At 63.1% G+C, this 461,373-nt stretch carries 374 protein-coding genes, 3 tRNA genes and 3 pseudogenes (2 of these 380 only partly in view); 124 read left to right on the top strand and 256 right to left on the bottom strand.

All coding sequences use genetic code 11. The features are described 5' to 3' along the window. From ACXZ1M_RS20995 to ACXZ1M_RS20970, 6 genes are all read left to right on the top strand, one after another. Positions 1-70, top strand: the end of a protein-coding gene (locus tag ACXZ1M_RS20995; protein WP_459049572.1) for a carbohydrate ABC transporter permease. Its footprint begins 896 nt before the window's first position; 70 of the gene's 966 nt are visible here — the last part of the coding sequence; its start codon lies beyond the left edge, outside the window; the stop codon is at positions 68-70. Beyond that, positions 67-870, top strand: coding sequence for a carbohydrate ABC transporter permease (locus ACXZ1M_RS20990; protein ID WP_459049571.1), 804 nt, complete (start codon positions 67-69; stop codon positions 868-870). Before ACXZ1M_RS20995 ends, ACXZ1M_RS20990 begins: the two co-directional genes overlap by 4 nt. Then, the gene (gene nagZ, locus ACXZ1M_RS20985) at positions 867-2,360 is read left to right on the top strand and encodes a beta-N-acetylhexosaminidase (protein ID WP_459049570.1); all 1,494 of its coding nucleotides are present in this window, start codon (positions 867-869) and stop codon (positions 2,358-2,360) included. The genes ACXZ1M_RS20990 and nagZ overlap by 4 nt, the downstream gene beginning before the upstream one ends. A 92-nt stretch (positions 2,361-2,452) precedes the next feature. Beyond that, positions 2,453-3,760 (top strand): MFS transporter, encoded by a 1,308-nt coding sequence (locus tag ACXZ1M_RS20980; protein WP_459049569.1) that lies wholly within the window; start codon positions 2,453-2,455, stop codon positions 3,758-3,760. A 3-nt stretch (positions 3,761-3,763) separates the two neighbouring features. Then, positions 3,764-4,885 carry an ABC transporter ATP-binding protein gene (locus tag ACXZ1M_RS20975; RefSeq protein WP_459049568.1) on the top strand — a complete coding sequence of 374 codons (1,122 nt, stop codon included), beginning with the start codon at positions 3,764-3,766 and terminating at the stop codon, positions 4,883-4,885. A gap of 73 nt (positions 4,886-4,958) precedes the next feature. Then, the gene (locus ACXZ1M_RS20970; protein WP_459049567.1) at positions 4,959-6,263 is read left to right on the top strand and encodes a tetratricopeptide repeat protein; all 1,305 of its coding nucleotides are present in this window, start codon (positions 4,959-4,961) and stop codon (positions 6,261-6,263) included. A gap of 33 nt (positions 6,264-6,296) precedes the next feature. Here the strand turns inward: ACXZ1M_RS20970 and ACXZ1M_RS20965 are convergent, their stop codons facing one another. Both ACXZ1M_RS20965 and ACXZ1M_RS20960 read right to left on the bottom strand, forming a co-directional pair. Continuing rightward, positions 6,297-7,520, bottom strand: a complete 1,224-nt coding sequence (locus ACXZ1M_RS20965) for a glycoside hydrolase family 18 protein (RefSeq protein ID WP_459049566.1) — start codon at positions 7,518-7,520, stop codon at positions 6,297-6,299. Next, positions 7,510-8,265 carry a GntR family transcriptional regulator gene (locus ACXZ1M_RS20960; protein ID WP_459049565.1) on the bottom strand — a complete coding sequence of 252 codons (756 nt, stop codon included), beginning with the start codon at positions 8,263-8,265 and terminating at the stop codon, positions 7,510-7,512. Before ACXZ1M_RS20960 ends, ACXZ1M_RS20965 begins: the two co-directional genes overlap by 11 nt. Before the next feature lie 379 nt (positions 8,266-8,644). Between ACXZ1M_RS20960 and ACXZ1M_RS20955 the strand changes: the two genes are divergently transcribed. Both ACXZ1M_RS20955 and ACXZ1M_RS20950 read left to right on the top strand, forming a co-directional pair. After that, positions 8,645-11,347 carry a TonB-dependent receptor gene (locus ACXZ1M_RS20955; protein ID WP_459049564.1) on the top strand — a complete coding sequence of 901 codons (2,703 nt, stop codon included), beginning with the start codon at positions 8,645-8,647 and terminating at the stop codon, positions 11,345-11,347. Between the two features lie 53 nt (positions 11,348-11,400). After that, entirely contained in the window at positions 11,401-12,912 is a 1,512-nt protein-coding gene (locus ACXZ1M_RS20950; protein ID WP_459049563.1) for a tryptophan halogenase family protein, read from the top strand. A gap of 86 nt (positions 12,913-12,998) precedes the next feature. Here the strand turns inward: ACXZ1M_RS20950 and ACXZ1M_RS20945 are convergent, their stop codons facing one another. Together ACXZ1M_RS20945 and ACXZ1M_RS20940 are read right to left on the bottom strand one after the other, a co-directional pair. Continuing rightward, the gene (locus ACXZ1M_RS20945; protein ID WP_459049562.1) at positions 12,999-13,913 is read right to left on the bottom strand and encodes an NAD(P)/FAD-dependent oxidoreductase; all 915 of its coding nucleotides are present in this window, start codon (positions 13,911-13,913) and stop codon (positions 12,999-13,001) included. Continuing rightward, the gene (locus ACXZ1M_RS20940; RefSeq protein ID WP_459049561.1) at positions 13,900-14,343 is read right to left on the bottom strand and encodes an Rrf2 family transcriptional regulator; all 444 of its coding nucleotides are present in this window, start codon (positions 14,341-14,343) and stop codon (positions 13,900-13,902) included. The genes ACXZ1M_RS20945 and ACXZ1M_RS20940 overlap by 14 nt, the downstream gene beginning before the upstream one ends. 98 nt (positions 14,344-14,441) lie before the next feature. On the opposite strand from ACXZ1M_RS20940, the gene ACXZ1M_RS20935 reads away from it, so the two are divergent. After that, the gene (locus tag ACXZ1M_RS20935) at positions 14,442-15,362 is read left to right on the top strand and encodes a glycosyl hydrolase (protein ID WP_459049560.1); all 921 of its coding nucleotides are present in this window, start codon (positions 14,442-14,444) and stop codon (positions 15,360-15,362) included. On the opposite strand, the gene ACXZ1M_RS20930 is transcribed toward ACXZ1M_RS20935, so the two are convergent. The 8 genes from ACXZ1M_RS20930 to rpsP all read right to left on the bottom strand — a co-directional run bounded on the left by ACXZ1M_RS20930 (position 15,359) and on the right by rpsP (position 22,596). Further along, positions 15,359-18,145, bottom strand: coding sequence for a M16 family metallopeptidase (locus ACXZ1M_RS20930; RefSeq protein WP_459049559.1), 2,787 nt, complete (start codon positions 18,143-18,145; stop codon positions 15,359-15,361). The genes ACXZ1M_RS20935 and ACXZ1M_RS20930 overlap by 4 nt on opposite strands. Before the next feature lie 88 nt (positions 18,146-18,233). Further along, a complete protein-coding gene (locus ACXZ1M_RS20925) occupies positions 18,234-18,563 on the bottom strand; it encodes a DUF3579 domain-containing protein (protein WP_373990991.1) in 330 nt (109 codons plus the stop codon). A 201-nt stretch (positions 18,564-18,764) separates the two neighbouring features. Further along, the gene (locus ACXZ1M_RS20920) at positions 18,765-19,730 is read right to left on the bottom strand and encodes a CobD/CbiB family protein (RefSeq protein ID WP_459049558.1); all 966 of its coding nucleotides are present in this window, start codon (positions 19,728-19,730) and stop codon (positions 18,765-18,767) included. Positions 19,731-19,781: 51 nt separating this feature from the next. Next, entirely contained in the window at positions 19,782-20,450 is a 669-nt protein-coding gene (locus ACXZ1M_RS20915) for a CoA pyrophosphatase (protein WP_459049557.1), read from the bottom strand. Between the two features lie 63 nt (positions 20,451-20,513). Continuing rightward, positions 20,514-20,897 (bottom strand): 50S ribosomal protein L19, encoded by a 384-nt coding sequence (gene rplS, locus ACXZ1M_RS20910; protein WP_090189821.1) that lies wholly within the window; start codon positions 20,895-20,897, stop codon positions 20,514-20,516. Positions 20,898-20,989: 92 nt separating this feature from the next. Then, on the bottom strand, positions 20,990-21,736 hold the full coding sequence (gene trmD / locus ACXZ1M_RS20905) for a tRNA (guanosine(37)-N1)-methyltransferase TrmD (protein ID WP_373990987.1): 747 nt from the start codon (positions 21,734-21,736) through the stop codon (positions 20,990-20,992). Positions 21,737-21,765: 29 nt separating this feature from the next. Beyond that, the gene (rimM, locus tag ACXZ1M_RS20900; protein WP_459049556.1) at positions 21,766-22,329 is read right to left on the bottom strand and encodes a ribosome maturation factor RimM; all 564 of its coding nucleotides are present in this window, start codon (positions 22,327-22,329) and stop codon (positions 21,766-21,768) included. 15 nt (positions 22,330-22,344) lie between these two features. Then, positions 22,345-22,596 carry a 30S ribosomal protein S16 gene (gene rpsP, locus ACXZ1M_RS20895; RefSeq protein WP_092278370.1) on the bottom strand — a complete coding sequence of 84 codons (252 nt, stop codon included), beginning with the start codon at positions 22,594-22,596 and terminating at the stop codon, positions 22,345-22,347. A gap of 222 nt (positions 22,597-22,818) precedes the next feature. On the opposite strand from rpsP, the gene ACXZ1M_RS20890 reads away from it, so the two are divergent. Genes ACXZ1M_RS20890 through ACXZ1M_RS20880 form a run of 3 tightly spaced genes read left to right on the top strand, consistent with a single transcriptional unit; the run spans position 22,819 to position 24,840 of the window. Continuing rightward, positions 22,819-23,247 (top strand): NINE protein, encoded by a 429-nt coding sequence (locus ACXZ1M_RS20890; protein ID WP_459049555.1) that lies wholly within the window; start codon positions 22,819-22,821, stop codon positions 23,245-23,247. An 18-nt stretch (positions 23,248-23,265) separates the two neighbouring features. Then, positions 23,266-23,856 (top strand): glycine zipper 2TM domain-containing protein, encoded by a 591-nt coding sequence (locus ACXZ1M_RS20885; protein ID WP_459049554.1) that lies wholly within the window; start codon positions 23,266-23,268, stop codon positions 23,854-23,856. Between the two features lie 6 nt (positions 23,857-23,862). Beyond that, complete coding sequence (locus ACXZ1M_RS20880; protein ID WP_459049553.1) at positions 23,863-24,840, top strand: proline dehydrogenase family protein; 978 nt, start codon at positions 23,863-23,865, stop codon at positions 24,838-24,840. Here ACXZ1M_RS20880 and ACXZ1M_RS20875 read toward each other — a convergent pair. The 9 genes from ACXZ1M_RS20875 to ugpQ all read right to left on the bottom strand — a co-directional run bounded on the left by ACXZ1M_RS20875 (position 24,827) and on the right by ugpQ (position 34,049). After that, positions 24,827-25,051, bottom strand: coding sequence for a hypothetical protein (locus ACXZ1M_RS20875; RefSeq protein ID WP_459049552.1), 225 nt, complete (start codon positions 25,049-25,051; stop codon positions 24,827-24,829). The two genes, ACXZ1M_RS20880 and ACXZ1M_RS20875, sit on opposite strands and share 14 nt — an antisense overlap. A gap of 82 nt (positions 25,052-25,133) precedes the next feature. Then, on the bottom strand, positions 25,134-26,924 hold the full coding sequence (locus ACXZ1M_RS20870) for an acyl-CoA dehydrogenase (protein WP_459049551.1): 1,791 nt from the start codon (positions 26,922-26,924) through the stop codon (positions 25,134-25,136). A gap of 154 nt (positions 26,925-27,078) precedes the next feature. Next, positions 27,079-28,011 (bottom strand): electron transfer flavoprotein subunit alpha/FixB family protein, encoded by a 933-nt coding sequence (locus ACXZ1M_RS20865; protein WP_459049550.1) that lies wholly within the window; start codon positions 28,009-28,011, stop codon positions 27,079-27,081. A gap of 12 nt (positions 28,012-28,023) precedes the next feature. After that, positions 28,024-28,773 (bottom strand): electron transfer flavoprotein subunit beta/FixA family protein, encoded by a 750-nt coding sequence (locus ACXZ1M_RS20860; protein ID WP_459049549.1) that lies wholly within the window; start codon positions 28,771-28,773, stop codon positions 28,024-28,026. Positions 28,774-28,946: 173 nt separating this feature from the next. After that, positions 28,947-29,204: a sulfurtransferase TusA family protein gene (locus ACXZ1M_RS20855; protein WP_373990978.1), complete on the bottom strand. Its 258-nt coding sequence runs from the start codon at positions 29,202-29,204 to the stop codon at positions 28,947-28,949. A 212-nt stretch (positions 29,205-29,416) separates the two neighbouring features. Beyond that, the gene (alaS, locus tag ACXZ1M_RS20850; protein ID WP_459049548.1) at positions 29,417-32,029 is read right to left on the bottom strand and encodes an alanine--tRNA ligase; all 2,613 of its coding nucleotides are present in this window, start codon (positions 32,027-32,029) and stop codon (positions 29,417-29,419) included. A 70-nt stretch (positions 32,030-32,099) separates the two neighbouring features. Next, positions 32,100-32,525: a hypothetical protein gene (locus ACXZ1M_RS20845; RefSeq protein WP_459049547.1), complete on the bottom strand. Its 426-nt coding sequence runs from the start codon at positions 32,523-32,525 to the stop codon at positions 32,100-32,102. Positions 32,526-32,609: 84 nt separating this feature from the next. Further along, entirely contained in the window at positions 32,610-33,230 is a 621-nt protein-coding gene (locus ACXZ1M_RS20840; RefSeq protein ID WP_459049546.1) for a helix-turn-helix transcriptional regulator, read from the bottom strand. Positions 33,231-33,296: 66 nt separating this feature from the next. Then, entirely contained in the window at positions 33,297-34,049 is a 753-nt protein-coding gene (ugpQ, locus tag ACXZ1M_RS20835; protein ID WP_459049545.1) for a glycerophosphodiester phosphodiesterase, read from the bottom strand. 22 nt (positions 34,050-34,071) lie between these two features. Here ugpQ and ACXZ1M_RS20830 point away from each other — a divergent pair, with 22 nt between their 5' ends. Then, positions 34,072-34,806: a M48 family metalloprotease gene (locus ACXZ1M_RS20830; RefSeq protein WP_459049544.1), complete on the top strand. Its 735-nt coding sequence runs from the start codon at positions 34,072-34,074 to the stop codon at positions 34,804-34,806. Positions 34,807-34,855: 49 nt separating this feature from the next. Beyond that, positions 34,856-36,085, top strand: a complete 1,230-nt coding sequence (locus ACXZ1M_RS20825; RefSeq protein ID WP_459049543.1) for a CaiB/BaiF CoA transferase family protein — start codon at positions 34,856-34,858, stop codon at positions 36,083-36,085. Between the two features lie 16 nt (positions 36,086-36,101). Here the strand turns inward: ACXZ1M_RS20825 and ACXZ1M_RS20820 are convergent, their stop codons facing one another. Together ACXZ1M_RS20820 and ACXZ1M_RS20815 are read right to left on the bottom strand one after the other, a co-directional pair. Further along, on the bottom strand, positions 36,102-36,431 hold the full coding sequence (locus tag ACXZ1M_RS20820) for a hypothetical protein (RefSeq protein ID WP_459049542.1): 330 nt from the start codon (positions 36,429-36,431) through the stop codon (positions 36,102-36,104). Positions 36,432-36,522: 91 nt separating this feature from the next. Next, positions 36,523-37,425: a LysR family transcriptional regulator gene (locus ACXZ1M_RS20815; RefSeq protein WP_459049541.1), complete on the bottom strand. Its 903-nt coding sequence runs from the start codon at positions 37,423-37,425 to the stop codon at positions 36,523-36,525. A gap of 104 nt (positions 37,426-37,529) precedes the next feature. Here ACXZ1M_RS20815 and ACXZ1M_RS20810 point away from each other — a divergent pair, with 104 nt between their 5' ends. Next, complete coding sequence (locus ACXZ1M_RS20810) at positions 37,530-38,588, top strand: NAD(P)-dependent alcohol dehydrogenase (RefSeq protein ID WP_459049540.1); 1,059 nt, start codon at positions 37,530-37,532, stop codon at positions 38,586-38,588. A 98-nt stretch (positions 38,589-38,686) separates the two neighbouring features. Next, positions 38,687-41,164, top strand: coding sequence for a sensor domain-containing protein (locus ACXZ1M_RS20805; protein ID WP_459049539.1), 2,478 nt, complete (start codon positions 38,687-38,689; stop codon positions 41,162-41,164). Positions 41,165-41,170: 6 nt separating this feature from the next. Here ACXZ1M_RS20805 and ACXZ1M_RS20800 read toward each other — a convergent pair whose 3' ends face one another. Continuing rightward, positions 41,171-42,400 carry an MFS transporter gene (locus ACXZ1M_RS20800; protein WP_459049537.1) on the bottom strand — a complete coding sequence of 410 codons (1,230 nt, stop codon included), beginning with the start codon at positions 42,398-42,400 and terminating at the stop codon, positions 41,171-41,173. A 98-nt stretch (positions 42,401-42,498) separates the two neighbouring features. On the opposite strand from ACXZ1M_RS20800, the gene ACXZ1M_RS20795 reads away from it, so the two are divergent. After that, entirely contained in the window at positions 42,499-43,410 is a 912-nt protein-coding gene (locus tag ACXZ1M_RS20795; protein WP_459049536.1) for a LysR substrate-binding domain-containing protein, read from the top strand. A 57-nt stretch (positions 43,411-43,467) separates the two neighbouring features. Here the strand turns inward: ACXZ1M_RS20795 and ACXZ1M_RS20790 are convergent, their stop codons facing one another. From ACXZ1M_RS20790 to ACXZ1M_RS20775, 4 genes are read right to left on the bottom strand one after another with little or no spacing between them, the layout of a single operon-like run. After that, positions 43,468-44,340 carry a hypothetical protein gene (locus ACXZ1M_RS20790; RefSeq protein WP_459049535.1) on the bottom strand — a complete coding sequence of 291 codons (873 nt, stop codon included), beginning with the start codon at positions 44,338-44,340 and terminating at the stop codon, positions 43,468-43,470. 14 nt (positions 44,341-44,354) lie between these two features. Then, on the bottom strand, positions 44,355-45,125 hold the full coding sequence (locus ACXZ1M_RS20785; protein ID WP_459049534.1) for a hypothetical protein: 771 nt from the start codon (positions 45,123-45,125) through the stop codon (positions 44,355-44,357). 2 nt (positions 45,126-45,127) lie between these two features. Continuing rightward, positions 45,128-45,628, bottom strand: coding sequence for a hypothetical protein (locus ACXZ1M_RS20780; protein WP_459049533.1), 501 nt, complete (start codon positions 45,626-45,628; stop codon positions 45,128-45,130). A 28-nt stretch (positions 45,629-45,656) separates the two neighbouring features. Continuing rightward, positions 45,657-45,950, bottom strand: a complete 294-nt coding sequence (locus ACXZ1M_RS20775; protein WP_373990964.1) for a DnaJ domain-containing protein — start codon at positions 45,948-45,950, stop codon at positions 45,657-45,659. Positions 45,951-46,088: 138 nt separating this feature from the next. Here ACXZ1M_RS20775 and ACXZ1M_RS20770 point away from each other — a divergent pair, with 138 nt between their 5' ends. The 4 genes from ACXZ1M_RS20770 (at position 46,089) to ACXZ1M_RS20755 (ending at position 50,896) form a co-directional block, all read left to right on the top strand. After that, positions 46,089-47,858, top strand: coding sequence for a glutamine--tRNA ligase/YqeY domain fusion protein (locus ACXZ1M_RS20770; RefSeq protein WP_459049532.1), 1,770 nt, complete (start codon positions 46,089-46,091; stop codon positions 47,856-47,858). 141 nt (positions 47,859-47,999) lie between these two features. Then, positions 48,000-49,823 carry a CHASE domain-containing protein gene (locus tag ACXZ1M_RS20765; protein ID WP_459049531.1) on the top strand — a complete coding sequence of 608 codons (1,824 nt, stop codon included), beginning with the start codon at positions 48,000-48,002 and terminating at the stop codon, positions 49,821-49,823. 109 nt (positions 49,824-49,932) lie between these two features. Continuing rightward, positions 49,933-50,616, top strand: a complete 684-nt coding sequence (locus tag ACXZ1M_RS20760) for a glycine-rich domain-containing protein (protein WP_459049530.1) — start codon at positions 49,933-49,935, stop codon at positions 50,614-50,616. A gap of 73 nt (positions 50,617-50,689) precedes the next feature. Continuing rightward, complete coding sequence (locus ACXZ1M_RS20755) at positions 50,690-50,896, top strand: hypothetical protein (RefSeq protein WP_459049529.1); 207 nt, start codon at positions 50,690-50,692, stop codon at positions 50,894-50,896. A 69-nt stretch (positions 50,897-50,965) separates the two neighbouring features. On the opposite strand, the gene ACXZ1M_RS20750 is transcribed toward ACXZ1M_RS20755, so the two are convergent. The 3 genes from ACXZ1M_RS20750 to ACXZ1M_RS20740 form a co-directional block, all read right to left on the bottom strand. Further along, positions 50,966-51,205, bottom strand: a complete 240-nt coding sequence (locus tag ACXZ1M_RS20750) for a hypothetical protein (protein ID WP_092278423.1) — start codon at positions 51,203-51,205, stop codon at positions 50,966-50,968. 261 nt (positions 51,206-51,466) lie between these two features. Beyond that, on the bottom strand, positions 51,467-51,673 hold the full coding sequence (locus tag ACXZ1M_RS20745; protein WP_459049528.1) for a hypothetical protein: 207 nt from the start codon (positions 51,671-51,673) through the stop codon (positions 51,467-51,469). Positions 51,674-51,868: 195 nt separating this feature from the next. After that, on the bottom strand, positions 51,869-52,759 hold the full coding sequence (locus tag ACXZ1M_RS20740) for an SDR family oxidoreductase (RefSeq protein WP_459049527.1): 891 nt from the start codon (positions 52,757-52,759) through the stop codon (positions 51,869-51,871). A 12-nt stretch (positions 52,760-52,771) separates the two neighbouring features. On the opposite strand from ACXZ1M_RS20740, the gene ACXZ1M_RS20735 reads away from it, so the two are divergent. From ACXZ1M_RS20735 to ACXZ1M_RS20720, 4 genes are all read left to right on the top strand, one after another. Beyond that, positions 52,772-53,797, top strand: a complete 1,026-nt coding sequence (locus ACXZ1M_RS20735; RefSeq protein ID WP_459049526.1) for a CDP-6-deoxy-delta-3,4-glucoseen reductase — start codon at positions 52,772-52,774, stop codon at positions 53,795-53,797. 70 nt (positions 53,798-53,867) lie between these two features. Further along, positions 53,868-55,109 carry an MFS transporter gene (locus tag ACXZ1M_RS20730; protein WP_459049525.1) on the top strand — a complete coding sequence of 414 codons (1,242 nt, stop codon included), beginning with the start codon at positions 53,868-53,870 and terminating at the stop codon, positions 55,107-55,109. Further along, positions 55,106-55,771 (top strand): DUF1345 domain-containing protein, encoded by a 666-nt coding sequence (locus tag ACXZ1M_RS20725; RefSeq protein WP_459049524.1) that lies wholly within the window; start codon positions 55,106-55,108, stop codon positions 55,769-55,771. Before ACXZ1M_RS20730 ends, ACXZ1M_RS20725 begins: the two co-directional genes overlap by 4 nt. 74 nt (positions 55,772-55,845) lie before the next feature. Further along, positions 55,846-56,223 carry an HPF/RaiA family ribosome-associated protein gene (locus ACXZ1M_RS20720; RefSeq protein ID WP_459049523.1) on the top strand — a complete coding sequence of 126 codons (378 nt, stop codon included), beginning with the start codon at positions 55,846-55,848 and terminating at the stop codon, positions 56,221-56,223. 28 nt (positions 56,224-56,251) lie between these two features. Here the strand turns inward: ACXZ1M_RS20720 and ACXZ1M_RS20715 are convergent, their stop codons facing one another. Next, a complete protein-coding gene (locus tag ACXZ1M_RS20715; protein ID WP_459049522.1) occupies positions 56,252-57,031 on the bottom strand; it encodes a helical backbone metal receptor in 780 nt (259 codons plus the stop codon). Between the two features lie 151 nt (positions 57,032-57,182). Between ACXZ1M_RS20715 and ACXZ1M_RS20710 the strand changes: the two genes are divergently transcribed. Beyond that, on the top strand, positions 57,183-58,166 hold the full coding sequence (locus ACXZ1M_RS20710; RefSeq protein WP_459049521.1) for a GGDEF domain-containing protein: 984 nt from the start codon (positions 57,183-57,185) through the stop codon (positions 58,164-58,166). Here the strand turns inward: ACXZ1M_RS20710 and ACXZ1M_RS20705 are convergent. Further along, a complete protein-coding gene (locus ACXZ1M_RS20705; protein ID WP_459049520.1) occupies positions 58,151-58,705 on the bottom strand; it encodes a DUF5610 domain-containing protein in 555 nt (184 codons plus the stop codon). The genes ACXZ1M_RS20710 and ACXZ1M_RS20705 overlap by 16 nt on opposite strands. Positions 58,706-58,767: 62 nt before the next feature. On the opposite strand from ACXZ1M_RS20705, the gene sbcB reads away from it, so the two are divergent. Then, positions 58,768-60,210, top strand: coding sequence for an exodeoxyribonuclease I (gene sbcB, locus ACXZ1M_RS20700; protein ID WP_459049519.1), 1,443 nt, complete (start codon positions 58,768-58,770; stop codon positions 60,208-60,210). A gap of 93 nt (positions 60,211-60,303) precedes the next feature. On the opposite strand, the gene pyrF is transcribed toward sbcB, so the two are convergent. Next, positions 60,304-61,125 carry an orotidine-5'-phosphate decarboxylase gene (gene pyrF / locus ACXZ1M_RS20695; protein WP_459049518.1) on the bottom strand — a complete coding sequence of 274 codons (822 nt, stop codon included), beginning with the start codon at positions 61,123-61,125 and terminating at the stop codon, positions 60,304-60,306. Between the two features lie 95 nt (positions 61,126-61,220). Here pyrF and ACXZ1M_RS20690 point away from each other — a divergent pair, with 95 nt between their 5' ends. Together ACXZ1M_RS20690 and ACXZ1M_RS20685 are read left to right on the top strand one after the other, a co-directional pair. Beyond that, positions 61,221-61,982, top strand: a complete 762-nt coding sequence (locus tag ACXZ1M_RS20690) for an SDR family NAD(P)-dependent oxidoreductase (RefSeq protein ID WP_459049517.1) — start codon at positions 61,221-61,223, stop codon at positions 61,980-61,982. Between the two features lie 214 nt (positions 61,983-62,196). Continuing rightward, positions 62,197-62,664 carry a VanZ family protein gene (locus tag ACXZ1M_RS20685; protein WP_459049516.1) on the top strand — a complete coding sequence of 156 codons (468 nt, stop codon included), beginning with the start codon at positions 62,197-62,199 and terminating at the stop codon, positions 62,662-62,664. Between the two features lie 255 nt (positions 62,665-62,919). Here ACXZ1M_RS20685 and ACXZ1M_RS20680 read toward each other — a convergent pair whose 3' ends face one another. Both ACXZ1M_RS20680 and ACXZ1M_RS20675 read right to left on the bottom strand, forming a co-directional pair. Continuing rightward, positions 62,920-63,726 (bottom strand): TraB/GumN family protein, encoded by an 807-nt coding sequence (locus ACXZ1M_RS20680; protein WP_459049515.1) that lies wholly within the window; start codon positions 63,724-63,726, stop codon positions 62,920-62,922. 158 nt (positions 63,727-63,884) lie between these two features. After that, a complete protein-coding gene (locus ACXZ1M_RS20675; RefSeq protein WP_459049514.1) occupies positions 63,885-64,640 on the bottom strand; it encodes a substrate-binding periplasmic protein in 756 nt (251 codons plus the stop codon). Between the two features lie 63 nt (positions 64,641-64,703). Here ACXZ1M_RS20675 and ACXZ1M_RS20670 point away from each other — a divergent pair, with 63 nt between their 5' ends. Next, positions 64,704-65,711 (top strand): LLM class flavin-dependent oxidoreductase, encoded by a 1,008-nt coding sequence (locus ACXZ1M_RS20670; RefSeq protein ID WP_459049513.1) that lies wholly within the window; start codon positions 64,704-64,706, stop codon positions 65,709-65,711. 34 nt (positions 65,712-65,745) lie between these two features. Next, the gene (locus ACXZ1M_RS20665) at positions 65,746-66,903 is read left to right on the top strand and encodes an MFS transporter (protein ID WP_459049512.1); all 1,158 of its coding nucleotides are present in this window, start codon (positions 65,746-65,748) and stop codon (positions 66,901-66,903) included. A gap of 12 nt (positions 66,904-66,915) precedes the next feature. Here the strand turns inward: ACXZ1M_RS20665 and ACXZ1M_RS20660 are convergent, their stop codons facing one another. Further along, positions 66,916-68,541 (bottom strand): M28 family peptidase, encoded by a 1,626-nt coding sequence (locus ACXZ1M_RS20660; RefSeq protein ID WP_459049511.1) that lies wholly within the window; start codon positions 68,539-68,541, stop codon positions 66,916-66,918. 126 nt (positions 68,542-68,667) lie between these two features. Between ACXZ1M_RS20660 and gluQRS the strand changes: the two genes are divergently transcribed. Beyond that, complete coding sequence (gene gluQRS / locus ACXZ1M_RS20655; protein ID WP_459049510.1) at positions 68,668-69,579, top strand: tRNA glutamyl-Q(34) synthetase GluQRS; 912 nt, start codon at positions 68,668-68,670, stop codon at positions 69,577-69,579. Positions 69,580-69,621: 42 nt separating this feature from the next. Next, entirely contained in the window at positions 69,622-71,109 is a 1,488-nt protein-coding gene (locus ACXZ1M_RS20650; protein WP_459049509.1) for a CYTH and CHAD domain-containing protein, read from the top strand. On the opposite strand, the gene ACXZ1M_RS20645 is transcribed toward ACXZ1M_RS20650, so the two are convergent. Next, positions 71,106-71,702 (bottom strand): LysE family translocator, encoded by a 597-nt coding sequence (locus ACXZ1M_RS20645; RefSeq protein WP_459049508.1) that lies wholly within the window; start codon positions 71,700-71,702, stop codon positions 71,106-71,108. The two genes, ACXZ1M_RS20650 and ACXZ1M_RS20645, sit on opposite strands and share 4 nt — an antisense overlap. A gap of 101 nt (positions 71,703-71,803) precedes the next feature. Continuing rightward, positions 71,804-72,754, bottom strand: coding sequence for a LysR family transcriptional regulator (locus ACXZ1M_RS20640; protein ID WP_459049507.1), 951 nt, complete (start codon positions 72,752-72,754; stop codon positions 71,804-71,806). Between the two features lie 96 nt (positions 72,755-72,850). Here ACXZ1M_RS20640 and ACXZ1M_RS20635 point away from each other — a divergent pair, with 96 nt between their 5' ends. From ACXZ1M_RS20635 to ACXZ1M_RS20615, 5 genes are read left to right on the top strand one after another with little or no spacing between them, the layout of a single operon-like run. Next, positions 72,851-73,573, top strand: coding sequence for an HAD family hydrolase (locus ACXZ1M_RS20635; RefSeq protein WP_459049506.1), 723 nt, complete (start codon positions 72,851-72,853; stop codon positions 73,571-73,573). A gap of 27 nt (positions 73,574-73,600) precedes the next feature. Further along, the gene (locus ACXZ1M_RS20630) at positions 73,601-74,872 is read left to right on the top strand and encodes an NAD(P)/FAD-dependent oxidoreductase (RefSeq protein WP_459049505.1); all 1,272 of its coding nucleotides are present in this window, start codon (positions 73,601-73,603) and stop codon (positions 74,870-74,872) included. 20 nt (positions 74,873-74,892) lie between these two features. Next, positions 74,893-76,401, top strand: a complete 1,509-nt coding sequence (locus ACXZ1M_RS20625; protein ID WP_459049504.1) for a hypothetical protein — start codon at positions 74,893-74,895, stop codon at positions 76,399-76,401. Positions 76,402-76,405: 4 nt separating this feature from the next. Continuing rightward, positions 76,406-76,948: a DinB family protein gene (locus ACXZ1M_RS20620; RefSeq protein WP_459049503.1), complete on the top strand. Its 543-nt coding sequence runs from the start codon at positions 76,406-76,408 to the stop codon at positions 76,946-76,948. A 27-nt stretch (positions 76,949-76,975) separates the two neighbouring features. Next, entirely contained in the window at positions 76,976-78,319 is a 1,344-nt protein-coding gene (locus tag ACXZ1M_RS20615) for a DUF3422 family protein (RefSeq protein WP_459049502.1), read from the top strand. Here ACXZ1M_RS20615 and ACXZ1M_RS20610 read toward each other — a convergent pair. Then, entirely contained in the window at positions 78,309-79,142 is an 834-nt protein-coding gene (locus ACXZ1M_RS20610; protein WP_459049501.1) for an alpha/beta hydrolase, read from the bottom strand. The two genes, ACXZ1M_RS20615 and ACXZ1M_RS20610, sit on opposite strands and share 11 nt — an antisense overlap. 113 nt (positions 79,143-79,255) lie before the next feature. Here ACXZ1M_RS20610 and ACXZ1M_RS20605 point away from each other — a divergent pair, with 113 nt between their 5' ends. The 3 genes from ACXZ1M_RS20605 to ACXZ1M_RS20595 all read left to right on the top strand — a co-directional run bounded on the left by ACXZ1M_RS20605 (position 79,256) and on the right by ACXZ1M_RS20595 (position 82,346). Continuing rightward, the gene (locus tag ACXZ1M_RS20605; RefSeq protein ID WP_459049500.1) at positions 79,256-80,035 is read left to right on the top strand and encodes an alpha/beta fold hydrolase; all 780 of its coding nucleotides are present in this window, start codon (positions 79,256-79,258) and stop codon (positions 80,033-80,035) included. Positions 80,036-80,048: 13 nt separating this feature from the next. After that, complete coding sequence (locus ACXZ1M_RS20600) at positions 80,049-81,053, top strand: acetamidase/formamidase family protein (RefSeq protein WP_459049499.1); 1,005 nt, start codon at positions 80,049-80,051, stop codon at positions 81,051-81,053. A gap of 69 nt (positions 81,054-81,122) precedes the next feature. Further along, positions 81,123-82,346, top strand: a complete 1,224-nt coding sequence (locus tag ACXZ1M_RS20595; protein ID WP_459049498.1) for an NADH:flavin oxidoreductase/NADH oxidase family protein — start codon at positions 81,123-81,125, stop codon at positions 82,344-82,346. Here ACXZ1M_RS20595 and ACXZ1M_RS20590 read toward each other — a convergent pair. The 11 genes from ACXZ1M_RS20590 to ACXZ1M_RS20540 all read right to left on the bottom strand — a co-directional run bounded on the left by ACXZ1M_RS20590 (position 82,335) and on the right by ACXZ1M_RS20540 (position 103,536). Next, complete coding sequence (locus tag ACXZ1M_RS20590) at positions 82,335-85,115, bottom strand: glycoside hydrolase family 2 TIM barrel-domain containing protein (protein ID WP_459049497.1); 2,781 nt, start codon at positions 85,113-85,115, stop codon at positions 82,335-82,337. The two genes, ACXZ1M_RS20595 and ACXZ1M_RS20590, sit on opposite strands and share 12 nt — an antisense overlap. Further along, positions 85,115-87,496, bottom strand: coding sequence for a glycoside hydrolase family 95 protein (locus ACXZ1M_RS20585; protein ID WP_459049496.1), 2,382 nt, complete (start codon positions 87,494-87,496; stop codon positions 85,115-85,117). The genes ACXZ1M_RS20590 and ACXZ1M_RS20585 overlap by 1 nt, the downstream gene beginning before the upstream one ends. Continuing rightward, the gene (locus ACXZ1M_RS20580; protein WP_459049495.1) at positions 87,493-89,034 is read right to left on the bottom strand and encodes a GH39 family glycosyl hydrolase; all 1,542 of its coding nucleotides are present in this window, start codon (positions 89,032-89,034) and stop codon (positions 87,493-87,495) included. The genes ACXZ1M_RS20585 and ACXZ1M_RS20580 overlap by 4 nt, the downstream gene beginning before the upstream one ends. Next, positions 89,034-91,907 carry a glycoside hydrolase family 31 protein gene (locus tag ACXZ1M_RS20575; RefSeq protein WP_459049494.1) on the bottom strand — a complete coding sequence of 958 codons (2,874 nt, stop codon included), beginning with the start codon at positions 91,905-91,907 and terminating at the stop codon, positions 89,034-89,036. The genes ACXZ1M_RS20580 and ACXZ1M_RS20575 overlap by 1 nt, the downstream gene beginning before the upstream one ends. A 15-nt stretch (positions 91,908-91,922) precedes the next feature. After that, the gene (locus ACXZ1M_RS20570) at positions 91,923-93,569 is read right to left on the bottom strand and encodes a GH35 family beta-galactosidase (protein ID WP_459049493.1); all 1,647 of its coding nucleotides are present in this window, start codon (positions 93,567-93,569) and stop codon (positions 91,923-91,925) included. 19 nt (positions 93,570-93,588) lie between these two features. After that, entirely contained in the window at positions 93,589-96,597 is a 3,009-nt protein-coding gene (locus ACXZ1M_RS20565) for a TonB-dependent receptor (protein ID WP_459049492.1), read from the bottom strand. Between the two features lie 323 nt (positions 96,598-96,920). After that, on the bottom strand, positions 96,921-97,925 hold the full coding sequence (xylF, locus tag ACXZ1M_RS20560) for a D-xylose ABC transporter substrate-binding protein (RefSeq protein ID WP_459049491.1): 1,005 nt from the start codon (positions 97,923-97,925) through the stop codon (positions 96,921-96,923). Between the two features lie 55 nt (positions 97,926-97,980). Next, entirely contained in the window at positions 97,981-98,760 is a 780-nt protein-coding gene (locus tag ACXZ1M_RS20555) for an SDR family NAD(P)-dependent oxidoreductase (RefSeq protein WP_459049490.1), read from the bottom strand. Between the two features lie 84 nt (positions 98,761-98,844). Continuing rightward, positions 98,845-100,059, bottom strand: coding sequence for a XylR family transcriptional regulator (locus tag ACXZ1M_RS20550; RefSeq protein ID WP_459049489.1), 1,215 nt, complete (start codon positions 100,057-100,059; stop codon positions 98,845-98,847). A gap of 145 nt (positions 100,060-100,204) precedes the next feature. Further along, positions 100,205-102,097 carry an exo-alpha-sialidase gene (locus tag ACXZ1M_RS20545; RefSeq protein WP_459049488.1) on the bottom strand — a complete coding sequence of 631 codons (1,893 nt, stop codon included), beginning with the start codon at positions 102,095-102,097 and terminating at the stop codon, positions 100,205-100,207. Then, positions 102,097-103,536 carry a GDSL-type esterase/lipase family protein gene (locus ACXZ1M_RS20540; RefSeq protein WP_459049487.1) on the bottom strand — a complete coding sequence of 480 codons (1,440 nt, stop codon included), beginning with the start codon at positions 103,534-103,536 and terminating at the stop codon, positions 102,097-102,099. The genes ACXZ1M_RS20545 and ACXZ1M_RS20540 overlap by 1 nt, the downstream gene beginning before the upstream one ends. A 273-nt stretch (positions 103,537-103,809) precedes the next feature. Here ACXZ1M_RS20540 and ACXZ1M_RS20535 point away from each other — a divergent pair, with 273 nt between their 5' ends. Next, positions 103,810-104,412, top strand: coding sequence for a PEP-CTERM sorting domain-containing protein (locus ACXZ1M_RS20535; RefSeq protein WP_459049486.1), 603 nt, complete (start codon positions 103,810-103,812; stop codon positions 104,410-104,412). On the opposite strand, the gene ACXZ1M_RS20530 is transcribed toward ACXZ1M_RS20535, so the two are convergent. The 6 genes from ACXZ1M_RS20530 to ACXZ1M_RS20505 form a co-directional block, all read right to left on the bottom strand. After that, positions 104,399-106,030, bottom strand: a complete 1,632-nt coding sequence (locus ACXZ1M_RS20530) for a glycoside hydrolase family 43 protein (protein ID WP_459049485.1) — start codon at positions 106,028-106,030, stop codon at positions 104,399-104,401. The two genes, ACXZ1M_RS20535 and ACXZ1M_RS20530, sit on opposite strands and share 14 nt — an antisense overlap. Beyond that, the gene (locus ACXZ1M_RS20525) at positions 106,027-107,241 is read right to left on the bottom strand and encodes an MFS transporter (protein WP_459049484.1); all 1,215 of its coding nucleotides are present in this window, start codon (positions 107,239-107,241) and stop codon (positions 106,027-106,029) included. Before ACXZ1M_RS20525 ends, ACXZ1M_RS20530 begins: the two co-directional genes overlap by 4 nt. 103 nt (positions 107,242-107,344) lie before the next feature. Continuing rightward, positions 107,345-109,183, bottom strand: a complete 1,839-nt coding sequence (locus ACXZ1M_RS20520) for a putative bifunctional diguanylate cyclase/phosphodiesterase (protein ID WP_459049483.1) — start codon at positions 109,181-109,183, stop codon at positions 107,345-107,347. Between the two features lie 105 nt (positions 109,184-109,288). Then, a complete protein-coding gene (locus tag ACXZ1M_RS20515; RefSeq protein ID WP_459049482.1) occupies positions 109,289-111,589 on the bottom strand; it encodes an ATP-binding protein in 2,301 nt (766 codons plus the stop codon). Positions 111,590-111,715: 126 nt separating this feature from the next. Continuing rightward, a complete protein-coding gene (locus ACXZ1M_RS20510; RefSeq protein ID WP_459049481.1) occupies positions 111,716-112,441 on the bottom strand; it encodes a hypothetical protein in 726 nt (241 codons plus the stop codon). Then, entirely contained in the window at positions 112,438-112,947 is a 510-nt protein-coding gene (locus ACXZ1M_RS20505; RefSeq protein WP_459049480.1) for a hypothetical protein, read from the bottom strand. Before ACXZ1M_RS20505 ends, ACXZ1M_RS20510 begins: the two co-directional genes overlap by 4 nt. A gap of 147 nt (positions 112,948-113,094) precedes the next feature. Here ACXZ1M_RS20505 and udk point away from each other — a divergent pair, with 147 nt between their 5' ends. Next, positions 113,095-113,736 (top strand): uridine kinase, encoded by a 642-nt coding sequence (gene udk / locus ACXZ1M_RS20500; RefSeq protein WP_459049479.1) that lies wholly within the window; start codon positions 113,095-113,097, stop codon positions 113,734-113,736. A 465-nt stretch (positions 113,737-114,201) separates the two neighbouring features. Here udk and ACXZ1M_RS20495 read toward each other — a convergent pair whose 3' ends face one another. The 9 genes from ACXZ1M_RS20495 to acs form a co-directional block, all read right to left on the bottom strand. Next, positions 114,202-116,292, bottom strand: coding sequence for an SIR2 family protein (locus ACXZ1M_RS20495; RefSeq protein WP_459049478.1), 2,091 nt, complete (start codon positions 116,290-116,292; stop codon positions 114,202-114,204). A 334-nt stretch (positions 116,293-116,626) separates the two neighbouring features. Further along, a complete protein-coding gene (locus ACXZ1M_RS20490; RefSeq protein ID WP_459049477.1) occupies positions 116,627-116,794 on the bottom strand; it encodes a hypothetical protein in 168 nt (55 codons plus the stop codon). Positions 116,795-117,126: 332 nt separating this feature from the next. Further along, on the bottom strand, positions 117,127-117,972 hold the full coding sequence (locus ACXZ1M_RS20485) for a hypothetical protein (RefSeq protein ID WP_459049476.1): 846 nt from the start codon (positions 117,970-117,972) through the stop codon (positions 117,127-117,129). Then, positions 117,972-118,304 carry a ribbon-helix-helix domain-containing protein gene (locus ACXZ1M_RS20480; protein ID WP_459049475.1) on the bottom strand — a complete coding sequence of 111 codons (333 nt, stop codon included), beginning with the start codon at positions 118,302-118,304 and terminating at the stop codon, positions 117,972-117,974. Before ACXZ1M_RS20480 ends, ACXZ1M_RS20485 begins: the two co-directional genes overlap by 1 nt. A 7-nt stretch (positions 118,305-118,311) precedes the next feature. Continuing rightward, positions 118,312-118,530 (bottom strand): hypothetical protein, encoded by a 219-nt coding sequence (locus ACXZ1M_RS20475; protein WP_459049474.1) that lies wholly within the window; start codon positions 118,528-118,530, stop codon positions 118,312-118,314. A gap of 300 nt (positions 118,531-118,830) precedes the next feature. Then, the gene (locus ACXZ1M_RS20470; protein WP_459049473.1) at positions 118,831-119,412 is read right to left on the bottom strand and encodes a hypothetical protein; all 582 of its coding nucleotides are present in this window, start codon (positions 119,410-119,412) and stop codon (positions 118,831-118,833) included. Next, complete coding sequence (locus tag ACXZ1M_RS20465; RefSeq protein WP_459054053.1) at positions 119,409-120,671, bottom strand: tyrosine-type recombinase/integrase; 1,263 nt, start codon at positions 120,669-120,671, stop codon at positions 119,409-119,411. The genes ACXZ1M_RS20470 and ACXZ1M_RS20465 overlap by 4 nt, the downstream gene beginning before the upstream one ends. Before the next feature lie 164 nt (positions 120,672-120,835). Continuing rightward, positions 120,836-120,925 (bottom strand) — tRNA-Ser (locus ACXZ1M_RS20460). Between the two features lie 119 nt (positions 120,926-121,044). After that, positions 121,045-123,030, bottom strand: coding sequence for an acetate--CoA ligase (acs, locus tag ACXZ1M_RS20455; protein WP_459049472.1), 1,986 nt, complete (start codon positions 123,028-123,030; stop codon positions 121,045-121,047). 210 nt (positions 123,031-123,240) lie between these two features. Between acs and ACXZ1M_RS20450 the strand changes: the two genes are divergently transcribed. From ACXZ1M_RS20450 to ACXZ1M_RS20425, 6 genes are all read left to right on the top strand, one after another. Then, positions 123,241-123,831 (top strand): TIGR00645 family protein, encoded by a 591-nt coding sequence (locus ACXZ1M_RS20450; RefSeq protein ID WP_459049471.1) that lies wholly within the window; start codon positions 123,241-123,243, stop codon positions 123,829-123,831. 16 nt (positions 123,832-123,847) lie between these two features. After that, on the top strand, positions 123,848-125,377 hold the full coding sequence (locus ACXZ1M_RS20445) for a fumarate hydratase (protein WP_459049470.1): 1,530 nt from the start codon (positions 123,848-123,850) through the stop codon (positions 125,375-125,377). Continuing rightward, positions 125,377-126,207, top strand: a complete 831-nt coding sequence (murI, locus tag ACXZ1M_RS20440) for a glutamate racemase (RefSeq protein WP_459049469.1) — start codon at positions 125,377-125,379, stop codon at positions 126,205-126,207. Before ACXZ1M_RS20445 ends, murI begins: the two co-directional genes overlap by 1 nt. Positions 126,208-126,311: 104 nt before the next feature. Next, positions 126,312-126,387, top strand: a tRNA-His gene (locus ACXZ1M_RS20435). A gap of 101 nt (positions 126,388-126,488) precedes the next feature. Then, the gene (locus ACXZ1M_RS20430; protein WP_459049468.1) at positions 126,489-127,949 is read left to right on the top strand and encodes a DUF6538 domain-containing protein; all 1,461 of its coding nucleotides are present in this window, start codon (positions 126,489-126,491) and stop codon (positions 127,947-127,949) included. A 40-nt stretch (positions 127,950-127,989) separates the two neighbouring features. Next, on the top strand, positions 127,990-128,562 hold the full coding sequence (locus ACXZ1M_RS20425; RefSeq protein ID WP_459049467.1) for a hypothetical protein: 573 nt from the start codon (positions 127,990-127,992) through the stop codon (positions 128,560-128,562). Positions 128,563-128,628: 66 nt separating this feature from the next. Here the strand turns inward: ACXZ1M_RS20425 and ACXZ1M_RS20420 are convergent, their stop codons facing one another. The 10 genes from ACXZ1M_RS20420 to ACXZ1M_RS20375 form a co-directional block, all read right to left on the bottom strand. Continuing rightward, complete coding sequence (locus tag ACXZ1M_RS20420; RefSeq protein WP_459049466.1) at positions 128,629-128,913, bottom strand: hypothetical protein; 285 nt, start codon at positions 128,911-128,913, stop codon at positions 128,629-128,631. Next, the gene (locus tag ACXZ1M_RS20415; RefSeq protein ID WP_459049465.1) at positions 128,910-129,077 is read right to left on the bottom strand and encodes a hypothetical protein; all 168 of its coding nucleotides are present in this window, start codon (positions 129,075-129,077) and stop codon (positions 128,910-128,912) included. Before ACXZ1M_RS20415 ends, ACXZ1M_RS20420 begins: the two co-directional genes overlap by 4 nt. A 22-nt stretch (positions 129,078-129,099) precedes the next feature. After that, a complete protein-coding gene (locus ACXZ1M_RS20410) occupies positions 129,100-129,417 on the bottom strand; it encodes a hypothetical protein (protein ID WP_459049464.1) in 318 nt (105 codons plus the stop codon). 11 nt (positions 129,418-129,428) lie between these two features. Further along, positions 129,429-129,653 (bottom strand): hypothetical protein, encoded by a 225-nt coding sequence (locus ACXZ1M_RS20405; protein ID WP_459049463.1) that lies wholly within the window; start codon positions 129,651-129,653, stop codon positions 129,429-129,431. 119 nt (positions 129,654-129,772) lie between these two features. Continuing rightward, positions 129,773-132,529: a MobF family relaxase gene (gene mobF / locus ACXZ1M_RS20400; protein WP_459049462.1), complete on the bottom strand. Its 2,757-nt coding sequence runs from the start codon at positions 132,527-132,529 to the stop codon at positions 129,773-129,775. A gap of 13 nt (positions 132,530-132,542) precedes the next feature. Next, positions 132,543-134,588 (bottom strand): type IV secretory system conjugative DNA transfer family protein, encoded by a 2,046-nt coding sequence (locus tag ACXZ1M_RS20395; RefSeq protein WP_459049461.1) that lies wholly within the window; start codon positions 134,586-134,588, stop codon positions 132,543-132,545. A gap of 13 nt (positions 134,589-134,601) precedes the next feature. After that, positions 134,602-135,072 carry a hypothetical protein gene (locus ACXZ1M_RS20390; protein WP_459049460.1) on the bottom strand — a complete coding sequence of 157 codons (471 nt, stop codon included), beginning with the start codon at positions 135,070-135,072 and terminating at the stop codon, positions 134,602-134,604. A gap of 12 nt (positions 135,073-135,084) precedes the next feature. Then, positions 135,085-135,345, bottom strand: a complete 261-nt coding sequence (locus tag ACXZ1M_RS20385) for a hypothetical protein (RefSeq protein ID WP_459049459.1) — start codon at positions 135,343-135,345, stop codon at positions 135,085-135,087. Continuing rightward, positions 135,342-135,605, bottom strand: coding sequence for a ribbon-helix-helix protein, CopG family (locus ACXZ1M_RS20380; RefSeq protein ID WP_459049458.1), 264 nt, complete (start codon positions 135,603-135,605; stop codon positions 135,342-135,344). The genes ACXZ1M_RS20385 and ACXZ1M_RS20380 overlap by 4 nt, the downstream gene beginning before the upstream one ends. Before the next feature lie 931 nt (positions 135,606-136,536). Then, complete coding sequence (locus ACXZ1M_RS20375) at positions 136,537-136,719, bottom strand: hypothetical protein (RefSeq protein WP_459049457.1); 183 nt, start codon at positions 136,717-136,719, stop codon at positions 136,537-136,539. Between the two features lie 194 nt (positions 136,720-136,913). On the opposite strand from ACXZ1M_RS20375, the gene ACXZ1M_RS20370 reads away from it, so the two are divergent. Together ACXZ1M_RS20370 and ACXZ1M_RS20365 are read left to right on the top strand one after the other, a co-directional pair. Next, a complete protein-coding gene (locus tag ACXZ1M_RS20370) occupies positions 136,914-137,396 on the top strand; it encodes a prepilin-type N-terminal cleavage/methylation domain-containing protein (RefSeq protein ID WP_459049456.1) in 483 nt (160 codons plus the stop codon). A 68-nt stretch (positions 137,397-137,464) separates the two neighbouring features. Then, positions 137,465-137,857 carry a hypothetical protein gene (locus ACXZ1M_RS20365; protein WP_459049455.1) on the top strand — a complete coding sequence of 131 codons (393 nt, stop codon included), beginning with the start codon at positions 137,465-137,467 and terminating at the stop codon, positions 137,855-137,857. A gap of 63 nt (positions 137,858-137,920) precedes the next feature. Here ACXZ1M_RS20365 and ACXZ1M_RS20360 read toward each other — a convergent pair whose 3' ends face one another. The 6 genes from ACXZ1M_RS20360 to ACXZ1M_RS20335 form a co-directional block, all read right to left on the bottom strand. After that, positions 137,921-138,178, bottom strand: coding sequence for a hypothetical protein (locus tag ACXZ1M_RS20360; protein ID WP_459049454.1), 258 nt, complete (start codon positions 138,176-138,178; stop codon positions 137,921-137,923). A gap of 28 nt (positions 138,179-138,206) precedes the next feature. Beyond that, entirely contained in the window at positions 138,207-138,446 is a 240-nt protein-coding gene (locus ACXZ1M_RS20355) for a hypothetical protein (protein ID WP_459049453.1), read from the bottom strand. Between the two features lie 351 nt (positions 138,447-138,797). After that, positions 138,798-139,175 carry a hypothetical protein gene (locus ACXZ1M_RS20350; RefSeq protein ID WP_459049452.1) on the bottom strand — a complete coding sequence of 126 codons (378 nt, stop codon included), beginning with the start codon at positions 139,173-139,175 and terminating at the stop codon, positions 138,798-138,800. Positions 139,176-139,245: 70 nt separating this feature from the next. Continuing rightward, on the bottom strand, positions 139,246-139,560 hold the full coding sequence (locus ACXZ1M_RS20345) for a hypothetical protein (RefSeq protein ID WP_459049451.1): 315 nt from the start codon (positions 139,558-139,560) through the stop codon (positions 139,246-139,248). Between the two features lie 133 nt (positions 139,561-139,693). Continuing rightward, a complete protein-coding gene (locus tag ACXZ1M_RS20340) occupies positions 139,694-141,088 on the bottom strand; it encodes a hypothetical protein (RefSeq protein ID WP_459049450.1) in 1,395 nt (464 codons plus the stop codon). Positions 141,089-141,145: 57 nt separating this feature from the next. After that, positions 141,146-141,472, bottom strand: coding sequence for a hypothetical protein (locus ACXZ1M_RS20335; protein ID WP_459049449.1), 327 nt, complete (start codon positions 141,470-141,472; stop codon positions 141,146-141,148). Positions 141,473-142,043: 571 nt separating this feature from the next. Here ACXZ1M_RS20335 and ACXZ1M_RS20330 point away from each other — a divergent pair. Beyond that, complete coding sequence (locus ACXZ1M_RS20330) at positions 142,044-142,523, top strand: hypothetical protein (RefSeq protein WP_459049448.1); 480 nt, start codon at positions 142,044-142,046, stop codon at positions 142,521-142,523. A gap of 107 nt (positions 142,524-142,630) precedes the next feature. On the opposite strand, the gene ACXZ1M_RS20325 is transcribed toward ACXZ1M_RS20330, so the two are convergent. Then, the gene (locus tag ACXZ1M_RS20325; RefSeq protein WP_459049447.1) at positions 142,631-143,332 is read right to left on the bottom strand and encodes a hypothetical protein; all 702 of its coding nucleotides are present in this window, start codon (positions 143,330-143,332) and stop codon (positions 142,631-142,633) included. A 238-nt stretch (positions 143,333-143,570) separates the two neighbouring features. On the opposite strand from ACXZ1M_RS20325, the gene ACXZ1M_RS20320 reads away from it, so the two are divergent. The 4 genes from ACXZ1M_RS20320 to ACXZ1M_RS20305 all read left to right on the top strand — a co-directional run bounded on the left by ACXZ1M_RS20320 (position 143,571) and on the right by ACXZ1M_RS20305 (position 147,471). Further along, a complete protein-coding gene (locus ACXZ1M_RS20320; RefSeq protein WP_459049446.1) occupies positions 143,571-143,981 on the top strand; it encodes a hypothetical protein in 411 nt (136 codons plus the stop codon). Continuing rightward, positions 143,978-146,239: a DotA/TraY family protein gene (locus ACXZ1M_RS20315; RefSeq protein ID WP_459049445.1), complete on the top strand. Its 2,262-nt coding sequence runs from the start codon at positions 143,978-143,980 to the stop codon at positions 146,237-146,239. The genes ACXZ1M_RS20320 and ACXZ1M_RS20315 overlap by 4 nt, the downstream gene beginning before the upstream one ends. A gap of 555 nt (positions 146,240-146,794) precedes the next feature. Next, a complete protein-coding gene (locus ACXZ1M_RS20310; RefSeq protein WP_459049444.1) occupies positions 146,795-147,130 on the top strand; it encodes a hypothetical protein in 336 nt (111 codons plus the stop codon). A 14-nt stretch (positions 147,131-147,144) separates the two neighbouring features. Continuing rightward, entirely contained in the window at positions 147,145-147,471 is a 327-nt protein-coding gene (locus ACXZ1M_RS20305) for a hypothetical protein (RefSeq protein WP_459049443.1), read from the top strand. On the opposite strand, the gene ACXZ1M_RS20300 is transcribed toward ACXZ1M_RS20305, so the two are convergent. After that, on the bottom strand, positions 147,468-147,872 hold the full coding sequence (locus tag ACXZ1M_RS20300) for a response regulator (protein ID WP_459049442.1): 405 nt from the start codon (positions 147,870-147,872) through the stop codon (positions 147,468-147,470). The genes ACXZ1M_RS20305 and ACXZ1M_RS20300 overlap by 4 nt on opposite strands. 177 nt (positions 147,873-148,049) lie before the next feature. Here ACXZ1M_RS20300 and ACXZ1M_RS20295 point away from each other — a divergent pair, with 177 nt between their 5' ends. Then, a complete protein-coding gene (locus ACXZ1M_RS20295) occupies positions 148,050-148,499 on the top strand; it encodes a hypothetical protein (protein ID WP_459049441.1) in 450 nt (149 codons plus the stop codon). Positions 148,500-148,826: 327 nt separating this feature from the next. On the opposite strand, the gene ACXZ1M_RS20290 is transcribed toward ACXZ1M_RS20295, so the two are convergent. The 9 genes from ACXZ1M_RS20290 to ACXZ1M_RS20250 all read right to left on the bottom strand — a co-directional run bounded on the left by ACXZ1M_RS20290 (position 148,827) and on the right by ACXZ1M_RS20250 (position 155,956). Then, the gene (locus ACXZ1M_RS20290) at positions 148,827-149,210 is read right to left on the bottom strand and encodes a hypothetical protein (protein ID WP_459049440.1); all 384 of its coding nucleotides are present in this window, start codon (positions 149,208-149,210) and stop codon (positions 148,827-148,829) included. Between the two features lie 139 nt (positions 149,211-149,349). After that, a complete protein-coding gene (locus ACXZ1M_RS20285) occupies positions 149,350-149,697 on the bottom strand; it encodes an energy transducer TonB (protein WP_373990896.1) in 348 nt (115 codons plus the stop codon). Between the two features lie 72 nt (positions 149,698-149,769). Beyond that, entirely contained in the window at positions 149,770-150,099 is a 330-nt protein-coding gene (locus tag ACXZ1M_RS20280) for an energy transducer TonB (protein ID WP_373990895.1), read from the bottom strand. 112 nt (positions 150,100-150,211) lie between these two features. Beyond that, positions 150,212-151,960 carry a methyl-accepting chemotaxis protein gene (locus ACXZ1M_RS20275; protein ID WP_459049439.1) on the bottom strand — a complete coding sequence of 583 codons (1,749 nt, stop codon included), beginning with the start codon at positions 151,958-151,960 and terminating at the stop codon, positions 150,212-150,214. Between the two features lie 337 nt (positions 151,961-152,297). Continuing rightward, positions 152,298-153,323 carry a tRNA dihydrouridine(20/20a) synthase DusA gene (gene dusA / locus ACXZ1M_RS20270; RefSeq protein WP_459049438.1) on the bottom strand — a complete coding sequence of 342 codons (1,026 nt, stop codon included), beginning with the start codon at positions 153,321-153,323 and terminating at the stop codon, positions 152,298-152,300. Between the two features lie 48 nt (positions 153,324-153,371). After that, positions 153,372-154,061, bottom strand: coding sequence for a hypothetical protein (locus tag ACXZ1M_RS20265; RefSeq protein ID WP_459049437.1), 690 nt, complete (start codon positions 154,059-154,061; stop codon positions 153,372-153,374). Then, positions 154,058-154,969: an ABC transporter ATP-binding protein gene (locus ACXZ1M_RS20260; protein ID WP_459049436.1), complete on the bottom strand. Its 912-nt coding sequence runs from the start codon at positions 154,967-154,969 to the stop codon at positions 154,058-154,060. Before ACXZ1M_RS20260 ends, ACXZ1M_RS20265 begins: the two co-directional genes overlap by 4 nt. Positions 154,970-154,978: 9 nt before the next feature. Beyond that, a complete protein-coding gene (locus ACXZ1M_RS20255; protein WP_459049435.1) occupies positions 154,979-155,305 on the bottom strand; it encodes a GntR family transcriptional regulator in 327 nt (108 codons plus the stop codon). Between the two features lie 84 nt (positions 155,306-155,389). Further along, positions 155,390-155,956, bottom strand: a complete 567-nt coding sequence (locus ACXZ1M_RS20250; protein WP_459049434.1) for a helix-turn-helix domain-containing protein — start codon at positions 155,954-155,956, stop codon at positions 155,390-155,392. Positions 155,957-156,000: 44 nt separating this feature from the next. On the opposite strand from ACXZ1M_RS20250, the gene ACXZ1M_RS20245 reads away from it, so the two are divergent. Then, on the top strand, positions 156,001-156,453 hold the full coding sequence (locus tag ACXZ1M_RS20245) for a GNAT family N-acetyltransferase (RefSeq protein WP_459049433.1): 453 nt from the start codon (positions 156,001-156,003) through the stop codon (positions 156,451-156,453). On the opposite strand, the gene ACXZ1M_RS20240 is transcribed toward ACXZ1M_RS20245, so the two are convergent. Then, a complete protein-coding gene (locus ACXZ1M_RS20240; RefSeq protein WP_459049432.1) occupies positions 156,450-158,132 on the bottom strand; it encodes an FAD-dependent oxidoreductase in 1,683 nt (560 codons plus the stop codon). The genes ACXZ1M_RS20245 and ACXZ1M_RS20240 overlap by 4 nt on opposite strands. Positions 158,133-158,138: 6 nt before the next feature. Continuing rightward, positions 158,139-160,388 carry a DUF3141 domain-containing protein gene (locus tag ACXZ1M_RS20235; RefSeq protein ID WP_459049431.1) on the bottom strand — a complete coding sequence of 750 codons (2,250 nt, stop codon included), beginning with the start codon at positions 160,386-160,388 and terminating at the stop codon, positions 158,139-158,141. A gap of 151 nt (positions 160,389-160,539) precedes the next feature. Here ACXZ1M_RS20235 and ACXZ1M_RS20230 point away from each other — a divergent pair, with 151 nt between their 5' ends. Continuing rightward, entirely contained in the window at positions 160,540-161,679 is a 1,140-nt protein-coding gene (locus ACXZ1M_RS20230; RefSeq protein WP_459049430.1) for a helix-turn-helix transcriptional regulator, read from the top strand. A 30-nt stretch (positions 161,680-161,709) separates the two neighbouring features. Here the strand turns inward: ACXZ1M_RS20230 and typA are convergent, their stop codons facing one another. The 13 genes from typA to ACXZ1M_RS20165 all read right to left on the bottom strand — a co-directional run bounded on the left by typA (position 161,710) and on the right by ACXZ1M_RS20165 (position 179,322). Beyond that, a complete protein-coding gene (typA, locus tag ACXZ1M_RS20225; RefSeq protein ID WP_459049429.1) occupies positions 161,710-163,542 on the bottom strand; it encodes a translational GTPase TypA in 1,833 nt (610 codons plus the stop codon). A 90-nt stretch (positions 163,543-163,632) separates the two neighbouring features. Further along, positions 163,633-164,556 (bottom strand): tRNA pseudouridine(55) synthase TruB, encoded by a 924-nt coding sequence (truB, locus tag ACXZ1M_RS20220; protein ID WP_459049428.1) that lies wholly within the window; start codon positions 164,554-164,556, stop codon positions 163,633-163,635. Then, positions 164,557-164,961: a 30S ribosome-binding factor RbfA gene (rbfA, locus tag ACXZ1M_RS20215; RefSeq protein WP_459049427.1), complete on the bottom strand. Its 405-nt coding sequence runs from the start codon at positions 164,959-164,961 to the stop codon at positions 164,557-164,559. 72 nt (positions 164,962-165,033) lie between these two features. Further along, positions 165,034-167,904: a translation initiation factor IF-2 gene (gene infB, locus ACXZ1M_RS20210; protein WP_459049426.1), complete on the bottom strand. Its 2,871-nt coding sequence runs from the start codon at positions 167,902-167,904 to the stop codon at positions 165,034-165,036. A gap of 46 nt (positions 167,905-167,950) precedes the next feature. Beyond that, a complete protein-coding gene (gene nusA, locus ACXZ1M_RS20205; RefSeq protein WP_459049425.1) occupies positions 167,951-169,516 on the bottom strand; it encodes a transcription termination factor NusA in 1,566 nt (521 codons plus the stop codon). Next, a complete protein-coding gene (rimP, locus tag ACXZ1M_RS20200; RefSeq protein ID WP_459049424.1) occupies positions 169,513-170,001 on the bottom strand; it encodes a ribosome maturation factor RimP in 489 nt (162 codons plus the stop codon). The genes nusA and rimP overlap by 4 nt, the downstream gene beginning before the upstream one ends. Positions 170,002-170,241: 240 nt before the next feature. After that, positions 170,242-172,539, bottom strand: coding sequence for a pseudouridine synthase (locus ACXZ1M_RS20195; protein WP_459049423.1), 2,298 nt, complete (start codon positions 172,537-172,539; stop codon positions 170,242-170,244). Further along, the gene (gene scpB / locus ACXZ1M_RS20190) at positions 172,526-173,248 is read right to left on the bottom strand and encodes an SMC-Scp complex subunit ScpB (protein ID WP_459049422.1); all 723 of its coding nucleotides are present in this window, start codon (positions 173,246-173,248) and stop codon (positions 172,526-172,528) included. The genes ACXZ1M_RS20195 and scpB overlap by 14 nt, the downstream gene beginning before the upstream one ends. A gap of 255 nt (positions 173,249-173,503) precedes the next feature. Continuing rightward, positions 173,504-174,529 (bottom strand): glucokinase, encoded by a 1,026-nt coding sequence (locus ACXZ1M_RS20185; RefSeq protein ID WP_459049421.1) that lies wholly within the window; start codon positions 174,527-174,529, stop codon positions 173,504-173,506. A 195-nt stretch (positions 174,530-174,724) separates the two neighbouring features. Further along, positions 174,725-175,681: a VTT domain-containing protein gene (locus ACXZ1M_RS20180; protein ID WP_459049420.1), complete on the bottom strand. Its 957-nt coding sequence runs from the start codon at positions 175,679-175,681 to the stop codon at positions 174,725-174,727. A 25-nt stretch (positions 175,682-175,706) separates the two neighbouring features. Next, positions 175,707-177,377: an ABC transporter ATP-binding protein gene (locus ACXZ1M_RS20175; RefSeq protein ID WP_459049419.1), complete on the bottom strand. Its 1,671-nt coding sequence runs from the start codon at positions 177,375-177,377 to the stop codon at positions 175,707-175,709. Beyond that, positions 177,374-178,387 carry an ABC transporter permease gene (locus tag ACXZ1M_RS20170; protein WP_459049418.1) on the bottom strand — a complete coding sequence of 338 codons (1,014 nt, stop codon included), beginning with the start codon at positions 178,385-178,387 and terminating at the stop codon, positions 177,374-177,376. Before ACXZ1M_RS20170 ends, ACXZ1M_RS20175 begins: the two co-directional genes overlap by 4 nt. Next, a complete protein-coding gene (locus ACXZ1M_RS20165; RefSeq protein ID WP_459049417.1) occupies positions 178,384-179,322 on the bottom strand; it encodes an ABC transporter permease in 939 nt (312 codons plus the stop codon). Before ACXZ1M_RS20165 ends, ACXZ1M_RS20170 begins: the two co-directional genes overlap by 4 nt. 251 nt (positions 179,323-179,573) lie before the next feature. Between ACXZ1M_RS20165 and ACXZ1M_RS20160 the strand changes: the two genes are divergently transcribed. The 3 genes from ACXZ1M_RS20160 to ACXZ1M_RS20150 all read left to right on the top strand — a co-directional run bounded on the left by ACXZ1M_RS20160 (position 179,574) and on the right by ACXZ1M_RS20150 (position 188,601). Further along, positions 179,574-182,372, top strand: a complete 2,799-nt coding sequence (locus ACXZ1M_RS20160; protein WP_459049416.1) for a TonB-dependent receptor — start codon at positions 179,574-179,576, stop codon at positions 182,370-182,372. Positions 182,373-182,823: 451 nt separating this feature from the next. After that, positions 182,824-185,685 (top strand): TonB-dependent receptor domain-containing protein, encoded by a 2,862-nt coding sequence (locus ACXZ1M_RS20155; protein ID WP_459049415.1) that lies wholly within the window; start codon positions 182,824-182,826, stop codon positions 185,683-185,685. A 249-nt stretch (positions 185,686-185,934) separates the two neighbouring features. Further along, on the top strand, positions 185,935-188,601 hold the full coding sequence (locus tag ACXZ1M_RS20150) for a TonB-dependent receptor (protein WP_459049414.1): 2,667 nt from the start codon (positions 185,935-185,937) through the stop codon (positions 188,599-188,601). 44 nt (positions 188,602-188,645) lie between these two features. Here the strand turns inward: ACXZ1M_RS20150 and ACXZ1M_RS20145 are convergent, their stop codons facing one another. Then, positions 188,646-189,611: a LysR family transcriptional regulator gene (locus ACXZ1M_RS20145; protein WP_459049413.1), complete on the bottom strand. Its 966-nt coding sequence runs from the start codon at positions 189,609-189,611 to the stop codon at positions 188,646-188,648. 124 nt (positions 189,612-189,735) lie between these two features. Between ACXZ1M_RS20145 and ACXZ1M_RS20140 the strand changes: the two genes are divergently transcribed. The 3 genes and pseudogenes from ACXZ1M_RS20140 (at position 189,736) to ACXZ1M_RS20130 (ending at position 192,646) form a co-directional block, all read left to right on the top strand. Then, positions 189,736-190,587: an aldo/keto reductase gene (locus ACXZ1M_RS20140; RefSeq protein WP_459049412.1), complete on the top strand. Its 852-nt coding sequence runs from the start codon at positions 189,736-189,738 to the stop codon at positions 190,585-190,587. Further along, a pseudogene (locus tag ACXZ1M_RS20135) lies at positions 190,475-190,963 on the top strand (cupin domain-containing protein); the annotation flags it as partial. The gene ACXZ1M_RS20140 and the pseudogene ACXZ1M_RS20135, both read left to right, overlap by 113 nt. Beyond that, a complete protein-coding gene (locus ACXZ1M_RS20130) occupies positions 190,943-192,646 on the top strand; it encodes an alpha/beta fold hydrolase (protein ID WP_459054052.1) in 1,704 nt (567 codons plus the stop codon). The pseudogene ACXZ1M_RS20135 and the gene ACXZ1M_RS20130, both read left to right, overlap by 21 nt. Before the next feature lie 76 nt (positions 192,647-192,722). Here ACXZ1M_RS20130 and ACXZ1M_RS20125 read toward each other — a convergent pair whose 3' ends face one another. Beyond that, the gene (locus ACXZ1M_RS20125; protein WP_459049411.1) at positions 192,723-195,626 is read right to left on the bottom strand and encodes a TonB-dependent receptor domain-containing protein; all 2,904 of its coding nucleotides are present in this window, start codon (positions 195,624-195,626) and stop codon (positions 192,723-192,725) included. 269 nt (positions 195,627-195,895) lie between these two features. Continuing rightward, the gene (gene aroG, locus ACXZ1M_RS20120) at positions 195,896-196,975 is read right to left on the bottom strand and encodes a 3-deoxy-7-phosphoheptulonate synthase AroG (RefSeq protein WP_459049410.1); all 1,080 of its coding nucleotides are present in this window, start codon (positions 196,973-196,975) and stop codon (positions 195,896-195,898) included. Between the two features lie 554 nt (positions 196,976-197,529). Here aroG and ACXZ1M_RS20115 point away from each other — a divergent pair. Continuing rightward, positions 197,530-200,103 carry a TonB-dependent receptor gene (locus ACXZ1M_RS20115; protein WP_459049409.1) on the top strand — a complete coding sequence of 858 codons (2,574 nt, stop codon included), beginning with the start codon at positions 197,530-197,532 and terminating at the stop codon, positions 200,101-200,103. Between the two features lie 98 nt (positions 200,104-200,201). Here ACXZ1M_RS20115 and tldD read toward each other — a convergent pair whose 3' ends face one another. Genes tldD through ACXZ1M_RS20100 form a run of 3 tightly spaced genes read right to left on the bottom strand, consistent with a single transcriptional unit; the run spans position 200,202 to position 206,698 of the window. Beyond that, positions 200,202-201,662, bottom strand: a complete 1,461-nt coding sequence (tldD, locus tag ACXZ1M_RS20110; protein WP_459049408.1) for a metalloprotease TldD — start codon at positions 201,660-201,662, stop codon at positions 200,202-200,204. 42 nt (positions 201,663-201,704) lie between these two features. Further along, a complete protein-coding gene (locus ACXZ1M_RS20105) occupies positions 201,705-202,502 on the bottom strand; it encodes a carbon-nitrogen hydrolase family protein (protein ID WP_459049407.1) in 798 nt (265 codons plus the stop codon). Between the two features lie 2 nt (positions 202,503-202,504). Then, the gene (locus tag ACXZ1M_RS20100) at positions 202,505-206,698 is read right to left on the bottom strand and encodes a YhdP family protein (protein WP_459049406.1); all 4,194 of its coding nucleotides are present in this window, start codon (positions 206,696-206,698) and stop codon (positions 202,505-202,507) included. Positions 206,699-206,787: 89 nt separating this feature from the next. Here ACXZ1M_RS20100 and glnE point away from each other — a divergent pair, with 89 nt between their 5' ends. From glnE to ACXZ1M_RS20085, 3 genes are all read left to right on the top strand, one after another. Continuing rightward, entirely contained in the window at positions 206,788-209,523 is a 2,736-nt protein-coding gene (gene glnE / locus ACXZ1M_RS20095) for a bifunctional [glutamate--ammonia ligase]-adenylyl-L-tyrosine phosphorylase/[glutamate--ammonia-ligase] adenylyltransferase (protein WP_459049405.1), read from the top strand. Positions 209,524-209,582: 59 nt separating this feature from the next. Next, positions 209,583-210,044 carry a cache domain-containing protein gene (locus ACXZ1M_RS20090; RefSeq protein WP_459049404.1) on the top strand — a complete coding sequence of 154 codons (462 nt, stop codon included), beginning with the start codon at positions 209,583-209,585 and terminating at the stop codon, positions 210,042-210,044. A 496-nt stretch (positions 210,045-210,540) separates the two neighbouring features. Next, positions 210,541-213,480, top strand: coding sequence for a TonB-dependent receptor domain-containing protein (locus tag ACXZ1M_RS20085; protein ID WP_459049403.1), 2,940 nt, complete (start codon positions 210,541-210,543; stop codon positions 213,478-213,480). A gap of 50 nt (positions 213,481-213,530) precedes the next feature. On the opposite strand, the gene ACXZ1M_RS20080 is transcribed toward ACXZ1M_RS20085, so the two are convergent. From ACXZ1M_RS20080 to tkt, 3 genes are all read right to left on the bottom strand, one after another. Then, positions 213,531-213,752 carry a type II toxin-antitoxin system VapB family antitoxin gene (locus ACXZ1M_RS20080; protein ID WP_459049402.1) on the bottom strand — a complete coding sequence of 74 codons (222 nt, stop codon included), beginning with the start codon at positions 213,750-213,752 and terminating at the stop codon, positions 213,531-213,533. Positions 213,753-213,865: 113 nt separating this feature from the next. Continuing rightward, entirely contained in the window at positions 213,866-214,876 is a 1,011-nt protein-coding gene (gene gap / locus ACXZ1M_RS20075; RefSeq protein ID WP_459049401.1) for a type I glyceraldehyde-3-phosphate dehydrogenase, read from the bottom strand. 48 nt (positions 214,877-214,924) lie between these two features. Then, positions 214,925-216,919, bottom strand: a complete 1,995-nt coding sequence (gene tkt, locus ACXZ1M_RS20070; RefSeq protein ID WP_459049400.1) for a transketolase — start codon at positions 216,917-216,919, stop codon at positions 214,925-214,927. A 122-nt stretch (positions 216,920-217,041) separates the two neighbouring features. On the opposite strand from tkt, the gene ACXZ1M_RS20065 reads away from it, so the two are divergent. Further along, the gene (locus ACXZ1M_RS20065) at positions 217,042-217,767 is read left to right on the top strand and encodes a 16S rRNA (uracil(1498)-N(3))-methyltransferase (protein WP_459049399.1); all 726 of its coding nucleotides are present in this window, start codon (positions 217,042-217,044) and stop codon (positions 217,765-217,767) included. A 103-nt stretch (positions 217,768-217,870) separates the two neighbouring features. On the opposite strand, the gene ACXZ1M_RS20060 is transcribed toward ACXZ1M_RS20065, so the two are convergent. The 4 genes from ACXZ1M_RS20060 to ACXZ1M_RS20045 all read right to left on the bottom strand — a co-directional run bounded on the left by ACXZ1M_RS20060 (position 217,871) and on the right by ACXZ1M_RS20045 (position 226,999). Beyond that, a complete protein-coding gene (locus ACXZ1M_RS20060; RefSeq protein ID WP_459049398.1) occupies positions 217,871-220,735 on the bottom strand; it encodes a TonB-dependent receptor in 2,865 nt (954 codons plus the stop codon). Between the two features lie 226 nt (positions 220,736-220,961). Continuing rightward, positions 220,962-223,436, bottom strand: a complete 2,475-nt coding sequence (locus tag ACXZ1M_RS20055) for a TonB-dependent receptor domain-containing protein (RefSeq protein WP_459049397.1) — start codon at positions 223,434-223,436, stop codon at positions 220,962-220,964. A gap of 74 nt (positions 223,437-223,510) precedes the next feature. Further along, positions 223,511-223,894, bottom strand: coding sequence for a TonB-dependent receptor plug domain-containing protein (locus ACXZ1M_RS20050; protein WP_459049396.1), 384 nt, complete (start codon positions 223,892-223,894; stop codon positions 223,511-223,513). 174 nt (positions 223,895-224,068) lie between these two features. Continuing rightward, on the bottom strand, positions 224,069-226,999 hold the full coding sequence (locus ACXZ1M_RS20045; RefSeq protein WP_459049395.1) for a TonB-dependent receptor domain-containing protein: 2,931 nt from the start codon (positions 226,997-226,999) through the stop codon (positions 224,069-224,071). A 906-nt stretch (positions 227,000-227,905) separates the two neighbouring features. Here ACXZ1M_RS20045 and ACXZ1M_RS20040 point away from each other — a divergent pair. The 3 genes from ACXZ1M_RS20040 (at position 227,906) to ACXZ1M_RS20030 (ending at position 233,842) form a co-directional block, all read left to right on the top strand. Then, the gene (locus tag ACXZ1M_RS20040) at positions 227,906-229,543 is read left to right on the top strand and encodes an NAD(P)/FAD-dependent oxidoreductase (RefSeq protein ID WP_459049394.1); all 1,638 of its coding nucleotides are present in this window, start codon (positions 227,906-227,908) and stop codon (positions 229,541-229,543) included. 277 nt (positions 229,544-229,820) lie between these two features. Beyond that, on the top strand, positions 229,821-230,831 hold the full coding sequence (locus tag ACXZ1M_RS20035) for an IS110 family RNA-guided transposase (protein ID WP_459049393.1): 1,011 nt from the start codon (positions 229,821-229,823) through the stop codon (positions 230,829-230,831). 305 nt (positions 230,832-231,136) lie between these two features. Beyond that, positions 231,137-233,842: a TonB-dependent receptor gene (locus tag ACXZ1M_RS20030; RefSeq protein ID WP_459049392.1), complete on the top strand. Its 2,706-nt coding sequence runs from the start codon at positions 231,137-231,139 to the stop codon at positions 233,840-233,842. Between the two features lie 79 nt (positions 233,843-233,921). Here ACXZ1M_RS20030 and corA read toward each other — a convergent pair whose 3' ends face one another. Then, a complete protein-coding gene (gene corA, locus ACXZ1M_RS20025) occupies positions 233,922-234,890 on the bottom strand; it encodes a magnesium/cobalt transporter CorA (RefSeq protein ID WP_459049391.1) in 969 nt (322 codons plus the stop codon). Between the two features lie 69 nt (positions 234,891-234,959). Beyond that, positions 234,960-235,745 carry an SDR family NAD(P)-dependent oxidoreductase gene (locus ACXZ1M_RS20020; RefSeq protein ID WP_459049390.1) on the bottom strand — a complete coding sequence of 262 codons (786 nt, stop codon included), beginning with the start codon at positions 235,743-235,745 and terminating at the stop codon, positions 234,960-234,962. 89 nt (positions 235,746-235,834) lie between these two features. Here ACXZ1M_RS20020 and ACXZ1M_RS20015 point away from each other — a divergent pair, with 89 nt between their 5' ends. Then, complete coding sequence (locus ACXZ1M_RS20015; RefSeq protein WP_459049389.1) at positions 235,835-236,776, top strand: GlxA family transcriptional regulator; 942 nt, start codon at positions 235,835-235,837, stop codon at positions 236,774-236,776. On the opposite strand, the gene ntrC is transcribed toward ACXZ1M_RS20015, so the two are convergent. The 4 genes from ntrC to glnA all read right to left on the bottom strand — a co-directional run bounded on the left by ntrC (position 236,773) and on the right by glnA (position 241,488). Then, positions 236,773-238,284 (bottom strand): nitrogen regulation protein NR(I), encoded by a 1,512-nt coding sequence (ntrC, locus tag ACXZ1M_RS20010; protein ID WP_459049388.1) that lies wholly within the window; start codon positions 238,282-238,284, stop codon positions 236,773-236,775. The two genes, ACXZ1M_RS20015 and ntrC, sit on opposite strands and share 4 nt — an antisense overlap. Positions 238,285-238,348: 64 nt before the next feature. Next, positions 238,349-239,461, bottom strand: a complete 1,113-nt coding sequence (gene glnL / locus ACXZ1M_RS20005; protein ID WP_459049387.1) for a nitrogen regulation protein NR(II) — start codon at positions 239,459-239,461, stop codon at positions 238,349-238,351. Continuing rightward, the gene (locus ACXZ1M_RS20000) at positions 239,458-239,943 is read right to left on the bottom strand and encodes a DUF4124 domain-containing protein (protein WP_459049386.1); all 486 of its coding nucleotides are present in this window, start codon (positions 239,941-239,943) and stop codon (positions 239,458-239,460) included. Before ACXZ1M_RS20000 ends, glnL begins: the two co-directional genes overlap by 4 nt. A 129-nt stretch (positions 239,944-240,072) precedes the next feature. Continuing rightward, positions 240,073-241,488: a type I glutamate--ammonia ligase gene (gene glnA, locus ACXZ1M_RS19995; protein ID WP_459049385.1), complete on the bottom strand. Its 1,416-nt coding sequence runs from the start codon at positions 241,486-241,488 to the stop codon at positions 240,073-240,075. Positions 241,489-241,738: 250 nt separating this feature from the next. On the opposite strand from glnA, the gene ACXZ1M_RS19990 reads away from it, so the two are divergent. Then, the gene (locus tag ACXZ1M_RS19990; RefSeq protein WP_459049384.1) at positions 241,739-242,197 is read left to right on the top strand and encodes a rhodanese-like domain-containing protein; all 459 of its coding nucleotides are present in this window, start codon (positions 241,739-241,741) and stop codon (positions 242,195-242,197) included. 95 nt (positions 242,198-242,292) lie between these two features. Here ACXZ1M_RS19990 and ACXZ1M_RS19985 read toward each other — a convergent pair whose 3' ends face one another. The 7 genes from ACXZ1M_RS19985 to ACXZ1M_RS19955 all read right to left on the bottom strand — a co-directional run bounded on the left by ACXZ1M_RS19985 (position 242,293) and on the right by ACXZ1M_RS19955 (position 251,802). Next, the gene (locus ACXZ1M_RS19985; protein WP_459049383.1) at positions 242,293-243,666 is read right to left on the bottom strand and encodes a TAXI family TRAP transporter solute-binding subunit; all 1,374 of its coding nucleotides are present in this window, start codon (positions 243,664-243,666) and stop codon (positions 242,293-242,295) included. A 69-nt stretch (positions 243,667-243,735) separates the two neighbouring features. Continuing rightward, positions 243,736-246,858 carry a transglycosylase domain-containing protein gene (locus tag ACXZ1M_RS19980; RefSeq protein WP_459054051.1) on the bottom strand — a complete coding sequence of 1,041 codons (3,123 nt, stop codon included), beginning with the start codon at positions 246,856-246,858 and terminating at the stop codon, positions 243,736-243,738. Positions 246,859-247,210: 352 nt separating this feature from the next. Next, positions 247,211-247,996, bottom strand: a complete 786-nt coding sequence (locus ACXZ1M_RS19975; RefSeq protein WP_459049382.1) for a competence/damage-inducible protein A — start codon at positions 247,994-247,996, stop codon at positions 247,211-247,213. Between the two features lie 2 nt (positions 247,997-247,998). After that, entirely contained in the window at positions 247,999-248,811 is an 813-nt protein-coding gene (locus ACXZ1M_RS19970; protein WP_459049381.1) for an EI24 domain-containing protein, read from the bottom strand. Next, entirely contained in the window at positions 248,811-249,809 is a 999-nt protein-coding gene (locus tag ACXZ1M_RS19965) for a sterol desaturase family protein (RefSeq protein WP_459049380.1), read from the bottom strand. The genes ACXZ1M_RS19970 and ACXZ1M_RS19965 overlap by 1 nt, the downstream gene beginning before the upstream one ends. After that, positions 249,806-250,600, bottom strand: coding sequence for a polysaccharide deacetylase family protein (locus ACXZ1M_RS19960; protein ID WP_459054050.1), 795 nt, complete (start codon positions 250,598-250,600; stop codon positions 249,806-249,808). Before ACXZ1M_RS19960 ends, ACXZ1M_RS19965 begins: the two co-directional genes overlap by 4 nt. 239 nt (positions 250,601-250,839) lie before the next feature. Continuing rightward, positions 250,840-251,802: a YVTN family beta-propeller repeat protein gene (locus ACXZ1M_RS19955; protein ID WP_459049379.1), complete on the bottom strand. Its 963-nt coding sequence runs from the start codon at positions 251,800-251,802 to the stop codon at positions 250,840-250,842. Between the two features lie 132 nt (positions 251,803-251,934). On the opposite strand from ACXZ1M_RS19955, the gene ACXZ1M_RS19950 reads away from it, so the two are divergent. Then, the gene (locus ACXZ1M_RS19950) at positions 251,935-252,291 is read left to right on the top strand and encodes an FKBP-type peptidyl-prolyl cis-trans isomerase (protein WP_373990836.1); all 357 of its coding nucleotides are present in this window, start codon (positions 251,935-251,937) and stop codon (positions 252,289-252,291) included. 18 nt (positions 252,292-252,309) lie between these two features. Here the strand turns inward: ACXZ1M_RS19950 and ACXZ1M_RS19945 are convergent, their stop codons facing one another. Beyond that, positions 252,310-253,080 (bottom strand): hypothetical protein, encoded by a 771-nt coding sequence (locus ACXZ1M_RS19945; RefSeq protein ID WP_459049378.1) that lies wholly within the window; start codon positions 253,078-253,080, stop codon positions 252,310-252,312. Positions 253,081-253,285: 205 nt separating this feature from the next. Between ACXZ1M_RS19945 and ACXZ1M_RS19940 the strand changes: the two genes are divergently transcribed. Continuing rightward, positions 253,286-253,573, top strand: coding sequence for an HU family DNA-binding protein (locus tag ACXZ1M_RS19940; protein ID WP_110847097.1), 288 nt, complete (start codon positions 253,286-253,288; stop codon positions 253,571-253,573). A gap of 173 nt (positions 253,574-253,746) precedes the next feature. Next, the gene (locus ACXZ1M_RS19935) at positions 253,747-253,998 is read left to right on the top strand and encodes an acyl-CoA-binding protein (RefSeq protein ID WP_459049377.1); all 252 of its coding nucleotides are present in this window, start codon (positions 253,747-253,749) and stop codon (positions 253,996-253,998) included. 46 nt (positions 253,999-254,044) lie between these two features. Here the strand turns inward: ACXZ1M_RS19935 and ACXZ1M_RS19930 are convergent, their stop codons facing one another. After that, positions 254,045-254,821, bottom strand: coding sequence for an FxDxF family PEP-CTERM protein (locus ACXZ1M_RS19930; RefSeq protein WP_459049376.1), 777 nt, complete (start codon positions 254,819-254,821; stop codon positions 254,045-254,047). A gap of 117 nt (positions 254,822-254,938) precedes the next feature. Beyond that, positions 254,939-255,217 (bottom strand): polyhydroxyalkanoic acid system family protein, encoded by a 279-nt coding sequence (locus ACXZ1M_RS19925; RefSeq protein WP_459049375.1) that lies wholly within the window; start codon positions 255,215-255,217, stop codon positions 254,939-254,941. Positions 255,218-255,437: 220 nt separating this feature from the next. Here ACXZ1M_RS19925 and fdxA point away from each other — a divergent pair, with 220 nt between their 5' ends. From fdxA to nth, 5 genes are all read left to right on the top strand, one after another. Then, a complete protein-coding gene (gene fdxA, locus ACXZ1M_RS19920; RefSeq protein WP_459049374.1) occupies positions 255,438-255,761 on the top strand; it encodes a ferredoxin FdxA in 324 nt (107 codons plus the stop codon). Positions 255,762-255,795: 34 nt separating this feature from the next. Further along, a complete protein-coding gene (locus ACXZ1M_RS19915) occupies positions 255,796-256,863 on the top strand; it encodes an NAD(P)/FAD-dependent oxidoreductase (protein ID WP_373990829.1) in 1,068 nt (355 codons plus the stop codon). A gap of 232 nt (positions 256,864-257,095) precedes the next feature. After that, complete coding sequence (locus ACXZ1M_RS19910) at positions 257,096-258,331, top strand: polyhydroxyalkanoate depolymerase (protein WP_459049373.1); 1,236 nt, start codon at positions 257,096-257,098, stop codon at positions 258,329-258,331. A gap of 67 nt (positions 258,332-258,398) precedes the next feature. Then, on the top strand, positions 258,399-259,091 hold the full coding sequence (rsxB, locus tag ACXZ1M_RS19905) for an electron transport complex subunit RsxB (RefSeq protein ID WP_459054049.1): 693 nt from the start codon (positions 258,399-258,401) through the stop codon (positions 259,089-259,091). Further along, positions 259,088-259,735: an endonuclease III gene (nth, locus tag ACXZ1M_RS19900; protein ID WP_459049372.1), complete on the top strand. Its 648-nt coding sequence runs from the start codon at positions 259,088-259,090 to the stop codon at positions 259,733-259,735. The genes rsxB and nth overlap by 4 nt, the downstream gene beginning before the upstream one ends. Before the next feature lie 63 nt (positions 259,736-259,798). Here nth and proB read toward each other — a convergent pair whose 3' ends face one another. The 4 genes from proB to rplU form a co-directional block, all read right to left on the bottom strand. Further along, on the bottom strand, positions 259,799-260,917 hold the full coding sequence (gene proB, locus ACXZ1M_RS19895; RefSeq protein ID WP_459049371.1) for a glutamate 5-kinase: 1,119 nt from the start codon (positions 260,915-260,917) through the stop codon (positions 259,799-259,801). A 177-nt stretch (positions 260,918-261,094) separates the two neighbouring features. Continuing rightward, entirely contained in the window at positions 261,095-262,204 is a 1,110-nt protein-coding gene (gene obgE / locus ACXZ1M_RS19890; protein ID WP_459049370.1) for a GTPase ObgE, read from the bottom strand. 101 nt (positions 262,205-262,305) lie between these two features. Further along, positions 262,306-262,566 (bottom strand): 50S ribosomal protein L27, encoded by a 261-nt coding sequence (rpmA, locus tag ACXZ1M_RS19885; protein WP_110847107.1) that lies wholly within the window; start codon positions 262,564-262,566, stop codon positions 262,306-262,308. A gap of 41 nt (positions 262,567-262,607) precedes the next feature. Then, entirely contained in the window at positions 262,608-262,919 is a 312-nt protein-coding gene (gene rplU / locus ACXZ1M_RS19880) for a 50S ribosomal protein L21 (protein ID WP_459049369.1), read from the bottom strand. A gap of 257 nt (positions 262,920-263,176) precedes the next feature. Here rplU and ispB point away from each other — a divergent pair, with 257 nt between their 5' ends. After that, entirely contained in the window at positions 263,177-264,166 is a 990-nt protein-coding gene (gene ispB / locus ACXZ1M_RS19875) for an octaprenyl diphosphate synthase (RefSeq protein ID WP_459049368.1), read from the top strand. Between the two features lie 101 nt (positions 264,167-264,267). Here ispB and arsC read toward each other — a convergent pair whose 3' ends face one another. From arsC to ACXZ1M_RS19860, 3 genes are all read right to left on the bottom strand, one after another. Continuing rightward, positions 264,268-264,615, bottom strand: a complete 348-nt coding sequence (gene arsC / locus ACXZ1M_RS19870; RefSeq protein ID WP_459049367.1) for an arsenate reductase (glutaredoxin) — start codon at positions 264,613-264,615, stop codon at positions 264,268-264,270. 41 nt (positions 264,616-264,656) lie between these two features. Further along, positions 264,657-266,984 (bottom strand): TonB-dependent receptor, encoded by a 2,328-nt coding sequence (locus ACXZ1M_RS19865; protein ID WP_459049366.1) that lies wholly within the window; start codon positions 266,982-266,984, stop codon positions 264,657-264,659. Between the two features lie 134 nt (positions 266,985-267,118). Continuing rightward, on the bottom strand, positions 267,119-268,477 hold the full coding sequence (locus ACXZ1M_RS19860; protein ID WP_459049365.1) for a metal-dependent hydrolase family protein: 1,359 nt from the start codon (positions 268,475-268,477) through the stop codon (positions 267,119-267,121). A gap of 93 nt (positions 268,478-268,570) precedes the next feature. Between ACXZ1M_RS19860 and ACXZ1M_RS19855 the strand changes: the two genes are divergently transcribed. From ACXZ1M_RS19855 to ACXZ1M_RS19845, 3 genes are all read left to right on the top strand, one after another. Continuing rightward, positions 268,571-270,835: a heme-degrading domain-containing protein gene (locus tag ACXZ1M_RS19855; RefSeq protein WP_459049364.1), complete on the top strand. Its 2,265-nt coding sequence runs from the start codon at positions 268,571-268,573 to the stop codon at positions 270,833-270,835. A gap of 15 nt (positions 270,836-270,850) precedes the next feature. Further along, on the top strand, positions 270,851-271,852 hold the full coding sequence (locus ACXZ1M_RS19850) for a Gfo/Idh/MocA family protein (protein WP_459049363.1): 1,002 nt from the start codon (positions 270,851-270,853) through the stop codon (positions 271,850-271,852). A gap of 37 nt (positions 271,853-271,889) precedes the next feature. Then, positions 271,890-271,966, top strand: a tRNA-Pro gene (locus tag ACXZ1M_RS19845). Here the strand turns inward: ACXZ1M_RS19845 and ACXZ1M_RS19840 are convergent. The 15 genes from ACXZ1M_RS19840 to ACXZ1M_RS19770 form a co-directional block, all read right to left on the bottom strand. Beyond that, positions 271,917-273,554 (bottom strand): methyl-accepting chemotaxis protein, encoded by a 1,638-nt coding sequence (locus tag ACXZ1M_RS19840; RefSeq protein ID WP_459054048.1) that lies wholly within the window; start codon positions 273,552-273,554, stop codon positions 271,917-271,919. The genes ACXZ1M_RS19845 and ACXZ1M_RS19840 overlap by 50 nt on opposite strands. An 85-nt stretch (positions 273,555-273,639) precedes the next feature. Beyond that, complete coding sequence (locus ACXZ1M_RS19835) at positions 273,640-275,094, bottom strand: coniferyl aldehyde dehydrogenase (protein ID WP_459049362.1); 1,455 nt, start codon at positions 275,092-275,094, stop codon at positions 273,640-273,642. A 2-nt stretch (positions 275,095-275,096) separates the two neighbouring features. After that, positions 275,097-275,756: a TetR/AcrR family transcriptional regulator gene (locus tag ACXZ1M_RS19830; protein ID WP_459049361.1), complete on the bottom strand. Its 660-nt coding sequence runs from the start codon at positions 275,754-275,756 to the stop codon at positions 275,097-275,099. Between the two features lie 31 nt (positions 275,757-275,787). Further along, on the bottom strand, positions 275,788-276,690 hold the full coding sequence (gene folD / locus ACXZ1M_RS19825) for a bifunctional methylenetetrahydrofolate dehydrogenase/methenyltetrahydrofolate cyclohydrolase FolD (RefSeq protein ID WP_459049360.1): 903 nt from the start codon (positions 276,688-276,690) through the stop codon (positions 275,788-275,790). Then, on the bottom strand, positions 276,687-277,559 hold the full coding sequence (gene purU, locus ACXZ1M_RS19820) for a formyltetrahydrofolate deformylase (RefSeq protein WP_459049359.1): 873 nt from the start codon (positions 277,557-277,559) through the stop codon (positions 276,687-276,689). The genes folD and purU overlap by 4 nt, the downstream gene beginning before the upstream one ends. Before the next feature lie 27 nt (positions 277,560-277,586). Next, positions 277,587-278,858: a hypothetical protein gene (locus ACXZ1M_RS19815; RefSeq protein WP_459049358.1), complete on the bottom strand. Its 1,272-nt coding sequence runs from the start codon at positions 278,856-278,858 to the stop codon at positions 277,587-277,589. 47 nt (positions 278,859-278,905) lie between these two features. Next, positions 278,906-281,314 carry an efflux RND transporter permease subunit gene (locus tag ACXZ1M_RS19810; protein WP_459049357.1) on the bottom strand — a complete coding sequence of 803 codons (2,409 nt, stop codon included), beginning with the start codon at positions 281,312-281,314 and terminating at the stop codon, positions 278,906-278,908. Beyond that, positions 281,311-282,438: a WD40/YVTN/BNR-like repeat-containing protein gene (locus ACXZ1M_RS19805; protein WP_459049356.1), complete on the bottom strand. Its 1,128-nt coding sequence runs from the start codon at positions 282,436-282,438 to the stop codon at positions 281,311-281,313. The genes ACXZ1M_RS19810 and ACXZ1M_RS19805 overlap by 4 nt, the downstream gene beginning before the upstream one ends. Continuing rightward, on the bottom strand, positions 282,435-283,799 hold the full coding sequence (locus ACXZ1M_RS19800; protein ID WP_459049355.1) for a DUF1329 domain-containing protein: 1,365 nt from the start codon (positions 283,797-283,799) through the stop codon (positions 282,435-282,437). Before ACXZ1M_RS19800 ends, ACXZ1M_RS19805 begins: the two co-directional genes overlap by 4 nt. Before the next feature lie 14 nt (positions 283,800-283,813). Then, entirely contained in the window at positions 283,814-285,496 is a 1,683-nt protein-coding gene (locus tag ACXZ1M_RS19795; protein ID WP_459049354.1) for a DUF1302 domain-containing protein, read from the bottom strand. Between the two features lie 39 nt (positions 285,497-285,535). Further along, on the bottom strand, positions 285,536-286,942 hold the full coding sequence (locus ACXZ1M_RS19790) for a carotenoid oxygenase family protein (RefSeq protein ID WP_459049353.1): 1,407 nt from the start codon (positions 286,940-286,942) through the stop codon (positions 285,536-285,538). Between the two features lie 110 nt (positions 286,943-287,052). Continuing rightward, on the bottom strand, positions 287,053-287,934 hold the full coding sequence (locus ACXZ1M_RS19785; RefSeq protein ID WP_459049352.1) for an alpha/beta hydrolase: 882 nt from the start codon (positions 287,932-287,934) through the stop codon (positions 287,053-287,055). A 258-nt stretch (positions 287,935-288,192) separates the two neighbouring features. Further along, positions 288,193-288,594: a hypothetical protein gene (locus tag ACXZ1M_RS19780; protein WP_459049351.1), complete on the bottom strand. Its 402-nt coding sequence runs from the start codon at positions 288,592-288,594 to the stop codon at positions 288,193-288,195. Positions 288,595-288,803: 209 nt separating this feature from the next. Next, positions 288,804-289,268 carry a MarR family winged helix-turn-helix transcriptional regulator gene (locus ACXZ1M_RS19775; protein WP_459049350.1) on the bottom strand — a complete coding sequence of 155 codons (465 nt, stop codon included), beginning with the start codon at positions 289,266-289,268 and terminating at the stop codon, positions 288,804-288,806. Positions 289,269-289,390: 122 nt separating this feature from the next. After that, on the bottom strand, positions 289,391-290,818 hold the full coding sequence (locus ACXZ1M_RS19770) for an NAD-dependent succinate-semialdehyde dehydrogenase (RefSeq protein ID WP_459049349.1): 1,428 nt from the start codon (positions 290,816-290,818) through the stop codon (positions 289,391-289,393). Between the two features lie 287 nt (positions 290,819-291,105). Here ACXZ1M_RS19770 and ACXZ1M_RS19765 point away from each other — a divergent pair, with 287 nt between their 5' ends. Next, positions 291,106-292,161, top strand: coding sequence for an amidohydrolase family protein (locus ACXZ1M_RS19765; protein ID WP_459049348.1), 1,056 nt, complete (start codon positions 291,106-291,108; stop codon positions 292,159-292,161). Between the two features lie 29 nt (positions 292,162-292,190). Further along, positions 292,191-293,357 carry an acyl-CoA dehydrogenase family protein gene (locus ACXZ1M_RS19760; RefSeq protein WP_459049347.1) on the top strand — a complete coding sequence of 389 codons (1,167 nt, stop codon included), beginning with the start codon at positions 292,191-292,193 and terminating at the stop codon, positions 293,355-293,357. 65 nt (positions 293,358-293,422) lie between these two features. On the opposite strand, the gene ACXZ1M_RS19755 is transcribed toward ACXZ1M_RS19760, so the two are convergent. The 5 genes from ACXZ1M_RS19755 to ACXZ1M_RS19735 all read right to left on the bottom strand — a co-directional run bounded on the left by ACXZ1M_RS19755 (position 293,423) and on the right by ACXZ1M_RS19735 (position 300,816). Next, positions 293,423-295,546, bottom strand: a complete 2,124-nt coding sequence (locus tag ACXZ1M_RS19755; RefSeq protein ID WP_459049346.1) for an acetate--CoA ligase family protein — start codon at positions 295,544-295,546, stop codon at positions 293,423-293,425. Continuing rightward, entirely contained in the window at positions 295,547-296,413 is an 867-nt protein-coding gene (locus tag ACXZ1M_RS19750; RefSeq protein WP_459049345.1) for a p-hydroxycinnamoyl CoA hydratase/lyase, read from the bottom strand. 171 nt (positions 296,414-296,584) lie between these two features. Next, complete coding sequence (locus tag ACXZ1M_RS19745; protein WP_459049344.1) at positions 296,585-298,030, bottom strand: NAD-dependent succinate-semialdehyde dehydrogenase; 1,446 nt, start codon at positions 298,028-298,030, stop codon at positions 296,585-296,587. 80 nt (positions 298,031-298,110) lie between these two features. Continuing rightward, the gene (locus ACXZ1M_RS19740) at positions 298,111-299,703 is read right to left on the bottom strand and encodes a GMC family oxidoreductase (RefSeq protein ID WP_459049343.1); all 1,593 of its coding nucleotides are present in this window, start codon (positions 299,701-299,703) and stop codon (positions 298,111-298,113) included. A gap of 57 nt (positions 299,704-299,760) precedes the next feature. Then, positions 299,761-300,816, bottom strand: coding sequence for a Rieske 2Fe-2S domain-containing protein (locus ACXZ1M_RS19735; RefSeq protein ID WP_459049342.1), 1,056 nt, complete (start codon positions 300,814-300,816; stop codon positions 299,761-299,763). Between the two features lie 549 nt (positions 300,817-301,365). Between ACXZ1M_RS19735 and ACXZ1M_RS19730 the strand changes: the two genes are divergently transcribed. Beyond that, positions 301,366-302,337, top strand: a complete 972-nt coding sequence (locus ACXZ1M_RS19730) for a MarR family winged helix-turn-helix transcriptional regulator (protein WP_459049341.1) — start codon at positions 301,366-301,368, stop codon at positions 302,335-302,337. 21 nt (positions 302,338-302,358) lie between these two features. Here ACXZ1M_RS19730 and ACXZ1M_RS19725 read toward each other — a convergent pair. The 6 genes and pseudogenes from ACXZ1M_RS19725 to ACXZ1M_RS19700 form a co-directional block, all read right to left on the bottom strand. Continuing rightward, positions 302,359-302,960: pseudogene (locus ACXZ1M_RS19725) on the bottom strand (aromatic ring-hydroxylating dioxygenase subunit alpha); the annotation flags it as partial. A gap of 64 nt (positions 302,961-303,024) precedes the next feature. Next, entirely contained in the window at positions 303,025-303,516 is a 492-nt protein-coding gene (locus ACXZ1M_RS19720) for a flavin reductase family protein (protein WP_459049340.1), read from the bottom strand. 85 nt (positions 303,517-303,601) lie between these two features. Beyond that, complete coding sequence (locus ACXZ1M_RS19715) at positions 303,602-304,546, bottom strand: helix-turn-helix domain-containing protein (RefSeq protein WP_459049339.1); 945 nt, start codon at positions 304,544-304,546, stop codon at positions 303,602-303,604. Then, positions 304,524-306,008 carry a 4-hydroxyphenylacetate 3-hydroxylase N-terminal domain-containing protein gene (locus ACXZ1M_RS19710; RefSeq protein WP_459049338.1) on the bottom strand — a complete coding sequence of 495 codons (1,485 nt, stop codon included), beginning with the start codon at positions 306,006-306,008 and terminating at the stop codon, positions 304,524-304,526. The genes ACXZ1M_RS19715 and ACXZ1M_RS19710 overlap by 23 nt, the downstream gene beginning before the upstream one ends. 230 nt (positions 306,009-306,238) lie before the next feature. Further along, positions 306,239-308,005 (bottom strand): beta-L-arabinofuranosidase domain-containing protein, encoded by a 1,767-nt coding sequence (locus ACXZ1M_RS19705; protein WP_459049337.1) that lies wholly within the window; start codon positions 308,003-308,005, stop codon positions 306,239-306,241. A 262-nt stretch (positions 308,006-308,267) separates the two neighbouring features. Further along, on the bottom strand, positions 308,268-308,501 hold the full coding sequence (locus ACXZ1M_RS19700) for a hypothetical protein (RefSeq protein ID WP_459049336.1): 234 nt from the start codon (positions 308,499-308,501) through the stop codon (positions 308,268-308,270). 181 nt (positions 308,502-308,682) lie between these two features. Between ACXZ1M_RS19700 and ACXZ1M_RS19695 the strand changes: the two genes are divergently transcribed. The 9 genes from ACXZ1M_RS19695 (at position 308,683) to ACXZ1M_RS19655 (ending at position 320,961) form a co-directional block, all read left to right on the top strand. Next, on the top strand, positions 308,683-309,837 hold the full coding sequence (locus ACXZ1M_RS19695) for an FIST signal transduction protein (protein WP_459049335.1): 1,155 nt from the start codon (positions 308,683-308,685) through the stop codon (positions 309,835-309,837). After that, positions 309,830-310,900 (top strand): diguanylate cyclase domain-containing protein, encoded by a 1,071-nt coding sequence (locus ACXZ1M_RS19690; RefSeq protein ID WP_459049334.1) that lies wholly within the window; start codon positions 309,830-309,832, stop codon positions 310,898-310,900. The genes ACXZ1M_RS19695 and ACXZ1M_RS19690 overlap by 8 nt, the downstream gene beginning before the upstream one ends. Positions 310,901-311,047: 147 nt before the next feature. Continuing rightward, the gene (locus ACXZ1M_RS19685; RefSeq protein WP_459049333.1) at positions 311,048-312,655 is read left to right on the top strand and encodes a methyl-accepting chemotaxis protein; all 1,608 of its coding nucleotides are present in this window, start codon (positions 311,048-311,050) and stop codon (positions 312,653-312,655) included. A 77-nt stretch (positions 312,656-312,732) separates the two neighbouring features. Continuing rightward, positions 312,733-315,327 carry a LuxR C-terminal-related transcriptional regulator gene (locus ACXZ1M_RS19680; RefSeq protein ID WP_459049332.1) on the top strand — a complete coding sequence of 865 codons (2,595 nt, stop codon included), beginning with the start codon at positions 312,733-312,735 and terminating at the stop codon, positions 315,325-315,327. A gap of 223 nt (positions 315,328-315,550) precedes the next feature. Then, positions 315,551-316,333, top strand: coding sequence for an MHFG family PEP-CTERM protein (locus tag ACXZ1M_RS19675; RefSeq protein ID WP_459049331.1), 783 nt, complete (start codon positions 315,551-315,553; stop codon positions 316,331-316,333). A 92-nt stretch (positions 316,334-316,425) separates the two neighbouring features. Continuing rightward, a complete protein-coding gene (locus ACXZ1M_RS19670; protein ID WP_459049330.1) occupies positions 316,426-317,073 on the top strand; it encodes a chemotaxis protein CheC in 648 nt (215 codons plus the stop codon). Positions 317,074-317,118: 45 nt separating this feature from the next. Further along, positions 317,119-317,754, top strand: a complete 636-nt coding sequence (locus ACXZ1M_RS19665; RefSeq protein WP_459049329.1) for a Crp/Fnr family transcriptional regulator — start codon at positions 317,119-317,121, stop codon at positions 317,752-317,754. Positions 317,755-317,765: 11 nt separating this feature from the next. Continuing rightward, positions 317,766-320,420 carry a bifunctional diguanylate cyclase/phosphodiesterase gene (locus ACXZ1M_RS19660; RefSeq protein WP_459049328.1) on the top strand — a complete coding sequence of 885 codons (2,655 nt, stop codon included), beginning with the start codon at positions 317,766-317,768 and terminating at the stop codon, positions 320,418-320,420. 79 nt (positions 320,421-320,499) lie between these two features. Further along, a complete protein-coding gene (locus tag ACXZ1M_RS19655) occupies positions 320,500-320,961 on the top strand; it encodes a hypothetical protein (protein WP_459049327.1) in 462 nt (153 codons plus the stop codon). Positions 320,962-321,029: 68 nt separating this feature from the next. Here ACXZ1M_RS19655 and ACXZ1M_RS19650 read toward each other — a convergent pair whose 3' ends face one another. Both ACXZ1M_RS19650 and aqpZ read right to left on the bottom strand, forming a co-directional pair. Continuing rightward, positions 321,030-322,694, bottom strand: a complete 1,665-nt coding sequence (locus tag ACXZ1M_RS19650) for a methyl-accepting chemotaxis protein (RefSeq protein ID WP_459049326.1) — start codon at positions 322,692-322,694, stop codon at positions 321,030-321,032. 126 nt (positions 322,695-322,820) lie between these two features. Then, positions 322,821-323,507, bottom strand: a complete 687-nt coding sequence (gene aqpZ, locus ACXZ1M_RS19645; protein WP_459049325.1) for an aquaporin Z — start codon at positions 323,505-323,507, stop codon at positions 322,821-322,823. 753 nt (positions 323,508-324,260) lie between these two features. Here aqpZ and ACXZ1M_RS19640 point away from each other — a divergent pair. Beyond that, positions 324,261-324,359 (top strand): annotated as a pseudogene (locus tag ACXZ1M_RS19640) (PEP-CTERM sorting domain-containing protein); the annotation flags it as partial. A gap of 49 nt (positions 324,360-324,408) precedes the next feature. Here the strand turns inward: ACXZ1M_RS19640 and ACXZ1M_RS19635 are convergent. The 10 genes from ACXZ1M_RS19635 to ACXZ1M_RS19590 all read right to left on the bottom strand — a co-directional run bounded on the left by ACXZ1M_RS19635 (position 324,409) and on the right by ACXZ1M_RS19590 (position 337,813). Next, positions 324,409-325,446 (bottom strand): OmpA family protein, encoded by a 1,038-nt coding sequence (locus ACXZ1M_RS19635; RefSeq protein WP_459049324.1) that lies wholly within the window; start codon positions 325,444-325,446, stop codon positions 324,409-324,411. Positions 325,447-325,543: 97 nt separating this feature from the next. After that, a complete protein-coding gene (locus ACXZ1M_RS19630) occupies positions 325,544-326,992 on the bottom strand; it encodes a Gfo/Idh/MocA family protein (RefSeq protein WP_459049323.1) in 1,449 nt (482 codons plus the stop codon). Positions 326,993-327,138: 146 nt separating this feature from the next. Then, positions 327,139-328,962, bottom strand: coding sequence for a beta-propeller fold lactonase family protein (locus tag ACXZ1M_RS19625; protein WP_459049322.1), 1,824 nt, complete (start codon positions 328,960-328,962; stop codon positions 327,139-327,141). Between the two features lie 27 nt (positions 328,963-328,989). Next, complete coding sequence (locus ACXZ1M_RS19620; protein ID WP_459049321.1) at positions 328,990-330,366, bottom strand: alpha/beta hydrolase family protein; 1,377 nt, start codon at positions 330,364-330,366, stop codon at positions 328,990-328,992. Between the two features lie 61 nt (positions 330,367-330,427). Then, positions 330,428-332,734 carry a TonB-dependent receptor gene (locus ACXZ1M_RS19615; protein WP_459049320.1) on the bottom strand — a complete coding sequence of 769 codons (2,307 nt, stop codon included), beginning with the start codon at positions 332,732-332,734 and terminating at the stop codon, positions 330,428-330,430. 89 nt (positions 332,735-332,823) lie between these two features. Then, positions 332,824-334,146: a hypothetical protein gene (locus tag ACXZ1M_RS19610; protein WP_459049319.1), complete on the bottom strand. Its 1,323-nt coding sequence runs from the start codon at positions 334,144-334,146 to the stop codon at positions 332,824-332,826. A 28-nt stretch (positions 334,147-334,174) separates the two neighbouring features. Beyond that, positions 334,175-335,350: a PepSY-associated TM helix domain-containing protein gene (locus ACXZ1M_RS19605; protein ID WP_459049318.1), complete on the bottom strand. Its 1,176-nt coding sequence runs from the start codon at positions 335,348-335,350 to the stop codon at positions 334,175-334,177. Between the two features lie 31 nt (positions 335,351-335,381). Next, on the bottom strand, positions 335,382-335,690 hold the full coding sequence (locus tag ACXZ1M_RS19600) for a 2Fe-2S iron-sulfur cluster-binding protein (RefSeq protein WP_459049317.1): 309 nt from the start codon (positions 335,688-335,690) through the stop codon (positions 335,382-335,384). 30 nt (positions 335,691-335,720) lie between these two features. Continuing rightward, positions 335,721-336,944, bottom strand: coding sequence for an NAD(P)/FAD-dependent oxidoreductase (locus ACXZ1M_RS19595; RefSeq protein ID WP_459049316.1), 1,224 nt, complete (start codon positions 336,942-336,944; stop codon positions 335,721-335,723). Next, complete coding sequence (locus tag ACXZ1M_RS19590; RefSeq protein WP_459049315.1) at positions 336,941-337,813, bottom strand: class I SAM-dependent methyltransferase; 873 nt, start codon at positions 337,811-337,813, stop codon at positions 336,941-336,943. The genes ACXZ1M_RS19595 and ACXZ1M_RS19590 overlap by 4 nt, the downstream gene beginning before the upstream one ends. A 169-nt stretch (positions 337,814-337,982) precedes the next feature. Between ACXZ1M_RS19590 and ACXZ1M_RS19585 the strand changes: the two genes are divergently transcribed. The 3 genes from ACXZ1M_RS19585 (at position 337,983) to ACXZ1M_RS19575 (ending at position 341,223) form a co-directional block, all read left to right on the top strand. Continuing rightward, complete coding sequence (locus ACXZ1M_RS19585) at positions 337,983-338,741, top strand: response regulator transcription factor (RefSeq protein WP_459049314.1); 759 nt, start codon at positions 337,983-337,985, stop codon at positions 338,739-338,741. An 8-nt stretch (positions 338,742-338,749) separates the two neighbouring features. Beyond that, complete coding sequence (locus ACXZ1M_RS19580) at positions 338,750-340,063, top strand: ATP-binding protein (RefSeq protein ID WP_459049313.1); 1,314 nt, start codon at positions 338,750-338,752, stop codon at positions 340,061-340,063. A 113-nt stretch (positions 340,064-340,176) separates the two neighbouring features. Next, positions 340,177-341,223, top strand: a complete 1,047-nt coding sequence (locus ACXZ1M_RS19575; protein ID WP_459049312.1) for a hypothetical protein — start codon at positions 340,177-340,179, stop codon at positions 341,221-341,223. A gap of 67 nt (positions 341,224-341,290) precedes the next feature. Here ACXZ1M_RS19575 and ACXZ1M_RS19570 read toward each other — a convergent pair whose 3' ends face one another. Then, complete coding sequence (locus tag ACXZ1M_RS19570) at positions 341,291-345,379, bottom strand: CheR family methyltransferase (protein WP_459049311.1); 4,089 nt, start codon at positions 345,377-345,379, stop codon at positions 341,291-341,293. 180 nt (positions 345,380-345,559) lie between these two features. Here ACXZ1M_RS19570 and ACXZ1M_RS19565 point away from each other — a divergent pair, with 180 nt between their 5' ends. Next, on the top strand, positions 345,560-346,576 hold the full coding sequence (locus tag ACXZ1M_RS19565; protein ID WP_459049310.1) for a chemotaxis protein CheB: 1,017 nt from the start codon (positions 345,560-345,562) through the stop codon (positions 346,574-346,576). Here ACXZ1M_RS19565 and ACXZ1M_RS19560 read toward each other — a convergent pair. Next, complete coding sequence (locus tag ACXZ1M_RS19560; RefSeq protein WP_459049309.1) at positions 346,545-347,546, bottom strand: 2-hydroxyacid dehydrogenase; 1,002 nt, start codon at positions 347,544-347,546, stop codon at positions 346,545-346,547. The genes ACXZ1M_RS19565 and ACXZ1M_RS19560 overlap by 32 nt on opposite strands. Positions 347,547-347,597: 51 nt before the next feature. Next, positions 347,598-347,762: a hypothetical protein gene (locus ACXZ1M_RS19555; RefSeq protein WP_459049308.1), complete on the bottom strand. Its 165-nt coding sequence runs from the start codon at positions 347,760-347,762 to the stop codon at positions 347,598-347,600. A 146-nt stretch (positions 347,763-347,908) separates the two neighbouring features. Here ACXZ1M_RS19555 and ACXZ1M_RS19550 point away from each other — a divergent pair, with 146 nt between their 5' ends. After that, positions 347,909-348,859, top strand: coding sequence for a 5'/3'-nucleotidase SurE (locus ACXZ1M_RS19550; RefSeq protein ID WP_459049307.1), 951 nt, complete (start codon positions 347,909-347,911; stop codon positions 348,857-348,859). Between the two features lie 8 nt (positions 348,860-348,867). Next, entirely contained in the window at positions 348,868-349,527 is a 660-nt protein-coding gene (locus tag ACXZ1M_RS19545; RefSeq protein ID WP_459049306.1) for a hypothetical protein, read from the top strand. Here ACXZ1M_RS19545 and ACXZ1M_RS19540 read toward each other — a convergent pair. The 28 genes from ACXZ1M_RS19540 to ACXZ1M_RS19405 form a co-directional block, all read right to left on the bottom strand. Then, on the bottom strand, positions 349,515-350,768 hold the full coding sequence (locus tag ACXZ1M_RS19540; RefSeq protein ID WP_459049305.1) for a hypothetical protein: 1,254 nt from the start codon (positions 350,766-350,768) through the stop codon (positions 349,515-349,517). The two genes, ACXZ1M_RS19545 and ACXZ1M_RS19540, sit on opposite strands and share 13 nt — an antisense overlap. Before the next feature lie 49 nt (positions 350,769-350,817). Then, complete coding sequence (locus tag ACXZ1M_RS19535) at positions 350,818-353,025, bottom strand: glycoside hydrolase family 3 protein (RefSeq protein WP_459049304.1); 2,208 nt, start codon at positions 353,023-353,025, stop codon at positions 350,818-350,820. 93 nt (positions 353,026-353,118) lie between these two features. Further along, positions 353,119-355,488, bottom strand: a complete 2,370-nt coding sequence (locus tag ACXZ1M_RS19530; protein ID WP_459049303.1) for a neutral/alkaline non-lysosomal ceramidase N-terminal domain-containing protein — start codon at positions 355,486-355,488, stop codon at positions 353,119-353,121. A gap of 7 nt (positions 355,489-355,495) precedes the next feature. Next, complete coding sequence (locus ACXZ1M_RS19525; protein WP_459049302.1) at positions 355,496-355,801, bottom strand: 2Fe-2S iron-sulfur cluster-binding protein; 306 nt, start codon at positions 355,799-355,801, stop codon at positions 355,496-355,498. A 15-nt stretch (positions 355,802-355,816) separates the two neighbouring features. Beyond that, complete coding sequence (locus ACXZ1M_RS19520; RefSeq protein ID WP_459049301.1) at positions 355,817-357,037, bottom strand: NAD(P)/FAD-dependent oxidoreductase; 1,221 nt, start codon at positions 357,035-357,037, stop codon at positions 355,817-355,819. Further along, positions 357,034-357,477: a nuclear transport factor 2 family protein gene (locus tag ACXZ1M_RS19515; protein WP_459049300.1), complete on the bottom strand. Its 444-nt coding sequence runs from the start codon at positions 357,475-357,477 to the stop codon at positions 357,034-357,036. Before ACXZ1M_RS19515 ends, ACXZ1M_RS19520 begins: the two co-directional genes overlap by 4 nt. Before the next feature lie 32 nt (positions 357,478-357,509). After that, complete coding sequence (locus ACXZ1M_RS19510) at positions 357,510-358,766, bottom strand: PepSY domain-containing protein (RefSeq protein WP_459049299.1); 1,257 nt, start codon at positions 358,764-358,766, stop codon at positions 357,510-357,512. A gap of 15 nt (positions 358,767-358,781) precedes the next feature. After that, positions 358,782-360,326: a tannase/feruloyl esterase family alpha/beta hydrolase gene (locus ACXZ1M_RS19505; protein WP_459049298.1), complete on the bottom strand. Its 1,545-nt coding sequence runs from the start codon at positions 360,324-360,326 to the stop codon at positions 358,782-358,784. Positions 360,327-360,330: 4 nt separating this feature from the next. Next, positions 360,331-361,671, bottom strand: coding sequence for a hypothetical protein (locus tag ACXZ1M_RS19500; protein ID WP_459049297.1), 1,341 nt, complete (start codon positions 361,669-361,671; stop codon positions 360,331-360,333). 5 nt (positions 361,672-361,676) lie between these two features. Beyond that, positions 361,677-364,076, bottom strand: coding sequence for a TonB-dependent receptor (locus ACXZ1M_RS19495; RefSeq protein WP_459049296.1), 2,400 nt, complete (start codon positions 364,074-364,076; stop codon positions 361,677-361,679). Between the two features lie 109 nt (positions 364,077-364,185). Continuing rightward, positions 364,186-365,505, bottom strand: a complete 1,320-nt coding sequence (locus tag ACXZ1M_RS19490) for a sensor histidine kinase (RefSeq protein WP_459049295.1) — start codon at positions 365,503-365,505, stop codon at positions 364,186-364,188. Next, positions 365,502-366,167, bottom strand: a complete 666-nt coding sequence (locus ACXZ1M_RS19485) for a response regulator transcription factor (protein ID WP_459049294.1) — start codon at positions 366,165-366,167, stop codon at positions 365,502-365,504. The genes ACXZ1M_RS19490 and ACXZ1M_RS19485 overlap by 4 nt, the downstream gene beginning before the upstream one ends. 38 nt (positions 366,168-366,205) lie before the next feature. Continuing rightward, positions 366,206-366,691: a GlcG/HbpS family heme-binding protein gene (locus ACXZ1M_RS19480; RefSeq protein ID WP_459049293.1), complete on the bottom strand. Its 486-nt coding sequence runs from the start codon at positions 366,689-366,691 to the stop codon at positions 366,206-366,208. 10 nt (positions 366,692-366,701) lie between these two features. Then, a complete protein-coding gene (locus tag ACXZ1M_RS19475; RefSeq protein WP_459049292.1) occupies positions 366,702-368,924 on the bottom strand; it encodes a carboxylesterase family protein in 2,223 nt (740 codons plus the stop codon). A gap of 10 nt (positions 368,925-368,934) precedes the next feature. Next, positions 368,935-370,797, bottom strand: a complete 1,863-nt coding sequence (locus ACXZ1M_RS19470) for a hypothetical protein (protein ID WP_459049291.1) — start codon at positions 370,795-370,797, stop codon at positions 368,935-368,937. Continuing rightward, positions 370,794-371,216 carry a nuclear transport factor 2 family protein gene (locus ACXZ1M_RS19465; RefSeq protein ID WP_459049290.1) on the bottom strand — a complete coding sequence of 141 codons (423 nt, stop codon included), beginning with the start codon at positions 371,214-371,216 and terminating at the stop codon, positions 370,794-370,796. Before ACXZ1M_RS19465 ends, ACXZ1M_RS19470 begins: the two co-directional genes overlap by 4 nt. Positions 371,217-371,228: 12 nt before the next feature. After that, positions 371,229-374,078 (bottom strand): TonB-dependent receptor plug domain-containing protein, encoded by a 2,850-nt coding sequence (locus tag ACXZ1M_RS19460; protein WP_459049289.1) that lies wholly within the window; start codon positions 374,076-374,078, stop codon positions 371,229-371,231. Between the two features lie 39 nt (positions 374,079-374,117). After that, positions 374,118-374,681, bottom strand: a complete 564-nt coding sequence (locus ACXZ1M_RS19455) for a YceI family protein (RefSeq protein WP_459049288.1) — start codon at positions 374,679-374,681, stop codon at positions 374,118-374,120. Positions 374,682-374,715: 34 nt separating this feature from the next. After that, positions 374,716-375,261 (bottom strand): cytochrome b, encoded by a 546-nt coding sequence (locus ACXZ1M_RS19450; RefSeq protein WP_459049287.1) that lies wholly within the window; start codon positions 375,259-375,261, stop codon positions 374,716-374,718. After that, entirely contained in the window at positions 375,258-376,535 is a 1,278-nt protein-coding gene (locus tag ACXZ1M_RS19445) for a sugar MFS transporter (protein WP_459049286.1), read from the bottom strand. Before ACXZ1M_RS19445 ends, ACXZ1M_RS19450 begins: the two co-directional genes overlap by 4 nt. 18 nt (positions 376,536-376,553) lie before the next feature. Next, the gene (locus ACXZ1M_RS19440; protein WP_459049285.1) at positions 376,554-379,280 is read right to left on the bottom strand and encodes a TonB-dependent receptor domain-containing protein; all 2,727 of its coding nucleotides are present in this window, start codon (positions 379,278-379,280) and stop codon (positions 376,554-376,556) included. A gap of 342 nt (positions 379,281-379,622) precedes the next feature. After that, on the bottom strand, positions 379,623-380,858 hold the full coding sequence (locus tag ACXZ1M_RS19435) for an acyl-CoA dehydrogenase family protein (RefSeq protein WP_459049284.1): 1,236 nt from the start codon (positions 380,856-380,858) through the stop codon (positions 379,623-379,625). A 7-nt stretch (positions 380,859-380,865) separates the two neighbouring features. Beyond that, on the bottom strand, positions 380,866-381,822 hold the full coding sequence (locus ACXZ1M_RS19430) for an ABC transporter permease (protein WP_459049283.1): 957 nt from the start codon (positions 381,820-381,822) through the stop codon (positions 380,866-380,868). Further along, entirely contained in the window at positions 381,819-383,519 is a 1,701-nt protein-coding gene (locus tag ACXZ1M_RS19425; RefSeq protein WP_459049282.1) for an ABC transporter substrate-binding protein, read from the bottom strand. Before ACXZ1M_RS19425 ends, ACXZ1M_RS19430 begins: the two co-directional genes overlap by 4 nt. A 2-nt stretch (positions 383,520-383,521) precedes the next feature. Next, on the bottom strand, positions 383,522-385,747 hold the full coding sequence (locus ACXZ1M_RS19420) for a TonB-dependent receptor family protein (protein ID WP_459049281.1): 2,226 nt from the start codon (positions 385,745-385,747) through the stop codon (positions 383,522-383,524). Then, positions 385,716-387,476 (bottom strand): dipeptide ABC transporter ATP-binding protein, encoded by a 1,761-nt coding sequence (locus ACXZ1M_RS19415; RefSeq protein ID WP_459049280.1) that lies wholly within the window; start codon positions 387,474-387,476, stop codon positions 385,716-385,718. The genes ACXZ1M_RS19420 and ACXZ1M_RS19415 overlap by 32 nt, the downstream gene beginning before the upstream one ends. Further along, positions 387,473-388,351 (bottom strand): ABC transporter permease, encoded by an 879-nt coding sequence (locus ACXZ1M_RS19410; RefSeq protein ID WP_459049279.1) that lies wholly within the window; start codon positions 388,349-388,351, stop codon positions 387,473-387,475. Before ACXZ1M_RS19410 ends, ACXZ1M_RS19415 begins: the two co-directional genes overlap by 4 nt. A 3-nt stretch (positions 388,352-388,354) precedes the next feature. Next, positions 388,355-389,674, bottom strand: a complete 1,320-nt coding sequence (locus tag ACXZ1M_RS19405; RefSeq protein WP_459049278.1) for an LLM class flavin-dependent oxidoreductase — start codon at positions 389,672-389,674, stop codon at positions 388,355-388,357. Between the two features lie 260 nt (positions 389,675-389,934). Here ACXZ1M_RS19405 and ACXZ1M_RS19400 point away from each other — a divergent pair, with 260 nt between their 5' ends. Then, on the top strand, positions 389,935-390,846 hold the full coding sequence (locus ACXZ1M_RS19400) for a CysB family HTH-type transcriptional regulator (protein WP_459049277.1): 912 nt from the start codon (positions 389,935-389,937) through the stop codon (positions 390,844-390,846). Here ACXZ1M_RS19400 and ACXZ1M_RS19395 read toward each other — a convergent pair whose 3' ends face one another. The 14 genes from ACXZ1M_RS19395 to ACXZ1M_RS19330 form a co-directional block, all read right to left on the bottom strand. Further along, positions 390,847-391,860 (bottom strand): aldo/keto reductase, encoded by a 1,014-nt coding sequence (locus ACXZ1M_RS19395; RefSeq protein ID WP_459049276.1) that lies wholly within the window; start codon positions 391,858-391,860, stop codon positions 390,847-390,849. It lies immediately after the preceding gene. 14 nt (positions 391,861-391,874) lie between these two features. Continuing rightward, a complete protein-coding gene (locus ACXZ1M_RS19390; RefSeq protein ID WP_459049275.1) occupies positions 391,875-393,686 on the bottom strand; it encodes an ABC transporter ATP-binding protein in 1,812 nt (603 codons plus the stop codon). Then, on the bottom strand, positions 393,683-395,680 hold the full coding sequence (locus ACXZ1M_RS19385; protein WP_459049274.1) for an ABC transporter ATP-binding protein: 1,998 nt from the start codon (positions 395,678-395,680) through the stop codon (positions 393,683-393,685). The genes ACXZ1M_RS19390 and ACXZ1M_RS19385 overlap by 4 nt, the downstream gene beginning before the upstream one ends. Continuing rightward, positions 395,677-396,684 (bottom strand): aldo/keto reductase, encoded by a 1,008-nt coding sequence (locus ACXZ1M_RS19380; protein WP_459054047.1) that lies wholly within the window; start codon positions 396,682-396,684, stop codon positions 395,677-395,679. The genes ACXZ1M_RS19385 and ACXZ1M_RS19380 overlap by 4 nt, the downstream gene beginning before the upstream one ends. Positions 396,685-396,705: 21 nt before the next feature. Next, on the bottom strand, positions 396,706-398,436 hold the full coding sequence (locus ACXZ1M_RS19375; protein ID WP_459049273.1) for an ABC transporter substrate-binding protein: 1,731 nt from the start codon (positions 398,434-398,436) through the stop codon (positions 396,706-396,708). A 13-nt stretch (positions 398,437-398,449) separates the two neighbouring features. Beyond that, positions 398,450-399,757 (bottom strand): SfnB family sulfur acquisition oxidoreductase, encoded by a 1,308-nt coding sequence (locus ACXZ1M_RS19370; protein WP_459049272.1) that lies wholly within the window; start codon positions 399,755-399,757, stop codon positions 398,450-398,452. 2 nt (positions 399,758-399,759) lie between these two features. Beyond that, positions 399,760-400,572 carry an ABC transporter permease gene (locus ACXZ1M_RS19365; protein WP_459049271.1) on the bottom strand — a complete coding sequence of 271 codons (813 nt, stop codon included), beginning with the start codon at positions 400,570-400,572 and terminating at the stop codon, positions 399,760-399,762. Further along, positions 400,569-401,555: an ABC transporter permease gene (locus ACXZ1M_RS19360; RefSeq protein ID WP_459049270.1), complete on the bottom strand. Its 987-nt coding sequence runs from the start codon at positions 401,553-401,555 to the stop codon at positions 400,569-400,571. The genes ACXZ1M_RS19365 and ACXZ1M_RS19360 overlap by 4 nt, the downstream gene beginning before the upstream one ends. 9 nt (positions 401,556-401,564) lie before the next feature. Further along, positions 401,565-403,256 carry an ABC transporter ATP-binding protein gene (locus tag ACXZ1M_RS19355; protein WP_459049269.1) on the bottom strand — a complete coding sequence of 564 codons (1,692 nt, stop codon included), beginning with the start codon at positions 403,254-403,256 and terminating at the stop codon, positions 401,565-401,567. Continuing rightward, positions 403,253-404,605 carry an LLM class flavin-dependent oxidoreductase gene (locus ACXZ1M_RS19350; protein ID WP_459054046.1) on the bottom strand — a complete coding sequence of 451 codons (1,353 nt, stop codon included), beginning with the start codon at positions 404,603-404,605 and terminating at the stop codon, positions 403,253-403,255. Before ACXZ1M_RS19350 ends, ACXZ1M_RS19355 begins: the two co-directional genes overlap by 4 nt. 161 nt (positions 404,606-404,766) lie before the next feature. Further along, entirely contained in the window at positions 404,767-405,834 is a 1,068-nt protein-coding gene (gene hppD / locus ACXZ1M_RS19345) for a 4-hydroxyphenylpyruvate dioxygenase (protein ID WP_459049268.1), read from the bottom strand. Next, positions 405,827-406,690: a phenylalanine 4-monooxygenase gene (gene phhA / locus ACXZ1M_RS19340; RefSeq protein ID WP_459049267.1), complete on the bottom strand. Its 864-nt coding sequence runs from the start codon at positions 406,688-406,690 to the stop codon at positions 405,827-405,829. The genes hppD and phhA overlap by 8 nt, the downstream gene beginning before the upstream one ends. Further along, the gene (locus ACXZ1M_RS19335) at positions 406,677-406,985 is read right to left on the bottom strand and encodes a 4a-hydroxytetrahydrobiopterin dehydratase (RefSeq protein ID WP_459049266.1); all 309 of its coding nucleotides are present in this window, start codon (positions 406,983-406,985) and stop codon (positions 406,677-406,679) included. The genes phhA and ACXZ1M_RS19335 overlap by 14 nt, the downstream gene beginning before the upstream one ends. 1 nt (position 406,986) lies before the next feature. After that, positions 406,987-408,186, bottom strand: coding sequence for an amino acid aminotransferase (locus ACXZ1M_RS19330; protein WP_459049265.1), 1,200 nt, complete (start codon positions 408,184-408,186; stop codon positions 406,987-406,989). 129 nt (positions 408,187-408,315) lie between these two features. On the opposite strand from ACXZ1M_RS19330, the gene ACXZ1M_RS19325 reads away from it, so the two are divergent. Next, a complete protein-coding gene (locus ACXZ1M_RS19325; protein ID WP_459049264.1) occupies positions 408,316-408,831 on the top strand; it encodes an Lrp/AsnC family transcriptional regulator in 516 nt (171 codons plus the stop codon). On the opposite strand, the gene ACXZ1M_RS19320 is transcribed toward ACXZ1M_RS19325, so the two are convergent. Together ACXZ1M_RS19320 and ACXZ1M_RS19315 are read right to left on the bottom strand one after the other, a co-directional pair. Beyond that, positions 408,824-410,317, bottom strand: a complete 1,494-nt coding sequence (locus tag ACXZ1M_RS19320) for a carboxylesterase/lipase family protein (protein WP_459049263.1) — start codon at positions 410,315-410,317, stop codon at positions 408,824-408,826. The genes ACXZ1M_RS19325 and ACXZ1M_RS19320 overlap by 8 nt on opposite strands. 112 nt (positions 410,318-410,429) lie before the next feature. Further along, entirely contained in the window at positions 410,430-411,320 is an 891-nt protein-coding gene (locus tag ACXZ1M_RS19315; RefSeq protein WP_459049262.1) for a LysR family transcriptional regulator, read from the bottom strand. Positions 411,321-411,417: 97 nt separating this feature from the next. On the opposite strand from ACXZ1M_RS19315, the gene ACXZ1M_RS19310 reads away from it, so the two are divergent. Together ACXZ1M_RS19310 and ACXZ1M_RS19305 are read left to right on the top strand one after the other, a co-directional pair. Next, complete coding sequence (locus tag ACXZ1M_RS19310; protein WP_459049261.1) at positions 411,418-412,233, top strand: pirin family protein; 816 nt, start codon at positions 411,418-411,420, stop codon at positions 412,231-412,233. Between the two features lie 21 nt (positions 412,234-412,254). Further along, positions 412,255-412,617, top strand: coding sequence for a DoxX family protein (locus ACXZ1M_RS19305; protein ID WP_459049260.1), 363 nt, complete (start codon positions 412,255-412,257; stop codon positions 412,615-412,617). Here ACXZ1M_RS19305 and ACXZ1M_RS19300 read toward each other — a convergent pair. The 5 genes from ACXZ1M_RS19300 to ACXZ1M_RS19280 form a co-directional block, all read right to left on the bottom strand. Then, entirely contained in the window at positions 412,607-413,401 is a 795-nt protein-coding gene (locus tag ACXZ1M_RS19300) for an isocitrate lyase/PEP mutase family protein (RefSeq protein WP_459049259.1), read from the bottom strand. The genes ACXZ1M_RS19305 and ACXZ1M_RS19300 overlap by 11 nt on opposite strands. Before the next feature lie 14 nt (positions 413,402-413,415). Next, positions 413,416-415,785 carry a DNA polymerase II gene (locus ACXZ1M_RS19295; protein ID WP_459049258.1) on the bottom strand — a complete coding sequence of 790 codons (2,370 nt, stop codon included), beginning with the start codon at positions 415,783-415,785 and terminating at the stop codon, positions 413,416-413,418. Between the two features lie 190 nt (positions 415,786-415,975). Further along, on the bottom strand, positions 415,976-418,477 hold the full coding sequence (locus ACXZ1M_RS19290; RefSeq protein WP_459049257.1) for a TonB-dependent receptor: 2,502 nt from the start codon (positions 418,475-418,477) through the stop codon (positions 415,976-415,978). 144 nt (positions 418,478-418,621) lie between these two features. Then, positions 418,622-419,836 carry an acyl-CoA dehydrogenase family protein gene (locus tag ACXZ1M_RS19285; protein ID WP_459049256.1) on the bottom strand — a complete coding sequence of 405 codons (1,215 nt, stop codon included), beginning with the start codon at positions 419,834-419,836 and terminating at the stop codon, positions 418,622-418,624. 13 nt (positions 419,837-419,849) lie between these two features. Further along, positions 419,850-420,554, bottom strand: a complete 705-nt coding sequence (locus ACXZ1M_RS19280) for a histidine phosphatase family protein (protein ID WP_459049255.1) — start codon at positions 420,552-420,554, stop codon at positions 419,850-419,852. A gap of 84 nt (positions 420,555-420,638) precedes the next feature. On the opposite strand from ACXZ1M_RS19280, the gene ACXZ1M_RS19275 reads away from it, so the two are divergent. Next, positions 420,639-421,550 (top strand): LysR family transcriptional regulator, encoded by a 912-nt coding sequence (locus ACXZ1M_RS19275; protein ID WP_459049254.1) that lies wholly within the window; start codon positions 420,639-420,641, stop codon positions 421,548-421,550. On the opposite strand, the gene ACXZ1M_RS19270 is transcribed toward ACXZ1M_RS19275, so the two are convergent. The 3 genes from ACXZ1M_RS19270 to ACXZ1M_RS19260 are packed head-to-tail and all read right to left on the bottom strand — an operon-like array spanning position 421,547 to position 425,068. Next, on the bottom strand, positions 421,547-422,146 hold the full coding sequence (locus ACXZ1M_RS19270) for a PqiC family protein (protein ID WP_459049253.1): 600 nt from the start codon (positions 422,144-422,146) through the stop codon (positions 421,547-421,549). The two genes, ACXZ1M_RS19275 and ACXZ1M_RS19270, sit on opposite strands and share 4 nt — an antisense overlap. Continuing rightward, positions 422,143-423,801: a PqiB family protein gene (locus ACXZ1M_RS19265; RefSeq protein ID WP_459049252.1), complete on the bottom strand. Its 1,659-nt coding sequence runs from the start codon at positions 423,799-423,801 to the stop codon at positions 422,143-422,145. Before ACXZ1M_RS19265 ends, ACXZ1M_RS19270 begins: the two co-directional genes overlap by 4 nt. Then, the gene (locus ACXZ1M_RS19260) at positions 423,794-425,068 is read right to left on the bottom strand and encodes a paraquat-inducible protein A (RefSeq protein WP_459049251.1); all 1,275 of its coding nucleotides are present in this window, start codon (positions 425,066-425,068) and stop codon (positions 423,794-423,796) included. The genes ACXZ1M_RS19265 and ACXZ1M_RS19260 overlap by 8 nt, the downstream gene beginning before the upstream one ends. Positions 425,069-425,122: 54 nt before the next feature. On the opposite strand from ACXZ1M_RS19260, the gene ACXZ1M_RS19255 reads away from it, so the two are divergent. After that, on the top strand, positions 425,123-425,854 hold the full coding sequence (locus ACXZ1M_RS19255; protein ID WP_459049250.1) for a hypothetical protein: 732 nt from the start codon (positions 425,123-425,125) through the stop codon (positions 425,852-425,854). On the opposite strand, the gene ACXZ1M_RS19250 is transcribed toward ACXZ1M_RS19255, so the two are convergent. The 3 genes from ACXZ1M_RS19250 to ACXZ1M_RS19240 are packed head-to-tail and all read right to left on the bottom strand — an operon-like array spanning position 425,841 to position 428,740. Then, positions 425,841-426,290, bottom strand: coding sequence for a thioesterase family protein (locus ACXZ1M_RS19250; RefSeq protein WP_459049249.1), 450 nt, complete (start codon positions 426,288-426,290; stop codon positions 425,841-425,843). The genes ACXZ1M_RS19255 and ACXZ1M_RS19250 overlap by 14 nt on opposite strands. 1 nt (position 426,291) lies before the next feature. Further along, entirely contained in the window at positions 426,292-427,521 is a 1,230-nt protein-coding gene (locus ACXZ1M_RS19245; protein ID WP_459049248.1) for a M20/M25/M40 family metallo-hydrolase, read from the bottom strand. A 10-nt stretch (positions 427,522-427,531) separates the two neighbouring features. Then, positions 427,532-428,740, bottom strand: coding sequence for a urate hydroxylase PuuD (locus ACXZ1M_RS19240; protein ID WP_459049247.1), 1,209 nt, complete (start codon positions 428,738-428,740; stop codon positions 427,532-427,534). Positions 428,741-428,858: 118 nt separating this feature from the next. On the opposite strand from ACXZ1M_RS19240, the gene ACXZ1M_RS19235 reads away from it, so the two are divergent. Both ACXZ1M_RS19235 and ACXZ1M_RS19230 read left to right on the top strand, forming a co-directional pair. Further along, a complete protein-coding gene (locus ACXZ1M_RS19235; RefSeq protein ID WP_459049246.1) occupies positions 428,859-429,797 on the top strand; it encodes a LysR substrate-binding domain-containing protein in 939 nt (312 codons plus the stop codon). Between the two features lie 72 nt (positions 429,798-429,869). Beyond that, positions 429,870-431,618, top strand: coding sequence for an allantoate amidohydrolase (locus ACXZ1M_RS19230; RefSeq protein WP_459054045.1), 1,749 nt, complete (start codon positions 429,870-429,872; stop codon positions 431,616-431,618). Here ACXZ1M_RS19230 and ACXZ1M_RS19225 read toward each other — a convergent pair. Next, on the bottom strand, positions 431,606-432,517 hold the full coding sequence (locus ACXZ1M_RS19225; protein ID WP_459049245.1) for an AraC family transcriptional regulator: 912 nt from the start codon (positions 432,515-432,517) through the stop codon (positions 431,606-431,608). The two genes, ACXZ1M_RS19230 and ACXZ1M_RS19225, sit on opposite strands and share 13 nt — an antisense overlap. 96 nt (positions 432,518-432,613) lie before the next feature. Between ACXZ1M_RS19225 and ACXZ1M_RS19220 the strand changes: the two genes are divergently transcribed. Beyond that, on the top strand, positions 432,614-433,510 hold the full coding sequence (locus ACXZ1M_RS19220) for an SDR family oxidoreductase (RefSeq protein ID WP_459049244.1): 897 nt from the start codon (positions 432,614-432,616) through the stop codon (positions 433,508-433,510). Here ACXZ1M_RS19220 and ACXZ1M_RS19215 read toward each other — a convergent pair. The 10 genes from ACXZ1M_RS19215 to aptA all read right to left on the bottom strand — a co-directional run bounded on the left by ACXZ1M_RS19215 (position 433,470) and on the right by aptA (position 447,589). Beyond that, positions 433,470-434,849, bottom strand: coding sequence for a tetratricopeptide repeat protein (locus ACXZ1M_RS19215; RefSeq protein WP_459049243.1), 1,380 nt, complete (start codon positions 434,847-434,849; stop codon positions 433,470-433,472). The genes ACXZ1M_RS19220 and ACXZ1M_RS19215 overlap by 41 nt on opposite strands. Further along, entirely contained in the window at positions 434,842-436,509 is a 1,668-nt protein-coding gene (locus tag ACXZ1M_RS19210; RefSeq protein ID WP_459049242.1) for a putative bifunctional diguanylate cyclase/phosphodiesterase, read from the bottom strand. The genes ACXZ1M_RS19215 and ACXZ1M_RS19210 overlap by 8 nt, the downstream gene beginning before the upstream one ends. A gap of 83 nt (positions 436,510-436,592) precedes the next feature. Further along, positions 436,593-437,828, bottom strand: coding sequence for a Zn-dependent hydrolase (locus ACXZ1M_RS19205; protein WP_459049241.1), 1,236 nt, complete (start codon positions 437,826-437,828; stop codon positions 436,593-436,595). Positions 437,829-437,928: 100 nt separating this feature from the next. Then, complete coding sequence (hydA, locus tag ACXZ1M_RS19200; protein ID WP_459049240.1) at positions 437,929-439,323, bottom strand: dihydropyrimidinase; 1,395 nt, start codon at positions 439,321-439,323, stop codon at positions 437,929-437,931. Between the two features lie 10 nt (positions 439,324-439,333). Continuing rightward, positions 439,334-440,818: an NCS1 family nucleobase:cation symporter-1 gene (locus tag ACXZ1M_RS19195; RefSeq protein ID WP_459049239.1), complete on the bottom strand. Its 1,485-nt coding sequence runs from the start codon at positions 440,816-440,818 to the stop codon at positions 439,334-439,336. A 51-nt stretch (positions 440,819-440,869) separates the two neighbouring features. Then, positions 440,870-442,165 (bottom strand): NAD-dependent dihydropyrimidine dehydrogenase subunit PreA, encoded by a 1,296-nt coding sequence (gene preA, locus ACXZ1M_RS19190; protein WP_459049238.1) that lies wholly within the window; start codon positions 442,163-442,165, stop codon positions 440,870-440,872. Continuing rightward, entirely contained in the window at positions 442,165-443,535 is a 1,371-nt protein-coding gene (locus ACXZ1M_RS19185) for an NAD(P)-dependent oxidoreductase (protein ID WP_459054044.1), read from the bottom strand. The genes preA and ACXZ1M_RS19185 overlap by 1 nt, the downstream gene beginning before the upstream one ends. A 97-nt stretch (positions 443,536-443,632) precedes the next feature. Further along, complete coding sequence (locus ACXZ1M_RS19180; protein ID WP_459049237.1) at positions 443,633-445,126, bottom strand: CoA-acylating methylmalonate-semialdehyde dehydrogenase; 1,494 nt, start codon at positions 445,124-445,126, stop codon at positions 443,633-443,635. A 20-nt stretch (positions 445,127-445,146) separates the two neighbouring features. Beyond that, entirely contained in the window at positions 445,147-446,262 is a 1,116-nt protein-coding gene (gene ald, locus ACXZ1M_RS19175; protein WP_459049236.1) for an alanine dehydrogenase, read from the bottom strand. Between the two features lie 10 nt (positions 446,263-446,272). After that, a complete protein-coding gene (gene aptA, locus ACXZ1M_RS19170; RefSeq protein ID WP_459049235.1) occupies positions 446,273-447,589 on the bottom strand; it encodes an omega-aminotransferase AptA in 1,317 nt (438 codons plus the stop codon). Positions 447,590-447,778: 189 nt separating this feature from the next. Between aptA and ACXZ1M_RS19165 the strand changes: the two genes are divergently transcribed. The 8 genes from ACXZ1M_RS19165 to ACXZ1M_RS19130 all read left to right on the top strand — a co-directional run bounded on the left by ACXZ1M_RS19165 (position 447,779) and on the right by ACXZ1M_RS19130 (position 456,045). Continuing rightward, positions 447,779-449,239, top strand: coding sequence for an aminotransferase-like domain-containing protein (locus ACXZ1M_RS19165; RefSeq protein WP_459049234.1), 1,461 nt, complete (start codon positions 447,779-447,781; stop codon positions 449,237-449,239). Next, positions 449,227-449,877 carry a TetR family transcriptional regulator C-terminal domain-containing protein gene (locus tag ACXZ1M_RS19160; protein WP_459049233.1) on the top strand — a complete coding sequence of 217 codons (651 nt, stop codon included), beginning with the start codon at positions 449,227-449,229 and terminating at the stop codon, positions 449,875-449,877. The genes ACXZ1M_RS19165 and ACXZ1M_RS19160 overlap by 13 nt, the downstream gene beginning before the upstream one ends. Positions 449,878-449,885: 8 nt before the next feature. Then, on the top strand, positions 449,886-450,455 hold the full coding sequence (locus ACXZ1M_RS19155; RefSeq protein ID WP_459049232.1) for a GNAT family N-acetyltransferase: 570 nt from the start codon (positions 449,886-449,888) through the stop codon (positions 450,453-450,455). 112 nt (positions 450,456-450,567) lie between these two features. After that, on the top strand, positions 450,568-450,825 hold the full coding sequence (locus tag ACXZ1M_RS19150) for a hypothetical protein (protein ID WP_459049231.1): 258 nt from the start codon (positions 450,568-450,570) through the stop codon (positions 450,823-450,825). Next, the gene (locus ACXZ1M_RS19145; protein WP_459049230.1) at positions 450,822-451,751 is read left to right on the top strand and encodes a sensor histidine kinase; all 930 of its coding nucleotides are present in this window, start codon (positions 450,822-450,824) and stop codon (positions 451,749-451,751) included. Before ACXZ1M_RS19150 ends, ACXZ1M_RS19145 begins: the two co-directional genes overlap by 4 nt. Continuing rightward, the gene (locus ACXZ1M_RS19140; protein ID WP_459049229.1) at positions 451,748-452,512 is read left to right on the top strand and encodes a LytR/AlgR family response regulator transcription factor; all 765 of its coding nucleotides are present in this window, start codon (positions 451,748-451,750) and stop codon (positions 452,510-452,512) included. Before ACXZ1M_RS19145 ends, ACXZ1M_RS19140 begins: the two co-directional genes overlap by 4 nt. Before the next feature lie 56 nt (positions 452,513-452,568). Beyond that, positions 452,569-452,994 carry a VOC family protein gene (locus ACXZ1M_RS19135; RefSeq protein ID WP_459054043.1) on the top strand — a complete coding sequence of 142 codons (426 nt, stop codon included), beginning with the start codon at positions 452,569-452,571 and terminating at the stop codon, positions 452,992-452,994. Between the two features lie 84 nt (positions 452,995-453,078). After that, positions 453,079-456,045, top strand: coding sequence for a sensor histidine kinase (locus tag ACXZ1M_RS19130; protein ID WP_459049228.1), 2,967 nt, complete (start codon positions 453,079-453,081; stop codon positions 456,043-456,045). Here the strand turns inward: ACXZ1M_RS19130 and ACXZ1M_RS19125 are convergent. Beyond that, positions 456,027-456,971, bottom strand: a complete 945-nt coding sequence (locus tag ACXZ1M_RS19125; RefSeq protein ID WP_459049227.1) for a LysR family transcriptional regulator — start codon at positions 456,969-456,971, stop codon at positions 456,027-456,029. The genes ACXZ1M_RS19130 and ACXZ1M_RS19125 overlap by 19 nt on opposite strands. 158 nt (positions 456,972-457,129) lie before the next feature. Here ACXZ1M_RS19125 and ACXZ1M_RS19120 point away from each other — a divergent pair, with 158 nt between their 5' ends. Continuing rightward, positions 457,130-457,759 (top strand): response regulator, encoded by a 630-nt coding sequence (locus ACXZ1M_RS19120; RefSeq protein WP_459049226.1) that lies wholly within the window; start codon positions 457,130-457,132, stop codon positions 457,757-457,759. 5 nt (positions 457,760-457,764) lie between these two features. On the opposite strand, the gene ACXZ1M_RS19115 is transcribed toward ACXZ1M_RS19120, so the two are convergent. The 4 genes in view from ACXZ1M_RS19115 to ACXZ1M_RS19100 are tightly spaced (at most 12 nt apart) and all read right to left on the bottom strand, a layout consistent with a single transcriptional unit that may run on beyond the window. Then, positions 457,765-458,988, bottom strand: a complete 1,224-nt coding sequence (locus ACXZ1M_RS19115) for a nucleoside deaminase (protein ID WP_459049225.1) — start codon at positions 458,986-458,988, stop codon at positions 457,765-457,767. Then, complete coding sequence (locus ACXZ1M_RS19110) at positions 458,988-459,395, bottom strand: cytidine deaminase (RefSeq protein ID WP_459049224.1); 408 nt, start codon at positions 459,393-459,395, stop codon at positions 458,988-458,990. The genes ACXZ1M_RS19115 and ACXZ1M_RS19110 overlap by 1 nt, the downstream gene beginning before the upstream one ends. Beyond that, complete coding sequence (gene deoA, locus ACXZ1M_RS19105) at positions 459,392-460,714, bottom strand: thymidine phosphorylase (RefSeq protein ID WP_459049223.1); 1,323 nt, start codon at positions 460,712-460,714, stop codon at positions 459,392-459,394. The genes ACXZ1M_RS19110 and deoA overlap by 4 nt, the downstream gene beginning before the upstream one ends. Before the next feature lie 12 nt (positions 460,715-460,726). After that, positions 460,727-461,373, bottom strand: the 3' portion of a protein-coding gene (locus ACXZ1M_RS19100; protein ID WP_459049222.1) for an aldehyde dehydrogenase family protein. The gene runs 1,738 nt beyond the window's last position; the window shows 647 of its 2,385 coding nt (coding positions 1,739-2,385); the start codon falls outside the window, past its right edge — the gene reads right to left on this strand; its stop codon occupies positions 460,727-460,729.

Genomic DNA, 461,373 nt, shown 5'->3' with positions numbered 1-461,373 from the left:
CGTGGTCTCCATCTTCTGCGTCGGCATCGCCCTGCTTTGCCTGCGCTACATCCGGCCCAAGCATCGATGAAGACCATCACACACTACCTGCTGCTGTGCGCCATCGCCGTGGTCTGCGTGTTCCCGTTCTGGTGGACGCTGGTCACCGCGCTGTCCACCGAAGGGAACATCTTCGCTTACCCGCCCACCTTCTGGCCGCAGAAGCCGTCGCTGGACAACTTCATCGAAGTGTTCAACGCCATCCCGATCTGGAGCTTCTTCCGCAACTCGGTGTTCATCGCCCTCTGCACCGTGTTCTGGAAACTGGTGCTTTGCTCCGCCGCCGCGTATCCGCTGGCGCGCATGCAGTTCAAGGGCCGCAAGCTGGTATTCGGCCTGATTCTCGCCACGCTGGTGCTGCCGTCGGAAGTCAACTTCCTGGTCAACTTCATCACCGTCACGAAACTCAGCCTGGTCGACACCTACACCGGCGTGATCCTGCCCAACGTGGTCAACGCCGTCGCCATCCTGCTGCTGAAGCAAGCCTTCGAAGAAGTGCCGCAAGACCTGATCGACGCCGCCCGCGTGGACGGCGCGTCCGAATGGATCATCTTCAGCAAAATCATGCTGCCGCTGATCGCCCCGTGGCTGGCCACCGTCGGCATCCTGACGGCGGTCGAGGCATGGAACGAATACATCTGGCCCTCCATCGTCATGAGCAAGCCGGACGAATTCCCGCTGTCGGTGGGCGTGCTGTATTTGCGCGGCACCTTCGGCAGCAGCACGCGCGTGATCGCCGCAGGCACCGTGCTAACCATCCTGCCCACGCTGGCAGCCTTCTTATTTACCCAACGATTCTTCATGCGCGGCATGGACGGAGCAGTGAAATGACAACTCAAAACGACTACAGAAAAATCGCCGGCCAACTCATCATGATCCGCTTCCCCGGCACCGTGCTGGATGCGGCCACCGCCGACTTCCTGAAAGCGAACAGCATCCGCGCCGTCTGCCTGTTCCGTGGGAACATGACCGACTCCGAACAACTGGCCAAGCTGACCGCCGACCTGCGCGCCGCCATGGGCCCGGAATCGCTGATCGCCATCGACCAGGAAGGCGGCGCCGTGGTGCGTTCGACCTGGGTGCCGGCGCCGCCGGCCGCCATGGGCCTGGGCGCGGCCAACGACACCGAACTGTCCTACCGCACCGGCGCCGCCGTGGCGCGCGCCGTCAAGGCGCTGGGCTTCAACTGGAACTTCGCGCCGGTGCTGGACCTGAACAACAATCCGCACAATCCGGTCATCGCCGAACGCTCCTTCGGCGCCGAGCCACAACGCGCCGCCGAACTGGCGATGGCGTGGATGGCCGGCAGTCATGCCGAAGGCGTGGCCTGCTGCGTCAAGCACTTCCCCGGCCACGGCGACACCAACGTCGACTCGCACCGCGACCTGCCGACCGTGAACAAGCCGGTGGAAGAACTGAACCGCCTGGAACTGGCGCCGTTCCGCATCGCCTCCGGCGCGGCGCCGGCCATGATGACCGCGCACATCGTCTACCCGACGCTCGATCCGGAGAATCCAGCGACCATGTCGCGCCGCATCCTCAACGACCTGCTGCGCGATGAGTGGAAGTACCAGGGCATCATCATCACCGACGGCATGGACATGCACGCCATCGCCGGCCGCTACGGCGTCGGCAACGCCGCAGTGCGTGCGCTGACCGCCGGCGCCGACATGGTGATGGCGCTGGGCACCACCGAAACGCAGGAAGAAACGCTGAACGCCATCGCCACCGCTCTCGCCTCCGGCGCGCTGTCGCAGGAGGAAGTGCAGCATCGCCTGGACCGCCTGGCGGCGCTGGCGAAAGCCTATCCATGCAAACCGCGCTCGTACAAGGAAGACGCGGCCGACCGTGAAGTCATGGCAGAAGGATGGCGCCGCAGCCTGACCGCCTACGGTGCGCCACAGCGCCCGGCCGCCGGCGCCAAGGTGCGCCTGGTCGCGCGCCAGGACGTGGTGAGCGACGGCGTGTCCGAAGCCGGCGTGCCGGCCGGCGTGGTGGCCGATACGCTGCGCAAGCTGTACGACGTGGAGCTGGTCACCTTTGCCGACGCCGACACCTTCGATTGGAACGCGCTGCCGCAGGATGGCCGCTTCACCATGCTGGCCTCCACCTCGCGCCTGCGCTACGGCCAGCACGCGCGCGACACCTGGCGTCCGGACCTGCACCTGGCGCTGTGGAATCCCTACCAGGCGCTGGACATCGAGGCCCCGGCCCTGATGACCTACGGCTTCGCCCAGCCGGCGCTGGAAGCGGTCAACGCATGGCTGTCCGGCCAACTGCAAGCCACCGGCAACGCACCGGTTCCAGGATTCGATAAATAAAACGACACCGTCGTTCCCGCGAAAGCGGGAACCCATACTCAGCATGGATTCCCGCTTGCGCGGGAACGACGAGCTGGTGGAGATAACACAGCATGGAAAACAAACAAATCCGCAATCCGAAGTTCTGGGTGCCCAGCCTGTACCTGGCGCAGGGCCTGCCGTTCTTCGCCGTCGCCATCGTCGCCAACCAGATGTTGAAGAGCATGGGCGTGCCCAACGACGAGCTCAATCACTGGACCGGCTTGATCGGTTTTGCCTGGGTGTTCAAGCCTTTATGGAGTCCCTTCCTGGAACTGGTCAGCAGCAAGAAGCTGGTGGTCACCTTCTTCCAGGTGTTCGGCGGCTTGTGCCTGGGCGGCGTTGCGCTGGCCTTGCAGGCGCCGTTCTGGTTTGCCGCCTGCATGGGCATGCTCGCGCTGGTCGGCATATCGGCCGCCACCCACGACATCGCCTGCGACGGCTTGTACATCACCAGCCTCGATGAAAAAGACCAGGCCAAATACGCCGGCTGGACCGGCACCTTCTTCAACGCCGCCAAGTTCTTCACCACCGGCGCCCTGCTGCTGCTGGCCGGCCACTTCGAGAAGACGCTCGGCGTGGTGCCCGCATGGACCATCTGCTTCTGCATCCTCGGTGGCATGATGGTGGCGCTGGGCCTCTACAACGGCTGGGCGCTGCCGCTGGCGAAGAACGAAGTCACCGCCGACACCAACGCAGCCGCCATCGCCCGCACGCTGCGCGAAGTGATCGTGGAGTTCTTCAAGAAGCCCGGCATCTGGGTCTCGATCATCTTCATTATCCTGTTCCGCGCCGGCGAGGCGCAGGTGCAGTCCATCGGCCCGCTGTTCCTGCGCGAAGCGCGCAACCTCGGCGGCCTTGGCCTGTCCACCGCCGAAGTGGGCGCGGTGTATGGCACCGTTGGAACGGTGGCCTTCCTGGTCGGCTCCATCGCCGGCGGTTATTTCACTTCGTGGCTGAGCCTCAAGCGCGCCATCCTGTGGCTGATCCTGGCGGTCAACCTGCCGAACGTGGCCTTCTATCTGCTGTCCTACTTCCAGCCGACCGACCTCGCCATCATCGGCGCGGCGCTCAGCGTGGAGATGTTCGGCTACGGCTTCGGCTTCGTCGGCCTGATCCTGTACATGATGCAGGTGGTCGCGCCGGGCAAATACCAGACCGCGCACTACGCCTTCGCCACCGGCATCATGCAGCTGGGCTTCGTGCTGTTCAAGCTATTCAGCGGCGACATCCAGATCGCGCTGGGCTACCAGCACTTCTTCGTCTGGGTGATGATCTGCGCGATTCCGGTCGCCATCCTGTCGCAGCTGATTCCGATGACCGCGCGCCCGCAGCCCAAGGACGAAGAACCGGCGGTGCAGCAAGCCGCCCACGCGGGATAAGCAATGGCCAGTGTCAGTCTGAGTAACATCGTCAAGCATTACGATAATACGCCGGTCATCCACGGCATCGACCTCGATATCGCCGACGGCGAATTCATGGTCTTCGTCGGACCTTCCGGCTGCGGCAAGTCCACCCTGCTGCGCATGATCGCAGGCCTGGAAACCATCAGCGGCGGCGCGCTGCATATCGGCGGCACGCTGGCCAACGACATCGCGCCGGCGCAGCGCAAGCTCGCCATGGTGTTCCAGTCCTATGCGCTGTACCCGCACATGACGGTGTACGAGAACATGGCCTTCGCCCTCAAGCTGGCCGGCCACAAGCCGGCAGCGGTGCAGGAGGCGGTGGAACGCGCCGCCGCCATCCTGCAGATTGCGCCGCTGCTCAAGCGCAAGCCGAAGGAACTGTCGGGCGGCCAGCGCCAGCGCGTGGCCATCGGCCGCGCCATCGTGCGCAAGCCGGAGGTGTTCCTGTTCGACGAACCGCTGTCGAATCTCGACGCCAGCCTGCGCGTGCAGATGCGGGTGGAGCTCAGCCGCCTGCACCACGAACTGAAAACCACCATGATCTACGTCACCCACGACCAGGTCGAGGCGATGACGCTGGGCCAGCGCATCGTGGTCTTCAACGGTGGCCGCATCGAGCAGGTGGGCACGCCGCATGAACTGTATAACGCGCCGGCCAACCTGTTCGTGGCCGGCTTCCTCGGCACGCCGAAGATGAATTTCATCCCCGGCCAGGTGGTCGCCGCCGGCGGCAACAGCGTGTCGGTGCTGCTGCCCGGCGGCGCCGTCGTCAAGGTCGAAGCCTGCACCGGCACGGACGCCGCGCCGCAACCGGGCGACCGCGTCACTCTGGGCGTGCGCGCCGAACACCTGTCCATCACCGCAGCGCAGCAGGAAGACAATGTCATCCAAGTGGGGGTCGGCCACGTTGAGTACCTGGGTGATCTGTCCATCGTCTACACCACGCTGGACGGCCTGCCCGAGATGATCGCCGTAAAGCAGAGCGCCGAAGCGGCGCTGCTGCACGCGGGCAGCCATGCCCGCGTGCATCTGCCGCCGTCGCGTTGCCTGCTTTTTAACTCCGAAGGCCGGGCGCTGCCTCGTGCACCGCAGCACATTTGAATTCGGAGTTTCGGCCGGTTTTGTGTAACAATACGCGGGTTTACATACCCATACGTTTGATAGAAGGATAACCATGTCCCATTCCCGTCTTGCTCGTATCAGCCTGCTCCTGGCCGCCATTGGCCTGAACGCCGCCCCTGCCATCATGGGCATGGCGCCAGTCCACGCCGCCGAAGAAAAGAAAGCACCGGAACCGCCGAAAGACGCCGTCCGTCCTGAGATCTACAAGCTGATCGACCCAGCGCAAACCAAGCCGCTGCTGGATGCGAAGAACTACACCGAATTCCAGAGCCGCATCGACCAGGCTGCGGCGATGCAGAACATCACGCCGTACGAAAGCTTCGTGCTGAACCAGATGCGCGTGCAACTGGGCCAGGCATCGGGCAACAACGAGATGACCATCAAGGGCTTGACCGCGATGATCGATTCGGGCCGTCTGAAGCCGGAAGACAAACTGCGCTTCATCGACGCCATTGCCACCATCTACTACAGCGGCCTGAAAGACTTCGACAACGCCATCAAATGGTTCGAGCGCTATGGCGCCGAATCGGGCGACCAGGTCAAGCAGCGCCAGTTCATCGTGCGTTCGTACTTCCTGAAGAACGACTTCGCCACCACCAAGACCGAAGTATTGAAGGATCTGGAAGCGGCCAAGAAGACCGGCGTCGTGCCACCGAAGGACACCCTGAACCTGCTGGGCAACGTCGGCATCAAGACCAAGGATACCGAACTGTATCTGACCGCCGTGGAAGAGCTGACCCGCTACTACCCGACCGAAGACTACTGGAACGACCTGCTGAACCGCACGCGCGGCAAAAAGACCTACTCCAACCGTTTCGACCTGGACCTGGTGCGTCTGAAAGCCGTCGCCGTGCCATCGAAGATGGAACCTGAAGACTACGCGGAACAGGCCGAACTGGCCGTGTTGGGCGGCTTCTTCACCGAAGCGAAGATCGCGATGGACAAGGGCTTCCCAGGCGCCATCCCGGCCGGCAAGGACAAAGTCGCGCTGGAGAAGATCCGCGCCAGCGCCAACAAGGGCGCAGCTGACGATGCGAAAAACATCGACAGCGGCATCCCTGCTGCGCAGAAGTCGAAAGACGGCGTTGGCCTGATCAACCTGGGTTACAACTATGTGACCCTGGGTCAGTTCGACAAAGGTATCGACCTGATGAAGCAAGGTATCGCCAAAGGCGTAGCGAAGAATCCTGACGACGCCAAGCTGCGCCTGGGCTACGCCCTGGCCATGGCCGGCAAGAAGGATGAATCGGTCGCGCTGCTGAACACCATCACCGGCACCGACGGCCGCAACGACCTGGCGCGTTACTGGATCATGTATCAGAACCCGCCGGCAGCAGCACCGGCAGCAGCCAAGTAATCAAAAAGCCAGCTTTCGAGCTGGCTTTTTTTATCACTGCATGGCTTCCGACAAGGTCCGCAACAACTGGCCCTCGCCGTCCGCGCTCAACTCCCAGAACATCGCGCCGCGCAGGCCCTGCTGCTTGATGTAGCGGGCCTTGTCCTGCAGCGACGTCGGATCTTCATACGTGATCCACACCTGCTCCGCCGCGTTGTACATATACGGCGCCCTCGCCGACGCATTGCGATAGCGCTTGTAGCCCGCATCCTTCTTCAGCAACTGCCAATAGCCATATGAATTGCCGCCGTTGATGCCGTCGCTCACGCCGCCCTGGCATAGCTGGTACTGCCCATCGCCCTGCGGCCCGGCCGCGCAGCCTTTCCAGCCGTAGCCGTAGAACGGCACGCCCAGCACCAGTTTGTCCGCCGCCACGCCTGCCGACAGGTAGCGCTGCACTGAACGCGATGTATAAAAACCTTCCGCCGTCACCGGGTCGCCTGCATCCGCAAACAATGCCGAGTGATGGCCGGTGCGCTTCTCCCACGGCATATGGTAGTCGTAGGCCATGATGTTGATCCAGTCCAGGCTACGTGCAAGCTCCTTCACCCACGCGCCATCGCCGACGTAATTGCCGTTGGCGCCGGCCGCGATGGTGAGGAGGTAATGCTTGCCATCGTGCTTGCCCGCCGCATCGAAAGCCGCACGCAGCTCGCGCGCCCAGGTGATGAAATTCTGCCGGTCCTCAGGCCGCGCGCACACTTCGCCCGCCACGCAAGGCACGCCGGCCTCGCCTGGATATTCCCAATCGAGGTCCACGCCATCGAGCCCATAGCGGCGCATGGCCTTCAACGAAGACGCAATGAAGTTGGCGCGCGCCGGCGCCGATGCCGCTACGTTTGAAAACCGGTTGGACCAGTTCCAGCCACCGATCGACAACACCACCTTGAACTTGGGATGCTGCTTTTTCAGCGCCGCCAGCGCGCGCAAGTTGGCCGCATCGGACGCTTCATCGCGCCACGCCAGTGCGCCGTTCAGCGGCTCCTGGCACGGCGCCACATCGTTCACCGACGGCTCGGGGTTGCCGTGCTTGCCGTCCCAGCACAGATCCACGAAGGCATACAGCGCCATGGTCAGCTTCGACGCATCGACCTTGGACACCGGGAAGGATTCATGTTTCCAGCCGGGGTAGTAACCGACCACTTCGGACGCTGCCGCGTGGGGAACGGGGATCGACGCCGCCAACGCGGCGACAAGAGGAAGTAATTTAGCTTGCATTGAGTTCCGCCACAAAGTCATACATATCGCCACGGAAGTAGGAGCGGCAGAATTCCACCGCCCGTCCGTCGCGTAAAAAGCCCAGCCGTTCCACCGCCAGGCCGGCATCGCCCTCCTTCGCCTGCAGCAGCATGGCCTGCTCCGCGTTCAACAGCAGCGCGGAGAGCCGCTGCAAGGCCCGCACCGGGCGGTTGCCCGCCTTCTCCAGCGCGTCGTACATGGACAGATCCACCGCCTCCAGCGACGGCAGACAGGACGCCACGATGGTCGCGTATTCAAGGCACATCGGCACATCGTCCGCATAGCGCATGCGGTTGAAGCGGTACACCTTGGAGCCGGGACTGAGCCGCAGGCGCATCGCCTCGTCCGGCGTCACCGTGCCTTCCGAGCGCTTGAGCCACACGCTGCGCGGCGTCCGCCCGCGCGCCCGCATGTCTTCGGAAAAGGAGGTCAGCTTGGCGAAGTTCTTTTCAATGCGGGTGTTGATGAAGTTGCCGGAGCCGGGCCGGCGCACCAGTACACCATCGCTCACCAGGCCGTCGATGGCCTTGCGCACTGTGATGCGAGAGATTTCCAGGTCGGCGGCCAGTTGGCGCTCGGCCGGCAAAGCATCCTCCGGCTTCAGAAAATGATGCTCGATCGCCGAGCGCAAGGCGCGCTGCAAGCGTTGATACAGAGGCAGGTTACTGGTCTCATTGAGGTGCTGTCGAATGTGTACCAGTGGTGTCGTTTGATCGCTTTTCATAACGATGGTGACCTATCCTCTCTGTTGGTTCGACGATAATACCAAAAAAAGACCACCACAAATCCCGCGGCCGCGCAACAGCCATAAATAATTTCAACCAGATCGCATAAAGCCTTTAGGTAAAGGCTTTTTGCGTGTTGCAACTGCGCACATCGGCTTTCCATACCACCATCTATCCGGTATTAGCTAGTTGCTGAAAAGATACTTTGTATGCTGCATACAACATAACAAAAAAGAATTTTAAAGTGGTAGTGATCTGGTATTAAAACGCAGGTATATTGGCGTTGGATTGGTTTTGAACGTGATTTAAAAGAAGAGATACATCAGCACATCAACAATCGGTTGGCTCGGCGGAGCCTTCAACAACGGGAGGGAACAAATGCAACACCATTCGAAAAATACCAAACTGTCCAAACTGACGCCTATCGCTACTGCGGTCGGTCTGATGATCATGGGCGCCAGCATGACGGCCCAGGCACAGCAGGCGGCCGAAGAACCGGCACAGGTGATCGTGACCGGTATCCGCGCATCGCTGCAGCAATCGCTGAACCAGAAGCGCAATTCCGACACGCTGGTGGAAGTGATTACCGCTGAAGACGTCGGCAAGATGCCGGACAAGAACGTGGCCGACTCCCTGCAACGCCTGCCTGGCGTGAGCGTGGCGGCAGCCGGCGGCGGCGAAGGTTCGTTCGGCGAGAACGACCGCGTGGCACTGCGCGGCACCCCGTTCGGCCTGACCCTGACCACCCTGAACGGCCACTCGGTATCGAGCGGCGACTGGTTCGCCGATAACATCCTGGGCGGTGGCCGCAGCGTGAGCTTCTCGCTGTTCCCTTCCGAACTGATCGGCCGCGTCACCGTGCATAAAGGCTCGCAAGCCAGCCTGCTCGAAGGCGGCGCCGAAGGCGTGGTCGACATCGAGACCCGCAAGCCGCTGGACTTCAAGAAAACCTTCAATGCGCAAGTGAGCCTGGGTGGCGTCAACTCCTCCAACTCCGGCAAGACCGATCCGCAACTGAGCGCCATGGTCGCCTGGAAGAACGACCAGGGCACCCTGGGCGTGCTGGTGCAAGGCTTCCACCAGAAGCGCACCCTGAGCCGCGTCGGCCAGGAAAACCAGATCTGGTACGACCGCGTTGAAGCGGGCAGCCCGGTCGCCAACGTGGTTCCAGGCGCTGCCGGCGCCATGGCCAACTACCTGGGCGGCACCGCCTGGTTCGAACAGGAACGCACCCGCAAGGGCGGCCTGATCGACGTGCAGATCAAGCCTAGCAGCGACCTGACCCTGGACGTGACGGCCTTCCGCTCGCACCTGGACGCACCGAACATCAACCACAACTTCATGCAGTCGCTGGGTCGTTTCCTGGCGCCGTCGTGGGCCACCACCAACTTCCCGAACAGCGGAGTATCGGGCACCCTGAGCAACGGCGTCATCACCCAGCTGACCGGCACCGTGCCGGCCAACTGCACCGCCTGCGCCACCATGTCCAGCGCCGTGCAGGAAGAGTTCAGCCGTCCTGTGGCGGAAAGCAAATCGCAGTTCTTCGATGTCGACGCCAAATGGCGCATCAACGACCAGCTGACCATGAAGGGCCGCATCGGCACCACCAAAGGCGTCGGCAACACCGTCAGCGGCGCGCTGGGCGTATGGATGCCATGGACCGGCGGCAGCTACACCATCAAGGACGCTGGTTCGGCGGTGATCTACAACACCCCGGGCGCAGACAAGTTCTCGATCGGCGGCATGCAGGCCACCCCGTACACCTACGGTTCGCACGTCACCGCGAACGACAAGGAAACCTACGGTGAAGTCAGCGGCACCCTGCGCACCGAATGGGGCGCAGTCAGCTCGCTGCAATTCGGCGCACGCGTCGCGGAGCACAAGCGCGACCTGACCGCCATCGGCATCAACGCCTTGCCTGGCCTGGATTCCGTGGCCAACCTGCCGATGTCGGGCCTGACCTCGTTCCCGAACGACTTCAACGACCTGGGCGCCAACGGCGCCGGCTACTGGACCTTCTCGCAGGACGCCGTCAACGGCTGGCTGTCGAAGTACGGCAGCTACTCGGGCAACCTGCGTCAGAATGAATTCACCATCAAGGAACCGACCCAGTCGGCCTACGCGATGGCGAACTTCGGCGCCGACAGCCTGTCGGGTAACTTCGGTCTGCGCGTGGTGCACACCACCGAAGAAGTCAACCGCTACGAGATCGGCCCATCGGGCGGCTTCGAGCCTAAGCAGTACAGCAACGGCTACATCGACTTCCTGCCAAGCGCGAACTTCCGCCTGGACGTCACAAAGGATCTGGTGGCCCGCTTCGGCACCAGCCGCACCATGGCGCGTCCTGAGCTGGGCATGATGGCCGGCGTCGACCTGCGCGACGTACAGGGCACCGGCAACGTCGGTAACCCGAACCTGCGTCCGATCCGCGCCAACAACTACGAGCTGGGTCTGGAGTGGTACTTCGCACCGAAATCGCTGGTGTCGGCCGGCGCGTTCTACTCGGCGCTGGATGGCTACGTGACCTACGGTTCGAGCACCGCCACCTTCTACAACCAGTTGGAGAAGAAAAACACGGTGTACCAGGTGTCGACCCCGGTCAACACCACGGCCGAAGTCAAAGGCCTGGAGTTCTCGTATGTGCAGGAGCTGCCTAAGGGCTTCGGCATCAACGCCAACTACACCTACACGCTGGGCAAGGAAACCGGCAAGGCCCCAGGTTCGCCATGCGGCAACCTGACCTCGCCGGATTGCACCCTGATCGGTACCTCGAAGAACGCCTACAACGTCGGCCTGTTCTACGAGCAGGACAAGCTGAGCGCGCGTCTGACCTACAGCTGGCGTTCGGGCTTCCTGAACGGCACCAGCCGTAACAGCGCCGCCTTCCAGGCGCCGATCGGTACGCTGTCCGCGTCGCTGGCTTACCAGATCAACGACAGCTACAGCATCACGCTGGACGGCAAGGACCTGAACAACCCGCTGGTGCGTTCGATCATCCACACCGCCGGCGCGATGGACCTGCCAGGTTCGCTGTACAAGAATGGTCGCCAGGTCTACCTGACCTTGCACGCCAAGTACTAAGACGTAGTCAAAACGGGGCGTTCGCGCCCCGTTTTTTTTATTGAGTCCACATCATGAACCAGACCATGCCTCCCAAGAAAATCGTCATCGTCGGTGGCGGCAGCGCCGGCTGGATGACGGCACTGATGTACGGCGAAGCACTGATTAAAAAAGGCGTCGAGATCACCGTGCTCGAATCGCCCACCGTGGGCGTGATCGGCGTGGGCGAAGGCTCCACCCCTGCGCTCAAGCGCTACTTCGACAGCCTGGGCATCGCCGAATCCGAATGGATGCCGGCCTGTAACGCCACCTACAAAAGCGGCATCACCTTCGACGGCTGGTCCACCAAACCCGGATACGACAGCTACTTCCACCAGTTCGCCACCATGGTCGACAACCTGACCCTGCCGAACTTTATGGAGAACGTCCACGCGCGCCAACGCGGCGCCGACGTCGACGCTCGTCCTAACCGTTACTTCCTGTCGTCGCGCCTGGCGGACGACTGCCTGGCGCCGCAGGCGTCCGAGAATTTCCCCTTTTTCACCACCTACGGCTACCACTTCAACGCCGCCCTGCTGGGCCAGTTCCTGCAACAGCGCGCAGCCGCGCTGGGCGTGCAGTACAAGAGCTGCCACGTTACGCACGCGGTGATGAATGAACGCGGCGACATCGCCGCCGTCGCCACCAAGGAAGGCGAACAGATTGCAGCCGACTTCTTCATCGACTGCTCCGGCTTCTCGGCGCTCTTGATCGGCAAAACGCTGGAGACGCCGTTCGTCAGCTACGCCGACAACCTGTTCAACGATTCCGCCATCGCCATGCCGAGCGAGATCGGCGAGAAGATTCCGACGTTGACCGTATCGACCGCCATGAAGCATGGCTGGGCGTGGAAAATCCCGCTCACCAACCGCTATGGCAACGGCTATGTGTACAGCTCCTCCTTCGTCTCGGTCGACGAAGCCGAACACGAACTGCGCGCCAAACTGGGCCTGCTGGAATCGGACACGCAGGCGCGCCACCTGAAGATGAAGCTGGGCCGCGTCAGCAAGCACTGGAACCGCAATGTGCTGGCCGTAGGCCTGTCGCAGGGCTTCCTGGAGCCGCTGGAAGCGACTGCGCTGTACCTGACCCAGATGACGGCCGCGATCTTCCTGCTGTTCCTGGAAAAAGGCGACATGAGCGAGCAGGCGCAGGACGTCTACAACCAGGAAATCCACGACTACTTCGACGGCCACCGCGACTACATCGTGGCCCACTACAAGACCAACAGCCGCAGCGACACGCCGTACTGGCGCGCCAACGCGGAGAACCTGGGCAGCGTATCGGACTCGCTCAAGCACATCTTCCAGACCTGGATCGAAGGCCGCGACCTGGCGGCGGAGATTCGCCGCCAGAACATCGAGCGTTACTATCCGGTCGGTTCGTGGTATGCGCTGCTGGCCGGCATGGGCTCTTTCCCCGAGATCGCCGCGACGGGCGGCGAAGACAAACTGGCGCCGCTGGACGACTTCATGCGCCGCTGCGCCCTCAACTTCCGCGACCATCGCACCGTACTGAATGAGTTGAGCCAAACGGCGGCGCGATAACTGCTTCATACCGCTTCATACCGCTTCATTGTGTAGTCTGTTCCCCGCCACGGCTCCCCGGCCCTGGCGGGATTTTTTTTATCCGCTCATGCGGCGGCGGCCATGCCGAAGATCAGCGACTGATGCGCGCCGACGCCGGCCATGGCGCCGTCGGCCACGGCCAGCGCGACGCTGCCGGCCATGCGCGCCGCGTCGCCGCAGGCGTACACGCCGGGGATGCTGGTTGCCTTGACCATATCGGTGCGAACATACTTGCCCATCGCGCCCTCCTCCATCTCGCAGCCGAGCTGCTCGGCCAACGGGCTGGCGCTATGCAGGCGGCTCACCACGAACAAGCCATCCATCTCCAGCACGCGTCCATCCGCCAGTTCGACGGCGGCCTTGCCGCCGACGGCGCGCACCAAGGTGCGCTCCACCGTCACGCCGCGTTGCGCCAGCTTGGCCGTCTGCTCCTGGTCCGGTTCGAAGGCGCCGTTGAGGAACAAGGTGACCGTGCCCCAATCCGGCAGCATCAGCGCGTGGTGCATAGATAGCGCGCTGGTGGCCAGCACGCCGATGCGCCCCTGCTCCAGTTCATAGCCATGGCAGTACGGACAATGGAACACGCTGCCGCCCCAGCGCTCGGCCAGGCCCGGCACCGCCGGCAATTCATCGACCACGCCGGTCGCCAGCACCAGCCGCTGCGCATGGAATTGTTCACCGCCGGCCAGGGTGACGGCAAAGCCGCCGTCGCCTTCCACAGCCTGCGCCTGCGTGACCGAGCCTCCCAGCCAGCGCACGGTGGGATACTTCAGCAATTGCGCGCGCGCCTCGGCGGCAATGGCGGCGGCCTCGCGGCCATCCTGCCCCAGGAAGCCGTGCGAGTGCCGCGCATAGCGGTTGCGGCGTTGTCCGGCGTCGACCACCAGCACGCGGCGGCGCGCACGCGCCAGTTGCGTGGCTGCCGACAGGCCGGCATAGCTGCCACCGACCACGATCACGTCAAATTCAGCGATGCTCATGATGTACTCCCTTGTGATGGGTATTGAAACTGGCCGACAGTTCGGCCAGCGTCACGTCCTTGAAGCGGGCGATCAACAAGGCTTCCGCCTCGTCGAAGGCGCTGCCCAACGCTTCGTTGACGGCGCGCTCCACCAGGCACTGCGGCTGCTCCTCGCGGTTCCCCATGGCGAACACGGTGGGTGAACCGAGCGCCTCGTAGATATCGTGCAGCGTCACCTTGCGCAAGTCGCAGCTGATGCTCCAGCCGCCGCCGTGGCCCTTGTCGGAAGCCACGTAGCCGCGCTCGCGCAGCCCCGCCAGCACCCGCCGCACCAGCACGGGATTGGTGCCCAGGAAGCCGGCCAGCTCTTCGGAGGTGTAAGGCCTGTCGCCGTGCGCCATGTGAAGCAGCACGTGCAGGATGGAGGAAAGTTTGCTGTCTCGTCTCATGTAACTAATGATAGTACATAATCAGAAAACGTGCACGCAACAGCGCTAAACTAGCGCGTGCCATTGCCCGCCGCTCGCAGTGGCGCTACATTGGCTGCATGAGATACCTGATCCTTCTTCTGGCCTTTGCCCTGCCGCTTGCCAGCGCGGCGCCGCGTGACGATAAAACGCAAGCGGTCTACGATTACCTGCTCGGCATCTGGGGCAAGAGCACCCTCGCCGGCCAGGCCGACCTGACGTGGCGCGACAGCACCGACATGGCGCAGCGCGTCCACGACGACACCGGCAAGTATCCCGCGCTGATGGGCTATGACTTCATGAACTACTACGACGCCACCGAAGGCGATGGCCGACACCAGACCGAGGAAGCCATCGCCTGGCACGCCAAGGGCGGCCTGGTGTCCTTCCACTGGCACTGGCGCATGGAGAACGGCAAGTTCTACACCAAGGAGACGCCGTTCCGACTGCCCGCGAACGACTACCGCAAGATCGACGAAGCCATCGACCGCATCGCGCTGGAACTCAAGCGCCTGCAGGAGGCCGGCGTGCCGGTGCTGTGGCGCCCCTTGCACGAGGCGGCCGGCGGCTGGTTCTGGTGGGGTACCTCGCGCGAAGGCTACATCGCGCTATGGCGCCACATGCACGAACGCCTGACGCAAACGCACGGCCTGCGCAATCTGATCTGGGTGTGGAATGGACAGGACCCGGCTTGGTATCCGGGCGACGATGTGGTGGACATCACCGGCTACGACGTCTACGACAACGCCTTCGACGCGGCGTGGAACAAGACGCGCCAGCACGGCAAGCCGGTGGCGCTGAGCGAAACCGGCCATATCCCCGATCCGGAGGAAGGCCCGCGCTGGCTGTGGTTCCTGACGTGGAACGACGGCGCCGGTCCAGCGGGCGTCACCGATCCAAACAACTTCTGGACCGGTGAACACCACAACAGCAATGCGCACAAGCGCAAGGTCTACAACGACCAGCGCGTGATCACGCTGGATCGCCTGCCGAAGTTTTAAGGCTTCTTGGTCGCAGCGGCCGGTGCGGCAGCGGCTGCAGCGGCCTTGGCTTCATCACCGGCGATGGCCACCGACACCTTGGCCGGGTCGATGTGCTTGCGGAAGGCTGCGTTGACCTGCGCAAGCGTCGCCGCTTTCAGCTTGGTCTCGTAGTCCTTGCTCCAGCTGTAGGTGCGGCCCAGGTACAGGTTGCGCGTCCAGCCCGAAGCCACCACGTTGTCCTTGGAGCGGTTCTGCACGCGCTGTTGCAGCAGGCCCGATTTGGCGCCGTCCAGTTCCGCCTGGGTGAAGCCGTCCTTCAGCGCGCGGTCCAGTTCTTCGCGGATCGCCACTTCCAGCTTCTTCAGGTTCTGCGGCGCGGCGATGGCTCCCATGCCGAAGGAGCCGGCGCGGTCTTCATCGCCCGCGTGCACGCCGCTGCCGCCGCCGTAGGACAGGCCGTCCTTCTGGCGGATGCGGTCCATCAGGCGCGATTTCAGCGCACCGCCGCCGAAGATGTAGTTGCCCAGGTCGAGCAGCGGATAATCCGGATCGTTGACGTTCAGGTCCAACGGCAGGCGCGCGCTGTACGAGCCGTTCTCCTTGTCCGGCGCGTTCAGCATCGCATGCAGCGGCGCCTTGTCCGGATTGGTGACCAGGATAGGCGCATACGAGGCCTTGCTGGTCCAGCCGCTGAAGCTCTCATCGATGGTCTTGCTGATGACGGCCTTGTCGAAATCGCCGACGATGGACAGCTCGCCGTGATTGGCGCCGTAGAAGTTGCGATGGTAAGCCACCACGTCTTCCAGCTTCAGCGCCTTGATCGCCGCAAGGCGCTCGGCCACGGTCAGCGCGTTGCGGATGTCGCCCTTCGGATAGTGGTTGAAGTGCTGCTCGATGGCCTCGTTGGCCAGCACCTGCGGCTCACTGCGCGAGTATTCCAGGCCGACGATCCACTGCTGACGCAGCTGCTCGAATTCCGACTGCGGGAAGCTGGCTTCCTTCAGCACGTGCGCCACCAGGCGCAGCGACGCGTCCAGGTTCGGGCCGGTGGTTTCGAAGTTGTACGGCGAGCCGGTGATCTTCAGTTTCGAGAAGGCGTCGGCCAGCTGCTCGCGCGTGTACTTGCTGGTACCGCGCGACAGCATCTCGTTGGCGATGGCGCCGACCACCGAGGTGCCGGCCAGGTTTTTCTCATCGCCCCAATGCAGGCTCAGATTCACGGCCACGGTTTCGCCACGGTTCTTCTTCGGCAGCAGCGCCACTTTCAGGCCGCCGATGGTTTTGATCTCGGTGCGGGCGTTGATGTTGTCCTGGGTCGGATCGAACACCTCGGAGGTCAGCACGCTGTCCTTGCCCTTGAAGTCCTTCATCACCTCGGCCACGCTCGGCGCGGCGGGAACATCCACGCGCTGCGGATTGTCTTCGGGGATGAATTCACCGACTACGCGGTTGTCGCGCTTCAGGTAGCGCCCCGCCACCTCGGCCACCTGCTGCGAGGTGATGCTCGGGATCTTGTCGCGGCCGAGGAACAGCAAACGCCAGTCGCCCAGCGCCACTTCTTCCGACAAGGTCACGCCCACGCGCTGCGGGTCGTTGAGCGACTTCTCGATGTAGTTGGCGAAGTTGCGGCGGGTGCGCTCCATCTCTTCTTCGGTCGGCGGCGTTTTGGCGAAGCTCTCCACCGCTTCGGTCAGCGCGGCGCGCACCGGTTCCAGCGGCTCGCCGGACTTGACCACCGCGCCGATGATCTGCAGGCCCGGCGCATAGCCGGTCATGCCGAAGCTGAACACCTGCGCCGCCTTGCCGCTCTCCACCAGCTGCTTGTGCAAGCGGCCGGTCGGCTCGTCGCCGAGGATCTGCGACATGAAACTCAGCGCATCGCTATCGCCCTGCAGCGAGCTAGGAATCTTGTAGCCCAGCGCGACGATCTGCACGTCGCCCTTGCGGCGCACGGTGAAACTGCGCTCGCCGTCCTGGGTCGGCTCGACGGTCCAGAATGGTGGCAGCGCGCGCTTCGGTTTTGGAATCGCGCCGAAGGACTTGCCGATCCACGCCAGCGTCTGCGCCGGGTCGAATTTGCCGGCCACCAGCAGCACCGCGTTGTCGGGCTGGTAGTAGGTGCGGTAGAAGGCCTGCAGGTTCTCGATCTTGACGTTCTCGATGTCGCTGCGGTTGCCGATGGTGGAGCGGCCGTAGCCATGCCAGTCGTAGGCGATGCTCTGCATGCGCTTGAGCAGCACACCGAACGGGCTGTTCTCGCCCGACTCGTACTCGTTGCGCACCACGGTCATTTCAGAATCGAGATCCTTGCGCGAGATGTAGGAGTTGACCATGCGGTCCGCTTCCATCTCCAGCGCCCACTTCAGGTTCTCCGGGCTGGCCTGGAACACTTCGTAGTAGTTGGTACGGTCGTTGGAGGTGGTGCCGTTGTACTCCATGCCGCGATCGGCGAATTCCTTGGGAATCGCCTTGTTCTTCGGCGAGCCCTTGAACACCATGTGCTCCAGCAGGTGGGCCATGCCGGTCTCGCCGTAGTTCTCGTGACGCGAGCCGACCAGGTAGGTCACGTTGACGGTGACGGTGGGCTTGGACGCGTCCGGGAACAGCAGCACCTTCAGGCCATTCGGCAGCCGGTATTCGGTGATGCCTTCAACCGAAGGACCTTTCACCACGCCAGCCGGCAGCGCCGGCGCGGCGGTCTTGACGACAGCGGCGGCCCAGGCGGTTCCAGTGGCTACGAAGGACATTCCGCACAGCAGAAGGCTGGCGGCGGCGGCGTGTTTCAGACGGCTGTTGTTCATGGTCTCTCTCGAAAAAAGATACGAACACGCAGCATACGCCCACGCCGTTATCGTGGGTAGGTACTTAAGTAAAAATTAATACAATAAATTAAGTTTTTTCGGGGACGAGGCAGGCGTCGACCACTTGCAGGTCGTTGTCCTTGGCGAAGGACAGCACGAAGTGATACGCCATCGGTTCCAGCGCGCGCAGCTTGCCGTTGACCACCACCGACTTGATGCCGTTGACCACGGTCGGGGTCACGTAGGGGGAGAACTGCAGATGAGAATCGCGGCCGCCGCCGGAGCCTTCCGGCTTGAAGCAGGCCATCACCCCGCACAGGCGCTCAGCCCAGTCGCTGGGACGGAACTGCCTGCCATTGCTGGTTTGGCCAAGGATGAAGAACGAATCTTGCTGTTCTGCCGGTTTTTGAACTGACATAGGCGCGGCTGCTTCTGCGTGGATACTTGTTGGTAACAAGAATGCGTGGAGGAAAGGATCTTACGTATTATATCTTATAGAAGACCTAAATAAGTAAGTCCTTGATACGCAAAGGAATTTTCATCGGAAAATCCACTTTGGTGCAGAAAGTGATATTTCTGCACCAAGGCAATACCGCTATTGTACCGGGTTTGCGCGCGATTACGGCGATCCGCCGAGCCAGGCTGCGCTCGACAGCAGCAGCAACAACATCATCCACAACAACAGCGCGCGCCAGACCAGGCCGACCGTGCTTTGCAGGGCGCGGATGTTCGGCTCTTCGCCCGGCATCACGTCCGGCTCCACTTCGACGTCGACCGTCGTGGCGTCGACGAACTGGGCCTTGACGGCGTTTTCCACCGGCGAACCGAGGCGCACACCCATGGCGCCGCCGCCTGCCGACAGGATGATGCCGATGGCCTCGTTCGACCAGCGGTGGGCGAAATTGCGCCAGGCGTAGATCGCGTCCTCGAAGTTGCCGACCACGGCGAACGCCACGGCGGTCAGGCGCACCGGGATCCAGTCGATCCAATAGTAGGCGCGTGCGGCGAACTGGCCGAAGGCCTCGTTGCGCATGTGCTCGGGCTCGTTCCAGGCGCGCGCCAGGTGCTCGGCCACGCGGTACAACACGGCGCCGGCAGGGCCCAGCGGCATCAGGAACCAGAAGAACACGCCGAACACATTGCGGTGGGTGGTGATCAGGGACTTCTCGACGGCGATACGAGCGATTTCGGACGCTTCCATGCCCACGGTATCGAGCCGGGTCCACTCGGCCAGCAGCGCGCGCGCAGCGGCCTCGTCACCGGCGTTCAGGGCCAGCTGGATCGAAGTGAAATAGTGACTATAGTGGCGGAAGCCCAGCGTCAGGTAGACGATCAGCACGTTCCATGCGAACGCGGCCAGGAACCAGTCGTAGTGGCGCAGCACCCAGTAAATCGCGGCGGTCGGCACCACCAGGATGGCCATCATCAGGAACCAGCCCATGCGGCCGTGGGTAGAGTGGCCGGCGTTGAACCAGGTCTCCATCCGCAACGCCAGGCTCTTGATCTCGGCGTAAATCGGATTGTCTGCGCGCAGCGGTTTCATCTGTTCGATCAACAGCGCGCATAAGATGGAAAGAAAAGTCATGTATGTCCTTGTGTCGTCCTACCCATAATGGTCGTTACGATAGCCTAGTTCTCACTCTGCACGCAAGAAATGGAACAGATTGCGCAGCATGCCGGCCGTGGCGCCCCAGATGTAATAGCCCTCGTAAGGCATGGCATAGAAGCTGCGGCGCCCACTGGGCAGGTCCACCGACAGGCGTTGGTGGTTCGCGCCATCCATCAGGAAGGCCAGCGGCACCTCGAAGATGGCGGCCACTTCGGACGGATCGGCGGTGACCTCGAACGGCGGCTGCACCAGCGCCACCACCGGGGTGACGCAGTAGCCGGTGCCGGTCAGGTACTTGGGCAGCGCGCCCAGGATCTCGACGTGGCTGCGCGCCAGGCCGATCTCCTCTTCCGACTCGCGCAGCGCGGTGTCGACGGCGTCCTGGTCGTAGTCCTCGGCGCGGCCGCCGGGAAAGCTGATCTGGCCGCCGTGATCGGTCAGGTGGGCGGTGCGCTGGGTCAGCAGCACGGTCAGGCCGGTGGCGCGCCGCACCAGCGGAATCAGCACCGAGGCCGGGGTCGGCGGACGGCCTTCGCGGTCGGGCATCACGCGCTCGCTGCCCTCGGGCGTCCAAGCGCGGTCGACGGCGAAGCGTTCGCGCAGCCACGCGGGCGCCAGGCGCTCCGGCGCAACGGCGGGTTCGCCGGCGATGGCGTCAATCGGCAGCAGTTGGGGGTCGAATGGGGGCTTGGCCAATATCACTCCTCGGGAAGAAAAAAGGGCGCCCTACGGGCGCCCTCTCTCCAAACACAACCGATATTAAACGGCTGCTTTCGCCGCTGGGCGACGGTTTGGCAGTTTTTCCTTGATACGTGCCGATTTACCGGAACGATCACGCAGGTAGTACAGTTTAGCGCGACGTACGTCACCGCGGCGTTTCACTTCGATCGAAGCGATCAGCGGGGAGTACAGCTGGAAGGTACGCTCAACGCCTTCGCCGGACGAGATTTTACGAACGATGAAGTTCGAGTTCAGGCCACGGTTACGACGGGAGATGACCACGCCTTCGTATGCCTGGGCGCGCTTGCGGGTGCCTTCGACTACGTTAACGTTGACCACCACGGTATCGCCAGGAGCGAAGTCAGGGATGTTCTTGCCCAGGCGAGCGATTTCTTCTTGCTCGAGTTGTTGAATCACGTTCATTTTGAGACTCCAAAAACCATCTTGCTGGCGCGCTATGAGTTAAAACTCGTGCCCAGTAGAGGATGGGGTTATAACGAGCAGGCCAATAAACACTAAAGGCCCGCCAAAAATCGCTCGTCGTGCTTGGTGAGCAGTCCCGCCTCACGCGCTTTGACAAGCAAATCCGGTCGCTTGCGCGAAGTCGCCTCCAGCATGCGCTGGCGACGCCATTTTTCAATCTCTGCATGGTTGCCGCCCATCAGTACCGGCGGCACGCCCACACCTTCATACGTTTCCGGCCGCGTGTAGTGCGGCGAATCCAGCAGGCCGTTGACGAAGCTGTCTTCGATGGCCGAGGCGTCGGTGTTGAGCACGCCGGGAATCTGGCGGATCACCGCATCCATCAAGGCCATGGCCGGCAGCTCGCCGCCGGACAGCACGAAATCGCCAAGGCTGATTTCTTCATCCACGCAACGATCGAGCAGGCGCTGGTCCACCGCTTCGTAGCGGCCGCACAGGATCACCAGACCGGCTTCCTGCTTGAGCTGCATGACACGTTCGTGCGTCAACTGCTTGCCCTGGGGCGACATAAACACCACGCGCGGCGCCGGCAAACCGGCGTCGATCTGGCGTTGCCTGGCTGCGGACAGCGTCGCTTCCAGCGGCTTGGCCAGCATCACCATGCCGGGACCGCCGCCGTACGGGCGATCGTCCACGGTGCGGTGATTGTCGGTGGTGAAATCACGCGGATTCCACAGCGACAGGCCACATTTATTCTGATCAAACGCGCGCCGGGTCACACCCGACTGCGTTATGGCGGCAAACATTTCCGGGAACAGGGTTACGACATCAAATTGCATGGCGAACCGCCCTCAATGTTGCGCTGGTATTAGTAATCAAGGCCCCAGTCGACGATGATCTTCTTGGCTTCCTTGTCCACCTTGATGATGAACGCGTCCACAAATGGGATCAGGCGCTCTTGCGCCGCAACTTCTTCGGGAACAGCGCCTGCGGGCGCGGCTGGCGTGATGCGCAGGATCGACTGGGGACCGTTGCTCATCATGTCAGTCACCTTACCGAGGTGCTCACCTTGCAGATTTTCTACTTCCAGACCGATCAACTCGGTCCAGTAAAACTCATCGCCGGTCAAGACCGGGAAGCGGCTTTGCGGAATGAACACGCCGGTGCCTTTGAGGGCTTCGGCCTGGTTCCGGTCAGTCACGCCAACCAGACGCGCTACGACATCGCCGCCATGCAGTTTGCACTGCTGGACGTCCACATCGCGCAACGCCGGTTTATCGAGCCACCAGGTTTTAACCTTGAGGAGTGCATCCGCATCTTCCGAGAAAGGACGAATCCTGACCCAGCCTGCTACGCCAAAAGCACCGAAGACAAAGCCTACCTGTGCCAAATCGTCGGGGACTTGCACCCCGGATGCATTCTTATCGGTCAAACCGGTAACCTGAACTTAGGCTGCTGCTTTTTTGTTCTGGGCGACCAGACGAGCAACGGTAGGCGACAGTTGTGCGCCGACGGATTCCCAGTGAGCCAGACGGTCAGCGGTAATACGCAGAGCAACTTCCTGGCCCGAAGCCATTGGGTTGTAGAAACCAATGCGCTCGATGAAACGGCCATCGCGACGATTGCGCGAATCAGTTGCAACGATGTTGAAGAAAGGGCGCTTCTTGGCACCACCACGAGCTAAACGAATAACGACCATAATATTTCCAAAAAATTTGTGCTAGGACGGAAAAAGCCGCAAATTATAGCGCGCTTTGCCGCAAGGCAGCAAGCGTTAATGAAATAATTGGGCATGTTGGGGTAATCGAAGATTATCCCTTGTTCCGGCACCTGGGGCAATAGGCTTGCTTGCAAAAAAGGCGTGCCGGGGCCGGTATTATGCCTGATACTGGTGGCTTACCGACTATTTTGCTGAACAACCATGCATGTTTCGCACCAGACCCGTCACAAAAACAAGACAATCGCCACCCTGCTGGCCTTTCTGCTGGGCGGCCTGGGCTTGCACCGGCTCTACCTAGGCGGCTGGCGCGACCGCTGGCTGTGGCTGCACCTGTGCTGCCTGCCGGCGGCCTGGGTGGTGACGCAACTGGCGCCGGACGCCAACGCTTTCTACAAGCTGCTGCCGATCATGGTCTCGGCCCTGGCCGGCTTCCTGCAGGCGCTGGTGCTGGGGCTGACGCCGGACGAAAAATGGGATGCCCGCCACAACGCCGGTTCGGGCCGGCAATCGGACACGCGCTGGCCGGTGGCCGTGATCCTGGTGGCCACCATGATGATCGGCACCGGCTCGCTGATCGCCACCATCTCCCGCCTGTTTGACTTGTTGTACACTGGTGGCGCCTACGGTTAAAACAACAAGGAGACCATCATGTTCAACCGCTCCCTCATCGCCGCACTGACCCTGGCCGCCCTGGCCTCCCCGGTGCAGGCGCAAAACAGCAAAGAACAATATAACGCCGAAACCAAGCGCATCGCCACCCGCTACGCCGAGGACAAAAAACTCTGCGCGGAAGAGCAGGATTCCGGCCAGCGCATGCAATGCCTGCGCGACTCCAAAACCGAACACGACAAAGCGCTGGCGCAGGCCAAGGCCCAGCACCAGGCCGCCACGACCAAGCCGGGCGCCTGCAATGACTGCGGCAAGGTCACCCAGGTGGTGGTTAGCGACAAGGCGGGCGAAGGCAGCGCGCTGGGCATGATCGCCGGCGGCGTGGCGGGCGCCCTGCTCGGCAACCAGGTCGGCAGCGGCGGCGGCCGCAAGCTGGCGACGGTGGCCGGCGCAGCCGGCGGCGCCTACGCCGGCAAAAAGATCGAAGAACAGGCCAAGTCGAGCAAACAGTGGACCGTGCACGTCAAATACGACGACGGCCGCCAAGCCGCCTACAACTTCGACCACGACCCACAAATGCTGAGCGGCGACCGCGTGCAGGGCGCCAACGGCAGCATCATCCGTCGATAAGGCATCATGACCGCACCCACCTTCCCCGCCGAATGGCAAGCACTCGTTGACCAGGCCGCCGGCGCCTTGCGCGCGCTGGCGCTCGATGAAACGGCCAAGGAAAAATTCTGCAACGAGCCGCTGTTGCGGCCGCTCATGCACAAGGTATCGCAGCGGTACGTGGCCGGACAAACGGTGACGGAAGCGCTGCAGCGCGTCGAGCAGATCATTGCGCGCGGCCATGCTGCCTCGGCCGAGTACATGGGCGAAAGCGTACGTGACGAAGCCTTCGCCATGGCCGAAACGGAAGTCTTCATGGAACTGGTGAAGGCCATCGGCCAACGCAACCTGAACTGCTCGATCTCGTTCGACCTGTCGCACGTGGGCTCGCTGGTGGACAGCGAACTGGGCTACCGCAACGCGCGCCGCATCGCCCTGGCCGCCGCCGAAATCAACCGCGAGGTCATGATCTCGATGGAAGGCATCGACCGCAGCGACGACATCTACGCCATCTACACACGCCTGCACCGCGAAGACGACCTGCGCAACGTCGGCATCACGGTGCCGGCCAAGCGCCACCGCACCGTGCAAGACCTGCCGCAACTGATGAAGGTACCGGGACGTATCCGCCTGGTCAAAGGCGCCTTCCTGGAGCCGGAGAGCGTCTCCCACAGCCGCAACAGCCCCGAGCTGGCGGCCGCCTACCGCCGCTACGCGCAAGAGCTGCTGCTGAGCGGCCACAAATGCTCGATCGCCACGCACGACCGCAGCATCCAGGCCAACCTGGTCGACCTGATCGTGCAGGAGCGCATCGACCCGCGCTGGTTCGAATTCGAATCGCTGATCGGACTCGGCGCCGAGCAGCTCGACGCCCTGCAAGCCAGCGGCTTCCCCACGCGCGAGTACGCGGTGTTCGGCGAAGAACACTTCCTCTACGTACTGAACCGCATCGCCGAAGAACCGATCCGCGTCTACCAGGCCATCATCGACCTCAATGCAGGTTAGTCAAGCCGAAGGAAATCACGCCAGGGACGGCTGAGCGTGACGAAGGCCGGGCGCCGGCGGCAACAGCCCAGGCCAGCACCCAATGCCCGGCCTGGATCTCCTCCGCGACGGTCTCGGCATGCAGCAGCCGCTGCGCGGCCGCATTCATGCGCCCGACGGCATACGCCTTGCGGTCGGAAATAGGAGCGGTGCGAATAAAGATAGGTCTCATGCTGGCCTCACAAAGGATATCCAGCTTGTACGCACCGCATCCCGTAACGGATTCAAAAAAATCGGGGCCGAAGCCCCGAAGTTTAGAACTGCTCGATATCCAGCGCCAGCACGCCCGTACTACCCTCGATGATCGAGGTACGGATGCCCGAAGACTGGCTCAGGAAGTGGTCGGCGAAGAAGCGCGTGGTGCCGATCTTGGCTTTGTAGAAGCTGGCGTCGCCGGAACCGGCGTCCAGTTTCTGCTGCGAGATCACCGCCGCGCGCGCCATCTGCCAGCCGCCCAGCACGATGCCGGCCAGTTTCAGGTACGGCACGCTGCCCGAGAACACGCCTTTGATGTCGGATTTGATATTGGCCACCACGTAGTCCACCACCGCTTCCAGGTCCGCCGCGCCCTGCGCCAGGTGCTTGCGGATGGCGGCGAAGTCGGCGCCTTCCAGCTTGGCCAGTTCGGCTTCCGTCGCGCGCACTTGCGCGATCAGGCCCTTGGCGACCTTGCCGGCGTCGCGCACGGTTTTACGGCCGATCAGGTCGTTGGCCTGGATCGCCGTCGTGCCTTCGTAGATGGTCAGGATCTTGGCGTCGCGATAGTGCTGCGCCGCGCCGGTTTCTTCGATAAAGCCCATGCCGCCGTGGATCTGCACGCCGTCGCGGGTGACGTCTTGCGACAGTTCGGTCGACCAGCCTTTGATGATCGGCACCAGGTATTCGTACACCGCCTGGTTTTCCGCGCGCACGCCGGCATCCTCGCTGTGGTGGGCGGCGTCGTACAGCGCGGCGCCGACGTAGGCCAGCGCACGCGCCGCCTCGGTCTGCGAACGCATGTTCATCAGCAAACGGCGCACGTCCGGATGGTTGATGATGGCCACGCCCGACGGCGAGCCGTTCAGGTCGCGCGACTGCACGCGGTCCTTGGCATAGGCCAGCGCGTGCTGGTAAGCGTGCTCCGACAGGCCGATGCCCTGCATGCCGACACCGAAGCGGGCCGCGTTCATCATGATGAACATGTATTCCAGGCCGCGATTTTCTTCGCCCACCAGCGTGCCGATGGCGCCGCCGTGGTCGCCGAATTGCAGCACGGCGGTCGGGCTGGCCTTGATGCCGAGCTTGTGTTCGAGCGAGACGCAGTGCGCGTCGTTGCGCGCGCCCAGCGAGCCGTCGGCGTTGACCATGAACTTCGGCACGATGAACAGCGAGATGCCCTTCACGCCCGCCGGTGCGTCCGGCGTGCGCGCCAGCACCAGGTGGACGATGTTTTCGGTCATGTCGTGGTCACCGTAGGTGATGAAGATCTTGGTGCCGAAGACTTTGTAGGTGCCGTCGCCCTGCGGCTCGGCGCGGGTGCGCACGGCGGCCAGGTCGGAGCCTGCTTGCGGCTCGGTCAGGTTCATGGTGCCGGTCCATTTGCCGGTGACCAGCGGTTCCAGGTAGGTGGCTTTCTGCTCGTCGCTGCCGGCGGTCAGCAGCGCTTCGATGGCGCCGTCCGACAGCAGCGGGCACAGCGCGAAGGCCAGGTTGGCGCCGTGCAGCATTTCCACGCATGGCGTGCCGACCAGCTTGGGCAAGCCCTGGCCGCCGAAGTCGGTCGGGTGCTGCAGGCCCTGCCAGCCGGCGTCGGCGAACTGGCGGAAGGCTTCCTTGAAGCCCTTGGTGGTGATCACGCCGTCCTTGGTCCAGTAGCTGGGTTCCTTGTCGCCTTCGTGGTTCAGCGGGGCGATTTCGTTGGCGACGAATTTCGCGCTTTCTTCCAGCACGGCTTCGGCGGTTTCCGGGGTGGCGTCCTCGCAGCCCGGCAGTTCGCTCACGGCTTGCAGGTTGGCCAGTTCGTTCATCACGAACAGCATGTCTTTGATCGGTGCTTGATACGGCATCTTATGTCTCCTTCGCCGTCGCTCCCGCGCAAGCGGGAGCCCATACTCAGCATGGATCCCCGCGTGCGCGGGGACGACGTGTCGTAGTTAAAAATAAGGCCACGGCAACCCGGCGTTCCGGATCAGCGTGGCCTGAGCGGTTCTTTATGTGGGTTTAGCCCAGTTCAGCAACCAGTTGTGGCACGATGTCGAACAGGTCGCCTACGATGCCGTAGTCGGCAACGGAGAAGATCGGCGCTTCCGGATCTTTGTTGATGGCGACGATGGTTTTCGAATCCTTCATGCCGGCCAGATGCTGGATCGCGCCGGAGATGCCGACCGCGATGTACAGGTTAGGCGCAACGATCTTGCCGGTCTGGCCGACTTGCCAGTCGTTCGGCACGTAGCCCGCGTCCACCGCGGCGCGCGATGCGCCCATGGCGGCGTTCAGCTTGTCCGCCAGCGGTTCCAGGATCTTGAAGGCTTCGCCCGAACCCATGCCACGACCACCGGAGACGATGATCTTGGCGGCGGTCAGCTCTGGACGGTCCGACTTGGCCACTTCGCGGCCGACGAACGAGGACTTGCCCGAATCAGCCACGGCGGCTGCGGTTTCGGTGGCAGCCGAACCGCCGGTGGCGGCAGCAGCGTCGAAACCGGTCGAACGCACGGTGATGACCTTGATCTTGTCGCTCGACTGCACGGTGGCGATGGCGTTGCCGGCGTAGATAGGACGCTCGAAAGTATCCGGCGAGTCGACCTTGGTGATTTCCGAAATCTGCGCCACGTCCAGCTTGGCGGCCACGCGCGGCAGGATGTTCTTGCCGTAGGCGGTGGCCGGGGCCAGGATGTGGCTGTACGAGGCGGCGATTGCCAGCACCTGCTCGGCCACGTTCTCGGCCAGGCCGTCGGCGAAGTGCGCTGCATCGGCAACGATCACTTTCGAGACGCCGGCGATGGCGGCGGCAGCGGTGGCGGCGGCGCCAGCGTTGGAGCCGGCCACCAGGACGTGCACGTCGCCGCCGCATTGTGCGGCTGCGGTAACGGTGTGCAGGGTGCTCGCCTTCAGGCTAGCGTTGTCGTGTTCTGCGATAACTAATGCGACCATTTTCGGTTTCCTTTAGATGACTTTAGCTTCGGTGCGCAGTTTTGCGACCAAGGTAGCGACGTCCGGTACTTTGATGCCGGCCGAGCGTTTTGCAGGCTCGGCGACTTTCACGGTTTTCAGGCGCGGGGTCACATCGACGCCCAGGTCTTCCGGCTTGGTCACGTCCAGCGTTTTCTTCTTCGCTTTCATGATGTTCGGCAGGGTCACGTAGCGCGGCTCGTTCAGGCGCAGGTCGGTGGTGATGATGGCCGGCAGGGTCAGCGCCAGGGTTTCCAGGCCGCCGTCCACTTCGCGGGTGACGGTGACTTTGCCGTCTTCCAGCACCACTTTCGAGGCGAAGGTCGCTTGCGGCCAGCCCAGCAGCGCAGCCAGCATCTGGCCGGTCTGGTTGGAGTCGTCGTCGATGGCCTGCTTGCCCAGGATGATCAGCTGTGGCTGTTCCTTGTCGGCCAGCGCTTTCAGCAGCTTGGCGACGGCCAGCGGCTCCAGCTCAACAGCGGTTTCCACCAGGATGCCGCGATCGGCGCCGATGGCCATGGCGGTGCGCAGGGTTTCCTGGCACTGGGTCACGCCGGCGGACACGGCGATCACTTCGGTGACCTTGCCGGCTTCTTTCAAACGGGTCGCTTCTTCGACAGCGATTTCGTCGAACGGGTTCATCGACATTTTGACGTTGGCGATATCAACACCGGTGCCATCGGACTTCACACGCACCTTGACGTTGTAGTCGACCACACGTTTGACGGGTACCAAGACTTTCATAGCTGTGCCTTTGGGAAAAATTGAATTCGGGACTAAATAATGTGGGCTAGATTATATGAGAAATCCTGCCCGCACAAGAAATTTAAGCACGATCGTGCGTTTTTTAGCTAGTAGAAATCGTCTAAAAAATAAATGTTTCAGACGAATTTCTAGGAAGAAAAATACAGCGGCTGTTATTTGCGCTGCATCAAAAAGACAAACTCACGGCCGATCTGGACGTGGGACAACAGGGCATTGCCGGTCTGTTTGCAGAACGCCTGGAAGTCGCGCACGGAACCCGGGTCGGTCGCCATGATGCGCAGCACTTCGCCGCTCTGCAGCTCTGCCAGCGCCTTCTTGGCTTTGAGGATAGGCAGCGGGCAGTTCAGGCCGCGTGCGTCGAGTTCCTTGTGGAATTCGATGATTTCGTTTTCAAGTATCGTTTCGGTCATCAAAAAACCCGCTCGTTTGTGGGGAGGTGTAGCCATACTACTCCTTTTCTGGAGGGATGACGCGCCGCACCAAAATAGTTCGTTGTACGTTGCAAGTTTGCAACGGGAACTGGAAAGTATACAACAGTCCGCTCCATACGACAACGGCCTGCGTGTGATGCAAAATCACACGCAGGCCGCATTAACACTGCTTTACAGCAATATGGAAGGTGTTAAGCGCGCTCGCCCACCCATGCCGAAACGCCGGCCAGCGCCGCCGCCAGGCCGCTAGGATCGGTGCCGCCGGCCTGCGCCATATCGGGGCGTCCGCCGCCCTTGCCGCCCACTTGTTGTGCGACGAAGTTGACCAGCTCGCCGGCCTTGACCTTGGAGGTCGAGTCCGCCGTGACGCCGGCGATCAGGCTGACCTTGCCGTCGTTGACGGCGGCCAGCACGATGGCGGCGGTTTTCAGCTTGTCCTTCAGCTTGTCCATGGTTTCGCGCAGCGCGGTCACGTCGGCGCCGTCCAGCGTGGCCGCCAGCACCTTGATGCCCTTGACGTCGACCGCCTGGCCGGCCAGCTCATCGCCCTGGCCCGACGCCAGCTTGGACTTCAGCGCCGCCAGTTCCTTCTCCAGCGATTTCACCTGGTCCTGCACGGCGCCGATCTTGACGGTCAGCTCTTCCGGATTCGATTTCAGCGCGGCGGCCGCTTCGTTCAGCTTGCGGGCCATGCCCTGCACCAGCGCCAACGCGCCTTCGCCAGTGACGGCTTCCACGCGGCGGATGCCGGCGGCAACGCCGCCTTCCGAAATGATCTTGAACAAGCCGATGTCGCCGGTGCGCTGCACGTGCACGCCGCCGCACAGCTCTTTCGAGGTGCCGATGTCGAGCACGCGCACTTCGTCGCCGTACTTCTCGCCGAACAGCGCCATGGCGCCATGCTTGACGGCGTCGTCGAACGACATGTGCTGGGCCTTGGTGGCGTGGTTTTCCAGGATCTCTTTATTGACCTTGGCTTCCACTTCGGCGATCTGCTCGGCCGTCAGCGGCGCGTTGTGGCTGAAGTCGAAACGGGTTTTGTCCGGATCGACCAGCGAACCTTTTTGCGCCACGTGCGAACCCAGTACTTCACGCAATGCCTTGTGCATCAGGTGGGTGGCCGAGTGGTTGCGGATGGTGCGTGCGCGCTTGGCCTGGTCGACGTCGGCGCTGACCGCGTCGCCCACTTTCAGCGAGCCCGATGCCAGCACGCCGTGGTGGCCGAACACATCCGCCTGCACCTTGAGGGTGTCGCTGACGTTGAACGATGCTGCGCCGGCGCTGATCAAGCCCTGGTCGCCGACCTGGCCGCCCGATTCGGCGTAGAACGGCGTGGTGTCCAGCACCACGATGCCGGCCTGGCCGGCCTTCAATTCCTGCACCGAGGTGCCGGCCGCGTACAGCGCGACGATCTTGCTGGTGGCATGGCTCAAGTTGTCGTAGCCGACGAATTTGTTCTTCTCGCCCGAATATTCAACCTTGCTGTCCTTGGCCGATTTGCCGCCCTTGCGCGACAGTTCCTGGCTTTCCTTCAGGGCGACATCGTAGCCTTCCTGGTCGAAAGTGATGTTGCGTTCGCGGCAGATGTCGGCGGTCAGGTCCGGCGGGAAGCCGTAGGTTTCGTACAGCGTGAAGGCGGTGGCGCCGTCGATGCCGGTGGCGTCCTTGGCCAGCTGCGCTTCCAGCACTTTCATGCCGGTTTCCAGCGTTTCGCCGAAGCGCTCTTCTTCCGCTTTCAACATATTGGCGACGTTGCCCTTGGCTTCTTCCAGCTCCGGATAGGCGCCGCCCATCTCGATCGCCAGGTCGGCCACCAGCTTGTAGAAGAACGGCTTGGTCTGGCCCAGCTTGTGGCCGTGACGCAGCGCGCGGCGGATGATGCGGCGCAGCACATAGGCCCGGCCTTCGCTGCCCGGAATCACGCCGTCGACGATCATGAAGGCGGCCGAACGGATGTGGTCGGCGATCACGCGCAGCGATTTGTTTTCCAGGTCGGTGGCGCCGGTTTCGCGCGCGGCGGCCTTGATCAGGGCCTGGAACAGGTCGATCTCGTAGTTCGAATGCACGTGTTGCAGCACGGCGGCCAGGCGTTCCATGCCCATGCCGGTGTCGACCGACTGCTTCGGCAGCTTGTGCAGCACGCCGGCTTCGTCGCGGTTGAACTGCATGAACACCAGGTTCCAGATTTCGATGAAACGGTCGCCGTCTTCGTCCGGCGAGCCTGGCGGACCGCCCCAGATGTCGGCGCCGTGGTCGTAGAAGATCTCGGTGCACGGGCCGCATGGGCCGGTGTCGGCCATCTGCCAGAAGTTGTCCGAGGCGTAGCGCGCGCCCTTGTTGTCGCCGATGCGGATGATGCGCTCTTTCGGCACGCCCACTTCGTTGGCCCAGATATCGTAGGCTTCGTCATCTTCCTGGTAGACGGTGACGGTCAGCTTGTCGGCCGGCAGCAGGTAGACCTTGGTCAGCAGTTCCCAGGCGAAGTTGATGGCGTCGCGCTTGAAGTAGTCGCCGAAGCTGAAGTTGCCCAGCATTTCGAAGAAGGTGTGGTGACGCGCGGTGTAGCCGACGTTTTCCAGATCGTTGTGCTTGCCGCCGGCGCGCACGCAGCGCTGCACGGAAGTGGCGCGGCTGTACGGGCGGCTGTCGGTGCCGGTGAACACGTCCTTGAACTGCACCATGCCGCTGTTGGTCAGCAGCAGGGTTGGGTCGTTGCCAGGCACCAGGGAGCTGGAACGAACAATCGTGTGACCTTTGGACTCAAAAAATTTGAGGAACTTCTCGCGGATTTCAGATGATTTCATGTCGTTATGAGGTAAATAGCCGGCTGGTGCAAAAGAACGATTATGCCACAGCCAGCCCGTGAATCCCCCACTAACGCGCCGCCAGCCTCACCACCTGCTCGACGATTTCCCCGGTGGCGAGGTTCCGCGACGGCACCACCATCAGCACTTCGCCGCCGGGCTCGCCGTACTGTTCGCGGTCGATGCGCACCTGCAGCTTGCGGTCGAGCGCCACAAAGGTGTTGTGGTTGGACGGCACCAGGCGGTGTTCGCCCAACTGGTCGATCTCGCCGTACATGGCCTTGCCGACGCCGCTCAGGCGCAGGATCTGGCCGTTGGCAAGTTCATAAGATCCGCGAAATTCCCGCAACTCGCTGGCCGCAATGTTGTACGGCCGCTCCGGCAACTCGATCGTCAGGCGCGGGGCCTGGACCGTCACCGATTCATCTTGTTGCTGCGCCTGCGCCACCAGTCCCGCGCCGCACAGCGCTATCCCCAACAGCCATTGTGTTTTCATGACGGATACTCCCTATCTCGGGTTGTGCGCGGTCAGACGACAGCGCCCTGTCAGTCTAGGCAGCGGCGACGCCCGATACATCACTCAAACGATGGAGCGTACGGCAGCGGCCGGCACGCCGTGCAGCACGGACACCAGCTCGCCCTGGCGCCGCGTGCCGGTCTTGCGGAATAGTTTCTGCAGATGGGTTTTGACGGTGTGCAGGCTGATGTCGAGCGCGGCGGCGATGTCCTCCAGCGCCTCGCCGCGCGCCAGCGCTTGCGCCACGCCGGCTTCGGCCGGAGTCAGGCCGAACAGCTCCATCAGCAGCTGCGGTGACAGGCGGTAGTGGTCGGGATCGCTTGCCATGACGATGGCGCAGGCCGGCAGCTCGGCCGGACAGGTGGGAGGCGCGAACGGCACCACGGTCAGCAACAGCGGCTGGCGGTCCGGGCGCGGCAAGCTGAGCGCATGGGCGGCGGCGCCCGGCGCGGCGAGCACGGCGGCAACGGTCTGCCCCAGCGACTTGTCGCCGCCGGCGGCGTCCTGCAACAGTTTGTCGCCGTGCAGCCGCAAAGCTGTATCGCGATGGAGCAGCTCACGCGCAGCGGCGTTGGTGTGGAGCAGGCGCAGCTCGGCATCCACCACGAACACCGCGATATCCATGTGGTCCAGCGCGGCGTCCAGGCAAGAGGCGACCGCATAGGACGTGAGCGCCAGCTGCATCTCCGGCCCTTCCCTGTTTCTTGATCCAGCCAGTTTAGCGCACCGCACCGGCCTTGGATATGCAAGTCAGGTGAAGGCCGGGCCGATCAGGTCGATACGGTCGGTGCAAAAACCATCCACGCCCCAGGACAGGATTTCCCGGCCGCGCGCCGGATCGTTGACGGTGTAGCAGAACAGGCCGTAGCCGGCGGCCTTGATCGCGGACGCCAGCTCGCGGGTCAAATGCTTCTGGTTGGTGTGGATGGCCACCGCGCCCAGCCGCTCGGCTTGCGCCTGCCAGTCGTCGGGGATTTTATCCAGCAGGTAGCCGCGCGGCAGCTCGGGGGCGGCGTCGCGGGCGGCCGCCAGCGCCTCGTAGCTGAACGAGGACAGCAAGGGATAGCCGGCCGGATCGCCGGCGGCCAGTTCGGCGGCGTAGCTGTCGCGCGTCACTTTCGCCACCCAGGCGCCGGTGGCGGCCTCGAAACCGTCGGCCGGCTTGATTTCCACATTCATCCAGATGCGCTGCGCCTTGCAGTAATCGATAAACTGCGTGTAGTACGGCACCGGCTCGTCGCGGAACTCGGCGCCGAACCAGCTGCCGGCGTCCATGCCGGCCAGGTCCGCCGCGTCGGTGCCGGCCACGCTGCCCTGCCCGGCCACCGTGCGGCCGAAGTCCGGGTCGTGCATCACCATGCCGATGTCGTCGCGCGACAGCATGACGTCGAACTCGACGGCGCGGAAGCCGTAGGCCAGTCCGGCGCGCAAGCCGGCCACGGTGTTTTCCGGCGCCAGCGTGCCGCCGCCGCGATGTGCAACAATTTTAGGATACGGCCACATGGCTACGCCTCGGAGAGTGGTTATGGCAAGGATAGCAACGTTATCACGAATCGCCGCCCTGCTGCTAGCGGCGCAGCTGGCCCATGCCGCACCCACGCAGGAGCAAGTGGTGGCGCGCGCGGCCGTGATGTACGCCGATCGGCTGGCCGTGCTCTCCATCGACGCCAACGCCGCCTTCACAGCCCGCGTGCGTGCCATCGCCGAAGCGTTGATCGCGCAGGCGCGGCGCGATTATCCGGAAACCGCCGGCTGGGCCTGGGAAGTCCACACCACCGACGATCCCGACCAAAACGCCGACTGCATGGCCGGCGGCAAGATCCTGGTCAGCCAGCCCTATGTCGAGCGACTGGCGCTCAGCGACGCCGAGTTGGCCATGCTGCTGGCGCACGAAATCGAACACGCCGCCCTGCGCCACAACCTGCTGGAATACGAGGCGGCGCTGCGGCTGGAACCGGCCTGGGCGCAGCGCCCGTTCATCGAACTGGAATACGCGGTCGACAACGACATGGCCCTGATCGGCAAGCTGGCCGCCACCAACTACGCACAGGAAGAAGAAGCCGACCGCGAAGGCATGCGCCTGGCGTGGCGCGCCGGCTGGCCGGCCGAGCGTCTGGCCGGCTACTTCCGCAAGATGCTGCGCGCCAGCGACTGGCCGCGCCGCAGCAAGCCCGACTATCCGTCGCCTGCGCAACGCTGGCGCGCGGCGCAGGCGCTGGCCGCCGGCTTGCAAAAAAATGACGTGCAGCCAAGCGACTGAGCCACTACACTAGCGGCCTGATTTTGTTACTCAAAAGGCTAGATAAATCATGACAGCTCCAAAAGCGCTGGGCCATATCCGCGTGCTCGACCTGAGCCGCGTGCTGGCAGGACCGTGGTGTTCGCAGAACCTCGCCGATCTCGGTGCGGACGTGATCAAGATCGAACGTCCCGGCAACGGCGACGACACCCGCGCCTGGGGGCCGCCCTACGCGCGCGACGCCGACGGCAAGGACACCACCGAAGCGGCCTACTACCTGTCCGCCAATCGCGGCAAGCGCTCGGTCACGGTGGACATCGCCAGCGCCGAAGGCCAGCAGCTGATCCGCGAACTGGCGGCGCACAGCGACGTGGTGCTGGAGAACTACAAGGTCGGCCAACTCAAGCGCTACGGCCTCGACTATGACTCGCTGAAAGCCGTCAAGCCGGACCTGGTCTACTGCTCGGTGACCGGCTTCGGCCAGGACGGCCCCTACGCGCACCGCGCCGGCTACGACTTCCTGATCCAGGGCATGGGCGGCCTGATGTCCGTCACCGGCGAACGCGACGACCTGCCGGGCGGCGGTCCGCAGAAAGCCGGCGTGGCGCTGACCGACCTGATGACCGGCATGTACGCCACCATCGCCATCCTGGCCGCGCTGACGCATCGCGACCGCAGCGGCGAAGGCCAGTACATCGACATGGCCCTGCTCGACGTGCAGGTGGCCATGCTGGCCAACGCCGGCAGCAACTACCTCAACAGCGGCAAGCCGCCCAAGCGCTGGGGCAATGCGCATCCGAACATCGTGCCCTACCAAACCTTCCAGTGCGCGGACGGCTACATCATCGTCGCCACCGGCAACGACGGGCAATACCAGAAGTTCGTGGAAGCCGGCGGCCGCGCCGACCTGGCCTTCCACGAGCGCTACGCCACCAATCCGCTGCGCGTGAAAAACCGCGACGAGCTGGTGCCTGTTTTGGCCGAGATGGTGCTGCAACAACCGCGCGATTTCTGGATCGACAAGCTGGAGCAAGTCGGCGTGCCGTGCGGCCCAATCAACAACCTGGACGAGGTCTACAAGAACCCGCAAGTACAGGCGCGCGGCGTGGTGATGGAAGTGCCGCACCCGACCGCCGGCACGACCAAGCTGGTGCGCAGCCCGATGCGCATGTCCGCCACGCCGACCGACAACGCCGTCGCCCCACCGCTGCTGGGCCAGCACACCGACACCGTGCTGCGCGATCTACTGGGCCGCAGCGACGAGGACATCGCCGCCTTGCGCACAAAAGGCGTGCTGTAGCGGCAGCTCGTTGCCGTCACACGCCGACGTCGCGTTTTAGTTCCTGGATCTGGCTGTGCATATGCGTCACCGCGCCCTTGATCTGGGCGGATAGCGTGGGGATGAAGGTGCAGACGCGCTTGGCCTTTTCGGCCAGCAGGTCCATGTCGCGGATCAGGCGGCGGATGCGCAGTTCGTCCGCCGATTGCAGGATCTCGCGCGCGTTGTCGGCGTGCTTGTCCATCCGTTCGATACAGTCGCGCAATTCACGCGGCAGCACAGGCTCCGCCGACGCGGCCTGCGCAGCCAGCCGGACTGCCCGTTCGACAAAGTAAAACCGGTGTTCGATATCGTTTGTGTGCAACATGATGGTCTCCTCCGTAGATCAGGATTCGACCGCAGGAGCGACTCGACAGTTGCGCCTATCAAGCACGGCACTGATGCAGATCAGACCGCGTTCAAATAAGGTTTTCGCCGGGAATGCGCGCCATGTCGACAAAGGCGCGCAGAGCCGACGACATGCGGCGTTGGCGCGGGTAGTACATCATCAGGCGCGTGCTGGGAGGACACCAATCCTCCAGCACGCGCACCAGCCGCCCCTGCTCCAGATACGGTTGCAGCCGGAACTCGGGCAGGAAGGTCAGCGCCACGCCGTCCAGCGCAGCGCGCAGCGCCAGTTGCGAATCGCCGACCGACAAGCGCCCCGGCACATCGAGCTCCAGCTTGACCTCGCCCTTGCCCAATTCCCACTTGTAGAAATTCCCGCGCGGGAAACGGAAGCGCACGCAGTTGTGCCGCATCAGATCGTCTGGTTGCTGCGGCACGCCGTGCCGCGCCAGATAGGACGGCGCTCCCACGACCAGAAAGCGCTGGCCCGGCCACACCGGCACGGCGATCATGTCTTCCGGCACGTGCTCCGCGTAGCGTATGCCGAGGTCGAAGCCGCGATCAACGATATCGACCATGCCGTCGTCGCTGACGATGTCGAGCGAGATGTCGGGATAGGCCGTCAGGTAGCGGTCGATCAGGGGACCGATCACCATCACCGCCGCATCGCGCGAGCAGTTGATGCGCAAGGTGCCGGCCGGCGAGGCGCGGAACATATTCATTTCCTCCAGCGCCGTGTTGACGCCGCCGAGCGCCGGCTGCAGGCGCTCCAGCAAATGCTTGCCGGCCTCTGTCAGCGCCACGCTGCGCGTGGTGCGGTTGAACAGGCCGACGCCGAGCCGGTCCTCCAGCGTGCGCACCGCATAACTGACCGCCGACGCCGATAAAGCCAGCTCGGCCGCCGCCTTGCGAAAGCTGCCGTGGCGCGCTACAGCGGCAAACACAGCCAGGTGGGACAGATTATCAAGCTGCATGATTGTGCAATTTTCCTGTTTAAACCATGCAGATTAACCCGCTTGTTTGCTGCATACCACAACAATTATAGTGCAATAACTGTAAACAATCGAAGGAGTCCCTCATGTCCCAGGCACACGGCTACGCCGCCCACGACAAGCATTCCCATCTCGTCCCCTTCAGCTTCGAACGCCGCGCCCCGCGCGCCGCCGACGTGGTGATCGAAATCCTGTACTCGGGCGTCTGCCACTCCGATTTGCACCAGGCGCACGACGACTGGGGCGGCTCCATTTATCCTATGGTGCCGGGCCACGAAATCATCGGCCGCGTGATCGAAGTCGGCAGCGGCGTGCACAAGTTCAAGGTCGGCGACCTGGCCGGCGTCGGCTGTCTGGTGGACTCCTGCCGCCATTGCTCGGCCTGCGAGGAAGACCTGGAACAGTATTGCGAAGGCGGCCTCACCGTCACCTACAACGGGCGCGAACGCGACAGCGGCGCCCCCACCTACGGCGGCTACTCCGATTTCATCGTGGTCGACGAGCACTTCGTGATCAAGGTGTCCGACAAGCTGGACCTGAAAGCCGTGGCGCCGCTGCTTTGCGCCGGCATCACCACCTACTCGCCGCTGCGCCACTGGAAGGTCGGCCCTGGCCAGAAGGTGGGCGTGATCGGACTGGGCGGGCTGGGCCACATGGGCGTCAAGTTCGCCAAGGCCATGGGCGCGCACGTGGTGATGATCACCACCTCGCCGGACAAGGGCAAGGACGCGCAGCGCCTTGGCGCCGACGCCGTGCTGCTCTCGACCGACGCCGACGCCATGCGAGCCGCCGCCAACAGTTTCGATTTCCTGCTCAACACCATCCCGGTGCCGCACGACATCAACCGCTACCTGGCCCTGCTGCGCCGCGACCGCACCATGGCCATGGTCGGCGTGCTGACCGAACTGGACCCGCCGCCGCTGGGCATGGGCCTGATCCTGGGACGCAAATCCGTGGCGGGCTCGGCAATTGGCGGGCTCAAGGAGACCCAGGAAATGATGGACTTCTGCGCCGAGCACAACATCGTCAGCGACGTCGAGATGATTGCCATCCAGGACATCAACCAGGCTTGGGAGCGCCTGCTCAAAAACGACGTCAAATACCGCTTCGTGATCGACATGACGACCCTGAAACAACCGGCCTGATCGTCCCTGCCCGGGCAGCAAAACGCAAGAGCTAGCCGTGCGACGGCCAGCTGAGACCTTCTGCTAGTATCGAACGACAGATACAGCCCGGGCACCCGATGGACAACCTTCCGCAGCCAGTCTACAGCCGCGCGCCGCAAAGCCGGCGCAGCCAGCGCGCGGGCGGCAAGCAGCAGTCCCCGGCGTTCGACCAACTGTTCGGCCGCAGCCCCTACTTTGCCTTCGCCATCGCCGAATCCGGAAAGTTACTCAGCATCAATAACCACGCCAGCTCCGTGCTGGGTCCGCTTGCGGACGACATTCCGGCCAGCTCCCTGTACGCCACCTGGGTGCTGCCGATGCTGCAGAACGAAGCGCTGCCCTGTGCCCGCGTGCGCGGCTACTGGCGCGGCGAAGTGGAACTGCTGGGACGCGACGGCAGCCACCATCCGGTCACCCACACCATCGAATGGCGTCCCGACGCCCGACAATCGTCCTTCCTGTGCCTGGCCTACCCGATCGACGACTACGATGTTTATGAATCACGCCTGCGCTTCAAGTCCCTGTTCGAGGCGCATCCGCAGCCGATGTGGGTGTACGACCTGGAAACGCTGCGCTTCCTGGTGGTGAACGCGGCGGCCGTGGCCCAGTACGGCCACACGGAAGCCGAGTTCCTGCAAATGACCATCCGCGACATTCGGCCGCTGGAACACCTGGAGCGGCTGGCGCGCAACCTGGCCGAGGCGCCGGCCAAGGGTACGGAAAACTCGGGCGCCTGGACCCACGTGCGGCGCGACGGCAGCCGCGTGCAGGTGGACATTTCATCGCACGCCATCACCCTCGCCGGCCGCCCGGCGCGGCTGGTCTTCGCCCACGACATCACCGAACGCGAGCAATTGAAGCTGGCGCTGCAACTGCGCGGGCGCGCGCTGGAAGCCAGCATCAACGCCATCGCCATCACCTCCCACAGCGCGCAGGGCGACCTGATCGAATACGCCAACCCCGCCTTCGTGCGCCTGTTCGACCATACGCTGGACAGCGTGCTGGGGCGGCGCCTGGAAACGCTGCTGGACCTGCACCCACACGATGAACAGCGCCAGGCGCTGCACACGGCCATGCAATCGCAGCAGGAAGTGACGTTGCTGCTGCGTCCGCGCCACCGCGACGGCAGCTTGCTGTGGGCGCAGCTGCACGTGGCGCCGGTCCGTGCGGAAGGCGCGGTCGACCACCACGTCTGCGTGCTAACCGACATGACGGCCATCATGGAATACCAGGAACAACTGGAACACCAGGCCAACCACGACGCCCTCACCGGCCTGCCCAACCGCGTGCTGCTCAACGATCGCCTGATGCAGGCCGTGACGTTCTCGCAGCGCTTCAAGCACAGCCTGTGGGTGCTGTACATCGACCTCGACAACTTCAAGCTGATCAACGACCATCTCGGCCACCAGGTCGGCGACGAACTGCTGTGCGCCATCGCCAACCGCCTGCGCGCCTGCGCCAACGAAGGCGACACGGTGGCGCGGCTGAGCGGCGACGAATTCGCGCTGCTGCTGCCGATCGCCAACCAGCGTCCGATGTCGAGCCTGCTGCAACTGGTGCAGGAGGCGGTGGCCGCGCCGGTCACGCTGACACAGCAGACGGTCGACCTCACCTGCAGCATCGGCGTCAGCGTGTTTCCGGCGGACGGCAGCGATGCCGAGCAACTGCTCAAGCACGCCGACATCGCCATGCACCGCGCCAAGGAAGCCGGGCGCAACCAGGTGCAGTTCTACGAAGCGGCGATGCATGAGCGCGTGACCGAACGCGCCTCGATCGAAACGGAACTGCGGCAGGCGCTGGCGCGCAATCAACTAAGCCTGGTGTATCAGCCCAAGCTGGACCTGCGCAGCGGCGCGGTCAGCGGCATGGAAGCGCTGCTGCGCTGGCAGCATCCGACGCTGGGCGCGGTATCGCCGGCGCGCTTCATCGGCGTGGCCGAGGAGACCGGGCTAATCGTCGCCATCGGCCGCTGGGTGCTGCGCACCGCCTGCGCGCAGAACAAGGCGTGGCAAGAGGCGGGCCTGGCGCCGATGCGGGTAGCGGTGAATTTGTCGGCACGCCAGTTCCGCGCCGACGGCCTGCTGGGCGAGGTCCGCGCCGCGCTGGAGGACAGCGGGCTGGAAGCCAGGTATCTGGAGCTGGAACTGACGGAAAGCCTGATGATGCACAACGTCGACGACGTGGTGGCGGTGATCGACAAGCTCAAGGAACTGGGCGTGGCGCTATCGATCGACGACTTCGGCACCGGCTATTCCAGCCTGGCCTACCTCAAGCAATTCCCGGTCGACTACCTGAAGATCGACCAATCGTTCACGCGCGACATGCTGGCCGAGCCCAAGGTGGCGGCCATCGTGCGCTCGGTGATCGCGCTGGGCCACAGCCTGGGCTTCAAGGTGATTGCCGAAGGCGTGGAAACGCAGGACCAGCTCAGCTACCTGCGGCAGCACGAATGCGACGAAATGCAGGGCTACCACTTCAGCCGCCCGCTGCCCCCCGCAGCGTTCGCCGACCAATTCGGGGTCAGTTCCGACATTCGGACACGAGCACAACCGTAGCGGCCGCTACGGTTGTGCTCGTGTCCGAATGTCGGAACTGACCCCGAACTTGACGCGCAGGTGGAGTGCGATCGCCAGCGCCAGCAGCAGCGCGCCGGCCAGCACGGCCACCACGCCCGGCCAGCCGGCGCGGCCCCACATCACGCCTGTGGCGGAACCGATCACGCTGGAACCGAGGTAGTAGAAGAACAGGTACAACGCCGACGCCAGCGCCTTGTGCCCCAGCGCGCGTCGCCCCACCCAGCTGCTGGCCACCGAGTGCGTGGCGAAGAAGCCGTAGGTGAACACCGCCACACCCAGCAGGATCAGCGGCAGCCAGTTTGACAGGGTCAGCAGCAGGCCGGTCAGCATGATCAGCGCCATCACCCATAGCACATTGCTGCGCCCGTAGCGGTCGGCCAGCCGGCCCGCCCAGACCGAACTGTAGATCCCCAGCAGGTAGAAGAACGAGACCGCACCCACCACGCTCTGGCTCAGGCCCAGCGGCGCCCCAAGCAGACGGTAGGCGATGTAGTTGTACAGGCTGACAAACGCGCCCATCAGCAGGAAGGCCAGCGCGAACAGCCACGGCATGCCGGCGTCCGTCAGGTGTTGCCTGAAGCCCGCCGGCAGCGCGCGCCAGCCGCCGTGCGAGGCCGCGAAGTGGCGCGATTCCGGCAGGCTGCGCCAGAATTCCACCGCCGCCGCGATGCCGGCCACGCCGACCACCGCCAGCGCCAGGCGCCACGAGGCGTGGTCGCTCAGCACCGAAGTGAGCACCCGCCCCGCCATGCCGCCGAAGGCGCTGCCGCTGATGTACAAGCCCATCGACAGCCCCAGCGATTGCGGTTCGATTTCCTCGCCCAGGTAGGCCATGGCAATCGCCGGCATGCCGCCCAGCGCCACGCCCAGCAGCGCGCGCATGGCCAGCAGTTGCGGGTAGCTTTCGGCGAAGGCGCACAGCAACGTCATGACGGCGGCGATCGCCATCGCCGCCACCATCAGCGGCTTGCGGCCCAGGCGCTCGGAGACGGCGCTCGAGGCCACCAGCGACAGCGCCAGCGCGCCGGTCGAGATCGACAGCACCATGCTGCTCTGCGCCGCGCTCAGCGTGAATTCGTGCGACAGCAGCGGCATCAGCGGTTGCACGCAGTACAGCAGCGCGAAGGCGGAGAAGCCGCCGAAGAACATGGCGCGGTTGCTGCGCCGGAATTCCGGGCTGCCGAGGGCGATGCGTGGAGCGGTGGCGACGAGCATGGCTGCGATTCCTTCGAGGTACGATGACTTCATCTTAGGATTGCCACAGTAAGCTGTCCAATATATATTTAAGTCGTTAGTCATACTTTAAAAAGATAATGGAACTGCGCCACCTGCGTTACTTCGTCGCCGTCGCCGAAGAGCTGAGCTTTACCCGCGCCGCCGCGCGCCTGCACATCGGCCAGCCGCCGCTGAGCCACCAGATCCAGTTGCTGGAGGCCGAAGTGGGCGCGCAGCTGCTCGAACGCAGCAAGCGCTGGGTGCGCCTGACCGAGGCCGGCAAGCTGTTCCTCGACGATGCGCGCCGCGTGCTGGCCCTGTCCGAGCAAGCCATGCAGACCGCGCGCCGGGCCGGACGCGGCGAGGCCGGCGAACTGCGCGTGGGCTTCACTTTTTCCACCCCGCTGACGCCGCTGTTCGCCACGCTGATCAACCGCTACCGCCAGCAGTCGCCGGGCGTGCTGCTGACCATGAAGGAGATGTCGACGCTGGGCCAGATCGAGGCCATCGCCAACCGCGAGCTGGACCTGGGCCTGGTGCGCCCGCCCGAGCTGACCCTGCCCGATACCGTGGAGTTGACGATTTTGCGGCGCGATCCGCTGGTGATGGTGCTGCCGGTGGCGCATCCGCTGGCGCGCAAGCAGAGCATCGCCATCAACGATCTGAAGGGCGAGCCGCTGGTGATGTATCCGGAAAGCGCCGGCACCGGCATCCATCCGCAGATCAACCGCCTGTGCCGCGAAGCCGGCTTCCAGCCGACCATCGCCATGGAGGCCGGGGAAGCCTCCACCATCATCGGCCTGGTGGCGGCCGGTTGCGGCGTGTCGGTGCTGCCGAGTTCCTTCGACATCATCCGGATGAGCGGAGTGTGTTACCGGCCGATGGCCGATGCCGAGGCGACGACCGGGCTCTACCTTGCCAGGCGCAAGGAGGCGGCGTCGCCGCTGGTGGCCGCCTTCATCGCGGTGGCGACGGAGGCCGCCGGAGCCGCCGCCGTCATTGCCGCGTAGGCGGCAATCCATGCTGAGCCGGCTTAGTATGGGCACCCGCGTGCGCGGGTGCGACGATCAGGAGTAGTCCGCGTCGAGCTCGGAGCCGGCGTAGTTTTCCAGTTCCGCGAACAGCGTTTTCATGGCCGTGCGGCCCTTGATGTTCTGCAGCACCGTGCAGGTCTGGCGATAACTGTCGATGCGCTCCAGCAGCACCGGATGATGCTGCACCGGCACCTTGGCCACCAGCGCGGCCCAGCCGGCCTCGTAGTCGGGCTTGTTCTTGCGCACCGATTTCACGAAGCGCTCGAACTCCTTCTGCCCGGTGCGCGCGACGATCATGCCGCCGCCCTCCACCGCGAAGATGATGGCCAGCGCGATCACGCCTTCGGCATTCAGGTCGGCATCGCTGACCGGGCCTTCGGTGTTGTGGCGGCGCAGCCAGTTGGCCAGCCGCACCACCGCCTGCACTTCCTTGCGCTGCCGGAACTGCAGGGCGTAACGCGTGCTGCCGTCCCAGTTCTGGTTCGGATCGGCCAGGCAGATGTCGACGAACTTGTCGCGCAGGCGCCGGGCCGCGTACACCGGGTCGGTGTCGTACTCGCCGACCAGCGCATCCTCGGGCATGGTCACCAGGTCCTTGATCATGCGGAAGCCGATCTGGAACGCGTGTTCCGCGCCCTCCTCGATCAGCACGTCCAGCGCGGCCAAGTCGTCGGCGTCGCCCAGTTCATGGTCGAGGCCTAGCGAGACGCAGCCGGTGGTCAGCTGCACGGCCTTCTGGATGCCCTCGGCGGTGCGGTCGTTGGTGAACTTCTCGGCCACCATGGCGGTGATGCCGGTCAGTTCATCGGCCAGCGCGTAGGCGGCGTCATCGTCCGGATGGGCCGCCAGTTGCTGGATCGCGCGCGTCAGGCGCGGCAGGGTTTCTACTACGATTGCTGGCAACATCTGGCGCGCACCGATCACGAGAAGATGTTGGTGCCGACCGAGCGGCGCGAGGTCTTGGCCACGCGCGTGGATGGCACTTGCTTGCGCAGGCGGTACAGCAATTCCTTGGTCGAGCGCTGCAGGAAGTTCGGCTCGCCGTCGGGATCGTCGTTGTACTCGGCGTCGGCCAGGTCGGCGCTGTGGCGGAACTCGGGGAACAGCTCGAACAGCGCGCGGTCCCAGCCGTCTTCCGAGGCCTGCGCCAGGGCGATCGCCACCGGCACCACGTCGCTGTCGGAGGCGGTCTGGCCGGTCAGGTACGGCCCCTTGGAAATGACTTCGCTGGCGACTTCCAGGATTTCCTTCGGCGCCAGCGAGAACAGGATGGCAAAGATGGTCGAACCGTGGTCGGTGGCGGAGGCGGCCGCCAGCAGTTCGTTGCGGCGCTCGTCGTCGTCGTTGGCGAAGGCCACGCCGTGCACGTGGGCGAACAGCGACTCGGCGATGCGTTCCGGATCGTCCTCGATCTGGTCGTCCGGCCAGGTGGCGGCGATGAAGGCCAGGCTGTCGGCCCAGGCCTTGGGCGACACCAGCAGCGTCGCCAGCGACATCTTGCCGCCGTCGAAGCCGGCCATGTGCAGCGCCGTCACTTGCGGCGGAATGTTGTCGAGCACTTCCACCACGGCCAGGTCGCCGTACTGGTCGGCGGCTTCGGCAAAGGCTTGCTCGGCGTGGCTCAGCGAGCCGGCCAAGACCAGCTCGGTCACTTGCTTGCTCAGCGCAGGCAGATTAGATTTTTCCGACATGATTATTCTCCATCCTGGTCGAACATCTGCGCGAAGTCGTCGGTCGCGCCGTCTTCGTCTTCGATATCGTCGCCATCGTCGTTGGCGGACAGTTGATCCAGCGATTGGTCGTCATCGTCCCACTTGCGCGGATTCTTGTGCAGGAAGGCGGTGATGATGGCCTGGCGCGCCAGGTCCGGCATGCTCTGGCCGATGGCCTCGTACATGCGGGCCGCTTCGTCGCCCTTGCAGGAGGCCATGGCGAACACGCGCGCGGCGTCGCCGAACTCGTAGTCCTCGGCCTCGGCCAGCAGGCCCCTCGGGTCGTTGAACTCGATGTGGTCGACCAACGCGAAGGCCAGCATGTTGACATCCTCGATGCCGCCGCCGTCGGCGTACTCGCCCACCAGCGCGTCCACCATGCGCTGGTAGTTCTTGCGGTCCGGCGGATCGCCCAGGATGCCATCGATCTGGCCTTCCAGCTCGCGCGATTGATAGGCGAATTCCGGGTGTACTTTTCTCATTGCTTGCTTTCTTTTCTTAAACCGGGGCTTACGCCACCGGCAGCGTGGTGCCGTGCAGGGCAAACACCGAACGCCATAACTGATAGGCTTCCGCTTCCGCATCGATGATGATGCGGTGGTTCAGGCTCTGGTTGTATTCCTCGCGCTTGGCCGGGTCCGACAGGATTTCGTAGGCCTTGGTCACGGCCTTGAAGCGCGCGTCGGCGCCGGGCGCGGGATTGCGGTCGGGGTGAAAACGCATGGCCAGCGAACGGTAGACCTTCTTGATCTCGTCTTCCGTGGCGTTAGGCGCGATACCCAGTGTATTGTAATAATTTTCCATTTGGGAAACTCCGGGCGCTTGGTCTAACCAATAAACAAGCATTATACCTGCCCACCCCGCATGGCCGCAGCGCAGCATTTCGCAGGGGATACGGTAAAATGCACGATACACGAACTTTTGCCTAGCCAAACTTCTCAGATGAGCAACGATAAAAACAACCCAGCGCCAGCACTTCCATCCAATTTCCTGCGCGCCATCGTGGAACACGATCTGGCGGCCGGCACCCACGTGCGCCAGGGCATGCCCAGCGTCATCACCCGCTTCCCGCCCGAGCCGAACGGTTATTTGCACGTCGGCCACGCCAAGTCCATCTGCCTTAACTTTGGCCTGGCGCGCGATTATCAAGGCCGTTGCAACCTGCGTTTCGACGACACCAACCCGGCCAAGGAAGAGCAGGAATACGTCGACACCATCATCGACAGCGTGAAATGGCTGGGCTTCGACTACGACTATCCGAAGGCCGATGGCGGCGTCGAGCACCACTTGCACTACGCCTCCGACTACTTCGACCAGCTGTACGCCATGGCCGAGTACCTGATCGAACAGGGCCACGCCTACGTCGACAGCCAGTCGGCCGAGGACATGGCGGCCAACCGCGGCAACTTCAGCACGCCGGGCACCAACTCGCCGTTCCGCAACCGCCCGCGCGAGGAATCGCTGCAGATCTTCCGCGACATGAAAGCCGGCAAATACGCCGACGGCGAACACATCCTGCGCGCCAAGATCAGCGAAGACGCGATGGCGGCGCCGAACATGAATATGCGCGACCCGGCCATCTACCGCATCCGCCATGCCCACCACGTGCGCACCGGCGACGCCTGGTGCATCTACCCGATGTACGACTACACGCACCCGATTTCGGACGCGCTGGAAAACATCACCCACTCGATCTGCACGCTGGAGTTCCAGGACCACCGCCCATTCTACGACTGGCTGCTGGAAACCCTGTCCAAAGGCGGCTTCTTCACGCTGCCGGTGCCGCGCCAGTACGAATTCTCGCGCCTGAACCTGACATACGTGGTGACCTCCAAGCGCAAGCTGCGTCAGCTGGTCGAGGAAAACATCGTCGACGGCTGGGACGACCCGCGCATGCCGACCATCGTCGGCCTGCGCCGCCGTGGCTACACGCCGGAAGCGATCCAGCTGTTCTGCGAACGCATCGGCGTGACCAAGGCCGACGGCTGGATCGACATGAGCACGCTGGAAGGCTGCGTGCGTGAAGACCTGGATCCAAAGGCGCCGCGCGCCACCGCCGTGCTGCGCCCGCTGAAACTGATCGTCGACAACTACCCGGAAGGCAAGACCGAGGAATGCACCTCGCCGGTCCACCCGCACCACCCGGAAATGGGCGTGCGCACCTTCCCGTTCTCGCGCGAGCTGTGGATCGAAGCCGACGACTTCATGGAAACGCCGGTCAAGGGCTACTTCCGCTACTACCCGCCGATCGGCGACGCCCCGGGTAGCCGGGTGCGCCTGCGCCACGGCTTCGTCACCGAATGCACGGGCTACGACAAGGATGAAAACGGCAATATCATCGCCGTCCACGTGAACTACTTCGAGGACTCGAAATCGGGCACGCCGGGCTCGGACACCTACAAGGTCAAGGGCAACATCCACTGGGTCTCGGCCGCCGTCGCCGTGGAAGCCGAAGTACGCCTGTACGACCGTCTGTTCTCCGACGCCCAGCCGGACGCCGGCGGCAAGGACTTCCTGTCCCTGCTGAACCCGAACGCCAAGGAAGTCATCACGGCCTACCTGGAACCGGGCATGAGCGCCGCGCAAGCCGACCAGCGCTATCAGTTCGAGCGCCACGGCTACTTCGTCGCCGACCGCGTCGATTCGCAGCCAGGCAAGCCGGTGTTCAACCGCATCGTCACGCTGAAGGACAGCTGGGCTCCGGCGAAGTAAGCAGCTTAAACAGGGCGCCGTTCGCGGCGCCTTGTTTGTTTACAATTTGTCCAGTACAGCTGTCATTTAAGCAAAATTACTTGACGAGTCCTGCCATTATTTCCTATAGTCAAAAGTCCATGGGCACATAGAGGGCAGGCAGTGACCGCTTTTCCAGGATTGAGACAGCTGCTCTCATCATCGCGGCCGGTGTGGTGGGCCAGCGTGCTGCTGGCCCTCGGAATAGGCGGGCTGTTCTACCTTGCCGCCCACAAGACCATCGAATACGACGCCGGAGAACGCTTCCTGCACCAGGCGCAGAACGCGCAATACAACATCAATTCGCGCATCAACGCCTACACCGACGTGCTGCGCGGCACCGCCAGCTTCTTCCACGCCGCCGAGCATGTGGACCGCGCCAGCTTCCACCGTTACGTCGACGGCCTCAACATCACGCGCCAGTTCCCGGCGCTCGACAACATCAATTACGCGGAATATGTCACCGCCGGCGAACGCGACACCTTCGAACGCGGCCTGCGGCAGCGCCCCGGCGACGCCGCGCTCGGCTATCCCGAGGCCACCGCCATCTCGCCGCCGGAAGCGCGCCCCGAATACTGGGTGCTGACGATGATCGAACCGCTGGCCGAGTTCAGCGAAAAGATCGGGCGCGACATCGGCAATCGGCCGGCGGTGGCGCGCGCGCTGGCGCAGGGCCGCGACACCGGCGGCCTGAGCGCGTCCGGCATGCAGATCGACAGCGTGCACCAGCCGCTGGGCGCCGGCCTGGCGCTGCGGCTGCCGGTCTACCGCAAGGACCTGCCGCTGGACACGCTGGCCGAGCGCCGCGCCGCCTACATCGGCTCGGTGGGCATCGGCTTCAGCGTGCCGCGCCTGATGCAGGCGGCGCTGGAGCAGATGCAGGTGCGCGACGCCCGCCTGGTGCTGTCCGACAGCGGCGACGGCCAGGACGGCGGCCACCGCCCGCCGCTGCAACTGTTCGACAGCAAGCCCGGCAGCGCCTTCCTGCGCCCTAACGAACTGTTCAGCGTGGTGTTGCCGATCGATTTCAACAACCGTCACTGGAACGCCCACTTCAGCGCCCCCAAGGCCAGCTGGTACAGCCGCTTCGACGCCTCGCTGCCGTGGCTGGCGATGGCCTCCGGCTTCATCGGCGCGCTGCTGTTCTTCCTGCTGTTCCACACCATGGCGTCGTCGCGCATGCGGGCCGTGAAAATGGCCAAGGAGATGACACGCGAACTGCGCAACAGCCAGGCCAAGCTGCAGCAGTCGCACCACAAGCTGCGCCGGCTGGCCGCGCACGCCGACCAGATCAAGGAACTCGAACGCAAGCGCATCGCGCGCGAGATCCACGACGACCTCGGCCAGAACCTGCTGGTGTTGCGCATCGACGTAGACCTGCTGTCGACCCGCACCCGCCACCGCCACCCGCGCCTGCACGCGCGCGCCCAGCGCATGCTGAGCCAGATCGACAGCAGCATCAGGAGCGTGCGCCACATCATCAACGACCTGCGCCCCACCGTGCTCGACCTCGGCCTGAACGCGGCCGTGGAATGGCAGATCGCCCAGTTCCGCGCGCGCTCCGGCATCGTGTGCGAGCTGATCGACCACGAGACCGAGATCCGCGTCGACGACCATTGCGCCACCGCCTTCTTCCGCGTGCTGCAGGAGTCGCTAAGCAACATCCTGCAGCACGCCCACGCCAGCCTGGTGCGGGTGGAATTGCAACAGGCCGACGGCATGTTGAGCATGACCATCAACGACAACGGCGTCGGCGTGCGCGACGCCAGCCGCAACAAGGCCGGCTCCTTCGGGCTGGTGGGCATCGAGGAGCGCATCAGCCTGTTGGGCGGCACCTGCTCCATCACGGGCAGCGCCAACGCCGGCACCACGGTGACGGTGACGGTGCCGGTCGGCACCAACGCCGCGCGTACCCCCCTGATGGGAATGGTTGACCTCGGAATTTAATTTCCATTCAAATATTGACCAACATCAAGGAACAGCAGTCCCCTAGGGGCAAAATCAAACGCGTTCGCCGCTTTTTTAAACCCGTATCAATACCTCAAAGGAAATCCTGATGAATGCGCAAGAGATGAATGCCCAAGCCATGCAAGCCATTGCCGCCCTCGACCTGGAGCCGATCAAGGTCAAGCTGATGCACGAGGAGTCGGGAGAAGGTTGGACGCTGGAACGCGCCAACGCTGTGGAATTCGAATACCGCCGTTTCCTGATCCTGATGAAAAAGTTCCCGAACGAACAAACCGCGCCGCTGGTGGACGTCGACACCTTCTGGCATTACCACATCCTCGACACCATGAAATACGCAGCCGATTGCGACGCCGTGTTCGGCCATTTCCTGCACCACTTCCCTTACATCGGCTTGCGCGGCGAGGATGACGAAGCGGCCCATATCCGAGTCGGCATGCGCATGAAGGAGCTGTACGAAGACACCTTCGGCGAGGAATATCTGCGCGACGCGGCGCCCGCGAATACGGCGCACTCGGGCGTGGCGGCCGGCCCGGCCAGCTTCGCGCACTCGGGCGTGGTGGGCGTGCAGTTCGCCCATTCCGGAGTCGTCGGCGCCAAGGTCGCGCATTCCGGCGTCATCGGCGCCAAAACGGCGCACTCGGGCGTGATCGGCGCCAGCTTTGCCCATTCCGGCGTGATCGGCGCCAGCACGGTGCAGACCGCAAAGGCGATCGCGGCAGCCCAGCAGTCGAGTTTCTACAGCCAGCGTCCTCGCCTGCCGCTGTCCGCCTGAGACGGAAAAAAGCAGCAGCGTGCTGAAAAAAGTGGCATACTCGGGGGTCTGAAGAAGAAGATGGGAGTACATCATGGCCGTCAATACCGTCGCCCCCAGCAACAACGCCGCCGTTCAGCAAGCCATCCCAGCCCGCCAGCCTGAGCCGGTGAAAGCGGTGGACAAGCCGGCCGAACGCGTCGAGCAACCGCCGCCGCCACCACCACCCCAGGCGGCCGTGGCGCCGACCGTCAACACAAGCGGCCAGCGCATCGGCACCACCATCAGCACCTCGGCCTGAAGCGCGCGGTGCAACGAAAAACGGCGCGTCACCTTGCGGTGACGCGCCGTTTTTCATGGGTGTCCTGAATCAGGAGGCCATCATCTCGCGCAGTTCGCGGATGCTGAAATCGCTGATCTCGTGCATGCGGATCAGGATGGTCGCGCCGATAGGCAGCGTGTTGTGGCGGATTTTCGAGATGACCGGTGGGGCCACTTCCAGCGCGCGCGACAGGGCTGCATCGTTTTTCAGCTGCAGCTTTTCAATGATGGCGTCCAGCACGCGGTTCGGGTTGTACGTCGGCGACGCGGTGATTTCTTTGAGAGACATGGCGTTTTAAGTAGGTTCGCTGTCGAATTTTTGTAAAAAAACGACACATGGGTAAGAAAAATTTTTAGCTCAATTACCATTGAAGCACTACAAAACACTGACATTTATGCCGGTTTTTAGTGCTTAACCGAGATAATACACGCTTCCGTTACAAAACGGCTAACTCACAAGACATTTCGGTGAGATTTAGAGAGATTCTAACCCTATTTTTTATGCTATGGCACTTTTTGTTGTAAAAAAGGGTATCAAACCATGTAAAGATCAGCTTGGACGGCCGAGGCCGGCGGCAAGGAAACACCATTCAACGGCCATCAAGGCGGCCAGTTGGGCGATCGTGCCTGGGAGGAACAACGTGGTGGTCGAGAGGTGATCGGTATTGTCGGCGCTATAGTGCCAGCCGAGCTGGCGGCGGATTTCTTCAGGCATGGGGGGCGGACGGCGGCAAAACTCGCGCTGTCGCTGGTGCATATAGGCCCGGACCTGCTCCTTGGTTGGCTGCAAACTGGCGACCATGGACGCACTCCTTAAAGGAAGATGGCTAACAATATCGTATCACGCAGCGAATTTATTGAGATAGATCAAACGCGTCAGCTTGCAATTTTGGCATAAAAAGCCGACGCGGCTGTTGCAATAGTTTAACTATATTTACTTCTTTACATATATTTACCGATTTCGCAACAGTGCCAGCAAACTGTCCACCGTGGGGTAACGCAGCCGCACGCCGAGCTCGCGCTTGATGCGGCCGTTGCGCAGGCGGCGCGATTCCGACATGAACGACAACAGCGCCGGCGTGACCACCTGCTGCAACGCGGCACGCGGCAGGCGCGGCGGCCGGGACAACTGGAAGGCGTCGGCCACCGCATCGAAATAGTGCGCCATCTTCATGTCGCTGTCATCCACCGCATGATAGACACGGTTCGGTAGCGCACCAAACAGCGCGCGGATGATGATGGCGGCCAGGTCGTCCGCGTGGATGTGGTTGGTGTACACGTCATCGGCCTCGATCAGCGCCGGCGTACCCTGCTGCAAACGCTTGAGCGGCAGGCGGTCGTCGGCATAAATGCCGGGCACGCGCAGGATGGACAGCGCCGCGCCGCTGCGGGTGGCCCAGCGCCGCAGGGTGCGCTCGGCATCGACCCGGCGCAGCGCGCGGGCGTTGCGCGGCGCCACCGGGCGGCTCTCGTCGAACAGCGCGCCGCCGCAGTCGCCATAGACACCGGTGGTGCTGACATAAACCAAGCGTGCTTGCTCGGGTAAAATAGCGGTCAAATGACGGGTGCGGCTATCGAGCACGCCATCAGCCGGCGGCGGCGCCAGGTGGATCACCCACTGCGCCAGCCCGGTCAGGCGGCGCAAGCTGGCCGGATCGTCCAGGTTGGCCACCAGCGGCACGGCGCCGGCGGCGCGCAGTTCGGCGCAGCGTTCCGGCTGGCTGGTGGTGGCGAACACGCGGAAACGCCCGCGCAACAGCGGCAACAGGCGCATGCCGACATCGCCGCAGCCGACGATCAGCAGCCGGGGGCGGTCGATTTTGTGATTTTTAAGGTTTTTCATCTGAAAGATTGTATGACGTTTCAAATAACTGTACAGCCCAGCGGCCATCAATTCAGCTGCGAGGCGGACGAAACCATCCTGGCGGCGGCCATGCGCGCCGGCGTCGGCCTGCCTTACGGCTGCAAGAACGGCGCCTGCAGCTCCTGCAAAGGCAAAATCGTTTCCGGCTCGGTCACCCACAAATCGCACCAGGAACGGGCCCTGACCAAGGAAGAGGAAGCGGCTGGTTTCTCGCTGCTGTGCTGCGCCACCACCCAGGGCGACCTGGTGATCGAAGCGCGCGAAGTGGCCGGCAGCGACGAGTACCCGATCCGCAAGATGCCCTCGCGCGTGGCGACGCTGGAAAAACTGGCGCCGGACGTCATCGTCATCACGCTGCAACTGCCGGCCAATGAAACGCTGAAATTCCGCGCCGGCCAGTACATCGAATTCATGCTGCGCGACGGCAAACGCCGCAGCTACAGCATCGCCTCGCCGCCGGACCAGGACCAGCCGCTGGCCCTGCACATCCGCCACCTGCCGGGCGGCCTGTTCACCGACCAGGTGTTCAGCACCATGAAGGAACGCGACATCCTGCGCTTCGAAGGCCCGATGGGCACCTTCTTCGTGCGAGAGGATTCCGACAAGCCGATGGTGCTGCTGGCCTCGGGCACCGGCTTCGCGCCGATCAAGGCCATCGTCGAGCACCTGCGCGCCCAGGGTTCCGAGCGCGCCATGACCCTGTACTGGGGCGGCCGCCGCCCGCAGGACTTGTACATGGACGCGCTGTGCCGCGAGTGGGCCGCCACGCTGCCGAACTTCAGCTACGTGCCGGTGATCTCCGGCGCGCTGGCGGAAGACAACTGGGACGGCCGCAGCGGCTTCGTCCACCAGGCCGTGATGACCGACCTGCCCGACCTGTCCGGCCACCAAGTCTACGCCTGCGGCGCGCCGATCATGGTGGAATCGGCGAAGAAGGATTTCGTCGCCCAATGCGGTTTGCCGGATGAAGAGTTCTACGCGGACGCCTTCACCACCGAGGCCGATATCCACCAGTAACAGCACCCCACCCAACAGCAGGGCTTCCGGGGACGCAGAGTCCCCAAGGCTCTGCTCCCCGAAAGCGCTAATGTCATCCAGTAATTCCTCCTCCAACGGTTTCAGCGTCCTGCGCCACCGCAACTTCACGCTCTACCTCTCCGCCCGCACCCTGGCCACCCTGGCCGTCCAAATGCAAAACGTCGCCATCGGCTGGCAAGTCTATTCGATGACGCACAACCTGTTCGACCTCGGCCTGATCGGCCTGGCGCAGTTCCTGCCGTTCCTGCTGCTGATCCTGATCGCCGGCCACGCCGCCGACCGCTACGACCGCCGCACCCTGATCACACTCTCGCTCGGCGCCCAGCTGCTATGCGGCCTGATGCTGCTCGGCTACACCTACACCGGGCTGACGGCCGTGTGGCCGGTGTTCGCGGTGCTGGTGCTGTACGGCAGCGCACGCGCCTTCATGGGACCGGCCACGCAGGCCATCCTGGTCAACCTGGTGCCGCAGGAAAGCTTCAGCAAAGCGGTGGCGCTGAGCTCCTCCAGCTTCCACGTGGCCGTGATCGTGGGACCGACGCTGGGCGGCCTGTTCTACCTGGCCGGACCGAAAACGGTATATATGGTTTCCTCCGTCCTGCTGCTGGCCTCGGTGGTGATGATGGCGATGGTGAAATCGGTCAAGCAGCCCAGCGCCAGCGGGCCGGCTTCCTGGCACACGGTGCTGGAAGGCCTGCGCTTCGTGTGGTCGCGCAAGATCGTGCTGGGCGCCATCTCGCTCGACCTGTTCGCCGTGCTGTTCGGCGGCGCTACCGCCCTGCTGCCGGCGCTGGCGCACGACGTGCTGCACATCGGCCCGAGCGGACTGGGCGCGCTGCGCACGGCGCCGGGCGCGGGCGCGGCGCTGTGCTCGATCGCCCTCGCCTTCTTCCCCGTCACGCGCCGGGTGGGCGCATGGATGCTGGGCGGCGTGGCCGTGTTCGGCGTCGGCACGCTGGTGCTGGGTGCGACCACCAGCTTCATCGTCGCGCTGGTGGCCCTGTTCCTGATGGGCGCCGGCGACATGATCAGCGTCTACGTGCGCCACCTGCTGGTGCAATACGAAACGCCGGATGAAATCCGTGGCCGCGTCAGCGCGGTCAACTCGGTGTTCATCGGCGCCTCGAACGAGCTGGGCGAATTTGAATCGGGCATCACCGCCGGCTGGCTGGGGTTGACGCGCGCCGTCCTGTTCGGCGGCGCGGCAACATTGGCCGTGGTGGGCGCCTGGACCTTCCTGTTCCCGGCATTGTCACGCATGGACCGCTTCCCGCACGAGGATAAAAAATGAAGCCGACACTGGCGCTGCCGTCCATCATCCACAGCCGTCCGCACCTGAGCCTGGCCATCGCGCTGGGCCTGGCGGCCGCCCCGCTGCTGCCCACCACCTGGCCGTGGATGACGCGGCTGCTGGCGTGCTGGGACATCGTGGTCTGGACCTATCTGCTGACGATGGCGTGGATGATGATGAAAGCCGACCACCATGACATCAAGCGCGCCGCCTGCCGCCAGGATGAACGGGGGCCGGTGATCCTGGCCGTGCTGTCGCTGGCGGTGCTGGTCAGCCTGGCGGCCATCGTCTCGCAGCTGGCCACGGTGAAGGACTTGTCCGGCGCCGAACTCGCGCTGCGCTATGCGTTGGGTGTGCTGACCTTGATCGGCTCCTGGTTCATGGTGGGCGTGATGTTCTGCTCGCATTACGCGCACCTCTACTACATAGAGGAAACCGGCGACAAGCCGCTCGGTTTCCCGGACAGCCAGCTCACACCGAACTACTGGGACTTCCTCTACTTCTCGTTCACGATTTGCGTGGCGGTGCAGACCTCGGACGTCACGGTGCGCAGCCGCAGCCTGCGCAAGGTGGTGCTGGGGCAATCGGTGCTGTGCTTCTTCTACAACCTGGCGATCCTCGGCCTGTCGATCAACATCGCCGCCTCCCTGATTAACGGATAACGTTAGGAAATTAACGCGTGCTTAAGCCTGGAAGGAGTAATATGATTACGCAGTCCAACAACAGGAGCAAGCTTATGCAAATCCAAATTAACACTGACAAAACCATCGATCGTCATTCCGGTCTGGACGAACATGTGCAATCTGTCGTGAGCAACGCCCTCCACCGTTTCGGCGAACAAATCACCCGCGTCGAAGTCCATCTGAGCGACAACCTGGGCCAGAAATCGGCCGACGGCGACAATCGCTGCCTGATGGAAGCCCGCCTCACCGGCCTGCAACCGATCGCCGTCAGCGACCATGCTGCCACGCTGCACCAGGCCATCAGCGGCGCCACTGACAAGCTGAAACGCTCGATCGAAACGGCAGTCGGCAAGCTACATGATCACAAACGCCATGCCGAAGGTGTCGGCGCCGCCTCGGCTGCGGTGGTCGCCAACGTCGAAGAAGAGTAATCCCGCCGCGGGGGCAGCCAGCGTTGATCTAACGTTGCGCCAGCTCCCGCAAGTAACGCAAGCCTTGCAGCGACCTGCTGCCATACCACGACATCATCTCCCCATCGACCAGCAGCACCGGCTTGCCGATCTGTCGCTCCAGCACGTCCGCATGCGCCTCCGTGAAGCGGTAAGGCTCGCTCGACAGCAACACGCCGTCCACGCTATGGATCAGCTCCGAAGACCAGCGGAATTCCGGATAGCGCGAGTCGCCCAGGTCCGGCACGCTCCAGCCGATTTCCTCCAGCATGCGCGCGATGTAGGTGTCCTGCGAAATGCTCATCCACGGGTCTTGCCAGATGCAGTACAACATGGTTTGCGGCGGCCCTTTCGGCGTGGCCTGCAGCAACGCGTACTCGGCCTCGAAAGCGGCGCACCATGCGGCGGCTTCGCGCTCGCGGCAAAACACGCCGCCCATCAAGCGCGCCAGCTCCAGGTTGTCGCGCGGGCGCAGCGGATGCGTGACCACGATGTTCGGCACGAACTCGGCCAGCGCATCGGCGGTCGGCTTTTCGTTCTCATCGATATTCAGCACCACGTGGGTGGGCGCCAGCTTGCGGATCTTTTCCAGGTTCACATCCTTGGTGCCGCCCACTTTGGGAATGCCCTGCACCGTGTCCCACGGATGGATGCAGAAGCCGGTGCGCCCCACCACCTGCGCCGCCAGGCCGAGGTCGCACAGCAGCTCGGTGATCGAAGGCACCAGCGAGACGATGCGCGCCTGCGGGTCGGGTTGATGCTCGGTGCCCAGCGCGTCGAGGAAGGCCATGGTGTGTCCATAAAGATTGCGATGCCGGTATTGAACCACAAGCTGTGGAAAATTTACACTTCCCGTCCAGTACAAAGCGTGACCTGCCAACATCCTTTCAGCTATGATTGTAGCCACGATTGATTGCCTTTTGGCATCCTGAAAGAACGCCTTGAAACACATCAGCACATTCGGCTCTTCGAACTACCGGGTCAGCGACCTGCAACTGCTGCGCAACTCCGACGATGACGCCGCGGTCGCCAAAATGCTGGCGCACTGCCCCATCATGCAGCTGGCGCCGGACGAAGCGGTGGCCGAATCGGGCCGCGCGCGGCTGTACATCCTGCTGCGTGGCGCGCTGTCGGTCACCAACGACACCCGCACCGGCATGGCCGACGGCACGATCAGCAAGATCCTGCCGGGCGAAAGCGTGGGCGAGCAATCGGTGCTGGACGAGGAAACCAACCTGGCCCACATCACCGCGCTCGAACAAAGCGAAGTGCTGGTGATCGAGGCCGATCTGGTGTGGCAGTTGATCGATGAATCGAACGTGCTGGCGCGCAACCTGCTGCGCCTGCTGTCGTTCCGCATCCGCGCCGCCAATGCACAGCTGCGGCGGCGCCAGAAGCTGGGCGAGTTCTATCGCCAGCTGTCGATGATCGACGGCCTGACGGGCTTGTACAACCGCGCCTGGCTGAACGACCTGCTGCCGACCATGGTGGCGACGGCGCACGGCTCGAACGCGCCGCTGGCGTTGATCATGATCGATCTGGACCACTTCAAGAAATTCAACGACAGCCACGGTCACCAGGCCGGCGACGAAGCCCTGCGCACGGCCGCGCAAGTGCTCAGCGGCGCGCTGCGCCCGACCGACTTTGCCGTACGTTACGGCGGCGAGGAAATGATGGTGCTACTGCCGGACACCAACGCCAAGGTCGCGGTGTCGGTGGCCGAGCGGCTATGCGAACGCATGCGCCAGGCCAAGGTGTTTGCGGACGTACGCGTAGGCGGCATACAGCGGCCGCTTCCCCATATTACGGCCTCGTTCGGCGTGGCCATCCTGCAGCCGCAGCAAAGCGAGCAGGAACTGATCGCCCTTGCCGACGCCGCGCTCTACCGTGCCAAGGAACTTGGCAGGAATCAGGTCGCCGCCTGAGCTTCCTGCGGCTTGGATTGGTGGGCGCTGATGAAATCGGCGTAGCCCTGCTGCACCAGGTCGTAGGTCTTGTCGATGTTGCTGGCGATATCGCCGTTCAGCACTTTCAGGCCGTCCAGCACCTGGCGCGCCTCCTTGAAGCCCTGGTCCACGCCTTTTTTGAGCGTATTGACGAAATTGTCGAGCACCTCGCTCTCATCCTCGCCGGCGTGCTGCTGCTTGTAGGCTTCGTAAAAAGCGGTGGACAACGATACAATGCGGCTCGCGGTGCCCTCGGGCGTATTATCCTGCGACACGGCATTCTGGATCGCGTTGTCGCCAAAGTCGGCCTTAAGCTCTTCATTGATGCCGGTCAGCGCGGTTTTCAGCACCACCGACAGCGGCTCGTTGGAAGAATTTAGCGATACCGTCAGGGAAGCTTGTACGATAGACACGTTTAAGTCGGCCTTGGCCTTGGCGACGGCGGACATCGGCCGCTCGTCCTTGCCCTGGACCGGGGCGGCGGCATTGCCCGACGTAAGCGATACTGGAGTGGCCATGATGTTGCTCCTCGATGAACATGCCTGAATTATCGGCAGAATTTAAAATAACTGTAGCACCTATGACCAATCAGACCTTTCTCTGGCACGACTACGAAACCTTTGGCGCCGTCACGCGCCGCGATCGCCCGGCGCAATTCGCCGCGATCCGCACCGACGCCGACCTCAACGAAATCGGCGACCCGATCATGCTGTATTGCAAGCCGGCCAATGACTTCCTGCCGGACCCGCAATCGTGCCTGATCACCGGCATTACGCCGCAGCAATGCCTGGAATGGGGCGTGCCCGAGCACCAGTTCGCCGCCACCATCGAGCAGGCGTTCTCGCAGCCGGCCACCATCGGCGTCGGCTACAACACCATCCGTTTCGACGACGAAATCACCCGCTTCATGTTCTGGCGCAACCTGATCGACCCGTATGCGCGCGAATGGCAAAACCAGTGCGGCCGTTGGGATTTGCTGGACGTGGTGCGCATGACCTACGCGCTGCGCCCGGACGGCATCCAGTGGCCGACCAAGGAAGACGGCAAGCCCAGCTTCCGCCTGGAGGACCTGGCCAAGGCCAACGGCCTGCTGCACGAATCGGCGCACGATGCGCTGTCGGACGTGCGCGCGACGATCGCGCTGGCGCGGCTGATCAAGCAGCACCAGCCGAAACTGTTCGACTTCTGCTTCGCGCTGCACAAGAAGGACCGCGTGGCCGACGAAATCGGCATGCACCTGGCGCCGGCCTTGCGCCAGCCCTTCCTGCACGTGACCGGCATGTTCCCGGCCGAGCGCGGCTGCATGGCGCTGGTCTACCCGCTGGGCGGACATCCGACCAACAAGAATGAAATCATCGTCTGGGATTGCACCTACGACCCGAGCGAGCTGTTCACGCTGGATGCGGACACCATCCGCATGCGCATCTTCACGCGCAGCGACGCGCTGCCCGAGGGCGTGACGCGGCTGCCGATCAAGAGCATCCACCTGAACAAATCGCCGATGCTGGTCTCGAACCTGAAGACCTTGTCGCCGGCGATGGCGGCCAAATGGGGCATCGACCTGGAACAAGGCAAGGCCCACGCGGCGCTGGCTGCGGCCGGGCGCGATCTGGCGGCGGTATGGGAAGAAGTTTTCCATCGTCCGGCGGCGGCGGCGCTGGATGTGGACGAGGACCTGTACAACGGCTTCATCAGCAAGGATGATCGTCGCCTGCTGGACAGCCTGCGGCGCGAATCGCCGGCGCGGCTGGCGGTGGCATCGCCGTCGTTCAGCGACGCGCGCCTGGGCGAGCTGCTGTTCCGCTACCGCGCCCGCAACTTCCCGGAAACGCTGTCGGAAAGCGAGATGGAGCACTGGGAACAGCACCGCGCGGCGCGCTTTTATGAAGGCGAAGGCGGCGCCCGCACCATCGACGACTTCTTCGCGCAGATCGACGAATTGCAGCAGCACGCTGACGAACGCGCGGAGCAAATCCTGGCCGACCTCTACGAGTACGCTGAGCTGGTGGCCCCAGCTCAGTAAATCCGGGGTCAGGTCCTCCATTGCTACACGAGCTCAGCCCTAGCGTTCGCTAGGGCTGAGCTCGTGTAGCAATGGAGGACCTGACCCCGGATTTTAGACGCGATACTGGTTGATTGCGTCCCGGGTTTCCAACGCGACGCGCCGCGCCGCCATCGCGAAATCTTCCCCCGCCGTTGGGGTCGCGTACAAAATCGCGCGCGACGAGTTGATCATCATCCCCGCACCGTTCGCCGTGCGGCCCGATTTCACCGTCGCCGCAATGTCCCCGCCCTGCGCGCCGATGCCCGGCACCAGCAGCGGCATGTCGCCCACAATCGCACGCACCTGCGCCAGTTCCTCCGGGAAGGTGGCGCCCACCACCAGCGCGCATTGGCCGTTGGCATTCCACTTCTCCGCCACCAGACGCGCCACGTGCTGATACAACGGCTTGCCGCCCACGTCCAGGAATTGCAGATCCGAGCCACCCGCGTTCGAGGTGCGGCACAGAATGATCACGCCGCGATCGGCCCACTCCATGTAGGGCTCGACCGAGTCGAAGCCCATGTACGGGTTCACCGTCACCGCATCCGCACCGTAGCGGTCGTAGGCTTCACGCGCGTACTGGCGCGCGGTGGCGCCGATGTCGCCGCGCTTGGCGTCCAGGATCAGCGGGATGTGCGGATAGTTCGCGCGCACGTAGTCGCAGATCTGCTGCAACTGGTCTTCCGCGCTCAATGCGGCGAAGTAGGCGATCTGCGGCTTGAACGAGCACGCCAGGTCGGCGGTCGCGTCGATGATCTCGCGGCAGAAGTGATAAATGCCTTGCGGGTCGTTCTGGAACTGGGACGGCAGCTTGCCCAGGTCCGGGTCCAGGCCGACGCATAACAGGGAGTCGTTGGCCGTCCAGGCGGCGGATAATTTGTTGATAAAAGTCACGGCGGCCCCCTAAAGAATATTGCAAACCCTCTATTGTAACCCGCCCGCAGGGGCCTGTTAAAATTTGGGATCGCCATCTCAGAAAGCTCATTCCCATGAAATTATCCCAAAAAGTCGCGATCGTGACCGGCGCCACCCAAGGCATCGGCCTGGCCTGCGCCCAGCGCATGATCGCCGAAGGCGCCAAGGTCATGCTGGTGGACATCAAGCCGGAAGGCGCCGCAGCCGCCACCGCGCTGGGCGAGAACGCCCGCTTCTTCGCCGCCGACGTCAGCCAGAAGGCCGACGTCGACGCCATGCTGGCCGCTACCCTGGCCGCCTTCGGCCGCGTCGATATCCTGATCAACAACGCCGGCGTCACCCACGCCGCCAACTTCCTCGACGTTTGCGAGGAGGATTTCGACCGCGTGATGCGCATCAACCTGAAGTCCATGTTCCTGTGCGGCCAGGCCGTGGCGCGCGTGATGGTCAAGCAGCAGAGCGGTTCCATCATCAATATGTCGAGCGTGAACGCCGAGCTGGCCATCCCGAACCAGGTACCTTACGTGGTCTCCAAGGGCGCCATCAACCAGCTGACCAAGGTGATGTCGCTGAACCTGGTGTCGCACGGCATCCGCGTGAACGGCATCGGCCCCGGCACCATCCTGACCGAACTGGCCAAGCAGGCCGTGATGGCCAGCCCGGAAGCGCGCCACACCATTCTGTCGCGCACGCCGATGGGCCGCTGCGGCGAGCCGGAGGAAGTGGCGTCGATCGCCGCCTTCCTCGCCAGCGACGATGCCAGCTACATGACCGGCCAGACCCTGTACGTCGACGGCGGCCGCCTGGCGCTGAACTACACCGTCCCCGTCAATTGAGAGAGATATGCGCTAGCCTGATGTCTGGTATCTGAAAGAACAATTAGACACATATCTGGCGACGCAGCATAATGCATCTGTCTCCACTATTCTCCTCCAAGAAAATAGTTTTAAGCCCGCTCCAGTTAGCGGGCTTTTTTTTTGCGCGCTGTCATAACAGCGTAACAAACGCTGCCTATACTGGCTACATCTTAAGTACATGCAACCGATAGGCATGACTGAAGACAAGGCGCGCCGGGAACCGGTGCGCCGCTCCCGTTTACAGGCCGTGCGTGGTATCGTCTGCCTCATGCTGAAACTACTCCTCCTCACCTCCGCCCACGCCCGCCTGCGCTACTGGACCGCCATCGTGCTGTATCTACTGATACTGGTGCTGGGCTCGATACCGGGGGCGCGCAAGGACATCGGCGAAGTCGCCACCGGCGTCATATTGCATTCGATCGCCTACGCCGGCCTGGCCTTCCTGATTTTCACCGGCAGCACCGGCAGCCTGGCGCAACGCGCGGCCAAGGCCGTGCTGACCATCGCGCTGATGGGCGCGCTGGACGAGTATGTGCAAAGTTTCTTCCCTTACCGTCATGGCGCGGTGTCGGATTGGCTGGTGGATTGCAACGCCGCCGTGCTGGCCTCGGCGTTCATGTGGGCTCTATGGAGCCGGTATCGCATCCTTCCGGCAAACTGACGGGATCAGTCGCCCGCCTCACGTCGCGCCGCATTTCCTGGAGCTGCTCGGCCCTGGCCACGCGAACCAGGGCATGCAAGGCGTGAAGGTAAAAGTGCCGGCTGCGGGTGTCGCTGCAAGTGGCATCAATTAACTCTTCGATCATAGTGTCTGTCACGCGTGTCAACATATCGGTGTCCTTAAAAGTGATACCGATCAATTATTGCTCCTCGCTAGCATCTTTCAATTGATGTACATCAACATTGGACTCCGCCTTCAGTCCAGTTGCTCGACCTGGTAGCCGCGCCGCTTGAGCAATTGCGGCAGACCATCGTCGCCCACCAGATGCAGCATGCCGACGCCAACGAAGGCGGTCCGGTCCTGCTGCATGATGCGTTCGATATTGGCCGCCATCTCCGGATTGCGCTTGCCCAGCAGCACGCGGCTCATGAAGCCGGCGGAAACGCTGTCGCCGCTGGTGGCGGATTGCCAGGCGGCGTTGATGCCGGCGCCGTCGCCGACACGCCAGGCTTCGATCAGCGCCTGCGATTTTTTCAACGCATCGCCATCGGCCAGCGCCGCCAGGTTCTCCAGCAGGTATTTCTCCTGCTGGTGTTCATCCAGGCTGTCGAACAGGCCCAGTTGGTAATCGGCGCTTTCCAGTTCGCGCACCGTCTTGTCCTGTTTTTGCGCGGCGGCCAGCAGCGCGTACTCCACCGCCTGGCTGCGCTGGTAGCCGTGCTGAGTCAGCTCGGCGCCCACCAGCAGGTTGGCGAGCAGCCACGGTTTGTACTGCTGCACCGAGGCCAGCGAAATGCCGGCGCGCGTGAGCGCCTGCGTCAGTTGCTGGAAGGTTTGCGGCGTCAGATGGCGCTGGATGGTGTCGCCCTCCGGATAGCGGGCGTGGCGCGCCAGCGCGATCTGGAACGCCTTGTCCTCACGGATGTCGAGCTCGATCACCAGCGCCTTGGAGTCAAGCAGCGCGCGCGTGGCGACTTCGTTGAGCGGATAGGTGCCGTCGCGGCCGACGTGCACGGTGCCGTACAAGTAACTGGTATTGCCCTCGTGGGTAACCCGGTACAACTGGCCGGCGGCAAAAACGGACTGGCAGCAAGCCAGTAACAAAGCGAGGAGAATTGAGCGGGCCATTGCATCAGGTATTTACATTGGAGTTTCCAATGGTAAATCATGACTATGGGCCGGAATAAACTATTTTTAAAAACCGTCGGCAAAATAAAACATTATTTAAGGCGAGTTTGATAATTACTGATTATTTTGCTCACACTTCCGTCTTTTACGATCTGTTCTATTGCCTTATTAACTTCATTGACACTCACGCTCCCCTGCGGCGAGACGGCGCACTGGGCCTTGTAATGTTTTACCACCAAAGGCGGATATAACGATAGTTTCTCGCCAACCTTGAGATAATAATCAAGCGTGCTTTGCTGGGTAATAGCATGATGCAAACGCCCGGCCGCCATTTTGCGCAGATTACCCGATGACGAATGACCATCATCACGGACAAAACCATCGCCCATGGCTTTTTCCAATTCGGGATAGTAATAACCCAATACTGTTGCCACCGGCTTGCCATTTAAATCGCGGAGATTATGCGGTTGCGCCACCGAGGTATCGGTGACCACCACTTCGGACACCGGGAAAAAGCCGCGCGTCCACTGGAATTTGCCCGGCAGCCAAGGCGGCAGATACAGGCAGAGTACGTCGGCCTGCCCCGCTTCCAGCGCCATGGCGATGCGCTTGCGCGGCAGCAGCAGGAAATCCGCCTCACGGCCCAGCCTGGCCGCCAGCGCCGCGCCCAGGTCCTTGTGGAAGCCCTCGGCCAGCCGGCCATCGCGAAACCCGGCCATCGGCATTTCGGTGCCGGTATCGACGAGCACCACCAGCGGCGGCGCTGCGGCAGCTTGCAATCCCGTCAGGGCCAAAACCAGCGCCCCGCCTGCACGCTTGATCCAATCTGTGTATGCTTGTCGATCCATTTCGAAAGATTATACCCATACCCTTTCAATGGGCTTGCAGACCACTACAGATTAGATAGCGACATGACCCCATTTTCCATACTTGACCTCTCCCTCATCGCCGAAGGCAGCGATCCGTCCACCTCGTTCCGCAACACGCTGGACCTGGCGCAGCACGGCGAGCGCTGGGGCTACCAGCGCTACTGGCTGGCCGAGCACCACGGCATGCCGGGCATCGCCAGTGCGGCGACGGCGGTCGTGATGGCCCACGTCGCCGGCGGCACCAGCACCATCCGCGTGGGTGCCGGCGGCATTATGCTGCCGAACCATTCGCCACTGGTGATCGCCGAGCAGTTCGGCACGCTGGAAGCGCTGTTCCCCGGCCGTATCGACCTCGGCCTGGGCCGCGCGCCCGGTTCCGACCAGACCACCGCGCGCGCCCTGCGCCGCAACCTGGAGAGCGACGCCGACGCCTTCCCGCAGGACGTGCTGGAATTGCAGGACTACATGTCCGACAGCCCACGCCAGCGCGTGCTGGCCGTGCCCGGCAAAGGCGCCAAGGTGCCGCTGTGGATACTTGGTTCGAGCACCTTCGGCGCGCAACTGGCCGCGCACCTGGGCCTGCCGTTCGCGTTCGCCTCGCACTTCGCGCCGCAGATGATGTTACAGGCGCTGTCGCTGTACCGCGCCAACTTCCAGCCGTCGGCGCAGCTGAGCAAGCCTTACGTCATGCTCGGCTTCAACGTGTTTGCGGCCGACAGCGACGAGGAAGCGCATTTCCGCGCCACCTCCATGCAGCAAGCCTTCGTCAACCTGCGCACCGGCCGCCCTTCGCAACTGCTACCGCCCAAGGCCGGCTACCTGGAATCGCTGGGCCTGCCGGAGCGCGCCATGTTGGATTCGGTGCTGTCCTGCACCGCCATCGGTGCGGCCGACACCGTCAGCCGCCAGCTTCAGGAATTCATCGCCCGCACCGGCGCCGACGAGCTGATGGTCACCTCGCAAATCTACGACCACGCGCAGCGCCTGCGCTCCTACGAAATCACCGCCGAAGTCCGCCAGTCGCTGGTGCGCGCGCAAGCGGGGCTGTAAGGTGGGGGCGTCAAAGAAGGATATTTCGCCAGGCATGGTCTGGCTGTTCGCCATTGCCACCGGCCTGATCGTCGCCAACCTCTACTACGCGCAAACCCTGATCGGCCCGATCAGCAAAGCCACGGGGCTCGATCCCGGCGCGGCCGGGCTGATCGTGACACTGACGCAGATCGGTTATTGCATCGGCCTGCTGTTCATCGTGCCGCTGGGGGATTTGCTGGAAAACCGGCGCCTGATCTTCATCGCCCTGCTGACCACGGCGCTGGCCTTGCTGGCCGCCTCGGTCACCAGCAGCGCCAAGCTGTTCCTGTTTGCCGCGCTGTGCATCGGGCTCGGTTCGGTGGCGGCGCAGATTGTGGTGCCGTTCGCCGCCCACCTGTCGAATCCGGAAACGCGCGGCAAGACGGTGGGCAAGGTCATGAGCGGCCTGCTGATGGGCATCATGCTGGCGCGGCCGGTATCGAGCGTGGTGGCGGATGCGTTCGGATGGCACGCCATCTTCGTGCTGTCGGCCGTCACGACGGCGGCGCTGGCCTTCCTGCTGCGCGCCAAGCTGCCGCAGCGCCAGCCGCAAGGCGGCATGCACTACTTCGCCTTGCTGGCTTCGATGTGGCATCTGTTGAAAACCACGCCCATCCTGCGCCGGCGCGCGGCCTACCAGGCTTGCATGTTCGGCGCGTTCAGCCTGTTCTGGACCTGCGTGTCGCTGGAGCTGACCGGGCCGTATTTCCAGATCAGCCAGACCGGCGTGGCGATCTTCGCACTGGTGGGTGTGGCGGGAGCGATCGCCTCGCCAATCGCCGGGCATCGCGCGGACCAGGGCAAGAGCCGTTCGACCACGCTGGCGGCGCTGCTGCTGGGTGCGTTGGCCTTCATCATGCCGCTGTCCATCCACGGCAGCCGGCTGGTGGACCTGGGCGTGCTGGTGGCGACCTCGATTATCTTGGACATGGGCGTATCGGCCAACCTGGTGACGGGCCAGCGCGCGATCTTCGCCTTGCCGGCAGAAATCCGCAGCAGGCTGAACGGCCTGTACATGGCCTTGTTCTTCATGGGAGGCGCGATAGGTTCATCGCTGGGCGGCTGGATGTTTGCCGCGCACGGGTGGACGGGGGTGCTGTGGACAGGGCTCGCGTTTCCGCTGATCGCCCTGTGTATCTTCGCCACCGAACCCCGCAAACTGCGGGGTTAAGCGGCAACAACCTTACTTGTTGCGCGGGACCGCGAACGCATCCCCCGCCTTCCACTCGGGCAGCTTGGCGCCGTTGGCGATCAGGCGGCCCAGGTTCAGCGTGTATTGCGCCGTCTGCACCATGCCCGACAGATCCCAGCTCGGATCGTACTCATCGCCGGCCTGGTGGTAGCGCGGACCATAGGCCTCCGCCTTCACCTTGGCCGCCGCCGGGTCCTTGATGTAATCACGGCCCGATGAAATCGAAAACGCCGGCACGCCGTTCTTGGCAAAGTTGAAGTGATCGCTACGGAAGTATCCACCCGCCAGGTCCGGCTTGGCCGGTGCGATCTTCATGCCCATTTCTTTCGCCGCCGTCTCGGCCAGCTTGCCCAGCTCGGTGCGCTCGCTGCCTTGCGTGCCGATGTCGCGCGTGGCGCCGACGAAATTCAGGCTGTCCAGATTCAGGTTGGCCGCCGTCTTCGCCATCGGCCACAACGGCGACGAGGCATACGCCGCGCTGCCCAGCAAACCCTGTTCTTCGGCCGCTACCCACAGGAACATCTGGCTGCGCTTGGCCGGCGCCAGCTTGGCCTGCTGCGCCATCGCCAGAAGGGCCGCCGAACCCGACGCATTGTCCACCGCGCCGTTGAATATCGTGTCTCCGGTATCGCCCTGCTTGCCGAGGTGATCCCAGTGCGCACTGTAGATCACCACTTCATCCTTCAGCTTGGGATCGGTGCCCGGCACCACCGCCGCCACGTTGAACTGTTCCACCTTGCGCACGGCGGCCTTCATCTCGCCATTCAACTTGGCGGCCAGCGGCACCGGCTTGAAATCCTTCTTCTCGGCTGCCGCGCGCAGCGCATCCAGATCCTGGCCTGCCGCGCTGAACAAGGCGCGTGCCGTGTCGTCGGTGATCCAGCCTTGCAGCTCGGTGCCCAGCGTGCCCGCCGCCAGTTGGAAGCGCTCCACGCCCGACCAGCTGTTCTGGATCACGCTCCAGCCATACGACGCCGTCGGCGTGGTGTGGATCAGCAGCACGCCGGCCGCGCCCTGGCGCTTGGCCGATTCAAACTTGTAGGTCCAGCGGCCGTAGTAGGTCAGGCCCTTGCCGTTGAAGCGGTTCGGCTGCTCGGCGGTCGGCTGCGGGTCGTTGACCATCATGACCAGAATCTTGCCCTTCAGGTCCACGCCCTTGAAGTCGTTCCACTGCTCATCCGGCGCGTCGATGCCGTAGCCCACGAACACCAGGTCCGCATTGAAATTGTGCGCGGCGGTCGCATCGCCCGGCGCAAACACCCAATCCTTGCCGAACGCGATATCCAGCGCCTTGCCGCCCGCTTCCAGCTTCAGCGTGCTCTCGGCCGGCTGGGTCTTCACGCCGGCGATCTGCACCGCCTGACGGAAGCTGTCGCCATTGCCCGGCTTGAGGCCCAGCGCCATCGCTTGCGCTTCCAGGTAGGCAACAGTCAGGTCGCCGCCGCGCTGGCCGGTGCCGCGTCCTTCCAGCAGGTCGCTGGCGAGGAAGGCCAGGTGGGCGCGCAGCGGCGCTTCCTGCACAACGGCGGTCTTGCCCGCGTCTGCATGGGCCGGGAATGCCAGCGCAAAGCTCATGGCCAGCGCGGAGGCAACTAAGGATTTCGTCATTTTTTGCATGATGTCCTGAAGCGTAGTGTGGTCGATGCGGTTTTTCCGCGCGAACATTGTATGCGATCTGCCCTGGCCGCTGGCCGCCGTCCATTGCGCAGCGCAGCATGCCGCCGCCGCGTTAAAATGACGGTCATGACTGACCGCCCACCCTACATCGGCCGCTTCGCCCCATCGCCCACCGGCCCTTTGCACATCGGCTCGCTGGTGGCGGCCATGGCCAGCTACCTGGACGCCAAGGCGCATGACGGCCAGTGGCTGGTGCGCATCGAGGACGTCGACGTCGGCCGCAACGTGGCCGGCGCCGACCAGCACATCCTGGCTTCGCTGCAACGCTGCGGCATGGCCTGGGATGGCGAAGTCACCTGGCAAACGCAACGCTACGCCTTGTACCAGCAGGCGGTGGAGCAGCTGGGCCAGCTGGTCTATCCATGCGGCTGCTCGCGCCGCGAAATCGCCGATTCGCAAATCAACCAAGCCGTCGGCCCGAACCAGACTCCGGTTTATCCCGGCACCTGCCGCAACGGCCTGGCCGCCGGCAAGGTGGGCCGCGCATTGCGCCTGAAGGTGCCGCAGGCGCCGCACTGCGTGATGTCCTTCGAGGACCGCTGGTTCGGCCACTACAGCCAGGACATCACCGCCGAGGCGGGCGACTTCGTCATCCTGCGCGCCGACGGCTTCTGGGCCTATCAACTGGCGGTGGTGGTGGACGATGGCGCCCAGGGCGTCACCGACATCGTGCGCGGCGTCGACCTGATCGACTCCACGCCGCGCCAGCTGTATCTGCAGCAGGCGCTCGGCCTGCCGCAACCGACCTATCTGCATGTGCCGGTGGTGCTCAACGAAGTGGGCGACAAGTTGTCCAAGCAAAACGGCGCCATCGCCTTCGACGACGGCGGCGACCCGCAGCAGCTGTTGCGCAGCGCCCTGCTGCCGGCCGCTCGTTTCCTCGGACTGGATGTGCAGGCGGAAACTATCGATGCCTTCTGGCGCGCTGCCGTTCCTGCATGGGCGCAACTGCTACAGACCCTGCCGCGCGGGAACTGAGGCCGTGCGCCGCAGCGCCGCGTTTTTCTCTACACTGACGTGATGGAAATCGAACTCAAACTCCTGCTCGCGCCCGAAGACAACGACAAGCTGCTGCAGCACCCGCTGCTCGACGCGCCGGTGCGCGTACAGCAGTTGGCGGCGCGCTACTTCGATACGCCGGACCTGCACCTGATGCGCCATGGCGCCGGCCTGCGCGTGCGCAAGGTGGACGGCGTCTGGACGCAAACCATGAAAGCCGGTGGCAGCGTACAAAGCGGCCTACATCGCCGCAACGAGTGGGAAGGCCCGGTCGACCGCAGTTGGCCGCGCCTGGCCAGGCTGCGCAAGCTGATCGGCGACGAAGAGGACGACCAGGAATGGCTGGCGCTACTCGATCTGCCGGATCTGAAAGACCGCCTGGAGCCGCTGTTCCTGGTCGACGTCGAACGTCATCTGTGGGAAATTGAAACCGGCGGCAACCGCATCGAAGTAGCGCTCGACATCGGCCATATCGAGCGCAAGGGGCACAAGGTGCCGGTCAACGAAATCGAGCTGGAACTGAAAGAAGGCGATCCCGCCGGCCTGTACGCGTTTGCGCTGCAGCTGCTGGAAGACATTCCCCTCCGCCTCAGCAACATCAACAAGGCGCAGCGCGGCTACATGCTGGTGCGCGAAACCGGCCACGCGCCGTATCGCGCGCAGGCCGTCACGCTCGATGCTGACGCCACGCTGGCCGATGCGCTGCCGGCCATCCTCGGTAACTGCCTGGAACACATCCAGCACAACGAAGTGGCGGTGGTCGAGGGACAAGACCCCGAAACGCTGCACCAGATGCGCGTCGGCGTGCGCCGCCTGCGTTCCGCGCTCAAGCTGTTCGACGCGGTCGCGCCCTGCCCGCCGGCGCTGCTGGAAGACGTCAACTGGCTGGGCGCGGAGCTGGGCGCCGCGCGCGACTGGGATGTGATGCTGTCGTCGACATTGGCGCGCATCGATACGCCGCAGCTGGAGTTGCAGGCCTTGGCGCTGGAAACCGCGCAGGCCAAACGGCGCGAGGCGGCGCAAGCCTTGCTGTCGCCGCGCTACACACACCTGATGCTGACCATGGGTTCATGGATGCTGCAGGCGGCAGCACTGCTGAACGGCTCGGCCGCGCAGTTCTCGCGCCAGAGCATGCAGCAGCTGCACAAGTCCCTGATGAAGCGCGCCAACCGCATGCAGCCGGACGATCCCGCCAGCGCCCACCGCACGCGCATCGCCGCCAAGCGCGCCCGCTACGCGCTGGAGTTCTTCCATTCGCTGTACCGCGACAAGGGCACGCACACCTATCTGAAAGCGCTGGCCGCCGTGCAGGAAGAACTGGGCCAGCGCAACGACCTGGCGGTGGCGGGCACGCTGCTGCAGGAACTGGCGCAGCAGCATCCGCAGTCCGCCGGCGCGATCCAGTTCGCGCGCGGCTATCTGCTGGCGCAGCAGACCACGCAACCGGCCGACCTCGATGCGATCCGCAGCCGCCTGCATGCGTTGCGGCTGCCGCGCATCAGGAACTAGGCCAGCATCGGATACAGCGTGGCCACCAGGGCCAGCGCCATCACCACGTTGAAGATACGTACCGAGCGCGGGTCTTGCAGCAGGCGGCGCATCGCCACGCCGAACAAGGCCCACGAGCCCACGCAGAAGACACCGATCAAGCCGAATACCCCGGCCAGCAAGGCCACGTCGGCCACCTTGAAGCCCTCGGGCAGATAGGTGGTCAGCGCGCTCAAAGACATCACCCACGCCTTCGGATTAATCCACTGGAAGGCCGCCGCGCTCCAGAAGCCCATCGGCTTGGACAGGCTGGCCTGCTCGCCACTCATCGGCGCCGCGTGCGCCAGCTTCCACGCCAGCCAAAGCAGGTAGATGGCGCCGCCGTATTTGAGGATGGTCTGCAGCATCGGCACCTGCTCGAACACCGTGTGCAATCCCAGCCCGGTGGCGAAAATCATGAAGGTGAAACCGCAGGTGATGCCGAACAAATGCGGCAGCGAACGCACGAAGCCGTAATTCAGGCCCGAGGCCAGGATCATGGTGTTGTTCGGGCCGGGCGTGATGGAACTGATGGCGGCAAAGGTGCACAGTGGCAGCAGCAATTCGAGCGACATGGCGGTATCCGGTGTTGAAGTGTGCATTCATTGTACGGTCAAGTGTACTGGCGCGTACCAGTACACTTTTGCAAACAGTCTCCACCACTGTATAGGCGAATCTACCGATACGACTTGCTCTTGCGGCCCAGCTGCTTGTAGAAGCCTTCCAGCTCGCGGCGGATCAGGTCCTGACCGTTTTCGATCACGAAGTCCTGGAACGCTGCGGCCACTTTCGGAATGGGATGGTCGCTCAAGTGCATGATGTGCCAGTCCGCTTCCACCGGCGCCACCGGCAAAGTCGCCAGCAGGCCGGCTTCGAATTCCAGCCCGCAGGCGTGCACCGACAAAAAACCCACGCCCAGGCCGGCCGACACCATGCGCTTGATCGCCTCGTTGCTCGATACTTCGGAGCCGAATTCCGCGGCGTGGCCCTCCTCGCGCAGTAGTTTTTCCACCGCCGTGCGGGTGCCGGAGCCGCGCTCGCGCACCAGCAGGTTGGCCGCCATCACGTCGTTGAGCGTGATCTTTTTCTTCTTCATCAGCGGGTGCGAAGGACTGGCGACAAAGGCCATCGGATGGCGCGCGAACTTGGCGGCATTGGTGCGCAGCTCGCGCGGCGGCGTGCCCATGATGGCCAGCTCGATCTCGTGCCGCGCCAGCATCTGAATGATCTCCGTGCGATTGCCCACCTGGAGCTTGAGGCGCACGTCCGGCCGCTCCAGCGTGAACGGAACCAGCATCGGCGGCAGCAAGTGCTCGGCCGTGGTCACCGCGCCGATGCGCAGCGTACCGGAGGTGACGCCTTGCAGCGCCGCCAGTTCGTCGGTCGCCTGCTCCCACAGCCGCAGGATGCGCTCGGAAAATTCCGCCATCACCTCACCGGCCGCCGTCAGCTGGATGTTGCGGCCCACCTTGCGCGTCAGCGCGATGCCTGCGATTTCCTCCAGTGTGCGGATTTGCAACGATACCGCAGGCTGCGTCAGGTGCATGGCGTCCGCCGCGCGCGACACGCTCTCGTGGCGCGCCACCAATACCAGCGACTGTAGCTGGCGAAAACTCGCATGATACATAAGCAATCCTTATCGATTATCCAAAATCTTTAATTTTTCTTTTGTTCATTCTACCCCTATATTGATAATCATCTGACATCGTTGAGCGAGACCGACATGAGCATAGACGTGATCTTCCTGGGACTGGACGGCGTGTTGTTCGACACCGAGGCGCTACACCTGGCGGCCTGCAATGCGGCCTTCGCCAATGCCGGCCTGTCGCTGCGCTGGACCTTGCCGGCGCTGCGCGCCGCTGCCGCCAGCCACGGTTATGCCAACGCCATCGGCTCGGCCGTCTCCACGCCGCCGCTGTCGCGCGACAAACGCCGCGTGGCAGAACTGCTGGAGGACAAGCAGCACCAGTTCCACCACTCCATCCTCGCGCAGCCACCGCAGGCGCAAGCCGCCGCGCTGGTGCTGATTGAAGACGCCAGCGCCGCCGGCTGCAAGATCTGCATCCTCACCGACCTACCGGCGCCGGCCACCGCCGCCCTGCTGGAGCGCCACTTCGGCGCCGACGTCACCAGCTTGTTCAGCGTAGTCGCGGGCGGCGTGAGTTTCGACAGCGCCTCAGGCGCCGGGCCGTATGCCCACGCGCTCAACGCCATCGGCGCCGACGCCCACCACGCCATCGCCATCGACACCGCCGTGCCGGCCCTGAGCGCCGCAGCGGCGGCAGGGCTGTGGACCGTCTCGGTCGCGCCCTACGGCACGGACGTGGTGCGTCCGCGCCAGTTCATCACCTTCGACGCCCTGCACGACTTGCAGGCCAGCCCCTACACGCCGGACCAGCAGCGCCCCACAACGGGACCAAGGCTGGGGATACACCAGGCAGCATAGCTTTTCAATCCTTACAGGAGGCGCATCATGGAAACCATCGTCATCGTCGGCGGCGGTGCGGGCGGGCTCGAACTCGCCACCCGTCTTGGAGACACGCTGGGCGCAAGCAAGCGGGCACGCGTGCTGCTGGTGGACCGCTGGCCGGGCCACTTCTGGAAGCCGCTGCTGCACACGGTCGCTTCCGGCAAATGCGATCCACAGGTCACCGAACTTTCGTTCAGCGCGCAGGCGTGCGATCACGACTTCGAATTCGTCCAGGGCGACATGCTGTGCATGGACCGCGCGCACCAGACTATCACCCTGTCGCCGCGCGACGGCGGCGACGGCGCCTGCCGCGTGATCGCCTACGACAAGCTGGTACTGGCGCTGGGCTCCGTCACCAACTTCTTCGGCGTGCCGGGCGCGGAGCAACATGCGCTCACGCTCGACAGCGTGGCCGATGCGGAAGCCTTCCGCCGGCGCTTCTTCGACACCTGCATCCGCGCCGGCGAACAGAAAATTCCGGTGAACGTGGTGATCGTCGGCGGCGGCGCCACCGGCGTCGAGCTGGCGGCGGAACTGAGCAACACGGCGCGCACGCTGGCGGCCTACCGCGTGCACGATCTCGATCCTGAGCAGGATATCCGCATCACCGTCATCGAACGCGGCGAGCACCTGCTGCCGCAACTGGAACCGCTGCAGGCGCAGCGCGCCGCACACCATCTGCGCTCGCTCGGCATCGAGGTACTGACCTCGACCAGCGTTGCTAGCGTGGACGCCGATGCGGTGACCGACACCGAAGGCCAGCGCCATGCGGCCGACCTGACCTTGTGGGCGGCCGGCGTGGAAGCGCCGCAGCTGTGCGCCACGCTGGGTCTGAGCGTCAACCACCTGCGGAAAATCCTGGTCGACTCCAGCCTGCGTTCGGCCAATGACAGCCGCATCTACGCGCTGGGCGACTGCGCCAACTACGTTTGCCCCATCAAGGGTGCGGCGCCGCCACGCGCACAGGTGGCGCATCAGCAAGCCATGTTCCTGGCCAACCTGCTGGCCCGCCGCGACGATACGCCGCGTCCGGAGTTCCGCTATCACGACTACGGTTCGCTGGTCTCGCTGGGTCAGCACGCGGCGGTCGGCGCCCTCACCGGCCCGGTCAGCGGCAAGCGGTACCGGGTCGGCGGCGCGGCGGCGCGCGTGCTGTACCAGATGATGTATCAGAAGCACCTGCTGCAGCTGCACGGCACCGTGCCGATGCTGACGCATACCCTGGCCGACTGGCTGCGGGCGCGGGTACTGCCGCCGGTGAGGTTACACCGATAAAACCGGCCTATAATAAGGTCATGACGACGATTTCCTCCCTGAACCGGACCACTCCGGCGGTCGCCTCCACGGCGGCTGCCGGCGCTTCTGCGTCCACCTATGCTTCCGCCAGCAGCGCCGCTGCATCCAATGGAGGCGCTTCCACCGTGGTATCGCTGGGCGGCACGGCCGACGGATCGCTGCCCAAGGCGCTGGTGTGGGAAAACCGCACCCGCAGCACCGCCGCCAGCATGATGGCGCAGAACTTCAACGACCAGCCGGCGGCCGGACGCCTGAAAGGCCTGGGCGGCGAACTGCTCAAGCAGGTGGCCTACGACGGCGAGGACTTCTCGCAGTCGGTGCAGCAGGCGCCCAACGGCGTGTACGCCGACACCTACGACATGCTGGTGTCGCCATCGCAGGTATCGCAGCACGGCATGGGCGACAACCAGATCTCGCTGAGCATCACCACGCGCAGCGGCGTCAAAGTGGATCTCACGCTGGACGCCGGGGACAATAGCATCGCCATCGAGGCGCACAGCGACGGCAAGCTGAATGAGGCCGAGCGCAAGGCGCTGGGCGAACTGTCCGAAGCGTTCCAGAAATCGATCGACGGCCTGACCGAAGACCCGCCGCGCATCGACTTGTCCGGACTGACGCAGTTCAACAAGAACGCCTTGGCGTCGGTGGACCTGAAAGGCAGCATCAAGATCAATCCGAAGGAAACTCAGCACCTGGAATTCCACGCCGACGCCAGCCAGCGTTCGGTCAATTTCAGCGGCCCCGCCGGCAGCGCGAAGATAGACGTGGACCTGAGCCAGCCCGCCGCCTGGGGCAGCAAGGCGCAGCAGGCCAAGGCGCTGAACAACTACATGCAGCAGGTCGACCAGGCCGGCCTGCGCGGCCAGGGCAACGCCACCATGATCGCCATGTTCAAGGATGCCTTCACCGACATGAACAGCGACTACGGCACGCCGGCCGTGGCGCCGCTCAGCACCGGCCTGACCGACCGCGATCGCGCCATGTCCACCGGGCTGGCCGACTTCAAGGCCTCGTTCGCGCAAACCGAGGTGTCGTCCAATCCGGCGAAGGTGACGGAAAAGGACAGCTTCGCCTACGATGTGTCGCAAAAGACCACCCTCAGCGGCGCCTCGCGGATGGACCGTGGCATCACGCAGCAACAGGAGTCGCACCTGAAGGCGCGCTTCCACGCGCCGGTATCGGCCGACGCGCAACTGGCGCTGGACCTGGAGCCGCAGTCGCAGAACTACAAGTACCACATGATCAACGACTCGGCCAGCACCACCACCACCATCGCCTACGACGAGGGCGTGCTGGCCAAGGCCACGCTGGAAATGCAGGCCCACCAATCCAGCCGCGTGTTGAAATACACGCTGGGCAAGCTACAGGAAGACCACACCACGCCGTCCGGCAAGGCCAGCACGCGCGACCTGCTGAAAGAGCTGAACGAGGCCGAAGACCCGCAGGCGCTGGCGGTACTGAACCAGCGGATCTTCCTGATCTCCAATCCGGACGCCATCGCGGCATAACTGCATGAGCACACTCGATTACTTCGCCCTACTGGCGCGCTACAACGCCGACATGAACCGCAAGCTGTACGACGCGGCGGCCCAGCTGCCGCCGGCAGACTTCACCGCCGACCGCAAGGCCTTCTTCGGATCGCTATGCGGAACGCTGAGCCACCTGCTGGCGGGCGACACCATCTGGCTCAAGCGCTTCAGCACCCATCCGGCAGGCTTCCCGGCGCTGCAGCCCATGCAGGCGATCGCACAGCCCAGCGGCCTGACGCACTCCTTCGGCGACACCCTGCCAGCGCTGCGCGTCCACCGCGAGCAGTTGGACGCCATCATCAGCGCTTTGGCGCCGCAGCTGACGGAAGCGGACCTGGCGCACACCTTCGAATACCGCAGCACGCGCGGCGATGTCTATCGCAAGCACTTCGGCAGCGTGCTGCTGCACTTCTTCAATCACCAGACGCACCATCGGGGACAAGCCAGCACGCTGCTATCGCAGGCGGGCATCGACATCGGCGTCACCGATCTGCTGCTGTGGGTACCGGACTCATCACCTAGTTAATTCGTCAATTAGTCATTAAGGAAGTTCATGTCGCTCGCCTATCGTGCAACCGCCGATTTCGCCAAACTGAATCACCCGATGCGCGTGCCGCTATCGGCCGAAATCCACTCCCGCCCTTTCTTGCAACTGCAGTCTCCCGAAAGCATCACCCACTTCGCGCTGTACCTTCAGCAGGACCAGCCCTCGCGCCAGAACCACCGCAGCAGCCAGCACCAGATACTGGAGCAGCTTTGCCTGCACTACGGCGTGGCCGGCCCGCACGAGCAGGCGCGCTACTTCTTCCATGACTTCGGCCGCTTCCGCCTGAAGTGGGAATGCCACACCGAGTTCGCCACCTACACCTTCGTCGAGCGCAGCGAAGCGGGCGTGGACTTCCACACCGCTTTCGCGCGCATGCCGGTGCAGCACGTGCCGCAAGAATGGCTGGCCGGCCTGCACGGCAAGATCATCGTCGCCGCCCACGTCCTGCTGTGCAAGGACGCGTCGGACGACGGCAGCTTCGCCGCCAGCATCCGCGAACTGTATCAGGGCCGCTCGCTGGTGGGTAGCAGCGGCGGAGGCAACGCCGAAGTGTGGACCGATTTCCTGATCCATCCGGATGGCTTCAGCCGCTTCGTGGTGCGCGACCAGAACCTGCGCGAATACCAGCCCGGCCGCCTGGTCGGCCGTATGCTGGAAATCGAAACCTACCGCACCATGACGCTGCTTGGGTTGCCGCAGGCCGAAGCCACGCAGCCGGCGCTGAACGGCATCGAGAACGAACTGGCGGAACTCACGGCCACGCTGGTGAAAAACCAGGCCAACGGCGACCAGGACATGCTGCACCGGATCACCAGCCTGGCCGCGCAGTTGGAGAAAATCTCGGTCAACAACAGCTACCGTTTCGCCGCCTCGCAGGCCTACTTCAACCTGGTGCAGTCGCGCATCCAGGAACTGCGCGAGGTGCGCATTCCCGGCACGCCGACGCTGGCCGAGTTCATGGGCCGCCGCCTGGCGCCGGCCATGAACACCTGCACCTCGGTGGCGCAGCGGCAGGAAGGACTGGCGAAACGTATCGCCCGCACCAACGACCTGCTGCGCACGCGCGTCGGCATCGAGCAGGAGCTGCAGAACCGCAAAATCCTGCAATCGCTGGACGCGCGCGCGGCCCAGCAGCTACGCTTGCAGCAGGCGGTGGAAGGCCTGTCGGTCGCGGCCATCTCGTACTACACGCTGGGATTGGTGGGCTACGTGGGCAAGGCGCTGAAGGCCAGCAGCGTGCCGGTCAACCCGGACATGATGACCGGCATCGCCGTGCCGCTGGTAATCGGCGCCGTGTGGCTGGGCCTACGCCGCCTGCACCACCAGTTATCGGGCGACGCTAAGCATTGAAGCGGCTGGAGAGGAAACTGGCGATACGCGTCTGCGTCGATTCCAGGTAGGGGATGTTGATGTGGTCGGAATCGGGCACGATTTCGTCCGCATGCAGCGTGCCCAGTTTCTGCACCAGCAGGTCGGTATGCGAATGCGGCACGATGTCATCGACCGCCGCGCGCAGCACATAGGTCGGCGCCTTGAGCTGGTGCGCATACTTGATCGACTCGAATTTATGCTTGAGCACATACTCCACCGGGATCGCCCGGAACTTACGCTTGGCGATGGCAAGGATGGAATCGTAAGGCGTGATCAGCACGATGGAATTGGCGTCGCGCTCCATCGCCACCTGCACCGCCACGCCCGAACCCAGGCTGCGGCCAACCACGGCGATGCGTTTCGGGTCGACGTGATGGCGTTCGCTGAGCCAGTCGTACAGCATGCGGCCGTCATCGATGAAATGTTCTTCCGCCGGATCGCCATGCGAATCGCCATAGCCGCGATAGTTCACCGCCAGCACGGCCATGCCAGGGAACAGCTTGCCGGCGTCGCGCGCGACCCACGAGACTTCCTCCGAACGGCCGCCGAAGTACACCACGCCCGGATGCTGGCCGGCGACGCGCGGCGTCATCAGCCAGCCGGATAGCCGCGTGCCATCCTTGGCGCGCACCACGATGGGACGGGTGCGGTGGCCGCTGCTGTAAGGCTTGAGCACTTCGCGCCGGCTGCCCAATGGGTTGAACAGCAAGCGTTTCTGGTTAGCCGCCACCGCTGCCGTCAAACCCATCCAGAGCACGCTGGCGAGCCCTGCCAATCCCGCGAATTTTTTTGAGTTGTTCATATCTCTACTGTACTCTTATCCTGCTTTTTTGCAGCCGCAAAGTGACGGCGGCGTGGTGTAGACCACACATGACGGTATAATCTGCGCTTCGCTTTTTTCATACCAAGCTGACAATGAAACCTGCCGTCGTCCTGCTGCATAGCTCCATGAGTTCCAAGTCCCAATGGCTGTCGCTGAAAGCGCACCTGGGCGACGCCTATCGTTTCCTGCCGGTGGACCTGCTGGGGTATGGCGCATCGCCCTTCCCGGCCGCCGCCGACGCCGGTGAAGATTATATCCATACGCTGGCGCACGAGGTTGACGCGGTGATCGCCTCCATCGCCATGGAACTGGAACCGGGCGAAGCGTTCCACCTGGTCGGCCACTCCTTCGGCGGCGCCTGCGCGCTGCACATGGCGCGCCGCATACCGGAGCGCGTGCTGTCGCTCACGCTGTTCGAGCCGGTGGCCTTCCACCTTTTGGCAGACCAGCATCCGGCCAAGGTTGAAATCACCAGCGTGGTGGCCGGCATCGCCGCCAGCGCATCGGACCGCGATGCCACCCGCATCTTCATCGATTACTGGAACCGCCCTGGTGCCTTCGACGACGCAGCGGCCGGCGCGCAGGACAAAATGATCGCGCAGATCGCCAAGGTGCGACTGGACTTCCAGGCGCTGTTGGGCGAACAGGCAACGTTGGATGATTTGTCCATGTTGACCATGCCATCGCTGGTGATGGCCGGCGAGCGCAGCCCAGCCTCCACGCGTTTGCTGGTGGAGCAGCTGGGCCGCTCGCTGCCCAACGCCAGCGCCATGCAGACGCGCGGCGCGCACATGGGCCCTATCACCCATGCAGATGTAGTCAACCCAGCCATCGCCGCTTTCCTCAGCGGCGCCGAAGTCACCGCCGACTAACGAAAGTCATCCCATGCGCCTCCCTGTCCTGCTGCTAAGTCTCCTGACCTTCCATGCCGCTGCGACAGCGGCGGAGTACGACCTGCCGGCGCGGCCGGACACGGTGGCCTGGGGCTACTACTCCGGCCAGTCCAAGCCGGTGCTGACGGTGCACAGCGGCGACACGGTGCGCATGCAAAGCCTGTCCACCTGCGGCACGCCGGAACGCATGATCGCCGCCGGCGTCAAGCCGGAGGACATCCCGCCCTACACCGCGCCGATCTACGACCAGGTGAAGGACAAGGGACCCGGCGGCCATATCCTCACCGGCCCTGTCGCCATCGCCGAAGCGGAACCGGGAGACGTGCTCGAAGTGCAGATCCTGAAAGTGGACCTGGACGCCAACTTCGCCTGCAATGCCTTCAGCGTCGGCAAAGGCTTCCTGCCGATGGAGTATCCCTACAGCCGCTTCAAGATCGTGCCGCTGGACCGGCAGAAGATGATCGGCCATTTCGCGCCCGGCATCGAGATTCCGCTGCGTCCCTTCTTCGGCAGCATGGGCCTGGCCCCGGCCGGCGGCAAGATTGACAGCGCGCCGCCCTTCGTCCACGCCGGGAACATGGACAACAAGCACCTGGTGGCCGGCACCACGCTGTACATCCCGGTCGCCGCCAAGGGCGCCCTGTTCCAGGCCGGCGACGGCCACGCGGCGCAAGGCAACGGCGAAGTGGACATCACCGCGCTGGAGACCTATTTGAGCGGCAGCTTCCGCTTCATCGTCCACAAGAACAAGCGCCTGCTGTGGCCCCGCGCCGAAACGCCGACCCACATCATCACCATGGGCTTCAGTCCCGACCTGAAGACCGCCACCGAACACGCACTGCGCGACATGATCGACTACCTCGTCACGGAACGGAAATTGAGCCGCGACGACGCCTACATGCTCTCCAGCGTGGCGGTGGACATGGAAATCACGCAGCTCGTGGACGGCAACGTTGGCGTCCATGCCATGCTGCCCAAGCAGATCTTCAAACGCTGATTTCGCTTGACCTTCAAGTTGGCTTTAAGCTTAGCATGGCGTATCTCCTCCACCAATCAGGAAAACGCCATGCTGTTCACACCACTGACTCTGCCCAACCGCAGCACCCTGCCCAACCGTCTCGCCAAGGCCGCCATGGAAGAAAGCATGGCGGACGCCGGCCAATTGCCCGGCCCCGCCATTCTTCGCCTGTACCGGCGCTGGGCGGAAGGCGGCACGGGCCTGCTCATCACCGGTAACGTGATGGTGGACAGCCGCGCGCTCACCGGCCCCGGCACCATTGCGCTGGAAGCCGCCACGCCGCTGGCGCCTTTCAAGGCCTGGGCGCAGGCCGCGCGCTCGCATGGTGCGCAGGTCTGGATGCAGATCAACCATCCTGGCCGGCAGGTGATGGCGAACATGGGTGGCTTGGCGTGGGCACCGTCCGCTGTAGCGCTGGACCTGGGCAAGCACAGTAAGTTGTTCGCGCAGCCGGTGGCCATGAGCGCGGCAAATATCGCGGAAGTGATCCAGCGCTTTGCCGATACCGCGCATGCGGCCGAGGAGGCAGGCTTCAACGGCGTGCAGATCCACGCGGCGCATGGCTACCTGCTGTCGCAGTTCCTGTCGCCGCTGACCAATCAGCGCCAGGACGAATGGGGCGGCACACTGGAGAACCGCGCGCGCCTGCTGCTGGAAGTGGTGCGCGCGGTGCGTTCGCGCGTATCGGCCGGATTCAGCGTGGCGGTCAAACTCAATTCCGCCGACTTCCAGCGCGGCGGCTTTTCGGAAGATGATGCGCGCCAGGTCGTGCTGCTGTTGAACGAACTGCAGGTCGATCTGATCGAACTGTCGGGCGGCAGCTACGAGAGTCCGGCCATGCAAGGCCGCACCGCCGACGGCCGCACGCTGGCGCGCGAGGCCTACTTCCTGGAATTCGCGACGGCGCTGGCCGCCGTGGCGCGCATGCCGGTGATGACCACCGGCGGCATCGCGCGGCCGGCGATTGCGGAACAGGTGCTGGCGAGCGGCGTGGCCGTAGTGGGCATCGCCACCGCGCTGTCGGTGGCGCCGGACCTGCCGCTGCAATGGCGTGCCGGTCGTGCACTGGACGCGTCGGCGGCGCCGGTGAACTGGAAGGACAAGACCCTGGCCAGTATCGCCACCATGGCGCTGGTGCGGCGGCGCCTGCGGACGCTCGCACAAGGCGGCAATAGCAGCAGCCTCAATCCGCTGTGGACGCTGATCACCGACCAGCTACGCGTGAAGCTGCTCACACGCCGCTACCGCCAGTGGCTGACTTCAGCGGCCTGAATCGCCAACCACGATATCGATGGTGTTCTCCAGCCAGATGCCGAGGTTGGGCGTGCGCGCCTGCTGCGCCGATGGTCCAAGTTCGCCAGGCGGGTTGAACTTGGTGCCGATCGGCAGGATGGCGTTGAGGAAGGAGATATCACCCGGCGGGAAATCCATCTGCGTGCCTTTCGGCTCGAAGCCTTCGCCGCTGGCCTGCTTCGGAGTGAACACGCGCAGCGCGATGTCGTCGGCATGGTTGATGAAGGTGACCGGCAGGCCCTTGGTGCTCAGCTGCGCCCAGTAGACCTTGTCGTGGAAGCCTTTGAATTCCGGGTAGTTCCATGACAGGCCGGTGACGGTGTCGTTGTAGTCCTTCTGCCAAACGTCGAACTCCACGCCTTGCGTGCGATTCTTCCATACGCGGTAAGGACCTCGTCCCAGCCAGCGCATGGATTTCACTTCGCTTTCAGGATAGTCGAAGGTGACGCCCAGCGCGTCGACGTAGCGGCTGCCTTCCATTTGATAGGCGTAGTTCACGCTCAATCGCCCGTCGGCGCTCAGCCGCCAATTAACCTTGCGCAGGTTGCCGGAGTATTCGGCCGATACCACCACGTCACCACCGTCGCGAGTAGCCGAGATGCGTTTCAGTTCAGCCTTGCCGGCGACCAGACGGGGACCGTTGGTCAGCGGCGCGATGACGTCGCCTTTCTTCAGCTCCCGCAAATAGCCGGTAGCCTTGTCGATTACGACGCTCAACGCGCCGGCGTTCAGGCGATAGCCATCGGCCATCTCGGCCAGCGTCGCCGGCGCGGCTTGCGCGGCTGCGGCGACGCGCATCCGCTCCGCCACCTGCTGCGGACTGGCGATCATCCACGACCAGGTGTAGATCTCATTCCCATCGGGCCCGGTGGCGGTGAGGTAAAGCGCATCCTGCTTGCTCCAGTCGCGCGGCAAGGCGATGTTGGCGACACCGCGCATGCCGGCTGCGACATCGGGCGACTTCACACTGCCCTGTGCCACCACAGCGTGCCCGGCCTCGCGCCCAAACCGCACCAGCTGCCAGCGCAGTTTTACCTTATTCAAATTCGTGAAGTCGTAACGATTCTCCAGCGTCACCCGGCCATCAAACGTCGGCGGCAACGAGGCCATTTCCGACAACGGCAAATACACCGGCGACCAGATCTTCCTCACCGCAAAGAAGCTACCCTCCTTCTCGCGGTACGGCCCTACAATGCCGTCCGGCGCCAGGTTGCCCGCCACGTCGATCGCACCGCCCTTGTCCTCGCGCACAATGCCTTCATCCGCAAAAGCCCAGATAAATCCGCCCGCGCTCAGCGGATTGGCCAGCATGGCATTCCACCAGTCGTTCAGGCTCGCACCAGCACCGCCGTCATACAGTCCATGCAGGAACTCCGTCGGCATGAACACGTCGCGGCCATTGAACAGCGAAGTCGCACAGCAGTTAAAGGTCGGATAGTGCGCCGTATCGATACCGCCGAAGTTTTCCCACGGATGAATCACCGGCCGCTTCTGCACATCCCAGTCGGCATACAACTTATCCAGGTCGCGATTGAAACCGCCCTCATTGCCGTTGGCCCAGAAAATGATGGACGGATGGTGCTGGTCGCGCTGAACCAGTTCCTTCACCAGCGGCGTCGAGACGTCGGTATCGTAAGCCTTCTGCCAGCCGGTCAACTCGTCGATCACATACAAGCCCACTTCATCGGCCACGTCGAGGAAATGCGGATCGGGCGGATAGTGCGACATGCGCACCGCGTTCATGTTCATTTCCTTCATCAGCTTAGCGTCCTGATAACTCAACGCCTTGCTGGTGGTGCGGCCCGAAGTCGGCCAGATCGAATGCCGATTGGAACCCTTCAAGCGCACCTTGCTGCCGTTGACGTACACGCCATCGTGCGGACGCAACTCCATGGTGCGGAAACCTATCGTCTTGCTGACTTCATGCACGATGCCGCCGCCGTCGCGTAACTGGAAACGCACCTGATAGCGCTGCGGATGCTCCGCCGACCAAGGCACGATGCGTTCAACGCGGCCGCGCAGATGCGCCTTGCCGCCAACGACGTCGGCCACCATCTCTTTGCCCAACGGAGCGCCGGCCAGCGTGGTAATGCGCGCGCTGACCTTGCCGCTGCTGGCGCCGCCCAGGAACACGTCAGCGTCAAACTCGCCGGTATGGCGCGCATCGAGACTCACTCGCTCGATGTTCGCCAACGGCTTGGCCTCCAGCCACACAGGCCGATAGATGCCGCTGAACAGCCAGAAGTCCGCACTGCGCTCGGCGCGGTTCACCGACTCATTGGCCGAGTAGCGGTTCACCTTCACTTCAAGCTGGTTGCTTTCGCCAACCTTGAGCAAGCGCGATACGTCGTAACGGAATTCGTAGAAGCCGCCCTGGTGCACCGGGCCGGCAGGCTGGCCGTTGATCTTGACCAGCGTATCGGTCATGGCCGCACCGAACACAATCTCGATCCGCTTGCCGCGCCATTCGGCGGGCACATTGAACTGGTGGCGATACACGCCGGTGCTGTCCGGCGCAGGATCTTTCTGCCAGTCGTTGTAGTAGCGGTAGGTGCCGAAGCCCTCCATCTCCCAATTGGACGGCACGGGAATCTTCTTCCACACGCCGCTATTGCGGCCGCCATTCACCTGGAAGTCCCACTCGACCCGGTGATCCTTATCGGTGCCGCTCAGGTACTGGACCTGCGTGGGAACCGCAACACACTGGCTGCTCAGCGCCAGTAAAAAAGCACTCAGCAGCCAACGCATCACAGACTCCCTCCAAATTGTTTGCTCTCGCCCGCTTTCAGATTCAGCGGCACGACCTTGTCGCCATAGCGCACCTGGCCCGCGCCGTCGCCGGCGATGCGGCGCACCGTGGCGGAAGTCAGCTTGCCGTTGGCCCAGCTCACGTCGACCTCATAGCCACCGCGTGCACGCAAGCCTTTCACCGAACCGCTGCCCCATGCGGAAGGCAAGGCAGGCAACAGATGGATTTCACCGGTCTGCGATTGCAACAGCATTTCGCAGATCGCCGCCGTCGCGCCGAAGTTACCGTCGATCTGGAATGGCGGATGGGCGTCGAACATGTTTGCATAGGTGCCGCCGGCGTTGTTGCTCTCCGTGCCTTGGCTGCTCTGCTGCGCAGCGCGCGCGCCGGGTTTGGCCAATTGACCACGCAGCATTTTGTACGCGTGATCGCCGTCCAGCAGACGTGCCCAGTAGGCCGTCTTCCAAGCCATCGACCAGCCGGTGCCGGCGTCGCCGCGTGCCTCCAGCGACTTGCGTGCGGCGGCGGCCAGCGCCGGGGTCTTGGTTGGCGAGATCTGGCGGCCGGGGAACAGGCCAAACAGGTGCGAGACGTGGCGATGTGTATCGCCCGGCGTATCCAGCATTTTGTCCTTGTCTTTGCCCTTCTTCTCGTCCATCCACTCCAGCAGTTGGCCCCAGCTGCCGATGCCCGGCGTCGCCAGCTTGTCGCGCATGGCGGCGATACGGTTGCGGTATGGCGTGTCGCTCAGCGCTTCGGCGGCTTCCACGGTGTTGTTGAACAGGTCCCAGATGATTTCCTGGTCATAGCTCACGCCATCCTCGATCGGGCCGTGTTCCGGCGACCAGCCGAGCGGCGCAACCAGGCGGCCGTCCGGCAGCTCCTTCAGGTAGTCCTCCCAGAACGCCACGGCTTCCTGCATCATCGGATAGGCTGTGTTGCGCAGGAAGGTCTTGTCCTGCGTGTACGCGTAGTGTTCCCAGAAGTGCTGCATGTACCAGGCGTTGCCGGTCTTGTTCCAGACGTAGCCCATGGCGCCGAAGGGATTCGACTCGGTGCGCACCGTCCAGCCGCGTACCGGCTTGCCGGATTTGGCGACGAAGGTTTCTTCGCGCTGTACCGCTTCGCCGCTCAGGTCCGGCTGCGACATCTGCACCGATGCGGGATCGGCGATGGCCTTGGCGGCGGTGTCGGCCACCAGCTTGCGGTAGACCGGCGCCATGCCCTGCACGAAGTCGAAGAACGGCTTGGCGTGTTCGGACAGGTTGGCCGGTTCGGCGGGCCAGTAGTTCATCTGCACGTTGATGTTGGTGTGGTAGTCCGAGTTCCACGGCGGCGTGAGGCTGTTGTTCCACAGGCCTTGCAGATTGGCCGGCAGCGAGCCGCGCGAACTGGAGATCAACAGATAGCGGCCGAATTGGAAGAACTGCGCCTCCAGTTCGGGATCGTTGCCCTCCGCCGTGTAAGCCTCGATGCGCTTGTCGGTGGTGAGCGCGCGGCGCGCGGCGGATGCAGCGCCGAAGTCCACGCCGACGCGCTTGAACTGCGCGCCATAATCGCGTTCGTGCGCAGCCGCCAAAGCGGACCATGCGGAAGCAGCGCGCGCCGGCGCGCCGGCCCCGGCGGCAGCGTTGCGCCCGGCGCCAGCGGCGGCGTCCGAGGCGGCAGCCACTTGCGCCGTCACGCGCGGCAGCGGCGCTTCGCCCTGAAAGCGGCGCGCGGCGTCGTTGGCGTAGCTGGTGCCAGCGCCAAGGATCAGTGTAATCGCATCGCTGCCGGTGAAGGTGATCCTGTTGCCCTCCACGGCCAGCTTGCCGCCCTCGTTGAGCACCTGCACCTGGCTGGCGTACTTCATCGCATTCGGCAGCGCGCCGACGGCGGTGATACGATCGCCCTGCGCGCTGATCTGCGCATCATGCATATCGGTCAGCTCGATGGACCCGGTGTACTGCCCGCGCTTGCCAGCACTCAACCGCACCGCAATCACCTGAGCAGGAAAGCTGGCCAGCGCCTCGCGCTTGAACTTCACGCCGTTGTGCACATAACTCACCGTGTGCCGGCTGCGCGCAATATCCAGCTGACGCGCATAAGAAGAAGCCTTCTCATGCCCAGGCAAATTGATATACACATCGCCAAACGGCTGGAACGCCCCCATCGCCTTGTCATCGCCGGTCCACAGCGTGATGTCGTTGAACTGCAGGCGCTCGCGCGCCAGCTGCCCGAAGATCATCGCGCCGATGCGGCCATTACCAATAGGGAGCGCTTCCTTCTCCCAGCCCGCCGCCGTATCCGGCGCGGGCTGGGAATAACGCAAGGTCAAATCCGGCGCGGCGGCGGCATTCGCCGCCACAAACGCCACTACAAGCAGCAAAGGTTTCATTGCGGATTAATCTTGATCAGCACAACATCATTCACGCGCATCTTCACCTTCACGGAAGCCGCACCCGATGCCGGCACGCGCACCGTGCTGGTTTGCGGCCGGTCCTTGGTCAGGGCTTGCAGGCGCTCGATCTCCTTCGGCGTCAGCGTTTTCGGCGAACCCATTTTCAGGTAAGCCGTGTGCGCATCATTGGCCTCGAAACCGGTGCGATACACATTCACCGTATAGGCGCCAGGCTTCAAGCCTTTCAGGTCCACGCTCACCGGCGCACCATCGCGCGTCGGCTGCACGGTGGTGTAGAAGCCGCGATTGCTGCGTCCCTGTTGAGGCGTCTGGAAGTCCCACGCCAGAACCTGAACGCCACGGCCATCCCTAGCCGCATAGCTTTGCGCATCGGCGGTCTTGATGGCGGCGTCGCCCAGCTGGTTCAGGTACTTGTAGGCGAACCACGAAGGCTTGCGTATGCCCTGCGGATTCATCAAACCGAAGCCACCTTCGAACGGCGCGGTCGGCGGACCGGGCTCCTCGAACAAATCGCTATAGGTCCAATAACTCATGCCCTGCACAATGCCCTCGGTCGCTTTCAGCTTGCTCAGGATGTACGGCGCGCTGATGTACGAATCATGCACCGGATCGCGCGGCGTGTAGCTGGTGCTCCACTCGGTGAAATACAGCGGCATGTCCGGATGGCCGGCCGCCTTCATCTCATTGCGCACCTTGCGCACATCGCCCACCACGGCGTCCGGCGACGGCGACAGCTTGGTATCATCCTTGCCGTTCTCGTCGAGGAAGCCACCATCCACGCCATAGGTATGCGTGGTGACGAAGTCCACCACCGAACCACTGGCCTTGGCATGCGCCAGGAACTCCGGCACCCAGGCAGCGCCTGCGGTCGAAGGGCCACCCACGCGCAGCGCCGGATCGATGGCCTTGATGGTGCGCGAGGTGATGTCGAACAGCTCGAAGTACACCTTCTGGTCCGCCTTCTCCCAGAAGCCGTCCAGGTTCGGCTCATTCCACACTTCGAAGAACCAGCTGCGCACTTCTTCCTTGCCGTAGCGCTCCTGCGCGTGGCGCACGAACGCATCGACCAGCCCCGCCCACTTCTTCGGATCGGGATGGGAGGTGTTGCCCTTCCAGTAGAAGATGCTCAGGTCCGAGCTGCGCATGGCGAGCGGCGTAAAGCCCAGCTCCACGAACGGCTTCACGCCCATCTTCAGCAGACGGTCGTAGAGGTAATCGAGCTTGGTCCAGTCGTACACCGGCTTGCCGTCCACTTCCTTGTACGTGCCCAGCACGTCGTGGAAGATGGCGTGGAAGCGGATGTAGCGGAAGCCCAGTTCGTCCTTGGCGGTCTTCAACTGCGCCAGGCTGTCCTCGCGAATCAGCGTGCCCGGATAATCCGAGCCCACCGACAGGTCGGCGAAACGGTCACGCGGCGTGGTGGACGCGGCGGCGTCCACCACGATGTGACGCACATCGGCGGCGCTGGCAGCACCCGCCAGCAACAACATCAACAAAGCGGTCGGCTTCTTCATCAGCGTTTCACCGTCAGCGACTTGCCTTCATAGCTGACCACCTTATCGGCCGCATCGAAGTTGTCCGAGGTCGACACGCCAGGCTTGATGAAGCGCACCTTGAACTGGCGCTTGGCCTGCATGCCCTTGAACTGGCCCGTGCGGTCACCGATGGTGACGACGCCGGTCTTGTCGTTGTAGCTGAACGGAATACGGCTGGCTTCACCGCGCAGGTAGCCGTTGCTCACGCCATCATCCTCGTACAGGCTGAATTTTCCGTCCGCGCCGGTGTACACATTCAGCGTGATCGGCGCATCCGGTTTCTCATCCACATACTGCGTCACAGGACCGATAGGCAGGATCGCGCCGGCCTTCACCAACAGCGGCATGCGCGTTTCCGGCGCCTTGATGCTCGCCGTGGTGCCGCCCTTATGCAACTCGCCGGTATAGAAGTCATACCAGTTCGCGCCCTTCGGCATGTAGACGCTACGCTCGCGCGCACCGTACACGCTGACCGGCGCCACCAGCATGCTGCGGCCGAACAGGTATTGATCCTTGATGTTCTTCACCGCTTCATCGTTCGGGAAGTCCAGCACCAGGCCGCGCATGATGGCGCCGGACTCGTAGTGGATGTCGGCGGCGGCCGAGTAAATGTACGGCATCAGGCGGTAACGCAGCTGGTCGTACCAGACCATCGATTCACGCATCGGCGAACCAGCCGGCGAAATCTCATGGATCTCGCGCTTCACCACTTCGCCGTGGGAACGGAACAGCGGCGAGAATGCGCCGAACTGGAACCAGCGCAGATTCAGCTCGCGCCATTCCTTCAGGTCTTCCGGATTGCCCTGCTTGATGCCGGTGCTGCGGTTTTCCTGCGCCGAACCGACTTCGCCCAGCTGGAAGCGCGTCTCCTGCGCATAGCCGCCGATATCGTGCGTCCAGTTGGCGATGCCCGACATCGACACGCTCACGCCGGCCGAGATCTGGTCGTACAGATTGTTCCAGCGGCTGGCCGTATCGCCGCTCCACACGGCGGTGGCGTTGCGCTGGATGCCAGCGAAACCGGAACGCGACAGGATGAACTGGCGCTTCTCCGGCTGGTCTTTCTTCAGGTGGCCGTAGAAGCCTTCCGTATGCACCAGGCTATACGGATTGAAAGTGATCTCGCCTCCGCCATAAATGGTCGGGCCGATCAGCTTCTTGAAATCGGCCGGACGGGTGTTGGACAGCACGTCAGGCTCGGTGTTATCCATCCACCAGGCGTCGAAGCCCAGGTCCACCAGCTTGGACTTCATCTGGCGATAGTAGATGTCGCGCGCTTCAGGCGCATACGGCGAGTAGTGGCTGTTCTTGTAGCCAGGGCCGACCCAGTCCAGCGCGCCGTCTTCGACGTTCTTGGTCCACATGTGGCCCTTGGCCGTGAGTTCCTTGTAGTTGTCGGTATTGGCGTAGAACTTGCCCCAGATCGAAATCATGATGCGCGCATTGGCCTTGTGGACTTCATCCACCATGGCTTTCGCATCCGGGAAACGAGCCTTGTCGAAGTCGTGCGAACCCCAGCCGTTTTCCGGCCAGTAGAACCAGTCCTGCACCATGTTATCGACCGGCCAGCCCTGCTTGCGGTACTCACGCAGCACGCCCAGCAACTGCTCCTGGGTTTCGTAGCGCTGGCGCGACTGCCAGAAACCGTAGGCCCACTTCGGCATCATCGGCGCCTGGCCCGTCAGGTGATGGTAGCCGGCGATGACCTTGTCCATGTTCTCGCCGTTGATCACGTAATAGTTGATGCTCTGCGCGACTTCGGACGAGAAGGTCAGCGAATGGCGTTCCGCATCCGGCAGCGGATCGTTGTGGGTCATCGCCACCATGCCGCCGCTCGGCTTCCACTCCAGGTGCAGCTTGACCGGCTTGTTCGCTTCGAACTTCACTTCAAAGTTGTGATACCAGGGATTCCAGCCCTGGCGCCAGACATCCATGATCTCCTTGCCGTCGACGCTCAGCTTCGCGTAGTCCGACGAATACAGCTGCATCTTGTGCACGCCGGCTTTCGGCGACGACATCGTGCCTTCCCACACCACCTTCAGGTTAGCGGCCTTCGGATCGCCGGCCTCCTTCGGCCAGTTTTCCGCCACGTCCTTCAGGTACTGATAGGCGATATCCTTTTCCTGGCGCGTGAACAGCAGCTTGTCGCCGGCGTAGTAGCGCGCGGTCAGGCCACCGGCCTTGCCGTCGGCATCGGTCAGCTGCAGGTCGCGGCTCAGCCACGCATACGGCTTGGCGTCGCCGAAGCGCGAGATCGAGTTGTTGTCCCACAGGACGCCGTAGTTTTTATCCGAGACCACGAACGGCACGGCGATCGCCATATTGTGCTGCATCAGCAGCACGTCTTCGCCGTTCAGGTTCATCTGGTTGTTCTGGTGCTGACCCAAGCCATAGAAGGCGTCTTTGGTGCCGTGGTTGAAGCCCTGCTTCACCGCCAGGAACGGCTTGCCGTCGACGTCCGTCGGCGCCATGCTCTCGGCCTGCTGCGTCAGGAAGGCCTTGCCGGCAGCGTTGAAGAACTGCACCTGGCCAGTGGCCAGCGACACCGCCACCGAAATCTTTTTTGCCTTCAGCGTGACGCTGTCCTTGCCCGAAGCGGCAACGCTGAAGTTACCGCTAACAGGAGCGGCAATAGTCATCATCGACGGCGTCAGCGACTTGCCCGCCTGGTCCAGCTTCACCACGTGGATGATGTTATCGGCCATGACCTCCAGCCGCACTTCTTTTGCGGCGCCATTGTCAGGCTTGACCACCACGCCGGTGGCGGTCTTTTCAAAGGTGCCGGCCACGGCGTGGCCGGACATCATCACGGCCAGGCAGGACGCCGCGTGAGCGATGGTTTTGATACGCATTTTGTCTCCGTTTTTTTAATATGTACCGAGTTTAACCTTCAACACCACCGGATTGCCAGTGAGGTTGAGGCCATAGTCGGTCTGGTCGCCGTTCCAGTTACGTTCCATGATCCATTTGCCGGCGGCGTCGTAACGCCCCTCCTCCACCCGCGCCCACATCGACGGCTTGCCTGCGGCATGGTCGATCTTCACGCGCGCGCGCTGGCCGATGATGATGAATTCATTCTCGCCGATCTGCGCGATGGCCACGCCGCCATTGGGCTTCTCGGTACCGGCCGGCACATCCTTCACGTCCTTGAAATATTTCTGTTCGCCGAACTGCCATTCGCGGAAGGAGATGGTGGCCTTCCAGCCCTTCATGTCCACGGTCTGCGGCTGGCGGTCGTCGCCTTCGGCGATGCCGTAGGTACGGCCTTCGAACGCCCACTTGGCCCACTGGCGCTCCATCGGACGGAAGGCGGCGTAGATTTTGCCGAACGGTTCCGTCATGGTCTTGTCGGTGGCCTTGTGACCGAGCGGGAAATTGCTGTAGTCCGCATAGTCGATGCCGAACGGCGAGAAGCCGATGGCGCCGCGTCCCAGCACCTGGAAGGTGTAACGCACGTACTCGGGCGCGTTGCTGATCTCCGGCACCATCAGCGGATTGTCCTTGCGCTGGAAGTGGTCCAGCGTGGCGGTGAACTTCTTCGAATCCGGGCCGTAGACGTCAGGGCCGGCGAAATCGATATGCGGCGCGGCGGCGCGGTAGATATCGATCACGTCGTAGGTCGGGCCACCGCTGGCGAAGTTTTCCTTCCACGGCTTGACCGGGCTTTCCAGCGAGTCGCGCAGCGCGTTGTTGACAAACATCGGCAGGTTGTAGACGGCGCGGCCGGCCTTGGCGATTTCCTCGATGTAGCTGGCGATGGAATAGGCGTGGAAGTATTCGTCGGCGTAGTCGCCGTAGACCTGCTTCCAAGTGCCGCTCTTGGCCAGCGCCACCGGGGATTTTTTATAATCGAGCACCGCCTGCGGCACCGGCTGATTGAACTGCGCCTCGGCCTTCGGCGCGTAGTCGCGCGCGAAGCCGTAGGTGCCGACTTCATTCTCGACCTGCATCATGATGACGGTGCGCTGCGCCTCGTCGATCTTCTTGATGTGGGCCATCAGCGCCACGAAGGCCTTCTTGTCGGCCTTCAGCGTTTCTTCGCCTTGCGGCGACAGGCAGTAGATGTTCTTGCCGTCCTTGTCCAGCATGCGCGGGAAGCGCGCGTTGTTGAACTTGACCCACTCCGGCACGTAATTCGGGCCGGTGTTCTTCCAGGTGCCGAACCACAGCAGCACCAGCTTCACTTTATTCTTGCGCGCTTCGGCCACCAGCGTATCGACGTAGCTGAAATCGAACTTGCCTTCCACCTGCTCGATCTGTTCCCAGGCCACCGGGATTTCGAGGGTGTTGGCGTTCATGTCCTTGATCGCGGCCCAGACCTTGTTCAGCGCCAGCGGATAATTGCTGGAGTTCTGGGCCTGGCCGCCGAGGATGACGAAGGGCGCGCCGTCCACGATCAAGGCGAAACGGCCGTCCTTCTTCACGATCTGCGGTATTTCCGAAGCGGCCGCCGCGCCAGCTGCGGCCATCATCAAACTGAGGGAAACTACAAGCTGGCGGGTCGATCGCTTCATATTGCGTAATACCTTTCTATTAAAAGTCGTAGCTCAGTTTAGCAACCACGCGGCGGCCGGTCTTGAACCATGCGCGGCCCATCATACCGATATTTTGCTGCATCAGCTGCTTGTAGGTCGCGTCGGTCAAGTTCTGCGCTTGCAGGCCCAGTTGCACCTTGTCGCTGAACTTGAAGGACACCGATGCGTCCAGCTGGCCGTAGTCGTCCGACCAGGTAGGCAGCGCCCATGCGACGTTGGTCTGGCCGAAGGTCGGGCTGGCCGGATTGGTGTCCGTGCCGTCCGAACCCTTGGTGCCGTTGACGTTGACCGCCTGCAGCGCCTTCGAACGCCAGTTGTACGCCACGCGCGCCGACCATAGGCCTTTATCGTACAACAGAGCCAGGTTATACGACTGGCGGGACAGGTTTTCCAGCGGCAGATTGCCGAAGGTGGTGCCGTTGGTGTCGCAGCCGTTCAGGTTCAGATTCAGGTTGGCCGCGTTGTCGCCGCCGGTGCAGTACTTCGCATACACAGGGCTGTACAGTTTGCGCTCGCTGTCCACGAAGGTGAAGTTGGCTTGCACGCCCAGGCCCGACAAGGCACCCGGCAGTTTATCGAAGTACTGCTGGAACGCCAGTTCGAAGCCGCGCGCATGGCCACGGGCGCCGTTGATCGGGCCAGTGACGGTGAAGTCATGCATCTTGCCGTTCACGTCCGCCAGCTGCTTGGTGTACACCTGCTTGATGATGACATCTTTCAGGCGCTTGTTGAACACGGCGGCGGTGAACGAACCGGAAGGCGCGAAGTACCATTCCATGGTCAGGTCGACCTGCTTGGAGGTGGTCGGACGCAGGTTCGGATTGCCGTCGCCGCTGCCGGTCAGGCTGACGCTATTGACGGTGGTGACGCCGGTGACTGGGTTGGTGGTGGTGTCGGCGGTTTCCGACAGCACGGTGTAACCCTGCAGCTGCGTGAAGTCGGGACGCGACAGTGCTGCCGCGGCGGCGAAGCGGAACTGCAGCTGCTCGTTGACCTTCAGGCGCAGGTTCAGGCTAGGCAAGGCATTATGGTAGTTGTTCTCGTAGTTCTTGCCCTCGGAGAATGGACGGATGATAGGCACCGGCACGCCGACCTGATTGCCGCCATTCGGCGCGGTCGACGTGAACACGGTGTAGCCGCGTGCGCTCGAATCGGTCTTCACGTAACGCAGGCCGACGTTACCATCGATCGGATATTCCAGCTTGTCCCAGCCGAAGCGCAACTGGCCGTACAGCGCCTTGGTTTTCTCGGCCTGGTCGTTGGTGCCGGCGTAGTTGGTCGGGCCGAACGTGGCGGCTTGCCATGGTGCGCAGGTGCCGGTCGGATTCTGTTCCTTGCACAGGATGTCGTGGTAGGTGTGCAGCTGTGCATAGCTGTCCGGGAAGCCTTGCGCCAGCGAGACGTTCGGGAACACCACGGCCGGCACGGACACGCCGCCGTTGAAGAAGTTGTTGAACGAATGGACGTTGGTGTTGCCGCTGAAGCGCGGATCACCCAGCGACGCCAGCTTGCTGATGTCCCAGCCCACTTGCCAAGGCTGCGTGATGGCGGACCAGTTGTAGCTCGGGTTGGAGTTCTGGGTCACCGCATCGCGGTCGGTCAGGCGCACGCCGAAACGGAAGTCGCGCAGCACTGGATGGTCGAAGTCATACTTCGCATCGGTGCGCCATGCGGTTTCCGTGGCCTTGCTCTGGTCCAGGTGTTCCATGGTGAACGCCCAGTAGTAGTTCTTCGGGTCGGCCAGGTAGGCGCGGTCAGCGTCCGTGAACAGAATCTTCGGCACGTTGCCGCGCAGGTCCAGCGTTTCGCTCGGCATGGTCACGCCGGTGGCGACGGTGGAGTCGACGCTGCGGGTGGTGGCCTTGATGTGCTGGAGGTCGGTGGTGACGGTCCAGTTGTCATGGCGCCAGCGCAGGTTCCACGCCACGTCGGTGGTTTCAGACTTGCGCCACGAGGTGCGGGTATCGTCGCCGAAGTTGATGCCGCCGTCGGACGGATCGGTCAGGGTGCCGGTCAGCAGCTGGCCGTTGGAGCCGAAGGTGGAGTCAGGCGACACCTTGATGTTGTAAGGGCTGGACTGAGCGAAGATGGCCTGCTCGTCCCACTGCATCCGGTACTTCGATTTGAAGTAGGTCAGGGAGCTGGACCAGTCGTCCTTCTTCCATTGCAGCGCGCCGTAGGCGCCTTCGCGCTTGCGGTTGAATTCCAGGGTGCGCCACTGCGCGCCCTTCGGCACGTAGACGGTATTGCCCTTGGCGTCCTTCAGCGGATAGTAAGGCTCGACCTGGAAGGCATCGGTGCGGGTGCCGCTTTCCGAACTGGCCAGATCCACCAGGGCGCCGAATTCACCGATCGGGGTTTTCCAGCGGTCCGACACCAGGCCGGAATACGATGGCGAGGTCTTGCCCTTCTTCAGTTCCGACCAGGTGCGGTCGGCCGACACCGAAGCCTTGAAGCCCTTGTAATCGAAAGGCATGGCGGTGCGCAGGTTGATCAAGCCGCCGACGGCGCCCTCGACCTGTTCCGCCGATGGGTTCTTGTAGATGTCGACGCCGGCCATCAGCTCCGGCGGCACGTCTTCGAAGTTCAGCGAGCGGCCGCCGTTGGCCGAGAACGAATCGCGGCCATTCAGTTCGGAGCGCACGTAGCTCAAGCCGCGGATCGACACGCCCGAGCCTTCGACCGAGAAGTGCTCCGGGTCGCCCTTGGACATGGTGCGGTCGATGGTGACGCCGACCACGCGTTGCAGCACTTCGGTCACCGAGCGGTCGGGCAGCTTGCCCATGTCTTCGGCGACGATGGAATCGACGATTTCGTCGGAGTTCTGTTTGATCTTCTGGGCCGACTGCAGCGCTGCGCGCTGGCCGGTCACGATCACGGCGACCGGTTCGCCGGCCGGCGCATCGGTTTTAGGTGCAGCGGTTGTCTGGGCTGCGGCGACGCCACTCAGCATCATCGTCATCTGGGCCAGGCCCAGTGCGATGGCCGTTTTCTTGAGGTGTTTCATCTGCGTTCTCCAAAGTTGTACGAATTTTTCATAGCTCTTTGGCTATTGATTATTTATATATCGTCTGTGGGGTATTCGGGAAATTCAGGGCGAGCTATCCCGCCGGCGCTGAAAAGCGCAATCGTCTGGTCGTCATTGATGTCGTCTCGCTCGCTGAGTATTTTTTATCGCTGCTGCAAAACTGGCGGGGTGCCAGTGCGCGCGACTTTGAAGCATTGTGCAAGTTTGACTATTTGGCGGCAATTGCGAAATTCACCAATCGGCCGAATGATAATAAGCAATCGTCGCGCAGATCCCACAGAACCTGCGCGACGTGTTGGCGCTTACTTGCCCGAGAGTTGGGCCTGGGTGTAAAAACCGTCTTTGATCACAACATCGATATTAGCTTTGGTCAGCGCGATCGGCTTCAGGAACACCGAGTCCACTTCCTTGAAGCCGTTGTTGTACTTGGCGTTGAAGGCCGGCTTCTCGCCGCGCACCAGCTGCACCGACAGCTTGGCCGCTTCCGATGCGATCAGCTTCAATGGCTTGTAGACCGTCAGCGTCTGCGTGCCTGCGATCACGCGCTTGACCGCCGCCAGATCGGAATCCTGGCCCGATACGGCTACTTTGCCGTCGAGCTTCTGCGAGGCCAGCGCCTGGATCGCACCACCAGCGGTGGCGTCGTTGGAGGCCACTACGGCGTCGATCTTGTTGCCGTTGGCGGTCAGCGCGTTTTCAACGATGGACATCGCTTCCGACGGGCTCCAGTCCTTCACCCACTGCTTGCCCACCACCTTGATGTCGCCCTTGTCGATCAGCGGCTGCAGCACCTTCAGCTGGCCGTCGCGCAGCATCTTGGCGTTGCTATCGGTCGGTGCGCCGCCCAGCAGGTAGAAGTTGCCCTTCGGTTTAACCGCCAGCACGCCCTGCGCTTGCAGCTGACCCACCATATTGTTGTCGAACGAGATGTAGGCGTCGATGTCGGCGTTGAGAATCAGGCGGTCATACGAGATGACTTTGATCTTGGCCTTCTTCGCCTCGCGGATGGCATTGGTCAGCACCGTGGCGTTGTAGGGCACAATCACCAGCACGTCCACGCCGCGCGAGATCAGGTTCTCGATCTGGGCGATCTGGCGCTGCTCGCTGGCGTCGGCCGACTGCACGAACACCTTGGCGCCCTGCGCTTCGGCGGCGGCGACGAAGTAGTCGCGGTCGCGCGCCCAGCGCTCCAGGCGCAGGTCGTCGATCGAGAAGCCGATCTTCGGGTTCTTGGCATCGGCCATGGCGTTGCCGCCTGCGAAAGCCATCATCACGGCGATTGCCGCCGTGCTCAGTAATTTCTTCATCGTCTCAAGTCTCCAGTTTTATTTGGGGTGATGCGTGCCGCGCCGCTATGGTACCTCAGGCGCCGTACCAGCCCGCGTCCACATAGTACTCGCGGCCGGAGCAGCGTGCCGCACTATCTGACGCGAGGAACAGCGTCAGTGCCGCCACGTCGGCGATCTCCACGCGCTGCGGCAGGCATTGGCCGGCCAGAATGCGCGCTTCCTCCTCCGGCGTGTGCCACAGCGCCTCCTGGCGCGGCGTGCGCACGCCGCCCGGAATCACGGCGTTGACGCGGATATTGTCGCGTCCCAGATCGCGCGCCATGCCGCGCGTCATGCCTTCGATGCCGGCTTTGGCCGTCATGTACAAGGTCAACTCCGGCAAGGCGAGGTGCCATGAGATGGAGCTGAAATTCAGGATCACACCACCGCCTGCGGCCCGCATGCCCGGCACCACGGCCTGCGCGCAGAAGTACAGGTGGCGCAGGTTGACCGCCATGCGGTTTTCCCAGTACGCCGGCGTAACGTCGCCGATGACATGGCGGTCGTCGTTGGCTGCGTTGTTGATGAGGATATCGACCGCGCCGATCTCCGCAAACACGGCCGCCACTTTTTCAAGATTGGTCAGGTCGCACTGGATGAACGCCGGCGGCGCCGGCAGCGTTGACAGGCCGGCCTGCAATGCACGCGAATCATCGACTGCGATGTCGAGGAAGGTGACGTGCGCGCCCTGGCGCGCAAAGGCTTCCACGATGCCGGCGCCGATGCCGCTGCCGCCGCCGGTGATGACCACGCGCTTGCCTGCCAGGCTGGGATAGATCGCCTGCTCGCGCGGCGTGTTGTAGGGTGTAGTCAAGGTCTGATCTCCAAAGGTGCTGGACGATTTTGACCGGCCTACAGTTTAGTGGCAATTATGAAAATCACCAATCCCACTCATAATTTACGCTGCCAGCACCGGCGGCGGCAGCGCCGAGCCGTCGTCGACGATGCCCAGCATGGCGCGATCCTGGTAGGTGCGCGGCGTGCATCCGAGTTCGCGCTTGAACACCGCGTGCATATACTGCACGGACGTGAAGCCGCAGCACAGCGCCACATCGGCGATGCTGCGCTCTCCGCGCGCCAGCATGGAGGTAGCGGCATCGAGCTTGAAACGCAGGATCACGTCATGCACGCTACAGTTGAGCTCCTGCCGGAAATAGGACTCCAGCGAGGACCGCGAAATCCCCACATACTCCGCCACCTGGTGCGTCTTGATGCCCTGGCAGGCGTACTGGCGGATGAAGTGGCGCGCGCGCATCACGTGCGGGTGCTTGGGCGCCTCGTGCTGGGTCGAAGCCAGCACGTTGATGCCGACCGGCGGCACCAGCACGCGCGTGCCGCTCATGCGCACGCCGTGCAGCATCTGGTCCAGCAAATGGGCGGCGGTGCGGCCCATCTCCTGCGCGCCCTGGATCACGGAGCTGAGCGGAATGCGGGTCAGCATGCGCGCCAGCGGGTCGTTGTCGATGCCGATCAGCGCCACCTGCTCCGGCACCGCGATGCCGGCCATGATACAAGCCTGCATCAGCTGGCGCGCGCGGGCGTCGGTGACGGCGATGATGCCGACCGGCTTGGGAAGACTGTGCAGCCACTGGATCTGCTGTTCCACCGCCTCATCCCACGACGGCGCGCTGGTGCCCTGGCCGCGATAGATGTGCGGCTCCATCTTGTCCTTGTCCATCAGCGAACGGAAGGCGTGCTCGCGCTCCTGCGCCCAGCGGTTCTCCTGCGCTTCCGGCAGCGAGAACATGGCGAAATGGCGCAGGCCGGCCTCGATCAGGTGATCGCGCGCCATCTTGATCAGTTTGAAGTTGTCGGTGGCGACGTAGGGCACGTCCTCCGGATAGGCCGCCTGGTTTTCATACGAGCCGCCCACCGCCACCACCGGCACGCGGCTGCGCGTCAGGGCCGCCGCAACGGCCGGATCGTCGAAGTCGGCGATGATGCCGTCGCCCTGCCAACGCTCGATGCCGGGCAGGCGCAGGCGAAAATCCTCCTCCAGGAACAAGTCCCAGGTGGCCCGCGTGGAACTCAGGTACGCGGCGACGCCCGCGATGACTTCGCGGTCGAATATCTTGTTCGCGTTAAACAGCAGCGCAATCCGGTGTGACTTCATCTGCATTTCGACTACCCCGATCCGAGACGTATGTGGCCTTTTTATCATTGTCACACGGGGCATATATGGTGCAGATATGAAAAATTTCGCTTCTTCCATAACGAATTTCACTAAATACCTTTAAGCAATTACGTTTTATACATCTTCAGGGCGCCACGGGCTTGCCGTAGACAATGCCCCGGCCCGCCGTGCTCATGTAGACCACGCCGAAGGTATTCATGTCGCCGACGACGAACTGGGCGTCGCCGGGACCGCCGTATTGGTGCTGGTCGTCGTTGATGCGCAGCCAGCTGGCGCCGCTGTCGGTGGAGCGGAACACGCCGCGCACGCCGCCAACCTCGCCCCAGATATAGACCGCGGGGAAGCCGGCGCCCGGCGCTGCCTTGCCGAAGCCCACCGCCGCCGCGTAACGCACCTGCGGCAGCGCCGTGAAGCTGGCGCCGGAATCGGTGGAGCGCGCCAGGCCGCCGTCGTACAGCGCCACCCACAGGTCGCCCTCGCGGCCGGGCACGGCGCGCACCGCCTTCGAGCCGCGCGGCGAGGCCAGCTTGGCCGCCGTCGGCGCAAAGCTGGCGCCGGCGTCGGTGCTGACCAGCAGGCGGTCTTCAACCAGCGCGTAGAACTTGTGCGCATCGACCGGATCGGCCACGGCGCGGCCGCGCTGCGTGTTCAGGCCCTTGACCTCGGCCCAGGTCGCGCCATCGTCGGCGCTGCGGTGGCAGGTGGTGGACTTTTCAGGGCAGTGCACGATCACCTTGCCGTCGGCGCTGACCGCCAATTGGCCCTTCACGCCGTGCATGCTGGCGGTTTTCTTCCAGGTCAGGGCCATGTCGCGCGAGATGTACATCGCCGTGCCGGCCCGCACCACCACGTTTGGATCGCGCGCGGCGTAGTCCAGGCCCCAGGTGGTGCCCATGGTCGGCGTGTGGATGGGCGAATACTCGGTCACGTCGGTATGGCGGAAGCCGTCGTAGTCGCCGATGGCGGAAATCAACGGCCCGCCCGGGATGCTCACAAGGTTCAGCGGCACCGATTCCTCCAGGCCCCGGTCCTCGAATTTCCACACCGGCTTGTCGCCATGGATCTCATTGGAGACGAACACGCCGTTGCCCGACACCGCCATCAAGCGGCGGCTGTCGAAGGGATCGAACTCGATGCTGGCGGTCCAGTGGATGAAGCTGCCGGCGATCCAGCTGACGCCGTTGGAATCGATGGTCACGCCATTGGCGACGATGCTGTTCCAGCTTTTGCCGCCGTCCAGCGTTTCATAGAACTGGTCGCCGATGCCGCCGCGCATCTGGTAGTGCGAAATGGTGGACACCACCATGCGCAGCGGATTGCGCGGATCGACCGTGATGCCGGCGTAGGCGCGGTTCAACGGCGGCGAAATGTCGCGCCACTGGCGGCCGGCGATGTCGTACTGCCACACGCCGCCCTCCTCCAGGCCCTCGCCCTTGGCCTTGTCCGCATGCGGGCCTGCGCCTTTGGCGAAAGTCACCACCAGCTTGCCGTTGGCGACCACGGCACGGTGCGGCATCAGCTGCTGCGGGCCGCCCTTCATGGCCTGGAAGCTGGCGCCGCCGTCGGCCGACACATACATATTCTCGCCCACGGTGCCGAAGCGCGAGACGCCGACGAATATCTTGCCGCCGTCGAGCAGCACGAAGCTGATGCCGTTGTTGTTGTTGGTGGTGGTGACGTCGAGCGCGTCCAGGCGATGCCAGCTCAGGCCCTCGTCGGTGCTGCGGAACAGTCCGTTGGCGCGCGTGCCGAGGTAAAGAATCTTGCCGTTGTTGGGATCGACCTGCAGCTTCTCGCCGTTGCCGCGTCCCATGCCGTTGCCGTGGATCTTGAACTGGCTGGTGACGTCGATGCGCTTGAAGCTGCGGCCGTAGTCGTCCGACTTGAGAATGGTGCTGGCACCGCCGTTGAGGTAGGCGATGCCGGTGGTGAGGTACAGCTTGTTGGGCGAAGATGGGTCGATCGCCAGCGATTCGATGCCAAGCAGGCCGGTGTCCTTATCGGACACCCAATCCATCAGGGGAATCCAGCGTTTTTTTTTACGTCCCAGCGATAGGCGCCGCCGACATCGGTGCGGGCGTAGATCAAGTCCTTCTCAGTCTTGCTGGTGACCAGGCCGGAAACGAAGCCGCTGCCGCCGATGGCGACGTTATCCCAGGCGTACTGCTCGGCCGCCGGCAGAAGCTTCTTCAGTTCCGGCGCCATGGCCTTGGCCCAGATCTCGTAGCCCTTCTGGTTCGGGTGCAGCAGGTCCGGCATGATGTCGCGCAACAGCGTGCCATCCGGCTGCAGGAAGGCCTGATTGATGTTGGCGAAGAACACCTTCTGATTGTCGGCATAGCCGGCGATGATGGTGTTCACCTGCTCGTTAATCTGGCGCAGCTGGTCGCTCGGCTTTTCGCCGCGCGGGAAGATTGCCAGCAGCAGGATCTTGGTGTCCGGCAGGCGCTTCTGCAGCTCGTCGATATTGCGCTTGATGCCGATGGCCGTGGTCTTCGGATCTTCCTGGCGATGGCCGGTGTTGTTGGTGCCGAACATCAACACAGCGACCTTGGGCGCGATCTCGTCTACCTCGCCGTGCAGCAGGCGCCACAGCACGTTCTCGGTGCGGTCGCCACCGAAGCCGAGCGCCAGGCCGTTGAGCGGCTTGTAATAACGCTCCCAGACCGGCGCACCGTCCTTCTCCCAGCCCTCGGTGATGGAATCGCCGATGAACACCACTTGCGCGCTCTTGCCCAGCTGCTTGGCTTCCGCCAGCTTCTTCTCGTGGCGCGGAGTCCACCACTTGATCGACCACGACTCGTTGAGTTTATCAGGCGTGACGGAGACGGTCTTGTAATCAGGGCAGGCGGCGTTGGGCGTGCCGCGCATCTGATACTTGACGTTGGCGATGGAGACCTTGCCGACGCCGCTGCCGTCCAGCGCGAACGGCTGAGTGATGGCGCTGAAGTCGTCGCCTTCACGGTAGAAGCAGCTCATCGAAAACACCAGGTGCTGCCAGCCCTTGCCGGCCATCTCGCGCGCGGAAATCAGGTAAGGCACGCTGCGTTCGCATTCCTTGCCACAGCGCAGCTTGAAGGTGATGCCGCCGTCGGACAGTTCGTGCACATTGACGTCCAGCGCCAGCACGCCTTGCGCCACGTAGGGCCGCAGGTCGACCGGCTTGCCGCCATCGACGCGCAGGCTGGCGTACCAGGCTTTGTTGAAATCCAGGGTCAGCGCATCCTTCTGCCTAGCCTTGGTGGACTTGCTGACCGCCACCACGCTTTCCGGCACCTTGGGCTGGCCGGCGATTGCCACCTTGTCGCCGCTCAGAGTCTTACTGGTTTCAAAGTCGGAAACGCTGATGTGCCAGGAGGCCAACGGACGGCCGGCATACACGTTCAAGTCTTGGGGAGCGGCCGCGAAAGCGGAAGAAGACAACACGGCCAGGATGGCGGCAAGGCGGATATGCATGGGATGTCTCACTTATTTTTTATGGGCACCATTGTGCTGTCACCAGTCACGCAGGGCAATTACGAAATTCACCAATCAACGCAATGATATTAAATCCAGCCGCGACCGCCTGCGTGCGTGCGCGCACATTCTGGCGGCCTCAAGCTCAATACAATGACTCCAACTGCAATAAAGAAACAAACGATAGTGACTCAACAACCATAGCGCGCTGCCGTGTTGTCCGGCGAGCATAGCGCAGCTTCCATATGCCCGGCTTTACACGAGGAGAACGCCATGCGCTCGCTTATGCCTTCCTGCCTGCTTGCCAGCTGCTTTGCGCTTACCGCACCGCTGGCCTTGGCCCAAAACACCATCGACCAGAGCCAGACCGACAACTTGCTGCCCATGGCCGGCCTGTACGCCAGCGGCCTGGCGCAATCCTTCCAGACCGCCGCGGACACCATCACCGGCGCCGGCGTCCAGCTGCGCCAAACCGAAGAGGCCGGCCCCCTGGTCATCGCCCTGTGGGACGCACTGCCCTCGCAAGGCGGCACCAAGCTGGCCGAAGGCGTGGCCCGTGGCATAGGTTCGACCTGGGTAGACACCTTCTGGTCGCCGGTAACGGCGGTCGCAGGCAAAACCTACTTCCTGGTCTTCACCAGCGACATCCCCTACCACGTCCTGGCCGGCTCCACCGACAGCTACCAGTACGGCATGGCCTACGCCAACGACTACACGGCCTTCGCGCAATACGACTACACCTTCCGCACCTACTCGGCCACGGCGCCAGTGATCAGCACCCCGGTGCCGGAACCGACCACCGCAGCGATGCTGCTGGCCGGCCTGGGCCTGCTAGGCTTCGCCGCCCGCCGCCGCCAGCAGCCTAGCGAGGGTTGATGCAGTACGGACGCTCGCGGTATTCGAAGTAATCGAAGTCGGCGTGCAGGCCGGTGCCGGCCATGTCCTGGCAGGCCATGCCGACAAACGCGCCTGTGAAGTTGGGCTGGCCGGGGGCGTTGGCTTCGTCCGACAGGATGCTGGCGTCGAATTGCTGCGGCAGCCATTGCCACTCGCCATCATCGACTCGATAAGCGAAGTACAGGCGCTCCTCATCCACCTCCACGCGCAACTGCACCGGCACGCCGGACGGCAACGCGATTGGCGCCGTGAAGGTGTCGGTCTGCACGTGGTTCGGCAGGCTGGTCATCACGCGCAGATGCCTGCCCACTTCCTCAGCATGCGTGATGTACAGATAGTGGAACTTGGCGCCGCCGTAGTAGCACACCAGCCCGGCCTGCTGCTGGTAATGCTCAGGCTCGAACTCCACCACCGTCGATGCGCTGTAGCAGTGCGATTGCTGACGCCGCGCCACTAGCGCCTGACGGAACTGGCTGCCCAAGGTTTCGCGGCCATACAAGCGCAGATGCCCCGCCCGTGCGGACAGGCTGAACAACTCCTCCGGCCACGGCGTGCGCAGCCACTGGAACGCCAGCGGCAGCTGCGGTGCATCGAATTCCGCGCGCTCCGGCTCGGCCTCGAAGCGATGTTCGGGCAAGCCCGGCGCGGGCGCCGTCAACTGCGCGGCTCCGGTGCCATCGGTGGTGCGCAGCCAGCCATCCTCGCTCCACACCATCGGCTGGATCGCCGTCTCGCGCCCCAGCGTGCAGGTGCCGCGATTGCGCAATGGCCGACCGCACAGGTAGACCATGTAGGTCTGCCCATCCGGCGTTTCCACCAGATCCGCATGCCCAGCCCTTTGCAGCGCCGCATCGGGACGATGGCGCGAGCTGAGGATCGTCTGCTCCGGATGCAGCTCATACGGCCCGCTCAGGCTGCGTGAGCGCGCCATCGTCACGCCGTGATTCCAGCCGGTGCCGCCCTCGGCGGTGAGCAGGTAGTAGTAGCCGTCGCGCTTGTACAGATGCGGCGCCTCGGTCAAGCCATGCGCCGTGCCCTTGAAGATATTCTCGCGCTTGCCGACCAGCCGGCCCTCCTGCACCGAATACTCCTGCGCCACGATGCCGGCAAAGCGGTTGCTGCCAGGGCGGTGATCCCACAGCTGGTTGAGCAGATACTTGCGGCCGTCATCGTCATGGAACAGCGACGGATCGAAGCCGCTGCTGTTCAGATACACCGGATCGGACCACGGCCCTTCAATGCTCGGGCTGGTCACCAGATAGTTGTGGAAATCGCGCAGCGAGGCGCTGCCGGTAGCGCCGCCGGTCGAGGTGCGACCGTAGCGCTTGACGTCCGTGTAGATCAGCCAGAACAAGCCGTCCGCATAAGTCAGGCAAGGCGCCCACACGCCGCAGGAATCCGGCGCACCGAGCATATTGAGCTGGCTGGCGCGCGTGAGCGGACGCGTCAGCAAACGCCAGTTCACCAGGTCGCGCGAATGATGAATCTGCACGCCGGGAAACCACTCGAAGGTGGAAGTGGCGATGTAGTAGTCATCGCCCACGCGGACGATGGAAGGATCGGGATTGAAACCGGTCAGGATAGGGTTTTGAATCATGCTGTTTTCTCTCGTACCAAAATCCAAAGCAAGGCGGCCGCCACCAGGTCCAGCACGGCCAGGCTGATAAAGAACGGCGTATAGCCCACGCTCGCCATCAGGCCGCCGATCATCAACGAGAAGATCAGGAGGCCGAGGTTGCCGAAGGTGCCGCACATGCCGGCCACCGTGGCCACCTCGTTGCGGCGGAACAGGTCCGACGACATGGTGATGACGGTGACCGACAAGGTCTGGTGCGCAAAGCCGGCCAGGCTGAGCAAGGCGATCGCCGCATACGGGCTCTCGACAAAGCCGACAAACGCCACGCCCATCATCATGCAGGCACCCAGCGTGAACGCGCCGCGCCGCGCATTGATCAAGCGCACGCCGCGCTTTTGCAGCGCCAGTACCACGGCCGGGCCGAACAGGCAACCGAGGTCGGCCGCCAGGAACGGCAGCCAGGCGAACATCGCAATCTGCGCCAGGTCGAAATGCCGCACCGTGGTCAGGTACAGCGGCACCCAGAACGCCAGCGTGCCCCACGCCGGATCTGCCAGGAAGCGCGGCAGCGCAATACCCCAGAAATTGCGCATCTTGAGTATGCTGATAATGGAAGGACGCTTGCCGCCGCCGTCCAGATGCTGCTCCTGCCCGGCCGCGATATGCTGCGCCTCTTCAGCCGACAAACGGCGATGACGCGCCGGTGCGTCGTACAGCAGCAGCCAGGCCGCCACCCACACCAGGCCGAGCGCGCCCGTGATCACAAACGCCGACTGCCAGTTGTAATGCAGGATGGCCCACACCACCAGCGGCGGCGCCAGCATCGAGCCGAACGATGCACCGATATTGAAGATGCCGCCCGCCATGCCGCGCTCCTTGGCCGGGAACCATTCCGACACCGCCTTCATGCCGGCCGGATTGGCCGAACCCTCGGCCAGCCCCAGCATGCCGCGCAGCACGGCCAGGGTCTGCCAGTTGGTCGCCATGCCATGGAACATGCACACCACCGACCACGCCGTCGCAAAGATGGCGAAGCCGTACTTCAAACCGATCACGTCGAGCACATAGCCGCACAGCGGCTGCAACATGATGGCGCCCTGGAACGCAGCGGTGATGTACGAGTATTCCTTGGTCGTGATGCCAAGGTCGGTGAGCAGCGTCGGTGCCGCCACCGCCAGCGTGCTACGGGTGAGGTAGTTGATGACCGCGCCCAGCATGATCAGACTGATCATCCACCAGCGTAGTCCCCGGATCTTTGAAGCTATCATGTTTGCGCAATCATCTCATTACGGGATCGCAACGATAGCACAATATTGGTGCAAATGATTGCGCAACCTAGCTGGTTGCGCTGGCGCTTTCCCGCGCGGCCTGCAGGGAATCCAGCGGCAGCGGACGCGAATAGTAGAAGCCCTGCACCAGATCGCAGCCGTGTTCGCACACCTTGGCCAGTTGCGCCTCGTCCTCCACGCCTTCGGCCACCACCACGCTGCCCAGGTCGCGACCCAGCTGGCACATGGAGCGGAACAGCAGCAGGCTCACTTCATCGGTGGCGATATCCTTGATGAAGGAGCGGTCGATCTTGATTTCATCAAACGTCACCAGCCGCAGGTAGCTCAGCGACGAAAAGCCGGCGCCGAAGTCGTCCAGCGAAATGCCCACACCCAGGCTGCGCAGCTCACCCGTCACGGCGACGATCTGCGCCAGGTCGGCGGCAAACACCTCCTCGGTAATCTCGATCACCAGGTGGCGTGGATCGACCTGCGCCACACTCAGCGCGGTCTGCACCTCCTCCAGGAAATGCGGCGCCAGGAACAGCGGCGGCGACACGTTGGCGGAGATTTTGGTGTCTTGCCCCAGCGCCTGCACCAGCAGGGGAATGTCGTTGATGATGGCGCGCAGCATCGTGGCGCCAAAGCTCATCATCCAGCCCTCCTCGTGCACGATGGGGATGAACTGCGCGGGACCGGGCGGCGTGTCGCCGTCCACGCTCTTCATGCGCGCCAGGCCTTCGGCGCCGTGGACCTGGCCGGTGCGCGGATTGATCTTGGTTTGATAGACCGGATAAAAACCACCGTTCTCCATCGCCTGATGCACGGTCTGCTTGAGCAGGTTGTAGCTGCGGATCTGGCTCGCCATGTCCGGCGTGAACTCCAGCGCCGGGCCGGGCGGCGCCTTGCGCGCGATGGTCAGGGCCACGTCGACGTTCTTCACCAGCTCGTGGCAATCGTCGCCGTTCAGCGGCGCGCGCGCGAAGGCGGCGGCAAAGCGCACGCTGCGGACTTCGCTGCTGGGCTGGTGGTGGGCGTCGTCCTGCAGGTCGGCAAAGAACTGCTGCACGCGCGGCTCGGTGGCATTCGGCATCCAGGCGGCGAATTGCGCGCCGGGCAGGCGGGCGATGAAGCAGCCGTTGCACAGGCGCTTGAGCACGGCGCTGAGGTCGCACAGCAGCTTGTCGCCGGCGATGTTGCCGTTGAGTGCATTGAACAGGCGGAACTTGATGACGTCGATCACCAGCAGCACGCCCTGCCCGCCGGCGGCCAGATGCTCGTCCACCTTCAGCGCCAGGCTCTGGCGGTTGGCCAGACCGGTCACGCTGTCCGTGTAGGCCACGTTGAACAGCTTGGCGTTGACCACTTCCAGCTCATTGAGCTTCTTGAACAGCTTGGTCTTCAGATCGTGGATGGAGCCGCCCAGCGTGGTGCCCAGCAGCGCCAGCGTCATGGCCGAAATCAGCCACAGCTCGCCGGTGTTGAGGTTGATGATTTCCTGGTTGTCGAAGATCAGCACGCCCATGCTGACGGCGATGGCGATGCCCACCAGCGACAGCAGGCACAGCACGGGAAAAATCAGCGAGCGCACGCCGGACCAGTTGGTGAACGACACCGTCATCACGGCCGCCAGCACCATCAGCCCGTCGGCCGCGACCGGGCTTTGCACGATGGCGATCACCCCCACCACCATGCCGATCAGCACGATCAGGGCCAGGCGCTTGCGGGCAGGGATTTTTTTGCGCAGGAGGTAGACCGCCGTCAGCAGCAAGCCCGCGCCGAGGTCGGCGTACATCGAGACCGGATAGATTTGCGATATCAGCAGGATGCAGCCGCAGGCCAGCGACACCAAGGCGCCGATGGCCGTGATCCAGTTAATCGCCTTATCGCCCAAGCCCTCGTACATTGCCGTTCCAATCGCGTTGGCTATATCCCATTCTGACTGTACGTGTTGTCAAATAGAAAATCCAGCGAATGTCGCGGCGGCTGTTACAAATACCCTACATGGGTGTCAAGCAGGCGTCATCTCCGCCAGGGTGTGCGCCAGCTCCAACCGCAGCGCCGCCAAGTGCGGCGCGATGGCCTCCAGCTCGCCGGCGTCGGCCAGCTTCTCGATGCGGGCGCAGCACGCGTGCAGCGTATCCGCGCCAAGGAAGGCCGCCGCGCCCATCAGGCTATGCGCGGCCAGCGCCACGGCCAGCGCGTTGCCGTCCCGCGCGCCCTGCCGCGCCACCGCCAGCAGGCGCGGCCCTTCGACCAGGAACGCCGACCGCATGGCGCGGAACAGCTTGTCGCCCTCGCCTGTCATTTCGGCCGGTTCCGAACGCCGCGTGCCGAACGGTGCCAGCGCATCCACGCCGAACATGGCGTCCAGCTCGGCCAGCGCCGGTGCGCCCGCCGCCATGGCTTGCTGCTCGCCGATCAGCAGCCGGCCCTGCGCCAGCAGCGCGTCGAGCTGGCGCGCAATCTCCGCATGCAACGCGACTTCATCAATCGGCTTGGCCAGGAAGGCACTGGCGCCGGCCATCAGGAAACGTTGCCGATCCTCGGCGGCCGCGTTGGCCGTCAGCGCGATCACCGGCACGGCGGCATTGCGCACGTCGTCCAGCCCGGCGCGCAGACGCTGCAGGGCCGCCAAGCCATCCATGCGCGGCATGCGGCCATCCATGATCACCAGATCGAAATCGCGCGCCGCCAATTGCTCCAGCGCGGCCTGACCGTCCTCGACCATCGTGACGGCATGGCCCATATTGCCCAGCAGCTCGCGCAAGATCACTTGATTGGTACTGCCATCCTCCGCGCACAGCACGGCCAGGCGCGCCGCATGCGGACGGCAATCCTCCAGCATGCGCACCGGCACAGGCACGCCGTGCGCCAGCGGCAAATGCACGCGGAACACGCTGCCCACGCCGGGCTCGCTGCTGGCCTCGATCTGCCCGCCCATCGCCGCGACGATGTGCTTGCAGATCGCCAGCCCCAGGCCTGTGCCGCCGTACTTGCGCGCAATGGCCGCATCGGCCTGTTCGAACTTCTGGAACAGCCGGCCGATGGCATCGACCTCGATGCCGATGCCGGTGTCACGCACGGTGAGGACGATGCCCTGCTCGCCGTCTGCCGCCACGCTCACGCGCACCTCGCCGCGCTCGGTGAACTTGATGCCGTTGCCCAGCAGGTTGACCACCACCTGCCGCAAGCGCGTCGGATCGCCGCGCCACCAGACTGGCAGCGCCGCGTCGACCTCGGTGAGCACGGCGATGCCCTTGGCCTCGGCGCGTTCCGCCAGCAAGCCTGTCACATCGCGCAGCAATGCGGGCAGATCGAAATCGAGCGACTCCAGCGGCATCTTGCCCGCCTCCAGGCGCGAAAAGTCGAGAATGTCGTTGATGATTTGCAGCAGCACCTCGGCGTTGTTCAGGCTGAGCTGAAGCTTGTTGCGCGTCTCAAGCGCCAGGCCGCGCTCCTTCAGCGCCGAGCGCAGCATGCCGATCACGCCGCCGAGCGGCGTGCGCACTTCGTGGCTGATCATCGCCAGGAAATCACTCTTGAGCTGGTTGGACACCTCCGCCGCGCGCTGCGCCGCCAGCGACTCCGCATGACTGGCCTGCGAGGCCCGCAAATCCGCCTCGCGCGCATGCAGGGTGGCGATCTGGGCTTCCAGCGTCTGCCGGTAGCGCACTTCGTTGTCGTGACTGCGCGCATGCGTGGCGCGCTGACGCGCCAGCGCACCGACCAGCCCATGCAGCAAATAGGTGCAGGACAAGGTCAGCACGGTCGACACCAGCAGGAAATTCACGCTCAGGATGGCCCAGTGCGCCAGCGGGCTGACCGCCACCACCTCCATGCCCGGTTGGATGCCGCCGACATAGCCGGCCAGGAATAAGGTGGCCGCGCAGCACAGCAGGGCCAGCACGGCGGCGGCGCTGCCGATCAGCACCGTGCACAACACGGGCACGGCCAGTAGATAAATCTGCGACAGCGGGCCGAGCGAAAACAGCAACACCACGGCGAGCAGGTAAGCGATGCCCACCAACCCCAGCGCCCGCGATGCATAGGCGATGTCGCGACGGTAGTGCAGCCAGCCGGTGCCGGCCAGAGCGATGAGGTCGGTCGCCACCAGCGGCCAATGTCCCTGCCGCGCGCCGCCCCACATGCTGGGCACCACCACAAGCAGGCCGAGCCAGAACGCCACGGCGCACAGGCCATCGAGCAGCCGGTTGCGCCAGCCCTGCAGGTCCTGGTCGCCGTCTTCCAGCATCTCTGTATGCCGGTGCAGGGCGGCGCGCAAGGCGCGTACCGGAGGACTGTCGATCAAGGGAGGCTCGCTGGGTAGTTGTAATTAGCGCATGATTCTACCCCAATGTGTTTCTGTGTCCGTCGTTCCCGCGAAAGCGGGAACCCATAGCTCGCCGAACAGAGCCCGCGACATCGTCAAGCAGCTCTACCCTCCATCATTTTTCTGGGTAGGTTCCGATCTCACGGCAGACATCTGATCTTGCAGCGATTTCAAGTGCGTTGCCAACTGTCGTACCGATTCCTGGCCTACCGTTCCGCCTTCAAGTAAAAGATCTACCTCGGCGCGCAGGTCAAAAAGGTTTTTCTTTATTTTAGATCTCATGAACCTCTCTGCCGGCTTGAAGTTAAATGGCGACATGAGCAGCATGTTGTAGATTTCAAGTACAGATAAGGACGCGGCATGCGGCAAATGATTTTTTGCGAATACACGAATCAGACCGGCGATCAGATGCCATTGCAATAGCATAGCGCTGGCCGGGTCTTTGCGTTCTTCGACCTCGGTACCAGGGGATGCTGCTTTTAGATACGTGCCGATGTTAGGCGATGTTTTCCCAAACGAATGATTGGCCTGCTCGGCTGCGAGAGGCGTCCGGTTGTCGATATATCGAAAATCGACCGAAACGTTCTGCCTATTGCCGAAAAGCCGCTGAATGAGCTCAGCCCTTTCGGCCAGCTTACCCTTATCCAACCTGTGGGCGTTGACCAGCTCGATGATGACTGTGGATGGTGGGTCGCTACGCTCCACGAGTCCATCAAGCAAAATTCCCCCGAGCCCGTCCTTGACACTCTCAGTTTTTATTACCGTGTAGCCGTTGGCCTCGTACTCGGCCAAGATGAGACGAAGTTGATATAGTTCGTAATCATGCATCACCAATACTTTCCCCCATTGGACTGATAAGTTTCAATTTTTATCGCGGTCACATCCGGTGCGGGCGTGACACCTCCGCCGGCCATCAAGGTGGGCGTGTTTGCGAGGCTGAGCGCAGTAGTCAGCACATTCAGTCTGGCAAGCGGTGCCACGACGCTCGTCCCCGGCATTGGCAGGAAACGCTCGGAGATGATCCGCGTGACATATTTGTCGTTGGTCATCAGGCTCTCCGCAATACCATCGATGGTGTACTTCAAGCCGTTATCGATATCAATGTACTGATTACTGTGCGGAAAAAAGAAGACCTTGATCGTTGCCTGACCGCCGTAAGCCTTTGCGACACCTTTTTTCGTGAGGTGCGGCTTTGGCACAGGATTGGGAAGGAATTTTTTTACCAGGGCGTCATTTGTAGCCTTAGCAATATCCAATTTCCACTGCTTTTTTTCATTCCAGCTGCCATTGGCTGACGCAGGTTTGCCTTCGTGGTAGAACTCGATAGGTAACGGCATAGCTAATATTTGGAAGTTGCAATTCTTCAATGTTATACGGAAAAAGACCTTGAATTGTCGCGATTTCTCACTTAAGCCGCCTCGGCTTACTTCTTGCCAAGCCAGGCGCCAACTGTTGGTTCGGTCGGAGTTCCGGTATCATTCGGCATGAATACGATTTCTTTCCAACCGTTTATTATTGGCGTCGCAGGCGGTAGCGGCAGTGGCAAGTCCACTGTGTCCCAGAAAGTGCTCGCTGCGTTCGGCAGCGATATGGTTTCGGTCGTGATGCAAGACGACTACTACTGCGACCAAACCCACCTCACCCCTGAAGTCCGCAGCCAGACCAACTACGACCATCCGCAGGCTTTCGAGTGGTCCTTACTGGTGCAACATGTGCAAGCTTTGCGCAATGGCAATGCGATCGAAATGCCGGAGTACGACTTCACGATCCACAACCGCTCCGACCGGACCATTCCAGTCAAGCCGGCACCGGTCATCGTGATCGAAGGTTTGTTCGCCCTGTATGACCCGGCCTTGTGTGACCTAATGTCGCTGAAGATCTATGTCGACACAGCCTCCGACATCCGCTTCATCCGCCGTATGCAACGTGATATCACCGAACGTGGCCGTTCGGTGGAGAGTGTCATTGGCCAGTATCTGGAAACGGTACGTCCGATGCACAAGCAGTTCATCGAGCCAACCAAGCGCAACGCCGATGTCATCATTCCGCACGGCGCCAATGGCCCGGCGGTCGATATGATCACCACCAAGGTGGCAAGCGTTATTGGTCAAATGAACCAGTCCTGATAGTTTTAGGCGAGTCCTTGGCTGAGGCGCATGCTTCAGCCGGACATCCACCAGCATCGCGCTGAGTCAGGACTTCGCCGCGCTAAAGACTGAGATGTTGAATTGAAAATAGTTCTTGGTGGAATTTTTGGCGCTGCGCGCTGCGCCTCCGGCGCGCCACCGCGCAGCGGTGGCAGATGGACGATTCGGAGAGGGCTGGGCGAGTACGCCCAGCCCTTCGAATCCCCCGCGCAAGCTCCGCAGGGAGCTTGCTTCTCTCCGCCAAAGCCACAAAACAAAAAAGCCACCCGAGGGTGGCTTTTTGCTTTGTGTGGAGAGGGGAAGTCGAATCATGCCCTAAAACCCGCATATACACTATGATTCACCAATCATTAATTTAAAAATACCGTCACCAATACCGTCAAAAACACAGTCAGGCTGGGCACCGAAGCATGATGCGTTCACTCAACCACAACCCCAGCTCGCTCAATGCAAAAAACATGCTTCGAGAGAGGCTTTGCAGCAAAACCGCAGCTTATCTCCTGAGCCGCAAGGGCAGAGGTCGTAAGGGAGGATCTTTCGAGTGTCACAAACAGCTTTCAACATTCCCAAAGAGCGCTTTCGCCAAAGCTTAAAAGGATCGTTGTCACGAGTTGCATGAGACAAAACGGGAACACATCCAGGTGCAAAGCGCGCATCGACAAAGCTTTGGCGAACTTGATCTAAGATTTCTGGAGATACCGCCTCACGCAAACGTCCATTTACAGATGCAACAAACTCACTGCCGCTATCGGACTGCAGGAGTTCCTGGATCTCCTCTCTAAATAACGTTCCCGTGTGAGAATCCCGGAATTTCAATACGTTCGATAACAAGTTCTTATTCTTAAGAACTAACTCGCCCAGATTTGCATTAAATTGACCAGCTATGACGTAGCTCGCGTAGTGGCTTGCAGAAAACTTTGAGATGCCAATTCCATAAGTTACATCTGCCAATGCATCAGATCCAAAGGGCATCTTCGCAGCTGACGCCCCCAGATGCCGACAAATCTCTGCATCTTGAACTACAGTTGCGACCCTCAATGCGGGGAACATAAGCCATTCAGGGATTTTTATCGGCGAAACCCCGTCACTAATTCCAAGGCATTTCCGTAAATTGGGTGATAACAACGTCCCCTGAGCCAAAACAGGGTGACGTCCGAGAATTGTGTCGTCAAACTTTCTACATAACGGCGTGATCAAATTTAAAATCTTCGCCGCCTTATCAGTATCGAATTGCGCTGGAAACTGGTTTTGCAATATTTCCTCTAGTGTTCGTTCATTCTCGGGGCCAGCCGCCGATCGAGGATTGACGCACACTAAAGCACCATCAGATACAGAGTCTTTGCTAAACACAACTCCTAGCGAGCTGGTTTTCCAAACAAAGCGGAATGCATCAGAATCCATGAGACTATAAAAAATATCTTCCCCTAGATCTGAAAAAAGTTTGCCAATCCCAAAAACAGGAAAATAAATACGGTCAAAACACATTAAACCGACTACAAGATCATGCAATGCTGTGCTAACCAAGTTAGGTAATTCTTCTTGAATAAACCCCATCCCCACTGAAGCGTGCCCTACAGGCACGTGAAGCTCGTCTTCGAAAGTAAATGTCTGAGAACTTTGAAAGGTGCCAGTAGATAAATAATCTGGGATATAAATCGCACTGGTACGCTTAGAGGGTTCCACTTCAATCTTATCTTTCTCTTTCCGAACAGGCGTGCGTAGAAGATCGAGCACATTCAAAGCACCGCGATGATCCCCGTGCTCCGATGTTAGGTATTTGATCATCCGAACACCCTGCGGTGGTGTGTCAGTATTTATGTCCGAAGTCACGAAGAAATGAGGACCCGAACCAAGAACTGGGGTATTCTTATTGTTCTCTTCAAGTAGATCCAAGATATATTTATCGCGCAAACCATAACCCAAGAACACCACTGAAGCTTGGTCAAGCATCTTTCCAAGATTACTCAGAAACGAAGGGGTTTCAATTAACTCTTGATAGTCTTCAACAGTCCAAATACTCGAAGTGATGTCGCTGCATGATCCGTGAACATGGTAGATAAACGACTTGCCCTGAGACATTTCTTTTCTTGCAAATTCAATACCGCCCCGATCAATAGAGGAAATTAGATCCAAATTCTTGTCCAGACTCATATCAATGTTTGTCGTAACTATTTGCAATGGATCCATTGCTTTCAAAGCATTAATCATCCGAACATAGATTGGGCTTGGTTGCCTTAAGCTAAGAGATTCCGAGAGAAGTGTATAGTATCGGCTAGAATTTATGGACTTACAGAGGGAGAATACTTTGGGGAAATCTTTTTCCGCCATAGCAGCCGCACCTCCAATGCGATCATATCCTGTTTCAAGTCTCAGAAATTTACTGTGAAACTGACTTGCCAAATCCTCCCATCCTGGATAGCCCGCCCAACGACCAGCACCCGCACCAATCCATAAAATAATTGGGCGACCACTTTCCTTAACATCTCGAAGTTCTAAGAGAGCTGAGTAGGTTTCGGCTTCGGTTGGATTAAACATCGAATATTTCCAGTGTTGAGATTGATCTTAAAAATAAGAAAACACCATGACTTCTGTTCCGGGCGTAGATATTTCTGGTCAACCGTTGCTTCGGAAGTCAGATTGGATAGAGCCTGATTTACAGAGTACAAGATTGAGGGCAAATCAGCTAGGGTTAGATCTTTGCTGGTGATCCACCCTCAGCACATTCCAGAACCCAGGTGTATAAGGTTTGGCGTCGAAAATCTCAAAGTTGATGAGCGCTGCCCCATTGCGGCAACCCTTATATTCTAGGACTTTGCTTTTTTCGAGCCGGATGGGGCAGCGTTATTTGAGCAAGATTTCCGCAGTGGCGTCAGTCCAAGATGTAGCAATCCCCACTGCCACGCCACGTGGAAATAGCGATGATGGGGCGGCCCTCGATGTCGCCGTGGTGGGCGATTGCGAAGCCGCTGTCGATGCTGTGCTTGATGGTCATAACTTCCAAGATGTCGGCCAGTTCGCCGATGGTGATTTTTCGCATAGGTATGTTTCTGTTCAAGTTGCTAGGGGCCGCCGCTGCATCCACTGGGCGGTCATTGGAATTGCTCTCTGAGTTACTATTTACATAAACCTTTTTCTCCTATTGATTGCCGAATCAATCCTCACCGTACAGATTGGCCTGTGTCGTTTTCTCGGATTGACCTGTGTCGTCGGTATAAGATTGACTTGTGTCACGGAACAGGTCGGAGAACAGGGTATTGGATCGAAGGTGCGACACAGCCCGGAACCCCTATCACATAAGGCTCCGCGCCCGTGTCGAAACACCCTCAAGACTTTGTCTTGAGAGGCAGGGGGGCACAGTCCATTTTCCAGTCACACTCCATCTCTTTCCCGCAACGCCGATCTCTTCAAAACATCGGCAACAATCGCAAGCTGGCGCGCGGCAACTTTGCGGTCGATTGCCAGCCCCGTGAGCTGTTCATACCGGCGCGCGGCCTCTGCTGGGCCTCCGGTGGTATGAGCCTGCGCAAGCCAGAGGCGATGCCTACGGAGAAGCGTTGATGTGGCGTCGGCATCGGTGAACGTGCTTGTCCTCCGAACTCCGTCCACGTCGCACTTCAACTTGCCGAATACGCGAGCGCGCATTTCCTGAATCGCCATCTGCCGACGCTTGATCGGTGCTGATTTCAACCAGAAAAGCTCAAGCTGTTGCTCCTCCGTGAGCGAGAGCGACTTCGCTACCTTCCACGGCTCGCGCTTGCCGCCGTTCGCCATGTAGGCTGCTTCGGACAAGAACTGGCCTTCCGTGCCATTGAATACTTTCAGGCAGCGGCGATGTTTCACGGCACTTGCGTGATTGCGATGCCGATGCCGCAGCCACTCAAGATCGAACACGACAAGATCCGCCTGCCGTTCCGCACTAAAGTCGGCCGAGGAGCGCCAGTCATGACGGAAGCAGGGCGGCACATTGATGCGCGTAAGGGCTGTAGCAAGCACATAGGCGCTGGCGCGCTTGCCAGCCATGAATGCCCGTCGGAACCGCTCGATCAACTCGTCTCGCGGGACTGAGACAAGGCGGCTTTGCGCTTCCATCAAAGTGAACAGCGATACTTGGCGCATCAGGGTGGCGAGAGATTCAAGGCTAGCTGCGGGTTGCGCAACGGAGGCCTGGACCGTGAAGCCCTCGCGGGCTTCGGTGCCTGATACTTCGGCGGCCATCAATGCGCTGCGGATGGCGCGCCCAAGGCGGCCTGCAAGTCACACTCGAAGCGCGCGGCCAAAGTCAGGTAGCCAGAAGGTGCGATGCGCCGGATGCCGTCCAGGATCGATTCAGGGCCGTAGCTAATCATCAGATTGGCGGCCTCGTTTCGCAGCCCAGGATAGGATTCCGCCAGCGCCAGCAACTCAACGCACTCCATCTCGATTTGGGCGAGACGGCGGCGAATGATCTCGCTGCCGTTCAGGCCGGTGAGGTCTGTCATCTTGTCGAAGATGGCGGCGGTTTCAGGGTTCAGGGTCAGTTTGACGTTGGTCATGGTGATGCCTTTCATTCTTGGATTATTGGTTGTCGTCAAACCATACGCCGTGCAGCGCGTCAGCTACGTCGCCGTGGTTCTCAGCGATGACAATTGGCGCGCCGTAGCGGGTGCCGTGGTGGACCGTGAAGCCCCCCATGTCGATGGAGTATTCGAGCTGCGACTCCGCCAGCGTTTGCCGGAGCGTCGCTGTATCGACGGCGTGGAAGTGCTGGGCGCTGAGCAGGCTATGCGTGTGCATGTTCATGCCATACCTCGCTCAATCAAAGCGCGAATGTCCTCCCGCGCCAAGCGGTCACGCGCGGCGACAACTTATGCCCAATGGGGTAGCGGCCAGATTTCACTCCGGCCCACCATGTAGATTTGCTGACGGGGAAAGCGGCCAGTACGCTAGACAGGCGGACAAAGCCGGTCAAGGGCAGGTTGTAGGGTTGTCCATTCATCATTGTGTAACTCCTAATCGCGTTGAAGAAGTCCACATTCTGCGACCACCTGATCCAATAAAAAATCGAAATGGCAACAGAACCATTTCGAGTATTTCCTACCTAAGCACTCCTTTTCGGCGCAATAGCGGCTTGATCGTTTGGTTTATTTTCTTTTCCGGGTCATTGAATTCGTCGTTGTCCTTACCCACCGCATCGCGATACGCCTCAAATGCGGCCTGACAAGCTTCGCGTTTGACAGCCTTTGAGGGAACGGAATATGTTTCACAGCCGAACTCAGAATCAAAGTGCCAAGTATGCTTGCGGATAACTCGCATATAGGCGGTTACAGTTCGGCGCTCAACTTCTTCCGAAACGTGCTGTCCTCCAGCGCGTCGCTTCTGCTTCAAGTTGAACGCCTCATCTAAGGAGGCAACTTCGCCGCTCAGGTGACGTTGCAAGCAATAACTCAAATAGCCTAAAGCTGCGCGCGATGGGCTGTTTGCCTGCAATTGCCTGAGTATTGTTGCGAGTATCAACCGCGATTGTTCATCGACCGTTTCCCCTTCGGGATCTGAATGAACATCTCCCATGACCACATTCTTCATTCGCGGAACCAAGAGGCTGTCGTCGATTCGGTGCGTCAAATCGTCCAAGTCTTCATCAGTGAGTTCGGCGTACTTGGCATGTTCATCCTTCAAGCGACCCTCCTTCCAAATGCGCCAGCAACAACCTTGCCGCTTGCCACGCCGTCAATAAAGTCGGCCCAGTCCTGCATCATCACGCGGCGCTCGGCCAGAAACTTTGCGCGGTCGTATGCTGCCGCCACCTTATCCTTCTGTGCATGTGCCAACTGGCGATCCACCACCTCATGCCGATAGCCCAAGCGCTCCTTGATGGTTGACATCGCCAAGGCGCGGAAGCCGTGGCCGGTCATTTTGTTCTTGTAACCCATGCGCTTAAGTGCCGCCAGGATTGCGCCGTTGCTCATTGGCTTCTCATGGTCACGCTGGTTTGGAAAAAGGTACTCGCCGCCGCCTGTAAGCTGGTGCAGTTCGCGCAGCAGCTCCAGCGCTTGCCGAGACAGGCAAACGTGATGATCGGTCGTGTCGGGGTTCACGGTCAGCTTGCCGCGTTTCATGCGATGCCACGGGATGACCCACTCACCCTTTTCCAGGTCGATTTCGCTCCACGGTGTTTCAATCAGTTCTGATGTCCGAACGAATACCAGCATCATCAAGCGCAGAGCAATCCTGGTGGGTTTGAACAAGCGCGCGTCATTCTTGTCCATCGCGGCCAGGAATGCCGGAAGCTCGTCGGCGGTAATGGCCGCAAAATGCCCCGCCTTGACCGGCTTCAAAACGTCCTTCATATCCGCAGCAGGATTACGGTTTTCGATACCGTGCTGGTTCGCGTAACTGAACACGCGCGCGCAGGTCGCCTTGATGCGGTGCGCGATCTCGTGCGCGCCTCGGCCCTCGATCTTGCGCAGCGCGGCGATCATGTGCTGATGCTTGATCGCACCAACCGGCATAGAACCGATTTCCGGGAAGATGTCGATTTCCAGTCGTCTGAGGGTGTCTCTGGCTGTAGATTCGCTCCAGGTAGACAACTTGTTCGCGTGCCATTCGCGCGCCAACTTCTCGAATGTGTTGGCGTTAGCTTCGACCAATTCACGCTGGCGCTCCTTCCTGTCTTGGCTGGGGTCGATTCCCTGGTCGAGCAGCTTGCGAGCTGCCAACCGCCTGTTACGCGCGTCCGCCAGGGTGACTTCCGGGTATTTGCCAAAGGCCAGGGTGCGGCGCAGGTCGCCATACCTGTAGTCCATGCGCCAATACTTAGCACCATCGGTGTTGACAAGAAGATAAAGGCCGCCGCCGTCCGACAGCTTGTATGGCTTATCTTTTGGTTTAGCGGTTCGGGGTTGGATATCAGTGAGAGGGACAGCAAGCTTTGGCATGTGACGGTATCTGTTTTGACGGATAAGAACGATACCGTCAAAGATACTGTCAAAGTTGCTGGATTTCAATGGACCATATTGGACCGCCTGAAATGAAAAACCCGCGATCTCAGAGGGAGTATCGCGGGTTTCTGGACTTCTTTGGACTTCTTACTACATGTTCTTGGCGGAGAGAGGGGGATTCGAACCCCCGATAGGTTTGACCCTATACACGCTTTCCAGGCGTGCGACTTCAACCGCTCATCCACCTCTCCTGCATTTCCCAAACCTCGGGAAGCGCCGAATTATAGCAAAGATTCCGACGAGTACCAACATTATTTGCCGCTACGTCATCACCTCTGCATGGGTTCCCGCTTTCGCGGGAACGACGACGCTACGAAGCCTCTTTCAACTGCTCCAGAATCGCCGGATTCTCCAACGTCGACACATCCTGCGTAATCACCTCGCCCTTGGCCAACACCCTCAGCAAACGACGCATGATCTTGCCCGAGCGTGTCTTCGGCAGATTATCCCCAAACCGAATCTCCTTCGGCTTGGCGATCGGACCAATCTCCTTGGCGACCCAGTTGCGCAACTCCAGCGCCAGCTTCTTGGCATCCTCACCCGTCGGCCGCGCCTGCTTCAACACCACGAACGCGCAGATCGATTCGCCCGTCGTGTCATCCGGCTTGCCCACCACGGCCGCTTCGGCCACCAGCGGATTCGCCACCAGCGCCGATTCAATCTCCATCGTGCCCATGCGGTGGCCCGAGACGTTCAACACGTCATCGATACGACCGGTGATGGTGAAGTAGCCCGTATCCTTGTTGCGAATCGCGCCATCGCCCGCCAGATACATGCGGCCACCCAGTTCCTCCGGGAAGTAGGAAGTCTTGAAGCGCTCCGGGTTGTTCCAGATCGTGCGGATCATCGACGGCCACGGACGCTTGACCACCAAAATACCGCCCTGCCCGTTCGGCACATCCACACCAGCCTCGTCCACGATCGCGGCCATGATGCCCGGCAGCGGCAGCGTGCACGAGCCCGGCACCATGGGGGTTGCGCCCGGCAACGGGGTGATCATGTGGCCGCCCGTTTCGGTCTGCCAGAAGGTGTCGACGATAGGACACTTCTCGCCGCCCACTTGCGTGTAGTACCACATCCACGCTTCCGGATTGATCGGCTCGCCCACCGTGCCCAGCAAACGCAGCGACGACAGGTCGTAGTTTTTCGGGTGCACTTTCGGATCGACGTCCGATGCCTTGATCAGCGAGCGGATCGCCGTCGGCGCGGTGTAGAAGATGTTGACCTTGTGCTTGGCGACGGTTTCCCAGAAGCGGCCCGCATTCGGGTAGGTCGGGATGCCTTCGAACACGACCTGCGTCGCGCCCACCGCCGTCGGACCGTAGGCGATGTAGCTGTGGCCCGTTACCCAGCCGATGTCGGCCGTGCACCAGTAGACGTCGCTCGGCTTGATGTCGAACGACCATTTCATGGTCAGCGCCGCCCACAGCAGGTAGCCGCCGCTGGAGTGTTGCACGCCCTTCGGCGTGCCGGTCGAGCCGGAGGTGTAGAGGATGAACAGCGGGTGCTCGGCGTCGACCCATTCCGGTTCGCAGTCGGCCGATTGGTTTTCCACCAGTTCGTGCAGCCACAGGTCGCGGCCTTCCTTGAAGGCGATCGCGCCGCCCGTGCGCTTGTAGACGATGACGTCTTTGATGGTGTCGCAACCGCCCAGCGCCAGCGCTTCGTCGACGATGGCTTTCAACGGCAGGTGTTTGCCGCCGCGCAGTTGTTCGTCGGCGGTGATGACGGCCACCGCGCCGGCGTCGATGATGCGCTCCTGCAGCGATTTGGCCGAGAAGCCGCCAAACACCACCGAGTGCGTGGCGCCGATGCGCGCACACGCTTGCATGGCGGCCACGCCTTCCACCGACATGCTCATGTAGATGATGACGCGGTCGCCTTTCTTGATGCCGCGCGCTTTCAGGCCGTTGGCGAATTTGCAGACTTTTTCGTGCAGCTCTTTGTAGCTGACGTGCGTAGCCTTGCCGTCGTCCGCTTCGAAGATGATGGCGGTCTTGTCGGCGTTGCCGTTCTGCAGATTGCGGTCGAGGCAGTTGTACGAGACGTTGAGCTTGCCGTCTTCGAACCATTTGTAGAACGGCGCGTTGTCTTCGTTCAGGGTTTTGGTGAATGGCGTTTGCCAGTCCAGGTGTTCTTTCGCCAGGCGCGACCAGAAGCCTTCGTAGTCGGCCGCCGCCTCTGCGCACAGCGCGTTGTAGGCATCCATCCCGGATACGGTGGCCTGGCCGGCAAAGTCGGCCGAGGGTGCGAAGACGTGGGATTCTTGTGGTCCTTGGGTTGTCGTGCTGCTCATGGTGTCTCCATTTTGTAGTAGTCGTTTGCTATCAAACATAAACGTGATCGCTTACTGTGCCCTTACAGCCCTGCCCTTCCCCGGCGGAGGATGGCATGCACGACAATTTTACCAATCTTTCAATGCAGCCTACCGATGCGGTCGCCCGACAGCACGTGTAAAATGTCGGCAGTCTTCATAGTCTGCCTCATTTCCTGGAGTTTTGCCCTAATGACCGAGCCAAATCAGAAGCTGCGCCCTCTGCCCGCTTTTATTTTCATGACCCGCTGGCTGCAACTGCCGCTGTACCTCGGCTTGATACTGGCGCAGTGCGTCTATGTATTCCATTTCTGGGTCGAACTCAAAGACCTGATTGGCGCCGCGCTCGGCAACGAGGCGGCGCTGCAGCACATCCTGCAAGCGGTGGCCGTGCCAGGCGCACCGCTGCCGGAAAAACTCAATGAAACCACCATTATGCTGGTGGTGCTCGGCCTGATCGACGTGGTCATGATCTCCAATCTGCTGGTGATGGTGATCATCGGTGGCTACGAGACCTTTATCTCCCGCATGAACCTCGATACCCATCCGGACCAGCCGGAGTGGCTGTCGCACGTGAACGCTTCCGTGCTGAAGACCAAGCTGGCGATGGCGATCATCGGCATTTCGTCCATCCATTTGCTGAAGACCTTTATCAACGCCGACAACTACAGCGAGAAAGCGCTGGTCGCGCAAACGGTGATCCACGTCGTATTCCTGCTGTCGGCGCTGGCCATCTCTTACACCGACCGCATCACCACGATGACGCACAACGAATCCCACTAACCCCCGCGAGAACATCATGACCATCATAAAGCAAGAAGACCTGATCGAATCCGTTGCCGCCGCGCTTCAGTACATCAGCTATTACCATCCGGCCGATTACATCGAGCACCTGGCCCGCGCCTATGAACACGAGCAGAGCCCGGCCGCCAAGGACGCCATCGCGCAGATCCTGACCAACTCGCGCATGTGCGCCGAGGGCAAGCGTCCGATCTGCCAGGATACCGGCATCGTCAACGTCTTCCTGAAGATCGGCATGGGAGTGCGTTTCGAAGGCTTCACTGGCACCGTGACCGACGCCGTCAACGAAGGCGTGCGCCGCGCGTACAACTTCGACGACAACAAGCTGCGCGCGTCGATCGTCGCCGATCCGCATTTCGACCGCAAGAACACCAAGGACAACACGCCTGCCGTGGTCCACATGGAGCTGGTGGAAGGCGATACCGTCGACGTCAAGGTGGCTGCCAAAGGCGGCGGCTCGGAGAACAAGTCGAAGATGATCATGATGAATCCTTCCGATTCGCTGATCGACTGGGTACTGAAGACCGTGCCGACCATGGGCGCCGGCTGGTGCCCGCCTGGCATGCTGGGCATCGGCATCGGCGGCACCGCCGAGAAAGCCATGCTGATGGCCAAGGAAGTGCTGATGGAAGACATCGATATGTTCGAACTGAAGCAGCGCGGCCCGCAGAACAAGCTGGAAGAACTGCGTATCGAACTGTGCGACAAGATCAATGCCCTGGGCATCGGCGCGCAAGGCCTGGGCGGCTTGACCACCGTGTTGGACGTGAAGATCATGATGCATCCGACCCACGCCGCATCGAAACCGGTCGCCATGATCCCGAATTGCGCCGCCACCCGCCACGGTCACTTCGTGCTGGACGGTTCCGGTCCTGCCTACATGACGCCGCCACCGCTGTCGACCTGGCCTGACGTATCGTGGGCGCCGGATACCGAGAAGTCCAAGCGCGTCGATCTGAACACGCTAACCAAGGAAGAAGTCGCTTCGTGGAAGCCGGGCCAGACCCTGCTGCTGAACGGCAAAATGCTGACCGGCCGCGACGCCGCGCACAAGCGCATCCAGGACATGCTGGCCAAGGGCGAAGAGCTGCCGGTGGACTTCAAGAACCGCGTGATCTACTACGTCGGCCCGGTCGATCCGGTGCGTGATGAAGTCGTCGGCCCAGCCGGCCCGACCACCGCCACCCGCATGGACAAGTTCACCGACATGATGCTGGAGAAGACCGGCCTGATCGCGATGATCGGTAAAGCCGAACGCGGGCCTACCGCCATCGAGTCGATCCAGAAGCACAAGTCGGCCTACCTGATGGCGGTCGGCGGTTCGGCCTACCTGGTGTCGAAGGCGATCAAGCAATCGCGCGTGCTGGGCTTTGCCGACATGGGTATGGAAGCGATCTACGAGTTCGACGTGGTCGATATGCCGGTGACCGTGGCCGTCGATTCCGCTGGTACCTCGGTGCACAACACCGGTCCTGCGGAATGGAAGACGCGCATCGAGCAGCTGAACGTGCCTGTCGTTACCGTCTGATGCAGATCGCCCGCTCACCCGCATCGCCCATCGGGGTTTTCGATTCCGGTGTGGGCGGGCTGTCGGTGCTGCGCCATATCCGGGCGCAGTTGCCGAATGAGGATTTGCTGTACTTCGCCGATTCCGGCCATGCGCCGTATGGCGACAAGACCGAGCAGTATGTGGTGGACCGCGCGCTGGCGGTGACGGAGTATCTGCTGACGCAAGGCGCCAAGGCGCTGGTGGTGGCCTGCAATACGGCCACGGTGGCCGCCATCAAGGCGGTACGGGCGCGCTATCCGGAATTGCCGGTGGTGGGCGTAGAGCCTGGCCTCAAGCCGGCTGCTGCGGCCTCGCGCAACGGCAAGGTCGGCGTGCTGGCGACGGCGCGCACGCTCAAGGGCGAGAAGTTCCTGCAACTGCGCGAGCAGATCAGCGCGGCCACGCGGGCCGAGTTCCTGTTGCAGCCGGCGGTGGGCCTGGTCGATGAGATCGAGAAGGGTGACCTGGAAGCGCCGGAGATCGGCGCCATGCTGGAGCGCTACGTGGCGCCGCTGCTGGACCAGGGCGCCGATACGCTGGTGCTGGGCTGCACCCACTACCCTTTCGTCCGCAACGGCATCGAGCGCGTGCTGCGCGAGCATGAGCGCAGCGACGTGACCTTGATCGATACCGGCGACGCTGTCGCGCGTCAGCTGGGTCGCCTGCTGGAGGCCGGCGGCTTGCTGCAGCCGGCGGATGGCGATGCGGCTACGCTGAAAGGCTACACCAGCGGCGACGTGGAAGCACTGACACGGGCGTTTGCCAGCTTGCTGGGCTTGTCCACGCCGGTGGAAAAAATTGCCGTTTAGGCAAACGAAAAAAATCTTCAATTTAAATTTGCAGGATTGCACAACGGCTTGTATAATTCTGGCTCGTTGTTCAGCACTAGTTGAAAAGCGGAAGTAAGACAGTGGTGGCTGTAGCTCAGTTGGTAGAGTCCAGGATTGTGATTCCTGTTGTCGTGGGTTCGAGCCCCATCAGCCACCCCAAATCTCTTAGATTCAGTCAGAATGCGGCCTCCAGGCCGCTTTTTGTTTTGCCATCATCCACTTCGCTCATCCAGCTCCCCCACTCTCGAGGAGCTAGAGCTATGAGCATCAAGACCCCCCGCCTCATTCGCGACCGCTGCGGCGTGTTCTATTTTCGCTATATTGTCCCTTTGGCATGGCGTGTTACCATTCAGAAAAAAGAAATCCGTCGCAGCTTGCGGACCAAGGACGCCAACACGGCTCGCCATGCCGCCCTGCTGCTTTCCGCTCAACTGGAGATTTTTATGGCAAAGTCCAAAGCCGCCGCAAAAGAGCAAACTTTGCTCGACAAGCAGGGCGAGGAGCTGCTCGCATTCATGCACGATAGCACCGTGCACAAAATGCTTGTCCGCTACTTCCCTAATGGGGAAATGCACGTAGAGACAGACACGCCCGAGGAGGCGAGGGCCGCGCGGGCCATCGTCGCAGACCACGCAAAAATGCGAGCACTCGCAACGCAAGCGGTCGATGTGCTGCCCTCGTCGCGGTGCGGGACAACCCTCGCAGTCGCCAAGGCAGATTACGAACTGGAAAAAAAATCGACGCTTGCGGCGTCCACGCTCGCCAAACATCGGGGAGTGCTCAAAGCGTTTATCGCGTTCAAGGGGAATGTCGATGTTGCGATGGTTCGGCCCGAGGACGTTGCGACGTTTAAATCTAGACTGCTTGAAGATGAACGCGCGGCCACGACGATCAACGACCAGATAACCATCCTCCATAATTTTTTTGAATACTGCATAAACAACAAGCAGGCGAACATGGTCAACCCCGCAGCGAAGTTGCACATCGAGGGCGCGGCCAACTTGGCGGAGTCCTATAAGCCGTTCGACGATGACGAGCTTCGGAAAATGTTCGAGCCGACGCTATACCTCCGAAAAATGAGACAGCCCGATCTGTATTGGGGGCCGCTGCTCGCGCTTTTTTCGGGCGCAAGGGCCGAGGAGATTGCGAGCTTGGACCTTGCTCAAATCAAAGCGGTCAAAGGCGTGTGGATCATCAATATTTTAAAAGGCAAGACCGCCAACGCCGTGCGGCGCATTCCGATACACGATGAGTTGATCGCGCTGGGCTTCTTGGACTACGTTGATTGCTTGCGCGTCGCGGGCTATAAAAAGCTGTTCCCCCATCTGCAAGACGGCAAGAACGGCTACAAAAAAAATATGTGCAGGACGTTCGGGAACTACCTCGACCATCCGCGCGTTGACATTGTTGACCCGTTGAAGGTGTTCCACTCGTTCCGCCACACCGTCGTCACTGCGTTGACGGGCAAGGGCGTGAACGAGGGATTAAAGCGGGCGATGGTGGGCCATGACATTTTCACCGTGACAGATGCCCATGTCGATTACACGCACATTGACAAGCTGACCGTCCCCGAGCTGCAAACAGCGATCAACAAGCTCAAATACGAGAGCTTGCGGCTTTCCGCGTTGAAGCTTCCCGCCGATGCTTTCTTGCCAGTGATCGCGAAGCGAATTGCGGAGCGAGAAGCCGCGAACGCCCGCAAATCGGAGACGTTAAAATAAGCTGCACACCAACAACCTATAACCTCACCGAAAGGCGAACATGCTGCAAATATCCGTCACCATGGAAGACCTCAAAGACAGCGCTTTTGATGTTGTCGGCGCCGCGCTCTTTGAGGGCGTGGAGCGAGCATACACGACAGATTGGAGCGTCACCGGCCCAATAATTCAAGCGTTGGGGGTCTCCATCAACTACCAGGGCGAGAGCGAGGAGCCAAAGCTGGTTAGCCGCAATATCGGCGAAAATGATTTCGACTGGATGGCGACCTACGGCGATGCGGTCACGTTTTCGGCGTCGCCTCTTGTCGCCACCATCAAGGCAATCGCAACGCAACGGCTCGGCGATCTGGCGTTGCCGATCTCGCACAAGAACGTTGTGGGCATGGTCAAAGATCAATTTACGGTCGTATCCTCGTTGCTGGAGGGCTCCAACTGCCATGATGTTGAGCCGGGCGACAGGATCAACACCTATGTCTTTGTCGCCAAAGAAGGCGATGGCGAGTCGGCCATGTTTCAAGACCTTGTGAACCTCGTTGGTCAACTTGAAAGCCTCACGATTTTGGAAACCCAAGGGCCAGCCAATGCAGCAGAGCGAATCGTGGTCGAGCACACCTAACCGACTTCGCCATGAGACAAACAAGGGCCGCGATTGCGGCCCTCGTCGTCTGCGGACTCGCCCGCATCACCAGCGCAGGCCGGTCGCCGCCTGCGCCTTCTGCTCTGCGATGGTCTTGCTGTGGGCTGCCGCCATTGCTCGCTCGAACGTTCTGAAAAACCAATAATCGAGCAGCTCCGGCGACGGATTGCTGTCCGCCTTGACGCCGCTGAAAATCTCCACATCGGGGCCGCTCCCTCGCTGCAAATAGATCGCCGCAACAAGGTCGGGCCTCGCTGGCGGGTCTTCGACGTAGATGGGCCGCCATTGGTCTTCGCGGGGTAGCCGGGGGTGGTTGTCGAGTGCCATCATTTGCCTCCCACGATGCTGCGCAGCCATGCCGCCTCCTGCCGCCGCTGCTCCGGCATGACCTCGCGCAGACGCATCGCGCTCGCGATGTAGGCCCGCACACCGATGAGCAAGCCGACCGCAAACGCGGCCACCAGCGCCCACCAAAACCAGTCCATTCCATCCATCTCTTGCCCTCCTTTGTTGTCGTCAGTCGTTGCCCATCAGCTCGCAGGCGCCGGGGTGCTCCAGGCGCAGCCAATGCCCTTCGGTTGCGAGCATGTCGCGCAACCATGGACGCTCGGCCAACGTCGCCCTAATCCTCTCCGCATCGTTGTCGCATCGGTGCAAGAGATGATTGCCCAGCAGCTCGCGCGCCGACTCTCGCCAAGAGCGGGCGGCGACTTGCAGCACTGGGAGCACGTCGGCGGGCCGCAGCTCGGCAACGATGGCGAGGCGAATGAGCGCGAAGGCGAACAGCACGCCTAGCGCCATAAAGAAAAAATCGAGAAGCGAAAACACGCCCATGGCCGCCTCCGTCAGTTGTCGCGCCGGGCGCGTTCGGCTTCGATGAATTCCGCGAGCCAGGGGTGCCAGCTCAATGAGCGGGCCAGCTCGTCGGGGTCGCCCTCCGCCCGCTTGAGGAGCTGGGCGGCGAAGCGCTCGCGCTCGCGCCGCTCCCGCTTCTTGGCGATGCGGCGACGGTGCTCCCAGATCACGCGGTCGAACTCCGCCCGCCCCTCCAACAGTTCTTCCCAATCCATGTTGTTGCGCCAGCGCCGCACAAGCGTCCGATACCCAAACATTTTCCGGCCCTCCTTTCCTGTTGTTGATGCTTCCAGCCTATCGCCGCGCTCGGCCCTCCGCCACGCCGTCAAGCGGCTCACATGCGGGCCACCATGCGAGGCGCGGGCGTCGTCGGAGCGGCCACCGTGGACGCCTTTGGCTCCGGCGTCGCCTGGCGTTGACCTGGCGCGGGGATGGTCGGCGCCGCCGTGGCGGTCGCGGCCTTGGCGTCCAGCTTGGCGCCGAAGCTCTCCCGCTGCTCTGGCGTCAAATAGTCAAGCGTCCAGTCCTTCGAGCCGTCTCGGCTCATCGCTCGGCCAAGGTTGGCGAGCGCGTCGGCGGTGTCCTCGCAATCCGCCGTCGTCCCGTAAAGCCAAGTCTCTTGCTTGCTCCGCGACGCGATGACGTAAGCCGCCTGCTTGTTCAAGCTGTCGGGGTCGAGGAAGGTGTAGGCGTGGTGTTTGCTCGCGCCCTGCTTGCTGTTGCCGGTCCCTGCGTAGCCGTATGTAAAGGCGTCGTATTCACTCAACGCCATAGCGATCTGCTTGCCGTCGTCGCGCAGCAAGTGCAAAACTGCGTCGCCCGTGTTTCGGTGGCGGGTGATGCCGGTTAGCGTAGCCTCCTCGCCATTGTTCACGCCGAGGACCGCGCTCGTCTTCTTGAACTGCAAGCGCTCGCCCTCGCGCAGCTCCCGCAAGACCTTGGGCGCGTTCTGCGAGGTTTGGAGTTCGACCCAATGCGCCTCGTCGCTAAGCTCGCCGCGCTCGATCCGCAGGCGGCGGACTTCATCGTTGACGATGCCCGCCTTTTCGTGCGTCGGGACGATGCCGATTTTCTGCGTCCAGTCCGTCGAGTCGTCGGCAATGTCGCGCGCCATGCGTTTGAGCGCCTCGTCGGTCGAGTTCTCAAAAATCATTTGGCCGTTGGCGCGAAATGCCTCCAAGGCTTCCGCCCCGCGCCCGTCTTTGAGGTTCAAGACCGCGTTGCGGTGCCAGTCGATTTTTTGGCGCTCAATGTCGTTTAGCTCCGCGACTTTGAAACCCAAATCCTGCAATCCACCCATCCACGCCCCGCGCTCGATGTTCTGATATTGGAGACGGTCGCCGAGGATGACGATTTTGGATTCCGGCGCAAGGCGTTGCAGTTGCCGGAACTGGCGAGCGCCAACCATCGCGGCTTCGTCAAGGATGATGGTCGTTTTTGCGTCGAGCGTGATCTTGCCGCGCCGCGCGTCGCTGAGAAGTTTGGCGAGCGTGCCGCCTTCCGCAATGCCCGCGCCTTCTTTGAGTCCCGCCGCTGCGTTGCCTGCGAGCGCGACGCCGATGACTCGCTGGCCTGCCGCTTCTTCCATGGCTCGGACTGCGCCCATCGTAAAGCTCTTGCCGGTGCCGCTAAGCCCGTTGATGAGGACATGGCGGCCAGCGGTCGCGACGTGTTCCAGGGCTGTGACCTGCTCCGCTTTCATGCTCACAGGCTTGCCGATCTTTTCCGACATTTCGGCCTCGTATTTCGCGCGCGCCTCCGCGACCTGCCCCGCCGTCCGGTCGTGCATCTTGTCTTCGCTCGCCGCGCGGAAGTCGAGCATAAGCCCAAGTTCCTCGCGGATGGCCTCGGGCGTGGTGTAGAGGTGGCGCGTTTTGAGCTTCTGCGGCGGCCTGCCGATATTGGCTTGTTCGGGGTGGTATGTCCCAAGCTTGACAGGTGCGGAGGCAAGCAAGCCGCTCGTAATGCGGTCGCTTTTCTTGACGTGCTCGCCAAGCGCGAAGGCGTCGCCAAAAAGGATTTTGTCGGTCGCCGCCTCGATTTCCGCGCGCGTCATTCCGCCACTACGGCCCGCCGCGATGGCGACGGCTTGCAGCACGTCCTTGCGCTCGAAAACGGATTGCTGCTCCGTCAGCTCGGCGAGGATCGCCGCGCCGTCGATGGTCGGCGTCTGCTTGATGCCGGTGCGCAGGCCGTCGATGGCAGTGGCGTCAAGGCCGTGCGGCTCGCCGCGCGCCCTCCACACCGCGAGAAGATCGCCGAAGGCCGGTTCGTGCTTTTCTTCCCGCACAGCTTTCGCCGCCCGGTCGCACGCGTCCCGGTTCTTGGGATCGAGGTTGCGCGCTTTGAGATAGTCCAAGACCTTTTTACGCCCTTGCGAAAACTCGCCCTTGGCCTCGTCGGTAAAGCCCGCCACTTCGAAAGCAAAATCGCTCTTTTGGTCCGGGACGATCTGGAAGCCCATGGCGTTCAAGTTCTTCGCCAGTTGAGCTTGGTAGATCGCTCCTGCTGTTTTGTAGTGCGCGAGCAGCTCCGCGCCGTCGATGCTGCCCCAGCTCCCATCCTGCCGCATCGCCATGGCCGCCATGGCGTTGTGGTGGTGCATTTGCGGGTCCAGCGCTCGGCTCGTCATGTGCGTGAACGTGGCGACGGCGAGGCCCGCGCACGGCTCCAAGTGCGCTCCGCCCTTGCCCGTTCGGATCGTCAAATTGTCCTGCAAGTATTTGACGCTTTCGGCGTTGGCCTGCTCGCTCGCTTTAATGATCGCGTCGCGCAGTTCCGGCGAAGCGTAGGCCATGGCCAGGGAGACGGACTTGGGTGGGCTGTTGACGCAATCAAAGCCGACCTTTTCGCGCCGCTCGCTTCCCGCGTTCTTTGTCAGTCGCGAGCCATCGGGCGCGAAGCCATCTAGCACGCGCTCGAAGGCTTCCGCGTCCACCGCTTTGCCTGCGATTCCCAGCGCCTCGGCCCCGGCTCCCTGCCAGTGCGATGCGTCGCGCTGGGTGCCGTCGGCGTTGATAAAATACTCGGTCGCTTTGAGGTATTCGACAGTATTGCCGCCCTTCTTGATCGTGTATGGCTTGCTCATCATGTCGCGCTACTCCTCACTGCTCGGCCTTCGGTGTCGATTGTTTTCTCGCCCGCGCCGCCGCAAGCAACGGGTTTGCCCTGCGCTGCTTCTCGTCGCTCTCGCTCGTTGCGGTGGGCGTCATGATTGGCGCCGGGGTGGCCTTCGGTTCGAGCGCCTCAACGACCTCGAGGGCGTGATGAACCAGCCCAAGGCCGTGCGCGGCCTCGGCGGCGTGTGGCAGCAAGTGGCCCGCCGCCTCGGCCATATGCGCCAGCTTTTCGACGGCCTCGGCGGCCTCGTGCGTTGGGGCGGCCGCCTCACGCTGCAACCCCTCAAACCGCAGCGTTGTCCCGGTGCCGGTGTAGACCTTTTGCCCGCGCTCGTCGCGGTGGTCGCGGATCAGGTCGTCAATGTCGAAGCCGCCAGAGGCTTGCGCCGTGCTCGCCATTTTCTTTGGTTCTTCGCTCGGCTCGGTCGGGAGAACTGCCGCGACCGCTTGCGAGCGTTGCCGCTTGATCCTCACCGGCTCGCCTCGCGCGTCCATCGCGGCCATGGCGCTCTCGACAGCCACGCGCGGCGCTTTCGGATCGCGCTTTGCCCACTCGTCATCCGTCAGCCACTCATCTGAGAACAGCAGGCCCGCCACGTCTTGCCACGTCATTCCAAGGTCTTTGCAGCCGACCGCCGCCCGAATGCGCTCCGACGGCCTCTTGCTTTCGTCGCGCATGAACGCCCGCAGGAACTCCGCGCGAGGGTGCTGGCCGGGAAGCTTTTGCGCCGCCCTGGCCTTCTCGGGGAAGTGAACAACGGGCCAGTCTAGAAGAAATAAGTCCCCGCTCATGGCTTGGAAGTAGGCGCGGATTATGGTCGGAATTCTGTCGCCACCTGGGATCGGGTTTGGGATGTAGTCGCCTGGCCCAATGGTGCTCATAAGCTCACTCGGAAGCAGCAGAGGCCGGATGGTGTTCGCGAACGTTGTGGAGGTGCTCGGCGCGGCGCCGAGCGAATGCCCGCCATGGCTTTGCGAAACGTTGACTGATGCAACCTCTTGCGTCCCCATCAAATTCGCCAGTTCGGCTTGGCTGTGTCCGATGCCCGTCTGCGCGATAATTTTGAGCGAGGCGGCGGAAAAGAGGATTGCGGCGATGTGCTCGCCGTAGCGCTCTTTGACTTGCGCCCAGTCTTGCAAAGCAAGCAGCAGATAAAAGCCTTTACTCCGCCCGATTTCGTAGAGCACACGAAGCGACAGCATCGCCGGGAGCTGCGCGAACTCGTCCAAGAAGATGTATTTGGGATCACTGATGTTGTTCGGGAGTCCGCTGATTTGGCTCGCAATATATTCGATGATGAACGGGACAATAAAGCCCATGCTCGCAGCGTATTCCTCATCAACTTGCAAAATCACTTGGCGGATGGGGTAGTCTTTTTCCCGCAGCCAGCCCGCGAGGCTGAACGTCTTGCCGCCAAATTTTTTGGCCTCGGCGAACTGGTCAGCGACAGTGCGAAGGTTGCGCAAGCTGGTGACAACGTTAAACGCGACGCTTGCCGAAGTCTCCGCAGCGCCCTCCAAAATTTTCGCACTTTCCGGCGCAACCCTCGCCATCAGCGCGGCCCACTGCTCCACGCTCAATTCAAGTTGATCCGCGAGGTCGGACCAGCCCCAACGCCCCGGCATTTTCTCGACAAGATCGAAAATTAGTGACGCTCCAACGCTGTTAGCCGCCTTCTGCCACACCTTATTTTTGTCGCTCTCGTTCACCGCAATAAGCTGGTTGGCGAGCATCTGTGCCTGTGGCTTGGTCGTGATCGTGTTGCCAATGTCAAGCACAAGCGACCCGCGCAGCCAGGGCGCGAGGAACGGGATGCCAAGCTTTTGGCGCTGCTCAGCTTTAACGTCGAGCGTTAGAAGTTTCTCCCCGTCCTCGATCAGTTGTCGGACGTAGGGAAGAATGATGGAGGTTTTGCCGCTGCCGGGGCTTCCAAACACAAGCATTCCGTTGCCGAGCTGCGACCGGGCCACACTCTTAAAATCGGGGTGGATGAAACGGATGGGCTTGCGGATCGGTGCACGCAATCTCATTATTCCGTGCTCCTCAATTTTTAAGGCGAAGCTGGTCCGCGAGAATCCGCTTAGCCTCCTCACCTTTGTAGATGCGGCTCCCGCGAATGTGGCGATAACCGTCCCTCGGGGTTAGCGCTCCGCGTGCGAGTTTCCACGCCGCCCACGTTCCAAGGCAGGCCGCCAAGATCGCCTTGGCCGCCACCACAGCGACAGCGCCAGCCGGGGCCAGCGCTCGCAGCACGCCAGGGACGGCGATGGGCCAGAGATGGCCGCCGCTGAGTTTCCAAGCGACGATTTGCAGGGCGGCGACGGCGATGCGGGCGGGCGGCTCGGCCATCGCGCTCGGAGGAATTTTGGACAGCGCGGCGAACGCGACGGCGCCGACAAAAAGAAAGACAATGGCGAACACTCCGGCGAAGCGAGTCGGGTAAATTCGCCGCACGTCGTTCGCTAAATTTATGTCAGTTCCCAAGCACCAGACAGCAGGCTTTTCCGATTCCATTCCGCGCCCTCCTCATTTTTTTGCCGCAAAGTTCCGCATCCAAAAGGCGTTGGCTTTGGCTTCGTCTGCCGCAAAAAATATGCGCAAGAGCTGCCGCTGGCGGGGTTCGTCGTCCCGCAATTCGAGAATCACCCCGCCAAGCTTTTCCAGCAACATTTCCAGCTTTTCGGCGTAGTAGTCCCGCTCAAGGACCGCGCTCGCCAGTGATTCGAACGTGTCAATTTCTTCGAGGCTTTCCGCGTCGTAGCTGTCGCCAATGTTCTTCTCAATCATTGCCCGCCCCTCGTTAGTTCGTGAATATCGGAGACCTGCAACCCCATCGTTTCGAGCATCGTCCCCAGCGAAGCCAGCCGCACCGCGAGATCTGTTTGGCCCTTGGCGATCTGCGCGGCAAGCCGCGAGTCGCTCAGATATTGCTCGGCGGCCTCCCGCATAATCGCGGATCGGGTCTTGCCTTCGCGCTTAGCGGCGGCGTCAATTTCAACCCCAAGGCGGCGGCTGATTCTGGTTTGAATAATTTCGGTCGTGCTCATTGCTCTCCCTCCTGCTCGTGGCTTGAAGCTTCTCGCGTCGGCGCTTTACCCGTGGGGATCGGCTTTTCTGTAACGCAAACCCCGGCTTTTGCATTCGTCGGGTTTGCTACGCCTTTTCCCTCTCACTTTTTCGCTGTCTTATTCTTCTCAGAGGGTCGCGGCAACGTCAATTCCGGCGCGCTACAAATCCGATACACGGCGTATTGCGGTGTTACGTTTTGGCCGTAACACGCCCGCAAAGCCGCACGGGGCAACGCTTTGCCAGTGTTTTTCCTTGCCGTTTGTAGCGCATCGGCGTATGACGCTTTTCGCGGCGGCGTGGCTTGTCATACAAACGGAGCACAACGCCCAGCAAACGCGGGCGGGCTGCGGGTTTTCGCCTGGGCGGTGCGTCGTGCAATTGTGGCGCGCGTGTTGGGTTTGTCGCGCGTTTCGCATTCACCCTCAGGTGGGTCTTGTGTCCAAGTCTCTGCCTCTGCTTCTGCGGGGTCAGCGGGCGGCCATCGGCCAGCCCGCGCCCCGTGCCTCGGCCCTCGCTTCGCTCTGGCCTTGGCCGTGGCCTCTGTGTTCTGCCCTTCGAGCGTAGGCGGCTGTCAATGGACGTGGAATACCGCAGCCCCATCGGGGCGAGGATATGCCGCGAAAGCCCTTGACGGTCGCCGCAGCGCCAGACGCTCAGAGGATGGGGCCGGGGTGGTGTGGCTTCTCCTCCCCGGCCCCTGACGACAGATGGCGAATCGCTCCCCTCCGGGGCGGGGGGGCTGTCGTTGATCCGCAAGCCCGGCGCAGGGTGTCCGCAGGCTGTCCGCAGCAGCCCCTCAGGCATGGCGCGAAAATCGCCGCCGAGGTGGCCGACCACCGCCCAGGCTCCAATCGCTCGAGTCCGCCTGGTGCTGCCTGGCGGTGCCGACCTGGGCGAGCCGGCGCCGGCTCACTCGTCCCGCAGCGGGCAGCGATGCCGGTCGGGACAGGCCGGGGCATGCGAGCACCGCGCGCCGACGAGCACCTGGGCAATGTCGTCCTCCCCTATGCCGCCCGCCTCTTGGTAGAGACGGACGACGATGACGGGACGGCGCTGCAAGTCGCAGCGGTAAGGGGTGGTGGTCTTGCTCATATTTGAGGCTCCTTGGTGGTGGCCGTGGCGAATGCCTTGGCTCGCTTCAATTATTCGCATCACGACACTCGCAAAAGCACGTTTGGAGTTGAAAAAAAAATCTTTCCGCCCGGTGGCGAGGGCGTCCCGTTGCGCGGCTGCGGGCATTGCGCGAGGCTAAAAGCGTTCCACCAACATCCCAAGGAGACTCAAAAATGAACAAGAAAAACGCCCGCCCATCGCTGAAAAAAATGGCCGACCAAGGAGGCTTTACGCTCATTGAGCTGGTCATGGTCATCGTTATCCTCGGAGTCCTGTCGGCCATCGCGCTACCCAAGTTCGTCAGCATCAGCGACGACGCGCGGACGGCCTCCGCCAAGGCGACGGCAGGCGCGATTTCCAGCGCGTCGGCCATCAACTTCGCCGGGCGCATGAGTTCCGCCGCCAACGGCACGCCGACCAACGCCGTCCCCGTCAACACCGCGAACGCTTGCGACCTGACGCTAATCAACAAGATGATGTCCTCCCCCGTGGACGTGTCGCAATACACCATCGCCCCGCTCGGCGGAGCACAGGCGGGCGCCGACGGCAACTGCGCGGCAGGCTCGAACACCAATGGATGGGTCGCGCTCTGCACGCTCACTGACAACAATCTGGCGACCGCCACCGCTCAAGTGAGCATCGCTTGCGCCAAATGATTGTTGTTAGAAATGGAACTGCGCGCTATATTTAGGGCGCAGTCCAATAACTCAACGGAGAAAACGAAATGGCAAAAAAACCGACCCCGGAGCAAGTGGCAGCGGCAACCGAATACAGCGACGATGTGATGAAAGCTATTAGCGAGGGCCTCGCTGCGGCGGAACTGTCGGGGCCGCCCGCTGCTCTGACGAAAGCTGGCATCCTCGAGCGCGACTTCGGCAAGAGTCTCGACACACTGAAGGCCAAGGGCTGGACCACCGCGCAGATCGCAGAGGTCATCAACAAAAACGGCAAGGGCTGGACGGTTAGCGATGGCATGGTCCGCGCATACTTTGCGAAAAAGGCGCCAGCGGCAGCGCCGTCGGGGCCGCATGCTGTTCCGGCAGCAAAAGGAGCCGGGGCGGCGGGTGCGGGCAATCCAATCGTCCAAGCGGCGGCGGCGGTCGCTGGCAAGAAGTAAGCCTCCCGCAAGCACCAAAACAAAAGGCCGCAAACGCGGCCTTTTTTTCGTCCTCGCCCGCAGTCACCGCAGCAGCAAGCAAGCATAGACGCCCATCAACGCCACCACCACGCCCGCCCCAGCGAGGTTCCAGCGGGAGAGCGGTGCGGCGGCCTTCGCCTCCTTGGCGGCATCCAACCGCCTCGCCGACTCCGCCGCCGCCCTCGCTTCGTCGCATGCGGGGCAGCGGTGGACGGCGGCCCATTCTTGCTCGACGTAGACGATGCGGCGGCCCTTGCCGTCCGTTGTGGCGATTCCTCGCGTGATTCCTCTGCATTCCATGATTGCCTTCTTGGGTGTGTTGTTGGGGTCAAAGCTTGCGGCTCTTGCGGGGCGGCTGCTCAATTTGTTCGGCGGCTTTCCGCACGATGATTTTGAGAGAAGCAGCGGAAAGGGGAAGTGTCGCGAGGTGCTCGCTATAGAGTTCTTTGGCCCGCTCCCAGTCTTGGACGGATAAGACGTTGCGGCCCTTTCCGTCGGCTGCTGCGATTCCTTGCGTGATCTTCCTGCCTTCCATGTCGTCTCCTTTCGTTGTGGTTTTGCGGTTCAAAGCCTGCCCCTTTGGCGGGGCGCTGGGAGGGCTGTCTCGGGGGTGGCTGCGGCCAGCGCTGCGGCCTCGGTTGCGGCCAGTGCGACTTGCAGATTGTGACAGTTCGCGAGAATTTCGCCCATTTGCTTGTCATGTCGCGAGCCGGGTGGCGCTTGTCTATATTTGGCCGCCGCGAGGAGTTCGTCTTGGCCGTGAAGTGTCCGACAATAGGAGCTTGAAAAAAGGCAGTGCAAGCTGACGTCGCAATCGTCGCTCGGCCCGTAGCAGACTGGACACCCCGCTTCGTATTGGTTTCCGGCTTGCTGCATGACAAAGCGCAGGCCAGCCGCCTCCATTGCCGCCCAATGCTTGTTAATCGCCTTCGCCCTTGGCTTCTTCGCTTTCGCTTCCATGTCGTCTCCCTGTTTGTGGTTCTCGGCTCAAAGCCCGCCGCTCTCGCCCCGCCGCGCAGACTCCGGCCAGCTCCTCGGCTTCGTGCAGCGCGAGCACCGCCACTAGCATGCCGCGAGCGACGGCTAGGGCGTGCGCGCCCTCCTCCGTGGCGGCGATGCCGTCGGCGTCGTCAATGTCGGCCCAATCCATGGTGCGCAGCTCGGCCCAAGCGGCGTCGGGGATGGGGATGGGCGCTCCGGCCAGCGGGCGGCAGAGTTCGGCCAAGGCGTTCCAGGTGGCCGCGCTGACGGCGGTGCAGATTTCGAGCGCTTCGAGTTCGTCGAGCGTGAGTGGCATGGTAGTGGCTCCCTGTTGTTGTTGTTTTTGTGGGGCGTGAATCGGGCGGCACCGGAGCGCCGCATGGTCGTCACATCATCAACATCCCACCCTCAATTCCGGCCCGCATTGCGATGCGCCGCTCCATCTCGCTCCAAAGCAATGCGCGACCGAGCGACGCGGCAAAAGCGGCGGCGGGCGTGGCCCTCTCGCTGCCCTGCTCGCACAAGCCAAACTCGCGCAGCTTTCCAAGCTGGCCCTCGTAGTGGCTTCGCGGGAAGTGCTCGGGTGAAACCAGAGCATTGAGCGCGATCCAAAATTCTGGCGGGTAGCCGGTCATTTGCGTGAGCGTTGCGGCCAAATACTCGCCCCCCTCTTTCGAGTCCTGCGGCTTCTTGTCGTCCATTTTGTGCTCCCTCCTCGTGGTGTTTTTGTTTGGCTGCTTCTACATTCTCATACCGTAGACAAAACGCAAGCTGTCTACGAATTAATCCGATCAATGGAATTTGGCGGGCCGGTTGCGGCATCCCTGCGCTCAATCAATCGGAGACAGCGCCACCCGCTGCAGCTTTTCTTGCGGCGGCCTCCGCCTTGGTTGGCCTCCCGCGTCGCCTGGGGTTGACGGTCTGCCCGCGCCCGTTCGAGTGGGCGGCCATCAGCGTCTCGGCAAGCCCCGGCTCATCGCGAGCGTCGCGGACGTATTGGCGAATTGTGCGAGGGGTCAAGCTCTCCCCCTTCGCCGCCAAGCGCTCGGCCAAGTCGTCAATGGAAGACATGATTTCCGTGGCCTTCGGAGACTTTGCCGCGATCAGCGTGGCCGCGTCGATGAGGTTTAAGCGCGTCTGCCGAATGGCGTAGCCCATCGCCATCTTCGAGACTTCCGCCGAGCCATCGCCCATAATGATGTGCATGAGAAGCGCGAATTTGTGGGTTGCTTGCATGATCCGGCGGAAAAATGACGCATTGACCAAGCCATCGTCGTGCATGAGCTTGCCCAGCGCCCGGAACTCCTCGCTGTAGGCTTCCAGCGCGCCAGGCGAGTAGGTGTATTCGTCATGCAGCGGTGTCGCCAAGATTCTCGCCCAAGCGCCCTCCGACGCCGCCTGCAAGCTGTCCTCGTCGTAAAATGGAAACTCGTAGAATGGGCGCTCGGGGTCCGGCTTGGCGATAAAATAGATGAAGCGCTGCGCGAAGCCGTCTAGCAGAGACTCGAACGAGAGCGCGAGGAAAAAAGTCTCGTCCACGTTCAAGCCAAGGAACGGCATGCGCGAATTTTCCAAGATGATCGTTTCGGCCTTCGTCGTCCTATCGATCTTTCCACCGTCGTAGGCAAGCAGCAAATATTTTTTCGCGTCGGCCAAGTGCGAATTTTTCTCCTCCATCGCTTTGAGCGGCTGCGCGAACTCATCGACCAGCATCGCGTTGGCTTTGCCCGCGTCCTCGTTCTTCGCCATTTCGGAGATGAGCGCGGCGCCGCTGGCAATGCCCGAGATGGTTTCGCCGAAGGGCGCGCCGTGGCTGACGTGCCGGAGCGCGAAGGATTTGCCTGAGCCGCTGGGGGCGAGCGCTACCGACCAAACCTCAGGAGTCACATTGAAGCCGCCGCCGTTTGGCGTCTTGATTTTGAGCCGCACGCCCTCGTTGTGCAGATAGGTCGAGAGGTAGAAAAGGAAGCAGGCCCAGGGCAGTTCGAGCGGCATGTTCGTATGCTTGCGGAACGCTTCGAGAATGTCGGCGGCGGGCGATCCTGGCGGGACTGCGGAATCTCCGCGCCACGCCAAGCGGTTGATGCTCTGGCTAAGAATCGAGCGGGCCGCGCCATGATTTGCAGCGGCTTCGGAGTTCGTCGCGAAGAAGCGAGCAAAGCCCGAGTCGTCCATCTTCATCGGCGTGCCGTCTTTAAACTTCACTTCGATTTTTTTGCTGCGTGCCATGTTGCCTCCTGTTTTGTGAATTTGGCGGAGCTCCGTGGCGCCGCTGTTAGTGTCGGATTAGAGGCGAAAGCCTGTCGCGAAGCTCATGCCTTGGCCGCAGGGCGCGAGCGCGACCGACCAAAGCTCCGCGCTTTCCTTCTGCGCGAGCCTCTCGGCCATGCTGCGCTGCGCCGCCAGCTCTGCCAAGGCCCGCCCGAGGTGTGTCCACTCCCCTACCGTCTCGGCTTTTTTTGCCAGCGTGCGGGCGTTGCACTTGTTGCCGAAGAACTCAACGAAGTCGGCGCCGCAGTAGACGCGCGAGCGGCCACCAGACTGAGAAGCGAAGCGCAGCGGCAGGCTAGCGGCCTCGAATTCCGCGAAGTGTGGATTTTTCTGTTGTGCCATTTCGTCTCCCCTCGTCGTTGTGTTGTTGATGCCTTCACCTTCTCAAATCGGAGACAAAGCGCAAGCCGTCTACGATTTATTTTCAAGGCGAGCCGACGGGCGGTCGATTTTTGCTATTGATTGCGAGATTTTCAAAAGATGGCGTTTTGTCGTATTACATGAAAACGAACGCGCTCAGAGAGACCCTTACGACGTTTTCGCCCTAATCGCCCTCTCTGTTCCGTCGTTTTTCCTGCGGGGAAAAATTCGGAGGAAATTGCAAAAAGCTGTCTACAATTGACTACGGTTTATTTGCTGATTTTCGCCCGCTTTGTTGTGGTCTTTTCGCTGGCATTGCGGAGGGTTTGATGGGGTGAGTTAATTACGCCTAATTATCCATTTCGAGATTAATTTAATAATTTTTTCCCGTGTAAGCTGTCAATAGTGCCGGAGCCTGCTGGGCGGGATTGACAAGTTGCCAGAGCGATGCAGGAGGGCCGCAAGCCTCTAGCACAAAGCGTTGCCAAAAGGCATAATTAATTATTCATCTTTTTTGCGTGGCCTGGCTGCGCTCGATTTCGGAGGAACGGGAATGGCAACAGAGGCGACGCTTCGGGCGCTGCTCGGGGGTGGCACGGACGAGGCCGCGCAGCTTGTCGAGACGCTTCAAGTCGGCGCGAGCTTCCGGGCGCTCTCGGGCAAGCCGGTGCGCTATGACGTTCTTGCCGCCCTCTCGCTGCGCTCGGAGTGGCGTGGCAGCGGGGCCGACGTGCCGGGGCTTGCGGGCCGCTGGGTTCGGCGCATGATCGAGAGCGGCGAGGACATGCGGGAATGGCGGGGCCGGAGGGGTTGGACAGCCCTCATGTTCGCCGCGCGCATCGGGGCCGCCGCCCTTGTCGATTTGCTGATTCCGATGAGCGACCTTGGCGCCGTGAACGAGGCCGGGGCGTCGGCGGAGCGGATCGCCGAGGAGTTCGGGCATGCGGACATTGCCGCGAGCATCCGCGCGGCGGCTGCGTCACTGCATGAGCGTGAGGAGTTGGCGCGAGTTTGCCCGCCCATTCGCCACTGATTGCCAACACCTGAATGGAAAAGGGCCGCTTGCGCGGCCCTTCTCTTTCCCCAACTTCCAAATGCCGCTGCTTTTGCTGCCGTGCTGCTGCTTCAACTTCGGAGACGTCAAGCCCTCGACCGCGTGAGGTTAAACCAAGCCCCCGGCGCCATCTTGCGAATAGGTTCGCGCGACTCGGCGAGGAAGTCAAGCGCCTCCAAGCGGATTCCGGCCTCGGCCATAACGTTTCGAGCGATGACGATTTGAAGCTGGGCCATCCGCCATTCTTCCATATCCCTGCGGTTCGTTGACGCCTCCAACAACGTCATTGCGTCTACCGCCTTGCGCAGCGCCTGCAAGTCGATCAACCGCCCAAGGGTCGCGTTAATGTCGGCTTGGTGGCGAGCCTGCTCCTGGCGCTCGAAGTCTAGCCCCGCCTCCACTGCGTCCACCTCCTCCGCTCGCTGCTGCAAGACCATCAGGCTTTGCGCGAGCTTGACTTTTAGCGCGGCCAAGGTGTCTTGCTCGCCTCTGAGCGCGGTCAGTTTTTCCAGCGCTGCGGCGGCCTCTACTTCGGCTCGCTCGATCTGCTTTGCAGTCAAGTGGCGGCGCGTGTTGTCCGCCGACTCGACCGCCAGCGGCTTGACGAGCTGCGACCAGCTTGCCAGCTTCTCGCGCTCGCTGTCGTCCACGCTCCAAAGCTTTTCGTCCGGGTGCCACTTCCACGTTGCAAAAGTGTCTTTAAAGTTCTGCCGGATTTCGTAAGGGACGCGCAAGAATGCGCGCCCCGTCGCGAGGTTCTCGGCGGTGACGATTTCCAAAAGTTCCATGGCGCGGCCTCTCTTTGTTGTTGTTCTTGCGTTCAGCTTCTCAGCGCCGCGCAGTGCTGTAAAGGCTCTCCAAGCGTTTTTGCGCGTCCGTTCGGCGCGTGGCCTGCGCCTTTTTTGCTGACGCCTTGCCGCCCCTCGGATTGCTCCCCGTCGGTCGAATTGTCGAGGTGCTTTCGTTGTTCCCCGGCCTTCGCTTTGTTAGAAATTTCGTAGGAATTTCAAACAAGCGGAGGAAAAAATGGAGACGTATCGCAACCTCGTCGGCAACATCATCAGGGAGACCCGCGCGGCCCCGTGGTCGGTTCTGCGCGATTCGCTTTTCGCCTCGTTCGTGGCCTTCTCGCTCGCTGTGAGCTTGATCCCCAGCGACCGCCTGCGCTTTGACGGCGTTTGGCTTGTCGTCCCGCTGTCGCTGTTTGGCGCGCTCGCGCTGGTGAAGCTATGGCACGCCAGCCCGCTCGAGTGGGAGTTTTATTGCCGCCCTACGCAGCGATTTATGCGGGAGGATGCGGAGGACCGCGCCAAGCGCAAGGCCGCTTGGCTGCGCGCCCGCGCAGAGGCCAAGGCGGAGGAGGAGCGGCAAGAGCGGCTTTGGCAGTTGACTCGCACCGACCGGGCGAGCGCCAACGACGAGGGGGCCGCGAAATGAAGACCAAAAAAATTTCGCGGGCGTTCGCATGGCTTGGCGCGCTGGCCGCCCTGCTCTCCCCCGGCCTTGCAAGCGCCGCCCCGCAGTTGTTTGAGGTGTCTTGTTCCGACAAGTCGATGAGCGACTACCTCGTGCCAATCTTCGGCTCACTGTTCTCCCAGTGCGGCGGCAGCGGCGGCCCGTTGGAGCAAGCGATTGGCATTTTCAACGCGGGCGCTCTGACGCTCGGCGGCCTGCTTGCGGCCTATACGCTGGTAGCTGGCACGATGCAAACGGCGCACGATGGCGAAGTCCTCGGGCGGCAGTGGTCAAGCCTGTGGCTCCCCATCCGCACGATTCTCGGCGTCGGCCTTGTGGTGCCGGTGTCGGGCGGCTACTGCGTCGCCCAGCTCCTCGTCGGCTTCCTGATTTCGCAGAGCGTTGGCTTGGCGGACAATGTTTGGAACACATACTTGGCGGCATACACCACGCCGCAGGGGTTGGCGCCCAAGTCGCGCTTGCCCAACGTCACCGCGCTCGCGTTGAGCATCTTGCAATCCGAGGTTTGCATGTCAGCCTACAATGAGTTGATGAAGGACGCGACCGCGATCAGCAATGGCGACATGGCGGCGACCGCGATGGGGCCAGGCGCTCGCGTCTACGGACTCAACGGCGGCAGCGAATGCGGCGGCGTGAACTATCAAAAAATGGAGGTCGGTGGCGGCAGCGTGACCGGGGCCACGAGTTTCAGCCCCGCCGCGTTGTCGTCATTGGAGCAAGCCCACATCGCGGCCCTCGGCGCGATGGAGTCGAAGCTTGCGGGGACAGCTCAAAAGGTCGTCGCGTTCACCAAGAGCGGCGGCTCGGCGCCCGATGTGGCGGGCGACATGCAAGCGGCGATCTTGGCCTATCAAGCCAGCGTGGCGGCCTCGGCGTCGAGCGTGTTTGGCAACGACGAGGCGATGAGCACGGTTTTGGAGGCCGCGAAGTCGGACGGCTGGGCGCTGGCCGGGACGCTTTTTTTGAAAGCTGTGCAGTTGCAAGATGCCGTCTCCCAAGCGGTCGCGCACACGCCCACGGCGGTGCGGGCGCAAGGCACGCTTGGCGGCGTCGCCGCCGATATGGCGCCATACTTTGCGACGCTCGACCAGTTGCAGCGGCGCGGCGTGTTCACGCAAACGACGAGCGAGGCGACGGCCAACGCGGCGGCGCAGCTTGGCAACACGGGCGACCCGCTGGCCCAAGGCGCTCAGAAGGTGATGAATTGGATTTTTGGCGGCGACTGGATTGCGAAAGTTGTGCAAGCGGACACCGACCGAAATGCACTCATGAGCGTCAAGGACTTCGGCGACTACTTGATGACCGGCGCCGAGGCGGGCTTGGCCGGTGGCGTGCTCATGACGGCGGGCGCGGAGGCGGTTCGCGCGGAAAATGGCAGCGTGCTCGGCCAGCTTGCGAACGTCGTCAGCGTCGGGACCGCCACCGCCGCAGCGGGCGCTGCATCGGGCGCAATGTCTACTGTGGGATGGCTGCTCGTCGCCTTCTGCTCGACGCTGCTCGTCTTCGCTGCGGGGATTGCGGTCTACCTGCCGTTTGCCCCGTTCCTGCTGTTCTTCGGGGCTTTCGTGGGTTGGCTGCTGCTGTGCGCAGAGGCCATCATCGCGGCGCCGCTGTGGGGCGTAATGCACCTGCTTCCCGGTGGCGATGGGATTTCCGGAGGCGCGCGCCAAGGCTACATGCTCCTCGTTGGCGTAGTGATGCGGCCAGCGTTGATCGTGCTCGGCTTCATCGTGTCGCTGTCGCTGCTCAACATTGTCGTCCAGGGCTTCAACGGGATATTTTTCCCTGCGTTCAAGATGGCGATGGCCGGGAGCGTGGTCGGGCTGGGGACGAGCTTCGCCATGGTCGCCATCTACTTCGCCTCGATGGTGTTCTTGTTCCATTTCTGCTTCTCCGCCGTCTCCGTCATCCCCGACAAGATTCTCCGGTGGATCGGTGGCGGGCGCGAGCAGCTCGGCGAGGCCGCGAGCGGACTGTCGAAGACTGGCGGGGCTGGCGCGGACTCTGCGAGCCGACACGTCGGCGACAGTGCGGGTAAAGCGTTGCAGGGCATGACCGCATCGGCGGCCCGCCAGCGACAGGCGCCCACGCGAGGCGCGCCGGGGGAGGCGTCACCGGCAGCGGACGCCAAGGCCAACGCGATGCAGGAGAAGGCGGAAAAGCCCGCACAGGCCAGCGAGCCGTCGAAGGCGCCGCCGAGCGAGCCGCCCAAGACGTGACGGCGGCGGGCTGTTGAGTGGGAGGGGATGGCGCTGCGCCGTCCCCTCTCCTCTTTTGCGCTAGATCGCGCTCGCGCTGCGCTCTCCTTGCGTGCTCTTTGCGGGATTTTGGCGGGGTTCTGCGGGGTGCCTGTGGGGTGGGTGCTGGTGGCGGTTGGCTGGGCAAAGAATGGCAAAAAGACCCGTTCGTGGGCGTGTTGACAATGTTGGCACGCTCTAGGTCGGCCCGCGCTATACTGCTGCCGGTGTCATCCACTTTTGTCATCCACTTGACACCACTTTTTTAACCGCTGGATTTTGCGAGAGTGAGCATTGGCGCGGGTTTCAAGAGGTTTTTTGGCGAGGTGGGTTCGAGCCCCATCAGCCACCCCAAAGAATGAAGTGAAAAGCCCAGTCTCTGACTGGGCTTTTTGCGTTTCAGGCCCCGCACGTTTGATCCACCTCTAGCCGCCCTCGCCATCGCACAGCTACGCTGCCTGAATACCCAGCGAGGAGGCCGCCATGCGCCCCATGAGCTTGCTTGACAACCAAATGAAGCAATCGGAGGATAAAGCCATGACTCCCCAATCTGAATCCGATAACGCAGCACTCAATGAGCTCACGCTTACGGTGAAGGTCATGGCGTCCAACTATGCCACCAAGGAAGAACTGGCCACCTTGAATGGCACGGTCAACGTATTGGCTGGCAAGCTGGATGCGATGCCCGCCCAAATCGAACTCGCCCTCAAGACCCACATCGATCAGGCCTTCAAGACGCATACCGAGATGATGTACAAAGTCTTCGCCACCAAGGAAGAACTGGCCACCGCCATCAACCTCCAAACCTGGCGCATGGCCGCATTCGGCAGCCTGCTCCTCAGCGCCGGCTTCGCCTTCGCGCGCTTTCTTTGAAAGCGGAGGCCATCATGGCAAATAAGAGCCTGCTTGACATCGATTCCGAGCAACCGGAAGATGGCCCTCCACCTTCGACAGCAACGACCGCGACCATGAACGAACTGTATACCGCAGTCGAGGTCATCAAGTCCAACTATGTGACCAAGGAGGAGATAGCCCTGCTTGTCGGCAAGCTGGATGTCCTCGCCGCCAACCAGCTAGCGTTTCAAACCCATGCGCTGCAGACCTTCGCCACCAAGGCGGAGCTTTCAAATGCGGTGTATCAGCTCACGTGGCGTATGGCCGGGTTCACCGCCCTCCTCCTCAGCGCCGGCTTCGCCTTTGCGCGCTTTCTCTAAGCCTGGCCGGTGCGTTGGGCTTTGATTTGGGCGGCGATCTTGTCCAGTGTGTCCATCACCGCGCCCGGCGTGAACGGCTTGACGATGTAGCCTTTGGCGCCGCTGCGCAACGATTGCTCCACCGTGCTGCGGTCGGTGCTGGCCGTGACCATCAGCACGGCCGCTTGCGGCTGCTTGCCCCCTATCCAGTTCAGCAGGGTCAAGCCGTCGCCGTCTGGCATCACCACATCCAGGCAGATGATGTCGGCGCGCTGCGAGCGTAGCCGCAGGCGCGCGGCTTCGGCCGTGCCGGCGTCGCCGACGACGTCATAGTCGTCACCCTGAATGATGACCCGCAGCAGGCCCCGGGTCATCTCGTTGTCGTCGATAATGAAAACGCGCAATGGCTGGTGTGTTGGCATGCGATCCTCCACTGACTATCCTCTCCAAACTATAGCGCAAGGCCTGGGCCGATCGTTACAACTTTTTAACTCCTGCTATTGCCCGTTGGAACTAGGTTAACGCTACAATGGAATCATTGTTTGCATTCCCATGCAAAGCCGCAGCACCCTGCCTGCCTCTCCTGAATCCAAGAAGTCATGTCATCAGAAAAAACCATCACCGAAGTCAGCACCTATGGCAAAGATACGCCCATCGGTCGCCCTGACATCGACGGCCGCGCGGCCGTCTTCGTCCCTACCCCAACCTTCGACGCCGGCACCAACGCCAACATCCGCATGGGTGCGGGCATCGTCGGCTTCGGCAATCCCGACGGCACGCTGACCGTGTACTTCGAAAGCAACCGCTTCGAAGACAGCAGCCTGCACAAGTGGGAGAACAAGGCGCGCAAGGCCTACGACCGCATGGTGATGGGCGCACCCACCGTGTCCAAAGCCAAAATCAACGCCGGCATGCTGGAACAGGTCGGCGTCATCGACGGCATGGGCATCCACCTCAAGCAGCCGGAACGCCTGCAGCAATGGCTGGAAACCGCCAACGCGCTCGACACCGCGCCGGTCAGCCCGATCACGCTCTGGAAAACCAAATAAAGTTGTTGAAAGGATAGAAGACAAGCAGTTGTCCTACACTGCGATGGACATTTGGCTGATGCCGGAAAGACAGGCTGTGGACTATTCTGGAGTCATTCCAGTTCCCCAACCCTTTCTTTTCAGGAGCACGTCATGGCACGCTATCTTCATATCGCATTTGGCGCTTTCCTGATCACCGTTGCGGGCGCCTCCGCTTACGAACTCTGCTCCGAGAACGTGCTGCACACCGCTTCCATCTACGTGCTGCGTTAAGCCGTTCCCATAAAAAAATCCCGCTGTCACCTCTTCAGGCGACAGCGGGATTTTTTATTGGCGCTTGCCGACCGCTCAGCGGTGGCGATAGTAGCCGCGTCCGCCACGGCCACCGCAGCACCAGCGGCCGAACGAGAAGTTCAGGCCCAGCGCGATCGGCGGGTAGTAGTAAGACGGCGTTGGCGCGTAATACACGGGCGCCGGCGCGTAGTAAGCCGGTGGCGCCACGTAGGTGGTGGTGTAGACCGGCTGGCTGCCATACGCCACGCGCGCAGGTTGCTGGGCCGGCAACTCCTCGGTCCAGGTGCCCGAGCGCGTTTCCGAACCGGACGGCATCACGGCTACGGTGTGCCACTGGTAAGGGTCTTGCACGGCGGCGGGCGCGTAGTAATTCGGACGCTGCGTCGCGCAGCCGGTCAACGCCGCCAGGGCGGCAACTGCAACAACGATGGTTTTCATGGCGATTCTCCTCTATCCAGATCGTACTATATAAGGAAGTCCGGCACGTTTCGCTCGCCATTACAGTTTATTACAACCGTTGTGACAGCCGAAAAAAAAGGAACCGCACGCGGTTCCTTTTTGCTGTGGCACAAGCGGATCAGTCCAGCTTCCAGGCGTAGTCGACCTTGGTCCAGGTTTCGGCAGGTGCGCCGTCCTTGGTGCCCGGCTTGAACTTGCAAGCGCTCAGGGCTTTGACGGCCGCCTTGTCCAGATTCTTGAAGCCGCTGCTCTTGTCCACTTTGGAATCGGCCACGCTGCCGTCCGGCTTGACCAGGAAGGACATCGAGACCGTACCCTGCTCTTCATTCATCAGGGACGCTTTCGGGTATTCAGCCTTGCAATTTTTCGCATCGAAACTAGCTGGTACTTCGGCTGCAAAAACTGCCGGGGCGCTCGACACGAGCACTGCTGCGAACACACTCAACCAACGCTTATTTGTAGACATCTGATTTCCCCAAAAGTGTAGTATCTATCCGGCTTTGCCGGCCGTGCTCGCGCACGGCCTATATGCGACTGATTACAGCTTCCAGCTATAGTCGACCTTGGTCCAGGTCTGAGCCACGGAACCATCCTTGGTGCCCGGCTTGAACTTGCAGGCGCTCAGGGCTTTCAGGGCTGCCTTGTCCAGGTTTTTGAAGCCGCTCGACTTCTCGACTTTCGACTCGACCACGTTGCCGTCGGCGCCGACCAGGAAGGCCATGGTGACATCGCCTTGCTCTTCGTTCATCAGCGAGGCTTTTGGATACTCTGCTTTGCAGTTTTTGTCGTTCAGCGAGGCTGGCACTTCAGCGGCGAAAGCCGAGGTGGCGGCGGACAGGAGGACGGCGGCGAATACAGACTTGTTCATAATGCGATTTCCCAATGAATTGTTATTAACGACTGGTTAAACGAACTCCACAGCGGACCATTCGTCCACAAAAGCGGACGGCAGACTGCGGCAATAAAATTTTCAAGACGACTTAGAACTCTTCCCACTCGTCGCTGCCGGCGGTGCTGGCTGCGGCGACTTTCTTCGGTTTGGCTGCCGGTGCGGCCGCTGGCTGGGCAGCCAGTTTCTTCACTGGAGCGCGGGCGGCTGCGATCGGCTTGACCACGGCTGCCTTGGTGGCGAATGCAGGCGCGGCGACTGCTGCGCGCTCTTCACCTTCCACCAGCTTGAAGATGCTGACCACGCGAGACAACTCGCCAGCCTGATCCTGCAAGCTTTGTGCTGCTGCGGCGGCTTCTTCCACCAGCGCGGCATTCTGTTGGGTCATGCTGTCCATCTCGATGATGGACTGGTTGACCTGGGCGATACCAGCGCTCTGTTCCTGGCTGGCGTTGGCGATTTCGCTCATGATGTCGGTTACGCGACGGACCGAGGACACCACTTCTTCCATGGTCACGCCGGCCTGGCCGACCAGCTTGGTGCCGGCGCCGACTTTTTCCACCGAGTCGTCGATCAGCATCTTGATTTCTTTGGCGGCACCGGCCGAACGCTGGGCCAGGTTGCGCACTTCCGACGCCACCACGGCGAAGCCGCGGCCTTGTTCGCCGGCACGGGCTGCTTCAACCGCAGCGTTCAGCGCCAGGATGTTGGTCTGGAAGGCGATGCCATCGATCACGCCGATGATGTCCACAATCTTCTTGGCCGATGCGTCGATCGAGCTCATGGTGTCAACCACTTGCGACACCACCTGGCCGCCCTTGACGGCGACGTCCGATGCGGCCGATGCCAGCTGGTTGGCTTCACGGGCGTTGTCGGCGTTCTGCTTAACGGTCGAGGTCAGCTGATCCATGGCCGACGCGGTTTTTTCCAGCGACGATGCCTGCATTTCGGTACGCGACGACAGGTCGACGTTGCCGGCGGCGATTTCACGCGAGGCGGTGCCGATGGTTTCGGTGCCGGTGCGCACCTGGCTGACGATGTCGCGCAGGCTGTTGCGCATTTCACGCATTTCCGACACCAGGCTGTCCGGTGCGGCGCCGGTGGTGTTGATCGAGATCGACAGGTCGCCGTTGGCGATCGAACCGGCGATCGAGGCGGTGTAATCCGGCTCGCCGCCCAGCTGCTTCAGCAGGCCACGGGTGATCACCAGTGCGGCGGCCACCGAAATCGCCACGGCCAGCAGGCCCATGATGATCATGAAGTTGCGGGCGCTGGAGAAGCCGGCGGCGGCGTCAACCTGCATCTGCGCATTCATCTTGTCTTCCAGCGCGCCCAGTTGATCCAGGGCGGTCATCCATTTTTTCTGCGCTGGGCGGATTTCCTTGACCAGCACGCGGGTCGCCTCTTCAGGCTTGGCCGCCAGCCACAATTCCGACGCCTTGGCGATGGCCGGCATGGCGATCGCTTCGCTTTCCTTGACGGTCGCCAGCAGGGCTTTTTCTTCAGGCGTGGCTTCCAGCGCGAACTGTGCGCTCAGCTTGCCCTGGGCTTCGGCATACTTGCCGGCCAGTTCCTTGATGCGGTTCATGTCGGTTTCCATGTCGGCCGGGTCGGCGATCATGGTCAGGACTTTCAGCGAATTGACACGCTCGCTGACGTTGTTGCGCATGTCGACGACCAGACGCGACACGACGTTGTTCACACTAATCACGTGATCCAGGCGGTCCTGGATCTGCGCCATGCGCACGATACCCACGGCAGTCACTGCCACCAGGAACAGCAACACCAGGGCGAATCCAAGGCCCAGGCGCGTACCGACTTTCATTTTTGCTAAATTCATTTCGTCGTCTTCTTAAGTGACACCGTTGATAGAAGTTGCCCCGAATAACACGTCTTGTGGTCGCGTCATTCAAACAAAACCCTTGCTGCTAAGTAATAAGCTATGACAGTAGCAAACAATGACTGCGAATGCAAAATTTGACGCTCCACCAGCAGCTCGCATGTAGTTTTTTGGGCCGCAACACACAACGAAGGTCGGTGGATATGTGTGTATATTACGGAATTATAGATGCAAATTTTGCCTCAAAGCAAGCAATTACTGCCTCAAAAATACGCAAGCGAACTTTCTGCGTGGAAATTTCACCACACCCGTTGAAAGTTCGTCAAAATTGGTATTTCTAAGCAGCAATACGCAGGCGGGCTGCGGCTTCGAGGAGCAAATTGGCGTCGCCGAGGGCGAGCTTTTTGGAGTCGGACAAAGTCTGACGGAAGGCACGGGCGCCGGGCAGGCCGGTCATGATGCCGAGCATGTGGCGGGTGATGGAATTGAGCTTCATGCCGAGCGGGCCATACTGGACCAGTTGCGCCTGGATGTAGGGAATCATGGCTTCGAGCACCTGTTCGCGGGTCTTTGGCGCGCTCTTGTCGCCGTAGTAGCGCTGGTCGAAGTTGGCCATCACGAACGGATTGTGGTATGCCTCGCGCCCCAGCATCACGCCGTCCAGATGCAGCAAATGCTCGTCGATTTCGGCTTCGGTCTTGATGCCGCCGTTGATAATGATTTCGAAGTCAGGGAAATCGCGCTTGAGCTGGTAGGCGTATTCGTACTTCAGCGGCGGGATTTCGCGGTTTTCCTTGGGCGACAGGCCCTTCAGGATGGCGTTGCGCGCGTGCACGATGAAAGTAGTGCAACCGGCATCCGCCACCTTGCCCACGAAGTCGCGCACGAAGTCGTAGCTTTGCACATCGTCGATGCCGATGCGGTGCTTGACGGTGACGTCGATGGAGACGGCGTCGCGCATGGCCTTCACGCAATCGGCCACCAGTTGCGGCTCGGCCATCAGGCAGGCGCCGAACGCGCCCTTCTGCACGCGCTCGGACGGGCAGCCGCAGTTCAGGTTGATCTCGTCATAGCCCCACTTCTCGCCCAGCTTGGCGCTGGTGGCGAGGTCGGTGGGATCGCTGCCGCCCAGTTGCAGGGCAACCGGATGCTCTTCCTCGTTGAAACGCAGGTGGCGTTCGACGTCGCCGTAAACCAGCGCGCCGGTGGTCACCATCTCCGTGTACAGCCAGGTGTGCTTGCTGATATGGCGATGGAACATGCGGCAATGGCGATCCGACCAATCCATCATCGGCGCCACGGACAGGCGGCGGCTAGGCACTACAGGTGCTTGGTCGGCAGTCGGCGAGGTGATGATGGTCATGGAGTGGCCACTACGGGAAACGATTGGGGGCCGTCATTATACAGCGAATCAGATGAAGTCCCGCTTCGCCCCTTGAATATGCACCGTTGCCGCGATGACGGCAACCGCCACCACCAACTGCGCCGCCACGATGGACAGCGCCGTTGCATTCCAGGTTGCCGTCGCGCCGTAGACATGGCGCGCGATCGGCTCGCTGTAGGCGACGCTCCACAAATACGCCGAAGTGGCCAGCTCGAGCAGCAGGATCGATAGCACCGTCGCCCCCAGCGACTGGAATACCAGGCTGGCGCTCAGGATGCAGCAGTAGGCCACAAACACGCCAAGGAAAACCATGGTGATGAACGGCGCCGCGCCGCGCGGAAATAGCCCGAGGCCGAAAGCCAGGTAGAACGCCACCGCGCTGACCGCCAGCCAGAACACGGCAAACACCGGCAGGTTGACCAGCAGCTTGGCGCGTGTGAATTCGCGCATCGTCACCGGCAGACTCATGATGAAGGCCTGGGTCGACCTTTCCCTTTCGAAGACATTGGTCTTCATCGCCAGCACGATGCCGCAGGTGGCGGCGGGGCCGATCAGCAGGACGAAGCCGAGATTGATCAGTGCCCAGTCCGGTATGTGTCCGTGCAGCAGCGGCACGACCAGCATGGCGGCCAGACTCACCAGGCCGAAAGTCAGGATGACGCCGCGCACCAGGCGCAGATCCTTGCGCACCAGTTGCGGGATGATCGAGGTACTCATGACGTCAACTCCATCAAGGTGTTCGCCTTGGCGCACTTGACGTTGGCAAGGAAGATTTCTTCCAGCGTCAACCGTTCCACCGCGCTGACGGCCAGGCCGGCGCCGGTAAAGCGCGCGGCAATGGCGTCATCGTACTCATTGACGGTGACCGCGCACAGCCGCCCGCTCTGCTGGACATCCTTGATGTTGGCCAGCTCCGGCAAGGGCTGGTCCGGTCGCCGGGTCAGGCGCAGCCTGCGCCAGCCATCGATGAAATCTTCCTTGTTGCGGCTTTCGACGATGCGGCCGCCGTAGATGAAGGTGATGTAATCGGAAATCTGTTCCACATCCGCCGTGTTGTGCGACGAGAACAGGATCGAGCGCGTCTCGTCCGCCATGGCGGACATCATTTCATCGAGCACTTCCTTGCGCACGGCGGGATCGAGGCCGGTGGTCGGTTCGTCGAACACCAGCAGTGACGGCCGACGCGCGAGCGCCAGCAACAGCGTGGCCTTGACGCGCTGGCCGTGCGACAGGCCTTTGACCTTCTGGTTTTGATTCAGGTCGAAGCGACGCAGCAGCAGGCTGGCGTAGTCCGCGTCCCAGCTGGCGAAGATGGACTTGATGAAGGCCATGTGAAAGCCGATGGTTTCGCTTTCGTACAGCCGCATGTCCTCGGCGATGAAGCCGATATTGCGCTTGGCGGCCACCTGCTGTTCCGGCATGGCGTAGCCCAGCACCTTGACCGTACCGGCATCCGGCGCCAGCAGTCCCATCACCATGCGCAGGATGGTCGACTTGCCGGCGCCGTTGGGACCGACCAGGCCCATCACGGTGCCCTGTTCGACAGCCAGGTCGGCCGCCTCCAGCGCGAAATGCGGATAGCGCTTGCTGATTCCCGTGCACTCTACTGCCAATGGCAAATCCATTCCGGTCCCCTATTCCATGTGTGGCTTGAGCATCTGCAGTACTTTCTCTTCCGACAGGGACAGAGATTTCGCCAGCTTGCCGGCCTGCTCCAGATGCTGCATCAACTCCTGCCGCTGAAGCAGCTTCATGTCGAGCGCATCGCTGACCCAGCTGCCTTTGCCCTGCTGGGTAATGATGACGCCCTCACGGCCCAGTTCCAGGTAGGCGCGCTTGATCGTGATGATGCTCACCTTGATCTCGCTGGCCAGCTCCCGTACCGATGGCAACGGCGTTTGAGGCGGCCAATCCCCCACAGCGATGCGCTGCTTGATCTGCTCCATGATCTGCTGATACATGGGGCTGGTGTCTGCTTGGGAAAATACAAAGCCGCTCTTCATATACACAGTATGCACAGTTAACCGAAAATGGTCAAACGCCTTTTATGGCGTAAATGGCAGCGTGACCAGGCCGACCAGGTAGCGGGCCGGGGTCGCGCCGGGGTTTTCGTAGGCGATGGATTGGCCTTCGCGGAAGGCGACGCAGTCGCCTGCTTGCAGGCGCCATTGCTGGTCGCCGGCGGTGACGATGATCTCGCCTGCCAGCAGCCATACTTGCTGGTGGATGTCGGCGCCGTGCGGCGATTGGTCGTAGGCGACCCGCCGGCCGGGCGGAAATTCCACTTCCACCAGTTGCATCGGCGAGCGCACGCCCGGCGATAGCTGGCGCCGCGTGTAGCCGGAGGCGGGATCGGTCCACACGGCCTGTTCGGCACGCGTGCTCAGCGGCGACGGCGCCGGGTCCTGCGCCGCGAACAGCGAGGCCATGGTCACGCCCAGCGCGCCGGCCAGCTTGTCCAACACGGTGGCGGTGGCGCTGCTTTCGCCGCGTTCGATCAGGGAAATGTTGGAGCGGCTGACGCCGCTGCGTTCGGCCAGCGCCGCCAGCGACAGCCCGCGCGCATTGCGCAAACTCAGCACGCGGCTGGCAATGAGTTGATTGATGTCCATGAAATCCATTATACTGGATTTGTCATCCAACAAAATGACGCGCCATGCCTATCGCCTTTGAAACGCCCGACCAGCCCGAAGTCTACGCGCTGATCACCGAGCTGGATGAATACCTGCTCGGCCTGTATCCGCCGGAATCGGTGTACTCGCTGGATGTGCAGGCGCTGCTGCAGCCGAATATCCAGTTCGCCGTGGCGCGCGATGCGGCCGGCGCGGCCATCGGCTGCGCCGCCATCGTGCTGACCAACGAATACGGCGAGATCAAGCGCATGTATGTGCGTCCCGCCGCGCGCGGCGCCGGCACCGCGCGCCAGTTGATGGCGCTGCTGGAACAGACCGCGCGCAGCGCCGGCTGCCCGCAGCTGATGCTGGAAACCGGCCCCGACATGCACGAGGCGCTGACGCTATACGCGCGCCACGGCTTCGAACGCTGCGGCCCCTACGGCGACTACCCGGACGATCCGCTCAGCGTGTTCATGCGCAAGCCGCTGAATTAACCGAAAGGCGAGCCCGCCAGGAAGGCGTGAATCTGCGCCACCACAGCCGCGCCCTCGCCCACCGCCGCCGCCACCCGCTTGGTGGAGCCGGAACGCACATCGCCGATCGCGTACACGCCGGCCACACTGGTTTGCAAGGCCGAACGTATGCCGGTTTCGTCCGGCCCGGTGCGGATAAAGCGGTGCTGGTCGACCTTGACGCCTGAGCCGTCCAACCAGCCGGTGTTGGGATCGGCGCCGATGAACAGGAACAGCCGACACACGTCGTACAGCACCTCGTCGCCGCGCTGCGCGTGATGGACGCGCACTTGCCGCAAGCCGTCGTCATCGCCCTCCAGCGCCACGATCTCCGAGTGGGTATGCAGTTCGATGTTGGCGTTTGCCGCGATGCGCTCGATCAGATAGCTCGACATGCTCGACGCCAGACTGTCCTTGCGGATCAGCATGTGCACCTTGCGCGCATGGGCCGCCAGGTACACCGCCGCCTGCCCGGCCGAATTGCCGCCGCCGACCAGGATCACGTCCTGGTCCTTGCATAGCTGCGCCTCGACCGGCGAAGCCCAATAGTAGACGCCCTTGCCTTCAAACTGCTTCAGATTGGCCAACGCCGGGCGGCGATAACGGGCGCCGCAGGCCAGCACCACGCTGCGCGCCTTGAGTTGCAACAGGCTGCCGCACAGCTCCACGCGCAGCGCATGATCGCTGCAGCCGAGCAGGCGGCCGGCCGGCGCCGGAATGGCGATCTCGACACCGAACTTTTCCGCCTGCACGTAGGCGCGGCCGGTCAGCGCACCGCCCGATATGCCGGTCGGGAAACCCAGATAGTTTTCGATCCGCGCGCTGGCGCCTGCCTGCCCGCCATAAGCGCGCGTTTCCAGCACCAGCACCGACAGGCCCTCCGAGCCGGCATACACCGCCGTCGCCAGTCCCGCCGGGCCGCCGCCGACCACGATCACATCCCACAGCGTATCCTCGCTCAGTTCCCTGAGCATGCCGACGCAGCGGCCCAACTCCACCACCGAAGGATTTTTCCTCATGCCGCTACCGGGACACAGCACCAGCGGCAACTCCGCCGGCGTGGGCCGATGCAGCGCCACCAGCCCGGCCGCGCGCGCATCGTCGGCCGGATCAAGAATCGTATGCGGATGCGCATTCGCCGTCAGGAAGCTTTGCAAACCATGGATGCGGTCATGCCCGCGCGGACCGATGATCACCGGCCCGCCGGAGTTATCCGCCAACAGCGCCACGGTGCGCAGGATCAGCGTGCGGATCAGGCGCTCGCCCAGTTCGGCATGTTCGACCACCAGCGTGCGCAGCGCGGCCGCCGGCAACATCAGCACCGTCAGCGCGCCTTCGGCAAAGCCGTCGTACATGGCCGGACGGCCCGATAGCTGCCCCACCTCGCCGCTGAACTGTCCCGGCCCCAGGGTGGCGATGCGGTAGGCATTGTCGAAGCCATCGTGGCGATACAGCGCAATGGCGCCGCTCAGCACGAACAAGGCGCCGGGCGCGGCATCGCCCGCGCAGAAAACCTTCTCGCCATCGGCAAAATGGCGCTCGGTACCAAACCGGCGCGCATGGCGCAGATCCGATGCGCCGAGCACCGGATACACCTGGTGCCGGCGTTTTTCCAGCTCACCGGTAGGCAGCGGCGGCGGCGATGAAGGGCTGGTACTCATCACGCTCTACGCCGCCGAGGGTGCACCTTTTTTCTTGCGCACCACCGCCAGCGTCGGCGCCTGCGGGCCGAAGATAGTGGCGACGCGCTCCAGCCGCACGGCCGCCTCGCCGGTCAGCGTGCCGGTGGCGCCCGCCACCTGGCGCACGATGCCCAGCGCCGTCGCGCGCGCCTCCGGCTCTTCCGGCAGCAGCAGAGGCAGATCGGCCAGCGCCGCTTCCTCGTCCACCTGCAACATCAGGTACTGCTCGCGCAGGATGGTCTTCAGCAGCGTCAGGCTCATCTCCTTGTCGTCCGAAGTGCGCAGGCGCAGCTGGCGCATGGCGGCAAAGGCGCGCTCGTCCGCCGCGCTCATTTCCGGGCTGCGGAAGATGTACAGCAGGGCGCGGATGATGCCCTCGGTGACACCGCCCTCTTTCGTGCGCAGCGCCAGCGCGGCGCGGGTGGCGCTGCTGGCCGCCTCGCGTGCGATGTCGCGGCCGATGCGGCGCGGCTTGCCGCCATCGGTGCTCAGGCCCACCAGCGCCTGCAGCAGCGGCGAGCCATACACACCGAGGAAGATATTCTCGGTGGCCTGGTCGCGCGCATCGCGATAACGGTCCAGGGCGTCGACGATCTGCTTGGACCATGCCTCCTGCATTTGCAGGAACACATTGTCCTTGGCCACCGGCCGGCGCTCCGCGCGCACCTTCTCGGCCAGCGCCGGAATGCTGTTCAGCAGCGGGTTCTTGCTGGAGAACGCCGTGTAGCGCATGCGCAGCGGATGCGATTCGCGCAGACGCTCGGCGCTTGCTTCGGTCACCAAGCCTTTCACCAGCGGACTGGCGAAAGTCTGGTACAAGCCTTTGTTGATTTCCGACAACCGCGCCACGGTAGCGAAGCGGCGCTCATCCTCGACGTCGTTGCCGCCCAGCTCGCGCAGCGACTCCAGGTTGCGGCGCTCGAAGCGCATCACGTAGTCGCCTGCGGCCAGGTCGCCGGCGGCGATTTCCGCCTGCAGCATTTCCTCGTCCTTGTCGAGGAACACCGCTTCATACAAGCCCGGCGGCATGATGTCGATCATGTCCATCGCCGCCGTGAATTCCTCGTGCTCCTTGTTCGCCACCGACGCCGAAACAAAGATACCCAGGTGGCCTATGCTCTGGTGCATGGAGTAGATGATGGTCTGGCCGCCGGCCACCAGCGCCGCGTCGTCCTCGTACAGATCGAGCACCCAACCCAGCGCCTGCTGCGGCGGCGTGATGTCGTCGCCCCACGAGCAGAACACCACGATCGGCGACTTGATGTTGCGCAGGTCGATGCGGTGGCCGTTGCTGTCCATCAGCGCGGCGTCGCTCAGGCGGTTGCCGACGAACAGCGAGTCGGCGATGTACTGCATTTCGCCGGCGTTCAGCAGCACCGGGTTGCCCCACCATTTTTCAAACTCCAGGAAGCGCTGTGCCTCGGTGTCGATCTTGGAGTAGACGTTGTAGTTCTTGCTCCAAAGCGTATTGGACGGATTCATCTTCTCGAAGTTTTCGACCAGCTGGGCGCCGTCGAAAATGCCGTTGCCGAGGTCGCCCGCGAGCGCCGTCATCCAGGTGCCGCCGAGCACGCCGCCCAGGTAGCGCAAGGGGTTCTTGCCGCGCACGCCGGCCCAATAGGACAGCGGCGCACCGGCCAGCACCAGCGGCCCGACCAGGTCGGGATTGAGGGCGCTGGTCATCATGATCTGCCAGCCGGCCTGGCAATTGCCGATCAAGGCCGGCTTGCCGTCGGCGTGCGGATGCTGCGCCGCCACCATGGCGATGAACTGCGCTTCGGCACGGCACACGTCTTCAATGGTCTGGCCGGGACAGGGATGCGGCAGGAAGCCGACGAAGTAGCACGGATGGCCGGCCTTGAGCACCACGCCGATTTCGCTGTCGTGCTTCATGCCGCCGATGCCTGGGCCGTGGCCGGCCCGCGGGTCGAACACGATGAAGGGACGCTTGGTGGGATCGGGCTCGATGCCGTCCGGCTGCAGGATGTGCAGCAGGCCGTAGTTGACCGGCCGCTCAAGATGGCGGCCGTCCATGACGACCTCGAATTTAAAACTCAGCACGTGGGGGGCGGTTTGTTCGGCGCGATGGTTGCGCTCGTCGCCGCGCTCGCGCAGCACGTCCATGAACAGGATGGATCGCTGGGCCGCATCGATCCAGTAATCGGTTGCCTGCTGGGCCAGGTTGAAGGGATTGCCGGGCCAGTTCAGCCAGGGGTTGCTCTTGTCGTCGCTCACCGTGTTCCTCCGTTGCGTTAATGCTGCCTCGCACCAAAGTACCGCAGCGACCGAAAAAACGCAAACGAAAAAACCACACGCTCCAGCCCGGTTTCTTGCCCAGTTCTTTATTAAATTTGTAATAGATTGACCATTGCGCAATAATCAACTCATGAGCCCAAATCGCATCGATACCTTGCTAACCCACCTCTACGAATCCGTCCTGGCGCCCGACGGCTTCCAGCGCTTCGTCGGCGCCTTCATCGACCTGTTCCAGTTGAAAGCGGCCATGCTGCTGACGGTGAACCGCCAGACCCAGGAGGTCAAGGGCTTGTGGATGGAAGGCCTGCAGGAAAAATGGATGACCATGTATGCGATGGAATACGCGGCCGAAGACGTGCTGGCGCACCACATCCACAGCTCCCCGATCGCCACCTTCTACGCCAGCAACCTTGACCTGCCCGCCGGGCAAGTGCAGGACACCCGCTTCTATCGCGAGTGGGTGGAACCGCAGGGCGTGGCATGGGCCAGCGGCGCCATCGTGCTACACGAGGGGCCGTGGCTGACGCAAATGATGTTGCAACGGACGCCGCAACAACCACCGTTCGCGCGCGAGGAACTGGACCTGTTCAACCTGCTCATGCCGCACTTGCAGCGGGCGCTCCAGATGCGGCAGCGCTTCGCCGAACTGCAACTGGGGCAGAACCTGCTGATCAGCGGCCTCGACGTGATCGCCATGCCGGCCATCCTGATCGACGAATTCTGCCGCGTGGCCCATTGCAACCGCGCCGCCGGCGTGCTGCTGCAGGGCCGGCGCGACCTGTGGCTGGAAGAATCCCACCTGTTTTGCCGCAGCGGCACCGTCACCCAGCAGCTGAACCTGGAAATCACCAAGGCCATCCACGCCAGCCAGGGCACGGCCGGCGACATCCCCGGCGTGGTGCTGGTGCCGCGCGTGGGGCAGCGCGACCTGATGGTGCTGATCTCGCCGATGCGCATGGCGGCGCGGCCCGAGGTGCGCAGCGGCGCCCTGCTGTTCGTGTTCGACCCGGAAGCGGCGCCGCACATCCGCACCGAGCTGGTACAGCGCCTGTTCGGCCTCAGCGAGGCGGAGGCGCAGCTGGCGGTGGCCATCTGCAGCGGCCTGACGCCGGAAGCGGCCAGCGTCGAACGCGGCACCTCGCTCAACACGGTGCGCACCCAGCTCAAAAGCATCTTCGCCAAGACCGGCACCAGCCGCCAGGCCGACCTGGTCTCGGTGCTGCTGGCCAGCCCGGCCTACTTCCTGTCGCACCAATCCCCCGGCCCATAAAAAAACCACCCCGTGGGGTGGTTTTCAGTATTACGCTTCGCGCGATGCTTTTTTACGCTCGTGCTCTTTCAGGAAGCGCTTGCGCAGACGGATCGATTTCGGGGTGATTTCCACCAGTTCGTCGTCGTCGATGAATTCGACTGCGTATTCCAGCGACATCTGGATCGGCGGCACCAGGCGCACGGCTTCGTCGGTACCCGACGAACGCACGTTGGTCAGCTGCTTGCCCTTGATCGGGTTAACCACCAGATCGTTGTCACGCGAGTGGATACCGATGATCATGCCTTCGTACACTGGGTCGTTGTGGACCACGAACATACGGCCGCGATCTTGCAGTTTCCAGATGGCGTAGGCAACGGCGGCGCCGTCATCCTGCGAAATCAGCACGCCGTTGCGACGGCCGCCCAGTTCGCCTTTGGTGTTGTCTACTGGAGCGTAGGCATCAAACACGTGCGACATCAGGCCGGTACCACGGGTCAGGGTCATGAATTCGCCCTGGAAGCCGATCAGGCCACGTGCTGGAATACGGTATTCCAGACGCACACGGCCTTTGCCGTCCGATTCCATGTTCTGCAGGTCGCCACGACGACGGCCCAGTTCTTCCATCACGCCGCCCTGGTTGGCTTCTTCAACGTCAACCGACAGTTGTTCGAACGGCTCATGGCGCACGCCATCAACCATTTTGAACACCACGCGTGGACGCGATACAGCCATCTCGAAACCTTCGCGACGCATGTTTTCGATCAGAATGGTCAGGTGCAGTTCGCCGCGACCCGAAACTTCGAAGGTGGTGTCGTCGTCGGTTGCAGCAACGCGCAGAGCAACGTTGGCTTTCAGTTCTTTGTCCAGACGATCGCGCAGTTGACGCGAGGTCACGAACTTGCCTTCGCGGCCAGCCAGCGGCGAGTTGTTGACCATGAAGTTCATGGTCAGGGTCGGCTCGTCGACGGTCAGCATAGGCAGCGCTTCCGGGGTGTCCGGTGCGCACAGGGTCGAACCGATGCCGATTTCGTCGATACCGTTGATCAGGCAGATGTCGCCGGCAACAGCTTCGTCAACCAGCACGCGCTCCAGGCCCTTGAAGTTCAGCACCTGGTTGATGCGGCCTTTGATCGGGGTGGCGCCTGGGCCGTTGATGACCAGAACGTCCTGGCCGACCTTGACGGTGCCGCGGTTAACGCGGCCAATGCCGATCTTGCCCACGTAGGACGAGTAGTCCAGCGAGGTGATTTGCATCTGCAGCGGGCCTTCTGGATTGTCATCGCGCACTGGCACGTGTTCCAGGATGGCGTCGAACAGCGGCTTCATGTCGCCATCACGTACGTCTTCGGTCAGGCCGGCGTAGCCGTTCAGGCCCGAAGCGTAAACGATAGGGAAGTCCAGCTGCTCATCGGTAGCGCCCAGCTTGTCGAACAGTTCGAAAGTCTGGTTGATCGCCCAGTCGGCGCGTGCGCCAGGACGGTCGACCTTGTTGACCACCACGATCGGCTTCAGGCCCAGGGCCAGTGCTTTACGGGTAACGAAACGGGTCTGTGGCATTGGGCCTTCTTGGGCATCCACCAGCAGCAGAACCGAGTCAACCATCGACAGAACACGTTCCACTTCGCCGCCGAAGTCGGCGTGGCCTGGGGTGTCGACGATGTTGATGTGGGTGCCTTCGTACTCAACCGCGCAGTTCTTCGACAGAATCGTAATACCGCGCTCTTTTTCGAGGTCGTTCGAGTCCATGACGCGGGTATCGACCGCTTGGTTTTCGCGGAAGGTGCCGGACTGGCGCAGCAGCTGGTCAACCAGCGTGGTTTTGCCGTGGTCAACGTGGGCGATGATTGCAATATTGCGAATTGCGCGTTTAGTAGTAGACATAGTCGTTATCTTGGGGAAAAACTGCGGGTGTACGTACAGGAGGTACGTAAAGCCGGCAAGTATAGCATGTTGCGGCGCAACTTTATCTCTTTATTGCGCCACAAATGCGATTAATCGTTCAGGGGCGAGGATGCTGTACTCGCCGAGGTGGGCGGTGCCGAGCAGCTTGTCGTCCAGGTAGACGCGCACCCTGCCCTGCTCCGCCGGCACGGCGATTTGCTCTTTGCCCAGCGCCAGGCGCTGGCCATTCAGGAAACGTTTCGCCAGCTCGGCGTTCAGCTGCACGGCCGGGAAGCTCGACAGCAGCGCGTCGACCCGCGACAGCAGGCTGTGCGGCGCTGCATGGGCCACCAGTTCATCGAGCGTGATCATGTGCTCGGTGGTCAGGGCGCCGACCTGGGTGCGGCGCAGCGCGTTCAGATGGGCGCCGCAGCCGAGCGCTTCGCCGATGTCCTGGCCCAGCACGCGGATGTAGGTGCCCTTGCTGCAGGTGACCGACAGCTTGAGGAACGGCGCCTCATACGAAATCAGCTCCAGCTTGTGGATGATGACGTTGCGCGCTTCGCGCTCCAGCGTGATGCCGGCGCGGGCGTATTCGTACAGCGGCTTGCCGTCGCGCTTCAAGGCCGAGTACATCGGCGGCACTTGCGCGATCGGGCCACGGAACTGTTCCAGCACGGCGTGGATCTGCTCCAGCGTGACATTGACGTCGCGGGTATCGATGACTTCGCCTTCGGTGTCGCCGGTGTCGGTGGTCTGGCCCAGGTGCACTGTGGTGTCATAGGTCTTGTCGGCTTCCAGCAAGTCCTGCGAGAACTTGGTGGCCTCGCCAAAGCACAGCGGCAACAGGCCGGTGGCGAACGGGTCGAGGGTGCCGGTGTGGCCGGCCTTTTTGGCGTTGAGCATGCGCTTGGCTTTGATCAGCGCGTCGTTGCTGGAAAAGCCGACCGGCTTGTCGAGCAGCAGCACGCCGTCCACTAGATCGCGGACGCGCTTGGTACGGGCTTGATTCATTTACTCGGACTCTGCGCCGTCGGTGCCGTCATCCAGCGAGCGGGTGCTGTTGGCCTGGTCGATCAGGGCCGACATCGCCATACCGCGCGCGGCCGAGGTGTCGTGCACGAAGTGCAGCTGCGGCAGCGTGTGGATGTGCAAACGCTTGCCCAGCTGGTTGCGCAGGTAACCGGCGGCGGCATGCAGGCCGGCCAGCGTGTTCTTCACGGTTTCCGCGTCGTCCTTCAGCATGGTGAAGTAGATCTTGGCGTGCGCGTAGTCCGGCGTCAGTTGCACTTCGGCCAGCGTGATCATGCCGACGCGTGGGTCTTTCAATTCAAATACGATCAGCTCGGACAGGTCTTTCTGGATCTGATCGGCCACGCGTTGACCGCGTTGCGGGATGTTTTTGCTATGTTTTGCCATGATGATTCCATAAACGGCAAGTGGACGGGAAGGCCCGTCCACTTTACCAGATACTGCTGTGCTACCCGTAAATTACAGGGTACGCGCGATTTCCTGCACTTCGAACACTTCCAGCGTATCACCCACTTGGATGTCGTTGTAGTTCTTCAGCGACAGGCCGCACTCCAGACCGGCGCGGACTTCTTTCGCATCGTCCTTGAAGCGTTTGAGCGAGTCGATCTCGCCGGTCCACACCACGATGTTGTTGCGCAGCAGACGGACGGAAGACGAACGCTTGACCACGCCATCGGTAACCAGGCAGCCGGCGATGGCGCCGACTTTGGACACCAGGATAACCTGGCGTACTTCGACCTGACCGATAACGGTCTCGCGCTTCTCCGGCGCCAACATGCCCGACAACGCCGACTTGATCTCGTCGATCGCATCGTAAATGATGTTGTAGTAGCGAATGTCCACGCCGTTCGACTCGGCCAGCTTGCGCGCCTGTGCATCGGCACGGGCGTTGAAGCCGATGATGACCGCTTTCGAGGCCACCGCCAGGTTGACGTCCGACTCGGTGATGCCGCCGACCGCTGCGTGCACGATCTGTACGCGCACTTCCGAGGTCGACAGTTTCTGCAGCGAGCCAACCAGCGCTTCCTGCGAACCCTGCACGTCGGTCTTGATGATCAGCGGCAGGTTCTTCACTTCGCCTTCGGCCATCTGGTCGAACATGTTTTCCAGTTTCGCCGCTTGCTGCTTGGCCAGTTTCACGTCGCGGAACTTACCTTGACGGAACAGACCGATTTCACGTGCTTTACGCTCGTCGGCCATGACCATGACTTCTTCACCGGCTTGCGGCACTTCGGTCAGACCCTGGATTTCGACCGGGATCGATGGGCCGGCTTCGGTGATCGGCTTGCCGTTCTCGTCCAGCATGGCGCGCACGCGGCCATACGAGGAACCCGCCAGGATCACGTCGCCGCGACGCAGCGTACCGGATTGCACCAGCACGGTGGCCACGGGACCCTTACCTTTATCCAGGCGACCTTCAACCACCAGGCCACGGGCCGGGGAATCGATCGGTGCTTTCAGTTCCAGCACTTCGGCTTGCAGCAGCACTTGCTCCAGCAACGCGTCGATGCCTTCGCCGGTCTTGGCCGACACCGGCACGAATGGCGATTCGCCACCGTATTCTTCCGGCACCACGCTCTCGGCAACCAGCTCTTGCGTGACACGGTCCACGTTGCCGCCCGGTTTGTCGATCTTGTTGATCGCCACCACCAGAGGCACGCCGGCCGCTTTCGCGTGAGCGATCGCTTCCTTGGTTTGTGGCATCACGCCGTCGTCCGCCGCCACCACCAGAATCACGATGTCGGTGGCTTTCGCACCGCGGGCACGCATCGCCGTAAAGGCTTCGTGACCCGGCGTATCCAGGAAGGTGACGATGCCGCGTGGGGTTTCCACGTGGTAGGCGCCGATGTGCTGGGTAATGCCACCAGCTTCGCCCGACGCCACTTTGGCGCGGCGGATGTAATCCAGCAGCGAGGTCTTGCCGTGGTCGACGTGACCCATGACGGTGACCACCGGTGCGCGCGGCTTGGCTTCGAAGTGCGCGTGCTCGCCCTGGTCGGCCAGAATTGCTTCCGGATCGTCCATTTCGGCCGGGTGGGCTTTGTGGCCCATTTCCTCGACCACGATCATCGCGGTTTCCTGGTCCAGCACCTGGTTGATGGTGCACATCTGGCCCAGCTTCATCAGCTGCTTGATGACCTCGGATGCCTTGACGGACATCTTGTGCGCCAGTTCGGCCACGGTGATGGTCTCCGGTACGTGCACGTCTTTGATGACGGCTTCGGTCGGGGCCTGGAAGTTGGTCTCGCGATCATCGGCTTGATGATGACGGCGACCACCGCCCTTGCCACCACGCCAGCTGTCGCGGCCGGTGGAGGAACCCGGACCGGAACGGCCCTTCGGTGCGCCCGGTGCGCCGCGCTTCTTGGCGTCGTCCGACCAGGTCGACGAGACATTGGCCGATTTGATCGACTTCTTGTCCGCCCCGGCCACCGCTGGCTTCTTGTCGCCTGGCTTGGCGGCATTGGCGGCATTGGCGGCGGTGGCCGGCTTGTGCAGCGTGCCTTCGGCAACTTTCGGCTTGACCGGTGCCGGTGCTGGCTCAGGGGCTTTGATGGCGCGGCGTGGCGCGTTCATCATGGCCTTGATCTGGGCGACTTCGTCGGCGACGGCCTGGCGTGCGCGCTCCGTGGCAGCGGCTTGATCAGCGGCTTCCTTGGCGACGGCAGCAGCCTTTTTCTTGGCTTCGTCGGCGGCGGCTTTTTTCTTGGCTTCCTCGGCAGCGCTGTCGGCGGTCTGCACGACCGGCTCGGCGGCAGGCGCGGCGGCAGCGGCGGCCTTGGCGGCAGCGGCTTTCTTGGCTTCCGCGTCGGCTTCCTTCTTGGCTGCTGCGGCGGCTTCGGCCGTAGCCTTGTCCTGCGCGGCCTTGTCGGCTTCCAGCTTGGCCAGGCGTTCCTGCTTCTCGCGCAGTTCCGCTTCCTGACGTGCGATCAGTTCCGCTTGCTTACGCACTTCTTCTTCGCGGCGTGCAACTTCAGCCGGGTCGATCACCGGTGCTGCCGGAGCGGCAGGGGCGGCGGCCACCGGCTCGTCGCGCTGGACGAAGGTGCGGGTTTTCTTGACGGCGACCTGAATCGTGCGGGCCTTGCCATTGGCATCGGCCTGCTTGATCTCGGTGGTTTCCTTGCGCGTCAGCGTAATCTTTTTCTTCTCTTCAGCACCGGCGCCGTGGGTACGGCGCAGGTGATCGAGTAGCTTATCCTTATCATCTTTCGACAATGGATCTGACGTCGAACTTTTTTCGACGCCGGCAGAACGCAGCTGCGTCAGCAGCAAATCTGCAGGCATCTTCAGTTCGGTGGCAAATTGGGCTACGTTGTTACTCGCCATTCAGTCCTCTTTTCTATGTGTCGCGGAGATGATAAAGATACTCAAATTAAGCCTTTGCGGATTCAGTCAGACTCCAGGCCTTGGCTTGCAGGGCCTTGGCACGGTCATCATATTTCGCGTCAACCAACTTCATCTCATCGTCGGTCACATCTTCAAATTCACTCGTAATCAGTGCTCGTGCCCGGTCGGACGACAGAGCCAGAATGGCGCCGAATTCGTCATAAGCCAGAGCGGCAAAAGCTTCTACCGTTTTGATACCAGACAAGCCCAGCTTGCCGGCGGTGATACGGTCCATGCCTTCCAGACCGACCAGCGCCTCGTCCATGCCTTCCAGGCCTTCTTCCGAAGCGATCGCTTCGGTGACCAGGGCGTCACGGGCGCGGGTGCGCAGTTCGTTGACGGTATCTTCGTCGAACGATTCGATTTCCAGCATTTCGGAGATCGGCACGTAAGCGATTTCTTCCAGGCTGGCAAAGCCTTCTTCCACCAGGATGTCGGCCACTTCTTGGTCGACGTCCAGTTTTTCCATGAACAGGGCGCGGATCGCGGCCGTTTCCTGGGCTGCCTTGTCGGCCGATTCCTCGGCCGTCATGATGTTGATCTTCCAGCCGGTCAGGTCGGAAGCCAGGCGCACGTTCTGGCCGGAGCGGCCGATGGCGATCGCCAGGTTTTCTTCGTCCACCACCACGTCCATGGCGTGCTTCTCTTCGTCGACGACGATCGAGGACACGTTGGCCGGAGCCAGGGCGCCGATGACGAACTGCGCCGGATCTTCCGACCACAGCACGATGTCGACGCGCTCGCCGCCCAGTTCACCGGTGACTGCCTGCACGCGCGAACCGCGCATGCCGACGCAGGTGCCGATCGGGTCGATGCGTTTGTCGGCGGTGTACACGGCGATCTTGGCGCGAACGCCGGCGTCGCGTGCTGCTGATTTAATTTCCAGCATGCCTTGCTCGATTTCCGGAACTTCCAGTTCGAACAGCTTCATGATGAATTCCGGCGCGGTGCGAGACAGGATCACTTGCGGGCCGCGCATATTGCGGTCCACGCGCAGGATGTAGGCACGGACGCGGTCGCCGATACGCAGGTTCTCTTTCGGGATCATCTGGTCGCGTGGCAGGCGGGCTTCGATCTTGCCCGATTCAACGATGGCGTCGCCACGTTCCATGCGCTTGATGGTGCCGGTGACCAGCGAATCGCCGCGTTCCAGGAAGTCGGCCAGAATCTGTTCACGCTCGGCGTCGCGCACGCGCTGCAGCACCACTTGCTTGGTGTCCTGCGCGAAGCGGCGGCCGAATTCCACCGATTCAATCGGCTCTTCGATGTGGTCGTCCACTTCGATGTCAGCGATCTGTTCTTTGGCTTCGAAGTGCAGGATTTCCTGGTCCGGCAATTGCAGGCCTGCCTCGTCAGGCACCACGTGCCAGCGGCGGAAGGATTCGAACTCACCCGACTCGCGGTCGATCGAAACGCGGATGTCCACTTCACCCTCATAACGTTTCTTCGTGGCTTGCGCCAACGCGAACTCCAGTGCGCCGAAAACGACATCTTTATCGACGTTCTTCTCACGCGCCAGCGCGTCTACCAATAACAAAACTTCGCGACTCATGCTTTGCGTCCCTTAAAATCCACCTGCGGCACCAAGCGTGCCTTATCCACATCGGCGAGCGTAAAATCCAACTGCGCCGGACCTTCCTTGCTTTCAAATTCCAACGACAAATTCTCGCCTTCAGGCTCCAGCAGGACGCCCGTGAACGATTTCCGGTTGTTCGTACCCGGCATGGCTGTGCGCAGTTTAATGACTACTTCACAGCCGGCAAAACGTGCAAAATCCGCGAGTTTGCGCAGCGGACGGTCGAGGCCCGGCGACGAGATTTCGAGGCGTTCGTAAGGAACGTTCTCGACCGTCAGCACGTGCGACAATTGGTGACTGACCGTGGCGCAATCTTCTACGGTGATCGGACCTTTTTCTTCGGCATCTTCGGCGGTGAAATCGATAAACACGCGCAGCAGTCCGCGCTCGGCCCGTTCGACATCAACCAGCTCGTAGCCCAGACCGGCGACGGTCTTTTCAATCAGTTCCAGCAGCTGCAAGAAAATTCTCCAGTTCAAGGCCTGTTTATGCGTTGCAAAAACAGACCGATCAAAACGGTTCAACAAAAAAAAATGGGCATCTGCCCATCTTTCTAAAACACCCAGCCAGATGAAGAGTTCCGGAGCAGTTGTGCAAACTGGAACTTCTACTAGGCTGGATATTATAACCTTATATGAAGTTTGCCGCAACGCCGCACGGGCGGCATGGCAGACTTACAACAAGGTCAAAGATACTTTAATTTAGCCCTTGCGACGACGCGGCATGCCGTGATCGGCAGCACCACCACGCGGCGGCTGACCGCGACGCGGCGCACCACCGGCAGCGCCGAAACCGAAGGTCGTCTGCAGCGGATCAGGCTGGCGCGGACCACGGGCCGGGCCCTTGGACTGCTGGCTACGACCTTGACCCTGGCCTTGACCACCTTGACCACCCTGGCCGCCCTGACCTTGCGGACGACCACCCTGGCCCTGCGCGCGCGGACCTGGAGCTTCGCCCAGCGGACGACCGCCGGCATAAGCACCAATACCTTGCGGGCGACCGCCCGGACGGCTGGACGTCGAACCCTGGCCGCCGGCACCGCCTGGACCACCCGGACGGCCTTTGCCGCCACGGTTGCCGGCGCCACCGCCACCACCGTTACCACCGCCGAAACCACCCTGGCCACGGCCATTGCCGCGCGGCTGCTTGGCGAATGGCAGCGCATTGGCGTTGCTGGTGTCGGCACGATTGAAGTTCGGCTCGTTTTCGTCGTCTTCGTCATCATCGTCGAAGTCGCGCTCGTCACGCTGGTTGCCGCGCTCGGCGTACACCGGACCATTGGCATTGCGGCCGCGCTTTTCCGGACCTTTGTTCTGGGCCGGCTTGGCTTGCTGCTGACCTTTGCCGCGCGCAGCACCGCCGGCGCCTACCGCAGCAGTTGCCGGCGCAGGCGCGTCGGCGCCGCCTTTTTTCTCGATGCTGTACGCCGCCATCAGGCCGCGCACTGCATTTTCTTCCATTTCTTCCCAACGGCCGCGTTTCAGGCTGCTTGGCAGGGTCATCGCACCGTAACGGGTACGAATCAGGCGCGACACGGTCAGGCCGATGGCCTCGAACATGCGGCGCACCTCGCGGTTACGGCCTTCGCCGATGATCACGCGGTACCACTTGTTGATGCCTTCGCCGCCGCCGTCGGCGATCTTGGAAAACTGCGCCACGCCGTCTTCCAGCTCAACGCCGGCCAACAGCTTCTGACGCATGCCCTCTTCCAGCTCGCCCAGGGTGCGCACCGCGTATTCACGGTCGATGCCGTAGCGCGGGTGCATCAGGCGGTTGGCCAGGTCACCGGAAGTGGTAAACAACAGCAGGCCTTCGGTGTTGAAGTCCAGGCGGCCAACGGCCAGCCATTTGCCGGCCTTCATGGTCGGCAGGCGGTCGAACACCGATGGACGGCCATCCGGATCGTCCATGGAGACGATCTCGCCGGCTGGCTTGTGATAGACCAGCACGCGTGGCGGCTTCTTGCTCACGCGGCGCTGGATCAGCTTGCCATTGATGCGCACGGCATCGGTCGGCAGGATGCGCTGGCCGATGTGGGCCGGCTCGCCGTTGACCGACACGCGGCCGGCAACGATCAGGTCTTCCATGTCGCGGCGCGAACCGAGACCGGCTTCGGCCAGCACCTTGTGCAGTTTTGGCGCGTCGTCGTCCGAGGTCAGGTCGCGGCGCACGGCCTTGGCCGGCTGGCGGCCCTTGCCGTCTTCGCTGTCGAAGGCGTCCGAGGTGACGTAGGAGAACGCGGCGTCGGCATCGTTGCCTTTGCCGCCGGCGTTCTGGCCGTTGCGCGGCCTGCCGTTCTTGCCTTTGCCGGCATGCGCCGGCTTGCCGTTGCGCTGATCATTGCGCGGACCGGTGCGCTCGTGGCGCGGCTTGCCGTCGCGGCCGAGAACCACTGGCGCTGCGCCCTCTTCCGCTGGTGCGGCGGCGCTTTCGCCACCCTCGACAGCTGCGACAGGCTCAGGACGCGGCATGCTGGCTTCGCGCAGTGCGCGTTGCTCACGCATCTGACGCGGACCGCGCGGACGCTGTTGACGTTCGCCACGCTCGCCGGCGGCTGGCGCTGCGGCATCGGCTGCGGCAGGTGCTACTGCGGCAGGCGCATCGCCGGCCACTGCTGCAACCGGCTCGGCGGCTGGCGCAGCCTTCTTGGCGCGCGGCTTGACCGGCTTGGCGGCAGGCGTTTCGGCAGCTGCAGCAACCACCGGTGCGGCGCTTGGCGCTGGCGCATCGGCAGCAACTGCAACTGCGTCGGCCTTCTTGGCGCGCGGTTTCTTCACTGCGACTGGAGCGTCGGCGGCTGGCGTAATCGCCTCGCCTTCGGCTGCAGCCTTGGTCTTGCGCTTCGGCTTGGCGACCGGTGCGTCATCAGCCGGGGCTGCGGCCGGCGCGGACGCCTCGCCTGCAGCTTCGATCTGGGCTTTGGTGCGGCGCTTGGGCTTGGCGGCCACTTCAGGAGCGGTGGCGTCGTTGACAGTCTCTGGGGTATTAGGTTTGTTCATTATTCGTTTCTTGGTTGTGCTCAGCGTCAACCGTTAAATCTGGCGCGGGGCCTGTTTCGTGCTCAATATCTTGCTCGGTGGCTTGCTCAGCATGGTCCTGCTGCGCGGCTTTTTCAAAGTTCTCTTGCAGAGCCGCTTCCAGGGTTTCCATGGCGTTCTGACCATCGCTGATTTGCTGCAACGGCGGCAACTGGGACAGCGAATTCAATCCCAAATCATCCAAAAACTGCTTGGTCGTGCCCAGCAAGGCCGGGCGGCCAACCACATCGCGGTAACCGATGGCGTCCACCCAGCCACGGTCTTCCAGCATCTTGATCGTCTGCGAATTGACGGCGACGCCGCGTATCTCCTCGATATCGCCGCGCGTTACCGGTTGGCGATACGCGATGATCGCCAGCGTTTCCAGCGTGGCCCGCGAATACCTGGGCGGCTTTTCCGGATTCATTCGCTCCAGATACAGCTTCATCTCGGGGCGGCTCTGGAGGCGCCAGCCGGTCGACAGGCTGATGACTTCAACGCCCTTGCCGGCCCAATCGAGCCGCAGTTCTTCCAGCAATTCCTTGATCGTATCGGCGCCTACGCCGGGGCCGCGCGGCCGGTCCTGGTCATCCAGCTCGACAAACAGCTTTTTCAGACTGTGAATCGACAACGGCTCACGAGCGCATAGCAAGGCGGTTTCGAGGACTTTTTTAGCCTCAAGATTATCCATAAGCAAAATCGAAAGAAATCAATCACATTCAGTGAGGCTGGTGGGAGTACTCGCTGAAGCTGCTTTTCCGACGCCAAGGTCTATGCGCACCTGGCGGGAGAGAGGGACATGCCGACAGCGGCCAAGACCGCTGCTTTCTACGTGAAACGTGGGCAGGAAGCCAGACGTTTCATTCAACACCGCGAATTGTACCTGATAAAAGCACAAAACGCGCATTTCGCTGTCATTGAAATGTAACTGACTCAGTAACTCAACTTACGCTGCGGAAAGCCTGTCGGATAAAATTGCCGAAACGCCAACGAAGGCCGGGTACTCGGCGGTGATCACCCAAGTCGGCACGGCGGCCAGATATTTGTCGAAACGACCCTTGGCTTCAAAGCGTGCACGGAAGCCGGAACGGTCGAAACGGTCACCCAGTTTCGGCACGATGCCGCCACCTATATAGATGCCGCCCTGCGCACCCAAGGTCACGGCAATATTACCGGCGATGGTGCCCAGCATGCAGCAGAAGGCCTCGATGACTTCGTCGCACAGCTTGCATTCACCGCTCAGCGCGCGGCGCGAGATCTCGGCGGCGCTCAGCTTTTCAGCCGCCTGGCCGGTGTGGTCGGCCAGTGCGCGATAGATCAGTTCGATACCGGCGCCGGACATCAGGCGCTCAGCCGAAACGTGTTCGAATTCTTTCCAGGCGAACTGCAGGATCGCCACTTCGGTGGCATTGGCCGGCGAGAACGTCACGTGGCCGCCCTCGCTCAGCAGCGCGGTCCAGCCATCCTTGCCTGGAATCAGGCCGGAAACACCGAGACCCGTGCCCGCGCCGATCAGGCCCAGCGGCGTGTCGGGAATGCCGACGCCACCACCCACCTGGTGTTTCTGCGTTGCCGACAACTGCGGCAGCGAGCTGGCCAGCGCGGTAAAGTCGTTCACCACCACCAGGGTGTCGAAATTGACTTCGCGGCGCAGCGCCTCGATCGAGAATGCCCAGTGGTGGTTGGTCATGCGCACCATGTCGCCGGTGACCGGATTGGCAATCGCAATGGCGCCATTCCGGATGCCGGTAACGCCGGCCTGGGCGACGGTTGGCGAGGCTAGATACGCGACCAGGGCGGCGGCCAAGGTCGGGTAGGCGGCGCAGGCCAGCACTTCGATCGCTTCAATCGTGCCCGGAGCGGTTTCCAGCGCAAAGCGCGCATTGGTGCCGCCGATGTCCGCCAGCAGACGCGGGCCACCAGGGAAGACGGTGGTCAGGGAGGGAGGCGTTTGTACGGACTGAGCTGTCATGATGGATCGAAATTAGTTGAGGCCTAAGCTTAAAGTATATTGCCTATGACAGGCAAGCGGAGTTTGTAGTTTTAGTACAGTTTGCCACACAAGTTTGCAATACGAGATGTTTGCTCCGTAGTATGACTACCCATTTTAATATGGAAACGATTCCAATCATCGCCTGAAAAAGCGCCGCAAAAGCGGCGCGATAATTCAGGCGGAAGCGGCGTGGTCTTCGCGCAGATTCTCCTCGCCGGGACGGAACGCCGCGTTCCATGCCTCCAGCCCGCCGTGTAGCGGACGGGCGCGGTGGTAACCCTTGCCGATCAGCGCCTTGGCCACATGGGCGGCGGTGACGTCGTTCGGGCAGCTGCAATAAACGATGATGTGGCGACCCTTGTCCAGCGAGATCAGGTCGACCGTCGGATCGCCGCCGTTGAACAGCAGCGCGCCCGGCACGGCCGGATCCAGCATTTGCGCGGTGACGCTGCGCGCATCCACCAGCACCGGCTCCTGCCCCTGCTCCAGCAGCCCTTTCAAGTCGTCGACGGTGATGCGTTCGATTTCCACCGACTGGCGGAACCGCTTGCGCTCCACATATTTGAATGCCACGAACAGGGCCAGCAGCACACCCAGCACGATCAGCGCGGTGGTGCCCATGGTGCTCAGGATATCGAGCAGCTGGTCCACGCTGGTATGGAAGAAGGAACCGATGGCGATGCCGGTGCCGGCCCACAGGAAGCTGCCCATCACGCTGAAGCACAGGAATTTATTGCGGCTGGTGCCCATGGCGCCGGCCAGCGGCGGCGCGATGACGTTAAAGCCCGGAATGAATTTGGCGACGATCAGCGCCTTCGGTCCCCAGCGGTTGAAGTTGTCTTCGGTCTGGCTGACGCAGTAGTCGGGCGACAGCGAAATTTTGCACAGCAGCTTGAGGATGCGCTTGCCATAGAAGCGCCCTGCGCGGAACCAGAAACTGTCGCTGATGAGGCAGGCCAGCATGGCCACCGCCAGCACCGCAGACCAGTGACTGCCGCCATCCACCGACATGGCGCCGGCCACGATCAGTACCGGGAAGGCAGGAATCGGCATGCCGATCTGCTCGATCAGCACGATCGCAAACACGATCAGTACGCCATATTCTTGAAGCAGGAGGATTAAATTCGCCATACAGATATCTTAACTTAAAAATCGCTTAACCGCTTTGCGGGATGGCCGCCAGCAAGGCCTTGGTGTAGGGCTGCTGCGGGTTGCGGTACAGCTCGTCCGCATCGGCCATTTCCACCACTCCGCCTTGACGCATCACCATCACTTGATCGGCCATGTACTTCACTACCGACAGGTCGTGCGAAATAAAGATGTATGACAGGCCGAGCTCGTCCTGTAAATCCTTCAAAAGGTTGAGCACCTGGGCTTGCACCGACACGTCCAGCGCGGAGACCGATTCGTCGCACACCAGGATTTCCGGCTGCAGGGCCAGGCAGCGGGCGATGGCGATGCGTTGCCGCTGGCCGCCGGAGAACTCGTGCGGGTAGCGATGGAGGGCGGACGCCGGCAGGCCGACTTTGTCCAGCAGCGCCAGCGCCATGGCGGTGCGCTCGCGGTCGTCGGCGCCGATGCGGTGGATGCGCATCGGTTCCAGCAGGATGTCGCCGACGGTGAAGCGCGGGTTGAGCGCGGCGTAGGGATTCTGGAAGATGATCTGGATGCGCCGCTTGTAGGCCTGGAATTCGCGTGCCGGCATGGCGAGCAGGTCGCGGCCTTCGAACAGCACGCTGCCGCTGGTGGCCTGGTGCAGCCGCAGCAGGGTCAGGCCAACGGTGGTTTTACCGGAGCCGGATTCGCCCACCACGCCGAGGGTCTTGCCGCGCGCCAGCGTGAACGAGACGTCCTTGACGGCGTGGAACTCGCGCCTGCCGAACCAGCCGTGGCGCGAGCTGAAGCTTTTGCTCAGCTTGCGCACTTCCAGCAGCGGCTGGTCGTCCGGCCGGGAGCCACGCTGGCGCTGCGTCTGCGGTGTCGGCGCCCCGTCATCGAGATAGTCGGCAATCACCGGCAGCCGCCATGGCCGCGCGTCCAGCCTCGGCCGACACGCCAGCAGCGCACGGGTGTAGGCGTCGGCGGGCGCGGTCAGCACTTCTCGCGCCAGGCCGGCTTCGCGTATTTCGCCGTTGCGCATCACAATCACCTGATCGGCAATCTCGGCCACCAGCGCCAGGTCGTGGGTAATAAATAGCACCGACATCGCGTGCCGCTTTTGCAGGCCCGCGATCAGCTCCAGAATCTGCTTCTGAATGGTGACGTCCAGCGCCGTGGTCGGCTCGTCGGCGATCAGTAGCTTGGGCTCGCAGGCGATGGCCATGGCGATCATCACGCGCTGCTGCTGGCCGCCGGAAAGCTGGCTCGGATAAGCGTCGATGCGAACGGCTGGCTCGGGCAGGCCGACCTCCTCCAGCAACTCCAGCGTGCGGCGGCGTGCCTGGGCGGCGCTCATCTTCAGGTGCAACCTGAGCACCTCGGCGATCTGCGCGCCGACCGTGAACACCGGGTTCAGCGACGACATCGGCTCCTGGAAAATCATGGCGATGTCCTTGCCGCACAGCGCGCGGCGTGCCTTGCCGTCCAGCGCCAGCAACTCGCGGCCATCGAAGCGGATGCTGCTGGCCGGATCGACGATGGCCGCCGCCGGGTCGAGCAGCCCCATCACAGCCAGCGAGCTGACCGACTTGCCACTGCCCGACTCGCCCACCAGCGCCACGGTGGCGTTGCGCGGCACGGTAAAGCTGATGCCTTTGACCGCCTCGCTGGTGGTGTTGCGCTCGCCCCGGAAGGCGATGCGGAGGTTGCGGACGTCCAGTAATGTCATTGCTTCACCTTGGGGTCGAGGGCGTCGCGCAGGGCGTCGGTGAATAAGGAGAAGGCCGTCACCAGCAGCGCCATGGCGATGGTGGCGGCGCTCAGTTGCCACCATCGTCCGAGGATGAGTTCGCCCTGCGCTTCGTTCAGTATGCTGCCCCATGACACCACACCGACCGGCACGCCGAAGCCGAGGAAGCTCAGGATGACCTCGGCCTTGATAAAGCCGACCACCAGGATCGACAGCTGCACCAGCGCCACGTGGCTGACGTTCGGGAAAATATGGCTGAACATGCGGCGCCAGTGGGAGGCGCCGATGGCGTCGGCGGCCAGCACGTACTCGCGCGCCTTGTGGCGGATGTACTCGGAGCGGATCAGGCGGTAGGGGCCGGTCCAGCCGGTCAGGCCGAGGATCAGCACGATGGTCAGCACGCCCTTCTGCTGCAGCACGGCCGCCACGGCCAGGATCATCAGCACGGAGGGAATGGCCGTGAAGACGCTGTAGAACCAGGTGAAGAAATCGTCGACCACGCCGCCGCAATAGCCGGACAGCGCGCCGAACAGGACGCCCAGCCCGACTGCCAGCGAGGCGGCCACCAGACCGACCACGATGGAGGTCTCGCCGGCCTTGATAGTTTTCTTGATGACGTCGTGGCCCCATTTGTCGGCGCCGAACGGCAGGGTCGGCTGCCGTGCCGCGACCTGCTCCGCGCCCATGCCGCGGCCGGCGCGCAGCGCACGTATGTCGTCGGCGATGGGATCGAAAGGATTGTCTGGCAAGGCCTGCGCGGAAGCAGCAGCCGGGAGGCCCGCCGAAGCGGTGGCGGCCGGGGTGGCGGCGGCAAACGTCGGCGGCGCGTAGCTCACGCCGACTTCCGCCTCCCAATCGGCCGCAACCAGTCCGGTGGCCGACAGCACCACGAGCACCAGAAACGCCACCACCACGGCCAGCGACCACATCGCCACCCGATCCGCGCGCAAGCGTCGCCACGCCAAAGCCCACAAGCCCTGCGCCCTCATGCCAGCTTCACCCTTGGATCCACCGCCTGATACAGCAGATCGGTCAGCAGATTGAACACCATGGTAGCCGCCGCCACGTAGACCGTAATCGCCTTAATCACCGGAAAATCGCTACGCTCCACCGCCAGAATCACCTCGCGCCCGATGCCGGGAATGCCGAAGAACCGCTCCAGCAGGAACGCACCAATCAGCAAGGCCGGCAGATTCGACATCACATGCGTCAGGATCGGAATGGCCGCATTGCGCAGCACATGCACCCACATCACGCGCCGCTCGCTCAGGCCCTTGGCGCGCGCGGTACGCACATAATCTTGCCCCACCTCATCCAGCACGAAACTGCGGAACAGCCGCAAGGTCGGCGCGATCGATACCGCCAGGCCGATCAGGATCGGCAAGGCCGCATAGCGCAACAGGTTCTCACCGACATGCTCGCCCCAGCCCTGCACCGGAAACCAGCCCAGCCGATACGCCAGCCCATATTGAAACGCAATGATGTACACCAGAATGCTGACCGACATGCCCACCGTGCAGGCGATCATCACCACCCTGTCGGTCAAGGAACCGCGCACGAAAGCCACCGCCAAGGCCAGTGCAATACCGATCACGGTTTCAAGCAGCGTCAACGGCACCAGCACCGTCAGCGACGGTCCCAGTCGCGTGGCAATGATATGGGACACCGGCTCGCTAGTCGCCCAGCTCAGGCCGAAATCGCCGGTGGCGATCTGCTGGATAAAGATCCACAACTGCACATAAATCGGCCGATCGACGCCCAACTGGCGGCGGATATTGGCGATGCTGTCGGCGTCGGCCATCTTGCCGGCCAAAATATAGGCCGGATCACCACCCACCCAGTTAAACAGCACGAACACCAGCACCACCACACCCAGCATGGTCGGCAGCATCTGCCACAGGCGGCGCACACTATAAGCCAGCATCTTTATCCCTTGAAGTGGATTAACAATACCGCACTTTTTGCTTGGCAGGAAGATTAGCCCGAATTGCAAACTTAACTAAATATAATTAATGCAATAGCACGTTATTCTTAGCATAAACCCATTCGAAACTTACAAAAACCCGCATAAAATTTGACAAGAGTGGTCTTTAAGTGGTTTCATATCGGCCCTTGTGAGAATTGGTGACAATCCATCCTCACAAGTTTGAACCACTTGAGAGAGCACACAGCACAATGATCAAAGAAACCATCCTGTCCCGTTCCCTGCGCGTCATGTTCGCCAGCGGACTGGCCATGACCCTGGGCCATGCCTTCGCCCAGGAAGCAACTGAACAACCGATGCAACGGGTCGAAATCACCGGCTCCAGCATCAAACGCATCGCCGCCGAATCCTCGCTGCCGGTGCAATCGTTCAGCCAGAAAGACATCAAGAAGTCCGGCGTCACCACCGTCACCGACTTCATCCAGCAACTGCCGGCCATGCAGGGCTTCTCCGTGGCGGCCGACTCGGTCGGCGGCGGCGGCGGCGGCGTGACCACCGCGTCGATCCACGACATCGGCGCCTCCTACACCCTGGTGCTGCTGAACGGCCGCCGCATCGCCCCGGCCAACTCCGGCACCACCATCGACCTGAATTCGATCCCGCTGTCGGCCATCGAACGCGTGGAAGTGCTGACCGACGGCGCCTCGGCCCTGTACGGCGCCGACGCCATCGCCGGCGTGGTCAACTTCATCCTGAAAAAAGGCGCCGCGCCGTGGGAAATCAACGCCAAGTACAGCTCGCCTGAAAAAGCCGGCGGCAAGAGCAACTCGATCAGCCTGAGCAAAGGCTTCGGCGACCTCGAGGACGACGGCTACAGCGTGTTCGTCTCCCTGAGCCACGACGAGCAAAAGCAGCTGAAAGCCTCGCAGCGTGACTTCGCCAAGACCGGCATGATCAACTTCACCGACCCGAAAACCGGCAAGGCGCTGCAATTCCTGAACGGCTCCTCGCGCGCCATTCCGGCCAACGCCGCCGTCAAGTACAAGGACGCCGCAGGCGAGACGCAAACCGTCAACCTGAACCCGTACGCCCTGATCAACGGCAAGTGCGCCACCAACAACGTCGACGCCTTCGGCGACGGCCAGTGCTACTACGATTACACCTCGACCATCGAGATCAATCCGGAATCGAGCCGCGATTCGATCTTCAGCTCGGGCAGCCTGAAACTGGGCAGCAGCGGCTTCAAGGCCTTCTTCGACGCCGCCTACACCGAAGCCAAGATCACCGCGCGCATCGCGCCGTACCCGGCCGACTTCTCGCTGTCGACCAGCTCGCCGCTGTTCAGCAAATACCTGTCGCCTTACCTGACGCCTGAACAACGCGCCGGCGTCAGCTCGGTGGCCGTCAAATACCGCCTGTACGAAATGGGCAACCGTGGCTACGAGTACGGCACCAAGGCCACCCACCTGGTGGCCGGCATCGACGGCGCCGCCTTCGGCTGGGACATCAACGGCGCCCTGACCTGGTCGCGCAACCAGCAGGAACAGAAATACCTGTCCGGCTTCCCGCTGGCCGACAAATTCGACGCCCTGCTCAACAGCGGCAGCTTCGACCCGTTCGCCTACGCCCAGGGCGCCATGCCGCAAACCATGCGCGACCAACTGAACGCCACCGGCTTCACCGGCCTGTACAACACCCAGACCGTGGTCATGAAGGGCGCCGACGCCCACGCCTCGCGTCCGGTGTTCGACCTGCCGGGCGGCGCCGCCATGATCAGCGTGGGCGCGGACTACCGCGTCACCAGCTTCAGCACCGAACAGGAAGACGTGGCCGAAAAAGCCCTGATCCTGTTCGACAGCGCCGTCTACGACAACCACTACAAGCGCGCCAACACCGGCGCCTTCGCCGAGCTGCTGCTGCCGATCTCCAAGCAGTGGGAAGCCACCGTGTCGGGCCGCTTCGACAACATCGGCGCGGTCAAGGACCAGCTGGCAGGCCATGAAGTGGGCGATTCGGCCAGCGCCGGCACCTACAAAGTGTCGACCAAGTACTCGGCCGCCAAGAACCTGATGCTGCGCGCCGCCACCGGCACCGGCTTCCGCGCCGCCAGCATGCAGGAAATCGCCGGCCCGCTGGAAGAGTTCGGCGTTACCGGCGGCACCTACAACTGCCCGCTGACCGCCGCCAACGGCCTGGGCGGCCATCCGCTGGCCCGCTACTGCGAGTCCGGCCGTGGCCAGTTTGAAGTGTTCCAGGGCGGCAATCCCGACCTGAAGCCGGAGAAATCCAAGCAATGGTCAATCGGCGCCGTGTGGGAGCCGACCAGCACCACCAGCGTGGCGATCGACCTGTGGAACGTGGAAATCCGCGACCAGGTGACCTCGGTCTCGGAAGGTCTGATCTTCCAGAACCCGGCCAAGTACGCCAATCTGTTCACGACCAAGCACATCGGTTCGACCGGCCTGGACGTGCTGGCCATCAAGCTGCTGCCGATTAACATCGGCAAGGTGGAAAACCGTGGCATCGACTACGACTTCACCCAAAAGACCAAGCTGTTCGACGGCCGCCTGACCAACCGCCTGGCCGGCACCTACCTGCTGCGCTCGCGCTACACCACGCCGGGCACCGACGACCAGTGGGAAACCAGCCTGAACCGCTATGGTTCGAACGACAAGGTCAGCTTCCGCAACATCATCAAGGCCAGCAGCTCGTGGGAAAACGCCAAGTGGACCCACACCCTGAGCGCGAACTACCGCAACGGCTACACCGACAAGCACCAGAACGCGGAAGACTGCGCGGTGACCACGGCCGACGCGGCCCAGTCCTGCTACGACATCACGCTGGAAGTGCCGAGCTACACCACCTTCGACCTGCAGACGGCCTTCCGTCCGCTCAAGAACGTGGAAATCACGGCCGGCGCCAACAATCTGTTCGACCGCAACCCGCCGTTCTCGCTGCGTAATACCGGTTCGCACCAGATCGGCTACAACCCGTCGTACTCCAGCGCCCTCGGCCGCACTTTCTACCTGAGCGGCTCGTACAAGTTCTAAGCCCGCTTTAAAGCAGTTTCAGCCCGGACTTGCCACACGGCATTTCCGGGCTTTTTTTTGTCGCATAAATGTAACGTTCTGTTACGTCCTTAAAGCAGGTTCACTGACATTGCAAAACACCAAATTGGTGCATTGCACGATCAACTCAGCCATATAAACGCGTTTTTTTTGATGTGAAATCAATCTTTCCATTGCTTTCATGCCTATATGCACCAAATTAGAGCGTTTTTTTGGGCATTCTTGGCGCTATTGTGTCCCGACGGAAACGATGATTTTTCTGCACGGTCGTAAGGGTTTCCACGTTGACAGCAATTTGGCCCAAGTGATTTGATGACTATATGGAAAAAACGATCATGTTTTTTTCACGGCGAAATGCCGACAAAAAATAACTACACATACCCGTTGTTCATTCGTTTTAATTGGGAGCTACATAATGATGGTTGAAACAGTAATGGCCCGATCCGTCCGTATCATCTGCGCCGGTGGTCTGGCGCTTGGCATGCACGCATCGGCCATGGCGCAGCAGGCCGCCGACACCGATGTCGTCGCCCGTGTCGAAATCACCGGTTCGTCGATCAAACGTATCGCCAAAGAAGGTTCGCTGCCGGTACAAACCCTGACCCGTGCCGACATCGAGCAAAGCGGCGTGCAGAACGTGGCCGACCTGGTCGCCCAACTGCCGTCGATGCAAGGTTTCATCACCTCGTCGGCCTCGGTCAACGGCGGCGGCGGCGGCGTGCAAACCGCCTCGATCCACGCCATCGGCACCCAATACACCCTGGTGCTGCTGAACGGCCGCCGCATGGCGCCGTACGGCACCGGCAGCGCGGTCAACCTGGCCAGCATCCCTCTGGCCGCCGTTGAGCGCGTCGAGATCCTGACCGACGGCGCCTCGACCCTGTACGGCTCGGACGCCATCGCCGGCGTGATCAACTTCATCCTGAAGAAAAACCAGACCGACCTGGTGGTCGAAGGCACTTACAACGCACCATCGGAAAAAGGCGGCAAGAGCAGCAACTTCTCGATCAGCAAAGGCTGGGGCAACCTGGAAGCCGACGGCTTCAACGTGCAAGTGTCGTACAGCCACGACGAACAGAAAGAACTGAACGCCAACCAGCGCGACTTCGCCAAGTCCGGCGTGCACCAGTTCAGCAAGGACGGCAAGAAATACGCCACCTGGCAGACCTCGATCAACTCGACCCCGGCCAACGTCGAAGTGGTCACCGCCAACGACGACATCGTCCTGAACACCGACCTGCTGACCAAAAACGGTTGCACCCAGGCGAACACCTTCTCGCGCAGCGGCGCCTGCCGTTTCGACTACGCCGCCACCGTGCAGCTGCTGCCGGAACTGAAGCGCGACAGCGTCTTCGCCAACGGCTCGCTGAAACTGGGCAAGGACACCACCGCGTACAGCGAACTGGTGGTTTCCAAGTTCACCAACACCGCGCGCTACGCGCCGGCCGCCCAGCCGCTGACCGTGTTCAGCACCGATGCCGACACCGGCGTTAAAACCGTCAACAACAGCTACATCGGCGCTTACAACAGCTCGGTCGCACCGCTGCTGGCCAGCCAGGGCGTCAACGCCGCCGACGTCACCGATGCCTTCTTCTACTACCGTGGCGCCGACGCCGGCGGCCGTACCGACGAGTACCGCACCGACGCGCTGCACTTCGTGGTGGGCGTGGACACCAGCTACGCTGGTTGGGACATGGGCGCATCGTTCACCCACTCGCAAAACGAGCAGACCGACAAAGCGCTGGCCGGCTACATGAGCGCCAACAAATTTGAAGAGCTGATCCGCACCGGCAAGTACAACCCGTTCGTCTCCGCCACCGGCGCCGCCGCCACCCTGGCGCCAGCCGTGCTGCACCAGGACCTGGGCGTGATCAAGTCGAAGCTCGACATCGCCAGCGTCAAGGCTTCGCGTGAAGTGTTCGAACTGCCGGGCGGCACCGCCGGCCTGGGTCTGGGCGCCGACTTCACCAAGCAAACCTACAAGGACAATCCGTCCCAGATCGCCATGGGCCCAGGACCAGGCAACCCAGGTTTCACCGACACCCAGATCGGTGGCGGCACCGGTTCGCAGGCGCTGGACGCCAGCCGCCAGAACTGGGGCGCGTTCGCCGAGTTGCTGATGCCGGTCGTTAAAACCCTGGAAGCCACCGCTGCTGTGCGTTACGACAGCTACGACGCCGTGGAAAAGAAAAACACCAGCTACGACACCGCAGGCAAGGCATCGCCATCGGGCAAACTGGGTGAAGACGTCGCCAAAGCCACCTACAAGCTGGCGGCACGCTGGACCCCGATCCAATCGATGCTGGTGCGCGGTTCCTACGGTACCGGCTTCAAGGCGCCGACCCTGAACAACATCGCCGACCCGCTGAAAAACGCCGGTTCGTCGAACCCGTTCCCATGCCCGATCACGGCCGCCTCGGATCCACGTTCGAAATACTGCCGTCCTGGCTCGTCGGAATACGGCCTGCTGGACACCGGCAACCCGGCCACCGGCGACAAGGCGCTGAAAGCCGAAACCTCGAAACAGTCGACCCTGGGCTTCCGCATCGAGCCGACCACCGCGCTGTCGATTGGCCTGGACTGGTGGGATGTGAAGCTGAAAAACCAGATCCGCACCTTCTCGCAGGATCAGCTGTTTGAAAAAGATTCGGCGCTGGCCAAGCAATACATCGCCGTCTACGCCGATCCTATCCAGAAGAGCAACGTGCTGGTGGCCGTACGTACCCCGCTGAATCTGGCGTCGTCGCACTTCCAGGGTATCGACTGGGACACCACCTTCCGCAGCGCGACCCCGATCGGCAAGGCCAGCATCAACTGGACCGGTACCTACATGCTGAAAGCGGAGCAGGATGCACCGTTCGTCGGCACCGAGAAATCGATCGGCCGCTTCGACTCCTATGACAACGTGGTGTTCCGCGTGGTCAGCCGCATGATCTTCACCCTGAAGACTTCGGAAAAGCTGTCGAACTCGCTGACCCTGAACTACCGTTCGGGCTACCAGGATAAGCCGCTGACCGCCGACGACGCAGCAGTACGCGTAGTCAACGCCGACGGCACCATCGGTGGCGTGGTCGGCATGGAACGCGACGTCAGCTCGTACACCACGCTCGACTGGCAAGCCAAGGTCAACTACATCAAGAACCTGACCGTGACCGGCGGCGTGCGCAACCTGCTGGACCGCGATCCACCGTTCTCCATCCGTAACTCGGGTGGTGGTAACCAGGTGGGCTACGACGGCCGTTACGCCGATCCACTGGGCCGCACCTTCTACATCACCGCCCAGTACCGCTTCTGATGTAGCCCTCGGCTTTCACTCAGTTGCATAGAAAACTCCCGGCATGCCGGGAGTTTTTTTTCGTCTATACATCTGTAACCAACTGTTGTTTTATATCAACAGACAATGTTACACAATTGACACCTCATCCCGTCTAGTGAAATTATCGTGGCCCTGACCATCGTAACCGGCGGTCAAAATAGCCTTTCGATTTCCTATCAGGAAATCGATATACAACAATGTTCATGTCGTTTTTGGGAGCTGAGAGCAATGATGAAAGAAACAATTCTGTCCCATTCCCTGCGCCGCATCTATGCGGGCGGCCTGCTGGGCCTGGGTCTGATCGCCACCGGCGCACAGGCGCAGACCGAAGCGCCGATGCAGCGGGTGGAAGTGACTGGTTCGTCGATCAAACGCCTGGTGTCGGAGACGGCCAACCCGTTGACCGTGATCAAGGCCGATGACTTCGTCAAGCAGGGCCTGACCACCGCCCAGGAAGTGCTCGACCGCATTCCGTCCAACAGCTCCAGCTTCAGCTCCGGCAACGTAGTCGGCGGCAACAGCTCCGGCCTGCCGACCGGCGGCCAGGCCAGCGCCGACTTGCGCGGCCTCGGCGGCGACAAAACCCTGGTGCTGCTGAACGGCCGCCGCATCGCCAACCATCCTTACGATGGCGCCAGCGTCGACCTGAACATCATCCCGATCTCGGCCCTGGAACGCGTGGAAGTGCTGCGCGACGGCGCCTCGGCCATCTACGGCACCGACGCCATCGGCGGCGTGATCAACTTCATCACCAAGCGCTCGGTGCAGACCACCACCATCACCGGCGAAGCGATCCTGCCGCGCAAGGACGGCGGCGACGAAAAACGCGTCAACGTCTCGAGCGGCTTCGGCAACCTGGACGAAGACGGCTACAACGTGTTCGGCGTGTTCGACTACCACAAGATCGACATCCTGACCTCGCAGCAGCGCGAGTTCTCCAAGACCGGCGTGATCCCGTCGCGCGGCCTGAGCCTGACCTCGGGCACCACCTTCCCCGGCAACTTCTTCGATCCGACCTCGGGCGTCTCCGGCAACCCGGGCTACGCCACCGGTTGCGACGCGCCGAACTCGCTGCCTATCGGCGGCGGCAACACCTGCCGCCAGGACTACACGCGCCAGATCGACAACCTGCCGGAACAGAAACAGACCTCGTTCTTCGGCAAGGCCACCTTCAAGCTGAACGGCGACCACCTGGCGTCGGTCGAATACCTGCACTCGGAAAACGACGTGGTGTCGCACACCGCGCCGCCGCCGCAAACCGGCCTGATCCTGCCGAAGTCGAGCAAATACTATCCGGGCAATTCGGGCGGCGTGCCGGCCATGGCTGGCCTGTCGGGCGATCCGCTGTCGGTCAACTGGCGTCCGACTGAAGCCGGCATGCGCGAGATCAACTCCAAGGGCGCGGCCGACCGCCTGGCCTTCACGGCCGAAGGCCTGTTCAAGAGCTGGGACTACAAGGCCGGCTTCACCCTGTCGGAAAGCCGCTCGGCGGAATACTTCACCGGCGGCTACGTCAACGACGCCAAGTTCGCCGCCGGCGTGGCCAACGGCATCCTGAACCCGTTCGGCAAGCAGGACGCGGCCGGCAAGACCTACCTCGACAGCACCGCGCTGCGCGGCCAGGTACAGAACGGCAAGACCCGCAACACCGGCATCGACGCCAAGGCCAGCCGCGAGCTGATGGACCTGGCCGGCGGCAAGCTGGCAGTGGCCATCGGCGCCGAACTGCGCCGCGAAGAAGCCGACTTCTTCGTCAACCGCGACATCGCCGGCCAGGCCTCGTCGTCCGGCCTGTCGGGTTCGCAGTCGACCGACGGCGCGCGCACCATCAAGGCCGTGTTCGGCGAAGTCAACCTGCCGCTGCTCACCGACCTGGAAGTCAACCTGGCGGCCCGCTACGATGACTACAGCGACGTCGGCAGCACCACCAACCCGAAACTGGGCGTGCGCTACCAGCCGACCAAGCAGGTGCTGCTGCGCGGCTCGGCCTCGACCGGCTTCCGCGCGCCGACCCTGTTTGAAAAGAACGCGCCGCAATCGAAGAACGACACCAACAACTCGTACAACGATCCGGTGCTGTGCCCGGGCGGCGTGCTGTCGTCCAACCCGATCGCCAACCCGCTGCGCGATTGCGACCTGCAACAGTTCAAACTGCAGGGCGGCAACCAGAACCTGAGCCCTGAGAAATCGAAGACCTTCTCGGTCGGCATCGTGCTGGAGCCGATTCCACAAGCGACCCTGGCGGTCGACTACTGGAACATCAAGCTCAAGGACAAGATCAACGCGCTGCCGGAAGAAGCCATCTATGGCGACTACGCGAAATACCAGGCGCGCTTCCTGCGCAATGCCGACGGTTCGCCGTACGCGATCCTGGACTTGAAGGAAAACCTGGGCAAGGTCAACACCGACGGCGTCGACGTCAGCCTGACCCTGCGTTCGGGCGCCACCCAGGCCGGCAACTTCACGCTGACCCTGGACGGCACCTACGTGCACAAGTATGAGTACCAGGACGAACGCGATGGTCCGTTCATCCAGAACGTCGGCCGCTACGCCGCCAACAATCCGGTGTTCCGCTGGAAGCACAACCTGGCGCTGAACTGGCGCATGGGCGACTTCGCCGCCACCCTGGCGCAGTCGTTCAAGACCGGCTACACCGACCAGAACCTGGGCGTGGCAACGCAGTACCTGAACGAGGTGCCGTCGTATGCGCTGTGGAATCTGTCGGGCACCTATACCGGCTTCAAGGGCGTGACCCTGACCGCCGGCGTGAAGAACCTGCTGGACAAGGAGCCGCCGTTCTCGAACCAGGGCACGCTGTTCCAGAAAGGCTACGATCCACGCTACACGGATCCAGTCGGCCGCTCGCTGTACCTGCGCGGCAGCTACAGCTTCTAAATCGTAGCATGCCCGCTAGGGCTGAGCTCTGTCTTGCACAGGGCTCAGCCCTTTTTGTATGGGCGGCGCTTTTGCTTGCCGCGCAATTCCGCCTCGCTCAGCAGATAGTCTGGATTGTCCGCCAGGCGTTGCACCGCCAGGTCGATGAAGGCGCGCGCACGGGCGGGCTGCGACGTTTTGCTGCCGAAGTAGACGAAGTAGCTGGCGATGTCCGGCATGTGGTCGACCAAAATCGGCAGCAACTGTCCGGAGCGAATGTACGGCGCCGCCGTCACGCCGGCCAACTGCCCCAGCACCTTGCCCGCCAGGACGGCCTGCAATTCGAACGTTTCATCGTTACTGCAAATCGCCGGCACCACCGGCTGGTCGACGTTCTCCTCTCCCAGCTTCACATGCCAGGGCACCACCTTGCCGGTGCCGGGACTGCGGAAGGCGCTGCACTGATGCGACGCCAGCGCCGCCAGCGAGTCCGGCACCCCGTGCTGCTTGAAATAGGCCGGCGCGCCGCACATCACCAGCTGCAGCGGAAACAGCCGGCGCGCAATCACGCCTTCGTGCGGCGACGGTCCCAGCCGGAATCCGACATCGATCCGGTCCTCCACCCAGTTGCCCACGCGATCCTCCAGCAAGACATCGGGCCGGATACCGGGATGCAGCGCGCAGAACTCCTCCACCAGTCGCCAGAGTATCGGCTGGAACGTGGTGCGCGGTCCGGCAATACGCAGCGGTCCGGCGAATTCGTCCTTTGCGGTGCGGGCCTTCAGCAAAGCGCGCTGCATGCCGAGCACGGAAGGCTGCACGTCTTCCAGCAGGCGCTGTCCGGCGTCGGTCAAGGACATCACACGTGTGGTGCGATGGAATAGCCGGGCGTCCAGGTGCGCCTCCAGTTGCGCCAGCGCCTTGCTGGCCGCCTGCGGGCTGATGCCCAGATCCTGCGCCGCCTTGCGCAGGCTGCCCAGCTCCGCCGCCTTGATGAAGGTCGTGATAGAACGCAGTTCATTGATAGCCATACGGGTCTCCTCCCGCGCAGATTATCATCAATTTTATGCGGATAAAACAACTGGTTTGTCACTATTCAGATGTCAGTCCTTGGCCTAAAGTGGTTCCTGACCAACCATCAAAAGGTATCCAACCATGCAATACGTCACCCTCAACAACCAAGTACAAATGCCCCTCGCCGGCTATGGCGTGTTCCAGATTGCCGATGCCGGCGAGTGCCGGCGCAGCGTCATCGACGCGATTGAAACCGGCTACCGTCTGATCGACACGGCGGCCTCCTACATGAATGAAGAAGCCGTCGGACTTGGCCTGCGCGCCAGCGGCGTCGCACGTGAGGAACTGTTCGTGACCAGCAAGCTGTGGGTACAGGAAACCGGCTACGAACCTACCATGCAAGCCATCGACAAATCGCTGCGCCGCTTGCAGCTCGACTACCTCGACCTGTACTTGATCCACCAGCCGTTTGGCGACGTCCATGGTTCATGGCGCGCGATGCAAGACGCCTACCGCGCCGGCAAGCTGCGCGCCATCGGCGTCAGCAATTTCCATCCGGACCGCTTGATGGATATCACGGCGTTCAACGAGATCGCGCCCGCCGTCAATCAGATCGAAGTGAACCCGTTCCAGCAACAGCGGGAAAACGCGCCCTTCATGCGCGAGATCGGCGTGCAAGCGCAAGCGTGGGCGCCGTTCGCCGAAGGCCGCAACGGCCTGTTCCAAAACGAAACGCTGCTGGCCATCGCCTCGCGTCATGGCAAGACGACCGGCCAGGTGGTACTGCGCTGGCTGCTGCAGCGTGGCATCGCTTCGTTGGCCAAGTCGGTGCGCAAGGAGCGCATGGCGGAGAACCTCGCTATCTTCGACTTTGAACTCGATGCGGCGGACATGGCGCGCATCGAAGCGCTCGATACCAATACCAGCAGCTTCTTCTCACACCGCGATCCGGCCATCGTCAAATGGATGTCCGAACGCAAACTGGACATCTGATCCGATGCGAAAACCATTGCTCTTCGCCTTGTACGTTTTCGCGGCGGTCACTGTCGCGCATGCGGCGCCCCAGCCCGGCGTCACCGGTTCGCCCGAAAACTTCAGCGGCACCGTCCGCATCGATGCGCCGTTCCAGGCGCAGGCGCCCGGCCGCGCGGCCGGCGCTACCGTGACCTTCGCGCCACGCGCCCGCACCGCATGGCACAGCCATCCGCTGGGCCAGACATTGATCGTTACCGCCGGCGTTGGCCTGATGCAGCAGGAAGGCCGGCAGGCGCTCGTGATCCGTGCCGGCGACACGGTCACGATTCCGGCCAACGTGCGCCACTGGCACGGCGCCGGTCCGGACGGCGCGATGACGCATATCGCCATCGCCGAGAAATTGGACGGCAATTCGGTGTCATGGCAAAGCAAAGTCGGCGAGCAGGAATACGAGGCAGCGCTGAGCGCCGCTGGTCTCGCGCAAATCACAACGCTTGCGGCGCCGACTTCCTCAAGCCTGTCGCAGCGGCAGCAGGCGATCCCGCTGATCGCTGCATTCGCGGCCAGTAGCGATATGCCCAAACTCAACGCCGCCTTGAACCGTGGACTGGACGCAGGACTGAGCATCAGCGAAGCCAAGGAGATTCTGGTCCAGCTGTACGCCTACGCAGGTTTTCCGAAAAGCCTGAACGCGCTAGGCGAACTGATGAGAGTAGTCGAGGCGCGCAAGCAGCGCGGCATCAAGGACGCGCCCGGCCGCGGACCGGGCAAGGCAATTCCGACTGGCGAACGACTGCTTGCAATCGGAACGGCAAACCAGACGAAAATTTCCGGCGGCCCGGTGCAAGGCGCGGTGGTCGAGTTTGCGCCCGTCATCAACCAGTATCTGCAAGCGCATTTGTTCGGCGATATCTTCGAGCGCGACAATCTCGACTGGGAAAGCCGTGAACTGGCGACCCTCGGTGCATTGTCGGCCATGCCCGGCACCGAGCCGCAATTGCGCTCCCACATGCAGGCCTCCTTGCGGGTGGGCTTGAGCGCGGCACAGGTGGAGAGTGCGATATCGCTGGTGAAGGACGCCGCGCCGGCTGCGCTGCAAATCCGCGAACAAGGCAGCTTCAGCGCAGGCGGGAGCGAGATCCGCACTGCGGGCAACTACAACAACAATCAGCCGACAGCCACGGGACAGAGCCTGCGCGGCGACCACCTGTATGCCTTCTACCAGGTGCCACACAACGCCAAGGGCCTGCCCATCGTCATGCTGCACGGCGCCTTGCAGTCGGCGCGCAGTTGGGAGACCACCGCCGATGGCCGCGAGGGATTCCAGACCTTGTTCCTACGCCGCGGCTTCCCGGTCTACCTGGTTGACCAGCCGCGTCGTGGCCGCGCGGGCAACAGCACCGTCGGAGCGACGATTGAGCCGACGCCCAACGACCAGCTGTTCTTCGACCAATTCCGTCTTGGCAAATGGCCGGACTACTTCGACAACGTACAGTTCGACCGCAAGGCCGAAACCCTCAACCAGTTCCTGCGTTCGGTGACGCCCAACACCGGCCCATACGATGCCGGCGTCATCTCGGATGCCTTGTCGGCGCTGCTGAGCAAGACTGGTCCCGCCATCCTGTTCACCCATTCGCAAGGGGGCGGACCTGGCTGGCTGACCGCGATCAAGAATCCCAACGTCAAAGCCATCGTGGCGTTTGAACCGGGCAGCGGTTTCATTTTCCCGCAAGGCGAACTGCCGGCGCCGATGCCGAGCGCGGCGGGCACGCTGTCGCCCGAAGCCGTGGAGTTGTCCGATTTCCAGAAGCTCACGCGGATGCCCATCGTCATCTACTACGGCGATAACTTCCCCGAGCAAGCCACGACCGAACGCGGGCAAGACAATTGGCGAGTGCGGCTGGCGATGGCGCGGCTGTGGGTAGCCGCCATCAACCGCCACGGCGGCGATGCGCGGCTGGTGCATCTGCCTGAGATCGGCATACGCGGCAACACCCATTTCCTGATGTCCGATTTGAATAATACGGAAATTGCCAATCACGTCGCGCAATTCCTTGCAGAGAAAGGCTTTAAATGAAAAATGCAGTGCCAGCAATCTGGCGGTGTAAGAAAAACCCAGGAGTTGATGTGCAACTCCTGGGCGGTCACCTGGCTTAGAACTTGTAGTTGCCGGTAATGTAGAACGAACGTCCCGCCGGATCGGCGTAGCGACCGTCATAGCCGATCTGATTACCGCCGCCGGCGTTCTGCAAGGTGAACGGTGGATCGCGGTCGAGCAGGTTCTTGATGCCGGCCGTCAGCGCGAACTTGCCGAAGTCATACTTGCCCTGCCAGTCGAAGGTGGTGTACGACGGCGTCCACAGCCCGCCAAACGCCACCGAGTCGCCCACGCTGCCGTCCGGATTGACCGCAAACACGGCGGTGTCGACCGGATAGGCCTGGTCGTGGTAGCCCGACTTGTAGTGCGCGGTCAGGGTGTTGGTCAGCTTGCCGTTGGTCAGGCTCAGGCTGACATTGCTCTGCACGCGGAACACCACGCCATTGTCCGGACCAAATGCGCCCAGGTTGGACTGCACCACGCCGCCCGCGCTGGTGGTGTAGTTTTGCTTGAGCATGTAGGTGCCGTTCCACGCCGCGCGCAGATCGCCGATGGCGGTCTTGTTGCGGTAGCTGAAGTCCCAGTCGATGCCGCGGTAGTTGGCGACACCGCCGTTGATCGGCGCCAGCAGGTAAGCAATGGTGGTGTAGCCGGCCGGATCAGGATACGGATTGACGAACAGGTTTTTGTAGGTCTGCGGATTGGCGAAGCCCACCTGCTCCGGCACGCCGGCCGACAGCACCTGGTTGCGGATCTGCACATTCCACAAATCCAGCCCCAGCGACAGGCCGCGCAGCGGTTCGACCCGGCCGCCCAGGGTCCATTGCTTGGACTTCTCCGGCTGCAGGCCGGCATCGCCGCTCTGGCCGTTCGGGCCGGTCAGCAAGTCGTACTGCGCCTGGCCGACCTGGCAACCCGGCGAACCGGGGAACGGGCACGCATAACTGCCGGCCGTGCTGCCGTTGAAGGTGTTGGCGCCGGCGATGTCGTTCAGGTTGGGCGCCTTGAAGCCGGTACCGTAGGCGGCGCGCAACAGCACGGTGTCGACCGGGGTCCACTTCACGCTGACCTTGTAGGTGCCGGCGCTGGAGGTGTTGCCGATGTCGCCGCTGCCCAGGCGCGGGATCAGGCCGGAGGCGTCCGGCACCGAGGCGAAGATGTAATCGCTGTGTACCTTGTCATAGCTGTCGTAACGGCCGGACACGGTCGCCTCGAAGGTCTTGGTGACCGGCAGCAGCACCTCGGTGAACACACCCCAGTTGTCGCGCTTGGCGCCAAACGGCACCTGGCCGTAGCTGCCGCCCACTGGATAATTCGGCGAAGCCGGCTGGGTCGAGAAGCCCGAGTTGGACAGAATCAGCGAGCTGTAGTCGATCTCGTACTTGGTCTTCGAATAGTCGCCGCCCAGGGAGATGATGGAGGTGCCGCCCGGCAGCGCGAACAGGTCGTGCTGCGCGCCCGCGTGCACGGTGTTCAGCGTCGACTTGGTGCGCGAGAAGACGTGGCCGTTGAGCAGCGCGCCCTGCAGCTGGTCGGCGCCCTGGCCGGTGACCGGATCGTACTTGCCGGCCGCCACCAGGTTTTCCAGCATGGTGAAGTCGGAATAGCCGCCGGCCGCCGTGTCCTTCAGCTTGGCCTGCGACAGGATCAGCGACCCATTGTAGGTCCAGCCGAATGCCGAACCGTCGATGCCGGTGGCGAAGTGGCGCGCAGTGGTTTGGTACTCATCGGCGCGGCCGCCGATCAGCACCGAGCGGTAGCCCAGCGTGGCGTCATTGGTCGGATTTTCCAGGCCGTTCGCCGCCAGGTAAGACTGGACGTATTTGGCGTACAGCGCCGGGAAGCGCGTGGTGGAATTGACGCCCATAGGCTGCGCCGACGGTGCGAATTGCGCGGTCATCGCATATTGCGACAGCACCAGCTCGGCCCAGGCCGTGGTGTCTTCATTGATCTTGAACGTGCCTTTCAGCAGGCCGCTGTCGCGATGGCTGCCCGGCACGTCTTCCACTGTGGCGGCATAGTTGAAGCGGCATTGCGTGCCCAGCGGTCCGGCCAGTGCGCTGCCGCAATTGCCGTTGGCAGCCAGGTAGGGATTGATGGCGTAGCCGGTGGTGTCGGCGTTCGAACCGATCGGACGGGCGTTGAAGGTGATATTGGCCGGCTCGGTGTTGCCGGTGCGCTGGTCGAAGTAGTACTGCTTGCCGTTGGCGCCAAACTTGAAGAACGCGCCCTTGGCCGAGAAGTCGCGCTGCAGCGCGGTGATGCGCTCCAATTCCTCATGGCTGTACGAGGCGAGCACGTTCCAGCCATTGGTTTCCAGGTCGCCCCAACCCTTGGTGATGCCGGCGCTGCTCCATTTGCCGCCGTTTTTCTTCGGCTGGCCGTAGGTGGCGTACGCCTCGCCCTTGGTCATGTTTTTCTTCAGGATGAAGTTGACCACGCCGGCAATCGCGTCCGAGCCGTACAGCGCCGAGGCGCCGTCGGTCAGGATCTCGACCCGCTCCACCGCTTCCAGCGGAATGCTGGACAGGTTGACCGCGTAGCCGCCGCCTTGGCCGGAGCCGATGGCGCTCGGTGCCACGCGCTGGCCATCAAGCAGCACCAGCGTGTACTTCGACGGCAGCGAGTGCAGCGAGGCCGTGGTGACGCCGGCGCCGCCGCCGTTGACCGAACTCGACGACGGCACGAAACCCTGCATCGACGGCAGCATCTGGATCAGATCGGTGGCGGAAGAGGCGCCGGTCGCCTTGATTTCGGCGGCGGTCAGCACCTGCACCGGCAGCGAGCCCTCTTTCTGGATGCGCTTGATCGACGAACCGGTGATCTCCACGCGTTGTATCGGCTGGTCGGGCGCCACCTCTTGCGCGATGGCGGGCAGCGCCAGCATGCCCAGGCTGGCAACCATACTGCCCGAGAACATCAGGCGTAAGCTACGGGACAGCACTCTTTCTTGAATCATGACTAACCTCCGGGGTAATTTTTTTAGGATGCAACTATCCAACGACCGTAGCCGGGTAGGCTGCAGACGGGAATTCGGTTCACTTGTGGGGAACTACGCTAGGAAGGTGTTCAACGACACCGGCCATGTTTTATATATCAACATGGCAGCGAATTAACTGTCAATCGAACCCCATGCAATTTTGGCGTCCTTACAACAGCCATGCTAGTCGGGCGCAAAAAAAAGGCCCCAACGCGACATTGGGGCCTACAGAAGAGTCTAGTTAGTGCTTACTTTGCGGCAGCCTCGCGCGCCTGCGTGGCCAGGCGGCGCTGGCGCACGGCGGCGGCCAGGCCTTGCAGCACTTGCACGCTGCTGTCCCAGTCGATGCAGCCGTCGGTGACGGACTGGCCATAGGTCAATTCCTTGCCCGGCACCAGATCCTGGCGGCCCGCCACCAGGTGCGATTCCACCATCACGCCGACGATGCGGCTTTCGCCGCCGGCCACCTGGCCGGCGATGTCGGCGCACACAGGCACCTGGTTTTCCGGCTTCTTCGAGCTGTTGGCGTGGGAAGCGTCGATCATCAGGCGCGGCGCCAGGCCTTGCGCGGCGATGGCCTTGCAGGCCTCCTCCACGCTGGCGGCGTCATAGTTCGGCGCCTTGCCGCCGCGCAGGATGATGTGGCAGTCCTCGTTGCCGTTGGTCGACACGATGGCCGAATGGCCGCCCTTGGTCACCGACAGGAAATGGTGCGGCTGCGAAGCGGCCTTGATGGCGTCGACCGCGATGCGCACGTTGCCGTCGGTGCCGTTCTTGAAGCCGACCGGGCACGACAGGCCGGAAGCCAACTCGCGGTGCACCTGCGATTCCGTGGTGCGGGCGCCGATCGCGCCCCAGGAGATCAGGTCGGCGATGTACTGCGGGCTGATAACGTCGAGGAACTCGGTGCCGGCCGGCAGGCCCAGCTCGTTGATGTCGCGCAGCAGCTCGCGCGCCATGCGCAGGCCGTCGTTGATGCGGAAGCTGTTGTCCATGTACGGATCGTTGATCAGGCCCTTCCAGCCCACCGTGGTGCGCGGCTTTTCGAAGTACACGCGCATCACGATTTCCAGGTCGCCGGCCAGCTCCTTGCGCAGCGGCGCCAGGCGGCGCGCGTACTCCATGGCGGCCTTGGTGTCGTGGATCGAGCACGGGCCGATCACCACCATCAGGCGGTCGTCCTGGCCGTGCAGGATGCGGTGCAGCGCCACGCGGGCGTTGGCGGCAGTCTGCTCCGCAGCGTCGGTGCACGCGTACTCACGGATCAGGTGGGACGGTGGCGTCAGTTCCTTCATCTCGCGGATGCGCAAATCATCGGTACGGGGCATGCTGTTCTCCAGTTAATCTAAAAAATTACGGGTAAAAAAAAACCGCCTAGGGAGGCGGTTTTTTAGGAATTTGCTGGGACTCGTTTTCTGCTTCTACGTGCACCGGCCGCTCATCCACCGCCTAGGGGTTGGAAAGCTAAAGTAAAACCAGCCGGTAAAGAAGAATTTGGTCATGGGTTGACTATAACGCCATAGTTCCGGGCTTGGCAAGCAATTTTTTTTCGGTCAGACCGCCTCCCAACAAAACTTTACACCCTCCGCAGTTGTCTTTACATCTTATCCATTGTGTCCAGATGTAAAGCCGCCGCGACGGCGGAATGCGGTCCGGCGACCCGCCGGCCGCTTTATGCAAAGGCGCGTCTTTACATGTGCTTTTATTTGCTACTGTTGGGTATACACACAATTATCTTTCGGTCATTGTTTGGATAGTCACTGAATGTTTTGATGGTTTTCCCCAACCACAAAACAAAATCAGGAGTGACACACCCATGATGATAGAAAGAGCTCTTACCCGAACTCTGCGTGTAATGTTCGCCGGCGGCCTAGCCGTTGGCATGCAGGCAGCCGTTGCCCAAACCGACGACGGCGCCATCCAGCGCGTGGAAGTAACCGGGTCCAGCATCAAGCGCCTGGCCAGCGAAACGGCCTTGCCGATCACCAGCATCAAGGCCTCGGACTTCGCCAAGCAAGGCCTGACCACGGCCGCCGAAGTGATGAACACGCTGTCGATGAACCAGAGCTCGACCGGCAGCAGCCAGTCGGTCGGTTCCGGCACCGGCGGCATCGCCACCGCCGACCTGCGCGGCCTGGGCAGCAACAAGACCTTGGTGCTGCTCAACGGCCGCCGCCTGGCCAGCCATCCGTTCAACGGTTCCTCGGTCGACCTCAACATCATCCCGCTCTCGGCGCTGGACCGCGTGGAAGTGCTGCGTGATGGCGCCTCGGCCATCTACGGCACCGACGCCATCGGCGGCGTGATCAACTTCATCACCAAGCGTTCGGTCCAGGGCGGCACGGTCAGCGTCGAGCGCTACCAGCCGCAGGCCAGCGGCGCCGGCGGCGAATCGCGCCTCAACCTGTCGGGCGGCTACGGCGACCTGGACCAGGACGGCTGGAACGTCTTCGGCGTAATCGACCTGCACAAGCAGACCGCGCTCGATGCGGTGGACCGCGACTTCTCCAGCACCAGCGTGCGCGCCGACCGTGGCATCAACAACAGCAGCGGCACCTCGCAGCCGGGCAACTTCTACTCGGCCAACGGCATCACCGGCAACCCCTACTACGCCAGCGGCTGCGCCGGCAAAGGCCTGATCCGCAACACTGCCAACGGCACCTGCCGCACCGACACCATCGCCTACATCCTGGACATTCCGAAGACGCAGCAGGAATCCTTCCTCGGCAAGGCCAGCTTCAAACTGAGCGCGGACAACATCGCCACGGTGGAATACCTGCACAGCCGCTCGACCAACGCCAGCGCCATCGCGCCGTCGCCGCTGACCGGCATCACCATGACCTCGGCCAGTCCCTACTATCCGGGCGGCAGCGCCGGCGTGCCGGCCGTGGCCGGCCTGACCGGTGAAAACCTCACCATCAACTGGCGCACGGTCGCCGCCGGCAAGCGCCAGGGCTACGACACCTCGATCTCCGACCGCTTGGTGCTGGCCTCGGAAGGTCTGGTGGCCGGCTGGGACTACAACGTCGGCCTGACCTACGGCATCAGCAAGGCCAGCAGCGCCTTCGCCGGCGGCTACACCAACGACTCGCTGATGAAAGCGGGCGTGTTGAGCGGCGTGCTGAATCCATTCGGCGAGCAATCGGCGGCCGGCCTGGCCTACATCGATGCGGCGCAACTGCGCGGCGAATACCTGGCCGCCAAGATGACCAGCATCGGCGTCGACGGCAAGGTCAGCCGCGAGATCTATCAGCTGCCGGCGGGCGGCGTCGGCTTCGCCATCGGCAGCGAGTTCCGTCACGACAAAGCCGTCTACGACATCAATACGGCGCTGGCCTCGCAGGCCTCCAGCTCCGGCTATGCCGACGCCAAGGACCAGTCCGGCCAGCGCAACATCGCCGCGCTGTACAGCGAGCTGAGCGTGCCGCTGACCAAGTCGCTGGAACTGTCGGCGGCGGCCCGCTACGACCACTACAACGACGTCGGCGGCAGCTTCAATCCCAAGCTCGGCCTGCGCTGGGAGGCCGGCAAGCAATTGATGTTCCGCACCTCGTACAACACCGGCTTCCGCGCGCCGACGCTGTACGACCTGCACGGTCCGGCCACCTCCACCTTCACCAGCAATGCCTACGACGATCCGGTGCTGTGCCCGGGCGGCGCGGCGGCGACCGGCGCCAATCCGAACGTGGCCTGCAACCAGCAGCAATACATCCGCAGCGGCGGCAACGCCAACCTGAAGCCGGAGAAATCCAAGACCTTCGCGCTGGGTGCGGTGTTCGAGCCGACCAATGCGGTCAGCATTTCGCTGGACTACTTCAACATCAAGATCCGCGACTCGATCGGCACGGTGGCGGAGTCCACCATCTTCGACAACTACGAGAAGTACAAGAGCTACTTCGTCTACTCGGCCGACGGCAAGACGCTGCAGTACGTGAACGCGGTGTTGGACAATCTGGGTGAGGTAAAGACGTCAGGCATCGACACCAGCCTGCGCTGGAAACTGCCGCGCAGCGCGGCCGGCGACTTCAGCTTCCAGTTCGACGGCACCTGGGTGCACAGCTACAAGTACCAGAACGAAACGGGCGGCGAGTTTGTTGAGAATGTCGGCGTGTACGGCGACAACGCGCCGGTATTCCGCTGGAAGCACAACGCCACCATCAACTGGAAAAAAGGTGTGTGGAGTGCGAGCTTCTCCAACAAATACCTGAGCGGATATGTGGATGAGAACGACGTCGACGACGCCTATCGCAACAAGGTGCGTGCGTACTCGACGTACTCGCTGTCGGGCGGCTACACGGGCTTCAAGAACACGGAGCTGACGGCCGGCATCAAGAACCTGTTCGACACCGCGCCGCCGTACACCAACCAGGGCACGACGTTCCAGAGCGGTTACGATCCACGCTACACGGACCCGCTGGGCCGCACCTTCTACGTGAAAGCGACCTACAAGTTCTAAAACCAATCCGGGGTCAGGTCCTCCATTGCTACACGGGCTCTGCCGTAGGCTTGCCTACGGCAGAGCCCGTGTAGCAATGGAGGACCTGACCCCGGATTTTAGGCGGTGCCGCCGACGGTGACGCCGTCGATGCGCAGGGTCGGTTGGCCCACGCCCACCGGCACGCTCTGGCCTTCCTTGCCGCACACGCCTACGCCCGGATCGAGCTTCATGTCGTTGCCGATCATCGACACGCGGTTCAGCACTTCCGGACCGTTGCCGATCAGGGTCGCGCCTTTGACCGGATAGGTGATCTTGCCGTTTTCGATCATGTAGGCCTCGCTGGCCGAGAACACGAACTTGCCGTTGGTGATATCGACCTGGCCGCCGCCGAAATTCACCGCGTACAAACCATTCTTCACCGACGCCAGGATCTCGCCCGGATCTTTATCGCCACCGAGCATGTAGGTGTTGGTCATGCGCGGCATCGGCAGGTGCGCGAACGATTCGCGGCGGGCGTTGCCGGTCACCGGCATCTTCATCAGGCGCGCGTTCATGGTGTCCTGGATGTAGCCTTTCAAAATACCGTCTTCGATCAGCGTGGTGCACTGGGTCGGATTGCCTTCGTCGTCGATGTTCAACGAGCCGCGACGATCCGCCAGCGTGCCGTCATCCACCACGGTCACGCCCTTGGCCGCCACACGATCGCCGATGCGGCCGGCGAAGGTCGAGGAACCCTTGCGGTTGAAGTCGCCCTCCAGGCCGTGGCCGATCGCTTCGTGCAGCAGGATGCCCGGCCAGCCAGGTCCGAGCACCACGGTCATCGGACCGGCCGGCGCCGGACGCGCATCCAGATTCACCAGCGCGGAATTGACCGCGTCGGTGGCGTATTCTTCCAGCAGCGCATCGCTGAAGTAGCCGTAGTCGTAGCGGCCACCGCCGCCCGACGAGCCGACTTCGCGGCGGCCGTTCTGTTCCACGATCACGGTCAGCGACACCCGTACCAGCGGACGAATGTCGGCCGCCAGCACGCCGTCGCTGCGCACCACCAGCACCACGTCGTATTCGCCGGCCAGGCTGGCCATCACCTGCACCACGCGCGGGTCTTTGGCGCGCGCCATCTTCTCGATGCGCTCCAGCAGCTTGACCTTGGCGGTGGCGTCCAGCGATACCAGCGGGTCGTGCGGCAGGTACAGCGAGCGGCCGCCCACATGGTTCATGGCGCCGGCCACCTTGATCTTGCCGGAGCCGGCACGCGCGATGGTGCGGGTGGCGGCGGCAGCGTCCAGCAGCGCCGCTTCGGAGATTTCATCCGAGTACGAAAACGCCGTTTTGTCGCCGGACACGGCGCGCACGCCCACGCCCTGGTCGATCGAGAAACTGCCGGTCTTGACGATGCCCTCTTCCAGGCTCCAGCCCTCATTCTTGGTGAACTGGAAATACAGGTCGGCATAGTCGACCTTGTGGGTGAACATCGCGCCCAGCGTCTTGATGAGCTTGCCTTCGTCCAGCCCGAACGGCGTCAGCAGGATATCGCGCGCTACGGCCAGGGTGGACAGATTCGGTTCAAATGGCTTCATGGTGATGCTTTCTGTTAGGTGTTACCGGCATTGTAGTAGATATCACATGGTCCGGTGTTTCAGCGCCGGCAGGCTGTCGCGCACGCCTTGCATGTAGGCCGGGTCGATCTCGCCGGCCACCACGCCCTCGCCTTCGGCCAGCACCGACTTGACCGCGCCCCACGGGTCGATCAGCATGCTGTGGCCCCAGGTGCGGCGGCCGTTCGGATGGGTGCCGCCCTGCGCCGCCGCCAGCACGTAGCACTGGTTCTCGATGGCCCGCGCGCGCAGCAGGATTTCCCAATGCGCCATGCCCGTGGTGTAGGTGAACGCGGCCGGCACCACGATCAGCGAGACCGGCCCCATGGCGCGGTACAGTTCCGGGAAGCGCAGGTCGTAGCACACCGACATGCCGACCTTGCCGAACGGCGCCTCGAACACGCCCACGTTCTGGCCCGGCACGATGGTCTTCGATTCGTTGTACGACTCGGTGCCCTTGGTGAAGCCGAACAGGTGGATCTTGTCGTAGCGGCCCACGTGCTCGCCCTGCGGGTTGTACACCAGCGTGGTGTTGATGACTTTTTCAGGATCGTCCGACGCCAGCGGCAAGGTGCCGCCGATCAGCCACACGCCCAGCTCGCGCGCCAGGCCCGCCATGAAGTCCTGGATCGGCCCGCTGCCGAGCGGCTCGGCAACCTTGACCTTGTCGCTATCGGCCAGGCCCATGATGGCCCAGTATTCCGGCAGCAGCACCAGTTGCGCGCCGCCTTGCGCGGCCTGCGTCACGAGCCGGCGCGCGGTGGCGATGTTGTCCGGCACGGACGGCGAGGAGATCATTTGGATGGCGGCGACGGTGTGCATGATTATCCTTTCGGTGTGGCGGGCGGTTCGATTTTGGCGGCGTCCAGCTTGGTGACCACCGGTGCTTTCCACGGGCCGGTCACCTGCATATGATAGGTCAATGCCTTCATCATTGGTGCACTGAGGAACAGCTGCGCCAGGAAACTGCCCAGCCCGATCACGGGATTGACGGCCAGCGCATACACCAGCGGCGCCGTGCCCAGGTTCACTTCCGGGATCACCACCACGTGCAGGTTGGTGGTTTCGTTGGCGATGTCGGCGCTGCCGTCCATCAATACGGTGGCGGCGACGCCGTGCATTTTCAAGTTATCGGTCTTGGCGATGCCGTGGTTGATGCTGGCGTTGGCCGAGATGCCGTCGAACGCCAGTCCCTCCGAGAACACATCATGGAAGTCGAGCTTGAGCAGGCGCGGCAAGGCTTGCAGGCTGAGCACGCCCAGCAGCTTGGCCGCGCCCGGATCCTGCTTGAGGAACTGGCCCTTCTCGACATTCATGGCGATCTGGCCGGACAAGCTGGGCAGGTCCAGCGAATACGGCAAGCCCTTCCAGGCGATGTCGCCTTTCAGCGCGCCCTTGCCGCCCTTGAGCGTGCCGATGAAGCCGAAGCGGTCGAGCAGCTTGCCGGCGTCGGCGATGTCGAGATTGAAGTTCAGCGTGGTGTTGTGCACGCCGTCCTTGCTGACCCATTTGCCGGCGCCGTTCAGCGCGCCGTCGGCGTTGACCAGCGACAGCTTGTTGACGCGCCATTCGCGCGCGCCGGGCAGTTGTACATTGTTGGCCTGCAGTTCCAGGCGGCCGAGCGGTTTGTTGAACAGTTCGAAGCGATCGACCACCACATCGAGCGCGGGAATGGTGGCGGCCGCGCTCTTGCCGTCCATCAGTGCCTGGACGTCGCTGCTGGCCGATTCCGGAATCACCAGCGAGGACAGGCGCGCCGTCACCTTGCCCAGGCCGGCGCCGGTGGACGGCTCGGCCCAGGTCAGGTGGCCGTTGGCCTGCGCCGAATCGATGTTGGCCTGCCACATGCCTTTTTGATGGCTGACGCCGACCACGATGTTTTCCAGCTTGCGGTCGCCGACGATCAGTTCGCTGGCGCGCGCGGCGATGGCGTCGGGGATCACGTATTGCGTGAAATCCGAGCCGTCCGCCGAGGTCGTCGCCGATGCCGGCGTGCCGCCCTTGCCGGCCACGGCGTCGCCGAAGTCCAGCCAGTTGTCCACGTTCAGCTGGTTCATGCTGATGTTGAAGGCCAGCCCGCTGTCCGGCTCCGGCGCCGGGGTGTTGACGCCGATGCCGCCGCGCACCAGTTTCCAGTGCTGCTTGCTTTGTTTCTGGCGCTGGTAGCGCGCGGTGATGCCGTTGCCGAGGGCGATGCGGATGTCGTCGTGCAGCAGGCCGCCGGCGTCCGGCGTCAGGCCGCTGGTCAGCACGAAGTGCAGCGGCATGGCCTCGACGGCGGCTTTCCTGACCGGCGCCGGCAGTTCCAGCCCCAGCCCGGTCAGGCTGGAGTCGACCGCCACCACCACCTGATGATCGCGCACGGTGATGGTGCCGTTGTAGCGGGTGGCGCCCGAGAAGTGATCGGCCAGGCGCTGCATGGCCGGCGCCGCGTAGGTCTGGCGGAAGCCGTCGGCCGTCATCATCCCGCCCAGCTTGACGATGATGGCGTTGTCCTTCTGCGTGCCGCCGCTGATGGCCACCGGACCGCCGAGGAAGTTGCCCGACAGCTGGTTCAGGTTGACGCCGTGTTCGTTGAATTCGATCTTGCCCTGCGCCGCCTGCACCACCGGCAGGTCGTTCATCAGGACGATGTCGTTGTTCTGCAATTGCAGCGCGCCCTGCACCTTGGTGTCGATGGCGTGCGCCAGCGGAATGCGCAGGCTCAGCCCCAGCTTGGTGTTGCCGCTGGCCTGGGTTTCATCGGTGAAGTGCGAGATCCATTCCAGCACCGGGCTGACCGCCACATACTTGAGGAATTCCTGCATCGGCCCGGCGGCGCTGCCGTCGATCTCCAGCATGGAATCGTGGATGGTCAGGTCCGGGATCACGGCTTTCACATTGCTCAGCGCCACACCGCCGGTGGTGGCCGTGTCGCCCCGGATTTCCATGCGCGCGCGCTCGAACACGAAGCTGCCCTTGATGTGCTCAGCTTGCGGCCACAGCGGCAGCGGCTTGCCGTCCTTGCCCAGTTCCTTGCCGTCGCGCAGGAAATGCCCGGGCTGGTAATTCAGTTTGGCGTCGGTCAGCTTGCCGGCCACGCGGAATTCGCCGCGCGCCTTGTCGGCGCTGCTGTCGCCGTGGAAGGGGAAATGCGCCAGGTCGCCGCGCAGGCGCACCGTGACGTCGCTGGCCACGCCGCCTTCCAGCGCGCCGGTCAGCCATTGCTGCAAATGGGGCGGCGTCTGCATCGGCAGGTAGCGGCCGATGCGGTTGACCTGGAAGCCGGTCAGCGTGCCGTTCAGGTCGGCCGTGCCCGGGCCCTTGCCCGCCAGCGAAATGGTATGCGTGCCTTGCAGCGTGCCGCTCAGGCCTTCCTGCTCGAAGTCCATGCTGTCGACCTGCAGCAGCAACTGGTTATCCGCTTCAAACGACCAGCGCGCCTTCAGGTTGAGGTGGTCGAACGGCATCGACGCTTCGGCGAAATAATCGGGCATCTGCAGCACCAGTTGCTGCGACTGCAGGTTGAAGCTGCCGCCCTTTTCGGTGGCGTCGATCGATCCGCTCAGGTTGTCGAAGCCCGGCAGCGCCGGCATGCCGGCGATGGCCGGGGTCTTGCCGGACTTGGGCTGCGCCAGGCGCGGCGGCTGCGGCTTCAGGCCGAGGCCGACCAGCTCGCCCTTGACACGGTAGCTCTGCAAGGCCGGGAAAGCGCCCTGCCATTCGGCGGAAAAGTTTTGCAGCAGGCCGCGCGGCGCGAAGCCGGCCACCATCTTGTGCTGGCGCTCGGTCAGCGGCAGGCGCTCGGCCAGGCCGGCCAGGGTTTGCAGATCGAGCTGGCGCGCGCGCAGCGTGACTTTTTCGGCCTTGGCGCCGGCCGCCGCCACATAGCTTTCCGACAGCGAGGTCGGCGCCATCACCAGGCCGTCGCGCGTGGTCAGGGTCAGGTTCTGCAGTTCGACGCTGTGGGCCAGCGCGCCGAAGCCCGGCGTGACGGCGCCCTTGCGCGCCGCCGGCGGGCGGATGTCTTCGCGGGCGGCGATGCGGCCGCTCAGCTGCTGCAAGTCCAGCAGCGGCAGTTCTTTGCCGAGCACGGCGGTGACGTCGGCCAGGCCGACATCGGCGGTAAAGCCGGTCAGGCGCGACTGGTCGATGCCGACCCAGGCGCGCAGCGAGCCCGTGCCACGGCTCAGTTCGAACGGATAGTCGACCCAGGCCTTCCAGGCCAGCAGGTCGGTGTTGCGGATGTCGGCGTAGAGCTCGCCCTTCCACATCGACAAATTGGAAATGCGGGCGCCGAAGGCGGGATGGCTGAAGTCGGCGCGCACGTCGAGCGGCGCCGCCAACGCGGCCGGCGGCGTGGCGCGCACGGCCAGTTGATGATGCAGCCACTGGTTGCGCAGCACCACCGTCACGTTGTCGAGCGCCAGCGGCGCGGCGGCGCGCTGGCGGTCGGTCCATTGCAAGCGGCCTTCGCGGATCACGATGTCGCGCTGTAGCAGCAGCCACTCCAGGCCCTTGCCGTCGCTCGGCTGCTTGGGGTCGATGGCGATGCCGGCCACCACCAGGCGGCCGTCGGCCTCGCGCAGGATGGACAGGTCGGGACGGTTCAGCTCCAGCGCATGGAAGCGCAGCTTGGCGCTGACCACGGTCCACCACGACAGCGTGGCCGACACGCTCGGCAGGCTCAGCGCCGGGCGGCCCTGCTGGTCGTGCAGCACCACGTCGCCGAGGAACAGGTTGGGACGGAAGCCGCTCCAGGAGGCATACACGCGGGAAATGGTGACGCGGTTGCCGACGGCGTCGCTGGCGACGCGCTCGATATCGCCCTTGTAGTGGTCGATATTCGGCAGCACCGCGTAACGCAGCGTCAGGAACAGGATGGTGAAGGCAAAGTAGAGCAGCAGCGCCAGCTTCACGGTGAAGCCGAGCACGTGGTGGGTAGCCAGGTTGCAGATGCGGTAGGCAGCACGAAGCCGATGCCAGCGCGCGGCCAATGGGCCCTCGCCTGTCACGCTCTCCTCCTCTGGTTTTTGCATTAATACGCTAATAAATCAGGCCATACGTTCGAATATTGTCTAAAGTCGCGCTAAACTCGGTCTCCGGAGCAATTCTACCTTATCCCTCTATGAGTTCACCGTCCGACTCCCGTTTCTACCAGCGCTGGCTGGCCGCCGCACCCGACCGCAGCGCCAAGATCGACCAGCTGGCGCAATTATCGCTTGCCCAGATCGATCTGGAAGAATATTTACAAAAAGAAGCAGAAGGCGGGCTACCGCTGGTGCGCTCGATGCGCCGCTTGCGCAACCTGCTGGTCTGCACCCTCATCCGGCGCGACCTCGAAGGCAAGGCCAACCTGGCCGAGGTGGTGGAAACCATGACCCGCTTTGCCGATTTCGCCATCCAGCGCCATTTGGCCGAGGTGTACGCCGACCTGGTAGCCGCCCACGGCGTGCCGATCGGCCGCGATTCCGGCGTGGCGCAGGAAATGATCGTGCTGGCCATGGGCAAGCAAGGCGGCGGCGAACTCAACGTTTCTTCCGACATCGATCTGATCTTCGTCTATCCCGAGGACGGCGACACCGCCGCCGTCGCGGGCTCGGGCCAGCGCAGCCTGTCCAACCATGAATTCTTCGTCCGCCTGGGTAAGAAGCTGATCGCCGCGCTGGCGGAGATCACCGAAGATGGCTACACCTTCCGCGTCGATATGGCCTTGCGGCCGAACGGCGGCTCCGGCCCGCTGGCCGCCAGCCTGGGCATGGTGGAAAACTATCTGATCGTGCAGGGAAGAGAGTGGGAGCGCTACGCCTGGGTAAAGGCGCGCGCTGTCACCGGACGCGCCGAAGATATCGCCGCGCTGGATGGCATTGTGCGGCCGTTCTGCTTCCGCCGCTACCTGGACTTTGGCGTGATTGACGCCATCCGCAATATGCATGCGCAGATCCGCGCCGAGGTCAACCGCCAGGAGCGGCTGCACCCGGACCGCAGCAACAACGTCAAACTGGGGCGCGGCGGCATCCGCGAAATCGAGTTCCTGGCCCAGGTGTTCCAGCTGATCCGTGGCGGCCGCGACGCCGCCCTGCGCGACCGCTCGACCCGCACCACGCTGCGCATCATCGCCGAGAAAGGCTTGCTGAGCCACGCCATCGTCTATCAACTGCTGGCTTCCTACACCTTCCTGCGCAATCTGGAGCATCGCCTGCAATACCTGGACGACGCCCAGACCCACACCCTGCCGGCCAACGACGCCGACCGTCAGACCGTGGCCGAAATGATGGGCCTGGCCGACGTGGCCACTCTGCTGGCCCAGCTTGACGCCCACCGCCAGTTCGTGGCCGGCCAGTTCGACGAAATGTTCTCGGACAAGACCGAAACCAGCGAGCACGACATCGATCTGCAATCGAGCAACGAATGCGCCGATCCCGACAACCGCGAAGCCATGGTGGCGCGCTTCACCGCGCTCGGCTTCGCCGATCCGGAAGCCGCCACCAAGCGCCTGATCGCCACCTGGCAGGCGCCGCGCCTGCAATCGATGCCCGAGGCCAGCCGCAACCGGCTGCAGGGGCTGATCAACACGGCGCTGCCGCTGATCGTGCAGGCGGCCGCCGAATCGAGCGGCGGCAACCAGCTGGCGACCTTGGGCCGGCTGCTCGACTTCCTGGAAGCCATCGGCCGCCGCTCGGCCTATCTGTCCTTGCTGACCGAGTATCCGCACACCCTGGCGCGGGTGATCCGCATGGTGCACGCCAGCGGCTGGGCCGCGCAATTCCTCAGCCAGCACCCGATCCTGCTGGACGAGCTGCTCGACGACCGGGTGCGCAACGCCGTGTTCGACCCGGTGGCGCTGGCGGCCGACATCGACCTCCAGCTGGCCGCCGCGCCCGGCGACACCGAGCGCCAGATGGACATCCTGCGCGAGATCCACCACGCCCAGCTGTTCCACCTGCTGGCCCAGGACCTGGCCGGCGACCTCACCGTCGAGAAGCTGGCCGACCACCTGTCGGCGCTGGCCGACACCATCGTCGCCGCCACCATCAAGGCGGTGTGGCAGACGGTGGCCACGCGCCACCGCGAGGTGCCGCTGTTCACCGTCATCGCCTACGGCAAGCTGGGCGGCAAGGAACTCGGCTACGTCTCCGATCTCGACGTCATCTTCCTGTACGACGATCCCGACCAGGACGCGCCGGCCCAGTACGCCAAGCTGGCGCAGCGCTTCATTACCTGGATGACCTCACACACCTCGGCCGGTATCCTGTTCGACATCGACACCGCCCTGCGCCCGGACGGCGCCAGCGGCATGCTGGTGTCGAGCGTGTCCTCGTTTGAAAAATACCAGGGCAACTCGGCCTGGGTGTGGGAGCACCAGGCGCTGACCCGCGCCCGCTACTGCGCGGGCGACCTCGCCATCGGCCAACGCTTCGAGCAGATCCGCGAAGCCGTGCTGCGCAAGGAGCGCCCGGCCGACGGCCCGCTCAGGCAGGAAGTGATTGCCATGCGCAAACGCATGGTCGACGCCAAGCCCAACGCCAGCGCCCTGTTCGATCTCAAGCAGGACCCGGGCGGCATGATCGACATCGAGTTCATCGTGCAGTTCCTGGTCCTGCAGCACGCGGCGGCCTATCCGCAATTGACGGCAAACTTCGGCAACATCGCGCTGCTGCACATGTGCGCCGACCTCGGCCTGATCGACGCCGGCCTGGCCGCCAGCGTGGCCGACGCCTACCGCAAATACCGCAAGCTGCAGCACCAGCTGCGGCTGCAGGGGCAGGACCTGGCGCGCATCGACCCGGCGCTGGTGCAGCAGCACGCGGCCCAGGTCTCGGCGCTGTGGCAGGCGATTTTCGGCGAGGAAGTTGCTGGCTAAAAAGATGCCATACTTGGCGTTGGTTTCATTCGTTGGTTTCACTACATAAGGAGATCGATATGAGAGCACTATTCGGCGCCGCCGCCCTCACCCTGAGCTTGCTGGGAAGCGCCGGCAACGTGCTGGCGGCGGACAAGGGGACGGCCGACGAGGCCGTTGCCATGGTGAAACGGGCAGTGGCCCTGATCAAGTCGGACGGCAAGGAGAAGGCCTTCGCCGCCATCGCCGACCCGGCCAACACGTCCTTCCATGATCGCGACTTGTATATTTATGTATATGACTTGAATGGCGTGGCGGTCGCCCACGGTAATAACCCTAAAATGGTGGGCAAGCCGCTGATTGGTTTAAAAGATAATGAAGGCAAGGCCATGATTAAAGAAATGGTCGATACCGCGAAGAATAAAGGAAAGGGCTGGGTTGATTTTAAATGGCCTAATCCGGTGACCAAGGCGGTTGAATCAAAGTCCGGTTACGTCGAACGCGTCGACGACATCCTGGTCGGCTCCGGCATTTACAAATAAGGCGTCTCCCGGTCCGCCCGGACCGGGTTTCCCCCTGCGCACTGGCTTGCTTCATGCCGGTGCGGCGGCATTCAAAATATGTCATTTCTCAAGATACACCCGCCAAAAATTTGTAATCGCCTGTATTTGGCAGCGGTTATATCCGAGGTTTTTGACGAAAATCCCCCTACGTGATCCACATACCCGCGCCGCGCCGCACGCCGCTATCTTGCACCGCCGGATATTAACTCCGCGCAGTGGCATTTTTTATTCAAATCTTATCTCCCGTTCCGCCTCTTACTATCGGGAGAGCATGAAACCAGTTTTATTTCCCTCCATCAACCAGACACATTTCGTTACACTTGTGGTGCTGTTGCTTTTTTGCGAATGTTGGATTTTTTACGGCCATTTACGTTTACAACATGACGCCGAAGTCGTTAAAGTTGGTCAGTTAAACCAAGAAATTTAACAAAAAATAAACGGAGAGTTGTTTCAATACACCCTAAGGAGTTCCGCAATGATGAAGGAAACAGTTTTGTCCCGTTCCGTGCGCATGATCTGCGTAGCTGGCATGGCGATGAGCGCGCAAGTAGCATTCGCACAAGAAGCGGCACCAGCAGAAGCCGTACAGAAAGTACAAATTACCGGTTCGCGCCTGCTCTCGCCTAGCGCCGAGTCGCCAACCCCGCTGCAGGTGCTGACCTCGGCCGACATCGCCGCGTCGGGCGCAGTCAATCTGCAAGACCTGCTGCAAAAAAACCCAACCATGGGTACGCCAGGCCTGAGCCGCACCAACTCGAACTTCCTGACCTCCGGCGGCGGTGTTTCGACCGTCAACCTGCGTAACCTGGGCGAATCGCGTACCCTGGTGCTGGTCAATGGCCGTCGCTTCGTCTCCGGCGTGCCGGGTGACACCGCAGTCGACTTGAACACCATTCCGGTGGACTTCATCGAACGCGTCGAACTGTTGACCGGTGGCGCATCGGCCACCTACGGTTCGGACGCTGTGGCTGGTGTGGTCAACATCATCCTGAAGCGCAACTTCGAAGGCCTGACCGTCGATGCCTCGACCGGCAAGAGCAACAAGAACGACGACTTCAAGAAAAAACTGGCCATCACCTTCGGCACCACCTCGGCCGACGGCGGCAGCAACATCATGGGTCACTTCGGCTATTCGAAGCAGGGTTCGGTAATGTCGAAAGACCGTCCAGGCCTGGGCGCCGCAGTCGACCAGTACTCGCTGGGCGCAGGCGTGACCGGCGACGCCAAGGACGCGTTCACCGCCACCGCACCGTTCTACTCGAGCTTCGCGCCACAAGGCCGCTTCTTCACCTCGACCGGCAGCTACACCTACGACAAGGCCGGCAAAGAGATTCCATGGTCGACCAACGGCGGCGCCGGCGGTGTCGGTGCAACCGGCTTCAACCGCTCGGAATACCGTACCATCGCTGTGCCGACCGAGCGTTACTTGTTCGCCACCAACGGCACCCTGAAACTGAACGACAACCACAATGCGTTCTTCGAAGGTACCTACGCCCAGACCAAGGTTGACACCAACATCGAGCCGTACCCACTGGATTCGGCCAGCATCTTCCCGGCCACCGGCGGCGTCGTGCCAGCTGAAGTGCTGGTCGGCGGCGTCAACGTACGCAATCCGCTGGTGCCTCAGTACCTGTGGGACCGTATCGGCGATGCCGACGAAGATGGCCTGAAAGACTACCGCTTCACCCGCCGCCTGTCGGAGTTTGGCCCGCGCCACTCGACCGTCAACCGTGGCACCCTGCGTCTGGCCACCGGTCTGAAAGGCACCCTGCCGTTCACCACCGACTGGAACTATGAAGCCTTCATGAGCTATGGCCGCACCACCGAGTCGCAAAGCTCGACCGGCCAGGTCAACGTGATGAGCATGCGTAACGCGCTGCAAGCCATCCCTAACGGCAATGGCGGCGTGATGTGCGCCGACCAGCACGCCCGCGAAGAAGGTTGCGTACCGATCAACGTGTTCGGCTTAGGCGCCGTCACCCCGGAAGCACTCAAATACGTGACCGCACCTGGCTCGCTGGAAACCGCCATCACCCAGAAGATCGCCGGCGGCACCATCTCCGGTGAACTGCCATGGGGCCTGCCAGCAGGTAAGATCGGCGTAGCAGCCGGTTACGAATGGCGCAGCGAAGATTCGGAAGCCGTGCCTGATCCACTGACCCAGGCCGGCCTGAACGCCGGTAACGCGATTCCTCCAACCTACGGCAGCTTCATCGTCCGTGAAGAATTCGTGGAAACCCGCGTGCCGCTGCTGAAGGACGTGGCCTTCGCCAAGAACCTGGACTTCCGTGGTTCGTTCCGTCACGGCGACTACAGCACCGTTGGCAGCACCAACAGCTGGAATGCCGGCCTGGAGTGGGCGCCGATCGCGGACATCAAGTTCCGCGGTACCCGCGCCGTGTCGACCCGCGCACCTAACATCAACGAACTGTACTCGCCACCGAGCCAGGACTTCCCATCGGGTCTGGTTGACCCATGCGAAGGCGTAACCGCCACCGCCTCCGACGCGAAGAGCGTTGCTTGCCGCGCAGCACCAGGCGTAGCAGCCAACATCGCAGCCAACGGCGGCGTGTTCACCCTGAACCAGGCCGACAAGCAAGGTATCTCGGGCTACAACCGCGGCAACCCGCTGCTGACCTCGGAAAAAGGTCGTTCGAGCACCGTGGGCGTGGTCATCACCCCAACCTCGATCCCAATGCTGAGCAAGTTCACCTTCACGGCTGACTACTTCAACATCAAGATCTCGGACGCGATCGTGTCGACCCCACGCCAGTTCACCTTCGAACAGTGCTACGGCGGCGGCAACACCTCGTACTGCTCGTTCATCACCCGTCGTCCGACGGCTGAAGGTTCGAACAGCGCCGGCTCGATCAAATACTCCGACACCGGCGTATCGAACAGCGGCGGCAAGGGCACCGAAGGTATCGACTTGACCGCATCGTGGGCCGACAAAGTTGGTCCAGGCCGCCTGAGCGCCAAAGTGTCGTACACCTACCTGAAGACCCTGTGGGACGTTCCGCTGAAAGGCGAGGACAAAGACGAGTCGGCTGGTGAAGTGGAATCGCCACGCAACAAGGCCGTGCTGGCCCTGGCCTACAAGTGGGGCAACTTCGGCCTCAGCACCACCACGACCTACACCGGTCGCGTGGCACTGGACGATCAGTTCATCGCATCGGCCTTCGACAATCCGCAGGACACGCCTAAGATCGGTGCTTACACCACGACCGACTTCCAGCTTACCTACGACGTCAAGAAGAACTACCAGCTGTACTTCGGTATGGACAACGCCTTCGACCGCAAGGCGCCTCCGATCATCAGCGGCCTGCCAGGCAACACCACCGGTACCGAGACCGACGCATCGGCTTACGATGCAATCGGCCGCCGCTACTACCTGGGTCTGCGCGTTTCGCTGTAATCCACCTCAGCAACCTGCCCTTCGGGGCAGTTGCCTGAAGCCCGCCGGGTTCACGCCCGGCGGGCTTTTTTCATGGCGCCGCGAGATGCGCCACGCGGAATATCGGGCGTGCCTGAAGCCGTGCCTCCAAGCGCAGCGAGACGCTGCGCGGCGCGAACCCGGACGAAAGTCTCGATGGCCTCGCGGAACAAGTTCGCCTTGTTCATCGCGGGATCAGCGACCTCCAGTGCTTTCTGGTACAACTCATCATCAATGGTTACGGTGATACGCATCAGCGCCTCATCATCAAAATTGATTCGATACTGCGTCCAATTTAGCATCCCCGCAAGCATAAAAAAAACCTCCACGGCTTGCGCCGGGAGGTTTCTGTGAAGAGGTCTTTGACTTACTTGGCGTTCATCAGTGCCACGGTGGTGTCCAGCATGCGGTTCGAGAAGCCCCACTCATTGTCGTACCACGACGAGACTTTCACCAGGCGGCCCGACACCTTGGTCAGGGTCGAATCGAAGTTCGACGATGCCGGGTTGTGGTTGAAGTCGATCGAGACCAGTGGTTCGGTCTGGTAGGTCAGCACTTCTTTCAGCGCGCCTTCGGCAGCGGCTTTCATCAGCGCGTTGACTTCGTCCACGGTGGTGTCGCGCTTGGCGATGAAGGACAGGTCGACCAGCGAGACGTTGATGGTCGGCACGCGGATCGCGAAGCCGTCCAGCTTGCCGTTCAGCTCAGGCAGCACCAGGCCGACCGCAGCGGCGGCGCCGGTCTTGGTCGGGATCATGCTCATGGTGGCCGACCGGGCGCGGCGCAGGTCTTCATGCATCACGTCGCTCAGCACCTGGTCGTTGGTGTAGGCGTGCACGGTGGTCATCAGGCCGGTTTCCACGCCGATGGCGTCGTTCAGCGGCTTGACCAGCGGGGCCAGGCAATTGGTGGTGCACGAAGCGTTCGAGATCACGGTGTCGGTGGCTTTCAGCACTTGCTGGTTGACGCCGAACACGATGGTCGCGTCCACATCCTTGCCGCCCGGTGCCGAGATGATGACTTTCTTGGCGCCGCCCTTCAGGTGGGCCGAAGCCTTTTCCTTGGTGGTAAAGAAGCCGGTGCACTCGAGCACCACGTCCACGCCCAGGTCGCCCCATGGGATTTCAGCCGGATTGCGCTGGGCGAATACGCGGATCACGTCGCCGTTCACGATCATGTTGTCGCCGTCTACTTCCACGGTGCCAGGGAACTTGCCGTGGGCGGTGTCGTAGCGGGTCAGGTGGGCATTCGACTTGGCGTCGCCCAGATCGTTAATCGCCACGATCTGGATGTCTTGTTTCTTGCCGCCTTCGTAGAAAGCACGCAGTACATTGCGGCCGATGCGGCCATAGCCATTGATTGCAACTTTGATCGTCATACTTTGCTCCTGATTAGAAATATAGGTAGTTCAACAAGCAATTATAGATTAAGCAATGACAGATTTGACTTTCGCCACCACGTTTTCTACCGTGAAGCCGAAGTGCTTGAACAGCACGCCTGCCGGAGCCGACTCACCGAAGGTATCGATGCCGACAACAGCGCCTTCCAGACCAACGTATTTGTACCAGAAATCGGTTACGCCGGCTTCGATTGCCACACGTGGCACGCCTTTGGTCAATACGCTGGCCTTGTAGGCGGCGTCCTGACGGTCAAATACATCGGTCGACGGCATCGACACCACGCGCGCGGTGATGCCTTCGGCGGCCAGCGCCGAGGCGGCCGCTTGCGCCAGTTCGATTTCCGAACCGGTGGCGATCAGGGTGACCTTGGCGTCGGCCGCTTCGCGCAGCACGTAGCCGCCACGGGCGATGTCGGCGATCTGCGCATCGGTGCGTTCCTGGTACGGCAGGTTCTGGCGCGAGAAGATCAGGGTCGACGGGCCATCGTTGCGCTTGACCGCCGCGCCCCATGCCACCATCGATTCGGTGGTGTCGCATGGACGCCAGTTGTCCAGGTTGGGAATCAGGCGCAGCGACGAGATGTGCTCGACCGACTGGTGGGTCGGGCCGTCTTCGCCCAGGCCGATCGAGTCGTGGGTGAACACGAACAGCGAACGCTGCTTCATCAGCGCAGCCATGCGCAGCGCGTTGCGGCTGTAGTCGGCGAAGGTCAGGAAGGTGGCGCCGAACGGGATGTAGCCGCCGTGCAGGGCGACGCCGTTCATGATGGCCGACATGCCGAACTCGCGCACGCCGTAGTTGATGTGGTTGCCCGGCTGGCCCGAACGCACTGGAACGATTTCTTTCCAGTTGGTCAGGTTGGAACCGGTCAGGTCGGCCGAACCGCCCAGGAATTCCGGCAGCACCGGCGCCAGCGCCTGGATGGCGTTCTGGCTGGCCTTGCGGGTGGCGATGTTTTCTTTCTTCTCGACGGTCGAAGCGACGCCGGCGGCCAGCGCCGCATCGAAGTTGCCCGGCAGTTCGCCAGCCATGCGGCGCGTCAGTTCAGCGGCTTCGGCCGGGAACTTGGCGCTGTACTCGGCGAACTTGGCGGCCCATTCGGCTTCCAGCTTGGCGCCGGCGGCTTTGCCATCCCATGCGCTGTAGATGTCGGCAGGGATTTCGAACGGCGCGGCGCTCCAGCCGATGTATTCGCGAACAGCAGCCACTTCCTTGTCGCCCAGCGCGGCGCCGTGCACCTTGTCGCCGCCTTGCAGGTTAGGCGAACCCTTGCCGATCACGGTCTTGCAGCAGATCAGGGTCGGCTTGTCGGCGCTCTTGGCGGCGGCGATGGCGGCGGCCACGGCGGCCACGTCATGGCCGTCGACGGCGCGGATCACGTTCCAGCCGTAGGCTTCGAAACGGGCCGGGGTGTCGTCGGTGAACCAGCCTTCGACCTTGCCGTCGATCGAGATGCCGTTGTCGTCGTACAGGGCGATCAGCTTGTTCAGGCCCAGGGTGCCGGCCAGCGCGCATACTTCGTGCGAAATGCCTTCCATCAGGCAGCCGTCGCCCAGGAAGGCGTAGGTGTAGTGATTGACAACATCGTAGCCTGGCTTGTTGAACTCGCTTGCCAGCAGCCATTCAGCCAGCGCCATGCCGACCGCGTTGGCGATGCCCTGGCCCAGCGGGCCGGTGGTGGTTTCCACGCCCGGGGTGTAGCCGACTTCCGGGTGGCCCGGGGTCTTCGAATGCATCTGGCGGAAGGATTTGATGTCGTCCATGGTCACGGCGTAGCCGGACAGGTGCAGCAGCGCGTAGTGCAGCATCGAGCCGTGGCCGTTCGACAGCAGGAAACGGTCGCGGTTCACCCATTTCGGGTTGGCCGGGTTGTGGCTGTAATGGCCGGACCACAGCGCAACAGCGATTTCAGCCATGCCCATAGGCATACCTGGGTGGCCGGAGTTGGCCTTCTGGACGGCGTCCATTGCCAGCGCGCGAATCGCGTTAGCCATTTGGGTGGTTGGGAGCGTAGAAGTCATCGTAGGTATCACGGAAGTATGGAAACTGTGAGCAAGAGCGGCGCTTGCAGAGCCCATTATTTTACCAGACGAAGACATCCACCATTTAAAATTGCACTTCTACTTACCCTGGATGCCACGTTATGCCTCGCTTCTTTTGCCCCCAGCCGCTGGCCATCGGCCAGATCGTCGCCCTGCCCGAGGCGGTCGCCCACCATATCCAGGTGCTGCGCCTGGCGCAGGGTGGCTTGATCACGCTGTTCAATGGCGAGGGCGGCGAGTACACGGCCAGCCTGAGCGAGATCGCGCGCCGCAGTGTGACCGCCGAAATCAAGGCCCACACACCGCGCGAGATCGAACTGCCGTTCGCCGTCACGCTGGCCCAGGCCCTGCCCGAGGGCAGCAAAATGGATTGGATAATCGAAAAAGCCATTGAATTGGGGGTGTCGGGCTTCCAGCCGCTGGCGGCGCAGCGCTGCGTGGTCAAGCTGTCGGCCGAGCGCGCCGAAAAAAAACTCGAGCACTGGCGCGGCATCATCGTTTCGGCCTCCGAGCAAAGCGGCCGCAACCGGCTGGCGCAGCTGGCGCCGCCGCAGGACTATAAACAGTGGATTACCCAGCAGGACATGCATCGCCGCATCATCCTGACGCCGCGCGCCGAGCAGTCGCTGGCGGACTGGTCGCGCCATCACTCGCCGCAGGCGGTGACCCTGGTGGTCGGCCCCGAGGGCGGCCTCAGCGAGCAGGAGGAAGACCTGGCCTTGCGCCATGGCGCCCTGCCCCTGGCCATGGGTCCACGCATCCTGCGCACCGAGACGGCGGCGCTGGCCGCCGCCTCCATCCTCAGTGCCGCCTGGGGCGGCATCTGAGGCTACACTTCGAAAACGTCGTTCCCGCGCAGGCGGGAATCCATACACCGCTTACTTGCTGCTTCGGCATGGGTTCCCGCTTGCGCGGGAACGACGACGCTGATCAGAAGGTGTACACCAGGCCCATGCTGAAGAAGCGGCCAACCGCGCCGGCCTGGTGCAACGAAGCGTTGTACGAGGTCTGCGAGGTGGCGTTGCCGTAGGTGCTCAGGTCGAACGGTGGCTGACGGTCGAACAGGTTCAGGATCGAACCTTTCAGGGTCAGGTTGGCGTTGACCTTGTACTGCACGTTCAGGTTGGCTGCGGTGAACGAGTTCACGCGGCAGTACACCATCGGCTGGGTAAAGTTCTGGAAGTACAGGCGGTTGGCGATGTTCTGTGCCGCATGGGCGCAATCGTCGCCGCCTTCAACCGATGGGTCCAGCGCCGAGAAGCTGCTGGTGTAGTTGAAGGTGGTGTTGACGTCCAGCGGACCACGGGCCCAGCCCAGGCTCAGCTGCGCGCGGTTCTTCGGCGAACCGGTCGCGCCCGACACCACCGACGGGCCTTGGGTGCCGGCCAGCTGGTAGGTCACGCCGGCCACGGTCTGCTCGTAGCCGAAGGTGTGCGCCGCGCTCAAGTTGGCGCGGAACACGCCCATCTCGCCCAGGTTCCAGCGGTAGCCGATGTCGCCTTCCAGGCCGGTGGTCTTGGTGCTGCCGCCGTTGATGTACTGCGATTCGGCGAACAGGATAGGACCGACGGATGGCACGCCCACCGCCACGTTCTCGCCTACACCGGTCGAGATATCGACCGGCACGGCCGGGCCGCGCACGAAGGTCGGCTTGTAGGTCGAATCGTTGCCGGCGGCCGTCACGATCTGGTTCTTCACTTCGATGTTGAAGTAGTCCAGGGTGGCGTTCAAGCCTTTGAATGGCTCCAGCACCACGCCCAGGGTGTACGACTTCGACTTCTCAGGCGACAGGTTAGGATTCGGACGCTGCACGTAGGTCGGGTTGATGCCGCACGAGGTCGGCACAGTGCCGGCCGCGTTCTGGTTGCCGGTCGGGCACAGGATCGGATCGTTGATGCCGTTGAACAGGAAGAACGAACCGGAGTTGCCGGTCTCGGCAGGATTCGGCGAGCGGAAGCCGCGTGCAAACGTGCCGCGCAGCGCGAACTGCCTGGTCGGCGACCACTTGGCGCTGGCGGCCGGCGTGAACGAGTTGTTGTTGTCGAAGTGATCGTAACGGCTCGATACGTGCAGTTCCAGATCCTTGACCGGGGTCGCCTGCAGCTCGGCGAACACCGCGCTGTTGGTCTCTTCGCCGAACACGAAGGCCGAGGTCGAACCGACCTGGCCGTTGGCGGTCAGCGACGACGGCGGCGCATCCCAGGTGCGCTTGTGCCAATGCACGCCGGCAGCCAGTGCCAGCGGGCCGGCGCCCAGTTGCATCAGTTCGCGCGAACCGATCAGGTCGAAGTAGTTGAGCTTCGACTCCAGGGTATTCGAGAAGTGCGGCGAAACCTGGTCCTGCAGGGCTTGCGAATTGCCGCCCAGCGCGTTCCAGGTGCCGGCGCGCAGCAGCTTGTACAGCGCGGTGCGATCGACGAAACCGCTGTAGTCGACATCGACCTTGGACTTGGTCAGGCCGCCGGCCAAGGTGAGATCCCAGCCCAGCGCGCGGCCGGTCAGGTCCACCGCGAAGCGGCTGGTGGTGCCGCGGTTCTGCGCTTGCGAGGTGCCGTCGGCGCCGGGAATGTAGCCGTACAGGCGGGCGGTACCGCCGAGCGTGTTGACCACATTGGCGCCGACCTGGGCGCCCGGCGCGAAGGTGGTGGCCAGGGCGCCGAAGCCCGGGGTCAGCACGCCGTTATTGTTGACGTTGGTGCCGGCGAACGAAGTGCTGGAGTAGATCGGCGGCATGCCACGGTTGTTCAGGCTATCGCGCTGGAAGACCGAGCCCTTGAACGCCAGTTCCCAGTCCTGACCCAGCTTCTTGGTGACGCCGACCAGCAGGTTGATGTTTTCCGTCTTCGGCTGGATGAAGCCGTAGGTGTCGTTGACGGCGCAGCCGCCGGCGCGGTACAGGGTGTAATTACATTTCGGGTCGAGGAACACGAAGTTGGCCGCGTTCTGGGCGCCGCCGGTGCCGCTCGGGTTGTACAGGAACGGCGAGCTGGCCGGGGTCAGATAACCGTTGCGGGCGGTCGGCACGCCGTATTGCAGGTTCTGGCCGCCGCGCTTGCTCCAGTCCAGGTCGTCCCAGGCGAATTGCTTGCGGTCGTCGACCTTGATCGCGCCTTGGCGGCGCCATTCGGCCGTGAAGAAGGCATTGTAACCATCGGTATCAATATCGCCGATGCCGGAGCTCAGCGATGCGCGGTGGGTCTTGCCGCCGCCGTGCTGGGTGTCGCCGCTTTCAGCCGCGAAACGGGTGCCCGTGAAATTCTTTTTCAGCTTGATGTTGACCACGCCGGCCACCGCGTCCGAACCGTACAGCGACGAGGCGCCGCTCTTCAGGATTTCGATGCTGTCGATGGCGTCGAACGGGATGTTGGAGACGTCGACGAAGGAGCGTTGCGAGTCGTCGCCGATGGCGTACGGCGACATGCGGTGGCCGTCGATCAGCACCAGGGTCGAGCCCACAGTCAGGCCGCGCAGCGACACGCCGGAAGCGCCGTTGGCGAACGCGCCGGAGAAGCCGGTGCCCAGGGTGCCGGCGCCATTGGCGGCCAGGTCGCTGAGCAACTCGGCGATCGAGGATTTACCGCTGCGCTGGATGTCCTGCGCGCTGATGACCTGGATCGGCGTCGGGGTTTCGGTATCGGTGCGGCTGATCAGGGAGCCGGTGACGACCACGCGTTGTACCGGCTCGGCGCCGGCGGCCTGTTGCGCCATCGCCGGGGCGATGGCGGCAACCGAGAAAGCACCACTTGCAATGACCTGCAGAATTGCAACTGGCATAGGTTTGATACGCAACTTCATGTGAGAAAGCTCCTTATGGGCGTTTGCCTGTTTCTTGAGGACGGCCGGGTAAAGTCGTCCTGTTTGGGTGTGTGCACTCAATGACTAACGAGCACAAGTAGCATCAGAACGTATACCATAAGTAGCTGTCAATTTTATAGATGAACTGTTCACCGTAAAAACAACAGGCGTAAAAAAGCCCCGCCCGGCTTTGCGGCCGCGCGGGGCTTTTCATGCTCAACCGAAATTAGAATTTCAGGTTGACACCGAAGGTCACATAACGGCCGAGCGCATCGTAGGTTTGCGGGAAGGTATTGCCGCTATCCATCGACGTGGTGCCGACGTTGGCGCCGACGATAGGCGGTTTCTTGTTCGCCACGTTGTTGACGCTCAGGTTGAAACGCAGGCTCTTCGAGAAGTTGTACACGCCCGACAGGTCGACATAGCTGTAGGCCTTGATGTGGGTGTAGTGGTCCAGGATCTTCACGCGGGCGGCCTGTTGCGACGCCGGCTCATAGTCGACCGCGCTGGTGTAACGCCAGTTGTAGCCGACCGCGAAGTCGCCCACGTTCCAGGTGCTGCGCTGGACGAATTTGCGCTTGAACACCGGCGCGTTGGCGACGTTGCCGCAGGCGACCGAGTAGTAGCCGAGGCAATCGCGGTTGTCGGTGGCCGGCGCCGCCTGGAACTGGTAGCTCTGCACCTGGGTGAAGTTGAAGCCCAGGTCGAGGTTGCCGTACTTCGGATCCAGGTTCAAGCTCTTGGCCTGCAGCTTGTACTGCACGCCCAAGTCGTAGCCGCTGGTGCTCTGCTTGCCGGCGTTCGACAGCGGCGTTTGCACGCCCTTCGAACCGTTGCCATTGAAGCCGCCGGTGGCCGGGTCGCGGCCGACGATGGCGCAGTACTCGTTCATGGCCAGGGTCGGGTTGTACTTGGTGCTGTAGCAACCGTTGAGCACGTCGGTGGTGCTCAGGCTCGAAATCGCGTCGACGATCTTGATCTGGTAGTAGTCGAGCGAGATCGCCAGCTTCGGCAGCGGCTCCCAGACGAAGCCCAGGGTCTTGGTCTTGGCTTTCTCCGGATTCAGTTCAGGATTGCCGCCGGTCAGGTTGTTGATCTGGCCCGACGATGGCTGCGACAGCACGCCGAAACGGCTCAGCGGCACGCCGGTCAGGCGGCACAGGTTCGACAGCGTGCCGGCCGCGTTGGCTTGGCCGGCATTGATGGCGGTACCGGCGCAAGGATCGGCCGACAGGTTCGACAGGCCGGTCACCAACGGCGAGAACAATTCGTTCACGTTCGGCGCGCGGGTGGCTTTCTGCACCATGCCGCGCACGCGGAACGACTTCACCGGCTCCCAATCGCCACCGATCTTCCAGCTGTTGTAACTTTTCGACTGGGTATTGGTTTTGAATTCGGTTTCGCGGTAGCCGACGTCGGCGTTCAGGGAACGGATGAACGGCTTATCCTTGATCAGCGGGATGCTCGATTCCACCGCCAGCTCGCGCAGGCTGAAGATACCGCTGCGGTCCGGGGTCGGTGCGCCCGAGCCCAGCACTTCGCCCGGCAACTGGGTGGCCGCGTCGGACTGGTTTCCTGCCTGCACGCGGCGATGTTCGCCGGTGATCGCCATGGTGATCGGCTGGCCGGCCAGCGGACTGACGAACTTGTCGCCGAAATCGCCCTGCACCGACAACGACGCCACGTCCTGTTCCACGTGCTGCATCGAGATGGCGCTGGAGTTGATGAACGCCAGCTGCGCCGGCGTGATCGAGCCGGCCGCGCCGAACACGTTCAAGGGCACGCAGTTGTTGGCCGGGTCGACGCAGGCGGTGGTGCTCAGCGCGTTCAGCGCCTGCGACACTTTCGACAGCGAGCCCCAGTTCTGCTTGACCTGCACCTGGTCGGAGGTGCCGCGCGTCCACGACGCGTCGTAGGTCCAGTCGAAGGCGATGTCGCCCTTGGCGCCGATGGTGTACTGCAGTGTCTTGTTGTCGAAGGCGTTGATGCGCGGGCCGAGTTCGACGAAGCGGCGGCCGATGCTCATCGGCACCATGGTGGCGTTGCCGGCCACGCAATTGGCGGCGCTGATGCCGCGTTGCTGGCAAATCTGCTGGCGCGCCCCTTCAGGAATGTACGGGTTGCCGATCGGGACGTTGTAGGTGTTCTGGAAGGTGCCCGATTCCGCCAGCGTCGACGCCACTTTGCTGGTGGTGTAGAACACTTCGGCGTAGACGTTGGCGTGCTCGTTGATCTTGTAGTTGGCCAGCGAGGTGGCTTGGGTGCGATCGAGGCCGGTCTGGTAGTAGTTCAGCGGGTTGGTGTTGTACAGATTGACCGTGCTCGACAGAAGGCCGGTGGCCGGGTTGATCTGGGTGGTGCCGTTGATGCCGCCCACCACGCCGGTGGCTTGGCCGATGCCGAAGGTGGCCGGGATCGCGGTCTCGGAGCCGGTCGGCTTGCCGGTGGTCGAACTCAGGCTGGTGATGCCGAACGGACGCGAGCCCTGGGTCACGGCGTCGGTGGTGGTCTTGCCGATGCTCAGCACGACGTTGCCGCGGCCGTCGTCCAGGCTGGCGCCCATGGTCAGGTCGGTGCGCTTCTTCTTGCCGTCGTGGTACTCGGTGGTGCCGCCGTACGAGGACGAGATGTCGATGCCGGTGAAGTTGCGTTTCAGGTTGAAGTTGATCACGCCGGCGACGGCGTCGGCGCCGTAGGCCACCGAGGCGCCGCCGGTCAGCAGATCGACGCGGCTCAGCAGCGCGATCGGGATCGAGTTGGTATCGACCGTGCCGTTCAGTTGAACGGCACCATGCGGCGGCCGTTGATCAGCACCAGGGTGCGGTTGGCGCCCAGGCCGCGCAGGTCCACGGTGGCGCCGCCACCGGTGCCGTTGTTGGTGCCGGGGCCGATCGACGGCAGCGCCGCCGGCAGGCTCTTGATGAACTCTTCCACCGCAACAGGCTGGGACTGTTTGATGTCTTCCGCGCTGATCGAGGAGATCGGGCTGGTGGAGGTGGTGCCCGGTGCGGTGATGCGGGTGCCGGTCACCTGCACCGATTCGATCTTGGTTGCAGCTTCCTGTGCCACGGCGTTGTGCATCATGGCGCTCATGCCCACCAGCATGGAACCGGCAAATGTCCTGCGCAAAACGCGCGACATCTTTTTTTCTTGAATCATCTAAAAACTCCCGATATTGGACTCCCCTTCCGGGGCTGAAACCTAACGCTGTTACTGCATGTTAGAGTTGGTTACATAAGACCATATACCGGTTGTAGGTGTCAACCTGCGAGGCCGTAAAAAAACCCCGCTTGGCCTTGCGGCCAAGCGGGGTTTTTCAGGCAGCGCTGAAGCTTAGAACTTCAGGCTGGCACCGAAAGTCACATAACGGCCGATGGCGTCATATGCTTGCGGGAAGGTGTTGCCACTGTCCATCGAGGTCGACGATACGCCGGCGCCCACGATAGGTGGTTTCTTGTTAGCAGCGTTGTTGATGCTCAGGTTCAGACGCAGGTTCTTGCTGTAGTTCCAAACACCCGACAGGTCAACATAGTTGTACGCTGGAATGTGCGAGAACTGCTTCAGGAAGGTGCCCGAGCCTGGCTCGACATCCACTGCGCTCTGGTAACGCCAGTTGTAGCCCAGGGCGAACTGACCAACGTTCCAAGTGGTACGCTGACCGAACTTACGCTTGTACACTGGCGCGGTGGTGCCGCCGATGTTGGCGCAGGCGGTCGAGTAGTAACCCAGGCAATCGCGGGCGGAGGCCGCCGTTGGAGTCGCCTTGAACTTGAACTCGTTGACCTGGTTGAACGCGAAGTTCAGGTCGAAGGAACCGAATTTCGGATCGATATTCAGGGTCTTCGCGCTCAGCTTGTAGGCCACGTTCAGATCGAAACCGCCGGTCGACTGGTAACCCAGGTTCGACTGTGGCGTTGCCACACCTTTAGCCAGGGCGCCGTTGAAGGTACCGTTGGCTGGGTGACGACCGACCAGAGCGCAATCTGCATTGAACTCGAAGCTTGGGTTGTTTTTGTAGCAGCCATCCAGCACGTCGGTGGTCGACTTGCTCGATACCGCCTTGTCGATGGTGATCTTGTAGTAGTCAACCGAGATCGCCAGCTTAGGCAGTGGTTCCCACACGAAACCGATGGTCTTGGTTTTCGCTTCCTCAGGGCCCAGCTTAGGATTGCCGCCGGTCTGGTTGTTGATCTGGTTCGACGACGGCGCCGGCAGCGAGCCGATTTCCGACACTGGCACACCGGTCAGGCGGCACAGGTTCGACAGCGTGCCTGCCTTGTTGGCGTCGGCCACGTTGATCTTGGCCAGTTGGCAAGGATCTTCCGACAGGTTCGACAGGCCGGTCACCAGCGGCGAGTACAGTTCGCTCACGTTAGGTGCGCGGGTTGCCTTCTGCAGGTTGGTACGGAAACGCAGCGAGTTGATAGGCTGCCATTCGCCGCCGATCTTCCAGCTGCCGTAGCTGTTTTCGGTGCCCGAGTTGGTGAACTCGGTGCGACGATAACCGATCTCGGCGTTCAGGGCTTTCATGAAAGCCTTGTCCTTGACCAACGGGATGATCGATTCAGCCGAGTATTCACGCAGCTTGAAAGCACCTTGGCTATCGACCGCAGGCGCGCCCGAACCCAGTACTTCACCCTGGATCTGCGACGGTGCATCGGCGCGGGTCTGTGCCGACACTTTGCGCTCTTCAGCATTCAACGCCAGGTTGACCGCCTGGCCGGCCCATGGGCTCACCAGCTTGTTGCCCAGGTCGCCGGACAGCGACAGTGCGGCCACGGTCTGGGTCACGTTGACGCGCTGGATGGTGCTCTGGTTGATGAAGGCCAGTTGCGCAGGCGTGATGCTGCCGGCGCCGCCGAACACGTTCAGCGGTACGCAACCGTTGGCGGTGTTCACGCACGAGGTGGTGTTCAGGGCGTTCAGCGCTTGGCCCACTTTCGCCAGCGAACCCCAGTTTTGCTTCAGCTGGGTCTGGTCTGCGGTGCCCTTGGTGTAGTACGCATCGTAGGTCCAGTCGAAGGCCACATCGCCTTTGACGCCCATGGTGTACTGCAGGGTTTTGTTTTCGAAGGCGTTGATACGCGGGCCCATTTCGACGAAGCGGCGGTTCACCGTCATCGGTACCAGGGTCGGATTGCCGACGACGCAATCGGCTGCGGCGATGCTGCGGCGTTCGCAGATCTGCTGACGGGCCGCTGCCGGGATGTACGGGTTGCCGACGGGTACGTCGAAGACGTTACCGAAAGTGCCCGACTCCGCCAGCGTCGACGCGACGTTCGACGTCGTGTAGAACACCTCGGTGTAGACGTCGGCATGGTCGTTGATCTTGTAGTTGGCCATCGAGGTGGCTTGGGTGCGTTCCAGGCCGGTGGCGTAGTAGTTCAGCGGGTTGGTGTTGTATGGAACAACCGGCTGCACCAGCTTGCCGCTGGCTGGATCGATCTGCCATGCGCCCGACAGGACGCCGCTGTTTGGACCGGTGCCCAGGCGTGGTACCGAGAAGGCCGAAGGAATGGTGGTGCCGGAACCGGTGCCCAGACCCGTGGTCGAGCTCAGGCTGGTGATACCGTAGGAACGCGAACCTTGGGTCACTGGATCCGAGGTGGCTTTGCCGACGCTCAGAACCACGTTGCCGCGGCCGTCTTCCAGGTTGGCGCCCCAGGTCAGGTCGGTGCGCTTGCGCTTGCCGTCGTGATGTTCGGTGGTGCCGCCGTAGGAGGTGGTGGCGTCGAAGCCCTGGAAGTTTTTCTTCAAGTTGAAGTTGATGACACCGGCAACCGCGTCGGCGCCGTACACCACCGAAGCGCCACCGGTCAGCAGGTCGACGCGGCTCAGCAGGGCGATAGGAATCGCGTTGGTGTCAACCGTGCCGTTCAGGCTGAACGGTACCATGCGACGACCATTGATCATCACCAGGGTACGGTTGGCGCCCAGACCGCGCAAGTCGATGGTCGCGCCGCCGGCCGAACCGTTGTTGGTGCCAGGACCGATCGAGGCCACAGCCACCGGCAGGGTCTTGATGAATTCTTCAACCGCCACTGGCTGGGAAGATTTCATTTCCTCTGCGGTCACCGAAGCGATCGGGCTGGTCGATTGCATGCCAGGCGAGGTGATACGGGTACCGGTCACTTGCACCGATTCGATTTTTTGCGGTGCTGCGTCCTGTGCTACGGCGTTGTGCATCATTGCGGTCATGCCAACCAGCATCGAGCCAGCGAACACGGTGCGCAAGGTACGCGACATCATCTTCTCTTGAATCATTGTAAAACTCCCATTATTGAACTCTCTTGTCGAGAGAAACGTAACCAAATACACGCAGGGCTTTATTTAAAAGCCCCGGCACATTTTTTATTGGCCCAACGTGGTGGATTCTTTAAACCTTGGAGATATTTCCGCCGAGGCGGTAAAGCCTCCGGGATTATCATGGTACTGAATCTCATTTATTAACACCTGGCAAAGTTGTGTTTTGCAGGCGCATTGCATGAAACCATTTGCTTGGCAAAACTGTCAACCACGGTCGCGCAATGTTTCATGAAAACAACGAGGACCAACCCTCGCAACAATGCAAGTACTTTACGAAGAGTTTTTTGCTGCGGCGCGAGGATTTTCATTATTCATCTACCAATTCAAGATGTAACAATACTTTTATTCAGGTAAATTCGTTAAAAAATGAATTAAATAAGGTAAATTTACGAAAATTTTTGCATTCATATTGCAATGCATGAGTTGATCAAAGCGCAATATTGGTGCGATGCAGCATGAGTAGTGTATCTTAGTGTATACAAAAGTGTGACAAGACCCATTTCACAGTCCGAAATGCGCCCCGTCCGAAAAGTTGCAAAATGGAACCACCGTTGTTTTTCCGCAACGCACATTTTTAGTGCGGGCATGGCTAATTTGGTGCATATCGATATGCAATTTTCGTTTTATAAACTTTTTAGTCATTTCATTAATTTGACCATTTAAAACTGAATTAATAAGCGGCGTGCATTTAAATAGGATGGCCGCTGCGGCCGATATATTCATCCGGATCGCCGCTGGCGGCGGGCCTTTTCCGGGCATCTGCCGCTAACAGCAGGTAAAATAGCGCCTGCGGCCGCTGCCCGAGGGGGATGGCCGCACCACTCTCCGCTAGCTACGGAGCCCTGTCACCTGTTGGAACCCATCATGTTGAGACTAAACGAACTCAAGCTCCCGCTGGACCATGCGGAAGCCGACCTGCCGGCCGCCATCATCGCGCGCCTAGGCATCGCCGCTGACGAACTGCTCGGCTTTACCATCTACAAGCGCAGCTACGACGCGCGCAAGAAATCCGCCATCGTCCTGATCTACGCGCTCGATATCGAGCTCAAGGACGAAGCCGCCGCGCTGCAGCGCCACCACAACGATATGCACATCGTGCCGTCGCCGGACACCGCCTATCAATTCGTGGCCGACGGCGCCGCGCTGGCGGCGCAGCCGGACTTCCAGCGGCCGGTGGTGATCGGCATCGGCCCGTGCGGCCTGCTGGCGGCGCTGATCCTGGCGCAAATGGGCCTGCGGCCGATCATCGTCGAACGCGGCAAGATCGTGCGCGAACGCACGGTCGACACCTTCGGCTTCTGGCGCCAGCGCAAGCTCAATCCGGAATCGAACGTGCAGTTCGGCGAAGGCGGCGCCGGCACCTTCTCGGACGGCAAGCTGTACAGCCAGATCAAGGACCCGAAACACTACGGCCGCAAGGTGCTGACCGAGTTCGTCAAGGCCGGCGCGCCCGAGGAAATCATCTACGTCAGCAAACCGCACATCGGCACCTTCCGCTTGGTGAAGATGGTGGAAGCGATGCGCGAGAACATCGAAGCGCTGGGCGGGGAATACCGCTTCAGCAGCAAGGTCACCGACATCGACGTCGAGGAAACGGCGGACGGCCGCCAGATGCGCGGCATCATGCTGGAAAGCGGCGAAAAGATCGTCACCGACCACGTGATCCTGGCCATCGGCCACAGCGCGCGCGACACCTTCGAGATGCTGTACGAACGCGGCGTCTATATTGAAGCCAAGCCGTTCTCGATCGGCTTCCGGGTGGAGCACCCGCAATCGCTGATCGACGCCTGCCGCTTCGGCCCCAACGCCGGCCACCCCATCCTCGGTGCGGCCGACTACAAGTTGGTGCACCACGCCAGCAACGGCCGCGCGGTGTACAGCTTCTGCATGTGCCCGGGCGGCACGGTGGTGGCGGCGGCGTCCGAGCCGGGCCGCGTGGTCACCAACGGCATGAGCCAATACTCGCGCAACGAGCGCAACGCCAACAGCGCCATCGTGGTCAGCATCTCGCCGGAGGAAGACTATCCGGGCCACCCGCTGGCGGGCATGGCGTTCCAGCGCGAGCTCGAAGAAAAAGCCTTCCACCTGGGCGGCGGCAGCTACAACGCGCCTGGCCAGCTGATGGGCGACTTCGTGGCCGGCCGCGCCTCGACCGACTTCGGCGCGGTGGTGCCGTCGTACAAGCCGGGCATCACGCTGACCGACCTGGCGCAGATCCTGCCGGAGTTCGCGGTGACGGCGCTGCGTGAAGCCTTCCCGGCTTTCGACAAGCAGATCAAGGGCTACTTCAAGCACGACGCCGTGCTGACCGGGCTGGAGACGCGCACCTCGTCGCCGATCCGCATCAAGCGCCGCGACGACACGCTGCAAAGCCTCAACACCAAAGGCCTGTTCCCGGCCGGCGAAGGCGCCGGCTACGCGGGCGGCATCCTCTCGGCCGGCGTTGACGGCATCAAGGTGGCCGAAGCGGTCGCCCTCTCCATGGCCGCCAAGCGCGCCTAAAAATTCGGGGTCAGTTCCGACATTCGGACACGAGCCCAGCCGTAGCAGTCGCTACGGCTGGGCTCGTGTCCGAATGTCGGAACTCGTATATTGAACTTACCGCCTCGCCCTCGGATAATGTGGAAGGTGAAGCGGTCAAGCAGGGTGATGCCGATCGGAATTTGGGTAGTTGAACCCGTGGGTCAGATAGGCGCCCCTGCTTGTTTCATTTTATAAGTCCGAACGGTATCTTGGGCCATCGCCTCGCGCGTAAGCCCGCATACGAGAGAGGTCAAAAATGAACGAGTCAAATGGGGTGGTGGGAATCGACGTTAGCAAAAAGAAGCTTGACGTCGCGTTGCTAGTGGACGGCAAGATCAAAGCCAAAGTGGTTGAAAACACCGCTGCTGGCCATCAAGCACTTTTGGAGTGGCTGGGCAAGTCCAAAGTGCCCAAGAACGCCTTGCACGTGTGCATGGAAGCTACCGGTGTGTATTTTGAGGCTGTCGCGACCTCACTTCATGATGCCGGGATGACGGTCAGCGTAGTCAACCCGGGGTGCATCAAAGGCTTTGGTCGGAGTGAAAGCCTGCGCAATAAGACGGACAAGGCCGACGCGGCATTGATTGCACGTTACTGCGCGGCCATGGCGCCAACGGCTTGGGCGCCGCCACCGTTGGAGCAGCGGCAACTGCGGGCATGGTCGCAGCGGATCCAGGCATTGAAGGATATGCGCCAGCAGGAGCAAAACCGGCTGGAAAGCTATGTGATCAGCGGCATGATCGAAGTGGCCGCGCATGCGCGCTCGCTTATTGCATGGTTTGACGCTGAGATAAAACAACTTGAGGATGACGTGGATGACCACATCGACCGTCATCCGGGCCTCAAGCACGACGCTGAACTGATCACCAGCATTCCTGGTATCGGCACCACGACAGCGGCGCGTTTGTTGGGGCAGCTGGGTGATATTCGGCGCTTTGGCAGCGCCAAACGATTAGCAGCCTTTCTGGGCGTAACGCCGAGACAGCGCAGCTCCGGCACTTCAATAAAAGGCCGTACGATAATGAGCCGGAGTGGTAACACGGCGATACGTGCGGCGCTCTACATGCCTGGCCTGGTGGCAAGCCGCCATAATCCATTGCTCAACAAATTTGCGCAGCGCTTGGCCACAACTGGCATGGCAAAAAAGGCTGTGATCGGCGCCGTCATGCACAAACTTGCACATCTGATTTACGGGGTCATCAAAACGGGCAAGCCCTTTGACGCCAATTACTCAGCGAAAGGGCTTGCTATTCAAGACGGTATCTGACCCCGAATGTAGACCTCGATTGTATCGTTATTTATCTGCGTAAACCTGGCTTCAGGTTTGCATCACTCCTAGCATACCGCAGCCATAATCAGCCAAAAACTTTGTATTCTTGTGTAAAAAACGCGTATTTTTCGGTAAAAACCGAAGGAAGTGTTGTTTATTTCAATGTTGTTACAGAGCGCTAATTGACCGTGCGCGGCGCGCGGTGGTTTCATGACCTGCACTGAATAAATTCATTTATAGAATATTCATAGTGTAATTTTCAATAATAAAGAGTCAAGAAACACCCCCGAAGGAGTTCGTTAATGATGATGGAAACTGTTTTGTCGCGCTCGCTGCGCGTGATGTTCGCGGGCAGCGCCGCACTGATGCTGGCACAACCAGCATTCGCCCAGGATGCGCCTATCCAGCGCGTTGAAATTACCGGTTCGGCAATCAAGCGTATCGACGCTGAGACCGCCGTCCCTGTGACCGTAGTGAAAATGGCCGACCTGAAGAAGGAAGGCATCACCACCGTTGAGCAAGTTCTGGCCAATCTGAGCGTCTCGCAATCGTCGCAAGGCACCAGCCAGGTGGTCGGTTCCGGCACCGGCGGCGCGTCGTTCGCCGACCTGCGCGGCATCGGCGCCAACAAGACCCTGATCCTGCTGAACGGCCGTCGCCTGGCGAACAACGCCCTCGACAGCTCGGCACCCGACCTGAACATGATCCCGTTCGCCGCGCTCGAGCGCGTGGAAGTGTTGCGCGATGGCGCCTCGTCCCTGTACGGCTCCGACGCCGTCGGCGGTGTGATCAACTTCATCACCAAAAAAGACTACCAGGGCGGCACCGTCACCGTGGGCGCCGACAGCCCGCAGCACGACGGCGGCTTCTCCAAGAACGCCAACTTCGGCTTCGGCTACGGCGATCTGGACAAGGATGGCTTCAACATCTTCGCCATGTTCGACCACCAGTCGCAACAGCGCATCGGCGGCATGCAGCGTGATTTCAACACCCGCTATCCAGGCGGCCTGTCGGGCTCGACCAGCCCAGCCAACTACTACCAGGAAGTTAGCGCCAACCCGTCCGGCCCTGGCTGCACCACCGGCACCAACCTGATTCCGGCGGGCGACGGCTCCTGCCTGATGACCACCTCCAGCTTCGTCGACTACATCCCTAAGAGCAAGCGCAACACCGGCCTGATCAAGGGTACCTTCAAGCTGAACGAGAACCACGAACTCGGCGTGGAATACCTGTCGACCGAAAGCAAGATCCAGAGCGGCATCGCGCCGGTGCCATACGGCGGCCTGTACATCAACCGTCAGCGTCCTGACGGCTCGCTCAATCCTTACTTCCCGGGCAACGGCAGCATCCCTGCCTCGGTGACGCTGGATCCGAACTACACCGACATCGGCGGCGACAACACCGCCGGCGTCAAGCCAGGCTTCGTGCACGCCAAATGGCGCGACCTGCCGAACGGTTCGCGTGCCGACGAAAACATCAACCGCCAGGAACGCCTGGTGGTCGAGCTGAAAGGCACCATGGCAGGCTGGGACTACCAGACCGCCCTGACCTACAACAAGAACAAGCTGAAGGAAAACCTGTACGGCTACAGCGATGGTGACCTGATCACCAAAGGCGTGCTGGACGGCGTGATCAACGTCTTCGGCGCCCAGGATGCCGCCGGCACCGCGCTGCTGAACTCGGCAGCTCTGGACGGCAACATCATGAACGCGACCGGCAAAACCCGTGGCGCGGACTTCAAGATGAGCCGCGAAATCGGCGACTGGCTGAACACCGGCCACCAGGCCGCCCTGGCCGTCGGCGCGCAATACGAACAGCAAGAGTTCTACAGCGCCGCCAACACCGAGTACGCCGCCAAGGTGATCGCCTCGACCGGTATCGATCCGAACACCCTGAACGTCGGCAAGCGCAACGTGTCGGCCTTCTTCTCGGAACTGAACCTGCCGCTGCTGAAGAACCTGGACGTCACCGCCGCCGTGCGTTACGACAAGTACAGCGACTTCGGCCACACCGCCAATCCGAAGTTCGGCTTCACCTACCGTCCAGCGACCGCGGTGCTGCTGCGCGGTTCGTACTCGAAGGGCTTCCGCGCGCCTTCGCTGTATGAGCTGAACATGTCGGAAGCGTACACCAACTCCGGCAACACCCTGAACGATCCGATCAACTGCCCAGGCGGCACGCCGATCCCGGGCAAGTCGGCCGCGGCCAACTGCAAGCAGCAGTTCCAGGTGCTGAACGGCGGTAACGTCAACCTGCAACCTGAACGTTCGAAAAACGGCAGCCTCGGCGTCGTGCTGGAACCGGTCAACAACCTGACCGTGACGGCCGACTGGTGGTCGATCCGTCTGACCCAGCAGATCAGCACGCTGCAGGACTTCGACATCCTGACCGATCCGAAAACGTTCGCGTCGTACTACCACCGCAATCCGTCCGGCGATCTGGCCACCGATGGTTCGCAGTGCCCTAACCCGATCACCTGCGGTTACATCGATACCCGTTACCAGAATCTGGGCGACCTGAACACCAACGGCGTCGACCTGTCGGCAACCTACCGTCTGCGCACCAAGGACTACGGCAACTTCACCATCGCCGACAACGCGACCTGGGTGCACAAGTACGAGTACCAGAACTTCATCGGCGACTCGATGCACCAGAACGTTGGCGCATTCTCGGGCAACCAGGTGATCTTCCGCTGGCAGAACACGCTGAACCTGGGCTGGAGCAAAGGCAAGTACGCCGCCGGTCTGACCGGTCACTACAAGTCGGGCTACCAGGATCAGGAAGTTGAAGATCATCCAGGCCACCGCGTAGCGTCCTACACCACCTGGGACACCTACGCAGCATGGGAAGCGATCAAGGGCCTGACCCTGACCGCCGGCGTGCGCAACCTGTTCGACCGCGTACCACCGCTGTCGTACCAGAGCGCCGTGTTCCAGGCTGGCTACGATCCACGCTACACCGATCCAACCGGCCGCACCGCCTACGTGCGCGCAACCTACAACTTCTAATCAGAAGTTGAGGTAAAAAAAATCCCCGACTGCCCTGAGCGCGATCTTGAGCGCGTTCAGGCTGTCGGGGATTTTTTTCTTATAACCATCCAGATCTTTTAAAGCGCCGGTATAGATACAGGCACACGCCAACCATGATGGCCACCGCCATCGGATAGCCATACTTCCATTCCAGCTCCGGCATGTATTTGAAATTCATGCCCCATAGCCCGGCAAACGCGGTCACGATCGCGAAGATCGCCGCCCACGCCGCCAGCCGCTTGTTCACTTCACTCTCCTCGATCGCCGTCATCGACAGGTTGACCTGGATCGCCGTGGCGATGGTGTCGCGAATGCCATCCAGCGAACCGCTGATGCGGTGCAAGTGATCGTGCACATCGCGGAAGTATTCCTGCGTGTCCAGGCAGATCGACGGCACGCGGCCGCCGTGCAGCCGCCCCACCGCTTCCATCAGCGGCGCCACCGCGTGGCGCACCAGCGTCACCTTGCTCTTCAGCTCATACAGACGCTGGATATTGTCGCGCTGCCGGCCCTGCGTAAAGATCAGATCCTCGATTTTTTCCAGCTCGCTCTCCAGCATGTCGAGCACCGGGAAGTAGCGGTCCACCACAGCATCCATCAAGGCATACAGCACGAAGGCCGGGCCGAGGCGCAGCATGTGCGGCTCGCGCTCGGCGCGCGCACGCACGCCGAGGAAGCCCTGCTGGCTGTCGCCGTCGCGCGAAGACAGCACATAGTTCTGGCCGACGAAAATATCGACCTCGCCCAGCGCCACCTCGCCGTCGCGGCATTCGATGGTCTTCACCACCACGAACAGCGAGTCGCCGTACTCCTCGATCTTGGGCCGTTGATGGCCGCGACTGGCGTCTTCCACCGCCAGCTCGTGCAGGCCGAATTCATGCTGCATCGCCGCCAGCTCATCCGGCTCGGCGGCGCGCAAGGCTACCCACACAAAGGTCTCCGGCTTCTCGATGTAGTCGCTGATATCCTCGACCGGGATGTCGGCCAGCTTGTTCCCGTCCTGATAGGCCACACAATTAATCAGCATACGATTTCCATAAAAAAAAGCTCCTGGCTTGTCAGCCAAGAGCTTACCTCAAACTACCACCGAGCAAGATTACGTTTCTGGCAGATAGCGTGCGGCCGGCTTGGTATTGGACAGCTTGCCCGCCATGGCGTGGCGCGCTTCCTCCATACGGTTGAAGTCCTCCAGATCCGGCAACGGCGGCACGGTCACCAGCTCGCGCTGGTCGAAGCCGACCAGGGCGGCGTCGACCAGGTCTTCCGGCGTCATCACCCAGTCGGTCGGCAGGTTGGAGACGGCGTGGCCGGCGCGGTCCCAGAACGGCGTGGCGGTCGCACCCGGCAGCACGGCCTGCACCTGGATACCCTTGCCGCCCAGCTCGTGATGCAGCGACTGCGTCAGCGCCAGCACGAAAGCCTTGCTGCCGCCGTAAGTGCCGTTCAGCAGTTCCGGCTTGAGCGCCACGATCGACGACACGTTGATGATGGCGCCCTCGCCGCGCGCCACCAGGCCCGGCGCCACGGCGCGGGTCAGGCGGGTCAGTGCGGTGACGTTGACATCGATCAGCGCGTCCAGTTCTTCCGGCGTGGAATCGACCAGCGGCTTGACCGCGCCGAGGCCGGCGTTATTCACCAGCATGCTGATGCTGGCGTCGCTGGCCAGGCGCTGCTCGACGCGGCGCAGATCGGCCTTCACGGCCAGATCGGCGGCGATGGTGTCGACCTTGCGGCCGGTGTCGGCCTCCAATCGGGCCGCCAGTGCGGACAGTTTGGCGGCGTCGCGCCCGGTCAGGATCAGGTCGTAGCCACGGCGCGCCAGGCGGTCTGCGTAGATGGCGCCTATGCCCGAGGATGCGCCGGTAATCAATGCGGTTTTCATCTTGCTGCTTCCTTTCGTTGAATTGACAGCACCAGTGTATCGGCGCAAACTGAGGCCCGTGTGACGTAGAAACCTCATTTCAGGCCATCATGAAAAAATCCATAGCTTTGATGCTGTTCCCCGATTTTCAGATCATCGACATGGCGGTGGTGGCCGTATTCGAGACGGCCAACGCCATGCCGGGCGGGCCTTACTATGAAATGACCATGCTGTCCGAAGCGGGCGGCCCGGTGCGCAGTTCCTCCGGCGTGTCGGTGATGACCGAGCGCTTCGCTGCGCCGGGCTTCGATACCATCATGGTGGCTGGCAGCAGCGAGGCAACGCCCCCGATGCCGCCGTTCACCGCCTTCCTGCGCGAAGCGAGCCAGGCGTCGCGCCGCACCGCCAGCATCTGCACCGGCGCCTTCCAGCTGGCGCAGGCCGGACTGCTTGACGGCCGCCGCGTCACCACGCATTGGGCCATGGCGCGCGAGCTGCAGCGGCTGTATCCGAAAACGAAAGTGGAAGAAGACCGCATCTTTATCGAAGACGAGCGGATCTGGAGTTCGGCCGGCATGACGGCCTGCATCGACCTGTCGCTGGCCCTGGTGGAAGCCGACTACGGCGTGGAACTGGCGCGCGCGGTGGCGCGCAAGATGGTGGTGTACCACCGGCGCACCGGCGGGCAGTCGCAGTTTTCCGCACTGCTGGAGCTGGAGCCGAAGTCGGACCGCATCCAGACCGCCCTCACCTACGCCAAACGTAACTTGCGCAAGGCCTTGTCGGTGGACGAGCTGGCGGACGCGGCCACGCTGAGCCGGCGCCAGTTCACGCGTGCGTTCAGATTGGAGACCGGGCAATCGCCGGCCAAGGCGGTGGAAACCTTGCGCGTGGAAGCGGCGCGCACCATGATTGAAGAAGGCAACCACGCCATCGACGTGGTTGCCCGGGAGGTGGGATTCGACGATCCCGAACGCATGCGCCGCGCCTTCATCCGCGCCTACGGCATGCCGCCGCAAGCGATCAAGCGCGCCGCACGGGCCGGAACTTAGTCGTCCTTGGCGCCGTCGATGCCGAGCTCGGCGATCTTGCGGGTGATGGTGTTGCGGCCGATACCCAGGCGCACCGCCGCATCGTTCTTGCGGCCGTGCGTGTGCTTGAGCGCGGTGCGGATCAGCGCCGACTCGAACTGCCGGCCCAGCACCGCCATCACTTCCTGCTGACCGCCACTCAGCATGCTGGCGGCCTGCGCCTCCAGCAAGGTCAACCATGCATCCGGCGAACCGGCGCCTGCCCCGACATCGGCCACAGGCGTCACCATGCCGTGGTGCACAGGCGCGCTATAACTCTCCGGCGCCGCGCCAGGCGCAGCCGCAGCCACCGGCGGCGCCGAACTCGCACCACCTTTTTCCTGCGACAGCTCCAGCGGCAGATCCTTGATCTCCACGGTCTGCCCCGGCGCCATCACGGTGATCCAGTTGCACAGGTTTTCCAGCTGGCGCACATTGCCCGGCAACTCCAGGCCGCACAGGAACTGCAGCGCCGCGTCGCTCATGCGCTTGGCTTCCACGCCTAGCTGCTTGGCGCTTTGCACCAGGAAGTGGCGCACCAAAAGGGGGATATCCTCGCGCCGCTCCCTCAAACTGGGCAGGCGCAGGCGAATCACGTTCAGACGGTGATACAAGTCTTCGCGGAACAAACCCTCGCGCACGCGCTGCTCCAGATTTTGGTGCGTGGCGGTGATCACGCGTACGTTGGCCTTCAGCGGCTGATGACCGCCGACGCGATAGAAGTGCCCGTCCGACAGCACGCGCAACAAACGCGTCTGCAAATCGAACGGCATGTCGCCGATCTCGTCGAGGAACAGCGTGCCGTTCTCGGCCTGCTCGAAGCGGCCGCGCCGCGTGGTCTGCGCGCCGGTGAAGGCGCCGCGCTCGTGACCGAACAGTTCCGACTCCAGCAAGTCCTTCGGAATCGCCGCCGTATTCAAAGCGATGAAAGGCTGCGATGCGCGCGGGCTGTGCTTGTGCAGCGCGCGCGCCACCAGCTCCTTGCCCGAGCCCGATTCGCCGGTGATCAGCACCGTCACATTCGACTGCGACAGGCGGCCGATGGCGCGGAACACTTCCTGCATCGCCGGTGCCTGGCCGAGGATTTCCGGCGTTTCGGTCGGTCCCGATTCGACGCTGGTTTCGCGCAGGCTCTCGTCGAGCGCGCGCCGGATCAGCTCGACAGCCTTGTCGATGTCGAACGGCTTGGCGAGGTATTCAAAGGCGCCGCCCTGGAACGCCGCCACGGCGGAGTCCAGGTCGGAGAAGGCGGTGATGATGATGACCGGCAGGCCGGGCAGGCGCGACTTCACCAGCTGCAGCAGGTCCAGGCCGGAATCGCCCGGCATGCGGATATCGGACACCAGCACTTGCGGCGTCTCGAACTCCAGTGCGGCGATGGCGTCGCGCGCGTTGGCAAAACTCTTCGTGGCCAGGTTTTCCCTGGCGAGTGCTTTTTCCAGTACCCAGCGGATCGATTCGTCGTCGTCTACTATCCAGATTGGCTTCATGTGTTGTGTGTATTCCGCGATGGATCGTCAATCAAGGGACTCGGTCCGCACTACTCACCACGGCTTATGGCAACGGCAGCAGAATACGGAAATCCGTAAATCCAGGCCGGCTCTCGCACTCGATCACGCCCATGTGCTGTTGCACGAAGGTCTGTGCCAGGGTCAATCCCAGGCCACTGCCTCCCTCCCTGCCTGATACCAATGGGTAGAAGATGCGGTCGCGGATCTGCGGTGCGATACCCGGTCCATTGTCAATGATATGCAAGTCTAATGCCAGCCCGTAGCGGACCTTGGCCAACGTGACCTGACGCGCCACGCGCGTCTTCAAAACGATCTGCGCGCCGCCCGCTTCGATCTGCGCCGCCAGCGCTTGCGCGGCGTTGTGCGCGATGTTGAGCACGGTCTGGATCAGCTGTTCCTTGTCGCCCCGGAACTCGGGAATCGAGGCGTCGTAATCGCGCAGGATGGTCAGGCCGGACGGGAACTCGGCCAGCATCAGGCTGCGCACGCGCTCCAGCACTTCGTGGATGTTGACGTCGCCCACGATGTGCGGACGGCGGTGCGGCGCCAGCAGGCGGTCCACCAGCGTTTGCAGGCGGTCCGCTTCCTTGATGATGACCTGCGTGTATTCGCGCAGCTGCACCGCGTGCAGCGCCGGCAGCTCCATCTCCAGCAGCTGCGCGGCGCCACGAATGCCGCCCAGCGGGTTCTTGATCTCGTGCGCCAGGTTGCGGATCAGCTCCTTGTTGACCTGGCTCTGGTCGAGGATGCGCTCCTCGCGGTCCAGCTTGAGGTGCTGCTGGTTTTCGCGCAGCTCGATCAGCACGCCGCCGGCCGGCTCGTCCACGGCCGAGACGATGCTGTGCACATGCAGCGGCTCGCGGCCGGCGCGTTCCAGCGTCAGGTCCTGGCGCAGGTCGGAGAACTTGTGTTCGCGCGCCTGGTCGCAGATATTGTCCAGCTCATCGGCATTGAGGAACTGCGCGCTCAGCGTCTGGCGCGACAGCGCCTTGAGCGAGCTTTCCAGCAGGTTCTCGGCGGCGGCGTTGGCGTAGGCGATGCGCCCCTCGCCATCGAGCAGCACCACGGCGGAGGCCAGCAACTCCAGCCCGGCCAATGACGGCGGGCGGTTGATGGCGGCGGCCGCACGGGCCGCGATATTACTGACTAGGCTCATCGGATATTCGCGATCTCACGTTTCAAGGCATCGACATTCTTTTCCGAGCGGCTGATGCTGTCGCGCATCGAGGCCACCCGTTCCTGGTATTTCGCGTAATTGCGTTCGTCGCCGCGCCGTTCCGGTTCGCCGCCGTTGAATTCGCGGCGCAGCTCGGCGAGCTTCAGCGTTTCGTTTTTCAGTTCATCTTCAAGGATGCCGCGCCGGTCGGCGTCGCGCGCGCGCTGTTCGGCGCTGTCGACGCGCGGGAACTCGCCTGGCGTGGACGTCGGCGCTGCAGGCTGGGCATTGCGCGGCGACGGTGCCACGCGGCGTGGCGGCGCCGGCACCGTCACGCCGGGCAGGTCCATCAGCTTGCAGTAGCTGCCGCGATTGATGTCGGTGAACTCCACGCTGCCGCCGGGCGGCTGGCACTTGTAGATTTGTCCATGCGCGGCGGCGGAGACGAACAGCGCCAGCAACGCACTCAATTTAAAACTCATGGTCATTCATTATCCGTGGGTGGAAACATTCCATGCCGAATATACTCCATCCAAAGAAAAACGCGGGGAAAGCATGCTCGCCCCGCGTTTTTAGCTACATCAACGCGCCGGACTGGCCGGCGCCGTAGATTACAGCGAGTAGTACATGTCGAACTCGGCAGGGTGAGTCGTCATGCGCATGCGCTGAACGTCCTGCATTTTCAGTTCGATGTAGGCATCGATCATGGAGTCGCTGAACACGCCGCCACGGGTCAGGAACTCGCGGTCTTTGTTCAGGGCGTCCAGGGCTTCTTCCAGCGATGCGCACACGGTTGGGATCAGTGCATCTTCTTCCGGCGGCAGGTGGTACAGATCTTTCGATGCTGCTTCGCCTGGATGGATCTTGTTCTGGATACCGTCCAGACCAGCCATCAGCAGAGCCGAGAAGCACAGGTAGACGTTGGCCAGTGGATCCGGGAAGCGGGTTTCGATACGGCGGCCTTTTGGATTGGCCACGTGTGGAATACGGATCGAAGCCGAACGGTTTTTAGCCGAGTACGCCAGTTTCACTGGCGCTTCGAAGCCTGGAACCAGACGCTTGTACGAGTTGGTGCCTGGGTTGGTGATCGCGTTCAGTGCCTTGGCGTGCTTGATGATACCGCCGATGTAGTACAGCGCGGTGTCGGACAGGCCGGCATAGCCGTCGCCGGCGAACAGGTTGACGCCGTCTTTCCAGATCGACTGGTGCACGTGCATGCCCGAACCGTTGTCGCCAACGATAGGTTTTGGCATGAAGGTGGCGGTCTTGCCGTAGCTGTGGGCCACGTTCCAGACCACGTATTTCAGGTTCTGGGTCCAGTCGGCGCGCTCGACCAGGGTCGAGAACTTGGTACCGATTTCGTTCTGGCCGGCGCCGGCCACTTCGTGGTGGTGCACTTCAACCGGGATGCCCAGCGATTCCAGGATCAGGCACATTTCCGAACGCATGTCCTGGAAGCTGTCCACTGGTGGCACTGGGAAGTAGCCGCCTTTGACGGTAGGACGATGGCCGCTGTTGCCGCCTTCGATTTCCTTGTCGGTCGACCACGAAGCTTCGTCCGAATCGATCTTGACGAAGCAACCGGACATGTCGATCTTCCAGCGCACGCTGTCGAAGATGAAGAATTCTGGCTCAGGACCGAAGTAGGCGGTGTCGCCCAGGCCCGACGATTTCAGGTAGGCTTCAGCGCGCTTGGCGATGGAGCGTGGGTCACGGTCGTAACCTTTACCGTCCGCAGGCTCGATCACGTCGCACTGCATGAACAGGGTGGTTTCTTCCATGAACGGGTCGATGTTCGCGGTGTTTGGATCAGGCAGCAGGATCATGTCCGATGCTTCAATACCTTTCCAGCCGGCGATCGAGGAACCGTCGAAAGCGTGACCCGATTCGAACTTGTCGATGTCGAAGTGCGACACTGGCACGGTAACGTGCTGTTCTTTACCACGGGTATCAGCGAAACGGAAATCAACGAATTTAACTTCGTTTTCCTGGACCATTTTCAGAACTTCTGCGGCTGTCATTGCCATGCGTCTCTCCTAAAGGAATATGTGGAACTCGTGAGGCCTTACTAAGCAGTATCCATGCCAGCCCAAAATACGACTTTCTATATGTCAGCAACGTCTATGATAGCGCACCTATTTGGTGCATTCATCTCAATTTGCACCTTGTGGGTGCATTTTGAATTTTTTTCTGAAAAGCGCATGGTTTTGGTGCATTGCAGTCGCGGACTTACACGGACGCCATATAATAAACTCAAACTTATTTCGGGAACACCCTATGAGCAAAATAGATGAGATTCTGGCCGTGGCGCGCGGCCGCCGCAAGGACTGGGCCTATGAGGGGGCGGTGACGCCGGCCGAAGCGTATGAGTTGCTGAGCCTGGAGAACGCGGTCAAGCTGGTGGACGTGCGCACCAATGCCGAGCGCGACTGGGTGGGCCGGGTGGCCATCCCCGAAGCCCAACATGGTGCGGTGCAATGGAACATCTATCCGGGCGGCGTGGCCAACCACGAATTTATCGAACAGTTGAACTCGGTGGCGCGCAAGGACCAGGTGATCCTCTTCCTGTGCCGCTCGGGCGTGCGCTCGCGTGGTGCAGCGACCCTGGCGAGCGAGCACGGCTACCAGCACTGCTTCGACATCCTCGAAGGTTTCGAAGGCGAGCGCGACGACCACGGCCACCGCAAGAACATCAACGGCTGGTGCAAGGCCGGCCTGCCCTGGATCGGCGCCTAAAAGATTCGGGGTCAGTTCCGACATTCGGACACGAGCCCAGCCGTAGCGGCCGCTACGGTTGGGCTCGTGTCCGAATGTCGGAACTGACCCCGAATTTAGATCGGCACGGCGTCGGTGAGCGCAGGCGTGCCCTCGCCCATCAGGAACTGGATACGCTTGCGCACGAACTGGATGTGGCTGCGCAGGCCGTACAGGCCGTCCGCAAACGATAACGGGATCGATACCTGGTTGACCAGGTCTTCGATCTCGTTGAGGCGCTTGAGCTGGGCTTCATAGACCTGCGTGCGCGCCTCCTCCGGCGCTTCCTGCGCTTCCTCCACCTTTTGTTCCACCGCCCGCAGCTGCCCGTACCAGCGGTACACGCGCGAGCGGATGCGCCACACGTACAGCGGCGGGATCACCTTCGACAGCGGCAGGATCAGCGCGCCCAGCGCCACCACCACCACCCACATGCGGTCGAAGAAGTTGGCCAGCCAGAAGGTCATGTAGCGCTGCAGGAACGGCGGGCCGCTCTTGTAGAACTTGGCCGCTTCCGTATCCACCGGAATTTCGCTGTACTTGGCCGACGGGAATTGCCCCTGCTGCTGGAACCAGCCGGCGCCGCTGTGGATGCCCGACGCTGCTTGCACGAACAGGTCCACCAGCGCCGGATGCAGGTCTTCACGCGCCACCAGCGTGGCGGTCGGCGCGATCAGGTTGTAGTCCTCGGCCGGCAGGTTGCGGCCCAGGTCGACGATGCCCTGCGGCAGCGTGACGTGCGTGAGGAAAGGCAGCTTGCGCGCGTAGGCTTCGGCTTGGCTGAAGTTGAACAGCTTGATGCCCGGCGTTTGCAGCAGCATCTGGATCAGCGGCGCCTCCGGCGCCGAGGTGAACACCAGGCCGTCGATGCGCCCTTCCAGCAATTCCACCGTGGCCGGCGTGTTCGCCAGCGAAAACCGCTCGACTTCGCCTTTTTCGACACCGTTCAGTTCCAGCACCTGGCGGAACAGGCGCGGCGAGCCGGCGCCCTTGGGACCGTAGTTGATCTTCTTGCCGCGCAACTGGGTCAGTGTGGTGATGGGCGGCTTGCCCTTTTCTTCCCGTAGGAACAGCCACAGCGGCTCAACGAACAGGCTGCCCAGCGACGACAGGCCTTCGCGCTCGGCCGCTTCTTCATTGGTGGAGCCGCTTTGGACGAAGGCGATGTCGACCTTGCCTTCTTTTAAGTTACGCAGGTTTTCGCTGGAACCGGCCGAGGGCACCATCGTCACCTTGACGCCGTGCTTGGCCAGTGCGGCGGCGTATTTCTTGCCGAATTCCTCGTAGGCCGAGTTTTCCTGGCCGCTGCCCAGCCGCACCGTGCGCGGCGGGGCGGGGTCCACCACCCAGTAAGCCAGCAGGCAAACGCCGACGATGGCCAGCACCGTGGGCGCTGAGGCAACGATCAGATCCCGCACGGAAAATTGCGTGAACTTGAGTATCTTGGACATGTGGTGGCGCATAGGTTTCATGGGCTCACACATTGCCAACAATTAAGCAACTATGCAAGGGAAACGCGTTTATCCTCCACACGCCTGCAGCGCCGGCTTCGCCGCTTCCGGCGCCACGCCGCCGGTTTTCACGATCACCGGCGGCGTCGCGCCGGGTTTCGGCGCGGCGTTGGGTTCGATCAGCGGCATCAAGCTAGGCGCCAGCACCACCAGCAGCTGCACCGGCAAGGCACTGGTAAAGTCGTAGTGCTTCGACTCCGGCCCATGCACATACGCCGTCATCGAGCCAAAGAAGCGTTCGCCGATATTGAACACAAACGTCGCCGACCGGTTCACATAACGCGATTCGATCAAGCGCCCGCCGCCGCCATACACGTCGAAGCGCTGGTCACCCGTACCGGTCTTGCCGCCCACCGGAATGATCGAACCATCGGCCGCCACGAAGGCTGCCTTGACCCGCTTGGCCGTACCATCCGACACCACGCCACGGATCGCATCGGCCACCACCCGTGCCACTTCCGGCGACAACACCTGCTCGTTGGTGGTCGGCGGCGCCTTGGTCACCAGGGTTTCATACGGCGTACCCTTGGCGAAGTGCAGCGAAGTCACACGCTGCGAACTCTTGCGCACGCCGCCATTCACCACGATCCCCATCATCTCCGCCAGCGCCGCCGGACGGTCGGCCGACGCGCCCAGCGTGGTCGCATACGACGGCACCAGCGATTCGAACGGATAGCCCATCTTCTTCCACTGCTTGTGGATTTCCATGAAGCCTTCCATCTCCAGCAGGCCGGCGATACGCTTGTCCTGCGCGTGCTTGCGGTGCGTCTTGAACAGCCATTGGTACACTTCCTGCCGCTCCTTCTCGCTGGCCGCCGTCATTTCCGACAGCGTCGCCTTCGGATGCAGGCGCTGGTAGGCCGCCATCCACAATTCCAACGGGTGCACGCTGGCCAGGTAGCCGCGGTCGGCCAGCGACCAGTTGCCGATGGCATACTGCTCGTACAGCTTGGCCGCGCGCTCGTCCGATACTTCGTTCTGCGATGGCAGGTTGTCCTTCAGGAAGACCGAGAACTGCTCCAGCGTCGCCAGCGGATAGATGGTGCGGTGGATCACCGCCAGCCGCACCGGCGTGCTGCGGATATTGGCCAGCAGGATCTTGTCCAGCTCGTTCGCCGGCTTGCCCTTGTACTTGGCGTAGAAGCGGCCCAGGAATTCCTTGCCTTCCTTGTCCGCGAAGCGCGCCAGGTAGCCGGCGCGGCGCGGGTCGTCGGCGTCGGCCAGCAGCGAGGCGGACGAGCCCGGCGTCTGGAACATGTAGAACTTGGCGACGTCGCGCATCAAGCGCACGAACACCAGGTTGGTCGAATGGCGCAGCGCTTCGGTCACGGTGAGGATCTTGCCGTTGTCTTCCTTGGAGAAGTTGCCGAAGTAATGCAGGCCGCCGCCGGTGAAGAAGCCTTCGCCCGGATTGCCCGAATACTTGCGCTCCATGGCCGCATTCAGCATCGGCGTCAGGCCGCGCTGGTCCATCGCCAACGGCTTGAGGTAGTCCAGCGCCCACTGCGACAGCTTGTCCTGCGGATCGACCTTGACCTGCCCCAGCGCCGCCGCGTCCATGCCGCTGTACTTCTTGTGCAGCTGGTCGACGATGTCCAGGTAGGTGATCAGGGTGCGCAGCTTGGCGGTCGAGCCCAGGTCCAGCTTGGCGCCTTCGTTGATGTCCAGCGGCTGGTCGAAGTTGTCGGTCTGCAGGCGCAGCAGGTTGTTCTGCTCGCCCTTCTCCAGCAAGGTGAAGCTGTACACCACATTGGCTGGGTCGCCATTGCCCAGCATGCCCTTGCCGGTCAGGCCGGCGGCTTGCGCCTTCTCAGGATCGCGCAAATCGCGCAGCACCTGCGTGACGGCGGTCTGCGCCTGCGCATCGAGCGTGCTGGTGACGCGCAGGTCGAGGCGGTCCAGGTTGTACATGCGGTTGTCGCCCAGCAGGTTGGCCAGGTGGTTGCGGATCGCGTTCGAGGCCTTGCGGCTGACGAAGGTCTGCGGCGGCGCCGATTGCAGGCCGTTGCCGGTGGCCGGATGCAGCACCTGCTTGAGCGCCATGTCGCGCATGGCCGGCGTGATGGCGCCGTCGTTGACCAGGATGCGCAGGTGGCTGTTGGCCAGCACTTCCAGGTCGGCCGAGCCGTCACCCAGGTAATAGCTGGGGCGGCGCTGCGCGATCATCAGGCTCAGCGCCTCCTTGTAGACCAGCGCGGTGTGCGCGTCTGGATTGTCGAGCTTGCCGGTCAGCAGGCGGTTGACCTCCTCGAACGGACGGCCGTACCACACCCACATGCCGTCGCCGATGCCGTTCACTTCGCCATAGCCGGGCTTGGCCGACAGCGGCACCGTGTTCAGGTATTCAAGCACGATGCGGCGCCGCGCCTTGGTGGTGTCCGGGCCGTCCTGGTAGGAACGCAGGCTGGCCGAGACCATCTGCTGCAGCTTGTCGGTCATCGAGCTGGTGCGCCCTTCCGGCGAGTGGCGGTACTTCTCGATCTGCGTGGCCAGCGTGCTGCCGCCGGCCGCGCGGTGGCCGCCGGCGACGGCGCTCACGCTTTTCTCCAGCACCGCCTTGGCCAGGCGGTCCCACTCCACGGCCGGATTGCGTTTCGGATAGGTGTTGTCGAGCAGCTCGCGGTTCTCGATGAACAGCAGGCTGTTAATCAGCGCCATCGGCGCCTGCTCGAACTTCGCGTAGATGCGTTCCGGGTAGCTGGCGGCGAACAGTTCCTGCGCGCGGCAGTCGACGATGGTCAGGCCGGTCTTGGTCTTTTCGCGGTAGGTGGCGAAGATGCCCATGTCGGCCAGCTCCGCCATCTTCGGCGAGATGCGCGCCTGCGCCGCGATCTGGTAGTCGCGCGCGCTCAGCTTGCCGATGTAGTCCGGCAGGCTGGCGTAGCCCAGGCGTTCATCGTAGGGGCTGTCGTGCGGGAAGCGGATCGCCTTGCTCGGCCCCTTCTCCATCTTGTACGTCATCTTGCTGGTCATGTCGGTGAAGATGCGCGCCTGCAGCGACGAGGTCAGCGATTCACGATAACCCCAGTACGCGGCAAACGATACACCGATCAGCAGCACCAGCAAAAAGGCGTTACGCGAACGCTTGCTTTTTTTCGGCGCACCGGACTCCGGCGGCAGCGGCGGGTCCATTTGCGCCTGCGCCAGATGGGCTTCGGTTTGTTCGGGAGTGGGGGGCGGCACCACCTTCAGGTGGCGCTTGCGGCGATAGCCAAATGCTGCCGCGCCTGCACGCAATTTGCGTACTGCGCGCGCAACAAGACGGGGCCGGCGGAAACGGCGATTGCTTAACATATGATTCAAACCGGTCATGTTTCAGTAGAACTTACAGACTGCACTTGCTAGCTTCCATTGCACCACATCGCAGCGCCGCTGACCGGAGCGTACGCACAATAATCGCTATGGGCCGTTTATTTTTCGCAAAAAAACAACGGCGCTCTACCGTTGGGAGGAACGCCGTTCAACTGCTTGATGACAGCGCGCACTAAATGTTGCTGAACTCTACATTGAGCTTGCGTAGCTCGTCGCACAATTGTTCGAAGGCGGCGGCGGTTTGCACCACCTCACCCTTCACGCCCAGCTCGATGTGGCGGCGCGTGTTGGCGTCGCCCACGCTGGGCAGGCTGAACACCTTCACGCGCGGGTACTGCTGTTCGATCACCACCATCAGCGGCGTCAGCGCCGACTCGGCGGCCTCGTACACCAGCACCGAGCGCTCCATGCGCGACTCGCGGTTGAACAGGTCGGCATAGTGGTTGTCCAGCACCCACTCCAGCATCGGCCAGGCCATCACCGGGAAGCCCGGCACGAAGTAATGCTTGTGCAGCGCGAAGCCGGCGATGTTGTTGTACGGGTTGGGGATCAGCGCCGCGCCTTCGGCGAACTCGGCCATCTTCAGGCGGTGCAGGTTCTCGGCCGAATCCAGATCGGCGGTCTGGCCGGCTTCCTGCGCCATCTGCACGATGCGCTGCTGGATGTTGATCTTGCCCTGCGCGTGCAGCACCAGCGGCTTGCCCAGCGCGTCGGCGGCGGCCTGGCGCGTGTGGTCGTCCGGCGTGGCGCCGATGCCGCCGCAGCAGAACACCACGTCGTCGCCGGCGAAGGTGCGCTTGAGGGTAGCGGTGATGCGCGCCGGATCGTCCGGCAGCACCTCGGCCCAGGTCAGCTGCAGTCCGCGCGCCGCCAGCATCTGCACGACCTTGGGGAAATGCTGGTCGACGCGCCGGCCGGACAGGATTTCGTCGCCAATAATGATAAGTCCGAATGCCATGCCTACTCCTTAATGATGACTTCCTGCGCGCGCAACTGCGCCAGCGCATCCATGCAATAGTACGCGAACCACAAACCGGTAAAGATAAATATCAAAATGTACAGCCAGATCGAGGCCGCCGCCAGGAAGGGGAACAGCACCACCGCCATCACGCCGCCCAGCCAGATCGCGCCCGGCAGCGCGCCGGCGGCGCCGGACACCACGCCGATCACCAGCAGGCGCCAGCGGTGCTGGCGCAGGATCTCGCGGCGCTCGTCGGCGCTGGCGTAATCGGCCAGCACGTCGTACACCATCACGCGGCAGGTCAGCCAGCCCCACAGCAGCGCCTGCACCAGCACCGCCAGCGGCGGGAACACGTACAGCGGCAGCGTGACGATCCACAGGCCGATGAAGATGGCCATGCCGCCCAGCGCCAGCCCGATGCTGCCAAGGATGGTGCCGCCCTTGCGCTGTTCCAGCTGCGGATAATGGCGCAGGCCGACGTGACGGCCGATCACCGGCATCGCCACCACGCCGATGAAAATCAGCGCGGTCAAAATCATCAGCGGCAGCAGCGCCAGCATGGCGATCAGCGGCGGCACCACCGACGTCAATGTGCCGAGGCCGACGCTGCGCAGCCAGCTGGTGCTGGTCGGGAAAAGATTGTGCTCGCTGAACAGCGCGTGCAGCTGGTCCACCAGCGGCTGCAGGTACAGGTACAGCAGCACGGCCCAGACGCCCAGCGCCAGCAGGAAAGGCGCGATGCTCATCAACAGCAGCTTGCCGTGCCATTGGGACAGGAAAGCGCGGCCCCACGCGCGCAGCACGCTGCTCATTACACCACCTCCTTGCGGGCATATTCGACCATGCGTTTCAGGCCCAGCCAGTGTTGTGACCAGAAGCCCTGGCCGTATTCGCGGCCGGGCCGCAGCACGCCGTTGGCGTCGGTGCTGGGCAACTGGTCGCGGATGCCGGTGGCGACAAACGCCGGCGTGAAGTTCGCGGTGCGGAACACGATGTCCCACACCGGCAGCAGCACGGCGAAATTGCAGCCGCCCAGCGTGCCTGCGCCCTGCCCGCCTTCATGGCCGACGCCGATGGCGTGGTGCATGCGGTGGTAGCGCGGCGACACCAGCAGGCGCTCGCCCAGCCAGCCGAAGTGGATGCGCACGTTGGCGTGCTGCAAGCTTTGCACGATGCGCGACACCGACACCAGCATCACATACTGCGCCGGTTCGACGCCGATGCCGAGCGCGATCACGCCCATGTAGACGTCGCGCAGCAGGTCGTCCAGCAGGTGGTTGCGGTTGTCGCTCCACAGGTTCATGTTCTGCTGGCTGTGGTGCAGGCCGTGTAGTCCCCACCACCAGTTGAATGTGTGCGAGGCGCGGTGATACCAGTAATCGAAGAAGTCCAGCACCACGAAGTAGACGAAGAAGCTGCCCAACGGGCTAATGCCAGGCCACAGCGCCTCCAGGTTGAAGGGCTGGAAGCCGTCGTAGCGCAGTGCGCCGGCCACGCTGTCCATCAGCGGGTCGAGCGTGAAGAACACCAGCACCGGGAACAGGCCGATACGGTGCAGCAAGGTGTAGAGGAAGTCGTTCCAGCGCGCACGCCGGTCGGACATGGCCTGCGCCGGAATCATCGATTCCAGCGGCCGCAGCACCAGGAACAGCAGCGCCAGCTCCAGCCCACCGATCAACAGCCACTCGGTGCCCTCGAACGCGTCTTCGATGAATTCGCCAAAGCCGAAGCGGAAGACCAGCGGTTGGACCACGGTTTCGAACAACCAGCCTTGGGCCAGGCCCAGCCAGTCGGAGAAGGTGTCTATCATTTTTTGAATCGAGCCAGGTAATCGGGATGCTCGCGCAGGGTGGCGAAGCACATGTCTTTTTTTTCCAGGCCGCTGATCAGCGGTTCCAGGTTGGCCGGCGCCCAAGGGTCCTTGCGCGACCAGATGCCCATGTGGATGAGCACGATATCTCCTCCGCGCAAATCGCGCAGGGATTTTTTCAACAGGACGTCGTTCGGGTAGGCGGAGCTGGACAGTTCATCGCCGGAGAAGCCGGCCGGCGACCAGCCCACGTGGGCGTAGCCGCAGGCCTGCCCCATCTCCAGCAGGCGCGGCGAGGTGCGCCCGGCCGGCGCGCGCCAGATCGGGTCGAGGTGTTTGCCGGTCAGTTCGACGAAGCGCTGGTCGACGCGGCGGATTTCTTCGCAATACTGCTGGGAGCTCAGGCTGACCTGCTTGCCGGCCTGCTCGCCGAAGCCGGGCTTGAGCACCACCTTGCCGTCGGCGCCGTCCTTGATGAACACGCCGTGGTCGAAGGTGTGCGAGCCGATGGCGTGGCCTTCGGCGACGCGGGCTTTCCAGTAGGCCGACCAGGATGGATCGAGCGAATAATCGCCACGCACGGTTTTCTCGTTGGCCAGGAAAAAGGTGGCTTTGATCTTGTGGCGGTTCAGCGTGTCGGCGATCAGTTCGGCCTGCGCCTGGCTGCCGGTGTCGAAAGTCAGGTAGATGGTGCCTTTGCAGCCGGCTGCGGGTTTGGCAACGGCAGCGCCGGCAGCAGGCCGCAGCGCGGCGCCAGCGGCGACCGGGGCGGCGACAGCAACGTTTGCAATCGGGGTGGCGGCAGGCGTTCCGGAGGCGGCAGCCGCGCCGGCGGCCTTGGCCTCGGCTGCGCGCCGCGCCGGGCCATTGCGTTCGCGCGCCTGAGCGTTGGCGGCGCGGGCTGCGGCGTTGAGGTCGCGCGCGCCCTCGTTGACCGACTTGGCCGGCTCCGCCGCAGGCGCGGCCGCATGGACGGGCACGGCCGGCGTCACCGCCAGCGCCAACAAGGTCAGTGCGGCGGCGGTCTTCATCAGCGCTGCGCTGAGTTAAAGAAGAACACACCGTGCGGCGAGCGCCCCACCGGTATCGTCTTGATGACCTTGCGGGATTTCAAATCAATCACCGCCACCTTCTTCACCCAACGCAGCGTCACCCACATGGTCTTGCCGTCATCCGACACCTCCATGCAATCCGGCCCACCCGGCACATTGATCTGGCCGACATTCTCCAATGTCGTCTGATCAATGATGTTGATCGAATTGGAAACACGATTCGACACATAGGTGTAGCGCCCATCGCCGGCCGAACGGAAGTTGTGCGCGCCCTGCCCGGTCTTGATGCGCTTGACGGTCTTCTGCGCGCGCCAGTCGATCACCTCGACATAATCGCTGCCCATGATGCCCACCAGCAGATGCTTGTCGTCCGGTGTCATCGCAATGCCGGCCGGCAGTTTGCCCACCGGGACGGTCCACTTCAGCGTCTGCGTGGCGAGGTCGATGGCGCTGACCTGGTCGCTGCCCTGCTGCGTGATGAAAGCCATATTGCTGGCCGCATTGAAGGCCATGTGGCTCGGCAGCTTGGGCAAGGCGATGCGCTTGGCCAGCGTCATGTTGGCGCCGTCGTACTTATACAGGTCCACGCGGTCCAGCCGCAGCGAGTTCGACACGAACCACTTCTGGTCCGGCGAAAAGCCGATCTGGTACGGGTCGGGAATATTCTTGATGGTGCGCTGGACCTGGCCCGATTTCGGGTCCAGGAAAATCAGCTCGTTGCCCACCGAGCTGGCGACGATCAACGACTTGTTGTCCGGCGTCGCCATCAGGTGGTGCGGCTCCTTTCCGACCGCGATGGTGACCAGGTCCTTGAAGGTCGCCTGGTCCAGCAACTGCACGCTGGCGTCGCGCGAATTGAGCACGACCACGACATTGGCTTGCGCGCTGCCGACAGCCAGCAAAACACAGGAAAGGACGACACGGCGGAAACTGCGGAACATGAAAAGGATCGCTATAGAGGCAAAACCTTATTTTACGTGCAAATGGGCAACAGACAAGGCAATCCGCCACAAAACTTCAAGGCTGCTGTGGCCCTGCTACAATTCCGGCCTGTTTCTAATGAAAGGAAGACCATGTCCACCATCACCACTCCATCGGGCCTGCAGTACATTGAACTGACCGAAGGCGAAGGCGCCGAAGCCAAAGCCGGTCAAAACGTCACCGTGCATTACACCGGTTGGCTGCGCAACGACGACGGCACCAAGGGTGCCAAGTTCGATTCGAGCAAAGACCGCAACGATCCATTCGAATTCGCCCTGGGCGCCGGCATGGTGATCCGTGGTTGGGACGAAGGCGTGCAAGGCATGAAGATCGGCGGCACCCGCCAGCTGATCATCCCGGCCGACCTGGGCTACGGCTCGCGCGGCGCCGGCGGCGTCATTCCACCGAACGCCACCCTGATCTTTGACGTTGAACTGCTGGGCGTTTAAACCATTTAATAGTTGACGCTAGCGCTGCCAGTTGCGGCGCAAAGCTTCAACTTCTGCTCGCGTGTCGAGCATGCCGCCGACGATGCGCTGGTCGATCGCTTCCAGCAGCGCCGTCGGCATCTCCGTTCCCTTGGCCGGCGTCGGCCGGGCCGTGTGCACCAGCACCGGTATGCGCCACTCCTCGTTGGCGCGGCACGCAATCCCCACCAACTCCTGCACCGCCCCCACCAGCGTAAAGCTGCGGCAGTAGCCGCCTTCGTTGGACAGGAAACTCAAGCCCACGCGCACCTCGCCATCGGACGGCGCGGCGCTGCCCAGTTGCTGGCTCAACGCCACCGCCAGCCGGCCCTGCGCCACCAGCAGCCCGTTGCGGCTGGCCACCTCGCTCGGCGGCGTGGACGACCCGGCCATCCACTCCGGCTGCCACTGCGACAAGCCGAACTTGCCGGCCGCCAGGCCCATCACCATCACCAGCGCCAGCGCGGTCCATTCCAGCCAGCCCCAATGGCGCCGGGTCGCCTTGCGCGCCGCCTGCTGCGTGGCCAGGCGCTGCGCCCGCACCGCCGCCAGCTGGACTACATTGGCGTTGGCGTTGGCGCCACGGCCGGCGCGCAGGTGCGATGGATGCTTGCGGTCGAGGTAGACATCCTCATCGCGCGCGGCGCGCAGGCGCGCCACCCGGCGCGCGATGCTGCTGTCCAGACGCATGGCCGCTTCCACCTCCAGGCGGGTTGCATCGTCCAGTTCGCCGTCGGCATACGCCATCAGGGTTTCGTCTGAAAAGCTCATGGTCCTGTCCTTTAACGCGTTCCATCATAAACCTTTTTTTGGCCGGATGCGGATTCGCTAAAAACGCGTAAGCCCTTTAAATACAAGGCTTTATTTGCGCTGCACCGCAGCGAGACAGCAAATATAAGGCGCGCTTCGTACAGAAACCATTACATTTGACAATATTTATGCTAATCTGCGCGCTCCAATAACCAAGGAGGTAGTAATGAAAAAAGGCGAACTGATTGCAGAATTTGCGAAACGCACCGAGCTGTCCGCTGCTGCCGCCAACGGCGCAGTGAACACGCTGATCGCCATCATCACCGAGCGTCTGAAAAAAGGCGACACGGTAGGCATCACCGGCTTCGGCACCTTCTCCGTAGCCAAACGCGCTGCACGCAAAGGCCGCAATCCCGCAACCGGCGAAGCGATCAAAATCGCAGCGTCGAAAACCCCAAAATTCTCGGCTGGCGCCACGCTGAAATCGGCAGTCAACCCGACGAAGAAGAAGTAATTCTTCCCCGGAGTTTTAGCAGGTGTCCGTGAGGGCACAGGAAACGGCGGTTCATGTACGGGAGCATTCCCGGCATGGCCGCCATTCTGTTTTTGGAGCGCCTCCTCTAGCGGCTTTTGCCGGCGCTGCGGTTATGATGGTGCGTCAACCCATCAAACAACAAGGAGCGCGGTATGAGTTTGCAAGAACAATTTGATCAGGCCCAGGCGGACTCGAAGAACCTGCCGGAACGTCCGGACAACATGACGCTGCTGAAGATTTACGCGCTGTTCAAACAGGCGTCCAGCGGCGACGCCAGCGGCGAGCGTCCAGGCATGACCGACTTCGTCGCCCGCGCCAAGTACGACGCATGGGCCGAGCTCAAAGGCAAAACCCAGGACGAAGCGAAACAGCTGTACATCGATCTGATCGAAGATCTGAAATAAAAAAAGGCCCTTGCGGGCCTTTTTAGTTTTGGTTGTCCTGTACAGCTCAAGCCTTGCGGCGGCGTGCAGCGAAGCCCACCAGGCCCAGGCCGGCCAGCATCATGGCGTAGGTTTCCGGTTCCGGCACGGCCGACACGCTGAACGACGTGATGCGCTGGTCGGCATCGGCACCGCCGGTGCCGCCGGTGAAGCCCACATACATGGTGCTGCCGAACTTGGCGTTCAGGTCGACGATCTTGGAATCGCTGACCGCGTACGACAGGCCGCTGCTGAGGTCATTGAAAGTGCCGGTCATGGTCAACTCGTGGGTCGCCGCGTTGTAGCTGACGGTCTGCGAGCCAGTCACGTTGTTCGACGCACCCAGGCTGAACGGCGCATCCTTCAGATTCTGCACCTTGCCGTCGATGCTCAGGCCGTAGTCGTTCTTGTCCCACGACAGGATCACCGAACCGACCGCCGACGCACCGTGGCCGCCCAGGTTCCAGTAACCCACATCGCCACCACCGACGCCGGTGATGTTGTTGCCGATGTTCTGGAACGCCAGCGTGATGCCGTCGGCCATCTTGCTCTTGTTGTCGCCCGTGAGCGAGAACGAGAAGCTGGTGCTGAACGACTGGGTGGTCGAGAGGCCTTGGGTCAGCCAGCCCGCGCCCGCCAAGCCCTCAGGATGGTGCTCATCGGTGTTCTGGGTCAGCTGCAAGGCGCCGTCCACGTACTTCGCGATGCCTGCGCGGTTCAACGTCGACAGATCGATCACGGCAGCCGAAGCTGGCAGGGCGAAGGCGGCGGCAACAACAGCGGCAATCGCAGGCATGAAGCGCATGGCGGAATCCTTAAGATAGTAAAAGAGTGATTAGGTAAATTGCATCAATAGTCTGCAATTATACCGATGCCATTCTTTTATGCAATTGAAATTTTATAATTGCAATTAAAATTATCTTTAGGAAACAAATACCTTGCGCATCTTCTCGCTGACCTTGGCCTCGACCATGGCGGCCATCATGCTGATCGGGAAGCCCAGCGCGATCTTCAGCTGCGCCTGGTTCGGCAACAAGGTCAGCGCGCCGTTGACGCCGCTGCGCTCGAAACGCAACACGTCGCCGTCCCAGCGGCAGGCCAGTTCGAACTGTTCGGCCAGCTTGTCGGCCACTTGTTGGGCGGCCGCGCGGGCCTGTTCCGGCGCCAGGCTGTGCGCCTGGACGATGTTGATGTCCGCCATGCGGATCCCCCTGCTGTGTATAAATAAAGGCGACATGATGCCAGTTGCGCCGGTGCCACGCCAGTGCACACAGGGTGGGAATGAATTTGCTTATATGTATTGTATATAAGCGCAGTTTGTGAGAAATAGCGAATTACCTTAAAATACAGTGCTTTGCCGAGGTTAGCCAGGCACTCCCCCGCCGCCGACGCCGCTGCACACCAACATTGATAGGACTGTTATGACCCACGTTGTCACCGAATCTTGCATCGCCTGCCGTTACACGGACTGCGTCGATGTTTGCCCGGTAGATTGTTTCCGCCAAGGCCCGAACTTCCTCGCCATCGATCCCGACGAGTGCATCGACTGCGCCGTCTGCGTCGCCGAATGCCCGGTCAATGCGATCTACGCCGAAGAAGACGTCCCCGGCGATCAACAGCAATTCATCAAGCTCAACGTTGATCTGGCACGTAAATGGCCTTCGATTACCAAGACCGTCTCGCCGCTGCCGGACGCGGACCAGTTCAAGGACGTCAAAGAAAAACTGCAACTGCTGGCGCGCTAAGCCGCGCCATCATTGAAATCACAGGAAAGCATGTATGAATAGCACCGTAACACCTACTGGCGTCATCGAAGCCGATGCCGTCATCATTGGCGCCGGCCCGGTCGGCTTGTTCCAGGTCTTCGAACTCGGCCTGCTGGAAATCAAGGCCCATGTGATCGATTCGCTGAACGCCGTGGGTGGACAGTGCGTGGAACTGTATCCTGACAAACCGATCTACGACATCCCGGCCGTGCCGTCGTGCACCGGCCAGGAACTGACCGACAACCTGCTGAAACAGATCGAACCGTTCGAGCCGACTTTCCACCTGGGTCAGGAAGTGACCAAGGTCGAGCGCCGCGACGACGGCCGCTTCGACGTCGAAACCACGCTGGGCACGCAGTTCATCACCAAGACCATCTTCATCGCTGCCGGCGTCGGTTCGTTCCAGGCACGCACCCTGAAGGTCGACGGCATCGAAGTGTTCGAAGGCTCGCAGCTGCACTACAAGGTCAAGGACCCTGCGCAGTTCGAAGGCAAGAACCTGGTCATCTGCGGCGGCGGCGACTCCGCCCTGGACTGGGCCCTGAACTTCGTCGGCAAGGCCGAATCGGTGGTGCTGCTGCACCGCCGCGAGGACTTCCGCGCCGCGCCGGCGTCGGTCGCCAAGATGAAAGCCCTGTGCGACGACTACGAAATGCAGCTGATCATCGGCCAGGCCACCGGCTACGAAGCCGATGAAGCCGGCGTGCTGAACCACCTGAAGGTGACCGGCGCCGACGGCGTCACCCGCCGCGTACCGCTGGACATGCTGCTGGTGTTCTTCGGCCTGTCGCCGAAACTCGGCCCGATCGCCGAGTGGGGCCTGGACATCGAGCGCCGCCAGCTGAAAGTGCAGAACACCGAGAAGTTCGAGACCAACGTCCCGGGCATCTTCGCGGTGGGCGACATCAACACCTATCCGGGCAAGAAAAAGTTGATCCTGTCGGGCTTCCACGAAGCCGCGCTGGCCGCCTTCGGCGCCGCGCCCTACATCTTCCCGGACAAGAAGATCCACATGCAGTACACCACCACCTCGCCGAAACTGCACAAGGTGCTGGGTGTTGAGACGCCTGTGTTCGATTAAGAACGCAACAAGCTACTGTCCTACAAGAAAGCAGCCTTCAGGCTGCTTTTTTTATTCCAGAAAAAGTATTACTCTTTATAACAAGATTGCTTGTGGATTTCACGTAGACAGCCGCCTGGTCTTGCAGCTCAGCATAAGATTATGCGTTACGTCAAAAACACAGCCCTTATAATTTGGCTTATGATGATAGTTATTGGTGCATCGCACCAAGCTCACCGATCGGGACTGCCCTATGCTCTACCACCTTCATGAAATGCAGCGTTCGCTGCTGACGCCCCTGATGCAATGGGCGGACGCCTCCTCCAAGCTGTTCACCAATCCTGTGTCGCCGCTGGCGCACACACCGTTCTCGCAGCGCATCGCCGCCGGATACGAGCTGATGTACCGATTGGGCAAGGACTACGAGAAACCGGCGTTTGAAATCGACAGCGTCGACCTCAAAGGCGAAACGGTCGGCATCATCGAGCACGTGGCGATCAACAAGCCGTTCTGCCGCCTGATCCATTTCAAGAAAGACCTGGACGACAAAAAGTTCAAGGCACTCAAACAACCGACCGTGCTGCTGGTCGCGCCGCTGTCCGGCCACCACTCGACGCTGCTGCGCGACACCGTGCGCGGCCTGCTGGTCGAGCACGACGTCTTCATCACCGACTGGACCGACGCCCGCATGGTGCCGCTGTCGGAAGGCGCCTTCCACCTGGACGACTACATCTTCTACGTGCAGGACTTCATCCGCCAGCTGGGTCCGGACGTCCACGTGATCTCGGTATGCCAGCCGACCGTACCGGTGCTGGCGGCGATTTCGCTGATGGCGTCTGAAAACGATCCCAAACTGCCGAAGACCATGACCATGATGGGCGGCCCGATCGACCCGCGCCGCTCGCCGACGCAGGTGAACGACCTGGCCACCGAAAAGAAATTCTCGTGGTTTGAAAACACCGTGATCTACTCGGTGCCGGCCAACTATCCGGGCTTCGGCCGCAAGGTCTATCCAGGCTTCCTGCAGCACGCCGGCTTCATCGCCATGAACCCGGGCCGCCACGCGCAAAGCCACCGCGACTTCTACAACCACTTGGTGGAAGGCGACGAGGAAACGGCCGAATCGCACCGCAAGTTCTACGACGAATACAACGCCGTGCTCGACATGCCGGCCGAATACTATCTGGACACCATCAAGACCGTGTTCCAGGACTTCGCGCTGCCGAAGGGCGAATGGATGGTAGGCGGCAAGCTGGTGCGCCCGCAGGACATCAAGACCGTGGCCCTGTTCACCGTTGAAGGCGAGCTGGACGACATCTCTGGCGCCGGCCAGACCCAGGCCGCGCACGACCTGTGCAGCGGCATTCCGGCCGATATGCAGCAGGACTACGTGACGCCGGGCGCCGGCCACTACGGCATCTTCTCGGGCCGCCGCTGGCGCGAGATCGTGTGTCCGAAGATCACCGACTTCATCAAGAAACACGGCTGATCTTCCATGTGGCCGTGAGGCGGCCTTGGCCGCCTCAGCGCACAGGAAGCTACTATAATGGCGTTTTATAGCCCTCCGCCTAGCCGTGCCCACCTCCAAATCCCTCGCCGACCGCATCGAAGACGTCCTGCCGCAAACGCAATGCACCAAGTGCGGCTTTGACGGCTGCCGTCCGTATGCGGAAGCGATCGCCTCCGGCGCGGCCGCGATCAACCAATGCCCTCCCGGCGGCGCTGAAGGCATCGCCAGGCTGTCGGCGGTCACCGGCCACAAGGTCATCCCGCTCAACCCGGTCAACGGCCTGGAGCGCCCGCGCGCGGTGGCCTACATCGACGAATCCTTGTGCATCGGCTGCACGCTCTGCATCCAAGCCTGCCCGGTGGACGCCATCGTCGGCGCGGCCAAGTTGATGCACACGGTGGTGCCGTCGCTGTGCACAGGCTGCGACCTGTGCGTGGCGCCCTGCCCGGTCGACTGCATCGTCATGTACCCGATCACGGAAACCACAGGCTGGGATGCGTGGACGCAGGCCGACGCCGATGCGGCGCGCGAACGCCACGACTTCCGCGCCATGCGCTTGAAACGCGAAAAACAGGAAAACGATGCACGCCTGGCCGCCAAGGCCGAAGCCAAGATGGCGGCCGTGCAGGCCATCGATCCGGCCGACGCCGAATCGGCAGCGGCGCTCGAGCGCAAGCGCGCCATCATCGCCGCCGCCATGGAGCGCGCGCGGATCAAAAAGGAACAAGACAGTCAATGAACGCAGCCAAACGCTACGAAATGTTTGTGCGCTTCCGCGCCGCCAATCCGAAACCCGTTACCGAACTTGAATACACCACGCCGTTCGAACTGCTGATCGCGGTGCTGCTATCAGCGCAAGCGACCGACGTCGGCGTGAACAAGGCCACGCGCAAGCTGTACCCGGTGGCGAACACGCCGCAGGCGATATTGGATCTGGGCGAAGAGGAACTGAAGACCTACATCCAAACCATTGGCCTGTACAAGACCAAGGGCAAGAACGTCATCGCCACCTGCAAGATGCTGGTGGAGCTGCATGGCGGCGAAGTGCCGCAGGACCGCGAGTCGCTGGAAGCCTTGCCGGGCGTGGGCCGCAAGACCGCCAACGTGGTATTGAACACGGCCTTCGGCCAGCCGACGATGGCGGTGGACACGCACATCTTCCGCGTCTCCAACCGCACCGGCCTGGCGCCGGGGAAGAATGTGGATATCGTCGAACAGAAGCTGCTCAAGTTCGTGCCGAAGGAGTTTTTGCACGACGCGCATCACTGGCTGATCCTGCATGGCCGCTACACCTGCAAAGCCCGCAAACCCGAATGCTGGAACTGCATGCAAATCGACCTGTGCGACTATCGCGCCAAAACAGCCGCGCCAGCAGGCGCCTAAACCGGGGTCAGTTCTGCCAATCGCACACGAGCTCATGTACCAATGGCAGAACTGGCCCCGGTTCTAGACCAACACCAGATTATCGCGGTGGATCAGCTCCTTGCCTTCAACGAAGCCGAGGATGGACTCGATCTCGCTTGAAGGTTTGCGCATGATGCGGCGGGTTTCGGCACTGGTGTAATTCGACAGCCCGCGCGCCACCGCCTGCCCCTCCGCATTGACGCAGGTGATAACCGCACCGCGCCCGAACTCACCCTTCACCTCCACCACCCCGATCGGCAGCAGCGACTTGCCATCCCCGGTCAGCTTCTGCACCGCGCCCGCATCCAGCACCACCTGCCCCGCCGTGTGCAAATGATCCGCCATCCACTGCTTGCGCGCCGTCAGATGGCCGGTCTGCGCCGCCAGTTCCGTGCCGATCAACTCACCACTGGCCAGGCGCGCCAACACTTCATCCTCGCGTCCATAAGCAATCACCGTATGCGCACCCGACTTGGCTGCGCGCTTGGCCGCCAGGATCTTGGTCAGCATGCCGCCGCGACCCAGGCTGCTGCCGGCGCCGCCGGCCATCGCCTCCAGCGCAGCATCGCCCGCGCGGCCATGCTGGATCAGCACCGCCGACGGATCCTTGCGCGGATCGGCGCTGAACAAGCCCTTCTGGTCGGTGAGAATAATCAAGGCATCGGCCTCGATCAGATTCGCCACCAGCGCGCCCAGCGTGTCGTTATCGCCGAACTTGATTTCATCGGTGACCACCGTATCGTTCTCGTTGATGATGGGGACGATCCCCAAGCGCAGCAAGGTGGTGAGCGTCGAACGCGCATTCAGATAGCGCTCGCGGTCCGCCAGGTCGGCGTGCGTCAGCAAGACCTGCGCGGTGCCCAACTGGTGCGCGCGGAAGCTGGTTTCGTAGATCTGCGCAAGACCCATCTGGCCCACGGCGGCGCAGGCCTGCAGTTCATGGATATCGGTGGGGCGCTGCTCGAAGCCCAGGCGTAGCATGCCTTCGGCGATGGCGCCGGACGACACCAGCACCACCTGCTTGCCCAAGGCGCGCAAGCCGGCGATCTGCGCGGCCCAGCGCGCGATGGCGGCGTGATCGAGACCGCGTCCATCATTGGTGACCAGCGACGATCCAACCTTGATGATGATGCGGTGTGATTTTTGTATGACGGAATTCATGGCGGCGACAATCTTCAAAACAAGCGTAAAAAAATATGCTGTGATTTGGCGGGCTGGTTGCCCTGCTTTGCCGCTAACAGTCGCCGGCCCCGCGATGAGCGGGACGGGCGCCGAGATGGAAAGACATAATCAGCTGATAACTGATTATGCCGGTGATGCAGGCGATCCGTCGAGTGTTTAGTCGAGGATCTTGAAGCGAGGATCGTCCGGATCGATGGACGAAATGCCGCGCGCTTCTTCGGTCATCTGGGTTTCTTCCGCGCGCTGCTCGGTGTGGCGCGTTTCTTCCAGGTGCTTCTGGATGGCGTTGACCAGCTCCTGCGTGCCGTCGTGGCTCAGCGCGGAGATCTCGAACACCGGACCCTTGAAGCCGAACTTCTTGATGAAGTCCTTGACCTTCTTGGCGCGCTCTTCTTCCGGAACCATGTCCAGTTTATTGAGCACCAGCCAGCGTGGCTTGTCGACCAGCTCTTCGTCGTACTTCTTCAGTTCATTGACCAGGGCCTTGGCTTCCTTGACCGGATCGACGGTGGCTTCGAACGGCGCCAGGTCGACGATGTGCAGCAGCAGGCCGGTGCGCGACAGGTGGCGCAGGAACTGGTGACCCAGGCCAGCACCTTCGGCGGCGCCTTCGATCAAGCCGGGAATGTCGGCGATCACAAAGCTCTTCTCGTGCGACACGCGGACCACGCCCAGGTTCGGGTGCAAGGTGGTGAACGGGTAATCGGCGATCTTCGGGCGCGCGTTCGACACGGCGCTGATGAAGGTCGACTTGCCGGCGTTCGGCATGCCCAGCAGGCCCACATCGGCCAGCACCTTCAGCTCCAGGCGCAGCGTGCGCTGTTCGCCTTCTTTGCCCGGGGTCTTTTGACGCGGGGCGCGGTTGGTCGAGGTCTTGAAGTGGATGTTACCCCAGCCGCCTTCGCCGCCCTTGGCCAGCAGTTCCATCTGACCGTGCTCGCTCAAGTCGGCCAGGATTTCGCCGGAGACGTCATCGATGATCAGGGTGCCCAGCGGCATGCGCAGATGCATGTCGTCGGCGCCGCGGCCATAGCAGTCGGCGCCACGGCCGGCTTCGCCGTTGCCGCCGCGATGGACTTTCGAGAAGCGGAAATCGACCAAGGTATTGATGTTACGGTCCGCTACGGCCCAGATCGAGCCACCCTTGCCGCCGTCGCCGCCGTCAGGGCCGCCGAACGGGCGGAATTTTTCACGGCAAAACGACGAGCAGCCATTGCCGCCGTCACCACCGATTACTTCAATTTTTGCTTCGTCGATAAACTTCATGATGTACCGCCATAAAACTAAAAGGCTCTACCTATGGGCAGAGCCTTTCGATTGAAGGCTTGCGCCTTACAAACGGCCTCTTGACGAGGCCGGAGCGTAATTTACGCTGCTGCTACTACGGTGACGAACTGTTTCGAGCCTTCACCTTTTTTAACGAACTTAACCACGCCGTTCACCAGAGCGAACAGGGTGTGGTCTTTGCCGGTGCCTACACCTTCGCCGGCGCGCACTGGAGTGCCGCGTTGACGAATGATGATGCCGCCTGCATTGATCGTTTGACCGCCGTAAACCTTAACGCCCAGGCGTTTTGATTCTGAGTCACGACCATTTCGCGTTGTGCCGCCGCCTTTTTTGTGTGCCATGCTAAAGCTCCTTGAATACTAGGATTGTGTCGAACCGGGGATTAGCCGTTGATCGAAACGATTTGGATTTCGGTGTAATTCTGGCGATGGCCCTGATGCTTCTGGTAGTGCTTACGACGACGCATCTTGAAAATCTTCACCTTATCGTGACGACCGTGTGCCACAACAGTAACCAGTACCTTAGCACCTTCAACCAGCGGAGCGCCAAACTTGATGCTCTCGCCTTCGCCAACGGCGAGGACCTGATCGATAGTGAGTTCGGAACCAATGTCTGCCGGTATCTGTTCTATTTTGAGTTTTTCGCCAGCGACAACTTTGTATTGTTTGCCACCGGTTTTTATGACCGCGTACATGATTTGAAACCTCTTAAAATGTTAAGAAAATTCCCCGAAAACAGGGGAACCGCAGATTATACACAAGATGCGAATTTGCGTCAAAAAGTATTCACAAAAGCGGGAGGGCGTGGTATGTCAAACAATTTTGCCCCTGGCTGAAGCATTGATGGTTAGTAATAAATCAATTCTCTTGCGCGAAACGCGGGTCTACGCCCCTGTGGGCGGGGCCATGGCGTATAATCCTGCCACCAATAGTCTAACTGCACAGGTTCGCCTTGTCTGCCGCTACCCAAAACGCCACCCAAAACAACATCACCCAGACCATCGCCGCCGATATGGACGCGGTCAACGCGGTGATCCGCCAACGCCTGCATTCCGAGGTGAGCCTGGTCCATCAGATTGCCGAATACATCATCAGTGCGGGCGGCAAACGTATCCGTCCAGTGCTGGTGCTGCTGGTGGCCAATGCCTACTCTTATAAGGGCGCGGCCCATCACGAGCTCGCGGCGGTGGTGGAATTCATCCACACCGCCACACTGCTGCATGACGACGTGGTGGACGAATCGTCGCTGCGCCGTGGCCGCGCCACGGCCAACGCCTTGTTCGGTAATGCCGCGTCGGTACTGGTCGGCGACTTCCTGTACTCGCGCGCCTTCCAGATGATGGTCGGCCTGAACAATATGCGCGTGATGCAGATCCTGTCGGACGCCACCAACGTCATCGCCGAAGGCGAAGTGCTGCAACTGCTGAACATGCACGACCCGGACGTAACGCAAGAACGCTACCTGCAAGTGATCCGCTCGAAAACCGCCAAGCTGTTCGAAGCGGCGGCCGAGTTGGGCGCGCTGGTGGCCGGTGCGAATGACACGCAAATCGCGGCGGCCGGCGAATACGGCCGCTCGCTGGGCACGGCGTTCCAGCTGATCGACGATGTGCTCGACTACGCCGGCGACGCCAGCGAAATCGGCAAGAACGTCGGCGACGACCTGCGCGAAGGCAAGCCTACCCTGCCGCTGATCTACCTGATGGAAAACGGCACAGCCGAACAGCGCGAGCTGGTACGTTCGTGCATCGAACAGGGCGACGAGCAGCACTTCGACACCATCCTGGCCGCCATCACCAGCAGCGGCGCGCTGGACTACACGCGCGAGCAAGCTGTCATCGCCGCCAAGCGCGCCTCGGAAGCCATCGCCGACCTGCCGGACAGCGTCTACAAAGAATCGCTGCTGCAACTGGCCCACTTCTCGGTCCACCGCAACCACTAACGTCACCGCCGTCATTCCCGCGAAAGCGGGAATCCATGCACAGCATCTGTGAAGCACACATGCTATGGGTTCCCGCTTTCGCGGGAACGACGGTCGCGGGGTTACAGGATCTCCAGCACCAGCTCCGATGGACGACACAGGCGCACGCCTTTGGCCGTGACCACCAGCGGACGCTCGATCAGGATCGGATGCGCCGTCATGGCGTCCAGCAGCGCGTCGTCCGACAGCGCTTGGTCCGCCAATCCCAGCTCCACATACAGATCACCCTTGTTGCGCATGGCCTGGCGCACGCTCAGGCCGGCCTTGGCGATCAAGTCCTTCAACACCGCGCGCGACGGCGGGTTCTTGACGTAGTCGATGATCTCCGGCTCCACGCCAGTCGCGCGGATCGCTTCCAGCGTTTTGCGCGAGGTGCCGCAGGCCGTGTTGTGATAGATGGTGATGCTCATGATGCCGCCCTTGCACTGAATTCCAAAGGCAGCATTATCGCTTAAAACTTGGTCGCCAAGCTCACGCCGATGCTGCGCGGCGCCAGCCGGTATCCCTGCACGATGGACGCCACCTGCGGGTGCTGGATGATGGTGTCGTCGTCCAGCGCGTTCTTTACGAACACGGTGAAGGCGTAGCTGCCGAAGGTCATGCCGCCGCTCAGGTTGACCGTATGGTAGGACGGACGATCATGGTCGGTCTGCTCCGGGTCCAGCGAGCCTTTGCTGGAGCCTACCCACTGCATGCCCGCCATCACGAACGCCGGCCGCTCCCACGCCGAGAAGTTGTAGGTGGCGTTGACCGCCGCGTTATATTTCGGCACGCCCTGGATCTGCGCACCGGCCACCGCGCCCACCACGCCGTTCTCGATGCCGGCGTCGTTCGACAGCTCCGCCTTCACATAGCCGCCCGATGCGCTCAAGGTCAGGCCCGGCAGCGGCTTGGCCTTGATGTCGAACTCGAAGCCGCGCGTGGTGGCGTCGCCCGCGTTGGCGTTGTAGGTGTAGGCGCAGGTCGGCAGGTACACGCCCTGCTGGATGTTTTTCCACTTCACGTAAAACACGTCGGCGTTCAGCGTCACGCGGTTGTTCAGGAAGCGCGATTTGCTGCCCACTTCATAGCTCCACAAACTGTCCGGCGAATACGACGGCGGCCCCGCTTCGATGCCGTTCGCTTCCAGGTCCTGGCCGCAGGTGCTGGTCGGCACGTAGATGTTGGCGCCGCCCAGGCGGAAGCCTTTGGCCACGCTGGTGTAGACGGTGTTGGTGGGACTCACTTCCCACGTCAGCGCGTACTTCGGCGTGAAGGCGCTGGAGGAAGTCTCGGCGCTGCTGTTGTTGCCGGCGCCGGCCAGGTAGTTGCCGTTGCGTTGCTCCAGCGTGGTGTTGGCCTTCAGGTAGCGCGCACCCACCGTGGCGTGCACCGTCGGCGAGAAGTAGTAATTTAATTCGCCGAACACCGAGGCCTGCTTTTCACGGTAGTGGAAAGCGCCGGCGAACGAGTTATCGTTCGGGAATTGGCCGGGCCGCGCATCCGGCAGCAGCTCCGGGTCGGCGATGTCGAAGCCGAACTGCTTGAACACGTCGGTCACGCCGAAGATCGGATCGTTCTCGATGATGTTGGTGTGCTGGCGCGAGACGTAGACGCCCGCCAGCCAGGTCCACGGCGACACCTTCTCGTCATACGGACGCGAAGCCAGGCGGAATTCCTGCGATACCTGCCGCACCTGGTTGTTCAGGTACACGGCCGACGGCAGGCCGGCGATCGCTTCGATCAGCTCCGGCGGCGCCTTGCCGCCATCGTCGGTCGAGGTCAGGAAGGTCGACAGCGAATAGCTGTTGTAGGCCGAACCGTTCTGCGTGCGGTCGAACTTGCGCTGGAAGTAGCTGGTGGCCGAGGTCAGGTCGAAGTCGCCCAGGTCCCAGTTGATGGTCACGCTCGGCGCCAGCAGTTTATCAATCGACGGCTCGCGCACCTGCTTCTGCGCCTGGTAGGTCGGCAGCTCCAGGTTGAAGGCCGCGATGTCCTTGGCGTCGATGCGCTGGTAATACACGGACGGCGTGATGGTCAGCGCGCGCGTCGGCTTCCATTTCAGCGCGGCGCGGAATTCCTGGTCGCTGATCTTGTTGATGTCGTTCGCAATGGTCTTGCCATCGCCGTCCACCTGGTTGATGTAGCCGCCCGTGTGCTGCGCCTGCACGCCGATGCGCAGCGCCAGTTCGTCGGCGATCAGCGGGATGTTGGCCACCACATTGGCTGCATAGTTCGCGCTGCCGCCCTTGGTGTTGGAGCCCTCGGTGTAGGTGGTGAATTCGCGCTCCTTCAGATCCGGCTCGTTCGGCACGAACTTGATGGTGCCGCCCATGGAGCTGGCGCCGTACAAGGTGGCCTGCGGCCCGCGCAGCACTTCCACCCGGTCGATGTCGAAGAAGCGGGGCTCAATATTCCCCATGGTGTAGACGTTGCCCACGGTGACCGGCGTGTCGCCAAGGTAGATGCCCACCGTGGCCGCACCGGCCGTGGAGCTGATGCCGCGTATCTCCACGTTGGAGGTGCCCGGCCCGGCGCCGCCGTTGCCGCTGGCGGCGGTGAAGGAGATATTCGGCACCACGCGCGTGAGGTCGGTGATGTCGCGCACATGCTCGGCCTGCAGCTGCACGCCGGTCACCGCGCTGATGCTCATCGCCACCTTGGCCGGGTCTTCCTTGCGCTTTTGCGCGGTCACCTTGACGATCTCGATTTCGTCCGAGGACTGCGCCTGCTGTGCCCACAATGGGGCGCTGAAGGCCGCCAGGACGGCGGTGGCGATGAGTTTGCGTGGCATATCCATGTGCGGTCTTCTCCTTGGCGCCCCAGAATGATGCATTCCGGGCTAGTTGCTTATAATAACCATATTAATCTTTTAACAAAGCAAGAACTTTGCCAAGACGTTGGTATCAAGCCACAACTAGTTGAAGCGCCAGGTCACAGACCGTAGTCGACATCCTTCGGCGCCATGCGCTCATCGGCGCTGGCGACGAACGGCAGCGCCTGGTCCGCCTGCTTGTAGACCACACCTTCCTTCATGACGAAGCTGACCTTGGTCATCAGGTTGATATCGGCCAGCGGATTGCCCGGCACCGCCACCAGGTCGGCGAACTTGCCGACGCTGATGCTGCCCAGGTCCTTCTCCTGCTTGAGCAGCGCGGCGGCCTGCGTGGTGGCGGCCTGGATCGCGGCCAGCGGCGGCATGCCCGCCTCCACCATGTAGCCGAATTCCTTGGCGTTGTCGCCGTGCGGATAGACGGCGGAGTCGGTGCCGAAGGCGATCTTCACGCCGGCCTTGTAGGCGCGGCCGGCCGTGCCTTGGATCAGCGGGCCGATGGCGGCCGCCTTCAACGCCACCTGCGGCGGGAAGTAACCCGGCACCTTGGCCTTGGCCTCGACATACTTGCCGGCGATGATGGTCGGCACGTAGAAGGTGCCGTGCTCCTTCATCAGCTTCATGTCCTCTTCGTTCATGTAGGTGCCATGCTCGATCGAATCGACGCCGCCGATGACGGCGCGGCGGATCGCTTCGGCGCCGTGCGCGTGCGCCGCCACCGTCATTTCGTAGTCGCGCGCGGCGGCCACCACGGCCTTGATTTCCTCGATCGTCATCTGCGCGTTGTCGGCGCTCTTGCTCTCATCGAGCACGCCGCCGGACGGCATGATCTTGATCAGGTCCGCGCCATCCTTGTAATGCTGGCGCACCGTCTTCCACGCATCGGCGGCGCTATTGATGATGCCGTCCTTGGCGCCGTAGTCGGCCATCAGGTCGGCGCGGTAGCCGTCCGAATCGTCGGCGTGGCCGCCGGTGGAACCAACCGCCTTGCCGGCGGTGAAGATGCGCGGGCCGGGCACCACGCCGGCGTTGATGGCGTTGCGCAGCGCGATCGAGGTGTTGGCGATGTCGCCCAGGTTGCGCACCGTAGTGAAGCCGGCCAGCAGCGTCACGCGCGCGTAGTTGGTGGAGCGGATGGCGTAGTCGGCGACGTTCCAGCGGAACTGGTCGGAATAGCCGGTGGCGCTGGTCTGGCTGGTCAGGTGGGTGTGGCTGTCGATCAGGCCCGGCAGGCAGGTCTGGCCGGCCAGGTCGATCACGGTGGCGCCGGCGGGCGCCTGGCGGCCGGCGATCACCTGCGTGATGCGCTTGCCATCGATGAGCACCGTAGTCGCCCCCAGCAGCTTGCCGCTTTGCGTATCCAGCAGTTGCCCGCACTGCACGGCGACCGGGGTTGGCGCGGCGCTGGCGCAAGTGGCAAAGCAGGCGGCGACGGACAAGGCGGCGGTATGAATACGCATCGGAACTCCGAAATAAAAGGTGAGCGCAGATATTATCGCAACGGCGCTTGATGTATCATGAAAACGCTTTCATAAAAACGATACGGAGACAAATTGACTATTTTCATCCATAAATCAGCAAGCAGTGTTACCGCTATCAACGGCCAGCCCGCCAAGCGGATCAAGCTGGCGCTGTTGATGCTTGCCGCCATCGGCTCCGGTGCGCAGGCCGCCGCCATCCGCGTCAACCAGGTCGGCTTCGCGCCGCAGGCCGCCAAGCAGGCCGTGGTGACGGACAACGCGGCCACCGACTTCGAAGTGGTGGCCGCGGACACCGGCAAGACCGTCTTCACCGGCAAGCTTAGCGCACCGGCCGTATGGAAGCCCTCGCTCGAAAGCGCGCGGCTGGCGGACTTCTCGGCGCTGACCGCGCCCGGCGACTACCGCATCAAGCTCGACGGCAAAACCGTCTCCGACCGTTTCACCATCCGCGCCACGCCGTACCGCGACCTCAACGCCGCCGCCATCAAGGCCTACTACATGAACCGCGCCAGCATCGCGCTGATGCCGCAACACGCCGGCGTCTACGCCCGCCCGGCCGGACACATGGACGACAAGGTGCTGGTGCACGCCTCCGCCGCTTCCAAGCAGCGTCCTGAAGGCAGCGTGATCGCCAGCGGCAAGGGCTGGTACGACGCCGGCGACTACAACAAATACATCGTCAACTCCGGCATCTCGACCTACACCCTGCTGGCCGCGCTGGAACACTTCCCCGGCTACTTCGCCAAGCAGAACCTCAACATCCCCGAATCGGGCAACGGCCTGCCGGACATCCTCAACGAAGCCTTGTGGAACCTCGACTGGATGCTGACCATGCAAGACCCGCAAGACGGCGGCGTCTATCACAAGTTGACCAACAAATCCTTCGACGGCATGGAGATGCCGGACCAGGTCAAGCCCACGCCGCGCTACGTGGTGCAGAAAAGCACCGCCGCCGCGCTCGATTTCGCGGCCACCATGGCCACCGCCAGCCGCGTGCTCAAGGCCTACGAACAGCAGCGTCCCGGCCTGTCGGCGCGCATGCTGGCGGCCGCCGAATCGGCATGGAACTGGGCGCAAGCCAACCCGGGCGCCACCTTCCGCAACCCGTCCGACATCCACACCGGCGAATACGGCGACCAGAAGCTGCAGGACGAATTCGCCTGGGCCGCCGCCGAGCTCTACATCAGCACCGGCAAGGACAGCTACTACCGCGCCATCAAGGCCGACCAACTGCCGGCCACCACGCCGAACTGGAGCGACGTCGGCGGCCTGGCCTGGATGTCGCTGGCGCAGCACCGCGCGCACCTGACGCCGGCGGCCGACCAGAAACTGATCGCCAGCCGCATCGACGGCCTGGCCGCCAGCCTGGCCGCCAACTGGAAGGACTCCGCCTACCGCGTCCCCATGCAGGAGCAGGACTTCGTCTGGGGCAGCAGCGCCGTGGCGCTCAACCAATCCATGATGCTGCTGCAAGGCTACCGCCTGAACGGCAAGGCCGACTACCTGAGCGCGGCGCAATCGGGCCTCGACTATGTGTTGGGCCGCAACGCCACCGGCTACTCCTTCGTCACCGGCATCGGCGCGCGCCCGGCGCTGCATCCGCACCACCGCCCATCGGAAGCGGACAAGATCGAGGCGCCGGTGCCGGGCTTCCTGGTCGGCGGCCCGCAGCCGGGCCGGCAGGACGAGAAAGACTGCCCGGTGCACTACGTGAACAAGCTGCCCGCCACCGCTTACCTGGACCACGTGTGCAGCTACGCCAGCAACGAAATCGCCATCAACTGGAACGCGCCGCTGGTCTACGTCTCGGCCGCGCTGGACCAGCTGACCGTCAACAAAACCACCACCGGAGCAAGCATGGAACCGAAATTCGAACTGGCCACGCTGGCCCGCCAGGAAGAGCTGCTGCAATTTGACAGCTTCAACAACGACACCGCGCTGGCGCTGGGCATGAAGGTCATCGAACTGGCGCGCGCCGCCGGCAAGTCGGTGGCGGTCAACGTCACGCAGGACGGCACCATGCTGTTCTACCACGGCATGCCGGGCACCAACGCCGACAACGCCAACTGGATCCGCCGCAAGAGCAACCTGGTCAACCGCACCGGCCACAGCTCCTTCTACACCCACACCGAAGTGAAGAACGCCGGCGGTGACTACGACGCCCTGCCCGGCCTGGACATGCGCGAATTCGCCGCGCACGGCGGCGCCTTCCCCATCGTCATCAAAGGCAAGGGCCGCATCGGCACCCTCACCGTCAGCGGCCTGCCGGGTTGGGAAGACCACGCCATGGCGGTGGCGGCGCTGAAAGCCCATCTCAACATCGACGCCAACATTTAAACCTCAGGAACACACATGACCGACATCATCCGCTGGGGCATCCTCGGCACCGGCCGCATCGCCCACGACTTCGCCAAGGCGCTGCAGGACACACCCGGCGCGGTGCTGGCGGCGGTAGGCTCGCGCAGCGTGGAAAGCGCGGCCGCCTTCGGCCGCGAATTCGGCGACACGGCCGGCCAGCCTGCCGCCTACGGCTCCTACCAGGAGCTGGCGGAAGCGCCGGGCATCGACATCATCTACATCGGCACGCCGCATCCGATGCACGCCGAGAACGCCATGCTGGCACTGCGCGGCGGCAAGGCCGTGCTGTGCGAAAAACCGTTCACCATGAACCGGCGCGAAGCGGAACAAGTGGTCGCACTGGCGCGCGAGCGCAAGCTGTTCCTGATGGAAGCCATGTGGACGCGCTACATGCCGGCGCTGGCCGAAGTGCGCCGCATCATCGCCTCCGGCGAAATCGGCGTGGTCAACTCGGTGCATGCGGACCTCGGCTTCGTCGCCTCCACCGATCCGGAAAACCGCGTCAACAAGCGCGAGCTGGGCGGCGGCGCGCTGCTCGACCTCGGCATCTACCCGCTGTCGATCGCCTGCGCATTGCTGGGGCCGGTGGAATCGGTGCAGGCGCAAGCCATTCTCAGCGACGGCGGCGTCGACATGACCACCAGCTTCACCATGAAGCATACGGGCGGCGCCATGTCGATCAACAGCTGCTCGCTGCGCGCACGCACGCCGTCCGAACTGACGGTATCGGGCACGCTGGGCAGCGTGCGCATGGAGGGCATGTTCCACCTGTCGCAAACGCTGACGGTGAAGCTGGCCGGCGGCGTCACGCGAACGGTGGCCACGCCCTACCTCGGTAACGGCTACGTGCACGAAGCCATCGAAGCCGGCCGCTGCCTGCGCGAGGGCCTGCTGGAAAGCCCCGGCATGACCCACGCCGAGTCGCTGGACCTGATGACCTTGCTCGACACCATACGCAGCCAGATCGGCGTGATCTACCCGGCCGACGCCGGTTGAAAACGGCGAAAAAATCTGGTGTAATTAACGCCAATGTCGGGGTGTAGCTTAGTCCGGTAAAGCGCTACGTTCGGGACGTAGAGACCGGAGGTTCGAATCCTCTCGCCCCGACCAAACTCACTACAACCTCTGTGCAATCCACTGGCGCCCCGGACAAGCGGAACACACTCACCGCATGTGAAAGCTGGGTGGCCTGTTCTTCCAGGCTGGCGGCCGCAGCCGCAGCTTCCTCGACCAATGCGGCGTTTTGCTGGGTAACCTGGTCCATTTCATTGATGGTGCCACCGACGTGCTGAATACTGACCTGTTGGGCATTGCTCGCTGCGCTGATTTCCGCCATAACACCAGTAACCCGCTGGACTCTGTCAACTATATCGCTCATGGTTGCTCCTGCCTGCCCCACCAGCGAGCGGCCGGAATTGACCTTCTCGCTGGAGTCGCCGATCAGCATTTTTATTTCTTTCGCGGCCGCCGCAGAGCGCTGCGCCAAATTGCGCACTTCCGACGCTACCACTGCAAAACCACGCCCCTGCTCACCTGCCCTGGCAGCCTCCACTGCGGCGTTCAGCGCCAAGATATTGGTCTGAAACGCGATGCCGTCGATAACGCTGATGATATCGACTATTTTCACAGCCGATTCGTGGATTGAATTCATGGTTCCTACAACCTTGGCCACCACTTCGCCCCCCAGACTGGCAGCTGTCGCCGCTGACTCCACCATACCGTGAGCATTGTGTGCATGAAGTGCGTTTTGCTTGATAGTGTTGGTCAGTTCCTCCATCAATACAGTCGTTTGACGCAGGGATTCGGCCTGAGACTCTGTCCGTCGCGACAAGTCCAGATTGCCGGCAGCAATTTCACAGGTGGAGATGGAAATCTGGTCAGTATTGGTACGAACGTTGCCGACAATATTGGCGAGATTGTCGCGCATGGTCCTCATCGCAGCTAGCAGGCTGCTCTGGTCATCGGGTTGCGTATTGATGTTCACAGAGAGTTCACCGGCAGCTATGCGCCCGGCAATGCTCACCGCATAGCTCAACTCCCCGCCCAATTGCGATAGCAGACTGCGCGTCAGAAAAAAAGAGAGCGCTATGCCAACCATCACTGCGACGCCGCCCAAAACCAGCATGGTCAGGCGAGCTTCCTCATAAGCCGCCTGCGCTTGCTGCGTCGCTTTGGTGCTCTGTTGTTCCTCCAGTTCGGCCATGCGGCCCAACGTCTGCATCCAGGCTGACTGAACCGGCAACAGTTCATTGACCAACAGCTCGAACACCCTGTCAGTTTGAGCGGACAGGGAAAGTTCGGCGGCGCGAGCTATCAATGGGGCTGCGGCAGCAGCTTGTCGCCGGATCTCAGCGAGTAGCTGTTTTTCGGGTACGGAGGCCACGTCAGCATCGGCCAGCATGCGCGCGAGCTGACCGCCGGCAGCGTCATACTTGAAGCGACCGGCGTCGATAAGATCGATTTCGCGCTGCATGTCGGTCATCGAGTTAACCAAGGCAAGATTGCGCAGCGCCACCATGCGCTCGTGGACGGTGTCTCGCATCGTGATGACCAGCTTGCTCTTGACACTATTGACCTTGGTAATGGCGTTAATCCGGTTCTGATTGGCAGCCATGCTGCCAATCCCCAATGCAGTCACACCAATGAGCAATACCACCACTGTTGCGAATCCGGCGCGCAGGCGGGCGCCAATCGTCATGTTGCCGATTTTCATACAGCACGTCTCCTTATATTTTTTTATTCCGCTGCTTTCGCGTATTGAGAAGGCGGATAGAACTGCAGATTTAAAGCAAGGATTTCAGCACAGCCAGCAGGCGTTCGACTCGGCGACCATATGGGGGACGGAAAATGCCGAACGAATTCCATCGTGCTTGAATGAAAACAGGTTTCTCCTTGCTAAAAGTCCGAAAGCCATGCTCGCCGTGATAGCTGCCCATACCACTGGCACCGACACCACCAAATGGCAAATTCTCCTGCGTCACATGCCACACCACGTCATTGATGGTTACCCCGCCGGAAATGGTCTCAGCCAGCACCCGGTCCCGCTCCGCGCCCGAACGACCAAACCAGTACAATGCCAGTGGACGGTCACCACGGTTGATGTATGCGAGTGCTTCATCCAGCGTGTCATATGCGATGACGGGCAATACCGGGCCAAAAATCTCTTCTTGCATCAGCCCCATTGCGGGGGTTGCATCGACCACCAGTACCGGTGTCAGCTTTCTTCCGCATACCCCAGCGCCATCCTGCTTCGTCAACGAAATCAACGTAGCCCCTTTCCCCTCGGCGTCCGCCAACAGCCGCAATAAGCGTTCATAGTGGCGCGGCGTAATGATGCTCGTGTAATCCGGATTTACAGCCACCGATGGGTACAGTAGCGACACGGCCTGCTGCATCGCCGTCGTAAATTCCGCCACGCGACACCGCGGCACCAGAACATAGTCAGGTGCCACACAGGTTTGACCTGCGTTGAGAAACTTTCCATACGCGATACGCGGAGCAGCTTCGGCAAACCGACAATCTTCACCAACGATGGCAGGTGACTTGCCCCCAAGCTCCAAGGTCACCGGCGTCAGATTGTGTGCCGCAGCCGTCGCCACCGCGCGACCGACAGCGGTGGAACCAGTGAAAAACAAATGATCGAACGGCAGCGCAGAGAAGGCGGCGCCGATCTCGACATCGCCGGTGACAACAACCATTTCATCGGCGGAGAAATACTGCGCCACAAGCTCAAGCAACAGGGCTGAAAACCGTGGTGTCAAATCACTGGGCTTGAGCAACACGGTATTGCCGGCAGCCAGTGCCGCCGCCGCCGGCGTAAAGGCCAGTTGAAACGGATAATTCCAGGGCGCGATAATACCGACCACGCCCAGCGGCTGTCGCAACAAGCGGCTACGTCCTGGAAGCATATGCACGGGTGTCGGGACACGGCGCGACTTCATCCAGCCGCGCAGGTGACGCATATTTTGGCCGATCGACGCCATCGTCGCAAAAATCTCGGAGATCTGCGTCTCGTGCGTCGAACGATGTCCAAAATCGATGCTGATAGCCTCCGCAATGCGATCTTGGTGTTGCTCCGTCAGCGCCATCAGCCGGCGCAACCGGTCCAAGCGCTTTGCATATGATGGCGTTCGATCTGCTTCGCTGGCCGCCTTCAGCCTGTCGAATGCCGTCCGCATTGGCATCATCCTTGGATTCAATTCGCCATAAGGCGTTGCGCTTGTTTCTCGCACATTCATGGTCAGCTTTCGGAGTAAGTGGAAAATGGTTGCGGCACTTGCGAACGCATTTTCAGAAGGGTCAGCCTCAAGAAGGACCTAAGAAAGATGTCCGAATCGAAGCCACTCTGGTTATACGGAAAAAAATGCGGCTGACATGACATCAGCGCCAACAAAGGTGAAATAAGGACGTGCGCGGTTTGTTCCGGATCGACTTCAGAAAATTCGCCGCAATGCACACCGCGCGCCACAACCCCGCCGATCAATCTGGCGCTGCGCTCGAGTACCTGATCGTTGTACAACGCGACCAGTTCGGGAAAATTTCTGGCTTCCGCCGCCAGCACTTTCAATGTGGATGACATCCGGCTCGCACGAATTCTTTGCCACCAGTTGACCATCACCTCGCACAGGAGATCGGCACTGTGCACGGACGAATCTTCGGCGTGGCCATCCGCATCGACCATTGCAGCACGCAGACTATCCCGCACGACTTTTTCGAAAAGGTCTTCTTTATTGCTAAAGTACAGATACAGCGTTCCCTTAGAGACACCCGCGCGCCGTGCCACATCTTCCAGCCGTGTCGACGCAAACCCCCGTTCCTCGAATAGATCCAGCGCGGCGGCCAGCAACTCTTTGGGGCGTGCGTCTTTGCGACGCGCCCAGCGCGGTTTGTCCATGCTCATGGTGAACACCACCTATACGCGGGCAAAGATCTCACAACGCAAGCTCTGGATCCGCCCGGAGCCCCGCTCTGCGCCGCGCCGCGACCACGGTATTACGCAGTAGCACCGCGATGGTCATTGGCCCTACTCCGCCAGGAACGGGGGTGATGGCACCGGCGACCTGGACCGCGCTATCGAAATCAACGTCGCCGACGAGACGGGTCTTCTTCCCCACGCCATCATCTGCCTCGATGCGGTTGATCCCAACATCAATGACGGTCGCACCGGGCTTTATCCAGGCACCGGGAATAGCGCGCGGACGCCCGATGGCAGCCACCAGAATGTCGGCGCCACGCACCACCGCCTCCAGATCCTTGGTACGCGAGTGCGCTATTGTGACGGTGCAGTCCTGGCCCAACAGCAGTCTAGCCATGGGCTGCCCGACAATGTTCGAGCGCCCAACCACCACGGCCTGCAAGCCCGCCAACGTACCGCGCGCGGCCCTCAGCAACATCAGGCAACCCAGCGGCGTGCACGGCACCATTCCGGCTTGCCCGACCACCAGGCGGCCGGCGTTCACCACGTGGAAGCCATCGACGTCCTTTTCCGGGTCAATGGCACCGATCACCAGCGCCGCGTCAATTTGCGGCGGCAAGGGTAGTTGGACGAGGATGCCATCGACCGTGTCGTCCTTATTCAAACATTCCAGCAAGGTCAGCACGTCATTCTGGCTAGCAGTGGCCGGCAAGTGATGCGCGAAGCTCTGCATTTTCGCCTCCAGCGTTGCCCGATTTTTCGACGCCACATACACTTGGCTGGCAGGGTCCGCGCCGACCAGCACAACAGCCAAGCCGACAGCGCGGCTCCGCTCCGCACGGAAGCGTTCTGCGGCGACGGCCACTTTCTCGCGCAGCGACGCTGCATGCGCTTTACCATCTATCAGCATGGCGCTCACTCCGAGAACAAAACCGTCTTATGGCCATTAAGCAGCACCCGGTCCTCCAGATGAAGGCGAACCGCGCGCGCCAGCACGCGGCGCTCAATATCGCGCCCTTTACGCACCAACTGTTCGGGTGAATCACGATGACTGATGCGTTCGACGTCCTGCTCGATAATCGGTCCTTCGTCAAGATCGCCGGTGACATAGTGCGCGGTGGCGCCGATCAGCTTGACACCGCGTTCATGCGCCTGGTGATATGGCTTGGCGCCTTTGAACCCGGGCAGGAAGCTGTGATGGATATTGATGCAACGCCCGGCCAGTTTCACCGAGAGATCGTCCGACAGGATTTGCATGTAGCGGGCCAGCACCACCAGATCGGCGCCGCTTTCCTGCACCGTATTCCAGACACGTGCTTCCTGATCCTGTTTGCCATGCGGTGCGGACTTGTCGACCGGCAGATAGTGGAACGGCACGTCCCCCAGATTCAAGCGCGCATAGGTTTCGCGTGGATGATTGGACACGATGCCGACGATATCCATCGTCAGGTCGCCCGATCGCCAGCGGTACAGCAAGTCCCCCAGGCAATGATCGAACTTCGAAGCCATGATCAATACCTTGCGCACCTGGCGGCAGTCATGCAGCGAATACTGCATATCAAAGCGTTCCACCACCGGCGCCAGCAGGCGCGCGACATCCACCGTCGCCTCTGCATGGGTTTGAGCGAAATGGATGCGCACGAAGAAACGGTCGCTCGTGTTGTCATCAAACTGCTGGGAATCGAGGATGTTGAATCCCGCCTCGAACAACGCGGTCGTTACAGCCGCAACGATGCCTGGACGATTCGTGCAGGCCATTCGGATAATGTATTCTGGTGTAGTAGTCATAATACGTTTTCAGCATTGGTCAAGAAATCAGAGCGCGTCGCGACGGCGGTCCTGTTTGTACGGCGCGTTGGCGACGCGGGCGCGAATCAGTTTCTGTCGCGAGCCTGGCGCGCCCCACAGAATGTGAACAGGCGTACCCGGCTCGGCCAGCTTCGGATCGATGAACGCCAGCGACAGCACCTTGCGGAAGTGATAGCTATAGCCAGGTCCGGTGGATACGCCGACGGTCTCTCCGTTGATTTGCACTGCGTCGGCCCACACCATCCAGCGCTGCGGGTGAGGAATATCCAGGAATTCATATGGCGCCTCTTCGCCAAACAGCGAAGCATAGATATCGACCACATCGGCATCGTTGAATTCCAGCGTCACGCGCACCCGGCGCGGACCGGCGGCAACCTCCGCCTCCAGCGCCGCGCGGCCGCGAAACTCGTGGTCGAATTTCACGCTCTTGCCCCAACCCAGCTCAAACGGGCTGTAGCAATACTCACTGATATCGGCGCCTTCGAAGCTGCCGCGGATCGCCGGCACCAGACCTTTCATGTCGAAGTTCTGCAGAACGAACTCGCGGAATCCGAGGGCATCGGGACTGAAGATATCGTTGAGGTAGTGCCAGGTGATCGTCGGGAAGGCCGCCTCCAAATGGTTGATCATGGCTGTTCGGCGGCCCAGGCGACGGATGCCGTATTCCTGTCCGGCCGCCAGCAACGCCGCATACACCGCCGGGGCATCGGCGGCATCGCCATGGAACTCGAAGCCGATCTCCCCCGCCATGCCCTGACGCAGCGCGTAGCAAGACTTCCCGGCAACAGTCACCGGAATGAAGTGCATGAACTTGACATCCGTCAGCGACGCTCCCGTCGCCAGCTGGCACACGGCCAGCGCCTTGGGACCGGAGACCTGAAACTGGAAGGTATGGATCTGCTTCCACGTGGCGTCGTAGCTCCCCTTATCCAGCAGGAAGGCGGACCAAGTGGCGGGGCCGGCTTGGGTACGGAATTTTTGCTCATCGAGCCGCATCAAAACGCCTTCACCCATAACTTTGCCGCGCGTGCTGCACTGGATCAGGTGCTTACCCTGTCCAATATCGAACTTGGCGAAGCTATTGACGCTGGTCTCGCTGAAAAAGCGCAAGGCGTCCGGCCCCTCCACTTCGATATCCCAAAGGAAGGACCAGTCCCCGATATAGCAGCTTTCCTTCCACGACAGCTGTTCGTCCTGCCAGCCCGTGTATTCCGATGCGCCCCATCCAGGATGGGCAACCGGCGTATTGGCGCGGAGGCGCTGAATCATCATATCCATAAGTCTTCCTTCAACATTTGATTTAAAAAGCAATTTCCACCACTACCTCAGGCAGAGGCAGCGATAACTTCGGCATCGGCCACCGTCCCCTGCACCGCCTGATCGGAGCGCAGCAGCAAGGCGGCCAGCGCAGGCACCAGCACCAGGGCGCCGACCATATTCCAGACGAACATAAACGCCAGCAGCAGCCCCATGTCGGCCTGGAACTTGATCGGACTGAACACCCAGGTCAGTACGCCGACAGCGAGCGTCAGTCCGGTCAACGTGACAACCTTCCCGGTAAATAGCAGCGCGCGGTGGTAGGCGTCTTTCAAGGAAGCGCCAGACCGCAATGCCGCCAATGTGATACTCAAGATATACAGCGCGTAATCGACGCCGATTCCCACGCCGAGGGCGATCACCGGTAGCGTAGCCACCTTGACGCCCATTCCCATGACAACCATGATTGCCTCCGCCAGAATCGACGTCAGCATCAGCGGCAGGATGGCGACGATGACCGCGCGCCAGGAACGGAAGGTCACAAAACACAGCAGTGCAACCGCCCCGTAGACCAGCCACAACATTTGGCGCCAGGCGGCGTGGACCACTTGGTTGGTCGCCGCCTCGATGCCGGCCGAACCGGCGGCCAGCACGAACCGGGTATTGCTGGTGTTATTGGCCAGCGCGAATTCCTCAACGTGATGCACGACCCGCTCGAGCGTCGCCGCCTTGTGGTCGCTCAAATACACGTACAGCGTGAGCAGGTCGCAGCGGTCATTGAACAACCCCCTTGGCAGGCGCACCGCAATCGTGTTGAGCATTTCCTGATTCCGCGGCAGGTCATACCACTTCGGGTTGGCTTCGTTCAAGCCCGATAGCAGCCGACGCGACATCAGCGCGATGGATTGCGTGCTTTCGACGCCGGGAAGCTGCCGCAGCTGCCATTCGAGCGCATCCACCTTGTTGACCGGCTCGTAACCGGAGCAATGTCCCTCGGTCGTCCGCACCATCACCGCCAGCACATCGCTGGAAGCGCCGTAGTGTTCGCGGGTGTACGCTATATCCCGGTTGTAGCGGCTGTCGGCACGCAGCTCCGGTGCGCCAGGATCCAGATCGCCGATCTGCAGGTCCGTGCTGAGCCAGAATCCAAAACCGCCCAAGGCGACTGCCAGCAGCACAACGACAAATGCCGGGCGAGGCCGCGTGAGGTTGGTCAGGCCCAGCCACAATCGCTTCAACGCCCCGCCCTGTTCCGCGCGCAGGCTGCGTGCCGCTGCCGCAGGACTCACACCGGTGTAGCTCAACATGATCGGCAGCAGGATCAGATTGGTGAAGATCAAAACCGCCACACCGACGCTGGCCGCAGTGGCCAACTCACGGATCGCTTCAATCTGCACCACCATCAGGACCGCAAAGCCCACAGCATCGGCCAGCAAGGCGGTCAGGCCGGCGAGGAACAGGCGCCGGAAGGTCATGCGGGCAGCAGTCTGGCGGTGCATGCCGCGGCCGATATCCTGCATGATGCCGTTCATTTTTTGCGCGCCGTGGCTCATTCCGATGGCAAAGACCAGGAAAGGCACCAATATCGAATACGGATCCAGTCCTTGCCCCATCCACGGCAACAATCCAAGTTGCCAGACGACCGCGATCAGCGACGCCGCCACGACCAGCAGGGTCGAGCGCACGCAACGCGTATAGGCATAGATCATGGCCGTCACAATCAGCACGGCGGCGGCGAAGAAGAACAGCACCATTTTCACGCCGTCAATCAAGTCGCCGATGACCTGCGCGAACCCGGTCACATGCACCTCGACGCCTTCTGCGGCATAGGTGGCACGTAGTTTTTCCAGGCTGTGTACGAACGCGCCGTAATCAAGACTGTGGCCCTGTGCATCCTGTGCCAACAGGGGCACGTAGATCACGCTGGAACGCTGGTCGAGCGCAACCAGCTGTCCAATTTCGCCAGCCCGCTGCGCGTTGATGCGCAGTTGCTGCAGGCTGGCGGCAGCGCCATCCCAGCCGTCAGGAATAACAGGGCCATCGTCAAGACCATCCTCGGTGACGCCGATCCAACGCGTATCGGGCGTCCAGAGCGACTTCATTTTTGCCCTATCGACACCAGGCAAGAGAAAGACCTCGTCGCTGAAGCGCCGCAATGTCTCCATGTACGCCTTGTCGTAAATCTCGCCACGCGGATTGGCGACGACAATGCGCAAGGCATTGCCCAAGCCGGTGAGTTCGCTGCGATGCTCAAGGTAATTCACGACGTAAGGATGATGTGTCGGAATCGTCTTGTCGAAACTAGCCTGCAGCTGGAGGCGCGTAGCCTGCCAGCCCAGCACGAGTGTCACCACCAGACACAGGAATAGCACCCATCCACGATGGTTGAACAGCAGCCGCTCCAGCCATGAACCGCTGTGCGGGTCAAAATCATCCGGCTGCGCGGCTGGGGGGCGCTTGAAAAGAGAAGTAGTCATGCGGAATTTCCGGGAAGATCAATTGCAGCTGCCGGCAAGGTGATGGCGCCGGCGACAGTCAATGCCAGCAAACCACCCTGGCGCAATGGCAAAATAGCGTTAATAGGCGGCAGTGCCGTTCGCAGCAAGGGCGCCAGCTCGTTTCCACGCTGGCGCAACACCTGTCCCGACACCGTTCCCAAAATCAGCTGACTATTGACCAGCGCGGAACTGGTGACCGTGGCCTGGGATTGGGTGCCGGCAGACTGCCAAACCTTTCCCGCATCCGCCGAGTGCCATACATTCCCACGCAAGCCAGCCAGCCACAGCTGGCCATCATCAGCAATCTCGGCGCTGAAAAAACTTCCCCGATAGGGCTGGGACAAGCGTCGGAAGCTCTTTCCGCCATCCTCCGAAAGCAGAGCCAGCCCCTGCTCACCCGCGAGCAGCACCTGGTTGTGCCTGGCCCGTGCCGCATAAATATGCAAGGACAGAGGGTTATCCAGCGGCTGCTCGAGCGCTGCCCAGTTGCGACCGCCATCCTCGCTGTACAGTGCAATGTTGTAGGCACCGAATGCCAGGACGCGCCGGGAACTTATCCATTGCAGTGCCAGCAGCGGTTTGTCCGGACCGTCACTCACCATCCGCTTGGCTTGCAGGATCGCCCGCTCAGCGCCGCTACGCTCAGCCGCCTGCAGCACCAGTTGGGCTATCCGCCGGCCGTCAAGGCGCTTGTGCCAGGTACGGCCAGCATCCTCGGTGGCCAGCACCACGCCGCCATGACCGACAGCCAGGCCCCGTTGGTCGCCCTGGAAGCTGACTGCCGTCAACGTCGTGCTCGTTGGCGCCGGGATCTGCTGCCAGCTACGGCCATCATTCACCGAGCGCGCGATCATGCCGCGCTCGCCAACGGCCAATAGCGCGCTGCCAGCATACGCCGCATCCAACAGCACGGTGCGTCCCGGCTGTTGCACCGGTAATGCAGCCTGATCCAAGACGTCGCCAACCACGCCGGCTCCGCCGCGCGCGCGCGCTTGCTGCGCCAGCAGTGGGGAGAGCACCAACGCGGCGCAAAGGCGACGTCGCAGGCGAGCGGGCTCGCCGTTCCCTGGATGGGAAATCAAAGAGATATCCATGTCATTCAACGCACGCTATCGCTGCTCATCGCCTCGGGGGTGAATACTGAACTCGGATACCGTGATTTGAACAGCTGCTGTGGCAATTTGGAGTTCAGCATTTGTCCTGCGAATCCATTGCCGGCAAGCAGATCGGTGAATCCATAGGATCCGCTGACAGTGCCAGGAAGGTCGGGCGCAACGAAGGTCTGGGTCCACATGGTTTTCCACAACTGCCCCTTGGCATCCCAGCGGTCACCCAGGACGCACAGCCAGGTATCTTCCTCGCAGTAGTAGCGCGCCTTCGGCGAGACGTGGCGCTTGCCATCGCGCAGCGTCGCGTCAACCACCCACACCCTGTGCAATTCCCAGCGCACGAAATCAGGATTCAGGTAGCCCTTGCCCAGCACCTCGGTTTCGTTGGCCGGCTGCAGCAGGCGATTGCCGTTATACGGGATGTACATCTCGCGTTTGCCCACCAGCTTCCAGTCAAAGCGATCAAGACGGCCGGACCAGGTTTCGATCTCGTCGAACGCCATCAACCCCATCGTCGACGGATGCGGGGTATCGCAGCACGGATTCGGTAACTTGCGCACGCGGCGCTGGCCCGTCAGGTAAATCCAGCCCTGGTCCTTGTCACCGTCAAACTGGCGACGCCCGACCATCGCTTCCCCGGAGCGGATGGGCGGCCCTTCACTGACCACGCGGATGGTCCAATAGTCGCCGCTCTTGTTGAAATCTTCCGCCGAGCTATCCTGGAAGTAGTAAGGCATCTGCAACTCGGCCTTGTTGATGTTGGTGAGAATGCTGCGTCCATCCGCCGTCATCTGGTACGAATGGCTATTCATCTGCGATGCCACGCCATGCCAGCGCAGCATATGGTTCCACATCACCTCGGCGCCCGATTTCGGAATCGGAAATGGAATGCCGCCAAACGCATTGCTGGGAATATCCTCCACCAGTCTGGCGCGGGTAGCGTTGCGCTGAGTATTGTCATATACCCACTGCGGCGCCGCCGCCGTGCGGTGCGTTTTGTACACGTCGACACGATACTCCGGATACTTTTTCAGCAACGCCTTCTGCCCATCGCTCAATTTGTCCTCGTACTGCGCCATGTTGCGGCTGGTAACCGACAAGACAGGTTTTTCATCCTTAAAGGGATCGCCTCGACGACCGCCCGGCTTGTCGCCTGGAATAGCGCTGGTATAGCCACCGGTCCAGGCCGGGATCGAGCCATCCTTGTTGCCGGCGCGTTCCGCACCAAGCGGCGTCAACTCGGTTTTCAACTTCGCCGCCTCGTCGGCAGTAACGGCAGCGTGTGCGGCGAGCGCGGCGAACAGGACCGGCGCCAGCAGCACGGCACGTATATTCATATTCATTGGGGTACGCATTTTTTTCTCCGGTATCAGAAAGAACGGGCCAGCGAGAAGACGACGAAGTCGCGGTCTGCCAGGGCCTGTTTGTAGCTGTAGGCATTTACACTGTTGAGGAAGGGACCGCTGGATCCGTAGTAGTGGGTATAGGTCAGCGTCGCCTTCCAAACGCTGCGGAACAATCCGTTCAAGCCGATGTTGACGTCGCCGCCGCCTTCAGCCGGCAAGCCGCCGGGGCCAAGCGCCATTGAGCGCGAACCTTTCGGTGTAAAGCCCAGTCCGATCGGCACGCCCAGGTCCAGTCCGGGCACGACCTGACGGTAGGTCGGCTCCATGACCACCCGCATCGCAGTCGCATCGCGCGTTGCTGTAGGCGTGATGCGAGCGCACTGCACCTGGCAACTCAGCAGGCGATTCCAGGCCACCTCGGCAACCAAACTGCCCTCATCGAACAAGGGGTTCTTCGGCAAGGTCCACAGTATCGACGCATTGACGTGGGCGGTACGGCCGACCGCGTAGGCCGGATTATTGCTGTTGTTGGGTGCCGGTATCACACCCGCTGGCGCCAAGGCAGACGCGTCAGCCGCGCCGGCACTGGCGAGATCCTGGTTGCGGCGCAATGAAGCCTCAATCGCCACATTGGCATCGCCGAAGGAATGGCTGGCACTGGCACCATACGCCTTGATCCCCTCGTGGTGCGTCAGGTAATACCCTGCCGGCACTGGACCGGTCGGGCTCGGCGCAAGCAGCGTGACTTGTTGAAACGCCTTGCTGTGGAAACGCAGGGCGTAGAAACCGAGGTCGGTATCGCCAACACGCCAGCGCACTTGCAGCCCCCCTTGCCCGCTGTCCTTGGCGTCCCGATCAGCGGCACGCGAGACCGCAGCCACCGGTCCCAACAGCAGCCGCTCGGCGCCGTCGAAATTGGTGTCCGATTGCGAGAAATAGCTTCCCACCGCAGGCAAGCGGTTCGCACGGTAACGGAACTGATAGTAGGAAGCCACCGATACCGTGTCACTCAACTGCCATTCGGCGGAGGCCTGGGGCACCGGCAGAACGAACTCCTTGGCCTGCGAATTTGGCACCGAAATCAGGCGCGCAGCATTGAACGGCATTTGGCCGCCGGCGATAGCATTGCCAGATAAGAACAGGCTCTCCCCCCACAGCAGCGAGTGCTGCCCCAGCCGCAAAGTGAAATTCCCCGGTCCGATGGTGGTCCGGGCGAACAGGAAGGCGTCCATCAGCTCGGCCTTGCGTCCATGCAGCCTGCGTGTGGCATCGGTGAATTCGTGATACGGTGCCGACGACTGGTTGACGAACGCCCCGGGCGGCCCGGGATTATCGTTGTGCCGGTTATACACGGTGTCATACCATCCGGCCGCGCTGACGCGGGCGCCAACGTTGTTGTACACAGCGTCGAGCTCGGTAAAGAAATCCACGCGATTCGAAATGACGCCCTTACCGAAATTGTTGTCGCCGTCGTTGAGATTGATCGCCGACGTCAAGGCGCTGTCGCGGTCTTGCGTCCTGGCAGCCAGGGTGTATTTGATCGTGTTGTCCCAGTTGACCTTCAGGCCGGTTTCAGGATCATCGATCAACTGCGTCGCCCGTACCGCAGGGCTCAGCAGCGACAGCAGCAGCCATGCGGCGCAGCTCGGCATCGACCGCCATTTTCGTTCCTGCGGCACGCACTGCGTGAGGTGAGTATTCTTCATTTTTGTCTCCGTTTATTTTTATGAGAGAAAGGCACTACATCAACGTCGTTGGCCGCGCGCGCTGCGCGCAACGAAATTTCCGTGGAACGCCATAGGCTGTTTGAATGGCAGGCAGACGCGGGCCAGCGGCGGTTCCTCCATGCGCAAAGCATCGAGGATGTAGAGTTCGGCGCGGCCTTCGGCAGGTTTGTTGACCAGGCACAGCAGGAAACCATCGCCTTCGGGGCTGGTGGCGCTGCGCGGCACGAATACCGGTTCCTGGGTGTTGCCGCCTGGCGTAGCATGCAGCGCCAGCGCTCCGGTCTTCCAGTCGAGCCGGGCGACGCCATCGCGCGTCTTGATGTAGCCCCAGCGGTATTCCGACATCGCATAGCGCGGGTCGCAGCGCGGCATTTCACCGACCGCCCCCTGGAACGGCGTGCGCGTGACCTTGTCTTCGGCGCTCGACAAGTCAAAGCTCAGGCGGGTAATCATAGGCACGCCGCGCGCCGGATCGGTCGACTGCCCGTGCACATCCTTGAAGAAAGCGAACGCATTGCCGGGGCTGATGGTGGCATCGATGTGCACCACGTTACCTTCCGTATAGGCGTTCATGATGTGACCGCTAAAGCATTCATGCAGCCGGAACCAGCGGATCGACTCGACACCCGCATCGCGGCGCATGATGCCCCACATCGATCCCAGTTCGGGGTCATAGGCATAGAAGTCGCCACCATCCTTGATGCGCGCTGCATCCGTCGTTAGTGGCATCACGGCGAAAACGACGTGCTCGCGTGTCACGCCAAAGTCGTGCGCCAAGCCCGCATAAGGCGCCTTGAAAAATTCTTCGCGCGCCACGTTTCCTCGGGCATCGATGACCTGAAGCGACATGTCGGCGTCCAGCGTGCCACGGCAGTAGAAACCATACGACCACCATTCGCCGGTAACCGGGTCCAGCTTCGGGTGCGCGGTCAAGGACGTGCTCTGCAATTTTCCGCCGAAGTCGACCTTCGGTAAGGTCTCCAGCGTATCCAGGTCGATCTGGTGCGGTATCGAATCTTCACGCAGCGCCAACAGGCGGCCGGCGTGGAAGAAGGCGGTGGTATTGGCCGTATTGTCGCGATCCGTGCCCTGTGTTTCAGGCGCATCGGTATGACTATTCCGGTAGCTGCCATACAGGCGGCGGCGCGCCTCACGCTCTTTCGCATAGCGTTCGGTTGTTACATAGCGATTTTTAAAGGAAACGCGGCCACCACGAAAATCGAAGGCGGACACTACGCCGTCGCCGTTGACGATCACGTCGCCGGCCAGGGTCGGGAACTGGGTGTCTGGCCCCGCGCGATACAAGGTGCCTTCCAGTTCTGCTGGAATGGCGCCTATCAGTTCACAGTCATGGACATCCGCTTCAAAGCGCAAAGGTGTTTCGGCACCGTAAAAGCTTGCTACGGCATGGAACGGCTCACTCATAAGAACTCCTATATTGAGACTAACGACGAAAGGCATTGAGCGACGGCCGAGCGCCTCCCCGCCCGCGCATAAGGGGCTTGCATCCGGCCTTCAGGAATAAAACTTATTCTTTAGTCTTCGCGACTACAGATCCGGTTAATGAATTCGGCAAGCGTGCCTCCCAACGTGTCATTGGGACCGCCCAGCTGTTGAACACTGGACAAATGGTTGTGGCCGTCGAGATAAATCATTTGAGGCCAACGGCGATGCCGCACCATCGACTCGGAGACGACGCGCGCAGCTTGTTGCTGAAAGGGAGCGGGATCCAACTCCGATACCGTATACAGGCAGGGCCAGTCCGCCGCCAATAACTCCGGCAAACTGGAGCGGGCTGCAAACTGCGTCGCATCGGTGCCGTAATAGATATTTTCGCGTTCGCTGTGCTGCAGCGTAGAGAGGTCGTATAGGCCGCTCAGCAGAATCGCGCCCTGCGGTTTTTTCTGAGCCGTGTGTGGCCAGCGCGCCAAGCAGCCGGCCACATGCGCTGCGCCGGCCGACTGCCCCATCAATACTACGGATGGGGATGCGTCAAACCAGTTGCCGGCACGTTCGTGCAGCCACTGGGCAGCCAGCTGCACGTCATCCGATCCGGCCGGCCAAACACTTTCCGGCGCAAGGCGGTAGTTCATCGTCACGCCCACCCATCCTTGTTTCACCGCCCAGGCACCGATGTGGTTATAGAACGCATCGGTCGGCGCTCCTTTACTCCCCATCGTGAATCCACCACCATGAACAAACAGCAGCACGATACCGCTGCGTGCGCCTTCGGTAGGGATAAATACGTCCACCTTGTGACGTTCGTGCGGCCCGTAGCTCACATCACGCAAGACTGTACTGCTATCCGGATCAGGACGCGGGGCATCGGCGGCGAACAGCTTGGAGGTACCGACAATAAAGTCGGGAGTGATCGCACTCCCGAGCGCCGCGAGGCGTTGTCGCAAATGGGGTTGCATGAAATTCGTCTCCGTATCAATTTGTTTTATGTCCTCATTTTGAAGAACTATGCAGTTCAAGTCAATTAGTTTGATGTCCTATATTTGTAAAAGAGACAGAGCACCATAACGGTTCATCCCACGCAAGCTACGCCAGCGCTAGCAACACTGCATCGCAATATTTAGCAAAGAAAATTGCTACATAATTTTTTAGTATGACCAACTGCAATTTTGTTGTTTTATGATGCTTAAGCTATCGTAATACAGCTTCCTCAAGGCTTACGTTGCACCGAAAAGAGCACTCACCAAGGGATCGCATTCGCGCCCGGCTGCCCCGCGCCAAGCGCGTCGCTGACAGTCTCCGTCGCAACAAAAGCCGGCGCCCCCTTCACGTCCCCTCAAGCGCATAAGGGATGGCTTGATGAGACGATAAAACGCGCCGGCAACACGACCTGTCAACGCGTCCGGGGACGGCGTGACTTCCAATGCGCCTGCGCGCAGCAACTCTGTAATCCGCAGCCTTGTCTTACTCTTGGTATAGCCAAGCAGCGTCGCTATTTCCTCCGCCTGCATGGCGCGACTGCTCAGGGCGGCAGCCAGAATTTCCATGTCGTCAATCTGCCGCCTGGCACGGGGCAACAACTGGAAGCCGCAGACTTCCCGGCATAAGGTATCTTCCATCTCTCCGTCCGTTGCAGGATGAGGCAAAAACAATAAATCAAACTTATATAAATACACTTTATATAAAAATCGAGATCGTTGTCAAACAAATTTTATGCTGCATTGCGGCGGGAGAGGCTTGCAACAAGATGGGCAAACACAGACACCGCTCCCGATATCAATCGCGAGCGGCAAGCGCTACATCAGGGAGGAGTAGGGAGCGTTGCTGATCAGGAACGCAGCGTAGTGATAATCGCTGTCAACGCTTCGCGCAGCAGCGGGACAGCCTCTTTCGGAACGTTCTTCAGCACTTCGCGCTCGACGGCCTGCATTTCACCGGCGCCGGCCTGCTGCACGCGCCGGCCTTCATCAGTCAGATTAATCGTCAACAGCCGGCGATTTTCCTCGTTCTCATTGCGAGTCAGCAAACCCCGCTTTTCCAAAACAAGTAACAGCTGCCCCATGTTTTGCGGGGTAACATAAAACCGTCGCGCGAGAGCAGCGGAAGATAATCCCGGCTTGTGGTCGATGATCGCCAAGACCGTGTATTGCAAGGGTGTGAGTTCCAGCGGCTTCAACGCTTCTTCAATCAGGGCCCGGGTGCCGTGGTGTGCGCCCGCCAGCATATACAAGGTAGTAGCCTCGACATCAGATTTTGTAGGATTTTTTTTCTTCGTCGCCAAGGTTTCGCCCATGCTTTCAGTCTGTCGGAATGTGCGGCCTGACGCCACAGCTGAATAATTATAAAGTAAATCGTGTTTATATCAACCTGGATCACTGACGCCGACAACGCCTGCCGGCGCCAGGACCGCCACGTCTAAGCTTGTGCGATCTGCTTGGTTACCAGGCAAGCCTCCAATCCCTCAATGGCGTTTTCCGATCCATGCCCGCTTTCCTTCACGCCGCCGAACGGCGCATCCACCGCTCCGATCATGGTGGTGTTGATGCCAATCATGCCGGCCTCAATCGCATCGCCCACCATCATCACCTGCCTTGCCGACGTGGTAAAGGCATACGCGGCGAGACCATAAGGGAGGCGATTCGCTTGCACTATCGCCTCGTCGAAGGTTTTGAATGGGGACATGACCGCTACCGGGCCGAAAGGCTCCTCGCTCATGACCCGAGCATTGCTTGGCACATCGCTCAAGACCGTCGGCTGCCAGAAATAACCGGCTCGATCAATTTGTTCTCCGCCGGTATTCAGCTTGGCGCCAACGCTGCGCGCATCCTGGATCAGCGTTTCCATCGCATCGAGGCGCCTCGGATGCGCCATCGGCCCCATCCGCGTAGTGCCGAGCAAACCATCGCCAACCTGGAGCGCAGCGGCACGGCGCGAGAACTCCGCGACAAACCGTTCGTAGATCCCTTCTTGAATATAGAACCGGGTTGGTGAGACGCACACCTGGCCAGCATTGCGATACTTGCTGGCGACGGTAAGATTCAACGCCAGATCGATATCCGCGTCATCGAATACCAGCACCGGTGCGTGGCCGCCCAGCTCCATCGTCGTCCGGATGCCACGCTCGGCCGCTTGGTTCATCAAGTGCTTCCCAACGATCGTCGAACCGGTGAACGACAATTTGCGGATCACCGGGGACGCAAGCAGGTGGCGTGACACCGTATCGGGAACGCCATAGACGATGTTCATCACCCCGACCGGCAACCCCGATTCGATCAGCGCTTGCGCAACCATCATGGCTGAAGCCGGAGCCTCCTCTGGTGGTTTCAAAATCACCGAACATCCGGCGCCAATGGCCGCGCCAAGCTTCCGCGCAGGATTACCGAGCGGGAAATTCCATGGCGCAAACGCCGCCACCGGACCGATGGGCTCCTTGACCACCAGCGTTCGCACGCCCGGTGGGCGCGGCAGCACGCGGCCGTAGGCACGCCGCCCTTCTTCGCCATACCATTCCAGGCAATCGGCGGCGGCCTGCAACTCAATGCGCGTTTCAGCGAGCGGTTTTCCTTGCTCCATCGTCGCTATCCGCGCCACATCATCAATACGCGTGCGCAACCAATCGGCCGCGCGCCGCAGAACCAGCGAGCGCTCATGGGCGGGGGTCGCGCGCCACAGGACAAAGCCGCGCCTCGACGATTCCAGAGCGCGATCCAGATCATCCAGGCTGGCATGTGGGAGTACGCCAATTTCCTTGCCAGTTGCAGGATTAATTACTGGCTGCGACTCACGGTCGGCGGCGTCAATCCACTCGCCGTCTATATACATTGCAATTTTCGGGTAGTCCATTTGATTCCTCAATTCGCCACAGTCCACGGGAACCGTGATCTCCAAGAACTATTGTTTATATAAACCTTATTTACTCTATTGAAGTAACCCGCCAAAGTCAAGAAGTGGATCTACATGACGATCATCGAGTCCTCTGCCGCATCTCCTTCAGCGTCCAGAGAAATAATACACGCTTTCAGACTTATGCAACATACCTTTATATAAACCCATGTTACTATCTGAAAAATCGGATGCGCCCTGACTGCGCCGCAATCGCAGCATCCGTCTCTTACCTGAAAGGAATTCCGATGTCAGCCACACCTACCCCCGCCGCAAAAGTAAACTACCTTCGTATCGCCACGGAAGAAGCCTATTGCCCACCGGAGATGCTCAAGATCTACCGCCAGATCATCGACAACAAGTCCGTCGATGATCCAGGCTTCAATACCATGTGGGGGTTCTACATGTCCGGCACCAGCGCGCGGGCTCGTCACATCATCAGCTCCCTTCAAGACCTGGGCGAGACGCGACTGGGCCACATGAATGCCAGCGGCATCGACAAGCAGATTCTTGCGCTCACCTCGCCCGGTGTGCAGATCATGGACCGCGCCACCGCCGTCTCGTTTGCGATCAGCGCCAACGACCAGTTGGCGGAGGAAATCGCCAGGAACCCAACCCGCTATGCCGGCCTGCTGGCAGTGGCGCCGCAGGACCCGGCGGCAGCGGCGAAGGAAATTCAGCGCGCCGCCAGCAAGCTCGGACTCAAGGGCGTCATCATCAACTCGCACACCCACGACGAGTATCTCGACGATCCCAAGTTCTGGCCGATTTTCGAAGCTGCCGAGGCGCTGGACATCCCCATTTATCTTCACCCGAATACCCCGTCGAAGGGAATGATAGGCCCGTTGCTGGAGCGCGGCCTGGACGGCGCCATCTTCGGTTTTGGCGTTGAAACCGGTATGCACATGCTGCGGATCATCACCGCCGGGGTATTCGATCGCTTCCCCACATTGAAGTTCGTGATCGGGCATATGGGTGAAGCGTTGCCGTTCTGGCTTTTCCGCCTGGACTATATGCACAACGCCACCGTCAAATCGAATCGCTATGACAGCATGCGCCCGCTGCAACGCAAGATCAGCGACTACATGCGCGACAACGTCTGCATCACCAACAGCGGCGTGGCATGGGAGCCGGCCATCAAGTTTTCGCAGCAGGTTCTCGGCATCGATCAGGTGATGTATGCGATGGATTATCCATACCAATACGATCCGGCCGAGGTGTCTGCGCTGGACAACATGGACATGACGGATAATGACAAGAAGAAGTTCTTCCAGCTCAACGCCGAACGCATTTTCAAACTGTGATTAATTTTTGATTCAATTCAGGAGACGATATGCCATCGGCATTTGATAACGATAGTTTTAAGCTACTGCTGGACTCGGTTGAACGCTTCGTTCGCCAGCGCCTGTTACCACTGGAGAGTGAAGTCGAGCGCACCGAGCAGGTCCCACCGGAAGTGGTGGCCGAGATGCGCGAAATGGGCCTTTTCGGCCTGAGCATTGGCCAGGAATACGGTGGGTATGAACTCGACATCGTGCAGGAGATGCAGGTGCAGATGCTGTTCAGCCAGGTGTCGCAAGCGTTCCGCATGGTGTTCTGGCCCAATGTCGGCATCGGCAGCAAGGGCTTGGCGATCGCCGGTACCCCGGAACAAAAACAGCAGTACCTGCCAGGCATGGCAACCGGAGAGATCCCTGCGGCCTTCTGCCTGACGGAACCGGACGCGGGCTCCGATGCAGCCAGCCTGAAAACCACCGCCGTGCGCGATGGCGAGCACTATGTCCTCAATGGTACCAAGCGCTTTATTTCCAATGCCACGCGCGCCCAGGTGTTTACCGTCATGGCGCGCAGCAATCCGGATAAGCCTGGCGCCGACGGCATTTCGGCGTTCATCGTCGACCGCGAAACGCCGGGCCTGTCCATCGGCAAGCCCGAGCACAAAATGGGGCAGAAGGGATCGCCGATTGCCGACGTCATCCTGGAAAACGTCCGCGTACCGGCAAGCAATATTGTCGGCGGCCCTGCGGCTGAAGGCAAAGGCTTCAAAATCGCCATGGCGGTATTGGACAGCGGGCGGGCCAGTGTCGCCGCGTCGGCGGTAGGTGCGGCAAAACGCCTCATTGATGAAGCAGCACGCTATGCCATGCAGCGTAAGCAGTTTGGCCAGCCGCTGGCACAGTTTCAGTTGATCCAGGCCATGCTGGCCGATTCGGAGACGGAATATCTCGCCGGCCACGCTTTGGCTATGCGCGTCGGGCAAGCACTGCAAAATGGCGAGGACACCCGTATCATGGCAGCTGCGGCGAAATACTTCTGCTCCGAGATGCTGGGTCGGGTTGCCGACCGTGCCGTGCAAATTCTGGGCGGGAACGGCTACATGGCGGAATATCCAGTAGAGCGCCTGTATCGTGACGCCCGCGCATTCCGCATTTACGAAGGTACCAGCCAAATCCTGCAGATCGTGATTGCCCGCGCGATGCAGCAACGCTACGCGGAATAAAGAAAACGGGCTCAATCCCGATCAGATTGAGCCCGTTTTTCGAGCACGGCAAGCCAGACGGCGTATCAGCTCCTGGCTACCATCAGCACATCCAGCGCCAATACGCCATTCCCCGCCTCATACACGATCAACGGATTGATATCGATTTCCATCAAGTCCGGGTTGGCCTGCATGGTGGACGCCAGCAAGACGATAGTATCTGCGATGGCGTCGATATCCAACGGCGCGGCTCCGCGTGAGCCATGCAACAAAGCGGCGCCACGCAGCTGGTTGATTTCCGCCAGCACTTCGCGGCGCGATGCCGCTACCGGTATCAGTCGGAAGTCCTTGAGGGTCTCGATCCAGATACCGCCCAGGCCCACCAGCACCACGGCGCCCCAGTCCGGATCGCGACGCGCACCGACCACCATCTCCAGGCCGGGTGCCGCCATCGATTCGACCAGCAAGCCGTCCAGCGCCAAGTCAGGGCGTGCCTGTCCCACGCTGGTCGTGATCTTGTCCCACGCAGCACGCACGCCGGCGGCGTCGGCGATGTTAATGACGACACCGCCAACGTCGCTCTTATGGGGCAAATCGGCAGCCTGGGCCTTCATCACGACCGGGTAGCCGATTTCCCGGGCGATATCAAGTGCCTCATTGGCGTTGCGTGCCAGTCTGCCACGCGGCAAAGGCAAGCCCAACGGCGCCAGCAGATTCTTGGCATCGTACTCCGCGATCAGGCCGCGCCGCCCGTCGCCCAGCGAGACGCCGGGATGACCACGTTCGCGCTCCGGGAGCGCCACCACTTGCCGATGGTAGTCGGCGAGGGCGCGCAGCGCCCGCATCGCACGTTCAGGTGAACGGAAGAATGGCACCCCACTGGCGTGCATCAGGTCAAGCAAGCCTTCGGCCAACGGCGACTCATCGCCCATATACGCCACGGCGAAAGGTTTGCCCGATTCCTGCAGGCTGGGTAGCAGCGCATGGGCTTTGGCCATCTGCTGCGCGGACGATCCGCCCATCACGCTGACCAGCAGACTACCTACCGCCGGATCCGCCAGCATCGCGGTGGCGGCTGAGCCGAATATGGAGGCGTCTTTCATGCCGGCGGTGGTGATATCGAGCGGATTTTCAGCGCTGGCAAAGGCCGGCAAGATCGCTTGCAGCGTCGCGGTGGTTTGCGGCGCCAGCAGCGGCAGGTCGAGCCCGATGCTCTCGCAAAAGTCGAGCGCCACACCTTTGCAAGCGCCGGAATTGGTGAGGATACCTGTGCCGCCCGCGATACCATTCGGGAACCGGTTCAACAACAACGTCACGTCAAATAGTTCGTCCAGCGTCTCGACGTGCACCACGCCATTGGCTCGCGCCAGGACGGCCATGATGCTGTAGTTGCCGGCCATTGCCCCGGTATGCGACAACGCAGCATCACGCGCCCGTTCGCTGCGGCCGGGATGCAGCATTACAATCGGCTTGCCGACGCTGGCGGCGCGGCACGCCAGCGCCAGGAAGCGGACGGGACTGCGTATCTGCTCCACCAGCAAGGCGATCACCCGCGTATGTTCGTCGTTGATCAGCCATTCCAACAGATCTTCGATCGCGACCACGGCCTCATTGCCGGTAGAGATGGCATAAGCAACGGGACAGCCGCGCGCAATCATTGCCATCCGAATGTTCGCCGCCATGGCCCCACTTTGAGCCAGCACAGCCACTCCCGCACCGCCCGCCGAGACGGCTACTGCCTCGAACGTGAGCGGCACTTTGTCGAGGTAATTGACAAAGCCGAGGCAGTTCGGTCCCAGCAGCGGCAGCCCATTTTCCAGCGCAATCGCGCCGAGTTCCTGCTGCGCCAGCTTGCCGTCGTCGTCGGTCTCCGCAAATCCCGACGCAAATACCAATGCTGCACCAATCTCATGCTCGACACATGCGCGCAAGGTATCGAGAATGGCAACTTGCGGCACCCCCAGCACAGCGACGTCTACCTGCTTGGGCAAGGCGTCTATGCTGGCCACACAAAGACGTCCGTTCACTTCACGCTGGGAACGGCTAACGAGATGAATTTCACCTTCGTAGCCGAAGCGTTCCAGATTGCGGAGCACCGCACCGCCGGCAGACCCCGGTTCGGCCGACACGCCAACGAGCGCGATTGATCGCGGCCGCAGCAGCCGGCCGAGGGCGGCCTGCGAAATTGAATTTTGGGTGGTAGCGCTCATTTAAGCATTCCGGCTGTACTCGCCCAAGCCAGGACGATAGGTTTTCTCGTCGATGAACTGCGCCATGCCTTTGTCCTGGCCTTTTTCCGGATCCAGGGCCCGGGTCTGATCGGCCTTGGCGGTCAGGTACTCGGCAGCGGTTTCCCACGACATATCGCGCGACACGTGATAGGCCAACTTTGCCTGGCGCAGCACGAACGGGTTTTTCGACAACAGCGTACGAGCCAGTTCAGTTGTGCGCTCACGCAGCTTGTCGGCTGGAACAGATTCGTTCACCAGTTTGATTTCCGCAGCGCGCTTGCCGTCGAAGGTTTGACCGGTCATGATGTAGTAGCACGCATCACGCTGACCGATGACATCGGCGACAGCTTTGGTCACCACGCCCGCCGGGATAATGCCCCAGTTAATTTCGGACAGGCCAAAAATGGCGTCATCGGCGGCGATCGCCAGATCGCAGGCAATCATCGGCGTGAATGCGCCGCCAAAACACCAGCCATTGACCATCGCGATGGTCGGTTTGCCGTAGCTTCGCAACATTTTCCACTGCCAGGTGCCGTTGGCACGGTAAACGCGCATGCGCTCATCATAGGACAGCTTTTCCGTCGCACGGAAATACTCTTTCAAGTCCATGCCTGCCGACCAGGACTCGCCGCTACCGGTCAGCACAACGACACCGCAACGGTCATCGATTTCCAGATCGTTCAACACTTCAATCATTTCGTAGGCAAGCGCTGGACTGATCGCGTTGCGTTTTTCCGGGCGATTCATCGACACCCATGCGATGCCGTTGTCGAATTCAACGAGAACCAGTTTGCCGCCAGGGACAGGTTTGCTTGCGGCCGGGGTTACTGCATTGGAGCTGTTCATGGTAAATCCTTTGGGTTGACATTGATTACTTCAAAAAACGACACAGCACACGCCACGTCGATATAAAGTCACTTTATATAAAGTCGCAGTACATTGTCAACGAAAAAAGGCAAGGCTCGGGTAAAAATGAGATGGCCGCAACACGGCCATCTCATAGAATTACCGGCTGAATCAGGCCGCAGGCGCCTGTGCGACGTACTTGGCGCACAGATAGGCTTCCAGTCCTTCGGTTCCGCCCTCCGCGCCATAACCGCTGTCCTTCACGCCGCCAAATGGTGTTTCGGCGGCAGCGATCTGGAAGGTGTTTATACCCAACATCCCCGACTCGATGGATTCGGATAGTCGCGTGATGCGGTCTGCGTTGGCAGTGAAGGCATAGGCCGCAAGACCGAATGGCAGGGCGTTGGCCAAGGCGATCGCCTCGCCTTCGGAGCTGAACGGCATGACCATCGCAAGCGGCCCGAACGGCTCTTCGGTCATCACCCGCGCGTCCGCAGACAAGCCGGTAAGGACCGTCGGCTGGAAGAAGAAGCCCAACTCGTCAGCCCGCTTCCCGCCGGTCTGCACCACCGCCCCCTTCGCAACGGCGTCCGCCACCAGGCTGCTCATCGCCGCCAGACGTCGCGGATTGGCCAATGGCCCCATGCGGGTGTTCGGCTCGAGACCGAAGCCCAGCTTCAACGCCGACGCCTGCGCCGACATGGCTTCGACAAATTCGGGATAGATCCGCTCCTGCACATAGAAGCGAGTGGGCGACACGCACACTTGGCCAGCGTTGCGGAACTTCGCCGCCACGGCGATTGCCGCGACGCGCGCAACATCGACGTCGTCAAATATCAGCACCGGCGCATGCCCGCCCAACTCAAGCGTGCAAGGCTTGACTCCGGCCGCCGCCAAAGCGGCGATCCGCCGGCCGACCTCCACACTACCGGTGAATGACACCTTCCTGACGATGGGAGAGGAAATCAGATGCTCCGACACCAGGGCCGGGGTGCCAAACACGACGTTGAGGACGCCTTTCGGGAGCCCGGCATCATGCAGGGCCCGTGCAAGCGCAAGCGTCGACGCAGGGGTTTCTTCCGCCGCCTTGATGATGCACGTGCAGCCAGCGCCCAGCGCTCCGGCGATTTTGCGCGCAGGAATCAGCGCGGGGAAATTCCAGGGAGTGAACGCAGCGGTCACGCCGATAGGCTGCTTGAGCACCGTATGGCGCCACCCCGGACTACGGCCTGGGACGACGCGCCCATATGCGCGCCGCCCTTCTTCTGCCGCCCACTCAAATACCTCGGCTGAAATAATGACCTCCAGCATCGACTCGGCCAGCGGCTTACCCTGCTCCAAGGACATGTTGGCAGCGATTTGCTTCTGCCGCTGACGCAATAGTTCCGCTGCCTTGCGAAGAATCTGGCTGCGATCGATCGCTGACATCGCGCTCCAGTGTACAAATGCTTCCTGTGACGATATCAGCGCGAGGTCCAGGTCGGCCGGCGTCGCGTGGGGAAGATAGCCGATCACGCCACCACTTGCCGGATTGAGCACCTCCTCTGCTTGACGCCCTTCGACACCGAGCCATTCGCCTGCTATGTAAAGCTGTAAATCCAAATTCGAGTCCGACATAACGCCCTCATAGATAACATTTTTTTATATAAATAATACTTACATTATGATCGCAATTGCGGCCGCCATCCGCAGCCGGATTAACCCTGCTGCCGCAAAATGATGTCAGCCCCTTTTTCAGCCAGCATCATCACCGGGAAATTGGTGTTTCCGCTTGAGATATCGGGCATCACGGAAGCATCGACTACGCGCAAGCCATCCAAGCCGCGTACGCGCAGCGAAGTATCGACTACCGCATTGTCATCGGTCCCCATCTTGCAGGTTCCAACATGGTGATAGATGGTCAGGGCTTGTTCCCGGATGTACTGGTCCAAGTCCTTGTCGGACGTGGCCATTGCGCCGGGCGCCAACTCGTCGCCCCTGAACGGCTCGAACGCCCTCTGGGCGATAAGCTCCCGCGTCATCCGCAGCCCGTCTCGCAGCACCCGCAAGTCGTCGGGATGGGACAGGTAGTCGGGGTCGATTGCCGGCGCTACCCGGGGATCTGCGCTTTGAATTTTCACGCTGCCTGCGCTTTTCGGACGGCTGCCTGTGACGCTCGCCATAAAGCCTTCGCTCTGGATGATATCCCGGCCATGATTGCTGAACATCAGGGGCAAACAATAGACTTGGATATCCGGATACTTCAGCTCGGGCTGTGTCTTCATATGGGCCCAGGTTTCCATGCCATTGGTCGCCGCGGACCCACTCTTGAACAACATGTATTGAGCGAAGGATTTGGCCATCCCCCACGGCCGCAGGCTGGACAGCGCCGAATATGGCTTGGTGATCTTCTGCTTGAGCGAAATGGAGAGGTGATCGCGCAAATTGCGGCCCACACCCGGTAGTTCGTGCAGGGTAGCGATGCCATGCGGCTTCAGGTCAAATGGATTGCCCACACCGGATAGCTGCAGCAGCTGCGGCGAATTGATAGCGCCCCCGGACAGGATTACTTCGCACGTCGCCTCGCAGGTATGCGCGCCAGTCCGGTCGACGTACTCGACACCCACCGCACGCCGATTTTTGATGACGACCTTAGTCACCAGCGCGTCGGTGATGATTTTCAAATTGGGACGGGACATCGCCGGGCGCAGATAAGAGTGCGCGGTACTTTGGCGCAGCCCCTTGGCAAAGTTACCCTGCATATGTGCGACACCTTCAGGCGTGCGGGCATTGTAGTCTTGATTGAAGCTATGCCCTGTCTCCACCGCCGCCTGAATCCACGCTTGCGAAATGCGATTCAGACCCTGCTTCGAAATGCGTGTGACGCCAACCGGACCATCATGCCCACGCAAGGCAGCATCCCCCTCAGCAAAGCTTTCAACCTTCTTGAAGTAAGGAAGACAATCGTCAAAAGACCATCCTGCGTTCCCCATTTCCGCCCAATCGTCGTAGTCGCCGGGATTGCCCCACGAGACGGCCATGCCGTTGATGGAGCTCGATCCGCCGAGGACCTTTCCACGAGGGACGTACATCGTGCGCCCTCCCAGGCCGGCCTGGGGAATCGTCTCAAAATTCCAGTTCCCCATGCCCGACTTCATGATCTCGAAGTACCCGGCGGGCATTCGATACATCAGGCTGCGATCGCGCCCGCCGGCCTCGATCAAGGTAACGCGAACGGCTGGATTGCTGCTCAAGCGGTTTGCCAGAATGCATCCGGCGGATCCTGCACCTATGATGATATAGTCAGACATGCTATCCCTTTACGTGTGCCGCCTTCACGGCAAATTTCGTACGATAATTTTTATTGCTCAATTCTGTGTTGCACTTGCAGCACTCTCTCTTTGTTCGTCACCGGCCATCTTTTCGATCAACCAGTGAAATTGTCCAAGAGCGGAGTCGTACACCGACGGGATCAACTTGCGCTGCGGTTCCAATGCCATTGCCTTGGACTGCGCTTCAATCACCAACCGGTCCTCTTCAAACGCCTGGCGCGTGTTTTGCCAGAAGGCGTCGAGCAGACCTCGCTGGGCGTCCTCATCCGAGGTCAACACCGAAAATGAATAGCGGCTGCGGGTATCAGTGATCGGGGTAACCGCCTGGCAGGAGTATTGACTGAAGATGGTTGGCGTCGTCTCCAGATCAGGCGCCATCATGTTGTTCGCTTCGGCGCTGCCGGCGGGCGTGACGCGCATGTTCATGATCATGACGCCGGGCAGCATGTAGTCGTAGGTGCCCCAGATATCCACCTTATTGCCAGGGCCAGCCACACGGGACGCTTGATTGCTTACCCACCGCTGCACGCGCACACCTCGCTCCAGGCGCGTGATTTTCGGCCGTGTGTAGGCCCAATCCTCACTGGTGCCGAACGAAGTTGGATGAACGTAACCGAGATGCGAAAAATCCAAAAGATTATCGTTGATCAGTTCGTAGTAAGCGTCATATTCAATGTGGCCGGTACGATGTTGAAGACCTGGTGTATCGAGTCCCACGCAGGCCGGAATCAATACAGGATCGGCCTTTTGCGGATCGCCCATCCAGACCCAAATCCAGTTATGCGCTTTAACGACGGGGAAAACCTTGACACAGGCGCCCGGCGAGATACGGTCTTGTCCGGGCATTTCGGTACATTGCCCGTTCGGCGCAAATTTCAGTCCGTGGTACATGCAGCGCAACTCATCGCCCTCCAGCCGTCCCATAGACAGTGGCAAGGCACGGTGACAGCATCTGTCCTCCATCGCCACGTACCCGCCATCCTCCTTGATATAAATAACGACCGGCTGGTTGATGATCGTACATTTGAACAAGGTCTTCCCGGATATCTCATAATCCCATGCTGCGACATACCAGCAGTTCTTCACGTACATGTTTATCTCCTCTGTGACAAAACGCCTGGAGCGCATGCGGCTCCGGGCGGCGATAGCAAACGTACGCCGGCACGCCAGGCGTGGATCAGCGACCTCAGTTTCACTATGGTGAATTCTTGTAATTTTTGATGAGCAGGGACGACGTCAGCGGCGGCACCGCCTGACGTTTCCACCTATTTCAGGAAGGGGGATGGGCATTGGAACTGTCTCCGATATTATGAGTATGATGTCCTCATACTATCTCGACAAAGTGGGCAAGTCAATTAGTTAGACATCCTCACTTAAACAAGCTCTGCGCTGTAAGCTTTGGCTCTTCATCCATGTACTAAGCGTGTCCACGGTGCCACAAAACGATGGGAGCCTATGAACTTTTGCCTGAATTCCGGAAAAAAGCAATATATTCCGATATCCTCATGATGGAGAAGAAACTAGCTAAGTATATAATTCATCCTCTTCAACCAAGCGCATCGCACAACAGAGGGCTCTATCAGGGTGAATTCCACAACAGCAAGCAAAGTCAGTCGCGACATTCCGCTCAACCTGGAATCCTTGGCCTATCTCTACTCGCGGGTTCCGTTTCAAATTCAACGCGCTTACCAGATAGTGACGGCTCTTTTCGCGCAACAACAGACCACCTCTCCTGTGACGCCGGCGCAGCTACAGGTCCTTCGCCTGCTCGACGAGCACGGGCCGATGATGCAGACTGAACTGTCCAATCTGGCCAGCACTGACAAGTCCACTGCGGGGCTTATCCTGACAAATCTTTTAAAGCGGCATTCCGTCGAACGGGAGACCGATCCGGAGGACCGGCGCCGCAAGCATGTCGGGATTACGGACAGTGGTCGGGGGGCATTGGCGATCGCCAAAGCCTGCCTCTTGCAGGCTGAGGAAATCATGCTCAGCGCACTCCCCGTGGGCGAGCAGGATCAGTTAATCCAGCTGCTCCAGCGTGTGGCCGATCAGCCGGCCAACCAGCGTTCGATGTCCTGGCTGATGCGCCGTTGCCTGCAAGCGGTGGAGGCACTTCTGTCCGACGAAGCGGGTTTGTTTGGACTCAGCTTGCGCCAATTCTGCGCGTTGCATGTGGTGTTCTGCCATCCCGGAATCAACGAAGCAACCATCCGCAAACTGCTCGGCTACGAAATTACCAACGCATCGCTGGTGATCAATCTGCTGCGCGATAAAGGCTTGATTACCACAAAACCTGATGCCGCCGGCAGCCGCAAGCGATACTATGCTACGCCGATGGGACGGGACGTGTTGCTGAGTGTCGAACCTAAGCTTGCCAGGATTGCGACCGATTTTGTCAGCGGGATCAGCGATGAAGACGTCGCTCATTTACAGCGTCTGCTGGGAGAGCTGATTCTCAAACACGGCGACAAGGTGAAGGCACCGTTGGCCGCATTTGAGCAGGCTATGGCTCAGCCTTCATGGCCCCAGCCGCCGGCCTACACCTATGTGGTGCAAAATCGGGACCAGCTAAGTCAATTGAACATTCAGGCGTTTAAGCAAAAATCCTGATTTATCGCGGGGAGGATCCGGTTCAGGATAGCGAAGGACATTTTGCTGTTGCTGCTCCAGCATATCCTGGTCTTCGGCAAATATCTTGCCTTGACCTTCACGCATGCTGTCAGTCAGCGTCTGGTCTTCAAGTTTGAAGTTGCGACGACAATGCTGGACGCTTTACATTCCGCCGGCGCGTCGTACCCGCCTTTACCTGCGTGGGCGACACCTACCTCAATCATGACATGGCTGGGCGGCGTGAAGCGGCACACCTGCCAACGATCAACCGGCACATCGTCAGCCAAGCCGTTGCTACGCAAGGCAGTGTGCCAGAATGGCGGCGCCATGATATTGGAGGCGTGCACATAGGTCTCGTGCGTCAGATCCATGAGATTGTCGATCATCAGTCGATAGTCGCAGGCGATGTGATAGAGGCCACCGCCATACGCCCACTCTGGATGCTCTGCCCATTCAAGATGATGAATCAGCGCCGGATCGGCCATTTCCTTGTCGCCGGCCCAGACCCAGATAAAGCCGTAACGCTCCTCCACCGGATAGCTGCGGATGCACGGAAAGCCGCGCACGCGCTGTCCCGGCATGCCAACCACTTTGCCGTAACATCCCATCTCCAAGCCGTGGTAGCGCAAATTTACAAAAGTAAACGGCCTCACTCACAAAAAAGAGCTGCCGTACCACAGCCCCCGACTAGACGCCCCGGCTTGCCGATGGTTCACTGAAAGCACCTCGGTGGAAACCGAGCGGCGGCAAATCCTTGACATCCATCGCCACAATCCTTCCGATGAATATAGTGTGGTCGCCAGCAGCTACGACCTGCTCCAGCTCGCACTCAAAGAAAGCGACGTGCCCATGTAATAGCGGAAGTCCCGTCGCCCCCTCTTCCCAGCGCACTCCTTCAAAACGGTCTGGCACGCGCGACGCAAAGCGAGTGGCGATCTCCTTCTGGTCGTGTGCCAGGATATTTACAGCAAATCCCGAGGCGACAGCAAAAGCGGAATGCACAGTCGCACGCCGATCCAGACATACCAGCACCAGTGGCGGTGACATGGAAACGGAAGTGAAGGAATTGGCAGTGAAGCCGACATTCCCTCCGTCCGCAGTGCGTGTGGTTACCACGGTTACCCCGGTCGGAAAGGCGCCGAACGCACGGCGAAGATCGTTGGACGAAAACTCTGACATTGCGCGACTCCGAATTCATGATGGAGATCGCATCATATTGCGGGCAGCCTGACCAGGCTGTTCCAGGTTGGCGAGAAAATGTTCTCTATGTTTTCGCGTTGCGCCAGGCAAGCGGTGTGCAACCAAAGCGTTTTTTGAAGACACGGGAAAAATGTGAGACGTTTTCAAAACCGACGGTGAACGCGATATCGGTTACGGTAGATTCGTTGCCCGCTTGCGATCGAAGCAGCGTGGCCGCGCGCTCAAGCCGGCGCTCCCAGATTAACGGCGACACCGGATGACCCAGATGGCTCACGAAGATTTCATCAAGTCGCCTACGGCTGACGCACATATAGGCTGCCAACTTCTCGGTATTGAAGGTCGAATCGAACACCGACGAATCCAAATGCTGGAGAGCCCGATATAGTCGGCTTTCGTCGCGGGTCGATGAATGAACTGAATCAAGTGCGGGCAGGTGCAAGCCATCCAGGAGCATCGCCATCATCCGCTGGCACTGGTCGCCATTCAGCATCGGACAGATCTCCAGCGTATCTCGCATTAACCGTGATAACGCCTGCACACCAGGCTGCTCGCGCCGAAAACGCTGGCTGATCATCCGCCCGGCCGATGGTAGCTGCGCCTTCGCCAACCGCGAGGGTGCGGTGAAAAGCATCAATTCGGAACCGATTTGCATTTCTTTCTGAAATGCTTGGCCAGTATGCAGAAAAACCATGTCGCCGGCACTTAGAGAATTGACTCGTCCGGCCTGCGACACGGTGCAATTTCCGCTCAATAGCAGGACCGCAGCGTAACTGCCCTCCGCGGCACCACCGCCTGATCCAGGCGCACCATGCAGAACCTGCGAAAATGCCGTACGAATTCGGTACAGGCCAAACTGTCCTGCCTGCACACCTCGGATGTAGCCACCATCCGGGTGTCGTGCAGGAGCGCCCCCCAGGCGAATACGGTCCCGGAAAAGCCCTGTATGCCACTGCCGCCACATACTGTTTCGGCGCGTTTCCGTTACCTCAACCAAATCCAGCTCTACCATGAATGTCCTCGCGTCGCGAAACTGCTGCCAGAAACTCATCGACAGGGCCCTTTTCTTCAGGTCCCTTACCCGCATAAGTTTGCATGTGGTCTGTTGACATCGCCCTGAAACTACTGCCAAGATAAAAGCGCTCATACAAGGCATTTCGACTACCGAGTCCGGACCCGACGAAGTCCCAGGCTGTGCGGAAAATTCGCGCGCGCTCCTGGGCACTACAGCCTCCGGCGCCAGGCATATACTGTTCAATCAATGCCGACAGCTTCGGATTCCCGAATGCCGCGATCGAGGGCGTGGCCAGCAGATTGTGTGAGCCAAGATTGATGATGATTTCATTGGCACGCACCATCCACACCGGCAGGAAGGCCCTTGTCGCCCTGGTGGCACTGTCGTCCATAAACCACGTTCCGTTTCCCCAGTCACGCGCCTGCGCTTCGCCAGCGGCAATGGCGGCGCGGGTCAGTCTAGCATATTCAAGCAGCTCTCCTAGCGCATGAGCCACTTCCGGGCGCTTGACCGCGTTCATCGTTTCGGCCATGCGGCAGGCCAGATCGTAAGCGAACTCCAGCTTGACTGCGGCGCGCAGATTGGTCTGCTGAGCGATATTGGCCAGCCACCCGCCGCGAATCAATGCATTGTATGCCGGGATATCGCCGTCGATGAATAGACGTTCGTATGGAATTTCGACGTCATCAAAAATCACAAACGTATCCTGCTCATCAAAGCGCGAGGAGAACGGCCGGTCCTCTTCATTTCCACCACCATAGTGGTCGCGGCAAATCTGGATCAAACCTTTGGTCGCCACGGGAATGGAAAACATCAGCGCGCACGCCGGCTCAGCATGCGGTGGCAGCGGAGCGGATGGATAGACAAACATCTCGTCCGCAAATGGCCCCAATGTCGCGAGAACCTTCGCCCCCCGTACAACTACTCCCGTCTTCGTACGGCGCACCACACGTAGTGAAAGGTCGGCATTCATCCCGCTCAACTCATCACAACTCCGGTCGATAGCCGGCTGGACAATGCAATGCGTCAACGCGAGATCACCGCGAACGACTTCCCGGTAAAAGTTTTTCAAACGCCGAGCCGGCTCAAGATCACCTTTACTGGACAGTACATCGGACCTCCCGACGTATCCCGCCAGGGTGACATTCACATAATCTGGCGTGCGTCCCATCATGCCAACCGAGTAGCGGGCCAACCGTTCGAAGCAGCGATGACGAATTGCGAGGTCCTCGCGAGATTTGGGCACCAAAAGACTAGCGCTCATCGTTTCACCAGTTTCAGGATCTACCGTCACACAGTCGTCGGCATATCTATGCTGCCAATCGAAATAGCCTGCTAACCCCCGTAACGAACCGGCGAAAGCCGGCTCAATAAGCGGCGACACTTCACGATCGCCTAGCCAAACCGACCTTTGGTCGTCGAGCCCCTTTAAATATGCACTACCTGTTCGCACGGCCATTCATATCTCCTATCATAGTGCTGATGGACGATGCACATGCACCGCCACACATAGCTGATAGAAATTATGCTGATCGAGAGCTCGCTCGGCTTTTCCATACTAGCAGCACTACTGGCCAGATTGGAAGCTGGTACCCTGCCCGCAGCCGTCCGCCCTACTCTCACCTTGGGTAAGAGCAGTGAGCAATATTCTTTTCAAGCGGTGAAAAGCGCCTGCCGTGACCGATCTAGCTAGACCGTCAATGCGCGGACTCGCATGTACAGACGATAAGCTTCGTCGCCGATTTCCATGAATGGTTTGAGTGTGATGACGACGCCTTCAGCATCGATTTTCCACAGCGCCGGCGCAACGCGTTTCGCTTGCAGAAGCTGGTCCCTGTGCAAGACCGCCGGCGCCGGCAGTAGCGGGAACAATACCAGCGGGCCGACCAGCAGCGACACCACATCCGGATGCGCAGGATGGATCGGTTCCAGTCGCGTGCGCATGTCGAAGTCGATCCGCAGACGGTCACCTGGCTGCCAAACTCTACTGAGCGGGAGGAAAGCGCCCGGCGCAATCGTCAGGGCGACCTGCACATCGTTGACGAGAATCCGGGTATCCGGCCCGGCCCAGGCAGGTATGCGTAGCTGCACGGTAAACTCGCTTGCCTTGGCAGCCCGCACTGTCAGCGTGCTGGTGTTGGTCAACGGATAGGAAGTCTTCTGTTCGATCGTGACAGTTTGTCCGGCCACCGCCATCTGCACGCTGGACGGCACATACAGATTCACGTACAGTGCCTGGTCCGCCTGGAGGTAGGCGCTGATCCCGTAGTCGGCGGCGAGCTGAATGAAGGTGCCCGAGCAGCACGGCCACGCTTCGCCGCGAAATACTTTGCGGGCGGAATCGGCGTAGTCCGCATAATAAAAAGTGCTGCCGTCGGCCAGCGTTGGTCGCGCGCCCAGGACGGTGTTGTAGAGTACCCGCTCCATGCTGTCGCCGTAGTGACTGGACTTCGTTATTTGCAGCAGACTTCTGGCGATCTTGAAATGCCCGTAGGCGCCGCATGGTGTTTCGAATGAGCGGTGCGTTTCGCTCAACGACGCCAGCAGGGTTTCGGTATCGTCGGCCGCCAGGAGTTCTTCGTTCGGTCCCCAGCCTCCGGTGGCATAGGATTGCGCCTGCACGAAGGCAAAGCCATTGCGCGCGGCGTCCAGGTATTTGCGGTCGCCTTGAACCAGGTAAGCCTGAACTGCGGAATTCAAGGCATTCACATGGCTGTAGGCATGCTTGCCTTTGAGCGGGCTTTGGCCGCGCGCGAGCGGGTCAAACAGGGCCTCATCTTGCAAGTATCGCGCGGCGAGATGTTTGTAGCGCTCGCCCATGCCCGCCTGCCAGGCTAAAAACAAGTGTTCGGGCAAGGTGTAGGGCTCATCCCAGATTTCAGCCTCTTGCGTGTACGGCCTTGCCCTGCGCTCCTCACGCGTCAAGGCTTTTTCCGGCAGAAAGGGAATGACGATATCGGTCAGATGATCCAGGGTCGGCTTCGCCAGCGTGACGCCGGCATACTGATAGGCATCGACCAGGCCGATCACCAATTTGTCGTAGGTGTAGGCCGGCAGCGGGTAGCCGGCAAAGAATAGCGGATGGATGGTCGCCGCATATTTCTGCACCAGATCCCGGATCTTACGCTGAATCGCGGCATCCCCTGACGCCGCATAGCAGCGGGACAGTCCAGACAGATACTGTCCGAAACTATGGCCCGGTATGTAGCCGTGCCAGTTGGCGTTGCCGTAGTCGTTGGGATCGATATGAAAATCATCCGAAGCGTCATACCAGCCGCCCATGTCTTCGCCCGGAGCGGACTGACGGGCGCGCACACGGAAGGGCTTGAGCAGCTTATCGTCACTGATGGACATGAACAGGCTACGATTGTGCAACAGTTGCTCAAGCAAACGGCTATCGCCCAATTGAACCTGTTTGTAGCTGAACCTGCGCAAGGCCGGCTGAATCGCCGGCATTGGTGTCCGGCTTGTCACAAGCTCCGCTGCAGACGACGAACGGTAGATCGACATCAAGGCCACGCTGTGGACCATGAAGTGACGTCGGGAATAGCTTCTCGCCATAGGGGGAGGTCCGGAGGTAGAAATAATTTAGAGACAGGATCTCGACATTAAATACTAGCATCCAGACTACCGCTTGCCGCACCTTCGCCCGCAGAGTGCATTTGTTTAGCGCGCGAAGACGCAACAGGCGATTCACCGCAACGAGCGGCTCGGTGAGCTAAGATGATTTCCGGCGGCGCGACGCCGTGCGCGCGCTACTGCTCTTGCGACGCGATGCCGATCGCGCCGGCGGCCGGTGACGTGTTTTGGTCTCACCTGCTTCCGCGCGCTGCTTGTTGACGATACGCGCGGCAACTTCCTCCTCCCTGCCAGCGTATCGGCCTTCCTTCTTGAATTTGCGTTCGATCTTTTTGTACTCGCGTTCGCGCTTTGGGCTGGCTCCTGTAGGCATGGCGTTCTCCTGTTCGAATGAAAATTCAGGATACTTTTTCGCGCCGCCAAAGTATGCGAAATGCCGCACACCTATTACAAGAAATCCTCAACCAGTTTAACGTCGCGCTACAGGGAAGTTCCTATAATCCTTCTTCCCCAAAAACATAAATTGCCCACAAGGCAGTAAAGGAGCGACAGCGATGTGGACGCAACGAGTAGACGCAAGCCAGCGTTCACAGGCCGACCAACCAACCCGGCAGCCCGACCTGATTTTCCTGTTTGAAGCCACCGAGCTGGCCCTGGAGGGCACGCAACTGGCATCGCTGCGCCAGCGTTTTCCCGACACGCCGATCGTCGGCTGCAGCAGCGGCACTATCATCGAAGGCCAGCACGTGGCGGACGACAGTGCGACCGCGCTGGCGGTGGGTTTCGACCATACACCGGTGCGGCTGGCCACCCATCCCTGCCTCAGCCCTGAACACAGCCTCGAGGCCGGCCGCGCGCTCGGCGCCCGCCTGGCCGCCGCCGACCTGTCGGCGCTGCTGATCCTGTCCGACGGCTTGCACGTCAACGGCAGCGCGCTGATCGCCGGCTTGCGCGCCGAGGTCGGCGAGGAGGTGGCCATCAGCGGCGGCCTGGCCGGCGACGGTCCGCGCTTCGCCCGCACGCTGGTGCACGCCGACGGTGCGCCGCAGTCGCAGCTGGTGGCCGCGATCGGCTTTTACGGTCCCCACATCCAGATCACGCACGGCAGCGTCGGCGGCTGGGACGTGTTCGGCCCCAACCGCACCGTGACCGCCTCCACCGGACAGGTGCTGCAGTCGCTGGACCACAAGCCGGCACTCGATTTGTACGAACGCTACCTGGGCGACGAGGCGGCCGACCTGCCCTCCTCCGCCTTGCTGTATCCGCTGCAGATCTGGGACGTGGAACGGCCACGGCACAGCCTGGTGCGCACGGTGACGGCGATCGACCGCGAGGCCCGCTCGATGGGCTTCGCCGGCAACATCCCGCAGGGCTGGCATGCGCGCCTGATGCGCGGCCGGCTCGAAGGCTTGATCGACGGCGCCAGCGATGCCGCCCAGCACGCGCTCGACGCCATGCGGGCCCGCAGCCCCGGCGCGACGCCGCAACTGTGCCTGACCATCAGCTGCGTCGGCCGCCGTCTGCTGATGGGCCAGCGCACCGAGGAGGAAGTGCGCGGCGTGGCCGAGGTGCTGGGCGCCGGGGTGGAACAGATCGGCTTTTATTCCTACGGTGAGATCGCGCCGCACCAGGACTCCGGCATATGCGACCTGCACAACCAGACCATGACGCTGACGCTGTTTGCCGAAACGGAGCCCGGCCATGCATAAGCTGCTGGCACGCCAGTTGGCCAAGGTCGACCTCGATAGCACAGCCGGCTTGCCGGCCTTGCTGGAACTGGTGGGCAACGCCTACGCCGAACATGACCAGGAACGCCGCCGCAGCGATCGCTCAACCGGGCTGATGGCCGAAGAGCTGGACCAACTGTACGCGCAGTTGCAACAATCGATGGCGCTCATCGCCCAGCAAAACCTGCGCTTCCAGGCCGCGCTGGACAATATGTCGCAAAGCCTGTGCCTGTTCGACCGCGACGGCCGGCTGGTGGTCTGCAACCGCCGCTTCCTGCAACTGTACCGACTGCCCGACAGCTACCAGCCGATCGGCCAGCCGCTGGAAGCCATCCTGCAGCACAGCGAGGCGCTGGCCAGGCTGGCGCCGGCCGAGGCCGCGCAACGGCGCGAAGCCCACGTGACGCTGGTGCTCGGCGCCGCCCTCGAACAGCATTGGGCCGACGAGCAGGTGGTGGCCATCGCCCGCAACCGCATCGAAGACGGCGGCTACCTCGACACCATGGCCGACATCACCGCCAGCCACCAGGCCACCGCGCGCATCATGCACATGGCGCGCTACGATGCGCTGACCGACCTGCCCAACCGCACGCTGTACCGCGAGCGCCTGCTCAACGTGGTGGAACATGCGCGGCGCGGCGAACTGTGCGCCGTGTTCTGCCTCGACCTGGACCGCTTCAAGGCGGTCAACGACAACTTCGGCCATCCGGTCGGCGACGCCCTGCTGGTCGAGGTCAGCGCCCGGCTCAAGGCCTGCGTGCGCGAAGTCGACACCGTGGCCCGGCTCGGCGGCGACGAGTTCGCCATCCTGCTGCGGCAACTGGTCTCGGCCGAGCAGACCCACGGGCTGGCGGAGCGCATCATCCACGACCTGTGCCAGCCCTATGAACTCGACGGCCACGTCGTCAACATCGGCGCCAGCATCGGCATCGCCATCATCAACCGCACCCACAACGATCCCGAAGCGCTGATGTGCAACGCCGACCAGGCCTTGTACCAGGCCAAGCACGCCGGCCGCGGCGTGTTCCGCCAATACCTGCCCTGAGCCCCGGCGGGGGCCTCCGCCGGCAGTGTTGCAATCATGTCCTATTTTCCCATTCGTTCAACTGGCTGAACGACCAATAGTTTCCCAATAGATACTCTTTCTACAGGGAAAACGTTTTCACGTCCTTCTGCCGGCTTAAGGGAAACCATGTTAAAAAATCTCAGCATTCGTGTACGGCTGATCTATCTGGTGCTGTCGATGTCCTTGCTGCTGATCGCGATCGGCATCTACGGCCTGGTGGGGATCGCCCACGTCAACGGCTCACTGAAAACGGTGTACGACGACCGCCTGGTCGCGCTGGGCCAGCTCGACCGCGTATCGCGCGCCTTCCTGCGCACCCAGCTGCAGATCGCGCTCAGTGTCTCGCCCAGCCACCAGGGCGTCCCGGTCGAGGAGATCGATAAGACCATCGCCGGCCTGCATCAGGACTGGGAGGCCTACAACGCCACCTACCTGACGTCCGAGGAGCAGGAGCTGGCCAAGGCGGTGCAGCGCGAGCTGGTCCAGTACGAGGCCAGCGCGCTGCGTCCGGCGCTGGCGGCCTTGCGCCAGCAGGAACTCGCCAGCGCCGAGGCGCTGCTGCGCGGCCCCATCACCACCGCCTACTTCGAAGTGCGCAAGCCGCTGATGGCCCTGCTCGATTTGCAGCTGCGCGAAGCCAAGGCCGAGTATGAGCGCTCGCAAACCGACTTCCACCAGCGCCGCCTGCTGTCGATCATCGTCATCGCGCTCGGCGTGCTCGGTTCGAGCGCCCTGGCGATATGGGTGATCCAGTCGATTTCGACGCCGTTGAACCGCGCGGTGGGCTTCGCCCGCAGCGTGGCCGAGGGCAACCTGGCGGCCGAGATCGACGTCCACGCCCAGGATGAAACCGGGCGCCTGATCCAGTCGCTCAGCGATATGCGCAGCAACCTGTCCGGCATCGTCACCCAGGTGCGCAGCGGCACCGATGCCATGGCCGATGCGGTCGAACACCTGGCGCGCGGCAACCTGGACCTGTCCTCGCGCACCGAGGAACAAGCCTCGTCGCTGGAGCAGACCGCCTCCTCGATGGAGCAGCTGACCGCCACCGTCAAGCAGAACGCCGACAACGCGCGCCACGCCAAGCAGCTGGCGTCGGAGGCGGCCGACGCGGCGCGCCTGGGAGGCGACGTGGTGGGCCAGGTGGTGTCCACCATGAGCACGATACGCGAGAGCTCGGGACGCATCGTCGACATCATCACCGTAATCGACGGCATCTCGTTCCAGACCAATATCCTGGCGCTCAACGCCGCCGTGGAAGCGGCCCGCGCCGGCGACCAGGGACGCGGCTTCGCGGTGGTCGCCGGCGAGGTCCGCACCCTGGCCCACCGCTCGGCGGCGGCGGCCAAGGAAATCAAGACCCTGATCAACGACTCGGTCGCCAACGTCAATGCCGGCGACAGCCTGGTGAACCAGGCCGGCGCCGCCATGCAGGAGATCGTGAGCGGCGTGCAACGCGTGACCGATATCATGAGCGATATCAGCCGCGCCAGCGACGAGCAGACGGTGGGCATCGAGCAGGTCAACGAGGCCATCACCCAGCTCGACAGCGTCACCCAGCAGAACGCCAGCCTGGTCGAGGAAGCCACCTCGGCCGCCAACGCCCTGCGCGCGCAGGCGGCAGGGCTGCAACAGGCGGTCAGCGTGTTCGTGCTGGGCGCCGCGCACCCGGCGGCGACGCCCCGGCGCGCGCTGGCCATCGCCGCGCCACACCGGAGGACCACGCCGCAGTGAGGTTATGCTTCCCCCGATTGTCACTGCTCAGGCTTCCGTGCCACAATGACGCGTACATATCCTGCTCAGGAGCCACAGTGAGCCTTTCGGAACTCAAGCTGATGCCGCCGTCGACGGCGTTGCCCCTGATGTCGCGCTCCCAGATCCTGGAGCGCCTGGCCAGCGAAGGCGAATTCAAGATCAACCTGCTGCGGGCGCCGGCCGGCTATGGCAAAACCTCGCTGCTGCGCATGATTTACGCCTGCGCCAACCAGAGCGGCCAGCAGGCGGCCTGGCTGACGCTGGACGGCTCCGACGTCGACCAGATCCGCCTGATGCTGGGACTGCGGGCCGCGCTCAAGCTGTCGAGCACGCCCGCGCCGGACAACTTCGCGCCGCTGCAGCAATCGCAGTGCACCCATTTGTTTCTCGACGATGTGGAGCGCCTCGACACCCCGGCCATCGAGCTGCTGTTCTCGCTGATCCTGAAAGGTTCGCCGCCCGGCCTGCGGGTATTCCTGGGAGCCCGCAGCCTGCACGGCTTCAGCACCGCCGGCCTGAAAGCCAAGGGTGTGCTGCGCGAGCTCGACATGCAGGACCTGCAATTCACCGACGACGAAACCGTCAACTACCTGCACCATGCCAAGCTCGACCTGCAGCGCGACGAGCTGGCGCTGCTGCAGCAAGCCAGCGAAGGCTGGCCGGCGGCCGTGGAACTGATCGCGCTGGCCTGGCGGCGGCGTCAGGGCCGGACCCAGCCCGCCCTGCCCAGCCTGCACAGCCTGCACGACCTCGGCGAATACCTGGCCAACGAAGTGTTCGAGGCCCAGTCCGCCACCGTCCAGGACTTCCTGGTGGCGACCACCCCGCTGGCCTCGTTCAACGCCGCGTTGGCCGACGCCGCCCGCAGCGCCGCCGACAGCGCCACCCTGATCGACGCCGTCCGCGCCGCCGGCCTGCCGATCCAGCCGCTGCAGGGCGGCTGGTTCCGCTACCACCCGCTGTTCGCCGAGCACGTGGTGCTGCGCCAGCGGCCGGCGCCGGCCCTGTACCTGCGTACCGCCGAGTGGCTGTCGGCCCATGACCACAAGCTCGAATCGTTCGACTACTTCGTCAAGGCCAACCGCGTCGAGCGCGCCACCGACACCCTGGAATCGATCATGCTGCAGCTGCGTTCGAGCGGCCAGATCGCCACCGTGGTGCAGATGGCCGACCAGCTGCCGCCGGACATCGTGCAATCGCGGCCGGCGCTGGCCGCCACCGTGGTCGCCGGCATGGTCTACACCGGGCGCCACCGCGAACTGGCCGAGCGGCTGGAGCTGTGCCGCCGCAGCAGCGAACAGCCGTTCGCCGATCCCCACTACAGCGAAGTGGTGCGCGGCCTGGACCCGACCTGCGCCTTCCTGAACGGCGACTTCGAAGAAGCCACGCGCCTGATCGCGCAGAACTGGCCGCTGCAACAGAACGCCAACGCGCTGGACCGCTCGGCGCTGACCTACATCAACGTCTACGCCTGCCTGTGGCGCGGCGACCTCGACGAGGCCGCCGCCCTGATGATCCTGGCGCGCCGCGACTGCGGCATCACCAAGTCCCTGATGGGGGTCGGCATCGTCCACTTCCTGCAAGCCTACCTCGACGCGATCCAGGGCGACCTGCGCGCCGCCGATCGCGGCCTGGCCGCGCTGGAGCAGGTGGCCAGCCAATACGGCGAGGAAGTGCCGCCGATGCTGCTGCACCTGTTCGGCGGCGGCCTGATGCTGCTGGTCAAATACGAGCTCAACCAGCTCGACACCATCAAGCTGCGGCTGCAGGCGGTGGACGGCATCATCCTGTTCGGCCTGCCGTGGGAATCGCATATCAGCATCCTGCTGATCCACTCGCGCATGATCGCCCTGCAGCAGGGGCCGAACGCGGCGCGCCAGTGGCTGGAAGCGCAGATCGTCGGCGCCGGCCGCGCCCAGCAATTGCCGTCGCCGGCGCGGCGCGTGCTCGAAAGCGAGCTGGCACGCCTGTCGTCGCAGCACGATGCGCCCGGCGTGGCGGTCGGCTACGCGCGCCTGCTGGGCAATGGCGAAGGCCAGGAAAGCTATCTGGCGCCGTGCACCGAAATCGATGGCGGCGGCATCGCCCAGGCCCGCCTGCTGATCTACACCGCCCAGCCGGAGGCGGCGGTGGAGCGGCTGCGCCAGTTGCTCGATCACGCGCAGCGGCACCGCCGCGTGTGGCGCGCGACGCGGCTGCAATTGCTGCTGGCGATCGCGCTCGAACGCTGCGGCCGCCCGCAGGAGGCCGAGCCGGTGCTGGCCGCCGCGCTGGCGCAAGGCGCGCAGTCGGGCCTGATCCGCAGCTTCCTGGACGAGGGCGAGCCCGCCCTGGCCCTGCTGCGCGGCCTGCAAGGCCGTGCCCGCCACGTGCTGAGCGCGGCCGCCATGAGCCACCTCGAGCATCTGCTGTCGCTGCAGGACGTGCCGGCGCCGGCCAGCCCGCTGTACGAAGAGTTGACACAAACCGAGGCGGCGCTGCTGACGATGGTCGCGCACGGCAAAACCAACAAGGAAGTCGGCGACGCGCTGTTTCTCTCAGTCAACACTGTTAAATGGCACATGGGCCAGATCTTCCGCAAGCTCGACGCCAGCAATCGCAGCCAGGCCGTGTTCAATGCCCGCCAGGCAGGCCTCCTCCCCAAGCAGTAGCTTTTCCTTCATGCAGTTGAATGACAGTCCGCGCCCGATGTGGCCGGACTGCACTTCCTTTCCCTCCAGCATTTCCCAATCGGCTATTTAACGGCCGCGCTCGTCTATTTCCGGCTTTGTTCAGGCAGTTGAATGTTAAGCCCTAAGACACAAACATAAAATAATTACATCACTTTCCGTTTGTTAATTAGAAATTCTTTCTGGCATCAAAAGCCCCACGATCATGATAACCGCTCTTCTGCTGACCACCGCCATGCTGACCAGGATCGCTCCCGAATGTTCGTGGGACCACCCCGGCGTCAACCCCTTCCAGGGCAATGTTGCCGAGGCGGTCGACCATTACAAGGATATTCCGGCCGCCATCCGCGCCGCGCTCAAGCGCCGCATCGCCCAGGGCCAGGCCGATGAAGTGGTCGACATCGGCCGCGACCGCATCATCGCCAAGGCCGACTACGCGCCGGAAATCCGCGACATGCACTTCGGCGCCTCGTCCCTGTGCCGCAACATCACGCGCCGCCAGTGGCGCAGCGACCATGTCGAGCCGGCCACCGTGTACTGCGAGCAAGACCAGTGCATGATCATCCCCCGCATCTGCAACAACCTCAGCCGCATCACCCGCCGTGCGCCGGCGCAGCGGCCGGAAGCAGCGCCGGTGGCCGTGGTCGCGGCCCCAGCGGCGACCTTCAGCCCGGTCGACGAGGGCGGTCCGGCGGTGCCGGAGATCGTGTTCCCGGCCTGGCTGAGCGACGGCGGGGGCGACGGCCTGGCCGGCCTCGATGGCGACGGCGACGGCATGGGCGCCATCCCGCCCTGGCTGCGGATGGTGAAGGGGACGGAGGACGAGGATTGGAACCCGCACTTCCCCGTCCGCACGCCCGACAGCCCGCCGGTGTTTGCCCCGGTGCCCGAGCCCGACGCCTGGGCCATGCTGCTGTCCGGCGCCGCCCTGATCGCCTGGCTGGCACGCCGGCGCCAGCGCATTTCCCAACTTAAGTATGGTGAATAGTGTTGCCCGGGAAATATACCATTCGGCACATACATCGCCCCACCTCGATACCCGACGCTGGCCGCGCGACCCTTAACGTACCAGTGGACACCATGCTGCATGAATTGACCGAACTGACCGAGGCCGAAACCGATGCCCTGGTTGAAATCTTCAACATCGGCGTCGGCCACGCCGCCGCCGCCATGAGCGCCATCGTGCACGAGGAAGTGTGCATGTCGGTGCCGAGCCTGCGCTTCGCCCGCCGCTCGCTGGCCGCGCGCGAACTGGGCGACAAGGTCGCGCTGTGCGGTATCAGCCAGCAATATGCCGGCGCCTATGCCACCGAAGCCATCCTGATGTTCCCGGAAGCGGCCAGCTTCGAGATCGTGCGCATGATGGTGGGCGATGCGGTGCCGATCGAGGAGCTGGGCGAGATGGAGCGCGAAGCCATGAGCGAAATCGGCAACATCGTGCTCAACGCCTGCGTCGGCACCATGGCCAATATGTTCCACCACGAGTTGCGCGGCTCGCTGCCGACCTACCGCATCGGCACCAGCGAGGACATCCTCAATCCGCACCACGACAGCACCGATCCCCCGGTGCTGACGCTGCGCATCGCCTTTTCGCTCGAGCGCCAACAGCTACGCGGCTACCTGGCCTTCATCCTCAGCATGGCCACGCTGTCCGACCTGCGCCGGGAAATCGCGCTGTACCTGGCCCGGTTCGAGGCCGCCGGCAGCGACGGCCCGCCGCCACCATGAAACCCTTGTTGCTGCACGACCAGCGCCATCACCACACAGAAATCTATGTCTACCGAGAATAACGCTTTTTTTGCCCAACGCCGCAGGTATCAGCAAGTCCTCTGCGAACGCTTCAATATCGATGCCGAAATCTATCACGCCGTCAGCCACCTGGTGGCGCCGCTGGCCGTGCCCTTCGTCCGCCGCAAGGGCGAGTACCTGCAGCATGCGGGCGAAGTGGCGCGCTACCTGTACTGGATCACCGACGGCGTCGCCCGCAGCGGCTACACCACCAGCACCGGCACTGAAATCACCATCACCTTTTCGGTCGAGAGCCACAGCGCGCCGCCCTACCACGACCTGCTGGCCGCCAACCACGGCGAGCCGGCGCGCTACTTCGTCATTGCCGAGACCGCGTTGCAGGGCTTCCGCATCGACTGGCAAGCCTTGAGCCTGTTGCTGGAGACCGAGAAAGCCCTGCGTATCTACCACACCAAGACGCTGGAATACCTGCTGCCGCAGGAGGCGCGCCGCTCCTACATGCACATCGCCGCCAGCGCCAGCGACCGCCTGACGACCTTCCGCAACGATTTCCCCGGCCTGGAAGCGCGCATCTCGCAAAAGGTGATCGCCTCCTACCTGGAAATCACGCCGCAATACCTGTCGCAACTGCTCAATGGTGCCGTCATGCCGGTACGCTGAGAGACGCTGCGATGACCCCGCCCACCCCCGCCCACCGGCCAGAGCAACGGCCCGACCACCGCCAGATGCCCACCGTGACGCGGGTGGCCCTGTTGAACCTGCTGTTCTACATGCTGGCCGGCGCCGCCCTGTATGGCAGCTTGCAGCAGCACCGCCAGCAAGCCGCGCTGAGCGTCCAGAACCTGGCCTACTCGCTGCAGGAAAACGCTTCGGGCTGCCTGGAACGCATCAACCTGGTGCTGCTGTCGCTGCAGGCCGAGCGCGAGCATGGGCTGGCGCGGCAAGCGCGCCAGCCGGCGCTGCCGCAGGCGCCCGAAGTGCGGGCGCTCGGCTATGCGGACGCCCAGCCGCCGGGGATGGACCAGCGCGACTTCGTGCTGGCCGCGGCGGCCGACACCCGCGCCGAACTGATCCTGAGCCGCCCGCAGCGCAGCGCCACCGACGGCGCCTGGCTGCTGTACGCCGCGCGCCGCGTCAACCGAGCGGACGGCGGCTTCGGCGGCGTGGTCTACGCGGAACTGCCGCTGGCCTGGTTCCAGCAACTGATCGGCTCGGTGGACGTGGGGCCGCACGGCGTGATTTCCGTGCGCCAGGCCGACATGGCGCTGGTGGCGCGCGCGCCGCACTACGCCAACCAGGCCGACGGCGGCGTCGGCGACCGCACCGTCTCGTGGGAAACCCTGGCCAACATCGGCGCCCGGCCGGGCGCCGGCCACTACGACACCGTGGTCGCGCGCGACAGCATCCACCGCCACATGGCCTACCGCCGCGCCCGCAGCTATCCGCTGTACATCTTTGTCGGACTGGCCACGGACGACTACCTGGCGCCCTGGCGCCAGCAGCTGTACGCCATGCTGGCGATGGGCTTGTGCTTCTCCGCCACCACCATCCTGCAAGGCCGCAAAGCCTATCTGCGGCGCCGCGCCGAACTGCAGGCGATGGATGAGCTGCGGCTCAGCCAGGCGCTGCTGGCGGTGTCGGAAACGCGTTTCCGCACGCTGTACGAATCGATCAGCGACGCCGTCTGGCTGCTCGACGAGCGGCGCATTTTGGAATGCAACAACGCCACGCTGCGCCTGTTCGGCTGCGCCGGCAAGGCCGGCTTCACGGCCATGTCGCCGGACCAGCTGGCGCCGCTCACGCTGGCCGACGGCAGCGTGCAGTGCACGTTCAGCGAGCGCCTGCAGCAGGTGCAGCGCGAAGGCAAGGTGCGCTTCGACTGGGTCCACCAGCGCCTCGACAGCGGCGCCCACTTCCACAGCGAGGTCCTGCTGAGCAGCATCACGCTGGACCGGCAGGTGGTGCTGCAGGTCATGATGCGCGACATCACCGAACGCAAGCGCGCCGAGGAGCAGATCCGCCAGCTGGCGTATTTCGACACCCTGACCGGCCTCGCCAACCGGCGCCTGCTGATGGAGCGGCTGTCGCAGACGCGCGCCGGCGACGGCCAGCACTACGGCGCCCTGCTGTTCATCAACCTCGACAACTTCCGCGCGCTCAACGACATCGAAGGCCGCAACGCCGGCGACCGGCTGCTGCAGGAAGTGGCGCAGCGCCTGCGCGCCAGCGTGCGCGCCAACGACACGGTGGCGCGCGTCGGCGCCGACGACTTCATCGTGCTGCTGACCACCCTCGGACGCTGCCCGCAGGAAGCGCTGCGCCTGACCCACAGCCGCGCCGAACGCATCCGCGCCGAGTTGTGCCGTCCCTATGCGCTCGACAACGGCGCACCGCACTACAGCACCTGCTGCATCGGCGCCACCACCTTCCTCGGCCGCGAAGTCAGCGCCGACGCCGTGCTGCAGCAGGGCGAGACGGCGCTCACCCGCGCCAAGCAGGAGCAGCGCAACACCATCTGCCTGTTCGACGAGGACATGCTGGCCACGCTTGAGGCGCGCTCGGCCATGCAAACGGCGCTGACCGGCGCCGTGCACCGCGACGAATTCCAGCTCTACTACCAGGCCCAGGTCGGCCAGCACGGCCAGATCCTCGGTGCCGAGGGCTTGCTGCGCTGGCTCCCCGGCGGCGGCCCGCCCGTGTCGCCGCTGGAATTCATCCCGCTGGCGGAACAGGACGGCATGATCGTGCCGATCGGGCTGTGGGTGCTGCAAACGGCCTGCGCCCAGTTGCAGCGCTGGTCGCAGCAGCCGCAGACCGCGCAGCTGACCATCTCGATCAACGTCAGCGCGCGCCAGTTCCGGCAACGCGACTTCGTCCAGCAAGTGACCGACGCCATCGCGCGCCACCAGGTGCGGCCGGCGCTGCTGAAACTGGAACTGACCGAAAGCGCGCTGCTCGACAGCGTCGATGAGGTGGTGCAGCGCATGCATGAAATCCGCGCCCTCGGCGTGCGCATTTCGCTGGACGACTTCGGCACCGGTTTCTCGTCGCTGTCCTACCTCAAGCGCCTGCCGCTGGACCAGTTGAAAATCGACCAGTCCTTCGTGCGCGACGTGATCGACAACGCCAGCGACACCGCCATCGTGCGCGCCATCCTGGTGATGAGCCAGGCGCTGGGCCTGGATGTGGTGGCCGAGGGCGTGGAGACGCCGGCGCAGCGCGCCTTCCTGTCCGCGCACGGCTGCCAGCACTACCAGGGCTACCTGTTCGGGCGGCCGCTGCCGATCGATGCGTGGGAGCGCAACTTCAGTGGCGAAGATTGTTAGAAGATTCAAACAGTTGAAAGACAGTCATTCTTGCCAGCCATAGACTGGGTCTCATCATACAGCTTGTCATGGAGGGAATATGGAAAGTATCACGCACCACGAAGCCGGTTTGTTTTTCCCGAGCGATCGATCGTTGTCGCCGGCCAGCGCGCGGCGCGTCGTCAATCTGGTCAAGCTGCTGCGCGAAGTGGAACTGCATCCCCTGCGCCTGAGCGAAATCGCCAGCCTGCTGGGACTGACGCACCCGGGCGCCCGCAAATATGCGCGCCAGCTGCGCGACATCGGCATCCTGCAGGCGGTGCTGCCGGATGCCGAAGTCACCGCGCGCATGGAAAAAGTTTATCGATTGAGCACCAACCAGGCCTTGGTGCGGCGCTGCTGGGCCGAGCTGCTGCAGTTGGCGCCGCGCGCTGCGGCGGCCCAGTCCGCCGAGCTGCCGGTGCAGCCGTGGACGGCGCCGGCCGGCGAACCACACCGGGTCTACCGCGACCCGCTGGTCAGCGCCCTGTTTGGCAATCGGATTCCCTCTGTGGCCGAGTAATCTCCTTTGCCCCCGGCCGCGGATTTGCCGTTCAGCTCGCGCTGAACGGCTTTTTTATTTAGAACTATTTAGAACTCGCCCCACTCGCCGCCGACGGCCTTGCTGCTGCGGTTCCTGGCCGGCCCGGCGACCGGACGCGCCGACGTCACCAGTCGCAATGCCGCGCCCTGTTGCTGCTGCGGCTGCTGCCCGCCGAGCTTGAACACGCTGACCACGCCGGTCAGGGCTTGCGCCTGGTTCAGCATCGCTTCGGCGGCGGCCGAGGCCTCCTCCACCAGTGCCGCGTTCTGCTGGGTGGTGTTGTCCATTTCAGCGATGGCCTGGTTGACCTGCTCGATGCCGGCGCTCTGCTCCAGGCTGGCCGAGCTGATCTCGCGCATGATGTCGGATACGCGCTGGACGTTCTGCACGATCTCGCGCATGGTGTCGCCGGCCTGGTCCACCAGCTGGGTGCCGGTATCGATCTTGCCCACCGAGTCGTCGATCAGCACCTTGATTTCCTTGGCCGCCGACGCGCTGCGCTGCGCCAGGTTGCGTACTTCCGAGGCCACCACCGCAAAGCCCCGGCCCTGCTCGCCGGCCCGCGCCGCCTCCACGGCCGCGTTCAAGGCCAGGATATTGGTCTGGAACGCGATGCCGTCGATCACGCTGATGATGTCGACGATCTTGCGCGATGCCGTGTTGATCTCGCCCATGGTGTCGACCACGCGGGCCACCACGTCGCCGCCGCGCATCGCCACTTCCGACGCGCTGAGCGCCATTTTGTTGGCGGTGCCGGCGTTGTCGGCGTTCTGGCGCACGGTGGAGGTCAGTTCTTCCATCGACGAGGCGGTTTCCTCCAGCGAGCTGGCCTGGCTTTCAGTGCGGGTCGACAGATCGGCGTTGCCGCTGGCGATCTGGCCCGAGGCGGTGGAAATCGCTTCGGTGCCGACCCGCACTTCGCCGACGATCTTGACCAGCGAGGCGTTCATGTCCTTCAGCGCTTGCAGCAACTGGCCGGTCTCGTCGGTGCTGCGGACGTCGATGTGGCTGCTCAAGTCGCCGGCGGCGACCGTCTGCGCCACCCGTACCGCCACTTCCAGCGGATGGACGATGCCATTCGTCACGATGCGCGCCAGCACCACGCCGCACGCCAGCGCCACCACCGACAGCACCACCATCAGCAGCCGCGCGGCATCATAGGTGGCGCGCGCTTCGGTCACGCGCAGGCCGGCCTGCTGCGACTCGTAGGCCGCCATCTCGTCCATCGTGGCCAGCGACTTGTTCATCAGCGGCCGCGACTCTTCCAACAGCACCCGGGTCGATTCCTCGTTCTTGTTGGCGCGAGACAGGGCCAGGGCTTTGACGATCGCCGGCAAGGCCAGCGAGCGGGCCTCGTTGATCCTGGCCAGCTGGGTTTTACCTTCCGGAGTATTGGTCAGCGCCGTCAGGGCTTGCAGGTTCTTCTGGTACTTCTCCTTGAACGACGCGATCTTTTGCTCCTCGGCCTGCATCGCCTGCTCGTCCGTCAGGAAAATCATGTCGCGCACGCTGATCGCCTCGTTGCGCACGTTGTCCACCATGGTATTGACGGCTTCCAGCTTGGCGTTGTTCTCGCTGACGATGATTTCCGTCTGTTGTTGTATGCGCCCCATCTGGTTCGCGGCCATGATGGCCAAAGCCAGCAGCAATACCAGCACGGTGCCGAAGCCCAGCCGCAAACGCGTGCGGATGCTCAGATTATTCCAGTTCACGTTAAATCCCTCCAGTGTCGTCATTTTGGTGTGCGGATAATTTACACAAGGAAATGAATCGTAAATTATTGCAATAACTTCCTCGCCACCCGTAAGTATGGAAATGAGGGTGACGGGTCTTCCGCGTCAATCCCTGGCGGCGATCAGGCGGTAGCACAACGCGCCCAGCCAGGCGCCGGCGATCGGCGCCACCCAGAACAGCCACAACTGGTTGACGGCCCAGCCGCCGACATAGACGGCCACGGCGGTGCTGCGCGCCGGATTGACCGAGGTGTTGGTGACCGGGATGCTGATCAGGTGGATCAGGGTCAGGCACAGGCCGATCGGCAGCGGCGCAAAGCCGCGCGGCGCGCGGGCGTCGGTGGCGCCCAGGATCACGACCAAGAACATCATGGTCATCACCACTTCACACACCAGCGCGGCGGTCAGCGAATAGCCGGCCGGGGAATGCTCGCCGTAGCCGTTGCTGGCGAAGCCGCCGGCCAGGTCGAAGCCGGCCTTGCCGCTGGCGATCAGGTACAGCACGCCGCCGGCAACGATGCCGCCCGCCACCTGGGCCACGATGTAGGGCAACAACTGATTGGCGGGGAAGCGGCCGCCCGCCCACAAGCCGACCGATACCGCAGGATTGAGATGGCAACCGGAGATCGGGCCGATGGCGTAGGCCATCGTCAGCACGGTCAGGCCGAAGGCCAGCGAGACGCCGACAAAGCCGATGCCCAAGCCGGGAAAAGCGGCCGCCAGCACGGCGCTGCCGCAACCGCCCAATACCAGCCAAAACGTACCCAGAAATTCTGCGCCATATGATTTCATTGCATTTCCTCCAAGAAAAGATAAATAACTTGTTTCAAGGAATAAATTCTATTTCACTTTTTCCTTGAAATAAAATCCATTCATTAATAATTAAATTTATTCCACTTTATTCAAGTGCTTAAATTCCCACTCCCAAATTAAGCGGAATAATCCCAAGCATCAGCGTCATGTTTTATTTTCCCAAGTTATATTAATGAGAAAATTGTCAATAATTCATGCATTTAAATGTAATTTACCCGAAGCATTGATATCTTCTTATCGGGCATTGACATTGCCCAAACTTAATTAACTGGAGAAATCAAAATGAAACTTAAATATATCGCCGCAATCGCCGCGCTGGCCGCTGTGATTACCCCAGCGACCCACGCGGCCGACTGGGTTTATATTGCCAACCCAGGCATGGCCGGTTTTACCGATGGTCCCAAACAGGTCACGTACGGCCCGGTTGCCGCCAGCAGTGTCTGGGTCTATGACGGCGCCAATATCGCGAACCAGAATCCCGCCACCATCGAAAACCTGGTCGAGCACCAGTTCAACCTGCCGGACACCGGTCCAGGTTCCTTGTCGCTGATTAGCTACGGGAATGTCGGCAACACCTTTACCTTAAATGCCGGCACCAGCTACGCGGCGATTCACTATGGCAAAGGCGAGTTACTGTTCCACTGGGATACTCCCCTGCAAAGTGATATCGCCTTCACCATCGGTAATCTGCCGCACGGCATCAGCGACTTCCGGGCCTATGGCCTCATCACCACGCCGGTACCGGAACCGACCACCTATGCCATGCTGGCAAGCGGCCTGGGTTTGATGGGATTCATGGCACGCCGACGCAAAGACAAGCGGCAGGCATAAAAAGAAAAACCGCCGTGAAGGCGGTTTATTCTTTCTTCATGCGGCCGGCTTATTGCACGCGGCGTTCCACCGTGATCTGTTCGACTTCGACGCGGCGATTCGGTTCCAGGCACTTGATCAGGTCAGCACGCTTCTTGTTGTCGCAAGAGACGACCGGGCTGTCCTCGCCCTTGCCCACCGTGCTCAGGCGGTCGGCGGCAACGCCCTTGCCCACCAGATAAGCCTTGACGGCGTCGGCGCGACGCAGCGACAGCGCCTGGTTGTACTTGCTGCTGCCGATACGGTCGGCGTGGCCGCTGATGACGATGTTGCTGACGCCCGGATTGGCCTTGAGCAGCGTAGCAATGTCGTCCAGCTTAGGCTGCTCAGGCTTGAGCTCCGACTTGTCGAAGGCGAACAGCTCGGTGGCCGACATCGTCACCTTTTCAAAGCGCGCCACCGGTGGTGGTGGCGGAGGCAGCGGGGCTGGCGGCGGTGGCGGCGGCGCGACCACAGCGACCGGTGCCGGTGCTGGTGCGGGCGCCGGCGCCGGGGCTGGCTTGCCGAACGCATAGTTCAGGCCTGCGGTCAGGTAGAAGTTGTGCGGACGGTCGGCCGACGAACGCTTGGACAGGCCTTGCACGTCGCGTACATCGAACTGCAGCGACCATTGGTCGTTCAGTGAGCCTTGCACACCGGCGCCGACATTCACGTAGGCCGAGGTGTGCTTATCGCTCGGCAAGCCAGCCGGATCGTTGCGGTCGCGCTGGGCGCCGCCGCCGATCAGCAGGAATGGACGAACCGCGCTGCGCGAGAACATGTACAGGGCATCGGCGCCCAGCAGGTTCTGCTGGTAGCGGTTGCCGTCCTTGCGGGCGCGCGAGTAGGTGGTGCCCAGCTGGACGTCCCAGTCTTCCGACAGCGCTTTACCGAATTTCAAGCCGAGGCCGTGGCCGTGGTGGTCCGGGCTCCAGTCCGGGTCCTGGCGCATGGCGTTGACGCTAGGCTGGATGTACCACGAAGGATTGATTTCCGCGTCGGCAGCCAAGGCCGAGAACGAAGCGCACAGCACCGCAGCAGCCAGGGCGATTTTTTTTGTTGTGATCATAATTTTCTATCGAATAAGTAATTTATTGGATGCGTCCTTTCCCACGGGAAGTAAGCATTGTGCTGCGGATTGTAGAGACAGTCGCCGGCACGGGGATTTATCTAGTTGAAGATTGCAAGAAATAGCCAAGCGGCGCGCCACGGTCCGGCATCGGCGCGCGCTCCGGCGGCGTCAGGCCGGTGACCAGGTCGGCGATGCGCACCGAGGTCCCCTTTTCGAAACAGCGGTTGGCCGCGATGCCGACCAGGCAGGAATAGGCGCCTGCGCGCTCGTCGGAAACGCGCTTGTACTTGTCGGCCTGGGCCTCGCCGAAGATCTCTTCCAGCATCACATCGTCGCCGCCGCCGTGGCCGCCGGCGCCGGTCCACGGCGCGATCTCGCGCGCCGCGCCGCGCAGCGGAATCACGCGGATGCTCACCGTGTCGCTGCGGCTCTGCACCGCGTTGGCCCCGGCCACCCCGGCCGATTCAATGATGCTGTGCTCCAGCCGTCCCTTGGTGCCGTTGAAGGCGATGCGGTAGCCCTCCCACGCGTCGTAGGCCTGCAGGCCGTAATTGAGCAGCACGCCGTTGTCGTAGCGGACCATCACGCTCATCGTGTCCTCGATATTGATCTCGGGACGCCAGACGCACTGGTCGCGGAAGTAGCCGTCGTGCTGCTCGTTGTCCAGGTAAAGTTCCTTCAAGCCTTGGTCGGCCGCCAGGTCGAAGTAGAAATTGCACTTGGCCTTCTCGGTGCAGGTCAGGCAGCGCTGGTGCGCGCCCTGCAGGCCCATGCGCTTCGCCGTCTCCGGCGTGTAAAACTGGCGCGAGCCGAAGGCATGCACCAGCTCGGGCTGCGCGCCCAGCCACCAGTTGACCAGGTCGAAATGGTGGGTGGCCTTGTGCACCATCAGGCCGCCGGAATTGGCCTTGTTGCTGTGCCAGCGGCGGAAGTAGTCGGCGCCGTGCACGGTATTGAGCAGCCAGGTGAAATCGACCGACAGCACCTCGCCGATCTCGCCGCTCATCAGCAGGTCCTTGACCTGGGTGCGCGGCGGCGAGTAGCGGTAGTTGAAGGTCACGCGGATATGGCGCCCGCTGCGCTTGACGGCGTCGAGGATGCGCTGCGCCTTCTCGGCGGTGGTGGTCATCGGCTTTTCGGTGATGACGTCGCAGCCGGCGTCGAGCGCACGCACGATGTAATCGTCGTGGCTGGCGTCGGTGGTGGTGACGATGACGAACTGCGGCTTGGTCTCGCGCAGCATACGGTCGAAATCGGCCGCCGCGTAAGCCGCCGGCGTGCCGGCGCCGGTTTCGGCAATGCGCTTGACGGCCAGCGCGGCGCGGCCGGCGTTGCGGTCGCAGACGGCGACGATCTCGTTGCGGTCGCGGTACTTGCCGGTGATGGCGCGCGAGTACATGCGCGCGCGCGATCCCACGCCCACCACCACATAACGTTTGCGGGCGGTGGCGCCGTAGGCGGCGGTCGCCAGCATCATGCCGGCGGCGCTGGCGGCTTTCAAAACGGTGCGCCGCTTGTTCGGCCCGAGGTCGTTGTCTGTCATGCTGCGCTTCCCTTCACTGGTCTCTTGTCAGGCGTGAAGGCGGCCGGCTAGCCACCATCACGAGGATATATTGCGGGCATTGCTGCCCCGAATATATCCCCGCGCCATCAAAGTGGCAAGACCAATGTTGAAATTGGCCAGACCAGTCAGCGCTTGTTGATGAAACCGGCCAGGGCCGTCACCAGTTCCGGCGCCACCGGCAAATCGCCGCCGGCTTGCAGCATGTGGGTCATGCCTGCGATGACGACCATCGGCGTGCCAGGACGGGCGCGCTCCAACTGGCGAACCTGCTCTTCGCCGAACTGGCGATCGGCGTCGCCGCGAATAATGCGGGCGTGCATTTTGAGCTTGCCGAATTCCGCCGCCGCCAGCTCGCCGCCGCCGGCCAACGCCACGAAGCCGTTGGCGCCGACCTCGTTTGCGGCCAGCAGGCCCACCAGCGTGCCTCCACCGTGACCGATGACGACCACCTTGTTGAAGCGGCTATCCTTCTTCAGAAGCTTAATCCACTGCGCCGCGTCGGCTGCATGCTGTGCGGCCTCCTTCTGGTCCGCGCCGGGAGCGCCGATGCTGGCGCCGACGCCGCGCCTGTCGTAGCGCACGCTGGCAATACCTTGCGCCGCCAAGGCCCACGCCAATTGACGCAGGCTGTCGTTGCCGGCACGAGGACCGTTACCGTCCCGATCAAACGGTCCAGCATCGGCCACGAGTAACGCGACCGGCGCCGGCGCGCCGCCCAGAGGCAACACCAGCGTGCCCTGGATGCCGTTGCCAAGCTGGATCGCGGTCTCCTGGACGGAAGCGGCCACGTCCGCGCAAGCGCCCGCAAACACCACGCTCGACGGTTTGACGACATCCAGCTTGCTGGCCGTCGCAGCCAGGCGGCCATCGTCGGCAATGCGGAAAGCGTTCACCGCATTCGACGCTTCGTTCGACGCCAGCAACCAGCGCCCGTCCGGCGACAAGGCCAGGTGCCACGGCTGATCGCCGCCGGCCGGCACACGCTGAAGTTCGGCCAGACGTCCACTTGCCTTATCCACCTGATAGACAATCACCGTGTGATCGCCGCGATTGGAGACATACACCTGCCCGCCACCGCCGGAGACGATGATTTCCCCCGCGCTGATCTTGCCGCCATATCCGGCGTTGAGCGTGGACAAGGTCTGCACCACCTGCAGCCGGCCGGCGGCCGCATCCCAGGCGTAGACCAGCAGCTCGCCGGTAAACTCCGCCACCAGATAGGCATGGCGTCCATCCCCGCTGAATACCAGATGGCGCGGACCGCTACCGGGCGGCAGCTGGACGAAAGGCGTGGCGGCCGGCGCAAGTTGGCGCGTCGCCGCATCGTAGCGGAAAACGAAGACACGGTCCGCGCCCAGGTCCGGCACCAGCGCATAGCGGCCCGACGGGTCGATGGTCACGCCATGCGCATGCGGCGCGCGCTGGCGCGCGGTCGGGCCGCTGCCCTGGTCCTGCACCACCGACACCGGTCCGGCCAGCGCGCCGTCGGCGGCGACCGCCAGCGCCGCCACATGGCCGGTGCCGTAGTTGGCCACCAGCAGCGTACCGGCGCGCGTGTCCAGCGCCAGATGGGTGGGACCGCCGCCACCCGACGCCACCGCGCCCACCTCGGCCAGCGCGCCATCGGCGGCGATGCGCAGGCTGAACACCTTGCCATGCGTCGCGCCGTCATTGCCGGTTTCACTGACCGTGTACAGCAACGCGCGTGCCGGGTCTTTCACCAGCCAGGTGGGCCGTTCGATCGAGGCCACCGCCGACGCCGCGCCGAAGCTGCCGTCTTTGCCGTTGAACTGTGCGGTGAAGAGCGATGGCGCACCGCCCGGCGCGTGGGTGCCGATGTAGATGCGCTCGCAATCCGCAGCGACGGCGGCGGACGCGGTTGCCGCCATCGCAGCAGCAGCAGCAGTTGCTGCAACAGCGGCGATGCGCCATTTTGAATAGATGCTCATTCAGGCTCCTGTAGGTGGTCGTGCGGCTCAGAAGCGGCCGGCCTTACTCAACCAGCCATCGACATAATCATAGGTGGTTTTGACAGTATCGCCGAACTGGCCAGGCGTCTTCTCGCATTTGGTGCAAGGCATGTAGACGTGGTCGGCGCCTTCGACAAACGCTAGCGACTTGTCGGCGCTGCGGGCGCGCTCGTAGATGATTTCCGCCGCCAGTCCCTCCCAATGGCCCGTCATGCCCAGCGCCAGGAACGGCACGCTGATGCCCTCGGCGTTGCCGGGAGGACTGGCATAAGTCGAGTTCCATTCGACGCCACGGATGGTGTCTTCATCAAAGCCGAATTCGGCCGTGGTGCGAATCGCATAGCTCGACAGATAGTTGCGCACCGTGGTTTTCAGCGCGCCGAACTTGAACGAGGACAGCTGCATCGGCGGCGTTTCCGGTACGCGCACCGAGCGGATGATTTCGTTCGTCACCGAGCCGTCGCCATGCAGCAGCGGCCAGGCCTTGCGCGAGCGCGACAGGAAGCGCGGGTCTTCGGGGAACATCTTGTTGGCCGCCAGGAAGGCGCCCGGCACGATGAACACTTCATCGTCGGCATAGCGGCCCTTGCCGGCTTCGATGGCGGCCAGGCGGTCCTGCGCCATCTTCAGCAGTTTGTTGGCGCGGCGGCCCTGGGCGGCCTGGAAGGTGCGGACAAACTCGGGGCTGTAGTTGGCGCCCTCCGGACGGTAGCCGTTCTTCGGATTCTTCACGCTCAGCGCAGGGTTGGACTTCATGCCGCTGGTTTCATCGGTCACGGCCGGGTCTATGCTGAGCAGCACCATCTCCGCCTGGCCCCAGTTGGCATCGGCCAGCACCACGCCGTCCGCCGCCGGCAAGCCGGCCAGCTTGTCCGGGCACTTGTGGATCTTGGCGCTGTCCTGGCAGAACTGCACGCCATGCTCGGCGATCGCCTGGTAAGCCGTCATGATGGTGGCGCCGCCGCTGTGGCCGAACAACACCACCTTGTCGATGCCGGCGGCTTTCCTCAGGTAGGACACGCCGGCCTTGGTCTGCAACAGCACATCGTCGAGGATGCCGTCGTTGAAGTGGAACGATTTGCTGGTGGTGTTGTTCGCGCACAGCACTGCATAACCGCGCTTGGACATTTCGGTACAGGCGGAAAACTCCAGGTAGTCGCCGTCGGCGTGCATGACGAACAAGCCGATATGGCTCTTTGGCCCGGCCTGTACAGGTTGATACAGCACCGCCGGCACGCCGGAAGCCAGGTGCACAAAGGTCGCCTTGATCGATGGATCGAGCGGCTTGCCGGTTTCAAACTGCGCGTGGGCCGGGGCCAGCACTGCGCCGGAGATTATGGCTGCGGCGCCGGCAAGGCGACAGAACTGGGAGAAATTTCTCACGTGGGTTTCCTTCATGAAGTAAAAATATGGAGGCGGCAGCTGGCCGCTGCCGCGTTTGAAATCAATAGTGCATCGCCAGCCTCAGGCCGAAGGTGCGCGGCGCGGTCACGCGGGCCGTTGCCGCGTTGTCGACGCCGGGGCTGTTGGTGCCCAGCTGCAGGCTGTTCAACTGCAGCTTGTCCTCGATGTTGCGCACATAGGCGTGCAAATCGAATTTGCCGGAAGCTGGAACATACGAGAGGCTCAAGTCGCTGCGGGTGAAGCCAGGCTGCTTGTATTGCGCCGGCAAGCGGGCATATACGGGCAGGCCGGCGCCGGCCAGGTCGCTCTTGTAGTAACCGCTGTTGAAGCGGGTATTCCAGCGCAGGCTGAGGTTGCCGCTGGCCAGTTCCCAGCGATGCTCGTAGGAGACCGCGCCGGAAACGGTAGGCGCGTTGTCCATGGTCTTGCCCGAGAAATCGACCGGATGGGCCGCAATGAAGCCGACGCCGAGATCGCCATAGCGGGCCCGTTCGAACGCCAGCGTGAGGCCGAACTTGTCATACGGCGTGGCCTTCCAGTTCAGCTCGTTCTCCCAGCCTTTCATCTTGGCTTCCGCACCCTTGGTGTAGATCAGGATCACCGGGCCGCCGGGACCGAAACCGAAGAACGTCGCGCTGGTCACCTGGAAGCTCTGGTAGTCGTAGTAGTACAGCGAGGTGTTGTATTGCAGCGCAGGCGTCAGCTGGGCCTTGTAGCCGGCCTCGTAGGCGATGACTTTCTCCGGATCGTAAGGACCAGGTTTGCCGGTGGCAGGATCGAGGTCGTTGAAACCGCCGCCCTTGTAGCCGGACGCCACATAGCCATACACCATGTGGCGCGGCGCCAGCGTATAGTCGGCACCCAGGCGCCAGGTCAGGCGCTTGGCCGACTGGCTGCCGTCGTCGTTGGTGGACGGGCTGACGCAGGAATTCGGCGGTGCACAAGGCGCGCCGGAGGCGTCAAGGAAAGGTCCAGGGCCCGCGGCGATGGTGGCCTTGCGGAACATGCTGTCGCTGGAATAGCGCAGGCCGGCCGTGTATTTCAGCGCCTCGGTGGCGTGGAAGTTGACCTGGCCGAACACGCTTTTGCCGGAGTGCTGGGTCGGCCCGACGATGCCGGGGTTGGGCAGATTGCAGGCGGCCGACAGCGACGGCGCGCATTGCGCGTCGGAGATCCAGTTGTTGTCCTTCTCGTTGTTGAGTTCCTTCTGATAATTGATGCCAGCCACCCACTCAAGCTGCTGTGGCGCGGCGTTGGCGAGGCGGATCTCGTGGGCGTCGTTGGTGATGTCGGCGCGGTAGTCGATCCAGGTGTAGTTGTTGCCGTTCAGCGTGGCCGTGCCCATCACGGAAGGCTCCATGATGTCGTGCGCCTTGAACTTGCTGTGGCCGCCGACATAGGTCAGGTGCACCGCGCCCAGGTTGAGGTTGAACTCGGTGTTGAAGGCGGTGAAGTTGTCGTCGATGGCCGGCGTGTAGGGGTTGAAGTAGACCTGGCGCGCGGCCTTGCCGTCCTTGTTCAGGACGGAGTCGTAGAGCGCGCCGCCCGGTCCGGAACCGCCGATGTGGCCGAAGGTGCCGGTCACCAGCAGGCTGGCCGATTTGGAGATGTCCCACAAGGCCGACAAGCGGGCCGTGCGGTTGTTTTCATCATCGAGCTTGGGCGCGACCAGGCTGCTGGTCTTGTTGATCGATTCGGTCAGATAGCCGTCGCGCGAATTCACGCTGGCGGCGGCGCGGAGCGCCAGGTTGTCGGACACCGGCACGTTCAGCATCATCTCGCTACGGCGGGCGTTGAAACTGCCGAGCTCGACGCTGACGGCGGCGTCGAATTCCTTTTGCGGCTTGGCCGTGACCACGTTGATAGCGCCGCCGGTGCTGCTCTTGCCGTACAGCGTACCCTGCGGCCCACGCAGCACCTCGACCCTTTCCAGGTCGAAGAAAGCGTTGCCCATGATCTGCGGCCGCGAAATCGGCACCCCGTCCAGATTGAAGGACACGCCCTGCTCGCCCTTGCTGGTCAAGTCAGTGGTCGAGACCCCGCGTATGCTGATGTTAACGCCGTGGGACTGATTGCCGATGTTCACCGCCGGCACAATGTTCTGCAGATCGCCGGCGTTGAAGACGCCTTGCTCCTTCAGCATCTCGCCGGACACCACGCTCAGCGCGATCGGTGTCTTGGACGGCACGCCGGCGGTGCGTTCGGCGGTAATCACCACCTCCGTCATGCCGTTGTCGGCCGCCTTGGACAGATCGGCCGGCGCCGCTGTTTGCGCCATCACGCCGCCGGCCGCCACGCAGCCGACCACCATGCCGCCGGTCGTCAATAAATTCGAAATCGTGTTCATGTTGTTGTCTCCTCGAAGTTTCAGTAGTTTTTTTTATGACTGAATGCAGGGCTGCTCAAACGCTTGCTAGGTACTCATTGCTCGTTTCCTTATGGGTTGGAAGATGGGGCCAGCAATTGCTGCAAGCCTTGGGAAAGCGCGCCCGTGGCGCACCCCGGTTTCACGGGCGAACCGGTGACGCCGTGGGTCGGGTATTGGTAGGCGGCGTCGTTCAGCACATAGCCGACCGCGCCGGCCAGCATGGTCATCACCGACGTCTCGGCCAGCGGCGAGGCGCGCTTAAGCGCCACGCCGATATCGCTGGCGATGTCGGCGCCGACGCCGGCCAGCACGATGTCGTTCAGCCGCAGCACCGCCATCGGAATCGCAACCGGCCCGGTGGGCGTGATGCCCTGCACCTGGCGCGTGGCGCGGTCCACCTGGTAACGATGGCCGGGGCAGCTGACGGCGGCCGCGCCGGCCGTCAGCCGCACCTGCGCAACGCCGGCCGGCGCCGTCGCCAGCGCCTCCAGCGCGGCGCCTGCCAGGCGGCGTGCCTGCAGTTCCAGCAGACTCCAGCCGCCCGCGCCCATGTCGGCGCCGGCCAGGCCGGCCTCCGGCTGCAGCGACTTGAACAGCGGCAGCTGGTCGCCCTCGGCGCCGCTGGTGAACAGCGCCACCGGCACGCCGCCGGGCCGCGTTTCCAGCAGGCGCGATACGGCGCCGGGCAAATCTCCCGTCACCTCATAGCCGCCGTCCCGGCTGACGCTGCGGAACATCACTTCGGCGTGGCTGGCATAGTTGAGCAGCAGGCCGAGCGACTTGCCGGCCAGCGTGTCGATCCGCAGCAGGTCCAGCGTCTTGTCGGACGAGCCGGCCGGGTCGTACCAATCCTTGCGCCCGGCCTGCTCGCCGTTGTTGGTGTTGACGTGGGCCTGTCCGCGCACAAAGCGCAGCGTGGCCGGTTGCAGCACGGCCAGCGCCTGCCGCGCGGCCTGCACGGCGGCATCGCGAATGCGGTCGATCTCGCGCCGCTCGGCGGGATTCGGCTGCTGGCTATGGAAGAACACCAGCGGCACGCTGTGCGTATGTGTCGCCAGCACCATGATGCTGGACGCCGGCAGGCCGGTGGCCTGCGCCAGCGCCGCCACGAAGGCACCCGGCTCCGGGATGGTGGTCACTTCCACGCTGACGATCAGCGCACGGTGGCCGGCGCTGTCGTCGAACGCCAGGCTGCGCACGAAGACATCGTCGTGCACGCCGACAAACGGCTTTTCGTTGCCGCCGCGCCAGGGAAATTCGGACGCCGGCGTGGTGATCGAGATCTTGGCTGCGCCGGCCAACAGCTGGCCTGCATGAACTTGAGGGGCGAACGCCGCCATCGTCAGGCTGGCGGCAAGGGCCGCGAGCCTGAACACAGATTGCTTGGACATGTTATTCCTTAGTGAATGCGGAGTTCCTTCAGGTCCACAAGAGCGCGGACTTGCCGTTCTTCTTCCTGCGCAGCCACAGCTGCACGTACATGACGATGCCGGACACCGACAAGTACACCAGCGCCAGCCCGCCCAGCAGGTTCATGACGCGGGCCGGCAGGCCGAACATGTCACCGGAGTGAAAGTGCTTGATGTCTTCGTGCACCTGGGTACCGAAGGGGAAGCCGCTGACCGGGTAGCCCGGCTCGTACAGCGTTGCGACGTTACCGTTGCGGGCGTCATACACCACCTGCCGGGTCGATGCGCCGCCGGTGACGATCACGCCCTGCGGCATGCCGCCGTAGATGCGAGCCCGCACCACCTTGACCGGTGTGGACGGCTCGGTCTTGCGGAAGTTCTCCAGCGCGGCGGCGGCGATCGCTCGCACCTGCCCGGCCTGCAACGGCGCGCTGGCGTCGAAGCCGTGGTCGACCTTGACGAAGGTGTGCCACACGCTTTCAAAGCCGAGGAAAGTGCCGGAGAACGCGATGGCGATCAGGAACACCGCCGACAGCAGCGAGACGATGCGGTGCAGGCTGCGCCACATGCCACCGCCCATCCACAGCAGTCCGCTGCGGCCGGTCTTTACGCGTCCCGCCATCAGCTTGTAGTACATCCAAAGACCGGAGATGATCAGCACCCACAGCACTATCCCGCTGAGCAGCTCGAAGTAGACGCCCGGCTTGTCGCTCATGGTCCAGAAACGGTGCAGCTCCTTGGTGTACTGGCGCAGGCTGTACGGCAGCGGCGTGAAGCGCGGGATCGGCGCCACCGCTACCGGCTCGCCGGTGACGGCGTCAAAGCCCAGTACCTGGTCGCCGAGTTTGAATTGGCCGACCAGGCGCTGCTCCACCATGCGCAGTTCGGCGAAGCGCGGCGCGGCGCCGGGCGCGGTGCGCTCCAGAGCGGCCAGCGCCGTGTCCATGGCCGTTCCAAGGAGGACGTCGGCCGGCAGGCTAGCGGTGCCGAAATCGCGCGCCGAGATGACGGTGAAGTCGCCGTTGCCGTAGCGGCCTTCCTCAATCGACTGAATCACCGGATCGCTTTCCGGCGCGTTTGAAAGCAAAGCGGCAAGGTCGAGCGACTGGATCAGGGTGCCGGTGGCGCCCAGGTAAAGCATCAGCAGTGCGGCGAAAATTGCGAGAGTACGGTGCAGGGTACGCATGTCGGGTGGTTCTTTCTGAAAGCGTTGCGGATCAAGGCAGGCGGACGACCAGGCCGTCCAGCGCCGCGTTGACGATAATCTGGCAGGCCAGGCGGCTGTTGTCCTGCAGGCCGGAGGCGTAGTCCAGCGTCGATTCCTCGTCCGCATTCTTGCGCGGCAGGCGGTTCGCCCAGGCGCCATCGACGATCACGTGGCAGGTGCCGCAGGAACAGCTGCCGCCGCACTCGGCTTCGATGCCGGCGACGTTGTGGCGCACCGCTGTCTCCATCAGCGATTTGCCTTCCAGGGCCGCAACCATCTGCTCTCTGCCGCCGGGCTGGATGAAAGTAATCTTGGTCATGCTTGTCTCCTTGCTTTTTTGTTTTGGTCTCTATTCTTGCGACATGAGCTGCTTCATCGTCAGCGACATGTCCATCAGTCTTTGCTTGTCCAGCGTGCCCCTGCGGCCGATCAGCTGGCGCCCTGCCATGAATTCCGCCGGCGCGTTGACCGCTTCCACCGCCAGCAGGCGCTCGCCCTGGAAGTGGAACAGCGCCAGCATCTGCTTATCGGCATCGCCACGCAGCACGACATTGTCCGCGCCGATCGGGTAACCGGCGATCTGGATCTTCAGTCCGTACTGATCGGACCACTGCCACGGCACTTCCGGCGCCGGCGCAGCGCGCCCGGTGATCGCACTGGCCGCTTGTTTGGCCTGCTCCATGGCGTTCGGCACGCTCTCCAGCCGCGCCATGCAGTCATACAGCGGCAACGGCCGCCGCGTGACGTCGCCGATGGCGTAGATGTGCGGGTCCGAGGTGCGCGCATCCAGCCCGACCACAATGCCATCGTCGCACGCCAGTCCCGCCGCTTTGGCCAGGCCGTCGTTGGGGCGGCCGCCGACACCGATCAGCACCACATCGGCGGCCAAATCGCGGCCGTCGTCCAGCACCACCGCGCCAACCTTGCCCGCGTGCGGGACGATGCGCGCAACGCAGCGCCCGGTCTCGATCAGCACGCCATGCCCGGCATGTACGCCGGTCAGCAGCGCCGACAGCGCCGGATGCGCGACGCGGGCCAGCACGCGCGGCGCCCGCTCGACCACGGTGACCTGCGCACCGATCATGCTGGCGGCGGCCGCGACCTCCAGGCCGATGTAGCCGCCGCCGACGATCACCACCTTGGCGCCGGCATGGATCGCAGCCTTCAACCGCTCCGCATCGCGCACGCCGCGCAGCGTCAGCACGCCTTCGCTGTCGATGCCGGGTATCGGCGGCAGCAGCGGGCTACAGCCGGTGGCCAGCACCAGGCTGTCGTAAGCGATAGCCTCGCCATCGTCGAGTTGGAGGCGCCTTGTGGCGCGGTCGATGCCAACGATGCGGCAGCCGAGCCGCAGCGCGATGTGGTTCTCCTGGTAGAACGCGGCCGGGCGCAGTGCGACCTGCTCCGCCTGCATCTGCTCAAGCAGCCAGCCTTTCGACAGCGGCGGCCGCTGATACGGCAGGAATTCCTCCTCGCCCACCAGCGTGATATCGCCGTCGAAGCCGTACTGGCGCAGGAAGGCCGCCACCGCGCCGCCCGCGTGGCCGCCGCCGGCGATTACGACGTGGCTCACTGGCCGCCCTCCGCAGAACTTTTGCGCGCCAGCAGCAGCACCGTGTCGAGGCGCTGCCAGATCACGCTGACATCGGTGAAGCCGGCATCCTTCAGGCTGGCGAGCTGACTAGCCAGCGACGGCGTCGCATAGTCGGCGTGATGCACCGGCGGACCTTCGACGATGGCGTTGATGCCGCTCGACGCCAGCTCTTCGCGTGCGCCCTCCAGCCGGCGCGTCCACGCCGGGCCGGCGGCGCCCACGTGGTCCAGCGTCACCAGCCAGCCGCCGGACGGCAACCTGGCCGCCGCCTCCCGATGGAAGCGGCGGATGCCATCGAGGTTCTGGTGGATCGACAGCCAGGACGTAATCAGCACATCGACGTTGCGCGGCACGCAGCCCTGGCTGATGTCGCGAGAAGGACAGCCGATCACGTAGTCGACCTGCTTGCCGAAGCGCGCCAGGCGCATTCTGGCGTTGTCTTCGTTGCCGGTGACCGGTTCGGTCCACTGTCCGTGCGACTGCGGGAAGCGCTGCATGAACGCTTCGAGGAATTCGCCGGTGAAGGAACCGACATCGACGATCGAACGCGGCGCCGGCAGATCCTGCGCCACCACGGCCGCCGCCAGGCGTCGCGCAGCCCCAAGACGGTCGCCGGCAGGCTCGCCGGGATTGACCGCTTCGAAGTACACCTTGGGCGCGATGTCGGCCAAGCTGGCCGCCGCGTCGGGCTTGGCGTAGGCGCGCGCCACCACGGCGGCACGCTGCGCGACCGACGCCAGTTGGGTCGCTTGCACCGCCGACGCGTCTTGCGCCATCGCCGGAGCCGACGCCAGCATCAACACCAGGGTCGGCGCGCAAGCCAACCGCAACAATCTTTTTTTATTCAAAGCAGGTCTCCTTTATTATTCTCGGTCATGCCTAGGCAAGCCGGGTTGCTAGCAAGATATGTGAGCGAGAAAAAAAGGTCAATGAAATCAGTGGCTTATATACATATTGAAATAATATGTCTGGATTGACACACGATCGCGAAGACGCCGCTGGCATAATCAGCACACCATGACATTCGCCCCCATCCTGCTCGTAGAAGACGATCCCGACATCAGCACGCCGCTCTCCGGCTTCTTGCGCAGCAAAGGCTATCCGGTCCATGTGGCCGACAGCGCGGAAGCGGCCTTGTCCCTGCTGGAACACGAGCCGGTGGACCTGGTGCTGCTGGACGTCATGCTGCCCGGCATGGATGGCCTGGAGCTGTGCCGCCGCATGCGCGCCGCCGACGGCGGCCCCGCCATCATCATGGTCAGCGCGCTGGCCGAGCCGACCGACAAGGTAATCGGCCTGGAACTGGGCGCAGACGACTACGTGGCCAAACCCTTCGACCTGCGCGAACTGCTGGCGCGCATCCGCACCGCGCTGCGCCGCCGCACCGCGCCGGCCGACGCCGCTGCCGGCGCCGGCGAACTACCGGACACAGGCGGCGCGGAAGCGGTACCGGCCGAACTCGAATTACATTTCGCCGGTTGCCGCTTCTTCCCGTACCGCCGCTTCGTGCGCTCGCCGGCCGGCATCCGCATACCGCTGACCGGCGCTGAGACGGATCTGCTGCTGGTGTTTTGCCAGCACAGCAGGCAAGTGCTGTCGCGTGAAGCGCTGATCGGCTACACGCGCGGCAACAATTTCCCCATCTCGGCACGCTCGGTCGACTTGGTCGTCAGCCGCTTGCGCCGCAAGCTGGCCGGCGACAAGCCACACGCGGAAACCATCCGCACCGTGCGCGCGGACGGCTACGCCTTCCAGCCCGAAGTGACCTTCAAATGAAATGGCGCATGCCCGAGCTGTTTTCTTCGACGCTGGGCCAGATCGTGCTGATCTGCGCCTGCTCCTCGGTGGTCACCTTCCTGCTGTTCCTGGCGCTGCTGTTCAATCCCAACCGCCCGCCCAATGTGCCGTGGCCGTGGCAGACCACCTTCCGCATCGCCAGCGTGATCCGCGTGATCGAACGCACGCCGCCCGCCGAACGCGCGGTGGTGGCCGAGGCGATGGCGCAGTCGGATATCACTTTCCGTGTCACCGACAAGCCGGCGCCGTGTGCCATCGTCACCATGGACACCGACGAACTGGCGCGCGCGTTCGCCTATGAACTGCCGCAAGGACCGCAGGTGAAGGTCACCTCGTGCGTGCAAAAAGATCCGCGCAGCGACATCCTGGTGCTTGCGCAAATCGGCGGCACGCTGCTGGAAGCGCGCTCGCACGGCGCCTGGCTGGAGCAGACACGCATGTCGGTGCCGTTCTTCGGTGCGCTCGGTTTCCTGTTCGTGGGTGTGATCGCCATGTCGTCGTGGGCGGTGGCGCGGGTGGTACGGCCGCTGGGCAGGCTGGCGGACAAGGCCGACGCCTTCGGCCACGATCTGGCGCCCGCGCCCATCCTGGAAGAAGGGCCGCGCGAGATACGTCGCGTGGCGCGCGCCTTCAACCTGATGCAGGAACGCATCGCGCTGTCGCTGCGCAACCGCACGCGCATGCTGGCGGCGGTAAGCCACGACCTTCGCACGCCGTTGACCCGCATGCGCCTGCAGCTCGACACCCACGCCGACGGCGCGTCGAGCGGCATCATGCGCGACAAGCTGCGCAAGGATATCGATCTGATGCGCACCATGCTGTCCTCGGCGCTGGCCTTCCTGCGCACCGGCACGGAGCTGGAGAACAAGGAGTGGCTGGACCTCGGCGCGCTGGTCGCCACCCTGTGCGACGAGTACGAGGAAGGCGGCGCGGCGATCAGCTACCTGGGCCCAGACCAGCTGCGCTTCTTCTGCCGGCCGGATGCGATGCAGCGGGTCTTCATGAACCTGATCGACAACGCCCTGCGCCACGGCGAAACGGTGGTGGTGGCAGCTGCGGAGCAGAACGGCGCCATCCTGATCGACGTCATGGACGACGGGCCAGGCATACCCGAAGCGCACCTGAAGGATGTGCTGGAACCCTTCGTCCGGCTCGACGTCGCGCGCGGCGGCGCCACCGGCAACGTCGGCCTGGGCCTGGCCATCGTCAACGACATCGTGCGCGCGCACGGCGGCGAAGTGGTGCTGGCCAATCGCCGGCCGCGCGGACTGCAGGCGCGCGTCGTGCTGCGCAAGGCTTGAATGTGTCAAACTCGACGCAATATTTCAATGTGAACATAAGCTACTGATTTCATTGATTGTTTTACTTCCGTGGCTTATCGTTCAAGCAAATTGAACAGGGAGAATCGACATTCATGAATAAGTTCGCTGCCATAGTCCTGGCGTTGGCCGCCGCCGAGGGAGTTCACCACGACGCCGCCGCTCAAGCGCCAAGCGTCACCATCGGCAATGATCTGCTGAGCGCCACCGTCGCCCTGCCCGACGCCCGCAAAGGCTACTATCGCGGCACCCGCTTCGACTGGTCGGGCGTGCTCACCAGCCTGCGCTACAAGGGCCACGACTACATCACGCCTTGGTCCGACATCAACGATCCCGCCGTCAGCGACTACGAATACCGTGGCGACAAAATCGCCACCGGCACCACCACGACCATGATCGGATTGCCTGAAGAATTCGCCTCGCTGCCGGAACGCACGGCCTTCGGTTGGGAAGCGGCCAGGCCTGGCGGCACTTTCGTCAAGATCGGCGTCGGCATCTTGCGCAAGCCTGATGACCAGCCCTACGACCATTTCCGCCAGTATGAGATTGTCGATGGCGACAAGTGGGAGGTGCAGGCCGGCGCCGATGCCGTCACCTTCAAGCAGGCCGTCAATGATGCCGCTTCCGGCTACGGCTACGCCTACACCAAGAAAGTCGCCATCGTCGCCGGCAAGTCTGAACTGGTTATTGAGCACACGCTGCGCAACACCGGCATCAAGCCCATCACCGGCTTCGTGTACGAGCACAACTTCATGCGATGGGACAACCAGCCGCCTGGGCCTGACTACTCGATGCACTTTGCCTACGATCCCAAGCCGGCCGAGCCGCTCGGCGACATGCCGCTGGCCTACAACGGCCGCAGCGTCAGCTTCACGCGCGCCCTGGCCGGCAAGGAATCCGTACGCAGCCTGCCGACAGGCTTCGGCGGTGACGCCAGGGACTACGATTTCCGCTTCGAGCACAAGGGCCTGGGCATAGGCCTGCGCATGACGGCCGACCAGCCGCTGTACCGCGCCGTCATCTGGGGCATGCGCACGGTGTTCTCGATCGAGCCGTTCATCAGCTACGACATCCAGCCCGGCCAGCAGTTCAGCTGGACGCATACCTATCAGGCGTATCAGCTACCGTATCGCAACAATTGAGATGGTTGCGACGTAAATTTTTCATCCGTTGGCGGCGATTGCAAGCCGCCTTGGGCGCGATAGTTTTCTATCGCGCTTTTTTTTGCGACATACCGCTCAGCAACTGCCGGGCGCATCGCTCCACTTCGTCGATTTCCACCGGCTTGTTGACGTGGCTGTTGAAGCCGGCCGCCAGCGCATTTTGTACGTCGCCCTTGCGCCCGAAACCGGTCACGGCGATGGCCGGCAAGTCGCGGCCGCGCTCCATGTCCCGCACCGCGCGGATGAAGCTGAAGCCGTCCATCTCCGGCATGCCGATGTCGGAAATCAAGAGATCGAACTGCTCCGTCGCCAGCAGCGCCAGGGCCTCGTGCGGCGAGGTGGTGGCGCGGACGATGGCGCCGGTCAGCTGCAGCAACTGGCTGAACGCTTCCATCACGTCGGCGCTGTCGTCCACCACCAGGATGCGCACACCGCCCAGCGACGCCGCGATCGCCTCCGGCGGCGGCGCTTCGCGCTCGGCCTGCCTGTTGTCGAGCGGCAGCCATACGGTGAAGCACGCACCTTGGCCACTGCCGGCGGAGGCGGCCTGCACCTGGCCGTCGTGCAGTTCGACGATTTGCTTGACCATCGCCAGTCCGATGCCCAGGCCCTTGGTGCCGCGCACGATGCTGGGCGTGCCCTGGCCGAACATGTCGAAGATGGCCGGCAGGTATTCGGCCACGATGCCCTGGCCGTTGTCGCGCACCTCCAGCCTGGCGCGCTGCGGTTCGGCCGACAGCCCCACTTCGATCAAGCCGCCGGCCGGCGTGAATTTGATGGCGTTGCTGAGCAGGTTCCAGATTACCTGTTCAATGCGGGTCTGGTCGGCGTACAGCCACAGCGGTTCGCCCGCCGTCTCGAACGCGATGGCCAGGTTGGCCGCCGCCGGGTCGTCGCGCACCACGTCGACGATACTGCGGGTAACGAGGTTGAGGTCGACCCGCTGGCGGTGCACGGTCATCTTGCCGGTCTTCAGCCGCGACAGGTCCAGCAGGTCGTTGATGATCTTGGCCTGGCTCACGGTCGAGGCGCGGATCGCGACGGCCGCTTTTTGCAACTGGGGATGGGCGGCGACGTCCGGCATGCGGCAGATCAGGTCGGCGTTGAGGTGGATCAGGTTCAAGGGATGCTTGAGTTCGTGCGACATGACGGCCAGGAACTCGTCCTTGAGGGCGTTGGCGGTCTGCGCCTCGGCCCGCCGGCTGCGCTCCCTCGCCAGCTGCTCGGTGCGCCGGCGGTCGTATTCCAACCGCCCGGTCAGGTCGCGGCCGATCTTGGCGTAGCCGTAGAATTCGCCGTCCGCCAGCGGCACCAGTACCCCGCTACAGAACAAGCGGCTGCCGTCCTTGCGCTGGTGCCAGCGTTCGTCCTCCGCCCGTCCATGCTCGCGGGCGCGGCGCTTTTCGTTGGCCGGCACGCCGGCGGCCTGGTCCTCGGGCGTGAAGATCACGCTGTCCGGCTGGCCCAGGATTTCCGCTTCCGTGTAGCCGAAGATGCGCTCGGCGCCGCTGTTGAAGCTAGTGATGCGGCCGTCGCAGTCCATGGTCAGGATGGCGTAGTCCTTGGTGCTGGCGGCCACCAGGCGCATGCGCTTTTCGTTGAGCCGCATCTGCTCCTCGGCGCGGCGGCGGCCGGTAATGTCGATGAAGGTTAGCACCGCGCCTTCGATCCGGTCCTGCACCGTGCGGTAGGGCAGGATGCGGGCGATGAACCAGCGGCCGTCGCTGCTGCTGACTTCGCGCTCGACCGCCTGCAGCGTTTCGAACGAAGCGGTGGCGTCGTCGGCCAGTTGCGGGTAATCGAGCCGGTGGGTGATGTCGTGCAGCGGCCGGCCCAGGTCGCCTGGAATCAGGTTGAACAAGCCGGCCGCGTGCGGCGTGTAGCGCTTGATGCGCCGGTTGCGGTCGACAAAGATAGTGGCGATGTCGGTGGCGGTGATCAGGTTCTGCAAATCGTCGTTGACCTTGCCGGCCTCCTCCACCTTGTTCTTCAGCTCGAAGTTGACGGTGACCAGTTCCTCGTTGACGGACTGCAGCTCCTCCTTGCTGGTCTCCAGCTCCTCGGTCGCCGAGCGCAGTTCCTCGTTGATGGCTTGCAGCTCTTCGTTGGAGGCCTTCAACTCCTCGGTAGCGGTTTCGGAGTGCTCGATGGTGTCCTGCAGCTGGGCCTTGGTGCGCCGCAATTCCTCTTCCAGGCCGGTCAGAATGGCGTCTTCCTGCAGCACTTCCACGGCGACTTCCTGGCCCTCGGTGGTTTGCTCCACTTTGTGGAACAGCACCAAGAAGAAATCCGTGCCGGTGCTGGCGTCGTACACCGGCCGCGCCGTCATGTTGACGTGGAACGCGCGCTCGCCGCGCCGCATGCCGATGCGCCGCGTCTCCACGCTCTTGCCGCTTTGCGCGGCTTGGAACAGTGCGGTGCGCAGCTCCAGCCGCAGTTCCGGCTCGACCAGCGCGATCAGGTTGCGCGACGGCTCGCCGGCCGCGTGGCGCAGGAAGGGGTGGATGCCTTCCGACAGGTGCACGATGTTGGCCTCGCTGTCGACCAGCACGCTCGGCGGCGCGTACTCGGCCAGCACGCGCTGATGCAGCGCCGCGTAGGAAAACTTGCCCTTGTCGGCCGGCGCCAGCGCGGGTGCGGCGACGCGCGGCACCGGCGCCACCGCCATCGGGATCGCGGCGCGGATAAAACGCGGCGCCGGCTTGGCCCGGTACAGCCGGCTTTTTTTATCGACCGGGACGAAGAATTCCGCCATCGTGTCGGCCGACTCCGAACCGCCGAGCAACAGATAGCCGTTGGGCTTGAGTGCGAAGTGAAACATTTCCAGCACTTCCGCGTGGGCCTCGCGGTTCAGGTAGATCAGCAGGTTGCGGCAACTGATCAGGTCCAGCCGGGAAAACGGCGGGTCGCGCAGCACGTTCTGGTGGGCGAACAGGATGGTGTCGCGCAGCGGCTTGCGGATGCGGTAGCGCCCGTCCTCCTGCAGGAAATGGCGCTTGAGCCGTACCTCGCCCACATCCTCCGCGATGCTGGGCGGATAGAGGCCGGCGCGCGCCACCGCGATGGCGCGCTCGTCGATGTCCGAACCGAACAGCTGGAAGCGGTAGTCGAGCTGCAGCTGCTCGGTGTGCTCGGCCAGCAGCATCGCCAGCGAGTACGCTTCCTGGCCGGTGGAACAGCCCACGCTCCATACCCGCACCATGTCCTCGCCTTCGCGCTCGCTGAACAATTCCGGGATGATTTCCCGCTCAAGCAAGTCGAAGGCGTCGCGGTCGCGGAAGAACTGGGTGACGCCGATCAGCATGTCGGCCAGCAGGGCCTGACTCTCGGAGGCATCCTGCCGCAGCAGCGTGCGGTAATCGGACAGGTCGTGCAGGTCGCGCACCTGCAGACGGCGCTCGATGCGGCGCAGCACGGTAGCGCGCTTGTATTTGGTGAAGTCATGGCCCGAGCGGGTGCGCAGGATGGCAAGGATCTCGCGCAGCGTTTCCTCCTGCTGATGCGCGGACAGCGCCGGCTCCGGCGCATCAGTGCTCTCCGCCGCCGGCAGGTGGATCTCGCGCAGATTGCGCCAGAACTCATGCAGCTTGTGCGGCATCTGCGCCGCCGGCAGTACGAAGTCGGCCAGGCCGGTTTCGATGGCGGCGCGCGGCATGCCCGGATGCCCGGCCTCCTCCGGCGCCTGCACCATCACCAGGCCGCCGTGCTCCTTGATCGTGGCCAGGCTGCTGATGCCGTCGGCACCGGTGCCGCTGAGTATCACCGCCACCGCGTGGGGTCCGTGCGCCAGCGCCAGCGAGCGCATGAACTGATCGATCGCCACCGGCAGCCCGTTGGGCTGGCGCTCGCGCACGCGTAGGTAGCCATCGTTCATTTCCAGGTGCTGCCTGGGCGAGATGATGTAGACGCTGTTCTGCTGCACATGGGTTGGCTTGGCGACGGCAAGCACCGGCATGGCCGTCGCGCGTTGCAGAATCGCCCCCGCATTGCTTTCGTGCGTGGGCGACAGGTGCATGACCACCACGTACGCCGCGCCGGCGTCGGGCGGCATATTGCCAAAGAATGAAAGCAGCGCCTCCATGCCCCCCGCCGACGCGCCGATGCCGACGATGGGGAACTGCTGAGAACTTCGCATGATGCTCTCCGGAGGAGTTCGCACGCTCTGAGAAGACAGATCGGTTGAGTTCATTTCCGCAGGTCCGGCAAAAAACGTAGTGGAATTTTACACCGCAAATTCGATGCCGCGCATGTGCGCCAGCGTACCGAAAAAAAGCGCACACTCGCCAAACATGGTCACTGAAAGGAGACCACCATCATGCAGAAACTTATCCTGATCGGTGCATCGGCGGGCGGTGTCAAGGCCCTCACCAGCATCACCTCGGCCTTGCCGGCGAGCCTGCCGGCCACGGTGCTGATCGTGATGCACATCGGCGCGCGCCGCAGCCTGCTGCCCGACATACTTCAAAAAATGTGCCCGTTGCCGGTGCGCCACGCGGAAGACTGTGCGCTGCTGCTGCCGGGTCAGGTCTTGATCGCGCCGCCGGACCTGCACCTGACGGTGGAGCAATACCAAGGACAGCCGAGAGCACGCCTGTGGCACGGCCCGAAGGAGAACTACACGCGCCCGGCCATCGACCCCCTTTTCCGCTCGGCCGCCGAAGCCTTCGACGGCCATGTGATCGCCACCGTGCTGACCGGTTATCTCGACGACGGCACAGCAGGCCTGCAGGCGGTTAAGGCCTGCGGCGGCTACGCCGTGGTGCAGGATCCGAACGATGCGCAGGTGCCCGACATGCCGACAAGCGCACTCAGCTATGTCAGCGTGGACCGGGTGCTGCCGCTGGCGAAAATCGGCCCGCTGCTGGCGACGCTGGCGTTGGAAGCGGCGCCAGCGCGGCGCGATGCCGATCGGCCGAACTGGATCACCGTGGAAAACCGCTACATCCGCAGCGCCGCCGGCATCGCGCAGCTGCAGGAGATCGGCGTGCCGTCCGCGTATACCTGTCCCGAATGCCATGGCGCTTTATGGCAAATCAAGGATGCGATGCCACCGCGCTTCCGCTGCCATACCGGCCACAGCTTTTCGGCATGCGCGCTGTCGCGGTTGCAGGACCAGGCCGTGGAAAACATGCTGTGGTCGTCGGTGCGGGCCTTGCAGGAACGGGCCCGCCTCGAACAGGAACTGTTGGGACAGGCAGCGGCGCGCCAAGACCTGGAGGCGGCACAGGGCCACGCCCATCGCATCCGCAAGGCGGAGACGGATATCGCGGCCCTGCATGCCTTGCTTGAAAGGCTGGCGCCTAAGCCATCGGTGGCGGCGGAACCCGATTGACCAGCGCTTCGCCGCGCTCGAACGCGCTGATGCTGGCAATGGTGGTTTGCATGATCTGGCCGATGGCCTCTTCCGTGAAGAAGGCCTGGTGGCCGGTGACGATAACGTTGGGGAAGGACACCAGGCGCTGGATCACGTCGTCGCAAATAATGGTCGAGGACAAATCCTGGAAGAACAGGCTGGCCTCCTGCTCGTAGACGTCGATGGCCAGGCCGCCCAACTGGCCTGTCTTCAGCGCCTCGATGGCCGCGTTGGTGTCGACCAGGCCGCCACGGCTGGTGTTGACCAGGATGGCGCCACGCTTGGCGCGCGCCAGCGCTTCGGCGTTGACAATGTGGTGGGTCTCCTCGGTCAGCGGGCAATGCAGCGACACCACATCGCTACTGGCCAGCAACTGCTCGACCGGCACATAGCGGCCGATGGCTTCGAACGCGGCCGACGGATAGCGATCGTAGCCGATCACCGTGCAGCCGAAGCCGGCCATGATGCGCGCGAAGATGGTGCCGATCTTGCCTGTGCCGATCACGCCCACGGTCTTGCCGTGCAAGTCGAAACCCATCAGGCCGTCGAGGTCGAAGTTGCCCTCGCGCGTGCGCACGCTGGCGCGGGCGATCTTGCGGTTCACGGCCAGCAGCAGGCCGACGGCGAACTCGGCCACCGAATGCGGCGAGTAATCGGTCACGCGCACCACGGCAATGTCGAGCCGTTCTGCGGCGGCGGTGTCGATCTGGTTGTAGCCGGTGGAACGGGTGGCCACCAGCCGCGTGCCCTGCGCGGCCAGGAGCGCCAACACCTCGGCGTCGACGGTGTCGTTGACGAACACGCACACCGCCTCGCAGCCGGCCGCCAGCGGCGCGCTGGTGGCGCTCAGGCGGTCTTCCAGGAAACGCAACTCATGGCCGGCCTCGGCGTTGGCCCGCGTCAGCATGGTCTTGTCATATCGGCGTGCACTGAATACCGCAACTTTCATGTTCCCGGCCTTCGCTCCTGGTCAACGATCGTTCCATCATACATGACGAAATTACCAGGCCTCCAGCAATCCAGCGACCTCGAAAAAGACGATTTCGATTTGCGGAACAAATTGAATGAGCTTGAACGGCTTGCCACTGGCACTGAGTGCAAGATGGTAGTTCAAGTCCGCTTCCTTGGCTTTGGCGGCCGCGCGGTCAGTCTCGCGCGTCTGCACGCCCCGACCGAAATTAAGTACACGCGTCTTTTTTATGCGATGAATTCAGTTTTTAAGGTAGTTTAACAAAGTACAGATGTCATATTGTGGTCACAAACATTCAATAAGATCCCGGCTTCCATATCCATTTCCAAGCAAGGGGACTTATGAACTACCGATTGATGATGAGCGCAGGACTCGCCCTGTGCGCCAGCCCGGCGTTCGCGCTGAACATCGTGCTGACCAACGATGACGGCCTGACCAGCAACGTCAAGGCGCTGTACGACGAACTGAAGGCCGCCGGCCACTCGGTCATCGTCTCGGTGCCGTGCACCGGCCAGAGCGGCCGTAGCGGCGCCATCGTGATGTACAGCACCACCACCATCATCCCGGACAACGACAAGACCCAGATCGACGCCGAAGGCGGTTGCCACAACGGCGCCGCGCCTACCGGCGCACCGGCGGTCGGCCAGTTCACCAAGAGCGGTTACACCGGCGGCGACTACAACTACGTGCACGGCACGCCGGTGATGTCCACCATGTACGGCCTGGACGTGCTGGCCACCGCACGCTGGGGCAAGGCGCCCGATCTGGTGCTGTCCGGCCCGAACGAAGGCCAGAACGTCGGCAAGCTGGTGATCAACTCCGGCACCATCGGCAACGTGCAGTTCAGCGCCGGCCGTGGCATTCCATCGATCGCGCTGAGCGCCAGCGCGGACAGCGCCGACAACGCCGGACTGGCCAACGCCAAGTCCAAGGTGGTGGCGCAACTGACCCTGAAATTGATCGCAGCCCTGCAGGCCAAGGCCGGCAGCTCGGCCTTGCTGCCAGCGGGCGTGGCGCTGAACGTCAACTTTCCGGACTCGCCGTCCACCAGCAATGTGTTCGCGTTCACGCGCCAGGGCACCTACGACACCTACAACCTGAAGTTCTCCAGCGCCGCGCCGTGGGGCTTGAGCGGTTCAGCGCCTGCCGCCGCCACCGCCGAGCAGGCGGAAGACGAAGCGCTGGTCTACAAGACCAAGGTATCGGTCACCGCCATGCAGGTGGGCTACGAGCAGCGTCCGGCCGCCCAGCAATGGCTGCGCCTGCGTCTGCGTGACCTGTTCGCACAGTGAGCCGCGCCATGAAACTGAATGTTCCAAGCTGCGCCGCCATCCTGATGCCCTTGCTGCTCGCAGCCTGCGGCAGCAGCCACGATAACGAACCGGCCGCACCGGTCGCGGCCAAGGTCAGCGTGACCGAGCTGGCCGCCGGTGTCTACGCGGTCGGCAGCGGCGATGCCGCCGCCCCCACCGCCGGCAAATACTATGCGGCGGCCGACGGCGCGCGCCTGCTGGTGCTCAACAACAGCGCCCAGCAAGCCGGCGCGCTGTATCGCCGCGACGCCGGCAGCAGCGCCGCCTGGCAAATGACGCCGGCGCCGACGCAGGACACCAAGCTGGATCTGCTGAACAGCAACGCGATACCGTCGACCGTGGTGAACATCACCAGCGTCGCCCGCAGCTACAGCGTGCGTCTGGCCAGCGGCGCGGCGGCCGCGTTCTCCGTCAACAGCAGCGGCGACATCGTGGCCGGCGCCACCAGCTGCAAGCTGTCCGGCAAGTTGACGGCCAGCTCGCTGCCGAACGCGCTAAAAGCGTCGCTCACGGCATCGGGCTGCGGCGACCTGCCTGCGCAGTCGGAGGGCTATCTGGTGGTGGATGCGGATTATTCGCCAGCGGTGTTCCGCCTGCTGACCTACAGCGGCAACACGCTGGTGGATTTGTGGAGCTACGCGGAGTGAGGTAGTGCCCGCGTGCTGAGCCACTTTGCCGCAGCCTTGAAGGCTGCGGCTACCGTTTCATCCGATGCCTCGCCTGGCGGTTCGGTATTGGTCAGACCCGTCAGGCCCATCGACATCACTTGCGCGCACAGCGCATCGATCCCCTGCGCGTCCGGCAGGTATTTTCGGAAGACTTTCACCAGGTTGTTGCCGCGACGGCTGCGCATGTCAGCCGTGTAGGCCAGCAGTTCCGGCATGCGCGTGGCAGCGAGGGCCACGGCGAAGTTGGCGCGCGCCAGATCGAGCTTCTTGCCATCGCCTTCGGTGCGCAGGCGTTCCAGCTCGGCCAGGCTGGCGGCGTCCATCGCCGACAGGATGTGCGCGATGATGGATTCCAGGCCGGCGATCACCAGGTCACGCTGCGTTGGATAGCGGTTGCTGAGCGTGGTGTGCGGAATGCCCAGGTCGGCCGCGACGGTGCGGTGCGTCAGGCCGTTCACGCCCTGCGCCGCCAGCCGCATGCCGCAGACGCGCGCGGCCTGCGCCTGCCAGTCTGCGGACCTGCCCAAGCCGGGCGCCGCCAACAGGCCTGCCTTGGGCGCTTGCATCTGTTCCAGTAGCAGCGCAAAGAGCGCACCGTCGCCGCTATCGGGCGTGTCGGCCACGCCCCCTGCGAACAAACGGCGCAAACACAAGCGCCGCAACATGCGATAGCTTGGCTCCGCACTCAATACCGTGCTGTACGCCAGCTCGGCGACGATGTAGCCGTGCCACCAACCGCACGCCACCAACCCCGACGCCATTGCCGCCGCCTCGGCGAAGCCATTCCAGAAACCGCGCCGGGTCGCCGACCACGCCGCAAAGACAGGCGGCAGCGAAACATCCCAGGTACAGGCGTGCAGCAGTTCCAGGTACAGGATCGAGACGGCGCGGTGGCGTGTGGAGAGTTCGTCGATGATCGCCTCCGCCAGTTCGGCGGCGGTGGCGGGCGGCAGGCTGCCGAGCGATGCCAGCATCTTGCGCCAGCGCGCCAGCAGCGCCTCGTCCTGCACGGCGGCGGCGGCGCAGATCGCGGCGATGACGTCGACCCGCGCGCCGTAATGGCTGCTCAGCACCGTCACCGACACCCCCAGCATCTGCGCCAGCGGCCGCAGCGTCAGGCCGGCCAGGCCGCCCTCGCTGACAATCGCGCACGCGGCCTTCAGCAAGGCTTCTGCCTGCGGTGCTTTTCTCGGCCGGCGGATGGCGGCATGCTGGATCACGGGGAACTCGTTGCGCTAAAAGGGATGCGCGCCATTGTAGAACATTTGCTCAGCGATAGCGCAAGCCAAACCCGAACGGATACAAAGTGTCCGCCGCCGGATAGCCCGGGGCGTCCGGATCGTTGTCGATCACGGCCTGCAGCTTGTTGGCCAGTGCGAACGGCAGCTTGCCCAGGGGCCGCGCCCTGCCGCTCAGCACATCGAGCAGCGCCTGGTCGGAAACGCCGAAGGTCGCCACCAGCGCGCCGGCCGATTTGATGCCGCTGGCGTCGTCCAGCACGTAGGGATTGCGGAAGTAGATGTCCAGCACCGTGCGCTCCGCGCCCACTTCCCGCATCACCGCCTGGATTTCCGACAGCGAGGGCGTGATGCGCCACGACTGCGCCTGCGCCATCGTGGTGAACGACAGGCTGTTGGCCTCCCACGGCAGCGCGCCGCCGAAGATCAAGCCCATCGGCCGGCCCGGCACAAACTCCGCATCGTCGGCGCAGCGCGGATTGCGATCCGGGACCAGTTGGCATCCATCCTCCGCGCCCCACACCTTGCCGGTACGCGGGTTGATGCGGGCCGGATCGGCGCCGCTGTCGGCGCCGCGCGTGCGGTAGCCGCCGGTGTTGACGTTGTTGACCTGCACGCGGATCAAGGCGACATCATGGCCGGCGGCGCTCGGACGCGGCTGACCTGCGGTCACCGTGCCGTCGGTGACACGGAAGCCGTGGCGCTCCGCCTCGGCCTTGGCCACGCCCATCGTGTACAGCGCGGCGCCGGGCTTAAGCGGCAGCAGCGGCTTGCCGTCGCGCGCACCGTTCTGCAGCAGCACCACCGACTGCCGCTGCACTTCCAGCCCGGCGGCGCGGTTGGCGGCGTTGCCTACCACGGCTCCGGCGCGCGCCGCATCGACGTAGGGATTCTCAAACAAGCCAAGCTCGAATTGTTCGGTCAGCAGCCGGGTGGCCGCCAGGTCGATGCGCTCGCGCGTCACCAGTCCCGCGCCGACCAGGTCGGACACCGTGGCGGCCTGGCGGAAACCGGACAGCACGTCGGTGCCGCCGTTGACCGCCGCCGCGATCCGTTCGGGCACGGTCAGCTGCTCCAGCCCCCAGGCGCGGTCGCTGACGATGCCGGTATCGGAATTGACATTGCCCTTGAAACCCAGCTGCCCGCGCAGCAAATCGTTGACCACCTGCGCGTTGAAGGCGAAGCCGATTTCGCGGTAGTCCACGCCGTCATGACGCAGGCGGCGCGGCACGCCGTAGTACGGCATGATCGACGACACGCCGGCCTTGATCGCCGCCTTGAAGGGCTTGAGCGCGTCGCCGAACTGGCCGGCCGGGTACACCTGCGATTTGCCGAACGAGTAGTGCGGGTCCAGCCCATCCTCCTGCGGCCCGCCGCCGGGGAAGTGCTTGATGGTGAGCGCCACCGCCGACGCGGGGCTGAGCGCTTCGCCCTGCAAGCCCACCACCAGCGCGCTGATGATGTCCGCGCTCAGGTCGGCGTTCTCGCCAAAGGTTTCGTGCACGCGGTGCCAGCGCGGCTCGGTGGCCAGGTCGGCCTGGTAGCCGTACATGCCGCGCAGGCCGAGCGCGCGCCATTCCTGCCCCATGACCCGCGCCAGCGTGCGCGCGGGTTCAACGCCGCCGCTGCCCAGCACCGCTGCCGCAATTCCCGGCTCCTTCGGAAATTCGCTGAGCAGCCCCGCCCCGCCGCCGATGCCGAAACGCGGATCGGTCTCCACGTGGTTGCGCGGATTGCTCTTGAAGAGTACCGGGATGCCCAGCGGCTGCGCTTCGGCCAGCGCCTGCACGGCGTTGACGTAGTTCGCCAGCTGGGCCGGCGTGACGGCAGCGCCGTTCATGCCGCCGCCATCGGCTGGACAGGCGCCGGCCTCGCCGACGACCAGGTTGCGCAGGATGAAGCGCGTCATGTGCTCGCCCGCGACCAGCGCCTGGGCCTGCGGCGTCAGCGCACCGCCGCAGCCGGCGTTGAGCGTATCGATCAACATCATGCCGGCTTTGTCCTGCAGGTTCATGCGGCCCACCAGGTCGGCCACCCGCTGCGGCACCGGCAGGCGCCAGTCTTCGTAGGGATCGAGCTGGCCGTTGCCGTTGGCATCGCGGAAGGCCAGGCCGTCGACCTTGAGCAGCGCCTTGCTGCGCACACCGAGCTCCGGCTGAGGCGGCGCGGCCACCGCCAGGGTCCAGGCGTTGAGCGCCCCGCAAATGGCCAGCGTGGCCTTGAGCAAGCTTGTTTTCATTGTACGTCTCCGAGTAAAACGTTTTACTTACCCAAAGAGGATACCGGAGGACGTACAAAAGCCCAACACGCGAATTCAGATATCAGCTATGCGCTAACGCGATAGCTGGTGTGCGCGGATCATCTGGCTCAGGCCATCGACGATGGCGTTCTCGGCGCAGCCGCGCACCACCGGGCTGCCGTTCACTTCAAACAGCGGCAGATCGTAGGCGGCGTCCGGCGGCAGGTAGCCGATGCGGTCATTGGCGATGGAAACCAGCAGCGTATCGGTCAGCGGCGAGGCCGCATACAGGCGCGCGCCGATGGCGTTCAGCACTTCGCCGGATACGCCGGCCACGGCCACGCGGTCGATCATGATCAGGCTAAGGCGCAAGGGCACGCTCTCCACTTGCTGCTGTTTCATGGTCGCCATCACATTGCGTCCGACCTTGGCCGGGCAGGACAGCACGCGCTGGGCTGCGGCCAGCCGCACGCTGGATTGCAGCTGGTCGATCCCCGCCGCCACGCGCACCGCCTCGGCGCCGAGCAACAGCCCCTGCGCATCCATCGCCCGGTAGGCGGCGGCGTTGGCCTGCTGCGCATCCACCTCGCGCGGCCGCGATACGCGCGGCGCCTGATCGCCCAGCGCGCCCGGCGTCCACAACGCCACCACGCCCCGGCCGATCGTCTCTTCGACGTAGCGTTCAGCCGCACCGGCCAGGTCGCCGGAGATTTCATTGGCGCCCAGCGTCACGGTCGAATGCACAGCGTAGTTCAGCAGCACCGCCAGCGGCGCACCGTCTGCGGTTTCCACCTTGACCACCCTGAGCGTCTTGTCCGACGGCCCATCGGCGGCATAGCCAAGGCCCCAGCCGCGTACGGGGCTGTAGGCGTCGCGGTTGACGTTGACATCGACCTGGCCACGGCCGCTGCCCAGGCGCGCGGGCTGCAATGCCTCGCCGGCCTGGCGCAGCGCCGCCAGCATGCGGTCGTAGACCCATGCCGTGTAGGCGTCCGACTCGGGACCGCCGTCGTGCGCCAGCGCGCCCGGCGTTACGCGGCCGAGGCGCGGCGCGCTATGGTTGTGGCTTGGGCTGATCAGCACGTGGTCGGACGCGATGCCTAGCTCACGTGCGATGCGCTGGCGTACCGCTTCCGTGTCACCGACCTCGATCAAGTCGAGCGACACCAGCGCCACCCGGCGGCGGCCATCGTCCAGCACCAGCGCGCGCAGGTAGATCGGGTCATGCACCGCCTTGAACGAACCGCCCATGGGATTGAGCGCAGTCAGGTGCGGCGGCGTAATGTCGACCCGCACGGCGCCGGCGCGCAGCGTCGAACAGGCCGCGCCGGCGAACACGATGTTGACCGGCGCCGCCACATCCAGCTGCCCCGCCGTTGCCGCCAGCCGCCCGCTGCTACGGTCGACGGCGAAGACCTTGACCGCATTCGACGCTTCGTTCGCGGCCAGCAGCCAGCGGCCGTCCGGCGACAGCGCCAGGTGCCAGGGCTGCTTGCCGCCGGACCCTATCCGCTGCAGCTCCGACAAGCGCCCGGAGGCCGCATCGACCGCGTAGGCGATGATGGTATCCTCGCCCCGGTTCGACAGGTACAGCCGCTTGCCATCGGCCGACACCAGGATTTCGCCCGCGCTTTTCTTGCCCTGATAGCCGGCGCTCAGCGTCGACAATGTCTGTAGCGGCGTTAGCGTTCCGCTGCCGGCATCCCATGCGTACACGTTCAGATCGGCCGTGAGCTCGTTCAGCAGATAGGCGTAGCGGCCATCCGGACCGAAGACCAGGTGACGCGGGCCGGAGCCGGGAGGCAGTTGCAGGAACGGCGTATCGGCAGGCTGCAGCCGGCGCTCGCCCGCAACAAAACGGTAGACGAACACGCGGTCCGCACCGAGGTCGCTCACCAGCACAAACTTGCGCGACGGGTCCAGCGTGACGCCATGCGCATGCGGGCTCAGTTGGCGGGGCGTCGGCCCCGTGCCGTAGTCGCTGACCACCGAACCAGACTCGCCCAGCATGCCCGACGCCTGCACCGCCAGCGCGGCGACCTGGCCGGTGCCATAGTTGGCCACGAACATGGTGTTGGAGCGCTCATCCAGCGCCAGGTGGGTCGGACCGCCGCCGCCCGACTGCACGCTGCCGGCTTCCTCCAGCGCGCCGGTGACAGGATCGATGCGCAGGCTGAACACCTTGCCGTGCGACAGCCCGTCGTTGCCGGTTTCGCTGACGCTGTACAGCATGGGCCGCGCAGCGTCTTTCACCAGCCAGGTCGGCCGGTCGATGGTCGACACGGCGCGGGCCGCAGCGGGCACGCCGGTGTTCACGTCGAACGTGGTGGTGAAGATGGACGACGCGCCGCCCTGCTGGTGGGTGCCGATGTAGAGGCGCTCCGTGCCGCATTCGGCGGCATGGGCGGTGGCCGCCGCCAGCGCGAGTAGCGCACCGGAAAAAATCCTTGAATAAGTGGACATGAGCGGCCTACAGGTGGACGACCAAACCATCCAGCGCTTCGCTGAACACAATCTGGCAGGACAGGCGGCTGTCGTGCCGCACGCCCGCAGCGCAATCGAGGGTGGCTTCCTCGTCGCCGCTTTTCAGCGGCAGGCGGCTGCCCCACTCGTCCTTCACATGCACATGGCAGGTGCCACAGGAACAGCTGCCGCCGCATTCCGCATCGATGCCGGGAATATTGTTGCGCACCGCCGCCTCCATCACCGTCTTGCCGGCCATGCCCTGCACCGCCTGCTGCTTGCCGTCCGGCTGAATAAAAATGATTGTTGCCATTGCTGCTCTCCCTTGTTACGTGTTCATCAGCTGCTTCATCGTCAGCGACATGTCCACCAGTTTCTGTTTATCGAGGCCGGCCTTGCGGCCGATCAGCTGGCGCCCCGCCATGAATTCGGCCGGCGCGTTGACCGCCTCCACCGCCAGCAAGCGCTCGCCGCTGAAATGGAACAGCGCCATCGATGACGTGTGCGGCTGGGCGCGCACCACCACCTCGTCGGCGCCATACGGATAGCCGGCGATCTGGATCTTCAGGCCGTACTGGTCCGACCACTGCCACGGCACTTCGGGCGCCGGCGCCGGCCGGCCGGTGATGGCGCAAGCCGCCTGCTTGGCCTGCTCGCTGGCGTTCGGCACACTTTCCAGCCGCGCCGTGCGCTCGTACAGCGGCAACGGCCGGCGCGTCACATCGCCGATGGCGAAAATATGCGGATCGGAAGTCTGCGCCTGCAAGTCGACCACGATGCCGTCCTCGCACGCCAGGCCGGCGGCGCGCGCCAGCCCGTCGTTGGGCATGCCGCCGACGCCGATCAGCACCACGCTGCACGCGATCACGCGGCCGTCGTCCAGCACCGCCTGGCGCACCACGCCGGCGGCCGAGTCGATGCGGGCCACGCAACGGCCGGTTTCGATTTGCACGCCGTGGCGCGCATGCTCGCGGCTCAGGAAGGCCGACAGTTCCGGATGCGCCACCCGCGCCAGCACGCGCGGCGCGCGCTCGACGATGGTGACGCTGGCGCCCAGCTGGCGTGCCGAGGCGGCGACTTCCAGCCCGATATAGCCGCCGCCGATAATCACCAGGCTGGCGCCGGGATGCAGCGCCGCCTTCAGCCGCGCCGCGTCGCGCACGCTGCGCAGCATCAGCACGCCGTCGCTGTCGGCGCCGGGAATCGGCGGCCCGATCGGACAACAACCGGTGGCGAGAATCAGCTTGTCGTAGCCGATCGCCGCGCCGGTATCGAAATGGAGCTGGCGCTGCGCGCGGTCGAGCTGCCGAATGCGGCGCCCCAGTTGCAAGGCAATGCGGTGCTCGTCGTAGAAGGCGGCGGGCCGCAGGGCAATGTCGTCGTGCCCAAGCTCGCCCAGCAACCAGCCCTTCGACAAGGGCGGTCGCTGATACGGCAGTACCTCCTCTTCACCAACCAGGGTCAATGCGCCATCGAAGCCGTACTGGCGCAGGAAGGCCGCCGCCGCAGTGCCGGCATGGCCGGCGCCAGCAATCACAACGTGCATCATTTGGCCTGCTCCTGCAGCGGCGGTGCGCTGGAGACCCACTCCAGCAATTGCCAGCGGCCTTCGCGTTTTTCGTAGACAGCCAGGTAGCCGTCGGTCAGCGTGCGCTCCGGAAGCCGGCGCTCAATCTTGCCGCGTATGATGCCGATGGCGCCGATCACACGCACGGTGCGTTCGGACGGCTCGATGCTGCTGAAGGTGGCGCGGCTGGAACTCTGCATCACTTCGGCCTTGTTTTCGCGCCGTCCGGTCATGTGGCTGTAGACCACGTCGCTGGCGATCGCACGCTCCAGCGCCGCCGCGTCGTGGGTCAGCACGGCGTGAAAGCGCGCATCCTCGGCGGCGAGCAGTTGCGCCTCCGGCGTGTTCGGTTGATCCGCCGCCATGGCGGCCAACGGGCAGGCAATCAAGATGCCGGCAAATATTCGGGCAGTACGGCGCATGGCCAGTCTCCTTGTGAGTGGATGGAAGCGCATCACCAGACCAGCGCCTTGCGGCCATTGCCGGCCCGGCGGCGCCAGAGCTTCACGTACATCACGATGCCGGACAGCGACAGGTAGAACAGCGCCAGCCCGGCCAGCAGGTTCATGCCGCGCCCGGTCAAGCTGAACATGCTGCCGTTGTGGACCTGCTTGGCCCATTGGTGCGCCTGCCAGCCGAAGGGAAATCCGGTGACCGGATAGCCCGGTTCGGTCTGCGTCATCGGTGCGCCGCTGCGTGCGTTGTAGACCAGCTGGCGCGCTTCGCGCTCGCCGCTGATGACCACACCCTGTGCATAGCCGGCATACACGCGCAGTCGCACGGCGCGTGGCGCCAGATCCGGATACCCGGCGCGATAAGCATCCAGCGTCACCTTGGCCAGTTGCGGAACCAGTGGCTGCGGCAACGCGCTCATGACGTCGCGCCGCGCGAACGGCGGTTGGCCGCCGGCCTTGGCCTGCGCCATCTGATCGGCCATGTAGTAGCCGAAGGCCAGGCTCTCCACCGCAAGCCACAATCCACTGACGGTAAGTATGGTCAGGAACACCGCGCAGCTGACCGACACCGCGCGGTGCAAGGTGCGCCACCAGTCCTGCGCCTTCCAGAACACGGCCTTGCGGCCCATGCCGAAACGGGCGCGGTACTGCTTCGCATAGATCCAGACGCCGGTGATAATCAGCACGATCAAGCCGCTGCCGACCACCACATTGATCCATAGCGCGCCATTGCCGAAGGTGGTCATTCGGTGCAGCGACTTGACGACGATGCGCAGCGACTGCTGCGATTCCATATTGTGCCGGGGCGCCTCCACGCCCGGCAGCGGTGCGCCGCTGGCGGCGTCGAACACCAGCGTGGTGTAGCGCTGCTCGCGGCCTGCGGGGCCGCCGGGCGCTGGCCGGTCCAGCTGGGCGATCGCCACGATGCGGTCCCGATCCTGGCGCAGCTCCAGGTAGCGCAGCGGCGTGTCGCCGGCGGCCGCACGCGCAGCCTGCAGCGCCTTGCCGAACATGGCGGGATAATCCAATGCCGGCGGCAAGGACGGCGCGAGATAGTAGGCCGGCCCGATCATCGCGTATTCGCCGGGACCATTGACGTCGCCGCGCATGGCCTGCAGGTTTTCGTCATACGGAGAGCCGCCCAGCAGCAGCCCCTTGAGGTCCAGCACTTGAATGAAGGTGCCGGTGACGGCGAGGTATAGTGTCACCAGCACCACGGCAATCGATATCCAGCGGTGTACATTGAGAAGTTTCATGAAGCAGGCGATCCTTTATTGAGCGCAGATGAAGCTCGATGCTTCGTTGATGTCGCCATTGCCCCGGTACTGCGCGGTGTGCGGGTAGCTGCATAGCGGCCGTGTGCGCACCACCTTGCCGTCGCTGACCTTGGAGCCGAGCAGGCGCTCCGGCGCCGCGCCCGCGCTTACCCAGGCGTCGATCGCGCCGAGTTTGTCGAAGGTGTCGCAGCCGGGGCCACCGAAGCAATGGCCCACTCCGGGCAGCGTGAACAGGCGCACCGCGTCGCTTCCGCCATTGCGGCGCAGTGCCTGGAAGTAGTCGATCAGCTCGGCGGGGTTGTGGTAATCGTTCCAGCCGATGTACAGCAGCAGTTTTCCGCCGCGTGCGAAGAACGGCCGCAGGTCGGCGTCCACGCTCAGCAGGTCGCCGATGCGGGCCCTGGCCTGGGAGATGTCGCGCTCCCAGTCGATCTGCCTGCCGTCCCAGGCCGGATCTTCAAAGACGGCGTAGCGGAACAGGTCCAGCGCGTTGGTGAACGGCTTGTCGCCGGCAAACGCGAAAAGCTCGGCTTCGCTGCCCTTGGCCGGGCCGGGAAAGATCACGGCGCCCGTGCGCGGATTGACCGGGCCGCGATAGATCTGCTCCATCAGCTGTACCTGCGCGGCGGTCAGGCAATCCGCGTTGTCTTCGCCTGTGCACAGCAACTGGCGTGGCTCGAAGCCGCATTTATCGGGCTGCTCGATAAAGCCCTGCCGTAGGCCGACAGGGCCGGCGCATGCCTTGATCACAGCCTGGTTCACCATCTCGAATTTGGCCTTGGACATTTTCATGGCCGGATTCTGCTGGATCAGCCAGCCGGGCCATAGCTGCGCCGCGTTGAAGTCGACCAGGGAATTGGGCGGTGCGCCGACCACGATTCCATCGTAGTCGTCCGGATAGCGCTTGGCCTCGATCAGCCCTTCCAGTCCGCCCAGCGAGCAGCCGACCCAGTACGAATGCTCCGGTCCACGGCCGTAGAAGGCCTTGATGATGGCCTTGGCGTGCACCGTCATCAGATGGTCGGCGCGGTAGGCGTAATCGATCAGTTTCTCCGGATGCCCGAGCGCGAAGCGGCCGCCCTTGCCCTGCTCCGCGCTGCTGTCGTGCCCGGTGTCGGTGCTGGCCACGGCGTAGCCTTGCGCCAGGCCGCCCGGCATGGCCGACAGCATCAGCGAGCCGCCCCAGCCGAAATTACCGGCCGCCATGAACTTGCCGTTCCATCCTTGCGCCGGCAGCCAGACTTCGAACTTGATTTCCGAATCCGCGCTCGGACGAATGGTGCCGCCGACGCGGCAAAACGCCGGACTAGCCGTCTCCTTGGGCTGCCCCGCCACGTGCATGCCGGAGAACTGGCCGAAGAACGCCATTTCCCCTTGCAGCGGCGGCAGCTTGCCGGCGGCCACGTGCTGTGCGGAGGTGAGCGTGACATCGGGCAGCGTCAAGCGCGCCAGCGCTGTGCATTGGTCGGCCAGCGCGGCACTTGAAGCCAGCAGCGCCAGTACAAACAGTCCGCATTTCCGGAGTGGTGCAAAGTTCATTATTTCAATCCTTGATGTGTTCGTGGTGCATCAACTTCAGCCGCGCAGTGATGGCGCGCGCCACCAGTTCGGCGGCGCCCGGCGCATACGGCGAGCTGCGCGCTTCGTAGGTGTAGCGTTCAAACCCCTGGCGATCCGGCAGGTACTTGGCGGCGCCGTCGACCATGGTGGCCACCATGGTGTGCCGGTACGGCGAATCGGCCCTGATCTGCGCGCCCACGCTGGCGGAGAGTTCCGGCTGCACGCCGACCAGCACCAGTTCCCCCAGCTGCAGCAGTACCAGCGGAAAAGCGGTCTTGCCGTTGGGTTGGTAAGCGAAGGTGGCTACCGGCCCGGCGGGCGGTGTGCGCGAGGTGTAGACGCGCGCCTCCACTTCCAGGCTGTCCCGCCGCAGCGCCACCGTTGGCGACGGCATGGGCTTGACGCCGGCGGCGACGCGCAGCGCCGCGCCGCCCAGCTTTTCCCCCAGCAGGTCCAGCAGCGCAAAGCCGGCCTCGTGCAGATCGATGCGGCCGACGCCGCCATCGCCGCGCAGCACATGGCGGTTGGCTTGCAGCAGCGGCGCCTGGTCTCCAGCCGCGCCGATCAGGAAGAACGCCACCGCAGCCTGGCCGTAGTGCTGCTCGATGTGGCGTGCCGCCGCACCGGCCAGATCCGCGCTGACCAGTTTGCCGCCGGCGGCGCGCTGCGAGCCATCCATCACCGACGGCTGGACCGCCGCATTCAACAGGATCGCCAGCGGCATGCCATCGCGGCCATCGATGCGCAGCACGCCGATGGCGGGATCGCTGTAGCCGGCGTCATTGCTGCCTAGCCACCAGCCGCCCGGCGTCGGCACGTCGCGGCTCACTCCGACGCGGCTGATACCCTCGCCGTAACCCAGCGTCGCCGCCTGCAAACCAGCGACCGCCTGCACCGCCGCCTGCTTCAGGGCGCTTGCGTAGCACTGCCAGACAGCATCGTCGCTTGCCGCGTCCGCCGCCACGTGCGGCGCCGAAAAAGTATGGCTGGCGCAAATGATGATGCGCTCCACCGGCACGGCGGCCACACCGGCCAGCAGCGCCTTCATGGCGGCCACCAGCTGCGTGCCCATCGATGTGATATCGATGACGGCAAGCATGGTGCGCACGCCGCCGTCGTCCAGCAACAGCACCCGCGCACCGAGCGGATCGTGCTGGGCGACGAAGCCATCCAGCGGATACAGCGCCGCCGGAAAAACCACGTCCGCCCGCCCTGCGCCGGCTTGCAGCAGTGGGCCGCCATCGGCCGCGCGCGCCCTGCCCTGCACGGCGGGCCAGGCCAAACCGGCCAGCCCGGCCCTCATGAACTGCCGCCGCGTTTGCATGGTGCTCAGAACTCCGTGCTCACACGCAGGCCGAACATGCGCGGCTCGCTGACGTTGAACGCCAGGTTGTTGGCCGGCAGCGCGCTAAAGGTGGTGCTGCCGGAACCGCCATACGGCTGGCTGCTGCCCTCGTAGCCAGCCAGGGCGCCGGTGCGCTGCACCTTGTTCTCGATATTGGTCACGAACAGCTGCACCTTGACGCTGGACTGGGCCGGCTCATAGGCCACGCTGGCTTCGCTGCGGGTGAACGAAGGCTGGCGATAACGCACGCCGTTGCCCAGGTCGCTGAGCAGGTAGCTGGCGCTGTACTTGCTGCTGGCGCGCAGCTTCAGCTTGGCGCTGTTCGGCAGGTTGATGGCGTGGTTGATGGCCAGCGTGGCCGTGATCTTGGGCGAGGAATCCAGTTCCTGGCCGGAGAAGTCGATCGGGTTGCCGACGAAGGCGTTCTTGCCCGCTTCATAGTGGACAAATTTGGTGTGCAGCAAAGCCATCGACGCCGATACCGAGGTTTCGCGCGCCACCTTGTACGACAGCTCGTTTTCCCAGCCCGAGATTTTGGTCGGTACAGCCTGGGTGAAGATGGCGACCTGTCCACCCAGGAAATTGGTGACGCTGGTGATCTGGTTCTTGGAGAAATCGTAGTAGTACAAGGAGCTCGACAGCGTGAGCGCCGGCGCCGGCCGGCCCTTGTAGCCGACTTCATACGCGGTGAGCGCCGACGGCGAGTACTGGCCGATGCTCTTGGTGGACGGATCGTAGTCGTTGAAACCGCCCGCCTTGAAGCCGGTCGCGACCGAGGTGTAGAACAGATGCTCCGGCGTCATCTGGTAGTTGAGGCCGACCTTCCAGGTGACCTTGTTGTCTTTGGCGATGCCGTTGTTGACGCCACCCACGCAGTTGTTCGGATAGGTGCACAGCGCATTGCCCATGTTGTCGCCATACGGCGGCGGCGGGAAGCCGGCGGCGAAGTTGAACGGCAGCGCGAAGGTGCCGGTGCGGCGCACTTCGCTGCGCGTGTAGCGCAGGCCGCCGACCACGCCGATGGTGTCGGTGGCGTGCCAGGTGGCCTGGCCGAACACCGAACTCGATTCATGGGTGGTCAGGTTGACCGGGCCGGACTGCGACAGATAGGTGGAACTGTCCAGCGGGCTGGCGAGCAGCGCATTCCAGTTCTGGCCGTTCTCGCCGGCCTTCTCCCGATACCAGTTGACGCCGGCTACATACTCAAGCTTGCTGGCGTCGGTGTTGGCGATGGTGGTCTCGAACTGATCGGTCTTGACCTGGTGATGATTGAGGCGGAAGGCGAACGCCGGACCGAAAGCGTCCGGGCTGAAGTACGGCAGGATGCGATACAGCCCATTCGCATACACATCCTGCGGGCTCGGCAGCTGCTGGCGGTAGTTCAGGTACTGGTGCGAACCGAGCACCCGCCATTGCACCTCGGCCAGCTTGGTCTCGAACACCGCCTGCGTATTGCTGGTGTGCGAATCGAGGAAGGCCGGCACCGGATTGGCCAGCACGCCCAGGGCGGCGGTGCCGGTGTCGTTGTGCGCCTTGAGCTGCGTGTCCAGCGCCTGGCTGGTGCCGGTGCCGCCCTGGTGGCCCACCGTCTCGGTCAGCTGCAGCGAGGTGTCGGCGGCCGGCTTGAACAGCAGCGAGAAGCGGCCGGCGCGGTCGCGCTGGTCATTCTTCGCGTCGCTGCTGGCGGCCGGGAAGTAATAGGTCTTGCCGTTGTAGCTGGTGCTGTAGTCGATCGGGCGTGAATAGCCATCGCGCGTGTTGGAGACGCCGGCGGCGCGGAAGGCCAGCATGTCGCCAAGTGGGATATTGAAAGCCGCCTCGGCGCGCTGGGCATTGAAGTTGCCGAACTCCAGTTTGGCGTAGCCCGAGGTCTGGCCCAGTTGCGGCTTGTTGGTGATGACGTTGATGGCGCCGCCGGTCGAGCTGCGGCCGTACAGCGTGCCCTGCGGGCCGCGCAGCACCTCGATGCGGTCGATATCGAAGAACGCGCCGCCACGGGCATTGCCGCGGCCGATGTTGACGCCGTCGACATTGAAGGCGATGTCCTGCTCGCCCTTGCTGGATGTGTCGGTGGCCTGCACGCCGCGCATGGCCACTTGCACGCCGTCGATGGTGTTGGCGATGACCAGGCCGGGGATCACGTCCTGGATGTTGGTCAGGTCGTTCACGCCCTGTTCGCGCAGGTTGTCGCCGGACAGCACGCTGAGGGCGGCCGGCGTTTTCAGCAGGGTCGACGAGCGCTTGAACGCCGTCACCACCACCACCGGCTCCGCCGGGTTGTCGTCCGCTTGGGCAGCCTGCGCTGCGCCGAGAGGGATGGCCAGGATGCTGGCGGCGATCAAAGTCAGCTTGAGCGCAGGCTGGCTCGGGCGTTGGTTCTTCATGAGTGTCTCCAGGTTTTAGTTTTATGGCGCCGGCGGCGAGCGCCGACTCCTGGAACACAAGTTATCAAAGCAACCGAAACCGAATCTAAACAAACCGGGCCGGATACGTTTATTTGGGAAAACGCAACGTGGCCGACAGGCCGCCCAGGGCCGGCGACTGGCCCAGCTGCAAGGCGCCGCCGTACAGTTCCACCAGTTCGCGCACGATGGCCAGCCCGAAGCCGTAGCCGTGCGTGACTTCGTCCAGCCGTACGCCGGCCTGCAACACCCTGGCCAGATCCGCCGCCGGAATGCCGGGGCCGTCGTCCTCGATGACGATGGCGCGCTCGGCGCCGCTATCCTCGGCGCGGACGATGACCGTGCCGCGCGCATAGCGGCAGGCGTTCTCCAGCAGATTGCCCAGCAGCTCGCCCAGGTCTTCCGGATCGACGCCGAGATAGGTCGGCTGCGGCAGCTGATTGTCGATGCGCACCGCATCGTTGCGGTGTATCGACGCCAGCACCGGGCGTATCGCTTCCACCAGGGGCCAGGCGTCGGTGCGCACGCGCGTGCCCAGCCGGCCGGCGCCGTTGCGGGCGCGCTTCAGATGGTGCGCCACGCGCTGCGCAATGCTGGCCACCAGCGCGCGGCTTTCGGCGCTCGCGCCTTCGTGCTCAAGCTGCAGCACCAGCGACGACAGCGGCGTCTTGACCGAGTGCGCCAGATTGGCGGCGTTCATGCGCGCCGCCTCCAGCCCCGCATTGTTCAGCGTGATCAGTTCATTGATCTGGTCCGCCAGCGGCGCCAGTTCGGCCGGCTGTTCCGGCGGCAGGCGCTGCACCTCGCCATTGCGGATCTGCACCAGGTCCTTGCCCAGCCGGCGCAGCGGCTTGAGGCCGTAGCGCAGCTGCACCACGGAAGTCACCACCAGCACCAGCACGAACAGCGCCAGCGAGCGGTAGATGGCATGCCGCGCCTGCGCCAGCGGCGCATCGATCAGGATCGAGGAGGCGATCACGGTAATCACCACCGGGCGGCCCTGCCTGTGGGTCTCCAGCCGGCGGATGTGCAGTTCCGAACCATCCCTGGCCACGCCGATACCGCTGTAGATGCCTTCCAGCTGGTGGATGCGTGGCAGCGGGAAGTGGGCGCTGGCCGGCATCGCGCCCTTCTCCCATCTGCCGCCGGCCGCCGTCACCTGCCAGCCCCACTGCGCGTCCGGCCCGGCGATTTCGGGAAAGGCGGGCGTCTGGTCCTGCCTGAAATTGCCGTCCTGGTCCACGGCCCGGTCGAGCAGGTGGATCTGCGTGTCGAACGCCAGGTCGGTGTTGTCGCTGACCACGCCGATCACGATGTCGAGAATCGAATAGGTGGTGAGGGCCAGCGCCGACATCGACAGGAAGATCGCGCCGATGGCCAGGCGGGCGTGCAGCGAAAGCGGCAACCTCACTGTTCGCCCTTGCACAGCGAGTAGCCCTGGCCGCGCAGGGTGAGCAGCTTGTCGGCGCCGATCTTGCGGCGTATGCGGCCGATCATCACTTCCAGCGAGTTGTCCGGTGCGAAATCGTTCTCGCCGTAGATGGCGTCCAGCAGGCGCTCGCGCGCCACCACGCTGCCCTGGAACTGGAATAGCTTGGACAGGATGCGGTGCTCGAAGGCGGTCAGCTTGAGCGGTTCGCCGGCCAGGCGGAACTCGCCCGAGGTGGGGTGGTAGCTCAGGTCATCGCAATACACCGGCTGTGCGGCCTGTCCACGGGCACGCCGTGCCAGCGCGCGCAGGCGCACCACCAGCTCCTGCGGATTGAATGGCTTGGTCAGGTAATCGTCGGCGCCGGCGCCGAAGGCGGCCGCCTTGTCGACCCAGGCGTCGCGCGCGGTCAGCACCAGGATGGGGAACTCGCGCCGCGCCGCGCGCCATGTCTGCAAAATGACTTCGCCTTTCATGCCGGGCAGCCCGAGATCGAGGATGACGGAATCATAATCGCCGGTCAGGCCGAGGTGACAGGCATCGACTCCGTCGGCGGCGTGATCGACGACGAAATTCTCGGCATGCAGCATTCTTGTCAGTTGGGCGGCTAGCTGCGCGTCGTCCTCCGCCAGCAAAATTTTCATCGTCTGTCTCCGCTACTTCCTCCGCACGATCATACTCCTCACGGGCTGACCGTGGCCCACGGCAGAATCTTCAGCGCTTCAATGGCGCAGCTTTCGTCGATGGTGCGGCCGCCGCCGACGGCGATCACCGCCACGAACTTCCCTGCCTTGTAGATCGGCAGGCCGCCGGGAGAAAAGTGGTAGCGCGTGTCCTTGCCGTATTGCGCGGCAAAGGCCGGGTCGCTGCCGACGCGCGTCTGCAGGTCGCGCGTCGACACGTGGAAGGCCAGCACGCCGGCGATCTTTTGCGGCGCCGTGTTCAACCCCGCCAGCGTGGCGTTCTCGCTGGCGAGCGCCACGCGCAGGTGGCCATCGGCATCGGCCACCTGCACGTTGACCGACATGCCTTGCGCCTTGCACGCCTGGATCGCGGCTTGCGCCAGCGACAGCGCTTCCGGCTGTGTGATCAGCGTGGTATCGATCGATGCCGAAGTCTGTGCGGCGGCGGAGCCGTAGGCCAGCGCCGCAATGAGTAGTGCTTTCATCTTCATTCCCTTACCACGGTTTTTGGGTGGCGAAGAAACGCAGCCAGAAGTCGGTGCGTTCCGGTGTGGCGATCGGCATCAAGCCCCAGTCGTCGCCGAGCCGCATCACTGCGCCGGCCCTGGCGTCGTAGGCAGGCCACTCCGGCAGGCCGGCGCCGTTCGGGTTGCCGGTCTTGACGATGTTGGCCCAGTACGAGGACATGGTGTCGGCAATGCGGCGGTCGTCGTCGGTCCACGGGCGGTCGGTTGCGTACAGGTTGCCGAGGGCGTAGTTGATCTCCGATCCGTGATAAGCGCCGCGCATGGGCGCATCCGGTCCTGGTGGCGTATGGTTCCAGAAATAGGTGTACACCGGATGTCCCGAGCCTTGCGACCAGGTGCGCGCCCACGACCAGGTGGAGATGCGGGAGTTGTCGCGCGCCGCGTCGTTGCTGGCGCGCGCCGCCTGTTCGTCGTCGCCGGCCGGATAGAGCTTGAGGAATTCGTCGGCCAGCGCGCCGAATTTGGCGTGCGCGCTTTGCCGGAAAGCCTCCAGCGTGACATTCACCTGCGGCGAGCCGGCGCGCGGCGGCCCGGTACGCGCACGCAGCGCGGCGAACGCGGTTTCCGGCACGGCGCCGGTTTCGTCGCGATTGCTGCCTGCGACGAAGATCACCTTGTTCTGCGCATGTGCGGCATAGGTGGCGCTATACGTCTTCGGCACTACCCAGCCGTCGACCACGGGACGGAACAGCGGCGGCTTGCCGGCGCTGAGTGTGTCGATGCCGGGATCGATGGTGTTGCTGCCTTCGACGATCTGCTGCCATGGCAGCGCGCGCAGTGCCGCCAGGTCTCGCACGCCCTTGCTCTCGGCGAAGCGCTTGCCCGCCTCTTCCGCCGGTTTCAGCTGGCGATACGACACAGACAGGTAGCGCAACTCCGGATCGCGCGGATCGCGCGCATGGCTTTCCGCGATCGCATGACGGAACAAGCCTTTGGCCAGCGGCGACACCGCCAGGAAGCCGACCGAGCCTGCGCCCGCCGATTCGCCTGCGATCGTCACGCGTTTGGGATCGCCGCCAAATGCGGCGATGTTACGCTGCACCCATTTGAGCGCGGCGATATCGTCCAGCAGGCCGTAGTTGCCGGAGGCGTTGTGGCCCGACTCCTTGCTCAGCTCCGGCGTGGCGAGGAAGCCCAGCGCGCCGAGGCGATAGTTGAAGGTGACCACCACCACGCCTTTGCGCGCCAGCCCTTCGCCATCGAACAAGGGATGGGCGCCGCTGCCGGCGATGAAGCCGCCCGGATAAATCCACACCAGCACTGGACGCAGTTCGCGCTCCGCGCCGGCGCCGGTCCAGACGTTGAGCGTCAGGCAGTCTTCGTTCATGCTGTCCGCCGAGGTCTCGGCATCCACCGGCTGTGGACAGGTATTGCCGAACTTGTCGGCCTTGCGGACACCGGACCAGGCCTGCGCCGGTGCCGGCGCGCGCCAGCGCAAGGCGCCCACCGGCGGCGCCGCGTAAGGGATGCCTTTGTAAACGGTCACTGACGCATCGCGCCCTGCGGCGCCGCTCACCAGTCCCGACTCGGTCGGCACCGCCTTGGTGTAGGCTTCGGCCGATGGCTTGGCCGACATGCCGACCAGGTCACCGCTGGCCAGCACGTGGCCCTGCATGGCGGCGACAGCCTGGTCGAACGTCAGCGCCGGATCAGGCGCCAGCCTGGTATCCAGCGCGAACACCTGGAAGTGGTAAGGCTGCTGCTCCACCGTGTGCGCGTGCGGCCCGGCATAGCGTTCGCCGAGGCCATGCACATTCGGGCCATAACTTGCGCCGGCCGGCAGCGTGCTCACGCCGGCGGCCAGGCTGGTGGTCTTGGCAGGCAGGTTGACGGCAGTGAAATGGATCGAGGTCTTGGCGGCCTTGCCGTCCGCGCGCGGATCGCCCTGCACGATCACCGCATACGACACGGTGCCGCGCGGCCCGGCCGACCAGCGCAGGCCGGGGAAGCGGTTGGCGCCGTACTGCGTGTTGTCGAGCGGGATCTGGCCGCCGTTGGCGAACGCCGGACTGGTGACGTTCAGCGTCTTGGCCGATGCCGGCTTGGCCAGCGCGGCGGCCAGTTCCGGCACATGGCCGACATCGGGCGCGCTTTGCGCCAGCGCGGCCAGCGGGAATATCGCGGCGGCGATCATCGCCAGCTTGCAGGTGTAGCGTTTGCTGCCCATTGCTTGTTCCTTTAGGTTCATCATCGTATATCCTTTACGGGTCCAGCGTCAGCCGGCCGGCGCGCAGCACGCCATCCTCGCCCTTGCGGGCGACGGCATTCACTTTAAGGCCCGGCTTCAGCACATCGCGCGGCAGCAGCTGGTAGTCGGTGATCTGCATCGCGCCTGGCAGCAGCAGGTGCCGTGCGCCGCCCGGATAGTCGACATCCAGCTCCACGCCCGCTGCGGTTTTCCGCGCGCTACCGACCGTGCCGTGGGTCATGGCGTTGCCGCCCTGCGCCATCAGGTGGGTGCCGTACTCCGGACGATAGCCGGGCTCCATGATACGCAGCTCGGTCGACTGTCCGCTATGTTCATCGATCACCTTGTTGGCGCTGGCCACAAAGTCGCCTTGCTTGATGGCGGTGGACACCACGCTGTGCGGCCGCGAGACAGTCCATGCGGGCGTCATGGCGACGCGCACTTCCTTGCCGTCCTTGTCTGCCAGCGTCACGCTGTCGTCGCTGTAGCGCAGCAGTTGGCCCGAGTAGCCGACCGGCGGCGCCTGCACCTGCAGGCGCGCTGCCGTCGCGGCGCCGGGCCGCAGCTGCTCGTTCAGGCGCAGCACGCCGTCGATCAGGCCTTGCTCGCCGCAGCCCTGTTTCGCGCGGGTGGCGGTGGCCTCGTAGGTGTTGAGCGGATAGGTGGCGTCATCGACCAGGAAGCGGAACGGACCGAAATTATCCAGCACCACCATGGTGTTCGCCAGCGGCAAAGCGCGTTTCAGCTTTTCCCCTACCGATGGCACGACGTTGGCATCCGCATGCACGATGGCGATGTCGCCCAGTTTCAGCACGCCGTAATGCAGCGCCACCTGCGGGCCGTCGGCGTCCTTGAAATTGCAGGCGGGGACCGTGGCGCCGGGCGCGTTGGAACACTCGCGCGCCAGGTTCTGCGGCGTGGTGACCTTGCCAGGACAAGTCAGCGTATCCTGTCCGCCGCCGATCTGCATCCGCGTTGCGGTGCGGGTGATGTCACGCGCGGTCGCCAGCGCTTCCTCGCCGAGCAGCGTGCCCATGGCCGCCATGATGCCGTGCGCGCGCGCCGTGTCGCGCGGGCCGTTGTCCGGTTTGGTCCAGACGCGGTAGGCCGGACTGGCCGCCGGGGCGATGGTGAACAGCGCCACTGCCTTGCCGCCCGACGCCTCCTCGACATAGCGGGCCGCCGCGCCGGGAACATCGCCGCTGATCTCACCCGGCTGCGCCTCGTTGACCACCGGCTCGATGCCGTAGTTGAGCAGCATGGCCACCAGCTCGCCGGACAGCGTCTCGAACTTGTACACGCCCAGCGACGGATCGACAAACTGCGTGCCGCTGCGGTCGATGCCGTCCACATAGCGGCGCTGTTGAGCCGACCACTCGTTGCGGTTGGCGACCAGGTGGCTTTTGCCCACCGCATAGCCGGCGCGCACCGGTTGCAGGCCCGCCGCCGCTTGCCGCGTCGCTTCCAGCGTGGCCGCCACCACACGCTTGGTGAAAGCGTCCGAGCCGGTGATGATGCCGCCCGAACTGCTGCTGTCAACGCGGATCGAATTATGCGTGTGGCTGGAGCCGAGCAGGATGTTCTCCGGCGGGATGCCGGCCTGCGCGCCCACTTGGCGGATCAGGTCCGCGTGGATGCCGGCCTGGATGGCCGGCACGTCGGCCACGATCACCGCCGCCCGCGCCGCGCCGTTGTCGAGCAAGAGTACGCGCACGTAGATATGATCGTAGACGGACTTGTACGGCTTGGGCAGCTCGGCGACAGGCGGCGTGATATCCACCCGCGCCGCAGCGGCGCGCAGCGCGCCCTCCGCTGCGGCGGCGCTGTGCAGCATGCCGGCCGAGAGGGCCAACAGCAGGGCTTTGCGCAGCATCATTTGACATCCTCGGGCAGGCGGGTCGACTGGTAGGCCGCCATGCGCCACTGCCCGTTCTGCCGCACGAAGACGTGCATGATGCGCGACGGCAGCGTCACGGCATTGACCTTGATGACGGCGCGGAAGGTGACGATGGCCGTGTCGCCGTATGCCTGCACCTTGACGTCGCTGCGTTCGACCGCGAAGTACTTGGCCTTGCCGGCCTTGAGCGAGTCGAGGAACTGCGCCTTGGTGTTCACGGTGCCGTTGGTGTGGGTGTAGACGATATCGTCGGTGTAGAGCTGGTCCAGCGCCGCCGTATCCGCCTTGATCAGCGCTTCGGTCCATTGGTCTTCAAGTTTCAAGACCTGCTCCGCCGGTTCTTGCGCCGAGGCGGACAGGGACAACGTCAACATCAACAAAGTGATTAGTCGTTTCATGACATTCTCCTATCAGTATTTGAAGCGCAGGCCGGCGGCGAAGTAACGGCCCACCGGATCGTCGCCGATCGGGAAGCCGCCGAACATGCCCGGGTTCTGCTGGGTGCCGCTGAAGTTGGCGCCCGGCGGCGTCTTGTTGAACAGGTTCTGCACGTTGGCATACACGTTGACCGTGCCGAAATCGCGCTTGATGGTGTAGTCGATATTCAGGTTGGTGGTGCTGAAGGCTTTCACCCGGCCCGAGGTCACCTGGGTAGGATCGGCGCTCAGGGCCAGCGAACTACGCCAGCGCTGCATCACGTCCACGTTCAAGTCCTTGATTGGCGTGTAGCGCACAAACGCCGTGGCCCGCCATTCCGGGCTGGCCTGCAGGCCGTTGGCGCCGTAGGCCACACCGCCCATGTCCAGCGTCGGCGAACCGGGCGTTTCGTACTTGATGTGCGGCTGCCACGTCAGCAGGCCGCGCAGGGTCAGCGGACGGTTCTGCACCGAGGTCGCATAGTTGGCCTCGAAGTCCGCGCCCCAGGTATGCACCTTGGCGAAGTTGATCGGATAGTTGTACCACTGCGTCACCACGTTGGCCGGTGTATTCACGAACGTCCCCAGCGCGCGGGTCTGCGTGGCGCACAGCGGCGAGGTGCCGCCGCTGGCGTAGCAGGCCGCCTGGTAGGTGAAGTTGGTGCCCTGTACCAGCGTGATGGCGTCGCTGACCTTGATGTCGAAGGCATCCACGGCCAGGCTGAAGCCTTTCAGCTGGCTGGGACGGTAGACCAGGCCGACGGTGGTGGTGTCGCCCTTCTCCGCCGTCAGGTTGGGATTGGAACGCGCGGTGTTCGGCGCGGTCGATTGCACTCCCAGCAGGCTATCGGTGGCGTTGCCGCCGGTGACGGTGGTGGTCGGCGCGAACAGGTCGTCCAGCGTCGGTGCGCGGATGTCGCGCGAGCGGGTCGAGCGCAGGCGCATCTCGTCGCTCAGGTGCCAGTCGACGCCGAGCTTCCAGGTGGTGTAGCTGCCGCTGGTGTCGTAGTTGGTGTAACGTACCGCGCCATTCAGGTTGAAGGACTTGGCCCACGGCGCATCCTTCAGCAGCGGCGCATCGAATTCGACGGCGGCTTCCTTGACCGTCTGCGCCACGCGCGAGCGGTTGGCGTACGGTTGCACCCACTGCGACATGCCGGCCGAACAATTGCGCGGCAATCCCAGCGCAGCGCAGTTGTACAAGTTGGCGGGGTCGGACGGCGTGCCGTCGCTGCCGGCACGGTAGGACTGGCGGCGCCAGTCGCCCGACACCGCGACGGTCACCGGGCCGGCCCAGGTGCTGAACGGCGCACCGCTGATGCTGGCCGACGCATCGTCCTGCAAGGTCAGCGTGTTGAAGTGCGTATCGCCGAGGACATAGCCCAATGCGGCGGCGCTTTCCGAAGTGGGGCCGAACACGTTCAGCGGCACGCAGCCGGGGAAGGCGCTGGGGTTGGTCAGCGTGACGCTGCACACCGGCGTGCCGCCCGGGCCGGGCACCGCGTCCAGCGCGGCCGCAAGGCGCAGGTTGTTCAAGTTGTTCTTGCTGGTGACGCCCATCGACGACACGCTGTGGACGTAGCCCACTTCCCACTTGTAGCCGCCGGCGGTTTCGCCATCCAGGCCGGTGTTCAGGAACAGGTGGTGCTCATTGACGACCGGGTTGAAGCGCGGTGCGGTCTGGATCAGCTTACCGAGCGTGAAGGTGCTCTGGTTGGCGGCCAGCAGTTGGTTGCGGTAGTCCGCCGGCAGGAAGGCGTTGTCGCGGCTGATGGTCACGCCGTTGAGCAGCGGCCAGTTGGCGAAGAACTCGTTGCGCTTGAGGTTTCCGGCCACTTCCACATAACCATGCGTGGTGTCGCTGAAGTCGTAGTCGAGGCGACCGAACAGCTGCTGGCTGCGCAGCGGCGCCTTGAGCGAGCCGTCGTAGTAGGCGCCGTCGCCGCCGCTCTGGGTCGGCACCGAGGGATTGAAGCCGGTGCGCGTGCCCTGGTTGAAGGTGCTGAGCACACCGTTGGAGGCGAACTGCTGTCCCGCCAGCACGCCATTGCGGATGTAGCCGCCGAACGAGGTGGTGGCCAGGCGCGTATCGTTGGCCACGAAGTAAGGCAACGCCGCCGTGCCTGCGCCCTGGATCGTGGTGAGCGCGGTGGCCGGACGCGAGGAGCGGTACAGGATGCCTTTGTCGTCGCGGAACTCGTAGCTGCCGATGAAGTGCGCATGCTCGCCGATGCGCGTGCCGTAGGCCACACCGAATTGCGATTGGCCGCCATCGCCCTTCTCCGACATGCCGGTCTGGATATTGGTCTTGACGCCGTTGAAGGCCTTGTCGGTGACGAAGTTGACCACACCGGAGATGGCGTCCGAGCCATACACGGCGGAAGCGCCGCCGGTGACCACGTCCACCCGTTGCAGCAGCATCTGCGGAATCATGTCGACATCGACCGTGCCGTTGGCGGTGGTCGGCGCCACGCGGTGGCCGTCGAACAGGATCAGGGTGCGCACCGCGCCCAGGTTGCGCAGGTTCAGCTGGTTGGCGGACGGGTTGCCGCCGCCGGAAACGCCATTGGCGCCGCCGCTGGGATTGGAGGTCTGGCTGCGCGGGCTGGAAAACACCGGCAGGCTATTCAAGGCATCGGCAATCGTGGTCGGCTGCAAGGCCAGCAAGTCCTGCGCGCGCACCGAGGTTACCGGCGTCGGGCTGTTGTCGCCGTTGATGATCACGCGCGAGCCGGTGACCACCACCGAGTCCATGGGTGCATCGGTGGCCGTTTGCGCCAGGCCAAGCAGCGGGAAGGCCAGCATCACTGCGGCGGCCAGCGGTTTCAAAGTCGTTGTTTTCATCGTGTCTCCGTATAGTTTTTATTTTTGAATCTACCGCTATTACTGTTCCTTCTGAGCCTCCACCTGGATGCGCAGCAGCGTTTCTGTCTTGAAGCCTTTGCCGAACGTGATGCCGAAGTCGGCGCGGTTGAAACTGCCCTGCGCGTCGGCGCCGCAGACTTCCACCTTGGTCAGGCCATCGGCCTTGCACAGGAAGCTGTCGATGGCCAGGCGCACTGGCCGGGTGACGCCGTGCAGCGTCAGCAAGCCTTCGACGGCGGCCGGCGTGTCGCCGTTGAAGATGATGTTGCCCTTGTAGACAGCGGCCGGGAACTGCGTGGCGTCCAGGATGTCCGGCCCTTTCACGTGGGTGTTCAGGGCCGCGTGGCCGAAGTCCACCGAGGCGGTGTCGATGGAAATGTCGACCGTGCCGGTCTTGGCTTCGCGGTCCAGCGTGATGCTGCCACCGGTTTTATTGAATTTGCCGCGCCAGATGGACAGGCCGCCCTTGTGGTCGGCCTCGAAGCTTGGATAAGTGTGGCTGGGATCGATCCGGTATTTGACCGGTGCGGCCGTAGCGCAGCCGCAGGCGATTGCCAGCGCAATGAGAGTAAGTGCTTTCATGATTCCTTCAAGGTGAAAAGACGACGTTACAAAACTATCGGGCAGGTCCCGGCTGCATGCGGGACAAGACTTCATCCCTGTCAATCACGGCGTGCTTGACGGCCGCAGCGAGGTGCAGCAGCACCAGCACGGCCAGCCCATAAGCCGCCACGGCGTGGGCCGGCTTGAGCGACTGCACCAGCGCCACATCCTTGCCGACAAGGTCGGGAAGCGGCACCAGCCCGAGGTAGACGATCGGGAAACCGGCGGCATTGCTGCGCGCCCAGCCGATCAGGGGTACGGCAAAAAACATCAGGTACATCAGCGCATGGCTGGAATGGGCCAGCATGCGCTCCCATTTTTTCATCGACACCGGCAGCGGCGGCGCGGGACGCCACAGGCGCCACAACAGGCGCAGCGCGGAGCCCAGCAAGATGGTGGTTCCCAGCCACTTGTGCCAGTTGAACAGCTTGACGCGCGCCGACGAAAACGGCAGGCCTGTCATGTACCAGCCAAGCACCAGCGCCAGGACTATCATCAACGCCAGCAGCCAGTGGAACAGGCGCGCCACTGCGCCGTAACGGGATGGCGGCCCGCTCATTTCGCCACCGTGCGCGCGTACATCCCGAAGCACAGGATCACCGCGTAGCACAGTGCCGGCACCAGCAAGGACATTTTCAATCCGCCGGCATCGGCGGCCAGGCCTGTAATCAGCGGCACGATGGCACCGCCGACGATGGCCACGCAAATCAGCCCCGAGCCCTCCGCCGCGCGCGTTCCCAGCCCTTCACTGGCCAGCGTGAAGATGGTCGGAAACATGATCGAGTTGAACACGCCTATCGCCAGCAACGACCAGCCCGAGACCGCGCCGCTGCTGTTGGCAGACACCAGCAGCAGCGCGATCACCGCGCCGGCGGCCACCGCCAGCACCTTGCCCGGCGCGGCCACCCGCAGCAGCCAGGCGCCGGCGAAGCGGCCCAGCATGGCGCCGCCCCAGTACAGCGGCACGTGCTTGCCCGCTTCCACCGCGCCGCCGCCGAATACGTCGGCCTGCATCAAATAGTCGACGATGAGGGAACCGATGGTCACCTCGCCGCCCACGTACAGGAAGATGCACAGCGCGCCGAAGGCAAAGCGCGGACGCTTGAGCAGCTCGAAGGCCTGCACCATGCTGGTGGCCGGCGCCGGCGTTTCCACCAGCCGGTGACGGCGCATCCAGACCAGTCCCGCGATCGCCAGCAGCGCGATGGCGAGGCCCAGGTAGGTATGCACGATCACATTGGTTTCCTGCGTGCGGAACGCATCCAGCGCCGCGCCGGACAGCGTGGCCGGATCGATCGCCGCCAGCGAACCGAGGATCAGCAGCGAACCAACGTAGGGAAACACCGTGGTGCCCAGCGAGTTGAAGGCCTGCGCAAAGGTCAGCCGGCTGGACGCCGTGGCTGGTGCACCCAGCATCGATATCAGCGGATTGGCCACCACCTGCACAACGGTGATGCCGGCCGCCAGGACAAACAAGGCGCCGAGAAACAGCGTGAACACGCCCGACGATGAGGCGGGAATGAACAGCAGGCAGCCTGCCGTCATCGTCAGCAGCCCCACCACGGCGGTGCGCATATAACCGAGGCGGCGCACCACCGCCGCAGCCGGCAGCGAGACGATGAAGTAGGCGGCGAAGAACGCCGACTGCACCAGCATCGCCTCCGCATACGACAGCGTGAACAAGCTTTTCAGCTTGGGGATCAGCACGTCGTTCAAGCTGGTGATGCCGCCAAAGATGAAGAACAGCGCAAACACAAAGACGCGCAGGTCGGGAAGGTCCTCCTTTGCCCCGGCAGCAGGGACAAAGGAAGTATCGGCGGTGTTGAATGCCATGGTCGTCGTATCCCTGCCTTACATCTTCATGCGCAAGCCGATGGTGAAGTAGCGGCCCATCGGATCGTCACCCTGGGCGAAGCCGCCGAAGGTACCGACCGCGCCGTTCGCGCCGAGGAAGGCGATCGGTGGCGGCTGGCGGTTGAACAGATTGGACACGTTGAAGAACAGCTGCGCCGTGTGGTTGTTGCTGAACTTGACGTCCCAGCCCAGATTCAGGTTGGTGTAGGCAATGGCCGGCGCATCAGGCGAGGACACGATCTGTGTCGGGTCGCCGGTGAAGGCCAGGCGGCTGCGCCAGCGCTCACTGATGTCGATCGACAGGTCGCGCACCTTGTAGTTGATGAAGAAGGTGCTGCGGATCTTGGCGCTCGCTTGCAGCGCGTTGGAGCTGAAGCCGACGCCGCCCATGTCCACCGTGGCCAGGCCAGGCGTTTGATACACGATGTGCGGCTGGTAGGTGGTCAGCAAACGCAGGCCGAGCGGATTGTCGAACAGCTTGGTGCGGTAGTTGGCCTCGAAGTCGAAACCACGGGTGGTCATGCTGCCGATGTTGATGACGGTGTTGGTGAACGACGTCACGGCATTGGCGGCGCTGGTGTTGCTGAACCCCAGCGGACGGGTTTGCAGCGCGCAGTATGGCGAGGAACCGCCGCTGGCGTAGCAGGCCGCCTGCACCGATGGATTGGTGCCCTGGATGTTGGTGATGGCGTCCAGCACCTTGATGTTGAAGTAGTCGAGCGAGGCGCTGAAGCCTGGAATGAATTTAGGCTTGATCACGAAACCGGCGGCGATGGTCTTGCCCACTTCCGGTTTCAGGTTCGGGTTGCCGCTGACGGTGACCGGCACGGTCGGGCTTTGGCCGGTCAGCATGTCGGTAAAGGAACCGGCATTGGTGGTGCCGGCCTGGAACAAGTCGTTCAGGTTCGGTGCGCGGATGTCGCGCGAGTAGCTGGAACGCAGCTTGACCTGGTCGTTGATGTCCCAGTCGGCGCCGGCCTTGTAGGTCCATGCCTGGCCGCTGGTGTCGTAGTCGGTGTAGCGGGCGGCGAGGTTCAGGTTGAGGTTCTTGGCGAAGCTGGCATTGTTCGCCAGCGGCACTTCGAATTCACTGGCCAGTTCCTTGACGGTCTGCGCCACTTTCGAACGCGGCGCCAGCGTCGGATTCGGATACAGCAAAGTGGTGGCGCTGCAGTTGTAGGTAATGCCGGTGCAGTTGGCTTTATCGGTCGGCACGGCGTCGCTGGTGAGGGCGTAGGTCTGGCGACGCCACTGACCGGTGATTGCCATGTCCACCGGGCCGGCCCAGGTCGAGAACGGCGAGCCGGAGATGGTCGCTTCGACTTCGTTCAGCGTGTTCTCCACTTCGAACGAGGTGGCCTGGGTGATGTATTTGATGGCATCGGCGCTGGTGGCGGAAGGGCCGAACAGGTTCAACGGAACGCAGTTGGAATACGCACTGTTGGTCAGCGAGGCCGCGCACACGATCTGGCCGTTGGCCGGATTGACCACGGCATTGAGCGCCGCCGCCAGGCGCTGGGTGTTCCAGTTGTTGTCGTTGCGGGTCAACAGTTTGGCTTTCGAGCTGGTGCCGGAGACGTCCCATTTCCAGCTGTCGTTGAACTCCCCTTTCAGGCCGCCGGCGACGAAGTACTGGTCGCTCTTGCCGACGGTGTTGATGCGCGGCGCATCGGCGAACACCTTGGCCACGTTAAAGCTGGTGACCTTGGCCGCCGCCAGTTGATCGCGATACGACTGCGCCAGGAAAGGATTGCTGGCGCTGACCGTGGCGCCGTTGAGCAGAGCGTTGTAGGCGCCGAAGTTTTCGGTACGGTTGTCGGTGGCGCTGGCTTCGAGGTAGCCGTGCACGGTGTCGGTGAAGTCGTAGTCGGTGCGGACGAAGGCCTGGTTGGAGCGCATCGAGCCGCGCAGCGAACCGTTGTAATAGGCGCCGTCGCCGCCGCTTTCATAGGTGGCGTTGCCGCTGGCGGTGCCGTGCTTGAGTGGACTCAGCACGCCGTCCTGCGCGAAGTTCATGCCGGCCAGCGGGCCGTTGCGAACCAGGCCGCCGTAAGTCGCGGTGGCGATGCGGGTGTTGTCGACCAGGTGATAGGGATTGGCTGCGGTGCCCGCGCCCTGCACGGTCCACTGGTGCTCGCCCCATGGACGGTCGGTGCGATACAGCACGCCGGGATCGTCGCGGTATTGATAGCTGGCGATGACGTGGCCACGGCCGCCGAACAAGTCGGTGCCGCCGGCGATGCCGACATCGGTGGTCTTGCCGTCGCCATAGGTCGAGACGCCGCGCATGCCCTGCACTTTGAGGCCGTTGAATTTGGTGTCGGTGACGAAGTTGATCACACCGGCCACCGCGTCCGAACCATACACGGCGGAGGCGCCGCCGGTGACGATGTCGACGCGGCGCAGCAGCATCTGCGGAATCATGTCGGTGTCGATTAACTGGTCTTGCGTGGTGGCGGGCAGGCGGTGGCCGTCCCACAGGATCAGGGTGCGTGGGTAGCCAAGCCCGCGCAGGTTCTGCAGGTTGCCCGAGTTGTTGGTGGTGCCGTTGCCGGGATTGCCGTTCTGTCCACGCGAGCCGGCAAAGATCGGCAGCTCATTGAGCGCGTCCGAGATGCTGCCTGGTTTGTTGGTCAGCAGGTCGTCGGTGGTGACCGAGGTGAGAGGTGTGGGGCTCTGGCTACCCAGGCTGACGCGCGAGCCGGTGACCAGTACTTCGGTCATGGGCGCCGATGCGGCGTCCGGTGTGGATTGGGCCTGGGCCGCAGATCCGATGACGAGCGTACCGACGCCCGCCGCTGTTGTAACAAGGCTGATGACACTTCGCATAGCAATATCTCCGTTGTCGGATTGCTGTCGCAACCCTTTATCTTTTTTTGTGTTGTAGACGTTTGTAGTTTTCAAACATCATGTGTGGAGAATAGCTGCTCAATTGCTGCGCGGCTTTACACAAAAATGAGAATCGCTGGTACTTTTCAGCGCGGAGAGACGGTTTAGTGCGACGGCGCTGCTGTTGCAGCGCCGTACCAATGTTGACCTATATGTAGTATTGATACATCAAGAGAACTAAGCTTTCGGCAAATCCTTCCACCAGCCGGAGTCCGGCACGGTGCCGTTCAGGTAGTAGTCGCCGATGGCGCGTTCGCGGAAAATCGCCGGATTGTGGGAAGCGGCGGTGCGGGCATTGCGCCAGTGGCGGTCCAGCCGGCGCGTTTCGCTGGTGGCGGAGGCGCCGCCCACTTCAAACAGCAGCGTGCTGGCTTGCAGCACCAGGTCGATCACCACTTGCTGCGCCTGGAACGCGTCGATCTCGGTGCGCACGAACAGCGCGTCGTCGGCCAGGCCGGCCTGCGCCTGCTGCCAGTTGTGTTCCAGCGCGCGCGCCACGCTTTGCACCAGGCTGTCCGCCGCATACGACAGGCTGGCGATGCGGCCGACCACGCGCTGCACCAGCGGGTCCTGGCGCGGACTCGAATGACCCAGCACGTCGAAGGCGCGCGTGCGCGGCTGCACGAAGGCGATGGCGTCGCGCAGCACCGCGCGGCCCACGCCGGCGATGCTGGTCAACAGGATCAGCTGCAGGAAGGCCTTCTGGTAGGAGCTGGGCGGCTTGGCGCTGAAACGGCGCACGATGTGCTGCTCCGACAGGCGCACGTTCTCGAACAGCGTGGTGCCGCTGCCGGTCATGCGCTGGCCGAAGCCGTCCCAGTCGTCCAGCCGCGTTACGCCCGGCAGCGTGGCCGGGAAGGCGACGCTGACGCGCTCCTCGCCATCCACCACCGAGGCCACGATCCAGTCGGCGTAGATGGTGCCGGTGCTGTAGTATTTTTTCCCGTTCAGCAGCCAGCCTTTTTCACCTTGGTCTTCGTCTTCGGCGCGCACGATGGTGGCACTGGTGCCGGTGACTTCGGTACGCTCGGCCATGGCGTAGCCGATCAAGGCGCCCTCCACCACTTTCGGGAACCAGAATTCGCGGCTCTCTTCCTCTTCCTGATTCAAACGGCTTTCCAGGAAGGCGAAGTGGCCGCGCAGCAGGTGCGAGACGTTGGAGTCGGCCGTCGCCAGTTCCTGCAGCAGCGAGAAGAACTGCGGCAGCGTGGCACCCAGGCCACCGTAGCGCTGCGGCACGCGCAGCGCGCCGAAGCCGGCCTCGCGCAGCCAGCTCACCTCTTCATATGGCAGGCTGCGTTGCTGTTCGCGTTCCACCGCGCCGGCGGCGATGCGTTCGAAGATGGGCCGGAAGCGTGCGGCAAGCTGCTCGTCGGTGGGAGGAATGTGCTGCGAGAAGGATGGTTGATTCATGATGGTCTCAAGCGTTCGAAGTGTTGGGGCGGCGCAGGCGCGGGTCGATCAGGACATAGCTTGCATCCACCAGGATGTGAACAACGGCATACAGGAAGGCCGACAGCAGCGTGATGCCCAGCACCAGCGGGATGTCCTTGCCGGCGGTGGCTTCCACCATCAGGCGGCCGATGCCGCGCCGGGCGAACAGGGTCTCCACCACCGCCGTACCGGCCAGCAGCGTGCCGAGGATGAAGCCGGAAAGCGTGACCAGCGACACCAGCGCGTGGCGCAGCGCATGGCGCAGGCGCACCGCCGCCTCGCCCATGCCACGCGCCCGCGCCATGGCGATGAAGGGCTGTTCGAGGATGTCGTCCAGTTCCTGCCGCAGGATTTGCGCCAGCCATGGCGTCATCGGAAGGGCCAGCGTCAGCGCCGGCAGCACCAGCGCGCGCCAGCCGTCCGAGCCGGAGGCCGGCAGCCAGTGCAGGCGGAATGAAAACAGCAGCAACAGCAGCAGGCCAAGCACGAAGCCCGGCGCCGAGGTGAGTATCAGTTCGATGCCGGACACGGTCTGGCGCAGCCGGTTGCGGCTGCGGCCACGGCCCGCCGTCAGCGTCGCCAGCGTCACCGCCAGCAGCACGGAGACGCCGGCCGCCGTCAGCGACAGCGTGACGGTGTAGCCCAGCTGCTGCCAGATCAGTTCCGTCACTGGCGTGTTGAGGCGGTAGGAGGTGCCAAGGTCGCCATGCAGCAGGCGGCCGACATAGTGCAGGTACTGCACCGGCAAGGGCTGATCGAGGCCGTAGTCGATACGCACCTGCGCGATGGCCTGCGGCGACGGTTGCGCATCCTCGCCGCCGAGGATGGCCAGCGCGGTATCGCCGCCGGTCAGGCTGATCGCCGCAAACGCCAGCGACGCGGCGCCCAGCATCACGCCGAGGGCGCCCAGCAGTTTCACCAACAAGGTACGCAACCAGTTCATTTTGCCTCCAGCCAGAGCGATGGGATGAACAGCGTGTTGTGCGAAGTGTCATACACCACGCCCTTGACCCGTTTGCTGTACGCCACCGAGGAATAGTTTTCATACAGCGGTATCGCCGGCACCAGCTCCGTCAGGCGCTGCTGCGCTTTCGAGTAGGCGGCCTTGGCCACCTCGCTGTCCTGCGCCGTGCGGCCCTGCACCAGCGCTTCATCCAGCTGCGCATCGCGCAGGTGCGCGGTGTTCTGGCCGATGCGCTTGGGCGAGGTGATTTCGCCGCTGTGGTAGTTGATGAAGAGCGCATCCGGCGTGTTGGTGTGCCAGACCCCGGCAAACATGGCCTGGTAATTGCCGGCGGCGCGGCGGTCGGTGATCTGGCCGGTCGGCAGCTGGGTCACGGTCAGCTCAACGCCCAGCTTGCGCGCGTCGGCTTGCAAGGCAGCGTACATGGGGCTCGGCTGCAGGTTGGTGGACAGCAGCACTTCGGCGCCCAGGCGCTTGCCGTCCTTGGTGCGATAGCCGGCGGCGTCGCGCGCGGTCCATCCGGCTTCGTCGAGCAGCTTGTTGGCCTGTGCCGGATCGTAGCGCAAGACGTCCTGGAACGAGGGATCGTAGTAGCGCGTATTCGCCGCCAGGAAGTCGGTCTTCGATTGGTACTCGCCGAAGCCGACCACCTTGGCGATGCCGTCGCGGTCCAGGCCGATGGCCAGCGCGCGCCGCACGCGCACGTCGTCGAAAGGCGCTTTGTCGATATTGAAGGACAGGCCGCGCATCGGCGAACCGGTGCGCACGCGGGTGTCGAACACCAGCGCCGGATCGTTGCGGATCGCGGCGGCGTTCTGCGGCGGCGCGTCCATGGTGATGTCGTACTGGCCGGTCAAGAGCGTGTTGTAGCGGATCAGCTGCTCGGGTACGAAGTCGATTTCGATACGCTCGACGTAAGCCGGTCCCTTGTGGTTGAGCTGCGGCGGCGACCAGTTGTAGTCCTTGCGCCGCACCAGCCGTATGCCCTGCTGGCGCGTGTAGCTCTCCACGATGAACGGCCCGGAGCCGACCGGGAACTGGCCCAGCTTCTCCGGTTGCTCCTTGATGGCGCGCGGCGACTCCATCGACAGCCACGATTGCGCCAGCACGTGCAGGAACGGCGTGTACGGCTCGCGCAGCGTGGCTTCGAACACGTACTCACTCACCACGCGGCCATCGATGTACGGTGCGATGTAGGCCGCCGCCAGCGGCGATTTGGTGGCCGGTGCGCGCATGTGCTCAAGGTTGGCCTTGACGGCGGCGGCGTCGAACTTCGAGCCGTCGCTGAAGGTGACGCCCTCGCGCAGGTGGAAGGTGTATATCTTGCCGTCCGGTGAGATGTCCCACGACGTGGCCAGCCACGGCACGATCTTGCCCTGTGCGTCGAGGTAGACCAGGTTATCGTAGATCATCCGGCCCAGCCACTGCGCGTTCGCGTGCGAGATCGAATGCAGGTCGAGCGAGGTCGGATCGCCGTAGGTCGATATCTTCAGCGTGCCGCCCGGTTTGCCGGGCGCCGCTTCCGCGTAGTCGGCGGCGCGGAACGGGCTTGGGCCTTGTTGGCTTGCCGAGGGATTGGAGCCGTCGCCGGCGGCGGGCGCGCTGTCGCACGCCGCGAACAGCAGCAGCGACAGCGCGGCGGCGCCGGTGGCCAGAGTGGAGACGATGCGCTTCATGATTAACGGAAGCTCAAGCTCAGGCCCGCATACACGCCACGGCCGTCACCTGGTGCGGAGCGGCGCTGGTCGGTGCCGGCGTCGTTGTAGGTCGGCGCCACGCTGGAGACGTAGTGCTTGTCCGCCAGGTTGCGGAAATCGACGAACACTTTCCAGCCCTGGCTAGGGTGATCGTAGCCGAGACTCGCGCCGACGATGCCGTAGCCGTGGGTGCGGAAGGAGTTGGCGTAATCGACGTCGATCGCCGACGCGGCCTGCACGCTGACGCCGGCATAGAAGCCGCTGCCATGCTCATATTGCAGCTCGCCCTGGTAGTAGCGGCGCGGGATGCCCGGCAGCGTGTTGTGGCCAAAGCGCTTGTCGTTGCGGAAGTAGAAGTCGTTCAGCGTGAACGACTGGCGCGCCGACAGCTTGCCCGATGCATCCTTGTACAGTTCCGACTCCAGCCCCGCCTCGATACCTTGGTGGATGGTCGGCGTGGCGTTCGATTCGGCGGTGATGGCGGCCGTGGTGGCACTGGCCGGAATCACTTCGACCGACAGCAGCTCGTTCTTCACCGAGGAACGGTACAGGCTCAGACTCCAGTTGGAGTTGAAGGCGCGGCCGCGCGTGCCGATTTCCACCGTGTTGGCCGATTGGTCCTTCAAATCCAGGCCACGGCGCGACAGGCCGGTGGCCGGGCCGCTGGTGAAGGTCGGCGGAATCGTCAGGAACGCCCAGCTGTTCGGCGGTTCGATCGAACGGCTGACGTTACCGTACACCTGCACCTGGTTGTCGAAGGTGTAGCGCAGGCCGGCGCGCGGCGCCAGCGCGTTGGTGCTGCGGTTGTACGGCTCATTGGTGAACGGGAAGGTCACCTCGGTGTAGCGCTTGGTCCAGATGGCCGACAAGCCGGTGGTCAGCCACAGGTTGGACGCCAGTTCCAGGTCGTTCCCGGCGTGCAGGGTGGTGTCGGTGCCGTCGTAGCGCGCGCGGCGGATCAAGGTGCCGACCGGCAGCGCGGCCGTGGCGGCGGCCGGAATCCGCACGTAGGTATTGAGCCAGCCATTCAGGTGACTGGTGGTCAGCACGCCGACCTTGGTTTCGCTGCGCAGGCCCCACGGCGTATCGTTGCGCTGATACTGCAGCGAGGCCGAATAGTCGCGGAAGCCCCACTCGCCGACGTTCACCGCCAGTTGCTGGTCGATCGGATAGTCGTGGTACACCAGGCCTGCTTCCAGTTTGGAGTTGGCGTCGATATTCCAGGTGGTCTTGTTGGCGATCCAGGTGGAGCCGGGCTGGTGGCGGTGCGCGTCCTGCGCCACCGATACCGGGTTGGCCTGGCGCGGATTGGCTTCGATCTGCGCCACGGTCAGTGCGCCCGGCTGGTAGTTGTCGGTCTCGCGGTAGCGCAGGTAGAAGCGCGTTTGCACGTCCGGGCTGAATTTGTAGCCGATGTTGGCGATCACGCCTTTCGATTCGCCGCTGGACAAGGTCTGGAAGCCCTTGCGCTCCGAATAGGTGGCGGCCGCGTAGTAGTCCCACGCGCCGATCACCTGGCCGCTGCTGACGGCCACCTTGCGGTAGCCGAAGCTGCCGCCCTCCACGCGCGTTTCGAACGGCGCGGCTTCATAGCCGGTGCGGGTGACGTAGTTGATGGCGCCGCCGAGCATCAGCGCGCCGAGGTCGAAGGCGTTGGCGCCGCGCAGCACTTCCGTGTGCGACAGGCCGAGCGGCTCGAACAGTTCATACGGCGTGCCGCCCGGACCTGTGACCGGCAGGCCGTCGAACAGGAACAGGGTGCCGGAGCGGAAGAAGTTGGTGCCACGGTTGATGGCCGAGCCACGGATCGAGATCTTGATGCCGTCGGTGCCGCCGGCCGCTTGCGCATACACGCCGGGCTGGTACGCCAGCACGTCTTCGTTGGTGAAGACGCGGCCCTTCTCCACTTCCGCCGCGCTGATCAAGCTGGTGCCGCCGGGGATTTCATCGAGGCGCAACTGGGCGCGGTCGGCGTTGTTGAGGGCTTTGCCTTTGATGACGACGGAGGCGCCGATGATGGAGGAACTGGCTTCTACTGTGGTGGCCTGCGGATCGGCGGAGGCTTCCGCTGCTGCTTCTGCGGCGGCGGTTGCGGCCGAGGCACTGTGCATGCACAGCGCGCCGGCGGCGGCGGCTGCGATCAGGGTGAGGGATAAACGGCTGCGCTTCGCATGGTCAGGCTGCGTCCAAAACACTTTCTTTTTCATTGCCGGTACTTTCTTCTGTGATCGAATTGAATAAAAAATCGGGATGCGGCATGCTGGCCTGAGCGGCCAACAGCATTCGCGTATAAGGGTGGCGCGGCTGCGCATACAGTTCGTCGGCCGGGCCCTGCTCGACGATCACACCGTCCTTCATCACCGCCACCTGGTCGCAGATGCGGCGCACCACGCCCAGGTCGTGCGAGATGAACAGACAGGAAAGGCCGAGCCGCTGCTTGAGGTCCGCCAGCAGGTCCAGCACCTGCGCCTGCACCGAAACGTCCAGCGCCGATACCGGTTCGTCGCACACCAGCACTTCCGGCTCGGCCGCCAGCGCGCGGGCGATGGCGAGACGTTGGCGCTGGCCGCCCGAGAGCTGGATCGGCCGGCGCGAGATACAGCTGGCGTCCAGCCGCACCAGGTCGAGCAATTCAAGGATGCGCTGGCGGCGCGCGCTGCGCGCTACACCGGCGGCAGCCAGCGCTTCATCCAGCACGCGGTCCACGGTGTAGCGCGGATCGAAGCAGCCCAGCGTGTCCTGGAACACCACCTGAACGCGGCGGCGGTGCTGGCGTTTCTGCGCCGCCGACAACGACTGCCACGGCTGGCCGTTCCAGTGCACGCTGCCGCTGTCCGCCGTTTCAAGGCCAAGCAGGATGCGGCTCAGCGTGGTCTTGCCGGAGCCGGATTCGCCGACGATGCCCAGCGTTTCACCGCGCCGCAGCCCGATCGATACGCCGGCCAGCGCGTGGCGTTGCTTGCCGTCCGGCGCCGCATAGGTTTTCTGCAGTCCGGACGCATGCAGCACATAGGGATGCTGGCGCGCGGACGCCATGCGGCGCAGCGCCGATTCCGTCGCGGCGATGGCCTGGCCGGACTCGCCGGCCAAACCTGCTCCGGCACCCTGCACGCCCGCTTTCGGCACTTGCCCGTGCACGGCCACGGCGGCGGCCAACAGCGAACGGGTATATGGATGTTGTGGCGCGTGCAGGATCTGCTCCACCGGTCCCTGCTCGACGATTTCGCCGTTCAGCATGACGGCCACGCGGTCGGCCAGCCTGGACACCAGCGCCAGATCGTGGCTGACCAGCAGCATGGCCATGCCCTGCCCGCGCAGTTGCAGTAGCAGTTCCAGCACCTGCGCCTGCACCGCCGCATCCAGCGCGGTGGTCGGTTCGTCGGCGATCAGCAACTGCGGCGTGCAGGCGATGGCGGAAGCGATCAGCGCGCGCTGGCGCAGGCCACCCGACAACTGGTGCGGATACAGGCCGATACGCTGTTCTGCATCGGCCATGCCGGCCGATTGCAACAGCTCCAGCACCTTGGCCGCGCGCTGCTCGCGATTGAGGTCTCGGTGCAGGTCCAGCGGTTCGCCCACTTCGCGGCCCAGCGTGCGCAGCGGATCGAGCGCATTGAGCGCATCCTGCATCACAAAGCCGACCTGGTTGCCGCGCAGCCCGCGCCATTGGCGTTCGCTGTAGTTGCGCAGGTCGGCGTCGCCGAAGCTCAGGCGGGCGGCGCTCACTTGCGCATCCTGGCCGGCCAATCCCAGCAGGGCGCGAGCGGTGACGCTCTTGCCGGAGCCGGATTCACCAACGATGGCCAGGCATTCGCCGGGACGGATCTCAAACGACACACCCTTCACCACTTCGCCGGCGGCGAAAGCGACGCGCAGCTGCTCAACGGACAACAGGACAGGTTTGATCTGGTGCAGTATCGATACTGGCATGTTCATGATGATTTCCCTTCGCTTCGTAGCAGCAGTTCGCGGCCCAGCGTGGTGATGGAGACCACGGTGAGAGTGATGGTGATACCGGGCATGGCAACCAGCCACCATGCGTTCGACATGAAGTTGCGGCCCAGTGCCAGCATGGCGCCCCATTCGGGCGATGGCGGCGGTGAACCGAAACCGAGAAAACTGAGTGCGGCGCCGAGCGCGATCTTGGCGCCGATGCCGATGGTGGCCAGCGGCAGCACCGGGCGTACGGCATTCGGCAGCACGTGGCGCCACAGGATGACCAGCGGATGCCAGCCGAGCGTGCGCGCCGCTTCGACGTAGCCTGACTGGCGTACCTGCACCGTCTGCGCCCGCACCAACCGCGCATAGCGCGGGATACTGGCCACGCCCACCGCCAGCGTGGCGTTCACCAGGCCCTGGCCCCAGATGGCGATGAACACCAACGCCAGCAGCAGATCAGGGAACGCCAGCAGCACATCGACAAAGCGCATCAGCACCGTATCCAGCCATTTCTGTCCCAGCCCGGCCGCGAGGCCCAGCCCTACACCGAAGATAACGCCGACCAGCGTGGCACCCACGCCCATCAGCAGCGATGGGCGTGCGCCGTGCACCAGCCGGGTCCACACATCGCGGCCGTTTTCGTCGGTGCCGAGCAGGTGCTGAGCGGAGAACGGCAGGCCGAAGGCGTCGCGCGCGCTGCCTTCCAGAGGATCGCCATGGGCCAGCAGGCCTGGCGCCACGGCGGCCAGCACCAGCAAGCCGACAAACAGCGCGGCCAGCACCAGCCCCGGGCGCCAGCCGGCGCGGCGGCGGCCGTTCCGGCTGGCGGGAAGGACAGCGCCCGTTGCCTGGGTTAGTGCGGCGTCGCTCATGGGTCAGGCCGCCGACCGGCTGTCGCGTTGCGCCGCGTACTGGCTCACCGGCCGTTCCAGGCCGAGGTGATGGCGCAGCGTGCTGCCGGTGTACTCGTGACGGAAGATGCCGCGCTTGCGCAGCAAAGGCACCACGTGGTCGACGAAAATCTCGGCGCCGGACGGGAACACGTCGGGCATGATGTTGAAGCCGTCGGCGGCGCCGGCCAGGAACCATTGTTCCAGGCTGTCGGCCACCTGATCCGGCGTGCCGACCAGCAGGCGGTGGCCGCTGCGAATGCGGCGCGAGAGCTGGCGCACGGTCAGCTTTTCGCGGCGCGCCAGGTTGATCTGCGCCTGGAAGAAGCCGTGCGAGCCGGTGGTCAGGTCGCGCACGTCGCCGATGCGGTCCCACGGCAGTTCGGAGTCCAGGTCCAGTTCCGCAACGTTGATGCCGATGCGCTGGGCGATCTGTCCCGCCAGCCCTTGCTCGCCCTGATAGGAATCGAGCAGGTCGCAGCGGGCGTTGGCTTCCGCTTCGGTGGAGCCGATCACGGTCGACAGGCCGGGCATAATCTTCAGCGATTCCGGATCGCGACCCCAGGCGCGGGCGCGGGCCTTCATCTCGTTGTAAAACTCGATGCCGTCTTCCAGCGTGGTTTGGGTGGTGAAGATGGCGTCGGCGTAGCGCGAGCCTAGCGCCTTGCCGCCTTCCGACGATCCGGCCTGCACCAGCACCGGGCGGCCCTGCGGGGAGCGCGGCACATTCAGCGCGCCGTGCACGGAGAAGTGTGCGCCGTCGTGGTTGATGGCATGGACGCGGGAGGCGTCGGCGAACACGCCGCGTTCGCGGTCGGCGATAATGGCGTCGTCCTCCCAGCTGTCCCACAGCTTGTTGGCGATTTCGATGAATTCGGCAGCGCGGCCATAGCGGTCGGCGTGCAGCGGCGCACCGGCGAGGCCGAAGTTGCGGGCGGCGACATCGCCGGCGGTGGTGACGACATTCCATGCCGCGCGACCGCCGCTGATGTGGTCCAGCGACGCCAGGCGGCGCGCCAGGTTGTACGGATCGTTGTAGGTGCTCGACGCGGTGGCGATCACGCCGATGTGGCGCGTGGCCAACGCCACCGCCGTCAGCAACAGGGTCGGTTCGATGCGGCCGCCGGGCTGGCTGGCGACATCACTGATCAGCGCCGGGCCGTCGGCCAGAAAGATGGCGTCCAGCGTGCCGCGCTCGGAGATGCGGGCGATGTTGGTGAAGTAGTCCACGTCCAGCAAAGCCGACGGCGGTACCTCGCCCAGGCGCCAGGCGGCGCTATGCCCGCCCAGTCCCAGTATGTTCATCCCGATGCTCATCTGCTTGCGTGTCATGCCATTCCCCGTGTTGCGTTTTTGAGTAGTGGGATGGAAGTTACATGTCAAATGCGGCGCGCACAAACAATCAAAAATGCGAACGATAGAAGGAAAGACGATATAAGCTTTATCGTACCAACGTACTTCGGATATGCATATTTGGAAGTGTTCGTTGTGAACTGGCGTGGAATATCTATCATGTTGCAGAGTTGATCACCATATTTGGTTTCTACAGCCAGGATCGGAGCAGCATGAACTTCCAGCAACTGCGCTTTGTGCGCGAAGCCATCAGGAATAACCTCAACCTCACCGAGGTTGCGGCAGTGCTTTACACCTCCCAGTCGGGTGTCAGCAAGCAAATCAAAGATCTGGAAGATGAATTGGGGATTGAGCTGTTTGTCCGCAGCGGCAAGCGCCTGACGGGACTCACGCGCGCCGGTGACGGCGCGGTGCAGATCGTCGGCCGCATTCTGCAGGAGACGGAAAACCTGCGCCGCTACGCCAGCCAGTACGCCGGCGTGGACAGCGGCCGCCTGGTGATCGCCGCCACCCACACGCAGGCGCGCTACACGTTGCCCAAGGTGGTGGAGGAATTCAACCAGGCCTTCCCCAAGGTGAAGCTGGAGCTGCATCAGGGTTCGCCGCGCCAGATCGCCGACATGCTGGCCAATGGCGAAGCCGATATCGGCATCGCCAGCGAGGCGCTGAACGAAGCGAGCGAGGTGAGTGCGTATTCGTGCTTCACTTGGAATCACCAGGTGGTGGTGCCGGCCGGGCATCCGCTGCTGGCGCTGGCGCCGGTGACGCTGGAGCAGATCGCCGCGTATCCGCTGGTGACCTACAACGACCAGTTCACTGGCCGCAAATGCGTGGACGCGGCTTTCAGCCAGGCCGGCCTGACGCCGGACCTGCGCCTGACCGCCATGGATGCGGACGTGATCAAGACTTACGTGCGGCGCGGCCTGGGCATCGGCATCGTGGCCGAGATGGCGCTGGAGGATTTGCAGCGCGACGATCTGGTGGTGCTGCCGACGCAGGGACAATTGTTCGGCACCTGCAGCACCATGCTGGCGGTACGCAAAAGCGTATTCCTGCCCAGCTTCGCCTACCGCTTCATCGAGATGTTCGCGCCAGGCTTGCAGCTGGACCGGCTGTCGGCTTAATTACCAGCGATAGCGACTGGCCGAGAAATCGGCCTCGTAGAACGGCGCCACGTGGGTGCCGGGCGCGATGATGGCGTCGATGCGTTTCAGGTCTTCGGCGCTGAATTCCACCGCCAGCGACGCCAGCGCATCGTCGAACTGTTCCACCGTGCGCGGGCCGATGATGGAGCTGGTCACGCCCGGCTGCTGCACGGTCCACGCCAAGGTCAGTTGCGACAGCGGCACGCCCTTCTCTTCCGCCAGTTGCGTCAACGGTTCGATCACGTCGTAGATCTGCGGCGTCAGGCGTCGCGCCTGCATCGGGCTCGGATCGACATAGCGGCCCTGTTCCGGCTTGCTGTCCTTGCGGTACTTGCCCGACAAAAGTCCACCGCCGATAGGACTCCACGGCAGCAGCGCCAGGCCCCAGGTCTGCGCCACCGGCACCAACTCGCGTTCGATGCGGCGATCCAGCAGGTTGTAGGGTGGCTGCTCGGAGACGAAGCGGTTCAGCCCCAGCTCCTTGGCAGCCCACAGCGCTTCCACCGCCTGCCAGCCGGCGAAGGTGCTGGAGCCGATGTAGCGCACTTTGCCCGAGCGTACCAGGTCGTCCAGCGCGCGCAGGGTTTCGTCGATGGCGGTATCCGGCGCGGGACGGTGGATCTGGTACAGGTCCAGGTAGTCGGTGTCGAGCCGGCGCAGGCTGTTCTCGGCCTGTTCGATGATGTGGCGGCGCGAACTGCCGCGCAGATTGCCGTCGGTATCGTGCATCGGCAGGTGCACCTTGGAGGCCAGGAACACCTTGTGGCGCTGGCCGTTGCGCTTGAGCGCCTTACCGGTGAACTCTTCGCTGCGGCCGCGCGAATACACGTTGGCGGTGTCGATCAGGTTGATGCCGGCTTCGATCGCCAGGTCGATGATGCGGGCTGATTCGTCATACTCGGTCTTCCCGCCGAACATCATGGTGCCCAGCGCAAGCGGGGATACCTTGACGCCGGTGCGGCCGAAGGGCCGGTAGTCGCGGATGGTGGTCATGTCGTACTTTCTAATCAGGTGGATGGAAGATCGTCGAACGATGCGCTGCTGCTGGCGTGCAGGCCGGCGTAGATGCCGTTGCGCGCCAACAGCTGCTGGTGGTTGCCCTGTTCGGCGATGCGGCCGTGCTTGAGCACGACGATCAAATCGGCGTCGCGCACGGTGGCGAGACGGTGGGCGATGATGATGGTGGTACGCCCCTTGCGCAGCAGTTCCAGTGCGTTTTGGATTTTCAGCTCGGTAAAGCTGTCGATGTTGGCGGTGGCCTCGTCCAGGATCAGGATCTTCGGTGATGCCAGCAAGGCGCGCGCAAAACTGAGCAACTGGCGCTGGCCGACCGAGAGGTTGCGGCCGCGTTGGCCCAGTGGCGTGTCGTAGCCCTGCGGCAGCGCGACGATGAAGTCGTGCGCGTGCACCGCCTTGCAGGCGGCGACGATCTGCTCGTGCGTGGCGCCGCCGACGCCGTAGCGCACGTTCTCCTCGACCGTGCCGCTGAACAGGAAGGGTTCCTGCAGCACCATGCCCACGCCCTGCCCCAGCGATTCCTGGGTCAATTCGCGCACGTCGTCGCCGGCCACGCGCACGGAGCCGCTCCAGACGTCGTAGAAGCGGTGGATCAGCGCGGCGATGCTGGTCTTGCCGGAGCCCGTGGCGCCGACCAGGGCCACGGTCTGATACGGCGCGATGTGCAGGTTCAGGTCGTGCAGCACCGGCTGCCCCGGCACGTAGCCGAAATTGACGTGCTCGAAGGTGATGGATGGCGGTGCGCTGGATAGCGGCCGCGCATCCGCGCGGTCCGACAGCGTGACCGGAACGTCCAGCACTTCGAAGATGCGCTGGGCGGAGGCCATGGCGCGCTGCATGACGGTGTATTGCATGGTCAGCGTGCGGATCGGGTCGAAGAAACGCTGTACGCAGAAGATGAAGGCGACGATCACGCCGACATCGAGTTCGCCCGCCACCACGGCGCGGCCGCCGACCACCACCACGATGGCCATCGCCACGCCGGTCAGGATGTCGACGGTGGGCACCATCACCTGCGAGGCCAGCGAGGATTCCACCTGCGCCGCCAGGTTTTCCTTGGCGCGCACGGTGTAGCGCTCGAAGTTGACCTGCTCGCGGCGGTTCTCCTGCACGGTGCGGATGCCGTTGATGTTTTCCGCCAGCGCCGCGTTGACGCTGGACGATGCTTCGCGCGCGCGGGTGAAGGCCTTGCGCGCCCACGGCAACCACACCAGCCGTATCAGCAGCAGTGCCGGCAACACGCACAGCGTGAGCAGGCCCAGTTCCACGTTCATGGTCAACAGCAGCGCGATGATTCCGATCAGCAGGAACAGATCGCTGAGCGCGGAGACCGAGGTTTCCATGAACTCTTGTAGCGAGTTGACATCGCCCTGGAGGCGGGACATCAGCCGGCCCACCTGGGTGCGATCCATGATGGACAGCGACAGCCGCTGCAAATGCTCGAACATGGCGCGGCGCAGGTCGAAGATGACGGTTTGCGCCAGGCGCGCGGCCAGCCACTCCTGCAGGAAGGTCAGGCCTGCATTGAGCACGATGAGCAGCGCGAAACCGGCCAGCACCAGCTGGAAGCTGAAGCTTGACTGGCCCAGGGCGCTGTCCACCGCATGCCGCACCGCCACCGGGATCGCCACTTGTACCGCCGTGTACAGCGCCACCGTGAGCAGCACCACGGCAAACGCCCAGCGTTGCGGGTGCATGAAGCGCCACAGGCGCGCGCTGACGCCTAGGTCGAAGCGCTTGAATACTTCTTCGCCACGGTCGCGCAGCAGCGCCTCGACCGCGTCGGCTTTCTGGATACTCATGATTGCAATTCCTGTTCGTCTTCGTCTTGCAGCTGCTGCGGTGGCGCTGCGCGTTCGGCGCCCGATTTGGCGGCGCGGTGCTGCAGGCGCCATAGCTCGGCATAAGGGCCGTCGCGCTCCAGCAATTCGGCATGGCTGCCGCGTTCCACGATGCGGCCGTGGTCCAGCACGAGGATGTGGTCCGCGTGGTGCAGGGAGCTCAGTCGGTGGGCGATGATGATGGTGGCCGCGTGGCGCATCGCTTCGCTGATGGCGCCACGCACGCGCTGCTCGGTAACGGCGTCGATGGCGGCGGTGGAATCGTCCAGCACCAGCACCGATGGATGGTCGAGCAAGGCGCGGGCGATGGTCATGCGCTGCCGCTGTCCACCGGATAGCGCCACACCGCGTTCGCCGACCTGTGTGCCGTATTGTTTCGGCAGCTGGTCGACGTGGTCGTGAATTTGCGCGACCTGCGCGGCGGCGATTACCGGCGGCTGGCCGGCGTCCGGCACGGCGTAGGCGACGTTGTGGTGGACCGAGGTGTTGAACAGGAAGTTCTCCTGCTGCACCAGCGCCACCTCGCGCCGCAGCGACGCCAGTTCGATATCGCGGATGTCGCGGCCACCGAGCGTGATGCGGCCTTCGCCGATGTCGTAGAAGCGCGGGATCAGATGCGCCAGCGTCGACTTGCCGCTACCCGGCGCACCGACGATGCCCAGCACCTGGCCCGGATGCAGCTCGAAGCTGATGTCTTCCAGTACGCGGCGTCCGCCAGGACTATAGCCGAAGCCCACACGCTCGAAGCGCAGCACGCCGACGTTGCCCCCCGCGCGGGCAGAGGCGTGCGCGCCGGCATCGGCACCGACGACCGCGTCCGCACCTGGGCCGTCACGCCGCGCGAGCTTTGCCGCGCCCGGGCGGTCGCCGATCTCCGGCTGAGCATCCAGCACGTCGAACAGCCGTGCGCCGGAACTGGTGGCGCGGGCGCTGGCGTTGACCACCATGCCGATCTGGCGCAGCGGCTGGTGGAGGATGGTGATGAAGGTCAGGAACTCGGTCAGCTCGCCCACCGTGGTGGTGCCGGCCGCCACGCGCTGGCCGCCTACCCATAGCACCAGCGCCATCGAAATATAATACGCCAGCGTCATGGAACTCATGGAGCGCATGCGCGTGGTGATGCGGGCATTGGACAGGCGCAGCGCACGCTGGGAGATCTCGTCGAAGCGCGACATCTCGGCGCGCACCGCGTGGAAGGCGCGCACCACGCGCACGCCCTGCAGGTTCTCTTCCATGCGCAGCGTCAGCTCGGCCATCATCTTCTGCAAGCGCTGCCAGCTGACGCGCAAGCGCAGGCCGGCTGTGACGGCGTTCACCAGCACATACGGCGCAAAACTCAGCGCCAGCAAGCCCAGTCCAACATCGACGCTGAGCAGCCGCCACGAGCCGATGCCCAGCAACAGCAGCAGCGTGAGCACGCGCAGCACGCCGAATTCGAGGAAGGCGCGCACGCCCTCCAGGTCCAGCATGCCGCGCGCTATCAGCTCGCCGGTATGGATGCGGTCATGGTAGCTGAAGCTCAGTTGCTGCAGCTTGTCGTAATAGGCCAGCCGCAGGTCGTAGCCGACCTTCTGCGCCAGCGTTTCGCCGTAATAGCCCTGCAGGCCGGTCAGCACGCCGCGTATCGCGCAGGTGGCGACGATCAGCAAGGCGGTGATGAGCAAGGCCCGCTCGGCGCCGCCCGTCGTGGCGGTCGTGGCGGCGCTCGTGGCGGCGGTCGTGGCGGCGGTCGCGCGCGGCAGCAGGTGGCCGGCCTGATCGACCGCGCGGCCCAGCAGTTGCGGCATGATCAGATTGAAGATGGCCGCGCCCAGCGCGCAAGACAGCGCCGCCGCGCAGCGGCCCGGATAGCGCGCGGCGAGCACCACCAGCCGCCCCAGGATCTTCGGCATGGCCTGCACGTCGATGGTTTCTGCATGCTGCGGCGGGACTGGACGATTGGACGTCTCGCTCATGCGCGCGCCACCCGGCCGGTGACCGGATAAGCCGGATCGGTGTAGCCTGGCGTGCTCGGATGGCCGGGCGTGACCAGGCTGTCGAACAAGGCCTCGTCTTCCGCAGTAAAGCGGTAGGCCAGTCCCTTGCGGTAGCCCTGCCACTGCTCCAGCGTGCGCGGGCCGCCGATCACCGCGCTGACGTGACGGTTGTTCAGCACCCAGGCCAGCGCCAGCTCCGCACTGGTGACGCCGCGCTCCTGCGCCGCCGTCGCCAATCGCTGCGCCAGCAACAGCGACTCCGGCCGCCACTCGGTCTGCAACGCACGCTGGTCGTTGCGGCCGATGCGGCTATTCGCATCCGGTTGCGTGCCGGGCTGGTATTTTCCGGTGAGGACACCGCGCGCCAACGGGCTGTATGGCACCACGCCCAAACCGTGGTGCGCGCATGCCGGCAAATGCTCCACCTCCGGCATGCGATTGGCCGCGTTGTAATAAGGCTGCGAGACGATGGGCGCGCCGATGCCCAACTGGCGGCTCAGGTGCACCACTTCCGACACCTGCCAGCCGCTGAAATTGGACAAGCCGTAGTAGCGGATCTTGCCTTGCGCCGTCAGGTCGCCCAGCGCGCGCAGCGTCTCTTCCAACGGCGTGCCCGCATCCGGGCGGTGCAGGTAGTAGATGTCGATGTAGTCGGTACCGAGGCGCTGAAGGCTTTGCTCCACCGCCTGGATCACACGGCGGCGCGACAGGCCGCGCTCATTCGGCCAGGTGCCGACCGCATTGCCTACCTTGGTCGCCAGCACCCATTTGTCGCGCCGGCTGGCGATGGCGCGGCCCACCACACGCTCCGATTCGCCGTGGTTGTAGATGTCCGCCGTGTCGATGAAGTTGATGCCGTGTTCATGCGCGTCATCGATAATGTGCAGCGCGTCGCTTTCGGCGGTGGCGCCGCCAAACATCATGGTGCCGAGGCACAGCCGCGATACCTGCACGCCGCTGCGGCCCAATTGTTCGTATTCGATTGCCTTGCTCATTGATGGTCCTTATGCCTTGCTCAGCCAAACATTGGCGAAATTGTTGCGGGTCTGCGAGGGGAATTCATCCACATTGCGCAGCCGTTTTGCGTACACCGAGAACCACTTCACTTCCAGCAGCGGCAGCACCGGCAGGTCCGCCGTGACGATCTGCTGCAGGCGCTTATAGTTCACCACGCGCTGGGCCGGGTTCTCTCCGGATCGGCTCTGCTCCAGCAGCGCGTCGACCTCCTTGTTGCTATAGCCGGAGGCTTTGCTCCACGGGACGCCGGGCCGGTCGCCGCGCGCGCCGTAGCGGATTTCCAGGCTGGCCTGCGGGTCGGCGGTCCAGCCGCCCCAGGAGCTGATCACCTGGAACTGGCGGTTGGTGAAGACGTCGCGCGACCACGTGGACAAATCCTTGGCGCCCAGGCTGGCGTCGATGCCGATGCGGCGCAGCGCTTGGCGCACGAATTCGCCGGTGCGGCGGTAATCGTCGCCGAAGGGAATGAAGTCGTGCACCAGCTTGAAACGCCAGCCATCCGCTTTGCGCGGCAGGCCGGCCTGGTCGAGCAACTTCTCGGCCTTGGCCGGGTCGAAGGGATATTGCTGCAGGTCGCGCGTGAAGTATTCCTTGACGCCGGAGGGCACCGGGCCGTCCAGCGGCGCACCGTACCCGCCCCACACCGTCTTGACCAGCGCGGCGCGATCCACCGCGTGGGCGATGGCCTGGCGCACTTCCAGCTTGCCCAGCACCGGATCGCGCAGGTTGAACTCCAGCCAGAAGCTGGTGGGCTCGTACTGGTTGGTGTCCAGCACCAGGGTATCCAACTTTTGCAGGCGCGCGGCGTCGCTGAAGGTGATCGGGTTGCGCACCGCGAAATGGGCGGCGCCGGTTTCCAGCGCGGCTGCGCGGCTGGCCGAGTCGTTGATGACCTTCCAGACGATGCGGTCCAGGTGCGGCAGGCCGGGAATGTAGTAGTCCGGATTCCGCTCCAGCACGATGTGACTGCCGCGCTGCCATTCCTTGAACACGAAGGGGCCGGTGCCTACCGGCTTGGTGTTGTAGGGATTGGTGGCGAGGTCGTTGCCTTCGTACAGGTGGCGCGGCAGGATCTGACCACCGTTGGTGCCGAGGTAGCGCATCAGCACCGGCCAGCGCTGCTTCAGGTGCAGCAGCACGGTCCGTTGGTCGGGCGTGGTGACCTTGTCGATGACAGCGGTGATGTTGGTGGCGCTGCGCGGCCAGATCACGTCCAGCGAATATTTGACGTCGTCGGCGCCGAAGGCGTGGCCATCGTGCCAGCGCACGTTGGGACGCAGCTTGATGGTGATGGTGCGGCCGTCCTCCGACGGCTTGGCGCTGAGCGCCAACCGGGGTTCCAGCCCGCCTTGCCCGTTGTCGACGAACAGGCGGTCATAGATCTTGGAGGTGATCAGCGAGATCGGATTGGCGCCGTTCAGGTGCGTGGCCAGCGTGGGCGGCTCGGGATAGGCGATGCCGACCAGCGTGCCGCCGCGTACCGGGGCGCCGGCCGATCCCGCCGCGCCGCCATTCGCCGGCACGCCAGCCGCCACACCCGCTGCACCGATGGCGCCGGCAGCTACCGCGCCGCTGCCCGCAGCCATGAAGGCGACGGCAGCGGCGCCGCTGGCGTGTGCGGCCACCGGCAGCCCCCCGGCCAATGCCGCGCCGGCCCAGCGCAGCAGGCGGCGGCGCTGTGGCGCGGCCAGGCTGTCGAATACGGAATTGGAATCCATGGCGTGCTCCTTGTCAGATGCCGGCGGCGAGGCGCGGCACGGGCAGTTCACCGATGACCGGTTCCGGCCCTTCCGGCATGGCTTTCGGCTTGTCTTCGCCCAGGTGCTTCGGACGGCGCAACGGCACCTTGTCGTTCAGGTAGTAGTTGCCGACGTCGAACAGGCGCCAGCGCACCGGGTCGTGCAGCGTGTGCGTGCGGGCGTCGCGCCACAGGCGGTCCAGGCCATGGTCAGGCGCGGTCGAGCGGGTGCCGGACAGTTCGAACAGCTTGGTGGTCAACAGCAGCGCGCTGCTGGTGCTGGCGGCGCGCACTTCGGAAACCGCGACGGCGGCGCGGGTCCAGTCGGCGGCCAGGTTGCTGGTGTAGGCGCGGTCGATGGCGAGGCCGGCGCGCTCCAACAGCGCCTCCGTGCCGTGCAGCGACACGGCCAGCTCGCCCAGCTCGCGGATGCTCAACTGGTCCTCTTCCCACACCGCATCCGCCGGCGCGTCGTCGGCCTTGGGATTGCGCTGGCGGATGAAGGCGATGGTGGCGTCGAAGGCGGCGCGCGCCAGGCCGGTGTCGATGGCCGCGTGCATGATCTGGCCCACCGGACCGACCGGCTTGACGTGGTCCGGCGTGACGCTGTGCGGCACCAGCCATTCCGGCTTGAGGTAGGCGTTGTCTGCGACCACGGTGCCGCTGGCGGTGGTGCGCTGGCCGAACGAGGCCCAGTCGTCCACCACGCGGATGCCGTCGTGCGTGCGCGGGTAGATCGCCAGGAAGTGATTGCGCTCGGCGTCGGCCACGGCGATCGGCACCCAATCGGCGAACAGCGCGCCGGTCGAATAGTATTTGCGCACGTTGACGCGATAGCCTTCGCCGTCTTCATCGGCGGACAGGCTGGTCTTGCGGTCTTCCGCCTTGCGCACATCAGGCTCCACCAGCGCATTGCCGAAGTGGTCCCCGGCCAGCACGCGCTCGAAGAAGAAGGCTTTCTGCGCCTCGCTGCCTTCGTGGCGGATGATCTCGATGATGAAGTAGTGGTTCTGCGGGATCTGGCCGATGGAGCCGTCCGCCGCCGACAGCAGCGCGAACACGCGCGCCAGCGTGGTGTAGGAGACGCCGGCGCCGCCGTATTCCTTCGGTACGGTGATGCCCCACAATCCGCTCTGGCGCAGGCGTTTGAGTTCCTGCACCGGTAGGCGACGTTCGCGGTCGCGCAGTGTGGCGCCGGGCGCGAATTCGGCGGCCAGCGTGGCGGCGACTTCCAATGCTTCGGCGTCGTCGCGGATGATGTGGGCCCGGCCCGGTCCAATGGATGTGATGGTTGTGCTCATGTTCAGTCTCGCAGCTTGGGGTTGAAGTAGTGATTGAGTGAGTCGCCCAGTACATTCAGCGACCACACGGTCAGCATGACGGCGACGCCGGGGATGGCGATCATGTACCAGCCGGTGCGGATGGCTTCGCGGCCGGTGCCGATCATGGCGCCCCAGCTGACCGCGTTCGGATCGCCCAGTCCCAGGAAGGACAGGCCCGATTCGGCCAGGATGCAGCCGGCCACCACGATGGAGGTGCTGACCACGATGGGCGTGAGTGCATTCGGCAGGATGTGGCGCAGCACGATGCGCGCGTGCGACATGCCGGCCGCCAGTCCGGCCTGCACGTATTCGCGGTTGCGCAGGCCAAGTACTTCGCTGCGCACCACGCGTGCGGTGTGGGTCCAGGAGGTGACGGCCAACGCCAGCACCACCACCCACACCGACGGCGACAGCAGCGCCACCATGATGGCGGCCAGCAGGAAGCGCGGCACGATCTGGAACAAGTCGGTCAGGCGCATCAGCACATTGTCGACCCAGCCGCCGCAATAGCCGGCCAGGGTGCCGGTGAGGACGCCCAGCAGCAGGGTCAGTGCGCCGGCGGCCACGCCAACCAGCAGCGATACGCGTGCGCCGTGCGCCAGGCCGGCGGCGATGTCGCGGCCCATGAGGTCCGAGCCCAGTGGATGGCTCCAGTCCTGGCCCGGCCACAGGTAGGGCGACAGCGCCATGTCCTGCGGGTCGCCGGGGAACAGCAGTGGCGCGAACAGGGCGCAGAACAGCACCACGGCCAGAATGAATAGTCCGAGACGGACCTGGAAAGTGGTCTTCATCATGCGAGCTCGATGCGAGGGTCCAGCCGCGCGCTCAGCACATCGGTCAGCAGGCTGGCCAGCATGACGAGCAGGGAACTGAGGAACAGGATGGACAGCAGCAGGCTGGTGTCGCGCGCGCCGACGGCGTCGTAGGCCAGCTTGCCGAGGCCCGGCCAGGAGAATACGGTTTCGATGACGATGCTGCCGCCCAGCAGTTCGCCGACGCTGGCGCCGGCCAGCGAGACCACCGGCAGCAGCGCGTTGCGCAGGGCGTGGCGGAAGTACACCAGCCGTTCGGACAGGCCCTTGGCGCGCGCGGTGCGCACGTAGTCTTCCTGCAGCGCGTCCACCATGGCGGCGCGGGTGAAGCGGGCGTACACGGCGCAAGAGTACACGGCCAGCGTAGCCACCGGCAGCACCAGGTGCCAGGCGACGTCGCGCACGTGGGCCCAGCCGGTCAAGGCAGCGCCCTCCACTTCCTGCATGCCGCCGATGGGCAGCCATTGCAGCTGCACGCCGAACAGCACCACCAGCATCAACGCCAGCCAGAACATGGGCACCGAATAGCACAGCGCCATCAGCGCGGAGACGGCGCGGTCCAGCAGGCCGCCGCGATAACGCGCGCACAGCATGCCGATACTGACGCCGAGCAACAGGGCCACCGTCAGACTGGTGATGCCCAGCAGCGCCGTGGCGCCGATGCGTTCGCCGATCAGGTGGGCCACTGGTTCGCCGTAGCGGTAGGAGTAGCCGAGGTCCAGAATCAGCAGTTTCTTCAGGTAGATCAGCAGCTGCATGTAGAGCGGGACGTCGAGGCCGAAGGCGCTGCGCAGTTCCGCCAATTGGGCTTCGGTGCCGCCGGCGTTGTCGCCCTGGCCGGACTCGCCGGCGATGACTTGCGCCAGGTCGCCGGGCGCCAGCTGGATCAGGGCGAAGTTCAGCACGCAGATGCCCAGCACAATGGGAATGAATTGCAGCAGTCGGCGTTTGAGGTAGGTTTTCATGCGGTGGTCCTAGGCGCGGCGGGCCAGCGCGGGGCGCTCGGCAGCATGGACGGCGGGATCGGCGTTTGGCGCTGGCCATGCGGGATGGGCGGCGATCAGCTGGCGCGTGTAGGGATGGGAGGCGCCGGTGAACAGGTGGTCGCGGGCGATGGTTTCCACCACCTCGCCTTTTTGCATGACCATCACGCGGTCGGCCATGTAGTTGATGACGGACAGGTCGTGCGAGATGAACAGGTAGGACAGGCCGAATTCCTGTTTCAGGTCGATGAATAGTTTGAGGATCTGGGCGCGCACCGAGACGTCCAGCGCGGATACCGGCTCGTCGCAGATCAGCAGTAGTGGTTGCAGGATGAGCGCGCGGGCGATGCCGATGCGCTGGCGTTGGCCGCCGGAGAATTCGTGGGGGTAGCGTTTCGCGGCATCGGCTGGCAGGCCGACGGCGTCCAGCATGGCGCGGATGCGGCGCTGGCGTTCGTGGCGGTCGCGCTGGCCCTGTACTTTCTGTACTTCGTCGAGCATGTCGTCGATGCGCAGGCGGGGATTGAGCGAGGCGTATGGGTCCTGGAATACCAGTTGCACCTTGGCGCGGTGCGGACGCAGCTTGCTGCCGCGCAGGCTGGCGATGTCTACGCCGTCCAGCACTACTTCGCCCTCCACCACCGGATTGAGGCCGATGATGGTTTTGCTGAGGGTGGACTTGCCGCAGCCGGATTCGCCGACCAGGCCTAGTGTTTCGCCGCGCGCGATGTCGAAGGAGACGCCCTTTACGGCGGAGATGGTGCCGTAGCGCGTGGAGTATTGGGCTACCAGCTTGCGGACTGCCAGCACCGGCGTGGCCGGTTGGCCGGCGACGACTGGCTGCACGGCGCGCAGCGGTGCGCGGTTGCGCGTGAGGTGCAGGGTGGCGTCCAGCAGGTTTTGGGTGTAGGGATGGCTGGCGGCGAAGAAGACTTCGGCGCAGCTGCCCTCTTCCACTTTGACGCCATGGCGCATTACGGCCACGCGGTCGGCCCACTGACCGACCACGCCCAGGTCGTGGGTGATCAGCAGCAGTGACATCGACAGTTTCTGGCGCAGTTCGTCCAGTAGTTCCAGCACCTGTGCCTGGATGGTGGCGTCGAGCGCGGTGGTTGGTTCGTCGGCGATCAGCAGGCGAGGTTCGCAGGCGATGGCCATGGCGATCATGACGCGCTGACGCTGGCCGCCCGATAAGTTGTGCGGGTAGTCGTCGATGCGGCGTTCCGGCTCTGGAATTTTCACCAGTTCCAGCAGTTCGATGGCGCGGGCGCGGGCCGCCGCGCCGCGCAGGCCGCGATGACGGTGCAGCACTTCGATGATCTGCAAGCCGATGGTCAGCACCGGATTGAGTGAGGTCATCGGGTCCTGGAAGATCATGGCGATGTCGTTGCCGCGCACGGCCTGCAGCTGCGATTCCGGTGCGCCGAGCAGGTTGCGGCCGTCCAGCAGCACTTCGCCGCTGGCGCGCGCCTTGGGTGACAGCAGGCCGGTGATGGCGGCGGCGATGGTGGATTTACCGCAACCGGATTCGCCGACCAGCGCCACCACTTCGTTACGGTGGATGGTCAGGCTGAAATCGCGGACGGCAGCGCCGTCCGGATACCAGACGTCCAGCCCGCGTATGCGCAGCAGCGCGGCGGCGTCGTTGGTGGCGTCGTTGGCGGCGTGCCGGGCGGACGTCATTTCCATAATCGGTGCGCGGCGGCCGTGTGGTTGTCCGGCAGGTGGGCGCTGCGGCGGTTGAACAGCTTCTGGCGCAGCGTGCCCTCATCGTAGGCGGTCTTGTACAAACCGCGCTCCTGCAGCTCGGGGATAATCAGGTCGATGAAATCGGTGAAGGTCTCAGGCGTCACGGTACGGGTGAGATTAAAGCCGTCGAGGTCCGTCTCGCGCATCAGTTTTTCGATTTCATCGGCCACCTGCGACGGCGTGCCGACGATGGCCGAATGCTGCACGCCGAAGCGGCGCGTCTCCAGCAACTGGCGGCGCGTGGTGCCCGGCGCAAAACGCCGTCCGCGCGCTTCGCCAACGCGGCGCAGGCGATCCGGATACATGGCCTCCAGCTTTTCCTCCGTGATCTCCTCGTCCAGGCCGAAGCGTTCCAGGTCCACTCCCATGCCGCTGACCATGTGCGCCATGCTGCCTTGCGCGCTGGCGTACTGTTTGTAGTCCTCGTATTTTTCCTGCGCGGCTTTCTCGCTGCGGTCGGTCACGACGGTGAGGCCGGAGAAAACCTTGATGTCGTCTTCCTCGCGCCCCGCCCGCACCGCCTCGGCACGGATGTTGGCGACGATCTTGCCGATGGCCGCGCGATCCGGGCCGCCGGTGAACACGCACTCCGCATGGCGCGCGGCGAACTGGTTGCCGCGCTGCGAGGCGCCGGCCTGGAACAGCACCGGCGTGCGCTGCGGCGACGGCTCGCTGAGGTTGTAAACGCCGTCCACTTTGTAGTACGGGCCTTCGTGGAAGATGCGGTGGATTTTCTTCGGATCGGCGTAGATGCCGCGTTCGCGGTCGGCCAGCACGGCGTCGTTTTCCCAGCTGCCTTCGAGCAGCTTGTAGAAGGCTTCCATGAAGTCGTCGCCACGGTCGTAGCGGTCGTCGTGGTCCTGCTGCTGTTTCAGGCCGACGCCGCGCGCGGCGCTGTCCAGGTAACCGGTGACGATATTCCAGGCCACACGGCCGGAGGTCAGGTGGTCGAGCGTCGCCATGCGGCGCGCAAAGATGTAGGGGTGTTCGTAACTGAGATTGCAGGTGACGCCGAAGCCGAGATGCTCGGTGGCCAGCGCCATGATGGGCACTACGTACAGCGGATCGTTGACCGGCAGTTGCACCGCTTCGCGCGCGGTGTGCTCGATGCCGCCGCCCAGTACATCGTAGACGCCGACGATATCGGCCAGGAACACCGCGTCGAACAGGCCTCGCTCAAGAAGCTTGGCGAGGTCGGTCCAGTATTGCGGTTTGTTGTAGTCGACGGAATTGTCGCGCGGGTGCTTCCACAAACCGTGGTGGATGTGTCCAACGCAGTTCATGTTGAACGCGTTGAGGCGTATCTTTTTTTTCACAGGGTCTTCTCCGGCATAGCGCAGAAGACCAGCATATCCTTTCGACTAGCGTTTCAGAACCAAGCAAATCTCAGTTCGATATTCCAGTTTTAGTGATAACGATAGCTCGATTTGTGGATAGCGACCGCTTAAATCACGCCACGGCGCTTCTGGTCACGCTCGATCGATTCGAACAGGGCCTTGAAGTTGCCTTCGCCGAAACCGTCGTCGCCCTTGCGCTGGATGAATTCGAAGAACACCGGGCCCAGTTGGGTTTCGGAGAAGATCTGCAGCAGCAGGCGCGGTTTGCCGTCCGCCACCGAACCGTCGAGCAGCAGGCCGCGCGATTTCAGTTCTTCGACGTTTTCGCCGTGGCCCGGCACGCGGCCGTCCAGCATTTCGTAGTAGGTTTCCGGCGGCGCGGTCATCAGCGGCACGCCGGCGGCGCGCAGGCTGTCGACGGTGGTCTTCAGGTCTTCGGTCAGCAGCGCGATGTGCTGGATGCCTTCGCCGTTGAACTTCATCAGGAATTCCTCGATCTGGCCGCCGCCCGCTTTGCCTTCTTCATTCAGCGGAATGCGGATCATGCCATCCGGCGCGGTCATGGCGCGCGAGGTCAGGCCGGTGTATTCGCCCTTGATGTCGAAGTAGCGGATTTCCTTGAAGTTGAACAGGCGCTCGTAGAACGAGGCCCAGTAGCTCATGCGGCCACGGTAGACGTTGTGGGTCAGGTGGTCGATGATCTGCAGGCCGTGGCCCGGCGGGTTGCGGTCCACGCCTTCGATGAATTCGAAGTCGATGTCGTAGATCGAGGCACCGTCTTCGAAGCGGTCGATCAGGTACAGCGGCGCGCCGCCGATGCCCTTGATGGCCGGCAGGCGCAGTTCCATCACGCCGGTTTGCATGTCCATCGCCTGCGCGCCCAGTTCCAGCGCACGCTTGTAGGCTTCGTGCGAGTTACGCACGCGGAAGGCCATGCCGCAAGCCGACGGGCCGTGTTCGGCCGCGAAGTAGGCGGCCGGGCTGCCTGGTTCGTTGTTGATGATGAAGTTGATGCCGCCCTGGCGGTACAGGGTCACGTCCTTGGAGCGGTGCACCGCCACCTTGGAGAAGCCCAGCTGGGCGAACACGTTCTCCAGCAGGCCTGGCACCGGCGATGCGAATTCGACGAATTCAAAGCCCATCAGGCCCATTGGGTTTTCAAACAAATCAGCCATTTTTATTTTCCTTTTTAACGTTGTGATAGTTGCCGGTGCCGCGCGTGACCAGCACATCCTCGGCGAGGATGGTGCCCGGTTGAAGCACCGGGCGTTGCTGCACTTGTTCATACAGCGGCGCGAAATCGGTCTGCGCCAGCTGGAGCAGTTCGTCGAGATCGCGGATGACAAAATAGGTTTCCTGGAAGTCGTCGATGCGGTAGTCGGTCTGCATCACGCGCGCCAGGTCGAAGCGCACGCGGTTGGGCGAGGCGTCGTCCAGCGCGAAGATCGATTCGGTGTAGGAGGAGACGATGCCGGCGCCGTACAGGCGCAGGCCATCCTTTTGCTGCACCAGGCCGAATTCCACCGTGTACCAGTAGACGCGCGCCAGCAGGTCCAGCACGCCCTTCTCCTTGGCGCGCAGGCCGCCCATGCCGTAGGCCTGGATGTAGTCGGCGATGATGGGGTTCATCAGCAGCGGCACATGGCCGAAGACGTCGTGGAACACGTCTGGTTCCTGCAGGTAGTCCAGCTGGTCGGCGCCGCGTATGAACTGGCCGGCCGGGAAACGGCGGTTGGCCAGGTGTTCGAAGAACACTTCATCCGGCACCAGTCCGGGCACGGCCACCACCTGCCAACCGGTGTGCCGCATCAGCACTTCGCTCAGTTGGCGGAAGTCGGGGATCCGGTCCGGCGCGATCGGCAACGCGCGCATGCCGGCGATGAACTCGTCGCAGGCGCGGCCTTCCAGCAGCTTGGTCTGGCGCTCGAACAGGGTCTTCCAGACCTGGTGCTGTTCGGGCGCGTACTGCTCCCATTGCTGGTCGATGGTCCAGTCGTCACGCTGGCCCGGCGGCAGGTCAGACAGGTGCATGGCCGAATCCCTGGGCGAGGGTGTCGCAGAACTGCGCCATGTCGATGTCCTTCTGCGTCAGGCCGCCGGCGTCGTGGGTGGTCCAGGTGACGCGCACCGTGTTGTAGACGTTGCTCCACTCGGGATGGTGGTCGCGCCTCTCGGCGGTGATGGCCACCGCGCTCATGAAGGCGAAGGCTTCCACGAAACCGGCGAACACGAAGTGGCGCGTGATGGACAGTTGGGCCGCATCGGCGGTCCAGGCAGGAAGGGCCGCCAGTTTTTCCGGCAGCGCGGCAGGGTCGAATTTTTTCATCTCAGGTCTCCGTCATTACTTGCACCATGGCCTGCGCCACCGGCGCCACGCCCGCACTCGACAGCGCGGCCAGACATACGCGGCCCGAGTCGATCAGGTAGACGCCGTGTTCGTCGCGCAGCTTGCGGATCTGCTCCACCGGCAGGCCGGTGAAGCTGAACATACCCTGCTGCACGCGCAGGTACTCGAAATCGCCGTCCGGCAGCCTGGCTTGCAGTTGCGTATGCAGCTCGCTGCGGATCTGCTTCATGCGCACACGCATGGCGGTCAGTTCGGCCTCCCATTGTGCGCGCAATTCCTGGTCTTGCAGCACGGTGCTGATCACGCGTGCGCCGTAGGCCGGTGGGCTGGAGTAGTTCTTGCGCACCGCCGACTGCAGTTGGCCCAGCACGACGGCCGCTTCTTCCGGATGCTTGCAGGTGACGTGCAGCGAACCGCAGCGCTCACCGTAGATGGCGAAGTTCTTGGAGTAGGAGCCGGATACCAGCAGCGGGATGTTCTGTGCGGCGAAGTGGCGGATCGCGAAGGCGTCTTCGGCGATGCCCTCGCCGAAGCCCTGGTAGGCGATGTCGAAGAACGGCAGCAGGCCGCGCTCCTGGACCACCAGCGCCAGCTCGCGCCACTGCTGCTGGTTCAGGTCCGCGCCGCTCGGGTTGTGGCAGCAGGCGTGCAGCACGACGATGTCGCCGGCCGGCAGCGCGCGCAGGGCGGCAACCATGGCTTCGAAGGCGACGCCGTGGGTGGCGCGCGAGTAGTAGGGGTAAGTGCCCACTTCAAAGCCGGCGCCGCCGAAGATGCCCTTGTGGTTGTCCCAGGTCGGATCGCTGACCCAGACGCGGGCTTGCGGGAACCAGGCTTTCAGGAAGTCGGCGCCGACTTTCAGGGCGCCGGAACCGCCCAGGGTCTGGATGGTGGCGATGCGGTCGGCCAGCGGCTCACCGGCCTGCGCGCCGAACACCAGGCGGCGCGACTGCTCGCGGTAGTCCGGCGAACCGGCCATCGGCAGGTAGGGATGCGGGTGGAACGATTGCGCCAGCCGCGCTTCGGCGGCGGCCACGGCGCCCATCAGCGGGATGCGCTGCTCGTCGTTCAGGTACACGCCGATGCTCAGGTTGATCTTGCCCGGCCGTGGATCGTGGGCGAATTGTTCGTTCAGCGTGAGGATGGGGTCCCCCGCAAATGCTTCAACATGCTGAAACATCCGGTCTCCTGTTTTTTATGGTGATAACAGGAAGAGCTTAACGCTCAAAAGACGGTAAAAGTAACCGCTTTTGTCAGTGTTTTGTATAATCCATGCACAAATTTCCCACAAATCGCCGAGGACATGCACATGACGATCACCACCATCGACAAGTTCGATTTGCAGTTGCTGACAGAGCTACAGCGCGATGGCCTGGCGACCAACAGCGCCCTGGGCGGCAAGATCCATTTATCGACCTCGCAGGTCAGCCGGCGCGTGCTGCGCTTGCAGGAAGGCGGCGTGATCGACCACTATGCGGCGATCATCGACCCGGTGGCGGTGGGGCTGGATGTGATGGCGTTCACCGAGGTGACGCTGGACCATCACAGTCCCTCGGCCAGCGAGCGCTTCGAGACGGAGGTGGCGATCCTGCCGGAGGTGACCGAGTGCTACACCCTGGCCGGCCGGGCCGACTACCACCTGCGCGTGGTGGCGCCGGACCTGGCCGCGCTATCGAAGTTCATGACCGAGAAGATCCTGCGCATTCCCGGCGTGGCTCAGGTGAAGTCCACGGTCACGCTACGCAAGATCAAGCACACGCACGAGCTGCCGCTCGATCACGTGATGCAGCCGACCGAGAACCGCAAGCGCATCCAGTTCACTTAGGCGGCGAGAAGTCCGGCAACCGCTTGATAGGCGGCTGCACGTCGCCGATGTGCTGCACGGTGGCGGCCGAGCCGTCGAATGCGGGCCATGCCGGCAGTCCCTTGCCGGTCGGGTTGCCGGTGCGGGCGAAGTTGACCCAGGTGGTGGCCAGTCGTTCGGACAGGTCGCGGTCGGCCTTGGTCCATGGGCGGTCGTCCAGGTTGCCGAACACGTACTGGATCTCCGCGCCATGACCGGCGCCGCAGCCGTAGCCGCAGGGCGTGAGCGGCTCCGCCGGGCGGTGGGCGAAGAAGTAGGCATACGATTTGGCGCGGCCATGCTTGGCCTGCAGCGCAGCCCATTGCGTCATGCGCCAGCCCCACCAGTCGGTGGTCAGTTGGTTGATGGAGGCCTTGGCTTGGGCGTCGTCGGCGCCAGGGTAGGCGGCCAGCACGGCATCGGATGGTGCGTGGCCCAGCAGCTTGGCCACTAGTTTGCGATGGTTCGCGGCGGTGAGGTCGGCGGTTTCCAGTATCTCGGGCGCCAAGTCCTTGCCCTCCTCCGCATTCCAGCCGACCAGCAGCGGCACGTCGTTCTGACGGTGCTTGCGATAGGTGGTTGTGAGGTCTTCGCGCAGCACATGGCCGTCGACGATGGTGCGCGGCAGCCAGGCCGGCTTCTGTGCGTCCGCCACGGTGAGCGTGCGCAGGCTGGCGAGGTTGGACACGCCGGCGGCCTTGGCGAAGGCGACGCCGTTGGTTTCCGCCGTCTTGCGGTCGAAGCGGCCGGCTTCGTCGGCGGTGAGCGGCAGTGCATCGTTGCCGCTTTGCGCAATGGCGCGCTGGAACAGGCCTTTCGCCAGCGGCGAGGCGACCAGCAGCGCGACCGACTCGCCGCCGGCCGATTCGCCAAAGATGGTGACGCGCGAAGGGTCGCCGCCGAAGGCTGCGATATTGTCCTTCACCCATTGCAGCGCCGCGATCTGGTCGAGGATGCCCTGGTTGCCGGACGCGCGGTGCGGCGACTCGGCCGACAATTCAGGATGCGCAAAGAAACCGAAGATGCCGAGGCGGTAGTTGATGGTGACGACGATGGCGCCGCGCTTCGCCAGATTGGCGCCATTGAAGCCCGGCTGCGAGCCGGTGCCACCGTAGTAGCCGCCGCCGTGTATCCACACCAGGACCGGCAGCTTGGCCGCCTTCTCCGGCGCCCACAGGTTGAGGTAAAGGCAGTCTTCGCTTTTGGGACCGGTGATCCACACGGCGGTTTGCGCGCAGGCGGGCGAGTAGCTGGTGGCTTGCTTGATGCCTTCCCATGCCTCCACTGCTTGCGGCGCGCGCCAGCGCAGCTTACCGACCGGCGGCGCGGCATACGGCACGCCCAGATACGACTTCACACCGTCCGCCTGCGCACCGGCGATCTCGCCGCCCGTGACCTTGACCGCATGCGCAGGCAACGCCGCCAGACCGCATGCGAATATCCCAACCGCCCCCAATCGCTTCATCATTCCGTCTCCTTGATTTGCCGTCTGCGCCGCCCTCAAGGAGACTACCCGTTTTCTGCGCCCGTGTTTGTATGAATTTCGTCAATTTCGGCTTCGAAATTGATCAAGACCAGGTTCAAGCCTGCTTCAGGTGGTTCACGAACCATCGGCCCGCCGGGCCTGGCGGGTGGTCTTTCATGTGGATGGCGTGCATGGAGAAGCCGGGGCCCAGGGCGGCGTGCTGTTCGATGTCGATGCGCGCCAGCTTGCCGGTGCGCAGGTCGTCTTCCACCATGTGCAGCGGCATATATCCCCAGCCCAGGCCGGCCTTGAGGAAGGCGTGCTTGGCGCCGAGGTCGGCCAGGCGCCAGGTTTTGCTCGACATGACGCCGAAGTTGCGGCCCGCCGTCAGGCTGGAACGGTCGGTCAGCACCAGTTGCACGTGCTCGCTCGCCTCCTGCTGCGGAATCGCGCCCTTGTACGCCGCCAGCGGATGGCACGGCGCCACCACGGCGACAGCGCCTACGCTGAGCAGGAATTCCGACGCGCAGCCCACCGGAATTTCCGGCAGCGAGCCGATGATGGCCACGCGGCAGTTGCCGTCCAATAGCGGCTGCACCACGGCGCCCAGCGCCTCCACATATAGGCGCAGCGGCGTGGCCGGGAATTGCTGCTGGAAGGCCTGCACCGTCGCCGTCAGCGTGGCGATCGGGAACATGACGTCCACCGCCACCGCCAGTTCCGGTTCCAGCCCTTCGGCCAAAGTACGCGCGCGGGCTTTGAAGGCGTTCATGCCATCAACCGCCACCCTCGCCTGCTCCAGCAACGCGGCGCCGGCCTCGGTCAGGCGTGGATAGCGGCCGGTGCGTTCGAACAATTCAAAGCCCACCTGCTGCTCCAGATTGGCCAGCGTGGTGCTGACCACCGACTGCGCGCGCCGCAGCTTGCGGCCGGCGGCGGAAAAGCTGCCCTCATCCGCAGCGGCGATGAAGGTGCGCAACTGGTCGATGGACATGGCGTCAAGCATGTATCTACTCCCTGTATATTATCCATCTAATTATATAGGCTATTCAGATGGATACAGTAGGCATAAGATAAGCCCATCAACCAACCTGGAGCAGCAAATGAACCAACGTAATCTTGCACATCGCACCGCCGGCAGCACCCGTGGCGCGATCACGCGGCTGGTGAGCCCTGGCGATGTCGGTGAGCTGATCAAGCCTTTTGTCTTCCTGGACCGCTTCCAGATGCCGGCCGGACGCGGCGGCCGCATGGGCATGCATCCGCATTCGGGCATCGCCACAGTAACGGTGCTGCTGGATGGCGCTATCGAATACCGCGAAACCACCGGCAGCCAGGGTGTGCTGCGCACCGGCGGCGTGGAGTTCATGAGCGCCGGTAACGGCGTCTGGCATGACGGCGGCCCGGTCGAAGGCGAAGGCGCACTCGGCTTCCAACTCTGGCTGGCGCTGCCGCCGGAGGACGAGAACGGCCCGAACGAAAGCCGCTACCTGTCTGCGGACCAAGTGCCGTCCGTCGGTCCGGCGCGCGTGATCCTCGGCCGCTACGGCGATGCCGCCAGCGCCATCCAGCCGCGCGCCGCGCTGACCTATCTGCAAGTGAAACTGGCGGATGGCGAACGCTGGACCTACACGCCGCCCGCAGGCCACAACGTGGCGTGGGTGGCCCCGGCCAGCGGCGCGCTGCGCACCGGCCGCACCACCATCGGCCGCGAAGTGGCGGTGTTTGAAGAAGGTGAAGGCGCGATCGAGTTTGTGGCGGAAGGCGAGACGGAATTCGTGCTCGGCTCGGCCGCCAAGCATCCGCACGATCTGGTCACAGGCTACTACTCGGTGCACACCAGTGCAGCAGCGCTGGAACAAGGCGAAAACGAAATCCAGCGCATCGGCAAACAGCTGCGCGCAGCGAACTTGATCTGAATTTTTGAAAAGGAATACATCATGAACAACAACACCATCGCTATCATCGGCCGCGTACTGCTGGCAACCATCTTCGTCTTCAGCGGCATCGGCAAGGTGATGGCGCCGGAAGCGACCATCGGCTACATCGCCTCTTCCGGGCTGCCGTTCGCCACGCTGGCTTTCGCCGGCGCCGTGCTGGTGGAACTGGGCGGAGGCCTGGCGCTGGCCTTCGGCTTCCAGACCCGCATCGTGGCGGCCGTGCTGGCGCTGTTCTCCATCGTCACCGCGCTGGCCTTCCACAACAACATCGCCGACCAGAATCAGCTCATCCACCTGCTGAAGAACTTCGCGATGGCCGGCGGCTTGCTGCAGGTTGTTGCCTACGCCAAGACTAAGGCTTGACGAACAGCGCCTGCAGATCGCCATACGGCATGGCCGTGGCGATCAGCGGGCCGGCGTTGCCGGTGGCGAGGAAGCTTTTCGCCATGTCGGCGGCGACGGCCCACAGGGCTTGGGAGATTCCCGAGCCGGCGCTGAAGCGGGCCACGCCCAGTTGATGGAGTTCCTCCACCGGCGGCACGCCCGGCCAGTCCATCACATTGACCGGCAAGCCGGCGCCGGCCACCACCGCCTTGATCTCTTCCACTTTGCAGATGCCCGGCACGAACAGGCCGTTGGCACCGGCTTGCTTGTACAGCGCGGCGCGCTTCAGCACTTCCGCAACGCGCTCGCCTTCCGGCGCCAGGCCGCGCAGGTAGACGTCGGTGCGGGTGTTGATGAAGATGTCCTTGCCCGACTGCGCAGCCAGCGCCTTGATGGCGCTGATCTTCGCGGCCAGCAGCGACGGCGCGTCGTTGCCGTCTTCGAGATTGATGCCGGCCACGCCGGCGTCGATCAGGCGCAGCACGTTGCGCGCCACCTGTTCCGGATCGGACGAATAGCCGTTTTCAAAATCAACCGACAGCGGCACCGTTAGCACGCGCGCGATGTTGGCCGCCACCGCAATCGCGTTGTCGACCGGCAGATGGTCGTTGTCGGCATAGCCCTGCGCCCACGCCACGCCGGCGCTGGTGGTGGCGATGGCAGTCGCGCCCAGGCTTTCGAACAGGCGCGCGCTGCCTGCGTCCCAGGCGTTCGGCAGTTGCAGCAGCTTGCTGCCGTCGTGCAGTTTGGCGAAATCGTTCATGCTGTCTCCTTGAGTTAGAAAAGACTGGCTTGCGCCGTCGTCAGGCTGTTGAAACTGTCGTTCATCGGCAGCAGGATCGAATCGGCGATCGGCTGCAGCTGCTTGGTCAGGTAGTGTTCGTAGTCGATATTCGAGCGCATCACTTCCAGCGGTTCCGGCCCGCCGGTGGTCATCACGTAGCTGATCCAGCCGCCGTTCTGGTAACGCAGCGGGCGGTGCTGCGACTGGTTGTATTCGTCCGCGATGCGCGCGGCGCGCACCTGAGGCGGCACGTTGACCTTGTATTCGTCCAGCCGCTGGCGCAGGCGCTTGCGGTAGACCAGCAGTTCGTCGTAGTCGCCCGACAGGGTCTTCTGCGCGTAGTCGCGCACGAAGTCCTGGTACGGCTCGTCCTTGAAGATGCGTGTGAACAGGCCTTGCTGGAACTGCTGCGCCAGCGGCGTCCAGTCGCTGCGCGCCACTTCCAGGCCGCGATAGATCACTTCCTCTTCGCCCTTGCCGTTGATGGTCAGGCCGGCATAGCGCTTCTTGCTGCCCATGTCGGTGCCGCGTATGGTCGGCATGAAGAATTTTTGATAGTGCGTGTCGAACTCGATTTCGAGGTGGCATTCGAGGCCGTGCTTTTCCTTCAGCATGGTACGCCACCAGTTGTTGATGTTGTCGGCCAGCCGCTGGCCGATGGCCAATGCCTCGTCGTTCGGATATTCGCGCTTGAGCCAGATGAAGATCGAGTCGGTGTCGCCGTAGATCACGTCATAGCCTTCGGCCTCCACCAGTTCGCGGGTCTGCTTCATCATCTGGTGGCCGCGCAACGTGACCGAGGACACCAGACGCGGATTGAAGAAACGGCATTCGGTGGCACCGAGCACCCCGCAGAAGGAATTCATCAGCAACTTCAACGCGATCGACAGCGGTTCGTTTTTGGCGCGCTTGGCGGCGTCGCGCTGCTTCCAGATGTCGGTGGTAATGGCGGGCAGACAGTGCTTCCCGCGCGAGAACACGGTGCCGTTGACGCCCTCCACCACTTCGGCCGGATCTTGCGCCGCCTCGCCTTCCACCAGCCCCACCGGATCGACCAGGAAGGTGCGGATGATGGACGGGTACAAGCTTTTATAATCCAGCACCACCACCGAGTCGTACAGGCCGGGCTTGGAGTCCATCACAAAACCGCCCGGCGAGGCGCCGCCGCTGATGTCGCCGACGTTGGGTGCGACATAGCCTTCGCGGTGCATGCGCGGCAGGTAGTGGTGCGAGAAGGCGGCGATCGATCCGCCCAGGTGATCAGCCTGCAGGCCGGTGACGGTGGCGCGTTCGATCATGAAGGCCAGCAGGTTGGCCTTGTCGAAGATGCGCGTGACCAGCTCGCAGTCCTTCAGGTTGTAGGTCGCCAGTGCCGGCTTGTCATGCTGGAAGCGGCGCTCGATCTCGGCCATCTTGTCGTAGTCGCTGCCGATGTCCTTGCCCTCGCCCAGCATGGACTGCGCGACGTTATCGAGGCTGAAGGACGGGAACATCCACGACGCCGCCTTCAAGGCGTCGATGCCGTCGAGGACGATGCGGCCGACCACCGGCGCGAACAGGTAGCCCTGCTTGCCCGGATGTTCGCGCCACTCGATGGCCTTGCCTTCGCGGCCCAGCGCCAGCGGCACCTTGTACTTGTCGGCGTTTTTCTGCAGCACGCGCAGGTCGAACTGCACCACGTTCCAGCCGATCAGCACATCCGGATCGTGGCGCACCATCCAGGCGTTCAGGCGCTCGATCAGCTGGCGCGGGGTGGCGCAGTATTCGAGGTCGAAGTCCAGCTCCGGGGCATCGGCCGGCGGCGCGCCCAGCATGTACACCTGGCGCTGGCCGCAGCCCTCCAGCGCGATCGAGTACAGGTCTTCGTAAGCGCTGGTTTCGATATCCAGCGACACCATATTGAGCGTGGGCCGGTAGTCGGGCGCGGGCTTGAGCTTGCAGTTGTGGATGACGGCGCCGCTGGCGTGGCCTCCCTCGGTGTGCACGGTGGCGGTGATGAAGCGCTCCATCAGATAGCGCTCGGGCGGGCGGATGTCGGCCTCATAGAGCTTGACGCCGTGCTCGCGCAGCGTGCGTTCCAGCGCGGTCAGCTGCTTGTAGCGCGACGCGTACACGCCCACCACCGGCTGCTGCTCGAAGGTCTTGAGTTGCAGGTCGCGCAGCTCGATGCCCGCGCCCTGCCCGATCTGCGCCTCGATCACGCCGCGCAGCGAGGCCTCGGCAAAGGCCACCGACGTCTGCCCCGTCAGGCGAACCTTCTTCGGGCCATCGTCGGTCGCCAGCCAAAAATCGATCTCCGTCCCACCGGGCGTGTCGCGCCAGTGACGGGTCAGGATGAAGCCGGTATGTGCGGTGTGCGTCATGCCAAGATTATACTGTACGCACATACAGTTTGCGCAGCGTGGCGGCCGCGCAAAAAAAAGCCCGCTACGGGAGCGGGCTAAATCTATTTCCTTGGAGGAGATAGAGGAGACAGGTGAATGATGAACCTTCCTCAGCTATTAATCCAATTTATCTTTCTGATGCCAGAGATTCACCAAACGAATAACCGTCTTAGAACTTCACATCCAGCTTCACGCTGAAGTAGCGGAACACGTCGCGTGGCGGCACCCAGCTGTTGGCCGACACCTGCGGCGAGGTGGCCGTCGGGCCGGCGCGGAACGACGATGGGCCGCTGGCGTTGGCGTTCGGGATGTAGAAGCGATCAAACAGGTTGTTGACGCGGAAGCTCAACCTGTAGCTGTCGTTCGCCGCCCGGATGCCGAAGCCCAGGTCGGTGATGCTGTAAGCCTTGTTGCGCGCGTTCGGGTCGTTGTTGATGTTGGTGCTGTAGTCGCTTTGATAACGCACATTGGCATTCACGAAGCCCTTGAACGGCATGGTCGGGATCATGAAGTCGTAGGTGGCGCCGATGTTGGCCTTGATCTTAGGCGTGCCCGGGAACACCGAATGGTCCAGGTTCTGCACACCGGTGGTCGAACCCGGCGCGATCGGGAAGCAAGACGAGTTCTGGCCGGCGATCGAACCGTTGGCGGCCAATTTGGTGCCGTTCACGGCGACGTTGGTCGAATCGCTGTAGCACGGGCCGTAGGACCACTTCTCGATGGTCGGCAGCGTGAAGGCCAGCGCCGCGTTCACCGTCAGATCCTTGGCCACCAGCGCATTGGCGTCGATCTCGAAGCCGTGGGTGCGGATGTGCGGAATCGAATTCAGCTGGCTGTAGATGGTCGGATCGTTCGGCAGCACGTAAGTCACGTTCTGCTGGTAGCCGAAGAAGTCCGAGTTGTAATACGTGGCCGCCAGCGACAGGCGGTTGTTGAACAGATTGGCCTTGGTGCCGATCTCGAAACTCTGGCTGGTTTCCGGTTTGATCGGGAACGCGGCGGCCGCCTTCAGGCCCGAGGTCACGTCATACGCCTCGCCCTTGTAGCCGGTCGAGACCTGGGTATAGACCATCCACTCCGGATTGATCTGCTTCTGGATGCTGACCTTGCCGGTGGTGGCCCGGTCGCTGTTGCCGATGCTGCTGAACTGGTCCACGCCCACCGGACCCGGCTTGAACGACGCCTCGTCCAGCTGGTCGGTGTAGAAGTTGCGCTTATAGTGGTAGCCCGAGATTTCCTCGTTGAAGCGCAGGCCGGCCGTCAGGGTCCAGGTCGGCACGAATTCCCACGAGGCCTGGCCGAACACCGCCTTGTTGGTGTTGTAGATGTCGGTGTAGTAGTTGGTCGGGCTCGACGGCGAATTGGCGTTGCAAGCGGTCGGCGCCACGCAGTAGCCGCGAATGAAGTGGCGGTAGATCTCGTTATGCGCCGCCCACAGGCCGGCCACGTACTTGAAGGTGCCGGTGTCCGGCGAGACGTAGCGGATTTCCTGCGTCTTGGAGCGGATGTCGTAGGTGCCGAACTGGTAGTTGCCGATGGTCGGCACGGTCGAACCGGCTGCGGCGATGGTCGGCACGTCGGTGAAATCCTGGTCGCGGAAGTCGTTGGCCAGGTATTTGCTCCACGAGGTGATCGACATCAGCGTCGCATCGTTCGGCAGGGTCCACGACACCTTCAGGCCGACGCCACGGTCGCTGGAGATCAGGCCGGTCGGGAAATCGCGGCGCACGTTGCGGTTGCCCGGATCGTTGACGTTGATGCCCTTCATGATCTGCGAGGCCGGCAGCTGCGGATTGCCGTTCAGGTAGACGCCGTCCAGGCCGATCGGCGTGGACACCAGGTTGCCGGCGGCGGCCGAGCCGGTGCGCAGGAAGAAGCCGTTGACGGCGGTCACGCCGCGCGAATTTTCCTGGAAGTTGTAGCGCGGCGTCAGGTCGATCTGCAGGTTTTCCAGCGGCGTCCACTGCAGCTTGGCCATGAAGGTCTTGCCGCCCGAACCGTTGACGTCCTTGCCGTCGGTCAGGTTGTGGAAGTTGCCCGGCATGCGGGTCTTGCCGCCGTACAGGCGCATGGCAAATTTTTCGTTGATCTGGCCGCCGATCGAGGCGTTGACGCGCCATTCTTCATCGTTGGTCAGGTAGGTGCTGGCGCGATACACCATCGGGCCGGCGATCTGCTTGGTGACGATGTTGACGGCGCCGGCCACGGCCGACTTGCCGAACAGCGTGCTCTGCGGGCCTTTCAGCACCTCGATGCGCGCCACGTCGGCCAGGTCCTTGAAGGCCTGGAACTGGGTGGCGATAGGAATATCGTCGATGATCACGGCCACGTCCGACTCGACGCCGATGCCGACCGAGACGGTGCCGATGCCGCGCATGAAGATGGCGTTGTTGGCGGCGGTGGTGCCCGAATTCAGCGTCAGCGACGGCATCATGGCCACCACGTCTTCGATTTCACGGATGTTGGTGCGCTGGATTTCCTGTTCGCTCATCACGGAAATCGCCATTGGAACGCTTTCCAATTTCTCGACGCGTTTATTCGCGGTAACGACTACGGTTTCCAGTTGGCCGGGTTTCGAGGTCGATTCTTCCTGTTGCGCCTGGGCGTTCATGGACAGTAACGCGAGGGCGAGGGCCGCCGCCATCGGCGTCGGATTGATGGTTTTCGTCATGGTTGTCTCCTGCTTGTAGTTTTAGTTAATCGTTTAACTTAAGTGACGACAAAGATTAATCCAGTCATCTTTATAAGTCAATACGTTTGGGAAAACCGCGCAACACTCTCGCGGTAAACGATTACCTTAAACTGACAAACAATGCTATTTATAGCGCGACAACTCCATCTTGCCGATCTGCGAGCGGTGCACCTCGTCCGGGCCGTCGGCCAGGCGCAGCGAGCGGGCGCTGGCGTAGGCATGGGCCAGGAACGGGTCGGCCATGCCGCCCCCGCCCTGTACCTGGATGGCCCAATCGATCACCTGACAAGCCATGGTCGGCGCGGCCACCTTGATCATGGCGATTTCCTTGGCCGCCACCTTGTTGCCGACCGTGTCCATCATGTGGGCCGCGTTCAGCACCAGCAGGCGGGCCTGGTCGATCATGATGCGGGCCTCGGCGATGCGCTCCAGCGTCACGCCCTGCTCCGCCACCGGCTTGCCGAATGCAACCCGCGACAGGCTGCGCCGGCACATCTGCTCCAGCGCACGCTCGGCCAAGCCGATCAGGCGCATGCAATGGTGGATGCGGCCCGGTCCCAGGCGGCCCTGGGCGATCTCGAAACCGCGCCCCTCGCCCAGCAGCAGGTTGGCGGCCGGCACGCGCACGTTGTCGAACACGATTTCGGCGTGGCCGTGCGGCGCATCGTCGAAGCCGAACACCGGCAGGTGGCGCAGAATGTTCACGCCCGGCGTATCGCGCGGCACCAGAATCATCGACTGCTGCTTGTGGCGGCTGGCGTTATCGGGATCGCTCTTGCCCATGAAGATGAACACCGCGCAGCGCGGATCGTTGGCGCCGGACGACCACCACTTGCGGCCGTTGATCACATAGTCATCGCCGTCACGCACGATGGAGCTGGCGATGTTGGTGGCGTCAGACGACGCCACGTCCGGCTCGGTCATGCCGAAACAGGAGCGGATGCGGCCATCGAGCAGCGGTTCCAGCCACTGCTTCTGCTGTTCCGGCGTGCCGTAGCGCGCCAGCACTTCCATATTGCCGGTGTCCGGCGCGGCGCAGTTGAACACCTCCGGCGCCCAATGCACGCGGCCCATGATTTCGCACAGCGGCGCGTATTCCAGGTTGGTCAGGCCGGCGCCGTGTTCGGAATCCGGCAGGAACAGGTTCCACAAGCCGGCGGCGCGGGCCTTGAGCTTGAGTTCCTCCATGATCCTGGTCGCCACCCAGGCGTTGCCGGCGGCGCGGTTGGCGTCGATCTCGGCGTGGAAGCGCGCTTCGTTGGGATAGATGTGTTCAGCCATGAAGGCCGTCAGGCGTGCCTGCAGTTGCTGTACTTTCGGGCAGTAGTCGAAATCCATTGTCTGTCTCCGTTTATCGGTAGGTGACGCTGCCCGGTTGGCCGAGCCATTCCAGGTGCGCGTAGTTATTCAGGTAGCCGAGCGTGAACTGGCCGGGGCGCTGCAGCAGCTTGGTGACGGCGCAATTGGCCAGCGTCCAGCTCAGGTCCATCACCTGGTAATCCTGCAGGCCAAGCAGATGCTGCATCAGCGTGGCGATCACGCCGCCGGAAGTGAACACGATGGTGGTCTGCTCGCGGTCTTCACTGTCGAGCCGCTCCAGCGCACGCACGCAGCGGCGGCGGAAATCGGGCCACGGCTCGGCGTAGTCGCTATCGTGCCAGCCGCTCATCCAGCGCTGCATGGCGGCGCGGAACAGATGCTCCAGCGCGCGCGGCGGATCGACATGGCCGGCCAGCAGCGCCTTGAAGGCGACGGCGTCGGCGTACTCCGGGCAATGGCGCAGCAGTACCTCGTGGTGATCGAACTCCGCGAAGTCTTCATCGGTGATCCACTCGGTATCGGCCAGCAGCGGCTTGGGCAGCTCGGCCAGGCAAGTATCGGCGGTCTGGCGGTGGCGCGCCATACCGCCGTTGACCACCTTGTGGAAGGACTGGCGGCTGTTGGCGTACCACTGCCCCAGCAGGCGTGCCTGTTCGTAGCCCAGCTCGGACAGCTGGTCGTAATTGGCGGCGCCGAACGAAGCCTGCCCGTGGCGCACCAGCAAAATTTGTCCCATATCGGATTCTCCCTCAGACCCCTAGCTTAGCGCCTGGCCTATAATTCATCAAATGAATAGAATTAATTCACCCGGATAAGTATCGTGCATATATCAAAAGTCGATCTCAACCTGTTCATCGTGCTGGAGGCAATCTACGCCGAAGGCAGCATTACGCGCGCCAGCCTGAAAATGAACCTGACGCAGCCGGCCATCAGCCACGCGCTGAACCGCTTGCGGCAGCTGTTCGACGATCCGCTGTTCGAACGCCAGGGCCACGTGATGGTGCCGACGCCGCTGGCGCGTTCCATCATCGACCCGGTGCGGCGCGCGCTGCGCGGTTTCGAAGTCACGCTGACCGGCGCGGCGCGCTTCGACGCCGCCAGCAGCGAGCGCAGTTTCTCGCTGGCGGTGCGCGACGTGCTGGAAGCGAGCGTGCTGCCGCCGCTGATGGCGGGCATCGCGCGCGAAGCGCCGGCGGCCACCCTCAACACCCTGCAGGTAAGCCGGCGCGAACTGGAAAGCGAACTGGCGGCCGGCACGCTGGACGCAGCCATCGACGTGCTGCTGCCGCTATCGAACGACATCCGCCGCACGCAACTGGCGGGCGACAAGACGGTGGTGCTGGTACGGCGCGGCCACCCGCTGGTGAAAAAGAAAACCTGGGGGCTGGAGAATTACCTGGCGCTGGAGCACATTCAAACCAGCTCGCGCCGGCGCGGGCCGGGGCTGGAGGATGTGGAGCTGAGCAGGCAGGGGCTGCAGCGGCGCATCCGTTTGCGCTGCCAGCACTACTTCGCTGCGTGCCGGGTGGTGAGCGAGACGGATCTGGCCCTGACCATGCCGGAGCGCCTGGCGCGCATCGTCAACCAGCAGTTCAACAACCAGATTTTGCCGATCCCGCTGGAGATGCCGTCGCTGGACGTCTACCTGTACTGGCATGCCAATGTCGACGGCGACCCCGCCAACGTCTGGCTGCGCGGGCAGATTGGCGCAGCCATGCAGCAATCGCGTTAGCAATCCGGCTTGCCGCCAGCCGCCAGGCTGCGCACGGCCTTGGACATGTCCGCGCTGATGCGCGCCACGGCACGCCGATGGCCGGCCACCAGCTCGTCGTAGCCGGCACCCACCGTCTCCTGCGCCATGCTGCGGCAAGTGAGCACCTGCGTGGCGCCGACCAACCTCACGCTCCACACTGCGTCGATCAAGGCATACTGCCCCGGCGCCGATTCAAAGCGCTGCACATTGGTGCTGATGCGGTACACCGGCGCCTTCTCCGGCGTTGGCGTGCGGAACACGTCGATGGTTCCCAGCTCGCCCGATATCGCCAGCGACAACGCCTGCCCGATCTCCGCCGCCGGCTGCGCCACCCAGCGCTCCTGCTCCAGCAGATCCACCCGCCCCGCGCCGGTGGTCACCACCAGCTGGTTGCGCGCCACCTGCTGCGGCACCGTCACCGCCGGTACTTCGATGTAGTAGCCGGCCCGCGCAACCGGCGCGGCCGGCACGCCCATGCCGCTGCTCAAACTGTAGAAACGCTCCGGCGGCGCGCTGGCGCAGCCGGCCAGCACCAACACCGCAGCCACCGCAGCCTCACCTCCACGTCGCATCATTTCTGCTCTCCTTTTTTCTCCTGCTTGCCGCGTATCAGCGACTCGGGATGGCGCTCCAAATAATCCGAAACCGCATTCAGCGACTGCAAGGTTTGCGTCAACTGCTGCAAGGCTTCGCGCAGGTCCGACTGCACCGGCGAATCCTTCTGCAGCAGCTGGTCGGCCTCGCTAAAAGTCTTGCGGGCCGCAGCCAGGGTGTCCTTCATTTCCGGCACCACCTGCTTTTCGAGCTGCTTCATCAACACTTCCACGCTCTTCAGCGTATCGCGCAGGTTCTTGCCGATTTCCTCGAACGGCACCTTATCCAGCTTGCGCGCGATGCTCGATATCTGCGTCTGCAATTCGTCCAGGCTATTCGGCACCGTCGGCACCTCGGGCAGCTCCTGCGTAATGTCCATCTTGACCGCCGCCGCGTGCGGGAAGAAGTCCAGCGCCACGTACAGCTGCCCTGTCAGCAGATTCCCGGTGCGCAGTTGTCCGCGCAGGCCGCGCGCCACCAGCCGCTCCAGCAGCGCCGGACCGGCGTTGCGTTCCTGGTCGTTGGCGATGGTCTGCGCAAAACTGCGCCCCAGCCGCGCGGGATACATGTCCACCGTCACCGGCATGCGGAAGTTCTTCTTCACCGGATCGAACTCCACACCGACCGAGCGCACCTCGCCCATCACGATGCCGCGGAAATCCACCGGCGCACCTGGCGACAGGCCGCGCAGCGACTGGTCGAAATACAGCACCGTGGTAATCGGCACGCCGTCCGGCTCGCGCAGGGCGCTGGCCTGATCGGCCGCCAGCGGGAACTCGGTCCCCACCGGCGCCACGGCCAAAGGCTTCTGCCCGCTCACCGACTCGAACGCGATACCACCCACCAGCAGCGCCGCCAGCGATTGCGTATTGACCTTGAAGCCGCTGGAATCGAGCCGCACATCGACGCCGCTGGCATGCCACCAGCGCGTATTCTTCCCGACGTACTGGTCGTATGGCGCGCTGACGAACACCGTCATTTTCACGCCGCGCCCCTGCTCTTCGAGATCGAAAGCCGTCACCTGCCCCACCTGGATGCGGCGGTAGAAAATCGGCGAGCCCACATCGATGGAGCCCAGCGTGTCGCCATGCAGCGTATAAGTCGTGCCCTTCTCGTCGCGCGCCACCTGCGGGGGCTTTTCCAATCCCGCGAAATCGGTCTTGGTTTCTTCCGACTTGCCGGCGTCCACCCCGATGTAAGACCCGGACAGCAAGGTGTTCAGGCCCGATACGCCGCTGGCGCCGATGCGCGGCCGCACCACCCAGAAACGGGTGTCGGTCGCCGTGAAGCGCTTGGCTTCCTTGCTCATGTCGATGGTCACCAGCACCTTGGACAAATCCTTGGCCAGCGAAATCGAACGCACCAAACCGATATCGACATCCTTGTATTTAACCTTGGTCTTGCCCGGCTCCAGCCCGTCCGCGCTGCGGAAGCTGACCACCACCGTCGGTCCCTGGTCGAGCACCGACTTGACCACCAGGGTCAGGCCGATCAGCGCCGCCAGCAAGGGAATCAGCCACACCAGCGACGGCAGCCAGCGGCTGGCCTTCTCCACGTCCGGCTCGGACAACTGTGGCGATGGCGGCGACGTTGGCGACGGCAATGGCGACGGCGGGCCGCTCTCGTTTTCAGACATGCTTCTCTCCATGTGTATCGACAGGGTCCCAGATCAGGCGCGGATCGAACTGCATCGACGCGATCATGGTCAGCACCACCACCGCGCAAAACGCCAGCGCGCCGGGGCCGGCCGTGATCACCGCCAGCGACTGGAAGCGCACCAGCGCCACCGTCAGGGTAATGACAAAAATATCGAGCATCGACCAGCGGCCGACAAACTCCACGATGCGATACAACAGCGTGCGCTGCAAGGGCCGCCAGCGCGAGCGCCGCTGCGCGGTCCACGCCAGCAGGGCCAGCGCCGCCAGCTTCAGCACCGGCACCACGATGCTGGCGATGAAAATGATCACCGCCAGGGCGGGTGAACCGCTGGTCCAGAAGTAGACCACGCCGCTGATAATGGTGTCGTCCTCCTTGCCGAACAGCGAGTGGGTGTACATCACCGGCAGCAGGTTGGCCGGAATGTAGAGGATGGCGGCCGCCAGCAAGAAGGCCCAGGTGCGCCCTACGCTGTCCGGATGGCGACGATGCAGCTGCGCGCCGCAGCGGGCGCAATACTGGTGGCGCACCGTGTACTTCAAGGACTCCACCAACCCGCAGCTATGGCAGGCCAGCAGCGGCACGCCCTTGGCCAGCGCCGCGTAGTGAAAAGGTTTCTGCGCCACGCGGCCCTGCCCCCTTGCCGGCAAGTGCTCGCCGATATTCCACAGGATCTTGGGATCGAAGGACACCACGATGGCCAGCATCAGCGTCAGCGCGCCGAAAGCGTACAAGCCCGGTTGCACCACCACCTGGGCCAGGCTGGTCATCTTGACGATGGTGATCAGGATGCCGATCATCAGCACCTCGGTCATGCCCCAGCGCCGCGCCAGGCCGACCATGCGCAGCAGCTGATCGAAACCCGGCGGCCGCACGCCGCGCCGCAGCGACATCGTCACATACGTCAAGGACGCCAGTTCCACCGCCGGCAGCACCATGGTGAGCACGAACACCACCGCCGCCACCACCTGCATCTTTTCCATCCATAACACGCGGATCGCGCCTAGCAGCGTGGCGCTGGTGCTGTATCCGCCCACCTCCAGCTGCACGATGGGGAAGAACTGCGCAATCAGGAAAGTGATCACCGCAGCCAGGGTGATGGCGGCCATGCGGCTGGCGTCGGAGTGGATGCCGCGATACAGAACGGAGCGGCAACGCACGCAGCGCGCCTTCTCGCGCGGGCGCACCGGGCGGCGCTGGTGCAGCACGCCGCAGTCATGACAGCTGATTAGATCGTATCGATGCATGTCCATATAATACATCGGCTATCATAGAGCACGATTTCAATCCGGAGACAGCCCATGCCCCGCTGTTGGCCCGCCCTTCTGGCCATCGCCCTTACCCTGTCCGCGCCCAGCTCCGCATCGGCGCAAGGCCCGGACACGCTGATCTTCGGCACCACCCACGAATCCGACTCCGCCATCTACGGCTACGCCACCGAATACCTGCAGCAGCTGTGCGCGGAAATCCGTCAGCGCTGCCAGTTGCAAAGCCTGCCCGGACGGCGCAGCTCCGCCATGCTGGCCGACGGCAGCATCGCCGGCGAGATGGGCCGCGTGCTCGAATACGGTGAAAGCCATCCCGAATACAGGCGCGTGGAAGAGCCCTTCGTCAGCTCCCGCAGCCATGTCTTCACGCGCGCCGGCCAGCCGGACATCAATAGCTGGGAAGAGCTGGAACGCAATGCGCGCACGGTGAGCTACAAGCGCGGCATCTTCATTTATCAGCGCCGGCTGGAGGCGCTACGCCCGCAGCTACAGCCGCATGACGTGCAGTCCGTGCCGGCCTGCCTGCAAATGGTGCTCAACGGCCGCGACGAAGCCTGCCTGTTCGACGACGGCAGCCTGAGTAAAACGTCCAAGGCGCTGCTGCCGCAAGGACGCACCGGCAGGCAGCTCGATGAATTCAATCTGTATATCTACCTGGGAAAGGACCATGCCGCGCTGGCGCACGCCATGGCGGACGCCGGCCGGCGTCTGGCAGCACACGGCCTGAAGGCCCGGCTGCACCGAAAGTACTTTATTTCGCCTTGACGCTGGACGGCAGTTCCTGGAAGTCATCCGTCTTTTCCAGCACCTGCCAGGTGGCCATCAACGCCGGCGGCGGTGCGATCAACTTGCGCGCCCCCAGGTCCAGCCAACCGCCGGTGCTGTTCACGCGTGCGGCCAGCTTGCCGTCCGGACGGATGATGTCCGAACGCAGTATCCAGCGGCTGCCATCCTCCGCCAGCCCGGCCAGGCCGAGCGTCACGGTGATCTCTTCCAGCAGCAGCACTTCCTTGAAATAGGAAATCTCGTCCTTCATCACCACCGGGCCGATATTCAGGCGCATGAACTCACTCATAGGAAAGCCATGCTCCGACAGGAACAGCATGCGCACGTCGCCGGACTTGTCAAGGAAAGCCGTATTGCGCATATGGCTGTTGAAGTCCATATCGCCCCAACCGGCCATCAGCTTTTTAGAAAACATCTTACGCTCCAAGGAAATCGAATAAGGTGCATGCTACCACCTTGGTCGCCTTGCGCAGGTCTTCCAGATTGAGGCGCTCGTCGGCCTTCTTGGCGTTGGATTCCGGCACGGTGCGCGGGCCGGCGCCGTACAGCACCGCCGGGATGCCATGCTCGCCGTACAGGCGGGCGTCCGCGTACAACGGCGTGCCTTGCGCCGGGATCTTCTCGCCGATGAAGGTTTGCGCGTTCTGCTGCAGGCTGGCCACCAGCGTCTCCGTTCCCGGACGCTCGCGCAGCGCATGCGACAGCAGCAGGCGCTTGATCTCCAGCGTGATGCCGGGCACGCCCTGCACCGCGTTCTCGATCAGCGCGCGCACCTGCGCTTCCACCGCCACCGGATCTTCTTCCGGAATCATGCGGCGGTCCATCTTCAGCGTTACTTTGCCCGGCACCACATTGGTGTTGGTGCCGCCGTCGATGCGGCCCACCAGCATGGTCGGCGAATCGATGCCGGCGATCTTCGATTTGATCTTCTTCAGCTCCGGCAGCTCGCCGTAGACCGCGTTCAGGATGCGGGTGGCCGCCTGCAGCGCGTCATGGCCCGTTTCCGGCATGGCGCCGTGGCCGGACTTGCCGTGCACCGTAATCTCCAATTGCAAACAGGCGTTGTGCGCGGTGACGATGTTGTAGCTAAAGCCCGCCGCGATCACGTAATCGGGCTTGGTCAGCTTCTGCTCCAGCAGCCAGCCAGGTCCCAGCAGGCCGCCGAATTCCTCGTCGTAGGTGAAGTGCAGTTCCAGCCCGCCCTTGAGCGGCACGCCCAGCGCTTCCAGCGCGCGCACCGCGAAGATGTAGGTGGCGAAGTCGCACTTGGACACCGCCGCCGCGCGGCCGTAGATAAAGCCGTTCTCCACCACGCCGCCATACGGAGGATAAGTCCAGTTGTCACCCGGCGGCACCACGTCGCCGTGCGCGTTCAGCGCCACGGTCGGACCACCGGCCGCGTAAGGACGACGCACGATCAGGTTGGTGATGCTCTCCATGCCGTAGTCGCGCACTTCCTGCTGCGGCACCGCGTGCTTTTCAGCGGTCCAGCCATAGGCCTGCACCAGATCGGCCACCAGCTCCGCGTGCGGCGCGTTGTTGCCGGGCGGCGTGTCGGTCGGCACGCGCAGCAGTTGCTGCAGCACGCCGACTTCTTCATCAAAATGGGCGTCGATCCATTGCGCCAGTTGTTCCTTGTTGCTCATGTCAGCTCCTTCATTTTGCGCCGGACTCGTACCAGGCGGCGATCTGCGCGCGCTCGGCATCGGTCATATTGGTCAGGTTAGCCAGCGGCATGGCCTTGGTCTGCACCACCTGCTTGTAGATTTTTTCCGCGTTCTGATGGATCTCGGCGGCGGTGTCGAAGGCCACGCCCAGCGGCGCGGCGGCGAAGCCCGGCTGCGTAGGATGGGCCGCGTGGCACGCCAGGCAGCGCGTGTCGATCACCGCTTTGACCTTGGCGAATTCGGCGGCCGGATCGGCCGCAGGCGCGGACGCCACCGGTTTGGCCGGCGCAATCGCCACCGCCACGGCGGCCAGCAGCGCCACGCCGATGACCGGATAACGCCACTCGACCCGGCCTTTGTGGCGCAGGTTGAAGAAGTGACGGATGAAGACACCGGCCGCCATGATGAACGCCAGCACCAGCCATGCGCGCTCGTGGCGGTAGGTCATCGCGTAGTGGTTGCTGATCATGATGAACAGCACCGGCAGCGTGAAGTAATTATTGTGGACGCTGCGCTGCTTGGCCTTCTGGCCGTGCACCGGATCGGGCATGCGGCCGGCCGACATGGCTTCCACCATCTTGCGCTGGCCTGGAATAATCAGCATCAGCACATTACCGACCATGATGGTGCCGATCAGCGCACCGACGTGGATGTAGGCCGCGCGGCCGCTCAGCACATGCGTCAGGCCATATGCCGCGCCGACGATCAGCGCGAAGGTCACCACGCCGAACCACAGGTCATGCTTGCCCAGCGGGGAGCGGCACAACAAGTCATACACGGTCCAGCCGACCACCAGGGTGCCGATGCCGACGCCCACCGCCTGCAGGCTGGTGAGGTCCGCCACCGACTTATCGATCATCATGGCCTGCGCGTTGAAGTAGTAGGCGATGGTCAGCAGCGCGATGCCGGACAGCCAGGTGGAATACGCTTCCCACTTGAACCAGTGCAGATCCTTCGGCAGCTCGGCCGGCGCCACCAGATATTTTTGCGGATTATAAAAACCGCCGCCGTGCACCGCCCACAGCTCGCCCGACACGCCCTTCTTCGCCAGCTCCGATCCCGGCGCCGGCGGACGGATCGAATTGTCCAGCCAGACGAAGTAGAACGAGGCGCCTATCCAGGCGATGCCGGTGATGATATGCAGCCAGCGCACCAGGAGATTCAGCCACTCAAGGCCGTAGGGGATCAGGTATTCCATGTATTTTTATCGGGTCAAAGATGTGGCTAATTTACAGAAGATAAACGGATTTGATTCCTGCTACATGAACAATGGAGTATATTAGACATATCCGATTCCGTATAAACCGATTGCACCCATGTCCGCTTTGCCGCAACACCTGGACCTTCACCTGATCCGCATCCTCTACCTGCTGCTGGTCGAGAAAAACGTCTCCCGCGTCGCCCTCAAGCTGAATCAGCCGCAGCCCTCGATCTCCGCTTCGCTGCGCAAACTGCGCGAACTGACCGGCGATCCGCTTTTGGTGCGCGGCGCGCGCGGCATGGTGCCGACCCAGCACGGCGAAAGCCTGCTTGCACCAGCAAAGCGCATTCTGGACGAAACCGAGAACCTGTTCCTCAAGAAGGCACCTTTCGTGCCACAGGAGGAAGCGCGCACCTTCCACGTGGCCGCGCCGGATTATCTGGACAGCCAGTTCCTGCCCAATCTGGTGGCGCTGCTGCGGCGCGGCTCGCCCAACAGCCGCGTCAAGATCCACGGCCTGGGACCGGGCGTGGACTACGTGCGCCTGCTGTCGGACGGCGACATGGACCTGGTCATCGCCAACTGGGACGAGCCGCCCGAGCACCTGCACATGTCCAAGCTGTTCGAAGACCCGATCATCTGCGTGATGCGCGCCGACTGTCCATATGCGCTGCGCACCGCCAGCGACAAGATGACCATGGACGACTACCTGTCCCTGCCGCACGTGGCGCCGACACAGATCCTGCCCGGCTACCACGGCGTCATCGACGACTACCTCGAACGCCAGGGCCTGCAACGCAACGTGATGGTGGAATCGGCCTACTTCGGCCTGATCCCGCACATGCTGGCGCAGACCGACTTGGTGCTGACCACCGGCAGCCAGTTCGTGCGCCACTACGAAAAGCTGATGCCGCTGAAGACCTACGCCGTGCCGGTGAAATTCCCGGCCATGCGCTTCTACCAGCTGTGGCACGAGCGCGTGCACCAGGCGCCAGAACACAAGTGGCTGCGCGAACAGGTGACCACGGCGGCCAAGGCGCTGTCGCAGAAGTAAGCGCAGTCATATAAACCTTAGGCCATACTGCATATATTGCGGCGACGCCCGCGCGTTATGATGGACGCTATGATGACGACACTCTCCGACCTGAATAGCTGCGACACCGCCACCTTCGTTGAACGCCTGCGCGGCATCTACGAGCATTCGCCGTGGATCCCAGAACGCGCCGCCGCCCAGCGGCCCTTCGCCAACGACACCGCCCTCAAGCTGGCCTTGCAGTCGGTGGTCAGCGCCGCCACGCTCGATGAACAACTGGGCCTGATCCGCGCCCACCCCGAACTGGCAGGCAAGGCCGCCGTCGCCGGCGAGCTGACGGCGGAATCGACCAGCGAGCAAGCCAAGTCCGGCCTGCACCTGTGCAGCGCCGAGGAATTCGCCACGCTGCACCAGCTGAACGCGGACTACAACGCCAAATTCGGCTTTCCCTTCATCCTGGCCGTCAAAGGCCCGACCGGACAAGGGCTCACGCGCCAGAGCGTCATCGCCACCTTCACGCGCCGCCTGAAAAACCAGCGCGCCGATGAAATCGCCGAATGCCTCCGCCAGATCAAGCGCATCGCCGAGATCCGCTTGAACGACCTGCTATCCGTGCAGCTGGACTTCGGTCCGGTCATCATGGACTGGTGCGAGACCATCGGCGCGTGGAGCGACGACGAATCTGGCCTGACCTGCGCCTACATGACGCCGGCCCACCGCCAGACCGCCGCGCAGATCCTGGACTGGATGCGCGACGCCGGCATGGAAGCCCACATCGACGCGGTCGGCAACGTCACCGGTGTCTACCGCTCCGACTCGCCCAACGCCAAAACATTGATGACCGGCTCGCACTACGATACCGTGCGCAATGGCGGCAAATACGACGGCCGCCTCGGCATCCTGCTGCCGATCGCCATCGTGCGCCACCTGCACCAGCGCGGCGAAAAGCTGCCGTTCCACTTCGAGATCGTCGGCTTTGCGGAAGAAGAAGGCGTGCGCTTCAAAAGCACCTTCCTTGGCAGCACGGCCATCACCGGCCGCTTCGACCTGTCGCTGCTGGACCAGACCGACGCCGACGGCGTGACCATGCGTGATGCCCTGCTGGCCGCCGGCCACGACGTGGCGCGCATCCCCGCCATCGCGCGCGATCCGGCCGACCTGCTGGGCTTCGTGGAAGTCCATATCGAACAAGGCCCGGTGCTGCTGGAGCACGACCTGGCGCTGGGCGTGGTGACGGCGATTGCCGGCAGCTCGCGCTACCTGGTCGACCTCACCGGCCTGGCCAGCCACGCCGGCACCACCCCGATGACGATGCGCAAGGACGCCGCAGCGGCAGCGGCGGAAATCGTGCTGCTGGTGGAGCAGCGCTGCGCTCAGGCTGAATCGCTGGTAGGCACGGTCGGGCAGTTGCAAGTGCCTGGCGGTTCGGTCAATGTGATTCCCGGCGCCTGCAAGCTCTCGCTCGACATCCGCGCCGCCGACGATGCGGTGCGCCTGGCTGCGGTGAAGGATGTATTGGATGGCATCGCCGCGATCTGCGCGCGCCGCCAGGTTGAATACGCGCTACAGCCTATCGTCAACGCCAGTGCTGCGCCGTGCGCACCGCGCCTGATGAAACAGTTCGGCGACGCCATCGAACGCGCAGGCCTGCCGCGCTTCGACCTGCTGTCGGGCGCCGGCCACGACGCCATGGCGATGGCGGCCATCACCGACGTCGCCATGCTGTTTACGCGCTGCGGCAACGGCGGCATCAGCCACAACCCACTGGAGACCATGACCGCCGACGACGCCGACATCGCCGCCCGCGTGCTGCTGGACTTCCTGCGCGCTTACAAAGCCTGACCGCGCACGTACTGGCGTGGCGAGCAGCCCATCACGCGCTTGAAAGCGGTGCTGAAGGCGCTGTCCGATTCATAGCCCAGCGCTTGCGAGATCACGGACACCGGCTGGCTGGTATGCACCAGCCGGTCGCCGGCCAGCAGCATGCGCCAGCGCGTCAGGTACTCCATCGGCGAAGCGCCCACGGTCTGCTTGAACTTCAGCGCCAGTGTGGACCGCGACATGCCGACATGCTGGGCCAGCATCTCCAGAGTCCAGCGCTGCGCCGGTTCCGCATGCAGCGCGCCTATCGCAGTACCGATCTGCGGATCGGACAAGGCATACAGCCAGCCCACGCCACGGCTCTCTTCCTCCGACAGCACCAGCCGCAAAGCCAGCACCAGCATCATGTGCGCCATGTGCTGCGCGATCAGCGCATGACCGGGCCGCTGCTCACGCAATTCCATCGATAACCGCTGCAAGGACCAGCGCAGCGCTTCGCGGTCCGCATCCTTGTGGATATGTGCAATGGGCGGCAAGGCTTCCAGCAACACGCCGGTATGCTTGCCGCTGAATACAAAGTGGCCACCGACGATCATGCATTCGCCGCCGTCGTTGATGATGCCGATGCCACCAACGCGACGCCTGCGCAACAGGTCCAGGGCCTCCACCGGCGGCAGGGACAGGTCGCTGGCGATGCGGAATGCGCGTCCGCGCGGCAGCAGAAAACAATCGCCGGTTTTTAGCAGGACCGGCTCGTCCACGTCCTCCACCGCCAGCCAACACTGGCCTTTCACCACCGCGTAACACTTGATGCCTTCGGGCCGATGGAACTGCAAGGCCCAGTCGCCGCTGGCGTCGAAGCCGCCGGCCACGTAGCTGCGCGGCTTGAGCAGGGAAAGTACGTCGGAGAGTGGATCCATGATTTTCGGACGATCGCGAAGAAAATACGGATTCTATAGCATGGATCGTCCGGCTTGCATTGCCTATCATGGCGTCATCTAATCAAGGAGATGAATATGCGAGTATTCGTAACGGGAGCCACTGGTTGGGTGGGCTCCGCCATCATTCAGGAACTGCTGGGCGCGGGCCATGAGGTGCTGGGACTGGCGCGCAGCGACGCCGGGGCAGCGCTGCTGGCCAGCCGTGGCATAGCGGTGCAGCGCGGCGAACTGTCGGTCCTGGACACACTGGCTGCCGGCGCGCGCGCCTGCGACGGCGTGATTCACACCGCCTTCATCCACGACTTCAAAGACGTCAACGCCGCCGGCGAAACCGACCGCCGCGCGATCGAGGCCATGGGCGACGTGTTGGCCGGCAGCGGCAAACCGCTCATCACCACATCCGGCATCCCGCTGCTGCACCACGGTCGCACAGCCACCGAAAACGATGCGGCCGATCCCACCGGTCCCGCCGGACACCGCAACGCTTCCGACGTGCTGACGGTGGCGCTGGCGGAACGCGGCGTGCGCTCGATGCTGATGCGCCTGTCGCGCTCAGTCCACGGCGAAGGCGACTACGGCTTCGTGCCGCGCCTGATCGCCATCGCGCGCGACAAGGGCGTATCGGCGTATATCGTCGATGGCCAGAGCCGCTGGCCTGCCGTGCATCGCTTCGACGCCGCGCGCTTGTATCGCATGGCGCTGGAACATGGCGTGGCTGGCGCGCGCTATCACGCGATAGCCGACGAAAGTGTGCCGACGCGCGACATCGCTGCGGCCATCGCCAAGGGACTGAAGCTGCCGCTGGTGAGCATTTCGGCGGAGGAAGCGCCAGCGCACTTCGGCTTCCTGGCGCGCTTTTTCGGCGCGGACTGCCCGTCGTCCGCAGCGCAAACGCGCGAGCAATTGAACTGGCAGCCGCAGGAGCCGGGGCTTATCGCTGATCTGGCGCAGTTACACTACTTCCAAGATTGACCAACGCCGCCGCAACCTCGGCGATCACCGACGCCCAGCCGCCGCCGCGCGGCTGGCGGAACAGGCGCATGGATGGATACCATGGCGTGTCGTCGCGCTCCGTCATCCAGCGCCAGTCGCAGCGATAGTCAGGCAGCAGCAGCCAGCATGGCTTGCCCATTGCGCCGGCCAGATGCGCCACCGCCGAGTCGATGCTGATCACCAGATCGAGATTGGCGATCACGGCCGCCGTGTCGGCGAAATCACCAAGCTGCGGACCGAGCGGAAGCAACGTCATGCCCGCCGGCGGCGCCAACGCCTCCGCCTCGCCGCTGCCTTTTTGCAGGCTGACGAAATGCGCTGCGGCCGCAACACCGAGCGGCGCAAGCGTCATCAGCGAGGGCAGCGAGCGGTCCGCGTCATTCTCGAAATTGGGATTGCCGCGCCACGCCAGGCCAACGCGCAAGCCCTGCTGCGGTAGCAGCGCGCGCCAATGCGCCACCAACTCCGGCTGCGCATGAAGATACGGCACGGCGGCTGGAATGCTGGTCAACTCCGTGCCGAACAATCCCTGCAAGCGCATGGGCCGCGTCCAATAATCCCATCCATCCGCCGGCACATCGTCCGGCGCATACACATGATCCACTCCAGCCAGCGTAGCAAGCAGCCGCCGCAAATCCGGATGGCACACCACATCCACCCGCGCCGCGCCGCGCGCCTTGAGCATGGATGCATAACGGCAGAAGTGAATCATATCGCCATGCCCCGCCTCCAGCCCGATCACGATGGACTTGCCCCCCAGCGCCTCTCCCTGCCAGAACGGACAATCGAACGACAAGGGAAAGCGCTCGAACTCCCAGCGCGCCTCCAGCATGCGCCAGCCCTCTTCGAAACGTCCCTGCCGCAGCAGCACATACGCCAGATTGAAGCGCGCCCGCGCATGCTCCGGCTCCAGCGACAACGCCCGCCGATAACAAACCTCGCCTTCAGGCTCGCGATGCGTGAACACCAGCAGCACGCCAAGCTGGCTCCACCCCGACGCTCCCTCCGGCGCCAACGCCACCGCCGCGCGCATCGCGATTTCCGACTCGGCGAAACGCTTTTCCTTCAACAGCAGCGCACCCAGATTCTGCTGCAGCTGCGCGTGATCAGGCATCAAGGCGATCGCCTGCCGATAGTGAAACTCCGCCTCCGCCGCCGCGCCCTGCAGCTCCTTCAGATAGCCCAGATTCGCCCGCGCTGCCGCATGCCACGGCTGCAAGGCCAGCGCCTGCAGATACGCCTCCTCCGCAGCGGCAAAGTCGCCGGCCGCCATCAGGTGGTTCGCATCGAGATAAGCCTGCTGGGGATCGCTATGCATCGCGTGAAAAAAAGGCCGCCAGCGCATGCTCCGGCAACGGCTTGCTGAACAAATAGCCTTGATAATAATGGCAGCCCTCGGCCCTGACGAACGCCAGCTGCTCCGGCGTCTCAACGCCCTCCGCCAACACCGTCATCTCCATCGCCCGGCCCAGCGCCACGATCATGCGCACGATGGCGGCGCCATGGCCCTCCTTCAACGCGCCCCAGATAAACGAGCGGTCTATCTTCAGCTGCGACAAGGGCAGCCGGTGCAGGTACGCCAGCGACGAGTAGCCGGTGCCGAAATCGTCCAGCGAAAAACCCACGCCGACATCGCGCAGGCGCTGCATCTTCACGGCGGTGCTTTCCACTTCGGTGAGCAGTACGCTTTCCGTCAACTCCAGCCGCAGCAACTGCGGCCGCGCACCGGTCTGCGCCAGCACCTCCAGCACCTGCTCGACAAAATCGGGACGATGAAACTGCACGGTGCTGACGTTGACCGACATCTCCAACGCGCTGGTGGACGCATCGCCCGCCCACCGCGCCAGCAAACGGCAAGCCTCCGCCAGCACCCAGCGTCCCAAGGGCAGGATCATATTGGTCTCTTCCGCCACCGGAATGAACTCCCCCGGCGCCACCAGGCCGCGCTGCGGATGACGCCAGCGCACCAGCGCCTCCACCCCTGCCAGCTTGCCGTCCACCGCCGCCAGCGGCTGGTAGTGCAGTTCGAACTCCTCGTTGACCAGCGCACGCCGCAAGTCCGCTTCCAGCAGCGCGCGCGCCGACACGCGCGCCTGCATGGCCGGATCGAAGAACGAGAAGTTGTTGCGGCCGGCGGCCTTGGCCTGGTACATCGCCAGGTCGGCGCGCTTCAGGATCTCATCCACGCCGGCCGATTCGCGGCCGAACAGCGCCACGCCGATGCTGGGCGTGCTGTAATGCTCAACGCCGTCGACTTCGAACGGCGCGCGAAACGCCTGCAGCAAATGGGTAGCCGTGGCCCGCGCGCTGTCCGTCGCGCTCACGCCCAGCTCCTCCATCAGCACCACGAATTCGTCGCCGCCAAAACGCGCCACCGTGTCGCAACTGCGCACGGTGTCGTTCAGCCGGTCGGCCACTAATTGCAGCAGCCGGTCGCCCTTGTCGTGGCCGCGCGTGTCGTTGATGCTCTTGAAGTTATCCAGGTCGATGAACAGCACCGCGCCGCCCTGCCCTTGCGTCAACGCCTGTTCGATCCGGTCCAGCAGCAGCTGGCGGTTCGGCAGCCCGGTCAACTTGTCGTAGAAAGCCAGGCGCTTGATTTCCGCCTCGATGGCCTTGCGCTCGCTGACGTCGCGGAAGTAGATGGTGAGCCCCTCCTCCGAGGGATAGGCGCGGATCTCGGTCCACAGATCGAGCGGCGCGTAATGCTCCTCGAACGTCACCGGCATATTGGTTTCCACCGCCTGGTGATAGGCGCGGTGGTAGGGACCACCGACCGCCTCCGGGAACACCTCCCACACACTACGGCCAACCACATCGCCGCGAATCACCTGCAGCAGGCGCTCGGCATTGCCGTTCATGTAGCGGATTTCCCAGCCATGGCCCAGCATCAGGACGGCATCCGAAATACTTTCGAGGGTGGCGGTCAGGCAGGCCGCGTGCAGCGCTTCGGTATGAGGAGCTTGTGGTGCTTGCATGATAAAAGCGGCCGGCGCGGCGCCTGCGTTCTGATCTGGATAAGCAGTATGCGCTCCGGCCGCTTTGCGGTCAAACTACATCATTAAACCACCCCCGCGCGCTCCAGCATCGCGTGCAGCAGCACGTTGCAGCCGGCTTCCAGATGCTCGGCCTTGGCGTCCTCGATTTCATTGTGGCTGATGCCATCCTTGCACGGCACGAAAATCATGCCGGCCGGCGCCAGGCGCGCGGCGTAGATGGCGTCGTGGCCGGCGCCGGACACCACGTCCATGGTCGAGTATCCGAGTTTGGCGGTGGCGTTGCGCACCGCGTCCACGCACTCGGGATGGAACGGGCATGGCGGATAGTAGGACACGCGCTCCAGCGAAATCTTCAAGCCGCTTTCGCTGCGGGTCTTGTCGATAAAGGCCAGCATCTCTTCGTGCATGGTGTTGAGCAGTTCATCGTTCACGTTGCGCAGGTCGATGCTGAATTTGACTTCGCCCGGAATCACGTTGCGGCTGTTCGGGAACACCTGCACCATGCCCACCGTGCCGCGACCATACGGCGGATAGCGGTTGGCGATGGCCACCACTTCCTGCATGATGCGGGTGGAGACCTGCAGCGCATCCTTGCGCAGGCCCATGGGCGTTGGCCCGGCGTGCGCCTCCATGCCGGTCACCACGCAGTCGTACCACGACAGTCCCATCACGGCCGGCACCACGCCGATCACCTTGTCGGCGTCTTCCAGCACCGGGCCTTGTTCGATATGCGTTTCGAAATAGGCGCCGATGGGATGGTCGCCCGGCACCTGCGGGCCTTTGTAGCCGATGCGCTCCAATTCATCGCCGACGGTTTTGCCGTCGACATCCTTGGCCGCATACGCGGTCTCCAGCGAGAACGCGCCGCAGAACACGCCGGAGCCCATCATCACCGGCACGAAGCGCGAGCCTTCCTCGTTGGTCCAGAAAGCCACTTCGATCGGCGCTTCGGTCTTGATGTTCAAATCGTTCAGCGTGCGCACCACTTCCAGGCCGGCCAGCACGCCGTAGTTGCCATCGAATTTGCCGCCGGTCGGCTGGGTGTCGATATGGCTGCCGGTCATCACCGGCGGCAGCGCGTTGTTGGTGCCATCGCGGCGCATGAAGACGTTGCCGATCTGGTCGATGGTGATCGACATGCCGGCCTCCCTGCCCCAGCCGACCACCAGGTCACGCCCTTGCTTATCCAGGTCGGTCAGGGCCAGGCGCTTGACGCCGCCCTTTTCCGTCGCGCCGATTTTCGCCAGTTCCATCAAAGCCGCCCATAGGCGGTCGCCGTTGATGCGCGTATTGCTCATGCCTCTTCTCCTTTACCTCCCGTCATTCCCGCGCACGCGGGAATCCATAGGTCGTGTGATTGTTCGCTCAGCATGGATTCCCGCTTGCGCGGGAATGACCTTAGCGCGCCGACGTCGCTTTGAACGCCGGGCGATTGATATATCGGCCGGCACCCTCCACCGCCATCAGCACGCCGCGATGGAACACGACATTGCCTGCGGCGAGCGTGGTGCTCGGGTTGCCGCGCACCACGCGGCCTTCAAAGACATTGAAACCGCCCTTGGCGAACTGCGTCAACGAGGAGATGGTACGCGTGGCTTCCGGATCCCACACCACCACGTCCGCATCCGCGCCCGGCGCGATCACACCCTTGCGCGGATAGATGTTGAAGATCTGCGCCGCATTGGTGGACGTCACCTTAACGAACTCCGATGGCGTCAGCAGGCCGCTGTTCACGCCCGCATCCCAGATCACCGACATGCGGTCCTCAACGCCGCCGCAGCCGTTCGGAATCTTGGTGAAGTCGTCCTTGCCGGCCGCCTTCTGCTCGGCGCAGAAGGTACAGTGGTCGGTAGCGGTGGTGTGCAGGTTCCCGCCGCGCAGCCCTTGCCACAAGGCCTTCTGATGGTGCTTGCTGCGGAACGGAGGACTCATCACATGGCCCGCCGCGAATTCAAGGTCGTCGCTCTGGTACACGCTGTCGTCGATCACCAGATGGCCGGCCAGCGCCTCGCCATACACGCGCTGCCCATGCGCGCGTGCGCGGCTGATGGCCTCCAGCGACTCTTCGCAGGACACGTGCACGATGTACACCGGCGTATTCATGACATTGGCGATCGCAATCGCCCGGTTGGCCGCTTCCGCTTCCACCTCGGGAGGCCGCGACAGCGGATGGGAACTCGGCCCGGTCAGGCCGCGCTTGAGCAAATCCTGCTGCAGCTGATAAACCAGTTCGCCGTTCTCCGCATGCACGGTAGGCATCGCGCCCAGCTCCAGGCAGCGGCGGAAGCTCTTCACCAGCGTTTCATCGTCGGCCATGATGGCGTTCTTGTACGCCATGAAGTGCTTGAAGCTGTTGACGCCATGATCCCGGACCAGCGTCTCCATATCGCGGTGCACGCTGTCGTCCCACCAGGTGATCGCCACATGGAAGGTGTAATCGCCGGCCGACTTCTTGGCCCACTCGCGCCACTGCGCATATGCTTCGATCAGGTTCTGCTTCGGTGCGGGAATCACGAAATCGATGATGGTGGTGGTGCCGCCGGCCAGTCCGGCGGCGGTGCCGGTGTAGAAGTCGTCCTGCGTCACCGTGCCCATGAAGGGCAGGTTCATATGCGTGTGCGGATCTATCCCGCCTGGAATGACGTACTGGCCGCCGGCGTCGATCACCTTGGCGCCGGCCGGCACCGCCAGATTCTCGCCAACGGCGACGATCTTGTCGCCGTCGCACAGCACATCGGCGCGGAAGGCGCGGTCGGCGTTGACCACCGTGCCGCCACGGATGATAGTTTTCATAAGCGTCTCCTTAGGGATGAGCCGGCGCGCGCATGGCGGGCGCCGTCTTCCCTTTCATCATAACCCCGTACACCGCGGCCGAAATGGCGATGCCGACGAACCAGGCGTAGGTATAAATCGTTTTAAACGTTTCCGACACATCCGGGAAGGAGGCCGGGAACGCCGCGTTGAGGAAACCGGGAATATTCGGCAGCACGCCGATCACGAAGGCCACCAGCGCCGCCATATTCCAGCCCTTGCCATACGAGTACTGGCCGTCTTCGCGATACAGCTCGGCGACGTTCAGTTCCGTTTTGCGCACCATGTAGTAGTCGATGATCAGGATGCCGGCGATGGGGCCGAGCAGCGCAGAATAGCCGATCAGCCAGGTGAAGACATAGCCCTGCGTGGACTCCAGTATCTTCCAGGGCATCATCAGGATCGCGATGCCCGCCGTGATATAGCCGCCGGTCTTGTAGGTGATCTTGTTCGGCGCCAGCGCCGAGAAGTCGTAGGCCGGGCCGACCAGGTTGGCGGCCAGGTTGACCGATACCGTATCGATCAGCAGGATCAACAGCGCCACCAGCACCGCCACGCCGGTCATGCGGCTAGATAGTTCGACCGGGTCCCAGATCGCCTTGCCGTACAAGACCACCGTGGCCGACGTCACGATCACCGCCATCGCCGCCAGCAGTCCCATGGGAAGCGGCAAGCCGACCGTCTGGCCGATCACCTGGTCACGTTGGGTCTTGGCGAAGCGGGTGAAGTCGGGAATGTTCAAGGCCAGCGTGGCCCAGAAGCCCACCATGGCCGTCAGCGATGGCCAGAACACGGACCAGAACTGGCCGGCCTTCTTGCCGCCTTCGACAAACTGCGACGGCGCCGACAGCAGCTCGCCGAAGCCGCCGGCCTTGCTGTGCACCCAGCCAAGCAGCACGAAGCAGATGGCGATCTTGAGCGGCGCGGTATAGGTCTCCAGCTTGCGGATCGCATCCATGCCGTGCACGATGTAGTAGAACTGGATGGCCCAGAACGCGAGGAAGCAAAGCAGCTGCGCGCCGTTGATGCCAAGGCCGGCGATCTTGTCGCCGCCGATCTCGCCGCCCATCATCACGCCCAGCAGGGTGTAGATCATGGAGCCGCCGAACCAGGTCTGGATGCCGTACCAGCCGCAGGCGACGATGGCGCGCATCAGCGCCGGCAGCCGCGCGCCGGAAGTACCGAAGGAAGCGCGCGCCAGCACCGCATACGGAATGCCGTACTTGGTGCCGGCGTGACCGATCAGCAGCATCGGCAGCAGCACGATGGCGTTGGCAAGGAACACCGTCAGCACCGCCTGGTAACCCGACATGCCGCCCTCGATCAAACTGGCGGACAAGGTGTACGCCGGAATGCACATCACCATGCCGACCCACAGCGCGGAGAAGTGATACCAGCGCCACGTACGCTGCGCCGCCGTCGTCGGCGCAAGGTCTTCGTTCCAGAGTTGCGTGCTGCCGGATGGTTCTATGCTCAAGGCGTTCTCCACAAAGGTTGATTTATGCTTTTATCAATGCAAGTTCCATACCTATGCTGCTTGTTCCACCTTCACGTTTTCCGCGCGCGGATTACGCGGGTCCTGCGTCCAGTTCATGTACGGCTTGCCGGTATCCTGCGGCACCATGGTAATGCAGCCCTGCACCGGACAGGTGATCTCGCACAGATTACACCCAACGCACTCCTCCTTGATCACCTCATAGGTACGCACGCCCGTCGCCGCATCGATCAGCTGCGCGATCGACTGGTGCGACGTATCTTCGCACGCCACATAACAGCGGCCGCACTTGATGCAGTCGTCCTGGTTGATCTGCGCGATCACCTGATAATTCATGTTCAGGTATTTCCAGTCCGTGGTATTCGGCACCGCCTTGCCGACGAACTCGCCGACGCTCTTGTAGCCCTTCTCGTCCATCCAGCGCGACAGGCCGTCCTTCATCTCTTCAACGATGCGGAAGCCATGCAGCATGGCGGCAGTACACACCTGCACACAGCCCGAACCCAGCGCCATGAACTCCGCCGCATCGCGCCAGTTGCCGATGCCGCCGATGCCGGAAATCGGCAAGCCCGCCGTCTGCGGATCGCGCGCAATCTCCGCCACCATGTTCAGCGCGATCGGCTTCACCGCCGAACCGCAGTAACCGCCGTGCGTGCTGGCACCGCCCACAATCGGAAACGCCACCATCTGATCCAGGTCCAGATGGGTAATCGAGTTGATGGTGTTAATCAGCGACACCGCATCCGCACCGCCGGCCTTGGCCGCGCGTGCCGGCGCCCGCACGTCGGTGATGTTCGGCGTCAGCTTCACGATCACCGGCAGCCTGGTATTCTGCTTGCACCAGCGCGTGACCATCTCCACGTATTCGGGCACCTGGCCCACCGCCGCGCCCATGCCGCGCTCCGGCATGCCGTGCGGGCAGCCGAAATTCAGTTCGATGCCATCGGCACCGGTGGCTTCCACCTGCGGCAGGATGTCGGCCCACAGCCGCTCTTCGCAAGGCAGCATCAGCGACACGATGATCACGCGATCCGGCCAATCCTTCTTCACCTGCGTGATTTCCTGCAGATTGATTTCCAGCGAACGGTCGGTAATCAGCTCGATGTTGTTGAAGCCGAGGACTTCGCGGTTTTTGCCGTAGTGCGCCGAATAGCGCGACGACACGTTGACCGCCGCCGGATCTTCACCCAGCGTCTTCCACACCACGCCGCCCCATCCCGCTTCAAATGCGCGCACCACGTTGTAAGCCTTGTCCGTTGGCGGCGCGGAGGCCAGCCAGAACGGATTGATGGATTTGATGCCGCAGAATTCTATGCTCAGGTCAGCCATTATGCAGCCTCCTTCAGACCGTTGATATCGAAGTGGATGGCATGCGCCGCCAGCTTGCCGTGTTGGACCGCCTGCACGGTCAGATCCTGCCCGGGCGCCACACAGTCGCCGCCGGCGTAGATGCGCGGCAGGACGGTGCGGAACTGATCATCGACGTGGATTTTGTCACCGTCGCGTTTCAGCGTTTTCGCCAGCGGATCGCTGATGCTCGTTTCGTCCATGCTCTGGCCGATGGCCTTGAAGATAGCGTCTGCCGCAATCTCGAAGGTCTCGCCGGTGCCGGACAGGCGGCCATTCACCACCACCGTTTTTTCAAAGCGCATGCCGCGCACGCGGCCCGCGTCGTCCAGCAGCACCTGCTGCGGCTGCGCCCAGGTGCGCATGCGGACTTGGTTTTCTTTCGCGATGTGCTGTTCATGTTCGGTCGCGCTCATGGCCTCGAAGCCGCGACGGTAGACCAGCGTCACCTCTTCCGCGCCGAGGCGCTGGATCTGCACCGCCATGTCGATGGCGGTGTTGCCCGCGCCGATGACGATGGCGCGCGCCGGCACCGGCAGTTTGCTCAGGTCATCCGACTGGCGCAACTCAGCGATGTAGTCCACGGCGGCCAGCAGGCCGGGCGCGTCCTCGCCGGTCAGGCCCATCTGCTTGCTGGCGCCGAGGCCCAGGCCGAGGAACACGGCGTCGTAGTTTGCATGCAAATCCTTGAGCTGCACGTTCACGCCCAACGCCTGCCCGTGCTTGATAGTGATGCCGCCGATCTGCAGCAGGAAGTCCACTTCCTTCTGCGCGAAGTTATCGGTCAGCTTGTACTTGGCGATGCCGTATTCATTCAGGCCGCCGGATTTTTCTTTGGCCTCGTAGATCACCACGTCGTTGCCCAGCATGGCCAGGCGGTGTGCGCAGGACAGGCCGGCCGGGCCGGCGCCGACCACGGCGATTTTCTTCGCGGTCGATGGCGCGCGCTTGAACGGGTGTTCTTCGAGCTTCATATTGTCGATGGCGTAGCGCTGCAGCAGGCCGATTTTCACCGGCTGGCCTTCCGCGTCATGATTACGCACGCAGGCGTCCTCGCACAGGATTTCGGTCGGACAGACGCGCGCGCAGCTGCCGCCCAGGATGTTCTGTTTCAGGATGCCGACGGCGGCGCCGTTGATATTCTCGTCGTGGATATTGCGGATAAAACTCGCCACATCGATATCTGACGGGCAAATGCGCGTGCATGGCGCGTCGTAGCAATACAGGCAGCGCGAGCTTTCGATTGCAGCCTGCCGCGCATTCAGCGCCGGCGCCAGGTCGGTGAAGTGTTTCGCCAACGAGTCGCTGGACTCCTTCGGCTTTGGCATGTAGCTGAGTGATTCGATCATGATCATTTCCTGGCGTATGCTGAGTTGATCGTCGTTCCCGCGCAAGCGGGAACCCATGCTGAGTATGGATTCCCGCCTTCGCGGGAATGACGCGTGTTACTTACTTCATCTGAGGGAATGCAAATTCTGCGCCAGCGCTGGCGGTGTTCGGCCAGCGCTGCATCACCGCCTTGTGGCGCGTGTAGAAGCGCACGCCTTCCGGACCATAGGCGTGATGATCGCCGAACAGGCTGCGCTTCCAGCCACCAAAACTATTGAACGCCATCGGCACCGGCAGCGGCACGTTCACGCCCACCATGCCCACCTGGATCTGTCGCACGAACTCGCGCGCCACGCCGCCGTCGCGCGTGTAGATCGCCACGCCGTTGCCGTACTCGTTACGGTTGATCAGCTCCACCGCGCTGCCCACATCCGGCGAGCGCAGCATGCACAGCACCGGCCCGAAAATCTCTTCCTTGTAGATCGTCATATCCGGCGTCACGTGATCGAACAAAGTACCGCCGACAAAGAAGCCGTTCTCGCGGCCGGGCACTTTCAGATCGCGGCCATCGACCACCAGTTTCGCCCCCTGCTCGACGCCCTCGCCGATCAGGCGCTCGATACGCTGCTTGGCGGCGCTGGTCACCACCGGTCCCATTTCCGCATCGCCGGCCATACCGTCGCGCACTTTCAGTGCGGCGGTGCGCTTTGCCAGTGCATCGACGATCTTGTCGCCCGCATCGCCGACCGCCACCACCACCGAGATCGCCATGCAGCGCTCGCCGGCGGAACCGAAGGCGGCACCCATCAGCGCATCGACGGTCATCTCCATGTCCGCATCCGGCATCACCACCATGTGGTTCTTGGCGCCGCCCAAAGCCTGCACGCGCTTGCCCGCCGCGCAGCCGCGCGAGTAGATGTATTCCGCAATCGGCGTCGAGCCGACAAAGCTCACCGCCTGGATCACCGGATGATCGAGGATCGCATCGACGGTCACCTTGTCGCCTTGGATCACATTGAACACGCCGTCCGGCAAACCGGCTTCCTTCAACAGGCGCGCATGCAGCAGCGACGGCGACGGATCACGCTCGGAAGGTTTCAGGATAAAGGTGTTACCGCACGCGATAGCGACCGGGAACATCCACATCGGCACCATCACCGGGAAGTTGAACGGCGTGATGCCTGCCACCACGCCCAGCGACTGCCGCATCGACCACGCATCGATGCCGCGCGAAATCTGATCGGTGAATTCGCCTTTCAGCATCTGCGGTATGCCGACCGCAAACTCCACCATCTCGATGCCGCGCGCCACTTCGCCCTGCGCATCGGCGAAAGTCTTGCCGTGCTCGCGCGTGATCATGGCCGCGAATTCGTCGGTATGCTGCTGGCACAGTTGCAGGTACTTGAACAGCACCCGCGCCCGCGTCAGCGGCGGCGTGGCGGACCACGACGGAAACGCCTGTTCGGCCGCGCGCACGGCGGCGTCAACATCCTCCGCCGTGCCCAGGGCCACTTTGGCTACCGGTTCGCCCAAGGCGGGATTGAAGACGTCGGCATGGCGGCCGCTTTGCGTATCGACGTTAACGCCGTTGATGTAATGGGTGATGGTATCCATGATGCTCTTTCAAAAAACGTTCAGCCCAGCAGGCTGTCCGCGTCTACATAGGTATAGCCAAGACCGTGCGCCACCGCTTCGTAGGTGACCTGGCCCAGGCAGACATTCAAACCGTGCTTCAAATGCGGATTGGCTTTCAGCGCTTTCTGCCAACCCTTGTCGGCCAGCGCTACCGCATGGCCTATCGTTGCGTTATTCAGTGCGAAGGTCGAAGTGCGCGCCACAGCGCCGGGCATGTTGGCCACGCAGTAGTGCACCACGCCGTCCACCACATAGGTCGGCTTCTCATGCGTGGTGGCGTGCGAGGTTTCAAAGCAGCCGCCCTGGTCGATCGCCACATCCACCACCACCGCGCCCGGCTTCATGCGCGCGATCATGGTCTTGGTCACCAGCTTGGGCGCCGCCGCGCCGGGCACCAGCACGCCGCCGATCACCAGGTCCGCATCCAGCACCGCTTCCTCGATCGAGTGCGCGTTGGAATACATGGTGGAGATGCGGTTGCCGTACACAAGATCCAGCTGGCGCAGGCGGTCGATATTCTTGTCCAGCACCGTCACCCGCGCGCCTATGCCCACCGCCATCTGCAAGGCATTGGTGCCGACCACGCCGGCGCCGATGATGGCGATATGTCCCTGCGCCACGCCCGGCACGCCGCCCAGCAGCAAGCCCATGCCGCCCTTGGATTTTTCCAGGTGCGCCGCGCCGGCCTGGATCGACATGCGTCCCGCCACTTCACTCATCGGCGCCAGCAACGGCAAGCCGCCGTTGGCGCCGGTGATGGTTTCGTAGGCGATGCACACCGCGCCGGAAGCCACCAGCGCCTTGGTCTGCTCGGGGTCCGGCGCCAGGTGCAGATAGGTGTACAGGATCTGTCCCTTGCGCAGCATCGCGCATTCCTCCGGCTGCGGCTCCTTCACTTTCACGATCATGTCGGCGCGGGCGAAAATATCGGCCGCGTTGTCGATGATGGTGGCGCCGGATGCTTCATACATCGCATCCGTCAGGCCGATGGCCGCGCCGGCGTTTTGTTGTACCAGTACTTGATGACCACGCAAAATGAGTTCCTTGACGCTGGCCGGGGTAAGGCCGACGCGGGACTCCTGGTTTTTGATCTCTTTTGGGACGCCTACCAGCATGGTGTTCTCCTCAGTCTAAGTTTTTCAGCACATCCTTCAGTTTTCCAAACAGTTCATCGATGTGTTTTTTCTCCAGCACCAGCGGCGGCGACAGCGCGATGATGTCGCCTGTGGTGCGGATCAGGATGCCGTCCTCAAAGGCTTTCTTGAAGGCGGTGAAGGCGCGCACGCCCGGCTTGCCGGCGATCGGCGCCAGCTCGATACCGGCGATCAGGCCGATGGTGCGGATGTCGATCACGTGCGGCAGACCTTTCAACGAATGCACGGCGTCGGCCCAGTACTCGGCCATGCCGGCTGCATGCTCAAGGATCTTCTGCTCTTTAAAGACTTCCAGCGTCGCCAGCGAAGCGGCGCAGGCCACCGGGTGGCCCGAGTAGGTATAACCGTGGAACAGCTCAATCCCGGCCGGCGCATCCATGAAGGCGTCGTGGATGTGCTGTTTGCTGAACACCGCACCCATCGGAATGGTGCCGTTGGTCAGGCCCTTGGCGGTGGTCATCATGTCCGGCTCGACGTCGAAGTAGTCGCCGGCGAACGGCGTGGTCAAGCGTCCGAAGCCGGTGATCACTTCATCGAAGATCAGCAGGATGCCGTGCTTGGTGCATAGCTCGCGCAGTCGCTTCAAATATCCTTTCGGTGGTATCAGCACGCCGGTGGAACCGGCCACCGGCTCGACGATCACCGCCGCGATGGTCGAGGCGTCGTGCAGCGCGACGATGCGCTCCAGCTCATCGGCCAGGTTGGCGCCGTGTTCCGGCTCGCCGCGCGTGTAGGCGTTCTTCTCCAGATTGTGGGTGTGCGGCAGGTGGTCGACGCCGGGCAGCATCACGCCATACGGCTTGCGGTTGCCGGCGATGCCGCCCACCGAGATGCCGCCGAAGCCGACGCCGTGGTAGCCGCGTTCGCGGCCGATGAATCGGGTGCGGCTGGCTTCACCGCGCGCCTTGTGGTACGCCAGCGCGATCTTCAGCGCCGTGTCCACCGCTTCCGAACCGGAGTTGGTGTAGAACACATGGCCGTAGCGATGGTTGGTGTACTCCATCAGCTTTTCAGCGAGGTCGAAGGCGGCCGGATGGCCCATCTGGAAGGTCGGCGCGAAATCGAGCTGGCCGACCATCTCGCGCACGGCGGCGACGATCTTCGGCTGCGCGTGGCCGCACGGCACGCACCACAGGCCGGCCGTGCCGTCCAGGATGCTGCGGCCGTCCACGTCCTTGTAGTACATGCCTTCCGCCGACACTAGCAGGCGCGGGTTGGCCTTGAAATCGCGGTTGTTCGTGAATGGCATCCAGAAGGACGCCATCGATTCTGGTCGAGACTCGTTCATCACATCTCCTATGAAACAACTGCTTTCGGATTTTTTTGACAGACCGTAAAAAAATTTACCAGTTGGCAAAATGATGATGCAATAATAGACAGCAGAACAACTATGGCACAGATACACAATTCATCAAACTGTCCAACCGTACTGGCAACAAAAACACTACAGTTTCACTTTCGCTGCGTGGAGTCAAGGATGGAACAAGCAAGTCCTGTGATCGATCAAACCGCCGGACCGGGAAACTGGCCCTGCGTGGCGATCGAACGCCGACAGAAAGGCAGCCTGGTCGAGCAGATCGTGGCCGCCATCAGCGCCATGGTCGAGCGGCGGGAGTTGCGCGTGGGCACCAAGATGCCTTCGGTACGGCAGTTCGCCAAGTGTAATGGCGTCAGCACCTTTACAGTTGTGGAAGCCTACGACCGGCTGGTGACCCTGGGCTTGCTGTCCTCGCGGCGCGGTTCCGGCTACTTCGTGGCACGCCAGGACCTGCCGGCGACGCTGCTGCCGGCCGCCGCCCACGTCACGCCCAGCGCCATCGATGCCCTCACGCCCGACCTGTATTCCGGCGTCTCGGACGCGCTGCCGGTGGGTGCCGGCTGGCTGCCGCCCGAGTGGTATGGCGAAGACACCATCCTCGACGCAGTGCGCCAGGCCATGCGCATTCCTGCAAACCGCCTGCGCGGCTACGGCCACCCGCTCGGCTTTCCCACGCTGCGCCAGCACATGGCCGCCACGCTGAGCGAAGAGCTGTTCCCGGTGGAGGCCGAACAAATCCTGCTGACCCACGGCGCCACCCACGCCTTCGACCTGGCGCTGCGCACCCTGACCAAGCCGGGCGACACCGTGTTCGTGGAAGATCCGGGCTACAGCAACCTGTTGTCGCTGATCCGCCACCATGGCTGCATAGCGGTCGGCATCCCGCGCAGGGAAAACGGCCTGGATCTGGATGTGCTGGCGCAGCAGGCGGCGCTGGTGCAGCCCAAGCTCATGTTCGTCAACACGGTGCTGCAAAATCCGCTCGGCACTTCGCTCACGGCGGCGCAGGCGCACCGCTTGCTGGCCCTGGCCGAGCAGTTCGATTTCTGGCTGGTGGAGGACGATATCTACCGCGAACTGGCGCCGCGCGGCGAAGCCTCGCTGGCCGCCATGGACGGATTGCGGCGCGTGATCCACGTCGGCAGTTTTTCCAAAACGCTGTCGCCGGTACTGCGCGTCGGCTCGATCTGCGCCTCGGCCTCGCTGATCCCCGAGCTGCTGCGCGTGAAGATGCTGGCCGGCCTCACCACCTCCGAGATCAACGAGCGCGCCGTCTACCACGCCATCACCGCGCGTCCCTACAAGCGCATGGTGGACAAGCTCACCACCCAGCTCGACGCCGCCCGCGAACGCGCCACGGCCAGCCTGGGCGAAGCCGGCATGACGCTGCTGGCGCGGCCGCGCGGCGGCATGTTCGTCAGCGCCGGCTGGCAGGATGCGCCGACGCCGGAATGGAACGGCAAGATCATCGCCGACATGGCGCTCAAGCACGGCATCCTGCTGTCGCCGTGCGATTTCTTCATGCTGCGCGCGCCGGAATCGATCTGGTTCCGTTTCAACGTAGCCTACGCAGACCACCCGCAACTGCACACCTTCCTGAGGCGCATATGCCGACAGTAAAACCGCCCGCCAAAATCAACCGCCGGGTCCAGAACCGCGACAAGCTGGAAGCCGAAATCACCGCCGAAGCGGTGCGCGTCTTCGCCGAATGCGGCTACGAAGGCACCTCCATCGCCACCGTGGCGGAGAACGCCGGCCTGTCCAAGCAAAACCTGATGTACTACTTCCCCACCAAGCAGGCGCTGTATCAGCGCGTGCTGGACGAAGTGCTGGACGAATGGCTGGCGCGCATGGAGAGCCTGGCCGACGCCGACCAGGACCCGCGCGCAGTGCTGCGCACCTACGTGCAGGCCAAGCTGAAATTCTCGCGCGAGCATCCGTGGGCGTCGCGCGTGTATGCGATGGAAGTGATCAGCGGCGCGCCGCTCTACGGCGGCCAGATACAGAGCCGCGTGGTGCCGCTGGTGCGCAAGGATATCGAGGTGTTCGAACAGTGGATCAGCGCCGGCAAGATCGCGCCGATCAATGCGACGCATCTGCTGTTTGCGATCTGGGCGATGACGCAGTCCTATGCCGACTTCTCGGCCCAGATGGCGCTGGTGCTGAACCGCAAACAGCTGACCAAAAAAGATTTCGACGACGCCGAGCAGGTCATCGTCGACATGGTGCTGGCGGCCATCAGCGTGCCGGCCAAATGAGCGCGGCCATGGATGTTTTCACGCCGTTCGAGCTGCGCACCGCGCGTCTGCAACTGCGCTTCGTGCGCGCTGACGAGGACGCGATCGCGCTGTTCCGCCTGTTTTCCGATCCCCAGGCGCTGCGCTACTGGAGCAGCATGCCGTGGCTGCACATGGCGCAGGCCGAAGCCAACATCGAACAAACCCTCAAGGCCTACCAGGACGGCAGCGCGCTGCGCCTGGCCATGGTCCTGCCGGACGGCGAACTGATCGGCACCGTCACCCTGTACGACTTCGACCGCCGCAACCACCGTTGCCAGATCGGCTACATGCTGGCGCGCGGCCACTGGGGCCGGCGCTATATGCAGGAAGCCCTGCCGGCGCTGATCGCGCACGGCTTCGGCCCGCTTGAACTGCACCGCATCGAGGCCGATATCCATCCCGACAACATTGCCTCGGAACGCATCCTGGAAGGCCTGCACTTCCAGCGCGAAGGCTGCCTGCGCGAGCGCTGGTTCGTCGGCGGCGAAGTATCGGACAGCGTCATCTACGGCCTGCTGCGCAGCGACTGGCAGGCCGCCATTCATCCTGCGCAATAACCGGCTGTTCCCGCCAAAGCGCAGTTGATCGGAATCCGCTACGGCCGCGCAGGGGGCTTTGCTAAAGTGATCCCATCGCAACACGTTTTGATGGAGAAGCAAGATGAGCAAAATGAATACACAAGCAGTGCTGGACCTGATCGAGGAAATCTTCCGCGCCTTCGCGCAAACGCTGCGCTACGGCGTACGCCTGATCGGCCGCATGTCGCCGCCGGCCCTGCTGGGCGCGGCGCTGGTGCTGGCCTTTATCTGCTCGATCCTGCCGTTGGCGCTGGTGTTGTTCGTGGTCTTCCTGCTGATTAAACTGGTGGTCGGCGCCACCGTGATCGGCAGCCGCCGCGCCAACCGCCGCCAGGAGCATGCGGAATGAAAAAGAATCGGCTGGCCCAGGCCGGCTACAACAACGCCAAGAGCCTGCTCGACATCATCCGCGAGATCGGCGAAACCGCCGTCAGCGTGTGGTGGCACTTCTTCGACTGGCTGGCCCAGGTCGAGTGGCGCAAGCTGCTCATCATCTGGTTGCTGTTGCTGATCCTGTCGGCCTCGCTGTTCCATGTGAACGAACAGGCCTGGGGCTTCATCCTGGTGTCGTTCGGCCTCAAGGTGCTGGCCGGCGGCAAGCGCAAGGCCGAGCTGGAAGCGCGTCACGCCGAATCCCACGCCGACGAGGAAAGCATCGAACGGCGCGTGGTCGAAGCGCGCATGGCCGCCCTGCAGGCGCAGGTCGAGCCGCACTTTCTTTTCAACACCCTGGCCCTGATCGGCCAGCTGATCGAAACCGATCCGCCGCAGGCCGCGCGTATCCACCAGAACCTGATCGACTATCTGCGCGCCACGCTGCCGCAGATGCGTGCCAAGGGTTCGGGCACGCTGGGCCGGCAGATCGAAATGTCGCGCGCCTACCTGGCTATCATGCAGGCGCGCATGCGCTCGCGGCTGGCGGTGTCGATCGACGTGCCGGAGGAAATGGCCAGCGCCACCTTCCCGGTGATGATGCTGCAGATCCTTATCGAGAACGCCATCAAGCATGGCCTGGAACCGAAGATCGACGGCGGCCGCATCGACATCCGCGCCACGGTCGACGGCCAGATGCTGCAGGTGGACGTGGTGGACGACGGCGTCGGCTTCAATCCCTTTTCCAGCGACGGCCTCGGCCTGGCCAATGTGCGCGAGCGCCTGCGCATCCAGTACGGCGCCCGCGCCCAGTTGGTGATCGAAGCGCCGCTCACCGGCGGCACCCGCGCCAGCATCCGCGTGCCCTACGCTCCCGATATCTTCGCCGGAGGCGCCAAATGAACCGCCCCACCGCACTCATCGCCGACGACGAGGAAGGCATGCGCCAGCAACTGCGCAGCCGCCTGCAGGACGCCTGGCCGGCGCTGGAGATCGTGGCCGAAGCGGCCAACGGCATTGAGGCTGTGGCGCTGGCCGGCCAGCACCAGCCGGACATCGTCTTCCTCGACATCCGCATGCCGGGCATGTCCGGCATCGAAGCGGCGCGCATGCTGTTCAACCGCTGCCACTTGGTGTTCGTCACCGCCTACGACCAGTACGCCATCGAAGCGTTCGAACAGGGTGCGCTGGACTACCTGCTCAAGCCGGTCGGCGGCGAGCGCCTGAAGACCACTTGCGCGCGCCTGCAGGCACTGATCGGCCAGCAGCCGACCAATATCGAACGCCAGCTGAGCCAGTTGCTCTCGCAGCACAGCAAGCCGGTGCCGGCCAAGCGCGAATACCTGCGCTGGATCCAGGCGGTGGTCGGCGCCAACCTGCGCATGATCTCCACCCGCGAGGTGCTGTTCTTCCAGGCCGACGAAAAATACACGCGGGTGCAGACCGAGCAATCCGAGGTATTGATCCGCAAGACCCTCAAGGAACTGGCCGATGAACTCGACCCCGATGAATTCTGGCGCATCCACCGTTCCACGCTGGTGCGGGTGGACGCCATCGAGGAGGTCACGCGCGATCTGCGCGGGCGGCAAATGGTCCGCATCCGCAACTTTCCGGAACTGTTGGAAGTAAGCCGCGGTCACACGCATTTATTCCAGCAAATGTAACGTGCTGCGGCCCCGCATGGGTCTATACTGGACAGCTTCGACCAAGGGAGGGAATGATGTCCAGCATACCCAAGCATACTCTCTGCGGCGTCATACCGTGCCTGCGCTACCGCGACGCCGCGAGCGCCATCGAATGGCTGCGCAGCACGCTCGGCTTCACGGTGCAGTTCGTGGTGCCCAACGAGGACGGCAGCATCGCCCACGCCCAGCTCAGCTTCGGCAACAGCATGGTCATGCTGGGCTCGGCCTTCGACACCGACTACGGGCGCCTGCTCAAGCAGCCCGTCGAAATCGGCGGCTTCGTCACGCAAAGCAGCTACCTGGTGGTCAACGACGCCGACCTGGTCCACGGTCGCGTGCTCGAAGCCGGCGGCCGCATCCTGCTCGAAATCAAGGACGAGGACTACGGCGGGCGCGGCTTCACCTGTAGCGACCCCGAGGGCCACGTCTGGAGCATCGGCACCTACGATCCGTACTCATGATGCGCGCGGCGTCTCCGCCTAAGGGAAGAGCGGGAATCGGTGGCGGCAAATTACAATAGGGATTTGCTGGCACAAGGCGGATACATGCGGTGGAGCACACTGGTCACAGGTTTCAAGCTGGCGCTCGCGCTATCGCTGCTGGCGTGCCAAGCCGCGTCCGCGCTCAACCCAACCATCCGGGTCACCCACCTGAACCACGCCAGCTGGAGCGAGAAGGATGGCATGCCGTCCGACATCCAGTGCATGGCGCAGACCATCGACGGCTGGCTATGGCTGGGCACCACGGACGGCCTGTACCGCTTTGACGGCGTCAGCTTCGAGCGCCTGCCGTTGCGCTCCAACCGTATCAACGCCCTCAGCGCCCTGCCGAACGGCGACCTGCTGGTCTCCTTTTCCTGGGACGGCATGGTCGCGCTGCACCCGGACGGCAGCGTCACCGAACTGGCCAACCACGAAGACGTGTTCCGCATGAGCATGTTCAGCGGCATGATGGCCGACCGCGAAGGCGCGGTCTGGACCGTCAGCTCGCGCGGGCTGTTCCGCCACCGCCAGGGCAAGTGGGAACAGATGCGCGGCACGCCCGGCTGGTCGACGCTGCTGGCCGAAGTGCTGATCGACCAATACGACCGGGTCTGGTACACCGACGCCGAAGCGGTCTACAGCTACGACCGCACAGGCAACAAATGGACCCGGCTGGAGGGCGGCAAGCCCGGGCCGCTGATCCAGTCGCCCGACGGCCGCATCTGGACCACCGTGGACGGCAAGCTGTATCCGGTGCCGGCGCCGGCGGTAGGCGCCGGCCTGCCGCGCTCGCCCGAGTTCAATCACCTGCAAGCGCGCTGGTCCGGCCAGTTCGACCGCGACGGCAATTTCTGGGCGCCGCATTGCCCGCGCGGCCTGTGCCGCCTGGCCCGCGCCGGCGACCTGCCGTCCCAGCCCATCGACATCGCCCGGCAAGCCACCGACCGCCTCGATCAAAGCTGGCAACTGAGCGCCTTGCCGACCACGCAAGTGCTGGAAGACCGCGAAGGCAATATCTGGGTGGTCACCGCCTCCGGCCTGGACCGCTTCCGCGAAAACAAGCTGCAGCCCTTGCAGCTGCCCGCGCCCGCCGTGATTTCCACCATGGTCAAGGACAGCGAAGGTCGGTTGTGGATACGCGAGGAAGAAAGCGACAAGCTCTCGCGCATCGCCGAGGACGGCGCCATCACGGCCGATGCGCGGCGCGGCGTCACCTCCATCATCACCGGCCGCGACGGCGCCCTGCTGCTGGCCGGCAAGCGCGACATCGAACGCATCCACCACGGCCGCTCCAGCCGCATCGCGCTGCCGGCGCCGGGCGGCAAGCCGGCCGACCTGGACGTGCTCGGCATCACCGACGACGGCAAGGTGCTGTGGATGGCCTCGGCCCAGACCGGCCTGATGGGACTGGTCGACGGCGAATGGAAACCGCGCTCGGCATTCAACCTGCCCAAGCGCATCAACATGACGGCGGCCGGCGGCACCGGGCAAATGTGGCTGAGCCACAGCGACGGCTTCCTCAGCCTGTACGACAACGACAAGCTGACCCGCTACGACATCGGCATGGTGGGCCAGGAATCGGGCATCTTCCCCGGCCAGCAGATGGTGGTCGCCGGCGAGCGCGGCATCGCCGTGCTGCGCGGGCAACAATTCGCGGCGCTGGGGCCGCTCAATGCCGACGTGCTGCGCAACGTGACCGGCATGGCCATCACCCCGGAAGGCGACCGCTGGCTGAACGGCGCGCGCGGCGTGGTGCACATCCGGCGCGACGCCTGGGAAGCGTCGGTGCGCCAGCCGTCGATTCCGCTGGTGTATGAAGTAATCGACGCGCTGGAGGGCTACCCGGGCCGCGCCACCATCATCAACCGCCTGCACTCGGTCTTCAACGCCGGCAACGGCCAGCTGTGGTTCCGCGCCACCGGCGGCACCGTCAAGCTCGATACCAAGGCGCTGCGCCCCAACACCGTCAAGCCCGTGGTGCGGCTGTTGCGGGTCAACACGGATCAAGGCAGCCATCCGGCGCAAGGCCGGCTGCTGCTGCCGCCGGAATCGCGCAACTTCAATATCCAGTACAGCGCGCCGGGCCTGCGCAAGCCGGAGGCGATCCGCTTCCAGTACCAGCTCAAGGGCGTGGACCAGCAGTGGCAGGACGCCGGCACGCGCCGCGCCGCCTACTACAACAACATCGAACCGGGCAGCTACGTGTTCCAGGCGCGCGCGGTGAACGAGGACGGCATCGTCAGCGACACCATCGCCTCCATGGAGCTGGAAGTGGCGCCCACCGTCACACAGACCTGGTGGTTCAAACTCGCCTGCCTGGCCGCCGGCGCGCTGCTGCTGTACGGCCTGTACAAATACCGGCTGAAGGTCGCCACCGACAACATCGCCCGCCACCTGCGGGTGCGCCAGGAGGAGCGCGAACGCATCGCCCGCACCTTGCACGACACCTTCCTGCAAGCGGTGCAGGCGCTGATCCTGCATGTGCACAATGTGGCGGCCAGGCTGGCGCCGGGCAGCGATGCGCGCGTCAAACTGGAGCAGATCCTGCAGAACGCCGACGAGACCATCGATGAAGGCCGGCGCCAGGTGGAGCAGCTGCGCAACGGCCCGGATATGGAACAATGCCTGAGCCGCACCGGCGACATGCTGGCGGCCATCTATCCCGGCACCGGCTACACCCTGGCGGTGAAGGGCACGCGCCATGCGCTGGAGTCCTCGGTGCAGGACAACCTGTGCGCGATCGGCCAGGAAGCGATGCACAACGCCTTCCAGCATGCGCAGGCCAGCACCGTCACGGTAAGCCTGGAGTACGGCGCCGAGCTGCTAGTGTTGCGCGTGGCCGACGACGGGCGCGGCATCGATGACGTGGAATTGGCGGCGCGCATCAAGGAGCAGCACTGGGGCGTGGTCGGCATGCGCGAGCGCGCGCTGGGCATGGGCGCCACCTTGTCCGTCACCGGCAAGCCCGGCAAGGGCACCACGGTCGAACTGACGGTGAGCCGCAGCCTGGCCTATGCGCAGATCAGTTGATCCTTGACGCCGGCAAGGGCCGGCTTGGTATTGAGGTGACCATGCGCGCGCAGATGGGCGACCAGGATGTCGATGAACTTGCGCACCCGGGACGGGCCGAACTTGCTTTCACGGTGTAGCACATGCACCGGCAGCGGTGCGCCTTCGTAATCCGCCAGGATGGGCTGCAGCCGGCCCTCGCACAGCTCATTGCCGACCTGGCACGACAGCAGCCGGCAGATCCCCAGGCCGCCGACCGCCGCGTCGATCACCGCCTCGTTGCTGGTGACCATCAGGCGCGGCTTGACGCGCACCACGATGGGATCATTGCCGCCGCCGAACTTCCATTCAACGCGCGGCGACACATCGCTGGAAGCGATCACGGTATGGCGCAACAGGTCGGCCGGATGCTGCGGCACGCCATGCCGCAGCAGATAGCTGGGCGCGGCGCACAGGATAGGCCGCACCTGCCCCACGCGCAGCGCCTTGAGGCTGGAGTCCGGCAAATGACCGATGCGCACCGCCACATCCATCTCCTCCTCCACCAGGTTCACCACCCGGTCCAGGAAATAGGCAGACACCTCGACCTCCGGAAACTCGTTCAGGAAGCGGACGATGCACGGCATGATGAGATCCTTGCCGAAGCCGTCGGACACCGCCACCGACAGGTTGCCCTTGGACGCGGAGTTGGCGGCGGCGACCGTCTGGTTCGCCTCCGCGATGCTCGCCAGGATGTTGCGGCAATCGTCCAGGTAACGCCGGCCCGCCTGGGTCAGCCGCACGCTGCGGGTGGTGCGCAACAGCAGGGCCACGCCCAGCTGGTCCTCCAGCCCGGAGATGGCGCGCGTGACGGCCGCAGGGGAAAGGTCGAGCCGGCGGGCGGCGGCGGCAAAGCTTTCCCCTTCGCCGACGACGACAAACACATTCATTAGGTGGATCTGATCCATACTTGACTCCTGACGGGATACGGCTTGATCATTATTCCGCACAACCTATTTGGCAACAATGCACTTTCGGGTAAGCACCGCAGCAACGGGCTACACCCTTTAGAGTGACGCAGCGAAACGCCGCCGGTGTTAGATTTGCGGCTGAAAGCGAGATTGAAATGAATACCAGCAAGCCCATCCGTGTCCTGATTGCCGACGATCATCCCCTGCTCCGCAGCGGCATCGCCGCCGTACTCACCTCCGATCCCCATTTCACCGTGGTGGCGGAAGCGGAGGATGGCCACGCGGCGGTGGAACAGTTCGAGCTGCATCGGCCCGACATCACGCTGATGGACCTGCAAATGCCGGGCCTGAACGGCGTCGAAGCGACCCAGGCCATCCGCCAGATCAGTCCGCGCGCGCTCATCATCATCCTCACCACCTTCAACGGCGACGTGCAGGTGACGCGCAGCCTGCGCGCCGGCGCCAGCGGCTACATCCTGAAAAACCTGGCGCGCACCGACCTGTGCGACTACCTGATTTCCATCCACGCCGGACAACGGCTGCTGCCGACGCAGGTGGCGCGCAGCCTGGCCAGCAGCTTCCACGCCGAGTCGCTGAGCAAGCGCGAAGTCGAAGTGCTGCGGCTGGTCGCGGCCGGCAATTCAAACCAGAAGGTGGGCGTGGAACTGGGACTGCGCGAGGACACCATCAAGGCGCACATGAAGGCCATCCTGCTCAAGCTCGACGCGCGCGACCGCACCCACGCAGTGACCATCGCGCTGCGTCGGGGATTCTGGGAAAGCTGAGAGGACTAGGCGCGGAGGGCCTGTACCAGTCCGGCGTCGGCCACCTGGGTGGGACGGATGCGGATCACGCTGCGGTACAGCGGCGGCATGGCGGCGCAGATGGCGTTCAGCTCCGCCTCCGGCAGCATCGGCAGCACGTACTGGAACTGCGCCGGATTCTTCAGCGGCAGCGGGCCTTCCATGGTCGAGCCGTAGGCGCCCAGATCCATGAAGCTGACCGCGCCGGCATCCGGGCCGTGGGCAAACACGAAAGTGCCATCCTTGGGATGGCCGAGATGGCGGCGCACCTCGTGCTGCTGTTCCGGCGTGGCGCCGTTCATCAGCTTGTAGCGCAGCTGCGCGTAGGCGCGCGTGGTTTCCATGAAGGCGCTGCGGATGCCCGACTGCGCCATCCGTCCCGGCATGCACAGCAGCAGATTGCCGAAGGAATCGAGCAGCGCCACCGCGTTGCCGGCGCCGCCGTGTTCGCGGTCGCGCGCCATCGCCTGCAAAAGGAACGGCGCGAGGCCGGCGTCCGGCTGGCGCGGCGCGCAGCGGTAGGTCAGCGCGTCCGGGTAGTGCTGCTTGAGCGCAGACACGATGGCATGGTCGGCCGGCAGCGTTGCTGGATCCTGCAGCAGCTCCTGCGGCGGATCGGTGTTGAACATCTCCATCACCTCGGCCGATGTGGCCTCGAACACCAGCGAGCACAAGGCCTGCGTCGGTTCGGCGATGGTCTTGCCGATGAAGAAGGACTTCGGCGCGGCGCCGGTGGCGGCGCGCGTGTACAGCGAAGCGCCGAGGATGGCGGGATAACTGAAGCTGGCGGCGGCCTGCGCGCGCAGCGTTGCCGGCAGCGCGCTGAAGACGGCGCTGATGTCGTAGTTGATGCCGGCATTCTTGTCCGGCGCGGCCACCACCACATTGAAGCCGCCCGACAGGATCGCGCCGCTGCACATGCAGCAGGGATCGAGCGAGGTGACGATGGTGATGTCCTGCGGCTCGGGCAGTTCGCGGCCCTTGGCGCGTTCGGCGTAGTACCAGTCGATCAGCTGGCGCTCGCCGTGCGCGGTGGGGTCGAAGATCAGGCCGTTCTTGACGACGTTGTTGTGCAGCGACTGCAGCACGTTGCCGTGCTGGTCGAGCATCAGGCCGCCGACGCCGAAGGTGCCCTGCGTCTTGGCGGCGATGGCTTCGGCCGCCGCAATCGCGACGGCCGCCTGCACATCAATCGTCTTCTTGAGCGCCATTACTTCTTCTTGAGATCAGCGCCGCCGAAGGCGTTCGGCAGCTGTGCTGCCGCGGTGGTCTCGAAGATGTCGCCCTTCAGATTGGTCAGCAGCACCGGCAGCTCATTGCCGCCCAGCTCCAGGATCACCTGGCGGCAAGCGCCGCACGGAGCGATGGGGCCATCGGTTTCGCCGATGACCACCAGTTGCTCGAAATCGCCCTGTTTGTAGCCGTGGGCGAAAGCACTGAAAAATGCGGTGCGCTCGGCGCAGTTGCACAGGCCATAGGACGCGTTTTCCACATTACAGCCGTGGAAGACCTTACCGTCGTTGGTCAACAGCGCAGCGCCAACCTTGAAGTTGGAGTACGGCGTGTAGGCCTTGAGGCGCGCGGCAGTCGCTTCCGCGATCAGTTCTTGTTTGTTCATGGCTTGATGGTCCGGTAGATGACTGGATTGGCGGCAGGCGCGGCAGCGGCGATCTGATACGCCGCCTGAATTTCGCGGACGGCTTGTTCGGCCGCCTGCTGCGTGCGCGCGTGCACCATCGCCAGCGGCTGGCCGGCTTCGATCTTGTCACCCAGGCCCACCAGATCGGTCAGGCCGACGGCGAAGTCGATCGGGTCGGCCGCCCGGCGGCGTCCACCACCCAGCGACACCACGGCCAGGCCGATTTCGCGGCAGTTGGCCGATGCGGCGTAGCCCGACGCCAGCGCAGGCGCCGGCACGATGATAGGCGAACGTTCCAGGTACTTGTCCGGATTGTCCATCAAGTCCGCAGGACCGCCCAACGCCGCCACCATGCGCGCAAAGCGCTCGGCCGCTTCGCCGCTGTCGAGCGAGGCTTGCAGCTTGGCGCGCGCTTCCTCTTCGGTCGCGGCCAGCTTGCCCAGCACCAGCATCTCGGCGCACAACGCCATCGTCACCTCGTGCAGGCGCGCAGGACGCGATTTGCCGCTCAGGTAATCGATCGCGCCGCGCACTTCCACGGCGTTGCCGGCGTATGGCGCCAGCGATTCGTTCATATCGGTCAGGATGGCGGAGGTCATCATGCCGGCGCCGTTGCCGACCTTGACGATGCTCTCGGCCAGTTCCACCGATTTATCGTAGGTCGGCATGAAGGCGCCGCTGCCGACTTTCACGTCCATGGCCAGCGCGTCCAGGCCGGCCGACAGCTTCTTCGACAGGATGGAGCCGGTGATCATGGCGACCGATTCCACGGTGGCCGTCACATCGCGCACGCCGTAGAACACCTTGTCCGACGGCGCCAGCGACGACGTCTGGCCGATGATGGCCACGCCGACTTCCTTCACCACCTTGCGGAACAAGGCGTTGTCCGGCACCGTGGAGTAGCCGGGGATGGAATCGAACTTGTCCAGCGTGCCGCCGGTGTGGCCGAGGCCACGGCCGGAAATCATCGGCACATAGCCGCCGCAGGCTGCGACCATGGGGCCGAGCAGCAGCGAGACCACGTCGCCGACGCCGCCGGTGGAGTGCTTGTCGACCACCGGGCCGTTCAGGTCCAGCGAGCGCCAGTCCAGCACTTCGCCGGAATCGCGCATGGCCAGGGTGAAGGCCACGCGTTCGTCCATGGTCATGTCCTTGAAGTAGACGGCCATGGCCAGCGCGGCGATCTGGCTTTCGGTCACGCCGCCGGAGGTAATGCCACCGACGAAGAACTTGATTTCCTCGGCCGACAGCACGCCGCCGTCACGCTTCTTGCGGATGATCTCTTGGGGTAAAAACATGCAATGCTCCGATCAAACGCCGTAAGGAATCCAGATATTCTTGACCTGCGATGCATGCGCCAGTACTGCGCGGCCGCCCGATTGCGCGGTGCTGTACCAGTCGCGCCCTTTGGCGCCGCCAACCCAGGTACGCTTCAGCGATGCGGCCGACAGACGCTCGACTTCAGCGCAGCCTTCGGCCGAACCATCGTGGCGCCATACGGCATCGACGTCGCTGTGCGTCGCCAGCGTGCGCGCCAGTTCATCGGCCGAACCGGTGATGATGTTGACCACACCAGCCGGCAGGTCCGACGTATCGAACACCTGATACAGATCGGTCGCAGACAACGGATGCGCTTCCGAAGGCACCACCACCACGCGGTTGCCCAGGGCGATCGCCGGCGCCACCAGCGAGATGAAGCCCAGCAGCGGCGCTTCGTTCGGGCACACGATGCCGATCACACCCAGCGGCTCGTTCAGCGCCACGGTGATGCCGTGCATCGGCGGCTGATGCGCCAGGCCGTCGTACTTGTCAGCCCAGGCAGCGTAGTAGAACAGGCGCTCGATCGACGCTTCCACTTCCTTCACGGCGTTCTTGGTGCCGGTCATGGCGGCGATGCGGGCGGCGAATTCCTCGCCACGCGCAGCCAGGTTCTCGGCGATGTAGTACAGCACCTGCG

This window comes from Duganella paludis (genome assembly GCF_054461335.1).
The sequence above is the reverse complement of the archived record's forward strand: the minus strand, read 5'-3'. Positions and strand labels throughout refer to the sequence as shown.

Coding starts and splice junctions, on each gene's coding strand:
- ACXZ1M_RS19740 (WP_459049343.1), bottom strand. CDS start 299,703: ATGTCTGACTATATCATCATAGGTGCAGGATCCGCCGGATGCATTCTG.
- ACXZ1M_RS19655 (WP_459049327.1), top strand. CDS start 320,500: ATGGAAAGTATCACGCACCACGAAGCCGGTTTGTTTTTCCCGAGCGAT.
- ACXZ1M_RS20365 (WP_459049455.1), top strand. CDS start 137,465: ATGGCAAAAAAACCGACCCCGGAGCAAGTGGCAGCGGCAACCGAATAC.
- ACXZ1M_RS19480 (WP_459049293.1), bottom strand. CDS start 366,691: ATGAAAGCACTACTCATTGCGGCGCTGGCCTACGGCTCCGCCGCCGCA.
- ACXZ1M_RS19925 (WP_459049375.1), bottom strand. CDS start 255,217: ATGGCGGACATCAACATCGTCCAGGCGCACAGCCTGGCGCCGGAACAG.
- ACXZ1M_RS20360 (WP_459049454.1), bottom strand. CDS start 138,178: ATGGAATGCAGAGGAATCACGCGAGGAATCGCCACAACGGACGGCAAG.
- ACXZ1M_RS19395 (WP_459049276.1), bottom strand. CDS start 391,860: ATGACCACCATCCGCGACTACCGGCCCTTCGGCCGCACCGGCGTCAAG.
- ACXZ1M_RS19985 (WP_459049383.1), bottom strand. CDS start 243,666: ATGTCCAAGATACTCAAGTTCACGCAATTTTCCGTGCGGGATCTGATC.
- ACXZ1M_RS19940 (WP_110847097.1), top strand. CDS start 253,286: ATGAAAAAAGGCGAACTGATTGCAGAATTTGCGAAACGCACCGAGCTG.
- ACXZ1M_RS19365 (WP_459049271.1), bottom strand. CDS start 400,572: ATGATGAAGACCACTTTCCAGGTCCGTCTCGGACTATTCATTCTGGCC.
- ACXZ1M_RS20410 (WP_459049464.1), bottom strand. CDS start 129,417: ATGGGCGTGTTTTCGCTTCTCGATTTTTTCTTTATGGCGCTAGGCGTG.
- ACXZ1M_RS20955 (WP_459049564.1), top strand. CDS start 8,645: ATGCAACACCATTCGAAAAATACCAAACTGTCCAAACTGACGCCTATC.
- ACXZ1M_RS19320 (WP_459049263.1), bottom strand. CDS start 410,317: ATGATGAAGCGATTGGGGGCGGTTGGGATATTCGCATGCGGTCTGGCG.
- ACXZ1M_RS20595 (WP_459049498.1), top strand. CDS start 81,123: ATGCTGTTCACACCACTGACTCTGCCCAACCGCAGCACCCTGCCCAAC.
- ACXZ1M_RS20125 (WP_459049411.1), bottom strand. CDS start 195,626: ATGATTCAAGAAAGAGTGCTGTCCCGTAGCTTACGCCTGATGTTCTCG.
- ACXZ1M_RS19580 (WP_459049313.1), top strand. CDS start 338,750: ATGCCCGAGCTGTTTTCTTCGACGCTGGGCCAGATCGTGCTGATCTGC.
- ACXZ1M_RS20670 (WP_459049513.1), top strand. CDS start 64,704: ATGACCCCATTTTCCATACTTGACCTCTCCCTCATCGCCGAAGGCAGC.
- ACXZ1M_RS19450 (WP_459049287.1), bottom strand. CDS start 375,261: ATGAGCGGGCCGCCATCCCGTTACGGCGCAGTGGCGCGCCTGTTCCAC.
- ACXZ1M_RS20275 (WP_459049439.1), bottom strand. CDS start 151,960: ATGAATTTAGCAAAAATGAAAGTCGGTACGCGCCTGGGCCTTGGATTC.
- ACXZ1M_RS19225 (WP_459049245.1), bottom strand. CDS start 432,517: ATGGATCCACTCTCCGACGTACTTTCCCTGCTCAAGCCGCGCAGCTAC.
- ACXZ1M_RS20130 (WP_459054052.1), top strand. CDS start 190,943: ATGACGCATATCGCCATCGCCGAGAAATTGGACGGCAATTCGGTGTCA.
- ACXZ1M_RS19135 (WP_459054043.1), top strand. CDS start 452,569: ATGTCCAGCATACCCAAGCATACTCTCTGCGGCGTCATACCGTGCCTG.
- ACXZ1M_RS20445 (WP_459049470.1), top strand. CDS start 123,848: ATGACCATCATAAAGCAAGAAGACCTGATCGAATCCGTTGCCGCCGCG.
- ACXZ1M_RS20965 (WP_459049566.1), bottom strand. CDS start 7,520: ATGCAAGCTAAATTACTTCCTCTTGTCGCCGCGTTGGCGGCGTCGATC.
- ACXZ1M_RS19415 (WP_459049280.1), bottom strand. CDS start 387,476: ATGAACATGCCAGTATCGATACTGCACCAGATCAAACCTGTCCTGTTG.
- ACXZ1M_RS19230 (WP_459054045.1), top strand. CDS start 429,870: ATGACGACACTCTCCGACCTGAATAGCTGCGACACCGCCACCTTCGTT.
- ACXZ1M_RS19360 (WP_459049270.1), bottom strand. CDS start 401,555: ATGAAAACCTACCTCAAACGCCGACTGCTGCAATTCATTCCCATTGTG.
- ACXZ1M_RS20780 (WP_459049533.1), bottom strand. CDS start 45,628: ATGAGAAAAGTACACCCGGAATTCGCCTATCAATCGCGCGAGCTGGAA.
- ACXZ1M_RS20425 (WP_459049467.1), top strand. CDS start 127,990: ATGCTGCAAATATCCGTCACCATGGAAGACCTCAAAGACAGCGCTTTT.
- ACXZ1M_RS20755 (WP_459049529.1), top strand. CDS start 50,690: ATGGCCGTCAATACCGTCGCCCCCAGCAACAACGCCGCCGTTCAGCAA.
- ACXZ1M_RS20645 (WP_459049508.1), bottom strand. CDS start 71,702: ATGTCGCTCGAATTGCTGCTGCCACTGTGCACCTTTGCCGCCATCAGT.
- ACXZ1M_RS20100 (WP_459049406.1), bottom strand. CDS start 206,698: ATGCAAAAACCAGAGGAGGAGAGCGTGACAGGCGAGGGCCCATTGGCC.
- ACXZ1M_RS20420 (WP_459049466.1), bottom strand. CDS start 128,913: ATGATGGCACTCGACAACCACCCCCGGCTACCCCGCGAAGACCAATGG.
- ACXZ1M_RS19810 (WP_459049357.1), bottom strand. CDS start 281,314: ATGACTACTTCTCTTTTCAAGCGCCCCCCAGCCGCGCAGCCGGATGAT.
- ACXZ1M_RS19765 (WP_459049348.1), top strand. CDS start 291,106: ATGTCAGCCACACCTACCCCCGCCGCAAAAGTAAACTACCTTCGTATC.
- ACXZ1M_RS19270 (WP_459049253.1), bottom strand. CDS start 422,146: ATGATGCGACGTGGAGGTGAGGCTGCGGTGGCTGCGGTGTTGGTGCTG.
- ACXZ1M_RS20600 (WP_459049499.1), top strand. CDS start 80,049: ATGCGCCTCCCTGTCCTGCTGCTAAGTCTCCTGACCTTCCATGCCGCT.
- phhA (WP_459049267.1), bottom strand. CDS start 406,690: ATGCACCTGTCTGACCTGCCGCCGGGCCAGCGTGACGACTGGACCATC.
- ACXZ1M_RS20750 (WP_092278423.1), bottom strand. CDS start 51,205: ATGTCTCTCAAAGAAATCACCGCGTCGCCGACGTACAACCCGAACCGC.
- ACXZ1M_RS19695 (WP_459049335.1), top strand. CDS start 308,683: ATGTGGACGCAACGAGTAGACGCAAGCCAGCGTTCACAGGCCGACCAA.
- ACXZ1M_RS19705 (WP_459049337.1), bottom strand. CDS start 308,005: ATGCCGGCGATTCAGCCGGCCTTGCGCAGGTTCAGCTACAAACAGGTT.
- ACXZ1M_RS19295 (WP_459049258.1), bottom strand. CDS start 415,785: ATGACGCACACCGCACATACCGGCTTCATCCTGACCCGTCACTGGCGC.
- ACXZ1M_RS20665 (WP_459049512.1), top strand. CDS start 65,746: ATGGTCTGGCTGTTCGCCATTGCCACCGGCCTGATCGTCGCCAACCTC.
- ACXZ1M_RS20320 (WP_459049446.1), top strand. CDS start 143,571: ATGGAGACGTATCGCAACCTCGTCGGCAACATCATCAGGGAGACCCGC.
- ACXZ1M_RS19560 (WP_459049309.1), bottom strand. CDS start 347,546: ATGAAAGTTGCGGTATTCAGTGCACGCCGATATGACAAGACCATGCTG.
- ACXZ1M_RS19115 (WP_459049225.1), bottom strand. CDS start 458,988: ATGGCGCTCAAGAAGACGATTGATGTGCAGGCGGCCGTCGCGATTGCG.
- ACXZ1M_RS19720 (WP_459049340.1), bottom strand. CDS start 303,516: ATGTCAGAGTTTTCGTCCAACGATCTTCGCCGTGCGTTCGGCGCCTTT.
- ACXZ1M_RS20580 (WP_459049495.1), bottom strand. CDS start 89,034: ATGAAGAAGCCGACCGCTTTGTTGATGTTGTTGCTGGCGGGTGCTGCC.
- ACXZ1M_RS20165 (WP_459049417.1), bottom strand. CDS start 179,322: ATGCTGGCTTATAGTGTGCGCCGCCTGTGGCAGATGCTGCCGACCATG.
- ACXZ1M_RS20230 (WP_459049430.1), top strand. CDS start 160,540: ATGAGCCCAAATCGCATCGATACCTTGCTAACCCACCTCTACGAATCC.
- ACXZ1M_RS19785 (WP_459049352.1), bottom strand. CDS start 287,934: ATGCAACCCCATTTGCGACAACGCCTCGCGGCGCTCGGGAGTGCGATC.
- glnA (WP_459049385.1), bottom strand. CDS start 241,488: ATGGCAATGACAGCCGCAGAAGTTCTGAAAATGGTCCAGGAAAACGAA.
- hydA (WP_459049240.1), bottom strand. CDS start 439,323: ATGAAAACTATCATCCGTGGCGGCACGGTGGTCAACGCCGACCGCGCC.
- ACXZ1M_RS20875 (WP_459049552.1), bottom strand. CDS start 25,051: ATGAGACCTATCTTTATTCGCACCGCTCCTATTTCCGACCGCAAGGCG.
- ACXZ1M_RS19685 (WP_459049333.1), top strand. CDS start 311,048: ATGTTAAAAAATCTCAGCATTCGTGTACGGCTGATCTATCTGGTGCTG.
- ACXZ1M_RS19800 (WP_459049355.1), bottom strand. CDS start 283,799: ATGCGTACCCCAATGAATATGAATATACGTGCCGTGCTGCTGGCGCCG.
- ACXZ1M_RS19575 (WP_459049312.1), top strand. CDS start 340,177: ATGAATAAGTTCGCTGCCATAGTCCTGGCGTTGGCCGCCGCCGAGGGA.
- ACXZ1M_RS19265 (WP_459049252.1), bottom strand. CDS start 423,801: ATGTCTGAAAACGAGAGCGGCCCGCCGTCGCCATTGCCGTCGCCAACG.
- ACXZ1M_RS19910 (WP_459049373.1), top strand. CDS start 257,096: ATGCTCTACCACCTTCATGAAATGCAGCGTTCGCTGCTGACGCCCCTG.
- ntrC (WP_459049388.1), bottom strand. CDS start 238,284: ATGAAGCCAATCTGGATAGTAGACGACGACGAATCGATCCGCTGGGTA.
- ACXZ1M_RS19355 (WP_459049269.1), bottom strand. CDS start 403,256: ATGACGTCCGCCCGGCACGCCGCCAACGACGCCACCAACGACGCCGCC.
- aroG (WP_459049410.1), bottom strand. CDS start 196,975: ATGCCCCGTACCGATGATTTGCGCATCCGCGAGATGAAGGAACTGACG.
- murI (WP_459049469.1), top strand. CDS start 125,377: ATGCAGATCGCCCGCTCACCCGCATCGCCCATCGGGGTTTTCGATTCC.
- truB (WP_459049428.1), bottom strand. CDS start 164,556: ATGAATCAAGCCCGTACCAAGCGCGTCCGCGATCTAGTGGACGGCGTG.
- mobF (WP_459049462.1), bottom strand. CDS start 132,529: ATGATGAGCAAGCCATACACGATCAAGAAGGGCGGCAATACTGTCGAA.
- ACXZ1M_RS19850 (WP_459049363.1), top strand. CDS start 270,851: ATGACCGACATCATCCGCTGGGGCATCCTCGGCACCGGCCGCATCGCC.
- ACXZ1M_RS19235 (WP_459049246.1), top strand. CDS start 428,859: ATGTCCGCTTTGCCGCAACACCTGGACCTTCACCTGATCCGCATCCTC.
- ACXZ1M_RS19140 (WP_459049229.1), top strand. CDS start 451,748: ATGAACCGCCCCACCGCACTCATCGCCGACGACGAGGAAGGCATGCGC.
- ACXZ1M_RS20790 (WP_459049535.1), bottom strand. CDS start 44,340: ATGTTGCCAGCAATCGTAGTAGAAACCCTGCCGCGCCTGACGCGCGCG.
- ACXZ1M_RS20885 (WP_459049554.1), top strand. CDS start 23,266: ATGTTCAACCGCTCCCTCATCGCCGCACTGACCCTGGCCGCCCTGGCC.
- tldD (WP_459049408.1), bottom strand. CDS start 201,662: ATGAAGCCATTTGAACCGAATCTGTCCACCCTGGCCGTAGCGCGCGAT.
- dusA (WP_459049438.1), bottom strand. CDS start 153,323: ATGACCATCATCACCTCGCCGACTGCCGACCAAGCACCTGTAGTGCCT.
- ACXZ1M_RS20870 (WP_459049551.1), bottom strand. CDS start 26,924: ATGCCGTATCAAGCACCGATCAAAGACATGCTGTTCGTGATGAACGAA.
- ACXZ1M_RS19770 (WP_459049349.1), bottom strand. CDS start 290,818: ATGGACTACCCGAAAATTGCAATGTATATAGACGGCGAGTGGATTGAC.
- ACXZ1M_RS19350 (WP_459054046.1), bottom strand. CDS start 404,605: ATGAACTGCGTTGGACACATCCACCACGGTTTGTGGAAGCACCCGCGC.
- ACXZ1M_RS19460 (WP_459049289.1), bottom strand. CDS start 374,078: ATGAAAACAACGACTTTGAAACCGCTGGCCGCCGCAGTGATGCTGGCC.
- ACXZ1M_RS20390 (WP_459049460.1), bottom strand. CDS start 135,072: ATGGAATCGGAAAAGCCTGCTGTCTGGTGCTTGGGAACTGACATAAAT.
- ACXZ1M_RS20065 (WP_459049399.1), top strand. CDS start 217,042: ATGCCTCGCTTCTTTTGCCCCCAGCCGCTGGCCATCGGCCAGATCGTC.
- ACXZ1M_RS19425 (WP_459049282.1), bottom strand. CDS start 383,519: ATGAAGCGCATCGTCTCCACTCTGGCCACCGGCGCCGCCGCGCTGTCG.
- ACXZ1M_RS20890 (WP_459049555.1), top strand. CDS start 22,819: ATGCATGTTTCGCACCAGACCCGTCACAAAAACAAGACAATCGCCACC.
- arsC (WP_459049367.1), bottom strand. CDS start 264,615: ATGAGCATCACCATCTATCACAACACGGCCTGCGGCACCTCGCGCAAA.
- typA (WP_459049429.1), bottom strand. CDS start 163,542: ATGTCTACTACTAAACGCGCAATTCGCAATATTGCAATCATCGCCCAC.
- ACXZ1M_RS19530 (WP_459049303.1), bottom strand. CDS start 355,488: ATGTCCACTTATTCAAGGATTTTTTCCGGTGCGCTACTCGCGCTGGCG.
- ACXZ1M_RS20615 (WP_459049502.1), top strand. CDS start 76,976: ATGTCGCTCGCCTATCGTGCAACCGCCGATTTCGCCAAACTGAATCAC.
- ACXZ1M_RS19420 (WP_459049281.1), bottom strand. CDS start 385,747: ATGAAAAAGAAAGTGTTTTGGACGCAGCCTGACCATGCGAAGCGCAGC.
- ACXZ1M_RS20930 (WP_459049559.1), bottom strand. CDS start 18,145: ATGAACAACAGCCGTCTGAAACACGCCGCCGCCGCCAGCCTTCTGCTG.
- ACXZ1M_RS19990 (WP_459049384.1), top strand. CDS start 241,739: ATGAGCAAAATAGATGAGATTCTGGCCGTGGCGCGCGGCCGCCGCAAG.
- ACXZ1M_RS19310 (WP_459049261.1), top strand. CDS start 411,418: ATGAACCAACGTAATCTTGCACATCGCACCGCCGGCAGCACCCGTGGC.
- ACXZ1M_RS19745 (WP_459049344.1), bottom strand. CDS start 298,030: ATGTCGGACTCGAATTTGGATTTACAGCTTTACATAGCAGGCGAATGG.
- xylF (WP_459049491.1), bottom strand. CDS start 97,925: ATGAAGAAATTACTGAGCACGGCGGCAATCGCCGTGATGATGGCTTTC.
- ACXZ1M_RS19735 (WP_459049342.1), bottom strand. CDS start 300,816: ATGTACGTGAAGAACTGCTGGTATGTCGCAGCATGGGATTATGAGATA.
- aptA (WP_459049235.1), bottom strand. CDS start 447,589: ATGAACGAGTCTCGACCAGAATCGATGGCGTCCTTCTGGATGCCATTC.
- ACXZ1M_RS20080 (WP_459049402.1), bottom strand. CDS start 213,752: ATGCGTATCACCGTAACCATTGATGATGAGTTGTACCAGAAAGCACTG.
- rpsP (WP_092278370.1), bottom strand. CDS start 22,596: ATGGTCGTTATTCGTTTAGCTCGTGGTGGTGCCAAGAAGCGCCCTTTC.
- ACXZ1M_RS20545 (WP_459049488.1), bottom strand. CDS start 102,097: ATGGATTGGGTGTCCGATAAGGACACCGGCCTGCTTGGCATCGAATCG.
- ACXZ1M_RS19240 (WP_459049247.1), bottom strand. CDS start 428,740: ATGGAATACCTGATCCCCTACGGCCTTGAGTGGCTGAATCTCCTGGTG.
- ACXZ1M_RS19405 (WP_459049278.1), bottom strand. CDS start 389,674: ATGAACATACTGGGACTGGGCGGGCATAGCGCCGCCTGGCGCCTGGGC.
- ACXZ1M_RS20940 (WP_459049561.1), bottom strand. CDS start 14,343: ATGAGACGAGACAGCAAACTTTCCTCCATCCTGCACGTGCTGCTTCAC.
- rpmA (WP_110847107.1), bottom strand. CDS start 262,566: ATGGCACACAAAAAAGGCGGCGGCACAACGCGAAATGGTCGTGACTCA.
- ACXZ1M_RS20345 (WP_459049451.1), bottom strand. CDS start 139,560: ATGGACGACAAGAAGCCGCAGGACTCGAAAGAGGGGGGCGAGTATTTG.
- ACXZ1M_RS19710 (WP_459049338.1), bottom strand. CDS start 306,008: ATGGCCGTGCGAACAGGTAGTGCATATTTAAAGGGGCTCGACGACCAA.
- ACXZ1M_RS19305 (WP_459049260.1), top strand. CDS start 412,255: ATGAACAACAACACCATCGCTATCATCGGCCGCGTACTGCTGGCAACC.
- ACXZ1M_RS19615 (WP_459049320.1), bottom strand. CDS start 332,734: ATGAACACGATTTCGAATTTATTGACGACCGGCGGCATGGTGGTCGGC.
- ACXZ1M_RS19930 (WP_459049376.1), bottom strand. CDS start 254,821: ATGCGCTTCATGCCTGCGATTGCCGCTGTTGTTGCCGCCGCCTTCGCC.
- ACXZ1M_RS19330 (WP_459049265.1), bottom strand. CDS start 408,186: ATGTTTCAGCATGTTGAAGCATTTGCGGGGGACCCCATCCTCACGCTG.
- ACXZ1M_RS20155 (WP_459049415.1), top strand. CDS start 182,824: ATGGCCCGATCCGTCCGTATCATCTGCGCCGGTGGTCTGGCGCTTGGC.
- ACXZ1M_RS20240 (WP_459049432.1), bottom strand. CDS start 158,132: ATGAGTACCAGCCCTTCATCGCCGCCGCCGCTGCCTACCGGTGAGCTG.
- ACXZ1M_RS19980 (WP_459054051.1), bottom strand. CDS start 246,858: ATGGACCCGCCGCTGCCGCCGGAGTCCGGTGCGCCGAAAAAAAGCAAG.
- nagZ (WP_459049570.1), top strand. CDS start 867: ATGACAACTCAAAACGACTACAGAAAAATCGCCGGCCAACTCATCATG.
- ACXZ1M_RS20840 (WP_459049546.1), bottom strand. CDS start 33,230: ATGCAGCTGGCGCTCACGTCCTATGCGGTCGCCTCTTGCCTGGACGCC.
- ACXZ1M_RS20050 (WP_459049396.1), bottom strand. CDS start 223,894: ATGATTCAAGAAAAAAAGATGTCGCGCGTTTTGCGCAGGACATTTGCC.
- ACXZ1M_RS19495 (WP_459049296.1), bottom strand. CDS start 364,076: ATGAAGAACCAACGCCCGAGCCAGCCTGCGCTCAAGCTGACTTTGATC.
- ACXZ1M_RS19470 (WP_459049291.1), bottom strand. CDS start 370,797: ATGATGCTGCGCAAAGCCCTGCTGTTGGCCCTCTCGGCCGGCATGCTG.
- ACXZ1M_RS20590 (WP_459049497.1), bottom strand. CDS start 85,115: ATGCGTTGGCTGCTGAGTGCTTTTTTACTGGCGCTGAGCAGCCAGTGT.
- ACXZ1M_RS19245 (WP_459049248.1), bottom strand. CDS start 427,521: ATGAGCAACAAGGAACAACTGGCGCAATGGATCGACGCCCATTTTGAT.
- rbfA (WP_459049427.1), bottom strand. CDS start 164,961: ATGGCAAAACATAGCAAAAACATCCCGCAACGCGGTCAACGCGTGGCC.
- ACXZ1M_RS19445 (WP_459049286.1), bottom strand. CDS start 376,535: ATGGCATTCAACACCGCCGATACTTCCTTTGTCCCTGCTGCCGGGGCA.
- ACXZ1M_RS20505 (WP_459049480.1), bottom strand. CDS start 112,947: ATGCCGTTACCTATCGAGTTCTACCACGAAGGCAAACCTGCGTCAGCC.
- ACXZ1M_RS20810 (WP_459049540.1), top strand. CDS start 37,530: ATGTCCCAGGCACACGGCTACGCCGCCCACGACAAGCATTCCCATCTC.
- ACXZ1M_RS19670 (WP_459049330.1), top strand. CDS start 316,426: ATGCTGCATGAATTGACCGAACTGACCGAGGCCGAAACCGATGCCCTG.
- ACXZ1M_RS19775 (WP_459049350.1), bottom strand. CDS start 289,268: ATGGGCGAAACCTTGGCGACGAAGAAAAAAAATCCTACAAAATCTGAT.
- ACXZ1M_RS20180 (WP_459049420.1), bottom strand. CDS start 175,681: ATGGCGAATTTAATCCTCCTGCTTCAAGAATATGGCGTACTGATCGTG.
- ACXZ1M_RS20980 (WP_459049569.1), top strand. CDS start 2,453: ATGGAAAACAAACAAATCCGCAATCCGAAGTTCTGGGTGCCCAGCCTG.
- ACXZ1M_RS19830 (WP_459049361.1), bottom strand. CDS start 275,756: ATGAGCATGGACAAACCGCGCTGGGCGCGTCGCAAAGACGCACGCCCC.
- ACXZ1M_RS20195 (WP_459049423.1), bottom strand. CDS start 172,539: ATGAACAAACCTAATACCCCAGAGACTGTCAACGACGCCACCGCTCCT.
- ACXZ1M_RS20735 (WP_459049526.1), top strand. CDS start 52,772: ATGACGTTTCAAATAACTGTACAGCCCAGCGGCCATCAATTCAGCTGC.
- ACXZ1M_RS20650 (WP_459049509.1), top strand. CDS start 69,622: ATGGAAATCGAACTCAAACTCCTGCTCGCGCCCGAAGACAACGACAAG.
- ACXZ1M_RS19250 (WP_459049249.1), bottom strand. CDS start 426,290: ATGTTTTCTAAAAAGCTGATGGCCGGTTGGGGCGATATGGACTTCAAC.
- ACXZ1M_RS20350 (WP_459049452.1), bottom strand. CDS start 139,175: ATGCCACTCACGCTCGACGAACTCGAAGCGCTCGAAATCTGCACCGCC.
- ACXZ1M_RS20145 (WP_459049413.1), bottom strand. CDS start 189,611: ATGGCTATCAATGAACTGCGTTCTATCACGACCTTCATCAAGGCGGCG.
- ACXZ1M_RS19390 (WP_459049275.1), bottom strand. CDS start 393,686: ATGAGTATCCAGAAAGCCGACGCGGTCGAGGCGCTGCTGCGCGACCGT.
- ACXZ1M_RS19690 (WP_459049334.1), top strand. CDS start 309,830: ATGCATAAGCTGCTGGCACGCCAGTTGGCCAAGGTCGACCTCGATAGC.
- ACXZ1M_RS19865 (WP_459049366.1), bottom strand. CDS start 266,984: ATGGATATGCCACGCAAACTCATCGCCACCGCCGTCCTGGCGGCCTTC.
- ACXZ1M_RS20385 (WP_459049459.1), bottom strand. CDS start 135,345: ATGATTGAGAAGAACATTGGCGACAGCTACGACGCGGAAAGCCTCGAA.
- glnL (WP_459049387.1), bottom strand. CDS start 239,461: ATGAGCCTAGTCAGTAATATCGCGGCCCGTGCGGCCGCCGCCATCAAC.
- ACXZ1M_RS19515 (WP_459049300.1), bottom strand. CDS start 357,477: ATGCGCCGTACTGCCCGAATATTTGCCGGCATCTTGATTGCCTGCCCG.
- ACXZ1M_RS19860 (WP_459049365.1), bottom strand. CDS start 268,477: ATGCGTATTCATACCGCCGCCTTGTCCGTCGCCGCCTGCTTTGCCACT.
- ACXZ1M_RS19755 (WP_459049346.1), bottom strand. CDS start 295,546: ATGAGCGCTACCACCCAAAATTCAATTTCGCAGGCCGCCCTCGGCCGG.
- ACXZ1M_RS20475 (WP_459049474.1), bottom strand. CDS start 118,530: ATGCACACGCATAGCCTGCTCAGCGCCCAGCACTTCCACGCCGTCGAT.
- ACXZ1M_RS19955 (WP_459049379.1), bottom strand. CDS start 251,802: ATGTTCCGCAGTTTCCGCCGTGTCGTCCTTTCCTGTGTTTTGCTGGCT.
- ACXZ1M_RS20610 (WP_459049501.1), bottom strand. CDS start 79,142: ATGAACAACTCAAAAAAATTCGCGGGATTGGCAGGGCTCGCCAGCGTG.
- ACXZ1M_RS19485 (WP_459049294.1), bottom strand. CDS start 366,167: ATGAAAATTTTGCTGGCGGAGGACGACGCGCAGCTAGCCGCCCAACTG.
- ACXZ1M_RS19675 (WP_459049331.1), top strand. CDS start 315,551: ATGATAACCGCTCTTCTGCTGACCACCGCCATGCTGACCAGGATCGCT.
- ACXZ1M_RS19315 (WP_459049262.1), bottom strand. CDS start 411,320: ATGCTTGACGCCATGTCCATCGACCAGTTGCGCACCTTCATCGCCGCT.
- ACXZ1M_RS20795 (WP_459049536.1), top strand. CDS start 42,499: ATGGAACTGCGCCACCTGCGTTACTTCGTCGCCGTCGCCGAAGAGCTG.
- purU (WP_459049359.1), bottom strand. CDS start 277,559: ATGACTACTACACCAGAATACATTATCCGAATGGCCTGCACGAATCGT.
- ACXZ1M_RS19600 (WP_459049317.1), bottom strand. CDS start 335,690: ATGACCAAGATTACTTTCATCCAGCCCGGCGGCAGAGAGCAGATGGTT.
- ACXZ1M_RS20860 (WP_459049549.1), bottom strand. CDS start 28,773: ATGAAAGTCTTGGTACCCGTCAAACGTGTGGTCGACTACAACGTCAAG.
- ACXZ1M_RS19795 (WP_459049354.1), bottom strand. CDS start 285,496: ATGAAGAATACTCACCTCACGCAGTGCGTGCCGCAGGAACGAAAATGG.
- ACXZ1M_RS20705 (WP_459049520.1), bottom strand. CDS start 58,705: ATGGCCACTCCAGTATCGCTTACGTCGGGCAATGCCGCCGCCCCGGTC.
- ACXZ1M_RS19510 (WP_459049299.1), bottom strand. CDS start 358,766: ATGAAACTTCTCAATGTACACCGCTGGATATCGATTGCCGTGGTGCTG.
- ACXZ1M_RS19665 (WP_459049329.1), top strand. CDS start 317,119: ATGTCTACCGAGAATAACGCTTTTTTTGCCCAACGCCGCAGGTATCAG.
- ACXZ1M_RS20920 (WP_459049558.1), bottom strand. CDS start 19,730: ATGACTTTTCTTTCCATCTTATGCGCGCTGTTGATCGAACAGATGAAA.
- ACXZ1M_RS19150 (WP_459049231.1), top strand. CDS start 450,568: ATGAATACACAAGCAGTGCTGGACCTGATCGAGGAAATCTTCCGCGCC.
- ACXZ1M_RS20585 (WP_459049496.1), bottom strand. CDS start 87,496: ATGAAACCTTTGCTGCTTGTAGTGGCGTTTGTGGCGGCGAATGCCGCC.
- ugpQ (WP_459049545.1), bottom strand. CDS start 34,049: ATGTGGCCGTATCCTAAAATTGTTGCACATCGCGGCGGCGGCACGCTG.
- aqpZ (WP_459049325.1), bottom strand. CDS start 323,507: ATGAAATCATATGGCGCAGAATTTCTGGGTACGTTTTGGCTGGTATTG.
- ACXZ1M_RS19285 (WP_459049256.1), bottom strand. CDS start 419,836: ATGGATTTCGACTACTGCCCGAAAGTACAGCAACTGCAGGCACGCCTG.
- ACXZ1M_RS19975 (WP_459049382.1), bottom strand. CDS start 247,996: ATGGCATTCGGACTTATCATTATTGGCGACGAAATCCTGTCCGGCCGG.
- ACXZ1M_RS20140 (WP_459049412.1), top strand. CDS start 189,736: ATGCAATACGTCACCCTCAACAACCAAGTACAAATGCCCCTCGCCGGC.
- ACXZ1M_RS20490 (WP_459049477.1), bottom strand. CDS start 116,794: ATGCGAAAAATCACCATCGGCGAACTGGCCGACATCTTGGAAGTTATG.
- ACXZ1M_RS20370 (WP_459049456.1), top strand. CDS start 136,914: ATGAACAAGAAAAACGCCCGCCCATCGCTGAAAAAAATGGCCGACCAA.
- ACXZ1M_RS20675 (WP_459049514.1), bottom strand. CDS start 64,640: ATGGATCGACAAGCATACACAGATTGGATCAAGCGTGCAGGCGGGGCG.
- ACXZ1M_RS20805 (WP_459049539.1), top strand. CDS start 38,687: ATGGACAACCTTCCGCAGCCAGTCTACAGCCGCGCGCCGCAAAGCCGG.
- ACXZ1M_RS20775 (WP_373990964.1), bottom strand. CDS start 45,950: ATGGAAAATTATTACAATACACTGGGTATCGCGCCTAACGCCACGGAA.
- ACXZ1M_RS19160 (WP_459049233.1), top strand. CDS start 449,227: ATGCCGACAGTAAAACCGCCCGCCAAAATCAACCGCCGGGTCCAGAAC.
- ACXZ1M_RS20935 (WP_459049560.1), top strand. CDS start 14,442: ATGAGATACCTGATCCTTCTTCTGGCCTTTGCCCTGCCGCTTGCCAGC.
- ACXZ1M_RS20550 (WP_459049489.1), bottom strand. CDS start 100,059: ATGAAGTCACACCGGATTGCGCTGCTGTTTAACGCGAACAAGATATTC.
- ACXZ1M_RS20605 (WP_459049500.1), top strand. CDS start 79,256: ATGAAACCTGCCGTCGTCCTGCTGCATAGCTCCATGAGTTCCAAGTCC.
- ACXZ1M_RS19255 (WP_459049250.1), top strand. CDS start 425,123: ATGCCCCGCTGTTGGCCCGCCCTTCTGGCCATCGCCCTTACCCTGTCC.
- ACXZ1M_RS19385 (WP_459049274.1), bottom strand. CDS start 395,680: ATGAGCGAGACGTCCAATCGTCCAGTCCCGCCGCAGCATGCAGAAACC.
- ACXZ1M_RS20825 (WP_459049543.1), top strand. CDS start 34,856: ATGACAGCTCCAAAAGCGCTGGGCCATATCCGCGTGCTCGACCTGAGC.
- ACXZ1M_RS19110 (WP_459049224.1), bottom strand. CDS start 459,395: ATGAACAAACAAGAACTGATCGCGGAAGCGACTGCCGCGCGCCTCAAG.
- ACXZ1M_RS20685 (WP_459049516.1), top strand. CDS start 62,197: ATGACTGAAGACAAGGCGCGCCGGGAACCGGTGCGCCGCTCCCGTTTA.
- ACXZ1M_RS20570 (WP_459049493.1), bottom strand. CDS start 93,569: ATGAAGCGATCGACCCGCCAGCTTGTAGTTTCCCTCAGTTTGATGATG.
- ACXZ1M_RS20535 (WP_459049486.1), top strand. CDS start 103,810: ATGCGCTCGCTTATGCCTTCCTGCCTGCTTGCCAGCTGCTTTGCGCTT.
- ACXZ1M_RS20030 (WP_459049392.1), top strand. CDS start 231,137: ATGATGATGGAAACTGTTTTGTCGCGCTCGCTGCGCGTGATGTTCGCG.
- ACXZ1M_RS20690 (WP_459049517.1), top strand. CDS start 61,221: ATGAAATTATCCCAAAAAGTCGCGATCGTGACCGGCGCCACCCAAGGC.
- ACXZ1M_RS19965 (WP_459049380.1), bottom strand. CDS start 249,809: ATGATAGACACCTTCTCCGACTGGCTGGGCCTGGCCCAAGGCTGGTTG.
- ACXZ1M_RS19520 (WP_459049301.1), bottom strand. CDS start 357,037: ATGATGCACGTTGTGATTGCTGGCGCCGGCCATGCCGGCACTGCGGCG.
- ACXZ1M_RS19325 (WP_459049264.1), top strand. CDS start 408,316: ATGACGATCACCACCATCGACAAGTTCGATTTGCAGTTGCTGACAGAG.
- ACXZ1M_RS20720 (WP_459049523.1), top strand. CDS start 55,846: ATGCAAATCCAAATTAACACTGACAAAACCATCGATCGTCATTCCGGT.
- ACXZ1M_RS19165 (WP_459049234.1), top strand. CDS start 447,779: ATGGAACAAGCAAGTCCTGTGATCGATCAAACCGCCGGACCGGGAAAC.
- ACXZ1M_RS20975 (WP_459049568.1), top strand. CDS start 3,764: ATGGCCAGTGTCAGTCTGAGTAACATCGTCAAGCATTACGATAATACG.
- ACXZ1M_RS19715 (WP_459049339.1), bottom strand. CDS start 304,546: ATGGTAGAGCTGGATTTGGTTGAGGTAACGGAAACGCGCCGAAACAGT.
- ACXZ1M_RS20785 (WP_459049534.1), bottom strand. CDS start 45,125: ATGTCGGAAAAATCTAATCTGCCTGCGCTGAGCAAGCAAGTGACCGAG.
- ACXZ1M_RS20395 (WP_459049461.1), bottom strand. CDS start 134,588: ATGAGATTGCGTGCACCGATCCGCAAGCCCATCCGTTTCATCCACCCC.
- ACXZ1M_RS19125 (WP_459049227.1), bottom strand. CDS start 456,971: ATGGATCAGATCCACCTAATGAATGTGTTTGTCGTCGTCGGCGAAGGG.
- tkt (WP_459049400.1), bottom strand. CDS start 216,919: ATGACTTCTACGCTCCCAACCACCCAAATGGCTAACGCGATTCGCGCG.
- ACXZ1M_RS19780 (WP_459049351.1), bottom strand. CDS start 288,594: ATGGAAGATACCTTATGCCGGGAAGTCTGCGGCTTCCAGTTGTTGCCC.
- ACXZ1M_RS20525 (WP_459049484.1), bottom strand. CDS start 107,241: ATGATCAGTCTGATCATGCTGGGCGCGGTCATCAACTACCTCACCCGT.
- ACXZ1M_RS19545 (WP_459049306.1), top strand. CDS start 348,868: ATGAAACTGAATGTTCCAAGCTGCGCCGCCATCCTGATGCCCTTGCTG.
- rplU (WP_459049369.1), bottom strand. CDS start 262,919: ATGTACGCGGTCATAAAAACCGGTGGCAAACAATACAAAGTTGTCGCT.
- ACXZ1M_RS19335 (WP_459049266.1), bottom strand. CDS start 406,985: ATGAAAAAATTCGACCCTGCCGCGCTGCCGGAAAAACTGGCGGCCCTT.
- ACXZ1M_RS20970 (WP_459049567.1), top strand. CDS start 4,959: ATGTCCCATTCCCGTCTTGCTCGTATCAGCCTGCTCCTGGCCGCCATT.
- ACXZ1M_RS19815 (WP_459049358.1), bottom strand. CDS start 278,858: ATGGATATGATGATTCAGCGCCTCCGCGCCAATACGCCGGTTGCCCAT.
- ACXZ1M_RS20405 (WP_459049463.1), bottom strand. CDS start 129,653: ATGGATTGGGAAGAACTGTTGGAGGGGCGGGCGGAGTTCGACCGCGTG.
- ACXZ1M_RS19970 (WP_459049381.1), bottom strand. CDS start 248,811: ATGAGCAGCGTGCTGCGCGCGTGGGGCCGCGCTTTCCTGTCCCAATGG.
- ACXZ1M_RS20830 (WP_459049544.1), top strand. CDS start 34,072: ATGGCAAGGATAGCAACGTTATCACGAATCGCCGCCCTGCTGCTAGCG.
- ACXZ1M_RS19570 (WP_459049311.1), bottom strand. CDS start 345,379: ATGCGAAGTTCTCAGCAGTTCCCCATCGTCGGCATCGGCGCGTCGGCG.
- ACXZ1M_RS19625 (WP_459049322.1), bottom strand. CDS start 328,962: ATGAGCATCTATTCAAAATGGCGCATCGCCGCTGTTGCAGCAACTGCT.
- gluQRS (WP_459049510.1), top strand. CDS start 68,668: ATGACTGACCGCCCACCCTACATCGGCCGCTTCGCCCCATCGCCCACC.
- ACXZ1M_RS19410 (WP_459049279.1), bottom strand. CDS start 388,351: ATGAGCGACGCCGCACTAACCCAGGCAACGGGCGCTGTCCTTCCCGCC.
- ACXZ1M_RS19945 (WP_459049378.1), bottom strand. CDS start 253,080: ATGAGCTTTTCAGACGAAACCCTGATGGCGTATGCCGACGGCGAACTG.
- ACXZ1M_RS20040 (WP_459049394.1), top strand. CDS start 227,906: ATGTTGAGACTAAACGAACTCAAGCTCCCGCTGGACCATGCGGAAGCC.
- ACXZ1M_RS20495 (WP_459049478.1), bottom strand. CDS start 116,292: ATGTTTAATCCAACCGAAGCCGAAACCTACTCAGCTCTCTTAGAACTT.
- ACXZ1M_RS19145 (WP_459049230.1), top strand. CDS start 450,822: ATGAAAAAGAATCGGCTGGCCCAGGCCGGCTACAACAACGCCAAGAGC.
- ACXZ1M_RS20465 (WP_459054053.1), bottom strand. CDS start 120,671: ATGCCAAAGCTTGCTGTCCCTCTCACTGATATCCAACCCCGAACCGCT.
- ACXZ1M_RS19660 (WP_459049328.1), top strand. CDS start 317,766: ATGACCCCGCCCACCCCCGCCCACCGGCCAGAGCAACGGCCCGACCAC.
- gap (WP_459049401.1), bottom strand. CDS start 214,876: ATGACGATCAAAGTTGCAATCAATGGCTATGGCCGCATCGGCCGCAAT.
- rplS (WP_090189821.1), bottom strand. CDS start 20,897: ATGAACGTGATTCAACAACTCGAGCAAGAAGAAATCGCTCGCCTGGGC.
- ACXZ1M_RS20745 (WP_459049528.1), bottom strand. CDS start 51,673: ATGCACCAGCGACAGCGCGAGTTTTGCCGCCGTCCGCCCCCCATGCCT.
- hppD (WP_459049268.1), bottom strand. CDS start 405,834: ATGGCTGATTTGTTTGAAAACCCAATGGGCCTGATGGGCTTTGAATTC.
- preA (WP_459049238.1), bottom strand. CDS start 442,165: ATGGCTGACCTGAGCATAGAATTCTGCGGCATCAAATCCATCAATCCG.
- ACXZ1M_RS20660 (WP_459049511.1), bottom strand. CDS start 68,541: ATGCAAAAAATGACGAAATCCTTAGTTGCCTCCGCGCTGGCCATGAGC.
- ACXZ1M_RS20310 (WP_459049444.1), top strand. CDS start 146,795: ATGACTCCCCAATCTGAATCCGATAACGCAGCACTCAATGAGCTCACG.
- ACXZ1M_RS20035 (WP_459049393.1), top strand. CDS start 229,821: ATGAACGAGTCAAATGGGGTGGTGGGAATCGACGTTAGCAAAAAGAAG.
- ACXZ1M_RS20380 (WP_459049458.1), bottom strand. CDS start 135,605: ATGAGCACGACCGAAATTATTCAAACCAGAATCAGCCGCCGCCTTGGG.
- ACXZ1M_RS20170 (WP_459049418.1), bottom strand. CDS start 178,387: ATGAGGGCGCAGGGCTTGTGGGCTTTGGCGTGGCGACGCTTGCGCGCG.
- ACXZ1M_RS20820 (WP_459049542.1), bottom strand. CDS start 36,431: ATGTTGCACACAAACGATATCGAACACCGGTTTTACTTTGTCGAACGG.
- ACXZ1M_RS20725 (WP_459049524.1), top strand. CDS start 55,106: ATGAAGCCGACACTGGCGCTGCCGTCCATCATCCACAGCCGTCCGCAC.
- ACXZ1M_RS20375 (WP_459049457.1), bottom strand. CDS start 136,719: ATGAGCAAGACCACCACCCCTTACCGCTGCGACTTGCAGCGCCGTCCC.
- ACXZ1M_RS19525 (WP_459049302.1), bottom strand. CDS start 355,801: ATGGCAACAATCATTTTTATTCAGCCGGACGGCAAGCAGCAGGCGGTG.
- ACXZ1M_RS19370 (WP_459049272.1), bottom strand. CDS start 399,757: ATGAGCACAACCATCACATCCATTGGACCGGGCCGGGCCCACATCATC.
- infB (WP_459049426.1), bottom strand. CDS start 167,904: ATGGCGAGTAACAACGTAGCCCAATTTGCCACCGAACTGAAGATGCCT.
- ACXZ1M_RS20990 (WP_459049571.1), top strand. CDS start 67: ATGAAGACCATCACACACTACCTGCTGCTGTGCGCCATCGCCGTGGTC.
- ACXZ1M_RS20185 (WP_459049421.1), bottom strand. CDS start 174,529: ATGACAGCTCAGTCCGTACAAACGCCTCCCTCCCTGACCACCGTCTTC.
- ACXZ1M_RS19840 (WP_459054048.1), bottom strand. CDS start 273,554: ATGACGATTGGCGCCCGCCTGCGCGCCGGATTCGCAACAGTGGTGGTA.
- ACXZ1M_RS19180 (WP_459049237.1), bottom strand. CDS start 445,126: ATGGATACCATCACCCATTACATCAACGGCGTTAACGTCGATACGCAA.
- ald (WP_459049236.1), bottom strand. CDS start 446,262: ATGCTGGTAGGCGTCCCAAAAGAGATCAAAAACCAGGAGTCCCGCGTC.
- udk (WP_459049479.1), top strand. CDS start 113,095: ATGAATACGATTTCTTTCCAACCGTTTATTATTGGCGTCGCAGGCGGT.
- ACXZ1M_RS19915 (WP_373990829.1), top strand. CDS start 255,796: ATGAATAGCACCGTAACACCTACTGGCGTCATCGAAGCCGATGCCGTC.
- ACXZ1M_RS19835 (WP_459049362.1), bottom strand. CDS start 275,094: ATGAATGTGCGAGAAACAAGCGCAACGCCTTATGGCGAATTGAATCCA.
- ACXZ1M_RS19435 (WP_459049284.1), bottom strand. CDS start 380,858: ATGAATCAACCATCCTTCTCGCAGCACATTCCTCCCACCGACGAGCAG.
- ACXZ1M_RS19950 (WP_373990836.1), top strand. CDS start 251,935: ATGTCCACCATCACCACTCCATCGGGCCTGCAGTACATTGAACTGACC.
- ACXZ1M_RS20105 (WP_459049407.1), bottom strand. CDS start 202,502: ATGCACACCGTCGCCGCCATCCAAATGATCTCCTCGCCGTCCGTGCCG.
- ACXZ1M_RS20740 (WP_459049527.1), bottom strand. CDS start 52,759: ATGAAAAACCTTAAAAATCACAAAATCGACCGCCCCCGGCTGCTGATC.
- ACXZ1M_RS20245 (WP_459049433.1), top strand. CDS start 156,001: ATGCCTATCGCCTTTGAAACGCCCGACCAGCCCGAAGTCTACGCGCTG.
- ACXZ1M_RS20255 (WP_459049435.1), bottom strand. CDS start 155,305: ATGTATCAGCAGATCATGGAGCAGATCAAGCAGCGCATCGCTGTGGGG.
- ACXZ1M_RS19290 (WP_459049257.1), bottom strand. CDS start 418,477: ATGACGAAAACCATCAATCCGACGCCGATGGCGGCGGCCCTCGCCCTC.
- ACXZ1M_RS19455 (WP_459049288.1), bottom strand. CDS start 374,681: ATGAAAGCACTTACTCTCATTGCGCTGGCAATCGCCTGCGGCTGCGCT.
- ACXZ1M_RS19220 (WP_459049244.1), top strand. CDS start 432,614: ATGCGAGTATTCGTAACGGGAGCCACTGGTTGGGTGGGCTCCGCCATC.
- ACXZ1M_RS19500 (WP_459049297.1), bottom strand. CDS start 361,671: ATGCAAACGCGGCGGCAGTTCATGAGGGCCGGGCTGGCCGGTTTGGCC.
- ACXZ1M_RS20565 (WP_459049492.1), bottom strand. CDS start 96,597: ATGAAACACCTCAAGAAAACGGCCATCGCACTGGGCCTGGCCCAGATG.
- ACXZ1M_RS20625 (WP_459049504.1), top strand. CDS start 74,893: ATGACGACGATTTCCTCCCTGAACCGGACCACTCCGGCGGTCGCCTCC.
- deoA (WP_459049223.1), bottom strand. CDS start 460,714: ATGTTTTTACCCCAAGAGATCATCCGCAAGAAGCGTGACGGCGGCGTG.
- ACXZ1M_RS20300 (WP_459049442.1), bottom strand. CDS start 147,872: ATGCCAACACACCAGCCATTGCGCGTTTTCATTATCGACGACAACGAG.
- ACXZ1M_RS20635 (WP_459049506.1), top strand. CDS start 72,851: ATGAGCATAGACGTGATCTTCCTGGGACTGGACGGCGTGTTGTTCGAC.
- sbcB (WP_459049519.1), top strand. CDS start 58,768: ATGACCAATCAGACCTTTCTCTGGCACGACTACGAAACCTTTGGCGCC.
- ACXZ1M_RS20925 (WP_373990991.1), bottom strand. CDS start 18,563: ATGTCAGTTCAAAAACCGGCAGAACAGCAAGATTCGTTCTTCATCCTT.
- ACXZ1M_RS19440 (WP_459049285.1), bottom strand. CDS start 379,280: ATGACCGAAGTACTGGTCACCGGCTCGCGCGTCAGCCTGGGTAGCCAG.
- ACXZ1M_RS20280 (WP_373990895.1), bottom strand. CDS start 150,099: ATGAACAAGTCTGTATTCGCCGCCGTCCTCCTGTCCGCCGCCACCTCG.
- ACXZ1M_RS19300 (WP_459049259.1), bottom strand. CDS start 413,401: ATGAACGATTTCGCCAAACTGCACGACGGCAGCAAGCTGCTGCAACTG.
- ACXZ1M_RS19260 (WP_459049251.1), bottom strand. CDS start 425,068: ATGCATCGATACGATCTAATCAGCTGTCATGACTGCGGCGTGCTGCAC.
- ACXZ1M_RS20630 (WP_459049505.1), top strand. CDS start 73,601: ATGGAAACCATCGTCATCGTCGGCGGCGGTGCGGGCGGGCTCGAACTC.
- ACXZ1M_RS20880 (WP_459049553.1), top strand. CDS start 23,863: ATGACCGCACCCACCTTCCCCGCCGAATGGCAAGCACTCGTTGACCAG.
- ACXZ1M_RS20520 (WP_459049483.1), bottom strand. CDS start 109,183: ATGTACGAGGGCTTGGGCGATAAGGCGATTAACTGGATCACGGCCATC.
- acs (WP_459049472.1), bottom strand. CDS start 123,030: ATGAGCAGCACGACAACCCAAGGACCACAAGAATCCCACGTCTTCGCA.
- ACXZ1M_RS20305 (WP_459049443.1), top strand. CDS start 147,145: ATGGCAAATAAGAGCCTGCTTGACATCGATTCCGAGCAACCGGAAGAT.
- ACXZ1M_RS20020 (WP_459049390.1), bottom strand. CDS start 235,745: ATGAAAACCGCATTGATTACCGGCGCATCCTCGGGCATAGGCGCCATC.
- ACXZ1M_RS19475 (WP_459049292.1), bottom strand. CDS start 368,924: ATGATGAACCTAAAGGAACAAGCAATGGGCAGCAAACGCTACACCTGC.
- obgE (WP_459049370.1), bottom strand. CDS start 262,204: ATGAAGTTTATCGACGAAGCAAAAATTGAAGTAATCGGTGGTGACGGC.
- ACXZ1M_RS20015 (WP_459049389.1), top strand. CDS start 235,835: ATGAAAAAATCCATAGCTTTGATGCTGTTCCCCGATTTTCAGATCATC.
- ACXZ1M_RS19155 (WP_459049232.1), top strand. CDS start 449,886: ATGGATGTTTTCACGCCGTTCGAGCTGCGCACCGCGCGTCTGCAACTG.
- ACXZ1M_RS20530 (WP_459049485.1), bottom strand. CDS start 106,030: ATGATTCAAAACCCTATCCTGACCGGTTTCAATCCCGATCCTTCCATC.
- ACXZ1M_RS19550 (WP_459049307.1), top strand. CDS start 347,909: ATGAACTACCGATTGATGATGAGCGCAGGACTCGCCCTGTGCGCCAGC.
- ACXZ1M_RS20430 (WP_459049468.1), top strand. CDS start 126,489: ATGAGCATCAAGACCCCCCGCCTCATTCGCGACCGCTGCGGCGTGTTC.
- ACXZ1M_RS19935 (WP_459049377.1), top strand. CDS start 253,747: ATGAGTTTGCAAGAACAATTTGATCAGGCCCAGGCGGACTCGAAGAAC.
- ACXZ1M_RS19120 (WP_459049226.1), top strand. CDS start 457,130: ATGAATACCAGCAAGCCCATCCGTGTCCTGATTGCCGACGATCATCCC.
- ACXZ1M_RS19465 (WP_459049290.1), bottom strand. CDS start 371,216: ATGAAACGACTAATCACTTTGTTGATGTTGACGTTGTCCCTGTCCGCC.
- ACXZ1M_RS20340 (WP_459049450.1), bottom strand. CDS start 141,088: ATGGCACGCAGCAAAAAAATCGAAGTGAAGTTTAAAGACGGCACGCCG.
- ACXZ1M_RS19565 (WP_459049310.1), top strand. CDS start 345,560: ATGCAGAAACTTATCCTGATCGGTGCATCGGCGGGCGGTGTCAAGGCC.
- nth (WP_459049372.1), top strand. CDS start 259,088: ATGAACGCAGCCAAACGCTACGAAATGTTTGTGCGCTTCCGCGCCGCC.
- fdxA (WP_459049374.1), top strand. CDS start 255,438: ATGACCCACGTTGTCACCGAATCTTGCATCGCCTGCCGTTACACGGAC.
- ACXZ1M_RS19605 (WP_459049318.1), bottom strand. CDS start 335,350: ATGCGTACCCTGCACCGTACTCTCGCAATTTTCGCCGCACTGCTGATG.
- ACXZ1M_RS20770 (WP_459049532.1), top strand. CDS start 46,089: ATGAGCAACGATAAAAACAACCCAGCGCCAGCACTTCCATCCAATTTC.
- ACXZ1M_RS19535 (WP_459049304.1), bottom strand. CDS start 353,025: ATGAAAACAAGCTTGCTCAAGGCCACGCTGGCCATTTGCGGGGCGCTC.
- ACXZ1M_RS20715 (WP_459049522.1), bottom strand. CDS start 57,031: ATGGCCTTCCTCGACGCGCTGGGCACCGAGCATCAACCCGACCCGCAG.
- ACXZ1M_RS20335 (WP_459049449.1), bottom strand. CDS start 141,472: ATGGCACAACAGAAAAATCCACACTTCGCGGAATTCGAGGCCGCTAGC.
- ACXZ1M_RS19215 (WP_459049243.1), bottom strand. CDS start 434,849: ATGCATAGCGATCCCCAGCAGGCTTATCTCGATGCGAACCACCTGATG.
- ACXZ1M_RS19430 (WP_459049283.1), bottom strand. CDS start 381,822: ATGAACTGGTTGCGTACCTTGTTGGTGAAACTGCTGGGCGCCCTCGGC.
- ACXZ1M_RS19375 (WP_459049273.1), bottom strand. CDS start 398,436: ATGGATTCCAATTCCGTATTCGACAGCCTGGCCGCGCCACAGCGCCGC.
- ACXZ1M_RS19760 (WP_459049347.1), top strand. CDS start 292,191: ATGCCATCGGCATTTGATAACGATAGTTTTAAGCTACTGCTGGACTCG.
- ACXZ1M_RS20290 (WP_459049440.1), bottom strand. CDS start 149,210: ATGAAAACCATCGTTGTTGCAGTTGCCGCCCTGGCGGCGTTGACCGGC.
- ACXZ1M_RS20450 (WP_459049471.1), top strand. CDS start 123,241: ATGACCGAGCCAAATCAGAAGCTGCGCCCTCTGCCCGCTTTTATTTTC.
- ACXZ1M_RS20285 (WP_373990896.1), bottom strand. CDS start 149,697: ATGTCTACAAATAAGCGTTGGTTGAGTGTGTTCGCAGCAGTGCTCGTG.
- ACXZ1M_RS20540 (WP_459049487.1), bottom strand. CDS start 103,536: ATGCATATCCGCCTTGCCGCCATCCTGGCCGTGTTGTCTTCTTCCGCT.
- ACXZ1M_RS19130 (WP_459049228.1), top strand. CDS start 453,079: ATGCGGTGGAGCACACTGGTCACAGGTTTCAAGCTGGCGCTCGCGCTA.
- ACXZ1M_RS20800 (WP_459049537.1), bottom strand. CDS start 42,400: ATGCTCGTCGCCACCGCTCCACGCATCGCCCTCGGCAGCCCGGAATTC.
- ACXZ1M_RS19610 (WP_459049319.1), bottom strand. CDS start 334,146: ATGTCCAAGCAATCTGTGTTCAGGCTCGCGGCCCTTGCCGCCAGCCTG.
- ACXZ1M_RS20150 (WP_459049414.1), top strand. CDS start 185,935: ATGATGAAAGAAACAATTCTGTCCCATTCCCTGCGCCGCATCTATGCG.
- ACXZ1M_RS20730 (WP_459049525.1), top strand. CDS start 53,868: ATGTCATCCAGTAATTCCTCCTCCAACGGTTTCAGCGTCCTGCGCCAC.
- ACXZ1M_RS20960 (WP_459049565.1), bottom strand. CDS start 8,265: ATGAAAAGCGATCAAACGACACCACTGGTACACATTCGACAGCACCTC.
- ACXZ1M_RS20295 (WP_459049441.1), top strand. CDS start 148,050: ATGTCATCAGAAAAAACCATCACCGAAGTCAGCACCTATGGCAAAGAT.
- proB (WP_459049371.1), bottom strand. CDS start 260,917: ATGAATTCCGTCATACAAAAATCACACCGCATCATCATCAAGGTTGGA.
- ACXZ1M_RS20945 (WP_459049562.1), bottom strand. CDS start 13,913: ATGAGCATCGCTGAATTTGACGTGATCGTGGTCGGTGGCAGCTATGCC.
- ACXZ1M_RS20250 (WP_459049434.1), bottom strand. CDS start 155,956: ATGGACATCAATCAACTCATTGCCAGCCGCGTGCTGAGTTTGCGCAAT.
- ACXZ1M_RS19585 (WP_459049314.1), top strand. CDS start 337,983: ATGACATTCGCCCCCATCCTGCTCGTAGAAGACGATCCCGACATCAGC.
- ACXZ1M_RS19280 (WP_459049255.1), bottom strand. CDS start 420,554: ATGGGACAAATTTTGCTGGTGCGCCACGGGCAGGCTTCGTTCGGCGCC.
- ACXZ1M_RS19205 (WP_459049241.1), bottom strand. CDS start 437,828: ATGAGCAATACGCGCATCAACGGCGACCGCCTATGGGCGGCTTTGATG.
- ACXZ1M_RS20265 (WP_459049437.1), bottom strand. CDS start 154,061: ATGAGTACCTCGATCATCCCGCAACTGGTGCGCAAGGATCTGCGCCTG.
- ACXZ1M_RS20855 (WP_373990978.1), bottom strand. CDS start 29,204: ATGACCGAAACGATACTTGAAAACGAAATCATCGAATTCCACAAGGAA.
- ACXZ1M_RS20160 (WP_459049416.1), top strand. CDS start 179,574: ATGATCAAAGAAACCATCCTGTCCCGTTCCCTGCGCGTCATGTTCGCC.
- corA (WP_459049391.1), bottom strand. CDS start 234,890: ATGCTGATTAATTGTGTGGCCTATCAGGACGGGAACAAGCTGGCCGAC.
- ACXZ1M_RS19790 (WP_459049353.1), bottom strand. CDS start 286,942: ATGAGTGAGCCGTTCCATGCCGTAGCAAGCTTTTACGGTGCCGAAACA.
- ACXZ1M_RS20175 (WP_459049419.1), bottom strand. CDS start 177,377: ATGACATTACTGGACGTCCGCAACCTCCGCATCGCCTTCCGGGGCGAG.
- ACXZ1M_RS19700 (WP_459049336.1), bottom strand. CDS start 308,501: ATGCCTACAGGAGCCAGCCCAAAGCGCGAACGCGAGTACAAAAAGATC.
- ACXZ1M_RS20480 (WP_459049475.1), bottom strand. CDS start 118,304: ATGAAAGGCATCACCATGACCAACGTCAAACTGACCCTGAACCCTGAA.
- scpB (WP_459049422.1), bottom strand. CDS start 173,248: ATGGATAATCTTGAGGCTAAAAAAGTCCTCGAAACCGCCTTGCTATGC.
- ACXZ1M_RS20575 (WP_459049494.1), bottom strand. CDS start 91,907: ATGCGTATCAAAACCATCGCTCACGCGGCGTCCTGCCTGGCCGTGATG.
- nusA (WP_459049425.1), bottom strand. CDS start 169,516: ATGAGTCGCGAAGTTTTGTTATTGGTAGACGCGCTGGCGCGTGAGAAG.
- ACXZ1M_RS20640 (WP_459049507.1), bottom strand. CDS start 72,754: ATGTATCATGCGAGTTTTCGCCAGCTACAGTCGCTGGTATTGGTGGCG.
- ACXZ1M_RS19400 (WP_459049277.1), top strand. CDS start 389,935: ATGAACTTCCAGCAACTGCGCTTTGTGCGCGAAGCCATCAGGAATAAC.
- ACXZ1M_RS20115 (WP_459049409.1), top strand. CDS start 197,530: ATGCAGGCAGCCGTTGCCCAAACCGACGACGGCGCCATCCAGCGCGTG.
- ACXZ1M_RS20325 (WP_459049447.1), bottom strand. CDS start 143,332: ATGGAACTTTTGGAAATCGTCACCGCCGAGAACCTCGCGACGGGGCGC.
- alaS (WP_459049548.1), bottom strand. CDS start 32,029: ATGAAATCATCTGAAATCCGCGAGAAGTTCCTCAAATTTTTTGAGTCC.
- ACXZ1M_RS20045 (WP_459049395.1), bottom strand. CDS start 226,999: ATGATTCAAGAGAAGATGATGTCGCGTACCTTGCGCACCGTGTTCGCT.
- ACXZ1M_RS20090 (WP_459049404.1), top strand. CDS start 209,583: ATGAGAGCACTATTCGGCGCCGCCGCCCTCACCCTGAGCTTGCTGGGA.
- ACXZ1M_RS20085 (WP_459049403.1), top strand. CDS start 210,541: ATGATGAAGGAAACAGTTTTGTCCCGTTCCGTGCGCATGATCTGCGTA.
- ACXZ1M_RS20865 (WP_459049550.1), bottom strand. CDS start 28,011: ATGGTCGCATTAGTTATCGCAGAACACGACAACGCTAGCCTGAAGGCG.
- ACXZ1M_RS19750 (WP_459049345.1), bottom strand. CDS start 296,413: ATGAACAGCTCCAATGCAGTAACCCCGGCCGCAAGCAAACCTGTCCCT.
- ACXZ1M_RS19635 (WP_459049324.1), bottom strand. CDS start 325,446: ATGATCACAACAAAAAAAATCGCCCTGGCTGCTGCGGTGCTGTGCGCT.
- ACXZ1M_RS20415 (WP_459049465.1), bottom strand. CDS start 129,077: ATGGATGGAATGGACTGGTTTTGGTGGGCGCTGGTGGCCGCGTTTGCG.
- trmD (WP_373990987.1), bottom strand. CDS start 21,736: ATGCAATTTGATGTCGTAACCCTGTTCCCGGAAATGTTTGCCGCCATA.
- ACXZ1M_RS20260 (WP_459049436.1), bottom strand. CDS start 154,969: ATGGATTTGCCATTGGCAGTAGAGTGCACGGGAATCAGCAAGCGCTAT.
- ACXZ1M_RS20620 (WP_459049503.1), top strand. CDS start 76,406: ATGAGCACACTCGATTACTTCGCCCTACTGGCGCGCTACAACGCCGAC.
- ACXZ1M_RS20485 (WP_459049476.1), bottom strand. CDS start 117,972: ATGGCCGCCGAAGTATCAGGCACCGAAGCCCGCGAGGGCTTCACGGTC.
- ACXZ1M_RS20950 (WP_459049563.1), top strand. CDS start 11,401: ATGAACCAGACCATGCCTCCCAAGAAAATCGTCATCGTCGGTGGCGGC.
- glnE (WP_459049405.1), top strand. CDS start 206,788: ATGAGTTCACCGTCCGACTCCCGTTTCTACCAGCGCTGGCTGGCCGCC.
- ACXZ1M_RS20330 (WP_459049448.1), top strand. CDS start 142,044: ATGGCAACAGAGGCGACGCTTCGGGCGCTGCTCGGGGGTGGCACGGAC.
- ACXZ1M_RS19630 (WP_459049323.1), bottom strand. CDS start 326,992: ATGACAGACAACGACCTCGGGCCGAACAAGCGGCGCACCGTTTTGAAA.
- ACXZ1M_RS20060 (WP_459049398.1), bottom strand. CDS start 220,735: ATGAAGTTGCGTATCAAACCTATGCCAGTTGCAATTCTGCAGGTCATT.
- ACXZ1M_RS20000 (WP_459049386.1), bottom strand. CDS start 239,943: ATGAGTTTTAAATTGAGTGCGTTGCTGGCGCTGTTCGTCTCCGCCGCC.
- ACXZ1M_RS20815 (WP_459049541.1), bottom strand. CDS start 37,425: ATGCAGCTTGATAATCTGTCCCACCTGGCTGTGTTTGCCGCTGTAGCG.
- ACXZ1M_RS20760 (WP_459049530.1), top strand. CDS start 49,933: ATGAATGCGCAAGAGATGAATGCCCAAGCCATGCAAGCCATTGCCGCC.
- ACXZ1M_RS19210 (WP_459049242.1), bottom strand. CDS start 436,509: ATGCAAGCACCACAAGCTCCTCATACCGAAGCGCTGCACGCGGCCTGC.
- ACXZ1M_RS20315 (WP_459049445.1), top strand. CDS start 143,978: ATGAAGACCAAAAAAATTTCGCGGGCGTTCGCATGGCTTGGCGCGCTG.
- ACXZ1M_RS20845 (WP_459049547.1), bottom strand. CDS start 32,525: ATGAAAACACAATGGCTGTTGGGGATAGCGCTGTGCGGCGCGGGACTG.
- ACXZ1M_RS19505 (WP_459049298.1), bottom strand. CDS start 360,326: ATGAACTTTGCACCACTCCGGAAATGCGGACTGTTTGTACTGGCGCTG.